Genomic DNA, 461,373 nt, shown 5'->3' with positions numbered 1-461,373 from the left:
TTTCGCAAAAGCTCAAGAGACTCTCTTTCAAGCGCTTTATCATATTGTGGTGCAACCAGACGAATATCTTTAGGGTAAGCAACGGCAGCAGCCATGCTGGCTATTACAGGTACAATCCCAACCAGTGTCTCCGCCTCTCGAGGCCTTTTGCGGGCAGGCAAGTCGTAGAGTTCCACAAGAGGCAGAAAAGCATCGCGATAGGGATGGTCTTTGGGCACGCCCCGCGAGCTGGCAATCCATCCCTCCAAGGATTTTTCGGAGAAGTTTTCTTGTACCAGAGGGAAAGACCCTCTTCGACGAACCAAATCTTGAAGAATAGCAAAATTATCCCTTTGAACCAAAAGACCCTCTTGGGTTTCGGGGTGCTCGTCCATAATATAGACGATGGTTTGTACAGCACCTGCAATATCACACCGTTCGGCAAGCACAACCCCCTGCTCCGGAGGGCGCCACCCGCATTTGTCTTTGGGACTTCCCTCTACTTCTTTTGCTCCCGCCAATGCGAGCAACCCTCCTGTCAGTAAAAGACCAAGTCGATTGCTCATAAGTCATTGTTTGATAAGGCCGAGAAATAGAGTTTAAGCATTAGCCCAAAAAGCTTCCTCGGCAGTGCGCAGGATTTTCTCTCTCGTCATAGCACTGCGAGTAAGAAGAGGCACCTGGTTCAAGTCCACTGGATCAACTACCCCTGCCCATAACCTTTCGATGGACTCATGCACTTCCCGCACCTTTTCTGCCGTAAGGCCCCTAGGGTGCACGCCCAATACTCGTTCAGTTAGCCCATCAAAACCACCCCGTACATTTTCAAGCATATGAAACAGCGCATCATAACGGGAACGGAAAGTCTCTGCATCTAAAGCGGGCCGTCCACCAGTCCACCCACTATTGCTTCCATCCTCACGAAGATGGCACCATTTACCGTCTTCAAGATAAGACAAAACAATTGCTTCACTATTATGTTTTAGATGCCAAACCCTTCCAATGCCAACTTCTAGACGGCAAGAATTTTGCCCATCAAAACGACTAGCGGGCTTCGCAAAAGTCCCATTAGGACGACGAACGACATTCTTAGAACTTCCATCAGGACGACGAAGGACTTCCTTAAAAGTCCCATCCGTCACAGAGGCCGGCAAGTTGGCGTGAAGATATGAGCTCGCGCCATCTTGAGGGTCAACAAGGTTGCCAAACACCTCATGCCCTGTAGTTTTCCCCGTATGGTCAGTACCCGGAAGAGATAAGCCATGATTAGGAGAGGAGTGCTTGATAAGTTGAGCAAGCAATGGAACCAGCTCATCGGGGCGTCTAAGGGTTTCAGACATGATAGGCATGTTAAAAGGAGCGAATCATAGTATGGTTTTCATATATTGTCAAGAGCCTATTCCCCCGCCTTCTTTTTTAGAAGTCGTAGCCGTTTTTTGACCTCTTCGTTGTAGGGGTCCAGTTCCAAGATGCCTCCCAGCGTATCGATGGCTTCATCCAAACGAACCAATCGTTCGTAGTAATCGGCCAAAATGAGCTTGAGCTCGATGTCTTTAGGTTTACGGCGGGCGGCGCGTTCAAAATAGTGCAGGGCTTTGTCGTCTTCGCCGAGTTCAAAATAAACCTGGCCCAGGCTTTGCAGCCGTTCTCCTCGTTTATCATCCAGGGCAATGGCGTTTTCGTACGCCTCGGCAGCCTCCACCAGCCGTTGTTGCTGATACAGCGCCGCCCCAAGATTGCTGAAATACACCGGATCCTGCTTCAGGTTCACGAGCTTGGAAAAGTACAGTTCCGCTTGCCCAAAATCCCCCTGCTTCATGAACAAAAGCCCCAATTTGTGGTGAGCTTCCAGGTGGTTCGGTTCCGCGTCAATCACGGCCAGCAGCAAAGGCTCCGCCTCATCGAATTCCTTGCGGCTCATGTGCGTATCGGCCGTCAAAAAAGTTTTGCGCACGCTTCCCAAAAGTTCAGTTTTTTCATCATCCACTTCCGCTTGGTTGAACTCTTCTTCTTGAGTGGCCTCCTCTACAGCCTCTTCCTCCTCCTTATCCAAAGTTTCTTGAAAAATGAGGTCTTTTTGAGTCATGCGAAGCCGGCGGAAAAAAATGAGCAGAAGGCTGAGACCGGAAGTGATGAGAAGGAGCCAAGCAAGCATAGTTTAGGGTACAAACGAGAGTAAAAGATTTTCCAAGACCAATTTGCGATTCACATTTTCATCGAGGAGCTTTTTGCTCTCCTCGGTGCGCTCCATGAGCTCCCATGTTCTCGCACGACGGAGAAGGATGTCAAGCGTTTCCCCAAGAAATTCACTCCCTTCAAACTTCCGCACCAGGTCAAAAACGCGGCCAGTTTGGGGGTTTTCCAAAAAGCCAAGGATGTCTTGGAGGGCCGTTTGATGCGCTTCAAAGTAGGCCGCGTCCTCCAGCAGTCGCTTCAACTTTCCGGGTCGGCCCATGGCAAAAAACAGGAGCTGATCCTCAAACACATGGCCGTCCGTCATCACCTTGAGCTCTCGTTCCGGTACGGTTTGGAACTCCACTCGGTGGCAGCGGGACTCAATGGTGGGCAACACCGCTTCATCCCGATTCGCCGTTAAAAAGAAAAACACACCTTCACCGGGCTCTTCCAGAGTTTTGAGCAAGGCATTGGCCGCCTCCACCTTCATCCGGCCGATGTTCTCGATCACAAAAATAAGGTAAGGACTGCTGTGGCTTTGTGCGGCACGCGCCACGATGTTTCGCACTTCTTCAATCGGGAGTCCTTCCCCGGCATCCAGGAACAAAACCGTGTCCGCGTGCGCGCCTTCCAGTATCTGTTTTTTTAAAATCACCTGATCCTCGGCACCTTGCAAAAACACACTCAAAAGCAGGGCGAGTTTGGTCTTGCCGATGTGCTCCGGCCCCACAAAAAGCTGAGCGTGGTGGAGCCGCCCATTGGCCGCCGCCTCCTTCAACTCCGCAAAAAGTTCTTGATGCCCAATAAACATTAGAGTTTGCTTAGCCAATAAGGTTCCTGACGAATCAAAAGCTCTCTCGCCTTGCTCGGGTCTTTCATACACAGTTTCACCAGGTGTTCCATCTGAACTCCGGTTTGGGACCCTTTGGCCAAGACCGTGTCATGCCTCTCCAAAATATTGCTCAAAAATTGCCCCGCTTCTTTAGAGCTTTTAAAGGTATGGATCATGGAGGCAGACATGCCTCCGCGCTGTGCTCCTTCGGCAAGTTCCCGTGCCCGCTCACCCACCGCCAAAAGCATATCTGCGTGCTCCGCCGCCAATTTCCCAATCTTAATATGCTCACTCTCACTGAGCTCACCCAGTTCATTCATGGTGCCCAGGGCCGCAATCTTTCGTCCATGGAACAAGCTCAAAATTTCGAGCGCTGCCGCCGTGGTGTCCGGCGACGCATTATAAGAACTATCGATAATCAAAGAGCCCTCCTTCCCCTCAATCTTATTCATCCGCCCCGGCGGCAAGTGATACTCCCTCAGTGCCAAATCAATGGCCTTCCAAGGCAAGCCCTGAATAAAGCCCACCGCAATGGCGGCAAGCACCATGGTGGTGTGTTGGCGCCCCAGCACATGAGGCAGCACCACCGGCATCTCTTTGTCTTCATACTGCAGGGTAAAGCCAAGCCCATCCAAGCCCATATGAACCGAAGTGGCACGCAAATCACTGCCCTCCTCGGTCCCAATGGTCACGGCGCGCGCGGGCAAATGCCCCTCCAGCTGCCGCACAAAAGGATCATCATGATTCAAAACCACCCATCCTTCTTTGGGAACCGCCGCACACGCTCTCGATTTTTCGCTAAAAATGGCTTGTCGATTTGGGAATTGCCCCTCCCCCAAATGCACATTTTTAACATTCAAAAACACCATAATATCCGGGGTCACCGCCTCTAAAATCTGACTCATTTCTCCGGGTCGATCCACCCCCATTTCCAACACCAAAACTTCATATTTTTCAGGAGTTTTAAAGGCATCTGCCACGGCCTTTAGCAAAATCTTCCCCCATGCCGATGCCGAGGAATAGCCGGATTTAAGTCCCAAAATGGTCAGAACCACCCCGAACTGAGAGTTCAGATTTTTCTCACTCTTCTTGGTCACAAATCGTCGACTGAGCACCTCATAAATCACCTCTTTGGCACTGGTTTTCCCCGCACTTCCGGTGATCCCCACCACAGTGGGCCGAATGATTCGGAGCTTCCGCTTCGCCAAAATCTGCAGGATTTTGAGTACCCAGTCTCTTAAAATGGCTTTCATAAGCGCTTTTTAGTGGCCATCAGATTAGCAGAAAAAGTGCCAAAAGGCCAGCCTTCTGTTTATCGTTTAGCCTCTTCCACCAGTTTTTCGAATACGGCGGGCTCATGAATGGCCATTTCGCTCAGGGTCTTGCGGTCGAGCGCAATTTGCTTGAGAGAAAGCTTGTACATGAACTGGCTGTAGGAAATTCCGAATGGACGAACGGCTGCGTTGAGGCGTGCAATCCACAGACTTCGGAAGTCGCGCTTCTTGGTCCTGCGGTGACTGTACGCATGCATGCCCGCTTTCATGACGCGTCTCTTTGCGTGTGTATAGAGACGGCCAGATACTCCTCGGAATCCTTTAGCCGCTTTCAAAATTTTATTGTGGCGACGGCGTTGTACCGTGCCGCGTTTGACGCGTGCCATAGAACTAAAGGGTTAAAAATGCGGCCTTAGGCGGGGCAAACTGCCATGGGCCAGCGAAATAAATAAATTAAAGTTGCAAAAGTGCATTGAGCCGTCCTTCATCACTCTTGTGAATGGCGGTCTTGCCTCCTCCCAGATTTTTTTGTCGGGAAGACTTTTGCGAGAGACGGTGCCTGTGGGCAGCCTTCTCCATACGGATCTTACCGGTTCCGGTTCGGTCCGTTCGCTTCTTCGCACCGGAGTGCGTTTTCTGCTTTCCAACTTTTCCCATGCGTCCCATTATTTGAGGGGTGAAAGAATCATAATCAGGTTGTATCCCTGTTTTTTTGGCTCTTGATCAATTTTGGCGATTTCTTTGAGAGAATCGCGTATGGTGATCATTTTTTCGAGCGCTAGGTCATAATGTGTAACCTCTCTTCCGCGGAAAATCAAGGTGAATTTCAGAGAGTTGCCTTCTTCCAGGAAGCGTTTAGCCTGATTCAGCTTCACCGCGATGTCATGATCTCCGGTTCGGAGACTCAGACGAATGCCTTTCACTTCGCGGCTCTTTTGAGAAGCCTTATGCTTTTGTTCCAGTTTTCTTTGCCTATACAAGTACTTTCCAAAGTCGATGATCCGGCACACAGGGGGGTGAACCGTGGGGGAAACTTCCACCAGGTCCAAACCTTGCTCTTTAGCCAGGGCACGGGCCTTCTCAATGCCCATGATTCCGGCCGGACCGCCCTCCTCTTCCGAGATGAGACGAACCGTCAGAGCACGGATCTCTTCGTTCTTACGAAGCTGTTTACTTATATAATCAAGTTAAAGACTTCGCGTATTTTAAGAGGTAAACAGGAGAAAGTCAATAGAGCAAGAGGTTCCCCGTGAGCACAATACTCTCCACGACCCCAAGCCATTGAATGGTGGTCTCGGTATCGGACCAGGTGAAACCTCCGGCGCGTACCACGCCATCCGTAGCAGAACCCAAATCAATGGAGAAAGTAAGAGGGTCATCAAAACCGGCATCTTCATCGAGAAGGGCCGCCGTACTTAAGTTGAGCGTCAGTGTTTCAGTCTCGCCCTCCGCAACCTCAAAATCCGTTGGAACAAACGCAGCCTTAGCATGAGAACTATCAACAAAGCTGATCACCGCACTCGCCACAGTAATTCCACTCTCCTTCAGGTAAGCGGTCACCACCGCATCGGTGTCAAAATCCGCGTCAGAACTCATGTCCACAGTAATCCCTTCAATCTCCACTCGTTCCCAGTCATCCGCCGTAACATGGAAAATAAAAGCATCATCACTGCTGCTCACGGTGCGGGTTCCGGAAGGAGAACTGCTGGCGACGCTGAGCGTGGGCTTGGTTTCATGCACATGCATGAGATTTGTAGAACTTAAGAATCCTCGTCCGGGCAAAGCGTAGAGCAAAGGGTCGTTGTCTTCGTAATGGTTATCACCCGCGTCATCCATCATCACCACCATCACTCGATCACTCACGCCAACCGTACCTCTTGGCCAAGCCGTAACAATGAAAACATCCTCGGAGCTGCAAACGCCGTTCCCGTTGTCGTCCACGCAAACTACGGTTCCGACAGGAAGTTTATTGGCATTGTCTGAAGTCCCGTCATCCACGCGGAGTGCCGCGCTGCCCCCCACTCGAACCGAAGGAGCTTGATTCCCCGCCAATTCCACAATGCCATCTCCACTCGTATAGGAAGCCCCACCAAAGTCCACCTCTGCAGGGTTCAACGCTTCACCGCTGTCCTGACCGACCGCTTCAAAATTATTGAAGGCAAGGTTCAGTCCAATAAGTTCGCCGGAAGTGGCGCCTCCGCTGGTAATGGGATTGAGATCCGCCAAAACAGTCACCGTCGCGGAGTCATCTTTTTCCACAAAAATATCGAGTCCGGAAAACTGAGCGGTTCCATTCACAAGGGCTGCCGAAGCCACGGTCTCCAGTCCGCTGGAGTCGATATAAGACAAACTCACCTCAGCAATATTATTGTCAGCATCCCCAAGCGCAGCCGCACTCACACCCGATTGAATGTTGTTCACGCTGAGATCGGTCACGGTAAAGGCTTCAACGGTGCTGGTGAAACGGTAGGCGGACGACTCAACGGCGCTGCTTCCAGCCACCACAATGTCTTCAGGAGGAGTGCTGGGATCCACAGCAACCGTGAGGGATCCATTTTGCGCCGTGGTGACGAAAGTGGTTGAAGCGTTGTTGGCGGAACCGGAAGGGATGAGGGTAGACCCATCCACATCTTCAGCCGTAACCCAAGCCCCACTGGGGAGTGCAAAGGAAATATTTTCCGGATCAAAATTTGCATACGCCAAAGAAGACAAGTCTCCCATCACATAAAGCGTTTCGGTGTTTCCGGCCTCAATGCTCCAGGAGAAATCGCCAAAGGTGGCTCGGTAAGAAGAGGACTGAACGGCCTCCGGTCCTGCAACAAGATTACCCGCTCCGTCTTCCAGCCATACGCTGCTCACGATGGAGCTTAAGCGAGTGCGATGGTCGCTAGCATCAAAAGTGGAGTCGAAGTCATTGGCATCCCCTTCATCATCCAAACGGCCCTGCACAAGCAGATCGGTGACGGTACAATCACTGGCCGCACCGCAGTCAAAATTCATTCCCACAAAGGGGACATCATCAGCGTTACGGGTGTAGAGATTGGATCCGGTAACCGGAACGCTGGCCAAAGAAATGGTCAAGCTGGGGACGCCTGCTGCGTGAGCGGAGCTGACCACAGAGAACTGAAGGACCAATGCCAAAACCAAAAACCTCGCAAAGAAGGTTCTAAAGGAGGATAGAGAGGTCACCATAGAAAAGGTGTTAGGGGTAAAATCAGAGACTGTGACGGCGGAGGGAAAAGAAAGATTACAAGTTTACGCCCTAAACCGCTTGTCATCAAGGACGAATTATTGCAGGAGCTCAAAAGCACATTTAGGCAAGAAGTTTTGTGTAAGGAAGTCCGCCACCACGCGTCACAGCAGACGAAGCCTTTATTTCTAACCCTTATTCTATGAAACGCTTCCTCGTTGTTCCCATCTTGCTTGCCAGCATGGTGCTCACGCCTCTTGCATCCGCTTCTTCTAGCGGAGGGGATAAACCCTTCGATCGCCACCAAAAGGAGGAGCCCTCCTACATGTTTTGGCTTCATCAGCCTGAAGCTGTGGAGTTGATCGCCGAAGCCTTTGACCTCGATACGGATGCCGTTGAGGCAGAGTTTGAATCCGGCAACACCCTTAGAGGTATGGCCGAAGAGTACGGAATTGCAAAGCCGGAGTTCAAGGCATTGACCTTTGATCTCAAGGCCCTGCACCGCGCATGGATTCGTGCCCACACGCAGTACCGCATGTAGCTCTTAGCCAGAGAGCTAAAAGCAAGAGTTAGGGAAAAAGCCCCGCCATCCGGCGGGGCTTTTTTATTTACTTAATTGTAAAGGTAGCCACGGCCGGTAGAAAGCCTACGCCGGGGAGGGCGTAAAGGATGGGATCCCCATCATCATTAACCTGGTCTCCGCTATCATCTACAAGAATCCCACTTACAGTGTCCTCCGTTCCTTCCTTGCCGCTTGGCCATGCCGTTACGACGAAGATATCTTCAGCAACACAGCTAGCAGAGTTGTCATCGTCAACACAGAGGAGCGTTCCAACAGGAAGTTTATTCGTATTATCTCCAGACCCATTATCGAGAATGAAGGTGACTTCAGAGCCTAGATCACCAGAAAGGGTCTGGCTGCCATCCATTTCAAGAGCGTTGTCGGCATCGGTATAGGTAATCTCCCCAAAGTCTAAATCTAGGGTAGGATCGAGGCTTGCATCTATCTTTTCTGGACCAAAAACAGAGCCCGTGCTTTGGCCAACAGCTCTAAAATTATTGAAGGCTAAGCTGGCGCTCAAAATAGAGCCGAAGGTAGCCCCTTCCGCTTCCGTTTTGAAGTCAGCCTTAACAGTAAGTGTGGCTGAGGAGTCCGCAGGGATTACAAAGTCGAGATCCTCAAAACCAGCAGTTCCTGAAGTTGGGCTTGCCGTATCTGTTCGAGATCCGCCTAAACTGTCCTTGTAGACCAACTTGATAGACTCAATATTGTTGTCGTTTTCCCCCAAATCTTCTACCAAAATTCCTGATTGCGAAACATTTATAGACAAGCTTTCAACCACAAAATCCTCCGGTTCCACATCCGAAGTGATGGTGGGCTGCGTGAAAGAGTAGACAGCCAAGGTTACATCCGAGCTTCCAGCCGTCGCAGAACTATTGCCACGAGGGGTGCTCCGTGCGAAATCTACATTTATCGAAGATCCACTCGAAGTACCTGAAGGCATCTCTTTACCAATGAGCTTAATTGTATCAATGTAAAAATCATCCTCTGCACTCAGTGTGTCAGCGTCGTTGAAGCGAATACCCACAACAGAGTCTAGCGTATCTGTTGCCATTGGCATACGAACACTTTCAGCATTGTACCAAACTCCTTCCTGCAAGTATCGAGGTGAGCCTGTAAAGTTATAACGACTCAAGGTAGTGGTGTTGTCTTCTGTGCCATCCCAGACATCAGCCGTGAAAACAGAAAGTTCTTCGGGAAACAAAGTGTCGGCAGCGCCATCATTGTCGTCCCAGTAGATCCAGAAAGAAACCGAGTTAAACTCCGCGAGCTCACCCAGATCTGCACCAAAGCCCACTGAATCCCCCACAGTATTGACAGCCGTAACTTCACAAGAAGACCCATCGTGACTGATGGTGGTGTTTGCGCTCGTGGTTAGCGTTGTTCCCATAACGCTGTAGACAGCACATGTTTCCAGCTCAACGGCAGAGATGCCAGGTTCACCTGAGGGCCCAAATCGGCCCTGGAGGAGCGCGCCGGAAGTAAATCCATAAGCAAGGCCGCCCAAAACCAAAACGGCAAGAGCAAAAATAATGTACTTTTTCATATGTTGGTGTGGATAAAGTGGCTTTAATCTAACAAAACTTAAACCTCTTGGAAAACCAGATTCAGGTGAAGAGGCTTGTCTTTATCCCTTTCTGTGCTTTAATCCTATTATGACCATTCCCCGACGCAAAACTCGAACCTGCACCATCGGTGTGGATCCCGCGCGCCAAGTTAAAATTGGCAGTGAGCACCCCGTGGCGATTCAAACCATGTGCATGGGAAAGACGGAGGACATCGAGGCCACCGTGGCCGAAATAAAAACCGTGGAAGACATCGGCTGCGACCTCATTCGTTTGGCCATGCCGAGTTTTGATGCGGCCAAAGCCATCCCGCTGATTAAAGCAAAAACCAAACTCCCCATCGTGGCGGACATTCATTTCGACCCGCGCCTCGCCATCGCTGCGCTCGACTACGGCGCGGACAAAATCCGCATCAATCCCGGGAATTTTTTTGACCGCTCTTATCTTGAAAAAGTCATTCTGCTCGCGCAAAAAAAGAACGCCGCCATGCGCATCGGCGTGAACGCCGGCTCCCTTGAAAAAGACCTGTGGGAAAAACACGGCGCCCCCACGGCGGAGGCTCTGGCCGAATCCGCCCTGCGCTGGGTTAAGTTTGTGGAAGATCTGGGCTTCACCAATTTCGCCGTGTCCATTAAAAGTGAACGCGTCCCCGTGATGGTGGAGGCCTACCAAAAATTCGCGCAAGCCACCGCCGACCGCCCGGACGCCCCGCCACTCCACCTCGGCGTCACCCATGCCGGCCTCCTAATCCCCGGCACCGTTAAAAACGCCCTCGGCATCGGAACGCTGCTCATGCAAGGCATCGGCGACACCATCCGCGCGTCCATCACCGACGACATTGTGAAAGAAGTGGAGGTCTGCAAAAGCATTCTCAAATCCATCGGCCTTTACAGCAAGGAACCGGACATCATCGCCTGCCCCACTTGCGGCCGCATCGAAGTGGATCTCCCAAAAATGGTGCACGAAGTGGAAGAAGCCACGCGCCATCTCAAAAAACCCGTGCGCATCGCCGTGATGGGCTGCGTGGTAAACAGTGTGGGCGAAGCCAAAGAATCCGACTTTGCCATCGCCGGCGGCAAACACGCCGGCGCCCTCTACTACAAAGGCGAACTCTACAAAGCCAATGTCCCCGAAGCAGACTTGGTGCCGGAGTTGCTCAGACTTATTGACAAAAAGACGAAGTAGCGTATTATCGACCCTCGCTCCTCGCTCTTAATTCTTAATTCCTAGTTAACCATGTCACCACAATTAAATTCAACTGATAAGGATCAGGTAGAGGATATCGTCAAAACTGGATTTGAGTCCTCAAGAGAAGCAAATGCCGGTCTCTTTGGGGAGCCTGGTGTGCCAACCCTGCCTGGGAGTAAAGAGACTATAGATCATATCATTCGTACGATGCAGGGGGCTCTTTCGAAAGGGACGATTGACAGTTTGAGGGAGGGAGGGGCTGAAGTTATGTATCAAAACAAGCTGGTCTCTCCAAGAGATAGACTTGATCTTGTTACAAGACTAGTGAATGGGCAGCCCAGAAGAATGGGGACTGAAGCAAGCCCACAACAAGATTTAGATTTGGATGCAGAGGATCAATGGATAGGATCTTATTTAGCTGATAATAGGCAGCCACAAGGCGAAGAACGCTTTCGTAACATTAGGTTATCTCCGCCCCCATCGAGAGTGCAAAACCCTACTTGGTTTGGGGAATTAGTCCATGGAGCCCAGTCCGTCACAAAACCTCAAGGATGGGATGATTCTAGTCTTACTTCAGACGATAGGTTTAGGATCTTTTGGGAAAAAAAGAGAAGAGATGGAATAAGGGGTACAGACATCCACACATGGGCAACTTTAACGGCTCTTGGGCTCCGTGAGGGGAAACCACTTGATATTAAGTTTCGGGATGACAGAGCGGACACCGAAGAAAAAACGGAACTTCACCCCACTTTCCTAGATGAAGAAGGCTTTTATGAGTTCGGCTACACTTGGGGTAGTGACAGGACGGGTGCAAGGTGGACGAGCCCCAGCCATTTTGCCGCTATTATTGGTTATTTCCGCCCGGACTTACGCATGCCTTGCTTAGATATGTTAGGTATTCTTACTGTGAAGGCCAAGCAAGTTTTCGAAACGAGAGCGAGAGGATATACGGAAAAATTTAAAATAGGCCCCCTCACCTACAGCAGATCCCACTCATATACAGATACTAGATTACTCGAAACGACTGCGGAAAAAGTTTCGTATCCAAGGCCCGACCTACGATTTCGCGCCTCATTTGATGTGCCCCTTAATTTGAATCGCTAATGAGGACAATAAGTGCCACATATGATGGGCTGAGGCAAGCGTGTGATGGAGCTCTTGAGGGAGGGGGAATTCCTTTAGATCCGCAATTGGTAAGGAAGGTTAGGGTGGCTTTAGCTAGGGGGACCGGTTTAGCAAAAATCCACGAGAGATATCCTGACTTAGAGGCAATAGTAAACCATACGGAAATCGTTCAAGCCCGTAAGGAATATTTGCTGGCAGTTCAGGAGTGTATGAGTCGATTAGGTGTTGATAAAGAACGGGAAGAGATCCCTCTTCGTAGACTTGACCTCCAAGCATTGGAAGCGGTTTTAGATAATGATGGCCCTTATTTGAGTGATGCAAAAATTGATTCTATGGGGATAAACGCAGCTTTGGCTAGGCTTCGTACAAATAAAATTCTTATAGATAAAAGAGATAAGAGGCTACCAGGACGGGGTGAACCTCCACACCTTTCTTTAAAAGACCTTTCTTCTGAGGAGCAACAGGCTATTAGAGCATGTCCAGAAATATGGAATCTACTCCCACATCAAGACGCTAGGTTTCATGTACTGCTACGAGTGATTCAGAATTCCTTGAAGGGGAAGAAGACCGGAAAAGCAGAGCTGGCCACCTTATTAAGGAGCGCAGGTTACACGCTAAATCCCAATAGTATCTTTGCAGTGGCTCGATCATTAGAAGCCGTGGGATTCAACTCATTAAAATTTTGTCAGGGACGACTTACAGAAAGAGACCTTGTGTTAATGGACCCCGCTGACCGTAGTAAATTGCGCGAGGGTGTGAGGAAGAAGGATAACTTTGTTTATTGGGTTGAATTGAACGATCCAATTACTGATTCTGAGCGTGACGAGCACACTGAGACAGTGTCGGAGGACCTATTGCCACAGTTGGTCATTCCAGTTTTAGCTCAATTCATGGAGCTGTGGTCAGCCTATCAGAGCCCGCCCCCTCTACAAAATTGCCTGGAGGAACTTTCAAGACGCCTGAAAAAAGTACCAAAAAACTGGCTTACGGAAGGCAAACTGACACAAGTGAGTTTCAATAATTCTGATAAGCCAGAGGATTGGAATTTTGTTTTTACAGTCCAAAATAGTATTTAATGTGCATGTTTTTTCACTGAAATGATCAAGAAAATCCCAAGGCTCATTGCGGCCACTACTTAAGAATTCGCCAGGTGCAGATGATCAAAACGATCACAAGCAAAGCACTCACCACGCCAAGGCTCGAGTAGAATAGCGGTCCCGAGGCGTCATAGGTGCTCGCTGCGCTTTCATCCCAAAGCTTGGTCTCCCCCAGTTCGGGAAGTTTGCTGAGATAGTGTGCAAAGGTGAACACCACATACGAGAAAAATGAGCTCACGGCAGCCAGCCCCAACAAAAGGAGGCCAGCGACAACCCTGAGTAGAGAAGGGCGATTTTTCATAAGACCAAGTTTACATAAGCTTTTTGCGATGGGCAATTTTGGGTTTATGATTGGCTTCAAAGAAGTAGACAAGCCAATTTATGAAAACCCTAGCCCTCTTCGGCTCCACCGGATCCATCGGTAAGCAAACCTTGGAGGTGCTCCGTGCCTTCCCAGGTGAGTTTGAAGTAGTGGGACTCACGGCGCATAAAAATGCCGAACTACTGGCTGAACAAGCTGGTGAGTTTTTAAATGAGAATGGCTTAAGTAAGCCACAAATCGAGGCAAAATCTGTGCGTGCGCACAGATTTCCACGCGGAGCTTTTCTCGCACCCACCCCCGAGCAAGTCGCCGACCTCATCGCTCGCGCCGATTTCGTCGTCAATGCCGTGCCCGGCTTCGACGGCCTCGCCATTTCGCTCGCCGCCGTGCGCGCCTCCACACCGACCAGCCCAAAAATTCTCCTCTCCGCCAACAAAGAATCCCTCGCCATCGCAGGGAAATTCCTCCGAGCGGAAGCGCAAAGAACTGGCGCCGAAATCCGCCCGCTCGACAGCGAAGCCTCCGCCATTTGGCAACTCCTCACTGAAGCCGCACCCACAAAAAACAACCCAATTTCCTCCGTCACCCTCACCTGCTCCGGCGGCCCATTTTTTGGCAAAACCACCGCCGACCTCGCCCTCGTCACACCCGCCCAGGCCCTCGCCCACCCAACCTGGAAAATGGGCCCAAAAGTCTCCATCGATTCCGCCACTCTCATCAACAAAGTGCTGGAAGTCTACGAGGTCCACAATCTCTTCGACATTCCGCTCAAAGACATCCACATTAGGGTCCATCGCCAAAGTTTGGTGCACAGCATGGTGCACACAAAAACCGGCGCCACCCGCATGCACATCACACAAAACGACATGCGGCTGTTTATTTCCTACGCCCTCCACTACCCCGAACAGCCCAAATGCCCCTGGCCCATCCAGCGCGCGCCCAAAAGCCAAATGGATTTCACCCCGCCCGACAGCGAGACCTTCCGCCCCCTCAAATGGCTGAAGCTTCACGCGGGCAACCCCAACTTCCCCATCATTTTAAATGCCCTCAACGACATCGCCGTGGCCCGTTTTCTTCGCGGCGAAATGACCTTCCTTGGGATTTATGATTTCATCGAAGCCGGCCTGGACCGCTGGCTCTGGGAAACGCCTCCGAGCACTCTGGAGGAGCTACTGGAGTTTCATGAAAAGATCACCCATCATTCATCCGAACCGCCGGTACGCATAAGCTCCAAGGAAAGTAGAGGAGCCGATGCTGAGGGTTAGCGCAGCTATGACCAAGAATTCAAATCCATGGAGTCCATTCGGCAGCCCAACGGCAAACCAAAGGAGGAGGATGGGGACGATAAAAAAAGACAAAAAGCCAACCGCTCGAAGTTTTCCTCGAAAAATTGCTTGGAACACACTGCCACCCGCAAAAAAAGGGAGACAAAGAAGGAAGAAAATATTCACGGAAAAAGCGGGGTAAGAGTCGTACACATTAAAACCAAGCGGCAGAAGAACGAAAATCAAAACAACCGTCAGCCAGGCAGCGCAAGCAAAAAGGAAACGAAGAAAAGTATTTTTCATAAAGAGGATCAGCGAGGATTCAACAAAACCCGAAATCTTTCAACAAACGCTAAGCAGACACGGAATTTCGTAAGGAGGTTCCGCGTCCCACTAAGCTCAGCATCAAGTTCATCCATCGCAGCACGCAAAGCGATCAAAGTCTGTTTTTCCCTTATCAGTGCCACGAGTGCTTGTGCCGCTTTGTGTTGGGCCACCATTTTGTCCTCTTGAGCCCTAGCAGCCTCCATCTTCGCCGCCGCTACTCGTGCATCTGCGTCCGCCAAATCTCCGGCCGCCACGGTTGCCACCGCAGTGCAGTAAGACTGCAGTATACGAAGGAGCTGCGCAGCCTCTTCCGGAGTGCTTGGCTCTATCTCTGCACCCGTCAAAACAGCCAAATTAACCATTTGATTCAACTGTACGCCATCGCCGGGAGAATTTTCATCCATCGCAGGGAAATTTACCAACAAAAATCGAATTCAGCAATAGCCCTTGCGGTTTAAAGCCCCCAAGCAGTAGAATTCAAAACCGTAACCAAACAAGTATGTCAATCAACACGCAGCCCACTGCCCCGCTCACAGCGGAAGCCGCCACGGCCGTAGATCACTCCCATGGATCAATCAATGCAGCCCTCCAAGAACTTTTAAACGCCGCCCTCAGCAAGCTTCCCAAGCAAGATCAAGAAAAGATCAATGCTCGCACGGATCTGGATTTAACTCTTAAAAGGGTCTTGGCTGAAAATATTTTTAATAAACGAATGGGAACGCTGGAAGGAGTGGAATCTGTCGAGCAAGGAATCCGCAGGCTAATAGCTGGGCTCCGCATTGAAGATCTCCAATCTATTCACAAGCGCTCAGTAGAAGGGCTCAAACGAGAGTTTGTAGGTGTACCCAGGAGATAAATCTCTAAGTCTTTGTCCACATGAACACCGTCATTCTTTTGGCCGCCGGGAAGTCTCAGCGAGCCGGGCAAAATAAATTATGGGTGCTTGTGGGCAATAAGCCACTTTGGACGCGGGCCTATGAAACTTTTTCAAATCACCTGGAAATCGACCACATCGTACTGGTGGTGCCCAAGGGAGAAGAATTGCGCTTTCTGCCGTTCTTGAATAACGAAAAAACACAGGTGGTGAGTGGTGGAGAGACGCGCATGGAATCATTTAAGCGAGGGCTGGTGGCCGTGGGAAGTGTGGACAGTCGCACGGTGGTGCTGGATCACAACGCCGCGAATCCTTTTGTGACCAACGAGGAAATTTCAGCAGTGCTGGAAGCCGCCAAAATACATGGGGCTGCGGCAGTTTCACACGAGTGTGTCGACACGGTATTGGAAGTGGAAAATGGATTTTATACCGCAAGCATCCCGCGCGAAAAACTTCGTCTCATGCAAACGCCACAGGCCGTTCGTGGGGACATTCTTCAGGATATTTTGAATAAAAGCGCACTGTCCGATTCCACGGATCTCAGCACCGCCCTTCTCGACTTTATTCCCGTAAAAATTCTCCCCGCCCACCCCGACAACAAAAAAATCACCACGAAAGAAGATTTGGAGCACATGTTCGACAAGGGTGAGAGGGCCTCACAAACTTTTCTTGGTGAAGATTCTCATCGATTCTCCGGCACCGGTACGCTCACACTCGGCGGCCTCTCGATTTCCGACTGTCCGGCACTGGAAGCCAATTCGGACGGAGACATTATTTTGCACGCCATCGGCCGCGCTTTGGCTCAGGCCAAGGGGACAAATTTTTCCGAAGTGGCGGACCCGCTCATGCTCGGGGGCAACTTCGACAGCCAAGATTATTTGGAGCCCCTGCTCGAGGGCATCTCCATCCAAAACATTTCACTCTCTTTGGAAGGCAGCCGCCCTCAAATAGACCCCATCGCTCCGGCCTTAAAAAGCTCCCTAGGGAGGATTTTACAGATTGAAGCTTCTCAAATTCATATCTCCGCCCACACTGGCGAAGACCTCACTCCGTTCGGCCGTGGAGAGGGCCTGCGGTGCCTTGCGTTAGTCACGCTTCATACAAATCATGAAAAAATATTTTCCTGAGCTCGGACTGCTTTCAGCCATACTCACCGTAGGAATGTTGGTGGTGGGGAGCAACAACGCTCATCTCGCTGAACTTCAAGCTTTTTCAATTCTCCCGCTCATGACCTCCATCGTATTTTTTTTCTTGGCGTATAGAAAATGACCACAATTTTCGCCCCCGCCAAAGTGAACCTGTACCTCGCCATTCTGGGCAAGGACGCTTCGGGCTACCACGAACTGGACACGGTGTATGCGCGCTACGAAGCCCTGCAAGACGAAATTGAAATCGAAACCGCGCCCCTCGTGGGCCACGCAAGCGACATCCGTTTCATCCCGGCAGACGGCATCGATCCCGAAGACAACACACTTATAAAAGCGCTCCGCGTTCTTGAAGCGCACACGGGCCGCGTTTACTCGTACACCATCACGGTCCACAAAAACATTCCGATCCAGTCCGGGCTCGGCGGTGCCTCCAGCGACGCGGCCGCCCTGCTCCTCTATCTCAACACCCACGAAAACCTCAATCTCTCCGCGCAAACGCTTCTGGAACTTGGAATGCAAATCGGCATGGATGTACCCTTTTTTCTTTCCGGATTCGCCGTGGCTCGCGGAACCCATTACGGCGAAATCCTCGCCCCCCTCCCCCCACTTCCGCCCGCCCTCCACCTCGAAGTGGGCTTCACCGGCATTCCCGTTTCCACCAAAGAAGCCTTTGCAAAATGGGACCGCCTCGGCCTCAAATCCACCGCGCCGGGTCTCGCCACCCTCTCAGCCCTCGATCTCCCCTTCCCCCTCCACAACGACTTTGAACAAATTTTCTCGGACCTCTCTTTCAAAAATCCCACCACGGTGCTCACCGGTTCCGGTGGGGCCTTCGTTCATCTGCAGACGGGCTTGCCAAAACAATGAAATTGGCGGATGATTCCAGGCCCGAACACCAAGAGCAATGAGAGAAACCGTCCACTATGTCCCATCCGTGTACGCCACTCTCGGCCCATTAAGACCCGTAACGGCGCCGGAGCTCGAGGACTTGATAGATATCGTGCGGGGGCTACTTTTTACCTATGACTCACCCGAGGAGCAGAGGGAAAGGATCCAAGCCACTCAGATCTTTCTAAATAGACTTAAAGAACCCCATTTAAGCAAAATCGAGTGGCGTATCCCCACGCAGACGGATGGAGTGAGGTTCAGTGGACTGAATGCCGAAGTGGACAGGCTCTGGAACTTAGATCTTCCTGGTGGGAGTAACCCAGAGTGGCGCATCCTTTCCAGCACTCCAATGATGGTTGTGAAAAGGGCAGTAGAACTCTATCTTGGGGTACGAAAAACCTTGGCAGTACAAACAGAGCTTCAGAATTTCCTTGCAGGATATGACGGAGACGACTTGCAGATGGCTGAGATTCGCAATATCTCCGCACGAACCGCCTCCACCATTGGTAACATCACAACGCGCTTTGATGCAGATCTTCTTATCGTTCCTCCTGAGTACCGCCGCTTAGAGGCCGGTAGGGCGATAGGGAAACAACTCTGTGACTTCCTTGGGCGCCCCATGAGCCTCACATACTCTGCCTTCCCTGCATTGCCCGAATCAGAGTAGCGTCATCGGTGTATTCCAAATTTCCGCCGCTCGGAATGCCGCGCGCAATGCGGGACACGGCCAGCTCCCCCCAACTCGTCAGTTTTTGTCGTAAAAATAAAGCCGTGGTGTCTCCTTCCAGATCCGGGTTGAGAGCCAAAATCACTTCTCGCACAGTGCTCCCCTCTGCTGAAACGCGCTCAAAAAGTTCAAAAGCCCGCAAATCCTCCGGCCCAATCCCATCCAAAGGCGAAAGTTTGCCTTGCAGCACATGATACAGTCCGCGGTACTCCCCGGTTTTTTCTATAGCGATCAAATCGAGCGTGCTTTCCACCACACACAAAACTCCCTGATCGCGCCGCGCATCACTGCAAATGCGGCACGGGTTTTCCGTGGTGAGTGAAAAACAGGTGGAACAACTTACAACGCCGTCTTTTAGACCCTTCACCGCCGCCCCAAACCCCTCCAGCCGCCCATCCGAAGCTTTTAAAAGATGAAAAGCCAAGCGCTGCGCACTCTTGGGCCCAATGCCCGGGAGCTGCTGAAACTCTTCTATAAGCCGCACAATCGATTCGGGGAGGAAATCCATGCGCCTATACTAGAAGATCCCTCATCTTCGGCAAGGGGCAAGAACTTGACAGACTGGGCTTAACATGCCAAACTAGCAACTCGTTTTATTCCCCATTCATTCTTATGAAATTAGCCCAAGCTGCCCTGTTCATGGCAACACTGTCCGGGCCCGCCTGCTCAGATACTGATGAAACTAAAGCCGCTGGAGGCAATTTTTATTTAGACGCAGATCAGGATGGATATGGGACTGGAGACAGAATAGAAACAGTAGGTGAAGTGAGAAAGCATACGGGGCGGCTCGCAAAACAGCCGGGGGACTGTAATGATGCCGATCCATTGATCAACCCTTCCCAAGCAGATATCGACCCCAATGGGAAAGACGACGATTGCGACGGCGTAAAGGACTTCATGCCAGCTCCGAAGGTGGACAAGCCACGAGTAAAGACAAATAGTGGGGGAAAAACCATCCTCACTCCCGATTCAGTGGAGTGGCATGAAATGGTCACAGCAGTTCTAGATAGCACCCGGCGCGAAGACTTCACAAAGGGGCAAGATCTTTCAATCAAAGGCCCGGGAGTCGGTATATCCTACGGACTTGCAAAAGGTGGAGTGGGGCATGATCGCGAGAAACAGGAAGAGCTCTGGGCTTGGGCAAGGCCCCATGTTGAAGCCCATCTTAAGGCCTATTCTCCCGAAGAAAAAGGACAAGTCGCAGTTTGGCTCCAAGCAGCGGAAGACTACGCCGCAATGCTCGCGGACCCCGACTATAGAGAAACAGAAGACATATATTTGGCCGCACTCCAAAGTACAGACTGTACGGATCTGTTCCCAGATAAAGAAGACAAGAGCTGCTCCAGATTCTTCAATCATTATGGGCCTTATGACAGTTGGGATAAGGCCATTGAATCCGCCAAAGCACGAGCAGGGGCTCTGAGCGAAGAAGATAAGAGACACGGCTTTGTCTTCATAGGGAACATTGGACCTGAAACCGAGAGGGAACTCACTCTCAACCGCGAGCTCCAGACAGGGGTATACCGAAGGCTGGGAGACGGGATCTCTCCAGAAGATTTAAAGTACTGGACTGGCGCTATTAGAGAAGACCTTTCCCTCATAGTGGGTGAAGTTCAATAAGTTCGCATAAACAACGATCGAAGAAAAATCTGTGCGTGCGCACATATGTTTTTGCGAACTCCTTGATTTACCCAAAGTGTTGAAAGAACCGGCAAGCCCTTGGCAAAACAACACATATATTGTATAATTAAAGGATTTATTCACGCCACCATGCCTTCTTCCGAGCACCTGAACGCCGTAGAAAACAGCCTTTTCACTTCAGCAGATCCCATTGAAAAGGCGGCCACAAAGCTTGAGATGCTTCGTAAAAAAAGCGTTCCACTTGCACTGCCCACTCAGGAAACGGGGAGGGCTCATTTGCGTTTTGATCCTCAAAAAGGCGACCGCGGGCTCTCGTTTTTGGTGAAACGATATTATCAGGAAGTGGGCGGCTACTCCGATCAGGATGCCCTGTCCGCCAGTCTGGCGGTTTCCGCGCAGTTGATTCGTAAGCTGCACGAAGCAAATCCTCAGCTGAATCCTGGGGACGAATTGAGTATTTTTGGAAACAAAGTCACCTTGATGCGGAAGACAATGAAAAACGGAACTCCGAATTATCAAATCGCGAGCCTTGAAGTGGAAGACAATATCCCGGGGGCGCCTGCAGTCACAAAAAAAGCAGAGAGTTCCAGAATGGTTCTTATGAGAGAAGTGGATTCCAGCCGAGGCGATAAACCGCTTCGGGCCAATTTGGACGAGGGACTCAAGCTCGGGAAAATCGCTGGGTTCATGTTGGAGGACAAAAGCCTCCCCCATCTGGGTTTGGAGGCCTACGAGCTCACCCTTCAAAATGGGAAAAAGTTTTATCTCGCTGCACAAACAGAATCGGCCACACCAAAATTCCGTCTCGCCGAAGGCGATATGACCGGGAAAACGCTGGTCAATTGGGACAGCAGTTTTGACGCGGTGCTCTCTCAACTTGTTTGACACTTTTGTCAGACAAATGCTAGCATGGGGGCATGAACCTCGTTATTACCAATCGCGAATTGCTCCGCAACTACAAGGCTTTAAAGAACAAACTGCTTCAAAAGAAAGTGGACATGATTGAAGTGAAATTGGACGAAGATCACATGCTCGAAATCAAACTGAGGAAGCGGAAGCGAGCCAAAACGCCTTTTGAGCGACTGTTGGAAGACATTCAAAAACATCCCATAAAGGGAATTAAAAGGCCGGAGGCCGATCTTTTTGACTACATCTGATGGAAGAATATATTTTAGACACGAACATCCTCATTTATCTCTTTGAAGGGCGAGAAAGTATTGCAAGTACTCTGCTCAGCCTTCATCGAGAGTATTTTTTTACAAGCGTGATCTCACATTTTGAGTTCTTGGTCGGAGCCCGTAGTGAAGCGGAGGAAAAGGAGATAAGAAGCAAGTTGAAAGAGACAGCACCCTTGGATATTCGTCTGGAAATCGTCGAAGCGGCAGTAAAACTCCAAAAACAGTACAAGCTCAAATTCAAAGATCTCCTTATCGCCGCGACCGCGCAAGTGGAGGGGCTCACCCTGGTCACCGCGGACAAGGATTTCAAGAAAATCAAAGGGCTCAAAGTGAACTTGATCCGTGCCTGATTTCTTTGCTACAGCACTTCGTCTTCTATGTAGTCAAACAGCGTTTCTACCGCGAAGACGCCCTCGTCGGGCAGCGGCGTTTCACCCATCACCTCCCCCGCTTCCCCAGGCTCTCCAATCAGATGCCCAATGGAGCTTTGTCCTTGCAAAATAAAGTCCCAAGTAATATCAAAACTCTTCAACGGATTTCCGGAAGAAATCGTGGCTTCGCGGGACACCATCAAGCCATTTTCCCGAATCAGCAAAGTGATGGCCTGCAGTTTATCTTCAACTAAAATGAAGGATTCTTCCCAATCTCCGGAGGAGTAGGTGAACTTATCGTCTTCGATGAATAAACGGCGCGTGGTGGAGTGGCCATCCTCTCCGACCTCGGTTTCCGTGTAGGAGAGTCGTACTGAAAAATCGGTGGATCTGGGTGCGGGGACAGCCGAACAAGCCGCGAGAAAAAACAAAAGTAAAGCACCAAGTCCAAAGGTGAAAAGAGTTTTCATAAGCGATGGGATCAAGTGGGTTCACTATACACCCGATTGGGCTGCAACCGTTAAGCTTAGCTTCACAAACAAATCAAGAAACAATATGATTAAGTTCACATAAACCGACTCCTTATGGAACCCACTGAACTGCTTTACATGTCTGACATGGCGGCCACCGAAGGCACAGCTACGGTCCAATCCGTGCTGGACAGTGAAGGGAAGACTATCGTCTTTCTTGATCGAACTCTTTTTTACGCTCAAGGCGGCGGCCAACCTTACGACAAAGGCAGCATCACTTCCGCCGCCGCCTCATTTGAGGTGGACGAAGTGCGTTATTTGGATGGCCTCATCAAACACATCGGGCATTTCACATCCGGACGCTTTGCCGAAGGCGATGCCGTTTCACTTCACATTGAGCCAAGTCGCCGTGCCCTGCATCGCCGCCTCCACTCCGGCGGGCATGTCGTGGATCTGGCGCTCAAACGGCTGAACATCGATTGGATTCCGGGCAAAGGCTACCACTTCCCCGATGGACCGTATATTGAATACGAGGGTAGCTTGGAAGGAATGAACAAAGAGGAACTTCTCACTGAAATTGAAAAAACTTGCAATGAAATCATTCAAGAAAACATTCCAACGCGCATTGAATTTGTGTCTGCCGAGGAACTTCAAAACCGTGGCTTTCAAGTCCCGCCCTCGTTGAGTCCCGGCAAACCCCTGCGCATTGTTTATTACGGTGATTTCGGCGTTCCTTGCGGCGGCACGCATGTGGATCAAATGGGCGACCTTGGGCACATGACCATTCGCAAAATCAAACAGGAAGGCGCCAATATTCGTGTGGCCTACGCCGTGGAATAAAAAAACTCATCGCTGCAACCGCGCAAGTGGAGGAACTCACACAGGTTGCAGCCGACAAGGTGAAATCTTAGTGGCCTTGGAACTTCTCGTCTGCCTCGGCAATTTTGTCCATGCCCACTTGAAATAGGTCGCAAATAGTCACATCGCCCTGGGCCGCTTCCAAAGCGTTCACCATCGCTTCAGTGACGCCACCCTTAGTGGCCACTTCCTTAATTTTCGCTGCAAAGTTTCCTTCGCGCAGCACTCTGGCTTGAAGCCGTTGCATGGCATCCCGAGACACACCCAGCATTTCATGAGTGAGTTCATTGTGAGCCCTGAGCCACGCCTCCGCTCGGGCCTCATTCTTCAAAAAATGCCACGCGCTGATACCCGGGTTGCAGGCCACCAGCGTAGTGTGTTGGTCCACGGCAAATTCATCCGCCGTCTCCAAACACTCATCTTCGCTCAGCGCATCCATTAGAGTTTTCATGCGCTCATCACCCCCGCAGCGCATGGCTTGTTCAAAGTTGAGATCCGCCATGGCTCGCCCCACCTCTCCATTGAAACGAGACTGCAAAAAGTCCAAAGGCACCGCTCCCGCAAAAGAGAGGAGGCCGGCCCCTTCGCGAGTAGCTCCTTGTACGCCCGCAAGAGCCTCCACCACGCGGTCGGGCCTAACCATTAAGGCTAAAAGATCCACAGTGCGTGCCAGCTTCACATTATCGTGGCCGGTGGATTCATGCAGTTCCCAGCCTTCCAAGAGCCCTTGCTTTTGTATTTCTCTAAAACGGTTTCCGAAAGCTTTACCCATGTGGCCCTGCGCCCCAATGGAGCCAATTTTTAGATTCCTCATATTTTAAAAGTTTAAGAATAAAATTCACAAAACAATCATGATGATAGGAACCCCTTGCGGGGTAGTCTTCGGACCCATGGCTTTAAAATGAAAATAAACATAAAAAAACCCGAGATTTCGTCTCGGGGAAAGGTTTACGCAAACACAAAGTTCCCTCGAGACTAGGCTCGGGGTCGAGGGTTTACGAGTTGTGAATTATTGAAGGTCATGAGAGCCCGCTTGGGGGATAAAAAAACCGCTTTTCAGCGGCCAGTTCCAAAATAACAACATATAAATTATACACCCCTACCTCACCAAAAGGCAAACGAAAAAGTGTTTAAGATATAAAAATGTTAACTTTCTATATTTGAAATTAATAATGTGTTATAATGTTTTCATGCATTTTCTTCGATTGGCCAAGGGGCTCCCCAAGTTTTTCTCCACAAAAACCGTACAAAATGAACTCGGCATCCAGGCGGATTCCGCTCGTGTGCTTTGCGCCCGCTACGCCAAAAAGGGAATTTTCCTCCGCCTCAAAAGAGATCTTTATTGCTTTAAAGAAGCTTTTTTACATTTCTCACGGGAAGATATTTTGGAGCTCAGCGGACTCATTCAAGAAAACACCTACCTTTCTTTCACCACCGCGCTGGCGTATTACGGCGTGCTGCCCGGCGTGGCCCACCACATCGAAGCCGTGAGCTTTCAGCGCAGCACCGAAAAACAAGTGGGCCACCTCACATGGAAATACCATCACCTTCCCAAAAACCTCTTTTTTTCGACTCAAACCCTTGCAAAAGGCGCAATGACCTTCACCATCGCCACACCCGAAAAAGCCTTGCTTGACCTGCTTTATTTACACTCCCTCGGCCGTTACAGCGTGGACTTACGGCGCATCAACTTGGAGCCCCTTTCCCTCGAAAAACTTTTTGAACTCGCAAAACAATTTCCTCCCCGCACACAGCGCTTTTTACTCCTCCTCACCCGCCGTTCATTTGACCCAAAAGGCAAAAAGTGATTGAGTGAGACCTTCTAACAAACACTCCATGGGAAAACTTGATTTTGCTCCACTCCTCCTTGCCTTGGCAGCATCCCAACCTCAAGAAGCGGAAGCCATGCCTCGCCAGGAGCAACCCATTGCCCTTAGCAGTGAAGAGTTAGTAGCCCACGCAAAAGATATAGGAGCAATCGTCTCCATTTTGATTACAGAAGCTGATATTCTCAGGGACAGAAGCGCTCATTTGCAAAATAAGGATGACGGGACTACCTTCGAACTACCAACGGAAGATGGCAAGGGAGTGGCGATCTATAATCTTAAAGTGGTAAACCCCAGTCCCGAAGATCGTGACGGCTTTTACTCAGTAAGCCGAATGGTGCGAGCCGACCTCAATCCAGAAACAAGTGAGATGATCCCGGCCTATACCATTCAGCAGAATACAGGCAAATCAGTCGCTTTTGTTCGCGGCACGACTCAGGTCATCTGTGATTTACCTCCACGGCAACTAATGGTTTGTTCCACCAATCGAGACGCCAAATTCTATCCAGGTGTAGATCAAGAAGCAGAACTGAGGGAAGCCGTATGGACATTCCAGGGACTCTTCGCCCCCAATTTATTCCCGGAAGACTAAACATAATGACTCCAAGGCTCAATAGCCAAATCGTCTAGGGTGTAGCGTTCCAGCGTGTCCACCATGAGTTTGGCGACTTTGAGGTCGATGGTGAGGGGGATGTTGTTGTCGATGGTGAAGCGGCGGATGGTGTAACCCACGGTCATTTCTTCGTGCGAGGTGTTACGGGGAATATTGATGACCCAGTCCACCTTGTCTTTACGGATCAGTTCACTGAAGTTGGGGTGCAGATCGCTGTCCATTTTGTGAACCACTGTGGCACTGAGGCCGCCATCCTCTAAGACTTTTGCGGTGCCGGGAGTGGCGAACAAGGAGAACCCTTTGGAAGCCAACTTGCGGGCGGCCGGTAAAAAGTCCGCCTTGTCTTCAATCGTTCCAATGGAAATCAGAACATTTTTATGGGGGACTTCAAAGCCGGTGGAAAGCATGGCCTTGAAAAAGGCTTCATGCAGATCATCCCCAAAACACGCCACCTCTCCGGTGGAAGCCATTTCCACTCCAAGCACGGGATCCGCCCCCTTGAGGCGAGAGAAAGAAAACTGTGGAGCTTTAACACCAACGAAGTCCAGATCCAGCGTTTTGTAGTCTTTTTTCTTGGCGATTCCAAGCATGGCCTCCGTGGCGATTTCAATGAAGTTGTAACCGGTCACTTTGGAGCTGAAAGGGAAACTGCGGCTGGCACGAAGGTTGCACTCGATCACTTTAATATCATTGTTCACAGCCAAATATTGAATGTTGAACGGCCCGCTGATTTCCAAAGCCTTCGCGATTTTCTTGGTGATGTTTCGAATCCGTTTGATGGTTTCCAAGTAGAGTTTTTGCGGAGGCAAAACAATGGTCGCATCTCCACTGTGCACGCCGGCATTTTCCGTGTGTTCGGCAATGGCGTAAATCATAATCTCGCCGTTTTGTGCCACCGCATCCACTTCAATTTCTTTAGCACCCAGCTCAAATTTGGTGATCACCACAGGAGCCTCTTTGGAAATGCGCACGGCCTTGGCCAAGTAAGCCTTAAGATTTTCACCATTCTGCGCCACGGCCATCGCCGCTCCGGAAAGCACATACGAAGGCCGCACAAGAACCGGATAACCCACGCTTTCGGCAAAACCAATCGCCTTTTCCGTATCGGCAAACTCTTTCCACTTGGGCTGATCCACTTCCAACTTATCCAACATTTGAGAGAATTTGTGACGATTTTCCGCTTGATCAATGCTGTGGGCGGAAGTTCCAAAAATCTTCACCCCGGCTTGGTCAAGTTTCATCACCAAATTATTGGGCGTTTGCCCACCCGTGGAAACCACCACGCCCTCCGGATTTTCGAGTTCGTAAATATCGAGCACCCGTTCGAGGGAAAGTTCATCAAAATAGAGTTTGTCACACATGTCGTAGTCGGTGGAAACGGTCTCCGGATTGTAATTGATCATAATGGTCTCGTAGCCGTTGGCTTTGAGGGTTTTTATGGCATTGATGCTGCACCAATCAAATTCCACACTGGATCCGATGCAGTACGCTCCGCTGCCCAAAACGATCGCGCGTTTTTTTCGTCCTCCAAACGACACATCATTTTTTTCACCGTGATAGGTCGCGTACAAATAATTGGTTTTGGCGGGCCACTCGGCGGCCAGCGTGTCGATTTGTTTAATGCACGGAACCACCTTTAATTTTTTGCGCACCGCTCGCACCGCCATTTCCTCCATGTCTTTAGCGATGGCGATCTGCTTGTCGGAAAATCCGTACCGTTTGGCGCTGCGGAGCAAATCCTCGGTCAGCTCTTCTTTTTCCAATCGCGTGCTCATGTCCACAATATTTTTGAGTTTGCCCAAAAACCAAGGATCAATGCCGGAAAGTTTGGTGATTTCTTTGATCTCCCAGCCGTCTCGCAGCGCTTCCGCAATCGCAATGATCCGTTTGGGCGTGGGATGAGCGATGGCTTGTTTCAGATTTTCGGTATCGAGGTTGAGCCGTTCATTTTCCGTAAGTCCAATCAAACCGATTTGCAGCATGCGGAGCCCTTTTTGCATGACTTCTTCAAAACTACGCCCCAGCGCCATAATCTCTCCAACCGATTTCATCTCACTGGAAATTTGGTGCGAAACTTTTCGAAATTTATCCAGGTCCCAACGGGGAATTTTGAGGGCAATATAGTCGAGGGAAGGCTCAAAACAAGCGGTGGTGACGCCGGTAATGGCATTGCGAAGTTCCGGCAAGCTGTAGCCGAGTCCAAGCTTGGCGGCGACATAAGCCAAAGGGTAGCCGGTGGCCTTGGAAGCCAGCGCGGAAGATCGAGATAGGCGTGCATTCACTTCAATCACTCGGTAGCGAGTGGATTCAGGATCCAACGCATATTGAATATTGCATTCCCCCACAATTCCGAGGTGGCGGATCACCTTGATTCCAATTTCTCGCAGCATGTGATACTCGGAATTGTTCAGTGTTTGTGAAGGGGCCACCACAATACTTTCTCCGGTGTGAATTCCCAGCGGATCAAAGTTCTCCATGTTACACACCGTAATACAGTTGTCATAAGCATCGCGCACCACTTCATATTCCACCTCTTTCCAGCCTTTAAGACTCTCTTCCACCAGCACTTGTGGGGAATACGCAAAAGCGGAATTCACTTTTTCTATAAGTTCTTCTTCATTATGCACAAAGCCACTTCCCTTTCCGCCGAGCGCAAAGGCCGCACGAATGAGGAGTGGGAATCCAATTTCACGAGCCGCAGTCAGTGTCGCAGACAAATTGGTACACGCCACGCTCCGGGGCACGGCCACAGAAATTTTTTGAAGTTCTTTATTGAAGAGCTCACGGTCTTCGGTCTTGATGATGGAGGAGACCGGAGTCCCTAAAACCTGCACTGAATATTTTTTTAGCGTACCCGCTTCCTCCAAAGCCACTCCACAGTTGAGCGCCGTTTGTCCACCGAACGAAAGCAAAAGACCATCAGGTTTTTCCTTGGCGATCACTTTCTCCACAAAATAAGGCGTAATCGGCAAAAAATAAACCTCATCCGCAACGCCACGACTCGTTTGATAAGTCGCGATATTCGGATTGATCAAAATCACCCGGATCCCCTCTTCTTTCAGAGCCTTAATGGCCTGTGATCCGCTATAGTCAAACTCCCCCGCCTCACCGATCTTCAGAGCGCCCGACCCTAGGATCAGAACTTTCTTGGGAAGATTGAGCTTGGTTTTTTTGGGGCTCATCGGAGTGAATGTATCGTGCTTGAGCCCGAAGCGCAAGCGGATATTGCAAAGGACTCCATCACAAGTTCTTCATCAACCGTTTAATGGCTTCTTTATAGATGGTGGAACGATGTCCGATTTTTTCTATAGTCACTATATTTGAGTTCACCCTAAAAATGACTCTGTAGGAGCTCACGCGTAGTTTGCGGTAATTTTTCAAAACGCCCGTTAAAGGTTGGCCGAAATGTTCAGGGTGCTCAGTGAGTTTGGCTAGAATAATTTTTTCGACGAGGGTCTTATTAGAGCCAAGTCGAGGGATATCTTCGCTGACAACATGCGGGTGGTATTCAAGAGTGTATTTCATTTCCAGGCGTCTTCATGGGAAATATACTTCACGCCGGGTTGATCCCTTTCCTCTGCAATTTGTGCCCAGATGGCATCTTCCTCGAGTTCAATCGCCGTCTCGATAAGCTCAATGGCTTTGCGCGCTACAGGCATATTATCTCGCTTGGCAAATCCAACGAGCATCTCCCCCAAGTCTTCAGGGAGAGTCAAATTGAGGCGTTTTTTTGAGGTTGGCATAAGAGTTTGATTCATGGATAATCAGGTTAAGTGTAACACAAGTGTATCACCCTTTCAAGTGCCCGTTCGTACGCGGTATTGCAGGGCTTCCATCATGTGGCCCACTTCAATCCAGTCTTTGCCATCCAAATCGGCAAGAGTGCGGGCCACTTTGAGCACGCGATGAATACCCCGCCCGGAAAGCGCATGGCGGGTTGCAGCGACCTTGAGCAGATCTTCCGTTTTAAGGTCCAGTTTTTCCTCCTTTAAAAGGCGCGGGGTCATGGCTTGATTGCATTCAATCCCGTGGTGGGCAAGGCGCGCTCGCTGCCGCTCGCGCGCGTCCACAACTCTGCCCAATAATGTTGCGGAGTCTTCCAACGCACTCAGGCGAAAATCTTCGTAAGGCAGGCGTGGCACCTCGATGTTCAGATCAATGCGGTCGAGCAAGGGACCGGAAAGTTTTCGTTGGTACTGCGCCACCCGCGCCGCCGTGCAGCTGCAGGGCTTTTCACGGTCGCCATAGTAACCGCAAGGACAAGGATTCATGGTGGCGATGAGTTGAAATTGGCAGGGGTAGACGCTGCTCCGCTTGCCGTGACGCAAGTGCAGTTCGCGAGCTTCCAGCGGTTCTCGCAGAGCTTCCAAAACCTCGCGATCAAACTCCGGGAATTCATCCATAAACAAAACTCCGTGATGCGCCAAGCTCACCTCCCCCGGCGCCAAGGAGGCGCCGCCACCGAGCAAGGCGTAGCGTGTGCTTCGGCTGTGCACGGCACGAAAAGGTCGCCGCAAAGACAAGTGAGAAAGGTTGTGCCCCGCCACGGAATGAATTTGCAAAACCTCCAAAAGTTCCCCCTCTTTGAGCGGCGGCAGAATGGAGGCAAAGGCTTCGCCCAAAAGGCTTTTTCCACTGCCCGGAGGGCCGTTCATGGCAAGGTGATGACCTCCTGCCGCCGCCACCAAGAGCGCCCGTTTGGCCGCGGTGTGCCCGGAAATATCAGAAAAATCCAAATGGAAGGCCTCCTCACCGCCGAGTCGGGCTCCAAAGCCCGCACCATCCAAAAGCCCCACCGCTCCCTCCTCAAAAATGGGCAAATCCTTCCCCTCAAAATAGTCCACCACCTGCCGCAAGTGTTCCGCTCCCCGCACCCGTAGCCCTTTCACCAGAGCGGCTTCCCTCAAATTCTCTCGTGGCACAATCACCTCAGTCGCGCCACACCGCTGAGCAAAAAGCAGGGCGGGGAGCACGCCGCTCACCCCGCGGAGCGAGCCATCCAAGCCCAGTTCTCCCAGGGTCCACACTCCGGCGGGCAGCGCCCGCAGCTGCTCGCTCTCCACCAAAAAGCCCAGCGCCATGGGCAGATCAAAATGACTCCCCTGTTTCGCCAAATCTGCGGGCGCCAAGTTCACCACTTTTCGTGTAAGCGGAAATTTAAATCCGCTGCTCACCAAGGCGCCGCGCACTCTATCTTTTGCCTCCTGCACACTCGTCCCCGCCATTCCAATAATGGAAAAAATCGGCATGCCCGCGCTCACGCTCAGCTCCAAACTCACCGGCAAAACCGTGAGCCCCTGCAAACAATAAGAAGGTAAAATGACCGCCATAATTTCGCGCTCAGCGCCTATTCAATAAAATGTTCCTCTATTGTGAACTCTCCCCGCGGGCTCACCAAAATTCCCACAAAATAAATCTGCCCAAATCGACAGTCTCCGGACCGCTCCCGCCATCTGTAAATCGCCTTCCTCAGCCGCTGAATTTTTCGCGTTGTTACACTTTCAACAACACCCCCAAATTTTTCATTCCGCCGCGCCTTCACTTCCACAAATCGAAGCCCCCCGGAAGCCTCCATAATCAAATCGATCTCCCCCTCCCTAAACCTCACATTCTTCTCCAGTAAACGCCAACCCCGCACCGTCTCCAGATACCGCGCCGCCCGCTCTTCCATTTCCAAACCAAAATTTTCCATATTCCCATTTTACTCCCTTGCACGATCAAGGTACTTATGACAAACTGGGAGGCCCGGCCCGGCAATCGCCCGGCCTTCTTGTCTCCCCCCTATGCCCGAAGACATCCGCATTCCGCCGCACAGTATTGAAGCCGAACGATCCGTGCTCGGCAGTATTATGATTGAAAAAAATGCCATCCTTAAGATTGCGGACATGCTGCATCCCGAGGATTTTTATTACGATATTCACGGCATCATTTACGGAGGGATGATGGAGTTGTTCACCAAACGCTCCCCCATCGACCTGCTCACCGTGCACACTTGGCTCAAAGACAACGGAAAGTTGGATGAAGTGGGAGGGCAAAGCTACCTCGAAGAACTCAGCAATGAGGTGCTCACGGCCTCCCATGTTTTCCAATACGCGACCATCGTAAAATCAAAATCCACTCTGCGAAAACTCATCAGTGCGGGAGGCTCCATCGCCGCATTGGGGTACAAAGAGGGGGAAGAAGTGGACGAGTTGGTGGATCAAGCGGAGCAAGAACTCTTTAAAGTCTCTCAAACCTTTTTGCGCAATCGCTTCGTCCACATCAAAGACATTTTGGCGGGAACTTACGAAAAAATTTCAGATCTACACGATCCCGAAGCGGCCGAAAAATACAAAGGACTCTCCACAGGTTTCCAATCCGTGGATCACATCCTCACCGGGCTTCAAGCCTCCGATCTCATTATTTTGGCGGCCCGCCCCTCCATGGGAAAAACCGCTTTTGCCCTCAACATGGGGCTCAACATCGCACTCAAGGGGAAAACCGTGGGTGTTATTTCGCTCGAAATGTCCAAAGAACAATTGGTGGAACGACTTTTTGTGTCCATGCTTGCCGTGGACAGTTGGAAGATGCGAACCGGCCAACTCACTCAAGAAGATTTTATGCGCATGGGACAAGTGATGGATCAACTCAACAACTGCCGCATGTTCATCGACGATTCTCCCGGAGCTTCCATTGCGGAACTTCGGGCCAAGGCACGGCGTTTACAAATGGAAAACGGCCTCGACATTTTGATTGTGGACTATCTCCAGCTCATGTCGATTGGAAAGGGCAGCACCTCCATCACCAACCGCGTGCAGGAAATTTCAGAAATCTCCAGATCTCTCAAGCAACTCGCACGAGAACTGCATGTGCCGATCATGGCCTTGTCTCAGCTCTCCCGCGCAGTGGAATCAAGGCCCGTCAAAATCCCGCAACTTTCCGATCTCCGTGAGTCCGGAGCCATTGAGCAAGATGCGGATGTGGTGCTCATGATGTACCGAGAAGATTATTATGAAGAAGACACCGATCGCCAGGGCATGACCGATATTTTTGTTCGCAAACACCGCCACGGTATGACCGGCCGTGCCGAACTCCTCTTCAAGAAGGAGCAAATGCGCTTTTTCGACATCGACCGTCAGCACACGGTAGAAGGAGCCTTTACACCGGAAGCGGCTTACTGAATAATCTAGCCACATGAGTTCTCAAGAATACCAGGATCGTTTAAGAAAAGCGGAGGAGCTTCGCAAGCTCGACATCAACCCCTACCCCTCCCGTTTTGAAAGCACGCACTCGATTGAGGCGGCCACCAAGCTCGGTGAAAAAAAGACGCGAACCGTGGATGAAATTCTGGCCGATAAAGGCCCCAAATCCCAAGTGACCATTCGTGGCCGCCTGATGACCTTTCGTGAACACGGCCGTCTCGCCTTCGCAAACCTCAAAGACTTTACGGGGACCGTACAAATTTGTTTCATGGAGCAGATCGCGCCCGCAGCGTACAAACTTTTGCGCAAATTGGACATGGGGGATTTTGTGGGTGTCAGCGGAGAACTATTTTACACCAAACACGGTCAACTCACGGTGCTGGTGAGCGAGTGGTCGTTCCTCGGAAAAACCCTGAACCCCCTCCCCGAAAAATGGCACGGCATTCAGGACCAAGAGCAGATCTACCGCCAACGCTACCTCGACCTCATTATGAACGAGGAAAGCATGCAAAGATTCTTGATGCGCAGCCGCTTCATCCAACTGGTTCGCGAATACCTCAATGGGCATGGATTCGTTGAAGTGGAAACTCCCGTGCTTGCCTCCACCGCATCCGGCGCCACCGCCCGCCCGTTCACCACACACCACAACGCCTTGGACATCGATGTCTACCTTCGCATCGCCCCTGAGCTGTACTTAAAACGCTGCATCGCGGGAGGCTTTGAACGCGTCTACGAATTCGCCAAATGTTTCCGCAACGAAGGCATGGACCCCTCGCATCTGCAGGAGTTCACCATGCTCGAATACTACGCGGCGTATTGGAATTACGAGGACAACATGAACTTCACCGAAGAAATGTTGACCCACGCCATCAAAGAACTGTTTGGAAGCACCAAAGTCACCATCCGCAGTCGTGACGGTGAAGACCGCATCGTGGACTTCAAAGCCCCTTGGCCCCGCCTGGATTTTGGAGAAATGATCAAAAAAGACAGCGGCATCGATATTTATGAACACTACGACGATGCCCCCGCCCTGCGCGCGGCCATAAAGGCTAAGAAAATTCAGATCGATGAAATGGACTCCATGGGTTACGGAAACCTCTGCGACTTCCTCTACAAAAAAGTCAGCCGGCCAAAATTGGTGGACCCTTGTTTTGTCATCAATCACCCGGCCAGCACCAAACCCCTCGCTCGCCGTAGCGACAAAAATCCCATGGTGTGTGAAACCTTCCAATTGCTCGTGAACACTTGGGAACTCATCAATGCTTACAGCGAAATCGTGGACCCCGTGGACCAAAAGAAACGCTTCGAAGACCAAGCCCTGGCCCGTGCCGGCGGCGATGAAGAAGCCATGGAAGTGGATCTGGATTATGTGAACTGCATGGAACACGGAATGCCTCCCATTTCAGGGTGGGGCGGCGGAATCGACCGCATCATCACGCTGCTCACACATCAAGACAACCTCCGCGACTGCGTGCTCTTCCCCCTCATGCGCCCTCTGGAAGAAAATGTAAAAGCTGAGAACAAAATGCGCGAAAAAGCTAGGGAAAAAATGAAGAAGGCGAAGAAAGCAGAAAAGAAATAACTCATTTATATGAAAATATTTTCAACCCTACTCTTGGCCACATTTCTACTCACGGCCTGCCAGCAAAACACCGAACTATCGTTTGATGAAAAGGCGGCTCAAGACGAAGCAGCCATGAATGAGAAACTTGCCGAAACCAGAGAAGAGAGAACTGAAGATCGAGAAGCGGCTGAGGAAAAATTTGCACAAATGGAGCCCACCGACGAAGATGGCGATGGTTACAAAACCTTCAATGATCCCGATTACGGCATTCAATTCGACTTCCCCGCCGATTGGACCTTTGAGATGGATGGATCCCTAGAGTTTTACCGCATTGACCTCTCCAAGCTGCCCATAATGGATGGTTGCCAAGAGGGCCAAGCTCATCTGATATTCACCCTCCCCATGTCAAAAGACGGCAATTTGTCGTTTGAGGACTTCATCCGCGCAAATCTTTACAGCGAGCAAGGTGGCATGGGCATGCTGGGCGGAAGTTTGCAAGCATTGACCTTGGGTGGTCAAAGCGCTTTTCAAGCAGAATCCTCAGGTTACGAAGCCATCCAGTGTCAAGACGAGACCTTTGTAGTGGAAACGAACGCCACCGAATATCTTTTCATTGGAGTATTCACGGGTGCCAATCATCAAGAGGCAGAGGCCATTCAAAAAATCCTCGACTCCCTGGTGATCAACTGATCGCCTCCACCCTTCTCTCCCACACTTTCAGATTTACCGAATGCGCCAAAATGTGGTGCTCTTTACAGAGCGGCGCGAGATAGTGCGGATCGTGGCGGTGGCTCAGGGCAAAGGTTTGCGTGTGGTGCAGCTGTTCCGCCGGCCTCCTGCAGCTGGCGATGGAGCACTTAGTGCCGTGTTCCTTCCGCAATACTTTCTTGGTTCGCACAGGCACATGTCGCGACTGCGTTTCAGGCAAATCCTCCGCAATAGCCACTTTTTCCTCTGCAATTTCTTGCTCCCTTCGGTCCAACATTTCCATCATCATTGCATTGAGGTCTATGCCTTTCCCCTGCAGCTCCAACAGGCGGCCCACAACTTTTTCATCCAAGTTCAAGTGCCCGGGCACAGATTTTACTTCAATTTGTGGCTTAAATAAGCCATTTGATTTTTGAAATCGCTCATCTCTCACCAAAGTTTCCACTGCGCTTTTGGGCAAAACCCTCACCGCTTCCGCCAAGTCCTCCTGGTTCGCCACAGTCGCAATAGAAGCCACCCTCGCCAGTTTATTCACACTCACTGCTCCACTCTCCAGCAGCTCCTTCAAAACAGGCACCCCCTCAAACTTCCTCTCCAGCTGTAAAACCCTTCTCACTTGCTCTTCACTCAAACCGGCCAACTTAAAAGAAAATTCAAAAATGGACCCGAAGCCGCGCTTCTCATAGAGTCGCCTCCGCTGCACCTCCGGCAGCAAGCCCATAAACTTCCTCCGCCACAAGAGAGCATTCTTTCCAAAAAACTTAGCTTTTCTATAGAGTTCAATGTCGGTCATAGCGAGGGGGTTATTGAAACTCCATTCTATCACAAAACCACCCCGTTAACAGGTTCAAATGCTCCTTTCCCCATGACAAAAACCACGGTGAGGGTGTAGTCACCTTTTGGGCGCCGCCATACCATTCGCTCGGCCCAATCGCCGCCCTCTCAACCATCGCCTCCGCCACAAAAAACTCTGCTAGACCTTCCCGATCAGGCCGTTTATGATGGAGGCAAGCCCAAGCGGCGCCCCTCACAAGCCTACCGGGCACCCGCCTCAACCCACCGTCCTCAACCCACCGCCTCAAGCCCCAATCCCCCTATGTTCGACCCTTCTTACGGCACCAGCGGATACACCCCCTCCCACTTTCACGAAAACAAACGAACGGAAACCGCTGCGCACTCACGCAAAAAATCCCTACCCAAACGCGTCCTAAAATGGGCTCTGGCCATCTTTGCCATCCTCATCTTTTTTGTATGGCTGCTCATGGGGCCGTTTCGATTCATGTTTTGGCGCACGGCGGGCTTCACCGGTTTTCCATTTGGCAATCGCACCTACCTTGTACTCTTTCAAAACAACTACGAACTGCGCCCCACCGGCGGCTTTATTTCCACTTACGGCGAACTCTCATTCAGTCACGGGCTCTTTTCCGGCCTGGAATTTCACGATGTCTACGGCGAAATCGACGATCACGAATTCATCGAACCCCCGCTCATTTTGAGTGCGCTCCTTTCAGGTGAAGGCTATCAAGGACACACATTCCGCGACGCAAACTTTGACCCGGACTTCACCATCGCCAAAGACGAACTCATTGAGTTTTACCAACTCACTCAGCCCAATGCCCGCGTCTCCGGCGTCATCGCGGCCGACTTTACCTTTTTGGAACAACTTGTGGGACTTTACGAGCCCCTCAAAATCGAAGAATACGAACTCACCGAGCAGAATCTTTTCGAAACGCTTTCATCCGTGGTCTCCGACATCGACCGTCACAACGAAGAGGCCTTGGCCGAGCGCAAAAACATCACCAGCCCCATCGTCAAAAAAATCCTGTTTAAAAGCATCATTCTTCCTTGGCGTCTGCTCACCATCCGGGATCTCACCGCCCAGGCTTTTGAAGAAAAACACCTGCTCGCCAGCTTCACCCGCAGTGGACTCCAAAAATCTTTCCACGCTCGAAACTGGGATGGAGCTCTACCTCAGTCGGACAGCGGAGACTTTTTGGCCATCAACGACGCCAACTATGGTGGGATGAAATCCAATCGCTACATCACTCGGGATATCCAATACGAACTCGAAGTCACCGGTCAAAACGATGTGCTCGGCAACCCCGTGGTCAAAGGCAAAGTCACCGTCACCCTTTCGCACGAAGGCAGCTGGAATATTCCTTTGAGCGGGCCTTACACCAGTTACCTTCGCACCATGATTCCTCTTGGCGCCAACATTGAAAACGGAGGCGAGATCACGGAGGATCGTGAGGATGTTCTGGTTTTGGGAGAAATGGTGAATCTACAGCCCGGCGAATCGGTCTCTTACTCTTACAGCTACGAACTCCCAGAATATGTGTGGAGCGAGGGGGTTTACCACCTGCATTTGCACAAACAGCCCGGAACCTTGGGCGACCGCTACCGAGTGCTTGTGCATCTCCCCCAAGGCGTGAGCATGGAATCCTCCTCATTTGAAGTGCGCGAAAATCTCGGCATTTTTGAGGGCGCTCTTCTCACGGATGCCGAATTGAGTTTTTCTCTTTTGGATGACGAGAGTTCCCCCAGAGTCGTGAGCCACGAAATCACTGCGCTCAACGAAATCACCATCGTGTTCAATGAGCCCCTGAACACCCAGCACGGCGAAGACCCCGCCAATTATGAAATCCTCGACACGGATTTCTCTGACTCCTCCGTGACCGATGCCCTCACCCTCACCAACATCCGTGTGGACGGCTCCGCTGTTATTTTGACCACCTCCGGCATGACCGAGCAAATTGAGGAACGCTACGAAATCACGCTCCGCGGCCTCACAGACAGCAGCGGCAACGCCATCACCCCAAACCCCCGCACCCTCACCGTAGTCCTCCGCGATCTTGTGGAGCCGGAGGAGCCGGAAGAATCGGAAGTCCCAGAGGAGGAAGTGCCCGTCGAGGAAGAGCCGATCACCGAATAGTCCAGAAAAACTTGGGTTAACCCAAAAACCGAACCTGGAGGTATTGACAAATCCACAAAAGGCTTTTAGGCTTGGGAACTAAACTAACCAATATGGGACAACTCACCACCACTGAAGGAATACCCACCGAAGAACAAAAACCAGAAATCGAGGGACCCCGCGCCCCAGAACTCCCCGCCAACCGAACTCCAGTTGAGAAGACATTCGAGCTTGTAGAAGGTGGAGTGGCCGCGGCCTTAGGCGCCCCTCAGCTCATGAAAGAAACAGCCTGCGAATGTCCAGAATCAGTGCGTACAATAACAGAAAGGATGCGTGCGCTCGCCACAAAACACAACAACTTTGGATTTGGTTCCCCGGAAGCCTTAGACACATTTCTCACCCGCCTGGGGAGCGGAGAAACCCAGCTTTCCCTCGATACGCTCAATACCATCAAGGCCTTAAAGCCACGAGAAACGCAGGGAAGCTACTTGGTACTTGCACAAATTAATGGTGAAACTTATCTCATGGAAAGTGCGCCAAGCAGGAAAGGACCCAACGGACAGGGTGACGCCGGAGTTTGGATTACCGCCACGGAGGCGGGAGCTAAGATAAGACAAGAAAACAGGATGGGCATAGGTACGGCTCTCAGTGCCGAAAATATCCTAAATCTTCTTCATCAGAACGGTGCAGTCGGCCTACAAATGGCTAATAAAGCAATGCTCGAAGCGCTCCAGAACCTTGGACTCTTTTCAACGGGCAGTACTAGAGAAGAATGGCTCTCCGATAGCGCCGCGCGCGGCAAGGCATGGTTTTGGCAGGCTGCGGAGGGTGATTCTAAGGAGGACCTTGCATACATTGCGAATCCCTTTAGGGGCGTGCGTGCTTTGCGAAATGTGACCCAAGAAGTCCAGAAAGCTGCTTAGGCTTGGCTTTTCTGCAATAAGGCCCGATAATGCAGGCAATGAATAAAATTGCCATTCTCGACTACGGAAGTCAGTACGCGCATCTCATTGCCACGCGGATTCGTCGGCTAGGCGTTTATAGTGAAATTTTGGACCCCGCAGACACAAGCGCCGAGTCTTTAAAAGAGTACAAAGGCATCATCCTTTCCGGAGGCCCGTCTTCGGTTTACGAAGCCGGCAGCCCCACGGCGCCCGCGGGTATGTTTGAGCTCGGGATCCCGATTTTGGGTATTTGTTATGGACACCAACTCCTCACGCATCTCCTCGGGGGGAAAGTGGAGCCGGGCCAAGGGCAGGGCCGTGAATTTGGAAAAGCAAAAATCACCGTGCAAAAAAATGAGGCTTTGTTCGACGGCTTTGAACAAGGGGAAGAGACGCAGGTATGGATGAGCCACGGAGACCGAGTCACCCAGTTGCCCGAAGGTTTTGAAATCCTCGCCTCTTCCACCGATGACGCCTACTCCGCCGTGGGAGATCTTCGCCGCAATTTTTACGGCATTCAATTTCACACCGAAGTAGTGCACACCGTGAAAGGCCCCATTCTGCTCGCCAACTTTTTGGACATTTGTGGCGCGGAGCGAGACTGGAATTTGGGCAACTTTGTGGATCACGCGGCCGCGGCCATCCAGGAGCAAGTGGGCGACCGTAAAGTCTTCATGCTCATCAGTGGCGGAGTGGACAGCACCGTGGCCTTTGTACTCCTGGTGAAAGCCCTGGGGCAAGACAGAGTGTACGGCCTCTTTGTGGACACCGGCTTTATGCGCAGCGGCGAGCGAGAAGAAGTGGAAGGAGCCCTGCACGCGGAGGGCATTCAGAACCTTCATGTCTACGATGGCAGAAACGACTTTTTTAAGGCCCTTGAAGGAATCCATGAACCAGAAAAGAAACGAGAAATCATCGGACGCGTCTTTTTGGAAATTCAACGCAAAATGGCTGCGCAACTGGAACTGAACCCGGAACATTGGCTCTTGGGCCAGGGCACCATTTATCCGGACACCATTGAATCCGGCGGCACCAAAAATTCCTCAAAAATAAAAACACACCACAACCGTGTGCCAGAAATAGAAGAGCTCATCAAACAAGGCCGCGTCATCGAACCCCTCAAAGACCTGTACAAAGACGAAGTGCGCGAAGTGGGCGAAAAGCTCGGCCTCCCGGCCTCGCTTGTTTGGCGCCACCCCTTCCCGGGCCCCGGCTTGGCGGTGCGCATCCTGTGCGCCGAAGCGGAAGACTGGCCCGAGCACCCCGCAGATTTGGAGGCCGCCATCCAAAACTTCCTCAAAGAAAAAAACAGTGCCCTGTCCGCCCGCATCCTTCCCATCAAATCCGTTGGGGTTCAGGGTGATTTCCGAACCTACCGTCACCCACTGGCCCTTTCAGGCCCCGCCACTTGGGAAGAACTGGCGCAACTCGCCCCGGCGCTCACCAATCGCTTCCCGGGAATCAATCGCGTGCTCTACACCCTGGCACCTCAAGGCATCACGGCCCTGCATTTCACGCCCGGATCTCTCACGCAATCCCGGGTGGAAACGCTACAAAAAGCAGACAAGTTGGCCATGCTCTGGCTCAAAGAAATCGGCCGCGCACGGGAAGTGTGGCAAATGCCCACCGTGCTGCTCCCCCTCTCCGTGAATACACCCGGCAAAGAATCCCTGGTGCTGCGCCCCATCGTTTCCGAGGAAGCCATGACCGCACATTTTGCCCAGCTCCCCATGCCGGAGCTCGCCGAACTGACCGCCACTCTCCTCCAAGACCCAAAAATTTCCGCCGTCTTCTACGACATCACCAACAAACCCCCCGCCACCATCGAGTGGGAGTAACCCTTTTTATATGAAAGAAAGCATCTTGACCAGTCTAAATTTTATCCTCGGTGGTCTAGGCATCCTTATCACTTTAAGCACCATAGTGGCTGGCGTTGCATGCCCCGTTTTTTTGATCATTGGGCTCATCGAAAAAGACCAAAAGAAACGCAAGAATTTGCTCAAAAAAGCATTACTCTTTTGCGTTGTACCTGCTGCAGCTATTGTCTTTCTGCTCGTTAGCTTTGCCCTTGTGAATGTTCTCCTGGGCGAACCAGTTCAGGGTTGACCCAAAACGGACCTCCCCAAAAGTGCATAAGTTTTTTCGAGCATCTCCTTTTCTTCCTCGGGCTCTTCATGATCGTAGCCCAAAAGGTGCAAAACACCGTGGGCAAACAAGAACCGAAGTTCTTCCTCCAAAGACTGTCCAATCTGCTCGGCCTGCTCTCGTGCTCGATCCACAGAAATGACCAACTGGCCCAAGTGGACAGGGTCTTCTAAAGAGAAAGACAAGACATCTGTAGGTCTGTCTTTTCCACGATACTGTTTATTGAGGGCGTGAATGGTCGAGTCATCCGTGAGCAAAAGTTCAAGGTCCTCATAATCCAAGCGCCCCATCACTTCCGGGAGCCTCGCCAAAAGCGTCTCAAATATGTGGGCATCAATGGCGTCATTTGCCTCATTGGCAAAGATAAGTTCAATCATGACCGCAGTATAAACCAGATATGTTTCGGCATCAAATCAGTGTCTCCGCAAGAGCAAGCCCAGGTAAAAATATAGTCAAAGTGGACAGCCTTTGTTAAGCTACAAAGTAGACAGTAAGCGGCATCCTTCACCCCACGCCACCATGAATGTACAAAACCCAAAGTTCACCCTCACGCGCAAGCAGGCGGCAGATCTTCTTGATGTCTCCACTCGCACAATCGACCGTTATATTCGAAACAAACGGCTCTCCGCCCGCAAAAAAGGAGGAAGCATTTTGCTCTCGGAAGAAGAACTCAACAACTTAAAAGTGTCTCAGTTCCAGAACATGCACGGAGCTTCTCCGGAGGTTCCTGGACGGGCTCACCGTCATGTGGATGGCAGCGCCGCGCGCGAAACGCAAGCCATCTTTGATGCCGAAACCGGGGAAATTGAGGAGACGATCGAAAAGCCCATTCCAATGGAAACCGGAGCACTCACTCAGCACAGCGCACGAGAGCAAGTCTTCGAAGAACTCTACGATCTGTCCCGAAGAGAAGTCCGCGAATACCACAACAAGCTGGAATCCGCCAACTACCGTCTTGGGCAATTGGAGACTCAAATGAAGCATTCCGTTCCCCTTCTAGAATACCACGAAAAAGAAGAATTGGTCCGTGAACAAGCACACCTCATCGATGGAAAAATCAAACGCCAAGAAGAATCCGTACAAATGATGGAACACGAACTTAAGGGAGAACGCTTCAACAAGAATATCGCCATCGGATTGCTCTTGGGCATCGTGGCCTTACAGCCGGTGCTTTGGCTGCTTTTGTAGAAAAGAATTCAATCAAGACACAAAGAGGGGCGACAGAGTGGTCGCTCCTTTTTAAAACTTGCGCTGCAGCATTCCCACAAAAATACCCAGCATCAAGAATCCGCTCAAGCTCTGCACACTCATCAGAAATTTGTCGAGTTCACTCAAGGGGACAATGTCTCCCAGTCCCAGCGTGGTGGTGACCACCGCAGAAAAGTAAAAGTAATCAAAAAGATGAGCAAGCCCGGGGGCAATCATCCGCTCTTCCCTTAAGGCATCAATGCTCCAGTAGAGAAGGGCAAAAAACAAGACAAAGCTCACCGTGGTTCCGGCCCAACGCAAAAGGCTGTTTCCGTAGCCACTCGTCAGCTCAAAGAAGACATATTCGCCATACGCAACGAATCGGCGGGCATAAAGGTAAGATTTCTTCCTAAATCGCATTTTCTGCAAATACGCAAAATGCTCCCGAAGCTTAAAGTTGTGTCGCTCATACAAAAACTCCAAAGAGCCATAGCACCGTTCCATCAGTTGGTAAAAATCCGGAATCTCCGTGGCGGAGAATCGCTTCTTATCCTTGCGGAACTCCTCTTCTTGAGCCATGAATGCTTCATCCATCCGTTCATAAAAATCAATGCTCTCCACCGTTTCACTCACCAGCTGAGCCTTCAGGTAACTGGCCAGCAAGTAGTAATAGCACAGTGCTCGCTCAATATGACTGTCTTTTGGAAGTCGCTTCAATTCCTCTTCAAAAAAAGGTTTCACATCGGCATAGCGATTGTAATCCCCCCGTTCCTCAATCCGGCGGACAGCCTCCTGAAAATCCATATTATTTTCCTGTTATGAACTCAGTGAATACAAAAAGAGCATAAAAGACAAACAGAAAGATCCCCTCTTTTTTCTCAAGCTTGCGGCCACTCTGCATAAAGGTGAACAAAAGCACCGCTCCGGTGAGCATAAAGAGCCCCGTCAAATGCACCAACCGTTCATCAAAGGCAAAGGGCTTGATGAGGGCCACAAGACCCACCACGATCGTGGCATCGGTCAGCACGGTACCCAAAATATCTCCAAGAGCCAGGGAATCGTAATGATGTCGCGCCGCCTTGATGGCAAAAAGCGTCTCCGGCAAAGTGGTTCCAAGACCCACAATAAACATTCCCACCAAAGCGGGGTTCAAATTGAGAGTGTCCGCCAACGCCACGCCGGATTCCACGGTGAAGTGAGAGCCCACCAATAAAACCACCATACTTGCAAGGAGCAGGAACAGGGTTTTAAAGGAGAACTCCGCTCGCACTTTTTTGATCGAGCCCTTGTTACGATTCAAGGCATGAACATGGAAGCAAAGGCCGGTCAGGATAAGCAGGAGCCCTTCGAGGCGAGAATAGTAACCGTTGTAACCCAAGGCCAGCGGCACCGCCAAGGCCAAAAAGTACCAATACTGATCTTTTAAAGTTTTACTTTCCACCTTAAGGCCTTTGCCCGCAAAAAGCAGCACCAGCACAAACACCAAACTCAGGTCTGCCACATTGGAACCAAAAAGCGTACCCACCCCAAAAGAAGGGATGCCTTGTAGGGCCGATTGGATGGAAATAAGGGTTTCGGGAAGCACGGAAATGGCCGCCACGATCAAGAATCCCACAATATGCTTGGAAAGCTTGAGCGAGGTCGCCAGTTTGGAAGAATAAAGGATCGCAGAGTCCGCGCTCTTGATGACAAGAAACAGAGAGACAAAAAAGAGAAGAAGGTTGAGCATAGGTTCTACAAAATCATCTTCTCATTATAACAGATTTGCAGGAAATTTCCTAGAGGGGTATGCTGCGCCAAGCAGACCTGAAGGGTTTGTTAAGCACTCGTGGCGGAATGGTAGACGCGCACGGTTCAGAACCGTGTCCGCTCACGCGGGTGGAAGTTCAAGTCTTCTCGAGTGCACCATACTCACCGCAGGTGAGCCTATAAAAGCCGTCCCGCTTAGCGGGACTCCTTGCTACCCAAGGGTTTGCTAAACAAAAACGCCGCGCAAGCGGCATCTTTGTTTCCAATCTAGAATCTTACTACCGAATCTGGTAGTTCAGCGTTACCGTGAGGGAAATCTCTTCCTCACCCGGTTCAATGCTGGGAACGGCGCCGCCGCCCATACCGACCTCATCAGACATGCTTTCCGCATAGTAGGCCCCCTTTCCATCGTAATAGTTGGAGTATTCGTAGTAGCTCACCATTCGTCCCAATCTCAGACCACTCTGCTTCGCAATTTGCTCTGCCTTGGCTTTGGCGGCGGCAATAGCCTCCTCTCTCGCCATGGATTTTGCAGACTCAGAATCATCCACTTCAAAGGCCACACTGCCAATCGTATTGGCCCCGGCGGCACTGGCCTTGCTGATGAGCGTTCCAATTTGGCTGAAATCTCCAAGCCGTACTTCCACCGTTTGGCTGAGGGTGTAGCCATCTTCTTCCTGGCCTTCGTCCGTCCAATTGTACTTGGGACTCAAGTTGTAGCCGGTGGTTTTGATGTCGGCGTCTTCAATGCCAAGACTCTTTATGGCATCCATCACCGCATTCATTTTTTCGGTATTGGCGGCCACCACTCCTTCGGAGGTCTCCCCATCGGTGGTCACTCCAAGTTGAATCACAGCGGTGTCGGGAACCACAAAGGCGCTGCCCTCCGCTTCTACAGAAATTTCCCGCACATAATTACCGGTAACCGAGGTCCAAATTTCAGAAATTCTAAAGAGCCAAAACAGAACCAAAGCGGCGCCAATAACGGCGAGCAAGGTAAAAACACGATTCGAAAGATCATAAGTATTTCTTTCTGCCATAATGGGGTGGTTAGATATCCCCATTAAAGCACATCACGCCAAATTTTGCACGCAATTTTTAAAGTCCTCCCCCTTGTCCTCAAAGTCTTTCCACAGGCTATAACTGGGAGAAGCACAAGAAAGTAAACATATTTTCCCCGGCTGAGTGGCGGCATAGGCAAATTGCACGGCCTTATTCATTTTCTGCGTCTCAAAGATCATAAAACCCTCTCGACTTTTGAGCATTCGATCTCCTGTTTTTGGGAAGAGCACAATGTTCCGCACCTTCATCCGTCGTAAAACTTTTTCCAGTTCAGAAAAATCATAGCCTCGGTCCTCGCCGCCCAAGAAGATGGTGTCCACTTTTTTGAGGGCCTTCAGCGCCATGATGGTGGACTCCGGCGTGGTGGAAATGGCATCGTCATAAAAACGAATTCCGTTGAACTCTCCCACAAACTCCAAACGATGGGACAGGGGCTTGAACGAGAGTATCCCCTTTTTAATCGTGGTCTCAGAAACCCCAAGCAATCGCGAAGCCGTAACCGCCGCCCGAACATTGTCGCGGTTGTGCTGGCCGAGCAGGGGGATCTCCGAATCCTTAAGAGGCAACTGGGTGGTGAAAGGAACCCGTTGTGCTCGGGTCTGCCAGCCTTTAATCAAACGGACTTTTGGATTGTAGATAAAGTGTGAACCATTGCGCATGAATCGAATACAGCGACTCTTTGCCCCATAATAATTCTCCAGGCCGCCATGATAGTTCATGTGTTCGGGGAAAAGATTGGTGACCACGGCAATGTCGGGTGAATATTCCAAATCCTCCAATTGGTAACTGGACAGTTCAAGTACAAATATTCCCTTAGATTTTTCCATCAAAGCAGAGAGCATGGGCTTACCAATATTCCCCAATAAATGGACCCGCTTGCCGCTCGTTTCCAAAAGATGCGCAATTAAAGAAGCCGTGGTGCTCTTCCCCTTGCTGCCGGTCACTCCAATCACCAAGCCGGGCTTTTCGGCAAAGAACAAATTACTGGCCGTGGTGTAGGGGCGCGTCACCATGGCACGGGGGATGCCGGGCGTTTTAACGACAAAATCAAAATCTTCCTGACGGAGTAAATAATTGGGGTCGAGGTCGCGATCTCCCACACCGATGCTGAGTTTGGGGTAGCGTTGCCTTAAGAATTCATGAGTCACCTTGCCTTCGCGGCCATAGCCCAAAATCAAAACGCTTTCCATCCCCAGAAGTTTGAAAGGCACAGGAACCGTGGGCGCCGGTGCAGTTTTGAATAAAACCTTGGGGTTCAGATTTTCTCCCTTTGCCATCGCATACGCCGCCCGCATCTCTTCAAAAGTCCCCACACAGTCAAAGGGTTTCATCGTGCCCTCTCCAAGCAGATCTTTAAAGAGAGGCTCCAGGGCCTTGTCTTCGTACAAATCTTTCCCAAAAATTTTAAGTAAATCTTTTTTGCTCAAAAAAGCGGAGAGCATCGTAAAGACAAAGACACACTTGGCACATTCACAACACCATACTGGGCGAAGCCCAGTCTCCCTGTCTATCAGTCCAGTCTTCCTGTCTGTTGGCCTAGCCTTATGTACCCTAAAACTTCGATTGCAACTGCTGAACACAGGAAAATATTGAGGATAGCGCACAAACATTTCCGCAATCCGGATTTCATAAAACGGCCGCAACAAAGAAAAATAAGTGATGTCCGGAGTCAAAAAATCCCGCGTATAGCCTTGCAGCAGGGCCTCAAATTCCTCCGATTTACTCCATTGGTGATTCACTTCCATTCCCTTGTACTGCACATTCCCAAAATTGCTGCTCTGCTCATTGCCCACCACGACATATCGGTAATCGTACAAAACAGCAGCCAAAAGGCCCAAAAACGCAAACACACCCGAAATGGGGACATGGCCGTTGAGAGCTCCCGGATGCGCTTCAAAAACCTGCGGATCCAGGTGCCGCATCAAACTCAAAGATTTCACTCCCATTATTTTTACCACCGCGGAAACGATGGGTGAAGAGCGCTCGGTGTCCGCCAAAAAAGCATCAAAATCCTTGCCCGCTTCTTTCAAAAGTTCCCCGGCCACAATCGAGTCTTTGCCCCCTCCAATTCCAAGTAAACTCCGGTCCTTCCGTGGAAAATCCACCGCCTCCGGCCGCGCGCTCTTTTTGAATGGAAATTTCGCAAACTTTCTCGGATCCAGCTTGTTGCGATACGCAAATTCCCCCAAGCCCTTTTTATAAATCGTGGTCCAAAATTCCGCCTGCTCCTTGCTGAGCGCGTACGGGATCTCCACTTTTTCCGGGCAATACAGTTTGTAATAACTTATTCCCAGCATCAAATGCACACTTTCCAGCACACGGTCCAAAAGGCCCGCCGGCAGATCTTTAAGCTGCGGCACGCGTGGCAAATCCACCGTTTCCGTAAAACGCATGACCTTTCCACCCTTCAAATGCATCTCATACGCAAACCGTACGCGTTTCTTTTCGGGCTCAAAAGAAGTGGAAACAAACCTGAAGAATTTCGCCATAGTACTCATCCAGCTCATTTTAACAGGCCCCGTCGAAACCCGCCGCATCGTGCTATTGACAAAAGCCAAGTTTCATGTCAATATACCCTCCTTCCAGGCACTTCAGTGCCTAACCATAAGGTCGCGTAAGCGACATCCTTCTTACCTCAAGAAATGCTCGACAGTCTCGCACAATTCATCCTCACCATCCTCGGAGCACTGAACCTGCAAAAGACCCCCGTGGCCTCCGCGGACACCTTGCAAGAACAGACCTGGCCCGAGAAATACGCTTTAGAGATTGAGGAACAGCTGGATAAGGAAGAAACCTATCCTCAAAAAGATGCCCTTCTTTCTCTCACGGATGAGTCTCTTTACTGGGTGGTGGCCATACTCGACGGCGATACCCTCCTGATCTCAGGCCCCAACCGCGAACTTTTCCAGGTTCGCCTCCTGGCCGTGGACACCAACGAAATCAATGGACCCGATTCCACCGCCGAATGTTACGGTTACGAAGCCGCTCTTTTCACCACCGAATTTTTAAAGAACCGCGCCGTCCGCCTCACCGCCGACCCCGCCAATGAAGACGAAGATCCCTATGGCCGCAAACTCCGCTACATCGATGTGCTCCAAGAAGACGGCAGCTTCCTGCGCCTCAACGATGCCCTTTTGCGTGAAGGCTACGCCACCTTCCCCGAGCAGTACCCCGTGACCGACCGCACCCACTTCGAAAACCTCGAACAAGAAGCCCAGGACGCCAACAAAGGCCTCTGGGGCGTGTGTGAGTGAAGCCTCCCCGCAGAATTTGACTCCAAGACCCAAATAGTGGATAATGCAGGGTACTTTAGAAAAAGTATGAACCTTTTCAAACAAACAATTCGGGTAGAGGAAACCTCAAAAAGTTATCACTGGAAGCCACACTTTTACTCAAGATAGGGTGTAACCAGTCGTTTAACATACTTAAAGACGGTTACACCGATTTAAATCCTGTAACCGTTTTTTTATGTCTAATCAACTTCTACAATTCATTCTTGGGATCGTCAGTATCCTCGCAAGCGTCATCGGCATGCTGCTCAGCTTCAGTGGCAAAGAGTAGGTTTTATTCAGAGCTGATTTCCTGTAAAAATAGTTAAACTGTAATCAATATGAAAAAAGCTCTAAAAGTCAAAATCTGCGAAGCAATCTCGTTCATTGCACATCCAGTTTTTGTATTTCCTTTGCTCACAGTTGTTTACTTTAAGTGGGATCAATTATCATCCTTTTTGGCAGTACTGGGACTATCGTTTGTAATGCCGTTCTTATACTTTCTTTACCTATACAAAACGAAAAGGATATCGGACTTTGATGTCAGTAAACGCATTCAAAGATACCCACTCTACTATGCTACTCTAATTGGGTTAATGCTCTCGATTATTTATCTGTATTTGTTCTCAACAAAAGAAATTTTCTATGATTTTAGCCGATTACTGGCAATAGCCACACTCCTCATTCTCTTTAACTTTAAAATTAAAGTGAGCATCCATGTCGCTTTAATCACAATTTTGTGTTTTGCGCTCGTTCAAGATTTCAACTTATCTCCGCTGATTTTTCTTACGATTCCACTCGTCGTTTACTCACGCCTACTCCTAAAAAGACACAAACCACTTGAGCTCATCTTAGGATTTGGGATTCCGGCTTTGTTTTATATCTGCTAGCGCCGTATCTTTTAAAATTGGTAAGGTTTGTTTCTCCATGGATATTGAGACCTTAGATCTACTCCCAAAGCAAACAAGGCCTCAACCGTTATGGCTTTGAAAGGGTCAAGATGTAAGGTCTGAGCAAAGCCACGCTTATGAGCATAGAGATATGTTGCCAGTCCAGGGCCTGAGTTCGTTTCTAAGTACCAATGATTTCCACTTTGATCGGTCATGAAATCGACTCCCAAAACTAGGTCAGTTCGCGGTGCTACAAGTCGTCCAACTCTCTTTGAAACTTCTTCAATTTGCTCTGGTAATACTGGCCTACGCGTATCAATACTATGGTCTTTTAAAACCTCTTCCCAATCCACTGGTCGATCAGGTTGTCTAGCAGGCTCAAGAGGAAATATTCTGCCTCCTTGTGCTACATTCGAGCAAAACTCCTGCCCCCCTAAAAACCAATCTGAGTCTGGCTGCGTCAGTTCAGAAAAAGGATCATCTGGTAAAACAGAGGCTTTGCTTGATTTATCTCTACATATCAAAGCCGCGGCAAATATTTGACCCGTTGCACCAACAAGGACTCTATAAGAGCTAACATAAGAACGATGGCTGTCTTGCTGAATAAAATCTTGAAAGACAAACTGACTGACAGGGAACCCTTTGGTTCTCAAAAAATTCACAAATGTATCCAAACCACTCTCATCTTTGATGAGAAATTTCCAGTGACCTTCGTTAGCTTTTGTGTCCTTTGCTACAACAGGATATCGAGGGTGTTGCAAAAACTCATGTAAAGGAACTGTTCGTGGTTTCCTTATAGTTGTTCCTTCGAATATGGTTTGGTCTACTAAGTCATCTGGCTTAAAGGGAGAGCTTATGGATACATCACTACTATCCCAGGCCCCTTCAATCACTTGGACATCACTGAGCCCTTCAAGGACTTTTCGCAGCCACCTTTCGGCAGCAGTCATCTGTTCAGCAAACCTCATTGTAGAGTTCCAAGTCACATCTTGATCATCTCCCAACAGCATTGTCCATGGAGAGACCAAATCTCTTTCACCAAAACCACTGGGTATTGAAATTTTCATAGCCCTCGCTTAAGACGGGCATAATACAATAATGTACTGTACCAGTCAAGATGGTCGGGGGATAGGAACTAAAGTAGAACTTCAAAATCTTGAACTACTTGAACGTACCTACGCAAGCCTCGATAAGTTCAACATCGAAATGGAGCAATTCTTGAGGGGTGACCTGCTCGTGTGTACTGGAAAACTAAATGATGTTACGATGTAGCCATCCTTAAAAATTCATATGGTTGGAAGAAAAGACGCACTAACAGATGTAGCTCAAGCTCTCCAAGGACAAGGAACTCCAACATCGAGTAAACCTTCTTCAACTCCTAGTAATTTAAGCCCCAATCAGGCCGTTGCTAGAGATGGGAATGTGGTCAATCTCGGTTTCAGTGGACGAAGAAAGTAATAAGGGCGACGTTCATCGAACCTACATACTTGGTTGAGTCCTTCTTTTGTTGAATCATAACTTGTGCTAACGTTCGTTGCATGAAGAAAAAAGTATTTATTAGCTTTGATTTCGAGAATGACCAGTTTTTAAGGGATGCTTTCGTAGCACATGGGCGTAACTCTGATACACCCTTTGAGCTAGAAGACTGGTCAGTGAAAGTACCTTGGGATGAAAGAACTTGGAAGGAACAATGTCTAATCAAGATCAAAAAGTGTGATTTAGTAATCGTGATCTTGGGAGAGAAAACTCACACTTGTTCTGGCGTAAAAGCTGAAATCCAAATGGCAAGAGAGGCTGGTGTCCCAGTTGTAAGTATCGTTGGATACAAGGAAAAAACTTGTCCTGCTATCGAAGGACTTAAAAGATATCGCTGGACTTGGGAAAATGTGGGGCTTTTACTCAATGGCAATCGATAAAGCATGAGGAACAAGAATAAAATCAAACTATTTTCTGCTGACCAAAAGAAGTACGGGCATCAGTATCGAGAGCACGTTCTTGAGCAGTATAGAATTTATGTTGAGGGAATAGATAAAATCAGTGAAAGGAGAGAACGGGCTAACACCTTTTTTCTTTCGTTAAACACCTTCTTGATGACGGCGTTGGGGTTTTTTGTTAAGGAGGAGTTTTCAGCAAACATTGAATTATTGGTCTTGATTCTGGGCGTTCTCATTTGTTTCGTATGGGCTAGGACAATTCTTTCCTATCGACAAATGAACACGGGCAAATTTACAGTGCTCCATCAAGTGGAAGAAAAACTTCCCCTAGCACTCTATAGAACTGAATGGAGCATTCTTGAAAAAGGGAGAAATGCTGGGAGATACTTACCTTTTTCTCATCTGGAAGGCTTCGTCCCTTACTTGTTTCTTGCCTGCTATATTTTGTTCACCCTTTTAACTTTTGCCGAAGAACTAGGCGGAGCCTTCGGAAGCGTGATTGATTGGATTGAACATCTTTCAAGAAATGCCCAGTAGCAAATCTACGAGCAGGCATATGGCTTTATAAGCACTTTCAGCAGTGTGAACCATTGGGTATGTTGCTTCTTGAGTCCTCACTACGCCATCCTTTGTAATACCCTTTTCGTGAACTGCGGGGAATTCCACGATTGTGTCTCCAGAAAACTTTTCGAGGTTTCTTAAATCGATGAAGGTTTTAAGAGAAGGTCTGATTTGGAGCAGTTTATCCTTGATGAGCAGCAATTCTGGGCGTTTTCTTCCTTCGTTTCCCAAAATCTTTATCAAAGAGTCAATGGAGTCTAGATTGAAAGTTTTTCCAAGCGGTTGTTTAAGGTTCAATGCGGCACATGTATGCCTACCAATGAAATCGATAAGGATTCTTCCATTAACAAGAAACTTTCTCCAAGTTTCTCTGCCTTCTATCGAGTCGACACTAAAAGATGCACCTGTACCATGAGGCTTTGAGACTTCTTGGATAAACCCACTGTATGAAGCAAGAAAGAGGGCAAACGCATTAACAAAATCTGTGTACCTCTCTTGTGGCAGTTTAGACCTTTTAACAATCGACTCTGCGTGCTCACGAAACTTATCATTAACTTTAACCCCAAGGGTCATCGCAATCTGGATATTTGGCATCGGATACCAGTTGCCGTCGGCATCGCCACGCCTATGGCCAGTGTCAAATAAACGATTCCCATTTGCATCAAACTTCAAAAAACAGCAATCTTTATAGGGCAAGCCTGACGAGCATGGACATAACTCAAGCTCCATTGTTTTCAGGGTAAACTTTCACACGCCAATCCATCGTTATCATTTCCCTCCAATCCATGCACATCATAGCCCACTTGGGCTAAGCACCCATCATAAACAGACTGGGCTTCGGCGTGAGTAGAAAAACTGGAACAATTATAAGTATTTGAACTGCAAGTGTACCAAGAAGTGGGTTCGGGTTCTTCATAAATAGGCTCTTGCACCTCCTCCACAGTATAAGTTTCTTCACTGGAAGATTGGGTCGTTGTTGTGGTTTCTGGTTGGACTATCGTAGCTGATTCACTCACCGCTGGCTGTGTAGTTTGAACCTGTTCTTCGACCTTTGATTCGGAACTGACACTTGTTATAGCTTCACTCTCAACAGTTTCTTCCAAAGTCGGCTTCTCCATTTCAATCGCTTGAACTTCTTCGGTTGAAGTAACTTCCACATCACTTTCTGGAACAGGAGTTGGAGCAGTCACGCCAATACCAATGAAGCTCACCAAAGCAAGGGATGCCAGACTACCAAGGACATTTTTGCGAGTCGCATCCTTGCCCATCAGTTTTTTGACGATCTTCTGAAAAACCGCTGGCTTGATTAAACCCACTGGTAGAGCGACGAGAGATAGTAGCAACGCCAGAACAAAGAGATTTGCCATGAGAATTTTTAGAGAAAGTCGTTGGGGTTCTTTTTATAAACCTTAGCCAACTTCTTTAATTCAAGCACATCAATCCGTCTCTGGAAAGTTTCAACCTTGGAAACGAAAGACTGTGGTTTCCCTAAAAGGTCTGCAACTTGAACCTGCGTAAAACCTGCATCTCTGCGAGCTTTGGTGAGTTTATCTATGAGGTCACGGTACTCCTTAGAGTGGAGGCTATTCATGGAAAGAATGCTAAATCCCTTTTTCGGATAACCCAAAATGGGATATAGTGAGGCAAATCTATTTCCCTATCCCATGACTACCCACGAAACAAAGAAAACTTGTAAGGCTTGTCTTCAAGAGATACCAAAGAAGGCCACCAAGTGTTCACACTGTGGACAAAAGCAAAGTATTTCCAACTGCTGTGCCGTCCCTCTCGTGATCTTTCTGGTTATTTTCTTTCTAGGCATGCTTGGACAGGCTCTTGATGAAATGGGAGTAAATCAACCAAGTAGCACACCAGAATTCAGAACAGAGGCATCGGACTTTGAGGCTTACTTAATGGCCAAACACTTTGTGGAGGCTACGCTCAAATCTCCAACCACAGCAGAGTTCCCTTCAACCATGTTTGACGACCCCTACACGGTGAGTAAGGAGGCAGATGTTTATACGATTTACTCCTATGTGGACTCACAAAATGGCTTTGGGGCAATGATTCGGACTTACTACACAATACAACTCCGTTTCTTAGGTGGAGACCCGTCCGATTTTGGAGCTTGGGAGTATGTGGACATACAGACGGAGTAAACTTTCCCAGTTCAGAAGCGTAAAATATCAGTGATTTTACCGACACTGTTATGAGCACGACCACAGTCAGAAAAGAGCTTTTCGTAGAAGAGTATCTAAAAGACTTCAACCAAGCCAAAGCCGCTGTACGGGCAGGCTATAGCGAAAATGGAGCAAGAACCCGTGGCTCTCTACTCATGGACGACCCATATATTCAAACAGGTCTAAAGAAACATTTTGAAGCGAGGAAACGCCAAGCTCTTTACGACGAAACTTATATCATCGAAAATCTCAAAGAAATCGTCCTAAAATGCCTTGAAAGAAAGACAGTGGGAAGAAGTGCCGAACAGTGGACGATAGATGCCTACGGAGCATTGAAGGCCTTAGAACTACTTGGAAAACATATCGGTATGTTTAATCCAAAGTTTCAAGAACCAACGATGCCAACCTATCCAGTGAACATCAGTATCATTCAAGCAGTCAGGCAAAGTGAAGAACGTAAACAAATATGAACATTTCCGTATGCGAGGCAGTGGAATAATATAAAGGCATGGAATTAAAAGATTTTGAACGGTTCTTAAAAAGTTTTGTGACTCCAGAATCAGAAGGGGTAGAGGAAAAACCTCCACGCTATGTATTGTATGCCCGCAAGTCCAGAGAAGAAGATGGTGAGCAGGTGCGTTCAATTGGTGATCAAGTGGATGAAGCCCGTATCTTGCAAAGAAAACTGGGTCTTAACGTAGTAGAAGAAATTCAAGAAGCGGCTTCGGCCAAGAATTCAGAATCACGGCCAAAGTTCAATCAGATGATTGCAGACATTAAAGCTGGGAAATACGATGCAATTTTAGCTTGGCATCCTGATCGGCTCTCCAGAAACATGAAAGATGCGGGAGAGGTAATTGATCTTCTAGACAAGGGGGTGATCAGAGATTTGAAATTTGTAGCATTTAACTTTGAGAATAGCGTCTCTGGCAAGGTTATGCTGGGTATTGCATTCGTAATTGCTAAACAGTATTCAGAGGCGTTGAGTCAGAGCGTACTGCGAGGTGTTAACAGAAGTTCCAACGAAGGAAAGTATTTGGGGAGAAATAAGCATGGATACCGTAAAGATGAAAATCAAGAGCTGCATCCCAACGGAACCAATTTTGACCTAATCCAAAATGCATTAAAAATGCGTTTAGATGCAAAGTCCCTTGATGAGATAGCCGAATACCTAAATCAGAATCATTACAAAAAATCGACATTACGAGGGGATGAGCTTTATACGATGAATAAGAAAAGAGTCTCCGAGTTTATAAAAGACCCGATTTATGCGGGGATACTCCGCTACGGGGATAGGGTCATTAACCTTGTAGAAGCAAGTGGGTTTTGCCCGATGATTACACCCGAAGAGTTCATACGGTTAAATGAGATGCAAAAGGTGGAGCGTAGCTTCCGTTTAAGAGGGCGATACCTCAAAGAAGGGTCGGTTCATGCTGACTTTCTAAGAGGCCTTGTTTACTGCGGTCATTGTGAAAAAAAGATGGTGCCGAATATAACCCACAAGGTCAAAGCTGACAAACGGTATTTTTTCTACCGATGCACAACTCCTAAATGTTCGTTTCATAACAAATCCGTGCGCGCACATATCATCACAGATTTTGTAGATACATTTCTTGATCAGCATGATTTCACCTCGGCAAAAATTTATCAGCACTATCAAAAAGAAATGCATAGGGTGAATAGGAAAACAGTTGAGGAGTTGACTTCCCAAGAGCAGTCAACACGCCAAAGTCTCAAACAATTGAGCGGGCGCATTCAAAGCAGAATGAATATGGCGGAAGAAGTAAAAGACAAGTTGGTGAGAGAATTTTACCAATCGGAAATAGCCAAGCTCTTAACGCAACAGGAGGGGTTAGAGTCCCAGCTCGCAACTCTCCAAGAGAAAAAGAAAAAGCAAAACGCCGAGGTTTTAAGTTACGATCAATTTGTAGAACTTTTCAAAGATTTTGGCTTACGGTTGCGAAATGAGAAAGTTTTAGAAAAGAAAGACTACTTAATCAAAAAACTCTTCTCGAACTTCACCGTGAAAGAAAAGAAAGTGGCTTCGTACAGCCTAAATTCTCCATTCAAGGAGTTTGAAGAACATGCAAAAGTCCTAAATGGTCGGGGTAGCAGGACTCGAACCTGCGGCCTCTCGGTCCCAAACCGAGCGCAATAGCCAACTTTGCTATACCCCGACGCTAAGCTCCTAAGAGCAAAGCGGAGTATAAGCAAAACTCCCGCCCGGGTCAATCTCGCCGAGAAACTTACAAGCACAAACAGCGCCCATTGAGCCATTCCCAAAAATTAAACGGCTTTCTTAAGCCACAAATCGAAGCAAAATCTGTGCGTGCGCACAGTTAACGAGCAAAGCTTCAGGCATCAGTAGAAGCCGATGCCGTATCATTCGAAGCAAGCACGGCTGGCCCGGTGCCAATCTCTACTTTAGTGGGAGCCTCAGGAGTGGTTGAGGCGATCATGACTTCGGTTACTTCGTGTGGATTTTCCAGTCCCCATCTGCTCAAATCCGCCAAGGCCACATTCCCGGCCAAAGTGGCGTAGAGAGGAGTGTTTGTTTGTTCTCTAACAAAGGCAATGACCCTAGCCCGGTCATCTTTAAGCAGTCGAATGTCTCTCTCCAAGGTAAGTGCCTCCAAATCAAGATCTTCAGCCTTACTTGCAGTCCTAAAAAGAGATTTTTTCCCGATTTTCTCTTTAACTGCTTTCAAGGCCGTAGCTTTCTGTGTCAAAACTCCATCTGTCCGCGTCAAATAAGAAAAGGACTTTTCCATCCGTTCCCGAATTTTTTCTGCAGAGGCATCTGCACCTCCATCATCCAAAAACTCAACCTTTGTAGGAGCATTTGCAGCCACTGCCCCTCCTGCTGCAGCCGCCGGAGCTTCCGCACTTACAAGACCCTTTTTCTTCCATTCAATCTTGGTCCCATTCTCTGCCCAAACCCGAGTTTTGGTGCTTGCATCAAGCCAAGTTCCATCTGGGTAGTCTGTATCAGGGCCCCATTCAACAGGTTTACTATTCACAGTAATATCGTAGGTCTCCATCTCTGAAGCCGAGAGCACCTTGACCGGTGATTTGCCACCAAAAAAGTCGTGAATACGGCTGTTTGTATAGTCAGAGTAGTTAGGCTCATTTTTGTCGGTAGGAAGTTTCACAACAATACTCCCACCTTCTTCAGCATTATCCGTTAAAGTCGCATACTTTTTCCACCCCTCCCCCTGCATTTTCGCCGCAAAGGCTGCTTCCTCTTGTCGGACTTCTTTCCGTTCCACACTTGACGCTCCTGTTCGAGCCACTCCCTCTGTCGCTTGAGGTTCGTCAGACGAGACCTCTGAGGAAGAACCGGCTCCGCCCGAAAAGCTATTGATCCAACGCTTTTGTCCCATAGCGCGTAAACGCTCTGGAGCATCAGGGCGTAGTGAAAACCCCCTCTGGACCGCGCGTTCCAAAGCAAAGATTGGATTTACAACGACAGAAGCCCACAGGCGCGCTTTGGGCAACATGGCCTTCTCAAATAAAACCTCGGTTTGTGGCAAACGCTTTTCCCTTGCCTTCTCTAAAGTGAATTTGAGTGACTTTGCATCAATAAGCGCCTGTGTTAATAAAGCCAAATTATCACGATCTGCAGTGTAAGACACTCCATCCAATAACCAGCCATGGGAACCCATGGACGAGATTTTAAAGGGTCCACCAACATCACAAGGTATGGTGATAAGAACCCTACCGTTAAAAACCTCAACCAAGCCTCCTTCAGTAAAACCGACATCCTTAAGAATGGCATTGTATTTTTGGAGTTGGACAAAATCCAAATCTCCATCCAAAACCTTTAAGGCCTCGGCCAAAGCAGGGTCAGCGGTTCGGTTCTCTTTTTGTGACGCTACAATCTTTTGTAGCGCAGCAGAAACCTCAGGATTCTCTTCGGTAAACTTTTTAAGAAATTCAGGAGGGTAATTTTTGCCTGAAAGTTCTTTCAAGTCCGAAGCGAGTCGTTGCATGGGAACGAAATCATGATAAGCCTCAGGAGAGACAAATCCACCAGCACCGGCGTAACTCATATTTCAAATTGAGCTTGGTCTTCGCGAGCGACGGCACCCTCTTGGGTTTGGAGGGTGGCGCGGGCTTTGTCGGCCTGCCACTCGGAGTAGGCGGCGGCGACTTTTTGACGAAGTTCGAGTTCTTTTTTCATACCTTCAATTTCGGCAGCTTGCACGGCCAGGATCATTTTTTTGAGTTCTTCCAAATCCGCGGCGCTCATGGTGGGAGCCACCTCTAAAATGCGCTCCAACTGCTCTTTGGAAAGGGCTTTGGTTTCTTGTGCGAGAGCGATGACATCGTTAGCGCTGAGTCCCATTGGCATAAATTAAATCCAATAATTGTACCATGAAACAGCCTCAGCGACAAGGGTGTTTCGCCCTTTGTTTTTCAAGGGTCCGAAAGTATAATGTTCCTCGATGAAGCTCCACTGGTCCCAACTCGACGGGCTTGCCGTGATTTCTTCGGAAGAAGATAGGCCTTTTGGCTTTGTGACGGGCGTTTTTATGCATCCGGAAACGGGGCAAATCATTGGGCTCTTGCTTGGTTATTCCAAAATGGTAGTGCCGGTGGACATCGAGCAGTGGAATAAAGACTACATACGAGTGAGTGGGCCCGAAGCGTTCACGACTCCCCTGGAAATTTTACGCATTCAAGAATTTGGTTTGCGCCGGACCTTTTTGAACAACAAGCGCGTGCTGGCAAAAAATGGGCAGAGCTTGGGCCGCGTGCGCGATTTTTGCTTGGACACGAACACCAGCTTTCTCCTCTCCATTGAGGTTTCTAAAAAATTTCTGTGGATGGAATGGGACAAGCGGACATTTGACTACAGCGACATCTCGGCGGTCACCGAAAAAGCCATTGTGCTCACGGTGGAACCGGAGGAAAAAGAAAAAGCCGGGAAAATTCAAGTCCCGGCTCTTACTTAATTGTTTAAAACTCAGTTCACGGTTGTGGTACTTGTGCTTGCGCCTCCACCAAGTCCGGCACCCAAGATGGTGTTGACCAGTGCGAAGGAGATCAAGATGAGGATGATACCAATGGCGGCATACATCAAAATCTTTTTAGCCTTACCAACATTTTCGTCGCTTCCTCCATCTGTAATGTAGAGCACACCGCCGTAAATCACCATCACGGTAGCCACAAAGCCCAAGAATCCAAGGAAGTAATTGAGAATATCTTTGATGAGCTCCTTAAGATCTCCTTCATTATTGGTGGCATCACCAACGATGTCGAGGTTGTCGGAGTCATCAATAAAACCGTTTGCAAAACTCATGCCGGGCAGGAGTTGAGAAACCAAAAGAGCAGCGCCCAGGAGTCCGGCAAAAATAAGAACTTCGCGGACAATGGGGGATTGAATGAGTGCTTTGACTTGCATAGCGTGGGGTTAGTGCATTTCTTCGCCATTTAAGCAGTTTTTTAGCCCGCGTGCAAGTTTCACCTTCATTCCGAAGGCACAAACACCACTTCCCGCTCCAGCCGTATTCCAAATTTTTCAAAAACGGTCTTTTCCACCAAAGCGGCCAAATTTAAAATATCCGCCGCTGTCGCTCCCCCCGCATTCAGGAAAAAATTCGCATGCTGATCCGAAATTCGCGCTTTCCCAAGCCACTTTCCCTTAAGGCCCGCGGCCTCAATGAGTCTCCCCGCATGGTCCCCCGGAGGATTCTTAAAGAACGATCCCGTGCTGCTCCCCGGCGGCTGTTTTGAAATCCGACTTCGCGCAATTTCCTTCATTTTCTCCAAAATTTCCCCTCGCTCTCCCCTCTGCAATTTAAAGCTTGCACTCAAAACCACCCCGCCTTCTTTCTTGAGCCGCGACCATCGATAATCATACTCAAAAAATTCCACGCCAACCGTTTTCACCCCCTCGCCCGGCATCCAAACCTCTGCACTCTCCAGAACATCTTTAGCCTCCACCCCAAAGCATCCCGCATTCCCAAACACCGCGCCCCCCACCGTTCCCGGTAAACCATTCCACGCTTCCAGACCCGTGAGCCCCGCCTCCGCCGCAGCCAAAACCACCTTCGCCATCATCACTCCCGCCTCCGCCCAAACCTCCTCCCCCCGTACTTCCACTCCCGCCAACCTCATCCGAATCACCAGCCCGCGGAAACCCCCATCATCAAAAAGCAAATTGCTCCCCCCGCCAAACACAAAAACCGGCAGATCCCGCTCCTCCGCCCAGTTCAGCGCCTCCAAAACCTCCTCGCTCCCCCGCGCCTCCACAAAAAAATCCGCCGGCCCTCCAATTTGAAAGGTGCAATACGGGGCCAAATTGTGATCTTCCCTCAACTCCATTGACAAAAAATATTTTAGATCTAAAGTACGGAAAAACAAAGACAGTTTAGACCTTAACGGCAAAGAGCACAAACATGAGGACTCAAATTGGCCACGGAATTTCCACCCCCACCGCTGTGGTGGCAGATGTCCACGGTTTCCTCCCCGCCCTAAAGTCCGATCTCAGGGCGCTCAGAGCAGTGGACCCTCTCCACAGGTGGACCTTAAAAGACACTGATCTCATCCTCTTGGGGGGATTTGACCGCAGATCGTTACGAAGATGACTTCGACATCGCCATGTTCGTTCGGGATCTCAGGAGACAAATTCAGGAGAACGGGGGAACGCTGACGACGATTTTGGGGAATCACGACCACGAGGGGGTCAATTTTATAACCAACGGTCTTGGGGGAAATCTGAAGCAAATCCACAAACAAAGCATAAGAGGGATTTTTGAACTGGGACGATTCTTGGAGCTCGCTCCAAGCACCCTGGACATAGACCAGTTTTTTGCCGCACGAAAAGCGGACACGGACTACTTAAAACGGCTACGGGAGAGTGAAGAAGGGCAGGCGCTCTGTGAATTGTATGGGGACATGAAGCTGTTCCATAGAATCGATGGGGTGGTTTTTCAACACACGCCGCCGACACCAAGCACATTGAATGCCATAAACTATCCACATCTAAATGAGGAGCACCGAGATGCCATGAGTAAAGTCTTACAAGGGGAGAAGCCCTTTGCAGAGGAGTATCACCGCATAGGATGGCTCGCAGGGGTGCAAGCGATAACATGCGCTGACAATAGGAGAGCGGCCACCCCTCTGGAAACAAATTGCATCTGGGACGAGGTCGTCGAAAACGGCGTGCGCACCTTCGTCTTTGGCCACGATCGAAACTCAGCAGGGTTAAGGACTATTCAGACTAATTTAGGGCCAGTCACCCTGCTTGGCTGCGACCACAAGTTTTGCTCTTCAGCAGACCACACCTTCGACCCCCATGCCCTTCGTTCCGTCGCCATGTTTTACCCGGACGGGACTGTGGAAACAGAAATAAACGCTTTTTCAAACTTGCGCTAGTTTCTTAAACGCAGCCTGTCCCATCACAACCGAGTTTTCACGATCATCCGCGAAAGCTCTTCGGCAGACAATTCAAATCTTGTAGTGTCATTTACAAGCAACTCAGTCAGAGGGGTAGAGCTATCGTAAGCTTTGTCATCAGCATCAAGCATTCGTAAGCAGACGACATCTCCAGCGCGTAAATGCACACTCGAGGGAGACAATGGGTCGCTCACATCCTGAGCAATGGTAAAATTCCGTCCATACTCCAACTCTGATAGCCGAAGACCACTAGAAACACCCACATCTCCCGCTGAGAGCTCGACATTATTAGGGCCCCACTGGTTAATCAAGCGGTCCGACAATGTATTAAATCTAGCGTCCTCACCACCATACCCAATGCGAACAAAATGGGAATGGAACTCCACATAAAACCGTGCCCCGGCTGGAGCACCAGGTAGTTCAACCCAGTAGCGCCCATCTTTCGTCGTAAAGCCGATAGGATTCAGACCCAATCTGGAAGCTAGCCCTTCGATCTCCTTCACCATCTTCTCATCGCGCTCCTGAGAATTGTCATAAACACATATTTCCAGTTTGCCAAAATCACCCAAATCTGAGATTAGAACGGAGGGGTCATCTCCCACCATTGGTGTGATGGAATAAGACATGTGTGGAGGAGTTCCCACTCTAGATTTTGGAGCAGATTGCATGACACCCGCACCCTGCAGGGAACCAAGCACTCCTTCCGCTACGCCCGCCAGCTCACCAGTCTTTCTGGGCTCCAGAGTTAAACGACCACGGGTGAATGGGGCATCCTCTGACTCACGGAAAAACACCATACCACCAAGATATTGGTTGAGGGATCTTAAGTTAGGAAGAGCGGGACTAAGAGTAAGAGAAGCTTGGACTGGAAGACGATCTGCGGCAGAATCGAGCATGTAATTAGGGTAATGTAGGGCGCTAGAACAGAGTGCTATTATAACAAAGAAATAAAATAAGTCAAATCCTGTGAAGCCACCCTATTTTCATTCAGTAAAAATGCTCATCCGCCCCCACTCTTTCTATGCGCCTCACGAGCCTCCTCTGCAATACCCCAGTGTATGCTTCGCACATTAGGATAAGTCTGTTGAAATCCGACAACAACTTCTGCGTCTGCGCCATGCAGGAAGGTGCTCCCGCGCACTGCCTCTAGTCTCAATTCGGGCCCGTTTCCTGCAGTCCTCGCAAACAAGGATACTTGTGATCCACTGCCATCATCAGGGGCCTCACCGGGAATATGAAGCCGAGACTCTAGGTAAGCCGACTCCTCCATACTCACCCTCCTCCCAGGCCCATGGAGGAGTACACGAGCAGTGTTAGGCCTTTCGCTGACGCGTCCCCAAAGAGCATGAACTTGCGGGGTGATGGGTCGAGCGGGGAGAATCCAATCTTTAATCTCCTTCCAAGGATCCGGAAGCCAACCCACTTGATCACGAGGCTGCTCGAAGCGAGGCCCCCATGCAACCAATTCTTCTGCAATGGTCCTCATAAGCTCCTCCCTATTGCTAGCGGTACGGCTCACTTGAGCGATGTAACTAAACAGACTGCGTACGTACGGCGCTATTGACAAAACCTCGAAACGGCCGATGGAACCTGCACGGTCGGTTTCCTCCGCGATTCCTCCGTTGAGATCACCAACAAGGTCTCGCACGCTTTGTTTGACGGATTCAATATCTACAGGAGTCGAGCCAGGGCGCTCTTGAGGGGGGCAGTTGTAAGGATCACCCTCCAGCCTTGCCCTCATGATATGGTCTGCTGGCGACCCAAAATGAGCCGTAACAGCTTGAGTTTTTGGAATAAGCCAAGTTTCACATCCCAAAAGGCGCCCTCTCAAGTCAAGGAGCTTATCATGATGTCCGGCATCGATGTCAGGCAGGCCCTCAGCAAAACGGGGGAGATCCGGCAGTGAAATCGTACCCAACCGCGAAGAACCGGAGGGTCTCTGTGCAGAAGGTACCCCATGCCACAGGCCTTCCGTCCCCACCGCCAGGTAACCTTTGAGTACAGCGGAGAGCTTCCCAAGCGATGCAACGGGATTTAACACGAGGTCGCAGTCCTGGAGCTGGAGAGGGGCTTGCCTTAATATTCCCTCCACGCTAAGAGCCACCCGTTCCAATTGAAATGGGGCAAAATTTCTCAAGTCCTTCTTAAATGGTGCGATAGCGCGCTCATAGGGACCGCTTTCCAGCCAATCTCGAACATTTTGTGAATCTTGGGATGTCATAAACGCAGGGTTAGCCCTACAACAAGAGGTCATCATAGCAAATTCAACGCATTTTCCAAGGCGATTTGGATGAGCCCCCACCCTCCTGTCGCGAAATAATAATTGGTGGAAACGATGGGTAGACTAGTTAAGGATCTCTGTTTCTAAAAAAGGTCACCACCTATGCGTAAATGTGCCATTACAAGCCTACGGCATTGATCTATCAGGGTATCCATTTGCTTTGCAAACTCTCAGTTCTACCCGTTTCTTCATATGCTTTCTTAGCATCTTCAAGTACATCTACAAACCAGGGATGTTGTTTCCAGAAAATTCTCTGTTCAAAGCTCATCAGTTCAGTTTGGTCTGGATTTGCTTTCCAGTAATCAGGTAAAAGGACAAAAAGTTTGTCAAAGGTTTGTGCTGCAGCCTCAAAATCTTCCAAAATCACTAACACACGCGCCCAATGTTGATAGAGAAGAGGTAGATTACGACCATCAGCTTCCAGAGATTCATAGATTGCGAGAGTTGCCTCATGGTCATCCATGTAAAAGGAGATTTCAGCTGCCACTAGAAGAGCTTGTGCTCCATCATGAGTGATGCGACGGTGCACGCCATTAAGCTGCTGAGCTAGAGCCAGGTCTCCTGAGGCAATCGCCAGATCAGTTCCTGCCAGGTAGTACTCTGGATAGTGAGGTTGCCAGCGACTCATTGCTTCAAGATGCATTGCAAGTTCTTCAGCGTGACCATTCTTAAAAGCTGAGACAGCAGAGGACATTTGACTATCCTTTATCAGGATACTTCCTTGTATAATCAAAAGCCCTAGGCCCGCCACAAAAGCCAAACTCGCTACTACTTTTGTAAAGACAGGTTTAAGTGCAACACCTTTACGAGGGCAGTAAGAAATCAGAAAAGCTAAGAAAAGTGCAAAGTACAGTCCATGTATTGCGATTGAAAAACTAAACTGATTGCTTACCAAAAACCCGATTAGAGCGAGTCCAATCCAGTAGGCTTCAGGCTTTAGGTGCTTCTGTTGAGGTGTCTGAGTGAGCCATGCCTTCACCAAGCTAACAACCAGCCACACATAAAAAAGAGCACCCAGTAAGCCAAAGTGTATCCACCATTCTAAAAATTCATTATGGGGGCGGTCCGCTAGACTCAAGTAGGTCTCTGTTTCAAAGAAGTCGGGCCGAACTATGGATTCAAAGATTAGGCCAAAACTTTCAGCTCCACTGCCTACAAATGGATTTTGACTGAGCCATTCAATGCAACTGGTCCATATGCTCCAGCGTGAGGCCAGCGATCTGACTTCATCCTTGAATAAGTATAGACCACTCATCAGTGCGATTATTCCCAGGGAAAATAGCAAGAACTTTGTACGATTTCGTAATCGTAAAAGAAACAGACCGTGCAGCATAGCCATTACACCTAGAGCAAGAATGCTCGCACGGTTTTCTGCAGCAAAAAGAGCCGCCACCATCAAGGCAATGGCACCCCATAGTATTGCAGGCCACCAGTCACGCTCTTTGAGTTTAGAGTTTTGTAGAAGAGCTAGTGCAGCGCCAATGGGGAAAATCAGATAAGCGCCCATCATGGTAGGGTTTCCTATCGTGGAAAATGAGCGGCCAGCGAAACCATCTATCAGATTTTGTCCAAAAAAGTACATTCCTGCTCTCTGCAGTAATGCGATTATTGACATTAAAACTCCTGCGATAAGAACGCATTTTAGAAAAAGTTGTCGATTTTTGTTTGCGCGGGTAGAAGATTCTCCAAATAGTTGAATACCTACAACAAAGATCGCAGCGTAAGCTAAATAATTAATAACCCCACCTTGCCTGCCAAGACTGCCCCAAAAACTAAGCTCAGGATGAACGCTGGTCAGCATTGATAAGCCAAGAATCACAAGAAATCCAGCAAGCATCAACCATTCTTTGTGGGTCAGTCTTGGCCCAATAGATGTTTTCCCAAAGATATGAGCACCTCCCCACAGCATAAAAACAAGCGCCAATGCACTTTTGAAAAGAACATTTTTCGGAGTTTCAAAGGTGTCAAATCCCCAAGGGGAAATCACCAAGGGGACAAACAATGCCCAAACAACAATCAGAAAGGATGCGCCCCTCATTAGTACTCGAAGGCACCAATGTCCGGCACTACGCGTGGATCAGCCTCATAGTCGCCTGACACACTAACAAATCCAGAGCCTACATCGATCAGAGGTGAACCAGCTTCTAAATGGAAATCATTTTCATCAGAATCCACAAAGTCAGGATCATCATAGACATTGCCCCCTAGGTCATCATAATCGAGGACTCCATCAATATCCGTTCCATTGTCAAAAAAAGCATTGAAACCCATCTGAACACTATCAGTGAAACTTAGTGCACTAGTAATGGCAAAAGCATCAAAGCCAACGAATATATTGTCCACAATCAAACTTGGATAGTCACTAAAATGATCCAGACCGATTTCACCGCCGACAAGTGTATTGTAGGCAAATGTAATAGTTCCACCAGCAACGATAGCCCTCGTCATATTCAAAAATACATTGTTGACGATTAGGTTTTTAATTTCAGCAGACAGAGCAATGGCAATTGCATAGTCATCAAACCAATTCTGCTCTATGAGTAGATTCCCATCAATTGGATCAGTACCGCCCCTAATAAGAATCGCAGTTCTATCCTCGGTCCCTTCAAAGAAATTATGGTGAACATACAAGTCTTCCACCTCATCAACATACAAGTCGTATCCACTCGTAATATCCAATTCACCCACGAAGCTATCCGTGCTGTAAGAAAGATCTCCCTCAAAAGGCCCACCTGGTCTGAAGAAATTTGCCATCAATTCAGCTTCAACATTTTCAGCAAAATCATTAAAGTACACACTGGAATGGTCTATGTAAGCAAATTGATTTTGAGCAATAAATGATTCACCCACTCCTTCCCCAAAATAGATCGCATTCCCATAGATGTAGATAAAACCATTGCCTAGAATGTCGACTCCACCCGCACCTTCATCAATCATGACTCCTGAATCAACGGCCGCAAATAGTGAATTTCTTACTTCACCACTACTTCCACCACCAGTAAAGAGCACGCATGAAAAGTAATACCCCTGGCAATCCATACCAGTGACTGTAGCAGAGGAGCCGTCAGTAATGTGTAAGCCAAAGGGTAATCCATCAACCCCTTCATAGCCTGTGCCTCCAAACCGTGAGCCTGCGACAGAAAATTTACTGTTTATTATATTAAAATCTGCAGAACCGTCTTCCACGCTGACTAGGAAGTAGGACTCATCCATTGAACCAGATGAGTCTTCTAATGTTCCACGGAGAAAGGTCATGTCTTCGAACTCTGGGGATCCACCTTGGATATGAACCCCGTTTAGCGCATGAGTGAAGGTGAAATTTTCAAAGCGTACACTGTCTCCAATACCAGGCCCAAACTCCATACACCATAGGTCACTATCGATCTCTGAACAGTCAATTACAGCTCCTCCTCTCCCTTTCATTGAAAGTTCACGGTCCAATGCCAAAGGTTCTTCCACAGGATAAGTCCCAGATAAAAGCACTAGCGTAGCTCCACTAGGCGCTGAGGCTAATGCGCCTTCCAGAGACATAGGATCTGTAGAGCTTCCCGCTCCCGTGTCCGAGCCGCTAGGAGACACCACTATGTCCCTTGGAGTAAAAGCGCCCGAAAATGCAGCTTTAAGTTTATCAAAATCAGAAAAAGCTGCAGTGACAAATAGAACTACCAAAAGACCTACAACCAGAAAGGGTATGTGTTTCTTTTTCATAACATGGAGATAAGGAATGTAAGCCAACTATACACGGCGCACTTTTAAAGTACCATTAAAAATGGAAGCACAATGTTTCCAACTTATTTTATGTTTGTAATCGGGTTTTGTCGCAGTGGGAAGGGGTTTTTTATGCTAGAGCTCCCGCCATTCTGCAGCTAGCCTTCCAGATGTGGGATCAACTGCGAGTAAAAATGTATCCCAATCTATGTGATTTCGTTCAAGAATACGTTTGAGTTCTGGGATTCGAACGGTGATAGAATCTTGATACTGTCTATTTCTACCTCTTTCAGGGTTAAAGATCGCCCATACTTTTTCTTTATCTGCCCTATTGATGCCCCAACCTTCTACGAAATCATCAGATAATTGGCGCAAAGAGGGATTATGCGTACTTACTTGGGTGTTATTATAAAAGAAAGTAGGGTCATTGAGTGGTGCACAATATAGTTTAGGGCCCAAAGCTGCACTGAGCAGGCTTTCATCGACATATGCTTTATATGAGGGGAGAGACAGGCCTGAGATGTGAGTCAGAACGTCAGCCACTCCTTCGCTGAAAAGGGTGTAAAGTCCCATGCCATATGGGATAGGCGTTAGGCCGTGAGTCATTTCATGTACGATCACTGCTGATACTCCAGTTCCCCCATTAACATAGATAATATTGCCATCAACTGCACCGCTACTATCCTGTGCTATATCCCAATCTTCTGGATAATAGCGAAATGAGTAATCTCGAGTGACTTCTTGATATGCCTCTCGAGTATCGTTGGCAGCTTGTCCACAGGTCGACCCAATTCGAGCAATCCCCGATTCAATCCAGTCCTGATGTATTCTTAAATCTGGATTGCTCCAACCTCTGTTTTCAGAGAACATAAGATAGATATTGCTTTGATAAGCTTGGTTTGAATTTCCAGGCACAATGTATCGGCTAGGACATCCTCCTCGGAGTTCACCAAAAGCAGTTGTCAGTGCATCTACCTCTTGTGACAAATCTACATTGAATGAAATACCACTTGTCGTTTTACTCAATGCTAAAGGTCCCAGTATTTTACCAGCTGCATCCACCATATTCCCTGTGTAGTGAAGGGCCTTCAGTTCGCTCAACTCCCCATCTTTCTCAGTCACCATAAGCATCGTTCCTTTCTCAGGCTGAACTATGTAAAATTCATGCAGAGGAATTTTACGACCTGTTTTGTCTTCGTCTGGTATTAGCCCATCGTAACGAAAAACATAAACATCTCCTTTTTCCGTTTCAGTTTGGTACCCTTTGACGGGCGTGAAACTAGTATTTCCTAGCCATAATACGGCCTCATCATCTTTTGATACCTTGCATTGCGAATGTAGATTTGATAGTGCCTGAGCTGTTTCTTCCAGAGAGCGTTTCACTTCTTGTCCTAGCTCAAGCGCCTCTAAATCGGGTGCCAAACCTTCCACTCGTGGGGCCGCTTCAATTTGTGGACTATTCGTACAAGCTGCAAGTCCAGGCGAACTTACGAGAAATATGCCAGCAATCACCTCTCTTAGCTTCATTTTAGGATACTTAAAAGGCACAATTAAAACATAATTGCAACCTGAAGTCAAATGGAGCCACAATGTTTACAACTTATTTTATGTTTGTAATCGGGTTTTGTCGTAGGGGCAAGGGATTTTCTTTTGTTCAAGCCAATTGAAATACGGCAGAACTTGACAGTTCTACCAAATAATTTATATTAACTTCCAACATTAAGCCTAGGAAGATATGCCTGAAACTCAATTGATGGTACCAAGACCTACTTCTGATGACATCATCAAGAGTTTAGTGGAGCCTGGAGCTAGTCTTCCAAAAGGAGTGGAAGAAGCTCTCTTTGGGAGTAGCATGCATGAACTAGGTGGGATTGAACCTACTCAAGTGAGAAGCAAAGAAATTCAATATCGTTTGATTGAACATCTGCTTCACCGATTAGCGGTAAAAATCAAAAGCGGAGAAAGAGATCAACTTGCCCCTCAAATACGCTTTGCAAGGGAGGTGATTGCAGACCAGCTTATGGGTATTCTTGCACAAGTTCTTCAGGCTTACGAAGCTAGAGTTATAACTGAACAGAGGAAAAAAAAGAACCATTCCAGAACAACTTGGGGTCAGATTAGGCATGGTTCCTGATCCAGTGAAAAGTGCCGAAGAAGCACATGCCGAAATAGACCAAATCTTTGGAACACTACAAGGGAGGGTGAGGGACTTAGAGGATGCAATAAAAAGCAGTTTTCTGCTCGAATCTTTGGATGAACTCAACGCCACTGTCAAACAGGCGATGGAGCTCAGCAGCATCTGCAATGTTACTTTGTCAGAAATCGAAGGTTTACTAGCATTTAATAATATTGAGCTAGCCCGACATTCACACTCCTCATTGCAAGCACTAATTCAGTCTCCATATTTTGCAGGAGAAGATGCCCCAAGTCTTGCAAAAACATGCTTCAGTTTAGCGGGAAATATAAGCAGCCTCGTCGGCTCTCCCTCTGAAGAGAAAGGCGCAATCCAGCGATGGCGACTGAACAAGCTTAAAAACCATCTCTCCATGTGTGTCGCCCAATTCGAAGCTCAAATTGATGCCTTCCTTCAACCAAAACTGAAGCATTACTTCTCAAAACTTGAGCAAGAAGAGGAATAAAACCCATTTTATCTCCCCTGGACAACCCAAAAATGGAAGCACAATGCTTTCAACTTATTTTATGTTCACGAATAAGCTAAAGCTACACTAAACCTCATTCAATGACTTCACCACCTAGTCGAGAAAGTAGATTGCGCGCCAGTTCAAAAACGTTTCCATCAGTACGACGCATATGAGGCATCGCATGTTTGTCACTCCCCCGGACCCCCTCAAGGAAGGATTTAGGTACAGTAGCGCTAGGATTACGTGAACGATCAAGACTGAAGGACATTTCAGCAAACCTTCTATCAAAATGGGATTGTGCTGGAAGCGTTTGTACATGTAAGGGTGTCGAGGCTTGTACGAGTTCAAGTGGGAAAGAGCCATTTTGGCCACCAACATCCAACAAAAGAAACGGTGCCGCGATGACCGTGTGTCCATGGGTATCTTTTTGATCTTCTCCTTGAAACCTAGCATGCGCCAAGACTCCGTCTCGTCTCTGGTGAAAGACTGCAACAATCTCATCAATGGAAGCAAGGACAGCAGCTCGCAGAGCCAATGAATCACCTGCTCTAGCAGAAATTTTCATCGGGTTTCTATACTGGACAGAAAATCTCCCCATCTTCTCAGGTGGCACAATCTTTGTATCAAATGTTGCACGGTCATCTAAACTTAAGCAATCAAGTGCGCTTTGTACTGTCGTGTTTGCAGCTTTAACTTCTGCACTTGCTTCCAATAATGTTGACAGAGGTTTCTCCACAAGGCTGAGTACTCGCCGCAACATTCCTGGGTAATCACGAAGTTCCCCTTGGGTCAGTTGGTCAACATAAGTTTGTGATTCGCCAGGTCTCATAAGAACATTTTTAAGTTTAAGGATGCACTATATCAAACCATTAAAGATACTACAAGTTATGTTATGTGCGCCTATAATCGCAGGGGCAGGGCATCCCAAATCGACCCCTAGCTGTACGTATGGGTGGGTGTAGGTGAAGCCAAGAGTAGTAAGGAATACCAATACGCCTAGCCAATGAACAAATGCCTCAAACAAAAATGGAAGCACAATGCTTTCAACTTATTTTATGTTCGTGTTCGGGTTTTGTCGCCAGGAGAGGGGCTTTCCCTTTATGCATACCAAGAAAGATATTGGAAGAAACTATGTTTGATGGTAGAATAAGCAGATAATAATCTTCCCACAATACTATGGATGAAGGTCCATCAGGCCCACTAATGCCAAGCGATCTAGTTGAACATCTAGACGCAAAAGGACTAGCTGATCTAGCAAAGGGAGAAGGTGCGCAACTACCTGCAAACTGGAATGCATTTCCTATTCAAGCAAAGCGTGCTGCAGTAGGAATGTTGTTGAACGGTAATCTTACGCCAGATGGATTCCAAATTCTTGAACCAGATTTCTTGAATCAAATAGACAGACTTAGAGCCCCAGCTGAAGCAATTTTTGAGGCAAGTTACGCCGTACTTAAAGCGAATAAAGGGCCAGAAAACTAAAATCCCCAATTTAGAGGGTCACGTGGTAAGAAATATAGTTCGACTGAAATTATTTGGAGCGCTGACATTGAATACAACCCGAGGAGGTGAATGGTTGTACATAGGGAGCCGCCAAGAGCTAAGTCCACATACCCCACAAAGTGGCATTCATGTTGAACACGAATTTGTCGATACCCTGAAAGGTACAAGAGCAGTGGTCATGAGACAATTTTTAGAAAGACAGCGCCAGTCTTAGGAAGTTGGACTTAAAAATCAGCCCTGCTTTGTGGCGTCTATTTTCTGCTCTCGAACGAGGGTGAAACGTAAAATCTCTTTTATCTCCCCTGGACAACCCAAAAATGGAAGCACAATGTTTTCAACTTATTTTATGTTTGTATTCGGGTTTTTCCGTAGGACTACAGGGTAAATTCTCATAAAGTTGCAACAAGGAACTCAAAAGGTTAGAATAAAGCCTTATATACACTTAATGGATATTCCTGAAGTAAAGGACCGCTTGGATAGAACTGGAGCTTATAGGGCGGCCCGTGCAGTTTTCGATGAGGGGAATGTGAGGCCACCCTATTTGAGTGCAGTCGCAGTGGCCATGGCTGATTCACACACTGCTGACGAGGTTCTCGGAACAGAATTTAGTGAGACCTTTCGAATTGTAATGGACCCCGTCATAAGTATGGAGGGACTCCAAAAATGCTTAACAAGACCCTTAGTAGTAGAAGGAGACGACAATCTTTGGGCCAAGACGGAAGCGACTACTGTCTCTCCCCAGACACGCGCAGCTGCCACCAGTGCTATAGCCAAAGGTCACCTCGATGCAGCTGTATCAAGAGACATGAATGACATGGATCAATTGGATCTTAATGATGCGGACAGGTCCATAAGAAATCAGCTTTTGGGTTGGCGCATTACTGTTTTGCCCCTCCCACACCGTGGCCACGACGTAAGCAATGCGTGGGTAGGCCCAGCAGGAGAGCTTGCGTGGTCTCGATTGCGTGACGACTCCACCTTACCCTCAACAGACTCTGATGAAACCCACGCAGATTTAGGTCAAGGGTTAGCTGAATACGCGCTTTTGCTGAAGGAACTAACAAAAAACTGGGGAGGTCACATAATGGGTGAAAGTGTTCTCAGTGCACACAGGGCTTTGATTGGCCTATTGGTTTCCAACCAACGCCCACAAGATCATGTTTCCATTGCAAGAGAGCTTTTTAAGTGTATGCCAGACATCCATCTTCAGGAAGCCTGGAGAAATGGGCCATTCTTGGCTCCTGAATGGAGAGGAGATGCGGCTCAGCGGCTCTTTTTCAGCTCAATGTTGCCTTATGAAGCAGTGGATTTGCGTACCGCCGCTTTACTCCGCCGGCAAAGTGAAATCCGTGCGAGCAATGAAGGAGACTATGGTGAAGTGGGTGAATGGGAGCTTGAAAGAGAGGGAGGTCGTGTTTTAGTCCACCCGGATCAAGCTGGAAATGGTTTTCTGACTTTATCCCGTTTCTCCCCAGAAGGATCCACTCGCGTCATTGGTGTACGCCCAGACTGGGAGTATGGACAAAATCCACGGACCCTCTTGCCACTCACTGCTATAGCCGGAAGAACACTGCTATTGGATCCAATGGGTAGACGCCTTTCCTGGGAAGGCACAGTAAGAGCACTGCAAGCTCAAGTGGGGTGGACACCAGAAAAATACCAAGGATAAAATTGCTTTCATCTCCCCTGGGCATCCAAAAAATGGAAGCACACTGTTTCCAACGTATTTTATGTTTATTTTCTGGTTTTGCCGCAGTGGTAAGGGATATTCCTTTGATGGATAAGGTGGTAAATTACTCGCCCAATACTTGCATTATTTCAAATAAGTGGTACAATGAACATACAAATTAACAACTAAACCATGGAGCCCTTAAATGTAAATGAACGATACAGGAATGTTAGTACTTTGGTAGATGGTCTAGCGGTGGCTCTGGCCAATCAAAAGAAGGGGAACTACGAAACCAGAAGGAGAACTGGAGGAGATTTGAAGAAAAATGATCCTCTCACGGTTGCTGTAGAAAAGGCCTTATCAGATTTGGCAATGGAAATAATGGCTCTCTACGAAATGGATAGAGAACGTTTAGGTAAAGAATTACCAGACTTGTTAAGGTTAATCCTAGATAGGGCTCCGAAAGAAACAGGAGATGCTGTGAGAACTGAATTAGTAGCCAACCTTATGGTGAAGATTATGGATTATAGTAAGCCAAAAGGACCTGTATCCAATGAAACCGCGCTCGTTACAGAGGGTGTGCAGGCAGCAGTTAAGGGAACCCAGAGTTAAATAAGTTCAAACCAAAAATGGAGCCACTTGTCGGAATCGAACCGACGACCCACGGTTTACAAAACCGTTGCTCTACCAGCTGAGCTAAAGTGGCGCTGGGCCAAGCGATTATATAGTAAAAAAGGATCTTTTCAACCCCAAGCGGGCCGAGCAATTCAAATGGAGCCATCTACCGGAATTGAACCGGTGACCTGCGGTTTACGATACCGCCGCTCTACCAACTGAGCTAAGATGGCCCGAAAGCCAGCGGAGTATATCACTGCTTCACCGTGCCATAAAGATCTGTTTTCATCGGCCAAGGAAAGGGCTCCTCGCCTTCTTCAAAATAAAGCTCGCCACTCTCTTGGAGCGTCTTCACGCGCCCGTCCAAATATTCTTTCCACACGATGAATTGGCCATCCTTCACCTCCGCAATAATGGCATCACTCACCACTTGCCGCGCCCCACTCCCGGTGCTGGTGGTAGCGAACTGCCATTCCACCGCCACCTGATTTCCCTCCACAATAATTGTGTTGATGTAGACCTTGGTGTCCACAAAATTCGCCGCAAAATAGTCGAGATCCTCCAAAGTTTCCGCTTTATTCAAGCGCCGCCCCGGATACGCAAACACGCTGTCTTCATGCAGCAGTGAATCCAAGAGCTCCCTATCCCCCGTTTCCCACGCCAACGCATGATCCCGCACCATTTCCTCGATCGCCGCCCGATCCGCCGAAGCCGTTTGAAGACTACACCCAGCCAAAAACACCAGTCCAAGGAACAGGGTAAACATCGTTTTCATGACAAAAAAGTTAAGGGTGAGACTGGGGAACTTTAGCACAGTATGGTGGGCAGGGAAGGATTCGAACCTTCGAAGGCAGAGCCAGCGGATTTACAGTCCGCCCCATTTGGCCACTCTGGAACCTGCCCACTATGCAAAAGAGCAGGGGGATTATAGGTTGAAACGCCGCAAGAGGCAAATGGAATTCTTTTGTGAAACTCTCTCAATGTCCCAGGCGCGTGCTTACGGTCAGGGTGAGTTTCATCGTGTAACCACCCAAGATGCTGGAATAACAGCCCGAGCTACTTCATCAGAACTAGGACGAACGGCACACACGAGAGTCATATTTCGACTTGGCACAAAACAACGGAAAAATGTTCCATAGGGCAAACTCCCCCAACCAACAACCAAAACCTGCTCTCCGGTTATATCAATGGTGTGCTCGGATGTGGTATCGAGCAAATAAACGGGATCTCCTTTTATGCAATCAGGATGCTGGTAGGCAGTCACCTGTAAAATGCCGGGGTCAAATTTAAACTCACCCAAAGGCATGCCGCTTTCTAGATTTAACTGAATTGCCTGCAATCTAGGATCATTCGGATCATACTCAACTTTTTCAATTCCTTTGTTCCCGAGGATTTGACCAAATACATCAGAATCTCGCACGTGACTTTCATGACCATACTTGCCAGCAATTCTTGTGAACCATGTCGGGAAACCATCATCATTGGGGATTTCAGTGTGCTCGCCAGTACTAATCAAATTGTGAGAAAAAACCTCACCTGCTGGAGTACGACTAGCATCAGGAGCATAACCTTGAGGAACTTGTGCCCAGAAAGCTTGAACCTTCTGTTCATCTTCTTGTCGTTCACCCGAATTTTCACCACTACCATCCTTCATTTTTGAAATTACTTATTGCTGATAAACCTCAGCCGCTTTTCTATTATAAGCAAGTACGAACAATAAAGGTTTTAGTCAACTTGTCAAGTCGTTCAATGGAACTCAAACCCCCACCGTTTTCGGTGGCCATTCGATCGTAGCTCTGCTAAAATCAGGGTCCTTATTTAAAAATATGAGCTTAGAAAACGGACCCACCGAACTCCCCGACCTCACCGAGGCTGAAAGAAAAGTTTTAAGCGGACAAGACGGGATTCACCTAGATCTAGTTCCAATAAAAGGTGTATCTCTGTCTGGAGACACACCTCTCCTACCACATCTCACATTGGAGGAAATAGAGATCACGGATGCACTGGCCGATGTCTTGGAAAGTCTCCCACAAACACCCCCAACGCTCCAAATCAACCCCGATGTCTAAATTCATCATACAAGGAGGGATCCCTCTCAAAGGAGAAGTCACTATTGGGGGGTCCAAAAATGCCGTTTTGCCTATTTTGGCGGCCACGCTGCTGACGAATGAAAGCACCACGCTTCACAATGTGCCGGATATTTCGGATGTGCACGCATTTTTAAAGATTCTTTCGGGACTGGGCGCAGAGGTTTCGTTTGAGGCGGGAACGGTAAAAGTGAATCCGGATCGTGTGCAAAAAGGAAACATTGAGCCAAATTTGGTGAAACACATGCGCGCCTCCATCTTGCTGCTCGGCCCGCTCTTGGCGCGTTGGGGTGAAGTGGATTTGGCCTTCCCTGGAGGATGTGTATTGGGAAAACGATCCGTGCACGCGCACCTGCACGCACTCACAAAATTGGGGGCAAGCGTGATTGCGAGTGAAGATTCCATTCATCTGAAGGCGGAAAAATTGCGATCCGCGCAAATCATCATGGCGGAAGCCAGTGTCACTGCCACCGAAAATGCTTTGATGGCCGCCACCCTTATTCCAGGAGAAACGGAAATCCGCTGGGCGGCCATGGAGCCTCATGTCCAAGACCTCTGCCATTTTTTGATGAGCATGGGTGCGGAGATTGAAGGGATTGGGACCCCCACCCTGCGAGTGCACGGCGGCAAACCTTTGCATGGAACGGAGTACACCGTGACCTCCGATTATTTGGAAGCCGGAACTTTGGCGCTCGCCGCGGTGCTGACCAATGGCACCGTGACCCTAAAAAACTGTCCTGTCTCCCATCTCGATAGTTTTTGGCAAAAGCTTGAAGAAGTGGGCGCACATATTGAACTCGACAAGGATGAAGCGCGGATGCTCCCACACGGTGAACTTCACGGCATAGAAAAACTCCAAACCTCCGTTTATCCCGGCTTCGCCACGGATCTTCAGGCGCCCTTCGCGGTGCTGCTCACTCAGTGCGCGGGCCAAAGCAAAGTCCACGAAACCCTGTTCGAAGGGCGCCTCAATTATCTGCCTGAACTCGATCGTCTCGGCGCAAAAACTCAGCTGCTCAACCCTCATCAAGCCGTCATAACCGGTCCCATGCGACTCAAGGCGGCGCCCATCGCCAGCCAAGACATCCGTGCCGGTGCCGCCATGGTACTCGCCGCGCTCATTGCGGAGGGGCAAACGGAAATCAGCGACATCAACTACATCGACCGCGGCTACGAACGACTCGACGAAAAACTCCGCAGCCTCGGCGCAAAAATCACCCGCAGCCAAGAGTAATTTCCCCCAAACTCCAGCGAAATCCGTCCATCCAAATCCGTTCGCAGCACCTCCATTTCAAGGTCTTCGGCTTTTTGCAAAGACTCTGCGTGGGGGTGTCCATAGTCGTTCCCGAGGCCACAAGAAATAAGCATCAGCTCCGCCTCCACAACCTCCAAAAACTCCAGCGTGCTGCTGTTCCGACTTCCGTGATGCCCAGCTTTTAAAATATCCGCGCGCAGGTCCACGCCGGCTTCCAGCAGCTCCTCCTCCACCTCCATTTCCGCATCTCCCATCAGCAAAATTTTTGTGTCTCGCCAAGTCACTTTAATCACCGGTGAGGCATTGTTGACATTCGCCATCTCCTCCCCGGTCGACGGCTCAAAAGGATACAAAACATCCAAATTCAGTTCGCCAAATTCAAAATCCTCATCCGCCCGCGCAAAAGAATACTCAATCTTTTCTTCCGCAATAAATGCCATCAAAGCTCGGTACGCCTCATTATTGTATTCCGGCGCGCTCAGCAGCACGCGGTCCACCTCAAAGCGCTCCAAAACAGGCACCAGCCCGGCCACATGATCCTCATGCGGGTGAGTTAAAACCACAAGGTTCAGCCGCTTGTCGAAGGGCGAAAGCACAGCACCGAGTTCCTCCAAAACAGCCTGCCCCGGCCCGCCATCCACCAAAATATTCACCCCATCCGGCGTTCGCAGCAAGAGTGCATCCCCCTGCCCAATGTCCAGCACATGCAGCTCAAATGCTCCGGGCAAGCGAACCCACGCACCGCCCAGACCCAGCAGCAGCGCCGCCAAGATGCTCAAAACCAAAAGTCGAATCTTCATTCCCCCACTCTAACAAAACTCCCCCACAAAAGTCCTGACAAAAACCTGACAGTTTATTGTTTATTCTTCCTTCGGCTCAAAGCTCCGGCTCCAAGAAGAGACAAGGCTCCAAGGACCAAAAGACCGGGTCCGGATTCGGGAAGCGTCACTGTGGTGAGCATTCCTTCGGATTCGTTGCCGTTTTCATCCACGGCGGTGACTTTAAAGGTGTAGGTTTTACCGGGAGTCAAATCGTCTACCTCATACTCCACGGCACTGGAGGCGAGTTCAAGCGCATCTCCAAAGCTCATTCCATTGTCCATGCTTTGGTAAAGCAGGTATTCCGCAAGGTCTCCGGCAGTGTCCGCACTCGCGGTCCAGGTGAGGAGCACGGTGCTTTCATCCGTAGCCTCCGAAAGGAAATTGGTGATGTCCTCCGGCGCAATAAGATCAGCAATCTCCAAAGTTTTAGCAGTAAAGTCCATGCTGCGATCCGCTTCGGAAACAGAATCTCCATCCGTATTGAAGACGGAGTCGTCCAGGCTCAAAACATAATCCATACCCGCTTCCATTTCTTCGGTGATCAAAGTCACTTCAGTGGGGTCTTCATCATCAATGCTCACGGCAAGAACTTCCACTGTTTCAGTGGCATCATCCTCCAATTGAATGCTGAAAGAATCCACGGCAGCCGCAACCACTTCTTCCGAAAACACCAAGACCAATTCATTGGTTTCAGTGGCGGTGACTTCTTCAAGAACGAACGAAGTGCTGCTCTTCTCGGTATCCACAGGGGTAGTCTCCTCTTTTACAAGGCCGCTTCCCGTAAAGTAAGCCGTGTCGGAAGTCCCACTTTCAATGGGATTCCCGGACTCGTCTGAAATGCCAATTCCGGCAGTAAGTTCATATTCCATGCCCGCTTCTTGGATTTCAGTGACCAAAAACACAGTGCTGGGATCATCAGAAAGATACGCATCAATCACTTGCAAGCCGTTTCCAACGGTGGAAACGAGTGCAAAGGCAGAGCTGGCATCCGTAGGGAGTTCAACGGGTTCGGAAAACTGAACTTCCACGAGGGAAGCCGTGATCGCGCTCGCTTCTTTTACAGTAGGAGCGGTGTAATCCGCAATTTCCGTAGACTCTGGAGTCGCCTCCACTTCTTTGGAGTAGAATTCCGACTCATTTCCATCTTCATCGTAAGCCGTTACCGCAAAATAATAAGTCACCGAATTGCTCAAGTTGTCCACAGTATAGGAGGTGGCATTTCCCGCATCACTGGAAGGAAAGGTATAAGCCCCACCATTTTCAGCAACCGATTGAAGACCGGTGTAAACAAGATAACCTTCCACCCCATTGTCATCGGTGGCGGCATCCCAGCTTAGAGTCACCTCGGCATCACCGGGAACCGCTTCAAGACCTTCCACAGTGGAAGGGAGCGTAGCGGGATCCACGATCTCAGCAAACGCAAACACCCCTCCTACAAGAGAGAAGAGGACGGCGAGGCTGCTGAGTCGCAGTAATTGTGAGGTTTTTGCCATACGAATTTTGGTTACTTTTGTTTTTAAATCTCCTCATTATAGCAAACTTTCGCACAAAGATCAACCGGCGGTCACCTCCTCAAGTCCCAGGCTCTCCCCCACTTCCAGCCAAGCCCCGGAATGGTGGCCGGGTAGCCAAGCCCAATCCCACTCTTTATCGAGAGGAGCATTCGGGAATCCTAGGGTAAGACTCGCGCCACCCTCTGAGGAAGAATCTTTGAGAACACTGGTCACCAAAACGAATGTATTTTTACCGGGGTCGGCGAAGAATCCGGCAGAAGCGGATGAAGCAAACCGAAGGCGGAGCAGCTGGCCATCACGCCGTTCACTCATGGCCACAGGTTTCGTAAAATCCACTTCCCCATCCACCACTCGGTACACCGTCCACTTATCCATGGGCTTAAGGCCTTGAGACTCCACGGTTAGGGTGAGGTAGCGCAGAGTGTAAGGCCCTTCGGAATCCAGCACAAAACGGAAAACTTCCGCTTGCGAACTATAAGAAAGCGTTTCAGCTTGCTCGGAGGAGCGGACGCTCAGCCCCACTTCCACAGCACTGTCCGCATCCCAATTGACGACGGGGAGTGCATCAAAAGCCAAGAGGTTTGTGCCGGCATTTTTGAGTGCAGGACTGGGGGAGATCAGGTTTGCAATTAAAGCAATGAACAAAGAAAGGCAAACGGCCGAACTGACCCAAAAGAAGGAACGGCGCATGGCTTGGCGTGAAGTACAATTATCATATAATATGGTTGTGGCTCACGCCACTTATTTCTTAGCAGACCCCTTGGGTCCGCTTGCCAATGCCAAACACTATTTTAGACAACCTGAACCCTGCTCAACAGGACGCTGTGCGCGCCACGGAAGGCCCCGTGCTGATTATTGCCGGCGCCGGCAGCGGGAAAACACGCGCCCTCACCCACCGCATCGCCCACCTCATTCAAGAAAAAGGAGTGCGGCCGTGGAATATTTTAGCGGTGACTTTTACGAACAAGGCGGCGGGAGAAATGAAAAATCGCATCATAAAATTACTGAGCGCCTCTTCACAATCCTCTTCGCAGGCCACTCCGGAAGAACTCCCCACGGTGGGAACTTTTCACGCCATTTGTGCACAAATCCTCCGCCGTCACATTCATTTGCTCGGTTACGAAAATCGCTTCACCATTTACGATGCCAACGATCAAGTGGTGCTGATGAAAGAAATCATGCGCGACCATCACATTGATGAAAAACAGGTGAACCCCAAGGCCGTGCTCGGGCATATTTCCCAAGCCAAAAATATTTTGATGGACTGGGAAGAGTATCAAAACCTCGCCCACAATGCTTTCACCGAAAAAGTGGCTCAGTGTTACAAGGCATACCAGGTTCGTCTCGCCAAAAATCAATGCCTCGATTTCGATGATCTGCTCATGAAAACCGTGCTGCTCTTTAAAAATTTTCCTCGGATTTTGGATGAATACCAGGAGCGCTATCGCTATATTTCCGTGGATGAGTATCAAGACACCAACCACGCCCAATATATTTTGGTAAAAATGCTCGCGGAAAAATACCGCAACATTTGTGTGATCGGCGACCCCGACCAAAGCATTTATTCCTGGCGCGGCGCCAACATGCAAAACATTCTGGATTTTGAAAAAGATTATCCCGAGGCGTTGGTGATCAAGCTCGAACAAAACTACCGCAGCACGAGTGTGATTTTGGAAGCGGCGCACGGCGTTATCTCCCGAAACCTTCACCGTAAAGAAAAAAAATTGTGGACCGAGCGCGATGGCGGAGAAAAAATTAAAATTATGGTTGCGCGAGATGAGCGCGACGAAGCCATGCGAGTCGCGCAAATCATCATGACTCACATCCGTCAGCATGAAACACCGACCTATTCCGAATTCGCCGCCCTTTACCGCACCAACGCACAGTCCCGCGCCATCGAAGAAGCCTTCATGCGCTTTGGAATTCCTTACAAAATCGTGGGCGGCGTAAAGTTCTATCTCCGCAAAGAAATCAAAGATCTCATCGCCTACCTCCGAGTGATTTTGAATCCGGAAGACAGCGTGTCCGTGCTGCGCATCATCAATGTTCCCGCCCGTAAAATCGGCCCCAAAACGCTTGAAGTTCTTCAGGCCTTTGCCATTCAAAGGGACCTTTCCGTTTTCCGCGCCATGGAACACATACACGAAATTCCGGATCTCGCCGGCAAGGTCAAACAAATCGAAGCCTTCACAGGGCTCATTCGTCATTTTCAAAAACTCAGCGAAGAATTCAGCGTTGCGGGTGTGCTCAAACATGTGATTGCCGAATCCGGTTACAAAGAATATTTACTAGAGGACAAGTCTCCCGAAGGCGAAGCCCGCTTCCAAAATATTCAAGAATTGATCACCGTTGCCGATAAGTATGAAGGCTTGGAACCCCGCGCCGCATTGTCCACTTTTCTCGAAGAAATCACACTCATGACGGACTTGGACAGTGTGGACGAAAGTCAAAATTCCGTGACGCTCATGACCCTGCACAGCGCCAAAGGTCTCGAATTCCCCGTGGTCTTTATGACCGGGCTTGAAGAAGGAATTTTCCCTCACAGCCGCTCGCTTTTTGAACCCCAAGAACTCGAAGAGGAACGACGGCTCATGTATGTGGGCATCACTCGTGCCATGGATCATCTCTATCTTTTACACGCCCAGCAACGCATGCTTTTTGGGGAGTTCAAGCAAAATGCTCCATCCCAATTCTTACTCGACATTCCCGAAGAACTTTTGGACCTCCCCGAGCCCCCCGCCGCTCGCCCCCAATTCAACGGAAGTTTTTCGGGTCGCCCAATCCCCGTGGAGGAAGATTATGGCAATCTCGACCCCGTCGAACTTTTTGAGGGAGACCGCGTTCGTCACCGCAGTTTTGGCGAAGGCGTGGTGATGAAAATTCAGGGAGGGATTGTCACGGTGGCTTTCAAAGATGCTTCCGCCGGTCTCAAAAAACTCTCCATAAGTATCGCACCCCTCGAGAAGCTTTAGTTACCTCCTAGGCCTTGCAAAAAACATAAAAACATGTTAAAGTACAGAGATACATAAAAAATCTTAAACCAAAACAAATGAAACTCGAGCTTAAAATTTTAGCCGGTGGACTCGTGGGCCTTGTGCTCGCGGCCGGAATTTCCGCCGGTATTCAAGGTGAACTGTTTCAGGGGGCATTCAAAACGAAAACAGTGCCCACCCTCCCCGACCTTGTCCCCGCTCTTGAGGAAACGGCTTTCACCATGACCGGTGAAGTGTGGTTGGATGCCACGGGTGAGGTTTTCGCCGCTGCCGTCGTTATTAATGAAGTGTGCGGAATCAGCAACGCCAATTCCGTAACCGCTGCCGGCACCAATTACAACTACTGCAACTTCACTTATGGATCCGGAGGCTTTGGTACACTCCGTTTAGCCGGTGAGCTCGACTTGGGTGGAGGGGAAACCGCCGCATTCACAGAAACCGTGGAGCTCGACGCCGCTTACGGACATTATAAAGATTTCTACCAAGAACTTCGCGACAAAGGAACCGCATCCTTAACGGTGGAGCACCAGGTGGATTACGCACTCACCAGCACCATTGCCGAGTCCGACGAAACCAACAATACCGCCCTCCAAACCATTATTGTGAACGATGCCGGCCTCACATGGGTGACCAAGTAGGACTCAATCAATGAGACACGGATGCACGCTGTTCGCACTTGCTCCCAGGCCCAGAGTTGGAGCCATGAGCATATTCAGTGATATCCACTCACCGGAAGAAAGGGCATCCAAAATATCTTGAGCCCGAACGGCGGAAAGTACGGCCGAACTGTCCAAACTCAACTCTCCATCGGGGCTTTCTTTTAGAATTCCAAGTTTCAAATAAAGCTGACCGTCATAAATGGCATCGATTTTTTGTGATGCGGCCAGTTCATAAAAATAGTTGTAAAAAAGAGGATCACTCTCATCCACCGCCAGATAAATCACTGTAATGGGTTCTCCCGAAAAAGGGGCCACCTCCGCCGTGCTGCGGACAAAACCGCCCATCGAAAAAGCGTCTATACTGTCCACTTCCAGGTTGGGATCTTCCAACCGTTCAAGACACAAAAGAAGCTCGGCTTCAGAAAGGGGTTCTTGCTTAGAAGCAGTTTCCCGCTGTTGACAGCCGACCATAAGACCGGACAAAACAAGCAGGGTCAGGATAAAAATAGTTTTCATAGAAAAGGGGTTTAAAGGTAAGAAAGGTGTCCGCCTCCGACAAAGTCAGAAGCGGACACCGGAATCAGTACACCGGGCACAGGGGCGCGGTCTTCTGTTCAGCTCACCGACGGATCTGGGAGATGAACTCTCAGCTTGCGCGGGCGCGCCGGCATCGGCGCTCTCGACAGCTTGGCCTTCTACTCGACTTCCACACTCTCCACGCTGCTCGTGGTGATGCCGTCGCGGTTCTCGGCGGTGATCCACCAGGTGTAGACCGCCTCATCCCGCAAGGACTTCTCGTACGCCGCTTCCCAGTCGTTGCCGTCCTCGTCGAGGTCCATGGTGAAGCGGTAGATCTCGGCATCCTGTGCCGAGACGATGTGCAGCGTCACCTCGGGCTCATCGTCGCTCTCCACGCGGCATTCCCACTCGAACTCGGTCTCGCTCGCCTCGCCGCTGCTCGGGCTGATGTCTTCATCGTCCAGTTCCGGCACGGAGCCCTCGCTCTCGTCCACCTCGATGTCTTCATGAGGACTGCTCGTCTTGCCACTGTCGTTGCTCACTTCCACCCAGTACTCGTAGCGGGTGTTGGCATCCCGCAGGGTCTTGCGGTGGGTGAACACGAAGGGGCTCTCGCGGCTCTCGGTCTCCATCTCGAACTCGTAGTCCTCACCGTCGTTGGGGTTGTGGATCACCAGGGTGGCGTCCGGCTTCTCATCCGGGCTGTCCACCACGGCCACCCACACGAAGGGAGTCTCACCCGCGGTGCCGTACTCCGGGGAGAGGCTCATCAGGTCGATGTCCAGATCCTCGCTGTTCTCGGCGCTCTCGTCCACGGGGGTGTAGTTTCCGGGGTTGTGGTCACAGTTGACAGCGCCCTCGCGGTTGTACCAGCAGTACTCTTCCAGGTTCTCGTTGCCGGAGATCGGCTCAGGCTTCACCGCCACGCCGTCTTTGTAGAAGGCGACATGCAGGTGCGTGCCGGGGTACTGCGGACAGGCGGTTCCCAGCGAGTAGCCGGTATTGCCCGCCGCGCCCAGCGGATCGGTGTTGTCCAGGTAGTCTCCTTCGGACACCCAGATCTCGGACAGGTGACCGTAGCGGCTGATATAGCCATCCCCGTGCTCGATGAGCACGGTGTTGCCGTAGCCGTGGTCTCCGTTGCCTTCGGTCGCCGTCTCCATCACGATGCCTTCCGCCAGGGGGGTCACGGCCTCGCCGTACGCGTCGCACCCGCTCTGGGTGAAGTCGAGCGCGTAGCGGTCGTCGCCGTACTCGAACCCGTAGTCCACATGGGACCCCTGGTTGTAGGTCTGGGTCAGGATCCAGTACTGACCGGAAGGGAAGGGCAGGGTGAGGAAGGATTCGCTCCCTCCTTGTCCATAGTCTTCCCAGCGCTTGCAGGACTGCAGGGCCACACTCGCCATGGTCGCCATGAGGACGACCCACTTGTTCTTGCGCAGCATCGAACACCTCCTTGTTGTAGGTTCTTGCCGCTCTCTCGTCTCTCCACTCAGTTTGGCGTAAAAATCAAAGTCTAAGGCCAAATTTCAAAGAACACTTTCTTGCTCTCCAAACGCTACGCCTCGGTTCTGAAAAAATCCTGAAATTTTCCTGAAGTTTTTTTAAAAAAATCCTGAAATTTTCCGGGCCCAAAAATCCACCGTGCCAAAAACTTGCCCAAAACTTGTGCAAAATCAAAAGAACTCCGCTAGAATGGTCCCGATCTAATTTTAAAAATGCAAATCAACCAAAAACCATCGGGATCTATTGCCAAAGCCTTGCTCTTCATCCTCATTGGAGGCCTGATAGGGTGGCAAGCCAACAGTTCATTGCAATCTCCACTCATCGGGAGCCCGGCCAACGGGGCGCAGCGCGACGAAGAAGTGAACATGGATTTGTTTTGGAGCGTTTGGGGCACAGTAGAAGACAACTTTGTGGACATCGAAAGTACTTCACAGCAAGAACAAGTCTACGGAGCCATTTCCGGCATGGTGGAAGCGCTGGGTGACCCCTATTCCGTGTTCATGAACCCGGAAGAAACCGAGCAGTTTCAAAGCAGTTTGGACGGGGAATTGGAGGGGATCGGAGCAGAGTTAACCGTGGAAGAAGGCCGTCTCATCATCGTCTCTCCCTTAAAGAACTCTCCTGCGGAAGAGGCGGGTCTTTTACCGGGCGACAATGTGTACATGGTCTTGGACCCGGAAACGGAGGAATGGTTACCCACCAGCGAAATGACCCTGTGGGAAGCGATCATGAAAATTCGTGGAGAACCCGAAACAAGTGTGAGCCTCATGGTTTTGAGGGAATCCGCTGAAGAGCCCTTGGAGTTCACCATCACAAGACAGCAAATCGATGTTCCCAGCGTGGCGCTTGCTTTCCACGAGACACAGGGTTTGAACTTGGCGCATTTGTCCATTTATCAATTTGGAGACGACACATTCACCGAATTTGAAGAAGCGGTAAGAGAGGTGGTTTTGGGAGATGTGGACGGAATGGTTTTGGACCTTCGTTTAAACGGGGGAGGGTACTTGGATGTTTCTGTGGAAGTTTTAAGCGAGTTCCTTGATGATATTGAAACGGGAGTCATTGTGAAGCGCAGAAATGCAGAGGATCAAATCATTCAAACCACAGGAAGCGGACAGCTCAAAGATCTGCCTTTGGTGGTTTTGATTGATGAAGGAAGCGCCTCGGCCTCCGAAATTTTGGCGGGAGCTTTACAGGATTATGGACGGGCCATTTTGATGGGTGAACAAAGTTTTGGGAAGGGAAGTGTACAAGAATTGAGTAGTCTTGGAGACGGCTCCAGCCTGCGGCTCACCATTGCAAAATGGTACACACCAAAGGAAAGAAGCATCAGTGGGGAAGGCATCACGCCGGACATCACCGTGAGCATGGAGGCCACCGAAATCGACACAGAGAACGACACTCAACTGGATGCAGCCCTCGATTATTTGACTGGCTTATAAGCGCCCCCTATGCACAAAGTTCTCCTCTGTATTCTAGACGGCTTTGGCCACGGAAAGGATTACAAAGGCAATGCGCTCACTCGCGCCAAAACACCTTTCTTTGACGAGCTGTACAAAAAATATCCATGGACACTTTTAAATGCCTCCGGAGAAGCCGTTGGAATTCCAAAAGGAACTCAAGGGGGGTCCGAAGTGGGACACCTGACCATGGGTGCTGGCCGCATCGTGCTTCAACCTTTACTGCAAATAGATAAAGCTATTGAGGATGGCAGCTTCTTTAAAAAGAAAGCGCTCCTTGCCGCAGCCGCTCACGCCAAAAAACACAAAAGCGCCTTTCACATTTTGGGAATGATTTCCGATCAGGGCGTGCACGCGGACTTGGATCACGCCTTAGCCCTTTTGGATTTTGCAAAAAAACAAGGACTTAAAAAAGTTTTTGTGCACGGAATCACCGATGGTCGTGATGTCCAACCACAAAGTGCAATCACATTTATTAGGACCCTACAAAAACACATGAAAAAAAGTGGGGTAGGGGACTTGGCCTCCTTGGTTGGTCGCTACTACGCCATGGACCGAGATAAAAACTGGGATCGCACGCAGGTGGCTTATGATCTGTACACCACGGCAACGCCAGTTGCCGCAATTCCACCATCCGCGAATGCCGCCACCAACGCGGTGGAAGCCGCCTACAAAGGAGGATTGGAAAGTGATTATTATTTAAAGCCGGTTCTGCTCAATCCCGCGGGAATCATCCAAAAAAAAGATGCCGTAGTGTTCTTCAACTTTCGCACGGATCGCGCGGCGCAGCTCACCGAGCTTTTCACAAAAAAACTCAAGCCCCACTTCGTGGCTTTCGGCCCCTACACCAGCGCCGCGCCCGTGGTTTTCCCGGAGACCAAAATAAAGAACAATCTTGGCTCCGTGCTGGACCAAAAAAAACTCAAACAGCTCCGCATCGCGGAAACCGAAAAATACGCGCATGTCTCATTCTTTTTCAATAGCCAAGCCAAGGAACCCTTCAAGACTGAAACCCGCATTTTGGTGGATTCCCCCAAATGTCCCTCTTATGCCGAAAAGCCGGAGATGAGCGCCGAAGGTATCACCAAAAAGCTACTCAAAGAACTCCCCAAAGATTATGCCTTCACCGCACTCAATTTTGCGAACCTGGACCTTGTGGGGCACTCCGGAGATTTTAAAGCCACAGTGAAAGCGGTAGAAGTCATCGACCACTGCCTCGCCCAAATCATCCCGGCCGCCCTCGCCACCGGTCACACCATTTTAATCACCGGAGACCACGGCAACGCCGAATACATGATCTACGAAGACACGGGCGGCCCATGCCCCTCTCACACCCGCAATCCGGTGCCCCTCATCCTCGTCTCCAATTCCCCACTCTCCCTCAAAAAATCTTCTCACCAAAAAGCCACCGGTGGCCTTAAGGACATCGCCCCCACCGTGCTCTCTCTCCTCGACCTCAAAGTCCCCCCAGAAATGACCGGAAACAGTCTCGTGTAAGCCGTGGCTTACAGTCCCTTCAATTCCTTCACGGCAGAAATCAATTCCTGCGCGGCTTCCACACTCGCAAAGTTTTCAATATTCCCGCCGGCCTCACCATCCGCTCCCAACGCGCTCATCCCCACAATAGTCATTTGCGTCTCTTTTCCATCGATCCAAACCAGGAGATTCATTTGCACTCGCGTTCCTTCCTGCTGATTGTCTTGCTCCTCCACCAAATCCTGATTCAAGCCCAAAGCCTGCACAAAAAGTTTTAAGGATTCGGTCTCTTCCGCGCTGAGTTCAAACGATTCGTCTCGCTCACTGTCCGTAAATTCATAAGAGTAATATCCAGAGTTCCCCTGCATCCGCAAAACTTCCCGCTGCCTGCCTCCACCCTCAAAATTTTCTTCCACGGTCAAATTCAACTCCAATTCCAAACCGCTCTGCTGGCCTCCACATCCGCCAAAAACCAAAGCCCCCAGCATCGCCAAACTCAAAAAAACTTTATTCATAAGTATCTTGTAAAAGAGAACTCGAATCGGGGTTAGGCTCCGCACTTTGCTCCAAAATACCTCGCCTGGCCGCATCATCAGAACTGCAGCCCGAAAGGACAAAAACCAAGATAGAGGTGAAAAACAAAATTTTCATAATGTTTGGCGCTCATCCACAATACGCTCGACTAGAACTTCCCGTCCAGCCCAGTCAGCTTTATAATGAAAGCGACATCCCCTCACCCCAAAATCATGTCAGAACCCCTTTCACCGGAAGAAGAAAACATCATCGTTCACAAAGGAACGGAAGCTCCTTTCACAGGCAAATACGATAGTTTTTTTGAAAACGGAGTCTATCTTTGTCGTCGTTGTGAGACACCGCTCTACGCCTCAAAAGACAAGTTCCATTCCGGCTGTGGTTGGCCCAGTTTTGATGAAGAGCTCCCGGGTGCCGTCCTGCGTACACCGGACGCCGATGGGCGCCGCACCGAAATCACTTGCAAGAACTGCGGGGCCCACTTGGGACATGTTTTTGAGGGCGAACAGCTCACTGAAAAGAATGTTCGCCACTGCGTGAACTCCGTCTCCCTTAAATTCAGTCAACTTTAACCACAAAGGTTTTAGCAATTTTGTCATGCCACCCTTGTTTTTTTGCGTCGAAACCAATCCAGAAAAATCCAATACAAAGCACAATTCCACTCACAAGGTAACCCAGCACACGCAAAAGTACGGTTTGAATTTTGATGGGTTTTCCTTCGGTATCCACAATGCGCAATTTGCAAATCATTTTGCCGGGAGTAGCTCCTTTCCATGTCCAAAAACCAATAATGTAAGCGAGAGAAATCAAGCCTTGCCACCCTTCATTGCCGCCACCAAAAAGCAACCCACCAAGCAAAGCAAGAATAATGGCATCAATGAGATAAGCTAAAAAACGGATCCAGAATCCGGCGTAATGAAGAGAACTTGGCATGGGAGGGAAGGGTAAAAGATACCCCAGTTTAGAACCGTCTATCCACAAAGGTCAAGGCATGTCCCTTTTTGCCCGCGCGGCCCGTTCGTCCAATGCGGTGAACATAGTCTTCGTAGGCCTCCGGAGCTTCGTAATTGATCACATGGCTTACATTCGGAATGTCGAGTCCTCGAGCCGCCACATCCGTCGCCACCAAAATCTTAATGCGATGGGCTTTGAACGCATCCAATGCCCGTTGGCGCTGAGATTGTTGTTTGTCTCCATGAATACAGGCCACCGCAAATCCCACATCTTCCAAAAAGTGCGTCAACTTATCCACGCCTCGTTTGGTGCGTGCAAAAATCAAAACTTTATCGAAGTGTTCTTTGCGCAAAAGATCCACCAACATCCCAATCTTATTGTCGGTTCGGCTCACCCAAATCACATCCTGTTCCACATTCATGGCCGTTTCTTGTTTCTTTACGGAAATGGTCACGGGGTCATGCAAGAAGGAATGAATCAAATCCTTTACCTCTTTGGGCAAAGTGGCCGAGAAGAAGAGAGACTGTCGCTTTTCAGGCACTTGAGCCAAAATATGGCGTACATCATTGATGAATCCCATATCCACCATGCGGTCCGCTTCATCCAAAATCACACGAGTGAATTTAGAAAGATCCACGGCTCTTCGTTCAATCAAATCTTTAATTCGTCCCGGTGTGGCAATCACAAAGTTGGGATCGGTCTTAAGGTCGCGAATTTGACGATAAATCGGCAATCCGCCCACACAAACCACAGCTCGCAAACGAAGTCCGCGGCTAAAGGCCAAAAATTCTTGAAAAATTTGAGTCGCAATTTCTCGAGTGGGAACCAAAACAAGCACGCGCTCCTTAGGTCCGGGCTGAATCGCTCGGTGCAAAAGGGGAATCAAGAACGCCGCCGTTTTCCCAGTTCCGGTGTTCGCAATTCCAAGCACATCACGGCCCTCCGAAATCGGCAAAATGCTCGCATCTTGAATGGGAGTGGGGAACTTGTAGCCCTTATTGAGGATATTTCCGCGCAACTGAGTGTCCACGGGGAGGTCTTTAAACTCAAAAGAAGGGACAAAAACTTCCTCGGGAGTCGGCTCAACCGCCTTTCGTATAAAAAGAGCGGGATCAAGTGAGGATCCTTTACTGGCGCGGGAAGGTCTGGGTCTCCTACCTGGTGCGGGTCTTGAATTCGGTCTGCGGTTTCTAAACATTTGCGTTAAGTTTAAAACAAAAATATCCACAAGTCAACTTTCACTTTGTGTGGAGACCACAAAATCTCTTAATGTTCATAAATACACCCTATCAAAGTTCCTGAAATATGCCAAATGGAGTCGCAGGCCATTGCATAACCTCTATATATATGGTACTATTACTAGAATTTAATTTAAAACCATGACTAACAGAATAAAACCAGGCACAGACGCAGACTTAGTTGGCGGCTTGCCGGCCAGTACCGACCCTGAAAAACTAGGTGCGGACATGCAAAGGTTGCAAGAGGCCCTGAATGGTATAGAGGTAACTGACCCAGCGGTAAGAGCATTTATAGAGTCCATTCAGCTGCAATCTCAACATGTGGGACACACTACTTCAGGAGTAGATATGGATGGTCCTGATGGGGGAGAATCCCAAGATGCCGATACTGACGAGGGAGTAAGTGCAGAGGCGAGTGGAGATGTCGAAGGGAGTGAAGAACGACTTGATGAACGGTTGGCCGCTTGTCTTGAAGAACTAAGACGGGATTTTGACCGAGGGATTGTTCTTATCGATGAAAACGCAGGACCCACAGATTATACCCGTGCACTTAGACTAGACAAAACAGCTGGCCAAAAATGGGAGACTCTTAAAGTAAGATTACTTGCTAAGGGTGCTGAACTTCTTAAAAAAGCAGCAGCTATGCCGGGAGGTGCATGTTTAGTGGGTGTGTATGAAAATGGCGAGTTAGCAATCAGACAACGCAGCCAAGACATTATGAGTGCAAGATGGACTAAAATGTGGATAGATGGATCGTCCGATAAAGGCGAACTTCGTCTCTTGCCTTATGCAGAAGCAAAGGCACTTCCTGATGGACGATGGGCAAAACCCGCCGAAATTATTCAAGCAGTAAAGGCAGCGGGCTATCATGCACCCGTCTACCCCGGCGAGCTCGAGAAGAAAGGTCTTGTTGCCGCTTCAGAAGTAGTCACGGGTGGTCACTATGTTATGAGTCCAGATGGAGATGGGAGGCGCAGTGCGATATTTGAATGTGATGAGGATATAGATGATGAGTCCATGGTGTACACCGTGGCGTTCCATCCTGAGAATCGTGGGACGGTCGTCCTCAAGAGCAGTGCTTTCCGTCGGTTAGATCATTGTGGTGCGGTACTCTGGCTAAGGGGTTAAAACTATTAGTCTTTACTGGTGGGTAGTCGTAAACAGCGCTCGACGAGCCACTTCCAAAATATAAATGGCTTTCTTAAGCCAAAAATCGAAGTAAAATCTGTGCGTGCGCACCGGTTCTTGACTTTTTTAAAATTTTATTCAGAATACAAGCTTAATCAATTTTTATTGACCATATGACAAAACAGCCCACAAATTTCTCAGAAGAAGGGGATGCGTATTGGGATAAAAACATAAAGCCTAGTATCACTGAGATAGAAGGAACTTCATTTCGGCCAAGAGTAGACGAGGGTGATTTGGGCATGGCTCATCATCTCAGTGAGCACACAGGCGACTTTAAGCGGCAGCTAACATACCACGGCTTTGACGGCGGCCACCCTCGTTCCCGATTGCCAGACGGAGGATTACAAATTGACCAACTTAAATGGGGGAATTTTCCAAGTTTAACCACAAGATTGGTCGCATTGAAATCATCGTTTGCTACTGATTACTCTGACCAAGGAGTGCTCACCGCCCTAACTCTGCTTCATGGTAGAGCACCCGATGCAATACATGGCCCTTTACAAGTGGAAGTCCGATCGCCGGATCACAGGCCTGCATTTGACGGCCGTTTCATCCCTGTAAGAGCTACTGATGGCCGCGTCTATTATATAAATGCTGAAGCCCTTGATGGAGGAGTCACTGTCCCTTTTCGGCATCGCTTAACGGATCTTCTGAAGGCAGAGGTTTGTGCTCCAATTATTACTCATCTTCCTTCAGGAGTAGTATCCCTAAGCCTAAATTATAACAGTGGTTGCGGGAGGCGCTGAATGAAGAGATTGGCGGAGAGTCGTGCACGACATTAGAACCGCCTTTTATACGATCAAAGTGGCCACAAACGCGATAATGAGGTAGCTGATCAAGTTGGAAAAGCTATCTGAAAAGAATCTCTTCCATGCAAGACCGCCCTCAGAAGTTCCCCAGAGGATGTTTTGACCAATCATTGGAACCGTGAAAGCGATCCAAATGAAAATAACATAAGAGTAGACAGCATTAACGGGCCCACCGTTTTGAACAGTGTAGCTTGTCACAAAAGCGATGAAAAACGAGGTCACAAAAGAAAGCACCATTTGTGCCAAATAAGTTTTCCACATTTTGGGTTTTGCCTCCTTTATTAATTTTTCTTTTTGTTCTTTTGATAACTTGTCGAAACCGAGGTATTGCATGTGCCATCTTCCCATAGGTGTTGCACCCGAATACCAAAAGGTGCCCACAAGCGCACTGATCACCGCTCCCAAAAAGCCTACTAAAATAATGTTTGTCATATATAAATGATTAAATTAATGCGGAACCATTATAAGATACTATTCCTAAAAAAGAAATAAACTGGCGGAGAGAGGGGGATTCGAACCCCCGATGCCCGAAGGCATGCCGCTTTTCGAGAGCGGTACCATCAACCACTCGGTCATCTCTCCTCTTGGGCGAAGTCCAATGGACAGTAAAGCAGGTCTCTTGTAAAATGACCACTTTAAACGATAGAAGCGTCCAAATGAAAGATGTCCCATTAGCACGAAAGCTGGACCCCGATGAAAGCCCAGAGGAGCTTAGAAAAGAAGAAATAAGGAAGCCGTTAAGGGTTTTAATCCTAAAATTGGTTGCCCGCTTGCAGGGGCACATAGAAATAGAGAGGAAAAACCCGGACAGCGTATCCACAGCAGATATTGCGATTCAGGAAAATAAAAAGTTCCTCGTTGCAAACACGAGTCGGGCAGACTTTGAAGCCCTTCTTCCAGATCTCTGCCAACCGATGAGTGCGCAGTCCTACTTCGTAATTTTGCTCACTCATTTGAAGAACTTTCTGCCTTCCCAGGCATATCCCGTCCTTGAACGAATAGCAGAGAATCAAGGGTCACAAACACTCAGGGCTTACCAAGCAGCCCATCAAAGCCAAATAATGCAAGCTACAGGGCTTGCATGCGAAGCACTTGAAGACCCAAAAACCAAAGCCCTCGCGATCCTGAGAGAAAAGGTCAAAGCTCTCCCTAGTGCCGATTACTATATAGTGAGACTTGAACACTCCAAAAGAAGCGGAAAGCTGATGTATTCAAAGATCCAAGCCGTGCCAATCGAAGATCCAAGATATCAAAATGCCTCAGTGGAGACCTTGGAAAAATGGGTCAAGCAGGGCAAAGTGCTTATGCATGTTTTTGGAAACGCAGCCATCTGGCTCGCCGTCAGGCCCGAAATATTTGATGCCTACGATATTAGCGGAACAAAGAAAACTTCCCGGTAAACTCCCGGAGTTCTTCGGTACCGCCAAAGAGGCAAATGCCAAAATAGTCCAGATCCGCTTCGCTGCTTTCGCGCATCGCGTCCAGCGCGCCCTCGGTCCCCAGCACCATCCCACGGGTGAATTCATTGAACGGAATTCCTCTTCGCATCGCCTCCGCGCGCACCGTTCGAATCTGATTGGAGTTTTCAGCCTTCAGCACAATAAAAGGGAAGTGTGAGGCACCAAAGTGCTCGCCGGCCTCCTTATCAGGGTAGTTCAAAAAACACAAATCCTCCGCCCCCACAAGGCTTGCCGTGCCCGCCGCCATATGCCCCAGCGCATTCATGAGCTGCGGAATTTCCACTTTCTTATTCAAAACCGCCACAAAACGCTTCGAATCCTCAGCGGGAAGAGCGGCAATATCTGGTGCAGGATGCTTCATCCGAGCCATTCTAACTTAAATCTGCGGTGTCTGTCCACGAATCGCCGCAACGGCCTCGGCAAGGTTTGGATAGCAAGTTTTATCCAGCGCACTTCCAGGCTCACCGCGCCGCTTAGGCCAGTCGCTCACAACAAAGGGGGCGGCCGGCTCATGGCTTGGATGAAGGGCTATTCTATGTGAGAGCTGTTCACGAGAGGGGCCAACGCCAGCAACATACTTCCGACTCAACTCCCTCGGGTGACATTGACCCCAGAGCTGCGTAGGGAAGAAGTGAAAAACCCGGGCATTCAAGTTGTCAGTCAAGGGGGGAAGCGCCTCCGCGGGGACCGTAGAATAAGCATCCATAAAGACACGCATGGCGCTCAGAGCCTCCTCAATAGAATCAAAGACTTGGTCAAGGGGATAGCCTCTTTCTTTCGGGATAGCACTGTTTGCAGATCGAATCACTTGAAAGCGTTGTTCACCTCCATTTCCTCTTTGGAGTTTGAGTTCCATCAGGGACAGTTTCCTAAAATCTCGTAAATGCCCAATAACTGTATTTGAATTCAGACCATTCCACAATTCAGGCGGAGCACAAAAAACAAAATGGGAATGTCGAAAATCGACGACGCTGGGCGAAGCCACGGCTCCCGCTTCAGTCCTTTCAGTCAACGGAAGGCTGAGAGCACCCTGCACAGCATTGAGCGCACTCATAAGATCTGGATGAATGGCCTCATCCAGTCCCTTCAAGCCATCCAGTTCTTTTGCATGCATGCTTGCATCCAATTGGACCAAGGGAGTCCCCGACACTCCGTTTAAAAAAACGACTTCATCCCAGTTTCCCCCGGCCTGCATATGGCCCACCCCATCTCCCCAACCTATATGCTGCGCCGGCTGAAAAAATCCAACACAGTGTTCACTGGGAGCCATACGCCTATGATAAGGTCCACCATCAGCCATAAAACACAGAAAAAAGACTAAGAAGAGACCGTACCCCTCAGGGCGGACCCTGTCAAACAGATGTAATATCGTAGCCAACCCGAGGTCTTCACCAAAAAAGTTTCAGTAAAGTGTCGATAGTGGACTGACAATCCAGACAATTCAATGTGTTTGCAAAAACGGGTTTGGCTCACGGATTTTAGTTTCCTAGTATAACGGGAAGGGGGTGGGGCTTGTTGCGATATAGGATATGTGCTATAATCACTAGATTTAACTTAAAAACATGGCAATCACCAAAGGTCCCGATAACGATGATGTCACCGCAGTACCTATTGCGCCAACTGTACTTGATGCCACGGATGCTGGTCTTGATGATCCAGAGGTACAAGCGAAGTTAGGTGTGGAAGGCACGGCTCTTCTAAAGCGAGTAATTGCTGAAATGAGAGATCGTCAAGCTGTAGCTGATCTTATTGAAGTAGACTCTGATGGTCTACCAAGAGAAGTAGAAGGTTCCTCTGACCTTTCTCCCGAGCAAGTTGCTTTTATGGGAACTCTTAGAGCGCGTTACGAAGAGAATGAACACCATCTTGCCTGTCACGATGCGGTAGCGTGGTCAAAAGTTGAAGCGAAATTAAGCGCAAACCCAGTAAAACTTGATGCCTTGAAACGAATGGACGATTCAGGAGGTGCTCCTGATGTGACTGGAGTCGAAGGAGAAGATTTCATTTTTGATGAGTTAGCAGCAAAACTGCCAGACTCTCGTAGAAGAGTTACTTATGCTCAAGCAGTTGCAAGAGCAGAAGCGATGGGTGGTGGTGTAAAATTGACTCGTCCTGAGCGCTATGAGGTTCTTGGGATCGATATGGGAATTGAGATGGACACTGAAAATGATTGGGTATGGCTTGATTCAGAAAACCCAAATCCAAAATACGGCGGACTAGTCTTTGGCAGTGCGCTCTTTGGTGATCACTACTATGGGGGGGCTCGCGTGGAACCGCAGGATGCTGAATCTTACGATGATGATGGCGCGTTCCGTTGCTCGCTAAGGGTCTAATCTTCAAAAGACCACCGTCTCCATGTCTGCAGCGGCACGCTCATCTTTCTTCAAGATTTCGTTTCGTAGAGTTTGACTTGTTGTATGAAAGTATTATAATATTATAGCTATTCTAATTTTTTGACATGGATCCACTCTCTCCTAGACCAAGTATCGAATCACATGAAGCTCGTGAAGCTGAACTCTTGTGCCTTTCAGCTACTCATAAAAACACATTGGGGGATTTGCTTAATGAGCTTTCAGAGGCGCAACTGATGGCCTGCCGGGGTTTACAAGCTGACCAACTAGAACTCGTTCTTCAGCAATTAGGAAAAAATCAATTCGCTCAACTCACTCCTGAAGAAATCATTTCCTTAGGAAGACTCAGTTTAGGTCACATGCAGCGACTGGCTTCTCTTCCCGTAGAGGAGTGGATACATAAAGGAGTGAAGTGGCTTTCCTCTTTCTCAAGCATACCTCCAAGCTACATCGATCATATAGGAGGTCCACATGCCCTTTTGCCAGTGGAGTCTGAATGGCTTTCGAGCCTTGGATTTCTCCTGGAGAAGGAAGAAAGAGTAAAGTTGACTGATGATATAAGCTGGCCAATCTTATCCAGGCTATCTCGGGAAAAACTCAGAGAGCTTCATAATATTTCTCTTGATGCTGTCAGCCAAACTCCAGGAGCCGTTGCACGAATGGTTGCTCCAAACGATGATTCTATTTGGGATGAACTGCGGTCAACGACCAGTCGACTTCGAGTGGGTGAGCCTCGATTGGCTAGTGATCATGTAAAAGTGCTCAGTGCATGGTCAGCACGCGAAAGAGCATCTTTTTTAAAGGAAGCAGGGCTGGAGTGGATAAATAGCTTAACCGCAGAGCAGGTACTTTACCTGAGGAGGATGTCGCCCCAGTCTTTGGATTTTTTAGGAAAAGAACGAATAAAGCAAATGGACCCATTCGTGATCCAGCAATTGGGAGAATTTTCAGTAGATCAACTCAAGGAACTGAATGTGGATTTCTTTCTTCAGCCACTTCCGATTCTTCGACCCACATTGTTATTCTACATGCGTCCTTTGAGACCCTCTCTCATTGCTATACTTCCCTGTGATCTGTTAGTTAGCCTCTGCACTCGAGAATCATTATTAGAAGATGAGGTTCTCAAGAAAAAAATAACTAGGACGACGACTTTTACTGATGAGGAGTCTGGACAGGATCACCACTATAAAGCTAGCACGGTGGATTTGAGTCTGATTGCCCCGGGAGCCTTTTTTAAGCAACTGAGCCTCTTAACCGATGAAGAAGCCAAGTCTTTGGTGTCTGAGGGCAGCCTGCCTCGGATGACTTGCGGCGAACTTTCTGAAATAATCACTGAGCGAGAAGCACATCAGCGCAAGGCCTATGTAGACGAGATTCACGAGCCATTTCAAGCTATGCGGACTGCAGTCAGTCAGATTTCCCCTGCAATCCTTTTGCTCTGGACCCCAACTGAAATTTCTTGTTTGGGATTGCCAAAACTAAATCTACTTTGGCGTTTAAGCAAGCAGGAAGATGTCATGTCTAGGGTAGAAAAATTGGGGAAGCAAACTATAGAAGTCCTTTCTGCTGACTGTTTGGAAAGGGTTCTTGTTTTCCCCGAGGGAATATTCCAATTTTTAGTGGATCGGCATAATCAGGGACACTCGCTAAGTGATCAGCTCGTGAACAGTGCTGTCCAAGATTACAATGCTGTTTTGCTTCAAGATACACCTTTTCTAGATGAAGCAGCTCGTGCGGCTGCGGCAAAACTCCCATTAGAAACAGCTCAGTTTTATAGTAAATATCACGACGAAATCCCTGAATTAGAAAAGAAGCCGGCGACTTGGTTTGAAGCACTTGCTCCACTTTGTCGACAGGATCCTAGGTATAGAGATTCTACATATTCTGATCGAATCCCTCGTGTTTACTTGTTTCATATTACCGAGGAAAAACTCCGTTTGTTGGCTGGAGGAGGCGTAGATACTCGTACAATAGAGAGGAATCTAGATCTGGTTAATCGTGTGGGGCACCCTTCATTCCTTGCAATGACAACAGAGGAATGGCGCGAGTGCATGGCTCAAATGGAGCAGCTTCATGCTATAAAATCACCTATGTCGTTATGTGACTAGGCAAGCTTAGAACCGCTATCGAGGCTAATCATACAGAGTTCAATGTCTCGCAAAAAAGTTTTGACAAACTCGAATAAGCAGGTAGCATATACTACTTGTCTATAGCCTCTTAAAGATTTAACCGTGAAACCAGTGTCACAAATCAGAGAAGTTATCGCCGCACCTAATGGACCACAGCCCTTGATGGAACTTACCATTAGGGAAACACTATTGTCTGATTTCGAACAGTGGATAGGAGGACTCAGTGGCTCTCAACTGACTGGAACTGAACAGCTCTTCTACATGGCACAAAATGAAATGGAGGCTCAACTGCTTAGAGCTCGATTATCATGGCTCAGCCATGAACGGCAATGTGATATTACAAAAAAAATCTTTATACGAGTAAATGGGGCGGAAGCGCCCAAAGTTGAAGGCCATTTACAGGAGCCACCCATCGTGCCTTCTGGACAGTTAGATACTTTAGTAGGGCACTTCGCGCAAACGAGGGTGGAGGATGGAGAGGTCACAATCACGCTACCCACTGGTGTAGGAACTCTCTTCGTGTCGAATCCAGACGGAGCTCTCGTAACAGTAGCTGAACATCTTGTAGAAAATCGGTTAGCTGTTCATAGTCCTCTTGGTCCTTTGCGCTCGGATTTACCACCACAAGTGTTAGATTTTGAAGAGTGTCTGGATGAAAATGAACTAGCCAAGCTTCCCCCCTCACTTCAGGCAGTACTAACTAATCAAGCTCACCCATTCAAATTCCAACCATGGACAGGCCCTCTTAAAAAAAACGATAGTGGTCTTTTGGTTATCCCCGGTAGAGGAATGATGACAGCTTTTTTTGTTACCGGCTTAAATGAAAGGGATGAAGGAGCCGAGGTAGTTCGAACACGCCAAGTGGTGATAGGTACATCGCCATATGTTATAGAATACCCATTGGAAGAGACTAATCTTCACCGCTTACCCAGACAAGAAGGTGGTTTTCATTTTGCGTTGGCAACTTGGAATCCTGAAACAAACTGGGAGCGAGGAAATTTCATCGAGAATAGGTCTAACACTATTATAGGTCGTAGAGATGTATGGGGAAATCGTCAAGGCCCTCAGACTTGGTACACCCCGGTCTATGCTAAAGGTAGGTATGCAGGGGGATGGGAAGACATATACCATGTTTCGGTCTTCAAATTGACGGAAGACAGGTAGTACTGACGACAACCGTTCTCCATGTTCTGCTTTAGAATCAATTCGTCTACGGTGGCGGAGAGAGAGGGATAGACGCTTCGCTTCATCCCCCTCTTCAGTCTGCTGCGCAGACACCAAAAAACTATCTGACCCTTTGGGCCAGCTACTTTTTTAGCTCCTGGCGGAGAGAGAGGGATTCGAACCCCCGAAGAGCTTGCGCCCTTAACAGTTTTCAAGACTGCCGCCTTCAACCACTCGGCCATCTCTCCTATTGGGCGGAGCCCAATTGGCTCCTGTTAGTGCTAAGCCATGAGGTCGCGTAAGCGACAACCATAGCCGCCTCAAGGTACAGAGACTGGCTTTGGATTTCAATGGAATTTTGTTATGATGCACACATAATCCTTAATAATCACACTATGGCAAAAGCAGTAAAACGCTCGTCCACCGGGCTCTTGGTGCTTGGAGGAGTTCTGGCTCTACTCGTTATTTTTGCACTCTGGCTCATGGGACTTTACAACGGGCTCGTGACTCAAGAAGGAACCGTGAACAACACTTGGGCGCAGGTGGAGGTGCAATACCAACGCCGTAGCGATCTTGTGGCGCAGCTTCTTCCCACCGTGGAAGCCACTGCGGAATTTGAACAAGAAACCCTCATCGCCGTGACCGAAGCGCGCAGTGCATGGGCGCAAACGGCAGGAGATCCCAACGCCAGCATCGAAGAGCAAATGGCCACGACTCAAAGTTTCGACTCCGCTCTCTCTCGCCTGCTGGTAACGGTTGAGGCATACCCCGAACTCACCGCCACCGAAAGTTTCCAATCCTTTCAAATTGAACTCGAAGGCAGTGAAAACCGTGTGGCCGTGGCTCGCAAGGATTACAACGACGCCACCACCGTTTACAATGTAAAATTACGCGTGTTCCCCACCGCCATGTTTGCGGGAATGCTTGGATTTGAAGCTTATCCGCTGTTTGAATCGGACGAAGGTACGGAAGACGCTCCAGTCATTGAATTTGAAATCGGAGAATAATGGATTTCATCTCAACCGCTTTTGCCGCTATCGATCTCCCCGCGCGCCCAACTGGGCCCGCGGGTGAGGATTGGTATATTTTGGATGAAGCCGGCGTGCTTTCGGACACCACAGAGGCTACTCTGCAAGTACAGCTCAGCACACTGGCCGACGAAACAAGCACCGGCATGGTGGTTGTCACCATTCCAACACTCAACGACTACCCCATCGAAAGTTACGCTTTGGAGTTGGGCCGCGAATGGGGAGTGGGGCAGGAGGGTTTGGACAACGGACTTGTTTTCTTGATCGTCCCGGAAGACAGAGAAATGCGAATCGAAGTGGGCTATGGGCTCGAAGGCGCCATCACAGACCTCCAGTCCTACCTGATTTTAGACAAAGTGGCCACTCCCTATTTTAAAGAAGGAAATTACGATCAAGGGGTATTGGAAAGTGTTGCGGAGTTGGAGGCTTTGGCTCGCGGCGAGCCGTTCACCGTTGAAGAGTCTGCGGCGTCTGATGTTCCCATCGCAAACTTTCTGGATATTTTTCTTTTCCTCATTCTCCCGCTCGGCTGGGCTCTGCTCAGTTGGTTCTCCAGCACCAAAGCATGGTGGATGGGCGGAATTTTTGGAGGAATCTTTGGCGTGATTGCGGGAGGTTGGCTTGGACTCGGAATCGGCGCACTTGGAGGACTTTTTGTGGATTTCATTCTTTCCACCTTTCTTTTCTCAAAAATCAAAGGGCCCAAGGGTAGTGGATTTTGGATGGGCGGCGGCCGGAGTGGCGGAGGATTTGGAGGAGGAGGCTCCAGCGGCTTTGGCGGCGGAGGATTTGGGGGAGGTGGAGCCTCAGGGCGATTTTAGGCACCGCACAAGCGGCACAGTCGGCACAAAAAAAGGACGCAACGGAAAGTTACGCCCTCTTTAAAAAAACTATTTTCTCTTGCAAGCGGTGCACCAGCACCCGCCAATTTGAACAAGAGCCGCAACACCTACAACAATGTAGACGACGCGTTCTACAACTGGCCAGCTTCCAAGAAGCTCACTCACGAGGTTCCATTCGAAAACCCCGATGAGACCCCAGTTGAGGGCTCCGATGAGGACGAGAGCAGCGGCGATATTGTGGACAACGCCGCATCCTTTCCATGCCATCATAAACGGTGGAGTTAAGGATAAAGGTACAAAAAGCATTATATCAAACCTTAAAAAGGTGCCTAGCGGAATGCCTTTGCTCTTTTAGAAAATCTGGTCTCGCTCAACAAAAAAAGCGGACCCGGAGGCCCGCCTTTCTTTATAAGCAAACCCTTTCGGGTTCGTTCTTAGTAACGATCGTCTCGTCGAGGTCGTTCTTCGCGAGGTTGAGCCTCGTTTGCGAAGATTTGTCGTTCTCCCATGGTCATCTGACCGTCTCCTGCTTGCGCAACAGCCGCTTCAGCTTCTTCCATAGTGGACATTTCTACGAATCCGAATCCCTTGCTACGACCGGTTTGACGGTCTTTGATGATCACAGCGGTGTCAACAGCTCCAAATTGCATGAAGAACTCACGAAGTTGGTCTTCCGTTGCATTGAAAGGAAGATTTCGAACGAATAATTTTTTAGTTTGCATAAATATGTGAAATTAGAATAATGGACTTATTTTTGTGATTTCGACCCGCCGTGAGTGTAAAAGACATTTGCTTTGACTGAACGGAAATACAACACGGTCAATTCTACAGGATTTTCCTTACAAGTCAAGGAAAAGTTCTTCCTGGGAATAGCGGACCTTCTTGGCACCGGCATATTTGTCTTCAGCGGAGCGCATTCCAACGGCACAAATCACCGTGGCGTGGAGCCCTTTTGCAGGAAGTTCCAGAATTTCGTCGTACTTGGACGCATCAAAGCCTTCCATGGGAGAGGCATCGATGTTCATCACGGCACAGCTGGTGAGTAAATTGCCAAGCGCCAAATAAACCTGTTTGTCGGCCCAAACGGCATAAGTCTCCGGGGTGAGTCCGCTCACAAAACCGAGGATCATCTGTTTATAAGCATCAAAGCTGGAGGCCTCAACTCCACGAGTGGTCGCGCTCAATTGAATGAATCCCTCCACATAATGCTCATCGATTTTATCTCGTCGGCACAGCACAAAAAGATCCGCCGCATCGGTCACTTGAGGCTGCCCCCAAGACACCTCGCGCAGCTTGGCCCGCATTTCCGCACTCTTCACTCGCACAATTTTATAAGGCTGTAATCCAAAAGAAGAGGGCGAAAGCTGCAGCACCGTTTTAAGCGAAGCCACTTGCTCCTCCGTCAACTTTTGCGCCGGATCAAACCCTTTCGTTGCGTAACGCCAATTGAGCTGTTGAATCAAATCCATTTTGTGTGAGGTTAAAAAGTCGTCGTGGACCATCATACACGATTCATGTGGGATTACCAAAGGGTACCAGACACGGTTTTTTAAACATTTTGATGACTCAAGAAGTTCGCAAAAACACATGTGCCCGGGCACAGATTTTGCCTCAATTTATGGCTTAAGTAAGCCATTTAGATTTTGAAATGAGCTCTTCCAATAGCCCAGAGCCCGCAGACGCTTGACGGAAGCACAGAAAAAGCGTACAATGTGCTTTTTAAACCATAAATTATGCCACTCAGTATCTCCCAACCAGACGGTGGAACAGATAGTAGGGAAGAATAAATAATTTGGCCACTAATCCGGCAGACCTTGGCCGTGCACAGGTTGAAGTTGCAGAAGAATGGACGGAACTATACACAAGCGGTAAGCCCGAATTGGGTGCAGACCCGCTTACTAGCATTGAAATTACTCTGAGGAATCCTGCTGTGTACGCACGCAACCTTGATTCAAGATTATCTCCAGCTTTGCTAGAGGAGTGGAATAAATTATTTGACTTTATCAGAGGGGTAGCTGGCCTTGTTAGTTTAGAAGCAATTGATCCGGAAGCGATGGGGTCTCCACTGGATTACATGCAGAGTTTACTTTTTCGCGGCCAAGTCAACCCAGCATACAGGCGTACTGTGGCGGATATAATCGACGCGGCTTCTAGGCTATTTGAACAATCGATCAGCAGTTTGCCGCCACACCGCGATGCTCAATACCTCTCGGGAAATGTTCTTGCGGCCAAGGGCTGGCTTAAAACAGCAAAAAGACAATACAACCTAGAATAGTTTTACTGGTAAAAATAATGGCGGAGAGGGAGGGAGTCGAACCCTCGATACGGCTTTAACACCGTATAACGGTTTAGCAAACCGCCGCCTTCGGCCACTCGGCCACCTCTCCTACTGCGCGGAGCGCAGAGTGTTCCTCTGTCCCCGCCTGTTACCCCTCAATTTAAAAGAGCCACCACAGTCTAGGGATTTCGCTTTCTGCAAGCAAGTAAATCTTCCTCTGAATGGAGAATTGTGCTACAATAAGAAGATCGTTTCTCATGAATCCATCCCTCCCATTCAATCTGGAAGAAAGCAAAGAGAAGGCGCGAAGCGCCGTGCTTTCGGCGGGGGAGGCAGCGGAGGAGTTTAGACAGGATTTTAAGGCTTTCCTAAGCCAAATCATTCGCCCGGACTCGTGGCGTGACGGCCTCAAGTTGGTGACGGCGGGCGGCCTGGGCCTTTTAAAGGACATCCAGGAGCTCCTCACGCAAAAAAACTGGTCACCGGACAACTTGGTGCGGCATCTTGACCAAAATCTCGAAAAAATTGTGCAAAAACACCCTGAACTTGCGGTGCAGTGGGAAAACACAAAAACCAGTTTCAATTATGCCAAAATGAAAACCGATGAAGCGCTGGATCACATCAAAGAAATCGCCAAGCGCGAATACGGAAAATTCGACCAGGAAAAAGTCCTAAATGCCGTGTGGGGCGGAGTGAAAGAGGAGATCAAGATGGACATCGCTGAATTAATAAGTCGATTTAATCATAAAGAAGATCTAAATGGATGAAGCAGCGGAAACATTGGCGGCAGTAAAAAGGCTCAAGGAGGCCGAATTGTCACCCCAAGCACGCGACGCTCTCGATGTCATTGAGGCTGAGCTCAGTGCCGCAGAACCAAGAACATGGATGGATACATTCAGATCTCGCGTGTCGAAGGCCATGACATGGGTGGGGATCGGGGCTGTGGGCGTGGCAACCATTGGAGGTCTTGGCTATGTGGGCACACAAGCGGTAGAGGCTTTTCCGACCGCGGTGGAAACTGCAGCAAAGCGGGAAGTAAAAGAAAGAGTGGAAGCCGTTCAGCTGGCCTTTGCCGACCTACAGGGTGCGGCTGGAGGCCTCTTGTTGAAACTCTACGATTTTATGATTGCCCTAAAAGATAAGGCCACGACCGCAAAAGGACTCAGCGAACTGGCCAGCAGCATGTGGGATGGCATTTGGGCCGAGGGTAGAGATTATTTTGCAACCGGCGACAAGTCACCGGACAAGCTTATTGCCACAATGAAAGAAATGGTTGCCAGCGATGCTGAATTGAGTGGCAAGATGGAGGCTATATTCGCCGCTTACGAAAATCTCAAAATCAAAAAAGATGCGTTTGAGGCGGTGGGCAAGGGTGCTTTTGAGGCCAACGATACAGATGCACTTGAATTCTTTGAGGATTACAAGCGTGAATTTTGGATGGAGATGAAGGGCAAAGGCCGAGAGCTTTCTACATCCTCTCCAGCACCGGAATCCCCAAGACACTGAGGCCTGATTTGAGCGCATACGAAAAGGCGTAAACCAGCCCGAGGCGGCTACGTTTTTGGAGCTCGGTTTCGGCGCCGGCCACCGAAGTGGTTCCATAAAAGCGGTTGAATTCTTGGCAGAGCTCATAAAGCGCCGTACAAATGCCGTGGGGTTTTCGTTCGTCCAGGGCTCGCTGCAAAACATCCGGAAATTTCACCAAATGGCGCACAATATTTTTTTCCGATTCCTTGCTGAGCTCCGGCATCCCGCTCAAAGGAAGGTCGCCCACCTTGGCAGCGATGCTGCGGGCACGGGCATACGAGTAGAGCAGGTAAGGTGCGGAATTGCCCTCGAGCGTAATGATTTTATCCCAATCAAAGACAATGTCTTTGTTTCGGTCTTGCGACAAAATGGCGTACTTCACACTGGCCACGCCCACCGTTTCAGCCGCGGCTGCAAAATCTTTCCGGGGGAGTTCGGTACCGCGATTCCCCGAAAGCTCGGCAGCGCGCTTCACCGCTTCATCCAGCAAAAATTCCAGACGAATCACATTGCCTTTTCGGCTGCTCATGGACGCGTCCGCAAAACTCATTCGGCCAAAAGAAATATGCTCAAGTCCGGTTCCTTCGTCATAACCCAGGGCCTTGGCGATGGCGAAATCTTGCTTAAAGTGCAGCGACTGCGCCGTGTCCACCACATATAAAATGCTTTCCGGATGCCAGGTCTCCACGCGGTATTTCACCGTGGCGATGTCTCGCGTCAAATACAAGGAAGTCCCATCCGCCTTTTGAATCAAAGCCGGCACCTCCCCCTCACCCATATCAAAAATCAAAGCCCCCCGCTCCCCCTCCACAAAAAGGCCGCGCTTTTTCCCTTCCTCCAAAATTTCATCCGCCATCTTGAGGTAAAAACTCTCCCCGGTGATGTGGTCGAACTCGGTTCCGAGCCGCGTAAACATTTTCTTCAAATCCTCCAAACTCTCATGCACAATCCATTTCCAGAGTTCTATCCTTGGCGAAGCCGAGTCCGCCCCAGCCTCCTCCATATCCTCCTCCAAAGCTTTAAAAATCTTTCGGGCCTCCTCCTCCAAATCCGGATTTTTCTCAGCCTCTTCATGAAACTTCACATACAGCCGAGTGAATTCATCGTTGGGGTGTTTGTGGATTTCATTCATATCGCCCCACACTTCAATGGCGTAAATAAGCTTTGCAAAATTCATACCCCAGTCTCCCAAATGGTTGATGCGCACCACGGCATGGCCCATAAAATCCAACAAGTTCGCAAGGGTATCTCCAATCACGGTGGAAAGAATGTGGTGCACACCCATGTGTTTGGCGGCATTGGTGGCGCAATATTCCACAATCACAGGTTTATCGTGATCCTCGGACCGCCCCGCCCCTGTCTCCACGCTAAAACCTTGCTCCAATTGTTTGAGCATCTCTGCCAAATATTCATCACTGAGTTTTAAGTTGATGAAACCGGGCGGCGCAAACTCCAGCGACTCCACGCGGTAATCCTTTGGGAAATTTTCAATAACCTTTTCGGCAATGGTTCGAGGGTTTTCTCCAAATCGTTTGCTCAATTTAAAAGCAACACTGCACGCATAATCTCCGTGATCTTTATTTTTGGGTTCCTCCAGCCCAACAGATTCAAAAACCTCCTCGGGACTGAGTTCGGGGAAGGCCCCCAGCACCGCCTGACAAAAAACAGCTTTGAACTCTTGTGCTAGAATTTTCATGCGGGAACTATAAGCCACTTGTGAGACGAGGTCAAAATATGTTAGACTCTCGTTTGTTTTTTAAATCACAACTTGGATCCTGCCCTAGGACTCGGCCTCATAGCACTCTTCGTTCTCCTCTCCGCATTCTTTGCGGCGGCTGAGACGGCAATCAATTCCTTGTCTCCGGCCAAGGTGCGAACTTTGCTTGAGGAGAAGAAACCCGGGGCACAGCAATTGGATTGGCTTAAGAAGAATTATCACCGCACGCTCATCGCGGTCTTGTTTGGGAATCAGTTCGTGGATACGCTTGCCGCTGCGGTGGCCACGGTTTTGGTCACGGAAAGATTCGACTCCATCTATTTGGGAATCGTCTCCGGAATACTCACCATCGTAAGCCTTATTTTTGGCGAAGCCCTCCCCAAGTCTTTAGCCAGCGTGCACGCACAAAGCGTGGGGCTCTTCCTATCACCGCCCATCCGTGTTTTTGTGTGGATTTTAACGCCACTCGTTTGGCTCTTGGACCGCTTTATAAATCTGATTTTGCGCGTACTCGGTTCATCCAAACAGGCTCAAGTCACCGATGAAGAACTCATCGCCATGGCTTCCATTGGAGCGGAAGAAGGAAGCATCGACGAACACGAACTGGAACTCATCGAAAATGCCTTGGAATTCAACGATATTCCCGTGGAAGGCATCATGACTCCGCGCGTCCATGTGGATGCGCTGCCCGAAACCTTTAAATTGGATGAGGCGAGCGAGTTTGTGGTTCACCACACGCACACGCGCATCCCCGTGTATCGCGACAATATCGACAATATTGTGGGCATTTTGTCGATCAAAGAACTGCTCAAACAAGTTCACACGCAGGAGGATCCGGAGCACACCAGTTTGCGACAAATCAAGTTGCTCACGCCGCTCAAGGTGTCTCACTCCATGAAAGTTCAAGATCTGTTCAGACAGTTTAAAAAGAGCCGCACACACATGGCGGTGGTTTTGGACGAATACGGAGGAACGCTGGGCATCGTGACCATGGAGGATCTGCTCGAAGAGTTGGTGGGGGAGATTGAAGATGAACAAGACATCGCGGAGGAAAATGTTAAAAAACTCGGACAGCACGACTACGAACTCAGCGGCCGCACCGAGCTGGACGACCTGACGGAACTCATGGAAGTGGAATTCACTCACCCGGGTTACAAGACCGTGAGTTACTTTATTATTGAAGAATTGGGTCATCTCCCCAAAGAAGGCCAATCCGTTGTGTTTGAAGGATGGAAGTTCACGGTTTTACAAATGCTCCGCAGCACCATTCTTAAGGTGCGCCTGCAAAAAATTTAGCGCGTGACTAGCGAATATTCACCGGCGTGCCGATGTTCGTAAAGTTGTACGCGGTTTCAGCGTCTTCCGGCAAGGTGCGCACACAACCGTGGCTCACCGGCGTTCCGATGTGTTCCAAAGCTTCGGACCAAAAGGTTCCGCCATCGTTGACCAAATAGGGAAGCGCGTGAATTCCGTATCCTCGCCAGTCCCACAATTGGAAGTAAGGCATGCGGTAATTGGGGTAGGCTTGTCCCACGCGAAGTTCTTGTTTGGTGAGCACTTTGTAAGCTCCACGGGGCGTGGGGGTGGCCCAAGCTCCACTGGAAACCGGCATGCTCCACACCGCAATGTCACCAAATTTAGCAAACATGGTTTGGTCCGCGAGCACAATTTCCAAACTTCGTTCCAATCCGCTCAATGACCCGGCGTCCACCGAAATATCCGTCACAAAGCTGATATCATTTTGCATTTGTTCCGTGGGCGTTCCCACTGTGATATCCACACCAAAGTCAGATCCAATCCACGCCTTGTCTTCAATCACTCCCTTAAAAAATTCTCTATAAATATTGTCTCCCATGGGGGCGACACTTTGAAAGTTAACATGAAACTCTTCCCACGGATCGACATAGTCTTCACTCATTTGGATGCGGTTGGTTCCGACCCATCCGGTCACTGCATGGTCCGCATCCCCAAAAATACTGGCTCGGTCTTGGGCTTTTTGGGTTCCCACATTGAAGACGGGGAGTCCGTAACAATTGGCGTCATCAGCAAACAATCGAGTGTTTCCGGCGTTCACAAAGCTCATGCTCACACTGAACACCTGTCCACCTTGTATGCCTTCTTCCACCTCCACCCCGTTGAGTTGCACGCTGTATTCAGGCGTTTCGGGCATTTCATATTGGCAAAAGGACCACTCGCCATATTTGCCGAGCACGGCGCTGGCTTCCAACACTTCTCCATCCAGGCTGTAGGCTTCCGGATCGATGCGCACCACGGTATCAAAATAAACTCCAACTGCCGCCACAAGCGGCTTATTGAAGAGAGAAACCTGCAGATGATCATTATTAAAGATCCCCAACAAAAGGGTCACAACGAAGGTAAACGAAGCAAAGAAAATAGTAAGCAAGGGGCGGCGGATTAAGTTTTTACAGGGACGGGGCAGCATGGTCTTTTTGTTTTTGTATTCAAAAGATTATACCAAAAAAACAAGAAACTTGCAAGAAAACCGAACAAAGTGTTTAATAGGCAACTAATATCAGCAGTATGGCCCTCCAAAAACCCGACACTTACCGTGAAGCGTTGAGAGCTGTCCCACTCCTTCATCGTGAAGATGAGACGGAATTGGGTAGGATGATCCAAGAAGGGGGGGCGAATAGTGAACTCGCCAGGCTCGAAATGATCAAGGCAAATTCCCGTCTGGTGCTCAGTGTCGCCAATCAGTACAAATACCGTGGACTCCCATTTGACGATCTGGTCCAAGAGGGGATTTTGGGCTTAATGAAGGCGGTAGAAAAATTCGATTATAGTCGTGGGATCAAGTTTTCCACCTATGCGACTTGGTGGATTCGTCAAAGCATTGTGCGGGCTATAGAGAACACAAGCCGTACCATTCGTTTACCAGTCTACAGAGCAGCACTGATCAATCGTGTCCGGGAATACAGAAAATTTTTCTTAATAACTCACAAGCGCCAGCCAACCCTCGAAGAGCTGGCCAAAGAATTCAAAGTGACTCCAAAAACCTTATTGAATGTACTCCAACTCAATAAAGGAACTTTACCATTGGAACCGGCCCCGGGCGCTGACGAAGAGGGTTTATCCATAATCGGCCGTCTAAGAACCGACCAAGCCTCTGATCCGGAGCTTGAAACAAGGCGCAGAGAATTGCGTGGTTTTATTCGAGACTTCATGGACGCTGCAGAGTTGGAGGAAAGGGAGCGGTATGTTCTAAGGCGTCGGGTTGGTCTGGAAGGAGATCCCGAGGGGTCGAGCCTGGAAGACATTGGAAAGGAGATGGATTTAACGCGTGAAAGTATCCGACAAATTGAAGCCAAGGCATACCGAAAAATGAGAGCCACCGCCGCCATAAAACCGCACCTTGCTCAAGAAAAATAGTTCCTACTTCCCCAACAATTTATTGAGCTCTTCTTTGAACTCGTCCACATCTTTAAACTGGCGGTACACGGAAGCGAAGCGGATATAAGAGACCTCATCGATGACTTTGAGTGCGTGCATCACATCCCGGCCGATGGTGTCACCGGGGATTTCTTTGCCGCTGGTGCTCCACACTTCCTCCAGGCGGTCGATCATGCCGCTGATTTGTTCTTGGGTCACGGGGCGTTTCTCACACGCGCGCCACACGCCATGCTCCACCTTGCTGCGGTCGTAACTTTCCCGCGAGCCATCTTTTTTCACCACAATAAAATTGGCGGTTTCCACTTTCTCAAAAGTGGTGAAACGGTAGTCGCACTCCTCACATTCGCGCCTTCGTCGAATCGATCGGCCTTCATTGGCTTCTCGAGAGTCCACCACCGAAGTGGCTTTATATTTGCATTTAGGGCAAATCATCGGGTTAAATAGTGACATGTTCAGTAGCTTTACACAAGACGACTGGATCCGGCTCGCCATCGTAATTATTCTAGCCGCTCTCCCTGCCCTCATCTGGTCCGTACTTTTATTTAAAGGACGGAAGACTTCGCGATGGCCCCTCTTGCTCGCCTTTTTCTTGGGCACACTCACGGTTCTCCCCCTGGTTCTTTTGTACGATTTTTTGTGGGTGCGCTTCCCGGTACTCAATATTTATAACGCCATTGAACAGAACATCACTGAGGTGCATTTTGCCGCGATCTTGTCTTTGGTGGTGGTTGGAATTCTGGAGGAACTCACAAAAAGTGGAGTGGTGCGCATCATCGGTAAAACACGCATTGGAATCCAAACCATCAACGACGCGGTAAAATATTCAATCCTGGCGGGGCTCGGTTTCGCCTTCACGGAGAATATTTTTTATTTTATGGAAGTGTGGAAGCAAAGCGGCGTGGTGGGCTTACTCCCGGTCATGATTTTTCGCTCCCTCTTCACGGTCTGCGCCCACATGGTGTTCTCGGGGATTTATGGATATTTTTATGGAATTTCCAAGTTCGCTCATCCCATTATGGAGACCAAATTGTGGATGGGAGAACGGTCTTTTGGGGTGCGCGTGCTGTCCAAAGTTCTCGGCACCGACGAAGCCAAGGCTTTTTCACAGCTCATGCTGATTAAGGGACTGTGCATCGCCATGCTCATTCATGCCGTGTTCAACTCTTTCCTCGAATTCAATATGTTTTTTCCGGTGGTCATTTTGGTGGCGCTCGGTTTTGTTTATCTCCTCTACCTTTTGGCGCACAAAGCCGGTGCCATTGTATTCGCCTCCACCGGCCGCAGTGGCTCCATGGCGCGGCGCGATGTGGATACGGTGCTTGAACTCTTGGGCATGTGGACGCGCGAGGGCCGTTACAAAGATGTAGTGGACATTTGCCAGCGCCTCCTCCTGCGTGACCCCGACAACAAGGTGGTCCAACTTTTTCAGGCCAAAGCCATGGACAAACAAAAGCTCGACAATCTCGAACACTCGTTCACTTCACTATTCCAGTCCGAAGAAAAACCCATGGGCGATTCCAGCCTCCGCGCCTTGGTCAAACAAAAAGTCCTCATGGAAATGCTCAAAGAAAAACAGCTCCCCACTCCCGCCGCCGCTCCCACCTCCGCGGCCCCCATGGCCCCTGCGGCCCCCATGGCCCCCGTAGTCTCAACGGGCCCTAAAGTCCCTCGAGTTCCTGGACTTGGAGCTCGGCAAAACGATCCGTCATCCCCGCCAAGTAGTCTCTGACCACTTGCGCCCCCACTGCCACATCTTCTCCCGGGTGGGCAAGTTGCCATTCTTTCATGCCATGATTGAACAGGATTTTAATGATCCTTTCCCCATGTTGGGAGTGCCTCAGCACTTCGGGGTGGAAGTAGAGCCGGGTCGTCAAAAACTCTTTAAGTTCTTTATTGGCCCGCATCATTCCATCGGAAAAATACACCAGCTTTTCCTTGCACGAGTAGACATCCTGAAGCGTACGAATGTCATGGAGCGTGATCAAGCGACTCGCCTCTTCCGCAATGTCCCAAATCATCAAACTGATCATCTTGCTCACAATTCTGGCGATGCGTATTTTCTCATTCTCAATCACTCCATCCGCTTGATCGGAAGCCTCTTTCGCCCATTTCCAAAGTTCCAGTTTCCCCAAGTCCGCCTCAGTAAATAGCCCACTGCGGAGCCCGTCATCAATGTCATGATTTTGATACGCAATTTCATCGCCCATATTGACCACTTGCGCCTCCAAGGAGGGTCGAATGGCCTCGCCCCCCGTCGGATTGTCCCAAGAAGTTTGATGCTTCATGAGCCCCTCAATCACTTCCACACTTAAGTTCAGTCCGCGGAATTTGGGGTACACCTCTTCCAGTTCTTCCACGATGCGCCGACTCTGTTCGTTGTGTTCAAAAGAAAGTCCATACTCACGCATGCATTCGTTGAGCGCGTGCTCCCCCGCGTGGCCAAAAGGCGTGTGTCCGAGGTCGTGGGCCAGGGCGATGGCTTCCGCCAAGTCTTCATTGAGGCCCAGGGTGCGCGCAAGATCCCGTGACACTTGAGAAACCTCCAGGCTATGGCTGAGCCGATTGCGATAGTGATCACCATAGTGCGGCACAAAAACCTGTGTTTTTTCTTTGAGCCGCCGAAACGCGCGGCAGTGAATGATGCGGTCCCGATCCTTTTGGAAGGGGAGCCGTTGAGGGTCCGTGCTCTCCGGAACTTTTCGCCCACGGCTGTTTTTGCTGAGCACCGCGTAGGCCCTCAACATGGAAGCTTCATTCTCGGCGAGTTGTAGAGTGGTGTAAATCATGGAGAGGGGGTGAGCGGCGCCCGATGTGCGCCAAGTATAGCTTCTGTGCGGAAGGATTGCACTTTTTGATCGATGGAGAATTTGGGATGCCTCCGGTCCGCCGCCTCGAGCACTCGCCACTTTTCCGGCGGCTCTTCTTCGTTTTCGATGAGTCCAGAATGCGCCAGGCGCTCATGCGCTTTGCAGAGAGGAACGATGAATTGGGGGTCATGCCCCTGGTTTAGGGAGAACCGCCGCGTGTGGTGCAGGGAAGTGGCCGGCCGCGCGCAACCGGAAAACCCGCAGTAGCCTTTGTATTTGGCGTGCAGCACCCTCCTCACCGCCGCCGGGATCGCGCGGCCCTGAGCCTCGGACGCTTTTCGCGCCGCACACTCCGGACACACTTGAATAACCATTTGAGCCTGTCCTCCGCCCCCAGCCTCTTGCGCTAAAAGAGCCCGAAACACTTCATTGAAGGTCAAGGTTACCCCCTTCTCCCGCTCCAGTTGGTACTTGAGGAGTCTGAGTTTTTTCTCAACCTCGGGAGAAACCGGAAAACTCATACTACCCCATTGCTCTGTACGAAAGTTATGTTCCTGCTCACTCATATGAGTTTGCCCGTCAACAGTTTCACTTTCTGTAAAGGCCCCCTCCCGCCGCTTCAACTGAACGAAAGCTTCCAGCGCGTAAGTGCCCATCCCCTCCACCTTTTCCGCCCACGCTTTGTCCGTTTCAGCCGTTGCAATGTAAGCCACTTTTTCAAGTTTGGACCACCCTTGCGAGCCGCTCATGAGCTGCTCACGGAGCGCCGGTTTATCTTCAAGTTTTTCCGCCAAATGCAAAACCTTGTCCACACTGGAGCCGCTCATGCCCGCCAGTTTAAACGCAAACTCGTAGATGGACGCGTGGCCCCGCCGCCGATGCAGCTCCCGCTGCATCACCTCGGGCAATAAACCGGCAAAGCGCCGCCGCCACACCCGCGCGTTCAGACCATATTCCTGGCACCGCGCATATAAATCTTTATCCGAAAGATCCGCCGGCGCGGCGGCCTCCACGATGGCTCGCGCCATCCGCGCAGAGTCCGCCGCAATCTCACCATTTTGTAAGTCCATAAAAGAGGGGGTTAAAGGGTCCCCACTTGGCAGTGCTTAACCTGATAATAACACAAAAGGTGAGTGCGTACACACCATTTGAATAGACAAGAAAAACCCATATGTTCAAATCCTATTTCTGCGTCCCCACCGTCCGCGTCCCCACCGTCCGCGCCCCCACCCTTCGCGCCGCCATGCCCATTCGCTTAGCCGTTTCTCCAATCCCAACCGCTCCATCCAACTCCTCCTCACTGAGCAAGCGCCCCTCACCCTCCGCATTCAAAACTTCTTCCAGCTCTCTGCGGCTTTCTTCAATAAGAATAACGATCCCGCTCACAAGGTCGGAATAGGCCTTTTTTGCCTGAGTCAGACTATCCCGCAAGCTCTCCTCTCCAGCAGGCAAGCCGGTCTTCTGTTTAATGCCATGAAAATTCGCCAATTTCACATTCGCCTCATCAAAGGCAGCACGGGAGTCCACAGCCACCTCCCCCTTTGTTTTCAAGCGCTCGATGAGTTGAAGGGCAAGCGCCCGCCTCCTGCAAAGCCCAACCAGTTGTTGAAGATGTCTTTTGAGTTCAAATTTTTCCATTACCGCTGCCTTTTGTTCCAACTGCGAGTCGGGGTCCGCATCAAGCGTCTTGCCAAGTTCCCTCAAAACTTCCGCCCCATCTCTCAAAGCCTTCCCGTGTTCTATTAAGCCACGATTGGTGGAAGCATGAAGCGCCTCTTCAAAATCCGCAAGGAATCGGTCGAGTTTTGAAGTCAACTCAGGAAGCCGATCGGGCTCCGTGGGCAAAGCCTTCCGCGGGTTGGTCCAGGTCGTTAATGATTCTCTTTGGAGATGAGCCTCTATGGGTTTATAGTGCACTTCACGAGAAAGCCGATCTCCCAAAGGCCCCCTCACAATAGGATTATGTAGAGGAAGCGAATACCGCCCATGTCCCGTCCAAGGCGATCTCACTTCAAGCTCAGGGATAGAAGGACCAACGCGGGTGGAATGGAAGGCATCGTAAATGTAGTCACCATAACCTTTAATATACCCCCCAATGCCAAAAGCCAGACTTGCACCTTCGGCAAAAAAGCCCACATTTTGAACGATCTCAGGATTAGAGATATCCGTCACCCATGCCGCGCCGGTAAACACCGCAATGCACCCAATGGAATGAAACAGTTGCATTTCAGCCGACAATTTTTTTGACACCCGTGTCTCCCCAATAAGCTCATCCGGACTGTACGCATTCTCATTGTAGGGCTTATTGGCTCTGCCTAAGCTCCAATCCGGCAAGCCCCTCAGCACTCCCCTCAAAGACAGCTCGGTGAACCCAAGCCGCACACAGAGCCAGTGGAGCATACGAGTCAAACCCCTCTGACTGGTCTCCATTTATACCTTGAGCCGCCTCCAGCTGCTCAAGAACTTCTTTTGGTCCCATTGGGGTCTTCACGATGACAGCTCATTAGGGTTTAAGCGCATATTTTAACATTAACCCATATTTTAGCAAGCCAAAAGGCCCTTCCTCAAGCATCATGAACAAACCAGAAAGCTGGTCTTATCTCTTCGCCTTCCGATCTGCCTCTGCCTTTCTTAATCCCTCAAGAAGATCCGGAGCCTCAAGAAGAAATTTCTCACGAACCTGCCGTAGGCGAGCATCAACTTCCTCGGCATGGGTGTCATGGTATTCGCACCATTTATCATAATCTATCAGGGGCGGCAACTTCGCCGCTTGCATCGCTATCCAGTCGGGATCCGCCTCTATGGGCCCCCAACCCTTTGGCACATGACACCCGCCATGTCCGTTCACAGTTATTCGTCCTGGCACATCCCCACGCTCTCCGGAGTATAGCTTTTCCTCCTTTTCCTCCTTTTTATCCATAAATTATAAGTAATTAATTCTGATTCTAACCAAGGATAGGAGGCAAGTGCAAGCCAAAAGGCCCTTCCTCAAGCATCGTGAACAAAGCAGAAAGCTGGTCTTATCCCTTCGCCTTCCGCTCTGACTCTACTAATGCCGCACGAAACACATCCCTCTCAGCGTCCCATTGAGCCCCAAGTTCAATTAGACTAGCGCGAATTGTGCCGGCATTTGCCTCCTGCCACTTTCGCACTTCCTCTGGATCACGCATGCGAGGCGCACGAAAAGCCGCCCTAAACTCAGGATTATGCTCCGGGTTGCCCCAAAATGTTGGAAGACCCTTAAATCCCCCTTCTCCGTCCACAAGTATTCGCCTGTGCGCCATGATGAAATATAAGTAATTAATGTAAAAGACTTTCCCATGCTAGCAAAGGATATCAAGCAAGTGCAAGCCAAAAGCCCCCCTCACTTATGAAACTTTTCATGCACCTCCCGCAAGCGCTCATTCGTGGAGTGCGTGTAAATCTGCGTGGTCGTGATGGAAGCATGTCCCAGCATTTCTTGCACGCTGCGAATGTCCGCGCCGTTGTGCAGCAGCTCCGTCGCAAAACTGTGCCTCAGCAAATGGGGCGTCACGCGCTTTCCAATGCCTGCCAAACGGCCCGCTCGCCGTACCATTTCCTCAATGGAATACGCCGTGAGCCGCCGCTTTTCGCCAAGCCCCAATTCCTCTCCCTCGCGATTTCGCCCAAAGCTGATGAACACCGGCTCCCAGTTATCCGCCCGATCCGCCAAATAAAGCTTAAGCCATTTCACGCAGCGCTCCGACAAAAAAACAATGCGCGGCTTTTTCCCCTTCCCGCGAACGGTGAATTCCCGCCGCTCCAAATCCACTTGGCTCCGATTCAAACCCACCAATTCCGAAACGCGCAGTCCCGTGGAATACAAAGTTTCCAGCGCCGCCCGGTCCCTTAGCCCTCCCCGTTTTCCTAAATCCACCACTTCAAACAACCGTTCCACTTCCTCGCGTGATAAAAAATCCACACTGCGTTCGGGAATTTTTTTAAGATCGACTTTCTCCGGCGCCAAAGACGGTTCATCCATCCGCACCAAATATTTCAAAAACGCCCGCAGGGCAATCAGGTGATAATTTTGAGTCTTCACCCCCAGACCATGCTCCCGCGCGTCCATAAAACGATTCAAAAAAAGTTGATAGGCATGGACATCGGAAGTGCTCAAATTCGCCATCGCCCGATCCCCATAAAACTCCGCAAAGCGTTGCAAATAATGATGATAATTCTCGATGGTTTTGGACGATCTATTCTTGCCCACTTCAAGATGCTCGAGGAAACGAGTTATCAGGCGTTGGAGAGTTGTCACATCGGTCATGCTGCGAGTATACTCCATCCATGATCGAGTTCAAAAACGCCACCAAAAAATACGGAGATCGCCTGGTTTTGGACAATGTGAGCCTTCAAATTCAAGGTGGAGCGTGGGCGTGGCTCACGGGAGCCTCCGGAGCGGGGAAAACAACTCTCATTCACGCGTTGATCGGGGCCATCCCGCTCTCCAGCGGAGAAATCACGGTGGACGGATACGCGGTCACAAAATTCAACCAAAAAGCGCTTCAAGAATACCGCCGCAAGCTGGGCATCGTTTTCCAGGATTACAAACTTCTCCCCAAAAAAACCGTGTATGAAAACATTGCGTTTGCCATGGAAGTTTGCGGTTACAGTGAGAATCAAATCGCCGAACGAGTGCCTGAAATTTTAGAAAAAGTGAATCTTTCTCAAGCCCGCCACCATTTTCCCTACATGCTTTCGGGAGGTGAAAAACAACGCACCGCCATTGCCCGCGCCCTCATCCACGAGCCCCGTCTCATCATCGCCGACGAGCCCACCGGAAACCTCGACCCCCAAAGCGCCCTCGAAATCGTGCATCTTTTCCAAAAACTCCACACCGAAGGTGCCACCGTCATCTTTGCCACCCACAACCTCACCCTCATCGACCACTTCAAAAAAGATCAAATCCATGTGGAAGGCGGGAGGGTGTCTTTAAGCAGCTCTTGAAGCGCGAAGGTCTTCATTTTGACGAAGTGCATGCAGCGCCCTGTTCAGCTGAACACGAAGGCTGGAGTGCTTTACGCCAAGCGCCTGAGCGGCTTCCAGGCCGGTTTTCCCATGGAGTTGAAGCTCTTGAACGGCTGCCCTCTGAGCAGAGGGTAAGGCCCCCATGGCGCGTCGCACTGCATCAGCCTCTCGCTTTCGTTCAAGGGCAAGTTCAGGATTTATAGGATCTCCATCAGGAAGGCACCTAAGAGCATAAGTCTCAAGGACATCAGATTCTTTTGCAGCCGCTGAGCCTTTATTCATGGCCAGATTGATCGCTATTCTATACATGAATGTGCCAAGGTTCTCGATGGGGCGCGGCCCATCACGATGATAGCGAAGGGTCCGTTCAACCACGGTGTAGAAAATATCTTCTGCAAGAAAGGGGTCAACTTCAAGCCCATGGTTACACAAGTAGGCGAGAAGCCCGTTCTTATAAGACAAAAGCACAGTCCCAAGTTCCTCTGAAGACATTTCACAAACCGGTTTTTGTCCTGCCCGGCGTGAAGGTCGATTTGAAGGTCGAAAGGATGAGGGTGTATTCATTGCCCTATTCTATAACACCAAACCACACTTAATCAAGCGAACTCACTCCGGCTCGCGGATTCACGCATGCACTTTACAAAAGCCCCCCGCCTCCCCTATATTGCCTTTGTATGGCTTCCCCCTCAAATGGTCTCGATTTTGCCGCCATGTCGGACGAGGAAATTTTGCGCGTGCTTTCTGAAAATAAAATTGGACTCACACCGGAGGAAGCAAGAAAGGTCCAAGCGATTTTAGCCCGCCCGCCAACGCTCACCGAAGCGATTGTGTGGGGAATTCAAGGAAGCGAACACTGCTCCTACCGAAGCAGCAAAAAACACCTCCGCACCCTGCCCATTCAGGCATCCAATGTCATGTTGGGAGTTGGAGAAGACGCCGGAATTGTCCACTTTGCTCTCGATAAACAGCACCGAAGTTATGGAGTTATTTTGGGTCACGAATCGCACAATCACCCCTCGCAAGTGGTGCCTTTTGAAGGCGCCGCAACCGGAATTGGAGGAATGGTGCGGGACATTATTGTGATGGGAGGCCGCGCGGTGGCCGTGGCCGATCCGCTGCGGTTTGGACAAATAGACAGAACCCTGAGTAGACAAATCGCCAACGGAGTCGTGGAGGGAATTGCGGGCTACGGAAATCCACTGGGAGTTCCCAATCTTGCGGGAGACACTTATTTTGACGAATCCTTCAACGACAATTGTTTGGTGAATGTGGTTTGTCTGGGGGCATTACGGGAAGACGAAATCATTCATTCCTTTGTTCCCCCGGATGCAGTGGGCTGGGATATTATTGTGGTTGGAAAACCCACGGATCAATCCGGAATGGGCGGTGCCGCTTTCGCCTCGCTCCAGCTCAAAGAAGAAGACAAGGAGGCGAACAAAGGCGCGGTGCAAGAGCCCAATCCCTTCCTCGAGCGCCACATCGCGGAGTCCACCTATACCCTCTTTAAAAAACTGCAAGAATCGGGCGACCTCGACAAAGTGAGCTTCAAGGATATGGGCGCCGGCGGCATTGTGTGTGCCTCCGTGGAACAAGTGGAGCGAGCGGGACTTGGAGCGGAAATTGATCTCGCGCTTGTGCACACCACCTCCAAAGATTTGCCCCCCGCAGTGGTGGCCTGTGCCGAAACGCAAGAGCGCTTCTGCTGGATTTGCCACCCCTCGCTGACAGAAAGAATTTTGGATCACTACAATAAAGAATGGGATCTCCCCGGTGTTTCAGTGGGAGCCAGCGCCAGTTTGGTGGGGAAGGTGACAGTGGGGAATTATCGAGTGCGTTTTGGAGACGAAGTTTTAGTCGATGCGCCGGCGGCGCAAGTCACCGAAGGCGTGCAGTACGATAGAGCTTTTTCCGAACCGGAGCGCCATTTTCCCGAGCCAAGCGCAGAGGAAAGGGCCGCTCAAAACACACCCGAAGCCCTTCAAGAAAATTTCCTTAAAATTTTGGGCAGCGAAAACATCGCCTCCCGCCTGCCCATTTTTGAGAACTACGACAAAGTGGTGCAAGGGCAAACGGTTTTTGAACCGGGCATGGCGGACGCAGGCTTGCTCCAGCCCTTCCGCAACCGTGAAGAAGCACCGGAAATCCACAAAGTGGGCGCCGCACTCAGTGTGGACAGCAACCCTCGCTACGGAAGAATTTCTCCCTACTGGGCCGGAGTGAACGCCGTGGTGGAAGGCATGCGCAATGTGGCCGCCGTCGGGGCAACGCCCTGGGCCGTCACCGACTGTCTCAATTTTGGAAATCCCGAAAATCCCGAGCAAATGTGGGAACTCGTGGAAAGCATTCGCGGCATCAAGGAAGCGCTGGAGGGAGTGGGTCATTTGGATTATAAAGGAGAGCCCGTGCCCGTGGTTTCGGGAAATGTCTCCCTCTACAATTTCTCTCAAAGTGGAAGCATCGCACCTTCTCCAATCATCGGAACCTTGGGGCGAATCGAAGACACCGATTTAGCGGTGACCATGCAGTTCAAGCAGCCCAAAAGCCGAATCTATTTGATCGGAAAACGAAAAGAAGAATTGGGCGGAAGTGAGTACTACAAACAGCTGGGATTTTTGGGAATGAACGTGCCCAAGCCCGACTTCAAACAAGTGGAACAGGAACTCAGAACCATGGTTATGGCGGTGGACCGCAGCGCGGTCCTTGCGTGTCACGACATTTCAGATGGAGGCTTAGCCATCACGCTGGCGGAGATGATGGCCGGCGGTCGTGGAGAAGGAGAATATGGACTCAGCATCGATTTGAGCAAGTGTGGTGAAACCCCTCTCGACACCCTGCTTTTCAGCGAAACCGGAGGTTTTGTGGTGGAAGTTTCCGAGGATGACGCCAGCCATTTCGAAGGCATTTGTGCCCGATTTAAAGTGGAGCCTCTATGGATCGGAGCCACGGGCACCGCTCAAGCCTTTTCTATTTTCAATAAAGGAGAACTTGTATTCAGCCTCCCCAAAAGCTTAGTGGTGGACACTTGGCTGAACGGACTTCGTAACAAATTAAATCCATGAGCCCTCGCGTTGCCGTCCTCCAATTTCCGGGAATAAACTCAGAGTACGAAACCCTTCGTGCACTGTGGGATGCGGGTATCAACGCCAATTTTTTCCGTTGGAATCAAAACCCCGCCGATCTGGAAGCCTACGACGGCTTCGTGATTCCGGGAGGATTTTCATACGAAGACCGTGGACGAAGCGGACTCATCGCTTCCATGGACCCCATCATGCAAGAAATCCGTCGCCAGGCGGAAGCGGGGAAGCCCGTACTTGGAATCTGCAATGGAGCGCAAATTTTAGTGGAAAGCGGCCTCATTCCGGGAAATAAAAATCACGAACTCCTCATGTCTTTGGCTCGCAATAAACGGATCAAAGATGGCAAAGTCCTCGGCACCGGCTTTTACAACGAGAATGTTTTTGTGCGCTGCGAAGCCCCGGGCCGTTCGGTCTTCACCCTCGATTACGATCGGATGGGAGACATCGAACAAGTGCCGGTGGCTCACGGGGAAGGGCGTTTCACTACCACCATTCCGGATCTTTTGGAAAAACTCATCGAAAACAACCAAATCGTATTCCGTTATTGTGAAAAAAATGGAGAAACCAATCCGGACTTTCCGGTGAATCCAAATGGCGCCATGCACAACGCCGCCGCCATCTGTAATCCACAAGGAAATGTCATGGCCATCATGCCCCACCCGGAGCGCGCGCCCACGGCACCCATGCCCAAAATTTTCAGTTCCATGCGCGCATACATGGAAGCCCGCGCGGAAAATCCCTCTCACCAAATTCCCCTGGCCATGCCACCGCTTGAATTTCAAGCGCCCTCCACTGCTCTCACAGACTTCGTCCTTCCTCAGGGCGCGCACGAATTTTTTGTGGAACTCAAAATCACCGACAACGAGGCCGGCTCTTTAGAAAACGCGCTCCGCGGTCATGGTTTTGCCGTGAAGCTTCGCAAATGGAAATATTTTGAGCTCACCGGAACCCCGCCCGCCGGCACCGAAGATCTTCTTCATAATAAAAACAAGGAGCAGCTCAGCACCGCCATAGAAAAAAAACCGGAGGCCCGCTACTACCTTTCCATGGAAAAAGACGACATCATCGGTCTCAAATGGACTCAAGCGCTCGGCCTTCCGACCCGCCACGGAATCCTTTGGGAGGTCCTCCCCGACGCCGGCACTCCCTTCGATGAATCCGCCCTCCTTTCCACTCGCGTCTTCGCTAATCCCCACGCCCAGGACTTGTTCCGCGCTTAAGCCTAGCCTGAATCGAACAATAAATCCCATCTTCATCAAGCCAACTCACGGAATTCAGGAAATTTTCAGGTTTTTGTCAGGACTTTGCCCGTTTTTTTGGCTAGCATAAGGGTCATTCGGCCGGAATGATAAAATCGCTTGACGGTGAGCGCGCGCTCACCTATACTCGAAACAAGCTTCCTAATCACTAACCCAACACGCTATGGTAGCAAAAGAAGACGCGGGAATAGACAACCGCAAAAAGGCCCTCGAACTCGCCCTCTCCCAAATTGAAAAAAGTTTCGGGACGGGTTCCATCATGAAACTTGGAGAATCCAGGCATATGGATGTGGAAACGGTTTCCACCGGATCCATCTCTCTCGATCTCGCTCTTGGTGGAGGAATCCCCAAAGGTCGAGTGATTGAGATTTACGGACCGGAAAGTTCCGGTAAGACAACGCTCGCACTCCATGTGATTGCCGAGATTCAAAAGCAAGGAGGAACGGCAGCCTTCGTCGATGCGGAGCATGCCTTGGATCCCGCTTACGCTCGCAAAATCGGAGTGGATGTGGACAACCTCCTGCTTTCTCAACCCGACATGGGGGAACAAGCCCTGGAAATCACCGAAACTTTGGTGCGATCCAACGCGGTAGATATCATTGTGATCGATTCCGTTGCCGCCCTCGTTCCTCGGGCGGAAATTGAAGGGGAAATGGGAGACGCTCAAATGGGGCTCCAAGCCCGTCTCATGAGCCAAGCTCTACGAAAACTCACAGGATCCATCAGCAAGTCCAATTGTATCGTGATTTTCCTCAACCAGCTTCGTATGAAAATCGGAGTAATGTTTGGAAATCCAGAGACCACAACCGGAGGTCAGGCACTCAAATTCTACGCTTCCGTACGGCTCGATATCCGTCGCATCGGATCCATCGAAGGATTGGAAGCAGGTGGTGGGGATGGCAAAGAACAAGTGGGCAACCGAGTTCGTGTAAAAGTGGTGAAAAACAAGGTGGCGCCACCTTTCAAAACCGCAGAATTCGACATTCTATACAATCGAGGAATTTCGAAAGAGGGAGACATCTTGGATCTTGCCACAAAATATGAATTTGTACGCAAAGCCGGCGCTTTCTACAGCTACGGCGAGACTCGCCTTGGGCAAGGTCGTGAAAACTCCAAAGACTTCCTCAAGGAAAACCCTCAGATCATCACTGAACTCGAAGGGATGATCAAAGAAAAAGTGGCTTCTCTCGCTTAAATATGGAAGACCCCATTTACCGAAAACTCATGGAATACGCCCTCCGAGCTCTCGCTCGGAGGGCTCACACCGGCAGTGAGCTCAGGGAAAAAATTTTAAAAAAGCCCATCGCAACTCCGGAACTCGCAGAAAAAGTCTTGGCTAGACTTGAGGAACTCGGCCTCATCAACGACCAAAATTTCATCCGCAACACCATAGAAGCCTCAACGCGCACCAAACCTCAAGGCCCCTTCAAACTGGCCGCCCGTCTGCAGCAAAAAGGCATCCCGGTAAAAGCGACTCAAGAAGCATGGAATGCCATGGAACTCTCGGAGCGAGACCTGGCCTCTCAAGCCCTTACTCAGGCTCAAAAGCGCTTCACCAAAGTCCCACTCGAAAAGCTCTACCAAAAGCGAGCGCAATTCCTGGCCTCCCGCGGCTTCTCTGCAGAAATCGTTTTTGAACTTGCGAAAACCGGAGCAAAACAGTAAAATGAGCTTACAATTCAATTAAATAAGCATTGTAGGATTCTATCCTGCCGCTTTTCCGCACCAGGCACTTTAGTGCCTAAGCGATAAGGCCGCGCAAGCGGCATCCTTACCAACAATACTATGCATCAACAATTTATGGCCGCCGTCCGTCAGCTCTGCAACGAAAAGAACCTTCCCGAGGAAATCCTCATGGACATCGTGAAGGCGGCCCTGCGCACCGCGTACCGAAAAGATTACGGAAACAAGGAGCAGAACATCGAAGTGGAAATCGACCCAAAAACCGAGAGTGTGACGATTTTCATCGTTAAAAAAGTGGTGGATAAAATCGAAGACCCCGATTCCGACATCACTCTGGAAGACGCGCGAAAACTCAACAAAAACATCAAGCTTGAAGAAGTGGTTCGCATGGAAGTGACCCCAATGTCTTACGGCCGCATTGCCGCACAAGCCGCCAAACAAGTCATCATTCAACGGATCCAAGAGGCGGAACGCGATTACATGTACGAGCTCTTCAAAGACCGAGAAAACGAGTTGGTCAACGCACTCATTCACCGTGTGGACAACAATCAAGTGTATGTAGAATTGGGAGGCACCACGGCACTCTTGCCCGCGCGCGAACAAATCCCAACAGAGCAGTACTATGGAGGTCAACGCATCAAGCTCTACCTCGATAAAGTCATCAAAACCACCAAGGGGCCTCAGCTCCTCATTTCTCGAACCCATCCAAAGCTCGTAGAAAAGCTGATGGAACTGGAAATTCCGGAAGTGAAAGCGGGAACCGTCATGATCAAAGGAGTGGCTCGCGAACCCGGAGTGCGTTGTAAGGTGGCCGTAGCCTCCAGCGATCCTCAAGTGGATCCCATCGGAGCCTGTGTGGGGCAAAACGGAGTACGCGTGCAAAATGTAACGCACGAACTCGCCGGAGAACGCATCGACATCATCCCTTGGAGCGAGGACGCGCAAAAGTACATCGCCGAATCCCTGAAGCCCGCAAAAATTTCCAAAGTAGAACTCGATGAAGCCGCTCACTTGGCAAAGGTCTTTGTGACCCAAGATCAACGGGCGCTCGCCATCGGTAAAAGTGGACAAAATGTTCGTCTCGCTTCTCATCTCACAGGTTGGGAAATCGACATTCTAGACACCACCGAACCCGCAAGCACCAGCAGCACTTCAGGCAGCGGCAAAAGATCCAAAGCTCCAGCGGGAGCTCCGACCGAAGCCGCCGCACCCAAAGAAGTCGTGGTAAAAATGGTGACCGAATTGGAACTTGCCGACGAAATCAAGGAAAAACTCGTTGCCGTGAACCTCGAACAGGTGCCACAGCTCGTGGGACTTTCGGTCAAGGACTTCATGCAAGTGGAGGGCATTTCCAAGGAAGAAGCTCAGCAAATTGTGGATGCCGTGAAGCACTCCTAAACAATGGCTCGCTTTTGCCCTTCAAAACAGACGCATTTTCTGCTATAATAAACAGATTAAATCAATGCGTCTGAGCTATGAGCGACCAATCCTTCATCACTTCCGAAAACCAACTCACGGTCATCAACCGTGATTTTGAGGAGCGATCAGCGGAGGAAAGAGCCCAAAAAATGGGCATGACCTACATCGACATTGCGCGGATACACATCAACCCGGATCACCTCAAAACGATCGACGGGAAGCAGGCCGCGGAGGCTTTGGTGATCCCCTTCTTCAAAGTGGGGAAAAAGCTGCGACTCGCCTTGGCGCATCCCACAAGCCCGGAGACCCAGGCCCTCATCAAGAAACTCAAGGAAGAGGGTTACGCCATCAATGTCAATTTGGCCAGTGAAAGTGGACTGCGGGAAGCACTGAAGCTCTACAAAAACGAGGGCCCAAGTCCCATTGAAACAAAGAACATCATTGATGAAGCCAAGATCGAATCGTATCAGGCGGAAGTGGAAAATCTGGGAGCCTTGCGAGAAAAAATTCAATCGGTCACGGCGGAGGAAGCTCTCAATTTTTTAAACATCGGCGCTCTCAAAACCGGCGCTTCCGACATTCACTATCAACCCGAGGAAAAAGCGGTGGTGGTGCGATTCCGAATCGACGGAGTGCTTCAACAAGTGCTCGAACTCGATCTGCAAACCTACGCTTACCTCAGCAATCAGCTCAAATACAAGGCGGGCATGCGACTCAACATCACCAATGTCCCGCAGGACGGCCGTTACGACTTCCCGGTGAACGATCGCAAAATCGATGTCCGTGTTTCTTCCATTCCAACCGAGTACGGCGAAAGTTTTGTATGTCGACTTTTAGATTCCAACAAAAAAAGCCTCTCGCTTGAGGAGCTGGGTTTTGAGGGCCACAATCTCAAGATGCTCAAACAGGCGCTTGAGATTTCAAACGGAATGATTTTGGTCACGGGGCCAACGGGATCCGGAAAAACCACCACGCTCTATTCCATGCTCACGGCGTTCAATCAACCGGAAAGCAAAATAATCACCCTGGAAGATCCCATTGAATACCATTTGAGTGGGGTGACGCAGAGTCAAATCAACGAGAAACGGGGCTACAGTTTCGCCTCAGGCCTTCGCGCCATTTTGCGTCAGGACCCGGACATTGTGATGATCGGGGAAATCCGCGACTTGGACACGGCCGAGACCGCCGCTCAGGCCGCCCTCACCGGACACATTTTGCTCAGCACCTTGCACACCAACAGCGCCATCGAAACCGTGCCGCGACTGCTCAACATTGGGCTCAAACCCTTCATGATCGCCCCGGCGCTCAGCGTGGTTTTGGCCCAACGCTTGGTTCGCAAAATCTGCAGTTTCTGCGCCGAGCAAAAGCCCATCACCCAGTCCGAGCGCGATTTCTTGCAGGCTACCATCGGGCAAATTCAAAAAGTGGACCCTTCCCTGCAACTTTCCGTTCCGGCCACGCTCCCCAGCGCTCCCGGTTGTGAAAAATGTTCCAATACGGGCTTTTTGGGCCAGGTTTGTGTCTCAGAGGTCTTTGTGAACACTCCTCAGCTCAAGGACGCCATTTTGGAGGAGAAATCCACCACGGCGCTCATGGAACTGCTCCGCGCCCAAGGCATGCTCACCATGCAGGAGGACGGTGCGCTCAAGGTGCTCCGCGGAGTCACTCGTTTGAGTGAAATCGAACGCGTCACCGGCACGGCAGCCCCGGAGGCCCCGGAGATCACGGCAGCCCCGGAGGCGGATCAAAGCACTGCCGCGTAGCGCAGGTCTTTTGTAAAACGCACCAGCCCGCGCAATTCCAACTCACCCAGCACTCCGTACAGCTCGGTCATATTATGGAACCGTTCCCCCAACTCCGCCGGCGACTTCGGCATTTTTTTAAGCTCGCGAAAAACCTCACCCGCCAGGCCCTCCAGTTTCACCTCCAAGTTTTGCCATTTGAGGTCCAAAGCCTCCGCCACTTCTTGCGGGCTCACCACCAGCCGCGCCCCTTCCTGAATCAGGGCATTGGTTCCCTGGCTGTTTTCATCCCCGATGCGTCCGGGTATGCACAGAACATCGCGGCCATTTTCGTAGGCATGTTTCGCCGTATTCCTGGCCCCGGATTTAAACGGAGCTTCCACCACCAGCGTGGCCTTGCAGAGTCCCGCAATAATCCGATTCCTCACCAAATAATCGCTTTTAAAACTCTCTTCGCCGGCGGCCTTCTCGCTCAGCAGTAAGCCGCCCGCCGCCACAATTCGCCGTGCCAAATCTCGATGCGCCGCCGGCTGCAGTTCCGTGAGCCCCTGCGCCACCACCGCAATCGTGCCTCCCGGGCGTAGCCCGGTCGTCCCTGTTCGCCCCCCGCCACCCATCAACGCCCCCTCGTGCGCCGCCTTATCGATTCCATACGCCAGCCCGCTCACCACGCAAATACCCCTCTCACTCAGTTCTCGCGCAAACCGAAAAGCCTGCGCCTCTCCATAACTGCTCATCCGCCGCGTTCCCACAATCGCCACACACGGCCGCTCCAAAATCGCCAAATCCCCGCTGTAATAAAGAACCCGCGGAGGGTCATAGATCTCCTTCAGCAGCCCCGGATACCCCGGCTCCCCCAGCACTAATTTTCCAATCTCCATACCCCCATCCTAGCACTCTTTTTCTGACATTTTCCTGAAATTTTCCTGACAGTTTTTATCACCGCACCCCCTCTTTACAAAACCTCCAAAACTCGCAAACCATACTCTTAAGAGTGAATTCCACAACATTTCCACCCAGCACAAGGTCCCCTCAACAGCCTCATCACCCCCTTAAAACAAGTCCCGCCAGTCCAAACTCACCATCATCAGCGCCAGTGAGCCCACATTATTTAAATAATGCAAAATCACGCCCGGCCAAACACTTTTGACCTTCATCGCCACCCAACCCAGCAGAGGTCCCACCACCACCGCCGCATAAACCATCTGGTAGGCTAAATCCCCCCAATCAAAATAAAAAATATTCTTGAAATGCCACAGCCCAAACAAGAGAGAAGAGAACACAATCGCTCGCGTCACAGAGTACCGCCGCCGCAGTGCCCCTAAAATCCACCCCCGAAAAATCAATTCCTCAAAGATGGGCGCAAACAGCATCGTCACCGCAAAAGGCATGCCAAACACTTCGCCGCTGCGCACATAGCTCTCATATGAAAGCAGCGTCAGACCCACAAACGAAAGACAAATCAAAATAACCTGGGCCGTCGGGCTGAGTCGGCCTATTTTTTTGAATTGGAACGCATCCACCATGTTTTAATGAAAGAAACACTAAAGGTCGACAGAGTAAATCCAATCACTGGAACAATGGCATTCACAAAAGGATTCGGCAAGTCAGCCGCAAAGAAAAACAAAACCACCACGCCGTAGGTGAGCGCCACAATCAAGAGCCGCCGAGTCCAACTCGTTTCCCACGCCTTATCGGCCTCCACTCGTAGGTTGCGAGCCTTTAGATCGGTGATTTCTTGTTCGACATTCATATTATTTTCCAAGTTCAAACCCCTCCCCCTTTAAGACCACTCCCAGGGGCTCCACCACCACTTCTCGCCGCCCCCCCTCAGAACCGCCCTCCGCCGCCTCCCCCGCACCAGCCACGCACGCCTTCAAGCCTTGTTCGCCCGCCAGTTCAACAACGCGAGCCGCTTCCTCCGCAGTGTGCACAAACACCGCCATGCCCACGCCGTAATTAAAGGTCTTCAGCATCTCTTCCTTCGTCATGCCACTCGCTTCTTCAACAAAGGTAAACACCTCCGGGACCGGAAGCATCTGCGTGATCTTATATCTAAAAGCCCCGTGCGGACGCATCAGTTTTTGCCAACCGTGACCGGTGATGGGCTCCACATTGGAGGGCTGCACACCTGCCTTCAAAACAGCCTGCACAAAGGGAGTGTACAAATGCCCGGGCTGGTTGATCGCTTCCCAGTATTCCATGCCGCTCGGGAGTTTCGCTCGATACCCGCCTTCCAAGTTCCCCGCCAAGTCACGCAAAGCCGTGAACCCGTTTTCATGAGGTCCGCTGCTTTCCACAAATACAATCAAATCCCCGGCCCGCATGGTGCTCGAATTCACGGGTTGAAGTCCCGCAGGAACCACGCCCCACAGCGCCCCGGCAATGTCCAAAGCTCCGTCCACTATTTTCCCTTTGAGCTGCGGCGTTTCTCCTGAAAAGTAGACACAACCGACCTTTCGACATCCTTCCACAAACCCATCCAAAAAGCCCTCCATAAATTCGGTGGTGAACACGCGCTCGGGCAGAGCCGAGGGCAAATAAAGAGAGATCAAAACCGTCTGCATCCCGGAAGAAGCCGCGTCATTTGTTAAAGTCGACATCGTTTTACCGCCAATATTTCGCCAAAACCGCACCAGCTCCGCGGGGCTCAAATCGTCGGGCCGTGCGTCATCCGCGGTGCCAAGCCCCTCGGGAAGCAGCGACACAAACAATGTTTCTGCTCCGGCAAAGGCCTTCAAGTCGAGCGCAAACACATTGGCGCTGCCGCCAAAACCACCCGCCATAGACCCAAAACCCGCCGCAAACCCGGCCGTCTTCTTGCTGGCCTCAATAAAGGCATTTTTGGCGCGGTCGAGAACGGAGTAGTCGACTTGATCAAGCATTGGTCTTTGGAGGAGTTACTTGAAAGAAATCACAAATGGCTTTTTGACTTCCAAAGGCCACACGGTCGCTCTTGCATTCCGGGCAACTGTACTCATATTTTGTGCCGTTGCGAACAGGCTCCGCCACCAGCTTTTTGCAGTCTCGACAGTAAAACAGGACACTCATGAAAAATTAGAATTAGAGATCTTCTTCAATGCGAGCTTGTCGTCCAAACGCGCTGCCACTGCCGCTGCCCCACAAATTATTGCGGGCCGAAGAGCTGTAGTGACCTTGAGATTTCATCATTTTGTAGCGAGTACGGGCATCCAAAGTCAAAGGATCCACAGGCACCTGAGCTTGAGGCGCAGGCTGAACTTGAGGCTGAGGGATGCGATCTTGCACAGGCACAACATAGCTGGGAGTGGGCACCGAATAGCTTGGCATGGGCGCAGGTGCCACAGGAGTTGCCATAAAATCTTCCAGTTCATTCTCTCGGTCCTCCATACCGCCGCCGGCTTTTTCTTTGCGACGAACCCACCAGCCCGAAATCATCAGAGCTCCAATGGAGATGAACGCCGCCACCATTCCAAATCGAGTGCCCTTATTGTTGATGGTCACTGCAAATTCAGGGTGATAAAACACAGAATTGGCCACTAAAATCAAAAGCAGAGAAAGTCCTCCCAGGGAGAGGGCCAAAGATCCGCTTTGTCGCTTCAAATCAAAGAAATGGCGTCCCATTAAAGGTAAAAAGAGATTCGAAAAACTAACCAAGGCGCAACCCAGCACAAGAAATCCAACCGCAAACAAAGGTCCTTGAATCCCGAGGAAAGTATCCCCGACTCCAAAATTGTTTCTTTGGTCATACCAAGGCATCACCGTGCTCACCGCCAGGGTGAAACTGGACACCAAAATGAGCTTCTTAGCGGAAGGTAATCGTAGAAAGCCTTGTTTAAGCCTTTGAGTTAGCGACATAATGACGGGGAAATGGTATAAACAATCTATCAAAGCACAGCCCCCATGGCAACAATATTAGGAATCGACATAAGAGAGGCCAACGAAAGCGGAGCGGGAAAGGGGAGATACACCCTGGAACTCACCAAAGCCTTGATCGAAAACGCCCCAAAGGATTTGCATCTTCTCTTGTTTACAAAGACCCCAAACCCTTCTTTCCCATCCACGGATCGCGTCAGTCAGGTGGTGGTGCAGGGCAGGGGACCCTTGTGGCATCTTCAGGTGGCACGATACCTCAAACGACATCCGGTGGATCTTTTTTTGGCCCCCACCAGCTTCATTTACGCGGCTTTCGCCCCCAAATCCCAAAAAGTGGCCATTGTGGTGCACGATCTCATTGCCTTTTTGTACGCCAAAACTCACGCCTGGTTTCCTTGTTTGGTGGAACGGCTCACCCTTTCCCGCGCCATTCGCCACAGCCGCTTTATTGTGTGCGTGTCCCAAAACACGGCCAGAGACCTCGCCACACTGTTCCCGGAGGCCCACAAAAAAACCGTGCTCATTGCGCCCCCCGCGGTTTCGCCCGAGGTGCACAAGGTCGAATCACAAAAAATGGATCTTCCCGTTCGTTACCTTCTTGGAGTGGGCACCCTGAGTCCAAGAAAAAACTTCCAACTGCTCTTTAAGGCTTTCCCCGAGGTTCTTGAGAAGGAGCCGGATCTGCACATTGTGCTGGCCGGGGCAAAAGGATGGAAAACAAAGCAAGTCCAAAGCGCCATCCCCGTTCTTTTAAAAGACCGCATTCATCTGCTGGGATTTGTGTCCGCCGATCAGCTCAACGAACTGTATTCCCGGGCGGAAATGCTGGTCTGCCCATCCCTGTACGAAGGTTTTGGAATCCCGCCGCTTGAGGCCATGGCTTGCACCTGTCCCGTGGTGAGTAGCAACGCCGCCTCTTTGCCGGAAGTGGTGGGGGAGGCCGCCCTGCTTTTTGATCCACACGATGCTCAGGCGCTCGCCCAGTCCATCCTCACCGCCCTCGAACCCGCGCAAAAAATCGCTCTCCAAAAACTCGGCCTCACTCGCGCCCGCCACTTTTCATGGAAAGCCTCCGCCCAGCAGATTTTGAAACAGCTGAGCTAGAGTCAGCTCTGTAACAACGCCTCAAACTTCCTCACCATGCTCTCCAGCCGATAGTGTTTTTCAACGAAGTGTTTTCCGTGTTCGCCCAGCTCGCGCAAAAGCTCCGGATGCCGCATCACTTTTTTTAAAGCCTTGTCGAGTTCGCTTCGTTTCGGCTCCACGATCAACGCGTCGCGGCCGGCAACAAGGTCCTCGGAAATTCCACATTTATTTGTCATCATCACCGCGGTTCCCATGCTCATGGCCTCCGCCGCCACCATGCCAAACGGATCCATTTCGGTCGATGCCAAAACGAACAAATCCAGCGCCTTATAAAGGCTGGTCAACTGTCCACGGGGGAGGCTTGGAACGAGCAAAATTTGTCCACCCGCGAGCTTGTTCTCCAGCGCCTTTCGAAGGGGGCCTTCGCCAACGATTATGAGTCTAACATCAGGTTTGGAGTCGACAAGATGGACGAGGATGTCCACTCCCTTGTCTGCTGTCAAACGGGCCACACTGCCCACCGAAAACCCTCCCCTCAAAAACGCCGAAATTTCAGCCGGTAGGGGACGCGCTTCATCCAGCATAACCGCACACGGAATCGCTACCACCTCCTTCGCCCACGGCGAAATAAATTTCACCATCGCGTGGGAAGTCACCACCACCGTCGCCCATGCCGAGAGCCATCGATACACCCCCCTCCACGGATTTTTTGTGAGCCAATTTCCTATGCGTGCATGTTCGAGCCACAGCACCTTCATTCCAAAAAAATGAGCCCACGGCGTCATCAAAAGTTTCTCACCAAACGAAAGCATAAACACCGTGTCCACGCCCCATCGCTTCCGCGCCCGCGCCAGCATCACCCCCGCTCGCAAAAATAAAAAGGGGGCCGCTGCCGTGAAGGCCAACAAACTCATTTTCGTGACGGGAGGCTTCCCAAGGCCGGCGCGCTTTACGGTAAAACCCCGTGCCTTAAATTCCCTGAGCAAAACCGGACAGGAGCCCAAGAAAAAAGCTTCATGCCCCCGTTCATCCAATTCCTCCATGAGTCGCAGAGTATGAACTTCTTCACCGCCAAACCGAGACTCGTAAGGAAAGCGAGTGACAAGGATGCGCATTTTAGGTAAAGTTTTCATGCAAAGCGCCGTGAAGCGAATATAATCAGCTTACATGAAAGCAAAAACCCCGCAAAAATTCCAGCGAATAGCCTTAGTGGGCCGCGCAAAAATGGAGGAAGACCGTGCTTTTGTGAAAGAACTTAAAGCCTATTTGGACAAAAAAGGCCTCACCGTTTTTTGGGATGTTCATGTCTCAAAAATTCTTGGGGCAAAGAATGAAAGGACCTGTCAGCAGCTTTTAAAAGATGCCGATTTGGTGCTCAGCCTTGGGGGAGACGGGACACTGCTCAAAGTGGTGCGCGAGCTGCCCCTTCGTCGCAACCTTTTTGTACTGGGTGTGAATCTTGGGACACTGGGCTTCAATACCGAAGTGCAAGACCCCAAACGAGTCTACAACCTTTTGAATGAAATCTTTCGTGGACAGTATCATGTCGATGAGCGCCTTTTACTTCGCGCCACCCTCTACCGAAAAGGAGAAAAAATCGCCACGCATTTGGCTCTAAACGAGGCGGTGATCAATCAGGGCAACTTTGCCAGACTCATCTCGCTCTACGCGGAAATAGACCAAAGAAAGATGATTGAGTTCAAGGCCGATGGAGTGATTGTGGCCACCCCCACGGGATCCACCGGTCATTCCCTCAGCGCCGGCGGCCCCATCATTCACCCGCGTATCGATGGATTTGTCTTCACCCCAATCTGTCCCGCCGATCTCACCGTGCGCCCCATCATTGTGCCCAGCAACCGCCAAATCACGATTCGTATAGACACCGAACGCCGTTTTGTGGACAACCAAATCGGACTCACCATCGATGGCCAAGTCATGGTCCCCATCGAGTACGGCGACATCGTCAAAGTCCGCGCCTCACACCGCCGCCTCCGCCTCATCCGCGCCCATGTCAAAGCCAGCGGGGGAGGAAACTATTACCGTTTGCTCCGCGACAAACTCGGTTGGGGAAAGCGAGGCTAAAGGGCCGCTTGGGCCGCGGCGAGTCGTGCAACCGGTACACGGTAGGGGCTGCAGCTCACATAGTCGAGGCCGATTTTGTGGCAGAACACCACACTGCGCGGTTCACCTCCGTGTTCTCCACAAATCCCAATTTCCAGGCCCGGCTTCACGCCGCGGCCCAGTTGAATCGCCATTTTCATGAGCTCTCCAACCCCTTCTTGATCAATGGTTTCGGTGGGGTTGTCCAGCAAAATACCGTGTTCCGTGTAAAAGGGGAGGAAGGACCCGGCATCATCCCGACTCACCCCAAAAGTCATTTGAGTGAGATCATTGGTTCCAAAGGAGAAAAAGTCCGCCAGCGGAGCAATTTGATGCGCCGTTACGCACGCTCGTGGCAACTCAATCATGGTGCCCACTTTCCAAACAAAATCCAAAGGCTGCATTTCTTGTGCAATCCGTTCCACAACGCCGCGCATGGCCTTGAGCTCGTTCACATGGCCCACAAGCGGAATCTCAATTTCCACAATCGGCGTCACGCCTTCAGCGCGGGCCATTTTTGCGGCCTCAAAAATCGCTCGCACCTGCATTTCGTAAATTTCAGGATAAGTGATTCCCAATCGGCATCCGCGATGCCCGAGCATGGGGTTGAGTTCGTGCAAAGCGTCCACCATTTTTTGGAGGTGTTCGTACGAAACGCCCATTTCCTGCGCGACCGCTTTGATTTTCCCTTCGGTATTAGGCAAAAATTCATGCAAGGGTGGGTCTAGGAGCCTAATCGTCACGGGGAGGCCGTCCATGGCCTTAAAAATGCCAATAAAGTCATCGCGTTGGTAGGGGAGCAGCTTGTCGAGCACTCGTTTGCGAGATTCTTTGTCGGGAGACAAAATCATTTGGCGCACAAACATGATGCGGTCTTCATCAAAAAACATGTGTTCCGTGCGGCAGAGTCCGATTCCTTCCGCCCCAAGCCGCCTGGCCACGAGCGCGTCATGAGGGGTATCGGCGTTGCTGCGCACTTTGAGTCGTCGCACTTCATCCGCCCAGCTCATGAGTTCCTCAAATTCCCCGGTGAGCGCGGGTTCCACGGTGGGCATTTCGCCTTTCATCACTTCTCCGGTGGAGCCATCCAAACTGAGGACTTCACCTTCTCCAAAAACCTGTCCATTGATTTCCACGGTTTTGATTTTGTCGTCCACCACTACCTCTTTGCAGCCCGCAATGCAGGGTTTTCCCATTCCTCGAGCCACCACCGCGGCGTGACTGGTCATTCCTCCGGTGGAGGTCAAAATTCCTTGTGCGCTGTGCATTCCATGAATGTCTTCGGGGCTCGTCTCCTTGCGCACCAAAATCACTTTTTCACCGTCTTCCGCTAAGCGGTAGGCATCGTCCGCGGTAAACACAATTTTTCCAACCGCGGCCCCTGGGGAAGCCGGCAAACCTTTCGCCAGCACGATTTTGGGAGCCTTGGGATCAATAAATGGGTGTAAAAGTGCGTTCAATTGATTGGCATCGATGCGTTTCAAGGCTTCCTGCTTGGTGATGAGCCCTTCCGCAACCATGTCCACCGCCACTTTCACCGCCGCCCGTGCCGTTCGCTTTCCATTGCGGGTTTGCAGCATAAAGAGTCGTCCCTGCTCAATCGTAAACTCGATGTCTTGCATGTCGTGATAGTGATTTTCCAGAGTTTGCTGAACCTGGTTCAATTGTGCAAACATGGCCGGCATCACCGTTTGCATTTCAGAAATTTTCTGAGGAGTACGAATCCCGGCCACCACATCTTCTCCTTGCGCGTTGCACAAAAACTCTCCAAAAAACTCGCGCTCTCCAGTAGAAGGATTGCGAGTGAAGGCCACTCCGGTTCCGCTGTCTTCTCCCATGTTTCCAAACACCATGGACTGCACATTCACAGCGGTCCCCATATTGTGAGGCATGCCGTGCAAATTGCGATAAGTGATGGCCCGTTTGCTGTTCCAAGAATGGAATACCGCCACAATGGCGAGCTTCAATTGATCCCGTGGATTCTCAGGAAAAGGCTGTCCACTGTTCTCCCTCACAATCTCCTTAAAAACACCCACAAGTTTCTTCCAGTCTTCAGTGTCCATTTCGGTGTCCAGTGTAATGCCTTTGGCCTTCTTGGCGGCCTCCAAAGCTTCTTCAAAATGATCATGAGGAATATTGAGCACCACATTGCCAAACATGGTCACAAATCGGCGATAAGAATCAAAAGAAAAGCGCGGATTTTGCGTTTTCTCAATGATGCCCTGCACCGTTTCATCGTTGAGTCCAAGGTTCAAAATCGTGTCCATCATGCCCGGCATCGAAACACGCGCTCCGCTGCGTACCGAGACCAGCAAGGGATTTTCTCGGCTCCCAAAATTCTTTCCCATGGTGTGCTGCAGTTCATCCAGCTTCTCATCCAGTTCCTCAAAAAACCCGGTGGGGAAGTCCTGATTCTCCAAATAGTAATTGCACGCCTCGGTAGTGATGGTGAACCCCGGCGGCACCGGAAGTCCCATATTGGTCATTTCTGCAAGATTTGCACCTTTTCCGCCCAGAAGGTCCCGCATCTCTTTGTTTCCCTCCGCGAATGCATAAATGTATTTCATGGCGGAATTTTTACATTAAAGCCGCCGCGGGGGCAAGGGATCTCACGCCAAGCGCCCAAAAATTCTTTTGAAGAAGCCACTAAAGAGCCCAGTCGGCTTTTTGCCTCGTTCTTCCAAAAGCTCTTCTTGCAGACGGCCCAAAATGCGAATGAGCTCCAATTGTTCGCGATGCTGCCGTTCGATGAGTCGCAGCAAGTCTTTGGAGTCCACGGACGGTGAAGAGGGCAGGGGAGGGAAATAAAAAACGGTGGGGGGAGGGGTCTGCGAGGGTATTTTGTCCACGGCCCTAGAGATTGGCTTCACAAAAGGCTCAACCAGGGTTTGACTAGTCGGATTCTCGTTTTGATTAGTCAACACAGAGTTCTCGGCTACAGTTTCAGCCTTTTGAGACTTTTGTATAGGCGAATCAGACAACACGATATCCTCTCGTTTCAGCACATAATGAAAGCCCTGCGGAGTCCTGACGCGCTGGGCCACCAATTCCCCCTTTTTAATCATCCTACGGATGGTTTGGGTGGATTTCTTGAGTATTCGTGCCGCTTCGTCGAGGGTGAGAAAGTTATTCTCCATAGAAAGGTGATTAGACCACAAAGTGTCGCCTCATCACAAGTGTATAGGCGAAAATTGGCTTATTGTAAAGGAAAAATCAAATCCGACTAGTCAAAAGTTCTACAACAATGTATAGGCGGAATTCCGACTAGTCAAAATGTCCATTCCGACTAGTCAAAAAAATCACGACAGGTTCAATTGTGCAAAATTCCGACTAGTCAAACTCTAAAATCTGACCAGTTGACAGAAAACTTATGCACAATGCCCCCAAGCATACCTGGTCACCAGAAAAAACAATAAATTTTGTAAATTCACAAAGTTTTTGCTAAACTGCTCTCAGTCTTTTTTATCCGCGCCCGTGGACAATATCCGCCTTTCCTGGGACCTCTTCATTCTCGTCTTCTTCGCGGTGATCATCGCGTACAGTTTTATTATAGGGCGAGACCAGACTTTAAAAGTGATCATCTCAACCTACATGGCCATCCTCACAGCGGATGGAGTGGGGAATCTTCTCCAAACCTATCTTTTGCCCGCAGCCCCATCGCTTCAGGGAGAAGCGGGAGATCAAGCCTTAGTTCTCATCAAAATCTTCACATTCGTCCTGGCGATAGTGCTTTTAGCCATAAAGGGAGGCTTTATTGTGGATCTGCCACCCGAGAGATCCGTGGTCACCAAAATCCTGGGAAACTTAAGTTTCGGTTTCCTCAACGCGGGCCTCATGGTGAGCACACTCCTGGTTTACCTCACCGGTGGCTCCTTTGTGATGGGCAGCGTGCGGGCCGGCTTTGAAAGCAATTTGTATCAAGAGTCTCAGTTCATTCAATCCATTGTGGACAACTACAATATTTGGTTTTCCCTACCTGTTCTTGCCATTGTGGTCGTGAGCCTTTTCCATCCCAGCCAAGAATAGCTTGCGCTCAGGCCACTCTATCCATAAAATACGCCAGTACGGGGGTCAGTAGCTCAGTCGGTAGAGCAACAGCCTTTTAAGCTGATGGTCCCGGGTTCGATTCCCGGCTGACCCACCACCATGCGAGCCTGAAAGGCTTGCTAAGCAATAAGGCCGCGTAAGCGGCATCTTTGTTTAAGCTGCATCCTTATTTCTTTCCCGTTTTCCCCAAACCTGGACAGCACCTCACTCCTCTCTTAGACAAGATCCAGGGCCATTTAGCAGATCAAAACACTCCAAAACTCCTCAAAAAACTTATCCACAATTTTGGACAGCCCTTTTGTGTATAAGTACAGACCACTTCTCTAAAACAGGCCTCGATTCACCTCAATACCGGCTTCTTTCGCCAGTCCCTCGTAAAGCTCCTTCTCCTTTCGCGTGAGTTTTTCAGGCACCTTGAGGTGCAAAGACACCTTGTGGTCGCCCAGGGCATCGGTTTTTAAAGAGGGAGCCCCCTTCCCTTTAACCGTCAGGACGGTTCCATCTTGAGTTCCGGCAGGCACTTTCAGCGATTCTTTTCCATGAATGGTGTCCACTTTAATGGTGGCGCCCAAAACGCCCTGCACCAAAGGAATGGTTTCCGAGGAGTAAATGGTCCTTCCCTCTCGAGAAAACTTGGGGTGAGGAGCAACAGTGATATGAAGGAACAAGTCCCCATACTCACCGCCAAACGCTCCGGCGGCCCCCTTCCCTTTGAGGCGAATCGTCGTGCCGTCCTCAATACCCTTTGGAATGTTAACGGTCACCTCGCTGCTTTTACGAATTCGAGTCTGTCCATTGCATATGCTGCACAATTGATCTGGAATCTCGCCACGGCCCTGACACTGTGGACAGCTGTGTACACTCCGAATCGCGCCCAAAATGGTTTGTCTCACACTGCGCACCTGCCCCTGTCCATTGCACTGAGGACATGTCTTCACGGAAGTGCCCGGCTCATTCCCCTTGCCTTTGCAATGCTCACACAGTTCCGGCTTAGTGATTTCCAGGTGTTTATTGACGCCAAACACCGCCTCCTCAAACTTAATGGTGAGTTCCGTTTCAATATCCTTCCCGCGAGACGGCCCTTGTTTTTTTCCATGCCCGCCGCCAGCGCCGCCACCTCCATTAAAGCCTTCCCCAAAGAAACTCTCAAAAATATCCGCAAATCCGCCAAATTGATTGGGGTCAAAACCGCCCCCGCCCGGGAATCCTCCCGGGAATCCTCCCCCATTTCCACCTGGAAACCCTCCCCCAACCTGGCCAAACTGGTCGTACTGGGCCCGTTTCCCGGAGTCCGACAAAACATCGTAAGCCTCCTGGACCTGCTTAAACTTCTGCTCAGCCTCTTTATTGCCGGGATTCTTATCAGGGTGGTGCTCCTGAGCCTTTTTTCGATAAGCCCGCTTTATATCGGCTTCTGTGGCGTTTTTTTCGACGCCGAGTACGGAATAAAGGTCACTCATATTCGTACACTCTATTCAAAATCGGCCCAAAAGCAAGACCAACCCGCAAAAATGAAGACTTCACAATAAAAAACATAAATGGCAAGGTCAATCTGTCCATTCAGAGTCCACTTTGTCTACAAAAAGCTTGAAAGAAGTGACAACTCTGAATAGACTGTCGCAAGTTCCTTATATAGAGGTCCCATCGTCTAGGGGTTAGGACACTGGATTCTCATTCCGGAAACAGGGGTTCGATTCCCCTTGGGACTACCATACTGGGCGGAGCCCAGTCTGCTCCTGTTAAATAGGATCTGACTATCACCAAAACCTGTCTTGTCAACAATTAAACTGAAACAATCTGTCTACTCCCGCCGTTCTAGTAGACAGACAGCCATGATCAATCCGATGCAATCGACAATGTCCTCTTGTTTGTAGACAGGTTTGTGCCCCTCACTTCGCTTCCGATCCTTATAGTCTTTGCTCCTTGAAATCTCACGACCCCACAAAATAAAACACTCTATATTACTCATGGATCTATCTCTTTTTAGGTCGAAGGGGTGGATAAACTCTTTTTAGCTTATTCTGGCCTTTTTATTGTTGCTTATTCTGTTTGTTCGGGTACTGAACGACCCGAACACCGGCACTTCGGTGCCACTTTTATTTCGTTTTATTTTAACTTTTATATATGGATATCTCTTTCGCCTTTCGAAAGATCCAAAAATCCATAGCTGGTCTCAGCATGCTTGCGATCCTCGCCTCTTTGGTGAGCTTCACAGGCATCGCCTCCGCAGAAAGTTTCCCAGATGTATCTAGCTCGCACTATGCGGCTGATGCAGTTGACGAAGCTTCCGACGAAGGTTGGATGACTGGTTATGAAAATGGAGACTTCGGAGTAGACGACTCTCTTACTCGCGCTCAAGCTGCGAAAATCCTCGTACTCGGTGCCCTCGGTGAGGACGCTGTGGATGCGGACTACGACGCTGGATTCAGCGATGTAAGCTCAAGCACTGCTCTCGAAGATTACATCAACACTGCCGAAATGTACGGAATCGTACGAGGCCGCACCGATTCAAACGGTGACCTTACCGGCGAGTACGACCCAACCGCTGCTGTTAATCGCGCAGAATTTGCGAAGATGGCAGTAGAGGCTTTCGGTCTCGCAGCTGTTGATGCTGCTGTCGACGAGTTCCCAGATGTTGACGAAGGGGAATGGTACGAAGAAAGCCCAACTTGGTACATCAGTACCGCTTGGTCTTGGAGCGTACTCAACGGTTACGAAAATGGTAACTTCTACCCTGGAACCAATGTCACTCGTGGACAAGCTGCAATCATGACAAACAATTCTCAAGATCCTGTTTGGCGTGATGCAGAAGATCCAGATCCAGCTGATCCAGTTGGAGACTTCTGGGTTGAAATCAGCGACGACAGCCCTGCTGAATCCACCATTCCTTCCGGAGCTACTTCTGTAGAACTGGTTGCTTGGGATTTCACTGCCGGTGAAGCTGCCGAGCTCGATTCTCTCACGGTTCACCAATTCGGAATCACTTCTCTCTCTTCTACACACCAAGTGTACTTGTACGAGGGAAATGAACGATTGACCTCCGGAGTTTCTGTGAACTCAACTTCACACGAAGCTACCTTCAACAATGTTAACCTTGAATTCGACGACAGCGAAACTCGCACTCTTTCTGTCCGTTTGGATGTTGGTACAACCAGCTCCACCGGAGAAGTAGGATTCGAAATCGTTAGCGCAGACAAGGTTGATGCCGGTGAGTCTGAAGTGGACGGAGACTTTCCTGCACAAGGTGAATTGCACACTCTCTCTACTACTGCAGCCGGAGTAGCCACCATCGAAAAGAATGGTACGGTTGAAAACGCTGAAGTTGGAGAAGATGGAGCAACCATCGCTAAATTCAAAATTTCTACCGCTACTGAAGCGGGAGGAGTTGAAGAAATTGGTCTCTATGTTTCCGGTAGCGTAACTACTGCGGACATCGAGAGCTTCAAGCTCTATGTTTCAGGAGATGATTCTGAACCTTTGGCTGAAGCTGAAGCTGTTGACGACAACGATGTAGTTCGTTTCGACATCAGCGGAGACTGGGACAGCGATTCTACAGATTGTGAAAACTCTGATGGATACTGTATCACTAAGGGAGGTTCCAAGAGCTTCTATGTTACTGCCGATTTCAACACCGGTCGTACGGACGACACTGTTGAAGTATATGTTGATCAAAGCACCGATGTACTCGTTCGTGGAGCTCTCTACGGATTCGGTATGTCTTTGACTAAGACCAACTACGATGGTAACGCCAACTCCTGTGCTGCTTCTTCCGATGCAGACTGTTCCTACTTCACTCTTGAAGGAGGAGATATTACAGTTTCTTCAAACGGACCTACAGCTCAAGATGTTGCTACCAACTCTGATGATGTTTCTGTTCTCGACTTCACAATCGTTTCTGTAACGGATGTGACTTTCGACAGTTTCGAAATCAGTATGACTGCTACCGAAAGTAGCGATACTACAGAAGGTCTCCTCAACGAGACAGCTGCCAACTTCACCGATGTGAAGATCTGGGACAACACCAATGACGAAGCTCTCTTCGCCGGGGTGGATGCCACTTCATTCAAGACCGGTACTGGAGGAGCAACTGCCATCGATGAAACAACAAATGATACTGATGACGATAAATCTTACTACTTGTTCACAGATGACTTCTCAATGTCTACCGGAGAAGAACGAGAGTTCTCCCTCATGACTGACATTGCGAACACCACTACTTTGGACGGTATGACCTTCACAGCTAACCTTGAACTTGGGTCTACTTACCCACAACTCAAGGATGTGAACAACAAGACTTTGACCAATACCAGCGTTCTCGTTCCTGCATCTGCGATCACATCAAAGACCATGACGGTTCGAGTGCCTTCTTTGGCCATTTCCTTGGCTTCCACTCCTACTGCAGGAGCTAACACTTATGTAAAGGGTTCTGAAGAAGTTCCTTTCGTAGGTATGGCCCTCGCTTGTGGAGATTCCAGTGATTGTGTTATCACCAACTTGACCCTCACCGGTCTCTTCGATGATGACCAAGACAACACTTGGGAAACTTCTTCCACTTCCGCTGCTGATGCCAACGATGCCGGAACCAACATGACCACGGTTCTTGGTAGCGTATGGCTCGAAAACGGAGATGGAGTAGAGATTGCTGCTTCTAAGGGTGTGAACAACACCACTTGGGCAGTAACTTACGACAGCTTGGACTGGACCATTGAAAGTGGAGACACTGAAGTGGTTTATGTTATGGGAGATCTTTCTACCAACTCAGCCAGCGAATATGTAACCTTCGAACTCCTTGCCTCCAATGTGACGGTTGAGGATGAAGATGGAAGCACTTTCTCTGCAACTGCGGGAGGAAGCACTTCCGGTACAGTGAACAACGACCCAACCTCAACCGTTGGAACCTTCGTTTCCACAACAACCGGTGGTTCTCTAACAGTAGCGGTATCCAGCAGCACTGCTCGTGAAGACATTGCAGTTGCCGGATCTGCAGATGTAGAAATCGCTAAATTCGAATTCACATCTACTCGTGAAGCCTTCTCAGTTACTGACTTGTCCATCAACAACAAGCAAGTGGGTATTGTATCCACCGACCTTGGAGAATGGGACAACAATGTGGAATCCGTTACGGTCTCTTACGAGAACGCTGATGGAGACACCGTTGAACACACCAACATTCCTCTTGTAAGCGGAACTGCAATTCTGTCCGGTCTTTCCTTCTGGATCCCGGCAGATGACAGCGCCTACCTCACGGTTTACGCTGATCTCAATTCCATCACTTCTAGTGGATCTTCCGCTACGGCTGGAGAATTCATTGACCTCAACATCGGCTTCAACAACTTTGAAGCGATTGCTCAGGGAAGTGGTGAAACTTACAAAGGAGAAGAGCTCGATGCAACAGTAAGCGCTGACGCAGACCTCGACTTCGGAACCATCAGCTACACAGATGCTGACGGATCTCTTGAAGTTGACGGTGCTACCGCTGCTGATAACTCAGCTGCTCTCGGTGCTACAGCGTCTCTCGTTATCGACGATGCTGCCGGAGACAACTCGAACAAACTTCCAGTTGGATCTGTGATCTGTATCGATGATGATGACAGTGCTGCTTGTACAACTGAAGACATCTACATCGTTACAGTATGGGATAGCAGCGTTTCCGGAACGGAAGACACTGTTACCGCTATGCTCATTGACGATGCAGGAGATCAGGACTACGACGACAACGATCCTATCTTGTACTCCTTGCCAGGAACCGGTTACCTCACAACTACGAACCGAATGCATGTGTACGAAAGCAAGCCTACTTTGGCTCTTGCTTCCAGCTCACCATCCGGATCTCGTTCTGTGAACTCTAGCGACGAAGTATTCGCATTCACGGTTTACGCTGAAAGCGAAGAAAAAGTTCAAATCCGAACTGCCGAAGCTGGTGACGACGAAAACGATCCTGTTGAAACTGGTATGGACGACGCAGATGTCGCTCTCACAACAACAGGTGGTGAGGTTGTTGACGGAACTTCCGCTGTCGAAGTTACCTTCGATGCCAACTCCGTTGATGACAACGACTGTTTCTTGCTTGATGAAGCTTACACGGCTGGAAACATGGATGACTACACTTATGTATCATTCTGGGTCAATTCATCTGAAACAGATGTCACCTACGACACTACGGAAGTAGTATTCGACGATGACAGCACTTGTACAGCTGGAGGAGACGATCAAATCGACTTCTCTACTTCCAATACTTGGATCAACGGTACAGCTTTGTCTGCCGTTACCAACGCAATTGGAGGAGCAAACACGGCTACAGCTACCGCTGACCGTTGGGAACTCGTTACGGTGAATGTATCTTCTGGTACTCTCACCGCTAGCACCTACTTTGGATTCAATGTCAGCGCTACAGACGGTACTACCGACTGGGCTGCTACCGATCAACTTCGTGTTGATGGAGTGGTCTTCCACAACGAATTGCTCGTAGTGGATGTTGCCGCCGACACTGACTTCAATACCGATGAAGTGCTCACCGTTTCCCTCAAGGAATCTGGAAACACTGTTGCTCAGGGAGGTATGGGATACCTCAGCACTTCTGCCGCTAAGGTAGTATTGCTGCCAGGAGGTCTCAACACTTCTGATGCTTACACAACCATCGAAGTTGATGCGAATGAAACAAAGACCTACACCCTCGTTCTTGACTCAGGCACCATGCTTGATGAAGACGGAGGTGCAGACGATCCTGTTACATTCTCCATCGACCTCGGATCTTCTAGTGATGGTACCGTTACCCCAGGAGACTTCTGGTGGTACGAGACCAACTCTACGGTTCGTTGGGTTGGACGAGTGGACAGTTCTACTCTCGTTAGCAACACCGTTCGATACTAATTCTTAGGAATTTGTATAGGACTGAAGCGTAATTGCTTCATTAAAGCCCCCTCCTTCGGGAGGGGGCTTTTTTTTGTGCAAAAAATAGTTATAATGACCCTACTTAAAAACATTTATGAAAAAAATCATCCTCGCCCTGCTCTCCATCAGCCTTCTCACCGCCTGTTCTCAAACCAATTGGGATTATTCCGACCCCAATATGCCGGAGGGCCTTCGTGAGAAACATGAAGAAGTGCTTGCAGCAGAACTCGCAATTCTTGAAGAAGATCCCGAAGACTTGGATGCACTCTTCGAAGTGGCCTTCCGCTACCATCAATTGGGAGACTACAAAAATGCCGTAGAATACTACGAAAAAGTATTAGCGCTTTCCGAATCCCATGGGGTCACCCTCAATAACCTCGCGTCTCTCTATGAAGACATGGAGAAGTACGGAAAGGCCGCGGAGTACATCAAACTGCTTTATGCTTCTGATCAGACCAATATAGAGGTCACGAAAGACACGGTTCGCATTTTGTTGGAGGCGGGAGACCTTGAAAATGCAAAGAAAGCAGTGGAGAACTTTGAGACTAAGAGGGTCAGCGGAGAAAATCCTGACCCCGCCCTGCAGGAACTGGTGGCCTCTCTCTATGCCGACATTGAAGAGTGGGAGCAAGAAAACGAATAGTTAGAAATGAATTAAGAAACGAGTCAAATCAAAAGCCCTGTAAAAGTTGCGAAAACAGACGGGATTTGGCATGATCTTTACCAGCCATTTATATTTCTAGCCCTCCACCCCTATGTCGACCTTTCTTAGACTCTTAAATGTTCGGATTTTATTCAGCCTATCCTTTGCGGTGGCTGCGTTTTTAATACTGGGTACGGCTTCCGCTTCCGCGGCCAGCCTCTACACCGTTACAGACGCAACCGCAACAGTTGGAGTCGATGCCACACTCGAAATCGAGTACACCGTGGATGTCACCGACCAAACCTGGGCAGGCGGAGACTCCCTCACCATCACCCTTCCCGCCAACTTCCCGGACTGGGACACGATGACCTTCACCGCCGAGAATGATGCGGATGTGACCAACGACGCTACCAACGAAACCGCCATCGCCGGAGGAGCGGGGAACGGAGAATACACCATGAGTGGACGGGTGCTCACAGTAAAATGGAGCATCGCTGCGTGGGGAGCCGTTGTGGACGACGCGGAAACCATTCGTGTACTCATCACCGCCGGAGACATTCCTAAGTATGTAGATGCAACCTCCACTGTAACCTTTGGAGGAACCACCGCCGCTGTAGATACCAACCCCACAGGAACAGACGACATCAATATTTCCGTTGGAGCTTTGACTTCCGTAAGCTTTACACCAGCAAGCGCTGCAAACAGCACTTTAACAGACTACACCATTGCGTTCACCACCGTGGGAACCACCATGGACAACGGAGCAAAATTGGTGATTGTTTTTCCGACCGGTTACGACCTCACTTCAGTGACAACAGGTGCGCCTCCGGCCACTGTATCAGGAGTTGATGGAAGCTGGCTCATTGCACGATCTGGACAAACCTTAACTTTGACTCAAACGGGAGGAGCCACCACAGCTCCTGGGGCCAAGAGCATGCTCATCACTCAAATCCGAAATCCTGAAGCGGTAGGAACCACGGGAACCTTCTCCATCACCACCACAACAGGAACCGATGACAACATTCAAACCCACACCTCTGCCACAGCATCCATAACAACAGGGACTACGCCAACCGTGGATCTCGACGAAGTGAGCAACATCGATCTTGCTAACACTGAAGAGGGGGTACTCATCACCTGGGATGACCCAAGCGATGACGACACAAGCTCCATTCAAATCCTTCGTGGGGTGGACCCACAAGTGGTGAGTGGAAGTGTGTACGCCAGCGTCGCCTTGGGAACAGAACAGTACTTGGATACGGCCGTGGAAGAGGGAGACATTGTCACCTATGTTCTTCGCACAACAGACGGAAGTAGCTATGGAGAACAATCGGATGAAATCAGCATCACCGTAGGCTCCTCGGAGTCCACAGATGACGATGGCACGGATGATGACGGAACCGATGATTCCACAGACGACGATGGTACAGATGACACTACCGATGATTCTACAGATGATGATTCCACCGACGATGATGGAACGGAGGATGACAGCGGTGATGACGATTCCTCTTCATTCACAGACACCGAAAGCCACTGGGCTGCCGATGAGATCGAAGTGATGGTGGAGGCCGGAGTGGTGGAAGGAAATCCAGATGGATCCTTCAACCCGGATGGAAACCTCAACCGTGCGGAAGCCGCAGCCCTCCTTTGGAGAGTGCTTGGAGTGGACCTTACTGACGCGGGAGAAGACCCCTTTGAAGATGTAGACATGGGAGAATGGTACGCAGACTACATTGCAGGTCTTAAAGGACTCATGCTGGTGGATGGAAATCCAAACGGAACCTACGAACCCGGTGAAGAAATGAACCGTGCAGAATTCCTCCAACTGGCCTTGAATGTGTACTTGTACTTGAACGCAGACATGGAGACCGCGTCCGATGAACTGATGGCCGGAGCTGCCACAGAAGCCTATGTAGATTTGGACACCGCAGAATGGTATGAAGATGCCGTAACGGTAGCCACCGCATGGGAATTCGTTTCCGGAAGCGAATGTGAAGGAGGAATGTGTTTCAACGCAAGTTCATCCATCACTCGTGCTGAGGCCACCAAGATCCTCTACAACATGTTTGCAGAGATTCTCTAAGCCTTGGAACGATAAAAGTTCATGCTTAAAAAGCCCTCCGCCTTGGCGGGGGGCTTTTGTTTTACAAGATTAGCGTAAGATTTTATCCGTCCGCTCCCAGGTGAAGTCCTCTAGTTCACGGCCGAAGTGGCCGTAGACGGCGGTTTGGCGGTAGATGGGGCGGCGCAAATTGAGGGACTTGATGATGCCCAGGGGGGTGAGGTCGAAATGTTTGCGAATCAAGTTCACCAAAGCTTCATCGTTCACGGTTCCCGTGCCAAAACTGTTCACAAAAATAGAGACGGGTTCGGCCACGCCAATAGCGTAAGCCAGCTGAACCTCGCATTTTTTTGCGAGTCCGGAGGCCACAATGTTCTTGGCAATGTAGCGGGCGGCGTAGGCTCCGCTGCGGTCCACTTTAGAAGGATCTTTGCCCGAGAAACACCCACCACCGTGGCGGCCCATGCCTCCGTACGAATCCACAATAATTTTTCGGCCCGTGAGGCCACTGTCTCCGGGAGGCCCCCCAATAATGAAACGGCCCGTGGGATTGATATGGAAAATGGTGTCCGCTCTCAGCCAAGGTCCGCAGACGGGCTCAATAATCTTTTCGATCAAATCTTTGCGGATTTGTTCTTGATCCACCTCGGGGTTGTGTTGAGTGGAAAGCACCACGGTGTGCACCGACTCAGGTCGGCCATCTTCGCTATACTTCACCGTCACTTGGCTTTTTCCATCCGGTCTCAAATAAGGCAAGGAGCCATTTTTGCGCGCCTCCGCCAAAGCCTGCGTGAGCTTGTGCGCCAAAGCAATGGGCAGCGGCATGAGCTCCGGAGTTTCATCACAAGCATACCCAAACATCATTCCCTGATCCCCGGCCCCGCCGGTATCCACACCAAGGGCGATATCCGGGCTTTGTTCATCAATAGCGGTAAGAACGGCGCACGCCTTGGAATCGAAGCCGTAAGAGGCATCGTTGTAGCCAATTTCGGCAATGGTGCGGCGGGCAAGGGCGGGAATATCCACATAAGTCTTCGTTTTGATTTCTCCGACGATCAAAACAAGCCCCGTGGTCACCAACGTTTCACACGCCACGCGAGCCATGGAATCTGCGGCCAAAATGGCATCCAGCACCGCGTCAGAAATTTGGTCCGCGATTTTGTCGGGATGGCCTTCGGTGACCGACTCGGAAGTGAACAGGAAGCTGCTCATGATTAAAGTTTAGAGGGGATTCTACAGGATTTACAGAATTCACTCAAGGTGTGAAAGTCGAGGTCCATGTGTTCCTTGAGGAAGGCGATTTTTTTGGAAAGCTCCGTAAAATTCTCTCCGCCCGCGTGGGGGAGGTCTTCCCGTGAAGTGAATTCGGCGCTGTCGCACTCAAAAATCACAAAAGGATTCACGCCGTGGTCTTTTTGTTCCGCTCGCAAACGGTTCACCGCCTCAAGCAACTCTTGGTCCTCCAATTCCAAGAAACTGCGCAAGTTCATCTTTAAGAAATGCGCGAAGGGAATTCCCCAGTGGAATTCAACCGAAGGATAAGGATCCTCACTGGTGGGGAGCCATTCAAACCCGGCCTCATGAAGAATCTCCAAGTCCTGTTCACTGGGCGCAGCCGGCACACGGACCATACGAACTTCAGACAAGCCCAGCGCATTCAACTCCTCTCGCAAAGCACGGAGGACGCTGCGCCGCATGGGGGCGGTGAGCCAATCGTGTTCCAAAATTTGAATACCCAATTCATGCCCAAGTTCCTGCATGTTTTTAATTTCCACGGGGAAGGCTCCCAAAAGATCTTGTTGCACAAAAAGGGTGCTGGGCACTTGCAGGTGAGCACAAAATTCCGAAAAGCGCTCAATAAAAGCGGGGATCTCTTCACTCTCAGCGGGCAAACCCTCTCCAAGATGAGCCTGTGAAATATTGGCGGTGAGGCAAAAACAAAGCGGCGCCTTGCCTCGGTAAAGTTTCTTTTTCCCTCTCGCATCCCAGAGCAAACGCGGAATCTCCCAAGGAAAATAGTGGGTGTGCGGCGCATTCTCTTTCATGAGTTTCACCATCATCACTTGCTCATACACGCGCAAGGATTTTTGCAAAGTTTTATCCCAAGAATATTCTTGAGTCACAAGATCATAACTTCCCTGCCCGAGTTTTTCCAAGTGTGGATTGCCGGCAAAATACTCCAAGTAGTACGCAAGCTCGTCAATGTCGTCGGGCTCAACCAAATGTCCATTGGTGCTTTCGAGGACGATATTGTGCAAATCTCCGGTACGGGTGGCCAAAATGGGAAGTCGCGCGGCGCACGCTTCCAGAACAGAAAGAGGGAAAGACTCATTGCGAGAAGGCAGCACAAACAAATCGCAAGACTTGTACAAATGGATCAGCGCTTCACCCGTTAAATACCCATGCCACCGAAGATATTTTTCGATGCCAAGCGAGTGGGCCAATTTTTCCAAGCCCTTTCGATCCGGACCATCTCCCACCAAATGGAGCATAAAATCTTTGTGAGACTGAATGAAGCCGGTGGACTCAATGGTTTTCTTCACCGCCTTGAACAAGTTGTCCAAACCTTTTTGGAAATCGATGCGGCCCACAAACAAAGCATTGAACTGATCGGGGGAACGGTCCTCCTCCACTTGATCAAACGGCTCTGTGTCCACTCCGTAAGGAATCACGGCGATGTGTTCGTTGACATTCACCGCCTTTAAAAAATTCTCGGCAATGCTCACCTCTTGGGTGTATTTCGTCTCCAAAAACATGATGCGATGGATGATTTTTTTGAGCGTCCATGATTTTTCAAAAACATGATTGCCATGCACCGTCACCACGGTGGGAACACGCGTGAACCAAGAGGCAGCCTTCATGGCGGCGGCAACAGTGGCCCCCTGCGCATGATAAAGAGAATATTTTTGTCCTTTGATGAGCAAGTGAAAGAAAACCCAAATCAAATAGCCCGCCTGCATGAAAAGATTCCAGGGGTGAGATTTAAATCCAAATCGGGTGATGCGAAGCGCCAGGATTTTTTCCACTTCCCTTTGCTCCTCCCGCACGCGGCCTTTGATGGCGCGTGTCAAAATATCAACTTCATATCCATAATCCCGCGCCAAGGCTTCCGCCAATTTTGCCGTATACACTTGTTGGCCCGTGTGAACAGGGAACCAAGTGTTGATGAGCAAAGCAACGCGTGGTTTATTGCGTTTAATGTGTTGAATTTTCATGTTTGAGGGATTCTCGGAGGGAGTTGAGGGCCACTTCCAACTGTGCATCATCGGGCTCGCGAGTGGTGAGCCGTTGGAGCAAAAGCCCCGGCAGCACAAAGAGCCGTACAAGCTTGGAGCGTTGAAATTTTGCACTGAGCTTGAGCAGTTCATAACTGATTCCCGCGATGAGCGGGATCACCGCAACCCTCAGCGCCACTTGGCTCACAAATTGTTCCGCCGGCGGAATCGCGGTGTAGACCAAAATACTCATCAAAATCACAATGAAGATGAAGCTGGTGCCGCATCGCGGGTGAAAACGAGTTTGCTTGCGCGCGTTTTCCGCAGTGAGCTCCAAGCCGTGTTCGTAGGTCCAAATGGATTTGTGCTCGGCGCCGTGATACTGGAAAACGCGCCGAATGTCTTTGAGCAAGGAAATGCTGCTGACATACGCCAGAAAAATGCTGATTTTTGTGAGTCCATCCACCGCATTGAAAAGAAAATAATGCTCTTTCACCAGCGGCCAAAGCTCCGCCGCCTTTCCGGCCACCCAGAGGGGCAACACTTTAAGCATCAAAAGAGTGATGAGCAGGCTCCCCACAATGGAAAGCACCGCAGCCGCACTGCTCACAAAGCTCATAAACTTGCTTTGAGCCGCCTTTTTCTCTTCCGTTTCCCCAAGAAAAATCGCATTGGAATAGCTTAAAGAACGGTAGCCCAGTCGCATAGATTCCACCAAGTGCACAACCCCACGAACGAGGGGCAACTTGAGGATTTTCACCCGCTCCGTGATGCTTTGAAATTTCTCCAACTGCATTTGTATTTTCCCCTCGGGGTCCCGCACGCTCACCACTGTGAAGCGGGGAGATCGCATCATCACGCCCTCAATCACGGCTTGCCCCCCAACCGCAAAGTCGATGGGGGCGCTCAAAAGAAGACGAAGCAAGGAATTCATGCCCCCAGTGTGCCAGAAAATCGGGGGAAAAGCTACTCTTGCTCACAGCAATTCAATAAACGACCAAAATCTTCCGTCCGTTTGGTCACGGCGCCAAGAAGGCCAGCTTGGATCACAAGCGGTGCACACTCGTGGCCACTCCACATGGTCCTCTCGCACGCCCGCGTCCAAAAGTTGCTTCCACGCGATGCCGTTCAGGTCAACGCGCGCCGCTTCAATCGCCCAGTGGAACTTTTCGGGAATCTCGTGAAAAGGGTCGGAAAAAACGGCACATTCCGTGCCCAGCGAAGGCCCAACGGTCACCTTCATGCGCTCCGGCTGCCCACCCATCGCCACCATGCGGGCCAAAACTTTTGGAATAATCTCTGCGGTGAGTCCGCGCCAGCCCGCGTGCACGGCGGCCACAAGGCCGGCCTCCTCATCCGCAATCAACAAAGGGATGCAATCGGCCGTCTTTACGGCAAGCCGCAAACCGCGCGAACGAGTGATCAAAGCATCTGCGCTTGGGGCGTCCCCATACTCCGTCACCTCAAAAATATCCGTGCCGTGGACTTGGTTCATTTTCTGAATAGGGAAGGGCGGAGCCTCCAACCAGTTTTCTCGCCAAAGGCCTGTTTTTACCATAACATTGAAATTCTCGCTCATTATGCCATACTCTCCCCATGAAGAAACTAAAGAATCCGCCAAAATGGACGACACCTCTACTGGGCAGCGTTTTGTTGCTCATCTTGCTTTTCGTGGCGGTGCAGCCGCAAAAAATGGCCGTTGTGAATGCCCACGAATCGATTGAGGGAGCTGCGGAATTGGAAGTCCTAAAAAACACCATGGCGAAACTGGGCATTGAGCACACGGTTTTGCAGGGAATTCCGAAAGGCTTACTTTATTTTACGGACGGAGTCGCGAACTTGTCCGAAGTGGAAGAAAACAACGCCCTGCTCGCAGAGGCGGTGCGGGAAAATCCGGAGCAGTTTTCTTATTTCTGCACCATAGACCCCAACGACCCTCTTCGACTGGAGACGCTTGAAGCCTGCAATGAAGCCAGTGGAGTGAAACTCTACAACGGCTACTCGTACGCCCACACCGTCCCATTGGACGACTATAAATTGAATACATTCTATGCGCGCCTCACGGAGCTGGAACTGCCCCTCATGCTCCCGGTGAGCACCAATGAATACGAAGCGGAACTGAGAAATATGCTCACCCTAAACCCTGAACTCACCGTGATTTGTCCACATTTCTGTCTTTCCTCCAAAAATCTACCTCGCCTCCGCGCCTTGATGGAAGACTTCCCAAACCTATACATAGACACCAGCTTTGGACACATCGACTTTGCGCAAGAAGGATTCAAGACGCTCTTGGAAAACAAGGAGGCGTACCGCGCATTTTTTGAGGAATTCCAGGATCGAATTGTATTTGGAACCGATGCGGTGCTGAGCAGTTACGAGGGCAAAGATGAAGAGTGGGTGACCGACTTGTACAAAGATTATTTGTCCACCCTCCGAGACCTGGACCTCACTCCATCCGTTCAAAGAAAAATCCTGTCCGGCAATTGGAATTCTTTAACCCGCTAAGTATGGCTGATCTCATCGTTTTTATCATCGCTTCCCTGCCCGTGATCCTCATCGTCCTGGGCGTGATCCTTCTTGCAAGCATCCGTCAGGTGAACGAATACGAACGCGGAGTGCAGTTCACCATGGGTCGTTTCAGCAAAGTAAAAGGCCCGGGTTGGCGCATCGTGATTCCCATTTTTCAGTCGATGACCAAAGTGGATCTGCGCGTGCGCACCGTGGATGTGCCTAGCCAGGAATCACTGACCAAAGACAATATTTCCGTGGGCGTGAACGCGGTGCTTTTCTTCCGTGTGGTGGACGCGCAAAGAGCGATCATCAACATTGAAAATTTCTACTACGCCACCTTGCAACTGGCTCAAACCACCATGCGCAATTTGGTGGGAGAAGTGGTGCTGGATGATTTGTTGGCCAAGCGCGAAGACCTTTCGGAAAAGATCAAAATGATTGTGGCGGAGATGACCAAGCAGTGGGGAATTGAGGTGGTGAATGTGGAGCTCAAAGACATTTTGATTCCGGACGACATGAAGCGCACGATTGGAAAAGAAGCCGAGGCGGAACGCGAACGCCGTGCGGTGGTGATCAAGTCTGAGGGAGAAGTAATGGCGGCGGCAAACATTGCCAAAGCCGCTAAAATGCTTTCGGATTCTCCCGGAGCGCTTCACTTGCGAACGCTGGAATCCATCAACGACATTTCCGCGGATCAGTCCAACACAACGGTATGGATGATACCGGTGGAAGCACTGAAAGCCTTGGAAGGTTTAGCCGCATTTACAAAAAAATCGTAATGAAAAAATTCTGGATTATTGGACATCCGCTGTCCTTCTGTTTGAGCACCCCGGTGATGAACGGAGCGCTCAAGGAAGCCGGAATTGAGGCGGAATTTGAGACGCACGACATTGAGCCGGAGGCCTTCCCACAAGTGATGGAAAAAGTGCGCAGCGGGGAGCTTGCCGGGATTGTGGCCACCATGCCATACAAAACGCCATCCGTGGCTTTTGTGGACGAGGCTTCGGAAGAAATTGGAGTCATCAATGCGGTGAATTTTGTATGGAATCGGGAGGGCCGTTTGCATGGCTACGATACCGATTGGCTGGGTGCCATGGGCGCTTTGCATGAAGTCATTCCATCGGTGGAAGGGAAACGGATTTTGATTTTAGGAGCGGGAGGGGCCGCGCGAGGCGCGGCCTACGGTCTTAAAAAAGAAGGCGCGCTCGTCACCATTTGGAACCGCACCCCTGAGCGCGCCAAAGCCTTTGCCGAAAAAATAGGTGTCGATTACATCGAAAACTTGGAGAGCCTTCGCGACGAACCGGATATCATCATCAACGCCACTTCCAGTAGCAGCCTGGATCGCCAGTCCACAATGGTCCCCTTTTACCTCTGGAAAACCGTAGAAGTGGCCATGGACGCGGTTTACGGCAAAACCAGTCTCTTTTTGGAAGAAGCCAAAGCCGCCGGCGTGCGCAGCACCGTTTCCGGCGAACGCTGGTTCCTCAACCAGGTCTTCCCTCTTTTCGAAATTTTGACCGGCCAAAAAGCCCCCATCCCCCTCATGACCCGACTCACCACAGAGGCCCAGGACATTCAGAAACTTTAAAGCTTCTCCACCACTTTTTCACGGAATAAAAATTCCCACGCAAACAGAATCACGGCCGAAACAATCCACACATCGGCCAAGTTGAAGGTGGGCCACCAATACACTTTGATGAAATCCACGACAAAGCCGTAATGCAATCGGTCCACCAAATTCCCAATCGCTCCCGCAAGCAGCAGCGCGAGTCCAAAAAGATGCCAGCGGTCTTGCCAAAGCTTGTTTTGAACCACCAAAAACCCACCCAAGCCCAAAATTCCCGCCGTCAGTACATAAATCGCCACCAGCGGTAAATTAAATCCAAGCACAATCCCGGTATTGTGGCTCAGCGCAAAGCCAACATCACTGCTCTCCCCAAGCCTCAAAAACCGCTCCGCCGCCCACTTGCTCAGTTGATCCAACCCAAGGAACAAGAGAAAAAGCGGCCCAAAAAACAACCACACCCTGTCAAACCCTTTTGCCGAGATCATTTTCATGCTTGAAGTTTAACATCCCCAAGCCTCTTGCCGCTACTCTAAAAATCTGCTATAATTCTAAGATACTATATTTGACTTTCAACTCTTTCGCTTCATGGCTCCTCTCAGTCCAGATCATTCCGACCCACTCGAAAACCTTCCAGAAGGGGTGGTTTTGGGGGAACCAAGGATTGACAAAAATATCCTAGGCAAAGAGGTTCAATTTAGAGTAATTCGTGCATTCAAAGGTAAGACCCATACCGGGCAAAGATTTGAGATCGAAAATGGCGAAATAAAGGCTCAGCAGGAAGATGGAAGCATGAAAATCCTTAGCGAGAATAGAGAAGACAACCTGGTATGTTTCAACATAAAAGGAGCAATTTTTTATGCCCTTGGCCTGGAAGAACACAAGGAGTTTTTTCTTGGCGGGCCCACTCATAAGGGAGGCAAATATGTCCTTGAGTTGGAAAGCCCTCTCAGCCCAGATCAATCCAACCCATTCGAAAACCTCCCAGCCGGGATGGTTTTGGGGGAGCCAAGGATTTTAAGGCTTGGAGAGTGGGACGGAAGATCCGCAGAAATCAGAAGCTATAGGGGTAGCCTTAGCGACGGCAGAAGCTTTGAGATTAGAAATGGCAGGATAGTAATCCATCAAAAAGATGGAAGCATAGCGCACCTTCCTAAGGATGTCAGCGATGCAGCAGAGTTCCTTAGCATTATAAAGCAAGTAATGATTGAAATGCACCGCGATTTGACAGGGAAAGGCAACCGAGCTCTCCCCGTACCACAAGGTGAGGAAGTAGACAATTTTAGGATTGAACTTGTTGAGAATGTTAATGGTGTGGCTTTTAGTGAAGTGATGAATCTTATAGATGCGATAGATCCACTCTCATTCCAGGATGGAGTACCATCCACAACTGCATCTGTGCACGGGTTGGTAGGGGCTATCACAGAGGACAGTCCTAACCCAAGAAACCTCCCTCCTCTTCCTCCCCGCATTCCAGAACCCACCAGCTCCTTGCTGCCTGGGGTGACCCCCTCATCCTCTGTGACACCCAAAACTGACCGAGCGGCATCGCCACTTAGCCCCACCACGAGCGACTGGGCCCCTAGTACAGCAAGAGATGCACTAGACGCCGTAGATGCAGCGGGGCTAACAGGCTTGGCAAGGGACTTGGTCAGAAAGGCCGGCGCTAAGACCCCCGAAGGTTTGAGAGATCCTGAGGACGATGGCAGGTTTATAAGAGGAGCCAGGGGTTCCATTAGAAAAGCTCCCGGCCTACCTCAAATGCAATTGAGCCAAGGGATTTGGGAAGACCAAGGAGATCGTGGAAATACAATTCTTGAATTTACATTTGAAGATGGAGACACGGTGCTTGAAATCCGTGGGGAAGTGCTGGACATTAGAAGCAAAACAACAGGGCGGGAACTCACCCTCGAAGAAGCGAAGAATTCCATCATCAAAATGGTGGACTTTATTCAAGAAAAAAGTGGGCACAGGGTGTTTACCCACCCGACAAAGAGTGGGGGAGAAGATAAATTAAAATTCGTTTTGCTGGAAGAACGGTTTGTGCCCGCGGAGGCCGCCACCGAAAGACGCAGTCTCCAAGAAGTTCTGGCGGCCAATGCCGCCGCTCTGAGCGAAGCCATGGAAGATGGTCTAATAGGAGTGGTGGACAGTGCCACCATCAGAGCACTCAAAGCTTCCGGAGCCGTTTCCAAAACGGCAAGAGAACTCGGCATGACGGCCTACGCACGAATCCTTTTGGATCAAAAGCACGATATCATAAGTGCGCACAATGTATTAAAAGAAGCGTTTGAGGGGAAGAATCTGGGTCGTTTGGAAGTGCCCAACGGTTTAGAGGCCTTAATAGAAACAGCCATTGCGGAGGCCGGGAATCAAGGGCTCAAGCTCAAAGCCTCTCAAGCCCTCGAAAAAAAGCTGAAACTGGCGGAAGAAATTATCCGGCAGCTAAAGGACGGAGAAGAGGTAGAGGATATTCGCACCTACCTTGACAATGCCATGCCAAGACATGAAGTATATGGAGTTCTTCATGAGCGAAGCGATGAAGAAAAGAAAGAAATCATAGCCTGTGCCTTTAAAAGAGCGCAGCAGCTCAGCAAAGGAAGCGCGATGACACAACTCACAAGGAAAGCAAAAGAAGCCCTTGGAGTTTTTGAGCAAGAAGCCTTTGAACTGGGGATGGTGAGCCGCGCCCGTGTACATTTTGAAGAAAGCCGTATTGCCACCGAAGTAATGGGCCTCTTAAAGGATGAGTTTAAGGGCGAGGCCGATTTGGACATTTTGGTGAAGGAAGCCATAAGACTTGCTAAGGATCCAATCTGGAACAAACGGGTAGCCAGTGCAATTGTTGAGAAAGAAAAGTTGGATGAAGAAATTGCTCACAGGCTTGCCCAGGCGGAAAAAGAAGATGGGATTCGCGTTGATCTTAAGGTCAAATTCGAAAAGTACAAATCCATCAGAGGGAAAACAATTGAACGAAGTCTCGTTGAAATAGATGAAATTTTGGATGTGGGGTTTGTAAAAGCAAAAGCCCTCCTCCTCGCCCAAGGCAAGGAATCCAAAGGGAACCTCAATATAAAAGTTCGCGAGATGGGGATGGTGAGTTACGCCCGATATCTTCTTGAAGAAGAAAAGAAAAAACCGGATGAAATTCGACGAGCATTGGAAACAGTATTTGTAGGAGAAAAAAACCTTGCAGACTTAGTGGACGCAAGCATGGAGGAACTGAAGAATGCGGATCACAATAAAAACGCCTCTTGGACTGTGGCCATGAACGAGGATTTGGACGGTGAAGTATCGCGGGAATTTGCCAAAGGCACCACAGAAGCCAATATCCGCACCAAGATCCTTGGTCTCGTGAAATCTTTTGAAGTGCATGGCATCACCATTCAGCGCTCACAAGCCGAACAAGAGGAGATTTGGCAAGCCGCCCTCACGGAAGGGAAAAAAGTGGGACAAAAACTTAAGCCGAAAGAGGCAGCGCTTCTCAAGGAAGCTCACGAGAGTGGGATGGTCATTTGGGCCCGCTACGAGTTAAAAAACGGTACCTCTGCAGAGAGAACAAAAAGGGGCCTGATACGAGAGTTCCCGGGTCCGCAAGCAGCCTTGCTCGCGGATTTAGCCATAGCCGAAGCCGTCGATGATCAGAAAATGAACTTGAGCATCGACCGTTTTGTTACAGAGGAAAAATTGGGGCAACGAGTGCTCGCCGAACGAGCAGCGGGAAGGCCTGATGCAGACATAATCAACGATCTAGGAGGTGATTATGAGGAGTACTACCATCCAAGGTTCCAAATCCTAAGGACAGACGAGGACCTAAAAACCCTCATCACTTGCGCCTTTCATCAAGCAGACGCTTTAGGAAAGTTGGGAGAAAAGGCAAAAGAAAAGCATCGAAGAAAGACAAATAGAAAAAGCAGACTCAATGCGCTCGTGCCATTAAAAGAAGAAAACGCTTGGGATACAAAAATGATGGAGATGGGGGCCTTCCGTCTGGCACGGTTGAGACGAGAACAAGGCGTGGGGAAAGACAAAACCATTCTAGAGAATGAAATTCGCGAAGAGCTCGCAAGGTTATTTGCCGGAGAGGCAAAAGCGGAAGAAATGTCGATCTACGCTGCCGAGCAGTCCAGATACTCCGCTTTCAATAAAAAAATAGCGGAAAAAGTGGTGTTTATGAAGAGCTTAGACCGATTTGCAAAAACGCACATTGCGGCCAGCTTAACAGGCGCTGCCTTGGAAGCCGCTGTTCGTGCAGACATCGTTACTCAAATGGTGGGAGTGGATATTTCCAATGCTGAGCTGGATGACCTCACTCGTGCCGCCATTCGTAAAGCCAAGAATGAAGAAAACTGGGGAGAAAGAGGCAGAAAGACAAAAGAAACAGGGGGAAAAGCTTTGGCTGTCACCGGATCCGGTTTGAAGCAAGTCTTAACCGCTCCCGGCAAAGGAATCGGTTGGCTTTGGAATCGTCGTGCAAGCATTGGATCCGGCGTTGTAACCGGCCTCAAGTATGGCGCATTCGGAGCCCTGGCTGCAGGAGCATTGGGAGCTGCCACAGTGATTGGTGGTGGAACGCTCGGATTCTTAGGTCTCCGTGCAGTGGTACCTCCAGTGGCGCGCTTTGCCTGGAATGGCCTTCGCTTGGGTGGAAATGCCGCAGTAAACTTCGTCTCCGGAGGGGTCGATTTCACAAAAACCGTCGCCGAGAGTTTGATTGTAAATCCAATCCGTGCCACTGGCCGCATGGTGAGCACCCCATTTGTGAGAGCGTACCAGGCCGCAAGATGGGCCGCCAGTAAACCAGACAAACCCGCCAATAAGCCCGGTAAAAAATGGTACACAAAGCCCTTCAAATGGGCAGGGAACAGGCTTGCCGCCGCTTGGTATCGAACCAAACAAACCGCCTTTGCCATTCCCACCGCCCTTGCTCTTGGTCTCTTTGGAGTGGGGGAAGGGGTCACCAACACAATCTCTCATGACCTCGTTGGCGCCGACTGGACTGTCCCCGAACTATCACTTTTTGAAAAACCTGATGCAAAACCGGAGGCCAAAGAAGAATCCGCCGCCCCGAAAAAAACTCCTGCCGCACCCGCCGCTAAGCACTAAATAAAACCACTATGTCTGAAAAAGCAAAACATGTCGGAACACCCCATGCCGCACCGGAGGCAGCTCCAGTGGAGGCGGCGAATAATACTCGACATTTTAAACACGGAGGGATTCTTGGGATTGCAGAATCATTTAAAGACCTCGTAGAAGGGGCAACGGTAGGCGCATTTAAAGAAACTTTCCCGCCAGAAGAACCCGCCGCGAATAACGAGGGAAGTTACCCCAAACCCGGCGCACATCCCAAACCCGGCGCACATCCCAAACCTGGTGCACATCCCAAAGCGCAAGCCGCTGTGGGAGAAGCAACCGGAGAAGCCGCAGCCGGAGAGGCAGTGGATCACGGCCCCAAAGGAGGATTCCTCCAAACAGTGGGCGCTGCCGCCCTCGCAAAACTGGGGCTGGGCGACGACGAGCATGGGAAGAAAGAGGGCGAACACGAGGTGGATCTTTCAGACGCCTTCATCCATGCCATGGGTCACGCTTCACTTCTTGGCGTTGCAGGCCCTTGGATCGCAAAAGCACTCAAGCTTGCCCGGGACAAACTAGGTCTCGCTCCCATTCATGAAACCAAAACCGATGAACAACACATCGGAGACCAAATCATGCATCAACTGCCCAGAGACAAAAAAGCTGAAAAGAAAGGAAATCGCGCCCTCGATCATCACGCTTTGGATGGCTTCTGCAAGGGCTTGAATATAGAAAATCTCGAACGGACCTTCAAAATGTTTGTAGACCAAGATCGTTTTTCCCGAGCCCTCACTCGTCCCGCTGGCCAAGAAGAAATCAAGAAAGAAATGGCAAATCTTTTAGATCTCTCGGGAGAAATAGATAGAAAGGAAGTGGAACAACAAACCACCCTTTTGTTGGAGCTCTTGGGCGGTCATGTGAACTCCAGAGTGCACGCGCAACACCATGCGCTGATTCATATTATTGGACACGCTCGAGCTTGGCTCACCGAAAAAAACCTGGAAACCCTCTACGGGACGGGAGAAACCATTGAAGACTTCCCCATGGATTACGCAAACATCGGAGACTGCATTTTGAAAATAAATGACAAAAATATTCGCCCCTTCTTCCACACCAATAAAAAGAATGGCGTAGACGATATTGAGGTAAGAGTGGGAGACATTTTGGACGCTGCATCAGTGGCTTCGGAGTTGGACAACAACCCACAGGATCTTAGGAATGAGGTGCAAAATCTCTTCAACCTAAGCGGAAGAATCACGAAACAAAAACTCATCGCTCGGGCTGCACAAATGAGGGCAAGACTGAGAGAAGGGGTGGATTGGAGCACTAACGCAAAATTGAATGATTACACCGCAACCCGGGACGCAATCATTGCCTTGATCACAAAGGCGGAAACATTGCTCACAGAAGATACCCTCAAAACACTCTACCCTGATCCAGAGCTGGAAAAAACCAAGTTCGAATGGAACAAGGATCGATACAGAGCCTTTGGCCGCACGCTCTTTACAGAAGCAAACGACAAAAATATATCGGCCTGTCTTAAGGGGTGGGATGCTGATGTACTCGAAGGAACATTCAACGGCGTCATCCCAACACTCAAGCCGGATCTTATGGATACGGAAGGAGGAAAAATGAAGCTCAAAGCGCAAGTATGCGCGCTCTACGACATAGAGCAACCTTTTGAAGCCAGGGACATTAAACGAGGAATTCAGGCCCTTAAAAAGCAGATGAAAGTGGGGACTTGGCCGGCAGGCTCCGAAGAAGAGACAAAGGCAAACGCCATAGTGATCATACTGGGAGCAGTCGACACCGCTTTGACTCCGGCCATCATTGAAAAACTTTTTGCGCAGACCATCGTTTTAGCTCCCGAAGTATTCCTGGAACACTTCCCAGAACTGGAAGAGCCCCAAGAGATCGCCGCTCATATTAGAGGGTACCGGTCCTCAAAGATGGGGAGACACTTTAAATATTTGATGAGCGCAAGTGAAATGGAAAAGGTGCTGACATCAGGAACGCCCGAAGAAAAGGACGATGCCAAGCAGGAAGTCCGCATATTCGTAGCCCAAAACATTGGGTCCGTTAGCAGTAGAAGCATTGTAGAGGTGTTCAAAGACTTTGGAGAAGCCTTTGACAAGGTAAAAGGGATACGCCCAAGTCTTGAGCCTAAATTCACAGAATTATGGAATGATTTAAGCCTTATAGCAGAAGCACTTTTGAAAGACGACCGCGCGGAGAAGCTCTTCACAGTTACGAAGAAAGTAGCCAAGGATCCCGATTTTAGTAGCATGGGGCCACAAATTCTAAGTTTGCCGGAAACGGAGTGGGTAAGCTTCTTTGAAAAAGTTCAAAGCAGCACCGATACGAGGTGGGTAGAAGCCCAAGTGAAATTAAAGGATCCCACTCTTGCATTCCGAAGGATCACAATTACTGAAGCGCAAGAACTGAAGAATATCGTTGCAGGCCTTTTGGGAGCAAAGCCCACCGATACTTTAACTTTCTCCATGATACAAAACCTTGCGCTGGACATCATTACAAGATTAGATCAAATTGAGAATCATTTGGTGGCAGCAAAAAATAAAGAAGCCATCGAAGGGAACAGAAGACTTCGTGAGCTTTATAAAAATCTCTTGCTGGCCATGAGTGCGAGCGTCGTCAAAAAAATGGCTGCTTAAAAAAGAGGATATTCACAACAGCTCTGTCTTCCCAAACATTCAAGTCTTCGCTACACTGGCTGGGCGCTTTTAGCAGACTATGTTCAAACGAAGCAAATACGATACGGTTTTACTCATAGCGGTTTTGGCGGTGGTGGCGATTGGAGTGATCATGATCACCAGTGTGGGAGTGCCCAAGTCGATTAAGATTTCGGCGCCGGACATGAAATATCCGGATTGCGCGGATGCGGCGGTGGATTGTTATTTGATTTTGAAAAATCATGTGGCGCGCGCGGGGATTGGCTTGGTGGGGATGCTGGTGGCGTGGAAGATGAATTATCGATATTGGAAAGTGTTGGGGCCCGTTTTGTACATTGCGGCGGCGGGACTTTTGGTCTTTGTGCTCTTTGCGGGAAGTGACAACAACACCTTTGCCACCAGTTGGATCAATGTGGGAGGGGCGCTGCCTTTTGTGGATTCGGTCCAGCCCTCGGAAATCGCAAAATTGGGACTGATCTTTTATTTGAGCTATTTTTTCGCAGAAAAAATATCGGTGGAAAAAACGCAAGATTTAAAAGAGGGATTCTTAAAGTTTGGGCTGATTGCCGGAACAATTATCGGTTTGATTGTCTTGCAGCCGGACATTGGCTCCGCCATGGTGCTCTCCATTATTGCCGTGGTTATTTACTATTTGGCGGGGGCGAATTGGCGACATTTGGCGGCCTTGATGGTGCTGGGCATGATGCTTTCGATCTTGGCTTACGCCACCACAACTCACATCAACAATCGCGTGAATGCTATTTTGAACCCGGAAGAAGCCTGCAGCTATGAGAGTGGAGGGGAAAGTTATTGTTGGCAAACTCGGCAGGCGAATATTGCCATTGGAAGCGGAGGTTTTTGGGGGAAGGGGCTCACGCAAGGAACTCAAAAATATTACTGGCTTCCGCAGGCGGTGGACGACTTTATTTTTGCCGCAAGCGCCAATGAACTGGGATTTTTGCGAACGGCAGGACTGGTTTTGCTCTACGCCGTGATCGCGTATCGTGGCTTCCAGATTGCCAATCATGCCCCAAACAAGTTTTCCATGCTGATGGCTGCCGGCATTACCACCTGGATTTCAGCTCAAGCCTTCGTTAATATCATGGTCAACACCGCCTTGTTTCCCATCACGGGGATCACGCTGCCATTCATGAGTTACGGAGGATCTTCGATGGTGATGACATTGGTGGGGGTGGGAGTGCTGCTCAACATTTCTAAGTACACCACGAATTATGCATATACTCTTGACCGGAGGGGGAACGGCCGGACACATCATCCCCAATCTCGCTATCGCTCGCGCTATCAAAGAAGCTAGCCCCAAGACCAAAGTCACCTATATGGGGTCTTACGGGGGAATGGAGCGAAAACTGGCGGAAGCGGCGGGACTTCCTTTTGAAGGCATACTCACCGGAAAATGGAGAAGATATTTTGCCGTGCAAAACGGGGTGGATCTATTAAAGATTCCGCTGGGAACGGCCCAGGCTTTTTTGAAATTGTTGAAGCTGCGGCCAAGTGTGGTTTTTAGCAAAGGAGGATTTGTGGGGGTGCCGGTGGTTTTGGCCGCGGGGATGATTGGGATTCCGGTTTATATCCATGAGTCCGATGCCATTCCCGGGCTGGCCACAAAATTGTGCGCGCCGTTTGCACGGAAGATTTTTTTGGGATATGCGGAGGCGGAAAAGGGGTTGCAACGGTACAAGAAAAAGCTCCAAACGGTGGGGAACCCTGTGCGAGAAGATTTGTTTGAAGGCAGTGCCGCGGCAGCCAGGAAGTGGGCGGGTTTTGTGGGAAAGAAACCGGTGCTTTTGGTGATGGGCGGGAGCAGCGGGTCTTTGGAAATCAACAAAAAAATTGAAAAAGAGAAGAAGGCGATTATGGAGGAGTATGCCGTGGTGCACATCACGGGGGAAGGAAAAAATGGTGGAGCCGGATCGGCCGCAGTACGCAAAAAAGACTTTATTGCGGTGCCTTTTGTGGGGGAAGAAATAAAGGATCTCTACGCGCTCGCTTCGCTCGCGCTCACTCGCGCCGGGGCCGGCGCTTTGGCAGAACTGGAAGCCCTGCAGATTCCCGCGCTGCTTTTCCCCTTGGGCATGAATGCGAGCAGGGGAGATCAAGTGGCCAACGCGAAGGCCCTCTGCAAAAAAAGCAAATATTATCGAATCGGTGACACAAGTCTCCCGCTCCGCGAGCAACTCGCGGCCTTGCCCAAACGGCCGCCTCGTCCTCCGCGCGCCACTCAAAATGCAACTCAAATTATTGCCCACACCCTTACATGAAGATCGGCTTTCAAGCTTGGTTCGTCACAAAACCCTACACCGGCATCGGCCAGCATTGCTTGGGCTTGCTCAGAGAGTTGGCAAAAGAAAAGGGCTTGGAATGCATCGTGGTGATCCCGGAAAGACTCTCGCCAAAAAACCTACCCAAGGGAATCCCAAAAAAATGGCTTCACACAATAAAACCCAAAAAGTTTCTACTGCACGGAGCGCTTAAAAAGTGGTATTGGGAGCGCGTGCAAGTGCCCCAGTTTTTTGCACAAGAAAAACTGGATTGGGAATACTATCCTTACCCTTGTCCGCTCCCCGAAAAATCGCCTCATCGTCGTGCCATGACCGTGCACGATCTCATTTTGTGGAAGGATCCTCGCTATAAAGGAAACCGCTTGAAACGCTACTACCACCGTCAGGCGCGTCGCAGTTTGGTGTTCATGGATCTCCTTTTCACCGTATCCGCCGCCATTCATAAAGAACTCGGCATACCTGCCGCAAAGGTCCTGCCGAATGCGATTCCGGAAATGCCAAAAAATATTCCCGCCAATAGGGACTCAAAAGAGGCCCTGGTTTATTTGGGAGGTTACGACATTCGCAAAAATGTTCCTCAAATGGTGGAAACCGTTGCGGGACTCAAGCATCCGCCCCGTCTGATGCTCATCGGCACCGCCCTGCACAGGTCCAAACTGTACCCGGAAGTTCCGGAGTATCCCTATACCTATTTCTTGGGTGCTTTACCAGATGAAGAAGTGTATTCCGCACTCAAATCCGCTAAAGCTTTCTTGCATTTTTCAGACTCGGAAGGCTTCAATATTCCGCTCCTGCAAGCCATGAGCATCGGAATTCCTGCCATTGTAAGGGACACACCCGTGAACCGTGAAATTTCCAACGATTCCGCCCTCTTCCTTCCCAAATCCGAGTCCCTCGACTCGCTTAAAGAAGGTCTCTCTGATACACTCATGTTATTGGAAGATCCCGCGCGCAGAAAGTCCGTCGTGGCTGCGCAAAAAAAAGCGGCTGCGCGCTTCTCATGGAAAAAATCACTCAACATTTTTTTAAGCCAACTGAAGTCTCATGAAGAATAAGACCAACGACTACGGCAATCACCGTTTCCCCGGTCAAAAAGAAGGAGAGCACATCAAACTGGTGATTCGAAAGCACTGGATCATCGATGTGAGGATTGGCATCACACTTTTTGTGATTGGCTTCCTACCCCTTTTAATAGCCGTGGTGGCGGAAGTGCTCATTTTGGATCAAGGGTGGAACGATACTTTTTTGAGTGTGGCCATGGGCTTTACCGCGTACTTGCTCGTTATTCTTTTGATCACCTTTATCAAGTGGCTCAATGAAGAGTTGGACATTATTGTAGCCACCGAAAATCGCATCATTTCTCACGAGCAAATCGACCTTTTCCATCGTCAAGTTTCAGAGGCCAATTTAGGCCAGATTCAAGATGTTACCGGGATCCAAAAAGGATTTTGGCAAAGCATTTTTCATTACGGAAAGATTGAAATTCAAACTTCTGCTTCCGACATTTTTTTCGTCATCGATTTTGTCAGCAGGCCTTACGAAAATGCACGGGCACTTTTAGATTTGCGCGATAAAACCACCCCACACCATGATTGAAAATCTCATTCTTATCCTTATTGCCGCCGCCATACTGGGATTCATCGTCCTCATTTGGCTGAGGCAAAGCGTGGCCCATGAGCTCCGTGAAGTAAAAACTCGCGAAGCCCTGCTGAAGCACGATTTTGAACACCGTCGTGACATTGTGCCGTACTTGCTGGAAAGCGCACGGAAGGAAGTCGGCGTTACGGATGCATGGACCAAACTGGCCGAAATCCGCGCGCTCTTTTTATCACCACAGCCTCAAGAAAAAGAATTGGAATTCGAAGGAACTTTACTGGCTTTCGTTCAGCAAACTCCTTGCCGGTCGCTCCACTTTTTAGACGCAAAAAAAGACATCGAGGATATTTCGACACTCATCGAAAAGCAAAAAGCAGACCGTCTGGAAGCCATTTCCCGCTATAGTGAGCGCCGAAAACAGTTCCCTTATTCGCTTGCGTCTGCTATCTTCGGCCTGTGAAGTACTTTATTCAGACTTACGGTTGCGCCATGAACAGCTCCGATTCCGAAAGGGTCGCGAGCGTCCTTGAGCGACTGGGCTACGAAACAGCCGAAAGCCAAAACCACGCCGACCTTTTGGTGCTCAACACCTGCAGCGTGAAGCAAAAAGCGGAAGACAGGGTCTACGGGCTCCGTAAAATTTTAGCCAAGCTCCACGAAGAAAATCCTGCTCTAAAAATCGCCGTGACCGGCTGCATGATTCGTAGCACCGGAACCCAAGAAGACCAACTTTTAAAGAGGATGCCGGAAGTGGATTTTGTTTTTAGAATTGAAGAAGTGGCCCGCCTTCCGGAGCTGCTCAAACAAGTGGATTCAAGCCTCGATTTCTCCGATCAAATCGACGAAGGCACCCTAGAAAATTACTTTAAAATCGCACCCAAAAAATCCACAGGTGCCAGCGTTTTTGTGCCCATCATGACCGGCTGCGACAAGTTCTGCACCTACTGCATCGTGCCCTTCACCCGTGGCCGCGAAATGAGTCGCGACTTCGAAGACATTGTGGCCGAATGCAAGAAACATGTTGAAGAAGGCGCACTCGAAATCACCCTCGTTGGACAAACCGTGAATTCGTACGGGCTCAGTTTCAACGACAAAAAATCCGGAAAATTCACCGCCTACGGCAAGAGCCCTTTCTCAGCCCTTCTCATCGAAATCGACAAACTAAAGAGCTCCGGCCTGAGCCGTCTCCGTTTCACTTCGCCCCACCCCCGCGATTTCACCGATGAACTCATCCAAACGCTCGCCAGCCTCGAAACCATTTGTCCCTACATTCACATGCCGGTCCAGTCCGGCGACAACCGCATTCTTCGCCGCATGAATCGCAACTACACCGCACCGGAATATCAAACCATCATGCGCAAAATCCAGGCCGCCATTCCGGGCTGTGCCATCAGCACAGACATCATTGTGGGCTTCCCCGGCGAAACAGACGAAGAATTTGAAAACACATTCAAAATGTATGAGGAAATGGAATGGGACACCTGCTTCATTTCCCGCTACTCGCCCCGCAAAGGCACCTATTCCCAAAAAAGCCTCCCCGACGACATTTCTCACGAACTCAAAGAAGCCCGTTGGCATCGCCTCAACAATCTGCTCAAAACAATTTCAAACAAAAAACACCAGGCTTTTATAGGCCGCACGGTGGAAGTGTTAGTCACCGAACAAATCGGCCAAAGCTGCCGTGGCCGCACGCGCGAATTCAAAGAAATAGAGTTCCGCAGCAACCGCCCTCTCCTAGGCAAACTCGCCACCGTCCGCGTCACCGAAGCCGACACTTTTTATTTGAAAGGGGGCTTGATTTAAGCTTTCGGCTCCAACACCGCCTTAATTCGTCGAATTCCCGATGAGCTGGATTCCTCTTTCACAATTTTAAAGTGTCCGGCGAGGAGGCCGGTGTGTTCCACATGAGGTCCGCCACAGATTTCTTTGGAATAGTCGCCCATCATGTAAACCTTCACTTTGCCCTCCAGTTCGCCTTCGTATTTATCAATGAACACGCCGGTGGCGTTGAGGGTGCGCGCCTGCTCCACAGTCATCTCTTCAAAGTGTACAGGGTGGTCCGCCGCAATGGCCGCATTCACAATCCGTTCCACTTCCGCAATCTGCTCCGGCGTAAGTTTTTCGGGATAATTGAAGTCGAAGCGCAGTCGTTCTTGCGTGATATTGGAGCCTTTTTGTTCCACGGTTTTCCCGAGCACACGGCGCAGCGCCTCCAGCATCAAATGAGTGGCGGTGTGCAGTTTGGTGGTCTCAAAACTGTGGTCCGCAAGCCCTCCCGCAAACTTTTGTTCCGCTCCCACACGGGATTTTTCTTGGTGTTGTTTAAAGGCCTTTTCAAAACCTTCTTTGTCCACAAAGACTCCTCGCTCTTGCATCATTTCCATGGTCATTTCCAAGGGGAAACCATAACTTTCAAAGTAGAAGAAAGCACGCTCTCCTCGCAAAGCCCAACTGTTTTGAATCAGTTCATTGGCTTTTTCACGAACAGGTTTAAGCACGGCCTCATCCACGGTTTTTTCAGCCGCCTCCGCTTTAAACTCAGCCCGCAGTTTTCCCAAAACCGGCCGTAACGATTCATTCATAATTTTTAAAGAATCTCCCGCCGAAATCGTTTGGCTCAGCGCGCTCAGTGCCATTTCAAGCCACGCGACCTTACTTTCTTTGGCTAAAATGGCCAAAGCCTCATTCACCCGTTCAGTGTCTTTTTGAATTTCCTGCTCGCCTCTATTCAAAGCTTCCTGGAACTGTTCTTCTTCTTTTTTCAAACTCTCCAAAATGCGCTTTTCATTTTTCACCAACTCTTTGTAGGTTTCCCCATAAAGACCGATATAAAGTCGAGCCAATTCCGTAGTGAACTCGCCCTGAATTCCCAGTTTGCGTCCATGTCGAATGGCCCTGCGAATGAGCCGTCGAAGCACATAGCCTTGGTCCACATTGGAGGGGGTAACCCCTCGCTCATCCCCCAAAATAAAGGTGGCGGTACGAATGTGGTCGGCCACAATTCGTTCGCTGGTTGGACTATTGTCGTCCACGGAAAGGTTTCGGATCCGTTGCATCACCGCCTCAAAAAGCTCAGTCTCATAAGGGCTCTTTTTACCCTGCAAAATGGCCGTGGTGCGCTCAAGTCCCATTCCTGTATCCACATTTTTCTGTTCGAGCGGAGTGTAAGAACCGTCTTCATTTTTATTGTATTGCATAAACACATCATTCCAAATTTCCACCCATTTTTTATCTTTGGGATCATACACTTCAGGCGCTTCGCCCTCTCCGGTCCAGTAAAACATTTCGGTGTCCGGTCCACAGGGCCCGGTGAGACCCGCAGGCCCCCACCAGTTGTCCTCTTTGGGCAAAAACGCAATGCGGGTATCCGGTATGCCAAGCCCACGCCAAATCCCGGCGGCCTCCTCATCTCGTGGAGCATTTTCATCTCCTTCAAAACAAGTCACCGCCAGATTTTTCACATCAATTCCCAGCCCGCCTTCTTCTTGCGGACTCGTCAAAAATTCAAAAGACATTTTTATGGCACCCTCCTTAAAATAATCCCCCAAAGACCAGTTTCCCAGCATTTCAAAAAAAGTCAGATGAGTGGGGTCGCCCACTTCATCAATATCCCCCGTTCGCACACAGCGCTGCACATCGGTGAGCCGCGTTCCCGCCGGGTGTTTTTCTCCCATCAAATACGGCACCAGCGGATGCATTCCCGCCGTGGTAAAGAGCACCGTAGGATCATTCTCCGGAATCAAGCTCGCCCCCAAAATTTCCGCATGTCCATGCTTGTGGACAAAGAAATCCAGATAACGGCGTCGAATTTGAGCAGCAGTAAGCATGCTCGTAGGGTACAATTTGTCTCAAGAGAGGTCAATTTGTTTTGTGCAGCCCTACTTCACAACCTTAAGATATTCCTCCTCACTTAAAATTCGCCCATCGTAGTCCGCGGGCCAGTTGGTAAAGATGGGGCGCCCGGATTTTCCACAAACAGTTTCTCGGAGCTCTCCATTAAAAGGCATCCACTTGAGGTTTTCTTGCATCCGTTGGACATAATAGCGATGGGGCAAAGGAACCTTCATTTTTTTGGAAAACTCAATGTCCGCCGCCTGGATTTGAAAAGGTCTTTGATAGCTCTCATCCCAAAAAACCTGGGCAAGCAAGGCCGTCTCCTCCGCAGCACTAAGTGAGAAAACAGAATCGGGAATATCCTCAAGCTCAGCGGTCTTCACCACGGTCTGTTTTTCCAACGGCCGTTCCACCGGAAAATAAAATCCAGAAAAACTCTCCTCGTAAGGATTTGGGGCAAAATGAGCCGGGAAAAATCGCCCCCATTCACCGGTTTTTCTCATGTGCTCCACCAATTCAGCTCGGATCCGTTCATAGTCTTCTTTGGAATACTGTTTGTTGAAAATGCAATATTTGGCGTTCACCAAGCCACAGCAGCCAAAGCAATATTGGCAGTTTTGCAGATAAGCGGAGTACTCAGTGAATCGGGAGTGCAGGGTACTGAAACAAAAGCGTGCTTCATAAGAATAAGAGGGCAGGCTGGACATATAAACGAGCTCACTTCCCACGGTCCCCAAAGAATCCAAAATAGTTCGAGCCTTGGGCCCGCAAAAGGCCACATTCGCGCAGGTCTCATGCTCCGAAAGCAAGTAGCAATTCTCACAATCCTTGGAATACCGTATAAAGTTCCCTGTGGAATTCTCACATTTGTCGATCTGCAGGGCGCGATGCCAAGCCAGCTCTTTCATCATCTTCGCAAAAAAAGCTTTGGCGGCTTCATAATTTTTGTGAGACGAAAGATTCCATTCCGCTCGCTTCTTTTCGTACTCCTCTTTTGTGAGCTGCTCATTGGCAAAGCAATATTTTTTATTGCGCAAATTGAAACAAAACAAACAGTCGCTGCAGTCCCGGCAGTCGTACAAAAAGGCGGAGTCCTGCACGGCTTTTGAGTTGAGCAAAAAGACACTGTTGTAGCAAGCGCTGGAGTTGATGAGGTCGAGGCACAGCTGGGAATCGAAGGAGAACACAGTTCCATGATTGTCTTTGATGCTGTCACAGCCGTAGCAATAACGACAATCTTCGTTGCCTTGGCCGGAGTGGCAAAGGTAGCAATTTCGACTGTAGTACCAGTCATCCGTGTATTCGCAGTTTTGATTGTTGCTTTGAAAAGCGTGGGGCAGGGGGCAGGTTTGAAAAAGTTCCCAGGCCTGGTCAAAAAAGGGGCGTGAAAAGTCCGGATCTTGGGAAGGCGGATTGGCGTGCGCCACCCATTCATCTCGATGCCAAACGGGATAGGCGCAGTCTTCTCTAAAAATAGAAACAAGGGGGCGGCCGGTTTTATCGCAGCGCCGTTTGTGCAGGTTCCAGTGTGGCCAAAAAGCACCCAATTCTTGAAACCGATATTTGGGAAGCACCGTGGGCAGCGAGTCCGAAAGCCCAAATTTTTCTCGCAGCTGGAGTTCAATGGGGCCGACCGTGAAGGATTCACCGGAAATGCTGCAAGTGCTGATCATGCGGGGATTTTAACATGAAAGTGGCTCAGCGGGTCAAGAAATGGTATTCTGCAAAATATGGAGCGATTTAAAGCATGGCTGGGGGAGGGACTTATTCTGGTGCCGACGGTTCTATTGCTCGGGCTGCTTTTGTATTCTTTGGCGTTTCGTTATGGGTCGCTTGGAAATATCGCGGAGCTTCTGCCGGCGGAAACGGATGCATTTTTTATAGTGAACCGAGAGGACTACAAGGCATCGGGAGAGCCGATTCGATCGGAGTTTATGAGTGAATTTTTAGGAACCCCTTTGGACGAGCTGACTTGGTTGGGGCGAGATTTGGGCGTGGCTTGGGTGGATGGCTCCGTGGTGGAGTTTTTGGAGACCACCGTGCAGGGCGAGGCCGAGGATTTTTTTGCGGGCTTGGTGGAAGGCGGAGAGCTGACCCCCAGCATTTTGGACAAAGACATTCAGTGCTTTAAACTCGAGGCGCTCTGCATGCAGAGCCAAGGCCGGTGGTTTATTTTCTCAAGTTCCGAAGAGGCGCTGGCGGCCGTGGCGGCCGCCGGTCCAAGTTTGGAAAGCACCGCAAAATATCAAAATGTCCGCTCACGGTTAAAACAAGCCGCCAGCGCCTTTGTTTACATTGATCTCACGGCAAACATTCCGGAAATGGGCGTGCAGCTCCGAGCGCTCGGCATCAACGAGCCTCTTTTACTGCAATCCTTGCTGGAAATTTTCCCGGCATGGGGAGCCAGCATCACCATGGAGCCGGGAGCCTGGTTTGCAGAAAGTTTCCTTGCCGTGGACAAAAAGAAAATCCGCGGAGCTTATTTCCATCCCAACAAAAAGTACGAGCAGAAATTCCTCCCATGGACGCAAAACTTCGCTTGGGAATGGGGCACAACCGACTTGGCTGCTCAAATCGTGCGCATGGAAGAAATTTTCACGGAATTGGGCACAGCGCAACAAGTCATTTTTGGATCCAGTCTGGATCGGCAGCTCAGAACACATCTTGGGGGAGCAGACCTGACTCAGGTTCTCACCTTACTGGACAAAGAAACTTACTTTGGATTCACCTCTTGGGAGGACTTTCTCTTCATTTTGGAACTGGAAGAGGGAGAACGGGCGCAGGCGGAAGCACTGCTCGCCAATACGGGTTGGCCACACAGCTTTACGGAGGACGCACTCATCATCGCGGCCAGAGAAGACCTTTTGACAGCGACTCTAGACAAAAAAAACGGCTTAAAAGAAGACAGAGATTTGGCCGATATTTCCGTTCTCCTCCCCGGATCTGACGAATTTTGGATTTTAAATGGTGCATTTTTCCCAGAAGAGCATATACTGATGCAGCGCCTGTCCACCCTCAAGTCCATTTTGTCCACGCGAAAGGCGTTTGACGACGGAATCTTCACTCGCACTTCTCTGCTTCCATGAGCACTCAACTGAATATTGGTCCCGAGAATCCTCTGCCGCCGGAACTTCCGGAGCCTTCCAAACATGTCATCAATTTGAAGGACACGGATGGCGCAAAAAAACAAGAAGCACACAAAGAAGTGAGCCTGGATTTGAAGCGCATTTGCATTGTGGGTGAACTGCCTCCGCACCGTAGAGGCCTTGGACGAATGCCCATGGTGGCCGCAGCCTTGGTTATGATTTTTGCGCTCAATTTGGGACAAGTCTTTTTTCTTGGAAATCAAGAGGGCACGGAAGCGCTGGCACTTGCCGGGGAAGCCTTTGTGAGCCTGCAGGGAGCCGGTAAATCCATACTCAATGGAGAAGAGGGAGCCGATGCGGTTCTTTTTGCTCAAGCGGGGCAACTTTTTGAAGAAGCAAAAGAAAAAGGAGCATTTTTACTCCAAGGAGATTCCGCGTGGCTCTCCCAGCCCAAACAGGTGCAGAGCTTGGAAAACTTGCTGAATGCCGGATCTTTAATGACCGAAGTGGGGCAAAGCATCGGTCGCGCTCGCACCGCATTCACCGCTCTTGACCCCGCCGCCTCACTCACCGATCAGCTCCGAAAAATATCTGAAGAAGAACTTGAGCCCACTGCACAAAAACTCCATCAAATCGACGCACTTTTGTCCGCCGTGGACCTTTCGGGGACCGAATACCAGGAAAAGTTCGCGGGCTTTCAAGAAAAACTCACCGCACTCACCTCCTTTTTTGATCTTTGGGTGTCCTCAAAAGAACCTGTTCTCACCGCACTGGGAGACCACACCCCTCAGCATTATCTGGTGCTTTTACAAAACAATGATGAACTGCGCATGGGTGGTGGATTTATAGGAAGTTTGGCTATTGTGGAAGTCAACGACGGACATCTCACCAAAATGGATTTTCACGATGTCTATGATTTTGATGGGGTCTACTTCACTCCACAAGAAGTTCCCGTGCACGAGCTTCGCCCTCTCACCGCACAGTGGCGTTTGAGAGACAGCAATATTTCACCCGACTTTCCCGTTTCTGCTGAAAAGGCCATGTGGTTTTTGCAAGAGGAAGGAGGCCAGGGGGTGGATGGGGTGATTGGCCTCAATTTGTCCGCTGCACAAGCCTTTTTGGAAGACACGGGTCCGCTCAAACTCAACTCTTTAAGCAAGGAACTCACGGCGGAAACACTGCCCGTGGTGATCAGCACGATAGTAGAAGCCAAAGTGGACAAGGAGAGTCCAAAGGCTATTTTGGGTGAACTCTTGGAGGCGTTCATGGAAAAACTGGAACCCGTCACTGTGAAAACCGCGGTTGCGCAAACGGCACTGGAAGAAGCCCATAAAAAACAGATTCTTTTTTACCACCGAGACCCGTTGGTTCAGGAACTTTTCAGCTCCATGGGAATGACGGGAGACCTCCCACCTCTCGCCGAATTGGATCACGACTTTTTTATGCCGGTGTTCACCAATATCGGTGGGAATAAGACCGATCGATACATGGAGACGCATCTTCAACACGACACTCAAATCAATGAAGATGGGAGCACGGTTAACGCCATCACGGTGGAGCGCACACATTCTTTTACCGCAGGCACGCAAGCTTGGCTCAAAAACACCCTGGCTTCTTATGGTTTCACGGCCTGGAATCCGGGGCTTGAACAGGTTCTTGGAAACGCGGCAAATCACTCCGGAATCCGTCTTTATGTCCCCGAGGGCGCCAGCATTCTTTCAACGGAAGGCATTTTGAGAGATGAAGTGCAGTTTTTCTACGATCCGGAGCAGGATCTCTCCTATTATTTTGTGGAACAAACGGTGAACCCCGGTGAAACAAAAAGCTTCACCATCGTTTTCACAAACCCATGGAATTTCAAAGGCAATTTTGAGGAATACAATTTTGAATTGTTCAAACAGCCGGGACTTAAAAGCATCTCATTTGAAAAAACAGTCACCGCCTTATCCGAAACTCTGCTGTCCTCATACCCCATCGCCACGGACTTTGTGGATGGGATGGACTATGCGCTTTCCGGCCCACTTCAAAATGATCTTCGTATTCAGCTGCTCTACCGCTAAATCCTTCTAAAAATTCCTCCGTTTAAACAAGGTCTCCAATTTGTCGTAGCTGAAAGAAATCATGGAGGGTCGGCCATGAGGGCAGTGGGTGGCATTTTTGGTTTCCTGCATGTCTTTCACCAAAGCCTGCATCTCTCCCAGGGTGAGCGTATCCCCAAACTTGATGGCACCACGGCACGCCGTCATGGTGGCGAGGCTCTCCAAATTGCGGTGCACACGGTTTTGCTTCCACTCTGCGGTAAAATCAGCCAAAATTTCTTGAATCACCCGTTCAGGGTCTCTTTTTTCGAGTCCGGCCGGAATGCTGCGAACCACAAAACTAGAGCCGCCGAATTCCTCAAACTCAAAACCCAATGCCGCAAAATCTTCACGATTTTCTCGAATCAGTCTTTGGCTGTCCACGCCCAAGTCCAGCTCCAAAGGAGTCAACAGCACTTGTTTCAAATCGCGCTTGTTTTCAAGGGCATGCATCAGCCGCTCGTATCGTACTCGTTCGTGGGCCGCGTGTTGATCGATCAGCACCAGACCCTCCTCACTCTCCGCCACAATGTAGGATCGCGCGATTTGTACAAGGGGCCGCAAGGCAAGTCCCTGCACCGAGAAATCCAGCACCTGTTCCCCCAACGGCGCCGGTCCACCCACCAAAAGAGGTTCAAAATTCTGCACTTTATCGAGCAAAGACTCCGTGCGAATGTTCGCCGATTGAATCAAAGGAGTCAACAAATTATTTTCCAAAGCATGCTTCACCGCGCCAAAAATAATGTGATGCACTTCTTGTGAATTGACGAATCGCACCTCCAGTTTTCGTGGATGCACATTGCAGTCCACCAAAGCCGGATCCATTTGAATATCAACAATAAACCACGGATTTTTTTCATGCATGAGCAGCGAATGAAACGCTTCTTTTACCGCGTGACTCACCAAACGATTTTCGATGCATCGCCCATTCACAAATAAATACTGATATTTCTTGGTCGCCCTCGCAAGCTCGGGCTTCCCTATGTATCCGCTCACCGTGAAATTGGACTGGTCGTAACGCAAAGGCAAAAGAGCGTTGGCCGTGCCTCCTCCAAACAAAACCCGTACGCGGTCTTTTATACTCTGCGCCGCGGGCAAATCAAAAACCTCCACCCCGTCTTTTTTGAGTCGAAAGCCCACACTTGAATGGGCCAGGGCAATGGCACACAGGAGGTCAAAAATATGTCCATACTCCGTGGATTCGGACTTCATGTATTTTCTTCGCGCCGGGGTGTGTTCAAAAAGCCCATAAATGGTGAAATCGCTTCCACTGCTGCACGCCACCGGTTCAAAAAGCTCCTCTCGCCCGCCATCCATTTCCACTTGCGTCCCCACCACATCTTCACTCCGCCTCGTCTTCAAATTCACCCGCGCAATACTGGCGATGCTCGCCAAAGCTTCTCCACGGAAACCCAAACTCCTCAGGCGGAGCAAATCCTCCAAGGCCACAATTTTACTGGTGGCGTGCCGCGTAAACGCCAGTCGTGCATCCTCCACCGTCATTCCACAGCCATTGTCCACCACTCGAATTTTCCGGAGTCCACCCGCCTCGATTTCAATGCCAATCTGCGTGGCGCCACTGTCAATTGCGTTCTCCACCAGCTCTTTCACCGCACTGGCCGGTCGTTCAATCACTTCCCCCGCGGCGATTTGACTAATGAGTTCCTGCGGAAGCAAATGGATGGTCTGCATATCCAGAATCTAGCACCCCCCTTGCCACCCGTCCATTTTTGTGCAAGAATTCACAAGATGAGTAAGGTCAATACAGAAGCCCGAAAAGAACGACACCGTAAACTTTTCGAAGGCCATTATCAGACTCTTCCGGGACAAGTTTGGTTTCACCTCAAGAGGGGAGCCCAAAAGCTCTTTTTCCTTCTCTTACCTTCGGGTAGGCGACTTTCTCAATTCATGCATCCCTTGGATCGCATGCCCGCCCCCCGTCGTCTTTACACACAAATGGCATCCTTCAGCATCTTTTTGCTGCTGCTCACCTCTGTAAACACCACCGCCGCCTCCTCAGGAGGGGAAAATGTGGGAAAAGAGTACCTTTCTCTGGAGACCACCGGCTCGTACATCACGGATGAAGAGGGGTACATTATTAAAAACATGCCCTTGGAGGGAGAGGGAACCTACGATCAAAACCGCAGTGAACGCATGGAGCATGAGGTTCAAGCCGGAGAAACCCTTTCGATGATCGCCTACCGCTGGGGAGTTTCAGTGAGCTCCCTCCGCTACCTCAACACAAGTTTGGGGAACAGCGATTATTTAAAAGTGGGCCAGGTCCTCACCATTCCTCCAAAAGATGGAATTTATGTAAAAATCCCGGCAGGCAGCTCGCTGGTTTCACTCATGGACAAATACAAGGGAAGCCTGGATAAGACCAAGGAATTCAACGGCATTGAAGACGATAGTCAACTCACGGAAGGGGAAGAGATTTTTATTGTGGACGGTCGACCGGAAGCACCGGTTTACATCGCAAACACCAACTCCAAGAGCAAAGATTACGGATATGTCGGAGGGTCCTATCTTCCCACCACTATTCAGTACGACATCACTCCCAGCGCCGAGGGTTGGATTCGCCCCACACAAGGAAAAATCACTCAAGGATACCGTGCCGGGCATTACGCGTATGATGTGGCCGACCGCAGTCAGCCCCCCATTTTGGCAGCAGGGTCCGGAACCGTGGTTTACGCATCTGCCGGAGGATGGGATGGAGGATATGGAACCAATATTTGGATCGACCACGGCGATGGCTACAAGAGTCACTACGCCCACATGGAGGCTATTTTCGTAACTGTTGGAGACACGGTTTCTCAGGGCCAGGCCATTGGAAAAATGGGGAACACCGGCCGTGTCTACGGAGCCACCGGAATCCACTTGCACTTCGAGCTTGAATACAACGGAACCAAAATATCTCCAAGCGTAATGGGCGTATGGTGACCCTCCTTCAACTCCTCATCCGACTCTATCAGGTGACCCTCTCCCCGGATCACTCTTGGCTACGGCACATTTTCCCCGGGGGTTTTTGTCGATTCACTCCCTCATGCAGTGCCTACACTCACGAGGCCATTGGCAAATATGGAGCCATTCGTGGCAGCCTCAAAGGTCTCTGGCGCATCCTCCGCTGCAACCCGTGGAGCAAAGGGGGGCTTGACCTGCCATGACAAAGTAGCTAAGCTCACGCAGCATTATGAATCCTCTCACTGGAGTTCGCAAAATTGCTCGCGCCCTGATCAGTGTGTCCGACAAAACGGACCTGATCCCTCTGGCAGAAGCACTCATCGAACACGGGGCGGAGATTTTATCGACGGGAGGAAGCGCAAAAGCACTCAAAGAGGCGGGCATTAAAGTAACCGATGTTTCCGACTATACCGGCTTCCCGGAAATGATGGGTGGCCGCGTCAAAACTCTGCATCCCCTGGTGCACGGCGGCATTTTGATGCGCCGCGGCGAGGATGACGAAGTGGCGGAAAAAAATGGAATCAAGCCCATCGATATGGTCATCATCAACCTCTACCCCTTCAGCGAGACCGTGGAAAAAGAAGGAATTACAGAGGAAGAAGCCATTGAGCAAATCGACATCGGGGGCCCGGCCATGCTTCGCTCCGCCGCCAAGAACTTCAAATTTGTGACCGCAGTTACCGCCATAAAAGACTATGCCTTGATCATTGAAGAGTTGAAGCAAGGCGGGATAAGCGCAGAGACTCGCCGCAATCTCGCCATCAAAGTTTTTGAAAAAACCAACCATTACGATCACGCCATTGCGGAATATTTACGGACCAAAGGAGAGCCGGTGGAGCTGCTCGATTTGCATTACGAAAAGGTAATGAAACTTCGTTACGGAGAAAATTCTCACCAAAAGGCGGTCTTTTTCCGTGACCCCACCGATCACTTCCCAAATGTCACCAATGCCAAGGTTTTGCAGGGGAAAGAATTGTCATTCAATAACATCATTGATGCCGACGGGGCACTGGAACTTGTCAAAGATTTTGACAAGCCGGCAGCCGCAGTAATAAAGCACACAAACCCTTGTGGGGCCGCCACAGCTGACAACATTACGGACGCTTTTGTTGAGGCCCACTCGGTGGACCCCATGGCGGCTTTTGGTTGCGTGATTGCTCTCAATCGCCCCTGCACCCAAGAAATTGCCCAGTACATTGTGGACAAAAAACTCTTCGTGGAAATTATAATTTGTCCAAATTTTGAAAAAGGCGCGCTCGAGCTCCTGAGCCAAAAGCAAAATCTTCGTTTACTGGAGACCGGGGAGCTCCGCCGCAACCCCAATCAACGCAGCATCAAAACAGTTTCCGGTGGGATTTTGGTACAGAACGCCGATCAATTTGTTGTGACGGAAAAAGATCTCAAAGTCGTCACCCAGCAAGAGCCCACCCCGGATGAAATTGAAGAAATGCTTTTCGCACGAATCCTTGTGAAACATGTAAAATCCAACGCCGTGGTTTTCGCCAAAAAGAACAGCAAGGGGGGCTGCAGCGCAACGGGAATCGGAGCCGGACAAATGTCTCGCGTAGATAGCGTCATCATTGCAAAACGCAAAGGCGGCGACCGTGTTCCCGGGTCCGTTATGGCCTCCGATGCCTTTTTCCCTTTCCCGGATGCTGTGGAAGAGGCTCACGCCGCCGGTATTCACTCCATCATCCAACCGGGCGGGTCCATTCGTGACGAAGAAGTCATCAAAAAAGCCGATGAACTCGGCATGACCATGGTTTGCACCGGAATTAGGAGTTTTAAGCACTAAAAAGCCTTGAAGTTTTATATGGGGGGGGCTAGGCTTTAAGCCAATTTAACCAATTTCTCATGTTCGGAAAAATAAGCTCCCTTTTAGCTTTTTCTTTTGTATTTTTTCTTTTTCAAATTCACTCAGTAGCCGCTTCCGACTTGCCATTTTCCGATGTGAGTACGGACCATTGGGCTTACGAAGACATCAAAGACATTTATGAGTTGGGGATCGTGTCCGGTAAAAGCGCAAACAGTTACGATCCCGATAGTACGGTGACAACCGCTGAATTTATAAAAATGGTCACTGAAACAGCAGGCATCGACCTGGATAAATACGACGCCAGTAGCGTGCAATGGGTGAGTGAGGACGATTGGTTCTACGAATATGTGAATACAGCCTGGATCATAGATCTTTTCGACAAGACGGAGCCGGATATTGACTACAATTCGTCTTACGACGGCTCCAATTCACTTGTTCGTTACTCGAATACACCCATCTCCAGGGTGAACGCGGCAATCATTCTGATGAATGCGGTAAATCCTTACGAATGTATTACCGAGTCGGACGGTGGCAGTTTGCAAGATATTATGGATTGGGCGGAAGATGAGGATTTGCGTGAGAAATGGATTTCCATTAATACGGCTTCTTTCTACAACATCATCCGAGGTTTTGAAGAATATGGATACCCTTTTAAACCAGAAAATACTTTGACTCGTGCCGAAGCCGCAGTGATTGTTAACCGTGCTTATGAAACATTCTTCAAACCGGGTGCCTTCTACGAAGATGATTCAAACGGAGAATTTGAAAAGACGGCCGGTAGTGCTGATCCCGGTTGCCAGGCTGAATAGTCAACTTGCCTTATCGGTCAACTTTTGTTAAACTTTAGGTGAACAATAAGCTAACCTTATGAATGACTTTGATGGTGCTGAAATCGTAGGGATCAAGGAACTCCATCAAAACATGAAGACCATTTCTGATCGTGCCTTACAGGGGGTTGAATTCATTGTATTCAAAAGCTCCAAACCTATTTTTAGAATCATTCCCTATAGAACAAAGAAGGAAAAAGGGAAATATACTTTAAAAGATTTTCTAAAACTACAGACTCATACTGGAGATAAGAATTTAAGTAAAAATATTGATAAAATCCTTTACTCGTAATAAATGTTGATTCTGGATGCAAATATTTGGATCGCCGCCTTGAATATCGATGACTCACAGCACTCCAAGGCCTCACAAATTTTTGATCAAATCCATGAAACCATTGTTATCCCCGAACACATTCTAATAGAAGTGGTGAATGTGCTGACTTTGCATGTGGGGAAGAAAATAGCAGACCAATTTCTTCAAATGGCCTTGAATTCCGGTGATGTGGAAATATGGTTCAGCTCTGAAAATTTCACAAAAGAGATGATTCGATATTTCCTCGCGAATTCCCATAAGAAGCTTTCGTTCCAAGATCAAAGTCTTCACTATTTTTCACAGAGCCATAAAGTTCTGACTTTCGATAAAGATTTAGCTAAATTATTATAAACAGGTATTCCTAATTCCCCTTATGAAAAAACTTCTCCTCGCCACTGTCGTTTTCTCAGCACTCTTCACTGCTCAGGTTCAGCCCGCTTATGCGTGTAGTTGCATCATGCCCGGAACGCCTCAAGAAGAAATGGTAAATGCCGAGGCCGTATTCAGCGGGAAAGTTTTGGAGATTGAAGAAGTGAAGGATGGGTATGCCGTTGCCCTCCAGGTTATAGAATCATGGAAGGGGGTGGACGGTAGCACCATACAAGTTCATACGGGCATGGGTGGGGGTGACTGCGGATTTAACTTTGAAGAAGGCAAAGAATACATGGTCTACGCCAGTTCATTCGAAGGTACGCTTGAAGTTTACATATGCAGCCTCACCGGCCTTCTGGCGGAATCGGACACGGAAAGTTTAGGGGCAGGAGTGGTAACTCCCGAAGACACCTCCGAACAAGATTTTAGAATCATTTATGGAGTTGGAGCTCTTGTGATTGTGCTGGCCGCCGTTGCGTACGCGATCAAATCCAACAAACAAGTTAAGCATAAGAAATGATCAACGCCGTTTTCCTAACCGGCCTTATTAGTTCCATCATTTTAGTGATCGGTTCCGCATGGCCCGAACGGCCTCTCAAGAACTGGATTTTTGGCATCGGTAATTTTGGAATGTTGGCCTACGCAAGCTTGGCATTTTTCCTGGAGGCAAATCCCTTTTTCTTTGTTCTTTTGGAGCTTCTCTGTGCGGCTTCCAGCGTGCTCACCCTCCTGGATGTAAAAGAAAAAATCTCTACACACCTGATTGTGGTTTCCGGGCTCGCTCTACTCATTTGGTCTCTCTTTCTATTCGAAGATGCCACGACGGTATTTTTCATTTTGGGCCTCATAGCACTGGCTCTGGGTTTTATTTCTAAAGACACCGTTAAAAGGAATGCTGTATTCTTGCTCGGGTGTATTTTAATCTCAACCTTCAGCTTCATAAAAGAGGATTGGATTTTCTTCTGGCTCAACGCGGTCTTTGGACTTTTCTCCGCCTTTTACCTTCTCAAAGCACTTAGAAAGCGCTAGCATACCACTCGTGAATATTTTCCAAGCCATCCTCCTCGGCCTCATTCAAGGAATCACCGAATTTCTGCCCATTTCTTCGTCCGGGCATTTGATCATTACCGAAACTCTATTGGGGCTTCATGTGGACAGTCTTAAGGATTTTGATATTGCGCTGCACGGCGCCACCTTACTCGCCATTTTGATTTATTTCCGCCGTGATCTGCTCAACACAAAGTGGTGGCCTTGGCTCATTTTAGCCTCCGTTCCCGCCGCTCTCGTGGGCTTTTTCCTGGAAGATGTCATCGATCAAGTATTCCGCAGCGCCACTTCCGTGGCCATCATGATGATACTGGTGGGGGCCTTATTTTTCATTCCGGAGCCCAAAAAGAGTCAAAAACTCACCTGGTGGCGGGCCTTGCTCATGGGTCTGGGTCAGGCGGTGGCCATTATCCCCGGCGTGTCCCGCAGCGGCGCGACCATTTTCACGGGAATGCAATTGGGTCTCAGCCGCGAAGAAGCCGCTCGATTCTCCTTTTTACTCGGCTCCATCGCCATCGCGGGTGCGGGTCTTCTCAAAACTCTGGACACCGAAAGCATTTCCCTCCCTCTCCCCATCCTTGCCGCAGGTTTCATCGCCGCCTTCGCCTCAAGTTTTTTCGCCGCCTCCTTCCTCATGGCTTTCCTCAAAAAACACTCCTTCCGCATCTTCGGCGCCTACCGCATAGTCCTCGGCATCCTCATCCTCAGCTCCATCTGGATTTTAGGCTAAGCCCACAAAAAAGTTCGACAAATTTCATCTCCTTTGCTAGGATGGCTAAAATATGACAGCCTCTATTTCAGATTACGCAATCGCCACCCTGGGGAGCCACACCGCTCTTCAGATACTCAAGGGTGCGAAAGATGAAGGGTTCAAGACCATCGCCATTGTCACGCCGCAAACTCGGCGAGTTTTTGAAAGTTTTCCGGTGGCGGATGAGCTCATTGAGATCCCAAGTTTTGATCAGTACTTCACTATCGAAGATCAACTCATACAAAAAAACGCCATTGTGATTCCACACGGCTCTTTTGTGAGTTATGTGGGTCCCGAAAAAATTATTCAAAACATGAAAGCCTTGTACTACGGCTCTAAAGGAATTCTTCAGTGGGAATCCGACCGCAGCATGGAACGGGACTGGCTTAAAAAGGCAGGGGTGAATGTCCCCAAGGTCTTCAAAACTCCAGAGGAGATAGACCGCCCCGTCATTATCAAGTTTCACGGAGCCAAAGGAGGATTTGGATATTTCATCGCCAACTCTGCTGCTGAGTTTTACGAACGCATCAAAGAATTTCCCGGCGAGCACGACTACGCCATTCAAGAATATGTGGTGGGAGTTCCCATGTATGTGCATTATTTTTATTCCGCACTGAACAACGAACTAGAAATCATGAGTTTCGATAAACGCTACGAGTCCAACGCCGACTCCATCGGACGCATCGCAGCCAAAGATCAGCTCATCGCCAATATTCGCACCAGTTACACCATCACGGGGAATATTCCCATTGTGGTTCGTGAATCCATGCTTCCCATGTTTTTTGAATTGGGGGAAAGCGTGGTAAAGGCTTCTCGTGGCCTCGAAAATGTGCCCAAAGGACTTTACGGCCCCTTCTGTTTGGAAGGCATCATCGACCCCAATTTGAACTTCCGTGTTTTCGAAATTTCCGCCCGAATCGTGGCCGGAACCAATCCTTATATTGAAGGTTCCCCCTACACCGCACTCCGCTACAAAGAACCCATGTCCACCGGCCGCCGCCTGGCTCGTGAAATCAAACAAGCCATCGAAAGTGGACGCGTGGACGAGATTTTGGGATAATTACTGTAAGAAATAGACCTATGAAAAATATTTTCATTTTACTCCTCAGCTCAACTCTTATACTCAATGCTTGTGCAGCCCAGCCTGAACCAGAATCCGTTCCAGAAATACAAAAATACACTTGGGAGGAATACGACCTTTCTTTTGCTGTGCCTGAAGGGTTGGTGGTGATCGATCAGGGGCAATCCTTAATCTTAGACACTTATGATATTACAAAAGATGGAGCTGGCGATAACCCTGGCTACTTTAGGATTCATGCCTACAGCGATACAACGATGGAAGAAGCAGTTACAAAATTTTCCGATCAGGAACAATTTGAGCAAGGGGAATTTGAAAGAGGAGGAAAAAACTACACTAAAATCACATATTATTCTGAGTTTGGACACTATACGGCCGAAAACTATTTAATCGAAGACAAAGACAATATCTACCTGATCTATAAGTCATGGATAGGAACTTCAACACAGTTGGAGTTAATCCTGGAAAGCTTGGAATTCTAGATGATCTCTGTATGATAGGTGTATGAAGAACCTCGCTAAAATCCTCAAAGGCTACAATCTCAATCAAATCACCATCGGTGTGCTCGGTGGCCATAGCGCGCTAGAAGTTTGTGAAGGAGCGAAAAAACTAGGGTTCCAAACCCTCGTAGTCGCCCAAAAAGGCCGTGAGAAGACCTACGAAAAATATTATCGCACGCGCGAGGGGGGCAAAGGCTGCGTGGATCACCTCATCACACTCGACAAATTCGCCGACATCGTGAAGCCCGAGGTGCAAGAAGAACTGCGCTCCCTCAATACCATTTTCATCCACAATCGATACTTTTGGGTCTACTGCGACTGGAACGCTATAGAAAACGACTTCATCGTACCGATTTATGGGACTCGCCACCTCGTACGACTCGAGGAAAGAGACCAACCCAACAATCAATATTTCTTGCTCGAGAAAGCGGGGATAAGAATTCCGAAGATCATTCGTACGGGGGATTCAACCGTAACCGGGGAAGCACTGGATAAAGTTTTAGATGACCATTTCGTCATAAATAAAGGAGGTCCAGTCATCGTGAAAGTGAACGAAGCCATTCGTAGTTATGAAAGAGCTTTCTTCGTGGCCGTGAGTGCTGGTGACTTTCACAATAAATCTAAGGAGATGATCGTGAGTGGCAAAATCACTCAAGAAGGACTCGATAAAGCGGTGATCGAAGAGTTCATTATTGGGGCGCAAGTGAACCTTAATTTCTTCTATTCCCCACGCACAGGCGAACTTGAACTCATGGGAACGGATATGCGTCGCCAGACCAGTCTGGATGGATTCCTGCGCCTCAATGCCGATGTCCAAAATCAACTGCTCAGCTCGCACTACCAACCCAGCATGGTGGAAACCGGACATGTTTCCGTGACGATGAAGGAATCTCTGCTCGAAAAAGCTTTCGATATTGGTGAAAAATTCGTTAAAGCCACACAGGAACATGCCAAACCCGGCATCATCGGACCCTTCGCACTGCAAGGAGCAGTCGCAGCGGAAAATGGGCGGGAAGAATTTGTGATTTTTGATGTTTCTATGCGCATTCCCGGTTCCCCAGGCACGCGTTTCACTCCCTACACAAGCTACTTGTGGGGTCGCCCCATGAGCTACGGAGAACGCATCGCGATGGAAATCAAAGAAGCCCTCGCGGCTGGAGAACTGGACAAAATTCTGACCTGAGGAAGTTCAAACTAGATCAAAGGCATTTCAAAATCCTCTGTTTCTTGAATGACGGTGCTGGCGCTCACGGCGAGCGGTTCATCAGTGGTGCCTTCGTCCCATTTTTGTAGCATGGTTTCTACAGCCTCTCTCGGCTGGCAGTAGGCGGCACGGGAAAGATTGATGATATCTCGGCTGTAATCTATTTTGCTGTAGTCGATTCCAAGCGTTTTTCCGGAAAAAGCTTCCGTAAGCTCTCCGTCAATCGACATCTTCAAATAGAATTCACGAACCCCCAAGTTGATGATGTCTCGCACTCCGAAAATAGGCGTGTATTCTTCCGCCAAAATGGAAGCATCTTCAGCACCCACACGGAAACTGATCATGGACCCCACATTACCAAACACCGTTTTTCGTACCACCTCATCCAGCTGACCCACATACTGATGGGCGATGGTCAAACAGAGGCGGTACTTACGGGCTTCTGATAGAATTTCCGCAAAAGTATCGGTGGCAAAGTTTTGGAACTCATCCACATAGAAGTAGAAATCTTTTCGATCTTCCTCCCGCATATCGGCGCGGGCCATGGCCGCTTGATAAATCTTAGTGATGATCATGGACCCAAGCAGAGCGGAGTTTTCTTGTCCCAAAAGCCCCTTGGAAACCTTCATGAGCAGGATTTTTTCATTGTCCATCACATCCCGAATTTGGAAGGTGTTTTTGGGCTGTCCGATGATGTTTCGAATCATATTGGTGGACACCAGCTGACCCACTTTATTGAGCAACGGCGTGATGGCCTCCGCATCGAATTTTTCACTCCATCCGGCAAATTCATTCACCCAAAAATTCTTCACCACCGAGTCTTCAATGCGCGCAATAATTTTCTGACGGTAGTTTTTATCGGAAAGCATCTTCATGATCGAAAGCACCGTGGTGTTCGGCGAGTCCAGCAGAGCCAGTGTGGTGTAGCGCAGCACATGCTCCAAACGGTTGGACCAGTTGGAACCGAAGAGTTTCTTAAAAATATCAATAAATCCAATCGTGATTTGCATCTTAAATTTTTCATCCACTTTTTCGAGCGGATTGAAGGCGATGGGGAACTCCGTGTCACCGGGATCGAAGTAGATCACATCCTTCATGCGGTGTTCCGGCACAAAGCGCAAAATATTGTCCACAAGGTCTCCGTGTGGATCGAGCACGCCCACTCCTTTCCCGGCCAAAATGTCACTTTTAATCAAAAGCTCCAGCATCTTTGATTTACCGGTACCACTCTTCCCAACCGCGTACAAATGTCGACGGCGGTCTTCCCGTTTGATCCCAAATTCTTGATAAGTATTGTGATAATTGGTGGTCCCGAAGAAAGAAATATCTTGAGCGCGGTCCGTTGGTAGATTTTTTGGGGGCTCGTGTTTCTTAGCCAAAATATGCACCACATGCGGCACATGGTCGGAGTTGGGGAAGTGGTACAGCGTAGCCAGCTCATGGGCGCTCACCATCATGGGAGCCTTGATGTGTCGATGTCGATAATCTCGCAAAAAGGCATCCCCGGTTTTAAGTTTTTCCAGTTTAAATCCGTTGTAGTCGGTTTTATTGAATTGGAAGAACGACTTCACCAATGCGAGCAGATTATTCTTTGCTTCATCCGCGCTTCCCGCCACTGACCCAAATCGCACTTCCACTTCAAAGGGATGGTGTTCACTTTTGTGGATGAAGGCCTCATTTTCCTCATGATAAAAAGCCTGCTTATCCTTGAGGCGCACATAGTTTTTAAGACGGAATTTTCGTGCAATATTATTCAGACGCATTTTCCATCGTCGTCCAAAATGGTATTTCCAGTCCTCATGTCGCGGATTCATCAAAATTTGAACCCAGGCTTGATCTTCTCGTCCGATTTTTGAAACCACGGAAAAGAGTCCGCTGAGCGAATCTCCTTCAAATTCATCGTAGGTCTTGATGGGGTAAATATCGCTGAGCTCAAAACCCGCTCGCGTCCCCACCAAAAACTGCTTTTTGGGATCATAAAAGGTCGTATAGTCCTTCACCGGCTTAATCTCACAGTTGGGGAAGGTCGAATAAATCAAGCCCTCAATGAGCTTGGTGATGGCCGGATCACAACTGATGAAAAAGTAGGTGTACTGGTTGTACCCAAAAAGCTCCAGCGACAAATGATTATGATGGATACTGTTGTGCAAGTTCTCCAAAAACTGGAGAAACACATGCTCTTTTTTTGGATTGTCTGGTGTACCTTGCTCGAGAACGACCTGAAGAAAGTCCATATTTGTTTTACCAATACCCCATTATAGCAAAAAATGCCAGAAAGAGCAACCTGGAGGACAGGTTAATAGACGAGTTTTAAATAACACGCTTCGCAATACACCTTTTCCGGGCGTTCGGGGGCGTAGGAACTTTGAACGGTAAGCTGACACTCTTCACAGTTCCGTTCCCACAGTTTTCGTGGGTTCCGCTTTGAGAAGCGGTTTTTATGGCGGCACTCGGAACAAGTCGTGGGCTCAGGCAACTTCATTTTTTTGTAAAACTCTTGTTCTTGGGTCACGATTTTGAAGTTTTTTCCACAGTCTTTACAGATTGGGATCCCCTCCACCACAGGGTTTTTGACCTCTTCTTTCCAGTCATAGCCAGAGTTCTCGGCCTCTTCTTTACTGAGGGGGTAGTACTGTTGCGCCAAGGTTTCATTGTAAGCAAATGGACTCATACTCGCCGGAAAAAACTCGCCCCACTCGCCAGTCTTTTTCATGTGTTCAACGATGCGTGGCATCAGCGCTTCATACTCTTCTTTCGAATACTGTTTATTCAAAATGCAGTAGGTGGCCTTACGCAGCCCCACGCAGCCAAACAAATTATGAGAATTTTGCATGCAGAGTTTGCTGTAATAAATGTCGTAACAGCCTTCCCAAACCTGGTCAGAAAAATAAATGTTACGAACACTCTCGCCAATTTCATGACATTCATAACAAAACTCAACACCCTTTTGCGAACCGAAAACGGTCATATCATAGACCTTTTTCACATTGCGCGACTCCGTCACAAAACGACAATCTTGCGCATTGTAGACATCGAAACAATCGCGGCAATTTTGAGTATTATAGAGGTAGTCACCCTCCGACCCTTCATTCTGGGTGCCATGGTAATTTTTGCAAGGGAACTGGACGGCATATTTTGAGAAGTCCTCCCCTATTTTTTGTAAGCTAGCCAAGTTTTGCAGGTCAAATCCGGCCAATTTCTGCAAGTATTCCTCGCGTGAATATTGTTGATTGTAGATGCAATATTTTTTATTTCTCAAATTCACGCAGCCAAAACAATCGCTGCAGCCAATACAATTTTTAAGGAACCAAGAATCGGAGCAGTTCATACAGTCTTGCCCAAAACGCAAACCATAACAATTCTGGCAATCGATGCATTCATAACAAAGTTCGGACTTCATCACTTGCAAGGTATCCATGCAGTCCCGCGAGTCTCCAATATGCGTGGAATACATGCATTTATCATTGTAATCAGCCTCAAAAATCAAATAGCAATCTTTGCACCAGCCCGCTTGGTTGATGTAGTCGGAGTTCTGGTTTCCGGTGGATGAAAGCGCCAGTTGCGGAACTTTCCGTAGCAGTTCATTAAATTGTTCAAAGAAAGGCCGAGTGAAGTCAAAATCCTGCCCGTAGTTCATGGCGTTCCATTTGTCCGAATACCAGTGCTCGTTTTTGTAGACCTTGTAAGGCTTATCTTCAGAAAAAACCGACAAAGTGGGCTCACCCGTGAGGTCACATTTCCTCAAATATAGAGTGCGTTCATTGCGCCAGGCCAAGCGGCGTTGTTCACGGCAGTTCGGACACTGCGTGGGGTGGGGCACACCCATTTCTCTGTAGAAGGCCTGATCCTTTTCATCCAGATCGAAGTTCTTTTGGCAGTGCGTACAGGTTTTTTGGAGAGTTTCCATAAGGGTTGTTACAAGAACGAATACTAAGCCTTTTGTCATAAATTAACAATAGTCCAGCAACATGACTTGCAAGCTTAACCCGTTAATGTTAAGCTAATATTGTCAAAATAATTTTGACAACAAGGCGGATAGCCACATCAACCATGCTCCACAATCTACTTCAAACCTGCGGTCTCAACTCCATGGAGCAAAAAGTGTTTCTTCACTTGTTTGAACGAGGGGAGGGCATCGCCAGCGTAGTGGCCAAACAACTGCAAGTCAAAAGGACTACCGTGTACGCTGCTTTGGACGCCTTGGTTCATTTTGGGATCGTAACTCGCAAAAAGCGTGGGTCCACCAGTTACTTCAACTGTTTACCTCCAGAAATGGTGGCTAAAGTCTTGGAAGGTCGTGCTCGTGAGCAGTTTGAAGAAGTTCATAGTGCCACGCGCTTGCTTCAAACTCATTTGAAAGAGCTTTTACCCAAGAAACAGGACTTCGGAGCTTTTGAAATTTCTACATTTGAATCCATGGAAGCCGTATATCAGCAACTCTCTCAAACCTTGATCAGTGGGGATTTCAATGCTTTCTTCAACCCTCAAATCGCTATTCCAAATGAGCGCCTCAAAAATCTGGTGAAGGATTTTTTGCAAGCCACCGCCCAAAGCAAGGCCAACATCCGTGAAATTTTAGTCGCCGGCCCCACCACAGATTGGTACAAAAGTCAGGTCAAAAATCCCAATCATCAAATCAAGGAAATTGCGAAGGAAAGCTCTTTTTTGTCGGACATCATTTTGGTGAACGACTACATCATCCTAAACAGCTACGATCCTAAAAAAGAAGTGGGTATCAAGATCCGTGAAAAATACCTACACGAATCTCTCCTCACCCTCTTCAACTGGATGTGGGAGAGGATTTAAGATATTATTCTAAGGAATTAATGGCATTCCATGATTCCATTCACAATGAAAAAAGAATTCTCAGAGAAACAGCTAGAGAAAGACGCTAAGGCTTTAGCTAAATTAAAGTTTGACGATCTCCCCACTGAAGATGAGTGGCTTATCATTCAGTCCGAAGTTTTTTAATACACCATCTTTAAATAACACGCCTCGCAATACACCTTTTCCGGTCGTTCGGGGGCGTAGGTGCTTTCTATAGCCATCGTACATCCTTCACAATTCCTGGGCCAAAGGGTCTGTGGATTTCGCATAGCCAAGCGGTCTTTATGTCGTTCATTGGGGGCTCGCTTGGGAATGGGCAACTTCATTCGGCGGTAGAATTCCAACTCCTGTGGAATCAATTTGTACAAGTTGCCGCTTACTTCGCAGGTCAGAATTTTTTGTAAAATATCATCACCCACTTCTTCAATGTTTTCAGAGAACTCCGTTATCGGACCGTGATAGCTATTGCTTTCGTCGTCCTCTTTCCAATGGTAGCCCTGAGCTAAAGCTTCTTCTTTTGAAAGAGGGAAGTACTCATTGGCCACGGTCTCATTGTAGCCAAAAGGAGAACCAGTAACAGGGAAGAACTCGCCCCATTCGCCGGTCTTTCCCATGTGCTCAATTATTTTTGGCACCAAAGCCTCATAGTCCTCTTTTGTATACTGTTTATTGAAAATACAATAAGACGAATTGCGGATTCCATCACAAGCAAAAAGGTGATGAGAATTGAAACAACTGTTGCAGTAAGCACTTTCGAAAACTTTATTGCAGAACTTTGAGAAAAGCAGCTTTTGATTTTGGTAGGCGCCAAGGTACTCGTAACACAGTTCATTCTCCTCGGTGAAATTATTATCATAACAATCCTTTAAGTCCACCACTTGCATACAATAAGCACAGTCTTCCGCCCGATCAGTGAAGTAAGAATTCTCGATATTTTTAGATTGGAAAACATAGTTTCCACTCACATTTTCTACCTGTCGACTCTGCATATAGCGATGTGGGATTTGAAGTTTGAGTGCCGCAAGTTTGGCCTTTAAAAGCGTTTGAATTTTTGGATCCCACAATTTAAATTCAGATTTTCGTTTCTCATACTCTTCTTTGCTGAGTTGCTCATTAAAAATGCAGTACTGCTTGTTCCGCAGGCCTGCACAAGCAATGCAATCGCTGCAAGCTTGGAGGTCATAACAATAGATCAAATTTCGCGAACTGTGGCAGTCTTGGCAGTAGAAACACTCGTATAGTTTTCGAGAGTCCACACACTCGTAACAGTGCTCACACTCGCGCACAACCAGGGTATCCAAGCAGTCAAAAGAGTAGTAAGGCGAGCCGTAAAAACACTTTTCGCTGTAGACCGATCCAAAGATCAAATACGAGTCTTTCACATTCCCAACATAGTTGCAGTAACTGCTATTTTCCGAGTTCCAAACGGACATGGCCAGTTTAGGAACTTTCTTGCTCAGACCCTCAAACTGCTCAAAAAATGGACGGTTGAAATCAAAATCCTGTCCATAAGTTTTAGCATCCCATTGATCACTCCACCACTCCCCGTGCTCATAAACACTATAGTCCCCATCAGGTGCAAAATTAGAAATAATGCTCTTCCCTGAAAGATCGCATTTGCGGTGATAAAGGTTTCGTTCATTGCGGTGAGAAAACCTTCTTCGCCTCCGTTCTTCCGGGCACAGGGTGGGCAAGGGTAAGCCCATCTTTGCATAAAAAGCTTGATTTTCATCGGAGATAACGAAAGATTTTCCGCTCGCCGCACAGTTTTTAGTAAGTGGTGCCATCAATAAACGGTTTTTAAGTAACAGGCTTCGCAGTAGACTTTCTCGGGTCTTTCCGGAGAGTAAGTGGTTTTGATGGGAGCGTTACAGTGCATGCAGGTGCGGTCCCACAAAATCCGTGGATTCCTGAATTGCGTGCGGCCCTTGTGGCGTTCTTCAAAGCACTGGCGAGGGATGGGAAGGCCAAGCTGTTTATAGAACGCTAGCTCTTGTGGAATGATTTTGAAATATTTTCCGGTGACATCACATTGCAAGATAGCCTCACAAATACTGGGTTCAACATCTTTAATATTGTCTGGGATGGATATCACGGGTCCCGCATAAGCCGCACCATCGTCCAACTTTTCCTTCCAAACAAGTCCTCGACTTAAAACTTCTTCCTTGGAAAGAGGTAGGAAATCTTGCGCAACAGATTCATTGTAGGCAAAAGGAGAAAGTGTCGAAGGGTGAAACTCTCCCCACTCTCCGGTTTGTTTCATGTGTTCAACGATGCGAGGGAAAAGTTCAAGATACTCTTCTTTGGAATACTGTTTGTTCAAAATGCAGTAGGTTTTTTTCTTTAAACCGATACATCCAAATAAGTCATTTGAGTTGAAACAGTGATCACTGTAGTAGAGATTATAGCTCTCGTGAGACACATGTGAGCCGTAGGAATATTTTGTGTAATTACAGGCGTAACATTCATACTGCCTTTCACATTGAAGCGCACTTTCATAAACATCATAACAGTCAATGTTCTCGTAGCCGTCATAAATGAACTTGGAATCTTTGCATTTGATCGCGTAAAAGGACTCCTTTGTATTTTGAGACTCAAAAATATAGTCTCCGGAGCAGTCTTCACTCAAATCTATAATCGCAAAGCGATGGACAGCAGAATCCCTCAACATTTTACGAAACTCTTCTTTTAATTCATTATAGACTTTATAACTTCCAAGATCATATTTCTTCATTTGTTCCCGATACTCACCTTCAGAGTATTGTTTATTCCCAATACAAAACTTCTTGTTTCTTAGGCCATAAGACATGAAACAGTTTTGGCAATTTCTACAGTCATAAAGAAAAGCACTTTCAGAGCAATTCTTGGAACTCACCAAGTCGGTGGATGAAAAGCATTGTTCACAAAAAACACTATTGTACAAAAGTTCACAACGGTCGATGGAGTAACAGTCGACACAGTTCTTGCAGTTGAGGACATAATTTGTCGAGTAATGAACCCCTTCACAATGTGTGGCGTTAAAAAGAAGATAGCAGTCCTTGTTGTAAGTAGCATGATTTGTATAAGCAACATTCTCACCTCCCTTTGAAAAAAGATTGATGCGAGGAACCACGAGTTGTAGCTCATGAAACTGGTCGAAAAAAGATCTGGAAAAATCGTAAGGCCTTCCATAACTCAATGGATCCCAGGCGTCAGACCACCAGGAGTCTTTCTCATAAACCTTAAACATCTTATCCGGTGAATAGTTGGAAATAATTTGGTGTCCCGTAAGATCGCATTTGCGATGATAAAGATTGCGCTCATTCCGAAAGCTGAGGCGTCGTCGTTGCCGTTCTTTGGGACATAGCGAAGGCATGGGGACGCCAATCTTTGTGTAGTAGGCTTGATCCTCATCAGAGATGATGAAGGGTTTTCCGCTGACCGTACAAGTTTTTGTGATCGGAGTCATAGATTCTTAAATTGTTTACAAACCTTCTCAAACAGGTCTTTTAAAAGCACTTGAGCTGGCTCCAGCTCTTTGTAAAGCCGCATGGTGAAGCTCTTTTCATTAAAGCCACCACTCGCATTTTCAAGGCGCTTCTCAGAGGAGATTCCATCCCTAAGCTCCTCACCACAAGAAATAAGCATTTCCCCCATTATTTTCTGTGAGCTTTGTGCATCAAGTCCCTCTTGAGCGGCAACCCGAATGAAGGGATCGAGGAATGAATTGAGTACTCCTCTGAAAAGCACGAAAGCCGTTGCGAGAGGCATCTCTTCTTCGGGGACTTTTTGAATACACTCTCCAAAAATATAGTGGAGAACTTTTTCGTCTTCATCAGAACAAAAAGAATCCGTTGAGTAACAAATAACATCATTTCTAGCGTCTACCGGAGTGATCAAGCGAACATTGTGCCCACCAAATAGTTCATCGAGCTTGTTCAGTTTGAAGGTCGGACCAAGACTGATTAAGAGCTTCCCTTGTCGGCCGGCTTTAATGGCAGCTGCAAAGTCCTCAAAGCTTGCTTCTTTAGTCGCCAATATAATCACGGCAGCATTTTTCACGGCCATTTCATTGTCGGTCGTCAGGACTAAATGTGGACTCAGATCTTTAGGTGCTTGGAGTTCGTTTTCATTTCGTCGAGTAGCAACAAGTTTCTTGTGTCCATTTCTAATGAGCCGTTTTGCAATACTGCTGCCAAGATGTCCAAGTCCAATAATGGCGATAGGGGTATCGGGTGTCATATTAAAACAATCGTCCACCCACGGGTACATCCCGTTCAGGTTGAGTCAAGACCACTTCGCCATCGCTGTCCGGGAGGCCCAGGGTGAGCACTTCGGAAACAAAGGGGCCGATTTGGCGAGGAGGAAAATTGACCACGCCGAGCACCAGTCGTCCCACGAGTTCTTCCCGGGCATAGTGCTTGGTGATTTGGACGGAAGATTTTTTTGTGCCCACTTCGCCGCCGAAATCGATGGTGAGCTTGTAGGCAGGCTTGCGTGCCTCGGGGAAGGGTTCGGCGGCCAGCACGCGGCCCACGCGAATGTCCAATTTTTGAAAGTCGTCGATGTTTGCCATAAATTTTGATTAGCTTCAATCCTATCACAACTGTAAGTTCAATAATAATTTTAGCTTGAAAAATAGTAAATTACAGGTTAGATTAGTTGTAGAAATTATTTTACAACAAAGCCAATTGCTGCAGGAAAAACTCCAAGAATTCGGCCTTTCGGAGGAGGAAGCTCAGGTTTACCTCACGGTTTTGGAGCTTGGGGGTTCTTTTGCAAGCACCATCGCGAGCCAAGCAAAAATCCCGCGCGTAAACTGTTATTATGTCTTGGAAAACCTACGAAAACACGGCCTTGTGACCGCCAATTTTAAGGGCAAAGTGAAGTTTTTTGTAGCGGAGCCCCCCCAAGTCTTGGTGAACCAAATGGAAACGCAGTATCAAAGCGCAAAAAAGCTCCTTCCCGAGCTGCTCTCCATCACCAATGCGCTGGCTTTTAAGCCCATCATCCGCTCGTACGAAGGACTGGAGGGTATCAAGACCATTTTTGAGCAAACGCTCGAGGCAAAATCGGAGGTGTTGGGTTACACCAACCTGGAGGCCCTGGGTGAGCTCCTCCCCGATTATCTCCCCACTTATACGGAGAAACTCGTCAAAAATCACATCAAGGTGCGCTTACTTTCGCCTTCCACAGAGCAGGCACGGCAATTCGTAAAACGCTTCTACCCCAAAAAATATCCGCAGGAATTGGTGGAAATTCTCTTTGTGAATCCAAAAGAATTCAATTTTGAAAACCAAATTTCCATCTACGAAAACAAGGTCGCCATAATGTCCTTAAATCCGGATGAACGGATGGGAATGCACATTGAGTCCGCCGTGTACGCACGCACTCAACGGGCCATTTTTAACCTGGCGTGGCTCGGAGCCACGGCCTTTGTGGCGCAGTGAAAATCCTGGCACCCCTCTAGCCCACGGTCTCCAAGTAGCACTTTTCGCAGTACACTTTTTCGGGACGGTCGGGGGCGTAGGTGGTTTCAAAGGGAGCCGAGCATTTTGCGCACGCGCGCGAGTAGAGCCGTTGAGGATTTTGAAGCGCCACTCGTTTGAGGTGACGACAGTCAAAACAAAAGTGAGGAAGGGGCAGCCCCATTTTGCGATAGAACGCGAGCTCTTGAGGGATGATGCGATAATTTTTACCACAGCCTTCGCACGCCAAAATGTCTGCGGAGACTTGAGCACCCTGCACGGGGCGGGCCGCTTCCTCCGGATCACGCCATTGGTAACCTTGAGCGAGTGCTTGCTCACGAGTCAGCGGGAAAAAGTCCCGAGCCTTACTTTCATTGTAGGCAAAAACCGAGAGAGAAGACGGAAAAAATTCGCCATACTCGGAATCGGCCAACATTTGCGCTTTTATTTGATCACGGAGCTTTTCATAGTCCTCCGGAGAATAGTGTTTGTTGAGGATGCAGTTGCTGTGCCCCTTAAGGCTCATGCAGCCAAAACTCTTTTTGCTAGCCTGGCAGTTGTCACAGTATTCAAGCTCGCTCGACTGGTAGCAAAGGTTACAAAATTTACTGAAGAAAAGATCGATCATGGCATGAACTTCGTACAAAAATTCACCACCCGCGGCGCGAGTGATATCCATCGCATCTTTCACATCAATCACATCAAAATTATAACGAGAATCCTCAACGCTGCGGCTGTTATAACAGTGCTGAGCATTCTTGGAATTCACGATGTAATTCCCACTGCAATTCTCACTATTCTTCTCCCAAAAACTTTTTACGGGAGTTTCTAGGCGCAGTTGCTTATATTTTTCCTCCAAATCTTTACGGAAAGTGGGATCTGTATTGAAGCGGGTCCAAGTCTGTTCAAATTCCTCTTTACTAACAGGTTTATTCAAGACCATGAATTCTTTTCTTCGGAGCCCAACGCAGGCAATCAAGTTGCTGCTGCTGCGGCAATCAAAACAAAGACAAGAAAAATTCGTGCTCATGCAATTCTCCAAGTGAATGGAATGGTAACATTGGTCGCTATCCGTGCAGTCGTAGCATTGTTCCACATTACTGCACATATAAAGATCCATGCTGTCCTTTGAAAACTGAGCAAAATCAGAATAAAAAACATCCTCGCACTCACGGAAAGAGTTCCCCATGTAGCAGTTTCTGTTTTTAGCACTGTGCACGGTGTAGTCGGAATTCTCACTTTGGGTTTGGTAACTGGCCATGCGGGGAACTCGAGCCCGCATCTCACCAAATTGTTCAAAAAAAGATCGAGTGGGGTCATAATCAACGCCGTACTTCAAAGGATCGAAGGCGTCACTGAGATAGCAGTCTTTGCAGTAAACAGGAAAAGGTTTTTCTTTTGAATAAATACTAATCATGACGGCATGGCACAAGTCACAATCCCGCTTATAAAAGTTCCGATCATTGCGAAAGGTCCATCGTCTTTGGTTACGACACTCGGGACAAAGGGAAGGCGCAGGCACTTCAAATTTCTTCAAAAACACTTCATCCTCAAGAGTGATTTCAAACGGCCCGCTGCACTTTTTACATACTTTCTGCATCAGTAGATTTCGGCTAAATAACAGGCCTCACAGTACACTTTTTCGGGGCGATCGGGGGCATAAGTGGTTTCAATGGGTTTCGCACATTTTGCGCATTGCCTGGTCCATGTTTGAATGGGATTTCGGGAAGCAATACGGATTTCATTGCGTGTTTCGGGGGCATACCGTGGAATAGGGATTTCCATCTGACGATAAAGCTTGAGCTCGCTTGGAATGATTTTGTAAGGTCGCCCAGTTTTTTCACAGACCAGGGTTTTGCTCAAAATTTCATCCGTAATGTCATGGATAGAGTCAGGTAAATCGTTGGGGGTGAGTGCCCGTTTCTCTTCATCAAACCACCGCAATCCCTGAGCCAAAGCCGCCTCCTTTGTGAGAGGGAAATAATCTTGAGCCACTGTCTCGTTGTAAGCAAAAAGGGAGTTTTTTGCAGGGAAAAATTGCCCCCATTCACCGGTAGATTTCATGTGCTCCACAATCCGTCCCCGCAAAGCGAAATAATCTTCTTTGCTGTACTGCTTATTGAGGATGCAGTACTCCGCCCGCTTCAAATTACTGCAGCCAAAGAGGTCGTGGGAGTTGAGAACAAAGTTACAATAAAAAGTGTCTTGAGAACTCCAAGAAAATGTACAGAAAGCACAATGAGAACCATCAATAGAGCCCAACATTTCGTAGAAAAGCTCAGCCTTATGACCGATATGGTCGGAGCTTGCGGAATCATTGAGTCCCCAGCCCCCTAAAAAGATATCCTTCAAATCTTCCGCAGGCCCATAAATACCAAAACAATTCTCGCAGTTCTTAGCTCCGGAAATGTCATCACCCGTGCAGTGTTCACTATTTATAATTTTCACATAACGATGAGGAAATTGTAGTTTGAACTCAGTAAATTCTTTTCGCATATTCTCTACCCCACTCCAGGTGTCCAAACGCATGGCTTTGATCTTTTCTTTGTACTCTTCAGGGGGATAAGGTTTGTTGAAAATATGATATTTCTTTCCAACCAAACCCACACATCCGAAGCAGTTTTCACAATTGCGACACTCAAACAAAAAACTGCTATCCCTGCATCCAAAAGCCTTTTGAGAGTAGCGTATATTATAACAATTCTCAGAGTCTAAGGTGTCATAAACGAGCTCCGAACCATTCACCCAATACACATCAGAGACATCTCGGCAGTGCATACTAAAGACCGAATATCTACAGTCTTCACAAAAGTCACCACCAAAGACCAGATAACAATTTTTATTCCCAGTTGTAATGTTGCAATACTCGCTATTCTCTCCATTCACATTCAATAGTGCCATGTGAGGCACCATGCGTTGCAACGCCGCAAATTGTTCAAAAAAAGGTTTCGAGAAATCATAGTCGATCCCATAATCGCGTCCATCCCAGGCATCCCCTCTCCATGCCTCCGTGCGGTAAACGAGCAAATCTTTATCAGGCGAAAACACGGAAATTACAGGCTCCCCCGTCATGGAGCAATTTCTCTTATAAAGCCGTCGTTCATTGCGATGGGAAAGTCGTTTGCGATGTCTTTCCTCCGGGCACAAATCCGGCAAAGGGGCATCAAATTTTTTAAGATGTTCTTGCTCCCACTCACTAACCGTAAAAGGTTTTCCTGTGAGGCGGCAGGTGAGATGAATATCGGGCATAAAAAATCAGTAGATTTCGGCTAAATAACAAGCTTCACAATAAATCATTTTTTCATCCGTGGGGATGTCGGTCAATATCTCCGTGGAACATTTCCGGCACCGGGTAGGGCGTAAGCGATAAGGGGTGCGTTTTGCCAAACGGTCGGCATGGCGTTCATCTGGACACTTCGTGGGCAAAGGTAAGTTCATCTCTTTGTAGAATTTGAGTTCCTGAGGGATCAAACGGAAAGCTCGGCCACTCACTTCACAGGTGAGCACATTGTCTCCCTCAGCCTGGGCCGCCGCACTTTCAGGAGCATCGTACCAACTCCACCCTCGCTGCAAGACTTCTTCTTTCGTGAGAGGGAACCGTTCTTGTGCCACAGACTCGTTGTAGGCCATTGTGGAATGCTCCACCGGGAAAAACTCACCCCATTCTCCGGTCTTTTGCATGTGCTCAATGATGCGCGGCACCAAAATCTCATACTCCTCTTTTGAATACTGTTTATTGAAAATGCAATACTTGCTGCCCTTCATACCGATGCACCCAAAAAGGTTTTGGTTACCGTTACTGCAATAACAGGAATAGATCGTCTCACTGCTGCCACCAACCAAAGCGAAAGAAAAAAGGCTTCTGGAGCTTTTCCCACCTGAAAGCACTTCGTACAGAAGCTCGACTTCATAAGCAAAATCGGTATCCATACAGTCTTTGCTAAACTCAGTTTGAGTGCAATCAAGGACATCTTCGCAGCCCACGATATCAAAGGAATTGTTCACATTCTTACTGTCAAAAATATGACTTCCTTGCACATACTCAGAGTTGAGGACCACCGTTGCACGAACCGGAACGGTTTTCCTAAAAGCTTCAAAAGCAGCCCGGCATTTCACAAACGCCTCATGAGAACCATCCCACCATTCCTGAACTCGTTTCTCATACTCTTCTTTTGAAAGGGCCTGATTGAAGAAATGATATTTTTTTTGCACCAAACCCACACAGCCAAAACAGTCGTTGCAGCCGGACATATCGGCACAAAACAAGAGGTTAAAAGAGCCTCTGGAATTTTCCGTGTAAAAACACCGATAGCATTTGCGGCAATCGATGCACTCGTAACAAAGTTCACACTCGGCTAAGTTATACCCGTCAAAGCAAGAACGACTCTTGAGCGCCAAGTAAGTGTAATAAATATCTTCCGTGTCGGCCAAGCGAGAAGAAAGAAAACAGTTGCGAGACTGTAAAGTAAAGGCCGTGTAGTCACAGTTCTCGGAATTCACAACAATGCATGCCGCCCGAGGAACCGCGGTCGATAGCTCATGAAACTGATCAAAAAAGGTCCTGGAAAAGTCGAAATCCCGACCATAGCTCAGGGGATCGTACGCATCACTCCACCACACATCCAGGGCGTAGACGGGGAAGGGCTTATCAGCGTGGTGTACGGAAACAATCGGCTTACCGGTCTTATCACATTTCCGTTTGTAAAGAATTCTGTCGTTTCGAATCGCATATCGTCTTTGTCGCCGACAATCAGCGCAAAGGGAGGGTTCCGGGATCTCAAAGCGCCGCTCGCCAATAACTGGAGCCACTTTTTTAAGGAATTCACGCTCGGTGGGGGTGACTTCAAAAGGGTTTTGACACTGCTTACAGCTCTGCATGAAGTGATTTTAGCAAATTAGTAAACCTTAGCCAAATAACAGGCCTCGCAGTACACCACTTTTGCCCTAAGCTCAGTGTAAGTAGTCTGGATAGCTTTGCCACACTTTCCACAAGACCGGTCAAAAAGGGTGTAGGGATTGTGTAGCGCGATGCGATTCAAATGCCGTTCATCGTGGTGGCGCCGTGGTAACGGCAATTTCATGTTTCTATAAAATTTCAACTCTTGGGGCGTGATTTTATAAGGGCGTCCGCTCACTTCACAGTGGAGTACTTTTTTTAGAATTTCATCATCCACAGACCGAATATCCTCCGGAATTTCATCTACAGGCGCTCCATCTATTTGTTCGTCACACTCTTCATGCCACTTGGCATCCAAAGCCAGCACTTGATCTTTATTCAGGGGAAAGTACTCCTCCGCCACCGTCTCATTGTAGCCAAAAGGCGAAACGGAATAGTCAAAAAACTCTCCCCATTCTCCTGTTTTTTGCATGTGTTCAATAATGCGGCCGACCAAAATTTCATACTCCTCTTTTGAATACTGCTTATTAAAAATGCAGTACTGTTTATTGTGGAGGCCCACGCAGCCAAAGATGGAATTGCAGCTGTGGCAGGAGAGAGAATAATAAATGTCACTGCCATTCCAAACCAAATAATTACTCATTGCGTTTTTCAAACTCAACACAGAGCACAAATTGTAAGAAAACTCTACTCCGTCGGGAGCGCAAAAAATAATGTCATAAGAATTCTTTGTTTTTGGGGAAAAGTTTAAATATTTAGAATCTTCGCATTCCTTGGCATCAAAAACATGGTGGCAGTTTTTAGAGTTGTAGACATTGTCTCCCGTGCAATTCTCACACCCGTAAGTTTGCGCTTGTCGGTGGGGCAAAGGGCCCTTCAGCACATCCAACTGCTCCCGCAAAAAGGCCACTTTTTTAGCCGTTAAATATTCATATTCCTTTTTCAACTCTTCAAAACGCTCCTTCCCAACAAAGGTATTCAAATAATAATATTCCTTTGAGACCAAGCCAAAGCAGGCGATACAGTTTTTACATGAAAGGCAGGAATCCACCATCAAACAGTCGCTACAATTTCGAGAATTCAAAAAGTACCGGCATTGATAGCAGCCTTCGGAGGCAACCCCCTCATAACAGAGTTCACAGGAGTAAATGGCCAAATTGTCCACGCAGTCTTTGCTGTCCACAATGTACTTTCCATACATACAGTCCTCATCATTGCCCGCTCCAAATACGAGATAACAATTGCGTACAAAAATTGCAAAATTAGTATAATAACTGTTCTCACCACTTTTATTGACGAGAGAGACCTGAGGCACGGTCTCCACCAATCCCCTAAACTGCTCATTAAAGGTTCTACTAAAATCAAAATCTCGTCCATAACCGAGCGGGTCCCATGCGTCAGACCACCATTCATCCTGGTCATATATCTTATGAGGCTTATCAGGAGAATAATTGCTGATAATACTCCGTCCACTCAAATCACTTTTCCGTGTGTAAAGCTTGCGTTCATTCCTAAACGCCATCCGCCGCTGAAGACGACATTGCGGACACATTTTTGGAGCCGGAATAGGATATTTTTTCCCAGCAAAACTTGGCGAAATACTGTCATAAAAAGCAAGGTCCTCCGCAGCGACTTCAAAGGTTTGATTGCATTGCCTGCACGCGGCCATCCAAATGGGTTAGACGGCCCAGAATAGCAGGTCTGCCCGAGGATTTCAATAAATCAAAGCAAGATAGCACTTCTCGCAGTACACAGGTTCCGCCCGATCTGGGGAAGTGCTGCTTTGAATGTCCCGTGAACACTTCATGCATTGTCGTGCCCAGAGTTCTCGTGGATTGTGCCCCATCATTCGAGCCTTATGTCGGCAATCATGACATTTCTGCGGTTCAGGTAAGCTCATTTTCTTGTAAAAATCCAATTCTTTTTGAATGCATTTGAACACCTTTCTACAGGTCTCACAGGTCTTTGCACCGGGGACAGCCACGAACTCCTGAGCAACGGGTTCTTTCCATTGGTAGCCAAGCTCCACGGCCTCTTCTTTACTCAGAGGAAAATACTCCTGCGCCAAAGTTTCATTGTAGGCAAAAACGGAATAAGGAAAGAACTCACCCCATTCGCCGGTCTGTTTCATGTGTTCGATGATGCGGGGCACAAGCACCTCGTATTCCTCCTTTGAATACTGTTTATTGAGGATGCAATATTCTTTCCGCTTCAATGCAACGCACCCAAACAAATTCTTTGAATAATGGCAGAAATCACAGTAATCCGAAAAAGAAATATTCCAGGAAAAGTTGGAACAACGCACTTGAAAACAATTCACGCAGATGCTGTGAGAATTATAAATCAGCTCTGTGCCGATGAAGATCACATTAGAGTCGTAAGCATCTTTTAAATCTTGCCCTAAATAGACATACATAAGATCCTTCCCATTTTTGATGTCAAAAGAGTTGAAACAATTTTGACTATTTAATATATAATCCCCCGTACAATTCTCACAATTATTGAGGTGGGCAAATTTATTCGGTATAGACAAGCAAAGGGCAGAAAACTGAGCCTGAACTTCCGGTGAACGCGGATCCAACTCGGCGATTTTTGCCTCATAAGTCTCTTTTGAATACGGTTCATTGAAAATATAAAACTCTTTATTCCGGAGCCCCTTGCAGCCAAAGCAATTTTTACAGGAGACGAGGTCTACCCCAAGCACACAATCACTGCAGTTTTGTGAATTTTGGAGATAAAAACAGTGGTAACAATTGTCGAGTTCCAAGCCTTCGTAACAGAGCTCAGAATGGTTGATGAGTGAACAGTCCACACAGTCCCGGCAGGAGATGCTCAAATAACAATAGGAGCAATCCTCCGAATATCCTCCGGCAAAGGTGAGGTAACAATTTTTCGATCCCTCTTCACAGTTTGTGTACTCGCTGTTCTCTCCATTTCTACTGAGCACACCCACCCGCGGCACCCGAAAATACACTTCCTTAAATTGATCAAAAAAAGGTTTGGAAAAATCAAACGCTTGTCCGTAATCCATGGGATCCCATCCATCGCCCCACCAACACTCGCTGCAATACACGGGGAAGGGCGCAGACTCCGGATAAATGGCGATCATCACTTTTTTACACAAATCACAGCCCCGTTTATATAGCGACCGTTCATTCCTGTGCGCCAGTCTTTTCCGTTGCCGCTCCTCCGGACAAAGCGAAGGCACCGGCACACCCATCCGCGCACAAAACTCCTGTTCCCATTCACTCACCGTGAAGGGTTTCCCGGTCAGTCGACAGTTTTGAGTGAGAGGCGGCATAGACTCGATTCTAGCCTTGCTTCAACTTTTCCTCAAGCCGGCGATTCTTGAGCACCCCTTCCTTTCCGCAAGCTTTATAGGTAGAATAAACGGGCTTTTTAGCTATGAAAACACTCTTACTCGCAGCCGGTCGCAGTCGTCGGGTCAAACCCATTGAAGACAAGAACTTCCTTAAGTTTGCGGGAAAAACGCTGATCGAGCACCAATTGGACACCCTGAAAAGAGTGGGACTGACGGACATTTGCATTGTGGGTGGAGGACATAATTTGGAGAAACTTGAAAAAATTGCAAAAGAATATGGAGCAAAACTGATTGAGCAGGAAGATTTGGATGAAGGTATGGCGGGCGCCATTTTGGCCGCTGAGCACGAAATAAAAAACGAACCCCTGCTGATTTTTAGCAGCAACGATGTCTTGGCGCAAAGCGCATTTGAGGCCATGCTCAAGGCAAAAGATTCAGAGGCAGACGCCTATCTTTTGGCTTACGAAGTGCAGGAATATTTCCCGGGAGGCTACTTGAAAACCGAAGGGAAGCGCATCACGGGAATCGTGGAAAAACCCGGGGCGGGGAAGGAGCCATCCAACTGGGTGAACATCGTTTTACACCTATTCAAAGACCCGACTTCACTCCTCACCGCGCTTAAAACCGTGAGCAGCGATCAAGACGATCGTTATGAAGAGGCGCTACAAACGCTCATGGCCAAACAGCATTTTGAAGCCGTTCCCTACAGTGGATTTTGGCAACCGATCAAATATCCATGGCACATTTTAGAGCTCATGAAATTTTCATTCAAAGTCATGGGCAGTGAGGTCCACTCTTCCGTGGAAATCGCTGAAACCGCTGTCATCAAGGGGGCGGTCCGCATCGAAGAAGGCACACGCATCATGGACCACGCCACCATTGTCGGGCCAGCCTACATTGGAAAAAACACCGTCATTGGAAATAACGCTTTGGTGCGGGAAGCCATGATTGGGGACAACTGCGTGGTGGGTTACAACACCGAAGTCGCACGGTCTTTTGTTGGAGACGATTGCTGGTTCCACACCAACTATGTCGGCGACACCGTGATGGGCGATGATTGCAGTTTTGGCGCCGGAGCTATTTGCGCCAACCTTCGTCTGGACGCAGGAAAAGTGAAGAGCGGCGGCGTCATAAGCCCTTGCGATAAACTTGGCCCAATCCTGGGCAGCCACATCCGCATTGGCGTAAACACCAGCCTCATGCCGGGCATCCGCATCGGCTCCAACACCAGCATCACCTCCGGCTTAGTGATTGCAGAAGACATCGACAACGGCAAATTCGTGAGCGGAAAAATGGAGCTTAGTATTCAAGAGAATCGACGGCAGTGATCACAACAAATTCATGTCTTCCAAGTCGATCCCATATTTGATGAGATCTTCAGAGACACTAGTACCCAACACTTCTATCAAGACTTTTGAGAAAATAAGCTCGGTGGTTGTATAGACACCTTGCCCATCAGGGATAATATCCAGATATTCTGATTCAAGCTCAGGGTCTTCAATGAAAGCATAAATCGCATCCATTACATCTCCAAAATGGCTGTTTTCAGGATCATTCAGCAATGTTTCCACCAGACACATTGCTGCGGGATAATCAAGATCTTCTCTAAGATTAGGGTAGGGATAGTAATCATCATCGCGGTAGTAACCATTTTCACCACAGGAGATGGAATCCTTGATGTCTCCTTGGTTGTATTTTTGTGTAAATTCTGCCAACCCTTCATTAAACCAGCCAGGTACTGGCGCTTCTTGAACAAATGCATGAGCCAATTCATGACTATTAGCACAGTAACTTGAGCTTGAATTATACAAGAATCCCTCCGGATTATTGGTCAAAATATCCTCAAGAGCAAAATCCATATTCTCTTGGCTTTTTCGATAGAAAATTTTCCCAAAAATGCTAGAACTCTGATTGGAGTCATCACTGCTTATATAAATTTTAGTTACGAGTTCATCTTCAGGAAAATCAAAACCAAAAAAATCACTTAGAAGTGGATCGCAATACAACAAATCATCCACATAAACTTTGCCAAGTTCTTCATATCCTTCAGGGACAAGCACCACAACATTTTCTTTTTCAATGGCCATAATCGTTGTTTCAAGTTCTTCGTCCCCAAGCCATGTGATGTCATAGTCTTCATTAGTGGTTTCATAGATCTCATAATCCTCACCGTAACGCGCCTCTGCATACTCTGCACATTCTGCGTCCGAACCAGCACTTTCGACAACAATAGCCTCATCGCCAGGAACTTCTAAAAGTTCCCAATAATCAAAAACATAACTTTCCGTATCGTCATACAAAAAACATTCTTTCCCATTTGCATAACTTGGTTCATCTTCAGTCAAATACATTTCCACATTATAAACAAGCTGGGCCATCTCCCCACGGGAAATCGAATCAAACATTCCAGAGTCGATGGTTTCCAATAAGCTCAGTTCGAATGCCATCCAATAGTATTGCTCATACCATTCTTGATGGCTACTCGTCACCTCAATATCATAGGCATTCAACACCACACTCAAAGCTTCCACAAGATTGATTTCAGCCTCGGGATGGAAATTTCCATCAGGATAACCGCCTACAACGCCCCGGGATCTGGCTTCACAAACATAATCCGCATACCAATCGTATCCGACATCCAGGAAACAGTTTTCGCCGCTAGACTCACCGGGATAGAGTTGCTCCATCACGATTTTGGTGAACTCTGCTCGATTGATGTCAGCATAGGGGTGGAATTCATCATTGCTGTAGCCCTCCACAACGCCAGCTTCTTCCAGATATTCGATCGCATCTTTATTAGGGGAGGTGTCGATGTCGTCAAAGGCAAAAGCCGGAAAGGAGACCAAGAGCAGAGAAAACAGTATGGCAATGGAGAAAGATTTCTTCATAAGGAAGTAGTTATGTACGGTCTTATGTTTACTGCTCAAATTCCACATCTCCATTCACGGTGCACTGGCAGCCGAGTCGGGTGGTCATGTCACCGGCATCCACACCCCGTACCTCCAAAGTGAATTCTTCTTGTTCAGTTTTCGGCCCCAAATTTTCTGCACCACTCTTGATTTGAATAAGGCAGGTGGAACAAATCCCACTCTCACAAGCAAAGGCAATATCGAGACCCGCAGTTTGGGCGACTTCACGGAAACTTGAGCCCACTGCGCATTGCGCGGTGGCACCGGTGGAATGATTTTTAACGGTTGGCATACATTAGAGGTAAAATTTCATCGCGTCGCTGATGTCCACACTCGAAATGTCGTGATCCACCAGAGGCTGCTCGGCAATCATAGGGAGTTCATCCTCATATGTCGAGCGGTCTTCTTTGTAGTAAACCCCAATATTGATTTTGTCTCCCCACTCCTCGGCCTTCGCAAAAGCCATGGCACGACTGGTGGGATCATAATCCGGTTCAGTTTCCAATTTATGAATCCTTTCTTGGTACCACTGGTAGGTGTTCACTTTATTAAAAGTCACGCAGGGTTGAAGCACATCGATCAAAGAAAATCCACGATGTTGAATGCCTTCCATGATCATTTTTTTGAGATGCATGATATCGCCGGCATAACCGCGTGCCAAAAAGGTGGCCCCGGAAGCCAGTGCAATGCCCAGCGGTCGAGCCGCCATTTCAATCACTCCTTCCGGCGTGCTTTTGGTTTTAAATCCATGGTCGGAAGTGGGGGAGGTTTGCCCCTTGGTGAGACCATACACCTGATTGTTTTGTACGATGTAGGTGAGGTTGAAATTGCGGCGTGAGCTGTGCACCAAATGCGCCATTCCAATTCCATATCCATCCCCATCTCCGCCAATCACAATAACATTCATTTTATGGTTTGCGATTTTCATTCCGGTGGCCACAGGGAGCGATCGTCCGTGAATAGAATGGAACCCGTAGACCTTCACCAAATGGGGAGCCTGAGAACCACAACCAATTCCGGAAACGATCATGGTTTCCTCGGGATCCAATTTGAGTTCAAACAAAGCTTGTTTCAGCGCCACCAAAATTCCAAAATCACCACAGCCCGGGCACCAGTTGCACTTGGAACCGGTGTCCAAATCGGTGAGTTTTTCCAGCATTTTTAAGGATTTGTTCATGCGTTCAGGGTGTCATGAATTTTAGCAAGAATTTCAGCGGGATGCAGGGGCCGTCCGTCGTAACGGAGCAAGCGATCGGTGATTTCGATGCCCGTGTATTGACGAATCACACCGCCCATTTGACCTTCGGAATTGTTCTCCACCAGCACCCTTTTTTTTGCCGCCCCCAGAATTGCCGCCACTGCTTCCGTGGGGAAGGGCAGCACCATTTTGATCTGTAAAAAGTTCACTTTGAGACCATTTTCATTGGCCACGCCCATCGCTTCCAAGATAGGCCCCTTGGTAGAGCCCCAGCCCACCAGTGTGAGCTCCGCATCCGCGGGTCCGTGGAGTTCACACATCTCGACGGCGCTCAAATATTCCTTCCTCAGCGTCTCCAATTTGCGTGCCCGCTTGTCCACCATCTTGATGCGATTTTCACTGCCCTCATCCAAATCGCCATCTTCTTTGTGCTCATCCGTAGACACAGCGTAAATGGTATTTGGCATTCCCGGCACTGCGCGCTTAGACACACCGCTCTCGGTAAATTCAAATCGTTTGTAGTCGCCTTGTTTCATCGCCGCGGCCTCTTCCATGCTCACGCGCGCCCCGCGATCCACCGTATAATCCTGCATAAAAAGTTCCACCGACTGCACCGATTCCCCCAAATATTTATCCGTCAAAAGCATACAAATCATTTGATATTTTTCCGCGGTATTAAAGGCTTTTAGCGTCATTTCAAAACACTCTTTCATGTCTCCGGGGAGGAAAATCACTCGAGGGAATTCGCCTTGCGAAGCATGCATTAAAAAGCGCAAATCCGCCTGATCCGTCCAAGTGGGAAGTCCTGTTGAAGGGCCCGGACGCATGCCTTCCACCACCACAAGCGGTGTTTCGGTGATGCCCGCCATTCCCAGGGCTTCCGCCATAAGTGAAAACCCGCCACCCGCCGTTGCCGTCATGCTGCGAACCCCCATGTGCGCCGCGCCAATGGCCATGTTGATGGCCGCAATTTCATCCTCACTGTGCTTCATCACAATTTTATGTTTCACCCCATATTTGGCAATAATCTGCATGATGGAAGTCACCGGAGTCATGGGGTAGGCGGCCATAAATTTTACCCCCGCCTTCAAAGCACCGAGCGCAATCGCCTCATTCCCGGAAATCACCATGCGTTTGGGAGCACCGGGCACCGCCGCAAGCGTCTTCGCAAAAGGCTCCTTGTAATTTTCCATCACAAAATCAAAGCCCGCTTTCGCCACCCCAATATTGTGTGCCACCACTTCCGGCCCCTTGCGTTCAAAAGTGCTTTGCAAAACATTCTCCACCGGCCCAAAGCCCATTCCAACAATCGCAAAACTGGCTCCCAGAGCCACTGTATTGCGCATCACGCGTTCTGCTCCAAGCTCTTTGGTGATCCGTGCCAGCGGCACCGAAATCAATCGCAAACCCGCACACTTCTCCGCGTCCAAGACCACCGTTTCTCCATCATAAATAATCACGCCTCCCTCCGCCATTTCCGTACTATGCAAGTCCACCGTTTCTTTATTGAGCGCCAGCATAATGTCGATTTTGTCGCTGTGCGCGTGCACGGTTTCCGTTCCCACTCGCACCATCGCAATATTATGTCCGCCACGAATCAAAGAAGGATATTCCACATAACCAAACACATTCAGCCCGGCCCGCGAGCAGGCCCGTGCAAACATTTGGCCCATGGTGGTGATTCCGTATCCGGCCTCACCGCCCACCAACCATGTCAATGGTTCATAAACGCTTTTCATTAGATGAGTTGCTTATTATCGCCTATCCGAATCAAGTGTATCACATTCACGGGGCAAGATTCAGCCGCAGCTTGATTTAAATCCAAATCCTCCTCCAAAATCTCGATTTCCTCCCACCCGTCTTCCCCCATTTTAGACCCAATAATATCCGATCTTCCATCCAAATCACTCATTTCCCAAAACTTCGGCGCAATAGCCGCACAGGCATTACACCCGATGCAGTTCGGTCGATCGTGACGGATTCGATATTTTTTATCTTGGGGATTCACGCACCCAGGGTACCTTTTCTCTCCCTGTAGATCAACCGTATCGCCTCCGGATACGCCTTCTTTTCCAATTTCAAAACCTTGGTGCGCAAACTCTCCGGTGTTTCGCCCGGCTCAATGGCCACTTTTTCCTGTAAAATCATGGCGCCGCTGTCCACGCCGATGTCCACAAAGTGAATGGTCATGCCGCTCTCCTTTTCGCCGGCCGCCAGAACACCTTCGTGCACTTTCATGCCGTACCAACCATTGCCGCCGTATTTGGGGAGCAGGGCGGGATGAACATTGATGATGTGGCGAGGAAAGGCACTCACAAAAACCGGCGTCAGAATCTTCATATAACCAATCAGACAGACCAGATCCACCGTCGCTTCTTTCATGAGCCGTACCAGTTCCGCATCATACTCTTCTTTGGATTTTCCTTTGGGATCCACAAAAATGGCCTTCAGTCCACGCACCCGAGCCTTTTCCAAAACCGGCGCATCCTCTTTATTTGAAATCACAATCACAACTTCAATTCCAGGCATTTTGCCTTCATCCATCTCTGTATAGATGGCACCGAGGTCGGTCCCGTTACCGGAGGCGAGTACGCCGAGTTTAAAGCTCATTTCGCACAAGGGTTATCGCCAATCTTCAGTAAGCCCATTTTTTCGGAAACGCGTTGACCCGTGGGCGTCATGGCGAGGCCGCCTAAAGCCGTCTCGCGGATCTTGGGAGACATGAGGTCGCCCACTTCACGCATGGCGCGAACCACTTCATCAAAAGGCACAAAACTTTCGATGCCCATGCAGGCCATATCGCTGGCAGCCATGCTGAAAACAGCACCGATTCCATTCCGTTTGATGCAAGGCACTTCCACGAGTCCACCAATAGGATCGCAGGCCAGACCAATCATATTTTTGAGTGCGAGTGAGGAAGCATGCAAGCTGGTTTCCGGGCTGTAGCCGCGCACTTCGGTGAGGGCCGCCGCGGCCATGGCCGTGGCACTTCCGACCTCAGCTTGGCAACCGCCAGCCGCGCCCGAAAGCGTGGCGGTGTTTGCAATCACCACGCCAATCGCAGAAGCGGTGAGCATCATTTCCAGCATTTGCTGATGAGTCAGACCGAGCTTGTGTTTGGCACCATAAATCACCCCCGGCAGCACGCCCGCAGCACCCGCAGTAGGGAAGGCTAAAATCACACCCATGCGCGCATTGTTTTCTCCGGTGGCTACGGCTCCAAGCATGGCGCGCACCGCCGATTCATTGAGCAGCAATTTATCACTCCATTCTTTAAAATCCTTCACGGCTCGGGCCAATTTAGGCGTTGAATTTCCAACCATTCCACTCTTACTGAGTTCAGGATTTTCAATCGCCGCATCGATTCCATCAAAAATAACCTGCAATCGTTCCCCAAGCATCTTCAGAATCTCTTCTTCCGATCGGTTCGAAAATTGTTTTTCGTAATTGAGCATCACCTCCCAAATCGACATTTTGTGTTCCTCACAGCGTTCAAGCAGTTCTTTTGCGTTGTGGAAAATGTACGAAGCAGCCATCTCAAAAAGGGTTAAGAAAGTTTTTCGAGCGAGCGGGCAAATAAAATCCCCTCTTCTTTTTCAAGCGCCAAAAGCTCTTCAAGCGCCAGGGATTTTTCAATACTCAAAACACTGAGCACTTTATTTTCAAACGCTAAATAGCAACTTTGCATATTCACAATCCGAATATTTTTCTCCCCCAAAAAGCTCGTGATCTTGGCAAGCATTCCGGGTTTATTCTCATTCTCCACCACCAGGGTGAAGAACTGTTCCGCGCTATTCCCGGTCAAATGCACATCAAATCCATTGATTTGATCGATCACCACGCTACCCCCTCCAATGGAAGAGCCAATCACCACGGTCTTTCGATTCGCGTTTTCCAAGGTGATGCGCACGGAATTGGGATGATGGCCGGCACCCAAGTCTCCAGGTTCAAATTCATATTTCAATCCTTTCTCATCCGCAATTTCAAAAGAAGTTTTAATGCGCGCATCGTTGGGGGCAAACTTCATCACGCCACCCAAGAGCGCTCGGTCTGTGGCATGCCCCTTATAAACCTCTCCAAAAGATCCATGGAGTAAAAAATGCACTTTAGTAGGGGTTGCATCAAAAATGGCTCGCGCAAACTGCCCAATCTTAGCTGCCCCAGCAGTGTGAGAGCTGGAAGGCCCCACCATGATCGGACCCGCGATGTCGAAGAGGGAAAAGGTGCTCATAAGTAATGGAATTATGAATCAAATGGATTTTTTAAGCAAGGAACCCAAAAGAGCCACCAGATTCAAACAGCCGACCTTGAAACAATTTCTTGTTCGCGTCCAGCGTAGAAACTTGATAACAGAAAGACCTTTGCGTATATTGATATGAAACGCTGAAAAACACAAACACAGCCTTTCGCCTCGCTCCTTCAAAACTAAGATAAAAACAAAAAGTTACTTTACCTTAAACGGCTCTGCTTTATGCTGGTGGTCTCGACTAGATCACCCGCGAGAAATAGATTCTCACCTCCACTCTGTGGATCTCGCTTCGCTCCCTGCTTCGGCACAACGACTAGTATCCACGCCAAGAGTAGCCCCGGTCCGGCCCTAAAATCGACCAAAGTAAGGCAGATGAAAAACAAAAACAGAATGGAGTTCGTCACCATTCACAAGACCGACCTTTCCCTCATCAATGAGCTCAGAGCTCTGAAAATAGCTTCTGATAGCTCGAGAGAAAAGTCGGTTTTTGATTTACGCCTATTGTGGTAAAATACGAGCTTATTTTAAGACTAAATGGCAAACATTGATCATCCGGAAGACGGCAAAGGGCTCGACGCGCAGCTCTTGAGAGATCTCAAGGCGATACTATTGGCGTATGGAGGAATACTTGGAACAAAAGACAGAATAGACCCCAATGCGATAGCGGGTTTTTTGGAGGTGAGTCCGGAACTCTTAGAAAAGAGCGAAGAGGCCCCGGAAGTGGTTCTGGATCAACTGCCTCACCTCTTCACAAATGCCAAGGAAATGTCGAAAGAGCTGAATGCATTAGCAAGAGTGATTTCAGAGGCCTTTGGAAAAGTGTATCCGGATGGATTTTACCGTGATCCGGTGCCCACAATAGCTTGCGCGCGAGTTTATTTTTTACTGCTTGTTTTAACCATTGGGGAGGAGGAGGCAACATTAAGATTCGAGCGGGCCTTGCGGAGAAATTTCATAAGGAGAATGATGCAGGAGATGGCTAACGGCTCGTGTAAACCGGTACCTGAATTTGTGCTCAGTTTGGATGAAGAGGATCAGGAATTTTTTGATGGAAAGATGGCGGAATTAGAGGAGGAAGGGGCCAACGGAATACCGAGTGGAACGGAGCTAAGGATGGAGGCTCTCCTGAATGGGCTCACTGAGGAGACACAGCAAGCCCTCATTGAAATTCACCCTGACATGGAGTTAGCCTTTGCTAGGAGAATGGTAGAAACGGGAAAACGAAGGGTGATCGAAGAAATGTCTGCGAAGCTTGCAAGGAGGGGCGAGGAGTGGGAGCGGGTCCACACCTTTTTAAGGGATCCAGAGAGAATCCAAGAACTTTCTGAAGAGATCATTGGTGGATTCGGTTCAGATTAAAACAGCCCATCTTGAAACAATTTCTTGTTCGCGTCCAGCGTAGAAACTTGATAACGGAAAGACCTTTGCGTATATTGATATGAAACGCTGAAAAACACAAACACAGCCTTTCGCCTCGCTCCTTCAAAACTAAGATAAAAACAAAAAGTTACTTTACCTTAAACGGCTCTGCTTTATGCTGGTGGTCTCGACTAGATCACCCGCGAGAAATAGATTCTCACCTCCACTCTGTGGATCTCGCTTCGCTCCCTGCTTCGGCACAACGACTAGTATCCACGCCAAGAGTAGCCCCGGTCCGGCCCTAAAATCGACCAAAGTAAGGCAGATGAAAAACAAAAACAGAATGGAGTTCGTCACCATTCACAAGACCGACCTTTCCCTCATCAATGAGCTCAGAGCTCTGAAAATAGCTTCTGATAGCTCGAGAGAAAAGTCGGTTTTTGATTACTCGACAAAGTCGAGTTTGCTCCTGTTAGGCAAACGGATTCACGAATCGCGCTTTATCACCCAAAGCCTCCTCAATGCGCAGCAGTTGGTTGTACTTTGCAATACGATCGGTGCGGCTGGCGGAACCGGTTTTAATCTGTCCAGTCTCCAGGGCAACCGCCAAATCTGCAATCGTGGTGTCCTCGGTTTCTCCGCTTCGGTGGGAAGTCACCGTGCTCCACCCGGCAGCTTTTGCCATTTGGATGGTCTCGATAGCTTCTGTTAATGTTCCAATTTGATTCACCTTCACCAAAATGGAATTCCCACATTTTTCATCGATTCCACGGCGCAAAAACTTGGTGTTCGTCACCAAGAGATCATCGCCCACAAGCTGAACGCGGCTGCCCAAAGATTCCGTGAGTTTTTTCCATCCCGCCCAGTCGTTTTCGGCGAGACCATCTTCCAGCGAAACAATGGGATATTTGGAAGTCCACTCTTGCCACAGCGCAATCATCTCATCACTTGTTTTGACTCCACTCCCGCTTTTTTTAAACACATAATTCCCATTCTCCCACAGTTCACTCACCGCAGGATCCAAAGCGATCCCAACCTGTGCACCGGCCTGATATCCCGCGGCTTCAATCGCTTTGAGCAAATACTCCAAAGGCTCTTCATTGGTCTTAAAATTTGGCGCAAAACCACCCTCATCCCCAACAGAAGTGGAGTGGCCGTCTTGTTTCAGAATCTTTTTGAGCGCATGAAAAATTTCAGTTCCCCAACGGAGGGCTTCCTTAAAAGAAGGAGCCCCCACCGGCATCACCATAAATTCCTGAAAATCCACGCTGCTGTCCGCATGCGCACCTCCATTGATGAGGTTCATCATGGGAACAGGGAGCAAGGTGGCATTTGGATTGAGGTGCTGCCACAGCATAAGCCCCTTTTCATTCGCGGCCGCTTGAGCCACCGCAAGGGAAACCGCCAGAATTGCATTCGCTCCCAATCGGCTTTTATTTTCAGTCCCATCCAGGGTGATCATGGTGTGATCCACAGCAGCCTGTTCCATACTGTCCAGCCCCATAACGGCTCCAGCCAACTCCGTTTCCACATTGGAAACCGCCTTCATCACCCCTTTTCCACCATATCGTTTGTCTCCATCACGAAGTTCACACGCTTCATTTTCACCTGTAGAAGCTCCACTAGGCACAATGGCCCGCCCAAAACCTTTTTCGGTCTGAACCTCCACCTCCACCGTAGGGTTGCCACGAGAATCCAGGACTTCCCGAGCATGAACGCGAGTAATTTTAGACATAAGCAAGAATATTAAGGCTGAAATCAGTTCCACTATTTCATGGACTAGGCACGCCGCGCAAGCTTTGTTAGAATGCCAAGCGAACCCGAAAGGGTTTGCTAGACAATAAGGTGGCGAAGCCACAACAATATTTAATTAATTAGACACCCTTCTCATGGATATCATTTGGCACGGACATTCCTGTTTTACTATCAAAGGCAAGGACGCCACCATCGTCACCGACCCTTTTGAAGGGCTGGGAGTAAAGCTTCCAAAGCTCAAGGCGGACATCGTTTCAGTGAGCGGAGAAGGAGAGTTGGCGGAAGTGGATGGAAACCCAAAAGTTCTAGATTGGCCGGGTGAGTTTGAGGTGTGCTCCGTCGCCATCGAATCCATCAACCTTTTGGCCGAAAACCTCAACATTTTTATTTTCGCGATCGATGGGATCAAGATCTGTCACCTCAGCGCACTTTCGCACGAACTCTCTGAAGAATTGGTGAATCAAATCGGTGAAGTGGACATCTTAATGGTTCCCGTGGGTGGCGCCGAAGTGCTGGATGGCAAGCTGGCTCAAAAAGTGGTGGAAGCCATTGAGCCTCGTATGGTCATCCCAATGTTTTTTGCAGCCACCGACACCAAACTCGGCATCGGCGGCCCCGCAGACTTTTTGAAGGCAATGGGGAAGACCGAAGTCATCCCCGCCGAGAAATTCTCGATCAACAGTCGGGCAAGCCTACCTGAAGATCGGATGGACTTTGCTTTACTTGCACCCAAGATCTAAGCTGCAGCAAAGCCTAAAGGGCCATTAAAGCTCCGGAGCGATTTAAACGATAGCCGCTCTTTTGAGCATAGGGCATAAAAAAATTAAAAGTCCGGCTCATGAGACTTCTTCTCCCGGCAAAATAAACGCGAGAAGTGGAGATGTGAAATTTTTTACGAGTTTTACGACTAAACATAGGGTGGAGTGGTGAGAAAATATGAACAGGTGTGACGGAGACTCAGTACATGCGGATCACGGCCGTAACCACGCCTTGCACTTCGAGATATTCATCAGGATGAATATCGGAATAATCAGGATTATCTGCCTCGAGCCAAACCTTGGCTTTGCCCTCCACGGTGCCGCTTCGGTATCTTTTTACCGTATTATTTCCATCCACAAGTGCAATCACAATATCTCCATCTTTGGGCTTGAGTTCCTGGTTGGCGATCACAAAGTCTCCCTCCAAAATTCCGGCATTGATCATGCTGAGTCCGCTGACACGAAGGGCAAAGGAGCCCTGAGGCCGTTTGAGCAAATCATTCCCAACCTCAAAGTAATCCAACACATGCTCTTCGCTGAGCACAGGACCTCCGGCAGGGATAGTTCCCAAAAGAGGAATACGGGACATATTGCCGGCGCTTTCCAGGCGCTCTTTTACGGAGTCCAGCATCGCGATACCTCGGGGAGTGTCATCCTTTTTTAAAAACCCCTTCTCCACCAAAGCTTTGATGTGTTTGAGCACACTATTGTCACTACTGACACCAAAATGTTCACGCATCTCCCTCAGTGTGGGGGATTTTCCGAGTTTCATTTGGTATTGCTCAATGTACTTGAGCACGGCTTCTTGTTTTGCGGTCATCATAGGGTGAAAGGTGAGTGTACCCTCAATATAGGTGAGCACTCTCTCACCGTCAAGTCTCGTCAAGCGAACTTACCTTGACACAACAAAATCGGCCTTGCACTATAGCCTTATGAAAAAGCTCGATCCTCGCCTCCGCTCCGTCCTTGAGGTCACCATATTCATCCTCATCTTTGGGGGCTTCACTGTTTTCCAGACTTGGCGCAGCGCCGCACCCGGTGAATGGCCTCTTTTGGCCCTCGCGACCCTAGCCCCAATCTTACTTGTAAGCATACTCGTTGTGTGGAACGCCTCCCGAATTGTGGATGCCCTCGTTTGGCTGACCCGCAACCCCCAAAAAGCCTTCGCCGGGATCTTTTTCTTCCTGGCCCTTGTGCCCATCGTTCCCCTCAGCATCGCCCCGGAATCCCTCCTCCCAACCCAAAAAATCCTGGTCTTCCTGACCATTCCTCTCAACCTTGTCTTGGGTCTGGCCGCCTTTCGCCTCCCCACAAACCCAAACCGCCAATCAGGCGCCTTCTTCATCCTCGCCCTCCTCCTCACCACCGCCTTAACGGTGGCCGCTGTGGCGAGATGGTGAGTTGAGCAGTGGTGCCTCCGGGCGGAATTGAACCACCATCTTATCCTTAGGACGGATTTGTTCTATCCGTTGAACTACGGAGGCATTGGGGCGAAGCCAAGTCGGCATTCGTCCCAGGTACTTTAGTGGATTTTGGGGAGAACGGCAATCTTGCAAAACTTGAGTAGCGGCTCTAAGCTGAAGGCGATGCGCAAAACACTTCTAACGACGGCTTTGCTTACACTCTTGTGGACCGTTCCTTCGGCTCGGGCGTGTGAAGAGTGCCCAACGGATAGAGTCTTGGGCCTTGAGGAAACCATGGAGGCCAGCGATTTGATTATTGTGGGAACGCGAAGCGACGCAAGCAAAGAAGAATACCCGCAGATCATAGAAATCACGGCAAAAGAAATCTTTAAGGGAGAACTCACGGAGAACCCCATTAGGGTGGAAAGTTTCACCGCTGATTGCGAGTACGGTGTGGTGATTACAGATGATCAGGACTATATTATTTTCCTTAAAAAAAGGGAGGATTTTTACACCTCGGTGAGACAGGCGTGCGGAGTGATCACACTACTATACGAAGAAAATAAAGAAGTTTTGGAGGGACTCCAGGCGACTCCAGCCCCGGAAGTTCAAAAAGATTTCACGGTTTTTTGGGCAGTCGCGGGAATTCTTGCGGGATTGGGAGCCTTTTGTGGCCTTGCGCGCGCCCGCAAGCATCGCTAGCATGCGGACATGAGCGAAGCGACCCCCATGATGCAGCAGTATCAAGCCATAAAGGCGCAGTATCCGGGCGCGATTTTGTTTTTTCGTTTGGGGGATTTTTACGAAATGTTCGGCTCTGACGCGCTCGAGGCATCCAAGATTTTGGAGATCACGCTAACCTCGCGGGACAAAAAAAGTGAAAACCCTTTGCCCATGTGCGGCGTGCCTTATCACAGTGCGGAAAATTACATCGCGCGGCTCACCAAGGCGGGGAAAAAAGTGGCGATTTGTGAACAGATGACGGACCCGAGTTTGCCGGGAATTGTGGACCGAAAAGTGATCCGCGTCATCACGCCGGGAACCACCACCAGCGAGCAGGTTTTGGAAAACAAGCGGAGTCGTTTTATTTGCGCGCTTTTCCCCAAAAAAGATTATTTTGGATTGGCCTTTGCCGATTTGAGCACGGGGGAATTTTATGCGGCGGAATTTCAGGGGGAGGAGGCACTGCGAACAGAGTTTTTGCGGCTCCAACCGGCGGAAATAGTGCTGAGGCGAGAAGATTATGAAGATCCGGTACTTCGGGCGGCCTTGGCGGAGCTCGGGGAAGCCCCCATTTCTTCCTGCAATTTTTATGAAGAAGCTCACATTTTATTGACCCGAAGTTTTAAAATCACAACCCTGGAACTCTTTGGGATCGCGAATTTGCCCTTTGCCATTCAGGCCTCCGGGATTTTGCTCCGCTACCTCATCGACACCCAAAAGGAAGGGCTCAGCCACATCGACCGCATTCAAGCGTATCATCGGGAGTCTTTTATGCCTTTGGACGAAGCAACCATCCGCAATTTGGAGCTTTTTTCTCCGTTGAGAGGGGAACATGAGGAGGGAACGCTGCTTTCAGTTCTGGATCAAACCCAGACCTCAATGGGAGGGCGACTGCTGCGCCAATGGATTGCACGGCCGCTGCTCAAAAAAGAGGCCATTGAAGAGCGCTTGGGCAGTGTGGAAAACTTGGTGAAAGATGAAGAGCTCCGTGCCGGGCTCGAAGACGGCATAGAGGGATTGGGAGATTTAGAAAGACTCACGGGGCGCCTCAGCGGAGCCACCGGAAATGCTCGAGATTTAGGGGGCCTGGCCCAAGCCCTAGGGCGGATCCCAAAAATTCAAGCCGTCCTGGGTGGAGCGCAGGCTCCGCTCCTCGCCGAACTTCGAGGCAAGCTCAAGCCTCTGGATGAACTCGTGGCACTCATTCAAAGCGCCATTGTGGACACGCCGCCGCTCCGCCTCACGGAAGGAGGAATTATAAAAACCGGTTTTCATCCGGGCCTCGATGAGCTCCACGGACTCATGAAAGATGCCCGCTCCGCGCTCCGCCGCATCGAACAAGAGGAAATTGCCGCCACCGGAATCAGCACGCTGAAGGTGAGTTTTAACCGAGTGTTTGGCTATTATATTGAAATCAGCCGGGGCAAGCTCGATCAAGTGCCGCCGCATTACATCCGCAAGCAAACCTTGGTGAACGGCGAACGGTTCATCACGCCGGAGCTCAAGGAATACGAAGAAAAAGTACTCACCGCGGAAGAGCGAAGCAAGGCGCTGGAACACGAGCTCTTTCTAAACCTACGGGAAGAAGCGCTCAAAAATATTCACGCCATAAAGGAAAATGCGGCGGTGCTGGCCGAACTGGATGTGCTTTTGTCTTTTGCAAAAGGGGCGCGGCACTCCCGTTATTGCCGCCCCGAACTGGTGAGGGAGCCGGTGCTCGAAATCAAAAAGGGTCGCCATCCCGTAGTGGAAAAACAGAGTTTTGAGCAAGCATTCACCCCAAACGATGCCATTTTTAAGGCCGATGAAGACGAAATCCACCTCATCACCGGGCCCAACATGAGCGGAAAATCCACTTATCTTCGCCAGGTGGCCCTCATTGTGCTCATGGCCCAAATTGGGTCTTTTGTCCCCGCCGAATCGGTGCGCATGCGCGTCTTCGACCGTATTTTTACGCGAGTGGGCGCCAACGACAACCTGATGCGCGGCCAATCCACTTTTATGGTGGAAATGCAGGAGTCCGCCACCATTTTGCGGAGCGCCACCCCCAAAAGCCTTATTATTTTGGACGAAGTGGGCCGTGGAACCAGCACCTTCGATGGACTCAGCTTGGCCTGGGCTATTTTCGAACATCTGCACGAAAGCATTCGCGGCTTCACTCTCTTTGCCACCCATTACCACGAGCTCATCAAACTCGCCGAAGAACTTCCCCGCGCCCAAAATCACTGCGTTTTAGTCCAAGAAACCGAAAAAGAAGTGCTCTTTCTCCACCAGATTAAAGCCGGAGGCATCGACAAGAGTTACGGCATCGAAGTCGCCCGTCTCGCCGGCCTTCCCTCCCCAATCCTCGACCGTGCCAAAGACCTTTTGCACACTCTTGAAAATGAAAAAATTCAAGACCCCCACAAAATCCCCATCAATCAGCCCACTCTTTTTGTCCGCGACCCCGGCACACTCACCCATCCCGCCCTCGAGCGCCTCAAGAACCTCAACCTCAATCAAATGACCCCCCTCGAGGCTCTAAACGCGCTGAATGAGCTCAAGAAGATTTAAGCAGGTTTTCTACCTGCCACATTGCTCAATAGGGCATCTCTAAAGTCCGCCGCCCGCAAAGCACTTCGTAAGGCTTCATCGCTGACACGGCTGTAAAAGCGGCCATCAGGTTGAGCGGAAAGGGGGAGCAATTCTTCAGGACGACCTTCGTGTTGTTTCCCTTCAGCCTCAACAAGAAGGCGAATCTCAGTCTCGATGCGGGTTTCCCGACCATTTCCATAGCTTTTCACAGGAAGCACCGGTCCCACACCCGCCCCCGCAATCACAACCCAATGCTGTTGCGGATTTCTTAGCGGAGGTAAATCCCTAACAAAAGCTGAAAAAGGACCTTTCACTTGCCTCCAAAGAGCAGCTTTCTGTTTCGCGCTCATTCCATCAGGATAGCTCGTCCATTGCGTTAAAGAACGGCTAGGATCTATATTTTTCCACACATCGCCATGCATCGTAAAAAATTGAGAATCCGCAGCAACCAAAACCGCCAGCATAAGATCCACCGAAACCACATGTAACCGTTCACGGTCGCCTTCCCCGGGGATATAACCCATATGGGCAACGACTCCTGTTTGAGCCCCCATAATGTCTAAGTCCAAGGGTTCCCGACGAGCGAGGCCAAGACGAGGGAGCGTATGTAGCGCAGGAAAGGCTTCTTTCCCAACACGGACTGGAAGCGAGCGCGCCTTTCGAGGGGCGGGCGTACGCAGGTAGCTTCTCAGTTCCATGAGGATAGATCGAACTCCATTATGGAAGTCCCTAAAATGGGGATCCCTTTGAATAGACTGAAGAATTTCTTGCATCTCTTCCCAAGTGAATTGTTCGGGATCTTCAACGCCGAGCGTTTCCCAGAAGGTCTGAGCTGGAGTCTGAGCCTTTTGGCAAAGCGCCTCGAACTGTTCAGGAGGAACCACGGCAGAAAACAAGACCGGTGCTCTTTCAGGAGCTTGTACAGCAGGAGTTTGTACCGCTTCCACCACCAAAGGGCCGGCCTCCACCATTGGGGGAACCGGAGCTAAGGAAACCGCTTCATTAAACCAGGCTTCCACACTTTCTTGCAAAACAGCAAACATTGTTTGTGGATCTTGTTCAGAAGCACTCTTGAGCTTTGCCCAGACTTTCTTAAGGAGATCCGCATCAATACTTGCACCCGTACTGCCTGGGTGAGCCAGCTCCAAAAGTACGGTTTGCGTAAAAGCGAGCATATCCGCAGGTCGTTCACGAGTGGTCACCTGCACCGGAGCTTCTTCAACTGGAGCCACTGGCTCTTCGGCCACAACCGCAGACTCCACGGCTGGGACCTCTCCAAGCAAAACTTCTTCAACTACAACTGGAATCTCAAGCTCCTCAATCGCAACCGGAGCTTCTTCAACTGGAGCCCCAAGCTCTTCAATGACAGGCATTTCAACCTCAGCCACCGGCTCAACAACCACAGTCACAATCTCTTCAGTCACAACCAGAGCTTCTTCAACTGGAGCTACAACCTCTTCAGCCGCAGCCACAGGCTCCACAGCTGGAACCACAGGCTCTTGAGACAGCCCCTTCGCTTCGTCATCAAGTTTAACCCACATCTGTACCAAAGCTACTTCAGTCCTTCTTAGCCTATCGGCCATTTGATACACGCTGTCCAGCCAGGCCTTTTCTCTTGGGTTGTCCAAGAGGGAGATCATGCCGGGATAAGCCATGGGCCTTGCATAAACCTTTTCGATAAAATCACAAACCATTTTTGGAGAAAACTGCCCGATTTCCGCCAAAGAAACATCATGAAGCCAATTTGAAAGAGTTAGAGAGGTCGAAGCTTCAGCCTCCTTCATTAACTCTGCTCCCATCCTATCGAAACCAGCATACTCCGTGGACATCGAAGGGAGGCGATAAATGGATTTATCCGGAAACACGAAACCTTTTTCCAAAAGAAGGGCACAGGCACGGTCTCCTGCGCCCTTAATCAAACCACCGAACCGGACACTTTGGGCTCGGGTTGATTTCTTTGCACCGTCCAAAACTTCCCGTATAGGTCGTGATTCGGTGACAGGATCCGTCAGTTTCCTTCTCAACAAGGTCTTTTCACCTGTCGTCTTTACATCCAAGACATCCTTTCCCGGCTTACTGGTTGAGAAGGCACTAAGCGCTTGCAAAGACCCTTCAGCAGCCCTACGGAGTGCCCCGATCAACTCGGGAGGGATGTCTGCCTCCGAAGCCGTACCTCCAGGGCCAGTGACCTCATTTATCACCTGTCGAATAATTTCTTGCACGGTTTCTACCCTTAACCCATGAGCCGTTGCTTCATTTCGAGGATGGGCTTGCATCAACTGCAGAATTCTACGCCAATTCTTGTTTTCAAAGAGTTTACGAAGATAGTCTGACTTGAACTCAGGATTGGTTACGCTCTCCGGAGCTGACGGTGTAGATGCGGGTTCGTTCATTAGGGAAGAAGGCTAAGGGCTTTAACTCTTATTTGAGACACTTCTGCGGACAGAGCTCTGAGTCCGGAAAGTCTTGCTTCAATATCTTGAATCTTGGTGTCGAGAGCCGCAGCGGCTTCGAATTGTTCGCGGAGCCCCTCCAGTTCTTGTATTGTAGTCGCAAGTGTCCTTCTGGCATTCTCAAGAGTGTCGGTCAGTCCTTTTTCTTTCTCATCAAAGGCCTTTTCAGCGTCAGGATTCAAACCGGTCCCACTCTGCCCGATTTCTAGGAGCAGCTGATTCAGCGATTGTATTGTTGTTGCTTTCCTCTCTTGGAACGCAGCAAGCGCAGCTTCTGCCTCTCTAATAACTCGTTCAGCCTCAGCTTTCTGCGCCTCCACCTCATCAGGATTTTTTAGAGTTCCGAACGGGGCACGCTGATCTTTCAATCCAGTCACCAAGGAGCTGAGTTCCTCTATCGCACGATTAAAAGACCCTTCAAAGCCCAGACCCATCACTTGAACTCCTTGAGCCAAATCGGAGGTGACCGGCACCGCTTCTATCGCTTTAGGGGCGACGCGAACTTCCGTTGCCGGGGCTGGCGCTGCAGGAGCTGCACCACTTGCATGGAGAGCATTGCTTCGAACCAGGTCAAAAACTTGAAGACCCATAGCAGTGAATATCGGTCGTAAATCAGATAATTGCAGGCTAGGAAAGACCTTGTGCATCCTGCTAATCGTAGAATCGGGCATAGCGGGACCTGAGTTTGGGATCATGAAGGAATTCCTCAACATGTTAATATCCACAGTCGCTACAGAATTTTCTAGTAAGACGGGAAGGCCCTGATCAAAACCAGAGTGGTTCAACACGCCTCTTCGTAGCCCAAGATACTGTTGCAGGAACCACCTCACTTGGACAACAGCAGGGTCCCTTAAATACTGCCCCAAGGCTTCTTCATGGCTACCTCTCACAGACTGATCAATGGGTGTACAAATAAGGTCAGACAGTTTCACTCCTACCTGATTAGGTCTCGGTAAAGCCACACTCAAATCCTTAAACTGATCTTGTAGTGCAGCCCTCACAACTCCTATACCCCTCTGCCACTCTGCAGAAGGAAGTTTTGATTCAAAGAGTGGGGCATGCGTTTGAAGAAGGGTCTCAAGGTGATCCAAGTAAAAAAGGATCTCCTGTGCATTAAAAGGGGCGCGCACTTCTTGTTGAGCCAAGTCTCGGGGAATGTCTAAGAGTGCAGTAGGAGTTTCAGTCATAGAGTAAATGAGGATTACGGAGAGCGATTGTACGATAGCACTTCAGAGTTTGTCAATGGTCATCGGCGCAGTCGCCCCGCAAGCTTGCCTCCCACAAAAATCTTCTGCATACTGCCCGCAATGAAGTCTCTCGCCGCCGCACTCAAACACTCGTACAAAGCCGCCGCCTTTGATGTGGACGGAACGCTCACGCCTTTTGCCCGATGGATTGTGCCGGACTCTCTCAAAGAAGCGCTGCGCTCCATCCCCATAAACATTCCGCTCGCCATCTGCAGCGGCCGCTCTTTTGATTACGCCCGCACCAAGCTCGAGCACATTTTAGACGGACAATTTTTGGACGAAGCGCAAAAACGCCGTTGGTTTTTGATCTGTGAAAATGGGGGAGTGCTGTACCGCTACAACGCGCGCAAAAAAGATTATGAGATGGTTTTTGAAGTGCCCTGGCCGGACCAAGAGCTCACGCAAGAGACAATGGAGGCCTTCATCCGCGATAAATTCGGCTGGCATGTGCAGTTTGTGCTTCGCCCCCACTCCTTGGTGGTGCGCTTTCACGATTGGCTTTATGTCTTTCCGCGCCTCGTGAGCATCGTGTCCCACCGCACCGGCAATCAAATCCGAACCCTCTTCAAAAAAATGGGCCACGACAAACACTTTATGGTGGAAGATTCCGGCATCGGCAACCTCATCATCCCCGCCGCCAGTGGCAAAGGTAAAGCCATTGAAAAGTGGGCCAAACACCTCGGCATCGCCGTGCAAGACATCTTGGTGGTCGGCGACCAAGCCCAGCCCGGCGGCAACGACGAAGAACTCCTCTCCGGCAACTATGGCGTGCCCTTTTCCGTGGGCAAACTGACCAAATCCAACCACCCCTTCCCGGTCCTCGACCCAAAAGGCCGCCACCTCAAAGGCCCGGAAGGCACGGAGTATTTGCTGAGGAAGGTGTTTAGCTTGGATCAGGATCTTCCTCCGACAAAACCCCGGGACTAAAAAGCAGTGCCCGCATCCCGGCGCGAACGCCTTCAATCCACAATGTTTAAATTTTTATCGAGCATTGTGGAGGGCGCGACTCACTTCATATAGAGTGGACGCTGCCTTTGGATCGGTAGTCGAGAAAGCAGCACCGTCCAGTTGATGCGCTAATGCCTCGCGATCAACATATTTCTCACACGCCCCAGTATTTACAATGAGTCCTTGTAAAACCGCAATGATAGCTCGTCTCACTTCTCGACACTGATCAGGTGAGAGGTCTATCGTGGGGTGAATATCGGCAAGCAAAGTGGATAACAAAAACTTGGTTTGCCAAGAAATACGAGCATTCTCTGCACGGGTGAGCTCCTCAATGTCATGGCTTTCCCGAGATATAGGCTCAGTAATGGAGCCCATTTGAGCCAAGGCACGGACATTCCTTGCAAGCTCTAAAAATGCAGCTTGAGTCCTGGAGTTGGCTTGTTCTGTCCCTGCATGGGCTTCAAAACGCCTGGCGAGTTCTTGAAGATCAGGATCTGTGGCACTCATTCCTTCCAGTGCTTGTCTAAAAGCAGCTCTGGCAGGGTAGAAGATCTCCTTAGGAACGCCAGCGCTAATCCTTAAACTTGAGTAGAACATATTTTCAACGACGAGCAGGGGTCCCTCTAAGGGGACTATTGGTTCGGGGAGGTGATCTGTGGTCATGCATGAGGGGTTAAGATTTCAAGATTTTCTCCACCAGTACGGGGGCGCTGACTAAGCCCTTTTCCTTTGAGTAATAACCCGATCCACTTCTGTTTGAAGGTAAAGAGGAAAGGTTTGCGAACCCGACCTACCCTGCAAATCCTTTACTGGTTCTAAGCCAGCCGCCGTCACCCATTCAGGCAGAGTTTGAGGGCTGATTCCTTTGGACCGAGCGTAGCGACTCAAGCCACAAACATTTCCAATCCCCTCAACAAATTGAGTCCCCTCTTCAGTCAAGCCAATTCCAGCTCTTCTTATAACTGCATCCACTTCACTTTTCTTGTAAAGCGGGACATTGATTTGAGGCCCAGACTTCCCAGTAATACCTTTAAGGGGAGTTAATCCAGCTACGGCGACCCATTTGACTAGGGTGGGAAGACTAAGATCTAAAAGAGTTCTACTGTAAGCACTAATACCGCACACGACGCCTATCCCAGCCACTTCCGCTATTCCATTCATTAGAGTTACCCAGTCACCCGCCTTTCTACTTTTTATCACTGCATCCACATCTTTCTTTAGATAAATCGGTACGGCGTGGGTACCTGATAAGGTTTCTAGGCCTGCAATAGGGGTTGTACTTGCTTCCGCCACCCAACCTTTAAGAGTCTCCAAAACGAGGCCACGAACTTCTGCATATTTTGGAAGCCCACACACCACGCCAATACCTTCCAGCTCAGTGGTACCGTCTTCACCCAACTGAACTGTTTTTGCTGCACGCTTACATGCGATCGCTCTCGCAACTTCTTCTGTTCGATACAGAGAAAAGATGCGACGGAAAGAGCGCCCTTGTATTCCTGGAATCGGGACAAGTCCCGCCTCGTCCACCCATCTTTTGACATGTCCATTGTGTAATTGTCTAGCTGCCGCATAAGCGGAAATCCCACACAAAGAGCCAAAGCCTGCCACTTCCACGGTGCCATTGTCATTCAGGTCGAATACTTCCTCACTACGGTTATTTCCAATAACGAAATCCACATCCGATTTTGAATAGAGAAGAACCAAATTTGATCCGGAGCGTCCTCGGACGGCACCCAGAGGAGACAGCCCGTTTGCACTCAACCACCCAGTAAGCGTTTGGAAGTCCACCCCCCTATATCGAGCATAAGCAGCAATTGAAATAGCCTCTCCAAGTTCAGGAATTTCTGTAATTCCATTCTCATCCATTTCAAAATAAGAAAGATAGTTTAAGTCTTCCGCATTTCTTACAATTGCACTAACATCTTCACCTAAGTGGGCCAAGGCCTGAGCGAAAGTCAAAGCTTTAGTGGAAGGAGCCAAACCCTCTCGAGCCGTTCGTGGATGTTCCGTACCTGTTCCGCCTATTTTCTGGCTTTCTGTAGTGCTTGAGACTTTCCAATCTGTCTCAAAAAGATAGGTGGTGCCCTCCTCCAAATAAGCTCTCATCCCTCTACCCACTCCTTGGATGAGAGAAGCAGGACTAGAAGTTCCTCTCAACCACAAAATAGTATTTACAGGAGGAAAATTCCAACCTTCTTTCAACTTATCCACGGTGATAATGAAGTCACAATCCCCACGCAAAAGATCAGCCTCCGCTTTTTTTAGATCTCCACCCTGGCCTGTGACCACTAAACCTTTTAAGCCTGCTTCTTTAGCCAAAACGCTAAACACCTCACAGGCCTTTACAGAATGACAAAAGACCACGGTCCGCAAAGGATAACCTTGATGCATCTCTTTAAAAGCCTTGAAGTCCGACAAAACCTTTTCATAAATACCTGCTGCTTTGAGCAATTTATCTTCTTTTTCCTTACTCATGTAGCTGCCTTCCGTTTCACGGTCCACCTCTCCTTCAACTTGATGCACTTCAACCCATTTCAAAATTCCAGAACCAACTAAGTCTGCATAGGAAGTTTCTGCGATCAACTCCCCGTGGAGTTCTTCAACCGTTTTGCGGCCCAGTTGGGGGGTGGCGGTAAACCCTAAGATGAGCCTCTCATCTTCCATCAATCGAGAAAGAACCTCGTCCTCAGCTTGCTCTTCTTCCTCACTCGGGTAATCGGAGCTCTCTTCCTCCATGGCTTGATCGATACGAGCACGAGTTCGGTCACCTAAACTACGATGCACCTCATCGCAAATAAAGAGAGAGGTCCCTTTTGGCGCACCCTCCGTTAAAAAGCTCTGATAGGTCATGACCGTAAACAGTTTCCCTTCGTCACGCTGCCCATCGCCAAAAATACCTATGTTATTGGGATTGATGCCCAAGCCCAAAAGCTCCTCTTGAGTAGAATGTAAGAGATTGGTATTGGGAACTAAAATCAGGGTGGGCTCCGCTAACATTTGAGCGATTAAACCAAAAAGGATCGTTTTACCCGCTCCAGTCGGCATTCTAAAATATCCCTTCGTTTTGCCAGCTTCTAAAAACTCAATCAATTTCTTTAAACCATGAAGTTGGTTTAAACGAATGCTGGGAAATCGCTCCTGTATTTCCATAACGCCCGTAGTCAGTCGAGCAAGCCGGCCTATGGTTTGTTTAGCCTCTTGCAGTTCCCGGCGAGCGACCATGGGAACAGAAGGCGACAAAGACACTTCCGCATTTTCTCGCAATCGTGGCACTTTCGGAGTCATAATCGAGGGAATAGTGAATCATAATTAAGCCAGAAAATAACTGTAACATTGAGTCAAATAACTGTCCACGCTTGACTGTTAGTAGCTATGTACTGAGCAAAAACAACAGATTAGATTTAATGCAAAATCTACCCACCACTCATGGGCAGCAGTGCTTGCGAAAGGGCCACTCCACTGCTAAACTGGCAGCATCATGCTCCTCCAAACTCTTAAAACATTCGGACTCGACGATAAGGAAATTGCCGTTTATTTGCGGCTTCTCCAAGCGGGGGAGCAGAAGGCCAGCGTGCTGGCGTACCAGATGGCGCAACCGCGCACCAGCATCCAAAACATTTTGCTGCGGCTGGAACAGGAGGAAATGGTGCACAAACGCTTCGAAAAAAATACCGCTCTCTACACCGCGGTCAGCCCGGAGGAATTTTATTTAAATCTAGAAAGCCGCCTCGTTCGCCAGCAAAACGAGTCCAAAAAAAGCCTCGGCGCGCTCAAAAAAATTCTGCCGGAGCTGGAAAGCATGATGAGCTCCAACAAGCATCTGCCGGGTGTGAAGTTCTTTCGTGGCATTGAAGGCGTGCGCAAGGTGCTCTTCGACACGCTCACCTCCAAAACCGAGCTCAAGGATTTTGCGAATATCGACGCCATGTTCGAGCACATCAAAGAAGTGAACGACGAATATGTGGCCGCTCGCGAAAAACTCGTCACCACCACGAAGCCCCATCTCACCAAGCGCTCCCTGCTCCTGGAAACGCCCTTTGCCCACAAGGTTTATGAAAGCGGGTCCTACTCGCCCAAATCCCACAAAGGCTACAAATGGCTGCCCGCTCAAGATCCTCGTGCCAAGCCCCACTTTTTCTCGATTGAAATGAACATCTACGACGACAAAGTTTCCTACCTGACCTATGTGGAGAACGACCTCATCGGCGTCATCATCGAAAACCACCACATCTTTGAGATGCACAGCGCCCTCTGGGACATGCTCTGGGACAGCTTGCCGGGAGTTGACGAGGTGAAGAGTCGCTAATACATGGCCTCTCCCAACTACTGCTCTTCCATGATCAATTAAATTCGCTTGCCTCCGGCCAAAACCCATGTTAATCTCCAGCCGCTTTTATCTTGTCCTCCGGGTCTACAGTAGCCCTGAGGTAACCTATCCAAACAGATGAAATATGAACTCATGGTGATTCTGAGTCCTAAACAAACGGACAAAGAAATCGAAAAAAATCTAAAAGAAGTCAAAGGCATTCTCACGGAGAATGGTTTTACCGTGGTGGACGAAGATTTATGGGGAATGCGTGAAATGGCGTATCCGATCAAAGGGAACCGCAAGGCCTACTATGCCGTGCTGAATTTTGAAGGAGAACCGGAAGGACTTCCCACCATCCAAAAGGATCTTAACCTGCAAGCAGGGGTGATTCGATTCATGGCGAGCAAAGTGCCCGACGATTACACCCTCTTGCGTTACGATCAACTCGCGACCACCGGAAAATCTGCAAAACTCAGCTCTCCTGCCGAGGAACTTTCTAAAAAAGTGGGGGGACAGGGCCGCAATGAAACCCGCAGCGAAAAGCCCCGCAGCAAGACTCGAAGTGCAGGGGACAAAGAGGCGACTCAAGGTGCAGAGACTCCCGCAGAATCTGCCGAAACTTCAACAGAGAAACTCGATGAATCGCTCAAGGCGATCATTGAGGATAAAGACCTTTAATTTTAACCTTATTTTGCTTTATGCGAAGTGTAAACAAAGTGATTCTCATCGGAAATCTCACTCGAGATCCCGAACTCAAGACCACCACCAGTGGTCAATCCATTGTGACCCTTGGTCTTGCCACCAACCGTCAATGGACCACCAGCAGCCGTGAAAAACGCAGCTCCGCCGAATTCCACGAATGTGTGGCTTGGGCTAAGCTCGCTGAAATTTGCCGAGATCATCTCCGAAAAGGAATGCTCGTGTATGTTGAGGGGTACCTCAAAACTCGAAGCTGGGACATGGAAGATGGAACTCGCCGTTTCCGCACAGAAATTGTGCTCCAAGACATGATTATTCTTGAAAAGCGCAAGGATGGGGAAGGAGACGATTTTGTGCCTGAAGCTGGAGACCAAATGATGACCGGCGAACCTGAAATGATCGCAGATGAGGGCAGCGCTCCGGCTGCTTCCGGTGATCTCACCGCCAGCATCGATGACGATAACATGTTCTAACCTAAACCGACCCAATGACTAAAAAAGTAAAAATTCAGAAGACCCCTCGACCGGTGCTCCCTGCATACATCGATTACAAGGACATCGCGACACTTCGAGCCTACCTCTCCGTGTTTGGCCGCATCGTGCCAAGGTACTACACCGGAGTGAGCTTAAAGCAGCAAAAACAGCTGTCCACAGCCATTAAACGCGCTCGAGAAATGGCGCTGATCCCCTACACGAGAAAAGGATAAAGTCACAAAACGGTCTTCCAGGCACAGCAGGTTGTAAAAAACCTGATTTTGTGCTAAGATAATTAGATAAAAATAAAAACAAATCGCGTATGGCAACCGAAAAGGATAAAAATCCGTCCGATGAACCTATTGCTCCAGAAGCCTTCGATGAAGTGGTTTTGGGGTGGATGGCTCCGGAATTTGTGCGCTATGCGCGAGGATGGCTCTGGTTTACCCTGTTGATTCTCATCAGTGCAAGCCTGGTGGCGTACGGTTACTGGACTCATTCCATCAGCATGATGGTGGTTTTTGTGGTTCTGCCTCTGGTTCTGATCTTGGAACACCGAAAAAAACCAAAAGCTGTGGAGGTTATCCTCTCACCTTACGGGGTAAAATTTGGAGTGCTTCGCATGCCTTACAGCGCTCTGAAGGGTTTTGCGGTGCTCCACAACCCTCCCCACACCGATGAACTGCACCTGATGACCAAGAAAAAATCCCGACCGGAAGTGGTGATCCCCCTCATGGGAGTAAACCCCAGCTTGGTGCGCCAATTTCTGGCCACTCAGGTTCAAGAACAGGAGAGCAAAGAGCTTTCACTTTTGGATGCCATCGTTCGTATTCTTCGTCTCAACTAAACCATGCCAGGAAAAGAAAACATCACCGGTGAACTGAAAGAAAACGAAAAAGAGGCTGTAAAAGCCTTGGATCAAACCGTGAACGAGAAAATGGCATGGTCTACCCGTAAATCCAAAGAATATGCCATGGCTGCGGAGAACCGCATCAAGGCGGTATTGGGATCAAAAACCAGCCAGCTCACCGACGAAATTCAAAGCATCCACTCGGGGCAGAGAGGCGAGATTCTTGGCTTAGACAAGCTGGATTTAATCAACACGCAAAAAAAAGTACTGGACTTTATTCAACAACGAGCTTACTTGATGCTGGAACTGGCGGATGTCCACCAATCCGCCGTGAATCCCGGAGAGAAAATGGTTTCCACACCAGTGGAATTGGCCCAGCTCGGAAAACTCATGAGCATGGTGGAGGGAATCGATGTGCAACAACTGGTGTATCAAGCCCTTCCGCCGGAGATGAAGGAGTCTTATCTCGAAGCATTGGGCCGAGGCTTTGCCCCCGACCTCATGCCTTTGCTCACAAGACTGTCCAAGGGGGAGGAACCGGAAGAGGGTGACTTCAAACTACTCCTGGATAGAATCCGCAGCATGAAAGCAAACGCCAAACCGGGAGAAAACAACGATGTGTCGCTGGTTATGGCCGCCCTTCCTAAAAAATATCACCTGACTCTGGCCAGAAAAATGGCACAGGAAAAGAATTTTCCACATTTTGAACAGCAGATCATCACCATGGTGGGGGCTGACTTCCTCAGTGCGGTACAAGCCGCAGCGGTTTTGAACGAGAAATTGGCCGTCACCAAGAACAAAAAAGACAGAGAAGTCCTCGAGGCGGCACTCAGCCAAGTGAGCAGCCGACAGATGGGAGCCTTCAAGGAAGACCAAGCGAAACAAAGAACCATTCGCGCCGCCGCTCACTACGAAAACAGCAGTTACGGGCACAAAAATCATGCGCGCTCCCTCCTGACCCTCAAGGGGATTGGGTCCGCCTTGCTCACCGTAAACGGAGCCATGACCGTGGGGATGAATGTGGCCATGAATGTCACGGATCCTGCAAATATTCCGCTGAATCCCATGATCTGGCTCGGTATCGCCGAGATGGGCGTGGGACTTCAGGCATCAGGAGGATTTGGAGGAATGGTGTCCACACCGGAACAAATGGCTGCCCGAGTGGTTCGAGATAAAAACGAGGCAAAAGACGACAGACTCAGTGCTTATGATGATGATTTTAAGAAAGAACTCACGCACTACTACCGTGAAATGCACTTCTACGGCACCTTTGCAGAACGGATCATGCAGGTTTACAAAGCCAAAAAGGCCGCTTCTTTGGAGAAAAGGGTGCCCATTTCTTTTGCAGACATCGGCATTAAAACTCGAGAAGATCTCCCCCCCGAGTTTAGAGATTTGTGGGGGAAACAAGAGTTTTTGGAAGAAAAAATGGCAGATTGGGCCATGCACTTTTCTTCAACTGCAGGTGAAAATGCCGGACGAATGCCCGATAATCCCGATCTCCAGAGGGGGGTCATCCAAGACCTCCGGAAGGAAGAGGGCCTCAATGCGCTGAACTTCACTCCGTTGGAATTTTTTGAATATAAGCCGGCGTAAGCGGCAACAACTCTATATGCTCTATCTCGATTCACAAAAACAGTTCGCCCAGCAAATGGACCTCGCGGCCCAAGGGAAAAACATAAGTTTTGACCCGGTCTATGCCGACCGTTTGAGACGATCGCAGGAGGAAAACCAGAATGCTCTGTGGACTTCGGAAGAAGCAACCGAGCGGATCAGCGAAGATTTGGCCCTGGAAGTGGAGCAAAAACTGCTCGACTTGGTGGAACAAAGCCCTGAAACCGAGGAGAAAAAGGAACAATTAAAAAATCTGGCACGACGAGGACAGCTGCTTTTGGTGAGTAGCGACGAGGGCCCGGAGCGAAGCGGAGGGCCCAAGTTCGACCACTTCCTCACCCTAAAAGAGGCCAGAGAGGCTTCTCCTTTGCACACCACCATCCTGTCCCCAACCCTCGTAAGCTCCAGCATGAAGCTCAGTGAAGTGATCGAGGGGCAAACCCTTTTGCACAGCGTAAAAGTTTTGAAAGAAAGTTTCAGTGTACAAAATCAATCCGAGAAACAGCTGTGGCGAGTGGAAAATGCCACGATAGAAAAGGGAGTGGTGCATATAGAGGTCGCCCGAAATGGAACGGCCTTGGAAGACGACAGTTCCCGATTCTCGGTGGAAGTGGAGGTAGATCAAGATCCCGCTCTGCCCTTGGTGTATGAGCAGATCAACAAAGGTGGGCGCGAGCGAAGCGAGCGCATCCCGGAGACTCAGCTCCCCGAGAAATATGGAGAAGCAAAACCCGAATTCACAGAGATGCAAAAAATCTCTTCTGTGGAAGGAGAGGATCCCTCCAAAGCCCAGGCCGCCAAAGAAGCGGCAGTGGCCATCGGCGCTCTTGGCATCTTAGACACCTTGTCTCAGTTGGAGGCCTTGTCTCAAGAAGAACAAGCGAAAGAAGCGGCGGCCCTCACCCATGCAAAAGCCAGCGCCCCTCAAGGGGTACAAGCCTCCGCCACGGTGACTCAAGCTGCCGCCGCCGCGCATTTTGCCCGACAAAACGAGGAACGAAAAAAAGCGCAAGAGCGAGAACTGGAGAGGTACAAACAATTCGCCATACTCCAAGCGGCCGAGCAATTTCAAAAGAAAAAAACTCAAAAAGCCGAGCAAGCCAAAAAAGACCGCTGGACCGCCGATCAGAAATCCATTGCCAAAGGTGCCGGCCTCGCTGCCGGAATCACGGGAGCGGCCTTCGCCGGTCTTGCCGGATCAAGCGCCTTTGTCACCCATCTCACCCTCTTTTCATGAAAAAATTTATAAAACCAATCTTGCTTTTGGCTCTGGTGGTGGTGGGATTCTCCCTCCTCCCTGAGCACGCGCAAGCCACAAACGCCATGGACGCAAGTGAAGTCCAACGAACGGTGGAGCAATCCATCGCGTCAATGGTTTCCATAGGAATGAATTTCATCAACATGCTGCTCTGGCCCTTCCTCCTTATTATTGGAGATTTAATGGACACAGACCTCATTTTGGGACCCGGAATGGAAGATAGGCTCAAAGGCATTTGGATCCCCGTGCGAGACCTGGTGAACATTGCCTTTGTGCTCGTGCTCCTGGCCGTGGCCGTTTACAATGTGCTTGGAATTGGAGGAGGAGAGGGAGATTTGGCCCTCAAAACCGCCCTGCCCAAAATTGTGCTTGGACTCGTTTTGGTCAACTTCACCTTCATCGCCGGAAAGGTGGTTTTGGATCTCACCAATGTGGCCACCACCGCCGTATTCGCGCTGCCGGAACTGGCCGCCTCCGACGAAACTCCTTACGATTTCAGCGCAGTAAAAGATGAATTCGAAAGAAGTGTGTGTTGGAAAGCCGTGGACGAAACCACAGGAGCCCCAACCGATTACTGGAACGCGGCCATAGACATAGGAGATGTCCCCATTCATACCCAGCTCTTTTGTGCCGTGGACGATGAAACGGGAGACTACATCGGTCTCGACGGGGTTCTGGAAGCAAAATATTTTCAAAATCTCAACTCCAATAATATCGGTCTAGTGATGGCCGTGAACATGGGTGGGCTCAGCAGCCTCTCTTTGCTCAAGCCGGAGGGCATCACCGATTTCTCGGATCTCACCATCAGCATCATGTTCTCCATTGTTATGTACGCGGTCTTCGCGGTTTCATACTTGGTGCTCGGCATTGTGCTGCTCACTCGTTTGGTGGTGCTGTGGGTCGCCTTGGCCCTTTCTCCGCTAGCAGTGCTTGTGTATGTGGTTCCTCAAATCAAAGAATGGGCCGGAGGAGGAGGGGACTTTGTGGGAAAAGTCACCAAACACCTCATTGCCCCCATTATCATTGGAGCCACCATGAGCTTGGGCTACATCATGATCGCCGCTTGGGATGGACTCACCGGCAACGCCGCCCTCGACGGAGGAGGCTTTAAGGTGGACGAAGTGATTTCCACAGAATTCCTCATCTCCGGCATCAACGACCTTCCTCAACTCATCATCGCCCTCGCCAGCATCGTTATTGTGTGGACCGGAGTCTTCGCCGCCGCCAACGAAACTTACGCTCAAGGCATCGTCTCCGGCATCGAAAGCTTTGGAGGCCAGGTCAAAGACTTCCTCATCAAACTGCCCACCGTTCTTCCCACCGTTCCCATCTCTGTTGCGGGAGAAGACGCGGAAACCAAAGTTTCTGCTGGAGCCATTAAAATGGGACTCAGCAATGCCATGAACCTTGTGAACAACGATATCTTACTCACAAACCAGCTCAACAATTTACCCCAAGATGCCACCTTCTTTGGGATCCCAATGAATCCGCTGGGCCGTGTGGAAAACACAAACCCCGCCGCCAGCTACAACACGGCAAGAGCCATCATCACCAGTGGCCAAGATATCGATTACACTCAAACTCACGATCTTTTGAGCCAACTCAGAAACATCGTGAGAAGCTCCAAAGACAACAACGCAAAAACCAGAATGGATAGAGGTCTTCAAAATCTTCAAAGTAACCTCACGAGTGGGGATGCAAGGACACTCGCCGGATTCAATTTGACTCAAATCCGTGACCTCTTACAAAACAGCGGCTTCACTGCCGAGCAACTTGGATTCGAAAACAAACCCGCCATGGATGCCATTTTGAATAGGCTGGACGGCAGCACAGTGGGATTGAACCGCACCAACGCTCCCGGACAACAGAGCCAAGCGGGCGCTGCACAAGGGGCCGCCGCCATTCCTGCGGTAGTGAACCTTATTGTACCCACCACCGCGTCATTGAGCACAGAAGTGGCCGCACTGGTTGCTGCGCTTCCGGGAAATGCAGCCGTAACCACTCTGAATGGAAATGTAACTGCGGCAAGAAACGCAACAACAACCCTTCAAACCAATCAGGACAATCAAAGCTTAACCACAGCAAGAAACGCAGTGAACACAGCTGTGACCAATGCCATAGATTTGCGAAGAGACCCGGCAGTCGCAGCCAATGCAGCCCTGCTTGCGCGGGTGAACACAGCCGTCACTCAATTGGAAGAAATGCAAAGGCAACTCAACGCTATAAGACTATAAATAAACACCTAACTTTACAAAAATAAAAACAGATGCTACAATCACCCTCCTACGGTCGGAAAACCATGGACGGTGATTGTGAGGGGAGAGTCCGCTCAAGAAGTTGAGCTACTCCCTCCTCTCGCCCACGAGAGGGCAGCATCACCCCACCCCCATGAGAATCTGTAGCCTACACAACTCGGTTCCGTACAAAAAAAATCCATTCCTCGGAAGAGAACTGTTGTGCTTTGCCACTCCAAAAGGTCCGGGTGAGCCCACAGAGTCCGGTGAAGAAACCGAAGGGACTATTTCAAAAAAATTAAGGACTATCCTTCCGGGGGAAATGCCCTACGACCCCGATAAACGGTGGGAAATTCACGCCGACTGGGTGGCCTTGCTGCGCGATTACAATGGAACCCAAAACGCCCTCCAGGATTTGGTGAAGGAACGCAAAGAGCTTGGGAACGATAAAAACTGGAATAGAGCGGATTTTAAGAAGAATCGCTACCATTTCAAGCTCAGGCAGAAATACAAAACACTGCTCGAGGTTGCAGAGCAGTTGCCGGGGATGGAACAGAGTGTCAAGCAAAGGCTTCGTGAAGAAGAAAAAAACGAGGCCAATCTCGACAGAGGCAAAGCCATAAAAGAAGTGGACGACATGATCGCCAGACTTGTGGCGGAAAGAAAAGCTCAAGCAGAGTTGATGGATGCCACAATAAAAGAGAACCTCACGGCTCGACTCAATCACATCAAAAAACAGTGGCTGGACAATCCTCCCAATGGTTATAAAGATGTACGGGACTCGTGGATAGAGTACATCACCACGGCCACGGAACAGCTCAAGGAGAAAAACCTTGCAGACATCGATGACGGGAGTTTGGAATTCCCGAACGGAGAGTCTCCCGCAAAGGTGCTTTTCGAAGACGCCAATAAGTGGTGGAACATGGCGAACAACATCGAAGATTCCTACAAAGATTTCGTGAGATTTGGGGAAGGGAAAGAGGTGAATGCAGACGGAGACTTTGTGGACCTCACCGATGCAAAATTGGAAGAGGAGTTCACGAAATTGCAGGGCCAAATAGCACGGGACATGAACGATGCAGAGATCGACAAATTTAAAGCCATCGTCGGCCAGGTAAAAACGGAAGCCGCCAGTTTAAAAACAGAAATAGAACGCAAGATCAAAAGCACCAAGGATCAAGAGCGCAAGTGGTGGGAGGATCAGCTCAAGACCGTGGAGGAACAGATCGGGGAATTGGAGAAGCACGAAGACATCAAGGCCGCCATTAGAGATGCTTTCTTTAGTGAGGAAGGAATTGAAACGGATAAGCCTGATAGCATTGGAGGGGTGGTCACCTTTGGCCCGAAGGGAGGGGAAATGGTTGTCCCACGGGGACTCAAAGGGCAATTGGAATTTTTGAAAAAAGCCCCCATGTCCACGGCGGAACGCCGCGCCGTCGCCCGCACTCTCCTGGAGGGGATGAAGGGAGTGGGAGAAAAGATCATGAGTTACAAGGATTTTGGGGAAGTCCAACTCACAGAAACGCTTGAGAACATGCGTCTCTTTAGGACGAGCCTAAATGAGGGAACGGGGCGACCCACGCGAGATGTCGTCATGATCAACCCCTTCGAAACGCTGGGACATTTCTGGCACTCCGTTACGGAAACGGTGAAGGGAAATGTGGAGACGGAAGCCAAGCGAGGAGCGGGATACTGGCAAAGAGATGCCACAAAAATCCTCACCCATATTCCAAATCCGACCAACAATCAGATGATCAAGTCGCTCACGGAATTGCATCCGAATGGAGCGCAAGAGGCGGAGCACGCGGAACACGGTCGTGTGGGGGATATTGAAAAAGGATACGACAGTTTCAACACCGAGCACTTGATGCACTTGGCGGCGGAAACCATCGACCGCTTTGAATTCAAAGCCTGTTTGAATATTTTGGCCAAACGAGGGCGTGTGGATTTTTATGCACCCTGGCTCTTCAAACAGCTCAATCGCTGGCAAAAAACCGTCAAAATTTCGGAAGACAGATACTGGCACCAAAAGAACCTCACTTCTTCCGAAGAAAAGATGCGTCAGGCCTATATCTATATTTACAGGGATTCTGAAGCCTTCAAGTCGCTCAAAAACACCAATGCTTCTTCGTACGAGAGCAAAATGAAAGAGTACGAGAAAAACTGGGGAGGCATCGCCGCCGAACCCGGGGCCTTGGTGAATGAGGCTCAACGGATCCTGGACCAGTATGAGGCCGACCACCATGCCGGTAAGCACTTTTCCACCGCGGACCCCATTAAATTTGAGTCCATCATCCGTTATGCAGTGGCTCAAGGAAAGATGAAAGGGGAGGCTCGTATGAGATTCCTGGTTTTGGGTATCTCCAGTGGCCTTTTGCCTTTCGACCGTGGAGTGAACACCACTGATACCAACAACACCTACCCACCTTTCGACTGGTTTGATTCGGGGGTTGGCCGTGGAGATAGACCCACCATCGATGACATTAAGGAAGCGGCGGCCTATGCAAAAAACGAAACGACATGGGACTACTACATGCACAAATCCGTGATGTACAACACCACGGTTCAAGAACGGTTTGAAAAGACCTTGTCTCAAGGATCCCACCGTGTGGATCACGATGACGCGCCGATGCTCGCGGGTTACCTCGGCATAGAACGAGTGAAAGATATGCTCACTCAAAAGACCCAGGGAGGTTACGGTATGCCTAAGACCGGTTTGATGAGTTTGGCCACGGGAAATGAATTTTGGCTCGACATGTACGGGGAGCTTTACGCAGGGAGGGAGCCAAAACAAAATAAACTGGAGATGGTTCGTTTTGCGTCTCAGTTCTTAACCTACGAAGGAGTCTTGAACAGAAGGGCTTACAAGGGGGCAGAAATGTTCCGTCTGGAACCCTCGGATGCCGCAAAGCCGCCACGAACAAGCGGAATTTACAGCAAGGTATTTGCCCGGGAGGAAAAAGGAACCGGAGCCATTGTGAAGGGAGTAGCGGATTATTTGACTATGTTGGATTTCGATTCCAGCTATCCCTTGATCAAAAAAATGGTCAATGATGAAATTCGGACCGATGACGATGCGAAGGCAATTATAAATGCCTTGGAAAGCCAGTATGGAATTTGGAATGGAGATCCACCAAAGGGCATTGATGATTTATACAAAAGAATAGCTCCTTATTTGGAGTATGCGGTGAACCAAACCAAGGAAGATAATTTGGGAGCCATGGTGGCAAAACTCCAACAAGACCACCGCGAAAACATTGCCAAAGCCCAGGCAAAAGCCAAAGCTAAGGGAGCCGTATTCGCGGACTACACCAAGGCGCTTCACGATGCCGAGCACGAGGCCGATCATGTTCGCGCCTCCGCACTCGAACGCGCGCAGGGAGTGGATGTGGACAACAGGCCACATAAGAAACCTGCAGAAGGGGGCGGCGGTGGAGAAAGTGGTGGTGGTCACCACTAAGCGGCCTCTTCCGGTTCGGGAGGGAGTGCGCGGTCCGCGATTTCGTGGGCGATCTGTTTTACGAAAGTGTCCAAGGCAAAGTTTTCTTGTTTTTTAGTGTGAGTGCTTCGCGCCGCCACGGTGCGGGCAGCCACTTCGGCTTCGCCAACCACCAAAAGCCAAGGAATTTTTCGCTTCTCGGCACCTCGGATCTTTTTACCCAAACTCTCGGCACTGTCATCGGTTTCGGCGCGCACATTCGCAGCCTTAAGGGCCGCTTCCACTTCCTTCGCGTAGTCCAAAAATTTATCGGAAACCGGAAGCACAATAGCCTGTACGGGTGAGAGCCAAGTGGGAAAAGCTCCCGCAAAATGTTCAATCAAAAATCCAACGAAGCGTTCGTGCGTTCCCAAAGGAGCGCGGTGGACACAAAGCGGTGTTTTTTCTTGTCCATCGCTGTCCACATAAGTCAGGTCAAAGCGCTTGGGCACGGCAAAATCCAGTTGGTTTGTGGCGAGCGTGAATTCGCGACCAATCGCAGACCACACCTCCACATCAATCTTGGGCCCGTAGAACGCAGCCTCGCCGGGAGCTTCCACAAATTCGATACCTGTTTTAAGCATGGCTTGGCGTACCTGTTCCTCCGTTTGGATCCACAGTTCCGGCTCATTCACATATTTCTTTCCAAGACCTTCTTTATCATGCAAAGAAAGACGCATCACCATTTTTTTGATGCCGAAAATTTTGGAGTAATTTTTGTAGAGCTCCATCACTTTAATGAATTCGCTTTCAAATTGATCCGGGCGGCAGTAGATGTGCGCATCGTTCATGCACAAGGATCGCACACGCATCAGTCCAAACAGAGCCCCGCTGTCTTCATAACGGTAGCAGTGTCCATACTCGGCAAGACGAATGGGGAGATCCCGGTACGAGCGCGTCTTGTTGCCATAAATAAGATGGTGGTGCGGGCAGTTCATCGGCTTCAAATAATATTCTTCATTGTCCATCACCATCGGCGGGAACATGGTCTCCGCATAGTAAGGCAAGTGCCCGGATTTGTGGTAGAGCGTGCCCTTGGTGATGTGGGGGGTGCGCACACGGCTGTATCCGCCATCAAACTCCACCTGCTTCGCCAGTTTTTCGAGTTCTTCCACAATAATCGCTCCGTTGGGCAGCCAGAGCGGAAGTCCGGCGCCAACCTCTTCACTCAGCATAAAAATCTCAAGCTCCTTCCCAAGTTTTCGGTGGTCGCGTTTTTCTGCCTCCGCCATCATTGCGAGGTAGTCGGCCAGCTCTTGCTCCGTTTCAAAGGCAAGCCCGTAAATACGAGTGAGCTGAGGATTCTTTTCGCTTCCACGCCAGTAAGCGCCCGCAATTTTGTGCAGTTTGAAAGATTTGGGGTCGATATCCGCTTTCATGTTTTCCACATGTCCTCCTCGGCAAAGATCCCAGTAGTCCCCCGATTTGTAGAACGACAACGACTGCCCTTCACCCGAAAATTCATCAATCAGTTCGTGCTTAAACTCGTTCCCCGGATATTCCTTTTTAGCGTCTTCCGGGCTGAGTTCATGTCGCTCAAACGAGGTCCAAGTGGGCAAAATTTGTCGCATTTTCTTCTCGATCTTTGGCAAGTCTTCAGGAGTAATGGGCTGGCTGAATTCAAAATCAAAGTAAAACCCATTGTCGATGGCGGGCCCAATGGTGCGTTTGGTGTCCGGCCACAATTCCATAACGGCCGCGGCCAAAAGGTGGGCCAAAGAGTGCCGCATATGAGAGAGTTCTTCTTGATTCATAGAAAAGGCTAAATAAGTGGGCTTAGACTAATCGAGTGGGGCTTGATCCGTCAAATAGATTGTTGTGCAAACGCGCGAAACTCCCTAAACTGCCAACGATGAAACTCAAATGGCTTAAGCTGGAACATTTTCGCAATTACGACGATCTGGAGCTGAACTTGGATGCGCCCGTCACCGCTCTGGTGGGCCTCAATGCTCAGGGCAAAACCAACCTCCTGGAGAGCATCGCCTTTCTTGCACTTGGGAAATCTTTCCGTGCGGTAAAAGCCCTGGAAACCCTCAAGTGGGATCGCCCGCACGGCCGCATTCGCGCCTGCATCGAACGCAAGGGCAAGGAAACCCAACTCGAAGTATTTTTACAACGCGACCCTGAAGCCAAAAAAGTAAAAAAACAATCCAAGTGGGTGGCCCCCAAAAACTTCCTCGGTTCACTGAGAGCCGTGCTGTTCACGCCGGATCACTTGGATTTGGTCACGGGCAGCCCACATGCACGGCGCCAATACCTCGACCGGATGCTTATTCAAGTGGACAAAGACTATGTCGAGGCGCTCACACACTATCAACGCATTTTGAATCACCGTAACGCCCTGCTCAAACGCACGGCGCAGGGCCGAGCGCAGGAGTGGGAACTGGATTTGTGGGACATTCGCCTCACCGAAGAAGCCCTTAAAATTTGGGAAAAGCGCGAGGCCTTTTTAGACTTTTTGAAAAAGGATTTGGAGCAGCATTACCATTCCATCGCGGGTCCGGGAAAAACACTGTCCCTCCAAAGCCATTGCAGCAAAGACCGCTATGAAGAAAGGCTCCTCGCACATCGCAGCAACGATATCCAAAACGGCTCCACCTCCGTTGGCCCGCATCGAGACGACTTCACACTCTTTTTAGACGAAAAACCCTTGGCCGACTCCGGCTCCCGCGGGGAACAACGCAGCGCCGTCCTGGTGCTCAAAATCGCGGAGCTCCATTACATCGAAGAAAAAACAGGCGAAAAACCCCTTCTGCTCTTGGACGATGTGTTCTCCGAGCTCGATCAAAAGCGCCAAGAAAAGCTTGGTGAACTCCTGCAAAGCTACCAATGCATCCTCACCACCACTTCGTTGGAACACCTCAAAAACCTGCCTCACATTCAGGTGTACCGAGTGGAAGAAGGCGAGCTCAGCCGTGCGACTAACTGAGGTAACGCAGGCTGATGTAAATCGTACAAATGACCAAAGCCACAAAAGTCATGGGCATGGCCACTTTCATGTAGGGCACAAAGCCGATGCGATGACCATGTTTTCCGGCCATTCCACTCACCACCACATTGGCGGACGCTCCCACAATGGTCGCATTTCCTCCGATGTCGGCCCCAAGAGCCAGTGCCCACCAGAGAGGTCCGGTGTCCACCGTGGAAATCTCACCAATATTTTGAATAAGAGGGATCATGGTGGCCACAAAAGGAATATTGTCGATAGCGGCAGAGAACACCGCAGAACCCCAGAGCACCGAAAGAGTGAGGGGAACGGGTTCACCTCCCGTGACTTCAATCAACAGTCCGGCAAGATATTCAATAGCGCCAACAGATTCCAGACCGCTCACCAGTACAAAAAGTCCAATAAAGAAGAAGATGGTTGTCCACTCCACATCTCTCAAATGATGCTCCGGGTCATTCATGGTTAAAAGCAAAAGCAAGGCGGCACCTCCGAGCGCGATGGTGGCACCCTCCAAGTGCGTGATGCTGTGGGTGAAAAATCCAAGCAAGACCAGGGCCAAAACAAACAAAGATTTGATGAGAAGCGGGCGATCGGTCAAAGCCTCTTTGGGCACAAATTGCATGATGCTCGCCTGAGCTTCTTTGGTGGCAACCAAGGATTTTCGATACCAAAGCACCAAAAGGCCAATGGTAACCACGGCAACGATCACAACCACCGGCCCCAAGTGGATCAAGAAATCATTGAAAGGGATTTTAGCCGCGCTTCCAATCAAAATATTGGGAGGGTCTCCAATCAGCGTGGCCGTCCCTCCAATGTTCGACAAAAGAATGGTCGAAATAAGATAGGGCATGGGGTTTATCTTCAAGTTGTTGGCCACCACAAAAGTCACGGGAACCATCAAAAGAACAGTCGTCACATTATCCAAGAAAGCGGAAAACACAGCAGTGATCAGTCCCAGCAAAATAAAGATGGGCAAAGGTTTACCCCTCCCGACCTTGGATGCCCAGATGGCCACAAACTGAAACATCCCACAATCTTTCGCAATTCCTACGATCACCATCATCCCAATAAGCAATCCCAAAGTATTAAAATCCACTCCATGCAGGGCCTCCTCCTGATTCACAACCCCGAGTAAGATCATCAAAATAGCACCAGCCAAGGCGAGCACCGTTCGATGCACTTTCTCGGAGATGATGAGCACATAAGTAGTGACGAAGACAAGGACAGCGATGAGTAGAGTTGAATTCATGATGGGTGTTATTTTTTTAAATGAAGAACCTCACCCATCGCCTTTTTGATGTCGGTGCGGTTTAAGTAACCGATGAGGTAGCCTTTGTCATCAACCACCGGCAATTGACGAATTTGAAATTCAGAAAGCAGTGTAGCGGCCTCCATCAAACTGTGTTCGGTTCGAATAGTGTGAACATGCTTTGACATGAATTTTTTCACGGGGTCGGCTTTAATCTCTTGAACGCGTTCTGCAAAAACATCTCCCGATTCAAAAGAGGCAAGATGCTTATCGGCCTCCAGATAGTCCGGAACAAGATAAGCAATAATATCCCAACTGGACAAAATCCCAACGACTTTATTCTTTTTATCCACCACCACCAAACCGTTGGTTTTATGCTGAATCATGGTTTTAAGGGCCTCCTTGACGGTTTGTTCGGGCTTCAAAGAAACCACCTTGCTTTTCATGTAGTCTTTAACGAGAAATTTTTTCATGGTGAGCGGGAAATAGGATGTGGGAATTTTAATAAAACAAGGAGACAAAACAAGGGAACGGGCCACTAACAGCTTGATGCATAGGAGAATATATGGTATAATAAAGAGATGAATTGAGCCCTAATTAAACCTGATGCGTCTCTTGGTTACCATCTTGCTTGCCGCCTTTCCCGCCATCATTTGGGGCTTTATTTTCTACCGAAAAGACCCCGTGTATAGGCCAAAAGCCAGACAGACTTTCCTTTTGGGGATGACGGCCGTAGTGCCCATTTTGCTTTATAAATGGAGTTGGCAGTATCTGCCGCAAATCAATGTTTTCAACTACACCAACAACTTTCAAGCGGACCTTTTTGATTTCACGCCTTACCTCTATTTACCGGTAGGCACTCTTTTGGCATTCATGTTTGTGGGGGTGATTGAGGAATACATGAAAAACCTTGTAGTACGGCACGCGGATCATGGATTTTTCCGCAACATTGACGACGCGATTGAATTTTCAATTATTTCCGCGCTTGGGTTCGCCTTTGTGGAGAACATTCTTTATTTCTATTACATTTGGACTTATCAAGGAACGGAAATTTTGATAGTGTCTTTTGTTTTCCGTGCCATCTTTTCTACCTTCGCCCACATTCTATTCTCGGGAATTTTCGGATACTTTTATGGAGTCGCCTACTTTGCGGAGCCCATTTGGTCCGAGGAACAACGGAAGAATCGAACTTGGTTTGTCCGCGCCATTCACCGCATCCTTCATTTTAAAGCCAATCGAGTTTTTGCCACTGAAAAGGTGACCGAAGGGCTCCTCATTGCCGTGGTGCTTCACGGAGCGTTCAACATCATGCTCGAAATGAATCTCACTTTCTTCATGATCCCTTTCTTGGTTTTCGGATATTCCTTCCTCGATTACCTCTTCAAACAAAAAGAGAATTTAAAGGCTTACGGTCATTTGGTGGGAGAAAACTCAGAAGCTCTCAGAAAAGTTCACCACTCAGGTTTGTGACATTCACAACACTGGGAGTGGAGGGCCGGGTGTTTTGAAGACAACATAAGGGCTCCCGTTGTCTGAAAGACACCCGGCCCTCTCAAATCTGCAGTGTCTGTGAGCAGTCACCAACATGAACCTTGCGTTAATCTATTTTGACTGTTAAACTCCTTCGGCCGAGATTTATATATAATCAGGTTTTTTCCTATGCAAGCAACAAGCATCAAAGTCAAAGGAGCGAAGATGCACAATTTGAAGAACATCAGTGTGGAGATCCCGCGCGATAAACTCACGGTGATCACCGGCCTTTCGGGTTCAGGAAAATCCACCCTGGCTTTTGACACTATTTATGCGGAAGGACAAAGGCGTTATGTGGAATCTTTATCCACCTACGCACGGCAATTTTTGGGAGTGATGGAAAAACCCGATGTGGAGTCCATTGAAGGACTTTCCCCCGCCATTTCCATTGATCAAAAAACAGCGCCTCGCAACCCGCGCTCAACCGTGGGAACCGTGACGGAAATTTATGATCACCTCAGACTTTTATTCGCACGAGTGGGAACTCCGCATTGTCCCAAATGCAAAAAACCCATTGTGAGGCAAACCTCCAGCCAAATCGTGGATCATGTGGTTACAATGGGTGAGGGGCGCAGAGTGCTTTTGCTCGCTCCCGTGATGCATGGACGAAAAGGCGAGCACACCGCCGTTTTTGATAAGATTAAAAAGGAAGGCTTTGTGCGTGTGCGAGTGGATGGAGAAGTGCACTCCATTGTGGAACTTCCGGAGCTCGATAAAAACAAGCCGCACGACATTGAAATTGTGGTGGACCGCCTCGCCGTTAAAAAATTTGAAAAAACAGAGGGTCCCAACCCCGATCTCACCCGTCTTGCCGATTCCGTGGAAATGTCCTTACGGCACGGGGAGGGGGTGATGATGATTTTGGACAACGAGACGGGAGAAGTACAAAAGTTCTCCGAAACTTTTTCTTGTGAAGATCACCCCGAAGTGAGCATCACGGAAATTGAACCCAGAAACTTTTCATTCAACAGCCCACACGGAGCATGTGAAGAGTGTCACGGACTCGGAACCAAACTGGAAATCGACGCGGAACTGGTGATCCCCAATAAAAAACTCAGCCTTTCGGAAGGTGCCATTTTGCCATGGTCCGCCACAAGTTCACATCTCTCGTGGTACAACAACATTTTGGAAGAAGTGGCAAAAAAATATCGATTTTCTGTGGATGTTCCCGTGGAAGAGCTCACCGAAGGACAGATCCAAAAAGTGATGTACGGAACGGGAGAGGATCGTTACACGGTAAAAATGAATTCCGGAGATGGCCTTTCCAAAGGAGAATTCCAAACCAAGTTTGAAGGAGTAATCCCCAACTTGGAACGACGATTTTTGGAAACGGATTCCGACTATGTCCGTGGGAAAATTGAACAATTCATGAGGATCTTGCCTTGTCCTTCTTGCGAGGGGAAACGGCTCAAGCCCGAAATGCTCGCCGTGACCATTCAAGAACAGTCTATCGCCGATGTCACCAATCTTTCCATTGCGGAGGCCGAAGCTTTTTTTAAGGAGCTCAAACTCTCCTCAATGCAAAAAATGATTGCGGAACCCATATTGAGGGAAGTCTATTCTCGGCTCGGATTTTTGAATCATGTGGGAGTTTCTTATCTCACCTTGGATCGTGCCGCCAACACCCTTTCCGGGGGAGAAGCTCAACGCATTCGCTTGGCCACCCAAATTGGATCCCGCTTGGTGGGAGTGCTCTATGTACTCGATGAACCTTCCATTGGACTTCACCAAAACGACAACGAAAAACTCATCCAAACACTCATCACTTTAAGGGACATCGGAAACACCGTGATTGTGGTGGAACATGATATTGATACCATGCTGAGTGCCGATTATATTTTGGATATTGGACCGGGGGCAGGGAAGCACGGAGGAGAAGTGGTGGCCGCCGGAACCCCAAAAGAAATCATGGCCAACAAAAATTCCATGACGGGGCAATATCTTTCCGGGAAAAAAGAAATTCCACTCCCAAAAACACGCAGAAAAGGAAACGGAAAATCATTGGAAATTCTTGGAGCCAGCGAACACAATTTAAAAAACATCGATGTAAAATTCCCCCTGGGAACTTTCACAACCGTGACGGGAGTTTCCGGGTCCGGAAAATCCACTTTGGTGAATGAAATCTTGGTTAAAAAAGTGGCGGCGGTGATCAATAGAAACAAGGCTTTGGCCGGAGCTCACCGTGAAATTCGTGGGATTGAACAACTCGATAAAATCATCAACATTGATCAGTCTCCCATTGGCCGCACCCCTCGCTCCAATCCCGCAACCTACACCGGAGTCTTCACGGAAATTCGTGAGCTCTTTGCACAAACCGGAGAAGCGCGCCTTCGTGGATACAAGGCGGGCCGATTCTCTTTTAATGTGAAGGGAGGCCGTTGTGAAGTGTGTGAAGGAGACGGGCTCAAGAAAATTGAGATGCACTTTTTGGCGGACATTTATGTGCCCTGCGAATCCTGCAAGGGCCGTCGTTACAATCGTGAAGCTTTGGAAGTGTCCTACCGCGGCAAAAACATCGCGGATGTTTTGGACATGACAGTGGATGAGTGTTTAGAATTTTTCGATGCCATCCCCGCCATTAAGACCAAACTGGAAACGCTTTCAAAAGTAGGCTTGGGTTATATCCACTTGGGCCAGTCCGCAACCACCCTTTCCGGGGGAGAGGCGCAACGGATCAAACTCTCCACTGAACTTTCCAAGCGCTCCACGGGAAAAACACTCTATATCTTGGATGAACCCACCACCGGTCTGCATTTTGATGATGTTAAAAAACTGGTGGAAGTGCTGCAGCAACTCGTGGACACCGGGAACACCGTGATTGTGATTGAACACAACCTCGATCTTATTAAATGCTCCGATCATGTGATCGATATGGGTCCGGATGGCGGAAATGGGGGAGGAGAGGTGGTGGCCTGCGGAACTCCCGAAGAAGTCGCCAAACACAAAAGCTCCTACACCGGCAAATGGCTCAAGAAGATGGGGATTTAAAGGAAAGCATGCTCACTAAAACTCTTCATCGTTTTCGCGTCTTACCCGATTCCACTCGGGCGATGGTGTATTTGTATTGGATCTACGAGTTCTCTCAAATCATTGTCGGGCTTTTTATAAATATTTTTGTATTCGAGCTCACTCAATCTTTATTCAGCTTGGCGCTTTACAACCTAGTCTTCTTCTTTTTTGTGGCTTTGGGATTTTCGGGGTGGGGATACATGGTGGCGCAGCGGCAGATCTCGCTTCGCTACAACTATTTACGCGCCTTCACTATTTATACGGTTTCCTTTTTATTGCTCCTCTTTTTCCCACGAGACTTCAGTCACCTCCTTTTGTTTGCAGCTTTCAACGGGCTGGGGCTTGGTATGTTTTGGGTGGGCGTGCACAGTTACGAAATGTTGACCACCACCGATAAAAATCGGGACTTTTATTCTTCCATGGTTAGCTTAGGCACGCAGATTTTTTCGATTCTATCGCCCTTGATCGCGACGGCGAGTTTCTATCTGTCGGAGTATGTTTTCCATTTGGAGTCGTTTGAAATTCTATTTTGGCTTCTGCCCTTTGTTTACCTCTGCTCATTTCCCTTTTTATTTAAACTGCCCGAATACACGCCCAAGCGGATTCCGCACAGAGAATGGAAAAGGCTTTTCTTTGCGCCCAACTTGAGGCCGATTCGCGCCTATATTCTTGCCGGCGGGCTCCCGTGGGGTTTTCGGAGCACTCTGATCCCGGCACTGTCTTTGCTCTCCTTAAAAACCGTACTCAACATCGGGGTTTTACAGACCGTGGTGGGCGGAGTTTCTATTTTAACCCTGCTTTTTTTGTCGCATAAAAGGCATGAGGGAAACCGAGTGACGATTCTTTTTTACGCCGTGCTGTTGCTTTCATTGAGCTTTGGTCTGCTCTTTTTCTGGGATCGTTCTCCCGCATTTTTCATCGTCTTCTCCCTTGTACTCACCGTGGTGTCTCCCATTTACCGAGTGTCCGAACATGTTATTGATTTGCAAACCATGGACAGGCTCACCGGGGATCATTCTTTTTATCCGGGCTTGGTTTACCGAGATATTCTGATTTGGGTGGGAAGAACCCTGGCGATTGGTTTTCTTTGCGTGCTCCTGCTTTTTACCTCCGAAGAAAAAACCCTCTTGATTGGAGTGGGCGCCATTATAGCGAGCTATTGGCTGGTGTATTTTAGAGCAAAGAGATTTCAGACCCGCCCCGTATCTCTCAATGCATCAAGATAAAGTTGAAGGCTGCCGCAGTCAGTGAAATTACTATTTGGACTCACAAAACCACACAAGGTATTGAAATCCCCTGAATCTAAGGCAGCCCTCACTGCTGTGTGCATCGTAAGCAAGGCATCCATATCTGATGGGTTGGCAGCAAGAGTAGAGAAGCTAGCTTCAGTCCTTCTCATTGCAGTGAGCAGTGCTGCTCTGACCGCCGCAACATAAGCACGGTCGTCTTCGGGGGTGGGGGGAGTGTTAGGCATAGGCTTATTTTTTATAGATAGGAGGGGATTGTACCCAAAAGCCATTTTTATGCAAGGGGGGTGACGATGATTCTATAGGTCGGCCACAGAGGCTTAAGCTTAATTAAACAAAATTAAATAGAATTAAATAAAACCAACTAAAACAGAACAAAATAGTATAAACCATCACTATATTAAACTTATCAATATAAAATTAGCAAAATTACACAAAAACATTGCAAAGCTAAACTAGAGAGCATAAAGTATGCCTAAGTTAAGTTTAATTAAGTCGAATGATCAAGCGGCTCCTCACCCCCGAAGAAGTCGCGGAAGCCCTACAGCTCCACCACTTGACCGTATTGAAGTTCATACGGAGCAAGAAACTCAAAAGCGTGAAGTTTGGACGAGTGTACAGAATCAGTGAAGAAGACCTGAACGATTTCCTCCAAAGCCAGACCAATTAATTCTCCCCTTCTCCCCCCGCCATGCTCTTCAACTGTTTCTCCTGTGGTAAATTGATTTCTCTTCGTAAGGACTTGTGTCCTTACTGCATGGTCGACTTAAACCTCGCACGGGAATCGGTGGAACTGCAAGCAAAAGCAAAGAAAAAACCGGCACTGAATCCCGGCAAACACACCGTATTCTCACTCTTATCTCGTTAGTTGCACTGCATATCGTAGATCTTAGCGACTCGATCCAAAATAGCGGGGAGGTCTTTGGTATTGGAGGCGGCGATGCTTTGGTTGAGTGCATCCAAAATGGCCTGCATATCCGTGGCGGCCGCCGCACCCCCTTCTCCATAAAGCAAAGCATAACGAGCTTTTCGCTCCGCCTGCTGCGCCTCAATCTCTTGCCTTATAATATCTTCTTGCAAAAGGTCGAGAGCAGAGCCAAAGGTAAAGACATCTCCGGAACTTGTGAGGTCACTCACCGTTGCCGCAGGATCCACTTCAATTTTTTCAAGACTCACGAGGTTCTTGTAGTACTCCCAACCGTGCAGGGCGCTGTCCCCGGTGGATCTTAAGTTTTCAAATTCTTTTTCCAAATCGCTGGTGCTGAGGGAAAAATTATCTTTAAAATTAAGATTTTCTCTCTTTTTAACATCGACTTGAAGTTCATCAATCGTTTCTTGAAATTCTTCAACAGTTTCACGGATCTGAGACCAGGAACCTTCTTCACATTGGCTATAATCTCCAATGCGGTCATCGTACTTTTCCGTCCAGCTCGCAAAAAGATCTTCGAAATCTCCTTCAGTCAACCATTTCTCCTCCACAACAAAAGCATCGAGCATCTCGCTTTGCAAGGCACTCAGTCGTTCTTCTTTAAGCTCCTCATAAAGTTCCGCATCTTTTACATTGATCACATCCGAGGGCTCATTTTGGATGTTTCTAATGAAATGTTGCTCCATAAGAATGCGGTGGTAGTCGATTTTGTACGCTTGGGTATCTTGGCAGGCAAAAGCCGCGGCACGGAAGCGCTCACGGGTATTGTCCAACTCCTCTTCCAAGGCCAAAATATCATACAGTTGACAGTACCCGACGGTGAACAAATCTTTGAAGGTTTGTTGACGCGTATCTTCATTGCGAACGGTCAGCACAAAGCCATAGTAGTCCGCCCAAGCCCCCGGACAAAGGGGCTCCGCCAAACTTTCCAGACCTTCTGGAATCTCCAGAGCTTGAGCGGGCACAGCGGCAGCGGAGAGCCCAAGCCCAGCGAGGAGGAAAAATGAAAAAAGAATTTTAGTAGGAAATCTCATTGGCAGTATTCTTTATTAATGAGAACGGAAAGAGGGGCTTGTTCAGTGAGGTAGGTGGCTTCCAAGCTTCCCTGAAAGTTTTGGAAATAGAGAAGCATGCTGTAGAGCTCGCTGGAAACTTGAGAGAACAAATCACTGGTAGTTTGAGAATGAATATTATAAACGAATTCATCAAAAACTTCTTGCAGCTCGGCCACATTACTGTCGGCAGCCTTCTGGCAACTTCCCAAAAGTTCGTCGATCTTGCGTTCCGTCCCCACCATTTTTCCAATATTCAAAAGGCTCTCACATTCCGATTCACTCTTGCTCTTGCCCAAAATTCCACCTGAGCCATCCGGAAGAGGGATGCCCGCAATTCCAAAAAGTTGGGTTTTAAATTCATCGATTTCTTCACCGGCTTTGTCGTCCAGTGTGTCTCCGGTATCCAAGTCTATGGGCTTTTTAATGGCATACACATTGAGGTCCAAATTGATGTGATAGCCGGCATCCTTGCAAGTGGCATCTTCAAACCAATTCTTAGTGATTTTGCTGGGCACCAAGCTCTTGCTCATGGTTTCGGTGAGCCGTTCTTTTATATAAGCGGTATGGCACGCGACGCAGTTCTCAGTCGGCTCAAAATCATCCGCCTGCATGCGCTCCGTATCCACTTCGGGGTCGTTGGTTTCGGGGATGAATTTAATTTCGATACAAAAAACTCCACTGCAGGGCAGCGTGCGCATCCAATCTCCCGGCTTCATCTCCAAAGAGAGGAGGAAAGCATCCAAAGCTTCAAAGGCCGCGCCAATATCCACAGCATAAGGATTCTCCGTTCCGCCACTGCCACCGGACCCACCCGCCTCGCCATCGGTTGCGCCATCAAGTGTGCCGGCACTGCCGCCACTGCCATCCTCGCCGCCCGTGCCATCTCGTCCGGGAATCTCATAATTAAAAGAATTTTCAGGCTCCGGGAGCGCTGAACCAAGATCCGGGGGATTGGTAGCGAAGGAATCGAGTGCCTCCGTGAGGCCTTCATCGGCATAACACGCATAGGGATTGAACGGAGCTTCTGCCGGCTCTTCCGCCAAAACCACCACGGCTTCTTCCTCAGAGCCCTCTGCGCTCGGCTCTGGGAAAAGTTGAAGCGCTTCCTCCGAAGCCAAATCCACAGAACCTCCGCTGCGATCGGGGTAGGTGATGAAGTCGCCAAACAAAAGATAATGGATCAAATCCAAATCGTACAAAATGTCGATATTGGCGGAATCGCCCAAATCATTATTGAAGAACATTTCGCTGGCCAAGGTTTCGTAAGCCAAGCGCCGGTTGTCTTCCTGAAATTGAAGCTCATCATCATAAGCATCGCCAATGGCGGTGAATTCTTTGAGCACAAAATCATTGCTGAGCACGGTACCGATTTCGGAGGGAAGGGGGGGGCGTTCATAGGTTTGATAATGCCAACGGAGATAAGATTCGGTGACGGGGCTAAAACTATTGCTGGAAAGAAAGGTCTCAAAATCCGCATCCCCTTGGGTGACGGCTGCCGTCATTTGATCCACCACTTCTTGGGATTGAACCGCCGAAGCTTCTCCTCGCTGTTTGTCGATGATGGGCTCCACGCTGCCTTCCAAAACAATGTTTTTGATTTCATCTTCCGTGTATTTAAAGCGCTCCGCGATCTCAACGGCCGCCGCATCCCGTGGCCCTTGCACAATATTTTGTAACATAAAAAGATAGAGCCCAGAAAAAGGCGCTTCACTGTTGGCCGCCAAATTTTCGAGTTCTTTCGCATCCGTTTTTTCACTCATCTCAATGCCCGCCTCCTCAAAAATTTGCTGAAGCAAATCGTCTTCATTGGGAACCAAAGCCCGGCTTACCGACATGCCGGCAGCAAGGCTCAAAACCAATCCAATTCCGAATAAAAAGAATTTTTTCATTGGCATTGAGCGGTGCTCGCTCCATTAAATTTAGAAGGATACTTTTCCACGATGTCCCGAATTTCCCCCAAATTCCCGCGGTAATCATCCAGGTTTCCAATCAACTTCAGCATTTCGCTGTGCACGGGGTAAACCAACTGCACCTGGTTGTACACGGCCAAAGTTAAATCGATGCTCTCTTCCGCCAGCAAGATTTGTTGATCCACCACGGTTCTTTGTGAGGTGGCTTCTTGCAAGGCATCGTTCAAGGAGAGGGGCTGTTCGCTCCCTTCTTCCGCCGTTCCAAAATCCAAGGCATCCTGGCTTTTTCTCAAGTAAATTTCAAATTGAACCAGGTTCTCATCCAAGGCCAAAGCCAAACAGTAAGTGGACACATTTTTTTCGCAGCCCGTTTCCGGGTCCGGATATTTAACATAACCAAGCGTTGCAAAATCCGGGTCCAACAGGGGCCTTAAAAAGAACTCATCCACAATCACAGTGTTGGCCACATGGTAAGTTCGAATGGCATCGGTCATGGTCATGCCGTCGTAAGTGCTCTTGGTATCCAAAACGCTGGCAAGCAGAAGCGAACCATAAGTATGGGGGAGAAGGAAGCCGGCCGCAAAGGCCAGCACAAACCATTTAAACCATTTCATTTTACTATGCATTGGCGAGCGTAACAGGGTAAAGCATTGTTGAATTTATTGAAGTAAGCGGGGAAGACAGCATTGAACTCATCGGAAAATTCTTCCAAATCGGCATTCATGATTTTAAGACCATCGATCACTTCAAAAGTGCGCTTGCTGTTCGCAGAAGCGATGACTTGTTTTTGAAGCAGAGCGCGGGCGACATCCAAATAGAAATCTCGTCTGCCTGCACAATCACTGCTCGCCTGGGTGCTGTCTTGGAGAGTCGTATTGGCATAAAGATCCAAGTTGTTTTCATAAATGGCTTCAATGGAACTTTCCATGTATCGGTAGTAACGCATGGCATGATCCACTTGGCTGCTGGAAGGTGTATCCACTTTAAAATAGTCATCCAAAAAGGTTTGGTAAGAGTCAATAAGGACAGAGGCCTGTTCAGTCACAGCCTGCCCGCAGGCATAGTCCACACCTTCGATCTCGGTAGCAACGGTTTCTCCCGTTGTCTCCTCCGCAAGAGCATAAAACAAACCATTGAAGACCAGCATCAAGCTGAGGCAAAGCAAGAAAAGTCGGGACTCCAATTTTTGAGGCAAAGGCATCATTCCTCTAGGGTTAATGAGTTGCTGATTCCAAAGATTTCTCCGGCGGCATTTTGAATTATAGCAAACACAGTATCCCCCGGTCGAAGTTCCGCGGCATAATCGATGGTGGCAGTGCAAGGACAAGCAATACAAGGCTCTTGTACCGCATAAATGCCAGGCTCTAGCCCATCGCCGGAGTCATCCGCAAAGTCATCCCTTCCATTCAAAGGATCACTGCCTCGGTCCACCTCACTGCCATCGTCCACGCCACCGGCATCGGTGTCGGGATTGTAGGGGTCGGTACCGTACACGGTCTCTTCGTCAATGTTGAAGAGTCCATCTCCATCACTGTCCAAATCGAAACAGTTATAAGCCTCCAGTACACGAACAGACATTTCCACAAATTCATAACGAGTGAGCTCATGCAAAGGATCTTTGGCTTCCTCCTTAGTCACAATAAACGATTCACTGCCCGCGGTGGAATCACTCACCAAGTAGGGGGTCAAATCCTGAGCGATATTCATATAAGGATCGTACCAAGGCTCTCCCACAAGATTCTCCGGAAGCTCAATAATATTTTCTTTATCCAAAGCCTCGAGCACAATTTTAACCGCCTCTGCACGGCTGATGGTTTTGTTGGGTTTAAATGGAGCCACTCCGGCAGAATCGACTTCTCCCAAGTAACCCGTGATGAGTTCTCGCAAGAAGGATTCTTTGGTCACTCCAAAATACCAAACGGTGGGATCCAAAATATCATTGAAAACAGAGGGCAGTGCCTCCGCCTCATCCCGTGGAACAATACAAAGGATTCCTAAAATAATCTTGGTGAATTCCGCACGGTTGATGGCTTGATCGGGCTTAAAGTACTGCGCATCGTTTTCGGTATACCCCTCCAAAATGCCGCGCTCCACAAGCTCTACAAGATTTTTGTACAAAGGATCATCTTCATCAATATCTTCAAAGACAAGCCGTGTGCTGCCGGAGCCGGAAGTGCCGGGATTCAAGAGCTCGGAACCGGGCAGATCCAACTCTTCCGTGGTGGTGAGGTGAAGCGCATCGGGGCTTCCGGGCCAGATCTCAAGCTCGAGTTGATCACCATCGTAAACCTCAATCACAAGATATTCATCCAGAGAACTCGCGGCTCGTTTCACCAAGTGATACCTTTCATCAAAGATGCTGATGCTGCCACTGGGACTCAGCATAAATTCCAGCGCCCCAAGAGAATTGCGTGCAACCAAAGAATTTTGCGTGAACTCGTAGTGCTCGGAATCGGAAACCGTGTAGACCGTTGGATAATCGTAAATGGACAGATCCAAATTCTCCAAAGGCACGGCGACCTCACGGATTTGAGTGGAAGCGGAATTCACAAAGAGGAAACTGCCCACCACGGCCCCAAAGCTCTTTTGGTAAACCACCAAACGAGAAGGCCATTCATCGCCCGCGGGCAGCACTGCAGAGGCATAGGCGGAGTCGTAAACCAGCACTTGTTTAGTGACGGGATTGAATTCGGCAACCACCTCTCCGGTGGAATCGTAAACCGCTAAACGGTTGGAAGGAATCAATTCCTCATAGATTTCCCCATAGGCATCGGTGCCGGCTCCTTCTCCTATTTCTTTCAGGACTCCATTGCGATCGCGAATCAAATGGAAGGGGAAATCGGGGCTGAGCGGATCCGTTATCCCTCGGACAAAATCCACCGTGGCTTCGGTGAGCACAATGGCAGGCACATAAATTTCCACAGCAATCTCTTGCACAGCAGTATTCCCGGCACTGTCCGTGACATACAGGGTAACAATGCGCTCTCTCGTGTCTTCATAAGGCCCAATTTCCGTCGTAAGGCCCAAAGACTGGTCATCATTATTTTTGATGCCGTCTCCATCGCTGTCCACTTGGTCATCCAAATCCCAATAGGCATCCACAATCGCACTGTCGCTATCGAAAGAAGACTCGGCAGAAAGCTCACGCACGGAGAAAATGGCCAGTTCCAAGGCCCCATCCCCATCACTGTCCACCAAGCCATCACCGCCATCCTCATCTCCGCCGTTATCCACCAAAATATAAGGCTCACTGTCATCCGCACACACTTGAGGATTGAGGAGAATATTTTCAGATTTTGTACCGATCCCGCCTCCTTCATAGAGGGCGCGAGTGATGGCATAGTAAGCCCCATTTTCCAGTTGAACCGTGACCGCAGGATTATCGGTACTCACAAGAGAGTCCATAACAAAGAGTTCTTCCTGATCCAGATCTAGTGAGAGGCCATCGCTGCTGAGCAAGGTGGCATCGGCCCCGGAACTTTCCAAGGCAATCAGCTCTTCCGCAAAAATTTCCATCCCTTGCTCAAGATCCTGAGTGTCCACTTTTTCCGTGGCATCAATCCAGTAAACAGAGCCTTGCTCAACTCGCAAACGCAGTTCCGCTTGCGCCGAGAAGTGAAGCAAGGAACCGGCAGGAACGGAGATGGAAGAAGAGCTATTCGCGGAATCAAACTCAATAACACTGTTCTCAATGGTTTGAAAAATCACGGCCTCACCGACCTCAATTTCTCCATTGGTATCAATGAAGGTGCGTTGGTAGGCATTTTGAAGTGAAACTTTTCCACTGACGGCATCCACCCAAAGCCGGCTCTTTTGCAAGGTTCCAACCGAATTTTCTTCCTCATCCACAAAGGGTAGGCTTTCATTTTCACCTTCATTCAAAAGCAAAAGTCTTTTAATGTTTTCATCGGGGTTGGACTCCTCGGCATCCAAAGAATCATACAAAAGCACTTCATAGCCCACCGCAGTTTCAGCGCCATTGAACGCGAAGCTTGCCTCTGAGTAATCATTTTTACCTCGTTTCAAATTGTGAACACTGCCCTGGCCGGGATCCAAATCCTGCACGCGGCGTTCCAGTGGGTCTTCGCTCACGGCTCGTACGCTTGCGGTCTCAGTATGATTTTCTTTTAGATAAATATCACCTCCCATGGAGTAGACCAAGTCCTGATCCCCATCCTCATCAATGTCCATGAACAAAAGGCTGGTGGCCTCATCGGATTCTTGCGTGTAGTCCACCAATCGTTCACTCACACCCGTTTCAGAATTATAAATATACAAACCTTGGTTCGTGGATTCCGCTTGAGCGCCAAGCTCAAGACTCTCGGAGTCGAAACTCGCGGCAGAACTCGCGTCATCCATCTCTGCAGCCAACTCAACACGATTGAGTTCTTCAATCCATCGTGTAGAAAGTGCTTCCCCCTCTGCTGCGATGCCCGCCAAAGCCACGGGATTTCCAACTTGTTCCGCCGCCAAATAACGGTAAAAGGATTCATCTCCCATGCCTTTCAAAGCCACGGTGCCTTGCATCAAATCCTCGGTACTCGCAAGCAAGGAATCACGCAAACTCACCACCGAAGAAAGCGGAGTCCCCTCAATGCTCGCCAAAAAGTCTTGATCGAGATTGGGGGAGCGACGGATCTCATCAAATCGATGAAGCAAAGGATCATCCAAGGCCAGCTCTTGCGATTCCACGGAAAGCAAAACTTCATCGGGCATCACGGCATCCCACGCCTTGAATTCTTTTTGCATGGTCTCCAAAGTGCTCTTGAGCATGGCTAAGTTTTGTTTCACCAAAGGGTGATCTTTGTAGGCCAGCGCGGTGTCCATAGCCTCTTGGTAGGACTCAAAGCCACTCTCAATATCCTCCTCAATATCCTCAAATTCCTGAATAGCGTCTTCGCCATCATTCTCAAGATCGCCTTGAACCCCCACCCCTCCATCTGTGGAAGCATCCGCGCCATCCGGGCTCGCTTCGCCATCAAACTCCGCGTCCACTTCAAGGTCCCATTCTTGTTCACCCAAAAGATCAAACACATCTTGAATGTCTTTTTGGAGCTCTTCCAAAGGCTTGTTGATGCTTTCCTGCACAAAGTCCGTCAGCATGCCGTTGCTCTTTTCCCCAATGCCGGCGATAAAGTCATAAAAAGTGGTGATCTCCCAACTGAAGTTCATCATGGTGTTGACCTGAATCTCCTTTACAAAGTCATAATTGAATTTGGGCCACTCCACCGTAATTGCCAAATCAATGGGAAGAATAATGCCGCCGGGTCTTTCGGTGATTTCTTCAATTTTCGCTTTGAGCGCAAACTCAGGCACAGGAATAAATCCTTGGCGAATGATACAAACGATTTTTAAGATATTGCTGGAAATACTGAGCGCGGCTTCCAGTGAAGGATCCAAGGCCGGTATGGCCGGTGGAGGGGGAAGATCCGGGAGGTTCGGTAGGGTGAGAGGAGGCAGCGGGGGCAACTCGATATCAAGATTGGGAACGGGCAGAGTGGGGATATCCAAATCAAAATCAAAATCCGCATCCAATTTAAGATCCACATCGGGGAACACAATAACGGGTAATTCTGGAATATTGAGCCGCTCGGGTATAAATTTGAGATCCGGCCACACAATGGTGAGCCCACCTTGAATGTTGGACACATCGATCACAATGTCCGGAAGTTTTGGAAGTTCCACCACGGGGAAGTCCGGAATAAAAATAAAGAGACTGAACAAAAGCTGCATGGCGCTGTAGCGTTGGTTGGTGCACTTGTCGCAAGAATCCATGAGATCGGCAGAAAGATCGACGAGCACCTGCCAACTATCGAGGAGGTCTCGCATATCCAAAGCCCAATTGCCCCAGGCCTCGATGCGCTGCGCGTTCTCAGCCAAATAGCCCGCGGTGCTGCCCAAAATGGCATCCAGATAACACACAATAATTTGAGCAATAGTTGCTTCCAAATCCCGCAGCGCCAAAATCTTTTCAGGGATTTCGGAGTAGCCTTCCACAATGGCCAAGTTTGCTTCCACCGCGGTGATGGCCTGCTCCATGGTGTCATTGATGCCATCCACCACCTCTTTTTGGGCGGCGGTTAAATCATTCCGCAGAGCAAATTGATTCTTAAAATCCAACCACTCAAGCTCGGTTCGCTCTTTCCAAAGATACATACTGGCCAGAGTGATATCGATTTCTTCTTGCGTGAGCGCGGGGTAACGAACTTCCACCGGCTCAACATCAATATTGATCAGCGGGAGGCCATGAGCCCAGTTGAGCCATTTTTCAAGTCCCATGATGCCTTGTTCCACAATTTTAATCTTTTCAAGGGGGCCGGCGGAAGCCAGGTCACTCGTTTCTTTGAGCGTGAGGGGATTTGGTTTGGCGACGAGACTCTTGGGGTCCGGGTAAATAAAAGTAATATCGGGCAAGTCGAGCACCTTAAAGAATTCTTCTTTTTGGGCCTTCCACCATTCTGTGAAAATAGAAGGGAAGCCCGGCACTTGAATATTGGTGTTCACGGCAACCGGAGGGCGGTAAGTGGTGAAGACCGCGCTCTCCAATCCACTGGTGCCCGCGGTCACCGAAACGATGTTCCCCACATTAAAGGCCACTTGAGCTCCTTCTGCAACAAAGCCAGTCGCTTTTGCCAAGGCTTCGGTAATGAATCCATTCATCATATCACAGAGCCCAAGCGCTTGAAGAATGGGGATGGAGAAAGCGAAACACTGCCCGGCGCCATACTGCCCAAGGCAAACACCCATACCAAGACCCAAGGTAGTGGTGGGGGCCAAATACAGCCGTAGCACTTGGGAGGCGTAACACATCTGTCCGCTGCACACCACGGGAAGCCAAGGCAAAAGGCCAAATATGGGCGTCCCATAATCAGTCATAATAGTGGCTCCGGTGGTGGGGTCGTGGTAGCCGCCCGGTGCTAAAAAGGCGACACTGCCCGGGAAGGCGATACAGCCCCCATTGCAGGTAAACATGCTCACCACTTCTTCTATTTTTTGAGTAATCCCTTCAATTTCTTCATCCAAGAAAGAGAAAGAAGCCTCCAGTTCGATTTCTTGTTCCGGAATGTCCGCGGTGAGATCCAAGTCCGGATTCAAAAGCAAGGCATCCGTTCCCGCAATGAGCCAGTCGTCCACCAAATCATGGAGACCATCCCCATCCGAATCTTCTGTACTCACGAACATTTCATCGGGGGAGTAGTAGTAGTCTCCATTGGTATCTTGGCCACCCATCACCTCCGCAATGGGATCAAAGCTGCCATCGGTCGGCACGGGGATTCCTTTTTCATCATCAAGACCCTCTATAAAGTCAGGGATTCCGTCTTCATCCGAATCGGCAAGGGGGGAGGGGGCGGTATCGGTGTATTCTTCCTCATAAGTGGAAGAAGAATATTTCTTTTCTTGGTAATTGACATGACGGAAACTTCGCTCTCCGATGCCCAAAAATCCATCCTCTCGTACTTCCGTGACCACCCCGTCAGAGTAAAACACCAGCAAGTCGCCCGCGCTTCCGCCCTCCGGACTTACGGCAATATCCAAATAATCATCATCTCGATAGTCACTGTAAAAATCTTGGCCGAGAAGCACGGAAAGGGCGGGGAGGGCTTGAACGGAAAGATCGTATTCAAGCTCCAGGCGCTGTCCATTACTAAGATCAAAAGGACCATAAATAAAGGGCCGCAACCCTTCACCCTCCTGGACCAAAGCACTGTCCAAAGAATTCCAATCGAGCGCAAAGCTACCGGAATCCGTATCGGAGAAATAGATGTTCGAAAGGGTGGCCCCGGAAACATTTTGGATGCTGACGCGGGTGGTTAAGACATCCCCAATCTCCACCGTCCCGGAGTTGGGATCACTCAACGACTTGCTCACAGTGAAGAGCTCACTGAGGGCATCCGCATATTCAAAAGGAAGCGTCTTTTCTTGTGAAAGGCCCTCGCTGTCACTCTCAAAATCATCATCTCCACTCACCGCACTGAGGAAGCCTCCAAAGTCCGTGTTGATGGCATCAGAGTTCGCAAACTCATCGCTCAAGACCGATAATCCCACGCTACCGGAGCTGAGGCCTTCATGATGAATCACAAGCTCTCCACCCAAATTGGTTTCCGGATCCGCCTGAAGTCCAAAATCTTTAATTGGGCTCACAGTTTCAAGCACACCCTCAGAATTCCATACAACACTCATCACCAAATTTTCATCCACCAAAACAATGTCGTCATAATCATCATTGTTCAAATCACCCACTTGGATTTGTTTTGGGGTGCCGGACACACCACTGAGACTTAAGTTTTTGGCGACGAAGCCGCCCCCGATGTTTTCGTAAGTATAAAGACACATCTCTCCTTCAAAGCAGGCTTCCTCAGTGGCGATCAAAAGATCTTCCAATCCGTCATTGTTGAAGTCACCTTTACCGATGGAGGAAATCCCGTTTTCAATAAATAAAAGCTCGCCTCGATTTTTGAGACGAACGGCGGAGTCCGCATTTTGCAGCACTTCGATGCGTCCATCCTCATATGCGGCTAAAACATCCATGGTTCCGTCACCGTTGTAATCCAAATCCAAAAGCGTATGGATGTCTTCATTGGAAGCGGAAACGGGTACTCCAATATCCGCAGTGAAGCCCAAATCACCAATGTCTCCGGCAGTGGGCAGTTGAATGGTGGGGTCTCCCAAAACCACTCCAATTTCAGAAGGGTAGAAAAGGTTCGATTGCCCCACAGTATTGCCCGCGGCAAAAAGCAAAAGGTGTTTATTCTCCTCCTCCCAACCAATATTGCCATTGTCTTCCGCCGATTCAAGACTGGGGTAGCCCAAGGAGGGCTGCATGGCTCCCGCCAATTCTTGAGAGGGATCCACAAGGGCAAGACCCATGGCATTCAAGGAGCTGTTTCCGGTTGGAATTGGCTCCAAGCGGTGCTCGCTCAAAGCCGTCGGCTTAAGATAAAGCCCATCCTCCAAACGATCCCAGTCTTCCAAAACAAAACCACTTTCCAGGGCTTTGAGCTCGCCATTCCAAGCGGAATCAAAATCAATGAGCAGAACCGGATCCGTGTTTTTGAGGGCCACAAGGCTCAGGCCATCCGCCGCCGCATTCACGGCAAGAGAATAGCTCGGGTCCATCAAGGCCACTTGCCCATCCTCACGAATTTTAAGCACCGCGGCGGCATTCTCTCGCAGGAGCCAGGCGCCGTCGGATTCTTCCAACTCAAAATCAGTATCGGTGGTGAGCAGCTCAGGGCTCACGCCACTCAGATCTCCCACCTTGTAAAAAATTTCGGCAAGCAAAGCATCGCTGGGGAATTCTCGCCATTGAATACGAGTGGGGAGGTCCGTGCCGGCTCCATGCACCACCTGGCTCACCATCCCATCTTCCGCAAGGACAATGCTGCCGGTCGCATCGATCGTGGCCAAACGGTTTTTGGGTTTGGATTCACTCGTCAAACTGGTGACCGCTTGAGTTTTTCCATTAAAGAGCATCCAGGCGCCCAAATAATTTTCTTGGGTGCTGTCTCCAAAAGGCCCACCCAAAACGGAGGCGTAAAGCATTTGCATGTCGATCTCGGCAATCTCCTCACTTGAAAGGGTGAAATTCACGGTGCCACCCCAAGTCCCCGCCAAAAGTGCCTCCGAAGCCGCCACCAAGCTCACCTTTCCACTCACTTCTCCACTAGTCACAAAAACAGAAGCACGGCCTTGGTTGAGCACAAAGGATCCGGAAGACAGCGTACCAAATTCAGCAGTGCTGTCCGTGAGGCGCAGGGAGCCGCTTGTGGTGCTGTCCGTGCTCACAAAATTACCATAGACATCGTACGCTTCAATAAAGAATTTTTCTCGTTCTCCCGCGGCAAGCACCGAGTCGCCATCTTCACTGCGAATGCGAAGCTCATAAGGATCGGCAGGCTTCACCACCAAGGGGCCGCTGCCACCCAAAAGTCCGGGGCTTTCCGCAAGAATAGACCCCGTTCCCGCCAGGGTCCCGGGGCTTAGGGTGCTGCTGCCACTGCCGCTCACCAAGGAAATCGATTCGGAAGAAAAACTTCCAAAACCGCTATCGCTCAGACTCAAAACCACTTCTCCTTGAAAACCGGAAACGGGAAAGCCCAGTTCATCCACCGCTTGAATCGTCACAAGTTCCGAACCGGCACTTCCCGCAAGAAGATACGGTTGAGTGGGTTGAACTTTAAGGATGATGCTTTCTTTGTGGTCGATCAACCATTCATCGCCGCTATTGGGAACTTCGGGGAGGGAAGCTTGAACACCGGCTTGGCCCACGGTGAGGGAGGAAAGAACACGGAAGGGAAGCACTCCATCCGAGACCGTGACTTGTATCCCATCCATAGAACTGTCCTCATCATTCAAATCCAAAAGTTCAAGACCCCCTTCTTCAGTGAGCGACACGGAGTAAAAACCATTGGAGGCCAGGTTTCCAAAAGAATCATACAAACTCAAATTCATATTTGTACTTGCTTCCGCTCCGGCAGGAAGAACACGAGACTCGCCTTCCAAAACAACACGCACCGGCTCCCCGGGGAGCAGATGAATTTGCGCATTTTGGGAGGGGAGTGAACCATCACTGATCCGGCCTTCCACGGTTACGGTTCCGGCAAAGTCAGTCCCCACAAAACGGGTTTCTGCAACGCCATTCTTCACACGGACACGACTGGACTCCACAGTGCCGTGCTCGCTGCTGGACAAAATAAACTCAATCACGCTGCTGTCATCTTCGGCATAAATATGGTCATCCACATCACGGATTTCAGCCCGCACAAAGATTTCAGACTCCCCATTTGCGGGGATCTCATTGGTAAAAAGATTCACACGAGTGAGACCCTCTCCACTGCCAATGGTAATGGTCTCCACGGTTGCATTGGGGGAAACCACAAAAAGTCCTGGGCCATGCTCGTATCCGCCAAAGCCGGAAAATGCATCGGGGACTCCAGGGATTTCGGGGACTTCAGGAATTTCCTCAGGATCATCCAGTTCTTCCACATCGGGAATTCCATTTCTATTGCTGTCCATCATCGGAGTACGACAGTCTTTATCTTCGATCATATTGACGGCCATCATCACAAATTCAGCTCGGGTGATGGATTCTTCCAACCACTCCGTGGTCAACGGGCTGCCTTCCGGGAAAAGAGAGTGTGCCTCCGCAGTGGCGATGTATTGGCTGTACCACACTTCGCCCTCCGCCACGGGATCCACACTGTAGCCAGCAGTCTCCACAAGAACCTTGGTGGCCTCCGCCCGGCTGATGAACTGTTTGGGCAAAAAATATCCTTCCTCCTCACCCCCGGCATACCCGGACACAATTTCTCGTCCCTTGGCTTCGGCCACACAAGCCAAAAGTTCCGGATTGATGGTGGTATCGGGGAAGGGGTCCAAGCCGTAGGCGGCCAGGAGCTCCGTTTCATACACCGCATCGTAACTGTCGCAGTCTTCACAAATGGCACCCAGATCAATTTTTACAAATTCTTCTCGAGTGATGGGGTTGTCCGGCCTAAAACTGCCATCGGTGTACCCCTTGATCACACCTCGCAAATAGAGCAGAGCCAAATCGGGATACGCAGGATTTTCGATTCCAATATCCGTGAAGAGTTTCTTGCCCTCAGCCAAAGGATCGTAGCCCGAGAAAATTTCAAGCCCATCCAAATAGCCATCGCCATCGCTGTCTCCATTGCTCAAAACCGTTCCAATCACCCACTCTTCCAAATCATCCAAAAGATCTCCGTCGGAGTCAGGGATCACGGAGTCCGCCTTCGCGCTGCCCACTCCCATCCACCCCAAAATCTTCCCCAACACAGCGCCAAGATAATCGGAATACTCGCCTTCATCTTTCAAAATTTCCGCACTCGCTTCATCGTCAGCGGTTCCAAGGGTCACCGTGAATAAACTTTCTCCATCATCATTCAAGATATGCAGAGGATCATAGATATTTAAATTCGAAGGGGTCTCAAAATCCAAGAGATATCCGGCGCTAAGAGTGATTTGCCCAAGGTCTGTCACCAGGCCCATTTGAACGCCATTTTCTTCAAGAGCAGTACCATTTTCCGCGGAAGCAATGCCGGCGCTGGGGTGCAGCACTTGAATGTCCAGTTCTCCTTCCTCCGGGATCAAAAAGATCACCCCATAAACCAGGCCCTCGCCTGACTCAACGGAAATCCGTGTGGGCAAGTCTTCCGTGGCCTCCAAAAGTTTTACAACAGCATTGCGTAAATCCAAATCCCCGGTAATGGGGTTCAAAACGGCTCGTACCGTGCCTTCCTCATCACGGATTTCAATGCGATCCCCCTCCATCACCGTATCGGTTCCGGCATGCTCCAAATTCGTAATATAGGTGCTGAGTTTCACAAATTTCGGCTCGCTGCTTCCATTCAAAACATCGCTCGATCGAATATCCTCTCTGGACTCGGCAAGGGCCTGCAGGCCAAAGCTTCCGGCAGCGGCGCTTTCCAGAGTGAAGCTCGCCACGCCACCCGTGAGCACAAGAGAAGCGGTTCCAAGAATCTCAATACTTTCCGTTCCACTCACGATGCGGAGTTCAACTCGGGTGCTGCTGTCCTCGGTATTGATCGTTCCGTCCGCATTCCTGGCAGCCACAGAAACCGTGAGATAGTCTCCACCTCCCGCTTGCAGAACGGTGGACTCATCCGTGCTCAAAAACAAGGAACCCGTTGCCTCGGCGCTGTCCACAATGCCATCATCGTCCGCGTCCGTGGTGTCCACTTCCGCTGCGCTGGCCGAGCCACAAACCTGTTCACCATCCAAAAGACTGGCGATGGTAAAGCTGCTCGTAGAGTCCTCCAAGTCTCGCAGCCATTCTTGAATTTCATTGATCCATTCCACCAGCACCACGGGCGTTGTGCCGCTCACGGGCGCCAAAGCTTCATACTCTTCCGCAGCATCCGCTTGCGCAGCGGCAAGAGCAGCCTCGATTTCCGCTTGGCTACGGTATAAAAATTCCAAATCCTCCTCCGTTTCCGGCTGGTCTCCGTTGAAGGCAAAGTAAAGCTCTTGAGCATTGCCATCGGCAATCAAAGAGACCATTTCATAACCCGATCGGGCCTTGGCCACCACAGGCTCTTCCTCACCAAGATAATGGCTGAGGACATAGCGATGTTTGGCATCAATACTCAGTCCACGCCATTCCAGTGCATCCGCCAATTGATCGGCATTGATGCCCGTATAAAAATTTTCCACGGTGTTCACAAAACGATTTCCACCCGCAACTTCTTCCATGTCCGCCGCCAAAGCCGCCACTTGTGCTTGGACAGCTTCAAGAGTTTGAGCATCAAACACATTGATGTACACAAGCTCCTGAGCCAAACCTTCCGCATCGATAAAAGAAACGCGTCGAGTCGCATCAATGGGGAGATTGGGGGAGCCGGCATTGGTGGCTTGGGCATTGAGCGTGGCGATGGTGGGCTGCGTATGCTTGGCAAAGGAAGAAATTTCCGCCGCCTCACTGCGCAAAGTGGTGAGCTCTTCCGTGTCTTTTTTAAGGAAGAGTTTGTCAAAAGAAAGACTCAATTCCTCCACGCCGCTCATCCCGCTGCCCTCCGAAGGATTCTCTATTTGGATTTCATCTTGCAGCGCCAAAAAAGTATCGATGTCATCATCCGAAGGGGCGCTGTACCCCAGCTCAATCAGCAGATCTTCCATGGTGTATTCCAGGCTCGCATCCGCGGCAATCATATCCAAGTTGGCAAAGGGCTGTCTCAAAGTGGCCTCATCCGGCCGTGGATCGTGTCGATCTCGTTCTTCCTCCACTTTTTCCAAAAATTCCTGGTAGCTGGCTTCGTCATCGTCCCCATCTTTGCGGAAGGCACGAATTTTATTGGTGAGCCAGTTGTTGAACTCCGCCACGGATTGAGAATAACGGTTGAAGGTGAAGACTTCGCGGAATTCAAAGCACGCTTCGGCCCCCACTTCCCAACGGCTCGTATCCTCTGCTTCGGGCGTCTTTGCCCCATCCAAAACACGAATTTCTTTCGTCACGGTGGCTTCATCACACAGCTCCGGAATATCCTCCAAATAAGAGGCAAATTCAGGCACACAGTTGCGATAATCTTTTACATCCGCCTTTGTCATTTCGGCGGCCACCACGCTGAACAAACGGCTGTAAAGCGTGTTGAACTGCGCCAACTGTCCGCCTTCCTCATCGGTCCCTGCAAAACTTGTGCATTGGTTCGCGTCATGGACATCCCAGAGCTGCTGTCCGCTGATATAATAGTCCGAAGGTTCCAACTCATCCAAATCGGTGAGAGCACCTTCACTATCAAAAAGAGTATTGTCAAAACCGGAGTGGTTCACAAACTGTAAACACTTATCTCCATCCGGGTCCACAGGTCCCTCAGGATCACAAATGGACTCGGCCCCTTCTCCCGCGCGCTGAACCCATCCGGTGATTTGAAGTCCCGCAATAATGGGAATATCTTCCGCCAAATTTTCTTCCACAATGGTATTGAGCTGCGCCTCCAAATTGTCGTTCAAACTCCTCAAGTATTGCAGGGTGAATTCATCTTTTTTAGAGATCAAAGAAATAGCGGTGTCGTAATCATTCTGCACGGTTTCTCCATCGCTTTTGCGAGTCTCATATCGTCCGGTTTGATCCACCAAACGATTCCAGACGCCCTGAGGCTGATCAAAAAGTTCCGCGTAACGGCTGGTCAATTGCCCCACAATGTCCCGCGCCTGAATATCCGGAAGATCTTCAAACAAAGCTGCCGGTTGAATGCCAAGAGGATCTTCATCGATGAGTCCATCGCAATCCGCGTCGTTATACGCACAAGTCCCGCTGGCGCTTCCTCCACTCGGACTCGTCCAAATTTGCATTTCGACGGAGCCATCTTCATCACAAAATCCATCCTCATCATCATCCCACTCAGAATGATAGCTGCCATCGGAGGCATAACAAGTGGGGCTCCTGAGTCCGTCGTTAAAGAACTGGTCCACAAACATCTCCTGCAAGTATTCCGTTGCGGCATCCGCTGTTTCAAAACTCGTTCCAAACTGACCATTGGTCCAGTTCTTCACCGATCGCCAAGGTTTCTTCTCGTTCGCCCAATCCCACCCGTACAAAGCCTCAAGCCCGGTGGGGTAGCCGTCTCCATCGTGATCTTCACTGTCTCCATTGTCGTCCACACCGCAATGTCCGGGACACCCGTCTCCATTGCTGTCTCCGGGAGGATCCTCATCCACCATTTTGTCGGAGAACAGAGTGTCCGCCTCACTGTCCGTGTAACCGGAGTACACCCAACCTTTGTCGTTGTTGTTGTCTTCAAAATGATCTTCATCCACTTGTCCATCCTCATCATTATCGATTCCAAAAAAACCATCTCCAATATCCTCATCCACCAAACCATCCCCATCTTCATCCTTCCCATTCGCAGCCTCCTCGTCGTAATTCCCATCTCCATCATTGTCCAAAGAGTCCCCCGCCTCCACGGAGGCCTGCATATCCGTGTAGAGGTCCTCCACCAAGTCGTTGGTGTAACGGTAATAACTCAGCTCTTCCCAAAGGCCCACAAAACGGTCGTAACTGTCGTAAGAAGTGGGATTGATGGCGGACTGCTCCGTGACCAAATCCCCCACAAAAATCTTTTCATCAAACGAGGTGTACTCGGGGTCTCCGGTGTGAAATTTGTGATTTTTATCAAAAAAGGCGGCCAACAAGTCCAAGCCTTCTTGTCCATCGAGTGGAGGAACAATCAGTCCATGCCAAACCTCCGCTTGCAAATTCTGAGCCTCCAAATTGGGGAGAAAATCCAAGGAAGTTTCATCGAGCAGGTAAGAAGGCTCTTCAAAATCGGTGTAGGGGAGCAAAGACACAAAGCGATTCCCATTTTTATTCACCACGGGAAGCGGAACAGACCCAACCATCACCACGCCGGTGAGTCGCGTAAAATCCGAATCATCAGGGTTCCCCTCAAAATAAAACCGCTCCAGCATGCGCTGAATCTCCACGGGAGTATCTTCATCCTCCACTTGAATGATCACCGTTTTGGTCCAGGGCAGGGTGGCCTGAACATCTTCGGCATAAGTTTGAATTTTCTGCTTGAGCCCGCTGGTTCCCAAAAAAGAGAAGAACCCGCTTCCGCCGGAATTGGCACTCCACAAACTGTCCTCCACCAAAATGGCCACCAGACCATAACGAGTCTCCACCGTTCCGGTGTTTCGCAGCTCCGGCAGGCTGCCGCCGGGGTTTTCCACCACCACAGGGTCACTGCTGCCCACCACGCTCAGAGCCTCCGCCACCCGATTCATGGGCAACAAAGAGCTCAAAAAGCTCATCAAAAAGCCATAAATCACAATTTTTTTCAAAGCGTTCGAGTGGAGGCGTGGACGCATGCCGAAATTCTAGCAAAACTCCGCCTTAAAATCCGCCCATTTTAATCTGTTGTCTACTTTTCAACTTGCCACTCCCCAATTTATGTTTTCATAACGAAAAAGCCCCCACCATTCGGCGGGGGCTTAAACTCAAACTTCCAAAAATCTATCGACCCACAACATAGATCATATTTGTACCTGCGGTACACCCGGTTACTGCAGCGGAAGTACATTCGTTATTCCCGGTTGCAGAAAAGTTAGCGGCAGCGGTGATGGAAGTGCTTACACTGAAACTCGTTGCATAAATTCCCTTACCTCTTGCATTCTCATTTTCCAAGTTTGCAATCAGTAAGTATCCCTCTGCCAGTCCACCGGCAGTGGTTTGCAAAGCAATGTAGGCGTAGCTGGATTCTGGGGTAGTGCCACCCGCACAAGGAGTACCGGTTCCGGCCCAGTAAGATCCGCTGGGATCGGCAATAGCCGTTGTCCAGTAAGGAGTCATGACGGTTGCAAAACCTGTAGCACTGGTTTCTCCGGCACAAGAACTTGTTCCGGGATACCCTCCATTATCTGTGGCGTATTGTTCCAGCATCACGGCGAGTTGTTGGAGGTCACCTTGTCTTTGGGCATCTCGTGCACGGCCGGAAGCACCGGTGAGTCGTGGCACCAAAGCAACGGCCAAAATACCGATGATGGTGATAACGATTAAAAGCTCAATGAGCGTGAACGCGCGTTTGCGCGGAGTAAAGTTCACCATGGCGTGTATGGGTTAATATGGATACACAAATTTTACACTGCACAAAAGAAAAGGCAAGAATACCGCTCTTACAGTGCGGAGGAAATATCACTGAGCGCCATGATGGGCTGCATAATAGCCGCCACAATGAATCCCACCAAAGCCCCCATAATCACAAGGATCAGCGGTTCCATCAATTTAGACAAAGAGGCAACGGCATTGTCCACTTCTCCCTCATAATACTCCGCGATTTTGCTGGATACTTCATTCAAATTGGCGGTTTGTTCTCCCACCAAAACCATGGAAGAAACCATGCTGGGGAAGAGAAAGGCACTATCCCGCAAGTTTTCTCCCAGCGGAATTCCTTGTGAAACATCTTGAGCGGCATACTGGATGCGCTTTTTATACACTTCGTTCCCCACCGCGTTTGCATTGATTTCCAGTGCTTTAACAATAGGAACACCGGAGTTGGTGAGGCTCGCAAGCATGCGCGCAAAGCGAGCAATCATGAGCTGTCGAACCAAATTCCCAAAAACCGGAAGATGTAGCAGGGCGAGGTCCAAAGAATATTTTCCTTGTCTACTTCGCTTAAAGAAAAACAAAGCCACCAAAAGCACAATCAGGACAGCCAAGCCCTGCAGCCAGTAATTTTGAGCAAAATCCGAAAGCCCAAGTAAGATTCGAGTGGAAAGAGGAAGCTCCTGCCCCCCCTCTGTGAACAGTGCCGTGAGTTTTGGCACCACCATGGTGAGCATCAAGAAAAGACAAAGGAACATCACCGCAAAGACAGACACGGGGTAAACCATGGCGCCCTTCACTTTGGAGACAATGGCGGCACTTTTCTCCGCTTGTTTAGCGATGTCTTTTAAAATTTGATTGAGATTTCCAGAAGCTTCTCCACTGGCGATCATTCCCCGTTCCGCTTCCAAAAAAGTATCGGGGAATTTTTCCATGGCCACGGAGAATCGAGTCCCTTCTTCCATTTCAACAGCAAGGGCAAGAATCACCTTTTTGAGTTTCAAATTGGGGACTTGTTCGGAAAGCACATACAGAGAACGAATGATGGGAACGCCGGCATTGATCATCACGGAGAGCAATTGGAAAAGCATGACTTTTTCTCGCAGACTCACTCGCGTAAAGAGGAGCACCACTTTTTCATTGAGTGCCGAGAAACTAAGCAGTTTTCCACGGACACGGTCAATTTTTGAAGAAGATCGGAGTTCATCAATCCGCGCTTGGTCTTCCTTGGAAAGTCCAATGTCGAGTCGTGTTCCAATGCTGGCAGCGGGAGTATTCATGGTTTAAGCGGATTCGGGTCTTGCAACGGAATAAACTTCTTCCAAAGAGGTAATGCCATCCAAAGCCTTAAGGATTCCGGCTTGTTCCAGTGTCACCATTCCGGTGCGCATTCCTGCTTCCTGAATTTGTGGCGAGCCGGCTTGTTTCAAGATCAAATCTCGCAGTTCATTGTTCATCTTCAAAACTTCAAAAAGTCCAATTCGGCCATAGTATCCAATTCCATTGCACTGTTCACAATCCACACCACCGGGCCCAAAGAATTGCAAAGCTTGCAACTTGGCAGGGTCGTGAGGTTCATCGGGATGCAACTTTGAAAGCGCGGTTTTCACCATGGTCAACGAACTCTCATCCACCGTGATGGGTTTCTTGCATTTATCGCACAATTTTCGGACCAGTCGTTGCGCAATAATGGCATTGATCGTGGCTGTCATCAAAAAGCTCGGCACACCCATATTCACAATGCGTGTCAGCGTTTCCACCGCGGAGTTGGTGTGGATGGTGGACAAGACAAGATGCCCGGTCAACGCCGCTTCAATGGCCGTGTCCACGGTTTCTTTATCACGAATTTCCCCCACCATGATGATGTCGGGGTCTTGGCGCAAAGCGGTGCGGAGTCCAAATGCAAAAGTGTAATCAATGTCGGGATGCACTTGCGATTGGTTGAGTCCATCCATTTGAATTTCCACCGGATCTTCAATGGTCAAAATATTCACATCCGGAGCATTCAACAGGTTCATGGATGCATAAAGCGTGGTGGTTTTACCACTTCCCGTTGGTCCGGAAGTCAAAATAACTCCATTGGGAAGCGCCAAGGCTTCTTTTAAATATTTCAATGCATTCCCGGCAATTCCCAGCTTTTCAAAAGTAGGAATTTCTTTGGATTGATCTTGGATACGCATCACCATCTTCTCCCCGTTAATAGTGGGGAGACTGGACACACGAAGATCCAGTTCGCGGCCCTCTTGGGTGGTCACTTGCGCTCGTCCGTCTTGAGGGATTCTTTGCTCATCAATCTTCAAATTAGACATGATTTTAATTCTGGAAACCACGGCCGGATGAATATTTGGAGGATATTCCACAATGCGTCGTAGGGATCCATCCACGCGATAGCGAATCTGAACGGTATTTTTGAGTGGCTCAATATGAATGTCCGAAGACCTCAAATCAATCGCGTAAGAAACCGCGTTCATCACAAGCTGGGGGATGTTCCCCCCCACAATGGCTTCCTGCAATGCTTGAAGTTTGGAGTCCATTAAATTTCTTGAGAAAAGTAAGCGTTGAGGTCAACTTGAATGTCGTAAGTCCCGCCAAATTCCAAAGGATATTGAATTTTTAAATCTTCAATGCTCATGAGCCGAACACCGGCTTCAAGCGATCCGGAGTTTTCAATAAACTCCAAGAATTCACCAAGATTTTTCTTCGAACTCGTGATGCTGAGTCGTACCGGCACAGATCGATATTGCCCATCTTCCGAAGCCTTTGCCGTTTCATAAGAAAGGCTGCTGATGAAGAAGGGGTTTCCCTCAAAATTATTGCGCACCGCAAAGTCATCCAAAAGTCGGGTGAGCATGGTCAAATCCTCACTGGTGGGGAAGACCACGGAAAGTTCTTGTGCGGCAACTTCGCGCGCAGCACCGCTTTCCACTTTGATATAAGAATATTGTTCCTGCAGTTCCGCGTATTCCATATTCAAACTCACCGCCTGCGTGTTGAGGGTGTTCGCGGAAATTTGTAAGGCTTCCCGTTGATTCCACTGGTAAACGCCATACAAAGCACTGACCAGAAGAATGAAAAGTCCCAAGAAAATTTGTCGTCGATCGTTCATATTACTGTTCAAGAGTTAAGGAAATACGGAAACTTCCAAGGTAAGCCTCATTCTCACTGTTCTTGTTGTAAGAGCGGTCAAAAACATCTTTAAAATATTCAGATTTTTCATAAGCATCGATCAAGTCGGAGACGAGCGTGAAATTTTTACTGTCATCTGTCACCGTGGTTCCGGTGAGGGTCACCGTTCCCATACTGGTGAAGCGCAGTTCATCCAAACTCAAGCTGCCCGCAAACTCGGTTCCAAAGAGGGGGTCCACGGTTTTGGTGAGTCGTTCCAGTTGATCCAGGTAAAAGGACCACTCAAATCGTGCATTTTTAATTTTTCCAATCAACGCGGTGATGCTGGCATTCACTTCGCTGAACTGAGTGTAGACCGCCTCAAAATCCTCTCCGGTCATTTTCTCCAGGTCCAGAGCGAGCACAGAGAGCTTAAAGGCATTCTGTGTCATGAGGTTTTTTGCGGTTTCTAAATCTTGAATTTCTTGAACCAAAATAGTTTCATCCACGGTGCCCGCTTGTTCATGGAGCGCGGTGAGTTGAGTATCCACTTCTTGTTGAGAAGCAGCCAAAAGTTCCGGGCTCATTTCTTTTAAAAAGTCTTCTTGCACTTGACTCAAAAGATCGATCAACTCCGGTTTCATCTCTTCCACTTGCAGCTGATATTCCGCCTTTTTGTTCTCGGAAGTGTACTGCGATTGCAGTTGAGAAAGCGCATAAAAATACTCATCGGTTTTCGAAAGATATTGGTCCAAAAGCAAAGCGGCTTCCAGGTGGTTTTGCACCAGCACTCGTGCCGAAAGTTCCAGTACTTGCTCCTCCGCTTGCTGTACGCGCAGAGCGGGATTCACCCCAAAAAAGGAGAATCGAGTGGAGTTTTGAGTGAGGAAGCCTGCCACGGTAAAGATCAAAATCAATACCGAAGCCTTAAGCACCGCGGCACCGGGTTTGCGGGGATGTTCCCGAAGAGTTTTGAGGGATAACTCGCTCTCTTGTTTTGGGCTGGAGCCAAAAAAGGATCGTCCCTTCTCCTTCTGCGCCAAAACATTTTGCGCAAGAGGGGAGGTCGTAGCCCCTTCTTTCCCAAAGAGTTCCGTGAAAACATTCTTGGATTCAACGGGTTCTTGGCTGCCTGATGCGGCTTTTGGATCTTCTGCCATTGGTTTCTTTTGTTTTAATCTTATAAGTATAGCAGAAAACGGTCAGAAACACAACGGAGGAGAGCCATACCCAGACTCCCCTCCGTATTGGGCTGCTACTTCTTCCTGATCCCGGTGCAGCCCCCACAGGAGGCACAACCTGCCAGTGGGCCACCCGCTTCCATTGTTTTTAGAATTTCTTCCAACTTTTGTCTTACAAGAATCAAATCTCGCGGCTTGGTTAAGGGCCTGGGACTCTCTGCCATCCACCGGGAATCATTCCAACGCACCGGAAGGGGTTCGGGCACCACTCCGCGATTTGCCATTTGTCGCATGGCCTCAACGGTAACTTCCAGAGGCTCCAAACCTACAAGCAAAGAACTGGTCACATTATTTGCTGCGAATACTTTGGTCGCGCTGTCCACGCAGTCCCAGTAATCTCGTTGAAGCAAAGCCGCTTTTCCAGGGAGGTGTTCTTCCTGTGCTTTGGGGGAGGCACAATCCAGCGGAATCATGAGCGTATCGAGACCGGCCTGTTTCAAGTCCGCAAGATAGCTCCGTTCCGGGCCGGCCATGGGAGTGGTCTCAAGTGCAAGCCTAAACCCCGGGAAGGTACTTTTAAATCTGGCAATATCCGCTACAAGTGGATCCATATCTTCCGGCAAGAGCATGCCGGTGGTCAGCGTTAAATTATTGTGTCGGTTGGTGTCACCGGGAGTTTCGGTACTTCTCATCACTTGAATCGCTTCAATCACTTGATCCATTGTGCGCGAGGCATTGTTTCCACCTCCATCGAACATACAAAATGAACAAGCGGTCCCCTCATCAAAAAGGGTACAACGATTTCTGCCCCATATGCTCACCAAGTTGGGACCGTGAACTTGCACGATTTGAGCAACGGGGGTGCCGTCACTCAGGGTTTTACCTAGCCAACCAGGAACAGGTGGAATTGAGCCGGTGCCCACGGTCCGCCCACCCACAGTGAATCTTAAAAATCGAGCAGCAGGGTCTAGGAGTTCAAGCGAAACGGGAGACTCCTCCGCCTGTCTGCGTGCGTAAAGATTCACATTCACAATGCCACTTCTAACCGTAGCTCGAAGGGCGTCTGGCGAATCATCCACAGGTTTAACTTTAAAAAAACCACCGTATCCAAGGCCGCCTCGTTTTTGCCCATAAGGGTTCTGCCGAGCGGTGATGCGATTCAAAGTTTCTTCATCCGTTCGTGCACCATAGCAAGTTAAAATGGCGGATAAATTCTCTGCCGAGACGAGGATTGCATTAGAACCTCTCAATTGGGCTTCAGGAGCCCCACTTCCCTCAAAAACATATCGTGGGAGCTCGGATGTATTATTTGGTGACATAAATTTTGGGTTAAATTAAAAAAGCCGCTCTTTTGGAGCGGCATAAAGTTTGAACTAAACTCAACTAGACATGTTTATGCCGCGCCTGATGAGAGTGATGATGCTGAGCCGTGAATTGAAACATAATTGTGCGAAAAGTAACCTTAATTATACTACGGAGATGTTTTAAGGCAAGTATTTTTAAACAAAGAGGGTGTTGTTAGCGTTCCAACAACGCGATTTTAATCGAGAAGCTTAAGGGCGCCATTTCTCAACTTAGAGTGGTTGGGTCATACTTAAATCAACTTGAAAGTGTAGCCCTACTAATTTATAATGTAGCTACAAATAAATGACAAAAATTGAAAAACGGCTCAAAAAATTCTTTCGAAATCCAGATTCACTCAAATATTATGAGATTGAAACCTTACTGTATCAGTTCGGTTTCCAAAAATTAGAGGCCAAAGGAAGCCACACAAAGTTCATTCTTCAAAACCCTCCGTATCGCTTAATCATCCCCATTCATGGCCATGACTGCAAACCATTCTACAAAATCAAAACAGCACGAATCCTTAAAATACTTTGTGACTTTAAATAACAAAAAGTACTTTTATACGCTAAAGCCATTTGACGAAGAAAGTACTTTGTTTGAATGCGAAGCGGCAGACATATCCCAGACTTTTCTCCACGAAGATATCCCCGCTCTTCTGATCGATCTACCAAACCTGATTTTAGCCGAAAAAGAGTATCAAAAAAAACAAGAACAAGTGATTCGATTTCGGGTCAGCACGGAGGATAAAAAAGCCATTGAAAGAAAAGCAGCTCAAAAGGGCTACCACAATACTTCCGCGTTTCTAAGAGACCTAGCCTTGGGAAGATAAACTTGGACACAAGAATGCGAGGAGAGTATAGTCAACTCTTTTACACTCTCAGATGGAAAGCTCCATTCCCAACTTAGTGTCTCTCCTGGCACTTGCAACAATGACTTCAAGCGCGCATGCAGGTAAACCGAAAGCTTCAGATGCAACAAGTCAAATGATTGCAGACCGTGTGGTGTCATTATTGAGAACGGAGTCAGAAGGAAGATTTTCCCCTCCTAGTCAAGCGATCCCAGGACTATCCCAAAGTATCGCTCTAAAATTAGAAGATGGTGCGCTGGTCAGTTTTTTTGAATGCAATGCCATGACATGGGTTTTTAAAGACCAAGCAATAGATGGAACAGCAGACCGGTTCTCATTACAGGAGGCTAATCCCGCCACCGTTGTAGATGAAGACGCACAAGCAGTGTATAGCAACTGTGTACTTCCACTAGCGATCCAAAGCCTGTGCATGGAACCTAAAAACGCGGGGGAAGAAGACTGTCAAAATCTAAGCGCCATCCCACTAGACCAATTCAAATGTCTTGAGGCCACCCAAGCATATATTGGGACTAGCAGGTATGGATATAGATAGAGTTTTAATAAAGAAAAAGCCCCCCACTCACCGAAGGTGAGCTAGCCATGACGCACGAAGTGCTCATTGCTTTGGAGGGCCTTTTGATGCGCTAAGCGCCTAAAAGATCAAAATTATTGCAATTCAACCTTAGCTCCGGCAGCTTCCAAAGCCTTTTTAGCTTCGTTGGCTTTATCGGTAGGAGCATTTTCCATAACCATTCCGTTTGCGTCCACAACATCCTTAGCCTCTTTGAGACCAAGTCCGGTGAGTTCACGAACAACCTTGATCACTCCGATCTTTTGAGCACCGGAATCCACAAGTTTAACATTGAAGGAAGATTTTTCTTCAGCGGCAGGAGCGCCAGCTGCAGCTGCTCCTCCGGCAGCGGCTACGGCAACAGGAGCAGCGGAAATTCCGTACTCTTGTTCCATGAATTTAACAACATTGTTGAGCTCAACAACATTGAGTTTTTCGAGAGCCTCGATGAGGGTCTTTCCCTCTTTGGAAAGCTCTACTTTGGTTTCGTCTGACATAATATAAAAAAGTTAGATTGTTAAGCGGGCTTCTTCTCTGCGTAGCCTTGAAGGGCTCGTGCGAAAGAAGAAAGTGGAGACTGAATAGCTCCGTAGAAGTTTTGCAAAGGAGCTCGCATGAGACCCACCACTTTTGCAAGAAGTTCTTGCTTGCTTGGAAGATCGGCGATTTCCTTCATTTGGGCAACCGAAAGGACTTGTCCTTCCATAATTCCACCCATGAGTTTGAGGGCTTCCACCTCTTTACCCATTTTCTTGATGATGCGGGGACCTGCGATGCCATCCTCATAAGAGAAAGCGGCACCTACAGTTCCCATCATAAGCTCATCTGGGAGTTCGAAACCTTGTTCTTTAGCAGCAATTTTGAATAAGGTTCGTTTTGCAACCTTAAATTCAACACCCGCAGCGCGCATTTCTGTACGCATTTTGGAGAGTTGAGCCATGGTCATTCCGCTGTATTGGCCGAATGCCACTGATTTTGCTCGTCCGAACTTGTCTCGAAGCTCTTCTAGATAAGCTTCTTTTTGAGGTCTGGTGATTGGCATAGTGACAAAGAATTAGTTGGGCCCGAAGGCCTGATTGGACGGTTGAGGTCGACCACTTGGTTTTAAACCAAATATCTCAACTTGCGTTGAGCCGAGCCCGGTGGGCTCCTTAAGATTCAGAGTGAGCCTCTCCCAAAGGAGAAACCTGCTGATCTGCGCAGGACTTCTATTGGGCGGAGCCCAATCTGCTCCTGTTCCAATTGCCTACGGTCTTCGAACGCAGCAGGATTCTATAAGGTAAAAGCCTTTTTGTAAAGCAGTTTTTGGGTTAACTCAAAATCTTAAGCCCGGGACAACTGGAGCCGAAGATCAGTGATGATGTCAACCAGTTGTCGAGGAGGACCGTACAAATCCACGGCGACTCCATCTTTCAAAAGCCTTGTAAGGAGAGGGGATACTTCCCCGGTGTCTCGCAAAAGAGCCAAATCATCGGAAACTTGATGGAGTTCCATTTGCCGCGCTTCATCCGCAAGGGTGCTTATCCCGTGGCCGGCGTTTCTCGCTTCATTTATTTGGCTGATAAGTTCTGCGTCAGTAGTAAGGGGTGTTGGCCTATTCATAGGGTATGGTTTTAAGTTATAAAAAAGCCCCGATTGCTCGAGGCTGAGTGAGTCGTTTTAAAGCACGAGTCAAAAGCAGCCCCGAGAGCCGGTGAAATAAAAATAATAAAAATGATTGAGGTGCATAAAGACGGGGGTTAGAACTGGTAAGCTCGCGTCCAATTTTCAGGGTTAATAGTGGGGGCCATGCTGCCACGGACAGCCGCACAAATCTGAGTAATCTCATCGACCCGTTGTTCAACAGGATCAGGTTGGCGTGGGACACCGGGTGCAACGGGGATTTCAGGAGTCTCTTCTGGAACTGCTGATGGGTGATCTGACATAAATCATGAGGTTAAAAATAAAAATCCCCCGCTTTTGGAGCGAGGGCTTTGGGGTGAAATAAAGGGGTCTTAGTTCACACGGTAGCAGCCTCGCTGGGGAGCGAAGAAATAAAAGAAGCTGCTAAAAAAGAAATTGTGAACCATAGTGCCCCGATTGTATCCGCTGGACAGGGCCTTCGTCAAGATTTTTTAAAATATTCCTGAAGTTTGTCTAAACACGCCACCAGGTGTTCCGGCGTTTCTCCAAAGGCACAGCGCACAAAACCCGGACTGCCAAAAGCCGTTCCCGGAACCAGGGCGATGTGCGCTTGTTCCAGCAGCTCCTTGCAAAAACGAATATCATCCTGATGTGAAACGCCAAAGTAGGAGAGGGGGAGGAAACAATACAAGGTGGCCGCGGGCTTGGGAAAGGGCGAAAACCGCGCACTCAAGCCTTCAATAAAAATATTTCGCCGTTCTTCCAAGGCTTCCCGCACGCTCCGTTGAATGTGCTCCGCATTTTGCAACGCCGCTAAGGCCGCCCATTGGCTGAGCCCGGAGGCGGAAGTGATGCTTTGCCCCTGCAACTTGATGAGCACCTCTATAAAGGAGGCGGGTGCAAACACAAAACCGAGTCGCCAACCCGTCATGCCAAAGTTTTTGGAGCAACTTTGAATCACAATCGACCGATCCGCATATTCTTCAAATTGGCCGCAAGAGGCATAAGGGCGGCCGTCATAGCAGAGTCCGCTGTAGACCTCATCCGCGAGTATCCAACAGTGCGGTGGGACGACCGCGAGCAAGGCCGCCAACTCTTCACGAGTGTAGAGGGAACCGGTGGGATTGCACGCATTGTTCAGAATCACCACTTTGGTCGTGGGGCCACAGGCCGCCGCTAGTTCCTCCGGGGAAATTTTCCAGCCCTTTTCCATGTGAGATTGAATCACCCGAGCCTTTCCATCAAAGAGCTGAATCATGGAAGGGTAGGAGACCCAGTGAGGCGCAACAAGAACCACTTCATCGCCTGCCTCCACCAGTGCTTGTAAACTCAAAAAAATCCCAAATTTTCCTCCGGCAGTCACCAAAGTATTGGAAGCCGCAAAGCGAGTCCCGCAAGTCCGATTCACCCAAGCCGCCGCCGTTTCCCGCACTTCCTCAAAACCCGGACTGGGAGGGTAAGCATTTTGATTCCGTTCAATCGCCTCCAGCGCCCCATTTTGGATCTCGGGTGCATTGGGCAAATTCGGTTCGCCAATGCTGAGGTTATAAACCGTATGCCCTTGTCTTTTGAGATCTTGAACCAGGCCATGGACCATGGCCGTGGCAGAAGCGGCAATGTGGGTACGAGAAGCCAACATAAAACCATCTTCCCCCCGCTCCGCCGCTATGTAAAGCTCACGAGTCGATTGGGGTGGATGGTCTGGGAAGCAGAAAAGGTGATTACACCCTCACCCTGGCTTTTGTCATGGGGAAAGGAGCGTTTAAACCTGTTAATGGGGTGGCTTTGTGGTAGGATTTAGATTCAATAACCCTCTCACTATGACCGACAAAGAACTGTATGAAAAGGCCCGCTTCTACGGAAAAAACGCCCTCCTTTGGCGAAGGAAATTTATGGGATTGCTGCCGGAAGTGCAAAGACGGCGGTTGTATGAGAAAAAGGGCTTCTCCAGCGTTTTTGAATTTTCTTTTAAGTTGGCAGGGCTCAGCGAAGAGCAAGTGAGGAGAGTTTTACAGTTAGAGAGAAAGTTTGAAGGGGTGCCCACCCTGAAAAATCTTTTGGAAACAGGCGAGGTGAGCGTGAATAAACTGGCCCGGGTGGCCTCCATTGCGACTGTGGAAAACCAGGAAGACCTGGCGGAGGCGGTGAAGATTTTACCCCAAGCAGCCGTGGAGACTTTGGTGCGAGATGAGCAATTTCAAAAATTAAATGGCTTTCTTAAGCCACAAATTGAAGTAAAATCTGTGCGCGCGCACTTGAATTTGGACGAAAAAGTCACCACACGCCTTTTGGAGTTGCAAGAAAAAGGTCTCAACTTAAATGAAATCCTTACGGAACTACTGGACAAAAGGGAGCAAGAGATTGAAGAAGAAAAGGCGGCTATTGTGGCAAACTTACCTGAAAAACAGTCCCGACATGTGCCCGCCCGCACCAAGAAAGTTTTACAAAAAGAACACGGTAGTAAATGCGCCATCCCCAGCTGCCAAAAACCAGCGGAACAACTCCACCACACGCAAACCTTTGCCCTGAGCCACCGCCACGATCCGCACTATCTCGCACCACTTTGCAAAGAACATCATGTGTTGGCGCATTCGATCAATGTGAAAGTGCAACAGAAAAGGACGGAGGCGGTAGGGCTAAAAAGCTTGACAAATAAAATTTAAGTAGTATGATTCAGTTAAGTTACAACTTAACACCATACTTATGCTCAGCGCTCCAACAACTTTAGTAAGAGGAAGGGAAGGAAACACTAAGAAAACTTCTCCCCTGGCTGCTGCGGCACTCGCCGTGACCGTTTTTACTGGCGCCCCTACAGTGGCATGTGTAGCTTTTGAGACTCGAGCAGCAATGCAGGAAAATATTGAAACGCCACCCTCAGAAAATGTCGAGCCAGCGCAATCAGTACAGGTAGACCAAAAGTAATCCCGTTGCCCTCTAGGGCGCTTGGTCTTACACTTTGGCCATGACGGATCTTTACCACCATCTCACACTTTTTCTGCGCGAGCTTAAAAAAACGGGAGAAAAACCTTTGGTGGTGATTTGTGGCCCAACGGCCAGCGGAAAAACAGCCCTCAGTCTTAGGATAGCCGAGGATTTTAATGGAGAAATCATCTCCGCGGATTCGGCTCAGGTTTATAAAAAAATGGACATTGGCACGGACAAGGTTACGCCAGTGGAACGACAAAAAATAAAACACCACCTCATCGATGTGCGGGACATCAATCAACCCTTCACCATGGCGGATTTTAAGAGGGAGGCCACACACGCCATCGGAGAGATTTTGTTGAAAGGGAAACTGCCTATTATTTGCGGGGGCACCGGTTTGTACATCAGCAGCGTGGTGGACAATTACGATCTTCCCATCGCTCCGCCGGATCTTAAAATTCGGGAGGAGCTCGAAAAGGAATACCAAAAAAAGGGGGCCGATGGACTCTACAATATGCTGCTGGATTTGGACCCCGTGAGCGCCAGTAAAATTCACCCCAACAATGTGCGCTTTGTTGCGCGGGCCTTGGAAGTGGTGCTGCAAACAAAAAAACCTCGTGCCCAAGAAAAAGCCCCGCGGCTCTACAATGTTTTTAAAATGGCGGTGGATTGGCCACGGGAAGTTTTGTACGAGCGCATCAATAAACGCGTGGACGAACAAATTGAAAAAGGACTTTTGAACGAACTTAAGACCTTGCTCAGTGAAGGCTACGATCCCAAATCTCGAGCCTTTGCGGCACTGGGATACAAGGAATATTTCCCCTATTTGCTGGGCGAAAAATCTTTGGAAGACTGCAAGGAAGAACTGAAAATGAACACCCGAAATTTTGCAAAAAGACAACTCACTTGGTTTAGAAAAGAAGAAGATATATACTGGATTTCCCCTGAAGAATTTTACGAAGTGACCCATGCATCTTAAGTTTCAAAATTTAGTCGAAATCGCTGCAAAACTCCGCTCCGAAAACGGATGTCCTTGGGATAAAGAGCAGACTTTGGAATCTCTGGCGCCAAAAGTGCTCGAGGAGGCGCAGGAGCTTTTGGAAGGGGTGGAAAAAAAAGACATCACAAACATTGAAGAGGAATTGGGGGATGTGCTTTTCACCCTCATCATGATGAGCCAAATTGCAAAGGAAGAAGGGAAATTCACTTTGGAAGGAGCCATGGAAAAAGTGGCTCAAAAATTCATCTCTCGTCACACCTGGGTTTTTGGAGAGGACACGGCGAGCACTCCGGAGGAGGCCGTGGCCCTTTGGAACAAAAATAAGAAAAAAGAAAAATGAGTATACTCGGGAAAAAATGGCGACTTCGTTACGAACGCAAACCCAAAGAATCCTTGTGGACCGGTCTTTTGGCCTCCCGCACGATCCAGGATCCCGGAAGTTTTTTCTCAAGCGCCGCGGTGGAGGATCTGCACGATCCTTTTTTATTTGAGGATATGGAGAAGGCGGTGGAACGATTGCAAAAAGCCATCCATGCACGAGAACGCATTGTGGTTTACGGGGATTACGATGTAGACGGACTCAGCGGCGCGGCCCTGCTCATTCACACACTTCGCATGCTGGGAGCGGAAGTTTCTTACCGTATCCCACACCGTCGTGATGATGGCTATGGTCTCCACAAAAAATACATCGAAGAACTGCTGCGCGAAAAAGTTGCCGTCCTCATCACGGTGGATTTGGGCATTTCGTGCAAAGATGAAGTGGCTCTTGCGGAGGCAGGGGGGATGCAAGTCATCATCACCGATCATCATTCCATCCCCCCTCAAATTCCAGAAGCCTTCGCCATTTTGCATCCCAAACTTTCCAAAACCTATCCCTTCAATGAACTTTCCGGGAGTGGGGTGGCCTTTAAGTTGGCATGTGCTTTGCTCAAAAGAACAAACAATGAAGATTGGATCCTTCCACTCACAGATCTCGCAAGCCTTGGCACGGTGGCGGATTGTGTGCCCCTCACGGGTGAAAACCGAGCCTTGGTGAAACTCGGGCTCAAGCAAATGAAAAACACACGATGGGCGGGACTCGAAACGATTCTAAAAATGGCTGGCGCTTGGGAAAAGAATTTCACGGCAGAGACCATTGGTTTTCAAGTCGGCCCTCGGCTCAACGCCTCGGGCCGTTTGGAAAGTCCCTATTGGAGCTTGCAAGCCCTGCTCGCGGACGCCGCTTCCGCCCAAGAAAAATGCCAAAAACTCGAGCAGCTCAACCGCCAGCGCCAAGACATGATGGACGCCATCATTCAGGAAGCGGAAGCGGCTCTGGATCTCACCCAGCCCATCCTCATCGCCAAAGGTCCCTGGTCCAGCGGGGTGGTGGGCCTCGTGGCCGGGCGCCTTCAGGAAAAACACGGCAAACCCACCTTTATTTTGGAAGACCGCGAAGATTCTTTGGTGGGCAGCGCCCGCAGCCTCCCCGGTTTTCATTGTGTGGAGGCCCTTCAAAGTGCCGATGCCCACCTCGAAGCCTTCGGTGGTCACGAACAAGCGGCCGGCTTCCACCTCAAAAAAGAAAACTACGAACCCTTCCGAGAAGCCCTGCTCAAGCACGCTCGCGAACTTTTCAAAGTCACGCCGTTGGAAAGAACCCTCTCTGTGGACCTCGCCTTAAACCCCGAAGAGCTCACTCTGGAAACCTGGGAAAGAATCACGCAATTTGAACCTTTTGGCGTGGGCAATCAGGCCCCATTATTTCTCTTGGAAAACATAGAAATTCTGAGTACTCGCCCCGTGGGTCGCGATGCCAAACACCTCAAATTTGAGGGAAAAATGGGCAAAACCCACTTCGAGGGCATCGCCTTTCAGTTCGGCCCCCACGCTTCCTCTCTCGAGAAAGCCACAAAACTCCTCATCCACCTGGAAAAAAACGAATGGATGGACCGCCAAACCCTCCAAGTCCGCCTCGTTGATTTTTCTCAATAGAACTTGCAAAATCATGCAGAAGTAGTATGACTAAGGCTCTTTTACGAAAAGCTATGTCAAGAAACCCATTAGATCAGAGTGCGCTTATAGAAGAACTTATGATCAACAGTGAAAGAGTAGGTCTCCAAGGAGCTGATATGGATACATTGAGAGCAGTCCTGCAGACGCCTTATATCAGAGGGAGAGTTGCTAAAATTCTTGAGCGCCAATGTGGGCTGGCAGTGCAAGAAGCATCTCCTCAGGGGGAAAGTAGGGTTCTTCATTTTGTTGAAGCACTCCCTGAGTTGCCACAAATTGAAGGAGGAATCACTCAGAGGGAAGCCCAGCGTATATCAGATGAGGCCCAATGCTATCGTATGCCAGATTGGCTTTACCGTGACATCGGAGCTCTTCTGAGGAGCACAGGGCAATCGATCGATCCTGGAGAACAAAGGGTCCAGCTTCGTCCGGGGAAGGGGGTAAATGGAAGCAAGTTGATCCCGCTCCCACTGGTAGGGACCGAGGGCTATGTCTTTGACGCAGCGCCAAATTACAGAGCCGACAATACACGGCTTTGCCTCCAAATTGAACAATTAGGCACTTCAAACAATTGGCATATAGTGACCCCCAAAAAGAGGAAAAATTTAACTTAAGCCCTGAGTTTTGAACATGTACCACATGACTAGCGCCATTTTGTCATAAAAATTTCAGGAAAGTTTAAGGAAAAATTCAGGATTTCATCAAGGTCAGTAGTTTAGATTGAGCTTGTTCAGCTGTTGTGGGGGTAGCAATTGGATGCAAGCATGGAGTCGAGATCTGTGCTCTGGGGGTTCGATTCCCCCTACCTCCACCACTGAACACAGAAAAAGGCTCCTGAAGGAGCCTTTTTCAAGTAGCAAGGAATGCATAGAGTCGAGTAATTGAATGGTACCGAAAAGCTTAAAAAAATCAAGTGATGGAAAGATAGGACAAGCTTCTCTGTCCACACAATCCCTTGCGGATGGCTTAGGAGTGAGCTAAACTGGAAGCTTATTTTGGCGAACCCTAGGGGCTTGACCAAAACAGAATAAAATTGTATAATACCAAGATGGAACTCATCAATAGAACCCAAGCCGAAGACCTTCTGAGAGGCGCAAAAAACATTCTGATTGCACCTTCTTCACCGATGGATGGAGACAGTGTGGGCAGCTCCCTCGCCCTCATGGCGGCCCTTCGAAAGATGGGAAAACAGGTTACCGTGGTGGCTTACGACCCCATGCCGGAGATTCTGAAATTTCTCCCCTTTGTAAGCCAAATCCAGCCCGGGCTTGAACCTTCTCGTGATTTGGTTATTTCTCTGAGCACGGAAAATGCCGAAGTGGATCATCTTAAATATGAGGTAGAACAGGGAAAAATCAACATCATCGTCACGCCAAAAACCGGACGATTTGCTCCAAGCGATCTGAGTTTAAAAAACAAAGAAGCGGACTTTGATCTTCTGGTCACGGTGGACACCGGCGACCTGGTGCAACTCGGCAAACTCTATGAAGATCACAAGGAATTGTTTTCGCGCATCCCCGTGCTCAACATCGACCATCACGCGTCCAATGGAAAATTTGGATCCCACAATTACTTGGAATATGGATTTTCCGCCACCACACAAATGATCACGCCCATGCTCCAGACTTTTGAGAAGGAACGCGGAGAAGAGTTGATTGACGAAGATATTGCCACGCTGCTTTTGGTGGGAATCATCACCGATACGGGTTCTTTCCAGCATTCCAACACCACTCCGGAGGCCTTTGAAGTGGCTGCGGATCTTTTGGAAAGAGGAGCAAGACAGCAAGAAATCATCAAACACATCTTTAAAACCAAGAGTCTCGCAACCCTAAAATTGTGGGGCCGCGTGCTTTCAAAAATTCAATACGAGCCCACGCTTCGTTTGGTCTATTCCACCATCACGATGCAAGATCTTGCGGAGACCGGGGCCAACTCCGATGACACCGGTGGTATTATTGATGAACTCATGGGCAGCGCGCCCGGTTCAGAAGTGGTGATGTTGCTCAAAGAAAAAGAACCCGGATTCATTTCCGGAAGTTTCCGAGCGCCCGGTCAACTGGCCGATGTGAGCGAAATCGCCAAAAGCATGAATGGAGGGGGGCACAAAAAAGCCGCCGGATTCCGCATCCGAGAAAAAACCATGGAAGAGGCATTGCAGATCACAAAACAGAACATCGCCAACTTCATGCTTCCTCGTTTGGGCCAAACTCCTTCGCCCGTCGCGCAAGCTGCAGCACCGCAAGAGGAGACCCCAGAAGAAGAGACCACCCGTCTTTTCCCGGGCTTGGCCTCCAAGCCCCAAAGCAGCATCCCCGCACCATCCCAAGGAGGGGAAGACATGCTGCTTCAAGATTTCCGTAGTCGTCAAAATCCCGATGCCGCCTTGCAAGACAAAACCGTCCGTTTCTTCCAAGACGCCGATGGTCAACAAAAACCCGAGCCAACCGTGGGAGACATTTTATCCCAAATGGGGAACTAGAGCTCTCCTAAAATAGCCTCATCGAAATCCGCATTGCTCGTCACGCGCACAACATCTTCATCGGCCTCAAGCGCCTCACTCAGTTTTAGAAATTTTTGAGCCGTATCCAAATCGGAAAGAATAAGATCTTCTTTGGCTTGCCACACGAGTTCATCTTTTTCCACCAAGAACCCAGCTTCAAGCATGGCCTTTTTCATCGCACCCAATCGCTCCGATGCCCCATAAACCTCATATTTCCCATCTGCCAGTATAAAATCGTCCGCACCCGCATCAATCAAGAGCAATTCCACTTCATCTCCACTTTGACCCTTTGTGTCCACAAGCAGAAAAGCTTTTTTGTCAAAACGCCAGGCCACACTGCCCGCCGCGCCCAAGTTTCCTCCATTCTTTCCCAAAATCGTTCGAATGTTGAGCAGCGCCCGATTTTTATTATCGGTAATCACATCGATTAAGAATCCGCTGCCGCCCGGGCCCATGGCCTCATAGGTCACTTCTTCAAACACGCTGCCCTCTTTATCCTCACCGGTCCCTTTCTTAATAGCCCGTTCAATATTGGCATTGGGTACATTCGCCGCCTTCGCATGCTCAATAGCCGTTCGCAAGAGCGGGTTCATAGTGGGATCCCCTCCATTCTTGGCCGCCACCGCAATCAACCGCGCGTGCACCGTAAAAACCTTGCCCCGCTGTGCATCCACCACGGCCTTCCACCGCTTCATGTTCGCAAAATGACTGTGTCGTGCCATGGCTTATTTTTGTCATAGGCCTGAGGAAAGGTCAAGTATATGGCATGTTGACGCACCCCATAAAGCATGAGATAATAATCTAATATAAAAATAGTAATGACGGAAAACTCAGACAAAACCCCTCCGGGAAAAGAGAGTAAAGAAGAAGGACTTGTGAATCCATATGAGCCTCTTAAGCCACTTCCTAAGGAAATTGGTGGAAGTGTCGGAGACTATGCAGCTTCCGTGGCAGCCATACTTGGAGCGGTTGGAACTTTGCTGAGCAATGTACCGGGGGATGAACAAGGATTTAAACCAAAACCGTCTCCAGAAGAAACTCCGAAAGAAACGCCGCAAGAACCAATGGACCGGGCTTCCACTGAAAGTGGTCCTCTGGAGGATGAGACTGGAGAAGAGGGGCTCGAACGGAGGCATTCCATCGTTGGAGAAATTGTAAGATCACAAAACTATGGAGATGGAGTGACTACCCAAGAAAATTTGGACCATTTGGTGGAGATGTTTAAAGGGGTTTTTCGTGCAAGACAGGGGAGAGTGTATTACTACGGAGCCAAGGGAGAACTGTTTCTATCGGATGAGGTACCTGCAAACTGGTTTGTAGCCGTCGAAACAGGTAAGACGAAACAGGTCAAAAAAACAACGGGAAAAGGAAGACATAAAAAAACGAAACTTGTTGAGGTGCCTATTATGTTGGAAGCCATGACGGCTGAGGAAAAAACAGCTTGGCATAATGAACACCGAACCCAGATTCCCACCAAGAACGGGGAGAAACATCTTGCTAGGGATGCAAGAGATCTTGGATATCCTTTTGTAGCTACGCCGGTCTTGCCGGGTGTGGAGCCGGGTTCCAACGAAGGCCAATCACTCATTGAGGTGGTCTTATCCCGATTGAATTCGCAAGTAGTCGACCCGGGGAGAGGCACCAACGAGGGACCTCGTCACCTGGAAGGGGAAAAGATGCGGCTCTACGATGCTATTTTAAAGATGGCCGACGCCTATGATATTCCCCATGCCGTCGCCCTGGGTATCGCTGCAAATGAAAGTGGATACGATCGAAATGCGGTATCCTCGGCCAATGCGTACGGAATTTTTCAAATTCAAAAAGGAGCTTACGAAGATGCAAAACGCTATGCGGACAAACATCCGGAATTTTCCGGAAGAGTTCGCAAAGGGGCCTTGCTAGGATTCAAAGAGGATTTTCATAGAGTGACTGAATGGAAAAACCGCCTGGTTCAGGCGGAAATGTTTTGTGCCTATTTCAGGGTGATTCAAGGTCAACTCGAAGAAGATGTCTTGGCTCTTGAAACTCGCCTACTCGAATTGGATCCCATGTATTCTATGGGAACTTTGAATGTAATAGCGGCTATCACTGCATACAACGCCGGTCCGACCCGTATCAAAAAAACCATTCGAAGTTTTTTACGGTTGAATGACGACGAGATTAAAGAAATGATAGGAAGATCTCCTTACGGAATGGATGTTTGGCAGGCGGTGCTCGCGAATTCCTTTGGGCGCTTGATTAAAAATAAAAGAACCGGAAAAGAAGGGACAACAGGAGTGGGTCCGCATGTTTTCACCTATGCTTCTAAAGTTTTGGCCATGGGTTCACTCATCGTGGAAGAAGAAAATGTCTTGGGGCTTTTGGCCAAACATGGACAAAAGCAATATCAGCCTCCCGCTAGTACGGTAAAAGAAGAACCTGTTTATGTAGAACAATCCAAAGGGAAAAGTAGGCTACCCCTCGTGGGTGCCGCTTTACTCTCCATACTGGGAGCTTTGGTCTCCGCTAAACAGGCGCGCAAAGGTTTAAAAGGGCAAGGGATGAATCGTCGTAGCTTTGTTCAAGGGGCGGCCGCTCTGATAGGGCTCGGAGTACCTGCAGCAAGACTCCTTGGAGGCCCCTCCCAAGATTCTAAGGAGGAAGAAAGAGTGAGTTCAGGTGAAATGTCTTATGAAACATATCCGGAAGCGATTGAGCAGGGGAAACGACAATTGAATAAGCTCTTTGTGGAGTTAAAAGAAAGTCAACAATACAGATTGGTCACAGAAGAAACCAATCGGCTGTCCAACAATGTAACGGCTGAACGGGTGGATGAACTCAAGCCTTTGATTCAAGAAGTGTTTGGAAAAGATTGGAACACCTATCTTGTTCCCAATTCCTCCAATGTTTTACCTGCTTTGCCCGCCGACTTTTTTGCTGATGAAGCAGCGGCTCAGGATGAATATCTGAAGAATGGAATAGCCTCTGGCGAGATCATTCCGCTAGAAGCGGATAACCCCAATTTGCCCTACTTCTGTCAGGGGCTGGGGAGTGAAAGCGGAATTAAGAATAATCCGGAAGTTATGTATGTCCATAAAGAATTTTTACCTATATTGGGAACTTTGGTGGTTTTGGTAAACCATCAAATCGATGCCTTCAATGAAGATCCACAGTCCTTTGGTATGCAAGACGAAACTTTCCCGAAAATCCCTCATATCACTGGGATAAAACTGTCGGGAGGATACAGGCGTTTGAAAGATAGATATGCTAAATCAACCAAAAGTTTCTCAGATCACTGGATGGCAACCGCTCTCGACATGATTTCACAAGGCCCTACTGAGGGGACCGGTGTGGTCAGATTCAAAGAAGCTTTGGTCCAAGGGGGGACTGTTTTAGTCCCGGCAGGAGGCAAGCTTCCTGCTCAGCGACGATGCAATAAGACACGAGATATCGTACTGACCATGGTTAAGCGTGCACTCTTTGTCCTTGAAGATGTTTTGAAGGCTAATCCTGGCCTTCCTCAAATCCTCCCACGGTACGAAGGGGCGGGAGCCGCACACAACTGGCATGTAGCCATGGTCCCATCCAGGATTGCTCATCCCGAATAGTGGCTTACCGGGAAGGGATCAAATCATCGGGAATTTCGCTGGGACCCGGAGAGTCGGGGATTTCCTCATCTTCCACCGCCTCTTCTTCATTCTCTTCAAGAGTTCTGAAATATTCTTCAAGATCATTCGCTTCCCTTTCAAACTCTTCCATATCAGTTTCCGTGGAAGCACAGCCCGTAAGCAAAAGGGCGAACAAGCCAAGACTCAAAAGAATTTTCATAAAAAAAGGTTAAAAAGCAGTGGTCTCGCCCTCTTGAAGATCTAAGATGACATCAAAAGAGCGCTCGTATTTTACCGTGACATTGGCGCTCGGGGAATAGTAATAATCCACCGGTCCGGTTCCCACGCCAATCGTATCCGTTTCGATCAATTCCCAGTCCGCCAAAAGCTCCATCATTTCTGTCCCCACACCATCTGTTTGAATGGCCTCGCGCAGCTCGGCCACCGTCTCTTCAATCGTCAGCTCGGAAGTGGTGCTGCTGTCGTATTCGATGCTCGCCACCATCGCTTCAAAAAACCACTCCATATAGGCGCTATAGGCTCCGTCTCCTCGTAAAGCCACCGCATGCAAAAGAGTGTTGTTCTCCAGAACAATATACCATTCGCGATAATAAAGGCCCTCGTTATGGTAAACCACCAAGACCTCCGCACCATTCATGGTGGTTATTTCTGTGTCCCATGAACTATTGCTGGCAATACTGGCAAACAAGTTGGCGGCACTGGCACCTTCCGAGTTGGCGTAACGAGTCAAAAGTAAAGATCCACCATTTTCATAAGGGGTGAGCAAACTCATCTGATCGTGCTCGCGGTCAAGTAGAAAGACAGCCCCCACGCCTTCCTGTTTGTAGCCCCAAGAAAAAGGAACTTTCATGGTGATGTCCACAGTGGGGAAGTCCCGCCTGAGCCAGTTTCGGGCTTCATCAAAGGCCTGCCCTTCGGCCTCTACAATTTGTAAACGATAGACCATTTCCGCCAAATTGGCGCGAGTGATGGCGTCTTCAGGATGCCAAAGCCCATCCGTTTGCGGAGGCTGAATATTCCAAGTTTTTGCATAAGTCGCGTAGTTGCTAAACCACGCGTCTAGAGGAGTGTCGGCAAAAGCCGCATTGGCTCCGCCGCTCACCGATATCTCCGCCGCCTCCAGCAGCATCTTCATCGCCTCTGCCCGATTCACCGTCTGCTCCGGTTTAAAGGAACCATCGTCGTACCCTTGAATAATCCCCAAACTCACCCCCGTGCTGATGTAATCAAAAAACCAATCTTCCTCTTCCACATCATTGAATAAAATCCCCGTGTTGCTCTCACCGCTCACTTCCACACCGGCTCCCAGCAAAATAATTTTCAAAGCTTCCGCTCGATTCACCTCATTCGCGGGCCCAAACGACCCATCACTGTAGCCCTCCAAAACCCCCTGGGAAACCAAACTCGTGATGGCGGCATAATGCGTGTGAGCACTGCTCACATCACTAAAATCCGCAGACGCAGCGTTGACAAAGACCGTCAATGAAAGAACAAACGAGGCGAGGAGTCTTTTCATGGTTTGATTGTAGCGGATTTGGCACTCGTCGTCCACAACAACTTAAAACGAAATCTCTCCCGGGCTGTAGGTGTCCAAGTTCTTTTCTCCGATGAGTTTCACGACTTCGTCCACAACTTCATCCATGGGCACAGCGCGTTGCTGGCCTTTGGACATGTCGCGCACAATAATCACTTTTTCGCGCACCTCGGTGGCACCCAAAATCAAACAGTAAGGCACCTTGAATTTGTCGGCCAAACGCATTTGCGCCTTCATGCTGCCTTTCCCCAGCGCGCCCACCGTTCGCACTCCTCGTTCTCGCAGTTCATCGATCAAAAGGAGACATTTTTTCTTCGCTTCATCGCCAAGTTGCGCCACAAAAATATGAACCTCATCTTTGGAAGGCACTTTCACACTGGCTGCCTTCATGTGCATGATGAGCCGATCGATTCCAATGGCAAAACCAACCGCCGGAGTGGGTTCTCCACCCATCTGCTCCACCAAACCATCGTAACGGCCGCCACCGCCCACGGCATTTTGCCCGTGCGTTTCCTTGTCCCAGAATTCAAACACCGTTTGGGTGTAATAATCGAGCCCGCGCACCAACTTGTCGTTTTCGGTGTATTCAATCCCAATTTCTGTTAAAAATTCCTTCACACTGTTGTGGAAAGCGGTGTCTTCATCGCTGCGGTATTGGTCAAATTTAGGGGCCAGCTGCGCCAAAATCACGCAGTCTTCCACCTTACAATCCAGCAAGCGCAGAGGATTTGTATTCAGTCTTCTTTGGCAGTCTTCACACAGATTTCTTTCCTTACCGGTGTAGTAATTCACCAAGGCCTCTTTGTATTTGGCGCGACTTTTTTGTGAGCCGATATTGTTGAGCTGCAACGAAAATCGGTCCGCCACCCCAAGGTCCTTAAAGAACTTCCACGCCAAGAAAATACACTGCACATCCAGTGCGGGGTCGCTTTCTCCAATAATCTCCACGCCAATTTGCCAGAACATACGGTAGCGCCCCTTTTGAGGACGATCGTAGCGGAAGTGAGGTTCAATGTAATAGAGCTCAACCGGTTGTGGCCATTCTTTCATCCCGTGTTGAAGATAAGAGCGCACGGCACCCGCGGTCCCCTCCGGCTTCAAGGTCAAACTGCGCCCGCTTCGGTCCGTGAAGGTGTACATTTCTTTGGAAACAATGTCCGTGTCTTCTCCAATGGAGCGATCAAAAACCTCCGTGTACTCCAAAATAGGAGTCGTGATGCGTCTAAAACCCGCTTGCCTACACCGATGCCTCACCACTTTTTTGATGAAGGTAAAATATTCATGATCCTTTGGCAAAATATCATGAATACCTTGAGGAGTTTGAAGCTTCTGCGTCTTGCCCCCCTGTTCATTGGTGGTTTCGTCGGTCATAAAAATTTAAGGAGTCAAAAGATTACCTAAAATTCTACCAGAATTTCAGATTAGAGCAAGTTTAATTTTAGAAATGCCAAGGTCCGGCATAAACCTCCGGCTCCGGAGCTTGCCTCTCTGGAGCTCGAGGCAAAGGGGTCCACACTGGCTCTTCGTCATCTATATCCGGTTTATCATCACCAGGGATTTCTTCGGGGCCACCATTCTCATCCACAAGAGGAAGGTCCCAAACTCCCGTAGCAGGCATCGCTTGAGAGGCATCAAAATCATCCCATTCATCTCTAGTTGGAAACCTATAGTCAGGCTTAGGCCTCTTCTTTTTAAGGGGATTCCCCAAGGGGCCTATATCTAATTCATCTTCCACACCGGGAAGCAAAGGTATTTTGCTCGGATCGGGAAGTCTCTTGATAATCTCTCCAGGATCTCCAAGCGGAAATTCTCTAGGCATGTCTAAAAGTTAAAGTCGCCTCCACTATAAAACAAAGACCACGCTTTGTAAAGTCGAGGCGCAGGAATAGGAAGATCACGAGGAAGTAAGACTTGGCCTAGCGGCCCGGAGCGCTCTGAGAGAGCTTCCTATTCCTGCGCCTCGCATCAATCAGCCTCGCATGAAAGTGGCGGCCGCTGCGATCATGGCGGCGTTGTCGGTGCAATAGCTCATGCGCTTGGGGTGGCGAAAAAGCGGCGCTTCGTCAAGTTTAGCCAATTCCATCTCAATGCGCTGGCGCAAAAACGAATTGGCCGAAACCCCACCCGTCAGGTGCACTTCTTTCACTTTATGCGTTTCCAACGCGCGCATCAGCTTGAGGACCAGGGCCTCTGTCGCGGCACTCTGGAAACTCGCCGCCGTGTCATTGATAAAGGCTTCATCAGCCATCTTGTCCTCATTTTCCTGCAAATAATAAAGCACCGCCGTTTTGAGCCCGGAAAAACTGAAATTGTTTTCTCGTGGTAGACCGATGGGAAAGGGGACGGCCTTCGCGTTGCCGAGTTTTGCCCGTTTTTCGATGATGGGCCCGCCCGGATAGCCGAGCCCCAGCAGCCGCGCCACTTTGTCGAAAGCCTCACCCGCGGCATCATCCACGGTCTCCGCCAACAGCGTAAACTGCCCCGGACCGCTCAGTAAAACCAGTTCATTATGCCCGCCAGAAACCGTGAGCACCAAAATAGGATACTCGGGGAGGGGTTCCGTAAGGTCCTCGCCCAGCAGCCAAGTGGAATACATATGGCCATGAATATGATTCACCTCAATCAGGGGCTTATCCAAGGCAAAAGCCAGCGCTGCCGCCGTTACGCGCCCCACCACCAGCGAGCCGATCAGCCCCGGTTCTTTGGTCACCGCAATCGCGTCGACTGCGCTCCAATCCACACCCGCCTCCGCAAGCGCTTGCCGCAAAACCGGAATCATCGCTGTAATGTGCTCGCGCGCCGCCACCTCCGGCACCACACCCCCGGTTTCGGTGTGCTTGGCAATCTGGGAAGCAATCACATTGGAAAGCACCTCCCGACCACCACGCACCACGGCCACAGAGGTTTCATCACACGAAGTTTCTAGTGAAAGAATCAACATAATTTGTATTTTATCATAGTCATGGTAAAGTGATTCATTAATTTTTAAAAACATTACTTTATGAGAATTCCCGAAGGAGGTTCTACCGCAAGAGACATGGTCAAACAGGTACTTAAACAACTGGGAAGAGGGAGTGCCCACCATCCCGTACCCAATAGAGTAGTAGGATTAATAACTTGTGCAAGGGGTGCAATCGACCAAATCGTCTCAGTGCTGGAGGATCCAGACTGGGCAGACCCGACTCACAGGATAAATCCATAAGAAAGAATTCCTCCTCTTATTTGGGCTCAACTGGCGACATTTTTTGGATAGGGTGTTATCATGGATGCTGCCATGCACCAAACCGCCACACAAATCGTAAAGACTCTGCAAGACGCCGGATATAAGGCGTATTTTGCGGGAGGTTGCGTGCGGGATATGCTGCTCAAAAAAGAGCCCAAGGATTATGACATCGCCACCAGCGCGCTGCCCGACGAAATTGAAAAATCATTCAAAGAGACCTACGCGGTGGGGAAGAGTTTTGGCGTGATTCATGTGGTGGAAAACGGTCATACTTTTGAAATCGCCACCTTTCGCAGCGACTCCGGGTATTCCGATGGCCGCCGCCCGGATGCCGTGCTTTTCACCCATGCGGAGGAGGATGCCAAGCGCCGCGACTTCACCATCAATGGACTTTTTTATGATCCTGTCACCAAAGAAGTTCACGATTTTGTCGGTGGCCAAGACGACCTCAGCAATCGCCTCATTCGATTCATTGGAGACCCGCATCAACGCATTTTGGAAGATCATTTGCGCATCATTCGCGCCATTCGTTTTAAGAACACACTCAATTTTGGCTACCATCCGGACACCTACGCCGCCCTGCGCAAACACGCGCAACTCGCCGACAAAGTGAGCTGGGAACGGGTGCGCGACGAGCTGAATAAAATCATTCTGGCGAAGAGTGCTCCGGTGGCCTTTGAAGACATGCAGGACACCGAAGTGCTGCCGTACATTTTGCCTGAACTGGAAGCGTGCAAAGGCTTGGCTCAACCCATGCAATTCCACCAAGAAGGCGATGTGTGGACGCATCTGATGCATGCCCTCGATTCGCTGCCCGAAGACGCCGGACTTCTGGCCCACTGGGCCGTGATTTTTCACGACATCGGCAAGCCCGAAACTTTTAAAATTGCCGAGCGCATCCGCACCGATGGCCACGCCGAAGTCTCCGCCGAAATCGCCGAACGCATCATGCGCCGCCTGCGCTTTTCGCGCCACGACATTGAGCATGTTTCATGGGTGGTGAAACACCATTTCATGATGCAACAATTGCTGGACATGCCCATCGGCCGTCAGCGCCACTGGTTCCTCGACCCCCGTTTCCCGGACTTGCTTCTTTTATTTTACGCCGATGCAGCGGGCACCACGCCCGGCGACCTCAGCCTCTACCACAAAGTCAAAGCAGCGTATGCGGAATGCCTTTCCCACTTCAAAGAAAAACCCAAACCATTTTTAACAGGAGAAGAAATCATGGCCACCCTCGGCCTCAAAGCCGGCCCCCGTGTCGGCGAAATCCTGAGCGAACTCATGGAAAAACAACTGGAGCATGAAATTTCCAGCAAGATAGAAGCACTGGAATGGCTTAAGAAAGGGGAATCTTGACAACATAAAGCCCCTTGATTAAAGTATGACACTTAACTCGTAAATCCATTTCCTTATGAGTAACCCCGACATTCTTGAGAGGAAAGCACGGGATGCTGCTGTGGAACTGCTTCGGGAAGGACAAAGCTTATTAACTCGTGCTGACCTAGGGACTTCGGTAGGCTACGGTCATACAGCACAACTGAAAGCATTTGCTAAAGAGGAGCGCTTCCATAGTTCCGTTGAAGCTGCATTGAGTGATGGTAGGGGGCGAGCCAAAGGTCATCAGACAATTTCACCAGAGACTGGTCCCGTTGGCTTAACTGATCCACAGCGAGGGAGTCTACAGCAAGTACTTCAAACCCTACATCATCATTCAGTTGCAACTAGGATGTATGTGGACCCCGACAGCTCTTTTGAGGCACCTGTGCGCCCAACCAAGTTTGCTGAAGTATCTAATACTGAGGGTGCTCCTTTGTATCAGGCCTTTGGTGCCCTTGATGGGGATAACTATATGTTAATCCTCACAACCTGCCCTCCTCATTCTGTGAGTGAGTTTGGGTTGCCAGGTTCAACTTATAGCTTTGTTTCATTAGTATGCTTTAACTACCCTGAGCTAACAGTAAGTACTGGTTGGGGACAAGGGACAGGAAGATTTGGTCATGCGCGTAGAAGGCTCATAGTTAAAGGAGATCAGGTTATGGTAGCTGATGGGTGGGTACACATCTTTTCTGGTGACAGACCAGTAGGAAAAGCGTGTGCGAACCTTGAAGCTGGTTTCCAAACCCTCGTTAGTAATGTAAAAGCTTTAACTGGAGTGAAAGAGCTACTGACTGTCTAATACAGCGATGCACTCAATATGATGCGTCTGGGGGAACATGTCCACGGGCTGGATGCTCGCCACCGTGTAGCCTTTTTCGGCAAAGAGTTTGAGGTCTCGTGCGAGCGTGCTGGGGTTGCAAGAAACATAGACGATTTTGTTTGCGCGGAAGGCCGCCACTTTTTCTACGGTATCGCCTTCGAGGCCGGCGCGGGGCGGATCCACAATCACGATGTCGGGCTTTGCCACACTACTTTTGCCGAGTTCTTCCAATCGTTGTTCCACGCCGCCGAGGTAAAAACTTACATTGCTGATCTTGTTCCGTTGCGCGTTGCCCCGCGCGCTTTCCACGGCGGATTCATTGATTTCGATGCCCACCACCTGCTTGGCCTTGTGCGCGCAAAAAAGTCCAATGGTTCCGGTGCCGCAGTACAAATCAAAGACCACTTCTTCACCCGTGAGGCCCGCCGCCAAAAGCACTTGAGAGTACAGCACTTCCGCTTGTTTGGTGTTGGTTTGGAAGAAGGCTTGGGGGAGGATATCAAATTCCAATTGCACACCGGTTTCCAGCATCAGTGTTTCCGTTAAGCTCGCTTTCCCCGCCAGCAAATTTTCCTCAATCCAGGTGGGTTGCCCCGGCACTTGGTACACACTATTCCAGTACACGGAGCTGATGCGAGGGTCGTTCTCAAACAAAGCGACAAAGCCATCTTTATGATCGAACACACCGGTGGAAGTCGTCAAAATCACCATCACTTCGCCTGTATTTTTCCCCTCGCGCACCGTGAGCGTTCGCAGCAAGCCTTCGTGTGTTTTGGAATTGTAAACGGGGATCTTGTGCTCGTTGGCAAAGTCTCGCACTTTTTTCGCAATCTCCGCCAAAAGTTCCGACTGCAAAAAGCATTCTTCTAAATCAAAAACTTCATAATGATAGCCGGGGGGATAAAAACCAAGCATCGCCTCTCCGCTCGCCGAAAGTCCAAATGAAAGCTCCATTTTATTGCGATAAAACCACGGCTCCACACACGGAATCAGCGGCTTCACCAAGGAAACCGGAAGCCCGCCAATGCGTGAAACGGCATCCTTCACTTGTTGCTCTTTTTCATCGCATTGCTTGGCATAATCCAAAAACTGCCATTTGCAGCCGCCACACACGGAAAAATGTTTGCAGCGAGGTTCAATGCGCAGCGCAGAAGGCTGTAAAACCTTCAAAAGTTTGGCCTCCCCATAACTGCTTTTTGCCTTGGTCATTCGCGCCAAAACGGAATCCCCGGGCGCCACGCTGTCCACAAAAACCTTGTATCCCTCCACCTGTCCAATGCCATTTCCACCATAAACAAGCGCATCAATTTTGAGTTCCAGCTCTTGGTTCTTTTTAGGTTTCACAAGCCAAATTTTAGCAATTTGTGTAAGAAAATCCTAGCCCAGTCGTCATATCCCTCGCAAGACACTTAACTTATCTACAACATGACATGGGAACTATGGGAAGATGACATTGATCTTCCAGAATCAGAATCGGACATGCCAGACTTCGACCTAGAAGAGGAAGCCGAGGATGGGCTCAGCACACTCACACCCACGGATGTGATGGGGATTGCCTCTGCCTCAGACGCACCTATACCTAAATATGTAAAATCTGCGGAAGAAACTAATGCAGAGAGCACCTGGTTTAAGGAAGAAGAGGAAATAACGGAAGCCGCTTGGTTTGCCGAAGGGGAAAAGATGGAAACCTCGGCACCAAAGACCTCTTGGCTCAGCAAAATCACAAGCAAAGTGCAAAATGCGGTGAAAAGAGTGATGAGTGTTGTGGGAGAAGTGCTGGATAAAAGCACAACTCCCGTACTTGGGGCCGCCGGACTCGCGACGATTGCAGTTTTGGGAACAGGAATTCAAGATTTCAATACAGAATCAAGCTCTAGTGCAGTGGCTTCCACCAGTGTGGAAACACCCTCAGTTGCTGCTCCAGAACTTTTCAAAACACCCGTGCTTTCTTCCACTGCACCTGCAAACGAACCTGCAAAAACATTGTGGGAAACGCAGTCGGACGCAAAAAGTGTGAAGGATCTTCTCACAGATAAGCATGCGGAAATCATGCAGGCGGCCGGAGGATCCAATGCGGAATATTTATACAGTGCCGAGGCTTACCAATCCTTTGTGTCTCATCTGCCTCCGTCCAATTTCTTCCAAGAAATTCTCAATCACCCCGAAGTGCAAAAAGCCCAAAACATCGGGCAAATGGTAAACTTGGTGGATGAAAATTTTGGTTCAGACGCTGCAGACCGTATTGAGGCGAATGCGGCGGCCATGCATTTGAGCGCGGAGGCCATTGCTCAGCTTTCCCAAGAAGGAAGCCTGCGCTAAACTGGGGAAGTGAAAATTCAAATTCTTCAAGTGGCCAAAACGCGGGACATGCATTTGTCTGCTTTGGAAGCAGAGTATGAAAAACGCTTGCAAGCCTTTGCAAAGCTGGAAAACACGGTGCTGCAGGCCAGCAAGCATGATGACCGCTCCCGAGTGCAAAAGGAAGAGAGCGACCTTTTCCTACAAAAGCTCAACAAAGATGCACGCATCATTGCGCTGGACGAACGAGGAAAAGAAATGAGCACCGAGGAGTTTGCCGAACTCTTACGGAAAGAACGGGATTTTGGAGCAGGCCACATTCAATTTCTCATCGGAGGCTCGCACGGCCTCCACCCGGCCGTGCTCGCCGCAGCACAAGAACAGCTCGCGCTTTCAAAAATGACCTTCACGCACGAAATGGTAAGAGTATTTTTAAAAGAGCAACTCTACCGCGCCTTCACCATTCTCGCCGGTAAAAAATATCACAAATGAAAATGCCCACTCTCACTCCCCTCCAAAAAAACGCCGTCCACATCGGCTTGGCCTTGCTCCTCACGGCGGTCAGTCTGCTCGCGTCTTCCTCTTCAAAAATGCTCACGGCACAGGCGCGTTTTCTTGAAGAATTGTGGACAAAAAAAGAGGGCTCCGAAGAAATCACCATGCTTTTTACGGGGGACATCATGCTCGACCGTTACATCAAAACTTTACGACAACAGCGAGAGGAACCGTTTCCATTTTCGCACATGCCGGAGCTCATCACCGCCGTGCAAAGCGCATTGGAGGCCTCTGAGCTGGATCTCATCATTGGGAATCTCGAAGGCCCAATCACCGACTCCGCCTATGTGAACAACGGAACCGCCATGGTTTTCAATTTTGAGCCCGGCGTCACCACTCTACTCAAAAACGCGGGCTTCACCACCTTCAGCATGGCCAACAACCACACCTTGGATATGGGCAAAGACGGCATTCGGCAAACCCACGATTATTTGGCTGCAGCCGGAATGCAAGGTTTTGGTCATCCCGACACTCCCAACGGCGACTACAGTTTCATCACCTATGATTTTGCAGGCACCACCGTTGGATTCCTGGGGCTCAACGATGCCGTGATTCGCCTCGACACCGATGCCGCCGTTGCAAAAATAAAAGAAGTCGACCCGCTCGTGGATCACTTGATCATTGGGGTCCACTGGGGCTTTGAATACGAACCCACCGCTCGCGAATCCGTGGTAAACAAGGCCCACGCTTTTGTTGATGCCGGCGCCGATTTTATTTGGGGGCATCATCCTCATGTGGTCCAAAATTCGGAGGTCTACAACGGCGTGCCCATTTACTATTCTTTGGGCAATTTTGTTTTCGACCAATACTGGTCACCCGAAACTCAAATCGGCCTCGTCCTCGGCGTCAAAATCAAAGAAGGCATCCTCACCGTGACGGAGCACACCGTAGACCTTGTGGATGGAGGCGAACCGAAACTAAGAGTGGAGGAGTGAAGTTTTAATTTCCTCTCAGGGAAAGCACCACTTGACCGTTCATCACCTCCATCGTGCATTGCAACTGTGCCGCCCCTCTCCAGAGTCGCTCAAGGCTGTATTCATAGAAATCAATGCTTCTTATTTGACCAATTGCAGAGGAAAGCAAATCAATAAGCGCCCGATTCTTATTCGGGGAACCGGAAAACGCATAAGCTCTATTGGGAATCACCTCCTGCTCACTAAATCCTGCGATTTTGAGTTGAGCTCGTATCCCACCAACAAAGAAACTCTGGTGTTCTGAACTGGAGACACGCAGCTTGATCCCATTAGTGGTTCTTTCAATCCCATCGGCCAAAACCATCCGTTCTACAAGAGCTTGAGCAGAGTCGTGAGGGATTGCTGAGGCCGAACGCTCAATCAGTCTATACAAATCCTCCCCAAATAGAGCCCCGGCCCAGGCACCAGAATAAGGCTCAGCCTTTGGGCGTTCCCGTCGTGCTCCCCAAATGGGGAAACACTCTTGTCTAATCCAGTCAGGAAATCCGGCCACACTTGCTTCATCAGGGAAATGCAGAAAAAAGATTCCATCCGTTCCATTGGGCGCAGGAAGCGCTACCCGTCGTGGGGGAGGACCTGGCAAATCCACAGCAGGACCGTGCACTCCCTCTACAACTTTTAGAGGCCGCACGCCATCTTGTAAGATCGCTTCAGTCAATTGACTCACGGGTAAGGCCAAAAGCTCAGGCCTAGGGACATGGAGAGCCGTATCTCCGGGGCCAAGGACCGGTTTGGCGTGCACCTTTCTCGTAAGAGGGAGCACCACCTTGTCTAAAGTATTTTCTATCGCCATGGTTTATGAGGAAGAAGGAATTGCTGAAATGCTCACCAAGTGCTATACTGTAATGAACATTTGACACAATTTCAATATGAAGCTCCACTTCCACGGCGCAGATCGAGAGGTTACAGGTTCAAGGCACCTCTTGGAGGTGAACGGGAAAAAGATATTGCTCGATTGCGGAATGTTTCAGGGAAGACGAAATGAGGAACGCGAAAAGAACAAAAATTTTGGTTTCAAGGCGGAAGAGGTGGATGCCGTGATTCTTTCTCATGCGCACATCGACCATTCGGGGAATCTGCCCAACCTGGTGAAACAAGGATTCAATGGGCCTATTTATTGCACCAAACCCACCGTGGATCTCATGGCTTACATGCTTCGCGATTCCGCCTTTATTCAGGAAAGGGAAGTGGAGTACCTCAACGAAAAGAAACAAGCTTCCGGTGAAACGCTCATCGAGCCGATCTACACCAGTGAAGATGTGGAAAAAACGCTGCCCATGGCCAAGGGAGTGGACTACGACACCTGCATGAATCTTTTTGGCGATCCGGACATTATGCTGTGTTTCCGTGAAGCCGGACACATTTTAGGCTCCGCCATCACTATCCTCACCATCAAAGATCACGACGATGGCAAGGTGAAGCGCTTGGTCTTTACGGGCGATTTGGGGCGCCGAAACATGCCACTCATTCGCAATCCGTACCAGGTAGAGGAGGCTGAAATCATGATCATGGAATCCACTTATGGGAACCGTCTTCACGAATCCATTTTGGAGGCGGAAGGTAAACTTGCGGAAATTGTAAAAAACACCGCGGCGCGGGGAGGCAAAATCCTCATCCCGGCCTTTTCACTCGGTCGTACACAAGAAATCGTTTACGAGCTGCACAAGCTTGTGGATGAAGGGAAAATCCCTCTACTCCCGATTTATGTGGATTCTCCGCTCTCCGTGAATCTCACGGAAGTGTTCCGAAACAACCTCGGCGTGCTCGACGAAGAGACGCAGAAACTTTTTCTCAACGATAAAGACGATCCATTCAATTTTGCTCAACTCCATTACATACAATCCGTGGAGGAATCCAAAGCACTCAACGAACACAATGGGCCCTGCATCATCATTTCCTCTTCAGGAATGTGTGAACACGGACGCATTTTGCATCATCTCAAAAACTCCATCGAAGATCACCGCAACACTCTCATTATTGTGGGTTTCCAAGCACAAAACACCCTGGGGCGAAAACTTATTGAAAAAATGAATCCCGTAAACATCTTTGGAAAGCCCTACGCGGTGAAAATGGAAATCAAAATCATGAACGCCTACTCCGCCCACGCGGATCGCAGCGACTTGCTCGATTACGCCACCAAAGTGGGAGGGCTTCAAAAACTCATCCTCGTTCACGGGGAAGACCAAGCCTGCGAAGACTTAAAAACCGCCATGCTGCAAAACGGCATCAAGGAAGTTTTGGTCCCGAGCCTTGGAGAATCCGTTGAGCTTTAAGCAATCCGATGATGGTCAGGCCATCTTGGATTTCGCCTTTCTCAACAGCCAATAAAGCCGTCTCAAGCGGAAGCCATTTCACGGCAAGCTCTTCGTCCGGCATGGGGGCATTTGCTCCAACCGTCAAATTTTGCGCTAAAAATAAATGCGTGGTGTGGGCCAATTTGGAACCATCCATGTGGAGAGCTCCAAGCGCCGTCCACTCCAAAGCCTGCACGCCAGCCTCTTCCAAAAGCTCGCGTTTTGCATTCTCCAAAGGGCTTTCACCCCGCTCCGCCATGCCCGCGGGAACTTCCCAATGGTAGTCTTGAACGGGGTAACGCCACTGCCCGACCAATGCAACTTCACCCTTTTCATTGAGGGCCACAATGCCGCTGCTGCCATCTGTTTCAAGATAGCTGTAATCTTTTTTAAGGCCCTTCATAAGCACCTCATCTTTGTAGGAACGAACGAACGGCCGTTCATGCAAAAGCTCGTGCGAAAGCACCGTGTAGGGATTGGATCCTTTGGGAAGTATCATGGGGAGAGTTTAACACCGGGGGTTCACATCCGCAAAAAAAGATATTAAACTGAAAGTGCTTTTAACAAATCAACAATGAAAGATACGCAGAAAGCATGGGAAGAAGGGGAAGGTCAGATCGCTCAACCCGCCCGCCCACTTCGAGGCTTGGGAGTTCAAAAGCCCGCGCCAAGAAGGTCCGATTGGGTGGATCATCCCGGTATGGGGCTGGATGCCTCCACCGAAACCCCGGAAGAGGTGCAAGCGGGCATCACAGCAAAGTTAAAGGTCGCACAAGAATAAATCTTCATCATCATTGCCTCTTGCAAAAACTTGCAAATCGTGATACAATAACATGATGTCCTTTGAAAAATCGCGTGAAACTTATGGCACAGAAGGTACTCCTTCCTCGGGATGACAGAATCTATTTTCTGACTTTCTGCGCCCTAAGTTTCTAATCGCCAAGTAAGCCTGGATGGACGGACACTTCCCAAAGTTCCGTTGGCCACTATCACCTCGTTCTGCAGTGGGTTTAGTACTCAGAAAGAAGGAATAGACAGATACCTTTTTCTGGCCGGTCTTTCCCTCGGGAAACGATCAACAGATTAAGTAAAAGCTCAGTTACAGCAATGTTCTGCACCTTTACTCCAAGCTCTCACCTGATGCTGAACGACGATTGGAAACATTTAGGGCGACTTTTGTTTTTCAACCTAAAGCACGCCCAGTGCTTTTTTGGATTTGAGGAAGAAAAAGAGAATCACCACAGTGGTCGTCACGGGGGAGACCCATTCGGGAATGTGAGCCCCAAAACTGTGCGCGAGCATCACAGTTCCCAAGATTAAAATGGAATACATGGCGCCATTTTTGAGGTAGGCGTATTTTTTAATGTTCTCAATATTCCCAACCGTGAGCTGCCTCACCACAATGGCGCCAAGTCCATTTCCAAGCAAAATCAAAGGCACGGAAAGCGTGAAGGCAAAGGCTCCCAAAACTCCATCAATCGAGAAGGTGGAATCGATCACTTCCAGGTACAAAATCTTACTGATGTCCGAGAGGCCGCCTTTTTTGAGCATATCCGCCTCGGCTTTTTCGGCGTTCTCTTTAAACCCATGCGTGATGAAGAAAGCGGTTGAGCCCACCACAGCACCAAATGCCATCGTGGGATTGATTTTTATGCTGAACCAAACAACAGCCGCCAGCAAAATAGAGACCACGGCGTAAAACCAAACACCTTGGGAGTGGAAGAACTTTTCCCCGCGAAGCCCATAGTTTTTGGGTTCCAAGAACAGCCAATGGAAAAACAAAAAGATCAAAAACACACCTCCTCCGTTGAGCAGAATAGGGGCGCTGGATTCAATGGCCTCGATCACGGCAGGATCACTGCTGAAAGTGGCCGTCAGTGAGCCTATAAATCCAAGCTCCGGCGCCGTAAAGAACACAATCAACCAGGGCAAAAGCCCACGAACCACGAACACCGCAAACAAAATCCCCCAGAGCAAAAACCATCGGCGCGCCTTGGGACTCATGGTGTTGAGCACCTCCGCGTTAATAATGGCATTGTCGATGGAACTCACTGTTTCAAACAAACAGAGTCCCCCAACAATCATGAGCATCGAAATCCAGTCCATGGAGGCATCTTAGTGAAGACCTCACCAGTTTTCAAGGGCTTCACTACGGCAGTAAAAGTACTATAATCGGTGCATGGTCAAGAAATCCAAGCTCGCTTATATTTACACGGTTCTCGCTATTTTGCTGTGGGGTTCCACAGCTTCCGTAAGCAAGCTCATACTTCAGGACATTTCAAGTATTCAGCTCATCTTTTACAGTTTCCCATTCACTATTGTGGGGCTTTTTTTAATCATGCTGTTTCAGGGCAAATTAAAGGATCTCACCACCTACAAAAAACAAGACATATGGAAACTTGCAGGAATGGGCTTTTTGGGGTGCTTTTTGTATTATGTGTTTTTATTTGGAGCCATTGAAAGAACCTCGGCACAAGAGGCCTTTGTGGTGAACTATCTGTGGCCCGTAATGGTGGTTATTTTTGGAGTACTGCTTTTAAGAGAGAAGTTCACTGGGCGTACAGTCATTTCCATCCTGCTTTCTTTTATTGGAGTTGCAATCGTGGTTTCCAAGGGAGAATGGATGTCCTTGGACAACCTAAACCTCACGGCAATCCTTATGGCGGCTTCAGGAGCCATGGTTTACGGCCTTTTTTCGGTGCTTGGTAAAAAACTAAAATACGAAGTTTTCTCCTCCATGTTCTACTATTACCTTTTTGGTTTTATTTATGTTCTTTTGAGTGTCTTGTTCTTTTCAGAGATACCCAGCCTGGACATGAAGCAAGTGGCAGGATTGGCGTGGATTGGATTCTTCACCAACGGCCTGGCCTTTGTTTTTTGGTTCAAAGCCTTAGAGATTGGGGAAACGGCCAAGGTTTCGAATTTGGTCTTTTTAACGCCCTTTGCCTCCTTAATCTTCATCCATTTCCTTGTTGGAGAGCCGATCCTCATCTCTTCAATCATCGGGCTGGTGCTTATTGTGCTTGGGGTCCTGATCCAGAGCTACAAGAAGAGCTAGAAAACACTCGTTTGGGACGAGGGTGGAGTTTCAACATTTCCAGCCATAGGGGGCTTGACAAAATCAAGTTTTAGTATAGACTAGTTTCTAGTAACGATGGCAGGTCCCGACTCTGCATTGACCATTTACTCCAATCCAAAAATGTTAAAAGATCAAGCACCAGATACAGGGAAAAAAGGCGAGTGCGAATTAGCATTGTGGCATTGCGAAGAGATTAAAAAAGACCCCGGAAACTTTCTTACCTATTTTGCACGCACTCAGGAGTATACACGCCTTTTAGAGGATGAGGATTACAGAAAGATTATTGCTGATGCCTTGGACGCACTTCTAAGTGATCGTCAACGCAGTAAACTTTTGGTGGAGTCTGTTCAAAGGGCTTCTTATGCAATAAGAAGGGAACTGGCCAAGTACTTCCCTAACTTGAATAGTATCAGTGGGGAGGAGGAGGCTGTCTTCCCAAGCTACTTTACCAGTGAGTTGGAAAGACTTTCTACAGGTGACCCCTCACTTTCATATGATGAGTTGCTCGGATCTATTCTTATGTCCCGGTGCAATCTACAAGTGGGAGAGGCATGCATGAAAAAATTAGAGGGAAAGACACCTGAAATCTTGGGGGATAGGCCTGATCTGGTCTTTACTGACCGGCGTAAAATACGAGAATATTTTCCAGATTTTGACCTTCAAGCCTGGGAGCCCAGACTCATGGAGGACATAGAAAGTCATCCTGAAGTTGTTGAACGGATAGCTCATGCTATTCAGGGTAGGCCGTATAGGATTACACCTACTGAACAAGAAATGCTGGCTGAGTTGGAAAGTTTTTTCACTCTAGCTGAGCGCTATGAAAAGGAAGAAGTTGTTAGGGCTATGACCCGAGAAGCACTTATGAAGCGATTTAATGGTGAAATTGAGGGAGTGTCTAGATCAGTTCGCGACCAGGATATTAAAGCTCTGCACTCGACACCAACTATCTCCTTTTTCGTTGGAATAACCCTTCTTCTTAAACAGTTAGTGGATGAACAGGGATCAAGAGAAATCTCCTTACAAACAAAAGACGCTATCGCTTCCATTATAGACCGAATTGAAGCGGAGATGAGAGCCAAATTCCAAAAGATGAGTGGACGGGAAAGAGATAAAGATAGAAGTCGAGTAGGTCATTCAGAAAAACTCAAGCAATGGGCAGATATGTTCTTGGCTGATCCAATAGTCCGAGATTATTTGCTGGATAGGGAAGTGGCTATTCATAGGGATCCAGATTTGAAGCCACCCATTGTTTTGAATTTTAATCGTGTTGAGAATTTTTTGTCTTGGCTGAACGGGGGTAGGGATTGGAGTGACCGTGAGCTGGTATATCTTACTGAGGCCGTAACCGACGATCCACGGGTTATAGGCGCTGTACAAGGTCTCTTCCGTAATGCTGCCAGATCGACAGTTAACCCAGATCCCCGCATCGCAAGTCTTCGCGATCTTTTCCCGAGTATAGCTATAAAGGGGGACATCTGACCCAGATTACGGTCAAAAAGCTGATTTTGGAGATATTGGGATCTCGTTCTTTTGACCTGTAAACCTCTTGGAGCTGCACCATAGACGCTATTAGAACCTTTTTTGGAGACACGGGAGGATTGACATATCTAAATCTTATTGTTATACTAGCCAACCGTAGTCTAAATCATGAGTAAGTCTCAATCTGAACATACTGCATCCCCGCTCCGTGGAGCAGAGGAATCGACCTGGAGTACTCCCTATGGGTTTGGTGATCCAAAAGAGAAGGGAGGCCAGGATTTAGTAAATAACCCTGGGGAATTCACAAAGGTCTTTTTTGATATTTATGAACTGGGTCTCACATGGGAAGAAAAGGCTAGCTGTTTTATGGCACTCCACGAATATCTGACACCTGAAGCTATAAGAGGATTGAGCTTGAGAAACAGAATTATTTTAGCTAAGTACTATCCTGAAATATCTGAATGGGCAGGAGAGGATGATGAAAAACTAGCTGGGGTCAATCGAATAAAATCGCCCGAAAATTTTTCCGAAATATTGTGGTGGATGGCCGAGGAGTGCGGATGTTCACCCAAAGTGGCGCAGCAGGCTTTTGCTAGGTTAGCGGAACATATTCCACACTGCTTTCAAGGAGCACCTTATTTAGCCTGGGTTGAAAGAGAGAACATGAGCGAATTTTTTCCGGACATAGATAACAACTATTGGCTCAACGAGTTGCTGACAGCTGATAATTTAGCGAATCCTGAGATTGTAAAGCATTGTATCAAAGACACATTCCATAGATATTCCCATATGGATGGGGCATTGCTAGCGGAAGTTGAGGCACTTCAAGCTTTTCTAGATTTCGCTAGTACTAAAAACCTCAAGGATCAAGTGGTGGCCACCGCAAGCAATTTATTGAACCCACGATTCGAGGCCAGTCTCGAGAGATTCCGTAACATTACTAAACAACCCCTTAGTTACCCGGTACTTTCAACGACTGGCTCAGCAGTTCATGATTTAGCAGTCAATCTTGCTTCGCTTGAATTGTGTGAAACGCAAGACAAATCTGAAGCTAGGGCTCAATCCATCGCTGATGCTATCAGGACAGTTTTACTGGAGAGGATCAAGCAATATACAGAAGACCAGATATCAAGAGGGAAGAATCATCTTATTTTTGGAAGTGTAGTCTATGCAAGACAAGACATAGCCAGAGCCAGGTGGTACTTCAGGGAATATCCTTCCATACTCCAAGAACTTGATAGCGTAGGAACTCAATTAGAATCCTACTATTCTGAACTCTGGTCATCACGCGGACAAGATATAGCTAATGGTTTAGCTATAAGTCTGCCAAATTGGCGTCCAGCCTCAGAACTCGAACCCATTATACCAAGCGATCTGCCTGATTATCTGCAAAAGCGTTATGCTCGAATGATATTCGACCCTAACTATGCAGAATCCGTTCGTGGTAGAAGAATAGAGAATTGGGATGCCAATGAAATAGAAACCAACAATGAATTACGAGAGGCTTTAATGCTAGTGAGGCGAAGTATTGCATTGCAAGTTGGGGATGTAGATCCAGTAAGGTTTTTAACCACTAAACTACAAGAAAAATTTCCAAACGCAAACGCGCGTAGGGCGAATTTTCTTACAGGAGTTTCAAGTGCAATTCAAAGTGGATTTATTGTATTTGATGAAGAACATGGAGTCTTACAGTTGGGAAAAGATGCAGAAACTGGCCTCAATGAAATGGATATTATTTTTAGTTCAGACGGTTCCTCTCGGGTAAGACATTGGAAAGAAGGTTCTCCACCTGCTCTGTATTCTTGGTATTCAGGTAGTCTAATGTAAGCATAGACAAGCGCAAAAACAGTCCTGAAGAGGGTCTGGAAAGGATTGACAGGATCTAAATTAAGTGTCAAAATGCGAAACTATTTTTAAAGAAGGCAATGGCCATTGAGACCAAGGAAAACATATTGTGGGCACATGCAGAGGAAATTGAAGACCCTTTAACAGAATGGAAAAGGGTAAGAGAACTGTGGGTGGCCATGTGTGAAAGTGGAGCCAAGCCGGAGCTTATTGAAGTTGCAATAGGCATTATTCAGAATCCATTAGGGGAAAAGTTGCTTTTGAAAAGACCTAGCTTTGATAGATCATACCCAAACGAATGGTGTTTCCCAGGCGGGAGACGTGAGTTTCTGAGAATAGCTGGGAATATCGTTGGGAAAGAGCCATTAGATGTAACGGTGAGGAGAGAAACCTTTGAAGAAACCGCTCTCAACACGGTAGTAGCAAGGAAAATTGCCGTTAGGCGGGCGGTACAGGTTAAGAGGGGTCGACTTTATGTCGTTCATGGCTATCTGCTTGACGTAGAGGGTGATCCAAATGCGATCCAACTATCTAATGAGCATACAGAGTATAGATATTTTCCACGAGAGTCGGCTCCAGAAGGAATGGGTAGAGTAACTAGAGATATGTTTAGCTGGGAGCCCAGCGAATTAATTAAATAACATGAAAAAAGTACTCCTTTTAGGAAAAACAGGGCCAATTGGGGCGGAGTTTGTGAGGAGGCTTGACTCACACGAAGATTTTGAACTGGGGTCCCCTGATCTAGATTGGAGAACGGCTTCGTACGAGGCAAAGGTAAAAGCCTTGATGGACTGCACTGCAGTAGTCTCTGCCATTCCGCGTAGGCATAGTCTGGAGGTAGTAGAAGGAATAGCTGCCATCAACCCCGGTCTTGTTATTTATGATTGTTCTGGAATCCATCGAGGCAAAGAAGGATGGGAGTATGCATTGCCAGAATTGAATCCACAACTTATAAAAGGAACAACTCGACTTGTCGGGCCGGGATGTTTTGCTACAGCCGCTTCCTTGGCCTTGTGGCCTATAAGAAATCAAATCGACACTAGGAGTGCGGTTCATATTGAAGCCATTGGTGGAGCCTCAACGGGTGGGAAAAAATGGGTTACTTTTTTTGAAGAGAATCCAGAACAAGACCTTATTGTCCCAAATACAGGCTTGAATCATCCTCATATTCCTGAAATCAAAAGCAATCTGGGCGTACAAGCGCTAGAACTAAGAATGGTCCCTCAGTTGGCTAGACGCTACCGTGGTACGACCATGGCTATTCATGGCGACTTAAAAACCTCCGAAGAGGTTCCTTATTCAGAGCACCCTTTCACTTCAGGGCGAGTGGTGCACCGTAACAAGACTCCTCAATGGGGCGAAGTAGTGGGGACCGATGAAGTACATGTGTATTGGGTGCAAGAAGGATCACGGTTTACCGTCCATGTCGCATTTGACAACTTGGGGAAGGGATCAGTAGGACAGGCCTTACAATCATTAGCAATTGTTACATGAGAAAACCACTAAATTTTGTTATTTCGAGTGGCGGCACTGCGGTACCCGTTGATGACGTCAGAATTCTAACCAATCGTTCCAAAGGAACTACGGGTGCAGCTATCGCGGAAGTAGCTCTTTTAAGGGGGCATAAAGTTGATTATGTCCATGCAGAAAATGCAAGGCTTCCATTTGGAAGAGAATTGATGGCAGACCCAGAAGTTGATATTGAAACTGAATTGCAAAGAATACGATCTGCAATTGAAAACTACCGTGCCATTTCTGACCGGTTAACCCTGAGTCCTGTTACAGATTTTGATCATTATCAGAGGAGTCTGTTGGAGCGCGTTGCTCGCCCAGATATGGACATCGCCATTCTAGCGATGGCTGCTTCTGACTACGGACCCCAAAAAGTAGATGGGAAAATTGCCTCAGATGGAAATGGATTAGATTTACACTTAGTTGCCCTTGCTAAAATTATTTCCCAAGTAAAAACCACTCGTGAAGGAATTTTTCTGGTAGGATTTAAGCTTCTTACAGAAGAGTCAAGCGTGGTGCAGCTCCTAGCAAAAGCGACTAGATCAATGGAACGGGACAGGCAAGACTTGGCTGTAGCAAATATAGTTGGTGTTAACTTCAAGCCGAAACAAACTTTTCTACTCCAGCCTGGACAAGAGGTGATAGAAGTGAGTGAACGAAGAGATTTGCCAGATATACTCTTAGATCAAATAGAGAGGAGGGTAATGCAAGATGCATAGATAAAATAAAAATCACCCCATTCGGGGCACCTTAATGGGAACGACTCGTCTGCGACGAGGATGGAGCTGCACTATAGACGCTATTAGAACCTACCTGCGGGAGCAGCATCCGCAAGGCAAATTTGCATAATAAAAAATTTATGCTATAATTACGATACTAAATTTTAACCATATCACCCATGGATACACCCAGAGAAGGAGGTCGCTATGTCGGAGGTGGTGCCAACATCCCAACAGGTACACCAATGGATACAGGCCGTGCGACCCTTATGCAAAAACTCGAGGGCATCATAGGGTCCCAAGGTGAAGCAAGCCGCCCAGGTGAACCCATAACAGTTAGGGACGGTAGAAGGCTACCTACTCAATTAGGAGCCAGTAGCTTTGATGTTAAATCTGCCGATGGTGATCCAGGCAGGGTACAGATGTTTTTCTATGACCCTACAAGAGGTGAGTCTCCAAATCAACCAGCTTTTACAGTCGTCTTAGGCCCAAGCTCTATCTCCGTAATGAATGGAACGAAATCAGCTCCAGCAGCACCACAATTTCTAGCATTGATGTCGGGATGGGCCAGTGCTTAGTGGCTGAACAACATCAAAAGAGAGTAGCCTTACTGTGAGACACTATTAGAACCTTTTTGAAGGAGCAGGGTTTTTGATGTATCAAATTGCCCCTCATGAGCAGTTCGTGTAAGATTCATTCTTATTACAAAACTCCGAGTGCAATGAGTTCAGAAAGCATCCGTTGGGAGAATGCAGACGCTCGAAGATATTTAATGGAAAAGGGCGGTAGTAAAGCTGGCTCGCATGCATTTTTGCGGGACACTCAAGCAAATCTTCGCGAACATTTACCTTCGGGCACGGTTTACCTTGCTCCAGGCGAAGACCCTGTCCGAATTTTAGAAAGAATAGACTTCAGTCGACAGAAAATAGTACGCGCCTGTCACCCCTTGGATGTATTTGGGATGGTGGATGTGATTCCAAGTGAAGCAAAAGTCCGCGGAAGGGATGCAGTGCTCGCAGCCATTGAAAGGGTACGTGCCGACTCCACGAGTGAAGATGTGGCAGCCTATGTGGAGTATGAAACGGGAAAACCCTTTGATGGACAGGTAGGAATTCTCGTCCAAGATCATAATGAGGGTCAATCGGGTTCAATCATTGAGCATCCACACCAAAGAGGAGTTTTTAGGATCGCACATGAATTCTCAGAATACACTTTTACAGAAGCTGATAGAGACTTAAGCCCTGTGACCAAAAAGGTTTTAGCATTATATAGAAAGGTGCAAGAAAGTGGCTTGATGCCCTACAGTCACTCTTTCCAAATGGAATGGGGAGAAAGAAATGGAGGAGTATTATTCTACCAAGCGCGTTTATTCAAGCCCCACGAGCCAGCGGCTGATTTTGACCTAGAGGGACTTACAAGAGATTTAGACGGCGATTACTTTGATGTGACTCGACCTTTCGACGCATTTGGACTAACAGGGCCTGAAGGAACCGAAGTGATGCACCGAGCGGATCTAACGCCTGATATTTCAACCAGAAATTCAGAAGAAACGATTCGTGAATTCCTACAATTACGTGAAAATGAAACTCAGGTCGCCTATGCGCTCAATACATTCCACAATAGAGAGTCATTACCACTGTGGGTGCAACCTAGAAACATAGGTGCCTATCTTTCATATCAAACTTCCATCCTTGCACATGGGGATCTTAGGTGGGTAAAAAGAGCACCCGTGAGTTTAGTGAAGATGGGTTTTCGGAAGCCACCTCGAGGAGAGAAAGAGGCAATAACTCTAACCAGTATCATAGAAGAAGGGAGATCCATCCAACGCCCCTATGAAGAAATACGGCTAAAAGTATATTCAAATGGCATCCAAGGCATGATCCATTTTATGGACGCTTAAATTCAAAAATAGCTCTAAGTCCTGCAGACTATTAAAAATTTTAATAGTCTGGAGCGGGTGAGGGGAATATCGCTTCGCTCACTCTCCCGTCGTCGCTCGGTCATGGAAATCTGTGCCCGGGCACAGATTTTGGTCAAAATTTCGGCTTAAGAGAGCCATCCGCCATTCAAAAAGTGTGCGTGCGCACAGATTTCCGCGACACTCACTCCTAGGGAGTATCGAACCCTACGGGTTCTCTTTCCCTCCTTCAACTACGGTTAAAAACCGCTGGCCACCTTGGGCCACCGTTTTTTAATGGAGCGGGTGAGGGGAATCGAACCCCTCTCAACAGCTTGGAAGGCTGTGGTAATAGCCACTATACGACACCCGCAAAAGGCTGGCTTATCTTAGTGGGATGGGGAGCTTTTTTCAAGTCAATTCTTTTATTCCAAAAAACTTTGCTACAATTGGGTCCATGAAGATTCAAATCTACACCGACGGAAGTTGCCTTGGAAATCCGGGGCCGGGAGCGTGGGCTACCCTCATAAAAATCGATGGAAAAATTCATCGGGATCAGGGAGGGGAACCGTACACCACCAACAACCGCATGGAACTCAGCGCCGTGATTGAAGCGTTCAAATGGTTGGCCAAAACCCACCCGGAAGAGCGAGAAATGGAGCTTTACAGCGATTCTTCTTGGGTGCTGAACACGCTCACCAAAAACTGGAAGCGCCACAAGAATTTGGATCTTTGGGAGCTTCTAACGCCCCTCATCCAAGGGAAAAAAATCTCCTGGAACTGGGTGAAAGGCCACAACGGCCACCCCGAAAACGAAGATTGTGACATGCGCGCCCAAAAAGAGGCTCAGAGACAAGCCAAAGCGTAGCGAAGGCTAAGCCGCCAAACGATCGAGGGTTTCTCCCATTGCATCTTTGGACATCAAGCCAACACTGCGGTCCACTTCTTCACCGTTCTTAAAGAAAATCAAAGTAGGAATGCTCATCACTCCATATTTTTGAGCGGTGTCCATAGATTCATCCACATTCAACTTCACGACCTTCGCCTTGCCTTCGTATTCATGAGCCAGCTCTTCCACAACTGGAGCAATCATCTTGCAAGGCCCACACCATTCGGCAAAAAAATCAACAAGAACGGGGACTTTAGAAGATAAAACCTCATCCGTAAAGTTTTGATCTGTAACAATGGTAGCCATGGGGGAGTTGTAATTAAATAAAAAGTGTGGGAAGTTTATCACAATCGCCGCATTGAGAAAAGGCTCAAAAAATGTTATAATAACAAGATGAATTCTTTCAAAAAACTCAGTTTCGGTGCTCTCCTGGTCCTGCCACTCCTTGTGGTGCTGAGCCACGGAACCCCAAGCCACAGTACTCATATTGAAGGGGATCAGGTTCTGCAACTGCCTTTGGAACCTCTGGCTTCCATCATTGAAGTGGGGCCGCATTACCAAACCGAGCGCCGTTTTGTGTCAACCGTTTATGAGGCCGATCAAAACTTTGAACTCCTGGGTCTCAACTGGGAGGAAGCCCTGCCTCAGGGCACTTCCGCCTCCATTGAGATTCGTTTTAGAAGCACGGAAGGCACATGGACCGACTGGCAAGCCCTGCAAGCGGACGAAGATCATCCGGATGGAGACAGTGGAGACTTATGGACTTATGTGATCACGGGAGAGAGCGAAGCCTTCCAATACCGTGTTTTCCTAGCCACGGAAGACACTTCCGTCACGCCAAAGCTCAGCAGCGTCTCTTTTGATGCCGTGGATGGAGGAAAGAGTTCCACGCTGCATCAACTGCAAAAACTCGTATTTAAAGATGAAGGAGAAATTGAAACGCGTGAAGACTGGAATGCCGATGAAGAAATCTTACTCAAACGGCACTACGATGCCAGCCTCAGCTCCTCAACCAACGAAGGATACACCGAGACCGATCCCGATTTGAAGATTGTGGAGGAAGTGGAAACGGATGAAGACGGGAATCCTTATTTGTGGCCTCAAGCATATCCAAAAGAAGTGAAGAAAATCATTGTGCACCACACGGCCACCACCGACAGTTTGACGAAACCCGAAGAAGCCATGCGCGCCATTTATTATTACCACGCGGTCACCCGCGGCTGGGGCGACATTGGATACAATTTCGTCATTGCTCCAGATGGAACGGTGTTTCAAGGCCGTGCCGGGGAAGATGGAGTGGTGGCGGGGCATGCGTCCGGATACAACACGGGAACCGTGGGAATTGCTTTGATCGGGAATTACGAAGAAAGTCAAATGCCTGGAGAAATGATGCAAGCGCTCACCGGCTTGATTTATGAAAAAGCAGAGCTCCACGATATTGACATTGATGGAAGAGGCAAATACCGCGGCAATACAATGGATAACCTTTTGGGCCACCGGGATGTGGACGCCACCGCCTGCCCAGGCGATTACGCGTTTGACTATTTGGAAGATATTCGCAAAATGGTTTCCGCAGCGATGGAAGAAGAAAAAACCAGCGGACGATTTGCCTACGAAGAACAGGGGAATCGGGAACTCATCCTTGTGGATTCCGGAAAGAAAGCGGGTGTATCTTTAAAAATTAAAAACACAGGAACCGAAACATGGAGCTCAAGCACCTACTTGAAGGTGGATACGGATGCGGACGCCGATGAAATCATCACCATGGCAAGGGACTCCAAAAAAGGGGTCGCCACCATGAAGGAAACTTCGGTCGCTCCGGGTAAAATCGCCACCTTCACTTTTTCCGTGACCGCTACAAGTGAGGGAGGTCTGGCTTATTTTGAAGCCGTGCCAATGATCAATGGAGTGGAAAAAGGAGCACAAATCATAGACCTCGGATTCTTTGTGGAGGGCAAGGAAAAAACAAGAAGTTCCGGTTCCTCCTCCAGCTCCGACAATGACGATGACGATGAGGATGAAGAAATCATTCAAGAAACTTACGAGGATTTGAACTTTGAGCCTGGTGAAGAAAAATACATTTGGGTTAAAGTGAAAAACACCGGCACGCAAACATGGACTGCTACGGGATCCAATCCATTCTCTCTCGCCTTCACCAAGGCGCAGGGCATGCAAACGGGAACTCCACGCATCTCATTCAGTAATCTCAAACCGGGTTCCACCAGCCGCATTTTCTTTAGCCTCACCGCTCCGGAAGAAGAAGGCACACACACCCTGTCCATTCGTCCACGGTTGGGCTCTTCCAATCTCAGTACCGATGCGTATGCGCTAAAAATCACCGTGGGGGCGGAAGAAGAATTTGAGGCCACCACCTACAAAAATCCCATTCGAATCAAACTCACTCCAAACAACGAAGTGGGGTCACCCATTGTGAGCTCCTCCACAAGTTTTGCGGTTTATGCGGGGGAGGAAGAATTGGAAACATTTAAGGCAAACAGCCGAGTGCGTGTGACACCGGGAGAATCGTTTACCGTGTCATCCGGCTCTAAAAGATGGACCAGCGATGAACCCATTCGTTTTGTGCCGGAGGATGGCGGAATCATGAAAATCATGACCATGGAGCAAAAGGCATCGTGGGATCCCAGCATCAATGATAATCAATTCCGCGGCACCATCGAAGTGCGCGAAGTGGAGAACGAAACGATCCTCATCAATGAATTGCCTTTGGAAGAGTATTTGATGGGAATGGCAGAAGAGACCAATGAAACGCCTGAGGAAAAACTCAAAACCATGTCCGTGCTCGCGCGCAGCTACGCATACTACTATTTAACTCAGGCCGATAAATTCCCGGGCATGCCTTACGATGGAGAAGACGACCCCAATACTTTCCAAAAATACTTGGGATACGGCTATGAACTGCGGCACCCCAATGTGGTTGCAGCCGCTCAAGCAACCGAAGGAACGGTGGTGGCGTACAAAGGAAAAGTCATCAAAACTCCTTACTTCAGCAAGTCCGATGGAGTGGCCACAAAAAGCGCCAAAGCCGTTTGGGGATGGACCGACACCCCTTACCTCATCTCTGTTCCCGATCCCTATTGTGAAAGCAGCAGCTTCGCGGGACATGGGGTGGGACTCTCCGGTTGTGGCGCAAAATCGTTGGCGGAAGAAGGCTGGTCATTTGAAGAAATCATCAAGTACTACTACACTGGAGTGGAACTTTCTTCCCTATGATATTAGCCATCAATACCGCACAGGTTCAGCACGAAATGGCGCTTTTGCGTGAGAACCCAGCCAGTCCGGGCGAATGGGAGCTCATCAGCGAGAAAATTTGGCTCGACACACGGAATGCGGTGGAAGAATTACCAGCTTTTTTAAAAAAACTTTTGGAAGAAACGGGCACGCAAAAAGAAGAAATAAAGCAAATTATTGTGGTTCGAGGGCCGGGCTCCTTCACGGCGCTTCGTACCGGAGTTGCTTTTGCCAATGCTCTGGCGGAAGGGCTCCACGCCAAGCTCTATGCCATCGACACCTTTGAGCTTTTAAGGAGAAAAGCGGCACTTGCAGATCCGATCCTGGTGATTTTGCACGCAGGCCGCATGGACGCCGGAGTACAATTCCAAGATGAAGAAATAAAGGTGGGAATGCTTGCGCCTTTGCTCAAAGACTACCCGCACGGAAGCGGCATTTGCGTCGTGGCACAATTGAATGAAACCCTGCAAGAAGAATTGCACTCGCTCATACTCGAAAAAAAGTGGAGAGTGGTGGAAGGTCACGAACTGCAGACCCTTGGAGAGATGTTGATGACACACGGAGTGGAGCAGCTGGAAGAAAAAAACACAGTTGAGCCACTGTACTTAAAAGGTCCACATATCACCCATTCCTCTGACCCCTGGAAACAATGAGCCTCTACTTGGTTGCTACTCCCATTGGAAATTTGGAAGACATCACACTGCGCGCACTGCGCACTTTAAAAGAGGTGGACCTCATTGCGGCGGAAGACACGCGTCACTCTCAAATTTTGCTCAAGCATTATGGCATTGAGACGCCATGCACCAGTTTTCACAGTTACAGCACCGATGCCAAAGCCAATGCCTTGATCGAAGAAATGCGGAGCGGAAAATCCATCGCTCTCATCACCGATGCCGGAACCCCCGGTATCTCCGACCCGGCCTGGGTTTTGCTCAAGGCCGCCGTCGCCGCCGGAATCTCCATCGTTCCCATTCCGGGCCCCGCAGCGTTTCTTACCGCACTCATGGGCGGCGGCCTCCCCATGAACGCTTTTGTCTACCTCGGTTTCATCCCGGCAAAAAAAGGCCGCCAAACTTTGTTCGAATCTTTACGGGAATCCACTTCCACAACCGTGCTCTACGAATCGCCTCACCGCCTCCAAAAAACCATCAGCCAGATGCGCGAAATCTTGGGACCGGATCGCATCATGGTCATTGCGCGGGAGCTCACAAAAATACATGAGTCATTTCATCGCGGGACGCTTGCCGAGCTCGAAACACTTTGCAAAAAACAACCCATGAAAGGGGAGATGGTTCTGCTCTTGGCCCCAGCGAACTTTCAGTGGTAAAATGTGAGCATCCACATATACCCATGAGCAAAAAAACCAAGTCCGTCGGCTTTTTCAAGTCCATTCCATCGTCCATTTATTCCCCCTCTTTCTACGCCGGCATTCCCGGACAATCTTTTGGAAAGAGTTTTGGTTATTTGGCGGGGTTCACCGCCCTCATCGTGCTGCTGTGCAGCATTTTCTTGGTGCTCGTTCCTTACTTGACGCACAGAGATCAAATCGAGCAAAGCATCTCAAATGTTCTCAACTTTTACCCCGAGGAACTCGTGGTCACCATTCAAGATGGAAAGGCGCACTCCAACATGCAAGAGCCTTACTATTTTCGCGTGAATGACTTTGTATCGACGGAAGAATGGGACGGAGAGTTCAAGACGGAATTTGAAAACGGTCTCAGCGCCACCGAACCCATAGATTTGGAATCCTTCAGCATCTTGGTGGTGGACACACAAACTCCTTTTTCATTGGAACAATTCAAGGCTTACAACACACTCGCATGGCTAACCCAGGATTCCGTGGTGGTGAAATCTGAAGAAAATCGAGTGGAAAGCATCGCTCTGGAAGGCACCCCAAATACCGTTCTCAACAAAACCGTTGTGGATCAAGTGATGAACGAGGTCTGGTCCAAACTCAACAATTTCATTCCTTTCTTGGTGGTCTTGGCCTTTATTGGCACCTTTGTTGTGGTGATGCTTGCGCGCATGTTTTACCTGCTCATCCTTGCCTTGGTGCTCATGGTGGTGGGCGCCATCATGAAGGTTCCTTATTCATTTGAATCCTCCTACAAAACAGCCATTTATGCCGTGACACTCCCAACCCTACTCAGCGCGATCTTGCTCATTGAACCTTGGACAAAATACGACGGCTTCTTCTTGGCCTTCACTCTGCTCAGCTCGTTGATCGTGGTGATCAATTGGGACCAAGCGAAAAAAGCTGGCTTACTTCTCGTCAAAGCGCCAGACTCCATCCCAGCTTCCAGGTCGTAGCCGCAGTTGAGTGATGCGCCCCAAAAGGGTTTGAGCAGGGCCATCGTCCGGAAGTTTTTGGAGCACCACCTGCATCTTTTTTTCGGCCTCATCCCATCGCGCATTGCGATAGTCTTCAAGTGCGCTGTTCCACTCTTCCACCAATTTTTTTCCATCCGCACTCACACCCTCTTGCGGGCCCATAACTTGGAAAATAGAAATCACTTGATCCTTGCCTTTCAAGCACACTCGATCCACCGATCGGAAAAAGATTTCCCCCTTCGCCGCTTCATAAGTTCCTTCGTTGACCAAAATCCCGGTGCCATAAAATTTATTGGCCCCTTCCAAGCGGGAAGCGGTGTTTACAATGTCGCCCATGGCGGTGTAATCAAAGCGTTGGGAAGATCCCATATTGCCCACAATCGCATCTCCTGTGGCCAGCCCAATCCGAATCTTTAAGGAGTGGCCCGTCTCCGCATTCAGTTCCTTCATTTTTTCCACAATCGCCAAAGCACTGTGGCAAGCCGCTATCGCATGATTCGTGCTGGGAACCGGCGCACCAAACAGCGCCATAATCGCATCGCCTTCGTATTTGTCCACGCTTCCGCCAAAGTGCATGATCACTTGAGACAGAGCATCAAAATAAGTGTTGATGACCTTCACCACTTCCTGCGGTTCCATCCCCTCACTCAAGTTGGTGAAGTTTTCGATATCCAAAAACAATGCAGTGATATTTCTTCGTTCTCCTCCCAGTTTTAAATTCTCAGGCTTCTCCGTAATTTCCTCGGCAAGCTCGGGGGAAACATAGTGTGAGAATGCGTTTTTGAGTTTCCGCTTCTCCGCAAACTCCGTGAAATTTCGGTAAGCCAGTGCGGCTAAAAAGGCGGCAATCATGGCAAACACAGGCCAAATCAAACTCACAACGGTGCCTCGGTTAAATGCCCATTGCGCATAAAAAGGGAAGGCACCGAGCCCCATAAGCAAAGCCACGCCGCCCACAAGCACCGGGGTCCACAAAAACACCGCCATAAAAAACAAAGAAAGCCCACCCACCAAAAGGATGAAACCACCCAGACCTTGGTGCAGCAAGAATTTCCCCTCAAGTAAAGTTTGTATGGCATGGGCGTGAATTTCCACTCCGGGCATGGGGCGATTCAAGTCGATGGGAGTGAAATGACGATCCTGCAAAAGTGCTGCCGTGGCTCCAATCAAAACAATTTTTCCCTCAAAGATTTTTGGATCCACGCGGGAGTAATAAACATCGGAAAAAGAAACCATGGGAACGCTATAAGACGGAGCCGCATAGTTGATGAGCATTTCTCCATCTTCCGCCAAAACCTCCAAATCCTCGCCCTTGCTTTGTTTGTAAATACGAGCCAACTGCAGGTCAATATGTTCTTCGGTGACCCCATCCAGCTCAAACTGAGTGGGGATGGCAAAAATAATACTGGAGTTTTGTCCTTCTTCAGTATCAATCACAGTGGTGAACGCCAGCTTGGCGGCCTGTGCAAACAATTCGAGAGGTCTTGTCTCCGCTGGAATTTCAAACGCATGCCCATTCCACGCCACCACTCCCAGCGTATTTTTCATGAGGATAACATTGTCATACTGGCGCAGCACAGTCGCAAAATATTGGTCATAGGGATGCGGACTCTGAGCATACGCAATCACCGCTTCGGCAAAGGCCATGGGGCTTTCGCTTTCTTGGACGGTGGAGATCAATTCATCCGATTTAATTCCATTGGATTCCGACGAAAACAAAACATCAAAAAACACCACCGCCGGCTCCCCCTTTTCAATGGTGCTCAGCGTATCCGCATAAGTCTTGCGTGACCACGATTGAAATCCACTTAAGCCACCCTGCTCAGGTGCAGAAAGACTTTTTTCATCAATCGCCACAATCACAATGTCTTCCAGAAGTTCTCTCTCACTATAAAGTTTGGTGCTCAAATTCTGCTGCATCCCCTCCAAAACTCCGGAGGCTCTAAAGCCCAAACATGCCGCAAGAATCACGGCCGTCGCCACTCCTCCAAACCAAATTTTCTTTAAGTTTTTCACAAAAGCAAAATGAATCCCCTAATTATACCAAAAAAACCAGGTTTTTAGAAGGGGTGCGTCAGTATTATTCCTCCAACATGGCCTCAGCCAGCGCGGAAGCATCATCAACGGATTCTCCACACTCTTCTTCAAGGTCCATCTCCAGTTGGGCAGACAGAAGCTCAAAGATATCCAGGCCCCTAATCTGGTCAATAAAGGCATCGATCGCCCAAATGTCTTCAAATCCGTACGCCTCCATAATGTCCTCCGTTTCTGCTTCGAACTCATCCAGGTCGAAGGAAGCGTCGTATTGCAGACAAGTAGTTTCAGACATGGCGCTGGAGACGCCATCAACCTGAAGACTCAAGAGAAGCCGATACAAATTTTCACTGATGCCACCACGCGTTCGATCCTCATCGGCATGAAAACTACTGCCGGTTTCCTCCAAAATCCCAAGTGCTTGAGCTTTGGCCACATAAGGGGCGAACCATTCATTCTCAGAGAAGTCATCAAATGAGCTTTGGTCTCCAACGGTGATCTCAATACTTTGAGAATTGAGCAGCATTTTGAGGGCCTCCACTTTATTTACAGGATCGGCAGGAAGAAAGTATCCGTTGCTATAGCCGGAAATCCACGCTTGGCTTTTGGCGTAGCATACATATTTGGCATACCAGTCTGTAGTGACATCGGGGAAACAGTTTTTATAGAGCTCTGCATCCGGTGTGATGCCCTGGCCTTCCACCAAAATCTTCAGAAGCTCGGCACGATTCACGGTATTCTCAGGTTTAAAGGATCCATCCTCATATCCTCCAATCACACCTTCTTCGTAGAGATATTCAACCGCTGCGTAGTTATCGTGATCCGATTCGACATCGGAGAAGCTACTTTCTTCCGCCGCCAAAACCACCTCTTCTTCCTCTTCTTCCTCTTCTTCTTCATTCATTTCTTCCACCACCGTATCGATCACTTCCTTTCCATCCGCTTCTTCAGTCAGACCTTCAACTTCCTCCAAATCAACGCTGGTTTCATTGAGCACAAGGCTATAAGTGATTTGCCACTCGCCGTCCTGATAGAGCTTGGTCTCGGTTAAGACTTTCCCAACGCCTCTCAAGTAGTACTCGGAGCTCACCACTTGGTGTTCCACTTCATCCGGACCTTTTAGGAAAGTGCTGCAAGTGTGTTGGATGGAATCACCTTCGTAGCCTTGATAGGCGTAAGTTCCGAAGTCCACACTACATTGCATGCTGGTCTCGTAACCACTCAAACTGTCATAACCCAAAAGATATCCCCACAATGCATCAACTTGGACATCCTCGAGTCCATCAAGAGAGAAAACCAGAAAATCATTCGTGTCGTACCCGTCGTAAGTATCCATGTAAATTTTCCCATCTTCTATAAAGTACTCGATGTAGATTTGCCCCATACCCACGCTAAAACATTGAGAAATTCTGCAGGGAAGTCTCTCTGCACGCGTCGTGGCATCTTCAATATCATCCACAAAAGTAATCTCTGAGGTGTCGTAGTCGGAAGCGGTGTCTATATAATTCACATAATCCCACCAGGTCCCCGTCTCAAATATAAAATATTCTCCCAGCTCAGAGTCGCTCATATCAGCATTGGCGGACGCCAGCACACCAGGGACGGCAAGCATAAGACTCAGAAGGGCAATAAGAATATTTTTCATGAGGGGGAAGGGGTAAATTTAAGTGTACTCTACGCCTAAAAGCTCATGTCGTCCAGTTTCTAAACCACAAACTGTCATCCAATCCTGACGACAGTAAATGTGCCGAAAGCCTGGACAAGGGCGGGGGCAGTGGAGAATAGTAAGGGCAATTTAATAAATGTGCTATGCTCAGCCAAAAAGTGAGAGCCCTATCCACCCTTCTGCTGAGTTTTTTTGCATTCACAAGTTTCGCGCCTAGAAGCTTTGCAGATGCTACAAATAACAACGAAGGGTTTTATGATCAGACTTACGAAATCAATAACAGTCGGGTTCGATTGGACCAAGGTGCGCAAGACAGCTCTTTTAGTGGAGCTTTCACTTATTCTCTTCCCCTCACTCTGCCTGCGGGGCGCAGTGGCTTGCAGCCCTCTCTCAGCCTAAACTACAACAGCCAAGGCATGGGCTGGGATAGTTTTTATGGATCCGGTTGGTCACTGGGTATCCCTGCAATCACGCGACTCAACAAAACCGGTGTAAATACCATGTACGACGAAAACAATTTTAGTTCTTCACTCAGTGGAGAGCTTGTTCCCATAAGTGGAAGTCCTTACGGGGAGTACAGCAGTAAAGTCGAGGATGGCTCTTTTCTAAATTACTCATTCAATTCGGACAACTCTTGGTCTGTTACAGATAAGTCCGGAACCGTTTATAGTTTTGGGGCAGCCGCTGAAAGTAGGCAAGAGGACCCGGCAGATGCAAGCCGCGTCTACAAGTGGATGCTTGAGGAAGTGCGAGACTCCAATGATAACTTTGTACGATACGAATACTTTGAAGAGAATGGGCAAATTTATCCAGAAAGCATCCATTATACCGGACATGGATCCACCGATGGATCTTTTGCCATTGAATTCACTTTGGAGAGCCGAGAAGATGTTTCTTCTTTTTACAATACCGGCTTTGAAGTTCAAACCGATTATCGAGTCAGTGAGATCACCGCATTTGTTGATGGGGTATGGACTCGAAAATACAGTCTCGATTACTCCACCCCGGACGACACCGTTCAATCCTTACTCTCTTCTGTCACGGAATCCGCTCAAAGCACGACTGGTGAAGTAAGCACGCTCCACCCTACAAGTTTTGAATATTCCGAGAGCGAAAAAGGCTGGGAAGAAGTAAGCGGCTACGAGATCCCGGTGTATTTTTATGTGGAGGGAGGAAATGAAGATAAAGGTGTGGACATCAGTGATGTCAATGGGGATGGATTTATGGATCTTCTCAATTCCTACTACGATAGTGGAAGAACTTACCGAGAGGTCTATGTGAATAACGGCGATGGAACAGGCTGGACCGAAGATACAAGCTATTCAATTCCTGTCTCTTTTTGGGGAACAGGAGGAAATTATATGAGGGGTACGCGTATGAGTGATTTGAACGGAGATGGATTCAACGATATCGTTTATGCTTCCATGGAATCCTCTAGCGATGTTCGGGTAGGCTACATCTTTGACGAGGCGTCTTCCTCTTGGGTTGAAGACACCACTTACTCGATTCCACTAAGGTTCAATAGTGGTTATATGGCCGATGAGGGGATTCGTGTTATGGACATCAATGGAGACTCTTTCCCTGACTTTGTTCAGTCTTTGAGTCACGGTGGTATTTCAAAGAATATCTACCTCTTCAATCCAGAAATGGAAACATGGGAAGAAGTGAGCGAGATATCCATACCAGTTATTTTTAATTCTGAAGGAGAGGATGACGAGGGTGTAAAACTGGCAGACATTAATGGAGATGGCTTGGTGGATATTATAGAATCAAGGTATCAAGGGAGTCCCTACCAATCTGTTTATCTCAATCGTGGCGATGGAACGGGGTGGACTGAAGAAAGTAGTTATAGCATCCCAATCTATTTCTGGGATAGCGGAGATATCATGATGGATGTTGCAGAAATGGTGGATGTCAATGGAGATGGCTTAGCGGACATTGTTTACTCGGCAGATTCCAGCATTGAGAATGCCGTATATATTAATAAGGGAGATGGGACGGGATGGGACGAAGGCAGTGCTTATACGGTCCCCGTGAGTTTTGCAGAAGGTTATAGAACCCCAAAAGGCGTTCAGATTTTTGATGTGGATGGGGATAACTTTGCGGATGTGGTTTTTTCTGAGTCCCATGGGGGCAGCACTAAAAGAATGTATCTCAACAACGCCACTCCAGAACTGCTCGAAACCATTCATCACTCCAAAGGGGCGGAAACCACAGTTTCCTATGCGCCCTCCACCTCTTTCGATAACCCCGCCATGCCCTTTGTGATGAACTTGGTCTCCAGTGTCACCACTTCGGATGGCCTTGGGGAAGAAAGCACCATCACCTACGACTACTCCGGTGGAAAATATTTGTATGAAGATGAAATGAACCGTCAGTTCGCCGGCTTCGAAACGGTGTCGCGCAGTGAGGAGGGAAAGGAAACCATTTCTTATTACCATCAAGAAGAGTTTCCACTCATCGGCCGCGCCTATAAAACGGAAGTTTATGATGAGTCCGGCAATCTTTTCCAAAGAGTCTGGGACTCGTGGGAAACCTTGGATCTTGGCTATGAAAATGATTTTGTGTACAAAACCGCCAGTGTTTCCATGGACTTCGGTGGCAGCGCTCACAAGGACAAAGCTACAACTTATCAATACGATGCGGACGGAAATATATTTAAAGTTACAAACTTCGGTGAAGTGGCGGCGGACAGCAGCGGAGGATTTGTGGATATTCCTCATGCGCACGAAAAAACCGTACTATCCTATGCGTACGCAGCGGACAGCTCCGGGCTAATTCGCAACAAAATCTCAGAAGAGATCTTGAAAGATGCAAGCGGCTCCGCAATCGCTAAAAGCCGTCGCACCTACGACGGCCTCCCGCTCGGGAATGTTTCCACGGGGAATCTTACGAGTGAAAAATCTTGGCTCAGTGAAGGGAATCAATGGTTTGGCTCCACCTACACAGTCAATGCTTATGGACTCGTTGAGCGAGTAGTGGATGCCAAGGGAAACGCGCTGGACATGAACTATGATTCAAACAATCTTTACCCAGCAAGCACAACGAATGCCCTTTCACAAACAACGAGTACCGTATACGAAGCAGCTACCGGACAACTCCTCAGCTCCGTGGACGCAAATGGCTTTACGCGCTCAAACACTTACGACGGCTTTGGGCGAGTGTTAACAAGCTCCATTCCGCATCCCACCTTTGGGACTTCGGTGCTGGTGTCTACAAGCAGCTACGATGACGACTCCTTCCCAAGCTCCGTCTCCACGGAAAGCACGGTGGATGGCATTTCCATGGAAACCGTAAGTTATTTTGACGGCCTCGGACGGGCCATCCAAAGCAATACTTCAGCAGAGGGCGGGGTCTACACGACCGTAGACTTTTGGTACGACGAACGGGGAAACCTTGCCAGCCAAAGTTTTCCTTACGAAACTTCAAGCAGCATATTTGGTAGAGACGCCTCTGCGTACAGCACAGAAATGTCTTACGATGCACTCAGTCGGCCCCTCACCGTGGTGACCCCCGTCTCTACGGAAACACATGACTATTCCCCATGGATGGAAGAGGTCACGGATGGGAATGGAAACAGCAAAACCTATCTCTATAACGCCGCCGGAGCTTTGAGTGCCGTACGAGAGAAGAATGGAATAGATACTTACACAACGACTTACGATTATGATGACCGTGGCCTGCTCCTCACTCTTACCGATAGCCAGGGCAACTTAAGAAACTTCGGCTACGATTCTTTGGGGCGCAAAACCCTGCAAGAAGATCTCCATGATCCGGCCGAAGGGGATTTTGGAGAATGGACTTACACCTACGATAAAAATGGGAATCTAGTCTCCCAAGTGGACCCCGCGGGCCAGTCGCTCACATGGGGCTACGATCCGCTCAATCGGATGGTTTTTGAAGATTGGGATGCCGGAACTTCTGCCAAAGATGTTTCCTTTGTCTACGATACTGCGATCAATGGGGTAGGCAAAATCCACAAAATCTTGATGACAAATTTCTCGGTGATCAATGATAAATACGACAGCCTCGGGAACCTTGCAAAAGAAACAAGAAAGCTCGACACCATCCCGTATATTTTTCAATATGAATACGATGTCCTCAGCCGTCTGAAAAAGATTGCGTATCCCTCTTTTGCAGCAACCGTAAATTACGAATACAACACAGCCGGTCTTCTTGAAAAAGTAACCGAAGGGACAGGCGCTACTTTACGAGACATCGTTTCCGACATGGACTATTCTCCCTCTTCCCAAACGGCAAGCACCACTTACGGGAACGGCACCGTGACCACCAATGTCTACGACCCCGCTCAGGCATATCGCCTCACAGGCAAAAGCACCACGGGCATTTATGATCCTCTCTTCACCAGCACTTCCTGGACGGAAATTCAGGATCTTTCCTACAGCTACGACAATGTCGGGAACATTTTGGAGATTCTGGACACGAGCACAAGCCCCACGGCCAAAACCATTTCCTATGCCTACGATGACTTGAATCGCCTGCTCTCCGCAGAGACCACCGGCCTAAGCGGAGGAGACTACAGTGAGACTTATGAGTATGACAGCCTTGGAAACATGGTGTACAAGAGCGACATTGGCAGCCTGCTTTATGAGGGCACCGGTTCTTCTTCCGGCACTCACAGCGGCGCCAATCCCCACGCCGTGACTTCTGTGGATGGCATAGCATACACCTACGACAGCAAGGGAAACCTCACCGGCAATGCCGCTCACACCTACAGCTGGGATAGAAAGAATCAGCTCAGCAGCAGTGGAAGTAAATCCTTCAGTTACGATGCCACTGGTACCCGCTGGAAGACGGTGGACTCTGCCAGGGGAACCGTGGACTATTACCTCGGCCGCTACGGAGAACTCCGTGGCAAGGCGGATGGCAGCGGCTCCGAACCCGCTTCCGATGGAACGGAGCTCTATTACCTCTTTGCGGGAAGCCAAAGAGTGGCCGCACTTAAAATCCCTCCGGAAACTCCTGTGGGAGATGCTGCCCTCACTTATTACCACCAGGACCACTTGGGAGGCACCGCCCTCACCACCAACGAAGAAGGCTTCGTCACCCAGCTTTACGATTACTATCCCTACGGCTCCGAGCTCCTCGATAGCTCCCTGGACGACGGCTCCGGCCCTGCCCCCGCCGACCACTCCTTCACCGACAAAGAACTCGATGAAGACCTTGGCCTCTACTATTTCGAAGCCCGGTGGTATGACAGCGCCATAGGCCGTTTCTCCAGCCAGGACCCGGCCCAGCTGGATGACCGCATCTTCCAAATTCTCACAGATCCGCAGAGTTTGAACTTCTACAGTTACAGCAGGAATAATCCGGTAAATATTACAGATCCAACGGGAGAGTTATCTACAACTACCTACCTGGCAACATTTTTTGTGCCAGGTGTGCGGGAAATCTATACGGCAGGTTTAACACTGGCATGGGGTCTTCAGTTTTCAAACCCAATCACATCAAGTCTCTTATCCCACTCCCTTGAACTGAACCCCGGAAGCGTGAGCATCAATGAAGGGAATCAGTCTGAATGGGGGAATGTGATTGATTCAATTAAGGGGACGGATGAGTTTCAATCCAAGGTTGGTGAAATTGTTTCTAATGCAGAGTTTAATGGGCAAACTTCCATTGAAGGTACCGATGGGCAGAGGGGACTGCGTCTCAATGAAACATCCGATTTGAAAATGTCCATTGGTACAGCCGGGATGCAGGTTACGGGAAGCCAATTGGAAAATGGTGCGTGGGATTTAGATGTGTCCATTTCAGATAAGTATCATTTCGATGCAGGATTTGAATACAGTGGTGGGGCTACATATGATGCACTAAATACTGGTGCGGCTGCGGCACAAACCACAGGCTTCATATCTGAATTTACTGAATCCATTAACTTTGATTACACCTATGAATAAGCTTTCTAGAAAAACGGCTAAGACAGTTGGTATTATCGCCCTTGTCCTTCTAGGAGTAGTCTTTTTTAGGGGTTGCTTGGAAACCTATATCTTCATTGAAAAAGATCCCAATTTAAAGTATGAGATATACGATCAAGATAAATATATTCATTTTAGTGATGGAAGGTTCCAAGTTTGGAGATGGCCCACAGATATGGAGAAACTCCAATTGATGGATTTTAAGTATGATGATTATTTGGTTCGATACTTGTACTGGTATAGACTTCATGAAGATAAACTATACATAGAAGGAAATGTTGAGAGGGGTACGGGAACGGATGCAGAGGGAAATATAAGCTACTGGGGAGGAGTGGATACTTCGAATGGAAAGATTCTAATGTATGATGACCAAAATGATCTCCCCAGGTTTGTTGTGCTTGATATAACAAGTGGTGAAGCGGAATATTACTTATCTCTAGAAGAGATACCTGAAACTGATCGGGCGGTGTTTGAAATGGATCTCACGGGAGAGGATTGTTTGAAAGCTCGTACTTGTTACGAAGTGGGTGCAGACACTGAGCTGAATTGGTTGGATATTTTGGGTAAAATCATTAAGAATTCTTTTTCATGGTGAAAAGTGCCCCATCAATTCAGATCATCGCTCCTTGAAATTTCAACACCGCCCACACTTATTCTTGGAACATTAAGAACCAGCTGGCTTCCAGCGGCTCTAAATCCTTCTCCTACGATGCTTCAGGCAGCCGCTACAAAACGGCAGACAGCACAAAAGGCACAACGGACTACATCATCAACCGCTTCATGGAACTCCGCGGCAAAGCGGATGGCAGCGGAACGGAACCGGTGTCTCCCGGCACCCTCACCAGCTATCTCTTCGCCGGGGGCCAGAGGGTGGCTGCACTGGAAGACGGAGTCCTCTCCTATTTCCACCAGGACCACTTGGGAGGAACCGCCCTCATCACGAACGAGGATGGTTTTGTAACCCAGCTTTACGACTACTATCCCTACGGCTCTGAGCTCCAAAACACTCCCCTGGACGACGGCACCGGAGAGCCTCCCGCAGAGCACTCCTTCACAGACAAAGAGCTCGATGAAGACCTCGGCCTCTACTACTTCGAAGCCCGGTGGTATGACAGTGAGATAGGAAGATTCTCCAGCCAGGATCCGGCACAGTTGGATGACCTTGCTGAAAGGAAATTCACATTCACGAATGATATGAATGAATTTCTAAAGAAAAATAAAATCTTCGACCCACAGATGTTGAATTTTTATTCTTATTCTTTAAATAACCCAATTGTCTATATAGATCCGGATGGAGAAACTCCAATCGGAATATTTGTGAGTTATTTACTAACATTTTTTAGCGATATCCCTTCTGCAGGTGACTCTGGCGACCTTATAAATTCCGGACCAACTAACGACCACAATGATGGCGATATAAGTAACAATATGGACGATGTACTCTGGCACTCAACAAAGGGCCAAGCACCTTGGTATGTAAGAATTGGGATGTTTGTTTATGAACAAACCTTAATTACTGTTTTTGGAGAAGAAAAAGATCTTACATATAATGAAGAGGGAGGCTATTCTGTATATACAGTTCAACCTGGCGATACGATGTACGAACTTTTTGGAGATGACTATCAAGAAATTGCAGAGTTTAATGGATTTGAAGATCCAAATACTATTAATGTTGGTGAAGAGATTCGAATACCGGTAGAATCGGAAAAAGAAAATACTAACTAAATGCACTATGAAGAAAAATCTTTTTAAATTAGCTGCTTTCTCGGGGTTAGTATCACTAATCTCAAGCGTGCCTTTAACACTTCTAGTAGAAGCCAAGGGTGGTTCATATTTCCCTGAGTTCAACTTAGGCCCCCTGATTTTCTTATCAATCGTTAGTTATGCTCTGTTTTTGTCTGGCTTCATTTATTTGGGGCAAATACAAAATAGTAAAGTTACCGCTGTTTCCTCTTTTTTATTGATCTTGGTTAATATTTCATACGATCTTCTTGTATATCTACCAAAAATTAGCACATATCCCTCAAAACTCGATGAGTATCCGTCTGCTTATATAGCTTTTGGAATAACATATGGTTTGCTTACCATTTTACATGGTTATAGTTTAATCCAATTAAAAAATCCCATGGGGGGGTTGACGAAAAAAACGGGCTGGGTCGAACTGATATTTGGCTTCTCTTTTGTAACAGTAGTGTTATCTCCCATTTCATTGTTGTTACTTATTCCAATGTATTTACTTCAAGTAAAATTATTACTTAGAGCAAGAAAATAAGACCACATTATGCAGGAGTACGAAATCATCCAAAATTTTCTGGAAAGAAAGCGAAAACAATATTATATAGTCACGCCACTGATGCTTGTGATTGTTTTTGGATTCCAATTTTTCAATAATAGTGATGAGGGGATTACTTTCCTTGGTGCCCCAAACGACGCTTGGACTATGTTGTTTGTATTTATGTTCTTGGGGTCCGTTGTTTTTACATTCAAAAATTGGCGTTGCCCAGCTTGCGAATTTTACTTGAGGAAGAATTTTAACCCTAAACATTGCCCGCGCTGTGGAGTAAAGTTACAGAGTAGCTAAATAAACTTTCGCAGGGAATCTCGGGTATTTTTTAAATCATTACTATTGTGGTGATCCACGATCCGAACAATGTAGATCAGGGGACAGCCTTCCAACCTGAAAAAGAAAAGGATTTTTTTGACAATGATTTGCATTAATAGTTTTTAACTCACCACATTATGACAAAATTAATTTTACTTACCCATGATGAATTAGAAATTATAATTAGAGTTATAGCTGTACCCTTGGGCGCCTTTGGTTTAAGTGAGCTTATTCAAAGGACCCAACTATCAGAAGAAGAATGTAGGAGGATTAGTGATTTCATAGGAAGTCATCGATCTGAAGATGAAGTAATCGAGATTAGCATAGATGAAAATGACATCATTCTTATGTCGAAGATTTTTGACATATCAGCAGAAATCGTTGATCCACAAGAAATGCATACTATGACTGGCTACACATGGGATGAAGCCAGGACTGTGTCGAAAAAACTTCATGCGCTAGCAAAATCCAACTACCCTAATCAGATTCAAGTTGGCCAAGAATTAAAAGTTCCCGATACTGTTGAATAAATATCTAACAACTAAATTATGAAATCTCATTTCAAAGCTCTAAAACACTTGCTGCTTCTATGTGCCACTTTCGTGTCTGGCTTTGTCTTTTTCTCTATTCTTAGCTATCTCGTGTTCAATAGATTTAGTTATGAAAACATAGATGCGGCAAACCTAGTTAGATTAAGTATTGTTTTATTAATGGCATTTCTCTTCGGATTTTATTTTCACTACTATAAGAAAAAAAATAAGTTGATAACGATCAGTAGAGGAGAAGAAGTTCTTTTAATAGTTCTATACGCGTTGCTTTGTGTGGTTTTGACTAGATACATTTTGTTGCCCATTGCTTAGTGGCAAGCCTGTACAGTTAAGTAACTCATAGCCCACATGGAATACCCAAATATTGTTGAAAATGGTAAAACTTTTTCAATCCAGTTTAAACCATCAGAGGGTGCACATAAAATTGAAAACATTGATTTGATGGTGGATTTAGATTCACTTGGTGAAACTATAGGGATAGAGCTTTTGGACATGATGGATCAAACCAAGTCTAAATGTATAGTAAATGATTTTCATTTTTCAAAAGGAGATGAACTCAGTATAAGTTACGACCCCGAATGTGATGCAGCTTACATTGCAGTAAAAACAGGCAAGATTAATAAAACATTAAATAAAAAAGGCACAATTTTTACTGGCTCAAAAAAAGAATTTTTAGGGCTTGCATTTGAAAAATAAACAGACTTCTAATAGTCATGAATCAAACTTATAAATTCAAAGGTGGAATTTGGATAGGGTATAAAAATCCGTCACACCAACAAGAAATATAACAAAAGGCTATACTTCTGGTACGCTGGCTTTCATTTCAAAAAATTTGTAGGTAACTTAAAAGAGTTTGGCTGGTGTTGAAGGGAGATAACAGGCTGTAGTTATCCAATATTCTCAAAAACCGCTCGTTGGGCCTTGGCGATGTGTTCGTTTTGAATGAGAACACCAAGCTCGTCTTTGAGGGATACAATGGCCACCTTGTCTCTATAAATATTAAACACACCAATGATGCCTTTTTGTCGTTTTCCATTTTCATCCCAGCTCAAGAGCATCTTGCGGTCCCTACCCAACTCCGAAAGAATTTTTTCGACTCCTTTTTCTCCTTTAAAAATGGTTATTTCTGACGGACAAAGCTCCGCAGCATAGGTCGCAAAGAGCTTTGGGAGAGAAAAGCTGAGAGCCTTGAGGGAAGATTGGAGTACTTCGCTTTTCTTTTGTTCTTGAGCAATAAAAGATTCCGGTGAGCCGGCCTTAAACACGATATTTCCATTTTTCCGCACCTTTTGTAAAAGCCCCTTTTGTTCCAAGCCCTCCAGAAGGAGATAAATGGTGGACCGTTTGAGCTTGGAGCGTCTCGCCACAGTACCGGGGAGCGCTTCTTTGAGCTCTAAAACCGTGAGGTACACCTGCGCTTCATTGGGTCTGAACCCCAGGGAAGTGAGCGCTTGCAGCATCTGTTCTTTTGAGAGCATAGAATTTCACAGGAAGAACAAATAATAGCTTCTATAAGCCATTTCTCAAGCATTTGACATTGCACAAAAACATTACCGCATGTGCTAACCTGGCCTAGGCCACAATTTGGGGAGATTTGGAGGAATCAAGAACGAGCCGTAAGCCCGCCAAAAGCTAAGTTCGTCACCTAAAAAACTTCTCCTTGATGGAGTTTTTTTAAAAAAATCTCGGCTGGTAGAATAGATAAATTTTCTTTAAACAGAGACTCTTTCCCCATATACACACCATAAGCGGATTTAACTCTCATTTTATTCATTCTCATCAGGGAACGCATAGGATTTTCCCAACGGGCATTCCATGTTTTTGATCTTTTTACTTCTATGAGTACCACTTCGGCTTTTTGGTCGGAGCTTGTTTTTTGAGTTTCTATCAAAAAGTCGATTTCTTGTCCGGAGCTGGTTTTATAAAATGAAATCGACCTGTGTTTTCCGGATTTTTGATTGTAGACCCTGAGCTCATGATAGATCAGAGTCTCCAGAGCTTTACCTTGCCAGGTGGAGTCTGTTGGGTCACGCAAAAGTCCGGCCGCCGCTCTGGCCACTCCCGAATCAAACCAATAGAGCTTGGGGTGAGTTTGTTCCCGGACTTTTACTCGTGGTCGATAAGCTGGTAAGCGAAAGGTAAGTAAGGTGTCTTCTAAAATTGAAAAGTATGTTTCTGTAGAACTTCTTGGAACGCCAGCTTGTTGAGCTATAGCACTCAAATTTATTTGTTCGGCATTCATGAGGCCCGCTATTTCCAGAAAACGCAAAAATGGATCTACTTTGCGTACCAATCCTTCTTCCTTAATTTCTTCACGAAGATAGCTCGATACATAGGTCTCAAGCGTGTCCATGGCTTCGGTGGTCAGCTTCTCTTTGAGTTTTTTCTGGACCAAGGGCAGGGTTCCCCACTCTATAGATTCTTCCAGATGAAAGTCTTCCCCCAATTCTTCGCTGCAAAATGTTTCCATTTCCATTGCCAATGCTCTGCCAGCCAATAGATTTGCTCCACCTCTTTTGAGTTTACGGGCTGATGATCCACTCAGGGCAAAACGAAGTCCATAAGTCTCAATGAGTCGGTGGACTTCATCTAGAATGGGCGGAATTTTCTGTACTTCATCGATACAAACCCACTGTGGAGGATCTTTGGTGTTGATTAAGGCTTCCAGATGGCTTGGGTCTCTACTTAGGCTTAAATAAGTTGGATAGTGTAAAAGGTCAATGAAAAGCGAATCCTTCGGTAGTGTCTTACGAAGCCATGTGCTTTTACCCACACCTCTTGGTCCAAAGAGCAGAAAGCTGCTCGATGGGAGTTCTATAGATCGATGGTATTGTGGCTCTTGAGCATCCATGATTTCATTTTGCACTATATCATGTTAAAAAGCAATGCAAAATAACATCATACATAGCAAAATGAATCCCCTAATTATACCAAAAAAACCAGGTTTTTAGAAGGGCTGAGACTGCAAAACTGCATTAATCTTTTCCTTTAGCTCCTCGAGAGACATTGAAAAGTCGCCACTGCTGCTCACATTCAACTCGTTGTCGATTAAGTATTTACCATAAGGGCCTGCAAAAGACACATATTCCCCCTGACTGGTTGTTCCTAAGAAGAGGAGAACATACTCTCCCGCTACAAATAAAGGTGGCTCATTGCCGGGGATAATGGTTGCCTCATCTCCATCAACTTCAACGATTTCATAGCCGCGAACAAGCACATTTACCGTGGTCATACTTCTATCTCCTTTCAGAACTTCACTCAGTTCCAGTTCGACCTCTTGTCTACTACCAAGACCTTGATCTTCCAGATAAGGTTCACCCACCTTTGTTACCCTGCCAATTACAATGAGAGAGGCACTCTGTGTGTACAAATCAAGATCGCGCGCAATACTTAAGGCATGAAAAGACACCGTAGTAGGTGGCTCGTTAGTCACTGGGATAGCCCTATTCTTAAAAAGAAAATTCGAGGAAAGAAAGCCTAAAGCCAAAAATGTACCGAGACTAAGGATTAACACGCTGTTTTTACTGTTCAATGCCATATTTTATAAGTTATAAATCAAGTCCCATAAATAGCCTTGATACCATTTTTATCATCGGTTCTGAGTGACCTTTGATAGGTGTTTCCAGGATAAGTGCGACCACACATAGTAGACATCGCTGAAGAGGCACAATAGGACGGGCTTCCATTATAAGTAAGATCATCTAGCATGAGCCAGTGGCCAAATTCATGGGTCATAGTATTTTGCACATCATACTGGCCGGAAGTTCCTATAGTTGTGAACCCATAATAAGTATTAAAGGTGGTATCTATTTCGGTCAAGGAGCTACCTGATGTAAAGCCCCAAGTACCTGCCACATCTCCCGTAGATCCATCATTGTAATAACCAATCGAACTTCTGGAATCTGAAGTATATCCAGAAAAAACATTTGGATTTGAACTCGTAGTCCCAGCATAACTAAAGCTAAAATCCGCACCTGCGGCGTCCCAACTTGCATCAGAAGTCTTCATCGCAGTTTTAAAACTACTCGCAAAAGCACTATTGATATAATAAGACACTGAGCTACTGTCCCACTGATAACCATATAGATCATAAGCAGAAGCACTGCTGACGCCCAAACCAAAAGCCATCAGGTGAAGGAGGAGGAGAGCACTTATCTTGTGAATGGGTATTTTCATAATTGCCTACACTATTCTCTCCCCCCCCGTCTTTGTCCAGGTTCTTGGCCCATTTACTGTCGTCAGGATTGGATGACAGTTTGTGGTTTAGAGAAGAAGCTACACTTTAGAGGCATTCTCAAAAACCACTCGTTGAGCTTTGGCGATCTGCTCATTTTGGATGAGTATGACAAACTCATCTTTGAGCGATACATTAGGCCATATTTTCGACTAAGCCGCCTTTCTAAAAGGGGCTTGCTGGGAAGACACATTCTTTTTCGGACTTTGTCTTCGTCGTCCCACAAGTCCTGCCATGGCAAGACCGGTCACAACCAAAGGCACCATACTTCCTGTCTGAGGGTTGTACACGCTACAGCTCCACCCACCAGGTTCTTCGGCGCCACCATCGGTACTTCCACCATCTTCTTCAAGACCGGTATCTGTTCCACCACCATCAGCTCCACCGTCTGCTCCTCCATCACCAACCGTACCTCCATCACCAACTGCACCACCATCGCCGCCAGTATCATCCGCACTGCCACCGTCAGCGCCTCCACCGTCCGCGCTTCCGCCATCGCTGGCACCGCCATCCGTTTCAACCGGGTATCCATCAAGCTCGTGAGTTCCTGGTTTGAGCGGAATCTCAACGCCGTCACCATTCGTTGCGAGTGCCGAAGCGGATCCCACAACAAAAGTGGAAGGATTGAGTCCAGCCGGAGGGGCCATTACGCTACCCTCTATAGTTCCTAAAGCCCAGCCTCCTACTCCATATTCGCCAGAGGTCTCGACGGCCCATCCATTGTAAGTGCTTGCATCAAACAACCAGCCCAAAGCGCTTGCTTCGTTTGCATAATTTATCCAATCTCCTTCAGTAACACTGGCCATTCCATCCCCCCAATAATCCACTGCATCATCATCCCCGGTACCGAGTACCAAGGTATAACTTCCATCAGGCCCACAAATCACATCACCTTCGCCATAAGAATCTATAGGAGATTCCCCACCCTCGGCACAAGCCTCTGCCGCCGCGCAATCCACCTCACGATTTTTACCCCTATCACCGTCATTGCAGTCGCCTCCATTGGAGACATAACCATCAAGCTCGGTACAGGACCGGACAGCTGTGTCAGGATCTCCATAGGTGTCTCCATCACCGTCCAAGTACCAAGTATCCCCATCCTCTTCATCTTCCAAGGTGAGCGTATTACAGTCATTGTCCACACCATCACAAACCTCTGCCGCACCGGGATGAATAGAGTCATCTCCATCATTACAATCCGCGGCTACAGGGTAGCCATCTCCATCGGCATCTAAGCCGGGACCTGTGGAAGTATTGGTTACAATAGAAACCGTTCCATCCGAATTGATCACAGCAAATTGATCGTACCCGGAAGAAGACCGATCCGCGGCAATCCAGGAGCGAGGTTTGCCAGAGATACCTGTGAGTGCTTCTCCATGCCCAGAGCCAGTAGTAAACCCATCATATTCATATACCTGTCCACCAGCTGTGTCCCTGACTGCAAAGACGCTGTTAGTACTCAGGCTTACAGCTGCGCTTGCTAAGTCATACCCATCTGTATCGAAGAAAACTTCCGTAGGATCCCCCTCTGGAGAGAATTCGGACAAGTTGATCGAAGAACCAGGAGTACCAGGGTCTCGTGGCATAATATAGCGGCCATCTTCTGTGCCTCCCGAGGAGAAAGCACCACCCTCCAAATAAGTTATGCCAGTCACAGCTCCTGTACTCAAGAAACCTTCAACCACGAAATCTTCTCCACCTGGATTCTGAAAAAGGATCAGATCTCGTTCCGGATCTAAGTCACTGACACAGGGGATCTGCATATCGATGGTCGAATCATATTCTTCCACCAATCCATCCAAAGTATCCATATGAACACCACTTGCACTCCCATCATGATACAGATTCGTCCACCTAGCTTCACTGAAGTCATATTCGTCTCTTATATGAGCGCCATCAGGGTCTCCACCAAAACATGTGATTGCCGTTCCAGGTTCATTCGCCAGATTATCCGGTCCCATGTCCACCCAGGTGCTTTCTGCGCCGCCTTCTACAGGTTCAATAGCTCGTGCTACACCTCCTCCAGCAGCAATAGTCGCAGCCAAAAGGATAGCCTTCGAAGCAGAACCTCCACTCGAAGGAGTCGCGGCTCGTGAACCGCTACCACCATCCTGTTCCGGAATCAGATTGTTGTCAGGAGTAGTCATAATAGACAATTAGACAACATAAATGTCCCATAAAAGGAGTAAAAAGTCAAGCACTCTGTGGAAAATCAGTTGGACAGAGTGTAGACATTTCTTCCGGCACCTATTGTGTCCCGAACGATTTTTCTGGAGAAATAGTACGAACCTCCCATCCCATCAGACCAGCCTTCCGCCCAAAGGATGGATTTATTGTCCGCAATGGGATTAAGGGAATTGCTCACGGTTTGCCATTCCAGATAGGGGATGCTGCTGCCATCTTCATCATTCTTAAGCGGGGTTACAATATTCAGTTGGAGGGCAACTCTCTCGATACCTTCGTCCAGGATGAGAGCGTGAATGTCTTCGTTTATGGAATCACTGAGGGTGAAAACCTCATAATCCATGGAAAAGATATGATCGTTTACCAAAGATTCGTAGATTTCGGTGTTGAGGCTACTATTTCGAATCGACTCTCCTGTACGAGCATCGGAGACCTTCGCATCATTCGGAATCACCACCAAACTTGTTCCGTCAGCTTTTTCGCCGAGGATTTGCCAGAAGACGAGGGAGGAGTCTTGTTCGAGGGAGCCGTCGCCATCATCGAGATCGGGGCGGGCGCAGTCGGGGTCCACCAGGCTGCCGTTGGTGCAAGGAGTGCGCAGGCGGAGGGTGAAGCGGCTGAGGTCCAGGGCAGCGGGGTTTAGGGTGCCGTCTGTGGTGAGGCCATCGGAGGCGAAAAGGGGGATGATGGCGGTGTCTCCGTAGGCCAGGCGGTTCCAGTTGCAAGGGTGGTCTATGGATTTATCAATCTCAAAGTCTCCATCGTGGTCTGCGTCCGAAGTGCGACATAGGTCGCTGTCTCCGGCGGAGCCGGTGCCGGGGATGGGGGTGTACCAGTCGCCGTCGTTTTCCTGAGCGGTGGCGTAGACCTGGAAATTGCCATAAGTATCTATGGTGCCATCTCCATCGGTATCTTTGGCAAATTCCTCTTCTGTGAGAGGAATATTGTAGCCGGGTTCATATTCTTTCATCGCCAGTTGACCCAGGTCTGCGGCGGACTTCGCGGCGGCCTCCGCTTTCATGGGGGTGAGCTGATCCCTTTGCGTGGCCAAGCTTTCCCTCAGCTTCTCCGAAACTCCACTCACGACAATCATGAAAAAAGTCATGAAAATCAGTGCAAAAATAAGGGCGTAAGCGGGCTTCGCGGTGGGATGCAAATGCTTGGAAGGGGGTGATTTCATGCGAGGATTTTTATAAATGTTTTGGGCTACTCATACGACTTCACCTCACCGTACACACCGGTGGAGAAAGTTCGCTGCAGAGTGATGCGGGGAGTTTGGCCGAGCAGCCGGGTAAAAAAAGAGTTGCCGAGGGTGGCGTTGAAGACAACGGTGACTTGCGGCTGAACCTGCATATCCACTTCCGCAAAGGCACGGTAGGGGTCTTCGACAGGGGAAACGAAGACATGAAACCGCTCAATGGTGAGGGAAGGGGGGGTGAGGGGCATAAAACCGCTAGGATCGGGAGTCCAGCTCTCCACAATGCCATCGGAATCGTCATCGATGCCGGTGAATTCAAGCCTGGAGATTTGATATTCTTCATCGCCGGAATCGGACAGTTCTTGTATGAATGCCATGCGTTCGGTGCCCGCGCGGTTGATGAGCAAAAGTTCCTCCACAACGGCAGTTTTGAGCGAGGAACAATCGGCGATGGCGCCGCCGGGTTCACAAAAAGCATTCATGCTGGAGGGTTCGGTGGAAAAGCCCAAAAAGTCTTCGATGCCGGTGAAGGGGTGAGTACCCGTATTGGTGTCTTTATACTCATCGATGGGTGTTTCGGTGGGGCAGCCATCCGGGTAGGTGGAAAGGCCGTCACTGCAGAGTATGCCGTAGCCGGTGATGGTGGAATAAGGTCCACCGACAGTGGTGTTGCCGGTTCCGGGATGATAAAAACTTTGCCCATAAAGTCCATAGCCGGTGGCGTTCCAGTCGGACTCGGGGCTACGGTTGCCATAACGGAGATAATACGCCTCGTAATCCAGCGCGCTCCGTTCCACTTCGCGCGCCAAGTGATCCATCAAATTCTGGGCCTCGGAATAAAGAAACACTTGGGCGTAGAGTCGTCGAGCCGAAGCCAGACTATTCACCAAAACACTCACACAAATCACCGCAAGCATCGCAAAAATACTAACGGAAATCAGCAGTTCCACCAGCGTGTACGCTCCGGCGCGCGCGCCACTCTTCCGGCGGTTTTTAATAAATGTGTGCAATGGATTGTGTTAAAGAAAGGCTTTTTTCGATGCCATTTTGATCCCAAGAAACAGTCACAGTTGCCTCATAACTGTTTGGCACGCCGGCTTCATCCGTACTCACGCTATCGATATGAATGGTCCGCTTAAAAATCCCAACATGGTCCTCCTGAATAGAAAGCATATCGCCCACGATGGTGGCTCCGGTTTGCGCATAAAGTTGGGTGTCCATGGTGCCATCCTCATCCAAATCAACAGTGACCAAATCCAAATAACCTTCATTGGAATTCACCGTTTCAATTTCCAGAAGGTGCCACTTTAAAAGAGAGGCTCCCATCAAGTCCCGCTCCAAATAATAATTTCTGCCCGCCGTAATGGCATTGGCGGTGTCACAAAGCGTCACATCCGTGGCATCGAGCTTGTCCCAACACCCATCCGGGTTGCTGGAAAAGAGTAAATAGTTGGTGTCACGAATATTGAGCAACGCGTCAAAGGCCTCGTACGACAAATTCCGTGCGATCGTGGTTTCACTGATCACTTCAATGCCTTCGGTGGAACTGCGCAGCACGGAAAGCGCTGCGGCCGTGCTCAAAACAATCACCGTAACGGCAACAATCACTTCAATCAAGGATCCGGCAGCTTTGGCGTAGCGCATGGACCCATCATAATGCTAAACTTGCGTCATGAAAAGTGCCCGCGCCTTCACGCTCATTGAACTCAGCATTGTTATTGTTATTTTTGCAATTGTGAGTGCCGCCGTGGCCGTGAGCACCAGTCGCGGCATTTTAAAAGCCCGTTTCGATGGGGAGCTGGCCAATGTCACGGCAATGATTGAAAAAGCTCGCGCCTACTCACTCAATCAACTGGTGGTGCAAGATTCTGAGCCGGCGGAATATTATCTCCTCACCGTTAATCCAACAGGCCTGGTTTTAGAAGCACACGGAAGTACGGAGGAGGAAGAAGTGGAGTCCTTGATTCTTCCCGAGGATTTTTCGCTCACCACCATGGGCAGCGCCGCCATCTTTTACTTTCCACCCGACGGAACCATTTGTTTTGAAAATGAAAACTGCACCAGTGCACTCACCGAAATACTCATTGTCCTCACGGAAAACACCGGTACATACACGCAAGTCATACGAATGAACGCCGCCGGAGGGTATCCGGAGATGGTGAATTAAGTCGAAGCCAAAGCCGCAGCGGCATCCCTATTTCACTACAAAACCAATAATCTTTCCGGGCACGAAGATTTCTTTTACGATTTCTCCAAGCATGAATTTGGCGGCGTTGGGGTGGGCGCGAGCGGTAGCGAGCGCCTCTTCTTTACTTGTTTCAATCGGCAAATCCAAGGTGGCCCGCAACTTCCCGTTCACTTGAACGGCGTAAGTCACGGTGCTCTTCACAAGAAACTGAGGGTCTGCCTTTGGCCACTCCTCGTTAAACACACTTTCCTTGTGTCCCAACTCAGCCCAAACTTCTTCCGCCAAATGGGGGGCGAGCGGAGCCAAAATTTTAGTCACAATTTCCTTCTGCTCTTTATTCAGACCCTTCTCCAAGGCTTTATTCGTGAGCTCCATCAGCGCAGCAATCGCCACATTAAAATTCATGTTCGCCACTGCCTCACTGGCACGAGCCACGGTTTGGTGGACCACTTGGCGAAGCTGAGTTTGCTCCTGTTCGTCCATCCCTTCCCCTTGTTCCACCTGCATCATTCTATAAAAACGATCCACGAATCGCGCAACTCCGGTGATGCCACGGTCGTTCCAGTCTCCACCATCAGTGAAAGGCCCCATAAACATCAAATACATGCGGAACACATCACTGCCGTATTTATTCACGAACTCATCCGGGCTCACCACATTCCCCTTCGACTTGCTCATCTTCGCCCCATCCTTGGTCACCATGCCTTGATGCACCAGTCGCTTGAACGGTTCCTTGGCTTCCACAAAGCCCAAATCATGCATGACCTTGTGAATAAATCGCGCGTACAAAAGATGCATGCACGCATGCTCCGGCCCACCAATATACATGTCCACCGGCATCCATTGATTCACGCGGTCCTTGCTCCACGGCTCCTGTGCATTGCCGGCATCCGGATAACGCAAAAAGTACCAACTGCTGCACACAAAAGTATCCATAGTATCCACTTCTCGCTTCGCCGGCGCACTGCATCGAGGGCATTTTACATTCACAAATTCTTCCGAACCGGCCAGAGGCGAAGTGCCTTTGGGCACATAATCTTCCACATGCGGATGCACCACCGGCAAATCTTCATCCGGCACCGCCACTTCACCACATTTTTCACAATAAATAATAGGGATGGGAGCACCCCAATAGCGCTGCCTGGAAATCAGCCAATCTCTCAACCGAAAATTCACCACCCGTTTGCCCATGCCACGAGATTCAAGGTAATCCATCATTTTAGGAATCGCTTGCAGAGGGGTGAGACCATCCAAAATCTCTGAGTTGATGATTTCCCCTTCATCTTCCTGAACTTCTTCCTTGCAGGTGATCGGTCCCATTTCTCCATGTGGGCCTTTAATCACGCGGATGATCTCGATATTTCCCATGGCCTCCGCAAACTCAAAATCTCGTAAATCATGCCCGGGCACTCCCACAACCACTCCGGTTCCAAATCCCATGAGTGCATAATCGGCGGTGTAAACCGGCATCTCATAGCCGGTCAGTTCGTTGATGGCGTACGCTCCAGTAAACACACCGGTTTTTTTTCGTCCCTCCATCTGCCGATCCAGCTCGGACTTCTTCTTCGTTTCCTCCAAATAAGCCACAACCGCCGCTTTCTGCTCCGGAGCACAAATCGCCAAAGTTTGTGGATGCTCCGGCGAAATCACCACAAACGAAGCCCCAAAATTGGTTTCCGGACGAGTCGTGAACACCGTCAACGCCTCATCCAAGCTCTTTATTTTATAGGTGATATTGATTCCCTCTTTGCGCCCAATCCAATGTTTTTGCATCAAAACCGTTTTTTCAGGCCATTCAAGCCCCTCATAATCGAGCAATTTATCTGCATAGCTGGTGATCTTAAAAAACCACTGGCGTAAATTCTTCTGCACCACTTCACTTTTGCAGCGTTCACATTTCCCTTCATCCACTTGTTCATTGGCCAGCACGGTCATGCAGCCGGGGCACCAGTTCACCGGTGCTTCCTTCCTATACGCCAAGCCATTTTTGTAGAGTTGCAAAAAGAGCCACTGCGTCCACTTGTAGTATTCGGGAGAGGAGGTTTCGAGCCCCGTTCCACCCGGTTCCAAATCATACATCCCACCAATCGCACCGATCTGCTGCTTCATTTTGTCGATATTCGCTCGAGTGGTTTCCGCCGGATGCACACCTGTTTTGATGGCATAATTTTCCGCAGGAAGCCCAAAAGAGTCAAAACCCATCGGTTGAAACACTTCGTAGCCCTTCATTTTCATGTACCGCCCCCAGGTGTCCACGGGTCCGTAATTGTACCAATGCCCAATGTGCAGCTTGTCGCCGCTGGGGTAGGGGAACATGGTCAGATTGTAGTATTTCTCCTTTTCCGGACTCGCCAAATTCGCCTTATGTAAGCCGCTTTCACGCCACTTTGCCTGCCATTTTTTTTCTACCTCAAGCGCATTGTAAGACTGCATACCATTCTGTAAAGGTGCGCAAATTCTAACGCCGTTTCAGCAAGGGGGCAATCCTAATGTCCACCCTCCGTGGGATGAATGTAAAGCATATCCGCTCGAGTGCTGTTTTTAGCCTGTTCCAGAAGGGAATTCTCATGCGAGAGGATATTGGTGCCAAAAACAAGCAGCCCCAGCGAGATAGTGACCAGGAAGAGCGAGACGGTCACGATCAGGATTTTAGACCGTTGGGACAGAGTGGCGAAGGCATCCATTTTGTTTTGGGTTAACAGGACATTATAACATAACTTTAGAAGTGCGTCAAGGCGCTAGAGTATAAGGGCTTAGTGGATACGCTGCTGTTTATCCTATGACGAAGTTGTGACAAAGAACTTTAAAAAGTTTGTTGAAACTTAAGCCAGCACTTCGTCCAAGTTACCAAGTCCCATGGAAAAGCCTTCTTTGAAGCGCATTTAAAAACTCTGCTCCACAAATTCCCTGAATAAGAGCACCTTTTGGGGGTCTCAGGTATTTTCCTCTATCCAAGCCCTTAAGCGTGCCTCATCTTCATCTGTAGGCAAATAAAGGTCAGGAATCCATGAACCATCAGGGGGAACTTCTGTAGACTCCGAATCAAGATCCCAAAACTCTGGCCTGTTGCTTCCAAGATCTCTTGGCGGCTGGACCCTGCAAATACCATGAGCTCGCCATTCTTCACTTGGCATAAATGTATGGGGTTAATTTGAACTTAGAGTAGTAATATTTCCATGTTAAGTCAATGCAGGTGGCGGACGGCCCTCGCCCTTTCTTCATGCACCCGCAGGTTCATGCTGTGCGCCAGCAGGTGATGTTCTTTGCAGAGCGGCGCCAGGTAATGCGGATCGTGGCGATGGCTCAGGGCGAAGGTTTGCGTGTGGTGCAGCTGTTCCGCCGGCTTCCTGCAACTGGCGATGGAGCATTTACTGCCGTGTTCCCTCTGTAGAACCTTACGCGTGCGGGCAGGTATGGGCCGCGACTGCTCCACCGGAAGTTCTTTCGCAATGGCTGCCTTTTCTTCTGCAATCTCCTGCTCTCTTCTGTCCAGCAGCTCCATCATCATTGCATTAAGGTCTATGCCCTTCCCCTGCAGCTCTAGTAGGCGAGCCGTGACTTTTTCATCCAAGTTCAAGTGCCCGGGCACAGATTTTACTTCAAATAATGGCTTAGTTGAGCCATTTGATTTTTGAAATTGCTCATCCCTCACCAAAGTTTCCACTGCGCTTTTTGGTAAAAACTTCACCGCCTCCGCCAGGTCTTCCTGGTTCGCCACCGTGGCAATGGAGGCTACACGGGCCAGTTTGTTCACGCTCACTTCTCCACTCTCCAATAGTCCCTTCAGCACAGGCACCGCTTCAAACTTCCTCTCTAGCTGTAAAACTCTCCTCACTTGCTCTTCACTCAGACCCGCCAACTTAAAAGAAAACTCAAAAATAGACCCGAAGCCGCGCTTTTCATAGAGCCGCCTCTTTTGCACTTCCGGCAGGAGGCCCATAAACTTCCTTCGCCAAAGGAGGGTATTCTTTCCGTAGAAGCGAGCTTTTTTATACAGTTCTTTGTCGGTCATAGCGAGGGGATTAAGGAATCTAAATCTTACCACAAAATCCCCGCATTAACAGGTTCAAGCCCTCATTTTCCCATGACAAAACACATGGTGAGGGTATAATCACCTTTGCCGCCACCACCTCCAATCGCCATCCACCTTTTGGTCCTCCAGGCTGCCCAAATACCGCCCCTTGTAAAAAAACCAAAAATCCTCTATAATTACAGGATTGAATCGCGCGAAAACGCACCCTCATGAATCTCATTCTTCAAATCCTCAAGACCGTGCCACTCTTTCAAAGCCTCACGGAGGAAGAGCACAAAACCATTATTCAGCACATCACCATGCAGTACTTTCCGGCACATTTTGTGCTCTTTAAACAAGGCCTGCTTGGGACGGCGGCGTATATCATCAAGTCCGGCACCGTGCGCATCCATAACCAAAAAGGGGAGCTGGCCACGCTTAAAGCCGGCGATTTTTTTGGAGAAACAGCCCTCATAGAAAATAAACCCAGAAACGCCGACGCCGAAACGCTTTCCGAATGTGAAATCTTTATCCTCAATAAAGAAGACTTTTCCGCCCTGCTCAAAAGCAGCCCGGATATTGCTCGCAAAGTAGAAGAAGCCTACAGGGCTCGTAAACCGGACCTCACCCTATGATTTTTTTGCACCTCATCATCGCACATCTGCTCGGGGACTTCGTCTTCCAGTCCAACGACCTGATCCACAAGAAATATAAAAGCTGGACGGGTACGCTTCAGCACGCCGGCATCATTGCCTTGTGCAGCACGGTCGCACTGCTCCCCATCTTGCAACATCGAATGACATGGATCGTGATTGGGATTATTTTTGCGGTGCACTTCACCCAAGACTGTCTCAAAATCAGCTTCGACCGCCGTTACAATAAACGAAAAAGCACCATTCCGTTTTTTGTGGACCAGATTTTCCACACCGCGCTCATCCTTTTCCTGAGTCCATTGTTGAGCGGCCTCCAGCCCACGACTCTCCCCACGATGGTTATGGAAATCTACAGCTCTCAATTGGCCGCCGTCTTTGTGATTGGAGCACTTCTGTTTTCCTATGTACAAGACATCACGGTCTTTCAGTTCGCACGGAAAGCCAGTAAAAAAAATCTGGATTACAAGGCAAACATTCCCGGCATGCTGAAACGACTGGGTCTTTTTACACTGTTTTACGGAATCTTCCTCATCCTAACGGGAGCCCTTTAAACCCCTAATCTCGCGCAGCCGCCTCATGCAAGTTCACTGCAGTGGACTCTTCTTTGGTGAGATCCAAAAAAGTGAAAGTCCACACGGAACTGGTGAAGACATGGAAAACGCCCAAAAAGTAAGACGCAAAGTACAGCACCACGGCCCCCACAATGGCCCCCACAAAAATACCTATTTTGGCCAGAGCGAGGCTGGTGAATAAGAATACGGGAGCCAGCACAAGGGCGGGCACCAAGAGCGCCACCAAAAGATTGAGAATGACACGCAGAAGGATCACCGCCATCAACAAAAACATAAACAGCGTGTGATGCCATTGTCGCACCACCAAACCACTGCTTTTGATGATGCTACTAAAAACGCCTTCGCCATCGATCACAATATAGTACTCCGAGTAAGTGAAAAGGAGAGAGAAAAAGAGCCCGACAATTAAAATGAGAAGGAAGATCCAACCAAAGACCTTAAAGGGTTCGAGGCCAAACACACGAAAAGCGAAAGCAGCCTCTGTAAAAATCCCAAAAAAGCTGAAAGTTTTAATAAAAAGATGGTATTCAAAAAGCTGCAAAAATCGTCCAAAACCGTAACTGATGCCCCGTGTGATGGAAACCGGTTCCCCCGCTCGTAGGCGAGCCACCAATTGGATGAGTGCTCCCTGAGTAAAAACGGGAAGCATCAAATAGGCCAGCCCCACAATAGCGACCAAAAGCACCACAAAGACACCAAGGCTGGGGTTCTCCTGAAGAAGCAGAACGATCTTTTTGATGATGTTCATGAGCAGATGGCTCTCCTCGGCATTGGGACGAATATAGGGGGAGCTCCACAGAGCGTAGGCTTGATAGGTCAAATACACCATGCTCACCAAAAAACTCAGCAGGGCCGGGACAAAAGCAAACCACCAAATGAGTTTCTTATTCTCTTGCGTCAGAACCCACGCTTCCCGAATAATGGCGCGATATTTCATGCGGGCATTATGCAACCAAACTGAGTTTGCGCCAAGAGATCTTAAGTGCTTATATTGAAAACATGCAACAATCCATCAGTTTTGAAAAACTCACATGGACCGTGGTGGAGGATCCGGATGCCGAATCTTTGCTTGCTTTAAAGGAGAAGCACGGCTTCCACGAACTGGATATTGAAGACTGTCTTTCCGAGAATCAACGCTCCAAAGTGGACGAATACGAAGACTATCTTTTCATTATTTTGCACATTCCTTATTTTGATAAACGCAAACAGAGGATAGTGAGCGAAGAAGTGGATATTTTTATAAAAGCAAACTTGCTGATCACCGTGCATTGGGGAGGGCTCAAGCCACTCAACGATTTTTACGCATTGACCGAAAAAAGCCTCACCGAACGAAAAAAAGTGATGGGACATTCCAGTGGGTATTTGATGTATGAAATTGTGGATCACCTTTTTGCCGGACTCTTCCCCTTGCTCGACAACATCGAGTCCAATGTGAACTCCCTGGAACAGGAGGCCTTTTTGGGAGGACAGAAGGATATGCTCAAGGAGATTTTGAACACCAAGAAGAACATCATTGGATTCCGTCGTGTGATGGCACCGCTCCGCACCGTGGTGGCACAGATTGAGCACAAGAATAAGAAATTCCTCCCCGACAGTTTGGAGGTTTATTTTGACGATGTGCTGGATAAAGTGGAAAAGATTTGGAGCAATTTGGAGAATTTGAAAGAGTTGGTGGAATCCTTACAAGACACCAATGAATCCCTCATTTCCCATACCACCAACAATGTGATCAAAACACTGACGGTTTTTTCCGTAGTGATGCTGCCGCTCAACCTTTTGGCGGGAATGTATGGGATGAATGTCCATCTGCCCTATGCCCAGCACCCGCTCATTTTCTTTGTTTTGGCCGGAGGAATGCTATTTATTCTCTTTGTGATGCTTGTTTTCTTTAGATTCAAACGCTGGATTTAGCCTGATCTAAAGGAAAACCTTGCATTTTTAGGGCCTTTCTTATAAAATACCCCGTGCTCAAGTACAATCATCTTTAATCCCATTTATGAAACGAGACGACAAGAAGAAAATCATCAAAAAATTTGCCCAGCACGACAAGGATACCGGTAGTGCGCAAGTACAAGCCGCGGTTCTCACCACTCGCATCAACCAGCTCACCGAGCACTTAAAGAGTCACAAAAATGATTTGCACTCTCGCCAAGGACTGCTCAAGATGGTGGGCAAGCGCCGCCGTCACCTCCAGTACCTAAAGACGAAGAGCAAAGACGAGTACGAGAAAGTCCTGGACCAACTACAACTTCGTAAGTAAACTGAGGGGGCTCTACGCCCCTTCTTTCTTGCCCGCTCAGGGTGAGATCACAAGAACTCTCTACTAGGCGGACCCCATGGGTCTGCTAAGCAAAAAAGTGGCGCAAGCCACATCATTGCATAGGTCGATCAAAGAGATGTCTTGAAACCTCCCTCTGAGCAAGCGAACCCGAAAGGGTTTGCTAGGCAATAACGCCGCGTAAGCGGCATCAATATTATTACCCTAACTGCTCAGAATTATGTCTATACAAACTGTTGAAACCGAACTTGCCGGTCGCAAGATTAAGCTCGAAACCGGGCGACTTGCTTTGCAAGCGAACGGGGCCGTTACCATTCAAATGGGGGAGAGCATCGTGCTCTGCACCGCCATGATGGCCGAAGAAGGAAAACCCGACGCGGATTTCTTCCCTCTTACTATCGAATACCAAGAACGCTACTACGCCTCCGGAAAGATCAAAGGATCTCGCTTCATGAAACGAGATGGCCGCAGCAGCGATGAAGCCATTTTAAAGGCTCGTATCATCGATCGTCCCATTCGCCCCCTCTTCCCAAAAGGAATCACCAACGAGACTCAGGCGATTGCTACTATTCTTTCCGCTGACCTCGTGAATGAGACCGGAGTGCTCGCAATAACAGGGATGTCCGCCGCCATGCTCGTGGCCGGTTTGCCTTTTGCCGGGCCTTTGGCCGGAGTGCGCATTGGAATGAAGAACAATCAATTCATTGTGTTCCCCACCTTTGAAGAAATGGAAGGGGCTCAGCTCGATTTGCTTGTGGCCGGAACAATGGAAGCCATCACCATGGTGGAAGCCGGAGCCAATGAGCTCACGGACGAACAAATGTTGCAAGCGCTGGAACTCGCGCACAAGACCATCAAGGAAATCTGTGCTTTCCAAATGCAACTCGTACAAAAAATCAATCCTACGCTCCGCTCGTACACGGTGGCCAAAGCCTCCGACGAGATCATCAATCTGGTTGCAGGCGTGCTCACCGCAGACGACCTCGCGATCTACAAAGGAGGATCCAAGAAAGAAATCAAAGACGCGATCCACGCACTTCAAGATAAAGTGCTCGCGCATTTTGCCGCAGAAATCGAAGCGGAAACCTACACCAAAGGAGCTCTCCTGGCCGGACTTGAAAAAGTCATGGACAACTCCATGCGAAACAATATTTTAGAGCGAGACCAACGGCTCGACGGTCGCCGCCTCGATGAAGTTCGAAAGATCAGCATCGAAGTGGGACTCATGCCTCGAACGCACGGATCCGCTCTCTTCCAACGAGGAGAAACGCAAGCGCTCACGCTCACCACACTCGGTGCGCCCGGCGATGCGCAAATCATCGACTCCATGGAAGTGGACACCGAAAAACGATACATTCACTATTATGTATTCCCACCGTATTCCGTAGGAGAAATCAAAGGACTTCGCGGCGCTTCCCGTCGTGAAATTGGACACGGAGCACTCGCAGAACGAGCCTTGCTTCCCGTACTTCCCGCCAAAGAAGATTTTCCATACACCATTCTTGTGGTGTCCGAAATCATGACTTGTAACGGATCCAGCTCCATGGCTTCCGTCTGTGGATCAACCCTTTCACTCATGGACGCCGGAGTACCGCTCAAAAAGCCGGTTTCCGCCGTGGCCATGGGTCTTGTGTGCAGCGATGAATTCAAACAGTCCGGAACCGGAGCTTACAAAATCCTCACCGACATTCAGTCTTTTGAAGACTTTGCCGGAGACATGGACTTTAAGGTGGCCCGCACCGCGGACGGAATCACCGCTCTGCAAATGGACATCAAAGTGAAGGGAATTACTCTGCAAATGATGGGAGAGGCGCTGTCAAAAGCCGCCACCGCTTGTAATCAAATGCTCGCCGAAATGCAGACCGTATTGCCCGCTCCTCGTGGTGAACTCAGCAAATACGCACCCATCATCATGAAGATCCAAATCAATCCGGATTACATTCGTGATGTGATTGGTAAGGGTGGAGAAACCATTCAAAAGATCACCGCCGAATGTGGCGTGGAAATGGACATCGAACAAACCGGTCTCGTCATCATCACCGCTCCAAATCAGGAAGCGGGAACCAAGGCGGCCAACTGGGTGAAATCAATTGTATACGAACCCACTCCGGGTGAAGAATTCGAGGGAACCGTGGTGAAAATCATGGACTTCGGAGCCTTTGTAGAATTCGTTCCTGGTAAAGATGGATTGGTGCACATTTCCGCACTCCGTCCTTTCCGTGTGAACAAGGTGGAAGATGTGGTGAAAGTGGGCGACAAAGTCCGCGTAAAACTCCTCAAGATCGACGAACAAGGTCGTTACAACCTTTCGATGAAAGAGTTCTACCAAGATGCCCCCGCTCCGGCACCCGCTCGCAAGCCGGAAGGCCCCGCCGCACCCGCCGCTCCAAGCGACGGATACGACTTCTAAACTGCCTTCAATTCAAACACAGCTTTCAACTCCGGGTAATCCTCGGGGTTGATTCCTGTTGTTTGACGGAAGTGATCCAAAAGCTTATCCGGTCCCACATAAGCCTTCGCTACGCCATCCGTTTGCAGTCGCCACCCCCCAAAATAGACAGCTTTATCAGGCCCATCGGTCTTAAGCTCCTCCAAGCGAACTTCTCTGCGCAGAAGCATACTAATCTGCTTAAGGTAGTGTTTGATATGATTAGGTCCATCATAAATTTCTCCCGTTTTCTCATTGCTGGCTAAATGATGAAATGAATGTGCCGTATATCCCATATGTCTTTCTCCCGTGTGGGCGAAAACAGTAGCACCTGCACTGGCCGCATACTCTGGTACAAAACCTCGTGTCACCCGTCCTTCGGCGTTCCATTTATCCAAGAGATGCATCAGGCTCCAGACCCGAAATTCTTTTCCTCCGTAGGTCCGCAAAACCACATTCACATTGGCGTCCTTTTCCTCCACATAATTCCCAAGGCGTTCATAACTCCACTGAGGAGCTTCCGACCCCCACTTTTCTACAAGCCTTTCTATGCCGAGGCCTATAAGGCTAAAAAAATCTCGGACACGGATGCTTTCATCCATCAAGCCAGGCGACAAAACACCCAACTTACCCCTGGTATTGGAAAAAAGGGGAAATGTACTGGTATGCTCAATCTCATCTGCGATGAGAATGGCAATCTCTTCCTTCTGATCGGTTTCCGCAGGAGTTGGCATAGAGGGAGATTCTAGCACAAAAGCGCAAAGCGTCAATGATTTGGAGCTTCGCAAAAATACATGTGCCCGGGCACAGATTTCCATTCAATTTGTGGCTTAAGCAAGCCGTTTATACTTTAAAAGTAGCTCATCAGCCGTTGTTTATGCAAACCTAACTTGGAGAGCGAAAGAAACCAGTTTTTTTGCAGCTTGCTACAGGATGCATTTTTGGCTAAAATCCCCTCTGCCGCAGGTATCATATAATGGTTATTATGCCGCCTTGCCAAGGCGGAAATACGGGTTCGATTCCCGTTACCTGCTCCAACATTCGTCGTGAAATCACAGAGGGTGAAGCGAGTACCATCCGAGAAGGGCGTTTTTATGGATTTGAACCAATGGATCCTGCTCACATAGAAGCTTCAAAGCACTGGATCACTTATGGCGTGGGTTCTGCAGAAGGGATTGAGCTTCATGTGAATGAATCCATGTACGCCTCAGAAAGAGAGTTGGTAGAAGAGGCCCTCGCTATTTCCAGAACGCTGGATTTAATGCTGACTTTTCGTGGAGAAAGAAAAGGCTTCGGAGTAGGTACCTTTTACATATTCAGCAGTGATGACATTCCGTACGGTACTCTCACGCATTTCCCGTCGCAACTGCGTAGAAATCATCAAAAAGCCCATCAACATCTTTTGGCACGGCAAGATAATACCCAACGCCACCAGCGACTTGTAGAAATGTCTCTGCATCAGCAACTTCTTGAGCTATAACTTGAGTCCCCGCATCATGTAAAAGAAGAAGACGATGATCTTGGAGTAAGCGTTGGAGTCGACCGTCAGGAGAGAGATCGTGCCGAGGAACCATTTTAACTCTTGGGTTTGCCTCAAGCATCTCATTCAAACGATTTCCAATTTCAGGTTTAAATCTTGGGAATTGACCTAGAAATCTAACAGGATCTGCTGGTTTTTCAGATACAGGAACGACCCTACCAACTGCCTCTCGTGCACTCCTCATAAGAGAGAGAATCTCCTGAAGAATATCTAAAGCAGTAGCTTGGTCAGGTGTTTCTGAAGAAACAACTCGAAGTAAGCGCTCAATGTGGCCAGAACGGTCTCCTGTAATACGGCCATCCTTCTGTACGCCAAAGGTATGGCCCTGTAGGATGACATTATAAGCAGAAGCTGTACCTCCTTTGGCGATATACATACGCATCAACTCTCTGGTACCTTCACGGTAAACAATAGGTGCTCCTGCAAGCCTTGAACAGATATCGAGTATACCTTCCATACTATGAGATTAAATGTACATAATTATAACAGCTTATTGCATATATGTCAAATCGCTTTGACATATAGAAAATATATGTGCTATCATAAATACATGAAAGGCCTTGGAGCTACTACACCAATTTGTGAGACAAGAGAAGACGGTATACTTGTGCTCGAATTACCATCTCAAGAATCTCTTCAATCCTTTCGTCAACAATTCCCACAAACAGCTGATGCCTTTGTATCACGCGCATTCAATGGGCGAAAAACAACCTACTCAATTGCATTACAAACTGCAAGCAGGGATTCAGGTATCGATCTACCCACAGCTTTAAGGATTTTATACCCAGGGATAGAGGCCGACAGTATCGAAAAAATCACTTATAGATCTCCTGAACAAGTTGTGCTTGCTGACATGGGAAGGCAACTAGCAAGACATGCAAGTGGCATCCAGGACATTTTGGATGGGAAGGTAGGGCTTTCGGGGCCAAATGATGGATGGTCTATAGACACAAGGGATTTGGATCCTGAAGATGTTCTTTTTAAGATTAAGCAAAAATTTCCACGAATGGAAGACTTTTTAAGATTAAGTTTTGATGAAATGCTTGAGGAATTTTCTTCTGAAGGGACTTCTTCCAAAGCACTATTTGATCTAATGCTAGAAAAAGGGAAAGAAAGCTATTTGGCACAACATTCAGAAGATGCAAGCTTTTTTGTAGAGTTGAAGCAAAAATTACTGTCATTTGGAGAAACCACGAAAGAGAGTGGCGCACCAAAAAAAGTTGTGGACGCATATCCACCTTTTGTACAATATGCGGCGATGCCGATGATGAATTTGGCAGATTTGAAAAAAACACACGGAGATTCTCAGGGGGAACATCTGTTTGCACTGAACCTTGGCAGGACTTTACTTATAGAATTGTGGGATTTAATAGCTAAGGAAGATACAGGAGACAATGAAAAAAGGCAGTTCATACAAAGAATGTACGAACTCTGTTACGGTACTGATCGCCAATTTGGCTATGTTGGTCGTAGAGCAAGTATAGCTATAAACTGCTTACGAGGCGCAAGAAGTGATCATGAAGACGATAAATCAAGTGCGAGACTCGTAGTTGCCTTACTCGCACTCTTACGGGAGGTTTCTAAAGAAGTAACGGATCGAGAAGAATTTTGGCCTTATTCAGTTGATTCAAAAAGCTTTTCAAGCTCTTTACATTCATGAGATCTCTCAAGAAGTAACGGGCCCGAAAATTTTGGTCTTACTTGCTGCTCCATTGACAAAATATAGAGTTTATGCTTAGTTATACCTAACCTAATTGTTTTGGTATGCCTTCTGATGAAGTACGCGATGTTCTCTTAAGAAAGATTTCCTCTGGGGCGACAAATAGACCCGTAACGCCAGTTGATCTTACGGGGAAACCAGGTTACAAGGATGCTACTGCCCCCCTTTCTCATCAAGAAGCAGCGCTACAGCGTATTAGAGAGAGAGTCGCGCAATTGGTTACGACAGTATATGAATTGTCTTGGAAGGGGCCAAGAATCCCTAAAGGTGTGAAAATCGGGGGATTTACTATTGGTTTTGCAAATAGAGGGGCCTTAGCAGAGCCTGACGGGGGTCATTTTGCAACTTATGAAAGGGTCGAGGAAAATGGAGGTGCAGCAGGCGATGAGCAAAAAATCAGAGTATATCTCACGAGCCTACCGAGACCTTCTAAAGATTAAACCAAGTCCGAATTTCTTCCAGTTTGCTGCTCCATCTTCGTCAGATCAATTGACAACCATAAAGCATTTGAGGTCAAATGTTTGTGTAAAAATCTTTATTCATCACTATGATCTCTACACAAAAAGCTCTTAGAGTTCCCGTTCTTCTAATTTTGACAGGCCTCCTTATCATTCCCTTGACGCAAGCCGCGACACTTTCCCTTGAGTCATTCGCCCAATTTCAGGGGCCAAGTTATGATGCATCAGTAGGAACAGACATAGCTACGGGTGATTTGAACGGCGATGGTTACGACGAATCCATCCTTGCCGCCCCCAGCAAAAACACTATTTATATAGCACGGGGAAAGGCAGGACGATATCGAGGTGACACCATCCTTTCTGGGAGTAGCATTGCAGTATGGACAGGAGACACGAGTTTGAGGTCCTCAGGTTACCTGGGCGGCGCGCTTGCGGTGGGTGATTTGAACGCAGATGGTTTTGAAGATGTAGTCGTGGCAGATCAAGGAGATGATGACGCCGGAGGGAACGCGGGAGCGATTTATATTATTTATGGACACGCGGGCCGGACAGGATCTTTAGATTTTCTGGATGGAACCTTGCCAAAGTTTACCGGTGAAGGAGCATCGGATGCAGCTGGATCTGCCGTGAGTGTTGGGGATACAGATGGAGATGGTTATGATGACATTGTGGTGAGCGCGAAAGGATACGGTTATTCGGATGTCGACAACTACGACGGCAAAATTTACCTTATAAAAGGCCAAGACTCAGAGCTCACATCGATGAGTTTATTGGACGCCAGTACGGCAACTTGGGTGGGAGAAAATCCTTTTGATCATGCAGGGAGTTCCATAGCCATTGGAGACATCAATGGAGATGGTCTTGAAGATATCTTAACTTCAGCATCAGGTAATGATGACGGGGGAGATGCAGCTGGAGCAGTGTATTTGATTTATGGATCAAGCGACCTCAGCGGTGAAAATTTCCTGAGTGACGCAAGTATGGTTCAACTTACGGGAGAAGCCATGGGAGATTGTTTGTGTGAACAATTAAAGGTCGGGGACATCAATAGAGACGGTTTCGGAGAAATTTTAATACCTAGTTATAATGATGATGCAGGCGTAGATGCAGGGGCCGTATATTTGATTTATGGAAGTTCTACCACATTAAGTTCCATGGTGTTGAGCGACACCAGTGTCGTAAAATTCACAGGAGAAGATATGGGTGATTACGCTGGGAAAACGATTGCCGTGGCAGACCAGGATGGAGACGGGTGGAGTGAAATCATCATAGGAGCTGTGGGTCAGGATGAAGCCGCTAATGATGCCGGAGCAGTTTACATCGTAAGAGGTCAAGAGGAGAGATTCAGCTCCTTCCGGCTTTCTTCACCTTCTGCTATAAAATTGCTTGGAGAGGCTGAAAACGATTATGCGGCGAACCAGGTTGCCACGGGAGATTTAAATGGAGATGGACTGGCGGACATCCTTGTGGGTGCCTCCGGAAACAACAGTACCAGCGTTGATGCAGGAGCCGTCTATGTGATATATGGGCGCTGATCAGCAAGTCTCTTCAGACAATCTACAGCACGCTCAAAACCTCAAAAGGATGATGGATGGGGGTGATGAGACCATGACTGCTCCTCGATTCAGCCTCAAGGAGACTGCTGTTTCGTCGAAGCACGCTCTCGGGTGCAAAGGGTTGGAGGCGGGCGCTCAGATCAGGATCAGAACCTCCGTACACGGCAAAAAGGCCACGCATGCCCCATCTTCGTGCCAATTCCATATCTTTTTTGTCGTTATCTCCCCACATATAAACAAGTGCACGGATTTGATCTCGCGTCATCTTCAAAATCCCCTCCAAATCGGTGTAAGGTTTTTCGTGCTCGACCTCAAAGACAGGAATCGGTGATTCCCGAAGTCCACGATAACGAGCCTTGGACGGGGGTAAGTCGGAACCGGTGGGCATGGCAAAAATACATTCCACCAAATGGTCTACGCCCGTGCGCTCCAGCCGGCGGCGAGCTTGGTGCCCAGGCGCGTCGGTGAGCATGATTTGCCGCCACCCTTTTTTGTGCGCCGTTTCCATCACTTCCTTCACTCCGGGATACAGCTGCAAATGCTGACTGCGCACACGACTAAATGTTCGCATAGCGATACGGATGGCTTCATTTTCATCAAAATTCCTTACGCCATTAAAAAAGCCATCTTCCTTGAGTCCTTGAATGAGCAGCACATTCTCAATGGTCCTTTTTCGACTGTAAACTCTCTTCATGGCCGCCGCCGTTTCGATCTTCGTCTTTCCGGCCATTTGCGCAATCACAGCACACATCGCCTCATACGCGGGCACCGCATACTCCATCCACTTCCACAGGGTATTGTCCCCATCCAGAAGCAGTAGTGGTCGTTCATTCAATTCCATAAATCCGACTTAAAGATATTTCCTCCCCTTCAGTTTTTCCGGAAGGAAATCTGCTTTGGAGTATTTCTCATAACCTTTGCCATAATCCAGCTCTTTCATGAGTTTGGTCGGTGCGTTGCGGAGCATGAGGGGTACAGGCAAATTGCCGTATTGCTCGGCATCGGCCATGGCGGCCTTGAGCGCATCATTCACGCTCCGGTCTTTTTTACACTGCGAAAGGTAGGCGACTCCGTGAGCCAAATTGAGCGCGCATTCGGGAAGACCAATGGTTTCCACTGCGCGAAAGACCTCGTTGGCCACCACCAGCGCGGTGGGCATGGCGAGTCCAATGTCTTCACTCGCAAAAATCACCATGCGTCGCGCAATAAACTTGGGGTCCTCTCCGGATTCGATCATTCGGGCCAAATAATACAAAGCGGCATCGGGCTGGCTCGCCCGCATACTTTTAATAAAAGCACTGATGATATTGTAGTGCTCCTCGCCCTTTTTGTCGTAACGCAAAAACTTAGATTGGAGCGTATTTTTCAGGCTTTCCACCGTCACCGTTTTAAAGAGCTGCTGCGTGTTTTCCAAAACCGTGAGAGCTTGGCGCGCATCCCCATCCGCCATTTGAATCAGCCAATCCCGTGCTTCCTCGTCCATTGGAATTTCCGTGCGACTCAAAATCTCCTGCATCTCTTCTTTCCCCAATGGATTCAAAACAAAAACACGACACCGTGAGAGCAGCGCCGGAATCACTTCAAAACTCGGATTCTCGGTGGTGGCACCAATCAAAGTGAGTTCACCACTCTCCACAAACGGAAGAAGAAAATCCTGTTGAGCCTTATTGAAACGATGGATTTCATCCAAAAACAAAACGCGGGCTTGGCCAAAAAAATCCAGCTCCATAATGGCTTTGATGTCGGCTTTCCCGGCAGAAACCGCGGAGAGTTCAAAAAGCTGCGCCTCCAAGCTTTGTGCGTACATTCGGGCCAAAGTGGTTTTTCCAACACCGGGCGGCCCCCACAAAACAAAGGAAAACCGATGTTTTTGTTCCATCGCCACGCGGAGAGGTTTCCCGGGTCCAACCAGGTGGGTTTGCCCATAAAACTCATCCAGTTGTTTGGGCCGTATTTTGGCTGCAAGAGGCTCCATAGCAGCTTGAAGTATACACGAATCAGGAGATCATGCTATGCTTGGCCCATGCAAGAACTTCTCAACTTTTTAGACGCGCACGGTATATCGTACGAGCGCTTCGATCATCCCGCCGTTTTCACCTGTGAAGAGGGGAACCTTCTGTGCCCGCCCATGCCCGGCGCAAAAATCAAAAATCTTTTCATCACCAATCGAAACGGAAGCCGCTATTACATTGTGTCCATTAAAGAAGACAAACGCGCCGATTTGAAAGCTTTGGAAAAAGAACTGGGCGAAACCAAGCTCCATTTTGCCTCCGCGGAGGCTATGAAAACACACCTCGGCGTGGAGCCCGGCTCCGTCACCATTCTGGGGCTTTTCAACGACAAAACTCACCAAGTGGAACTCATCCTCGACGAAACTCTGCGCGGCGAGGCTTTGCAGTGTCACCCCTTGGTGAACACCGCCACCCTAGTCATCTCCGCCGAAGACATCCAATCTTTTATTACAGCTACTCAAAGTCGGTCTCGCTTTCTGCTGGTGCCCGAACGGAGTAAAAACTTGTACTGACACCAACACCCTGAATACGAAGCCATCCAGAGAGGGTCTTAAGGTAGTCATGCCCGAGAGGTGAGAACCCGTCAGGAGCATGAAGCGTAATGCCAGAAAAGGAAAAACTCTCCCCCAATAAAGTCTCCATGGACTCTCGGAGGTCCGTATCGCCAAGAGCATCTAAGGTGGCAGCGCGCCCATCAAGACTGCCACAGACTGAAACAGCGTCCAAATCGAAGTCTTCCACAAAACCAAGAACCTCCCGCACTTGCGCCTGTGTTAATGGCGCTCCATCTATTTGGATAAGGAGAGGAACGCCATCCGGAGGAGTGTCCCCTTGGGGAAGGACTTGTAGCGTTGAGATGATTTGACTGAGCACGGTGTCATCCTTAAGTTTTCTTAAAAAAGCCCCAACCGCTTGGAACTGCTCGGGGCTAAGGTTCGTTCCAGTCATGCTGTAGGTCCCATCAAGGGCAAGGTGCTGAAATTTCAACCCAAACTCTCGAAGTTGATCAATGATTGAATGGAAAGCAAGCTGCTCTGAACCCTCGAGATCATCTTGAAAACCCAAATCAGGAAACCGTAAAGTCACTTCAACAAGCTCGGGCTCAGGGCCGTAATCTAAATCTTCGGGATCGAAAGGGGATAAACCAGTTGCGTTGTCATTACCACTCATACATCTATTTTAACATAAAATTATAAAGGGTCAAAGCTTCCTTCTCCATACTGCAGGACTTGGGAGCCACGGCTCACTTTGGCGATGCTCACGCCCAGTTTCTTTGCAATCTCTCGTTGAGGTTTGCCTTTGTAGAGTTCTTGCATAATGAGAATCCGTTCATGAATGTCATGGATTTCAGCGGGGGTGAGGAGATCACTCAAAAGTTTCATCATCGTTTTTTTACTTTCCGCCAATACAAAGGTCTTTGAAATATTTTTGAGGGCAGTGTGGTTTTGGCGCATAGGGCTTGACTAATATCGTGGTCCGTACTATCGTACGAGTACATCATAGCAAGCATGAATTCAAAAGTCACGAACAATTTCGCCACAAAAAACACCCAAAAATGGTGGAACTCTTTGAAATCAATTCAGAGGGCCTGGCGCGTGCGCCACATTTAATTCACATCAAACTCAACTCCTTTAAGCCCTCTGAGAAGAGGGATTTTTATTTAACCCACTACACTATGAAAGGCATATACCAACCGCAACACAGAAAAATTTATAACGCACAAGTCCCTCTTGAAAAAATTCGCCCTGTGATAGCGCTAAGACTAAGAGGGGATGATGTGGACGCATATATGGATCCATCGTTTCTTATTTATCCAAAAGGTGAAGAAGCTCACGAAAGAGCCATGGAAAAATTGCATGAATTCAGTGCAAATGATGTAGACGCTGCGATCATTTCTACACGAAGACTATCTGCACTCAATACGCAAATTTTTAATCAATGCCTTGCTGATACAGATGAAGAAAATATTTTGCATGTCAACCTGATGCTGAAAGAGGCTGCAGCCTTAGATTCAGATCTACTAGAGGCTCAAATCGCAACTCACGATTTAAGTGACTATGGAGTGACAGGAATGAGGGTTTATTTTCCAGAACTTAAGGTCATTCGATACGGTCACGGATTCCTCACACAGGACATTACATTAATTCCAATTGATGAAGCCATGGCAGAACATTATACCCAAGCAATTGCAACATTTAATCGGCGTTGCAACACCCCATTTACTGGATTAGCAGCAGGCAATCCTCAGGTGGGCAGTTCTTTTTTACCGTCCTTGCGTTTTGTTAAGAAAGAACATCTTTGCCATTGAACTGTAGCCCTCTGAGAAGAGGGATTTTTATTTATTTTATTCTAAAAATTTATGGACACACTAGTCAAAACAGAAAAAGCGGAACAGGAGGAAGAATTGCAACGCAGGATAAAATGGACTGCCGTTCAGCCCTACATAAAACTTAAAGAAGATGGGGTAGCCCTGTCAGTCGAAAAAGGACGCACTCAATCGAGGAAAATCGATCCAAAACTGGCAAGGTTGCTTGATGAATACAAACTAACTTATGGGGGAGTCTCAGAGAGTTCCCAGCCCACAGAGATCTTAGAGGAAACCCATACCTTTACAGGGAAAGACACACTGATTTCACACCGAGGCGGAGAACCCTTTGTCCAAAAAACTTTCAAAGGCGAAGATTTAATCCCTTACAAAGGATTGACACCACAGCAGATGAATTTCATGATACAGGCTAGGGTAAGAAGAGTACTCAGCGAGACTAGTCTGGGGGCAAGACTCTTAGGAATCTCCTATAAAGATTGTAGGATTATTTCCGAACCCACGCCTGGGAAACGGCTCCGAGAGGCAATGGCACTAGAAGAAATCCCCGATGCTCATGTGGAAAGATTGGTTCAAGGTTTAGTTGAGATGCATGATGGAGGCCTTTCCGTGCATCTTTCACCTAGCTCAACTGCATATGATGCATCTACAGGTTTTCATATTGCAGAAGCACTTCCTTCATCCCGACTGATAACAGAAATTACGGACGAAGAGTATGAAGTATTTCGACACCATTATCTTGGTACTCGCCGAGCGGTTTTTATAAAAGATGCAGTATCAAACCTTACGATGTCAGAGCAGTTACTTTCAGGTGCGAAACTAGGGGCTTATGTATTGTCCACCGTGCTTCCGAAAGATGATCATCGATATAATGTTACGCTTAGTCCTGAGGTACATTCCCCTGAATTCCAGATACCTTTCATGCAAACCCTTCATAGGGTTCTGGCTATTGTAAAAGAGCGGCACCCAAACCTACTCCCAGATTTGTGCAGGGAAACAAGCCTTCACATCGAAAATCTTGGTAAAAACATTGAGTCCTTTGGAAGAGGAATGGGTTATCATATAGCTTACCGCTTTGTGGATGTCCCAAAGGAAAACTCCCTTCTCGCCCACCCTGGGATAAGCGCCCAAGTCGAGAAAATCCAAGCCCTCATTACTTCTTAAATCCATAACACTAAAATTTATGACTGCTCAAATCAATGCACTCGCCGATCGCTTTCTCCATGAGACTCAATACGGGGCAATGCCAATGTCACCAGAATTAGCCGCCGATTTGAGAGGAATTGCGATGTCTGTTGGAGATGCCCTTAGGGCGCGGAATATCCCAGAAAGTACAGTAAATAAAGTCACAGATTGTTATACCCAGCTGCCTCTTGGTGGAATCCTTTCCTGTATGGACTGACGGTTGCCCCACCCACATCGGGGTGCTAATCTTGCCTCACCAAGTTGGCACCCCCCTTATGCACCACTACCTCTCACTCGTCGCAGAAGTCCTTGAAAAGGGCGAAAAAAAGGAAGACAGAACTGGAACCGGGACCCTCTCGATCTTCGGAATGCAGCGCAAGTACGATCTTCGAGAGGGTTTTCCTTTGCTCACCACAAAAAAAGTGAAGTTCGATGCCGTTTTGTATGAATTGCTGTGGTTTCTGCGCGGGTCCACCAACATCAACGACGATCTCGTGCAGCACACGCCCATTTGGAACGCCTGGGCGGATGAAAACGGAGAATTGGGGCCCGTGTATGGAAAACAGTGGCGCGACTGGGAAAGCAAGGATGGGCGCCACATCGATCAAATCCAAAATGTGATAGACCAAATCAAAACCAATCCCAATTCTCGTCGGCTCATTGTGAACGCCTGGAATGTGGGGGAGATCGACAAAATGGCGCTGCCACCTTGCCACATGTTCTTTCAGTTTTATGTGGTCAAAGGCCGCCTCGACTGCCAACTCTACCAACGCAGTGCGGATATCGCGCTCGGGGTGCCCTTCAATATCGCGAGTTACGCCGCCCTCATGATGATGGTGGCGCAGGAGTGCGGACTGGAGCCCGGAATTTTCACCCACACCATGGGGGATGCGCACATTTACCTCAACCACATCGAGGGCCTGAAAGAGCAGCTCACTCGCATCCCCAAAAAACTCCCCACCCTAAAAATCGCAAAAAAGCCTTTCTGGGATTTGAAGTTTGAAGACTTCGAACTCGTAGGCTACGAACACGATCCTTTTATTAAATTTGAAGTAGCGGTGTGAAAAACTTCTCCATCATTGCCGCCATGGATGAGAACCGAGGGATTGGAAAAGACAATGGCCTCCCTTGGCATCTTTCTGCAGATTTAAAACACTTCGCAAGCGTGACGAAAGGCGGCGTGGTAATCATGGGAAGAAAAACTTGGGAGTCCTTGCCGGAGGCGTATCGTCCGCTCAAGGAAAGACTCAATATCGTAATAAGCAGGGGAGAACAAACTCTTCCTGAGGGTGTCTTATTGGCTCATTCCTTGGATGAAGCCCTCGCTCTTGCCGAACAAAACGCCCCCGAGCAGAAAGCATTTGTGATTGGAGGAGCGTCCTTGTATGCAGAGGCCATTCTGCATCCGGCTTGCCACGAATTGTTCCTCACCGAAGTGGAGGGGACAGTGGACTGTGATGCTTTTTTCCCGGAAATTCCGGCCGGTTTTCTGATGAAAGAGATTTCTGAAGAAATGGAAGAAAAAGGCTTCACATTCAGGTTTGTGAGATATCTGGCAGCCCAATAAAAGCCTAGTTTTATTCAATCTCTATCCCAATGGGACAGTGATCGCTGCCTTCGACATCATTTAAAATCCAGGCGCGTTTGATGTGGGGCAGGAATTCTTTGTTCACAAAAAAATAGTCGATACGCCAGCCAATGTTCCGCTGCCGCGCCGCCGTGCGGTAACTCCACCAAGTGTAGTGGTTCGGTTCATCGGGGTGGAAGTGGCGGAAGGTATCGATGTAGCCGGCTGCAATAAATTTACTAATCCAAGCGCGTTCCACGGGCAAAAACCCGCTGATCCCCTCATTTTCTCGGGGGTGGGCGAGGTCGATTTCGGTGTGTGCGGTATTGAAATCTCCACACACAATCACATTTTTACCCTGTTTGCGCAGGCTCTCCAGCACATCCAACATCTCGTCGTAATAATTGAGTTTGTATTCCACCCGATGGTCGCCGCGGCCGCCATTGGGAATGTACACATTCACCAGCACAAATTCCGGAAATTCCGTCAGCACGAGCCGGCCTTCGTCATCATGGCGGCCTCCGCCCAACTCTTTTTGCACCCGCAGCGCCTTAGTTTTAGAAAAAGTAGCCACCCCACTGTATCCGGCTTGGCTGGCCGAAACCCACTCGCTGTAATAACCCAGCGGATTGATCATTTCCTGCGTCAACTGGTGCGCTTGAATTTTACTTTCCTGTATGCACAAAACGGCCGGGGCTTCCTTCTCCAAAAGATCCAGGAAACCCTTTTTAAGCACCGCTCGGATGCCATTCACATTCCAGCAAAGAATCTTCATGTGGAGGGTGCGTAAAAACAGGAGTATTGTAATAGATGCAATAAGCCAACGCTATGAAAAAAAATCATTACAACTGGTTCCCGGACTTCGTTTATGGGGGAATCGACGGTGCCGTAACCACTTTTGCCGTGGTGGCGGGGGTGGTGGGGGCCGAGCTCTCTACACCTGTTATTTTGATCCTTGGTTTTGCAAATCTGCTTGCGGATGGCTTCTCGATGGCCACAGGAAAATATTTGAGCGACAAATCAGAACTGGACCGTATTCACTCCATAAAACTGGACGAAATGCAGTCTATTTTGGAAAAACCTCATGAAGAACGCGAAGAAATTCGGGAAATCTTCCGTAAATTCGGATTCAAAGGAGAAGATTTGAATAGGGCGGAAACAGTGATCACCAGCAACCCCAAAACCTGGCTCAAAATCATGCTGAACCATGAATTCAATGTGATTGAGGAGAACATCAACCCGTTAAAAGGCGCCTTTTCCACTTTCATGGCCTTCATCGTCATCGGGCTCATCCCCCTTTTGGGCTACTCATTTCAAAGCGTTGTGGGAGGAGACGGGAAGAATATTTTTCTTGGAACCTGTTTGAGCACGCTCCTGGCCCTGTTTTTTGTGGGTACGGTTAAATCCCGATTCAGCAACCGTCACTGGCTTGCAACCGGTATGGAGACAGCCTTAATGGGCGGTACGGCCGCAGCCATCGCTTACCTTGTGGGAGACCTGCTCGGAAAACTATTTGGCGTTAACTAAAGCCTTGGTTCCACCCTTCTTAACAGGTTTAGCCTTGTGCTCAGTGCGCTTTCGAAGCGTAGGACAATACTTCATACGAGTCATGTCCTTTATTTTTTCTCGTTGAGCCCAACCTGATCCATTGATCATTCGGGTTTCCTGGCAGATCCAGACATACGGAGTTGATTTACCTTTTGCCATAATTGTTTAGTCGAAAGCTGGAGGAGTATAAAACGACTTTTTAAGAACTGCAAGCTTATTTTTCGTTGCGCTGTCCAAAGAAATCAGTAAACTAGCCCTCAGCAGACTCAAAGGTCTGCCGAGTGCCGCGGTAGCTCAGTGGTAGAGCAGAGGATTGAAAATCCTCGTGTCGATGGTTCAATTCCGTCTCGCGGCACCACTTATTAAGTCCCCCAAATGGCTCCATCCAAAGCATCTAAACTGTCAGCTAAATTTTTTTGATGGAGAGCTGCACTTTCTGGAGAATACATATCAGTTTTAGGAACCCGCATACTTAGTTCTTCCTCAAGACCTTGTTCTAAAGAATCAAGAAAAGCTAAAACCCCTGAAAATCTTATTTCGTGCGGGGCCAGCCTCAGTGTCTTCCATTCCTCTTTTCGATGAGCAAAGGATGGTGGCAGTAAATTGATTAAAGTGCTCACCAAATCTAAACATTCAGAGTCAAATGTTCGGACACTAGGCAACCTATTTTTAACCTGCTTTACCGTAGATATGGCTACGGAGTATTCGTGTCCAATACTAGATCTAGATGCAAAAAAATCAGGACTGTGCCGGTTGGCCTCTCCCGGCAAAAATTCTGGATCCATATAAACTCTCCGGACTGCTCCTTTAATCCCCCATTGTCTCTCAGTGAGTCCTCTGTCGTTAGCCACCTCCCACCAGAGAGTATTCAAGTCTTTAAGGGTTTCAGTTAAATCTGGACGGGCACCCAAGTTGTAAGCGGCCATCACATCATCCAGGAAAACCCTGATCTCGGGAAGAGAGCTTCGATCAAGAGCCCTCCATTGTGTGTGTAGAGTAGAGACTCCAACAGAAGTATGGCAGTGGAGTTCAGTCATTAACTCACCGCCAATCGCTTCGAAATAGCTTGCGGCGTTGCTTGAGTTAACATCCTGAGAAAACCAATGAATCACGGACGCTAAACGCCGATGATACCGCTCAGAGTCTTCTTTTCTATGATCTATACTCATCTTTAATCCTTAATGAATAAGTAGTGATTGTAAATCCTTTTTCAAAATAGTCAAAGCAATGATTTCATTTTAAGAGATCTTCCACCACCCCAAACAAGTGACTGAGGCTGACGGAGGAGTGGTGAGGTGGCCTTCTGCAATACCCATACGGTATTCACCTGGGGAATAACCCAACTCCGCAATCCATCCACGCATGTTTTTTGCATTCCCTTCATCTGGCACACCATTCATCCATCTCTCAGTGGCAAGGACCTTTCAAAACACAAACGCCTTATTTAAGCCAAAAATCGAGGCTAAAAGTCCGCCCGGGCGGACTGTGAAGACGGTGCGCGCACACAGCTCACATGCCAAAAGCCCTCCTCATAAAAATTTAAAGCTTTGCACCATGGCTTCAATTTCTTCACCGATCTCCCGGTAAGTGATTCGGTAGAAATAGCCATTGTAGTCGGTGTAAATCACTCGACTGCTGCCATTCACCTCCACAAAAGGAATTTCGGTGGCGTCGGCATCGTAAAGTAAACTGATGTGGCCGTCTTCGGTAATGCCTCGGGCACCACCGGGTTCATAAAAATCTCCGGCAGTGGTGAATGCAAAAGCTTCTTGGCCCGCAAAAGTGGTGGCACCGGCGTTCGTGATCCCCTCATTGTCTTCCGCAGCTTTTTCGCCATAGGCCATGGCGCTCATGCCGAGGTCATTTTTGTAAGGTTGGACGCTGAGCACGGTCGCACCGCTTGCATTTAAAACAGTGAGAGTGGAGAGAGCATCGGCGGGGATTTCATTGATACAGTAAGCATTCATACAAGTGGAATAATCTTCAGGAAAACTCAGGGCAAAACGGTAGTATTCATTTTCATAATTTTCCCAGGTGGAAGTGTCCACTGTGGCGGAAGGAGCACAGCCCGTCAAAAACAGAGCGGCCGTGAATAGTGTAAAAAGAAATTTCATTTTAAGGGGGTAAATTGTTCTAAATGGAGATCCGTTTTCTGAAGCCCTTTGCTGTCCATCATTTCTTTCACACTCTTCACCATATCTCCATTCCCACAAATATACACTTGAACATTCTCAATATTGAGTTCAGCCAAATGCTCAGTGACGCGGCCTTTTTCACCGGTCCAAGCCTCAGAGGGCTGGGAGAGGGTCACCAAAGCTTTAAAGTTGTGGTGTTCTTTTTCCCATTTGCGCAATTCATCGATATAAAACAAATCCTCTTCATGGCGCACACCAAAATAAAGGGTGATGGGCCATGTCCAGCCCTGTGCAAAAAGCGTGGGGAGCATGCTCATAAAAGGCGCGAGACCCGTGCCGGTGGCCACCATCACAATATCTTTGGGGGAATCCGCCAATACAAAGTGACCAAAAGAACCCATAAACGAGGCGGTCTGTCCAATTTCAAGGCTCTTCAAATACTGAGAGGCTTTGCCATCCGGCAAAATTTTAACGCAAAAAGAAAATCCTTTTTTAAAGTCGGGGGAACTGGAAACGGAATAGGCACGAGTGATTTTCTTCTCGCCATCCGGGACCTCAATCATAAAAAATTGCCCAGCCTTAAAATCCACAGGCTCCTCCAGAAATTCAAAATCAAATTGAAAGGTGTCTTGGTTAAGAGCCAGAACTTTTACAAGTTGTGCGGTGAATTTTTTCATTGTTTTTTTTCAATAATCCCATTGACCAGCAGTTTGTTTGGGATGATAAGAATTTTCTTATCCGCGGTTTCCAAAATACTGCTACGGAAACCCATTTTAAGGACCTTGCCTTCTTCGCTACCCGTGAGGCGAATAGTGTCCCCCACGGCGAAAGTTTTTTCGGCAAGCAAAGTGATGGAACTAAAAATATTTTCCAAAGTGCTTTGAAGCCCCAGAGCCACCGCGAGCCCTCCAATTCCAAGCCCCGCAATGAGGGAGGTGACATCGAAGCCCAAATTACTCAAAATAAGCAGGAGGGCAAAAGACCAAATGAGGAAACTGCGGAAGGGTCGAAGGAAGGGGACTTTTCTAAATCTCAGTACGCGATTGGCCAGCACCGCCACCACCAAAACCAGGAGTACAAGCAAGACTTTGGGCAAATAATCGGCAAAAGCGGCGATTGTGAAGTTCATGCTTTTACTCTAGCATAGAGTTTATGGACACCCAACGCATTCTTGAACTGAATCCCGAAAGTTTTGTACTGCTGGTGCGCCAGCTCCGGCGCTTCCACGATGACGCGGATCTCTTTGAAGTGGATCTGGACAATATGCGGGTGAAGGGAGACCTCCGCGTGATACAAAATTCTTTCGACAAACCCATTATTGGGCGCACCCGTACCCTGGACATGGCCAAACGCGCAGCCAAAGCAAGTCTGCCCTTTGTAAAAATTCCAAAGGATTTGGAGCTGGACGCGGAGTTCACAACTCTGGTAAAAAACAAGGGCACCACCTTGCTTTACATCTAATATGAATCTTCAAATCGCCATCGTCGGCCTGCCCAATGTGGGGAAATCCACTCTGTTCAATGCCCTCACGCGCAGTCAGGCGGCCCAAGCGGCCAACTACCCTTTTTGCACCATTGATCCCAATGTGGGAGTGGTGGAAGTGCCGGATGAACGATTGGCCGCGCTCAAGGAAGTGACGCACACACAAAAAGTCATCCCCGCCATTGTGGAATTCGTGGATATCGCCGGTTTGGTGAAGGGCGCGAGCCAAGGGGAGGGACTCGGGAATCAGTTTCTTTCTCACATTCGTGAATGCAATGCCATCGCCCAAGTGGTGCGCTATTTTAAAGATGGAAATGTGACGCATGTGCACGACAGTGTGGACCCCAAAAGAGACCGCGAAATCATAGAATCGGAACTCATTTTGGCAGACCTTCAAACACTGGAAAAACGCATGATCAAATCCGCCAGTGAGGCCCGTGGCGGTGCAAAAGAAAAAGTGGCTGTCCACGCCATTTTGGAAAAAATTAAGCCCGAGTTGGAGTCCGGAAAATTGGCGATTCAAATCGATTTAACAGAAGAAGAAAAGGAGCTCATTCGCGATTTGCACCTCATCACCATGAAACCTCAAATGGTGATTGTGAACACGGGAGAGGAGGAGGTGGCCACGATTAAGGAGAGTGAACTGCGTGAGCTTTTGGGCTTGGCGCCGCAAACCAAAATCATTCCCATTTCCGCAAAAGTGGAGGCCGATTTGGTGAGCTTTACCCCTGAAGAAGCGCAAAGTTACTTGAAAGAACTCGGGCTCGAAGAAACGGGGCTTCGGCACATCATTCGTGAGGCCTATGATCTTTTGGGACTACAAACTTATTTCACGGCGGGCGAAAAAGAAGTGCGCGCATGGACGGTAAAAAAAGGAGCAACGGCACCTCAAGCAGCGGGAGTGATTCACACCGATTTTGAAAAAGGATTTATTCGTGCCGAGGTGATCAATTGGAAAGATTTTGTGGACTGCCAAGGGGAGGCAAAAGCTCGAGAAAAAGGCCTTCTGCGCTTAGAGGGGAAGGAATATCTTGTGAAAGACGGAGATGTTATGCATTTTCGGTTTTCGTCGTAACCATAGGATCCTCCTGGGCACGAGCAATAGTAATGACTCCATCGACTTTACGAATCGCCTGCATGGCGACTTCATATTGGCGGAAATTTAAGATTTCAAGAACAAAACCAACGCGTGCGATCTCGGCCTCATGCCGTGGGAGCGATTGCACCGTGACAATGTTCACTCCCGCATTGGCCAGTTCATTACAAAGGTCTCGTAAAAGTCCAATGCGGTTGGTGCCATCCACGGTGATGCAAATATTGTGAACTTTTTCCGGCTTGAGCGCGCCCAATTTTCTCTGAGGGACTTGATCGTAAAGACGAATATCCACAGGCGCGCATGCCTCACCGAACAATTCTTTTTCGGTAAAGAGCACATGAATCAGATCTTGGACATGTACCGTCCCATGCCCAATTTCATAAAGCAGATCTTCCCATTCTTCCATCTCAAAATGTTCCAGAGCCATGATTTTTTGTAGACTGCTGACGCTGGCAAGTCCGGGGAAGCCCAAAATGCGGATTTTGTGATCCAGCAATTCCTCAGCCTGATGCAAAACAGAAGTTCGATCTCTTTCTTTAAGATATTCACGAATGCGAGTCCGCGCCAAATTGGTGTGAACGGTCTCAAGCCAGTCCACCTGAGGGCCCTCGGCCGATTCAGAAGTGTGGATGAGAACCGTGTCCCCGCTTTTGAGAGGAGCACTGAGGGGGTGGGGACGGCCATTGATATCGGCAGAAACCGCGAGCATCCCCACATCACTATGGATTTGATAGGCAAAATCCAGAACCGTTGAGCCCACGGGGAGGTCAATCACATCCCCCTTTGGAGTAAAGACAAAAATACGGTCCTCAAAAACATCCAGTTTTAAATGTTCAAGGAATTGTTTGTTGCTGGAGATGCTTCGCTGCAAATCCAAAATTTGTTTCACCCATTCATATTTCTTTTCAAATTTCTTTTTTACTTGGGCCTGTTTCTTGTGAGCCGCAGAATAAAAATAATGAGCCGCGATTCCATATTCGTTTTCAAGATGCATATCATAAGTTCGGATTTGAAACTCAGTAATCACTCCGCCTATTCCAAAAACCGTGGTGTGAATGCTTTGGTATCCGTTGGATTTTGGGATGGCAATATAATCCTTAAGGCGCCCGATTTTTGGGGTAAAACTTTGATGCAAAATTCCAAGTACTTGGTAACACGCGCCAATGTCCGGGACTAAAACACGAATGCCGAGCAAATCATAGATTTCATGAAAACTTTTTCCCGTTCGCAACATTTTACGATAAATGCTGTAGAGGTTTTTTTGGCGGCCCTTCACATCAAAGTCCATGATTTTCTTCGATTCCAAAAGGGTCTCCACTTTCCTCAAGGTTTTTTTAAGGACATTTGCTTTTTGCATCGCAGAACTCTTCACAAGTTGGTCAATCTCCGCATATTCCTTTGGAGCAAGCACGCGGAAACAGTGATCCTCCAGTTGATTTTTGAGTTCCCAGATGCCGAGCAGGTTGGCGATGGGCACAAAGATTTCCAAAGTCTCCCGTGCGATGCGTTCTCGTTTGAGGGGATTGGGGATGGCATCGATGGTTTGCATATTGTGGAGACGATCCGCCAGCTTCACCAAAATAATGCGGGGATCTTTTGCCGAGTGTAAAAACAGTTTTTTGAGGGAGTCGATTTGCCGTTCCTCCATATCGTTGCGGTAATGCACTTTAGAAAGTTTGGTGATCCCATCCACCAAAAATTCCACTTTGGGGCCAAACGCGGCTTCAATCTCTTCAAGAGTGGCTGAAGTGTCCTCAGGCACATCATGGAGCAAACAGGCGATCAAAGTGTCTTCATCCACATGGAGTTCAGTCAAAATGACAGCCGCTGAAACAGGGTGAGTGATGTAGGGGGCTCCATCTTTTCGCAACTGCCCCTCATGGGCTTTTTTCGCAAATTCATAGGCACGGAGAACCCTAGGCTCATTGAGGTCCGGAAGATATTTTTTGGCGGCAGTGAGGACGGATGTAATCATAGCCAGTTGACTAGACTGATTTCCCATTTTATATTAACAAAGCCCTTTGGGCAAGAATTTTATGAAGTCAAAAGGAAAAATATTGCTTGGCATGTCCGGCGGGCTCGATTCATCCGTGACGGCCGCGCTTTTAAAAGAGCAGGGCTACGAGTGCATTGGAGTGTACATGAATTTGTGGGCCGATCCCGTTGTATTCGACCTGGAGGATCGGAAAAAATTCCCACAAAACAAATGCTGCTCCATTGGCTCACTCATGTTTGCCAGGTCTATTTGTCAGAAATTGGGCATGCCTTTTTACAGCATCAATTTTGAAGAAACCTTCAAGGGCGCCGTTGTGGACTTTTTCTTGGAGGGGTTCAAGGAGGGGGAGACCCCAAATCCCTGCGTACGCTGCAACAAAACGGTAAAATTTGGAGAACTCTTCAAGAAAATGGAAGAACTGGGCTGCGACTATTTGGCCACCGGTCATTACGCCAAACTCATTACAGATGAGGAAGGAGAAGTCCACCTGCACCGTGGAAAAGACGCAGCGAAGGACCAGACTTACTTTTTATATAACCTCAGCCAAGACAAACTCAAAAAAATTAAATTTCCATTGGGAGATTTCACCAAGCCGGAGGTGAGGGAACTTGCCAAGAAATTTGGACTCACCGAGTTGGAGAACAAACGCGAAAGCCAAGGGGTTTGTTTTTATCCTGAAAAAACATATGTCGAATTTTTAAAACGACACTTGAAGCCCGGCAAAGATTTTAAGCCGGGGAAGATCAAAGATGCCACTGGGAAAGAAGTGGGAGAGCACCAAGGTCTTCCTTTTTACACCGTTGGCCAGCGCAAAGGGATAGGGGTGGGCGGTGGACCTGCTTTATTCGTAAACAAAATGGACACCATTAAAAATGTGCTCATTGTGGGGAAAGAGGAAGACATTTTAAGCACGGAAATCCCTGTACGAGACTTCAACTTTCTTTCCGGAAAAGCTCCGGAAGAAGATGAGATTTTTGATGCAAGAGTGAGAAGCTTGGGCCATTTCAGCAAGGCCAGGCTCATAAAAACGGAGGCTGGCACCAAAGTTCATTTTTTGCAGCCCGAGCGCGCCGTGATGCCGGGCCAGTCCGTGGTGCTTTATAGAGGAACAGAACTGGTTGGAGGAGGCATAATGTGCTATAATTAGAGCGTGAATCCACACCCATCCTTCTCGGACCTCATTTCCCGCTTGGCCTTCCAAGTGGACCGGAAAATTCTTGCTTTGGAGGAAGAATCCTTTGTGCGACTGGATCTTTCGGCTCACGAAGCCGTTTTTTGGCCCAGAACCATGGGCAGATTTGCTTTTTTAGGTACCGTGAAGCAGTTCGCATTCACGGCCCTTGCCATCTTTGTGCTGCTTTTCAGTATTACCAATGCACCCGCGTATGCAAAAATGATTATGGCCAGCCTGCAAGGGCCCATCGCCCAAAAAATGGAAGAGGCGGCCACCCCGGAACTTGCGGTGCTCCCCATCTCCGGCGCAGACGATCAACTGTTGGCTCTGAGCCTCACGCCCACGAGTTACGATAATCGTCTGCAAGTGCCTTCACTTCAAATCAATGCTCCCATTGTGGAGCCGCAACTGGGCCTGGACGCTTTGGAGGCTAAGGATTGGAACGCATTGGAAGATCAAATTCGTGGAAGTCTCTTGACCGGAATCGCCCATTACCCGGGGACCGCCGAGCCCGGAAAAATGGGGAATGCTTTTTACACCGGACACAGTTCCAATGTGCTTTGGGAGTTCAGCCCCTACAACACGGTTTTCGCCCTTTTGCCCAAAATAGAAGTGGGTGCGGACATCTTCATCACGCATGAGCAAGAAGAGTTCCACTACAGAGTGGTCTCCAAAAAAGAAGTGAGCCCCACGGACACCAGTATTCTAAAACAAGGCGACCAAAAAAACCTCACCCTCATGACCTGCACCCCCGTGGGCACGGCCCTCAAGCGCTTGGTGGTGACGGCCGAACTGATCGACTAAACCTGAGGAGTTGCCCCGGCGCCCGCGCTGCCCGCGGATCCCGTATCTTCCTCCAGCTTTTTCAGGATGTCCTCTTCCGCCTCCGCCTCTGCCGCCTCGTGGCTGGCCTCTTCCGCTTTCAAAGTCTCTCGCTCTTGCTTCTTTTGGAACACATCCCATTCCTCCACATGTTTTTTATTGAGCTTGGCCAATTCTTCTTGATATTGATCGTCCAGTTTGGACAACTGAGTCACTTCTTCACTCAAAATATTTTTAAGTCGATTGATTTGGTCCGGCGTCATGATCGGCAAAATCTGGAACCAATAATCTCGCTCTTCATTGGACATCGATTCTGTTTTTTTGATCAGTTCAATCAGCTCCGGATATTTATCCTGAACCACCTGAGGAATCGTGAACTGTCCCTGCTGAGCCGCTCCCTGTCCCGCAGCTTGCTGCGCAGAAGCCCCGGTTGGCGGGGGTGGAGGAGGTGGAGGAGTTCCACCAGTGGAAGAACCGTTATTGTTTGGCGTGATTGGATCCATAACGGTGACAGTATAGAATCATTTTTCTCTGCACGCAAAAGAAAGTCCGCCCGGGCGGACTCAAACAACACCTTTATGGCTCAAGAAAGCCACTTTAACTTACTGAGCAGGAGGTGCTTCAGGGGCCGGAGTCTCACCCTCGGCAGCAGGAGCACTTGCTTCAGCCGGAGTTTCACCTTCTGCAGCTGGAACCTCGGCAGCCGGAGTCTCACCTTCTGCAGCTGGAACCTCGGCAGCTGGCAGCGCATTTTTCACCAAGGCGGCGTTCCCTCCAACACCGAAGAACTCTATAATTTTAGTGTCGGGAGTGGCCCCGGCCGCTATCATGGCATCGAGGAAAGCCGCCATTTTGATGTCTTTTGCCTCCACCAGAGGCTTGGGAAGAGGATCGCGGAGATTGGTCACGGTGGTCTCCGGATATATATCTGCAAAGGCCGCATTCATGGCTTTTTCATCCTTACCAAAAGCGGCTTCAAAAACCGGCACCATGGTTTCGGGGATGGGCCGTGCCTCGGGCACTTTCTCCCACTTGATGATGGTGCGCATTTGTCCGGCTTTTTTACCCGTTGTTCGAGCTTCTTGAGTGATCACCATGCCGGCATCTGCAAAGAGCTTATCTTTTTGATCCTGAGTCAAAAGTTGAGTCCACTTGGGCTCTCCGCCAAAAACCAAAGCAAGTTTCAAAAGGCCAATTTTCATAGTCCACTCAAAGCCCTCGAGCATATTGGCATCTTTATCCGGTTTCCCATCCAGAAGACTCAGGGTTAAGCTGTGAGCAACCTGGGCGGCAGCACCATTCAACACTTCTTTCTTGAGCGCCGCTTTTTCTTCATCGGTAAGGGGCTCTTCGCTTGTCTCCGTGCCTTCGGTGGGTGGTGCAGTCTCATCAGAATCAGCTGGAGGGGTCTCACCTGGAGCAGGCGGTGTACCCTCGGGCGGCGGTGTGCCTTCGGCAGGAGCAGCAGGGGCAGACTCCGTACTCGCGGTACCCTCTGCAGCGGAATCCAAACTCTCCAGGTCTTCAGTCAACTGTTGATCGGCCTTTGCGCTTTCCTCTTTCTCAACGCGCAGGGCCTCTGCCTTTGTAGCCAATTCGGCGGCCTGTCTCTGGCGAGTATCCAAAAGGACTTCATTTTTACCCCCGTCTGTTTTTCGTTCCAAGTCTTTCTTCGCTGCCTTAATGTCATCCGCAAGATTGGCGGCCCTTTCAAGGTCATTTGGGTTTTGAGAGCTCCGAAGAGGGGCCAATTCAGCTTCCCATTTTGCAATATTGTCAGTAAGAGTTTTGATCTCAGCCCGGGCGGCCTCAGCCTCTTTTCCCTCAGCGATCATTTGATCTTGCACTTCTGCAATCCGGGCATCCGCTTTTTCATCGGGCTGCTTCAAAATTTCCGCGCGTTTTTCGGTGAGGTCATCTCGGCGGTCCGCCCAATCTTTGCGCTTCCTCAGGTTTTGTTTGTCCGGAGCTTTCGCCACATCGTCAGTGATCTTTTTCTGCAAGTTTGTGATCTTAATATTCAAATCCCCCACCAACTCCGACTTTTCCAATCGAGTCAGTTGTTTGCCCTCTTTTTCAGCAATTTTTCGCAAAAGCGCATCGGCTTCTCGGAGGTCTTTATCCACCGGTTCACTTGAGGGATTTTCTGAAGGTTGGTTTGTTGAGGCCATAATCTAAATTATAAAAATATCACCGGCTTCTTCCAGGCGTTTTTTGGAGACCAAAAGCGTGCCCACCAGGCTTTGAACGGCCGTACTGGGCTCGGGGTTGAGTTTCATCAAATTCACAATTTCACGGATGGCGGTCAGCATCGATGGGGTGCTTTGATCGGCCTTGGCCTTGAGTTCGGGAGAAAGGGCTTCATAAACCGCGGCATTGAGCAGAGAACTGGGGGAGTAGAGCTGAATTGTTCCAGCCTCCACCTTAGCCAAAATATCCGTCAAAAAGGTCTGTTCCTCGCTGGTCCAGGAATCCGCTTTTGGAGCTTGATTCAGCATAGTTTGGACCTCGGGAGGGGTCGCGAGGTTGTCGGTCTTGGGGTCGTACAGTGGGTTCAGGTCTGCCATAAGTGGAATTTAATCTGTATATTATAGCAAAGATTCGGTAAATTTACAACCATGAACAAAGGGGAAGCCAAAATTCGGATGGAACAACTGAGGAAGGAGATTTTGCAGAGGAATTATGAATATTTTGTGTTGGATGAGTCTCAGGTTTCGGAAGCGGTGCGAGACTCCCTCAAAAAAGAATTGATTCAATTGGAGACGGAATTTCCGGATTTGGTGACCGAAGATTCGCCCACAAGGCGGGTGGGCAGCATGCTTTCGGGAAAATTTCCAAAAGTGCAGCACAAGAGTCGAAAATGGAGTTTGGCGGATGTTTTTTCTTTGGAAGAATTGCAAGATTGGGAGCAGCGAGTGGAAAAAGCGGTTGGGCACTGTGAATTTGTGACTGAGTTGAAATTGGATGGCCTCAACATCACGCTTTGGTACGAGAAAGGGAAATTGGTCAAAGCGCTGACGCGGGGCAACGGAGGAGAAGGCGAAGAGGTGACGCATACCATTCGAACCATTAAAACCGTGCCACTCACTCTATTTGAAGAAGTGGATTTGGAGGTTTCGGGCGAGGTGATTTTGCCCAAAGCCAGTTTTGCAAAGATGGAAGGTTTTGCCAACGCAAGGAACGCCGCCGCCGGGACGGTACGGCAGTTGGACCCCGCGGTGGCGGCGGCGCGAGACTTGCATATGTTTTGTTACGAATTGGGAGCAAACAATTTAGGCGAAATCCCGACGCAATTCGAAGTTCTGGAACGGCTCAAAAAACTGGGTCTCCCCGTCAACGCCAATTGCGCCGTGCATCAATCGGCGGAGGCCAGCATCGCATACCTGGAAAAGTGGCAAGCAGACCGTGAATCCTTGCCCTATGAAATCGATGGAGTGGTGTTTAAGGTGAACGAAAAAAGGAAACAAGAACTACTGGGTTTCACTGCAAAGTCCCCACGCTTCGCGGTGGCATACAAATTTCCGGCCATGCAAACCACCACTGTGTTGGAAGGCATCACCATTCAAATTGGAAGAACCGGTGCCGCCACTCCCGTGGCCGAGCTCCGGCCGGTTTCGGTGGCGGGCTCCACCGTCTCGCGAGCAACACTACACAATGAAGAGGAAATTGAACGAAAGGATATTCGTATTGGAGACACCGTCGTCATCCAAAAAGCCGGCGATGTGATCCCGGAAGTGGTGGAAGTGCTGAGCAACTTGCGGCCTCCCGATGCGGAGGTGTTTGTTTTCCCAAAACTTTGCCCGTCGTGCGAAAGCATTTTGGTGAAGCCCGAGGGGGAGGCCGTGCGCCGCTGCCCAAATGCAGAATGTCCTGCTCGCAAACGGGAAATTTTCCATCACTTTGTTTCTCGCGGCGCGCTCGACATCGAATCCCTCGGAGAAAAAGTAGTGGATCAACTCATTGAATTCGGTTTTGTAAAAGATTTTGCGGACTTCTTTTTGCTCACCAAAGAACACCTGCTGGAACTCCCTCTGTTTAAAGAAAAAAAAGCGCAAAATATTTTGGAGGCGATTACAGCTCGTCGCACGGTCCCACTTCAAAAATTCCTCTACGGCCTCGGCATCCGTTTTGTGGGTGAACAAGTAGCCAAACTTTTGGCGGAATATTTACATGCTTCCTCCAATGCCTCGGCCCCAAGCCCCGCACTCATTCTTGAACAACTCAAGACTTCTCCCCAAGAGGATTTGGAAAAGATTGAAGGTTTTGGTGAACGCATTGCGGGAAGCATCGCGGAGTGGATTGCCATTCCTGTACATCAACACCTGCTCACAAAACTTCAAAGCACCGGTCTTGAACTCATTTGGCCCGCTCAAAAAGAAGTGGTGGAAGGAGTGAATGGAAAATCTTTCGTCATCACGGGGACACTCTCCCGTCCAAGAGAAGAATTCAAAACCATGATTGAGCGCAGTGGCGGCTCCGTGACCGGCTCTGTCAGCAAAAAAACAGACTTCGTTCTTGCCGGTGAAGAAGCCGGCAGCAAACTAGAAAAAGCTCAAGAACTGGGCGTCCGCGTCCTAAGCGAGCAGGCATTTATGAAGTTTTTTGAATAGCCCGTTTCACCGCCGCAACAAGACGGAATGAGCCGCAGAAGACAAAGAGTTGAGGCTCCACTTCAGCCTCCAGCCACTTGAAAATATCTTCAATCTTTTTCTCCTCCATTTCGGCAGGCTTAGCGCCGGCTCGGTCATCTTGAATGGGGACCCAAACGCTTCGGGCCAAGGGGAAAAGTCTCCATAAATCGGCAGGCTTGTCTTTTAAAATGTGGACAGCAAAATGCGGCTCCACAAGGCCTCGCTCCCAAGTGAACTCCTGCAAACGGCCCAGAAAATACTCGATGCTGTCGTAAGTGTGAGCGCCCTCCAAAATCACCGTGTGTTTGCCAAAAGGCAGGATTTCAAAGCGTCCCGGAATCACAAGTTTGGAAAGCTCTTCATGAATCACACTGTCCATACTAAAGCCCAAAAGCTCCGCCGCCATCACGGCGAGTCCGGCACTTTCGGGATGATGCAAACCCAGGTCGTAAGAGCCGGCAATCAAAACGGCCAGCCCCTCTGTTTTAAGAATTTCAAAAACTTCCTCCGGCTGAGTGGGGACCGTGAGTAGAGGCACTCCCGGCATACAAATACCCAATTTATTGTGCACGATTTTTTCAATGGAATCCCCCAATTCAGCCGTGTGTTCCAACTCAATATGCGTGAGCAAACACAAGCTTTTTTGAGCGATCATATTGGTGGCGTCATCACGGCCGCCCAATCCACATTCCAAAACAACAAATTCACATCGTTTCTCCTGGAACCACAGCAACGCCGCGAGCGTTTGTTCTTCAAAAGGAGAAAGCTCAGAATCAAGCTCACGGATTCGATTAAAAATGTTCTGTAAATCCAGCGTTGAAATGGGCTGTCCATTGATTCGAATTTCATCCTCCACTCCAAACAAAGCGGGAGAAGTGAAAAGCCCCGTTTTTTTGCCATGCAGCTCAAGAGTTTTGGCAAGCAAATGGGCGGCAGTTCCCTTGCCCTTGGACCCCGTAATGTGAATCACACTGGCGTCGAGTCCGCCAAGCGCCAAATGGATTTTCCTGAGTTGATCGATAGAGGTCATCATGGCAAAGGTTCTTCCACAGTATCCCAGCCAATATCTTGGGAGTCCAGTGCCGGAGCACCGACGGCGGCAGCGCTCATCACGGAAGGAGTCAAAATTTCCTCAAGCTCAAGATGCAATTTCACTTCCTGTCCAAGAACAGTTTTGAGTGCATTCTCAATCTCCACAAGAGCCTCCGGATGCTCCACTTTACTCAAATGAAACTTTGTAGAAAAAATAAAAGTCAGTTTTTCACCTTCAATATTTTTCAATTGTCCCGTTTGAAAGGAAGCGCGTATTGCAGGATTCGAAATGCTGCTGATGACTTTGGGGAGTTGTTTACGAAGCGCATCCAAATGCACCAAACCTTCGGGCCGTTTCTCTTGAGTAAAAGCCGGGCTTGCACTCGGCTTCGCCGTCAACGGGGCCTGCACGGTCTCTATTTTTTGCACCACTTCCTTCCCCTGAACCGCTCGCAAAACGGCAATTTCCAAAGGCAGAGTGGCAATGCTGGCCCGTTTGAGTTTCACCCACGCATCATCAAAGAGTTCCGCCCAATCCAAAAGTTTGGGAAGCACGCCCTGCTTTTTTTCAGCCACAGCGCTGTGAATTTTGCCTCGTAAATAAGACAAAAAACTGGTGGTGAATTGCTGCAAATCGTAACCCTCTTGGTACAGATTCTCAATCACCCGCAGGCCTCTCTCGGAATCCGCACTGCCCAAGGCAGAGTACAGCTCTTCACACGATTGATGATCGGTGAGGCCCAGCCTTTGTCGTACGCGCGCTTCGGTCACCTTCTCCCCGCCAAACTGCTCAAAAAGCGAAATCGCATCACGCATTCCTCCCTCCGCGCGCTTGGCCAAAAGCTCCAAAGCCGCCGGCTCAAACTCCATTTTCTCTTTCGCCGCAATCCACTCCAGCCGCGCCACAATCTCCCGCTCCGAAATCCGTTTAAAATCATAGCGTTGGCAGCGCGACAAAATAGTCTCCGGAATTTTATGCAATTCCGTGGTCGCCAAAATAAAAACAATGTGGGAGGGGGGTTCTTCCAAGCTCTTGAGCAGGGCGTTGAACGCCTCCTTGGTGAGCATGTGAACCTCATCAATAATATAGACTTTGGTCTTGGCATGTGTGGGTGCAAAACGAATTTTCTCCCGCAAATCCCGAATCTCATCAATTCCCCGATTGGACGCCGCATCAATCTCCACCAAATCCACCAAATCCCCCCTGGCATTGATTTTACAAATCTCGCATTCACCGCACGCCTCTCCCGTATCCAGCCGTTTTTCACATTGAATAGCCTTGGCAATCAATCGCGCCGTGGTGGTTTTACCCGTTCCCCTTGGCCCGGAAAACAGATACGCATGCACCAAACGATTCTGCTTCAGCGCCTCCAGCAGCGTGGTTCGAATAGCGCTCTGCCCCTGCAGATCCCCAAAGCTTTGCGGCCGATATTTTCGGTAGAGAGCAGTCATAAAATGCTTACAGAGAGCCAATCATACACCAACTCCACAAATGTGCCAGAAATTCTTGAGGCTTGCTTAAATTCACTTCTCCCCCGCCCCCTCAATCACCGCCTTCATGGCTTTTTGGAAGTTCTTTTCGCTAAATTGTTGGGCGTGTTTGGCAATCGTTTCGGCGTCGTAGTCTTTTTCGTTGATGAGGAGTTGGGTGAGGCCCCCTTCCATGCTCTCCACGGTCTGCTCGTCAAAGAATTGGCCGGTAACGCCCTCAATCATGGTTTCAACGAGGCCGCCCTTGCGCAGAGCCAATACGGGTTTCCCGCAGGCCATGGCCTCCACGGGGGCGATGCCAAAATCCTCCTCACCGGGGAAAATAAAGGCGCGGCAATTTTCCATGTATTCCTTCACCACTTCGTCCTCTTTGTAACCCAAAAAGTCGATATGTGGGCCGGCCAGTCGGCGCAAACGAGTTTCATCATTCCCCTGTCCAATAATCACTAGCCGTTTGCCGAGTTTATTAAAGACTTCAATGGCCAAATCGATGCGCTTGTACGGCGTCAACGAAGACACCATCAAAAAGTAGCCTTCGTGCTTGGGGTGGGGGGCGAACCGCTCTGTATTCACCGGAGGGGTGATGATCTGCGACTCTTTGCGATAATATTTTTGGATACGGTTTTGCACGGTTTTGGAGTTGGCGATGTGTATATCCACGCGGTCCGCGGCAAGGAAATCCCAAATGCGCACCTTATGCAGTAAACGGCTGACCACGGCCTCGCCAAGGAGCCCGAGTTTTTGATCCCGCAAATACTGATGCGTGTAGTCCCAGGCGTAACGCATGGGGGAATGGGTGTAACAAATGTGCGTAGTTTCCAAATTAGTGATGATGCCGTGGGCATAAGCATTGCTGCTGCTCACCACGATGTCGTAACCGCTAAAATCAAAATCCTCAATGGCCCCGGGCATAAAAGGAAACATCAGTTTGTGCATGCCGGGAATGAAGCGCGGCCATTTTTGTAATTTTGAAGTGATCACGCGGTTTCGCGGAAAAACCTCACCGACCGCGGCCTCATCATAAAGCAGCGTGTACACGGGTGCGTCCGGATACATATCCATCAAGGATTTAAGCACCCGCTCGGCACCACCGAGTCTCAAAAGGAAATCGTGAACAAAGGCAATTTTCATTGTGAAGAGTGTAGCGAAGAATCACGGAATTCAAAAGCCAGAGCGTGAGCTGCTTTTTTCCACGAGAATTTTTTGAGCTGCTCACGGCTTTGCGCACGCAAAGATTCCCTCAAGGGCTCATCCTCCAAAATGCGCATCATTTGCTCAGCAAAATCTTTGGCGTGTCCCGGATCGGCGAACAAGGCGGCCTCGCCCGCCACTTCTCGCAGGGGAGGGATGTCAGAGGCAATCACCAGGCAGCCGGCATCAAAAGCCTGCAACACGGGAAGCCCAAAGCCTTCCTCCCGTGAGGGGTAAATGAAGCAAGTGGCACTGTGAAAAAGGCAAGAGGCCTCATGATCCGAGAGGTAGCCCGGAACTAGAACACTTTCCTTGACGCCCAAAGTTTCAATTTTTTTAAACAACTCCTCGGAGCCATTACCCATGCTGCCCGCCAAAACCAAGCGGCCTTTTTGATACATTTTTTGCACCAAGGTCCAAGCTTCCACCAAGACCAAAAGGTTCTTTTTCTCCTCCAAGCGTCCGATGAAAAAGAAAAGGGCTTCGGTGGGAGAAAGTCCAAAACGGTGGCGAAACCGTTTGAGTGCCGCGGCATCGGGTTTAGGCAAAGGAGTAACTCCGTGGGGGATCACAACGATGTTCTCAGGTTCCGCTTTGTAAAGGCTGACCAAGTCGAACTTCACGGATTCCGTTGGCACAATAATTTTTTCCGCATGGTGGAGGGCTCGCTTGGTGCTCCATCGCAAATACTTTCGGTTCAGCATCCCATACGACTCGGGAATTTTTTCATACGCAATGTCATGGATGGTAACAAAACTTTTCCGGGGCGCAAAAAAAGGCAATACATGGGCCGGCACAAAAAGCATGTCGGGCTTATGCAAAAGCATTTCAAGGCTCAAGCGAAACAGTGTCCACAGTCGCCACGCCCGTAATCGCTTCTGCAATTTTCGTGGAAATCGGGAGATCCAAGCCGGCGTGTACAGTCTCACTTCAAAATCAGGAATTTCCTTCAGTAGAGCTGAAATGATTTCGGTGCTGTACTGCTCCACGCCCGTAGGTTTGCTTTGAGTGCTGCGTGAAGCATCAATCCCGAGCACCAATTTTCTTTTTTTCACGATCGGCCAGGGTTAATGCAAATACTTTTTTGGCTCCCGCTGCCCGAAGCACCTCAGCGCAGGCCAGCAGAGTGGAACCGGTCGTTACTATATCATCCACGAGCACAATTGGATACTCCTCCATGCATCCGGACACCATTTTAAACGCCCCCTCCATATTTTCAATCCGTCCGCTCCGATCTCTGATTTTGGCTTGAGACCCGGTGTCTTTGCACCGTTCCAGCATCGGCACCATCACGGTGCCAAAATCCCGGGCAAGCCATCGCGCCAAAAGCTCGGCTTGATTGTAGCCCCGTTCGAGCAGCCGCCCCTTGTAGAGAGGAACCGGTACAAAAACGGCCCCTTCAAAATTGTGGAGCAGCCGAAGCGCTTCCTTCATCCACGGCACAAAAATTCGAAACAAATCCGCTTGATGAGAGTATTTAAAGGGGTGAACCAAGCGGCCAATAATGGACTTTTCCTCGTAATAAACCGCGCTGCAAACCTGGAGTCCCTCCAAATCCCGCAAGTGTGGAGCAAACTCAACTTTGTTAAAACACCGCGTACACAGAGCCTCACTCAAAAAACCGCAATCAACGCAGGGAGAGGGAAAGAAAACTTTGAGTAGAAAACGCCACATAAGCCCAGTCTAACGATATTTTTCTGACATTTTCCTGAAATTTTCCTGACAAACGGTTTTCGAGAATTTTCACTCGCACCAAGCCCCTTTTCGTGCTACCCTCAAGACAATTATGGAAACCCATCCTCAGCCTAGAAGAAGACCTTTTCGCCGTCACTCGGTTCATGAAAAATCGTGTGGTGTGATTTTGTATCAAGCCCTGGAGAAGGAGCGGAGTTTTTTGCTTCTGCATTACCCGGGGGGGCATTGGGATTTCCCAAAAGGCCATGTGGAGAAACGAGATGTCGATGAGCACGCCACAGCCCTTCGTGAACTGGAAGAGGAGACCGGAATCAAAGAGGTTATTTTCAGCCCATCGTATCGAGAGTCGATGTACTACGAGTTCAATCGAGGGCCCAAAGAACTGGTCAAAAAAATAGTGGTGTACTTTTTGGCAAAAACAGAGGAAAGCAGCGTAAAGATTTCTTTTGAGCACAAAAACTTTCAATGGCTGCCTTATCAGGAGGCCCTGGACCGGCTCACTTATGAGAACGCAAAAGACCTGTTGAGAAAAGCCCAGCAGCATTTAAACGCCAACGATGACTTTTGAAGAAGCTTATGAACACTTGAATCCCGAACAGAAAGAAGCGGTGGACCATATTGAAGGACCGACCATGGTTTTGGCGGGTCCGGGAACAGGGAAGACTCAAATGATTGCGCTGCGCATTGCTCAGATCCTAAAGAAAACACAGGCTTCGCCACACAATATTTTGTGTCTCTCATTCACAGAAGTGGGGGCGGTTGCCATGCGGAAACGCCTCATCGAAATCATCGGGGAAACGGCTTATGGAGTGCGGATTCATACCTTTCACTCTTTTTGTAATGAGGTGATCCAGGACTTTCCAACCGAGTTTTTATTTGCTCGAGAACTCGCTCTGCTGACGGAGCTGGAAAGAATCCAAATCTTCCGAGAACTCTTGGATGAACTCAGCCCAAATTCTCCACTTAGTCCTTTTGGAGATTCCTATTTTTACTTGAAAGACATCGACAGAGCCATTAAAGATCTCAAGCGGGAAAATCTTTCACCGGAGGCTTTGAATAGGGAGGTGGAGGCCCTGCAAAAAACAATGGAAGAGCATCAGGAAGCCATCAGCGCATTTGTTGCCATCAATGGGGGACAACTCAAAGAAGAGGAATTTGAGGCGATCAAAGCCGGGCTCGGAGGCACGATTTTTGCCTCCGCCTTGCAAGGAGATTCCACCGATAAAAAACAACGCACCGCAATGAAAGGGGAACTGAAGGCCGCGCTGGAGCTCTGGCAAAAAGAACTGCCCAAGCAACGCGTCTTGGTGGAACTCTATACGGCGTATCAAAACCTGCTGCGCGGCCGTGGCCGTTACGATTTTGAAGACATGATTGCCTTTGTCATCGCCAAGTTCAAAGAGAATCCAAGCCTTCTGGCGCACTACCAAGAGCAGTTCCAATATATTTTAGTGGACGAATATCAAGACACCAACAGTGCCCAAAACGAAGTGGTGCGCATGCTGGGAGACTTTTTCGAAAGCCCGAATATCTTTGTGGTGGGGGATGATAAACAGTCCATTTATCGTTTTCAGGGAGCTTCTTTGGAGAACCTGCTCTTGTTCTACAACTTGTACAAAAAGAACATTCAGGTGGTGTCCCTCAGAGAGAATTACCGCAGTCAACAAACAGTGCTGGATGCCGCTCAATCCCTCATTCGTCACAGCGAACAATCTCTGGCCGGCCTCCTGCAAGAAAAAAGTGAAACACTGCACGCCAACGCCCCTCATCCTGCGGAGCTCGTACGGGTGGCGGAATTGGAAACTCCGGCAAGCGAGCGCTACTTTTTGGCACGAGAGGTGGAGGCCCTCATCCAAGCGGGCACGGCCCCGCAAGAAATCGCTATTTTGTATCGCAACAACCGTGAAGCGGAAGACTTGGCCGATCTTTTTTTACGGATGAAAATCCCTTTTCAAATCAACTCCGGCCGAGACCTTTTGACGGATAAAGAAATCCAAAAACTGCTCATGCTCCTTCGCTTTGTGGCCAACTTGGAAGATGAGTCTCAGCTCTTCACCATCCTTCATTTCGACTTGTGGAATTTTGACTCTCTCGACATCGCAAAACTCAGCCGTCAGGCCTACTCCTCCCGTACAAGTTTTTTGGAAATCATGCGAGCGTCACCCGTTTTTTCCGCCTTCACGGAGCAACTGTTGAATTGGAATAAGAAAAGCTTCAACCTCACTCTTTTGGAGTTTTTTGATCTCATGCTCAAGGAATCCAGATTCTTGGATGCCATTCTCAAAAAAGAAAATCAACTGGAGCACCTCAATCGCCTCAACACTCTTTTTGACGAGCTCAAACAGTGGAATGCCGCGCATCCTCAAATGCTGCTCGCCGATTTTATTGCGTACTTGGATTTGCTCAAAGAAAACGGTCTCATCATCAAGGAGAAAGAACTCATCACCCAGAAAAATGCAGTGCGACTCATGACGGCTCACGGGTCCAAGGGGCTTGAATTTGAACGGGTTTTCATCATGAATTTCACCGATAAACATTGGGGAAATCTTTCTTCTCGCAGCAAGCTCAAGCTTCCTCCCACACTTTTAAAAATACCGGCCTCTTCCGAAAAAGATGAAGAGGAACGGCGCCTTTTCTTCGTCGCACTCACCCGTGCAAAAAAATCCGTAACACTCTCTTATCCCAAAACGAATGCGCAGGGCCGTCCCGTTTTGCCCTCACTCTTTTTGCATGAAATCGACCCCGTTTTCAAACAAAATATCGCCACGGCGGAAGTCGAAGATCTCGCACTCTCGCACCTTAAAACACTTTTTCTGAGTCCAAAACCGGATCACTCCGAAGACCATAAAAACTACATCAAAAGTCTGGTCCAAAACTTTGTACTCAGCGTCACACACCTCAACAATTATCTTCGTTGTCCCCGCTTATTTTATTACAACACCGTGCTCCGGGTACCTTCCATAAAAAACAAACACGCCGCTTTTGGAACCGCCATTCACGAAGCGCTCAAAGATCTTTTAGTGGAAGTCAAAAAAGGGGAGGCTCCTTCAAAAGAATTCATGGTGAAGCAATTTCAAAAACACCTGGAAAGGGAAATCCTTTCCAAACAAGACTTCAAATCCTGCCTGGAACTCGGTCAAAAAACACTGGGGGAGTATTATGATTTTTACCGCGACTCTTTTCACCCCGCCGTTCTTTTGGAATATGATTTTAGGCCTCATGGAGTGCACCTCAATGGCATTCCCATCACCGGGAAAGTGGACAAAATTGAGCTCAAGGAAGGGTCCGAGCACCCGGCCCACATTGTGGATTATAAAACCGGGAATCCCGATAGAAAAAAAGAGGAACTGGGGCCACAAGGCGAATACCGCCGTCAAATTATTTTTTACAAACTGCTCTGCGACAACTCCAAAAAATTCCCTTACTCCATGAAGAGTGGTGAAATCGACTTTGTCCAAAAAAACAAGGCCGGCGAATTTGTCCGCTCCACCATTCTTGTCACACCGCAAGAGGAAGAGGATCTCAAAACCCTCATCACCTCCGTCTACCAAGACATTCAAGATCTTCGTTTCTTAAACACCGACGACTTCGAAGTCTGTGGCAAATGCGAATGGTGTGTCCGTGAGCTTTCTTAAATCCGGCCCCTATTGACATTTTTATAGAAATGATGAAGAATAACAGGCGCTAAATCACCCCCGTCATTATGGGACCAAGCACAAAACCAAGCAGACTGGATAGTCTCTTTGATCGAGCGAACAGAGAATTATCTGCAGGGGAGCAAACAATAATTTCAGACGGGAGACTCAGCCCAGAAGAAGATACGGGAGACATTATTCCCTTTGGATCTCAAGAGGAGGACATAAGTGACCATGTAACAGACTTATCCAGTCCAATTGTGAGGGTAGGATTTCACCACCCTACAACAGGAAGTGCCCAAGGAGACGAGGCAGGAGCAGCCGAGGCAGAAGCAGTCTTGAGCAGAATTAGGGAAGGGGTTACTGTTTTAGATGGAGGACAGCCCACGAGAGGAAAGAATGGAGAAGTAGTCTCCGTAGATGTCCTCGGAGATTTAATGAGAAAACTTTCTGATTTAATTGTAAGCATAGCGGAGAAGGAAGAGGAAGAAGCCTTCCCGCCAATTCTACCTCCTGTCTTTGCAAGGCTCCAGGCTCAAAAGGACTATCTTGTTGAAGAAATTAAAGCATTAGATCCAGATTTTTCCGAAAGGAGGAAAATTCAAGCCAGCTCTCCCTCGGGGAGCCTATCGGTAGTAGAAGAGTTTGAGAAAACATTATCAGAGTTAGACCTTCCCGCCAATGTTCAAGAAGAACCCACTCGCCTTTCAAGTAACAGCAGAGTAAGAAGGTGGGCCCCCAACTTGGCAGTGCTTGGTGCGATTCTTTCAGTTTTCCTTGCATCAAAAGAAAAAGCTCCAGCTCCGGAAGCCGCACCCGCCACCGTCACCGCACACGCCTCCTCCTCCACACCAGCTCCGGAAGCAGCACCCGCCCCAGCAACCGCTAGCCCAGCCGCACAAACCCTCTGGGAAAGAGTTTCCACTCAAGTTGCTCAAGACAGCACCCTCACCCCTCATCAAAAAGCCTCAGTGGAGGCAAGCGCCACAAACGAACTCAATGCCAGCCTCTATTCAGGTGATTCTTGGCAAGTTTTGCAAGGGGAGTGGCAGGAGGATGCCTACCCCTTGGTGCTCAATAAACTGGAAACATGGGGAGGCTACCAAGATGTATTGGATAGTCTAGAAAAAGCACCGGCATCTGTAGACACCATCTCGGAAGCCTTGGCTCACCTGGTTGACGACCCAAATATTGCAGATGGCACGGCCCGTTTACTCGCAGAAAATATAGCTTCAATACAAGACCCACGAATTTCTGCAGATGCAGAAAAAGCACAAAATCGCGCGGCCTCCGTGCCGCAAGAAAAAATTCAAGAAAAAGTAGCAGACCTCAAGCAAAACCCCCCGCCCAGCCCGGCTCATTTCGACTATCCTGCGGATCAAGTGGGTCCAGCGGATCTCTACGATGCTCCGGATGCTCAAGGCACCAAAGCCCCCATCAATCTCCACGAACTCCATTCCTTTCAAAAAGGCCCACGATTTGGAAGCTTAAGCACACCAGAAGAAATGGGCCTCACCAGCGATCAGGATGCACCTACACCGCAATTCGTGGCCCCATTCACCGCCGCCGAAGAAGAATTCTTTAAGCAAGGCGACGCCATGAACGCCGCCGCTGAAGTCGCAAAAGCAATGCCGGCACCAGAACCAAAACCTTCATTCTTTGGAAAAGCCAAAGCCGCCCTCTCCAGCATCACCAGCTGGGGAAAGAGATTGTTTGCTTAATACTCCTTTTATGGAAACTCCACCTTTTTTAAAGGCTCTTGCACTTGCGGGTACCCTTGGGGCATGCCGCGCGAAAACTCCGGAGATGTTGTGCCACGATCAAGAGAACGGGATGGTGGAGTTGGTCGATATTCCCGGTGGGGGAAGGGTAAATGCGCCCGCCGGACCTATTAATGAACAAATCCCACTAAGAGAGGTTTTTGATGCTTATGGACCTGAAGTTAGGGTAGAAGTAGAAGAAGCCCTTACGGGAGAGATCCCCTACGATGGGACCGTGGCAACGCTCATTGCCAATATTCATGATCTTGCAAAGGATAGCCTTGGAGAAAGCAAGGGGGAGAATGAGGATACGGGCGGAGAGGAGGAATTGGATGAGGGTGCTATAGCCCCTCAAATTTTTGAGAATGAAATAAAAATAGGCGAAGATCTGTGGTGCCGAATTGAACAAGAAGTATTCAACGCTGTCCCTTATGAATACGATGCCTTGAGCAAAGTTTCCATGGATCCAAACTGCTGTCCCCGTGCTTATAGTCTTCTCGCACTCCTCGATGGAGAAAGGGTTTTTCTTGACACCATGGATGCCGAAAACCTTGGGCGCACCGAATTAGCCCGCTGGTCCACCATGGACACTCAACTAAAGGAAAAAATAAGCTATGTAAGTCTACTGACTGATCGCTGCAATGAGTTGGGAATTGAGGACTAAGCTAAAATACGAAAATCTTTAGGTGAATTGGTGGGCTAAAAGGATGATTCTAGAACTATTAAAAATGAAATAAGTAAATTTCTCTCGATTCATCTAAAATATTGATTCTCCACATAAATATGTTATAATATAAATATGAATGTGGATCAAGCAGACGAAAACGGACTTATAGATTGGGCACTGGCCGATCTCAATCAATATGAAGGGACTGACCCCAGAAAACTAGATTCTGTTCTAGATCATATCTTGGGATATTCAAGCATAAGAGAAACAACTCCACGTGGAAATTGGCTGGAAACTTTGGAAGTAAAACTTATTAGGAATGGTGCGTCTCCCGCAAATGCAGGAAAGGTCGCGAATTCACCTGTTACGAGGGAGGCTTTTCGCCAAAGTGGAGAGCGCCTACTCACAAGAATAAAAGGGGAATTGGAGTCTCTGCCTCTAAACTTCCTTTTACATCTACGAGAACCATTCCCTACTGATGGCCCATCTTTCAAAACACTATGCGAAAAAGTAAGTGAAAATGCTGCTTCGCTTGCACAAGCAATCATCGATAAGCTTGGGGACACTATTAAAATCACTGCAATCCGCGAAAAAACACATTTTGAATCAGCCCTTAGAACTGGCGGATTTGATCATCCAGACAGAATTTCCTCGGGTATAGCATCTTATAAAAAAGCTTCAATCGAATCAGGGGCAAAGCCTGATCAAGATTTAATAGAGCAAGGACTGAAAGAAGCTACTCATAAAGCAATAAGCTCCTTAGTAGAAAAACCGGTAAATAGAAACGATTTCTATGAGAATTGGGTCGCCAAAACCTATGACAGACCTAAAACATATGGCTACGGCACTGAACCTGACACGATAGATGTTCAACAAGGTATTTTCTGTGTACCTTATAAGGTTTTACTTCAACTCCTTCGGTATTATGCCAGTTTTGAGGATCCAGTGCCTCAATTAACGAAAGTGCCGTTGGATCTTATCCCAAAAATTCAAAAATTCATAACGAGCATCCGTGAACTCCAGGCACGCCTCTTCCCCGACGATCCATCACAGCAAGTTCTTCAGACTAATGGCGACGACAGAAATGGCAAATTGATCCATTCAGCGCTTATGAGGCTATTTGAGAAACTTGCTCAAGCTGACTGAACCTTCAATGCCATACTGGAATGTGCCGAAAGTGAGAAATGGTGGGCGATAGTGGACTCGAACCACCGACCTCCACAATGTCAATGTGGCGCTCTAACCAGCTGAGCTAACCGCCCTCCGTAAAGCGATCCTTTCGGACCGCGGGCCCATTCTACTCAACGATGGGGATGCCCGCAAGTTCTCCCTCCGCAATGGTGGAGCCGGAGGAGTTTTGAAGGGCGCTGAGAATGGCCTCAAAGGTGAGCTCTTCTTCGGTGTGTGGGCTCATGAGGAGGCGAGCCACCGCGGCACTCACAACAGGCGCGGCCTGGGAAGTACCGGTCTTGTACCCATATTGTCCATCGGGCAGAGCGCTGCGCACATGGTAGCCGTAAGCGGCAAGGTCCACCCAGCTTCCATAATTGGACCGTGGCAATTTCACTCCCTGCGAATCCACACTGGCCACAGAAATGCTGTGCTCATATTCTGCAGGGTAAAAACCCGTTTCCGCCGAATTGTTTCCCGCAGCAGAAACCACAATGACCCCTTGATTGTACGCCTGCTCCAACATGGTTTCTAAGGAGAAAGAGGGGGATGCAAGACCAAAACTGGTGTTCATAATTTCAACCTCATCCGCAAGCGCGCGCGCCATGGCTTCCAGCACATTGGAGAGTCGACCGCCATTACTGTCCACAATTTTATAAGGGACAATTTCAACGCCGGGTGCAGCAGTGGCAATGATTCCGGCCACATGAGTGCCATGGCCAACATCATCGTAAGCATCGGTATTGTCCAAAAGGGTGTTCCACCCCTCCGCCACCGTCACTCCCGCAAAAATTTCATGACTTCCGTCCACCCCGCTATCGATCACGGCCACTTGAACGGTCTCTTCCGCCAAATCCACGGAATCTTCCGGGGGGAGGGCTTGCTCTTTTGGAGTGGAGCTAAAAGGAAAGTCCCAATTGTACAAGGGGCTGAATAGTTCCAAATCTTGATCCAATTCCACTTCTTCAAACTCAGGGATGGCCAATTGATAGGTGTCTCCAAGCACTTGAAGCTCCGCGTCTTGCAGGGATTCCACAGGTTGAAGCAGCAGCAGACCATTGCCATCTTTCAGGCTCACCACCAAGCCGCGAGCGTCCACGGGAGGATGAGCATCCAGGAAAGCATTAGCCTGCAAAAGCTCGCTCACCAGTTCAGACTTTTCTGTGGTCAAAAGGTCCGTGGCCACCATTTGGTGTTCCGCGTTCAAAGACTTTAAAGTTTCCAAAGAAGAGTCGGAAAAATACTCCGGTCTCTTGTTGGCTTCCAAAGCGCCCAAACTGAGCGCGAGCACGGTAACCACAAGGAGCGGGAGGAAGGAATACCAGGTGTTTTTCATGCCAAAAGCATATCGAAAATAAAAAGACTAGACAAGCTCCGGATAATTGTATATAATTGACACTTATTTGACATACAGTCAACTAAGCAACAGGTTACTTATGGTTGGAGAGGGCTCTTCATGGCGTGGAGGGGGCCCTCTTTTTTATATTCCCAAAGAGCCTAAAATAAGGTAAACTGTTAAAGACAACATAAACGAACATGGCAGACGACAACCAAACACAAGGCGGAGCATATATGGGAGGATTTGCATTCGACCCTTCTCAAGGAGGAGGATTTGCAGGTGGGGTGAACCCGGCTACTCCGGTACCCCCAAGCTCGGTACCCCCAAGCCCGGTAACGCCACCACCAGTTCCAGTGACTCCGGCAGCGCCAGTGGCCCCGGTTGCTCCAGTATACCAAGCTCCAACGCCACCCATGGCTCCGGCAACCCCGGTGTACCAGGCGCCAATGCCCCCTCCGCCACCGATGGCCCCAATGGCCCCCATGGCAGGGATGGGAAATCCTTATGGAGACAACGCAGGTGCGGCAGGAGCGGGTGCACAACCCCCTTCCGACCCCAATTATTTATTTGGGGAACGCATGAAATCGTTCACCACCACGGTAAAACTGCCTACGCACAGCCTCAAATTCGACGAAGATCGATTCCTCAATCTTTTGGCCGGATCCATCTCACTGACGAAAGATGAAAAGAAGAAAATCGTCGATTCCATTCCAAAATTAAGACAAGAGCAGGTGGATGAATTGATACGAATCTTTGAAGAAGAACGAACCAAGTTCATCGAATTGTCCCCCAAGCACGGCACTCAGCTCAAAAAGTTGGAAGAAGAGCACGCCGCCGACTGGAAAGACATCGAAATCGCCATCAAAGCGGAAGCAAAAGGGCAGGAAGATCAAGGCAAAGCAGATGAAATCCGAAAACAGTTGGGGCTTTAGTACGCTCGTGCAAAGTACACCATTGTGTCCGTCTTTTTTCCGGTGAAGATGCAGTCGCGGGGTTCGGGCCACTTCTCCTCAGAAACAACGCGGATGGTGGCCTTGGTTTTTTCTTGAATCTTTTTCTCATCCTCTTCCGTTCCGGCCCAGGCGGCTTTTACAAAGCCGCCCTGCTCATCCAATAGCTTCACCATTTCTTCTATGCTCTCCGCCTCGCGGATATTGCTAGCCAAATGTTCCTGCGCTCGCTTGAGCATCTCGCCTTGAATATTTTCCAAGATAGCCGGTATCGCGGCTGCCAAACCAGCCAAATCCATCGAAGATTTTTCACCATCATCCCGTCGTGCCAAAACAGCCTTTCCTTCCGCCACATCCCGAGGCCCAATTTCAACTCTGAGCGGCACCCCTTTGAGTTCCCATTCGTTGAATTTGAATCCGGGACTCACGGTGTCTCGCACATCGCTGCGCACTCTCACGCCAAGGCCCTTGAGCTCGCCGCTCAATTTTTGCACCACTTCAAGTACCTTTGCCTGTTCTTCTTCATTCTTCCAAATAGGAACAATAACCACCTGGTACGGAGCAACTCTTGGAGGGAGCACCAGACCTTTTTCATCTCCGTGACACACAATAAGGGTTCCAATAATACGAGTGGAGAGCCCCCAAGAAGTTTGCCATCCATACTGCATTTCGCCCTTTTCATCCTGGAATTTAATGTCGAAAGCCTTGGCAAAAGTTTGTCCAAGCAAATGCGAAGTTCCGGCTTGAATCACTTTTCCATCCTTGGCCAAAGCCTCGGTGGTTCGGGTGTAATCTGCGCCCGCAAAAGTTTCTTTGGGCGATTTGGTACCGGTCAAAACGGGGAGTGCCAAAAAATCACGATCAAAATCTTCATACATTTTAAGCGCTCGCGCCACCTCGGCTTCCGCCTCTGCTTTTGTGGCGTGCACAGTGTGACCCTCTTGCCACAAAAATTCCGTCGTCCTCAAAAAAGGCCGCGTGCGCATTTCCCAGCGCACCACATTGGCCCACTGGTTGATGAGCAAAGGGAGATCACGGTAACTCTGAATCCACCCGGAAAAAGTATCGTACATAATGGTTTCCGAAGTTGGGCGAACCACCAAAGGTTCAGCCAATTCTTGACCTCCACCATGAGTCACCACGGCACATTCCGGCGCAAAACCCTCCACATGGTCCTTTTCTCGAGTCAATAAACTTTGAGGGATGAAGAGCGGGAAATAAGCATTTTGCACGCCCGCTTCTTTAATACGGCGATCCAGCTCGCCTTGGATGAGTTCCCAAATGGCATAGCCATAAGGTTTAATCACCATGCAGCCCTTCACTCGGCTGTGCTGAGCGAGCTCGGCATGATCCACAACATCAATATACCACTGTGGAAAATCTTGAGTTTGAGAAGCAATTTTTGCCATAAAGTGAACCCGAAGGCTTTGCAAAGAGTTTACTCAATTCCCTCTTCTTCGGAAAGAGATTTAATTTTAATATTCTCCGGCAGACTCGAAATGGTGGGGGACCACACCGGCCAGACGCTGATCTCCACACTGTTCACTTCAGGCAAGTTTTGAATGTAGGCCTTGGCTTCTTCAATCGATCGTCCGGCAATGTGTTCCTTTATTTTTTCAGCCAATTGATTGCCTCCTTCAAGGTCAGGATCAATTTCATACTGCTCAATCCCTTGAATTTGAGCCGTGATTTTAAAGCTTCCTGCGCTCTCGTTAAGTTCCAAAACCTGTAGACTGATGGAATCTTCATCCACCGAAACCAGGCGTTTCCCCGGTGTTTTAGCACTCACAATTTCAGCTCTTAAAATACTAAAAAGTTCATCCTGTCGGTAAGCAACGCCTGAAATAGTCATGGTGCCCGTTACCTCAAAAGAATCCTGTTCCTGGCCCACCAAGGCATAAGGCAAAGAAGCCAGCACAGGCCCGTAATTCAGCGCGTCGGAAGTTTCCAACAGTTTAAGTTGCAGGCCTTGAGCATTGGACTCCGCAAGCACCTCTTTTCGCAAAGCCGCCACCGCCTTTTCATTCAAATCCTTTTCGATTTGAGCTTGAGCGGCGATCAAATCATTCTCGGTGATTTGCACGCGGGAAACCGTTTGTCCCCCCGTCATGGCATCGTAACTTTCTGCATACACTTCATCACGGCTGTCTTCTTTAAGTCCGGGTAAAAAGAATTTACTTGCGGGGATATTGCCCCGTTCCCCAACCGCCACGCCATTGGCATCCAAGGGGTCTGCAACCACAAAGGCCACCAAACTTCCCGGTCCGGCACTGCTCGCCGCCGGGACAATGACTTCCGCCTGAAGCCTAAATACGATGCCATCTTCCGTTTGGAAGCGAGTCTCCTTCACGAGCGGGCGTTCAATGGAACTGGTATTGAGGATGGTGAGATTTCCGGAGGCATTGCTGCTTTCATCCGTGATGAGACCTGTTGCAGGATGCGTGAGGGTGTATTCCACTTCAGTTTCCACCGTGTACGCTTGGAGACTGCGCGGATCCGAAGGATTGGGCTCCAACACAATATTCACCGCCTTGCTGATCACATTGGAGGCGGGTTCAATCAAAACCGTGGCCCCGGGGAGGGCGATGTAGGCAATCAAAAAGAAAACCAAGAGACTCGAGCCCAAAAGCCCAAAAACCAAGCGGCGTTTCCCGGGGGTGAGATACAAATTGAGAGGCCGTGCCCCCAATCGATTCTTTTTAAGGTCCGCAAGATACGAACGAAGAGAGAAGCCCTTATCCTTATTCTTCAAATTCCGAACCACTTCAAAGATGGAGGATTTCTTTTTGGGAAGCCGCGAAGGGAGTTCATCTTCCACTTCATTTTGTGCGGCAGCGATGGGCTTGAGCAGCGCGGACTGAGGGTCTTTCTCATCTTTTTTATCCGTATTATTCGCCGCTTCATCGATATTCCAGTGGTCAAAAACTTTGATTTCCGCCTGGTGAGCCAATTTCATCCCATTCAGATCATTGGTGATCACCGCCACTTCTTTTCCCATCTCAGCCAACCTTTGTTTAAGGATTTTGAGGTTCACAATGCTTTGCAGCAAAACCGCGCGTTTGGGGACCACCAGATAAACTTCTTTATAAGGGAGTTTTTCAACGCGTTGAAAAAGGGAAGTGATCTCCTCATCGATTTGGACAAAGAGGATTTTCTTTTTGGAAATTTTTTTAATGTTTTCAGACATAGTGTGGAGAATTAGACTTGCATAAGGCGAACAACTTTCTGGAGCATTTTGGTGAGCAGTTTTTCTTCACTCATGATTTCCATTCCGATGGAAGCCAGCGCCATGGGCGTAATGTCGGCGGGGGAGTCCAGTTGTTTGGTTTGGTCTTTAATGTGCGAAATGTTCTTAGGAAGAAGATACTTCACTTGGGGCTTTCGTGGAAACTTCAAATTTTTATACCAGTCGGAGGTCTCGAGGCCCTCTTTGAGGAGCGGAAGCAAAGAACCCCCTCCACAAAGATAAAGCGTAGGGGGGAGGGAATCCAGCTCGGAGAATTCTTGAAGACTAAAATAAACACCGGAGAGCCAAATTTCTGTGTCGGAAGCCAGCGCCTTGGCCACAATGGTTTGGGATTGATGCTCGAGTTGATTGTTGGAAAACGCAATTTTAACCTCTTCCGCTTCGTCATGAGAAACATTTAAAGCTTGAGCCAGCCTTTTGGTGAAGGATCGTCCCCCAAGATTGAACATTTTAGTCCCAATCACGCTGCCATCCACGGTGATCGCCAGGTCCGTGGTACCTCCACCGACATCAATAAAAATACCGCTGTAGCCTTGGAGTTCCGTACCGCCCAAGAGTCTACCCACCGCGTACGGTTCGGCCATAATGGCCAAAAGTTCTTTGTCCAATTCCGCGCTGATGGTTTGCAGAGCCCCATAATGCATCAAAGGGGAGAAGGCATTAAAAACACTCATGGTCACTTCTCTGCCTTGAAACCCGATGGGGTTCGAAACCTTATATCCATCAATACGCGTGTCCACAATCGCCGCATGCACAAGCTTCACATCAATCTCATTGAAGCCGGTTTCATAGGCCAAATCTCCGCGCACCCGTTCAAAGGCCTTCCACTGAACCTTGTGAATGATGTTTTTCAGTTCTTCTTGCTGCACCTTGCCGCCGGGGTCCTTTCGTTTATAAGTCACCATGGAGGTTTCTCCTTTAATCAGTTCGCCCGCAATACCCATAATCAAGCTCTGCGGGGCACAGCCGGCCATTCGCTCGGCATCCCGCATGGCTTCGTGGCAACGATCCACCACTCCCGCGATGTCCGTGATGGCCCCTTGCTCCATTTCTCCACTGCTTTGTCGGCGAACGCCTTTGCCCAGCACTTCCACCTCTTTCCCTTGAGCCATACACACCAGCACTTTCACAAATTCCGTGCCGATGTCCAAGACGGTGAAGATGCGTTCTCGTTTGGGCCCCAAATTGTTTTTTAAACCAAACATGGCGCTAGTCTAACCAATCTGGTGTCACGCTGCAAATCAATCCCTTTCTTGTAAAAGCCCATGAGGCTTGTTAAAATGATGGCCCTTAAACTTCAATCAAATGAGTCCATTGGAAGGCATCGCCACTCAAACTCGGTCCAGCGACTTCTTCAATAAAGTGATGGCGTGGTTCGGTCTCTCGATTCTGGCCACCGGCGCAGGAGTATATTTGGGATTTCATACCCTTTTGCCCATCTTCGCCAAAAATCCCTCCTTGATGTTTGGACTTTTCATCTTGGAATTGGGACTTATTCTCACCTCTCGCTGGTGGAGCACCAAAAAACCGCTCAACTTCGTGCTTTTCTCATTGTTCACCCTCTCCAGTGGAATCACCGTTGTGCCCCTTTTGGCAAGTTTTGCCGCAGAATTTGGCGGTTTCGACATCATTTACCGTTCGCTCTTCACCACCACGCTTACTTTTGCGGCACTGGCCGTGGTCGGCTTGACCAGCAACCGTTCTTTTCAAGGTCTCACGGGCTTTCTCTTTGTGGCCCTCATTGGAATGATTCTCACCGGGGTGCTGGGTATCTTTTTACCCTGGGGCAACACCATGGAAATGGTCTATTCGGGTGCGGGAGTGCTGATTTTTTCACTCTACGCCTTGGTGGACATTCAAAGGCTCAAAACCATGCCCGATGAAGGCGCGGTACAGGCCGCCATTGCTTTATATTTAGACATATTCAACCTCTTTATTTTCATACTGCGCCTCACCGGCGCCCTTCGTCGTGATTAAAATTGCACAAATTTACAGAGCCGTTACCGGGGCCAGGGAGCCCTTTCATTTGGAGTTCAAGGCTGAAGATTTTAATATTCCGGAGATCAAGAGTGACATAATAGTGGAGGGGCAGTTCATGCGAATGGAAGAGGGAGTGATGATGATGATCGAAAAAATAGAGGCAACGCAGAGCACCCTTTGCTCCAGATGCGCCAAACCCCTTAAAATTCCCCTGGAGTTCACTCCTTCGGAATGGCTTTTTTATGAAGAAAAACCCCACGAAGACGATGATGAAGACGAAACCCTTCTTTTGGACAGTCACCGTTTGGAATTGGACCCCATGGAACCTGTTCGTCAGGACCTTCTCTTGAACTTACAAGCCATCCCCCGCTGCAAGAAACTCTGCGCAAAATTTGAAGAGTCCAAGCCCGAAGAAGAGAAAACCATCAAGGCCTTAGCGGGATTAAAGGACATGCTCTCTTAAAGGAAGCACCTAAATCTCTTGCATTTCCATCAAAATCCTATAAAATGCGCCCATGGCAAAACATGCAGTTCCAAAAAAGAAGCAGTCTACAACCCGTTCGGGTCGTCGCTACCACACATTCGAAAATCTGACGCGCATCAAGCTTGGACGGATGGCTCAAATGACAAAATGTGAGGCATGTGGAGCTGCAAGAGTGGCACACAAGGCATGCACGGCTTGTGAAACTTACCGAGGAAATTCTGTGAGCAACAAGAAGGCTGCTCAGGAAGCAAAAATCACCAAGGTTAAAGCCTAGTTTAATCCGTTCTTTAATGTTTTCAGCATGGCCTCAAAACGCCATATTCTCAGAGCTCTAGTCATGCAAACGGTGTTTGCCTGGGAGTTTCGAGGGGGCGATGCGCAGGCTGTTTTGTCGTATAACCTGGTGAACGGCGGGCATGGAATGGAAGATCAGAGTTTTGCCCTCCAATTGCTCGAAAAAGTCATGGCTCATCGCGAAGAACTCATGGAAACCATTAAAACCTACGCTCCGGAGTGGCCTTGGGAGAAAATTGCACCCATAGATCGAGCCGTTTTAGAGGTCGGAGCCTGTGAATTGCTCTTTGATGAGGAAATCCCCAATTTGGTGGCCATCAATGAAGCGATTGAACTGGCCAAGGAATTTGGTACAGAAAGCTCTTCAAAATTTATCAATGGTGTATTAAGCTCAATACATGAAGACAACAAGCATTAAAAAACACTCCGAACTGGAGCAAACGATTGGAGTGGAATTTAAAGATAAAGATCTGCTCACTTTGGCCTTTGTCCACAAGTCCTTCATCAACGAACACACGGAAGAAAAGGAATACAACGAACGGCTGGAGTTTTTGGGCGATGCCGTTTTGGAGCTTTCGGTGACTCAATTTTTGTACCACAAATACCCGGATCAGCCAGAGGGTCAGCTCACCAGTTGGCGCAGTGCGTTGGTGAAGGGAAAAAACCTCGCCAAAGTTTCCAAGAGCCTTGGGCTTGGGCAATTCTTACTGCTCAGCCGTGGGGAAGACCTCTCAGGAGGCCGCGAGAAGGAATATATTTTGGCCAATACTTGTGAAGCACTCATCGGCGCAATCTTTTTGGATCAAGGCTTTGAGGTGGCCAATCAGTTTATTTTGGATCGCATTGTGGTGATGCTCGATGAAATCATCGCCAAGGGTTTGAATGTGGACGCAAAATCCAGGGTGCAAGAGCTGGCGCAGGACAAATTCAATCTCACTCCCACTTACGAACTTTTAAACGAAGACGGTCCCGATCACGACAAAAAATTTGTGATGGGCATCTACTTTGGAAAAAAACTGGCCGGAGAAGGCAGCGGTCAATCCAAACAAGAAGCCGAACAGGCCGCCGCTCGCAATGCAATGGAAAGGGAGTCTTGGAATTAGGCCAAAGCCTCTAGGCCATCTTAGGCACCAAGAGCTCCGTTCGCTGTGAGCCCACTTTGAGGAGTCCGATGGGGAAGTCCAAATGTTTTGCAAAGTACACACCTTCTTTGGTTTTGGGAAGGATGAGGGGCTCATGCTTCATGGCTTTTTCCATGTCTTCTTTGCTGAGTTCCACAATGTTTTTCCGTGCAAGTCCGGTCAGGAAAACAGCGCCTTCATGGCTGGGTTTCATCTCCTCATTTTCATAAGTTTTAAGCGCGGGCAGCGAGAGGGAGAAGCCGGGGGGAGGGGGAACGCGCAGCAGATCTTTGCAGACCAAGAAAAGGTGATGTTCGTAAGGAACCCATTCCGCATTCAAAGGGGGGATTCCAAAGTGGTTTTTAAGGAAATCATCATAAAGTTTTCGTTCGTCTTTTTTAAGCACACGAAGGCCGGAATGCGCTTGTGAAGGAGCCAAGTTTTGAGAAACGGTTTTGGTGAGCACCACGCAAAAGAAACCCTTGGTCCCCGTTTGCTGCGGCCAAAAACGAATGCCCTGTAAATCTCCCACTTGCTTGGGGATTTTAATCTTCTTTTTTTTCAGCTCTTGCAGGGCGGACTCATCGAGGGCGGCCTCTGGATTTTTATCCAAAAAGTCTTTCAGCACTCCATCATTTTCCACGGCATTGAGCGCACAGGTGGAATACACCAATCGGCCGCCCGGCTTGAGCATCAAAAAAGCTTGTTTCAAAAGTCCAAATTGGAGTCCCGCAAAATGTTTAAGCGCTTTTTTATTCCAATAATCCGGTTGGCCTTCCTTGGTCACAAAAAGCCCTTCGCCGCTGCAGGAGGGGTCCAAAAGAATGCGGTCGAAGAGTTCCGGGTAGAGCCCGGCAAGTTTAGAGGCGGGGAGTCTGGATATGTAGGCATTCATAATGCCCAGACGGCTCAAATTGGAGCGCAGTGCTTTGAGGCGATGCGTGTCCATATCGTTGGCCACCAGAACGCCGGTATTCTGCATGCGCTGCGCCATGTGCGTGCTTTTTCCTCCGGGTGCGGCCGTGAGATCCAAAACAAATTCACCCGGTTGAGGATTTAAAATTTCCACGGCAAACATGGAGGCACTGTCTTGCGGATAAGTGAAGCCCGCGTGGTAGGGGAGTTTGAGCGCCCATTCTTTCCCACTCCCGGTGAGTTCCAGTCCGTCACTGGAATAAGGGCTGTTTTTTACCGTGTAACCCTGGCTTTTGAACCAGGCGGCAAGCTGCTCTTTCTCAATCTTCAAGGTGTTGACCCGTATGCTCCGAGGGGCCGTCAGGCCACTCTCTATTGTACAAAAAAATTGTTCAGCCTCCGTCTCTCCAATCAAAGCTCGAAAATAATCTTGGAAGGTGCTTTTCATCTTTATTTAAGAGCAGTGAGTAAAGTTTCCAGTGAAAGTGTGACGCATTTGACCCGTGCCGGCCCCAGTTGATCGATGCCAAGCCATTCATACAAATCTTCTTTTTCAAGGTTTTTAGCGTTCTTCGTGGTCTTTCCCTTGATCTCTTCGGTGAGCACACTGGCTGCCGCAATGCTGATGGCACAGCCTTCTCCTTCCCATTGCGCCTGCGCAATTTTTCCATCCTTCACAAGCAAGTAAATGCGGAGATGGTCTCCACAAGTGGTGTTCACCCCGCTACCGGTGAGTGTGGCTGCGGGCATTTCCCCGCGGTTGAGCGGATTCTTTGCCAGATCAACAATTTGTTCTGCATAGAGGTCCATGGCTGCCACTTTAGCACGAAAAAAAGATCTGGTCCCATCAAAAATAGTGAGTAGAATGAGCTCATGCATCATCCTATTCGAATTCTGTGCGCCGGAGGAACCTTCGAGAAGAAATACAATGAAATTCCTCAAACCCTGGTGTTTGAGGAATCACATCTTCCGGAGATCTTGAGTGTGGGGCGTTCCATGCTACCCGTTGAAATTGAAATGATTTTTCTAATGGATAGTTTGGACATGACGGATGAACATCATCTAAAGATTTGCGAACGGGTAAAGGCCGCACCGGAAAAACATATTGTGGTGACACACGGAACCGATCGAATGGTAAAAACAGCCACTTTTTTGGAGGGTCAAGTGCAGGATAAAACAGTCGTTTTTACAGGCTCCATGATTCCTTACGAATTTCGAAACTCCGATGCCGAGTTCAATATGGGTTGCGCTCTGGCCTTTGTTCAGGCCTTGCCTCCTGGCATTTATGTCACGATGAATGGTCGAGTCTGGCCACACAACAAAGTAAGGAAAAACCTAGAGACCGGGATTTTTGAGGGATTAGAGTGAGAAAATTTTCGCTACGCGGAAACAATCAGTTGCGTCATACGATGAGCTATCGTATAATAGAAGCATGAAAGTTACCGCTCTCATTCCGGATGCACTGCTCACCGATGTCAGAGTTTTTTCAAAAGGAGAAAACTTAACAGAATCTTTGATCATCGCCTTGTCTGAGTGGGCAAAGCTGGAGAAAATCAAAGAGCTCAATCAAATCCTCGCAAAAAAACCACTCAAATTTAAGAAGGGATTCAATGCGGAAGCCGTTCGTACACTAAACCGCAGGGTCACATGATTTTGGTAGACACCTCAGTCTGGATTGAATTTTTGAAAGGGAAAGAGCCTTGCTACAAATATTTACTGTATTTGCTGCACCACAATGAAGTGCTCACGCTAGACATCATTTTTGCCGAGTTGATGCAGGGAGCCCTGAGTGGTGGGGAGGTCAAAATGATCAGAGCCTATTACGATAACCTCAACAAGCCGGAGATCACAGAGCTACTCTTAAAGGCGGCGGAGGAGTCCAGTAAGAAGAAGTGGATTGCACAGGGCTTGGGCCTGGTGGACTCGACCATTTTGTTTACAGCCATACAAACGGAATCACCGCTTTGGACTTTAGACAAAAACTTAAAAAAACAAACACCAAAAGAACTGAGATATGAGCCACAGCTATAGTTTAAAAACCTCCGCTACTTTTTTAAGACCCTTCGCTAAGGCCTCCACATCTTCTTTCGTATTATAGATTCCAAAGCTCACCCGCACGGTGGAAACAAGGCAGAGCGCTTTCATGAGCGGCATGGTGCAGTGGTGACCGGCCCGGACGCAAATACCTTCTTCACCCAAAATGGCCGCAATATCGTGAGGATGGACTCCGTGCATGGTGAAAGAAATAGAGCCGCGATGCTGGTCGAAAGCCTTGGGGCCATAGACCGTAATAAAGGGGAGTTCATTGAGTTTTTTAAAGGTGTATTCTTGCATCTCACGGTCGTGTTTCATGAGAGTATTTTTTCCAAGTTCCATTAAGAACTGCATGGCGGCACCCATGCCCAGCACCTGCGCAATGTTCGGAGTGCCGGCCTCAAACTTCCAGGGTAAATCGTTCCAAGTCGAAAATTCTTCATGCACTTCACGAATCATATCTCCGCCGCCAAGCCAAGGGTCCATGGCCTCCAAAAGCTCTCGTTTGGCGTAGAGCACGCCGGCTCCGGTGGGTCCGTAAATTTTATGGCTTGAAAAAGCCAAGAAGTCGGCATCAATGTCTTGCACATCAATGGGGAAGTGCGCGGCAAGTTGAGCTGCATCGATGCATAATTTTGCACCAACTTTTTTGGCCAATCGACTCACAATGGAAAGGTCAATAACCGTTCCAAGAGTATTGGAAAGCCCGGTGATGCTCACCATTTTGGTGCGCTTCCCAATCAATTTTTCAAGGGCTTTGTAATCCAAATTCCCCGTGCTCAGAATGGGGCAAAATTTCAAAACAGCTCCGACTTCTTTCGCAATCATTTGCCAAGGCACCAAGTTGGAATGGTGTTCCAAAACACTCAGCACCACTTCATCTCCTTTTTTCAAAAACTTGCGTCCCCAGCACTGCGCCACAATATTAAGACCCTCCGTAGTGCCTCGTGTGAAAAGTATTTCGCCATCCTTGCCCGCATTCAAGAATCTTCGTGCAACGGTGCGCACGGCTTCGTAGCGCTCCGTGGCCATCTCCGCCATGGGGTAGAGCCCGCGGTGCACATTGGCATTAAAATCCAAATAATATTCTTGTTCCGCGAGCAAAGAATCATCCAGGCGTTGCGTGGTGGAAGCACTGTCCAAATACACCAAATCCGGATGATTTTGAAAGATGGGGAAGCGGTCTTTTATTTGGAGAGGCATTGAAGAATGTTTTTAAAAATTCTCTGAGAAAAGGCCAAGTTGGGACATTTTTGCAGAGCATCCCAAAAAAATCCTTCCACCAAAAGTTCTAAACCTTCTTGCGCTTGGAGTCCACGACTTTGCAAATAGAAAAGTTTTTCTTCATCAATTTTTTCGAGCGTGGCGGAATGTGCAGCTTGCACTTCATTGTGCGCAATCTCCAGGCCGGGCACTGCTTCAATTTTACTTCCCTTGCTCAGCAATAAATTGTGTTCTTGCAGCGAAGCATCAGCCCCACTGCAGCCCGGCAACATTTTAATATTCCCATAAAAATGGCCAAAAGCACTGTCCTTCACCGCCCCTCGTGAAATCATCAAGGATCGTGTATTTTTACCCTTGTGGATGTGGTCCACGCGTAGATTTTGCTTGTCCGTATTTTTGCCAAAGAAAAGCGTTTGACTGCTCACGCTACTTTCATCCCCATCCAAAAAAATCGTAGTACTTTCCTCACTTTCACCAAGGATATGGTGGAAGTAATCGAGCTGGGCACCTTCCTCCAGGGTAAAAGTCTTCTCGGATTTCCCGGCATAAGCGCTCATCCATCGCAAATGCGCGCCGGACTTTAAATGAATAGCAACTTTTTGATCCATCTGTGCCCGGTCACATTCCACCCACACCTCTGCACCCTCTTCAATCACCAATGAAACGGAATCCGCTTCTGGCAGAGTATAGACATCCTGATTTTTGAGAGTTTTTTTCATCTAGTCTATTAAAAGTCCCATCAAATAAGCATCGTAGAATTTACCATTGATCAAAGCATCTCGCTTGAGGAGACCCTCTTTTTTAAAGCCAAACTTTTTGTACAACTTCATGGCACGTTTATTGTTGGCCATTACACTAAGATTCATTTTTCGCGTCACTCCGTTAGATTTCGCCCAGTCCAACATAGTTTGAATAAAAAGAGCCCCAATCCCTTTACCCCAATGAGCTTTTTTAAGTGAGACTCCAAAAGTGCCGATGTGCTTCATTCTTTTTTTGGAATTAGCATTCACATTCAAGACTCCGACGATTTCTTTGCCAATTTCCGCGACGAGGAAAATTTCGTTATCAGCTTTATGTGCTTCTTCTACGAAGGCTTCCTCCCCCTTTTTTGTCATCTTAAATTCCCCTTCGGTAAAAGTTAAAAAATCACTTTCTCCAGCCACTTGATTCAAGTATTTAATTAAATCAGATGCATCGGATTTTTTTCCTTCACGGATGGACAGCTTCTCCCCATTTTTGAGGACGAATTGTTTAGAAGTGAATTTCATGTTTTTATTAAGCTCGACTTCGTCGAGTGTTATCCAATAGCTTTTTCCATTTCCATTTCAATCAAACGATTCATTTCCACCGCGTATTCCAGCGGAAGTTCTTTCACGATGGGGTCGATAAAACCATTCACAATCATGGCTAGGGCTTCATCTTCACTCAACCCGCGGCTTTGTAAATAAAAGAGCTGGTCTTCGCTGATTTTTCCAGTGCTCGCTTCATGCCCAATAGACACATCATCCTCATTGATCCGCATGATGGGATAGGTGTCACTCACGGAAAGCGAATCCAAAATTAAACTGTCACAGCGCACTTGAGATTTCGCTCCAGTTGCACCTTTATTTACCTGCAAAAGCCCACGGTAGACATTGCGCCCTCCACCCTTGCAAATGCTTTTACTCAAAACGGTGGAGCTGGTGTCGGGCGCCAAGTGAATCACTTTTGCGCCGGTATCCTGTACCTGTCCGGCATTCGCAAACGCAACGCCCAAGTGATCCGCATGGGACCCGCGGCCGCGCAAAATGGAGCAAGGGTAAAGCATGGTGCGGCCGCTGCCCAAATTTCCACCCACCCATTCCATGGTCGCGTCCTCATCCACCACCGCGCGTTTGGTGTTCAAATTGTAAGTATCCTGAGACCAATTCTCCACGCTGGAGTAACGGAATTTCGCTCCCGCCTTCACAAAAATTTCCACACAGCCCGCGTGCAGGGAAGTGGAGCCGTACTTTGGGGCACTGCACCCCTCTATATAGTGACCTTCCGCGCCCTCTTCAATAATAATCAAAGTGTGTTCAAATTGCCCCATGCTCTTGGCATTCATGCGAAAATACGCCTGCAGCGGCGCCGTCACCTTCACGCCCTTTGGAATAAACAAAAAGGTTCCACCACTCCACACGGCCCCATGCAGCGCCGCAAATTTGTGATCGTGCGAAGGCACCAATTTCATAAAATACTGTTTCACCAGCTCCGGATATTTTTGCAGCGCGATGTCCATGTCTTCAAAAAGAACGCCCTTGCTTTCCCATTCTTCTTTGAGCTTGTGATACGCATTCACGCTGTCGTATTGAGCCCCCGTTCCCGCCAAAACTTTGCGTTCCGCCTCCGGAATTCCGAGTCGTTCAAAAGTGCGTTTGATGTCTTCCGGCACATCCTCCCACTTGCTCGCGTAGCCCTTCATTTCTCCTGGCGATGCGTAGTAAATGATGTCTTCAAAATCAATCGGAGAAAGGTCCACGCCAAACGAAGGCAAGGCCAGCTCATGCCATTTTTTCAAACTGTTCAAACGGTGCTTCAGCATCCACTCCGGCTCTTTTTTATCCGCAGAAATTCTTCGAACCAGGGCCTCCGAAAGGCCTTTTTGTGCCCGCCCCGCGTCTCCTTGTTTGTTGTGGTCATCAAAGACGCTGCGGTCGAGTTCGGCGAGGTAGTCGAGTGCGGTCATTTTAAAATCTTTAAGGGATTTTTTTCACTCAGAATTTTGCGAACAAAATCATAACCCTCTTCTTCCAATCGTGCCGCCAATTCCTTCCCGCCAGAAAGCACAATTTTTCCATCCATCATGATGTGAATGTGATCCGGTTTCAAATATTTGAGCAACCGTTCGTAGTGCGTCACCAAAAGCAAACTTTGTCCCGGCTGTTTCACACTCCGAATCGCTTCACAAATGGTTTTCAGCGCATCAATGTCGAGGCCGCTGTCGATCTCATCCAAAATAGCCAATTGGGGTTCCAGCAAAGCCAACTGCAAAACCTCTGCTTTCTTTTTTTCTCCGCCCGAAAATCCTTCATTGGTATTCCGTTCCATAAACGATTTGCTCAAACCCACCAAATCCATTTTTTCCTTCAAAAGTTTTTTAAAGTTGTACAAAGGCATAGCCACAAATTTTTTATTCCGCGCTTTATGCACCGCATTGTACGAAGCCCGCAAAAACGAAACCATCTTCACCCCGGGAATTTCCTTGGGATACTGAAAGGCCAAAAACAAACCCGCTGCAGCTCGCTGGCTGGGATCCATTTTCAACAGATCCTTGCCGCCAAACTTCACCGTCCCATCTGTAATTTTATACTTTGGATGCCCCATCAAGGACGCCGACAAAGTGCTCTTTCCGGACCCATTCGGCCCCATAATCGCATGAATCTCTCCAGCCTGAATATCGAGCGACAAACCCTTCACAATCTCCTTCTCCTCCGCCGAAATGTGCAAATCCTTAATCGAGAGCATCATAGGGTGAAATCTGGACCCAAATCATACCTGGATCTTCCTCATGAAGCAATGCCGCCGTCTAATCGAGCCACCCATATGAACGCCTGCACCTCTTGCATGAAATCAATTTGATTTTATCGAACAGTTTGGCGTATAGTGAGCGTACTTCTTTACTAAACGATGGATAAACCAGAAGAACCAAGAACGGAAGGGAGAGGAATGCCCTTATTTCTTCGGCCTGGACAATGCTTAGACGGACAGACGGAGGACATGACAGTATGGGCAGAGCAAAAAGGTTTTGGTAGTCTTGTTGTGCTCGTCGACAGGTCTCACGAAGCGCTTCCCAATTGTGAAGTGCGCCCAACCGAAGCAGAAGAGGAAGCAGTACAAGTGTGGACTAAGCCCCAACAATAAGTTTGCCAAAATCCACGCTTTTCTTTAGATTGAGGGCGCCTTTTAGCTTTGTCCTTTTACATGTCGGGCCCGTAGCACCCTTCGGGGTCTACAAAGCCCTCCATTCACTTTCGGAAGAGTAAACTCTTCCTCACCTCATTACGGGCCCGTAGCTCAGTTGGTTAGAGCAGGAGGCTCATAACTTCTTGGTCGCTGGTTCAAGTCCAGCCGGGCCCACCACTATTAAATTTTTAATAGTTCGAGAAAGTACGGAAAAGTTGGGGGAGTTTGCTGGTAAGAATCTATCAAAGTGACGCAAAACTCTAGCGATATGGATATTCATGACCATTTATCGAGTCCATTCAAGCTATGCCCAAAATGTAAAGGTAATAAATATGGCGTATTTTCGGTCATGCCACTTCCAGACACCCGAATAAGTGTTTTAATTAGATTGTGTGCAAACTGTCGGTTCCACGAACAAAGTAAGTTACCCGAAATAAAAAAGAAAATTATATACCTTGATCAGTTTGTTTTGAGCAATTTGATGTTTGTAGCTAATCCAAAAAGTAAAAAACATAAAAAAGCCATGGAAGATAAGTATTGGATGCAAGTTTTTGAAAAACTGCTTAAGCTTATTAAATACAATCTGATTATTTGTCCTTATTCAGATATTCATATTGAAGAATCAATAACGGCAGCAGAATTTAATGACTTACAGTTTTTTCAAAAAATACTGGCGAATAAAGTTGCTTTTAAGCATCACAACCTTGTTCAAGATGCACAAGTAGCCAAACATTTTGAAAATTATCTTAAGGGAGAACAGGATGCAACGATATTTCTAAATGAGCAGGACTGTTTTGATATGGATCCAAATTGTTGGTATTTCAGAGCAAAAGCAACAGACGACTTTCGCTTGGATTTTCCTCTAACTGAAGAAGGAGTGTCATCAGTGAGAAAAGTACGCGATGATTCACACACAAATTTAACAGATCATGTTTATGATAGGTGGAGGGAGGATAAAAAAAGTTTTGATGATTTAGTGTGGGAGGAGGCGCAAGATTTTGGTAAAGAAAAGTTAAGGTGGTTCGGTCGATATGTAAAGTACATAAAAAAATTAATGGAAGGTAAGGCCTTAGAAAAAATGTCGAAACCACCAGCTGTAGACCTATTTGAAAAGTTATACAAAATTGCAAATGCACATTCGATAGGTGAGGACAAAATCCTTTCAACAATAATGGATTGCCTTAATTCCAAGACCATATTGAATGTTCCCTGTGTTAGGCTCTCAGCCACATATTTTGCATCTTTGGCAAGAAAACTCAAGGAGGGTGGGAACAATCCAAGCAGAGGTATGATAAGTGATTCTGAATCTTTATCGACCTTTTTACCTTATTGTGACGCAGTCTTTACCGATAAAGAGAATGATAACTTGTTTGGGCGTGAGCCATTAAAATCAGAGAAAGAAAAGTTTAATACAAATATCTTTTCCAAAAGAAACATCACTAAATTTATAGATTTTTTAGAGGATATTTGGTCACAAGCGGATAATTCACACATGGCCTTAGTCAAGGATATTTATGATCCAAATTGGTTAACATCTACGGTGATCAATTTTGACACTTGAAAACTAAATGCTTGTCTTGATAACCACCAAAAAATAAGTCACGGACTGGTGTGGCCAAATTTCAGGCTACTTATTTTTCCCCCACTCCAACTTCTGAAGCTTCTAAAAGACCCAGCGTAATGTCCGCCGTTGTCACTTCTGTAGAGGCTCCTTCTGATCTTTCGAGGGAACTTTGGAAATGCAGATCTAAGATTTGTTTTAGCGCACGAGCATACTGAAGATAAGCTGTTTCCTCCTCATAATCACTACGATTCCTTATAAGCCCAAGAAAGACAGAGGGCATCCATTTAGTGGGACGGCTTGGTTTACCCAAGAGGATTCGAACCTCATGTAATCTAAGCCTTTCACCCCTCGAAACAGTGAAGATGCCATACTGGTCTTCTCTTGCTGGAGTTATACTGAGTTCCAAGCGGTCACGCGCCACCCGTTCAGCATCATGGAACTTTGAATGGCTCACAAGATAGGCACTTATTGTTTTACCATCTGGCAAAACAGTTCTTCCTTCAAAGTGATCAGGATACTCAGGGCTTTGCTCTCGTGATCCAGTGAAGGGATTGTGACCTAAAGATACCAATGCCTCACGAAGAGCCTCTGTCCAAGAATCTACCAACGGGATGAGCTCTTTAATGGATAAATCTTCAGGAAACCCTAGTTTATAGTCGACGCCCTCTTCAGCTTTTGATGATATAGGCATATTGATCTGTTACAGTGGCATACAATACTACATATGGTAAGCCATGTCAACCAAAGCGCCATACTCCTGTCTACATTAGTCCTCAGTCCAAATTTTCACTCGAATAACCACTAAAAAATAAGTTGATGGTCTAACATTCAATAGAATATTTTTCTAGCCACTTTGCAATTTCATCCAACCCCAATCTTTCGTCAACGATTTTCATGGTAAAAGATTCAAGTTCTTTTTCGCTGGTGATAAGCTCAAATCCATTGAGGTATAAAAGTTGGGCAGCTGAAGCAACGGCCGTTCTTTTGTTCCCATCTAAGAAAGCATGGTTGAAAATTACTGAATGAAAAAGTGCAGCAGCTTTATCAAATAAGCTTGGATACAAGTCATCGTCTCCAAAAGTGGCGCGTGGCCTATTCACTGCGGAGTCTATTAGGCCCACATCACGCACGCCAATAGTGCCACCAGATGCATCCACCACAGCTTGGTTGATATAGATCAGATCTTGAACGCTCAAGTATTTCATTTTCCAGCCAAGTTTTTAAGTGCTTTTGGATAGCGTTTGATAAACTTTGCGGTCCCTTCAATGACCGATTTATTCACCTGTTCTTTCGCCACAGAAACAGGTTTGATGACTATAGTTCGAGTTTCCATATTGGGTTCGATCATAACATCTTCACCCTGCTCAAGCTGCATCAGGTCAAGTAGTTTTCTTGGTAAAGTGACTCCGACTGAATTGCCTACTTTTATAAGTTTATAGAACATAGTTATTAATTAGTTATAACTATTATACATTAACTTTAATTTGATAACAATTAAATAAATCGAGGGACTTGTGTGACCATACTGCACGAAGTGCAGCTTAAAAAATCTTGGTCTGGCAAATTCCTTAGTTTTTGGTATTTTTGAATCATGAAAATCGCTTTAGCTCAACTAAAACTCGGAGAGAACATTCAAGGAAATATTGAAAAAGCTATCTCAACAATGGAGGAAGCAGCTAAAAATGGAGCAAACCTCATTTGTTTCCCAGAACTCCAGTTTTACCCATTCTTTCCTCAGTATAAAGGCAAAGACACCTCATCCTACGAAATAGGAATCGAAGACCAGGTGATTAAATCACTACAGGAAAAGTGTAAAGAGCTGAAGATGGTGGCAGTGCCAAATTTTTACCTAAACGAAGGCGCGGATAAGTTTGATGCCTCTCCATTGATCGATTCAAATGGGGAAATTTTAGGTATTTCTAAAATGGTTCATATTGTTCAAGCAGAGGGTTTCTACGAGCAGGATTACTACAACCCATCTGAAAGCGGCTTTAAGGTATACAACACGGCCATTGGAAAAGTGGGTGTGGTGATTTGTTTTGATAGGCACTACCCAGAAAGCATTCGCTCGTGTGCTTTACAGGGAGCACAAATCATCATTATCCCAACGGCCAATACCAAGGACGAACCTCTTGAAATGTTTGAATGGGAACTTCGAGTCCCTGCAATGCAAAATTCTGTTTTCATTGCGATGTGCAATCGAGTGGGCCTTGAAGGGAAAATGGACTTTTGTGGGGAATCCATTGTTGTAGATCCAAACGGTGGTGTGATCGTAAAGGCGAACGATCAAGAACAGATAGTTTATGCAGATATTGAAATGGAACTAGCCACTAGAACTAGGGATCAAAAGCCTTATTTTAAGCTAAGAAGGCCAGAGGTTTATACACAACAGTTTAACCTGGCACCATGAACAAAAACAGCATAGTACGGAGTTGGGCTTATTACGATTTTGCAAATTCCAGCTACATACTTTCCTATGGGGCGTTTCTTCTCCCAGCTTATTTTGCGACCGTACTCATCAATTTTGGATATCCGCTTGCGGCGTGGGGGACGGCAAATGCCATCGCGACCTTTTTAGGGATCTTACTAGCTTTGTGGTTGGGAAAAATTTCTGATAAATATGGAAAATATAGATTCTTAAAGTGGACAATCATTCTAAGCTCCGTGGGAATGATTGTGTTGGGGCTAGCCACTTCATTTTCCCAGACACTGGTTGCTCCACTTTTTATCCTCACGCAGGCCATTTTCATTGCCTCACTATCGCTTTCAGATTCTGTATTGCCTCATATTTCTCAAGGGCCCGAATCCTATCGCTACAGCGGTTTCGCGTGGGGTTTCGGTTATGTCGGAGGAATCCTAAGTCTGCTCATTGTACTCATCATACAAAGCCAAAGTTCGGAATTTTCACTGCCTGTTTTTTTGAGCGTCAGCATTTTTTATACATTTTTCTCAGGATTAGCACTCAAAGGTCTGAAGTCTTTCAGTGCTTTACCGGCGAGCTACGAGGAATCAGTAACTTTAACTCGTAAACAAAAAATACAGTTCCTTTTGGGGTTTTGGATCATCAGCGAGTGCATCACCGTTTTCATACTCTTCTTTGCTTTGTATTGCTCAAAAGAACTGGGACTGACTTCAATGCAAATCGGATACATGCTTTTGCTCATTCAACTGGTAGCCTTTCCGGCTACGCTAATAGGCGGTCGCTTAGCTGCGAAAGGGAAAATGGCGACTATATTTTCAAGCTCCATGATCTGTATGCTGGTGGCCTTTGTGCTTCTTTTGCTCCCACCCTACGCACCAACGGTCATTTTGATTTCAATATTGGGTGGGTTAGCGGTAGGGAATAGCCAGTCGATACTAAGAGCCCACTATGCTCGAGTGGTAAAGCCAGAAAATTCAGGCACGGAATTCGGTTTTTACTCTTTTGTTTCTCAGGCGGCCGTGATCATAGGGCCCATTTTATACGGATGGTCCAGCGATTCCTTGGAGAGTCAAAAAATCCCCCTCATCGTTTTGACGGCATTAATGCTCGTAGGCTTCTTGATAGTCTTGCCAATCATGCGTAAAAAAGTAGCCAGTAAGTCAGTCTGATTAGTCTATTGAGCGATTTTCATCCGTACTACCGCCAAAAAAATAAGTCGAGGAACTAGTGTGACCATTCAAGGTTTTTACTGTACAGAAATGTCTTGCTAAAACCTCATCACTGGTTAGTTTTTTGCAAATCTGGTATAATGAGCTGATTTATAATCAGATAAATTAATGAGAGATTTAGACCTAGAAAAACCTGAAGAGGAGGTGGCAAGAGAAGCAACTAGTCCAGAAGTGAAGGAGGCAGCTGGATTGCCTCTTCCAGATACTATGATTCTCGAGAAGGAGTTGAACGATGAAGAGCTTACAAAGGTAAGAAAACAATGGGGTCTATTTCAAAGATTAAGTACCTTAAAGGTTCCAAATCCTTTGCAAATACGTATTCAAGCTGGCTTAACTCCACTTGTAGCGGGAACACTTGTTCACGGAACATCTTATTCAAGAGAGAAAATCCAAGCTCTGCAAGCAAATGGGGTGTTATCAGGAGAATTGATAGGTATACCTGAAGATAGTGAAACACATTTCTGTGCAGATTTTTATAAAATACCGCACGATACCTCGGTAAAGGATTATGTGGATTGGTACCATGTGCCAGATGAAAAACGGCGTCCTGATGGCTCTCTTATAATGAAAAGTTCAAAAATGGAACGCACTTTTTTGCCAAACAAAAACAGTAGAACGAATGATCAAGTAGCAATTCTAATTGACCCTAACATTGCTGAATTGAAAGAACTTCTACATATGGATCCATATAACGCTGAGGGGAGAGAAGAAATGAAAGGGATTATAAATCAATTGCCGTATGACCCGAATTCACCCGAAGGGCAAAGGTTATCTTCAATTTTGTGCGGTATACCTGGGAACTTTATATCAGGAATTATTTTGCCACCAAAATTAGCTGAAGACAAAGATGAGGTAGCGTTTATAAGATCGGTTTTTGAAAATGTAGCTCTTTTTAATACGGAAGGAGAACTGATCTTATGATTTTTTACTCGAATCACCACCAAAAAATAAATCGAGGAACTAGTGTGACCATACTGCACAAAGTGCAGCATTCCAAGATGTATTTCAAGACTCTATAGCACTGGTATAATTTATAGGCTTATCTACTAACACAGTTCTTACATGCCTGATTCCATTCTTAGTCTTATCGCTTTGATTGTGAACTGCATCACTCTTTTGGTCCTTTATCTTTCTTGGCACAAGAGTCGAATTATTTATGGGATTCAAACATATTGTATCGGCCATGAGGGGGGTGATAGCTTTGAGAATTTGAATAATCAGTTACAAACAGGTCAGTATGAGATGCTCCACGCTTCTATGGACCATTTGGACGGCAAAAAACGCTGGCTTTTTGTAACAGGAAAAACAAAAAACAATACATCCAGTAATTCTTCACAAAAATGGCTTTATCTATTCTCAGGAATCCTTATTGGTGCTTGGCCCACCTTGCTTTTTATAAAAAATGATTTCAATTCTACAATCATAGGCCTAATGGAAGCAGGCAACACAAATTGGGATAACTTAAGAGTTGAAATGATAGATACAATGGGTCTTCTAACTTTGGGGCTGTCAGTCCTGAGCATAGTCTACATAATAGATGTAGGGATTACTCTATTGAGAGCCACCAAAAAATAAGTCGAGGGAAATTGTGACAAAACTTGAGGCTGCTTAATTTTTTTCCTCTATAACTTCTGAAGCTTCTAAAAGACGCGGTGTCACGGTCGCGCTTGTCACATCTGTAGAGTCTTCTGCTACTCTTCCCAGAGAATGTTGGAAATGCAGATCTAAGATTTGTTTTAGCAAACGAGCATACTGGATATAAACTCTTTGCTCGTCAAAGGTATAATCTCTAGGATCCTTTGTATCCCTGGATCTGGCATAGAAAGGGGTCACCCATTTAGTGTGATGGCTTGGTATACCCAAGAGGAGTCTAACCTCTTCTAATCTAAGATTTTCACCCATCGAAACAGTGCTGATGCCATGCTGATCTTCTCTTACCGGAGTTATACTGAGTTCCAAGCGGTCATTTGCTACCCTTTGACCATCATGGAACTTTCCAACAGTCATAAAATAGGCCCTTACTTCTCTACCATCTGGCAAAACAGTTCTTCCTTCAAAGTGATCTGCGTACTCAGGTTTTTGCTCTCTGGTTCCTGTAAAGGGATTGTAACCTAAAGAGATCAACGCCTTACGAAGAGCCTCTGTCCAAGAATCTACCAATAGGAAGAGCTCTTCAATGCGTAAATCTTCAGGGAACCCTGGCTCATAGTCGACGCCCTCTTCAACTTTTGATGATATAGGCATATCAATCTGTTACAGTGGTATACAATACTACATACAGTAAGCCATGTCAATCAAAGCACTATACTCCTGTCTACATTAGCCCCCAGTTCAAACTTTCACTCGAATCACTACCAAGAAATAAGTCGAAAATCTACTAAAACGCAGAAAGTTTGCTAAAGTAAAACTGCATTTTTTAATATGACAAAAAACTTAGAAGAATTTGATCGGGTTTATAGAAGTGAAGAAACTTTCACTGGTTTTTTCGACTTGAGAACTACAAATTATGCAGGAGGCTTAGGAAGTGGAGATGTAATGGACAGCGATTTTATGGGTAGAGTTTTTGAAAACTGTTTGATTCTTGGAGGGGATTTTGCAAGCGGAATTTTTAATGATTGCACTTTCAATAATTGTATTTTTTTAGAATCTGCACTTGTTGGCTGTAACTTTGAGAACTGTAGCTTCAAGAAAACCGAGTTTCTTAACATTCAGATAAGCCTTTCTATTGGAGGTATAAAAGCTTGCAAGGTTGAAGGACTAAGTATCAGCAACATGTCTCCTTTTGAAGATGTGCTAAGGTTTGCCAAGAAAACTGTTTTTGGTGAATCTGGCTTTGATAATTATTGAAAAATAAGTCGAGGCCCACCACTATTAAATTTTTAATAGTTTGCTAAATCCAATTTTCGTATGGTAAGTTTACCTACCAACCAATAACTCCTTAAAAATGAGAACAGAATCCCCATTCCCTAGGCTCAGAGCAGTGTATGATGGAGGTGGACTCTTAGACAGCGAAGCAACAGAGGCCTTAGAAGATGAAGAGGAAAGTAGAATGAGGAAGGGTGACGAGGCTTTCTTAGAGAGCAGCAATGGCATGAATGGAGGTTTGGAAGAGCTTATTGATAGCAATCGAACTAGGGCTCAGAGGCTCTTAGCTCAGCACGGTCAACAGGGTGAAGGCGGACAGACCCGCTTGCTTGTACAAACTACATACGCCGGGGACTTCCCATGGACGGAGGTTGAACTAATTAGTAGGGGAGATACGCTAGGTGTTAATCTGCAAAGACCTTTAGCATCTTCTGGATGGCAAGTAGCTACTGTTGAGGGATATAGAGCATGGAGGGTCCTTCCAGAATTTCAAGAAGGTACTTCATTAAGTAGTGGACGCAACGAGGGCCTGATTAGCATGGCGGGTGACATCAGGAGAACGCAGGCATTATTAGCCATCCTAGAAGGGAAATTAGCTCAGGGGTCAAGAGGAGCCACAGCTTCATAACCAACAAAAAATAAGTCGAGCGACTAGTGTGACCACACGCACAAATATTGACAGGATGTGAAGAAATGATGTAATATCTTACCTTGATAATAACTTAACCAAAATATTATGCCAGGAGGGCCAACAAGACTGGAAAGCTTAGCTGCTATGATTAGTCGGGAGCCTGAGCCTAGAATCCCTGAATTAATAATTTCGGCAGGTGCTCTTGGAAGAACAGGTGGTGAAGTAGATCAAGTCAGAAGACAGTTAGGACTTCAAAAAGCGTTAGGAGGAAGTGAGGCATTAAGGAAATAGTCAATCAAATTCGTCTCTTGCACGGCCGGGCCCACCACCCTCGTCGCAGACGAGTGGATATTAAATGTCGAAAAATCTGCTAAACTCACTCCATGCAACAGATTCAAGCGACCACAGTAAAGGCCTTCACAAAAAATCCAAAGTTGGGGAATCCAGCTCTAGTTATTGATGCAGATCTTGATTCCGAGGAAGCCATGAGACTAGTGAGAGAGTCTGCATGCACAGTAGCAGCCATTATTGATACAAGAAAAAAGCCAATTCCAATCCGTTTCCTCTATGAAAACGGGGCGACTGAAACTTTCGCTTGTGGGCATGCCACCTTAGCGGCAGCACATCTTGCCTTTCCGCCTCAAAGCCAAGTGATGGAGGGAAAGTTTGTGAACACAAAAGGAACAGTCATTGAAGCGACTCGCTTTCCTGATGGCAAAATTTCTCAAACTCAGTCCCTTCCAGGATTTAGAGATTTGGAAATTCCAAAAGAAGCACTTGCTGAGATCCTTCATATTGATCACATTCTTGAGTCCCTGCCCATTCAACTCGTAGGCGCTCCAGGGAAAATGAAACTTATGATTCCTGTAACACTCGAAAATTTGCTTAAAATTCAGAGAGATTTTCAGGCAATTCGAGCATTTTGTACTCGTTACTCAACCGATGAGGATCCAATCACAGGATTGTTTCCTTTTGCATTAGAAACTGAAGCTCTAGATGCTCACGCGCGTCATTTCCCGAATCGAGATGAAGAAGATTTGGTCTGCGGTGTGGGCTCCATAGCTCTCGCTGAATACTTACAAAAACACTTAAGATCCAGTCAGCAAGAATTCCTTATCCGTTGTGGTCCTGGTTTAGAAGGAATGGGGGATTTGACCGTACGAATGGAAGGAGCTGGAAGCGCTAAGAAGATTTATCTTGAAGGATATGCGATTTCAGTTTTTTGCTGAGTGTAGACAGGTTGATGACTTTTCGACAATTAATGTTAAAATGAGTGGCAGTATCAACCAATATAGAGATGAAAGAAACAATGTTATCCATCTTTCTGGCAAGCTCCAGCCCTGTTTTGGCTGAAGAAGGGATAAAGCCAACTCAAACTCAAGTCGACCCCACTCCATTTTCAAAAGAAGGAGTTCCTTGTTGGCAGGTTGAATTTGCGCAGAGGGTGGAGAAAGGCTGCTCAATAAATTTAGAAGAGTCCACGATAGTAGATCCATCGGAACCTTGTGGCCCAGGCCATCCAATCGGTTGTTCATGTGAATGTTGTCAGGCATTACCTGTGCTCCCGCCTCCTCCTATAGAACCATTGCCAGTACTTCCAAAGGGTGAAGAAGAGCCTCCATTGCGTACTTAGGTGGACATCAGAAAAGTTCAAAATTATCCGCGTGCGACCTACTACGATTCTAGAGTCTACTTCTCCAGAACCGCCGAGTAAGAGCCATCCTTAGTGACTTTAAGGTAAATGACCTTCCACCCCGTTTTTGCCGCGAGTTCCTTAAGTTTTTCGGAATCAAGATGAATCCACTTGAAGTAAGTTCCAATGGCTTTCTTGTATTCCACTCGAATTTTCACCTCACCCACATACTTTCTCCTTTTGAGATTCATTTGGTGATAAGCCTTATGCTTTGGATTGTCCGTCTTGCTAACATCCATACTGGTGAGCAGCACACGGCCTTTTTTGTCGACAAGTGTGTTCAATTTTTTAAGTAAGTTCTCGGCTCCTTTCAAATCGCCGCCAATTCCAATGTTGTTTCCAAAGAGCAAAACAGTATTGTATGCAGAAGTTTTTCGCATTTTGAAAACATCCTTCATCTCAGCCTTTAGTCCCCGTTCCTTACAAACGCGAACAGCAAGAGGGGAGAAGTCGATTCCACAAATATCAAAACCCTTCTTTCCAAAATAGAGTAGCGCTCGACCAGCCCCGGAGCCGACATCCAAAATCTTCCCACGAGCGAATTTGACCAAAGCTTTCTCCTTGGACATAAGCTCGGGCCGAAAATAATCAGCATTAGGAGTCTCATCTAAAAAGCCATCCTCCCGCCTAACGAAATGAGGCGTTTTATGATCGCCCTTCCAGTACCCATACAAGGCTTGCCCAAAAGTATCTTTCATAGGTTTACTTTTTTGAAGTCGCGAAGTAACGGTCAGCTCTGAGCTCAACTAAACCTTCCTCTAATAGTGTTTGTAAGTCTCCCAAAGTTGCTCCACATTCATCAAGAGTTCTTTGTCTAAGCCAAGCGGATTGCATCCCCGTGTGAGATAGGGTGATTGCCTCTAAAACTAATCTTTGAGGCCCAGACAAGGCTATTGGGACACGATCCATACAAAATAATTAAAAGTAACCCTAATACGATCAAAAATAGCCCTATTCATTGAGGAAGTCTCGCCTAACTGCTGCAACCGCTCTTAGTACGGCGTTACTAGAGTTAGAGCCTGGCTCATAGTGGTCAGAATTTACTGCATTTGCCTCAGCTTTTCTTACTAAATCTCCTAAATCTAGATCGCCAACTCGTGCCCTAAACTCTGAACTGCGAAGCCCAATCAGCCCCGAATAGTCTTCTGGAAGTGCAGCGGCTAAAACTCCATCAATTTCAGATGGAAGAAGGGGTCTGTCTCCACCATCAACTTGGATCACTTCATTAAGTGTTAGCATAAATTTTCATTTAATACATCCAATATTATACACCCTTTTGACGACCTTAGCAAATGCTTAGCCCAAACCCTTGCCGAAGCCAAAATAAGTGTTAAAATGACAGCATGGAACGAACGATACCAAAGGAGGTTCACATGTCAGTTGAGGATTTGCTTCGAATTGGTGATGCGCAAATGCGCAATCAAGAAGCGGAAACGGGAGCTCTGCTTTTGGGTGGAATAATGGACGGAACGGTTTTTAATGTTGAGGGATGTGTAGGCTTGGGGCTGGGCGATAGTCCTAAAACGAACAAGTTCGAAGTAGGAGACCAAACAAGAGCCAAGATTCAAGAAGAACTGAGGCTCAATCCGCATACGCCCACTTGGTCTATGGCCCACACGCACGGACCACAGCTTGGACCTGAGGCCAATGGACCGAGTTCCGCCGACATCAGCTATTCCGGGCAGCTAGAAGACCAAGTCAGCAATTACGGAGTTTCCCTAGTGATCAAAGCCAACGCAGATGGTGGTGGGCGCTTTACCTTTTTTGATGGGCAGGGGCGTGAAATTCCTTGGGTTGTTACAGGATTAGACGGCAGAGAACACACGCAAGCTGCCGTTAGAGCTAACGGCTGGGGAAGCGCTTGGGATCGCGATGCTTATGGCTACTCAAGCACCCAATATTTCGATACAGGGCGAGCCGCAAACAATAATCGTGCATTTTCAGTAGCGGCATAAGAGAAAGACCGCATGGTCGGCCTCGTTTTATTGCTACTCAGGAAATAATTGCCATGCTAAGCTCTCCCCATGAGCACCTGTTTGCAATGTAAAATCGACTTTGAACCCGCTCCGGAGGATCAAAAATTTTATGAACAAATCGGCGTGCCTGCGCCAAAGCAGTGTCCGGAGTGCCGGCTGATTCGGCGGCTTCAGGAAAGAAATGGGCGGAAGCTCTATAAAAGGAAATGTGACTTTTCCGGCAAAACCATCCTCTCCACTTATCATGAAAATCAGCCCTTTCCGGTCTACCACTACGAAACATGGTGGGGAGACGAGTGGGATGCGCTGTCGTACGGCCGTGAAGTGGATTTCAATCGGCCTTTTTTTGAACAATTTGCTGAGCTGCTCAATCAGGTTCCGCATCTTTCTTTATTTGTGATTGGCGGCACACTGGAAAATAGCGAATACACCAACTGCACAGGTTATTTAAAAAATTGTTATTTGGTTTCTGAAAGCGATTACAGTGAGGACTGTGCTTTTTCAAATCGAATCTACCACTGCAAGAATGTGCTGGACTGCACCAATTGTTACGAGTGTGAATTGGCCTACGAATGCATCGATTGTCAAAAATCCTACAACTTAAAATTCTCGCAAGAATGCACCGGCTGCCAAGACGGCTTCTTCCTTAAAAGTTGCGTGAGTTGCAAAGATTGCATCGCCTCGGTGAACCAGCGCCACAAGCAGTACATGATTTTCAACAAACAGCTCAGCAAGGAAGAATACGAACAAGAAAAAGCAAAAATGAAACTCAACACGCCAGAGGGGATTGCGGAATTGAGGCATCGTGCCGAAGCCTTCTTTTTAACTCAGCCCCGCAAAGCTACCGAAGGCGAAAACAATGAAAATGTACTGGGCGACCATCTCTACAATTCCAAAAACGCCTTTCACTGTTTTGATTCCAAGGATCTTGAAGATTGTCGTTACTGCATCAAAGTGGCTCTTCATGCCAAGAATTGCATGGACTACACTTCTTGGGGCTGCAAGGCGGAGCTCATCTATCATTCAGCGGGATGTGGAGACAACGCTTACAACTTAAAGTTTTGTTCCACCTGCACCACCAACAATTCCAACTTGGAATACTGCTTTCAAGTCACGGGTTGCAGCGACTGCTTTGGCTGCACCGGACTCAAGAAAAAACGCTTTTGTATTTTTAATAAACAATATTCCGAGGCCGACTACCATATCCTCCGTGCCAAGCTCATCGAGCACATGAAGCAGACGGGGGAGTATGGTGAATTTTTCCCAGTCGAACTCAATCCTTACGGATACAACGAGACCCTGGTCATGGATCACTTTCCGCTCACACGAGAAGAGGCTTTGGCCAAAGGCTATAAGTGGTCTGATTATGAAATGCCCGCGCCGGCAGACACCAATGTTCCCGATACAATCCGCTGTGAAGTCACGGGAAAAGTCTACAAACTCACACCACAAGAACTCGCTTTTTATAAAAACATGGACCTGCCACTCCCCAAAAGGCACCCGGACCAAAGACATGCCGACCGCATGCTCAAACGCCCGGAATACCGACTTCAAGAAGTGGCCTGCACCCACTGTGGCCAAACTGTTCCCAGCGCCACCACTTCGCAGAACTCACAAAGCATCCTATGCCCGGCGTGTTACCTGAAAGTGGTGTATTAAAATGCCCACCGCCTTTCATGTAGCATCAATTTGTGCTACAATTCCTATTCAGCATTAAATTGTCATGGAAACCTCTCCAGAACCCCCAGATGACGAAATAGTAGAAGATCATGATTTCATTGGATTTATAAAAAGAGACCCTGACGATCCAGGGAAACTAACGGAAGAAAGTGTAGCTCTATTGAATAAGTGGGAAGATCAGTGGACGGCAGAAATGGATAGAGTGTATTTCCCGCTGGCAGCTCCTCTTAAGGAAGAGATCGCTCATAGATTGCGTCGAGCGAAAATTTTTAAAAGGAATGGCTTCATGGATCGAGCCTTGGAAGATATGGAAGATGTCACTCAGTATGCAGGAGAGTTGAACAAAAGAGGGGAGGAACCGGACCTCGAAAATGAGCTTGCCGCTCGTATGAGAGACCTTGCAGAGGAGTTGAGACGGAAGACGGAAGAGAACGGCGATACACCAGAGCCTTGGCTTGAAAGATTATGTGACTACCAACCCAGAAAACTAAACCAGGTAGAAAAATCCTAGCAACCCCAGTTGGCAGGCCCTTCCATTAACATAAATTTTATGTTATAATTCAGGCATGGAAGAATCTCCAGAAGAAATAAAGGTATTAGATATCAACTTTATTGAAGAAGCTGGAAGGCGATGGGTCAGTGAGGATGAATTTACCGATTGGTATGAAGCGATTCAAACTGTTTTAGCAGAAGCTGGGATATTTTTAGAGAAAGAAATAATTCAGGAGTTAGGAGAGAACGCTCAAGAAGAAGACGAGTTTGAGCTGAGTCTGATTATTCACATGCTTAGGCATGGTTTGATTAAAAAGGAGCAAATGGGGCCAGAGTGGGAAGGAGTTTTGGAAATTGCCACCACCGCAGTCGAAATGGAGGCTTCCGCCATGGAGCGCCCTGATGAATTATTTGATGGATTGACAAAAGCAGCGGAAAAAAATCTACCCGTACTTTGACATATTTTCAAGTTGTTTTTCGCTTAAAAAAAGAGTCCAATAAAGACGATGAATACTTTCCTCAAAGAAAAAAGAACAAACGAGGATCAGGGCTACACGATTCCAGACAATCGCCGCCAGTTCGAGACATGGAGGCAAGACCCAAGTGCATTAAAGGCAGCCTTGAGAGATGCAAATACCCCACAAGAAATACATTGTTTGATCACTTTTTTGACTTGTTTCAAGGTGAAACCAGAAGTTCGGGAGGTCATTAGGGGAGATTGGATAAGCTTTTTGGAAAGAGCTTTGATGGCGAGTAATCGGGGTCAGATCAGTCTCTCCATTTCAGACTACAGAGGGCTCAGTCAATACCTCATGACGCTTCGCACCAATAGGCAGTCCGCCTCTCTCTCCATCCCACAAGAAGAAACAGCTCATCAAGTCGTTGAAGTGATGGCAGCTCCAGTGCTAGAAGCTCTCGCTGCAAAATAATCTTGTATGCCCACGGGGACTGAGTTACCCTAGCATCGCTTTTTTGTTATCCTCACCTCATTACGGGCCCGTAGCTCAGTTGGCTAGAGCGCTTCCATGGCATGGAAGAGGTCGTCGGTTCGATTCCGATCGGGTCCACCATCAATTGAAGCTGATTTTCCCTCCTTTCATGTCGATGCTTATGCTGTCGCCTTCTTTGAGTTTACCCTCGATGATTTGGAGAGAAAGTTCATCCAGAATTTCATTTTGAATGAAGCGTTTGAGGGGGCGAGCACCAAAGACTTCGTCGTAACCGGCCTCCGCAATGTGTTTGAGCACGGCCTGACTGATCTTGAGTGAAATACCTTTCTTTTGAAGTCGTTCTTCGATGCGTGCCATTTGCAAGCCTACAATTTCGGTGATTTCTTCCGGGGTTAAGCGGTCGAAAAGGATAGTTCCATCAATGCGGTTCAAAAATTCAGGACGGAAGAAGCTTTGAAGATTTTCGGGGGGTAAATTGGAGGTCATGATGATGACACTGTTTTTAAAATCCACGGTGCGGCCCTTGCTGTCGGTCAAATGGCCATCATCCAGGAGTTGCAAAAGCACATTAAAAACATCCGGGTGCGCCTTTTCCACTTCATCAAAGAGGACGACGGAATAAGGGTGCCTTCGAACCGCCTCCGTGAGTTGGCCACCTTCCTCATAGCCGATATACCCGGGGGGGGAGCCCACGAGTCGTGCCACCGATTGTTTTTCCATGTACTCGGACATATCGATGCGAACCATGTGGCGTTCGTCACTAAAAAGAGATTCCGCAAGCGCCTTGGCCAATTCGGTTTTCCCAACGCCGGTGGGCCCGAGGAATAAAAATGAACCCATCGGGCGATCCTCATCTTGGAGTCCACTCCGGCTGCGGCGCACCGCTTTTGCCACGGCCTCAATAGCTTTTTTCTGCCCAATCACTCGCTTACCAATTTCCTCTTCCAGGTGCGCCAAACGGTCCGATTCTTGGGCCAACATTTTGGTGACCGGAATGCCCGTCCAGCGCGAAACCACTTGGGCAATATCGTCTTCCGTCACTTCTTCTCGCAGGAGTTTTTCACCACCTTGTTTGCGCTCCATCTTTTTTTCAAGGGCGGCGGCCTTTTCTTTCAAGGCCGGTATTTTTGCATACTTAATCTCCGCCACTTTTTGCAAATCTCCATTGCGTTCGGCCGCCGCCGATTCCTGTTTCAAGTCCTCCAACTCTTTGTCTATCGCTTTCATCTCATCCATAGCCTCTTTTTCTTTGCGCCACTTGAGCTCCAAGCCTTTGTTTTCTTCTTTCAACTCCGCCAATTCTTTTTCCAATTCCTGCAGGCGTTTTTGAGAAGCACTGTCCTCTTCTTTTTTAAGAGCCTCCCGCTCAATCTCAAGCTGTAAAATCTTTCTTCTCAAGCGGTCGATGTCAGTAGGCATGCTGTCGTTTTCAATGCGAATCACGCTGCACGCTTCATCCATAAGGTCGATGGCTTTATCGGGCAAAAAACGATCGGTGATATAGCGGCTCGAAAGATTCACGGCGGCAACCAAAGCATTATCACGAATACGCACCCCATGATGAACTTCATATTTTTCTTTGATTCCACGAAGGATGGAGAGGCTGTCTTTGATGCTGGGTTCCTCCACCATAATCGGTTGGAATCGGCGTTCCAAAGCGGCATCCTTTTCGATGTGCTGGCGGTACTCTTTAAGGGTAGTGGCGCCAATGGTGCGCAGCTGCCCCCTGGCCAAAGCGGGTTTAAGCATATTCCCCGCATCCATTGCACCTCCGTCTGCACTGCCTCCGGCACCCACAATAGTATGGAGTTCATCGACGAAAAGAATGATGTCTCCGCTGGATCCTTCAATTTCCGTAATCACCGCTTTGAGTCGTTCTTCAAATTCCCCACGGAACTTGGTGCCGGCAATCATGGCGGCCAAGTCCAAGGAAAGGAGTTTTTTATATTTCAAATTTTCAGGCACATCTCCTTCCACGATTTTCTTTGCCAGACCCTCTACAATGGCGGTTTTTCCGGTACCCGGCTCACCCACCAAAACAGGGTTATTTTTAGTTCTTCGTGAAAGAATTTGCATGGTGCGACGGATTTCCTCATCTCGTCCAATGACGGGATCAATTTTACCCTCGCCAGCTCTGCGGGTGAGGTCCACTGTATATTTTTCAAGCACTTGGTATTTGTTCTCGGGATTAGGGTCGGAAACGCGCTGTCGGCCCCTTATTTTCTTTAATTCTTCGTCCACGATGCCTCTGTCCACGGGAAAAAGTTTTCTGATGGAACTGTCCTCCAAAAGCGCCAAAAAAAGATGTTCCACGCTGATATAATCATCCTTCATTTTGGCAGCTTCTTTTTCTGCTCGTTCCAGAGTGATTTGAAGTGCACGGTCCACTTGAGGGCGCACCCCTTCTTTCACGCTGGGAGCTTTTAAAATTTCACTGCGTACTTTTTCAGCCACTCGCTCGGGATTTTGTTTCAATTGTTCCAGTAAACCGGGCACCAGGCCGCCATCTTGCTTCAAAAGGCTCACAAAAAGATGCAGGGGAGTAAGGCTGGCATGCCCCAATTTCTCTGCGAGAGTCACGGCCCCCTCAAGGGCCTCTGCCGATTTGGTGGTGAATCGATCAAGGTTCATGGTGAGTGTGGTTGAATTAGCACTTAAAATTGTAGAGTGCCAGACCATCGCTTGTCAACACATGAAAAATCTGCTTAAATGAGTCCTATGCATCAAGACTGGCAAAGCAAATACCTCAGCCTATTCGTCATCCTCATCGCCTTTGTGGACGGGATGCTGGTGGCCAAGCAATGGACCAACGGGGAAGAAACCCCCGCAGTCTCCGCTATAGTCATGGAGGACAAGCTTGAACAAAAAATAAGTTCACAGATGGTAGCGCCCATCGAAGAGACAGCTCCGGAAGCCCAAAAAGTCCCCTTTGTTTCCCAAGCTCCATACGGACTTTGGACGGATCCCTGGGCCTCCTTTGCAGAAGAAGCTTCGGCTTTCATGGCTTTTTTGTGGGCAAATCAGGAGGAAGCCCCCACACGAGAGATTGTGGGCCAGGCACTCCTCAGCCTAAAAGAATGGGAAGAACTCAATCTGGGCACCTACAAAGACACGGATCTCACTCAAACGCTCAGGATTTTGACCGAATTTTATGGATTACAGGCGCAAATCTCTTACGAAGTTTCCAGAGAAACCATGATGGCGGCTTTGGAAGAAGGGGGGATACTCATTATTCCCGTGAAAAACTTTGAAAGTCCACATTACGGAGAGCCGGGACCGGTCTTTCACACCCTGGTGATCACGGCTTACCAGGGAGAGGATTTTATTGTAAATGACCCCGGAACCATTCGTGGAGAAGCTGCGGTTTACCCAATGCAAAAAATCCTGGAGAGTCTCCAGGATTTAAATGGTGAAATTCGGATGATTCTTATTAAGCCTTGATCCCGGCCAATTTGCGCGCCAGCAGAGATTTTCGTCGTGCGGCGGTGTTCTTTTCAAGCACTTTTTTCTTGGCAGCGGTATCAATGATCTTGAAGGCGGGAACCAAAAGCTTTTCAGCCTCAGTCTTTTTTCCTCCCTTAACCGCATCACTGAAGGCACGAATGGCCTTTCGAAGTGCAGTACGAGTCAAATAGTTGCGGTCGCGCTTTACAAGAGATTGTTTTGCGGCTTTTTTAGCGGATTTAATGATCGGCATACCTTAATGTATTAGGAGTTCGACTTGGAGATTTAAAAAATTGCCCGTAAAATATAGGGGTGAAACCTGATATTGTCAAAGGAAAATGAAAACAACCCTCATCTTGGCCTCTCAAAGCCCGCGCCGCTCTGAACTTTTAAGATCCATTGGCCTCGATTTTAAGGTGGAGCCCGCCGTACATTTTAAGGAAATCGATTCCAGATCATGCTCCGCTCATGAAGCGGTTAAGCTCAACGCGGAGGGAAAAGCCACAGAAATCGCCAAAAACCATCCGAATGACTTGGTTCTTGGGGTGGACACGGTGGGTGCTTTTCAGGATCTTGTCCTCGAAAAACCAAAAGACAAAGACGATGCCTTTGCCATGCTCAAAATGCTGCAAGGGGAGACTCACGAAGTGCTCACGGGTCTCTGCCTCATAAAGGGCAAGAAAAAAATCAGTCACATCGAATCCACACGCATTTCATTTCTGCCCCTCACCGATGAAGAAATTCGTGCCTACATTGAAACGGGCGAGCCCATGGACAAAGCAGCCTCGTACGCGGCTCAAGGCATAGGGGCCTTATTCATTCAAAAAATTGAAGGAGATTATTTCACCGTTGTGGGCCTGCCCTTGTACCGCCTCAATATTATGCTTAAGGAGTTTGACATTAACCTCCTCACCGACTAGAGTAAAAATAATCATTAACAACCCCACGCCATGGGAAAGAAAGCAGGAAAAATTGCACTCGGTATCGGACTCGTTACCGGTGCGTTGACAGGACTTTTATTTGCACCCGATGAAGGTAAAAATATTCGTCAAAAAATCGCGAAAGGCGATACGAAAGGTCTTTTGAAGGATCTTGAAAATATGGGAGAAGAGATGCGCGACATGGTCATGGATTTCAGCAAAAATCCAGGGGTTCACGAGGCTTTGGAAAACGCAAAGGACAAAGCAGCGGATGTCGCTAACATGAAGCGCGAGGAACTCGATGACATGCTCCGAAAAGCCAACAAAAAGGCGGAAGAATTCAAGCGCGTGGTGGGCAAGTATGTGAAGGAACAAAAAGCGATACTGGACGATCGTTTTGCAAAGAAGCCTGTGAAGAAAAGCACTTCAAAAAAGAAAGCCGCTCCTAAAAAAGCTGCTCCCAAAAAAACGGCCGCTCCAAAAAAGACCGCCAAGAAAAAAGCATCTAAGAAAAAGAGCAAATAATCTGTGCCCGGGCACAAGGTCTTTTCTTTACAAGAAGACATTGGTATAATACCGAAGACAATCCTGCAAGGATGCCCGATTATCAAAAAGCCCCTCAGCATGAAGGGCTTTTTGCTTGTTCAGTGGTGGACCTACCGGGGGTCGAACCCGGCCTTGCTGGTGACAATCCTACAAGGGTCGCCAACGACTAGGATTGACAGAAATAAACTTTTAGCTGATAATATCTCCTAATAATCAGCTTGAAAAACATGAATTTAAAGGCAACAGATACGGGTAGACCCATTGAAGATCTAGCAGAGCTTCACGCGCATCTTCTTGCCTATCAAGTAGCAGACTTACTGGCTTCTATACTGAGAAAGAGGCTCTTAAGAGCGAAAACCCACCAAGATCTCCTCAAGGAACTTTTAAGCATAGGAGAAAAAGTGAAAGAAGTGCTTGAACTTTTGAATGAAGATGAAGGGGGTGTAGACGAAAGGACTCTCTTAGACCTATCGAAAATAGGGGAAGGAAAACGGTGGGCTTTAAAAAGACGACTCGCTGAAATGAGTATTACGCAAAAAGACATCTCAAAAGCTCTGGGGTGTGATCAGGCAACCGTCTCAAGAAAACTAAGTGGACCCGCCTTTTTTACAGATCAAGAACTCGCAAAGCTCCAGAACTTGATTGAGTCTCGTCAACCTCGTAGGTCCCGCATGTGATCCACCCGTTTTTGAGTAAGCGCGGCGGTTCCAATATCACGACGATGGAATACAGGCCCCTTCACAGCGGCCGCTGCTTGTTCTGCCAAGGCTTCAGCCTCCGCAAGGGAGTCGCCAATGCCCACAAAGGCCACGCCACGGGAACCAAGTAAAAAGAGTCCATCGTCCCGTTTGTCCACGGAGGCATAGTAGACCTTCACACCCTCAGGGACAGGGCCGAGTTCAATGCGCTCACCTTTCTTTGGATTCACGGGATAGCCCTCCGGACACACATATTTTACTACAGTCGCTTTCTTCTCAAACTCAACGGGGACTTCATCCAAATTGCCCGCTAAAATCCCTTCACACAGTGCAATAAAATCACTGCGGAGCAGCGGCAAGACATTCATGGTTTCGGGGTCTCCAAACCGTGCATTGTATTCAATAAGTCGTACGCCATCTTTCACCGCCATAAAACCTCCATAAAGAATTCCTTTGTAAGGCTTACCCGTTTCTTTGAGCAGCGCTGAAGCCACGGCAACCGTGATTTCATGAGCGGCCTGCAAGTCGCTGGGTTTCAAAAAGGGAAGGGAGTGATCGATGTCTCCAATGGTACCCATGCCACCAGTGTTGGGACCGCTGTCCCCTTCGTAAGCGCGTTTATGGTCCTGCGCTGCGGGCATATCCACCACTTGAGTGCCCGAAACAAAACTCATCAAAGAAAATTCTTCTCCCACAAATTTTTCTTCCACCACCACACGGCCAAATTTTTCGATGCACGCCAGCGCAAAAGCAACACCTTCTTCAAAAGTTTTTAGATGTTCACCCGATACCTGCACACCCTTGCCACCCATGAGTCCATCGGCCTTCACCACATACTCTCCAAGCTCTTGCATATAAGTAAGCATCCCTTCTTCATTGCTAAAAACACGAAATTTTGGATTACCCGGAATGCCATACTTAAGCAAAAGTTCTCGGGCAAAGGCCTTGGAACTTTCCACTTGTGCCAAAACTTTTAAAGGGGCAACGCTCTGAATTCCAAGGTCCAGCAAAGCATCCGCCGCACCCGCGGCAATGGGATCATCCGGGCCGATCACCGCAAAATCCGGCTTAAACTCCGACGCAAATTTTTTCAGGGCTTCAAAATTGAGCAAAGAATCCGTGAGTTCATAAACGGATGCCAATCCGGAAATTCCCGGATTCATGGCACTTGCAAAAACACCCAGTTCGCACCCTTGAGGACTTCGCTTCAAGGTTTCGGCGATGCAGTGTTCCCTGGCACCGTTTCCAATGAGCACAATTCGCTTCATTAAATAAGGGGGATTTGATTTTCTTGCTCTTCGGGATCTTGGAGATCCTTGCGAATTTCTTTGTATACACCACTGCGGCTTTCTTCCGCGGCTCGCAAGACTTCCTCCGTGACATCGGGGGTGGGGTACTTCCCGTCAAAACACGCCATACAAAATCGGTCGATGGTGGGATTTCCTTCTCGTACCGCCTCCGCCAAGTCTTCCAATTCTTGGTAGAAAAGTCCATCCGCTCCCAAAGAGCGGGCCGTTTCTTCAACGGTTAAATTGTTGGCCACAAATTCTTTACGAGATGGCATATCGATTCCATACACACACGGATGACGAAGCGGCGCGGCGCACGAAGCAAAATAGACTTTCTTAGCACCCATTTCTCTCACCATTTGAACGATTTTTCTGGAAGTATTCCCTCGCACGATGGAGTCGTCCACCAGTAAAACATTTTTTCCTTCAATCTCAAGTCGGATGGGGTTGAGCTTGCGACGAATCGAAGTTTGTCGTTTGTTCTGCCCAGGCATAATAAAAGTACGACCCACATAGCGGTTCTTGACCAATCCTTCGCGGTACTTCACGCCCAATTCATACGCCAAAGGGGCCGCAGAGTGACGAGAGGTGCTGGGCACGGGAATCACCACATCGATCTCAATATTGGCGGCTTTGATCTTCTTTGCCAATTTTTCCCCCATGCGAAGTCGAGTCTTATAAACAGAAATATCATCAATCAAAGAATCCGGTCGTGCAAAGTACACATATTCAAAGATACAAGGATTGTAGACAGGATTTTTGGCACAGATCTTGCTGTGCACCTGACCCTTCAAATCCACAAAAACAGCTTCTCCCGGTTTGACATCTCGCACCAGTTCATAACCGAGCACATCCAAGGCCACACTTTCGGAGGCAAAAACGGTATCGGGGAAAAGATCATCTTTTCGGGTGCCCATCACAAGAGGGCGGATGGCGTTGGGGTCGCGGAAAGCCAAGAGGCCATAGCCCGCAATGAGGGCAATAACCGCATAAGCTCCCTTCACCCGCCCATAAACTTTTTCCATAGCCTTAAAGAGTCCCTCGGGAGTCAAATCCCGAGTACCCAAAGATTCAATTTCATACGCGAGGACATTCAAAAGCACTTCTGAATCTGAAAAAGTATTGAGATGACGGTGGTTGTTTTTCACCACTTCTTCACGAAGCTCTTTGGTATTGGTTAAGTTTCCATTGTGAATCAGCGCGATTCCAAAGGGGGCATTCACATAAAAAGGCTGAGCCTCGGCACTGTCATAAGTCCCGGCGGTGGGGTAGCGCACATGCGCCATACCCGTATTGCCTCGCAATCGTAAAAAATCCTCGGCTTTAAAAACATCACTCGCAAGGCCATCTCCTTTTTTAATGTGGAGTTGCCGTCCATCAAAGCTCACCATTCCCGCCGCATCTTGTCCACGGTGTTGAAGCATCATGAGCCCATCATAGAGCTCTTGAGCGACCGGGGACTTGGAATGGATGCCGATGATTCCGCACATAGGTTTAGAGTTTAGCTTGTTTTTTAGCAGCTGTCACGGTGTTCATGAGCAGACAAGCCACCGTCATGGGACCCACGCCACCGGGGACGGGAGTATACGCAGAAACCTTGTCTTTCATCCCTTCCAAATCCGCATCTCCACAGAGTTTTCCATCTTCCATCCGGTGCATGCCCACATCCACCACAATAGCCCCTTCTTTAACCATATCTGCGGTCAAAAATTTCGGCTTTCCAACCGCAACCACAATCAAATCCGCCTCCTGCGTATACTTGAGTAAATTTTTTGTTCGACTATGACAGCAGGAAACCGTGGCATCCCGATTGATGAGCATGGCAACCATCGGCTTTCCCACAATATTGCTGCGGCCAATCACCGTGCAATCCATTCCTTTCACATCAATCCCGTAAAAATCCAAAATCTTAGTGATCCCTTTTGGCGTACAAGAAGCCAGGTCTTCAAAATCTTTACTCAAAAACATTTTCCCCACATTGTAGGCATGAAAGCCATCCACATCTTTGTAAGGATCAATGGCCTTGATCACCACCGGAGCATCCATGTGGGAGGGGAGTGGCAATTGCACAATCATCCCTGTTACACTGGGGTCTTTATTGAGTTCATCGATTTTCTTGAGCACCTCTTCTTGAGTGCTCTCTGCGGGCAAAGCCACTCGTTCACTCAGCATGCCGACTCGTTTACAAGCCTCCTCTTTTTTCCCAACATAAACCTGGCTGGCGGGATCTTCTCCCACCACCACAACCACCAACTTTGTAAAAACTCCTTGGGCTTTTAGGCGTTCCACTTCTTGGCTCACCTCAGCGAGCAGAGAATCGGAAACCGTACGACCATCAAGGATTAGTGCCATGGGTTGTTGGAGATCCTATTCTAGACTGCACCTCCTCCCAAATCAAGAGTTCCGTTTTTTCGATACCGGGTTCAACGGGAACATGAATCCAGCCATATTTTTCTCCCAACTCCAAATGGATCTGTCGCGCCCGTTTCATAAAGGCTTCATTCGCTTCATGCAAATGCCCCTCTTCTTGTGCCTTGGTAAACCGATCCCCATCAAGTAAAAGGGCGAGATCTTCTTTCACCAGTCCTTCATTCAAGGTCTCCAGCCACTCTGTTTTGGCTCCCTTCACCGTACCCCACGCAATGCCGGTCCCCGTATAATCCTCCGCTACCACAATTTTCCCCTCCGCGAGCCACTTCTGCAGCGTGGGCTGAAATTGATAACGATTCAAAGTGAACCACATTTGTAATTCCTCCTCACTGATAGTCTGCGCACCACCACTCCTTAAAAACTCATTCAAATAACGCCCCGTGGGCTCCATTTCATAAACCGGATACTTGCAATACACCGCATCCCACCCCGCCGCCCTCAGCCGTTCCACCAGCCGCAAAGCCTGCGTGCTTTTCCCAATATTATTGATTCCGTAAAGTGTAATCAGCATAATTTTCTTATTAGTTTTCACCCCGTACTCCCAAACCCGCCGCGGCTGTCTTCGCGGATGCTATCCACCTCCTCAAATTCAAAGCGATCCACACGCACAAAAACTCCTTGGGCGATCTTTTCACCCCGTTCCACGGTCACCGCTGCATCTGAAAAATTATAAACCTGAATTTTGATCTCATCTTGAGGACCACAGTAATCCCGATCGATTACGCCGAATCCATGCGGGGGAGTGAGCCCTTTCTTTTTTGGGGTGCTGCTGCGGGAGGCCACCATCAACATATAACCCTCGGGAACCTCCACAATCGCATTGGCGGGAATAAGCTCAATCCGTCCCGGCTCCACACACACCGTTTCCCGCGCCAACAAATCAAACCCCACACTGCCTTGCGTCTCATAAACAGGCAGTGGAAGCCCTTTATCGACTCTTTGGATTCGAACTTTCAACATGTCCCCATCTTACCCTCGCCCCATCTGCAAAACGAGGCTTAAGCTTTGACAAAAAACATTTATACCCTATAATTTAAACGGATGATCTGTCCATAACCCCATCCAATGTCCAGGCATTTCTCCAGTCTCGCCCTCGGTGCCGCCTTATTCTTGAAACCCAGCTATGTAACTCCTCGGCCTGCACCAGTCAGCGACTTTGAAGAAGAAAAGGAGCAGATAGCAAGGAAGGCAATGGACGCCGCATGTGCAGAAGAGTCACTGGAGTGTGAGGAAAACAAAGCAAGGATACTCCAAGAAGCAGTGCTCGAATCCTTGGCAAGAAAACTCAATACACTAGCACCGGCCATTGTTGCCCTTCAAAGAGGGGCGCCATCACAAAAACCAAAGCTCTTCATTACAAGGATGGGAAGCAAAACCACCTTCATCTTAGAATTCGAAGACATTGGCAGCGAAAACTGGAACGAGGACTTCGCCTACAATCTTGTGCTTCATACACAAACAGACCTAGGAGAAGGGAAACTTATTGTGGGGAACAGTGAAAACGAACTCGTAGCAAGACTTGCTCAAGCGTTGACGCCGCGGTACTAAAGCGCGCTCAAGGTTTCATTCACCGTCACTTTAACTGCAGGTCCCATGGAAGGGCTGAGAGTGATGGAATTGATGAAGTTTCCCTTGATGGAGGCAGGTCGCTTTTCGTTCACCGCTTTAAGGTAAGCGGCAGCATTTTCTTTGATTTGCTCAGCGCTGAAAGAAACTTTTCCAATGCTGTTATGCAAATTTCCAAGCTTATCATTGCGGAATTCCACTTGTCCTTTGAGTACTTCTCCGATTTTAGGTCCAATGTCTGGAGTGACCGTTCCGGATTTAGGGTTGGGCATAAGTCCGGCCTGACCAAGCTGCCTGGCAACTTTGGCCAAATTCTTCATCATATCAGGAGTAGAAACGGCGACATCAAAGTCCAACCATCCTTTTTCAATCTTTTCAATGAGCTCATCTCCACCCGCTTCCACTGCACCGGCCGCCAGTGCTTCTTTCACGCGGTCTTCACTCACAATCGCAATCACACGAACTTTTTTACCGGTACCGTGGGGGAGACTCACCGTGGAACGAAGCTGTTGCTCCGCTTGAGTGGTGTCTATTCCCAAATTGAGATGAATCTCAACACTTCCATCAAACTTGCTGGTAGAAACCTCTTTAACCAGTTGAGCGGCCTCCTCTAAAGAGTAGCGCTTGTTTTGGTCTACTTTGCCGAGAGCATCTCGGTACTTTTTTCCGTGTGACATGTCTTAGGGGTTATGTGGTGCAAACGTTTCACATCAGATGAAACTCCCACTGTTTAATATGAAACCAACAGGGACACTCGCCTTTGGCGAGTATTACCATTCTACTTTTACTCCCATGCTGCGAGCAGTGCCCGCCATAATCTTCATCGCGGCATCAATGTCATTGGCATTGAGGTCTTCCATCTTAATCTTTGCAATTTCTTCCAATTGAGCCTTGTTGATGGTTCCAACCTTATCTTTGTGAGGAACCGCAGACCCTTTCTCCAAGCTGATGGCCTTTTTGATCAAGGTTGCAGCAGGAGGTTGTTTGGTGATGAATGTGAAGCTTCGGTCATCATAAATAGTAATGACACAAGGAACCACCGTATCTCCCATAGGGCGAGTGATCTCATTGAACTTTCCACAGAAATCCTGCAAATTCACTCCGTGTGGTCCTAGAGCGGTTCCAACGGGAGGCGCAGGGTTGGCCTTACCGGCATTAATCTGCAATTTGACAATGGCTTGAATTTTCTTAGCTGCCATATTTAGAGAAGGTTGTTGGGGCTCTCGCCACCTAAAAGCTCGCCGATTCTACAGAAGAGGACTGAGGCTGTCAAACACATTTTTCATGTTTTCGTGATAAGTTTGCGCGTATTCAAAGCCATAGACATCGGATCCGGTGCGAAGAATCACATGAACCGTCTTCATTTTAGTCTTATGATTGAAGTAAAAAGAAGCATCCCCATAATTGTTCACTTCATTCACGGACCCCAAGTCGGTGAGGCTCATGGCTCGTTCACGAAGGGCCAGGTAACCCTGGAAACTTCCCGTCTCCGTGGGGTACTTGATTTCATATATTGAACCAATAAATTGTTCACCATCGAAAACATTCCATTGGTAGACGGTGGCCGTTTCTTGATCTGCAAAAGATATAAACTGGAAAACCAAACCGGAAAAGAGTGTGTCTTTAAGGACGGGATTTAAAAAGCCGGCTTGAGTAAAGAGTCCGGAACTCAGGGTGGACTCCAAAACAATAGGGAGCGCTTCATCCGCCAAATCCACCGAAGCTTCTTCATCGGGGTTCAATTCCTCAACAGGATTTTCTGGTGTGCCTTCCACAGGAGGGGGAGTGGCCAAATAATCGTGCACCACAATATCTCCCACAATAAGAATCACGGAGATGGAAAGCAGAACCGAGAAGAGGGTGAGTTTCTGCATACAAGCCGCAGCGGAGCGGAGGCCAGGCACTTCAGTGCCTATTAAAAACTGGCGCAAGCAACATCAACTTTACTTCTTCTTTACCTGGTCAAAATCAAGTTCAACAGGAGTCTCACGGCCAAAGATGGAGATCATGACTTTCACTTTACCCTTTTCATCATCAATTTCATTCACAACCCCTTCATAGCCTGCAAACGGTCCATCCAGAACCATAACCAAGTCACTCTTGCTGAGTGTAATCTTAAATTTAGGCGCGTTGTCGTCTTCCAGGTAGCGTTGGATCACTCCAAATTCTTCTCCGGAAACAGGAACGGGAATAGTTCCGCTGCCCACGAACCCGGTCACATTGGGAGTGTTTCGCACCACATACCAAGATTCGTCATCCACCGTCATATCCACGAGCACATACCCGGGGAAAAGCCGTTTCTTCTCTGTTTTTGGCTTACCCTTCTTCACCACAATCTGAGTTTCTTTAGGCACAATCACATCAAAAATCTTGTCCTGCATGTTCATGGATTCAATGCGTTGGAGCAAAGCCTCTCGCACCGCATCTTCATATCCGCTATAAGTATGAATAACATACCAATTTCGTCCGGTATTTCTTGCCTGTTTTGCCATGTTATTGAGATAAGGCTTTAAGTCCAAGTTTATAAAGTTCCGCAAGGCCCAAATCAAAGGCCCCAATCAGGATGGCGGTCACAAGAGAAACCGCAACCACAATCCCGGTGAGGAGAGCGGCTTGTTCCTTTGTGGGCCAAGTCACCTTGCTGAATTCCTCAATTGCACTCGAGAAATAAGCAACGACAGGGTTTCCGGATCGTGTTTTTGTGGTTTTTTCAGCCATAGTGTTGATGAATGAGGGTGACTCGCCTAAAAAGCTTGCGGTCTTTTGTCTAGAAGCAGTCTAAACAAATCTTTCTTCCTTTGCAAGTCTTTTCCAAAACCTGTTTTTCTGGTATAATGATGAGATTTAAAACCACTTATGGCAAAGCTTTGGATGAAAAGATTGGGAAAAATCCATATGGGAGGTCTGCTTTTAGCCTTATTCTTGGGGATATTCGTGTTTTCTGCTTCACACGCTTTGGCTGACTTTTTGCCCTTACCCTCCGCCGAAAATTTGGACTTACCCGCGCCGGAAGGGGACACGGCCCTCGAAAAATTCGAAAATCTTTTGGGGCCGGTCGCCAGAAATCTACGGATTATTGTGGGGGCGGTAGCCTTGCTTTTCATCGTCGTTTCAGGATTCACCATGGTGATTTCCGGAGACAACGAAGAGACCGCCAAGACCCAAAGGAAATCCCTGGTCTATGGTTTGGTGGGCTTTTTGATGATCAGTATTGCGGGCCCCATCGCGGAAGTTTTCGATTACCGCGAAGGGAACTTCCTCTCCGACCCCGAAAAGCTGGTGGAGCGAGTGGAACTTTTTGACAACACCACGCGCCTCATCATTACTTTTGTGAAATATTTACTCGGAGGACTGGCAGCGCTCTTCTTTATTCGAAGCGGGGCCGTAATGGTGATTTCCGGAGACAACGAAGAAGAAGTGGGCAATGCAAAGAAAAGCATGGCACTTTCCGCCGCGGGTCTCTTGATGGTCATGGTCTCCGACATGGTGATTCGCCGTGTGTTTTATGTGGCGGAGTTCAATCAATCGGCCGATAAAACCATTGTGGTGCTGGATCAAAACGAAGGAGTGCAGCAAATGGTGGCCGTCACCAACATCGTAGTCTCTTTTGTGGGACCCATCATGATGTTGGGTATTGTGGCGGGAGGACTTTTGTATATCACGGCGGGAGGGGATGAAGAACGCAGCGGACTTGCGAAAAAGATCATCATGAACTCTGTCATAGGCGTCATTGTGATCTATGGAGCCTTTGCCCTTGTTTCCACCATCATTGCAGGAAAATTCTAAATCATGAAAAAATACCTCTTCCTCATTTTCACAAGTATACAACTGCTCACCGCAAGTGCCGCGGTGGCCGATGCTTTGGACTTTAGAAGCATCATTGACGATTTTCAGCAAAATGTAAGCGAGGAAAGCACTCAGGTGGAGGACGGCACTGCCCCCACCAGCAGTGATGAAGAGCCCTCCGGAGGTATCAGCTTCCCGACATTCTCGGAACAAGGGGAGGGCGCCAATGTCATTGTGGCCGCCATCCAACGCTTTTTGGATTTCTTCAAACTCATCATAACCCCGGTCACCATCCTCTTTATTGTGATCATGGGCGTGCGAATGGTCACTGCGGGAAAAGAAAGTGAAGAAGTGCTTTCTCAATCCAAGAATTTTATAAGCTATGGTCTGCAGGGCTTAGTCATCATTTTTATGTCCGACTCTTTGGTGGAGGTTTTCTTTGGAGCGGATGGAGGAATTTTAAGGGGAGGAGAGTCCGGGGCTCAAGAGTTTGGACGGCAAGCCAGTACCCTCTTTCGAGGAATTTACAGCTTGATTCAAATCTTAATTGGGTCCATTGCCGTCTCGGTTCTCATCATGGCGGGCATGCGTTTTGTGGGAGGCTCGGCGAGTGAAGATCAAGTGGGTAAGGCCAAAAAACAAATCACTTGGGCTTTGGTGGGACTCTTTGTAATAGGAATCTCAGAGTTTGTGGTCAAAGAAATTCTTTTCCAAAATCAAGGGAAGTCGCTTGGAGTGGAAGAAGCCAAACTTCTTTTTGTACAAGTCACCAACTTTATTGCGGGAACCTTGGGCACACTTTCCTTCGCCTTCCTCTTATATGCGGGTTACCTCTATGTCTTGGGAGTGCAGAACGAAGACAATGTGGCCAAATCTAAAAAGATCATCATGGGTGCTGCCGTGGGCATCATTTTAGCCCTCGCCGCCTTCGCCATTGTGAACACAGTGGTTGAGCTTGATGCGTCCAGATAAAAACCGTTATAATACCATGGAAAAACGCCAGGCCCTCCAACATATGAACCTTCGCCGCCGCATCACTCCGCTGCTTTTCTCTCTTATTTTAGGGATAAATAGCCTATGGGCGCTACCGGCTTCCGCAGATTTAGTGGATGATTTGGATGAGATCTTTGACCTTAGCGTGGAAACCGGTGAAACCAATACCGATGCGTCACAGGGCGACATCATCGAATCGCAATGTGCGGAATTGGACGAAAGTTTGGCCGGAGCCTTGGGCTGTGACACCAGCGACGAGATAGTGGATTTTACGGAATTGGAAGGAGAGCTTGAAGCGCCGGATGAAGCCGGTTACGCACCCCAGCTCACGGAAAACAAGAGTGCGCGAGAATTTATTCAGACCATTGTGAACTACGCCTTGTCCTTTTTAGGATTGATCGCCGTGGTGATTGTAGTCTACGGAGGAGTCATGTATGTGCTCAGCCGTGGAGATGAAGACATGGCCTCCACCGGAAAAAAGGCCATCAGCTATGCCGCTATTGGAATTTTAATCATTCTGGGGTCCTTCGCCATGGTGAACACTTTGCTCCGCGCAGGAGGGGGTGACGGTTCCGGAGATGGAAGCGGGGGAGAAGTGGATGGAACCACCATTACGGAAACCGGAGCTTCTTTTGATACGGAGTTTGTTTTGGAAGAAATTGAGGAAATCAGCGCGGAATATTTGGACTCCTACCAAACTTTACTCACAGTGAGCCAGGAAGTGGCGTACATGCAGTCGGTGGAAATGCCCATCATTATTGATGTGGAAGAGACGGATTGGACCATCAATGGGCTTTTAGAGCATGTGCTCGAATGGGCTCAAAACACCGATAGCGATTATGCTGATCAATACACTCTTATTGATGAGGACGATGTGGAAGATTACATCGACATGCTGCGTGAGGGAATCCAAGACATTCAACAAGAAGTGGATTCCTTGAGTGGAACTTACGAAGCCGCTCAGGCGCTTTATAACTATTTGCGAAGCGGCACTCAAACCAGCTACTTGGATCGATTCTTTGCTCGTCTCATTCCAAAAGCTTCCGCCGCCTCCGTGGAAGAAATCATTCAGGAACTCGATCGAGGGGTCACCACCACCGATGCCTGCAACACAAGAGATTATGATGAGAGCACGGAACTCTATACCTATGCCTTGGGCTACACGGTCTACGATATGGATATTCGTGAGATCGATGACAAAGTGTGTTCCTATATTGTGGCCATTCAAACGGCTGCCGAAGGGGATTATATTGAAGAAGTGGGAGCCTTGCTGGAACGATTTAGAGAGATGAAAGATCTTTTTGATACCGAAGGACAGGGCTTTGATTCCGGATCCAAACTCACGGAAGTTTTGGACGCCTTCAACGCGGCCGATGAACTGCTGGACAGTTCTTTGGAAACGGTGAACGCAAAAACGGCGCAAGAAATTGTGACCGCCATGAATGACCTCCACAACTTGGTGGAGAATCTGGAATTTGTAAAGGTGCGCCTCAAGGCCTCCGCCACTTCCGGCAACGATCCTTTGATCGTACGGTTCAATGTGCTTGGCACGGAAGACCCCAGTGGAAAAACGGTGGAAGACGATCAAATTGAATGGGACTTGAATGGAGATGGAAACTTTGAAAGCTCCGGCACTTTGAACACCGCCGCCGTGACTTCCGAAAACACGGAAGGAGACGCGGTGAGCGCAACCTACAATGAACCGGGGACCTACCGAATACGAGTGCGCGTTCGCAGCCAAGATGAAAATATTGCCGCGGGAGTGTCAATGGTAACGGTGGAAGTGGAACCTTCCAAATCCATGATCGTGCTCACGGCACAAGCGGGGACAGAGGCCGCGAGCGTGATCGCCGATTTCAGATCCTTTCCGGCCATTGATCAAAGAACTTATAAAGTAACGATGTCCGAAGCGGAAGGAGGCATCACATTTGATGCCAGTGAAACCACCGATGGAGATGGCAACACCGGAGCGGAGGGAGGCATTGTGTATTACGAATGGGAATTTGGAGACAGTGAAACCGCATCCGGATCTTACGGACAAGAAGGAGGCAGCACGGTGACCCATGTATATGGAGAGGCCGGCTCGTACAACCTTTCTCTCACCGTCACAGACGACACCGGAGTAAAAGACCGTAAATATTTTACTTTATTCGTGGCCTCGCCGGCCGCCCGGTTCTCCATGAGCCCCAGCTCCGGCACCGTGGGCACCATTTTTGAATTCGACGCCTCCGGCTCCACCACCGACATTGGAAAAATCGTAAGCACTTCCTGGACCCTCACAAAGGAGGGCACGGCAGTACCTTTAGAAGAGAACAACAGGGAAGTCATTGCGGTTGCTTTGGAAGAACCCGGCGTCTACACCATGCAACTCATCGTTTCGGATGGAAGTGGGAAAACCGACACCGCTTCACTCAGCTTTTTGGTGGAATCCACGGCACCCGTGGCTTCTTATGAATACACGGTCCCAAGCCAAACGCAGCCTGCAACACTCTTCTTTGATGCCGGGGAAAGTTATGATCCGGATGAAGGAGACACTCTCACATTTGAATGGGAGTTTGAAGGCACGGAAGGGGAGGATTACACCATCCTCAGCGCAGAAAACGAGAACAAAGAACTCACGGTGCAATTCCTTAAAAAGGGAGATTACGGTGTGAGCCTCACTGTTTATGACCAACATTCCGCCGAGCTCAAAAAGAGTGATACGGCAGTGGGTACAATCACCATCGATTCCACGCTGGACATTGGCATGGAGATCCAAGGAGAAACCGCCAGACATTTGGATGCAAACGGCCAAGCGGAAGTGGAATTCACGGCGATCAGTGCCACGGCCACCGCTTTTGAAATCGATTACGGAGACGGCTCCAGCGACTACACCGACACCATCACTCGAGGAGAAACGATTTTGACGCATGTGTACGAAACCGCCGGAGTGTTTGAAGTGGTACTCACCGCTTTAAATGATGAGGATGACGAAAACAGTATCAAGCAACGCGTCTACATTGGAGCTGGTGATGCTCCCATTGCCGTGATTGCGATTGGAGCGGAAGAAGATATTGGAACGGGGAGCTCACTCAAAGGAAGTATAAAGACCAAATTTTCTTTTGATGCGACGGAATCTATTAATGTGGATGGAAGTACGGATAATTTGGATTACAGCTGGAATTTTGGAGACGGAGTCACCTCCTCTCAAAGCACGGTCACCCACTCGTTCTCCGAACAGCGGACTTTTACGGTAACGCTCACCGTTCGTGATGAAGACGACAGCACCGTAATGGATCAAACTTCCGTCAACATTCTGATTGAGGGCATGGACCCGGTGATTCGCGGCATCACGGTGACCCCGGAAGGAGATAAATTGGAAACGCCTCTCAAAGTGGACATTAGCGTGGACGCGTTTGATGAAGACGGAGAAATCACCTTCATCAAGGCGTGGTATTACGATCTCAACGACACCGCGGAAGCACTCGGGGAAATCATTGCTCAAAGCACGGAGTTCCAAATGACCATCGATACAAAAGGAAAAACGGGAGAAACTCTGGAATATGGATTTGCAGTGGAAGTCACCGATGACGACAGCAACGAGGTCTCAAGTTCCGACTTTTTGGACAGCGCATCCATCCCAACCCTGGAAGTCACCAATGGGCCCAACGAAACTCCGGTGGCGGGGATCTCTGTGGATCGCACCTCAGTTTATGTGGGGGAACCGGTCAGTTTCTCCAGCACTTCTTACGACACGGATGGAGAAATTGTGAACTATTGGTGGGACATTGAAGGCGATGGATTCTGGAACAACGAACCCACGGAAGAAGCCTCTTTTGAATACGAGTTCTCTCAAGTGCACCCGGAGGGAATTGAAGTGCAATTGAAAGTGGAAGACGATGCGGGTGCCACCGACCCTTCGGAGACCCTCACTATTTTTGTGGACGCACTTTCCGCACCGCCCGAAGCCGCCTTCCTCACCGAAATAACGGGGACCACCGTGAGTTTCCAAAACAATTCCATCATTGATTTTGAGAACGACGCAAAATTGGAAGGGCAGTATTGGGATTTTGATCTTTCCGTGGACAGCAATGGAAACGGAAGCCCCGACGACGACACCGATTCTTTTGAAGAGAATCCAATCTACACCTATCCCGCCTTGGGCACTTATGAAGCTCGTCTCACCATTGTGGACAGCACGGGCCAGGCAGACACCGTAACGCGTACGGTCAATGTGAGCGAAAGCACAGCGCCCGAAGCCAAATTCTCCACCATCGTGAACGATAAAATGGTGGATTTCAAAAATGAGACCTCCTTTGACACCGCTCAGGGAGCGGAATTCCTCAGTGCTTCATGGGACTTCAATCTCACCGCGGACACCAACGGAGATACAGACCCGGAAAATGACACGGATGCCACCACGAAAAACCCCTCCTTTGAATATGCCGATTACGGTTCCTACCAAGTGAAGTTGATTGTGGAAGACAGTTTTGGAAAAACCGATTCCACCGTACAAACCGTGGTCGTCTCAAGCCCGCTGGATTCAGTACAAGCCCTCCTCACCAGCACACCACAACCCAACAGTTTGAACCAAGTGGTCTTGGAGAAAGATGGGGATGAAGTCTCATTCTATTATGGAGCCGAGGGAGGTTCTGAAGACCTGGAATTCGTCTTGGATAAAAATATTTTCTACGACACCGACAACGATGGTGTGAGAGACAATGACAGGGATTTTGTGGACGATTCTGCAGGATCTTGGAAAACACCTTTTTATAAATCCTACGGTCAAGTGGTGGTCAAGCTCACCGTAAACGACAAAGCCACCGGAGAAAAAGACATATCCACCCTGCAAGTGGTCTTTGAAGGATCCTTGGGAGGTGCTAATCTGTTCAATGCCACGCCAAGCGAAATGATGGTGCTCATTGTTTCCGCCCTCATCACGGCACTCGCCGCGATCAGCTTCATATTCAAAGCTCAGCTCACTAAAATCACCAAGCATTAATATGGAAGAATTTTCTCAAGCCCCCACACCGTCGTCAGAGCCGATCCCGGCAGTGCCTGCTCCGGAGGCGCCAAGCCCAGCCCCTGCAGCTCCCGCCGCACCCGCCCTTGATCCCAAAATCAAGCGCAAGCGAATGCTCAAAAGACTCGGCATTGTTTCATCCGTAGTTTTTGTTCTGCTCTTGGTCTTCACGGTGCTGTGGGCCGCCTTTTTGGCAAACACGGAGTTCATCCTCTTTAAATATCTTCCCATTTCTCAAGCGGGCTTCAATAAATTTTTCTACACACTCTTCAACATTCAAATGGGAGCCGTGGTCATTGCAACGATGCTCGCCGCCTTATATGGGCTCATCCGTTCTTTGCTCGTAAAAAAAGAAGAGCTGGAACAAAAGAAAAAGTTCTCTCGCATGGCTTTAAAATTTGGAATCGGATTCCTGCTCACCGGCGTTTTGTGGCTCGTGGGAATATGGTTTTTAGGGCCTCGTTTGGTGGAAGAGTTGCGATATGGTTCTCCCATCGTAACGGTGCCGGAAAACACCATTGGACTCACTTCACCCATCAGCATCAGTTTTGATGCAAGCTTGATTCCAATAGAAACTTCCGTGTACAGCATTCTTTCTTACACCTGGGATTTTGGAGATGGCAGCATCGCGAACGGACAAAAAGTGACCCATGAATATAAGCAAAAAGCACAGGGCAACGGGATCTACACCGTGGTGCTCACCGTGGAATACATGGATCTGAAAAGCGGGGCTCGATTCGATTATGAAACCAGCACCGAAGTGGTGATAGAAAATGAACTCACCGCCGCATCCTTTGTGGCCAATCCCAGCAGTGGGGAAGTTCCGCTCACCGTGAATTTTGATGCGGGAAGTTCTTTTGATCCCGACGGAGAAATTGTTTCTTACGAATGGGATTTTGATGAAGACGGCCGCTACGATGATGCGGTTGGAGAAGTGGTATCCTACGAATTCACTCAGGAAGGAAATTATGAAGTGTCTTTGCGTGTGACCGACAACAATGGAGAATCCGCCACAACCAGCCAAGTGATCGAGGCGGGCAGTGTGGGAGGTTTAAGAGCGGTGATCACGCCTCCTCTTGGAGAAGGTGCGGTCTATTTTACGGATGAACGCTATGAGTTTGATGGGAACTTATCTCAAGCCACCGAACAAAAAATCGTGAAGTTCAAGTGGGACATGGGCGATGGCACAAAATTGGAAGGCCGTAGTGTAAAACACACTTATGAAGAAGTCGGAAGCTACCAAGTGGTGCTCACCGTTTTGGACGCCGACGGCAATGCGGATGAAAGCATTTTAGACCTCGAAGTGGTGGAAGAAGGCACGCCTCCAAGCGCGTCCATAAAAACCAGTCCTGCGGCGGTCTCCGGAGTGGTCTCCGGTCCCGTGCCACTCACGGTGGGCTTTGATGCTTCCGGTTCCACCGATCCGGAGGATGACATCGTGGACTACGAATGGGATTTTGATGGAGATGGGATTGTGGACGACAGTGGAAGCAAGGTTTCAAATACTTATGGAGAAGTGGGTTCATACGAAGCCATGCTCGTGGTGACCGATGCAGCCGGGAACACGAAGGAAAGCACCGTAAATATTGAAGTCACCGCTCAGGGCATCACCGCAAAACTGGAAGCCACTCCCAGCAATGGAGAGGTCCCGCTTACAGTGAGTTTTGACGCTTCCGGCTCCTCATATAAAGAAGGCAGCATCGTGTCGTACGAAATTGATTTTGGAGATGGAGCAGACTTGTATATTGGCGATGCAACGGTGACTTATAAATACAACGCCGTGGGAACTTACACCGCCGTGCTCACGGTGGTGGGAGCCGACGGAGCCAGGGATTCCACCGAAATGCAAATCGTGGTTCGTCCCGTTGCCCTCACCGCTTGTTTCACCGTGAATGAAAGCACCGGCACAGGATTCCTCATTGTGGTGGTGGACCCCAGTTGTTCTCAGGGGACCATCGACAACTACGAATGGGACTTTGGGGATGGAGAAATCAGCTTTGACCGCAAACCCGGCAGCCACACTTACGATGCCCCGGGCACCTACACCATCACCCTAGAAATCACCGAAAGCACCGGCATCGTCGACGCATTCAGCAAAACCGTCACCGTGAAGTGATTGTAAAAGAAACTCACCCATACAATCCCGGGGGAAAGAGGGGGCTTTGAAAAAGCATAAACCAAAAGGAAGCGGAAGTGAGGATCATGCATCCGAACTGGAGCGCTCCCGCTTTTTCAAAGCCTCCCTCTTTCCTTATAGGTTTGGCTGCGTGAGCTTTTCCACTGCAATGTGTTTGAGATGCTCTTTTTTCACCAATTTGGCGAAAGGAATTTTCTCCCGTTTGGAGCGGTTCACCATCTCCGCAACTTCATGGTAGCCCAGATGCGGCACCAGTGCGGTGGCCATGGCAAAACTGCGATCCAAAACCTCCTGCATCTGCTCCTTGTTCGCGGTGATTCCTTCAATACAATCTCGGCGGAGCAAGTCCATTCCTCGCTCCAAAATCTGGATTTGATGAAGCAAATCCCAGCCCACAAGCGGGGTGTACCAGTTGAGTTCCAGTTGTCCTTGGGATCCGGAAAACGCAATGGCATGATCCAAAGCCTGAACCTGCACACAAATCATGCTGATGCACTCAAGCACCGAAGGGTTCACCTTGCCCGGCATAATAGAAGACCCCGGCTCCACTTCCGGCAAATGGATTTCATTCCAGCCCGCTTCCGGGCCCGAAACCATAAGGCGCAAGTCACTGCAGATTCTGAGCAACTCAATGGAAAGGGCTCGTAGCGCCGACGAGATTGAAACAAACACACCCAGACTGTGACTGTTTTCAAAAGGATTCATAAAGCCCAGCTCAATGCCCATTTTTTTAGAAAGCGCTTCCACCATTTTTTGAGCAAATTCGGGCCGTGTGTTAATTCCCGAACCTGTTGCTGTACCCCCAATTCCCAAATCTCCGAGCTCGGGCGCAGCCGCTTCCAAGCGCTCCAGTGCGCGGGTCAAAGCCGATTCGTACGCATCAAACTCTTGCCCCAAAGTCACCGGCACGGCATCCTGCAAATGGGTGCGCCCCACTTTGAGCATGTCCTTAAACTCGACACTCTTTTTTTGAAAAGCCTCCGCCAATTTTTGTCCACTCTGCAGAAGAGGAACCAGCTCCAAAAGCGCCGCCAAACGAATGGCGGTGGGAATAGTATCGTTGGAAGATTGCCCGGCATTCACATGATTATTGGGGTGCAAAGGTTTGTATTCGCCCTTCTTTCCACCCAAAATTTCATTGGCCCGATTCGCCAAAATTTCATTCAAAGACATATTGAAAGGAGTCCCGGCTCCCGCTTGGTACACATCCAAATCGTAATATTCCTCAAATTTGCCCTCAATAAATTCTTGAGCCGCTTGCGCAATGGCCTCTGCGTGAGCCTTGGGCAGATCGCCCAAATCCGCATTCACCTCCGCCGCGCAGGATTTAATCCATGCCAAGCCCACTTTAAAAGAATGTGGAATGCGGAGCGGAGAAATTTGAAAATTGGCCTGTGCACGGGTATAAAAACTGCCTCCGTAACTTTCCAAAGGAACTTCAACGGGGCCAATGGCGTCTTTTTCGGTGCGAGTTTTCATGAGCGGGGGGGTCAAGTGCCAAAACTATAGCAAATGGATGCCCACCACAAAAGTCTCAAAGCTACGATCTCGGGAAGAAGGGGGTTTGAACACCGAAACTTTTCTGAACCGTTTTTTCATGTTGGCGATCAAAACTTTCATTTCTTCTCCTTCAAAAATTTTCCCAACAAAATTGCCGCCTTTTTTTAAAAGGCGAGTGGCCAAAAAGAAAGCCTGATCCGTGAGCTCCGCGCTCCGCCCTTGGTCCAGATCCCGAATGCCGCTGGTCTTGGGCGCAAGATCACTGGTCACCGTGTCCACTCGTTTCACGCCAAGCTCCTCCAGCCGAGCAAAAATCGCATCCTTCTCCATAATATCCTGCACAAAAGTATGAATATTTTTCTCCGCAAACGGCGCAATTTCCTGCAAATCAAACCCAACGCCGGTCCCATTCGGCCCCACCAATTCCGCAATCACCTGCAAAAAACTCCCCGGCGCCGCCCCCAAATCCACCACCGTATCTCCCCGCCGAATCAGCTGAAACTTCTCCTGAATATCCAAAAGCTTAAACGCACTCCGCGCCCTATACCCCCGCTCCTTCGCCAGGTGAAAATATTTATCTTGAACTTGGAATGGTTTGGGCATACTTGCGCTAATCATACACCATTGCCCGGATGCTTAAAGCCGAATCAGTCCCATACCCCATCGAGTCAATTCTATTCGGTCAAGGACATCGCGATTCAGCTCAGGGTGTGATTCCTTAAATAAATCCAACATAAACTCTGGAAGGTCCGTTCCATACTGCTGCAGCAGTTCTGCAGGCAAGGACTGGATGCCCCCAATAGTTCCTCTGCATTTGGGACCACATTGACACTTCATTTTCCAATCCGGGTTCACCTCCAAGGTCGAGTAGTCACAAGTCAACTGCTCGCCGGGTGGAATGGATCTCATCGCCACAAAGGTCACCCCATCCGCCTGTCGTTTTACATTGGGCTCACAAGAATGATTTAAAAATCGTAAAGGACATGCTTCAAAGGGATCCAGCCAAATGTTGACTTTGATATTCGGATTCTCCAATCGTAGCCCGATCAAAGCTTCCATTCCTTCTTGATCGATACAGATCGCATTGGGATAGATCGAGTCCGGATTGCGTGGACTTACAAGGTGATGCTCGTTGGGATTTTCATAAAAAAATCGTCGTAATCGAGTGCTTTTTGCCTTAATATCAGGCACTTCAATCAATTCGGTAGACTCATACGGAGTAGTCAACATCCTTCGACTCCCTGAACAAACAAATACAATTTCTCCCTCTTTTATGGCTTCTCTTGCATGAAGTCCTTGGCCAGCTTTTTCAGTCTCTTTGATTTCAAGTTTTTGAGTTTGTCCATCCACAAGTTGGTCTCGCGCTTCAGCGTAATCCGGAGGATAAAAACGGTTTTCCTCACCGAATTTAAGCTGAGCTGCCAACCATAGATTTTCTGCCAATATAGAGATATTACTCATGGCGAGGTCACAGTCCGCTGGATCGTGACTTCGGACCGAAAGGAATGGATGGAGCCCCGAGTTAGCAAACAATACATGCAAAATCTCAGCCATTTCAAATGCGGCATTGCCATTGGCAATTTCTCCTTTGGCCGCACTCCTGGCTAAACGCCAATAACGACTCACAAGTTCAGGAACGCCCTCCTCTCCTTGGTCTACTATTTTATCTTTATTTAAGTCTTTTGCTGCCATCCCCACTATTATACCCTTTTTCAAGACATTATTCCAGGTTGCAACAGATTGAGCAGGCATGCTATGGTTCGAAGTATCCAATTTTTAACAGAACCCCTTTATCAAGACGGCAAAGATAAACCTTAAGATTATGAAAAACGAAAGGGAAACACTAAAGATGGCAATAATCATTGGAGTTTTGTATTTCGTTATTACAGTTATTTTAACCCTAATTCAGTGGCAAATCGTTGGTAGCGGGAGAGGTGCACTACTTCTCTTTACCATGCTAAACGCGCATTATTTTGGATTTTTATATTTATTGAAAATTGGGGATTTACCGGTTGCACAAATAATATTGTTTATGGTGCTTCTGCCATTATTCAACATAGTGATGGCTTATCTTGTGATTAAAACCATCTTGTATATAAAATCAAAAGTACACATAAGCATAAACTTCAAAAAGTAAACCCAGTCACACATGCACCTTGTTCGCCTAAACGCCAGTGCGCGCGCACAGATTTTGCCTCAATTTATGGCTTAAATAAGCCATTTTATTTTCAAAATACCTTCTTTGCTTGCTGTTTAGGCGCACAAGAACAGGTACTTTTCTTTGTTCCGTGGCGGAGCTATAATAATGAAGACGATCCTTGGAATGAGTGCCATCTCAGATAAAAGACCCTCTTCGCGAGGGCCTTTGAATTTGACAAGAGCATATTTTATGGCTATACTCTATATGTTTTAATTCAATTATTATGAGAGTACCAAGGGAGGATATACAACCAGAAATGCCAAGAACATGGTCATTAGTATTGGAGTATGTAAGAGGTTTAAGAGCAAGTGGATTAGATGCTGATTATCAGGAATGGGAGGCTGCAATGCGTGCAGGGGTGAATGAAGAAGAAACTACTTACCTTAGCCGGATGGAGTATATCTATGGCGAATGGGATAAGGAAGCATTTAGAAGAATACTAGTTGCCGCTATTCCTCGTGAAGAACTGCCGGATCTTCGATTTACAACAGCTCAAGAGGCTTGTGATTTCTTAATTGCAAGGGGATTGCTACATCCTAGATATGCTGTGATAGAAGAGGGATGGAGGGTAAAAGACTCTCGAGCCAGTATTCCTGGTTGGACATTAACTGAAAGAGCAGAAAATGGAGAGATAAGCCTCAGTGAATCTGTTTGTAATCCTATAGAGAGGCTAAAAAATCCGACAGAAGCTATAGAGTATCTACTCAAAAGGTGCTTGTAGATGCAAGGAATAAGGAAGGTTGGCCACTACCAGGAGGTACTCCTGATGTATAATTTTATCTTGCCCGGGCACAGATTTTCCTTGCTTGCTGTTTAGGTACACCCCTAAACCAAAGGTTTTGCCTTTGGGGCGCCGTCCTTTCGAGGGTATTTCGCCTCCAGGCGGTCTGTTTTTTTAAACTCCAAAATGGCTCGAGCTTCTCCACCGGGCAGCACATAGTTGTGCGCGCGCACAAAATGGAGGCCTAAAACTTCCTGAGCCTTCCGCGATTGCTCCAATTCCTCCTCATATTCCGAAGATTTCCATGCGTAAAACGATCCACCCACTTGCAAGAATCCGCTGGCGTATTCCAGCAAAACAGGAAGTTCCGCCACGGCTCGCGCGGTGGCAAAATCAAAGTGTTCGCGCAAGGTTTTTTCATGAGCCAAGGCCTCAAAACGGCCCGCAAGCCCCGTCACATTTTTTAAGTCCAGTTCTTTGGCCATGGCTTCAACCGCGGTGATTTTTTTGGCGGTCGCATCCATCAAAGTAAACGATGCCGTGGGCAAAGCTTGAGCCAAAGCCAAGCCGGGTAGGCCGCCACCGGTTCCAATATCGGCCACGCAATCCCCGGCCTGAATCTCACAAAAATCCAAAATCGCCAAAGCATCGGGGATGTGTTTATCCGCAAGCTTCAAACGATCACCGGCCGAAAATAAATTCAGCTCCGCGCTCTTTTTTTGTAAAACTTCAACGAGGGTCGTCATGGTTTATTCTGCGGGGGTCTCTTCAGCAGGCACTTCTTCTGCAGGAGCCTCTTCAGCGGGAGCTTCCTCTGCGGGCGCGGTTTCCACTACGGTCTCACTTTCAAGCTGCACCTCAACAGTGCCTTCCACCACAGGAGTTTCCTCCACGGTGCTTTCTTCTTCAGCCACGGGTTCACCAAAAATCACAACGGAGATGTCGGATCGGGTGGTGGCGGTGGTGCTGCGGTCAAAAGCCGTAACAGTGATTTCACATTCGCTGCCGGGAGCACCATTCAGCATGCTCAGGGATAAATTGTGAGCGGTGCTCGGCATCATTTCATCGGTAATAACAGGCAAAAGTTCAATATCATCGGCATCGTCACACTCCACTTCGGAAATGTACGCGAGGGCGGGGGCGCTCACCACAAAATCGAGAGTATCGGTGGCGGGGTCCACCACGCTGTCTTTGGGAGTGGTGAAAGTAATGGTGTAGGGCGAAACCAAACTGCAAGAAGCAAGAAGCAAAGCAGTGGCAAGAAAAGCGGCGATTCGCATAAGTGGTGGATTAGGTGGACTAAGCATATTGAAGGATGGCCAAGCTGGCAAGAGCAGCCGTTTCCATTCGCAGCACGCTATCTCCCAATTGGAACAAAATGCCTCCAGCAGCGCGAATGGCGGAAAGTTCCTCGGGAGTCAGTCCGCCTTCGGGGCCAATCACCAAATTCAAATCTTCAGTGGGCACAAGGGGGATGTCTTTGAGCTTGGCATCGTAAGTCCAAGGATCTCCGGCCAGTATTTTTCCAGCGGGAGGGTTTTTGAGCAAATCTTCAAGGCTGAGCGGTTCATGCAGAACAGGCATAAAAGGCTGCTCACATTGTTCACACGCTTCTTTAATAATGAGGTTCAGCCGTTCCTGTTTTTTTAGGAATTGAACTTGGCAGCGCTCCGTGAGGAGCGGAATGAGGTCGGTGGCACGGAGCTCGGTGGCTTTTTGCAAAATCAGCTCAAAGGTCGCGGGTTTTTTGGAAATCGCGCAGTACAGGCGGAGGCGCCGCGCGGGGGGAGCCTCCACAATCCGTTCAGTGACATGCAGCACGGCAACTTTAGAATGCAGCTCTTCAATCGTGGCCTTGGCCTTGGTGCCGTTGCCATCCATCAAAACACATTTATCGCCCTTGCGAAAACGAAGCACCTTGGTCATTTGCTGCAGCGTGAGGCGATCAAAGATGCGCACTTTTTCAGATTCAAGTGGATGGGGAAGGATGAAGTGTTGCATAGAATTTATTTGAAATCCTCCCGTTGATCGGGAGTTAAATAAGGGAGGCCCAGTTTTTCAAAGATTTCTTCTTCAGTGCGACTGGCCAAATTCTTCTCACCGTCGTAGAGGCCGTATTCATTGATTTTCCAGCCGCGTTTGAGGGCGATGGTGCGCACAAGAATATTAAAATGTTTGGGACCGGTGAAATAGAACAGAGCGGCTCCAAAAGACTCCGGCTCCACCACGCGGAGATCCACCTGCATCTCGGAATCCAGGACCACGCTGCATTTGGTGTCTCCCGCAGCGAGCACTTGTTTGACGCGAGGGTAGGCCAAAAAAAACTCCATCATTTGAGGAACATTTTTGCCGGTGGCAAGAATGTCGATATCGCCAATGGTCTTCATTTTTCTGCGCAAACTCCCCGCATACTGAGCCTGTTCAAAGTGTGGAGAAGTGCCCAAGTAGGTGAGGACCTCCTTGGCTTCCTTGAGGGCAAAAGCGTAGGGGACTCGTTCTTTAAGATGTGTCATTTGAGCGAGGGATTCCAGAATTCCGGCTTGGCTTTTTTCACCCATGCCGGGGAGGGTGGCGAGTGCACCGCTTTCAGCCGCGGCCTTGAGCGCCGCAACACTGCGAATATCCAGTTGTTCCATAAAAAGCTTCACTTTTTTGGGCCCGATGCCCCTCACATGCAGCATGTCCAAAATGCCGGGGCCAACCTTCTTTTTAAGATCTTCATGCATTTGGGCTTTGCCGGTTTCCACAATCTCTTTAATTTTGAGCCTCAGGTCGACGCCGATGCCCGGAATAGCTTCAAGTTCCTTCTCATCCGTTTTGCAGAGGACTTCCAGATCCTTCCCAAAGCCTTTGATCACTTCCGCCGCGCGTTGATACGCTCGAACTCGAAAAGGATTCTCGCCCAGCACTTCCAGCATTTCGGCGATATCGGTGAAAATTTGAGAAATCTTTTCGTTGATCATGAGCAAATGCTAGAATGAGTTCATGAAAATAGCAATCATTGGTGGTGGGGCGGCAGGAATGATGGCGGCCGCCGCCGTCCTGGAGTCCGGTGCGGAGCACGAAGTCTTCCTTATTGAAAAGAACGCGAGCTTGGGGCAAAAAGTCATCATCTCCGGCGGCGGCCGCTGCAATGTCACCACCGGTTTTTCAGATTTAAGCCTCATCGCGCAGCGCTACCCAAGGGGAGAAAAATTTTTACAATCCGCTTTTTACAGATTTTCACCCGAGCTCGTCCGCGAATGGTTTGAAGCGCATGGAGTTCCGCTTAAAAAAGAAGAAGATGGGCGAATATTTCCGGTTTCCAACAATGGAAAAGATATTGTGGGCGTCTTCGAAACTCTTTTCAAAAATCAAAAAATCAAGATTCAGTTTAAATGTGAACTCAAAAAAATAGAGAAACAGGGTTTGCAATTTAATCTGTCGTTTTCAGACGCAAAAACACTCTTGGTCGATAAACTTATTCTCACCACCGGAGGACAGGCCTATAGGCACACAGGGTCAACGGGGGATGGCTATGCGTTTGCCGAAAGTCTTGGCCACACAATCACCGCGCTTGCGCCAAGTCTCAACTCTTTTATTTTGTCAGAGCCATGGATCAAGACTTTAGCAGGAGTGGCCTTGAAAAAAGCCCAACTCACCGTGAAGCGCACAAAAAAAATAGACTGGTCCGGCCCCCTGCTTTTTACCCATAAAGGCATCACAGGTCCCGCCGTTTTCGCTCTATCCTCTCTGGTGGCCTTTGAGGAGTACAACGCAAAAAATCCGCTCGAAATTCGCTTAGATCTTGTCCCAGACCTTAGTCTTGAAGCTCTGGAAAAAACACTGCAGGCAGAGCTACAAAAAAATCCAAAAAAACAAGTTCGAAATCTCTCTTTCCCCTTCCCAAAATCACTCGCCAGTGCGCTCTGTGATCAACTGCAAATTCCCGAAGGAAAAATCAGCGCAGAACTCAGTAAAAAAGATTTCAATCGTCTCATCAATATCTTTAAAAATCTTTCACTTCACGCCATTGCTCGCGGAGCCGGAGACGAATTTGTAACGGCGGGAGGAGTAGACACCGATGAAGTGAATCCTCGCACCATGGAATCCAAAATTTGTCCGGGGCTCTACTTCGCCGGAGAAATCTTAAATGTGGATGGGTTTACGGGTGGCTACAACCTTCAGTGCGCTTGGGCCACCGGAAAACTTGCAGGCCAGAGTGCTTCAGGTACAATAAACTCAAGCACGGTAAAATAATATGATCAAAGACATCAAAGCGCTCACACAAAAATTTATAGACCCAACGGTCCACGATGCGCTTTTAAAAAAGAAGAAAGCACAGATCAAGAGTTTTAAAATGAAAATGAGTCACGATCGAACCCTCACCGATCGCCTTGCCGATTCCATCACCAAAGCGTTTGGTTCCACTTGGTTTTTCATTGTAAATTTCGTGTGGTTCGCCGGGTGGATGATCATCAACATGGATCTTGTGCCTTTTCTTAGCCCCTTCGACCCTTATCCCTTTGGTTTTCTCACCATGATGGTGTCTTTGGAAGCCATCTTCCTTTCGATTTTTGTGCTCATCAGCCAAAATAGAGCCTCCAAAGTGGCGGATCTTCGTGAAGAAATCGATCTTCAGATCAATGTGCAGGCGGAACAAGAAATCACCCGCATCCTTTGCATGGTGGATGAAATTCACGACCACCTGGGCTTGGAAGCAAAGGACGATGCCGAGCTCAAGAAAATGAAAAAGCGCATGAATCTTTCCGCACTCGAAAAAGCAATTTCTAAAGAAATGGAAGAATAAGCCGTAATCATCCAATGATCCCAAAACTCCTTCTCAAACCGGGCAAAGAGCATATTATGGCCAGCAATCATCCGTGGATTTTTTCCATGGCCTTGCAGTATGACGAATCCGTTCCCAGCGGAAGCCTTGTGGACATTTACGATGGAACGGGAAGGAAGTTTTTAGCTCGCGGTTACTACAACGAAACATCACAAATTGCGGTTCGCATCC

Annotated in this window: 391 protein-coding genes, 17 tRNA genes and 10 pseudogenes (1 of these 418 only partly in view); 212 read left to right on the top strand and 206 right to left on the bottom strand. The window is 48.7% G+C overall.

Annotated features, from left to right (window positions below):
- The 9 genes and pseudogenes from WC777_02090 to WC777_02050 form a co-directional block, all read right to left on the bottom strand.
- On the bottom strand, nucleotides 1-545 hold the 5' portion of the coding sequence (locus WC777_02090; GenBank protein ID MFA6023984.1) for a hypothetical protein. It extends 487 nt beyond the left edge of the window; the window shows 545 of its 1,032 coding nt (coding positions 1-545); the start codon lies at nucleotides 543-545; the stop codon falls past the left edge of the window.
- A 33-nt stretch (nucleotides 546-578) separates the two neighbouring features.
- A complete protein-coding gene (locus WC777_02085; GenBank protein ID MFA6023983.1) occupies nucleotides 579-1,319 on the bottom strand; it encodes a hypothetical protein in 741 nt (246 codons plus the stop codon).
- Nucleotides 1,320-1,375: 56 nt separating this feature from the next.
- Nucleotides 1,376-2,134 (bottom strand): tetratricopeptide repeat protein, encoded by a 759-nt coding sequence (locus tag WC777_02080; GenBank protein MFA6023982.1) that lies wholly within the window; start codon nucleotides 2,132-2,134, stop codon nucleotides 1,376-1,378.
- 3 nt (nucleotides 2,135-2,137) lie between these two features.
- Nucleotides 2,138-2,965: a hypothetical protein gene (locus WC777_02075; GenBank protein MFA6023981.1), complete on the bottom strand. Its 828-nt coding sequence runs from the start codon at nucleotides 2,963-2,965 to the stop codon at nucleotides 2,138-2,140.
- The gene (murF, locus tag WC777_02070) at nucleotides 2,965-4,239 is read right to left on the bottom strand and encodes a UDP-N-acetylmuramoyl-tripeptide--D-alanyl-D-alanine ligase (protein MFA6023980.1); all 1,275 of its coding nucleotides are present in this window, start codon (nucleotides 4,237-4,239) and stop codon (nucleotides 2,965-2,967) included. The genes WC777_02075 and murF overlap by 1 nt, the downstream gene beginning before the upstream one ends.
- 59 nt (nucleotides 4,240-4,298) lie before the next feature.
- Complete coding sequence (gene rplT / locus WC777_02065) at nucleotides 4,299-4,646, bottom strand: 50S ribosomal protein L20 (protein MFA6023979.1); 348 nt, start codon at nucleotides 4,644-4,646, stop codon at nucleotides 4,299-4,301.
- 67 nt (nucleotides 4,647-4,713) lie between these two features.
- Entirely contained in the window at nucleotides 4,714-4,917 is a 204-nt protein-coding gene (locus tag WC777_02060; protein MFA6023978.1) for a bL35 family ribosomal protein, read from the bottom strand.
- An 8-nt stretch (nucleotides 4,918-4,925) separates the two neighbouring features.
- A pseudogene (gene infC / locus WC777_02055) lies at nucleotides 4,926-5,420 on the bottom strand (translation initiation factor IF-3).
- A gap of 10 nt (nucleotides 5,421-5,430) precedes the next feature.
- Nucleotides 5,431-7,452 carry a hypothetical protein gene (locus WC777_02050; GenBank protein MFA6023977.1) on the bottom strand — a complete coding sequence of 674 codons (2,022 nt, stop codon included), beginning with the start codon at nucleotides 7,450-7,452 and terminating at the stop codon, nucleotides 5,431-5,433.
- 200 nt (nucleotides 7,453-7,652) lie between these two features.
- On the opposite strand from WC777_02050, the gene WC777_02045 reads away from it, so the two are divergent.
- A complete protein-coding gene (locus tag WC777_02045; GenBank protein ID MFA6023976.1) occupies nucleotides 7,653-7,991 on the top strand; it encodes a hypothetical protein in 339 nt (112 codons plus the stop codon).
- A gap of 67 nt (nucleotides 7,992-8,058) precedes the next feature.
- Here the strand turns inward: WC777_02045 and WC777_02040 are convergent, their stop codons facing one another.
- Nucleotides 8,059-9,558: a hypothetical protein gene (locus WC777_02040; GenBank protein ID MFA6023975.1), complete on the bottom strand. Its 1,500-nt coding sequence runs from the start codon at nucleotides 9,556-9,558 to the stop codon at nucleotides 8,059-8,061.
- 109 nt (nucleotides 9,559-9,667) lie between these two features.
- Here WC777_02040 and ispG point away from each other — a divergent pair, with 109 nt between their 5' ends.
- From ispG to WC777_02025, 3 genes are read left to right on the top strand one after another with little or no spacing between them, the layout of a single operon-like run.
- Nucleotides 9,668-10,762 (top strand): flavodoxin-dependent (E)-4-hydroxy-3-methylbut-2-enyl-diphosphate synthase, encoded by a 1,095-nt coding sequence (gene ispG / locus WC777_02035; protein ID MFA6023974.1) that lies wholly within the window; start codon nucleotides 9,668-9,670, stop codon nucleotides 10,760-10,762.
- Nucleotides 10,763-10,813: 51 nt separating this feature from the next.
- The gene (locus WC777_02030) at nucleotides 10,814-11,869 is read left to right on the top strand and encodes a hypothetical protein (GenBank protein ID MFA6023973.1); all 1,056 of its coding nucleotides are present in this window, start codon (nucleotides 10,814-10,816) and stop codon (nucleotides 11,867-11,869) included.
- A complete protein-coding gene (locus WC777_02025; protein ID MFA6023972.1) occupies nucleotides 11,869-12,966 on the top strand; it encodes a hypothetical protein in 1,098 nt (365 codons plus the stop codon). The genes WC777_02030 and WC777_02025 overlap by 1 nt, the downstream gene beginning before the upstream one ends.
- A 55-nt stretch (nucleotides 12,967-13,021) precedes the next feature.
- Here WC777_02025 and WC777_02020 read toward each other — a convergent pair whose 3' ends face one another.
- Nucleotides 13,022-13,288 carry a hypothetical protein gene (locus WC777_02020; GenBank protein ID MFA6023971.1) on the bottom strand — a complete coding sequence of 89 codons (267 nt, stop codon included), beginning with the start codon at nucleotides 13,286-13,288 and terminating at the stop codon, nucleotides 13,022-13,024.
- Between the two features lie 80 nt (nucleotides 13,289-13,368).
- Between WC777_02020 and WC777_02015 the strand changes: the two genes are divergently transcribed.
- On the top strand, nucleotides 13,369-14,574 hold the full coding sequence (locus WC777_02015) for a 1-deoxy-D-xylulose-5-phosphate reductoisomerase (GenBank protein MFA6023970.1): 1,206 nt from the start codon (nucleotides 13,369-13,371) through the stop codon (nucleotides 14,572-14,574).
- Between the two features lie 5 nt (nucleotides 14,575-14,579).
- On the opposite strand, the gene WC777_02010 is transcribed toward WC777_02015, so the two are convergent.
- Complete coding sequence (locus WC777_02010) at nucleotides 14,580-15,305, bottom strand: hypothetical protein (protein MFA6023969.1); 726 nt, start codon at nucleotides 15,303-15,305, stop codon at nucleotides 14,580-14,582.
- A 95-nt stretch (nucleotides 15,306-15,400) separates the two neighbouring features.
- On the opposite strand from WC777_02010, the gene WC777_02005 reads away from it, so the two are divergent.
- Genes WC777_02005 through WC777_01995 form a run of 3 tightly spaced genes read left to right on the top strand, consistent with a single transcriptional unit; the run spans nucleotide 15,401 to nucleotide 18,003 of the window.
- Complete coding sequence (locus tag WC777_02005) at nucleotides 15,401-15,757, top strand: hypothetical protein (GenBank protein ID MFA6023968.1); 357 nt, start codon at nucleotides 15,401-15,403, stop codon at nucleotides 15,755-15,757.
- Between the two features lie 20 nt (nucleotides 15,758-15,777).
- A complete protein-coding gene (locus tag WC777_02000) occupies nucleotides 15,778-17,037 on the top strand; it encodes a 2-C-methyl-D-erythritol 2,4-cyclodiphosphate synthase (GenBank protein MFA6023967.1) in 1,260 nt (419 codons plus the stop codon).
- A gap of 3 nt (nucleotides 17,038-17,040) precedes the next feature.
- Nucleotides 17,041-18,003, top strand: a complete 963-nt coding sequence (locus tag WC777_01995; GenBank protein ID MFA6023966.1) for a hypothetical protein — start codon at nucleotides 17,041-17,043, stop codon at nucleotides 18,001-18,003.
- A gap of 347 nt (nucleotides 18,004-18,350) precedes the next feature.
- On the opposite strand, the gene recR is transcribed toward WC777_01995, so the two are convergent.
- Nucleotides 18,351-19,046 carry a recombination mediator RecR gene (gene recR / locus WC777_01990; GenBank protein ID MFA6023965.1) on the bottom strand — a complete coding sequence of 232 codons (696 nt, stop codon included), beginning with the start codon at nucleotides 19,044-19,046 and terminating at the stop codon, nucleotides 18,351-18,353.
- A gap of 131 nt (nucleotides 19,047-19,177) precedes the next feature.
- Here recR and WC777_01985 point away from each other — a divergent pair, with 131 nt between their 5' ends.
- The 4 genes from WC777_01985 (at nucleotide 19,178) to WC777_01970 (ending at nucleotide 21,740) form a co-directional block, all read left to right on the top strand.
- A complete protein-coding gene (locus tag WC777_01985) occupies nucleotides 19,178-20,158 on the top strand; it encodes a putative metal-binding motif-containing protein (GenBank protein ID MFA6023964.1) in 981 nt (326 codons plus the stop codon).
- Nucleotides 20,159-20,308: 150 nt separating this feature from the next.
- Nucleotides 20,309-21,148, top strand: a complete 840-nt coding sequence (locus WC777_01980; protein ID MFA6023963.1) for a hypothetical protein — start codon at nucleotides 20,309-20,311, stop codon at nucleotides 21,146-21,148.
- The gene (locus tag WC777_01975; GenBank protein MFA6023962.1) at nucleotides 21,097-21,354 is read left to right on the top strand and encodes a hypothetical protein; all 258 of its coding nucleotides are present in this window, start codon (nucleotides 21,097-21,099) and stop codon (nucleotides 21,352-21,354) included. The genes WC777_01980 and WC777_01975 overlap by 52 nt, the downstream gene beginning before the upstream one ends.
- Entirely contained in the window at nucleotides 21,336-21,740 is a 405-nt protein-coding gene (locus tag WC777_01970; protein ID MFA6023961.1) for a type II toxin-antitoxin system VapC family toxin, read from the top strand. Before WC777_01975 ends, WC777_01970 begins: the two co-directional genes overlap by 19 nt.
- Here WC777_01970 and WC777_01965 read toward each other — a convergent pair.
- Complete coding sequence (locus WC777_01965; GenBank protein MFA6023960.1) at nucleotides 21,716-22,198, bottom strand: hypothetical protein; 483 nt, start codon at nucleotides 22,196-22,198, stop codon at nucleotides 21,716-21,718. The genes WC777_01970 and WC777_01965 overlap by 25 nt on opposite strands.
- Nucleotides 22,199-22,312: 114 nt before the next feature.
- Here WC777_01965 and WC777_01960 point away from each other — a divergent pair, with 114 nt between their 5' ends.
- Complete coding sequence (locus tag WC777_01960) at nucleotides 22,313-23,038, top strand: alanine--tRNA ligase-related protein (protein ID MFA6023959.1); 726 nt, start codon at nucleotides 22,313-22,315, stop codon at nucleotides 23,036-23,038.
- Nucleotides 23,039-23,105: 67 nt separating this feature from the next.
- Here WC777_01960 and WC777_01955 read toward each other — a convergent pair whose 3' ends face one another.
- Complete coding sequence (locus WC777_01955) at nucleotides 23,106-23,870, bottom strand: hypothetical protein (protein ID MFA6023958.1); 765 nt, start codon at nucleotides 23,868-23,870, stop codon at nucleotides 23,106-23,108.
- A gap of 376 nt (nucleotides 23,871-24,246) precedes the next feature.
- Between WC777_01955 and WC777_01950 the strand changes: the two genes are divergently transcribed.
- Nucleotides 24,247-24,882 (top strand): hypothetical protein, encoded by a 636-nt coding sequence (locus WC777_01950; protein MFA6023957.1) that lies wholly within the window; start codon nucleotides 24,247-24,249, stop codon nucleotides 24,880-24,882.
- A gap of 10 nt (nucleotides 24,883-24,892) precedes the next feature.
- A complete protein-coding gene (locus WC777_01945) occupies nucleotides 24,893-25,474 on the top strand; it encodes a hypothetical protein (GenBank protein MFA6023956.1) in 582 nt (193 codons plus the stop codon).
- Here WC777_01945 and carB read toward each other — a convergent pair.
- From carB to WC777_01930, 3 genes are all read right to left on the bottom strand, one after another.
- Nucleotides 25,471-28,677: a carbamoyl-phosphate synthase (glutamine-hydrolyzing) large subunit gene (carB, locus tag WC777_01940; protein ID MFA6023955.1), complete on the bottom strand. Its 3,207-nt coding sequence runs from the start codon at nucleotides 28,675-28,677 to the stop codon at nucleotides 25,471-25,473. The genes WC777_01945 and carB overlap by 4 nt on opposite strands.
- 249 nt (nucleotides 28,678-28,926) lie before the next feature.
- The gene (locus WC777_01935) at nucleotides 28,927-30,825 is read right to left on the bottom strand and encodes a YifB family Mg chelatase-like AAA ATPase (GenBank protein ID MFA6023954.1); all 1,899 of its coding nucleotides are present in this window, start codon (nucleotides 30,823-30,825) and stop codon (nucleotides 28,927-28,929) included.
- A 17-nt stretch (nucleotides 30,826-30,842) separates the two neighbouring features.
- Nucleotides 30,843-31,187 (bottom strand): YraN family protein, encoded by a 345-nt coding sequence (locus WC777_01930; protein ID MFA6023953.1) that lies wholly within the window; start codon nucleotides 31,185-31,187, stop codon nucleotides 30,843-30,845.
- A gap of 91 nt (nucleotides 31,188-31,278) precedes the next feature.
- On the opposite strand from WC777_01930, the gene dnaB reads away from it, so the two are divergent.
- The 6 genes from dnaB to guaA all read left to right on the top strand — a co-directional run bounded on the left by dnaB (nucleotide 31,279) and on the right by guaA (nucleotide 40,641).
- A complete protein-coding gene (dnaB, locus tag WC777_01925; protein ID MFA6023952.1) occupies nucleotides 31,279-32,664 on the top strand; it encodes a replicative DNA helicase in 1,386 nt (461 codons plus the stop codon).
- 4 nt (nucleotides 32,665-32,668) lie between these two features.
- Nucleotides 32,669-34,258, top strand: coding sequence for a lysine--tRNA ligase (lysS, locus tag WC777_01920; GenBank protein MFA6023951.1), 1,590 nt, complete (start codon nucleotides 32,669-32,671; stop codon nucleotides 34,256-34,258).
- A 9-nt stretch (nucleotides 34,259-34,267) separates the two neighbouring features.
- Nucleotides 34,268-35,101 (top strand): hypothetical protein, encoded by an 834-nt coding sequence (locus WC777_01915; GenBank protein ID MFA6023950.1) that lies wholly within the window; start codon nucleotides 34,268-34,270, stop codon nucleotides 35,099-35,101.
- A 943-nt stretch (nucleotides 35,102-36,044) separates the two neighbouring features.
- Nucleotides 36,045-37,880 (top strand): DUF4012 domain-containing protein, encoded by a 1,836-nt coding sequence (locus WC777_01910; protein MFA6023949.1) that lies wholly within the window; start codon nucleotides 36,045-36,047, stop codon nucleotides 37,878-37,880.
- A 92-nt stretch (nucleotides 37,881-37,972) separates the two neighbouring features.
- Nucleotides 37,973-38,782: a hypothetical protein gene (locus tag WC777_01905; GenBank protein MFA6023948.1), complete on the top strand. Its 810-nt coding sequence runs from the start codon at nucleotides 37,973-37,975 to the stop codon at nucleotides 38,780-38,782.
- A gap of 38 nt (nucleotides 38,783-38,820) precedes the next feature.
- On the top strand, nucleotides 38,821-40,641 hold the full coding sequence (guaA, locus tag WC777_01900; GenBank protein ID MFA6023947.1) for a glutamine-hydrolyzing GMP synthase: 1,821 nt from the start codon (nucleotides 38,821-38,823) through the stop codon (nucleotides 40,639-40,641).
- 6 nt (nucleotides 40,642-40,647) lie between these two features.
- On the opposite strand, the gene ybeY is transcribed toward guaA, so the two are convergent.
- Complete coding sequence (gene ybeY, locus WC777_01895; GenBank protein MFA6023946.1) at nucleotides 40,648-41,325, bottom strand: rRNA maturation RNase YbeY; 678 nt, start codon at nucleotides 41,323-41,325, stop codon at nucleotides 40,648-40,650.
- Between the two features lie 142 nt (nucleotides 41,326-41,467).
- Between ybeY and WC777_01890 the strand changes: the two genes are divergently transcribed.
- Nucleotides 41,468-42,136 (top strand): helix-turn-helix domain-containing protein, encoded by a 669-nt coding sequence (locus tag WC777_01890; GenBank protein ID MFA6023945.1) that lies wholly within the window; start codon nucleotides 41,468-41,470, stop codon nucleotides 42,134-42,136.
- A 51-nt stretch (nucleotides 42,137-42,187) separates the two neighbouring features.
- On the opposite strand, the gene WC777_01885 is transcribed toward WC777_01890, so the two are convergent.
- Both WC777_01885 and WC777_01880 read right to left on the bottom strand, forming a co-directional pair.
- The gene (locus WC777_01885) at nucleotides 42,188-42,940 is read right to left on the bottom strand and encodes a potassium channel family protein (GenBank protein ID MFA6023944.1); all 753 of its coding nucleotides are present in this window, start codon (nucleotides 42,938-42,940) and stop codon (nucleotides 42,188-42,190) included.
- A gap of 1 nt (nucleotide 42,941) precedes the next feature.
- Nucleotides 42,942-43,865 (bottom strand): hypothetical protein, encoded by a 924-nt coding sequence (locus tag WC777_01880; protein MFA6023943.1) that lies wholly within the window; start codon nucleotides 43,863-43,865, stop codon nucleotides 42,942-42,944.
- 93 nt (nucleotides 43,866-43,958) lie between these two features.
- On the opposite strand from WC777_01880, the gene WC777_01875 reads away from it, so the two are divergent.
- Nucleotides 43,959-44,044, top strand: a tRNA-Leu gene (locus WC777_01875).
- Between the two features lie 119 nt (nucleotides 44,045-44,163).
- Here the strand turns inward: WC777_01875 and murD are convergent.
- Complete coding sequence (gene murD / locus WC777_01870) at nucleotides 44,164-47,436, bottom strand: UDP-N-acetylmuramoyl-L-alanine--D-glutamate ligase (GenBank protein MFA6023942.1); 3,273 nt, start codon at nucleotides 47,434-47,436, stop codon at nucleotides 44,164-44,166.
- 153 nt (nucleotides 47,437-47,589) lie between these two features.
- On the opposite strand from murD, the gene WC777_01865 reads away from it, so the two are divergent.
- Complete coding sequence (locus WC777_01865) at nucleotides 47,590-48,348, top strand: thermonuclease family protein (GenBank protein MFA6023941.1); 759 nt, start codon at nucleotides 47,590-47,592, stop codon at nucleotides 48,346-48,348.
- 209 nt (nucleotides 48,349-48,557) lie between these two features.
- Nucleotides 48,558-49,106: a hypothetical protein gene (locus WC777_01860; GenBank protein ID MFA6023940.1), complete on the top strand. Its 549-nt coding sequence runs from the start codon at nucleotides 48,558-48,560 to the stop codon at nucleotides 49,104-49,106.
- 11 nt (nucleotides 49,107-49,117) lie between these two features.
- Here the strand turns inward: WC777_01860 and WC777_01855 are convergent, their stop codons facing one another.
- The gene (locus WC777_01855; GenBank protein ID MFA6023939.1) at nucleotides 49,118-50,173 is read right to left on the bottom strand and encodes a hypothetical protein; all 1,056 of its coding nucleotides are present in this window, start codon (nucleotides 50,171-50,173) and stop codon (nucleotides 49,118-49,120) included.
- A 471-nt stretch (nucleotides 50,174-50,644) separates the two neighbouring features.
- On the opposite strand from WC777_01855, the gene WC777_01850 reads away from it, so the two are divergent.
- Together WC777_01850 and WC777_01845 are read left to right on the top strand one after the other, a co-directional pair.
- Complete coding sequence (locus tag WC777_01850; GenBank protein ID MFA6023938.1) at nucleotides 50,645-51,022, top strand: TIR domain-containing protein; 378 nt, start codon at nucleotides 50,645-50,647, stop codon at nucleotides 51,020-51,022.
- A 3-nt stretch (nucleotides 51,023-51,025) separates the two neighbouring features.
- On the top strand, nucleotides 51,026-51,577 hold the full coding sequence (locus tag WC777_01845) for a hypothetical protein (GenBank protein ID MFA6023937.1): 552 nt from the start codon (nucleotides 51,026-51,028) through the stop codon (nucleotides 51,575-51,577).
- Nucleotides 51,578-51,978: 401 nt separating this feature from the next.
- Here WC777_01845 and WC777_01840 read toward each other — a convergent pair whose 3' ends face one another.
- The gene (locus WC777_01840) at nucleotides 51,979-52,968 is read right to left on the bottom strand and encodes a hypothetical protein (GenBank protein MFA6023936.1); all 990 of its coding nucleotides are present in this window, start codon (nucleotides 52,966-52,968) and stop codon (nucleotides 51,979-51,981) included.
- Nucleotides 52,969-52,976: 8 nt separating this feature from the next.
- Complete coding sequence (locus WC777_01835) at nucleotides 52,977-53,192, bottom strand: helix-turn-helix transcriptional regulator (protein ID MFA6023935.1); 216 nt, start codon at nucleotides 53,190-53,192, stop codon at nucleotides 52,977-52,979.
- A 73-nt stretch (nucleotides 53,193-53,265) separates the two neighbouring features.
- On the opposite strand from WC777_01835, the gene WC777_01830 reads away from it, so the two are divergent.
- Both WC777_01830 and WC777_01825 read left to right on the top strand, forming a co-directional pair.
- A complete protein-coding gene (locus tag WC777_01830; protein MFA6023934.1) occupies nucleotides 53,266-53,757 on the top strand; it encodes a hypothetical protein in 492 nt (163 codons plus the stop codon).
- 50 nt (nucleotides 53,758-53,807) lie between these two features.
- On the top strand, nucleotides 53,808-54,296 hold the full coding sequence (locus WC777_01825; protein MFA6023933.1) for a terminase small subunit: 489 nt from the start codon (nucleotides 53,808-53,810) through the stop codon (nucleotides 54,294-54,296).
- Between the two features lie 1,582 nt (nucleotides 54,297-55,878).
- Here WC777_01825 and WC777_01820 read toward each other — a convergent pair.
- The 3 genes from WC777_01820 to WC777_01810 form a co-directional block, all read right to left on the bottom strand.
- Nucleotides 55,879-55,955 (bottom strand) — tRNA-Pro (locus WC777_01820).
- Between the two features lie 162 nt (nucleotides 55,956-56,117).
- Nucleotides 56,118-57,770 (bottom strand): hypothetical protein, encoded by a 1,653-nt coding sequence (locus WC777_01815; protein ID MFA6023932.1) that lies wholly within the window; start codon nucleotides 57,768-57,770, stop codon nucleotides 56,118-56,120.
- Complete coding sequence (locus WC777_01810) at nucleotides 57,653-58,126, bottom strand: hypothetical protein (GenBank protein ID MFA6023931.1); 474 nt, start codon at nucleotides 58,124-58,126, stop codon at nucleotides 57,653-57,655. Before WC777_01810 ends, WC777_01815 begins: the two co-directional genes overlap by 118 nt.
- Before the next feature lie 100 nt (nucleotides 58,127-58,226).
- On the opposite strand from WC777_01810, the gene WC777_01805 reads away from it, so the two are divergent.
- Nucleotides 58,227-58,736: a PRC-barrel domain-containing protein gene (locus tag WC777_01805; protein ID MFA6023930.1), complete on the top strand. Its 510-nt coding sequence runs from the start codon at nucleotides 58,227-58,229 to the stop codon at nucleotides 58,734-58,736.
- On the opposite strand, the gene WC777_01800 is transcribed toward WC777_01805, so the two are convergent.
- Together WC777_01800 and murB are read right to left on the bottom strand one after the other, a co-directional pair.
- Nucleotides 58,733-59,185 carry a hypothetical protein gene (locus WC777_01800; GenBank protein ID MFA6023929.1) on the bottom strand — a complete coding sequence of 151 codons (453 nt, stop codon included), beginning with the start codon at nucleotides 59,183-59,185 and terminating at the stop codon, nucleotides 58,733-58,735. The genes WC777_01805 and WC777_01800 overlap by 4 nt on opposite strands.
- 41 nt (nucleotides 59,186-59,226) lie before the next feature.
- Nucleotides 59,227-60,108: a UDP-N-acetylmuramate dehydrogenase gene (gene murB / locus WC777_01795; protein MFA6023928.1), complete on the bottom strand. Its 882-nt coding sequence runs from the start codon at nucleotides 60,106-60,108 to the stop codon at nucleotides 59,227-59,229.
- 237 nt (nucleotides 60,109-60,345) lie between these two features.
- On the opposite strand from murB, the gene WC777_01790 reads away from it, so the two are divergent.
- On the top strand, nucleotides 60,346-61,161 hold the full coding sequence (locus WC777_01790) for a hypothetical protein (GenBank protein ID MFA6023927.1): 816 nt from the start codon (nucleotides 60,346-60,348) through the stop codon (nucleotides 61,159-61,161).
- On the opposite strand, the gene WC777_01785 is transcribed toward WC777_01790, so the two are convergent.
- The 5 genes from WC777_01785 to WC777_01765 form a co-directional block, all read right to left on the bottom strand.
- Nucleotides 61,158-62,078 (bottom strand): hypothetical protein, encoded by a 921-nt coding sequence (locus WC777_01785; GenBank protein ID MFA6023926.1) that lies wholly within the window; start codon nucleotides 62,076-62,078, stop codon nucleotides 61,158-61,160. The two genes, WC777_01790 and WC777_01785, sit on opposite strands and share 4 nt — an antisense overlap.
- A 38-nt stretch (nucleotides 62,079-62,116) precedes the next feature.
- Nucleotides 62,117-63,403, bottom strand: a complete 1,287-nt coding sequence (locus tag WC777_01780) for a hypothetical protein (protein MFA6023925.1) — start codon at nucleotides 63,401-63,403, stop codon at nucleotides 62,117-62,119.
- Between the two features lie 199 nt (nucleotides 63,404-63,602).
- Nucleotides 63,603-65,450 (bottom strand): O-antigen ligase family protein, encoded by a 1,848-nt coding sequence (locus WC777_01775; GenBank protein ID MFA6023924.1) that lies wholly within the window; start codon nucleotides 65,448-65,450, stop codon nucleotides 63,603-63,605.
- A gap of 50 nt (nucleotides 65,451-65,500) precedes the next feature.
- Nucleotides 65,501-67,171, bottom strand: coding sequence for a hypothetical protein (locus tag WC777_01770; GenBank protein MFA6023923.1), 1,671 nt, complete (start codon nucleotides 67,169-67,171; stop codon nucleotides 65,501-65,503).
- Nucleotides 67,172-67,306: 135 nt separating this feature from the next.
- Nucleotides 67,307-68,698 (bottom strand): hypothetical protein, encoded by a 1,392-nt coding sequence (locus WC777_01765; GenBank protein MFA6023922.1) that lies wholly within the window; start codon nucleotides 68,696-68,698, stop codon nucleotides 67,307-67,309.
- 611 nt (nucleotides 68,699-69,309) lie between these two features.
- Here WC777_01765 and WC777_01760 point away from each other — a divergent pair.
- Complete coding sequence (locus WC777_01760) at nucleotides 69,310-69,810, top strand: hypothetical protein (protein ID MFA6023921.1); 501 nt, start codon at nucleotides 69,310-69,312, stop codon at nucleotides 69,808-69,810.
- An 82-nt stretch (nucleotides 69,811-69,892) separates the two neighbouring features.
- On the opposite strand, the gene WC777_01755 is transcribed toward WC777_01760, so the two are convergent.
- Nucleotides 69,893-70,642, bottom strand: a complete 750-nt coding sequence (locus WC777_01755; GenBank protein ID MFA6023920.1) for a hypothetical protein — start codon at nucleotides 70,640-70,642, stop codon at nucleotides 69,893-69,895.
- A gap of 347 nt (nucleotides 70,643-70,989) precedes the next feature.
- Here WC777_01755 and WC777_01750 point away from each other — a divergent pair, with 347 nt between their 5' ends.
- The 3 genes from WC777_01750 (at nucleotide 70,990) to WC777_01740 (ending at nucleotide 73,594) form a co-directional block, all read left to right on the top strand.
- Nucleotides 70,990-71,292, top strand: a complete 303-nt coding sequence (locus WC777_01750) for a hypothetical protein (GenBank protein ID MFA6023919.1) — start codon at nucleotides 70,990-70,992, stop codon at nucleotides 71,290-71,292.
- A 466-nt stretch (nucleotides 71,293-71,758) separates the two neighbouring features.
- Nucleotides 71,759-72,982, top strand: a complete 1,224-nt coding sequence (locus WC777_01745) for a hypothetical protein (GenBank protein MFA6023918.1) — start codon at nucleotides 71,759-71,761, stop codon at nucleotides 72,980-72,982.
- Between the two features lie 192 nt (nucleotides 72,983-73,174).
- Nucleotides 73,175-73,594: a hypothetical protein gene (locus WC777_01740; GenBank protein ID MFA6023917.1), complete on the top strand. Its 420-nt coding sequence runs from the start codon at nucleotides 73,175-73,177 to the stop codon at nucleotides 73,592-73,594.
- 18 nt (nucleotides 73,595-73,612) lie between these two features.
- On the opposite strand, the gene WC777_01735 is transcribed toward WC777_01740, so the two are convergent.
- From WC777_01735 to WC777_01715, 5 genes are all read right to left on the bottom strand, one after another.
- Nucleotides 73,613-73,688: transfer RNA gene (locus WC777_01735), tRNA-Thr, on the bottom strand.
- Between the two features lie 66 nt (nucleotides 73,689-73,754).
- A tRNA-Thr gene (locus tag WC777_01730) sits at nucleotides 73,755-73,830 on the bottom strand.
- A complete protein-coding gene (locus WC777_01725; GenBank protein ID MFA6023916.1) occupies nucleotides 73,821-74,372 on the bottom strand; it encodes a nuclear transport factor 2 family protein in 552 nt (183 codons plus the stop codon). The genes WC777_01730 and WC777_01725 overlap by 10 nt, the downstream gene beginning before the upstream one ends.
- Nucleotides 74,373-74,415: 43 nt before the next feature.
- Nucleotides 74,416-74,500 (bottom strand) — tRNA-Tyr (locus WC777_01720).
- A 94-nt stretch (nucleotides 74,501-74,594) separates the two neighbouring features.
- Entirely contained in the window at nucleotides 74,595-75,251 is a 657-nt protein-coding gene (locus WC777_01715; GenBank protein MFA6023915.1) for a hypothetical protein, read from the bottom strand.
- Between the two features lie 172 nt (nucleotides 75,252-75,423).
- Between WC777_01715 and WC777_01710 the strand changes: the two genes are divergently transcribed.
- Nucleotides 75,424-75,666: a hypothetical protein gene (locus WC777_01710; GenBank protein ID MFA6023914.1), complete on the top strand. Its 243-nt coding sequence runs from the start codon at nucleotides 75,424-75,426 to the stop codon at nucleotides 75,664-75,666.
- Entirely contained in the window at nucleotides 75,659-76,918 is a 1,260-nt protein-coding gene (gene murA / locus WC777_01705; GenBank protein ID MFA6023913.1) for a UDP-N-acetylglucosamine 1-carboxyvinyltransferase, read from the top strand. Before WC777_01710 ends, murA begins: the two co-directional genes overlap by 8 nt.
- Here the strand turns inward: murA and WC777_01700 are convergent.
- From WC777_01700 to WC777_01690, 3 genes are read right to left on the bottom strand one after another with little or no spacing between them, the layout of a single operon-like run.
- Nucleotides 76,855-77,739, bottom strand: coding sequence for a ComEC/Rec2 family competence protein (locus tag WC777_01700; GenBank protein ID MFA6023912.1), 885 nt, complete (start codon nucleotides 77,737-77,739; stop codon nucleotides 76,855-76,857). The two genes, murA and WC777_01700, sit on opposite strands and share 64 nt — an antisense overlap.
- A 53-nt stretch (nucleotides 77,740-77,792) precedes the next feature.
- Nucleotides 77,793-79,253, bottom strand: coding sequence for a fibronectin type III domain-containing protein (locus tag WC777_01695; protein ID MFA6023911.1), 1,461 nt, complete (start codon nucleotides 79,251-79,253; stop codon nucleotides 77,793-77,795).
- A gap of 36 nt (nucleotides 79,254-79,289) precedes the next feature.
- Complete coding sequence (locus WC777_01690; protein ID MFA6023910.1) at nucleotides 79,290-79,964, bottom strand: hypothetical protein; 675 nt, start codon at nucleotides 79,962-79,964, stop codon at nucleotides 79,290-79,292.
- Nucleotides 79,965-80,050: 86 nt separating this feature from the next.
- Here WC777_01690 and WC777_01685 point away from each other — a divergent pair, with 86 nt between their 5' ends.
- Nucleotides 80,051-82,246 (top strand): UvrD-helicase domain-containing protein, encoded by a 2,196-nt coding sequence (locus WC777_01685; GenBank protein ID MFA6023909.1) that lies wholly within the window; start codon nucleotides 80,051-80,053, stop codon nucleotides 82,244-82,246.
- Between the two features lie 533 nt (nucleotides 82,247-82,779).
- Here WC777_01685 and WC777_01680 read toward each other — a convergent pair.
- Together WC777_01680 and WC777_01675 are read right to left on the bottom strand one after the other, a co-directional pair.
- Complete coding sequence (locus WC777_01680) at nucleotides 82,780-83,442, bottom strand: hypothetical protein (protein MFA6023908.1); 663 nt, start codon at nucleotides 83,440-83,442, stop codon at nucleotides 82,780-82,782.
- 179 nt (nucleotides 83,443-83,621) lie between these two features.
- Entirely contained in the window at nucleotides 83,622-84,890 is a 1,269-nt protein-coding gene (locus tag WC777_01675) for a M23 family metallopeptidase (GenBank protein ID MFA6023907.1), read from the bottom strand.
- 273 nt (nucleotides 84,891-85,163) lie between these two features.
- Between WC777_01675 and WC777_01670 the strand changes: the two genes are divergently transcribed.
- Both WC777_01670 and gpmI read left to right on the top strand, forming a co-directional pair.
- The gene (locus WC777_01670) at nucleotides 85,164-86,393 is read left to right on the top strand and encodes a S41 family peptidase (GenBank protein MFA6023906.1); all 1,230 of its coding nucleotides are present in this window, start codon (nucleotides 85,164-85,166) and stop codon (nucleotides 86,391-86,393) included.
- Nucleotides 86,394-86,402: 9 nt separating this feature from the next.
- Nucleotides 86,403-87,908, top strand: a complete 1,506-nt coding sequence (gene gpmI, locus WC777_01665) for a 2,3-bisphosphoglycerate-independent phosphoglycerate mutase (GenBank protein ID MFA6023905.1) — start codon at nucleotides 86,403-86,405, stop codon at nucleotides 87,906-87,908.
- An 8-nt stretch (nucleotides 87,909-87,916) separates the two neighbouring features.
- On the opposite strand, the gene WC777_01660 is transcribed toward gpmI, so the two are convergent.
- Nucleotides 87,917-88,402 carry a hypothetical protein gene (locus WC777_01660; GenBank protein ID MFA6023904.1) on the bottom strand — a complete coding sequence of 162 codons (486 nt, stop codon included), beginning with the start codon at nucleotides 88,400-88,402 and terminating at the stop codon, nucleotides 87,917-87,919.
- Nucleotides 88,395-88,538 carry a hypothetical protein gene (locus WC777_01655; protein ID MFA6023903.1) on the bottom strand — a complete coding sequence of 48 codons (144 nt, stop codon included), beginning with the start codon at nucleotides 88,536-88,538 and terminating at the stop codon, nucleotides 88,395-88,397. Before WC777_01655 ends, WC777_01660 begins: the two co-directional genes overlap by 8 nt.
- Before the next feature lie 95 nt (nucleotides 88,539-88,633).
- On the opposite strand from WC777_01655, the gene WC777_01650 reads away from it, so the two are divergent.
- A complete protein-coding gene (locus tag WC777_01650) occupies nucleotides 88,634-88,990 on the top strand; it encodes a methionine-R-sulfoxide reductase (protein ID MFA6023902.1) in 357 nt (118 codons plus the stop codon).
- Here WC777_01650 and WC777_01645 read toward each other — a convergent pair.
- Together WC777_01645 and WC777_01640 are read right to left on the bottom strand one after the other, a co-directional pair.
- Nucleotides 88,971-89,351, bottom strand: coding sequence for an RDD family protein (locus WC777_01645; GenBank protein MFA6023901.1), 381 nt, complete (start codon nucleotides 89,349-89,351; stop codon nucleotides 88,971-88,973). The genes WC777_01650 and WC777_01645 overlap by 20 nt on opposite strands.
- Nucleotides 89,352-89,379: 28 nt before the next feature.
- Nucleotides 89,380-90,570 carry a DEAD/DEAH box helicase gene (locus tag WC777_01640; GenBank protein MFA6023900.1) on the bottom strand — a complete coding sequence of 397 codons (1,191 nt, stop codon included), beginning with the start codon at nucleotides 90,568-90,570 and terminating at the stop codon, nucleotides 89,380-89,382.
- A 181-nt stretch (nucleotides 90,571-90,751) separates the two neighbouring features.
- Here WC777_01640 and WC777_01635 point away from each other — a divergent pair, with 181 nt between their 5' ends.
- A complete protein-coding gene (locus WC777_01635; GenBank protein MFA6023899.1) occupies nucleotides 90,752-91,738 on the top strand; it encodes a hypothetical protein in 987 nt (328 codons plus the stop codon).
- A gap of 851 nt (nucleotides 91,739-92,589) precedes the next feature.
- Here the strand turns inward: WC777_01635 and WC777_01630 are convergent.
- Nucleotides 92,590-93,039 carry a DUF1761 domain-containing protein gene (locus tag WC777_01630; GenBank protein ID MFA6023898.1) on the bottom strand — a complete coding sequence of 150 codons (450 nt, stop codon included), beginning with the start codon at nucleotides 93,037-93,039 and terminating at the stop codon, nucleotides 92,590-92,592.
- A 62-nt stretch (nucleotides 93,040-93,101) separates the two neighbouring features.
- A tRNA-Ser gene (locus WC777_01625) sits at nucleotides 93,102-93,189 on the bottom strand.
- Nucleotides 93,190-93,263: 74 nt separating this feature from the next.
- Between WC777_01625 and WC777_01620 the strand changes: the two genes are divergently transcribed.
- Nucleotides 93,264-94,007: a hypothetical protein gene (locus tag WC777_01620; GenBank protein ID MFA6023897.1), complete on the top strand. Its 744-nt coding sequence runs from the start codon at nucleotides 93,264-93,266 to the stop codon at nucleotides 94,005-94,007.
- On the opposite strand, the gene WC777_01615 is transcribed toward WC777_01620, so the two are convergent.
- Together WC777_01615 and WC777_01610 are read right to left on the bottom strand one after the other, a co-directional pair.
- Nucleotides 93,979-94,428, bottom strand: coding sequence for a DUF2000 domain-containing protein (locus WC777_01615; GenBank protein ID MFA6023896.1), 450 nt, complete (start codon nucleotides 94,426-94,428; stop codon nucleotides 93,979-93,981). The genes WC777_01620 and WC777_01615 overlap by 29 nt on opposite strands.
- A 15-nt stretch (nucleotides 94,429-94,443) precedes the next feature.
- Nucleotides 94,444-95,337, bottom strand: a complete 894-nt coding sequence (locus WC777_01610) for a hypothetical protein (GenBank protein MFA6023895.1) — start codon at nucleotides 95,335-95,337, stop codon at nucleotides 94,444-94,446.
- A gap of 292 nt (nucleotides 95,338-95,629) precedes the next feature.
- Between WC777_01610 and WC777_01605 the strand changes: the two genes are divergently transcribed.
- The 3 genes from WC777_01605 to WC777_01595 all read left to right on the top strand — a co-directional run bounded on the left by WC777_01605 (nucleotide 95,630) and on the right by WC777_01595 (nucleotide 99,711).
- The gene (locus WC777_01605; protein MFA6023894.1) at nucleotides 95,630-96,400 is read left to right on the top strand and encodes a DUF4256 domain-containing protein; all 771 of its coding nucleotides are present in this window, start codon (nucleotides 95,630-95,632) and stop codon (nucleotides 96,398-96,400) included.
- 125 nt (nucleotides 96,401-96,525) lie between these two features.
- Nucleotides 96,526-98,526, top strand: a complete 2,001-nt coding sequence (locus WC777_01600) for a hypothetical protein (GenBank protein MFA6023893.1) — start codon at nucleotides 96,526-96,528, stop codon at nucleotides 98,524-98,526.
- Between the two features lie 123 nt (nucleotides 98,527-98,649).
- Nucleotides 98,650-99,711 carry a hypothetical protein gene (locus WC777_01595; GenBank protein ID MFA6023892.1) on the top strand — a complete coding sequence of 354 codons (1,062 nt, stop codon included), beginning with the start codon at nucleotides 98,650-98,652 and terminating at the stop codon, nucleotides 99,709-99,711.
- A gap of 158 nt (nucleotides 99,712-99,869) precedes the next feature.
- On the opposite strand, the gene WC777_01590 is transcribed toward WC777_01595, so the two are convergent.
- Nucleotides 99,870-99,959 (bottom strand) — tRNA-Ser (locus tag WC777_01590).
- Between the two features lie 147 nt (nucleotides 99,960-100,106).
- Between WC777_01590 and WC777_01585 the strand changes: the two genes are divergently transcribed.
- Entirely contained in the window at nucleotides 100,107-100,718 is a 612-nt protein-coding gene (locus WC777_01585) for a LemA family protein (protein MFA6023891.1), read from the top strand.
- A complete protein-coding gene (locus tag WC777_01580; GenBank protein ID MFA6023890.1) occupies nucleotides 100,718-101,560 on the top strand; it encodes a TPM domain-containing protein in 843 nt (280 codons plus the stop codon). The genes WC777_01585 and WC777_01580 overlap by 1 nt, the downstream gene beginning before the upstream one ends.
- Before the next feature lie 69 nt (nucleotides 101,561-101,629).
- Here WC777_01580 and WC777_01575 read toward each other — a convergent pair whose 3' ends face one another.
- The 3 genes from WC777_01575 to WC777_01565 form a co-directional block, all read right to left on the bottom strand.
- Nucleotides 101,630-101,848 carry a DUF378 domain-containing protein gene (locus WC777_01575; protein ID MFA6023889.1) on the bottom strand — a complete coding sequence of 73 codons (219 nt, stop codon included), beginning with the start codon at nucleotides 101,846-101,848 and terminating at the stop codon, nucleotides 101,630-101,632.
- Nucleotides 101,849-102,015: 167 nt separating this feature from the next.
- Nucleotides 102,016-102,303 carry an RNA-binding protein gene (locus WC777_01570; GenBank protein MFA6023888.1) on the bottom strand — a complete coding sequence of 96 codons (288 nt, stop codon included), beginning with the start codon at nucleotides 102,301-102,303 and terminating at the stop codon, nucleotides 102,016-102,018.
- Between the two features lie 117 nt (nucleotides 102,304-102,420).
- On the bottom strand, nucleotides 102,421-103,050 hold the full coding sequence (locus WC777_01565; protein MFA6023887.1) for an NAD(P)H-dependent oxidoreductase: 630 nt from the start codon (nucleotides 103,048-103,050) through the stop codon (nucleotides 102,421-102,423).
- 323 nt (nucleotides 103,051-103,373) lie between these two features.
- Here WC777_01565 and WC777_01560 point away from each other — a divergent pair, with 323 nt between their 5' ends.
- Complete coding sequence (locus WC777_01560) at nucleotides 103,374-103,856, top strand: hypothetical protein (GenBank protein MFA6023886.1); 483 nt, start codon at nucleotides 103,374-103,376, stop codon at nucleotides 103,854-103,856.
- Nucleotides 103,857-103,874: 18 nt separating this feature from the next.
- On the opposite strand, the gene WC777_01555 is transcribed toward WC777_01560, so the two are convergent.
- Nucleotides 103,875-103,968, bottom strand: a tRNA-Ser gene (locus tag WC777_01555).
- Between the two features lie 148 nt (nucleotides 103,969-104,116).
- Here WC777_01555 and WC777_01550 point away from each other — a divergent pair.
- Complete coding sequence (locus WC777_01550; GenBank protein ID MFA6023885.1) at nucleotides 104,117-105,001, top strand: hypothetical protein; 885 nt, start codon at nucleotides 104,117-104,119, stop codon at nucleotides 104,999-105,001.
- A 326-nt stretch (nucleotides 105,002-105,327) separates the two neighbouring features.
- Here the strand turns inward: WC777_01550 and argS are convergent, their stop codons facing one another.
- Nucleotides 105,328-107,082, bottom strand: a complete 1,755-nt coding sequence (gene argS / locus WC777_01545) for an arginine--tRNA ligase (protein MFA6023884.1) — start codon at nucleotides 107,080-107,082, stop codon at nucleotides 105,328-105,330.
- Between the two features lie 72 nt (nucleotides 107,083-107,154).
- Here argS and WC777_01540 point away from each other — a divergent pair, with 72 nt between their 5' ends.
- Entirely contained in the window at nucleotides 107,155-108,399 is a 1,245-nt protein-coding gene (locus WC777_01540; protein MFA6023883.1) for a hemolysin family protein, read from the top strand.
- Nucleotides 108,400-108,406: 7 nt separating this feature from the next.
- On the opposite strand, the gene WC777_01535 is transcribed toward WC777_01540, so the two are convergent.
- Complete coding sequence (locus WC777_01535) at nucleotides 108,407-109,507, bottom strand: L,D-transpeptidase (protein ID MFA6023882.1); 1,101 nt, start codon at nucleotides 109,505-109,507, stop codon at nucleotides 108,407-108,409.
- Nucleotides 109,508-109,644: 137 nt separating this feature from the next.
- On the opposite strand from WC777_01535, the gene WC777_01530 reads away from it, so the two are divergent.
- Entirely contained in the window at nucleotides 109,645-110,493 is an 849-nt protein-coding gene (locus WC777_01530; protein ID MFA6023881.1) for an RNA polymerase sigma factor RpoD/SigA, read from the top strand.
- A gap of 3 nt (nucleotides 110,494-110,496) precedes the next feature.
- Here the strand turns inward: WC777_01530 and nrdR are convergent, their stop codons facing one another.
- Nucleotides 110,497-110,946 (bottom strand): transcriptional regulator NrdR, encoded by a 450-nt coding sequence (nrdR, locus tag WC777_01525; GenBank protein ID MFA6023880.1) that lies wholly within the window; start codon nucleotides 110,944-110,946, stop codon nucleotides 110,497-110,499.
- A 16-nt stretch (nucleotides 110,947-110,962) separates the two neighbouring features.
- Here nrdR and WC777_01520 point away from each other — a divergent pair.
- Nucleotides 110,963-111,727, top strand: a pseudogene (locus WC777_01520) (PrsW family glutamic-type intramembrane protease).
- A gap of 445 nt (nucleotides 111,728-112,172) precedes the next feature.
- On the opposite strand, the gene WC777_01515 reads toward WC777_01520, so the two are convergent.
- The 4 genes from WC777_01515 to xerA form a co-directional block, all read right to left on the bottom strand.
- Complete coding sequence (locus tag WC777_01515) at nucleotides 112,173-113,300, bottom strand: deoxyguanosinetriphosphate triphosphohydrolase (protein ID MFA6023879.1); 1,128 nt, start codon at nucleotides 113,298-113,300, stop codon at nucleotides 112,173-112,175.
- A 1,203-nt stretch (nucleotides 113,301-114,503) separates the two neighbouring features.
- Nucleotides 114,504-115,721, bottom strand: a complete 1,218-nt coding sequence (locus tag WC777_01510) for a hypothetical protein (GenBank protein ID MFA6023878.1) — start codon at nucleotides 115,719-115,721, stop codon at nucleotides 114,504-114,506.
- 196 nt (nucleotides 115,722-115,917) lie between these two features.
- Nucleotides 115,918-116,241, bottom strand: coding sequence for a hypothetical protein (locus tag WC777_01505; protein MFA6023877.1), 324 nt, complete (start codon nucleotides 116,239-116,241; stop codon nucleotides 115,918-115,920).
- A gap of 183 nt (nucleotides 116,242-116,424) precedes the next feature.
- Complete coding sequence (xerA, locus tag WC777_01500; protein MFA6023876.1) at nucleotides 116,425-117,609, bottom strand: site-specific tyrosine recombinase/integron integrase; 1,185 nt, start codon at nucleotides 117,607-117,609, stop codon at nucleotides 116,425-116,427.
- A gap of 20 nt (nucleotides 117,610-117,629) precedes the next feature.
- Between xerA and WC777_01495 the strand changes: the two genes are divergently transcribed.
- The 7 genes from WC777_01495 (at nucleotide 117,630) to WC777_01465 (ending at nucleotide 127,511) form a co-directional block, all read left to right on the top strand.
- The gene (locus tag WC777_01495; GenBank protein MFA6023875.1) at nucleotides 117,630-118,445 is read left to right on the top strand and encodes an ATP-binding cassette domain-containing protein; all 816 of its coding nucleotides are present in this window, start codon (nucleotides 117,630-117,632) and stop codon (nucleotides 118,443-118,445) included.
- 539 nt (nucleotides 118,446-118,984) lie between these two features.
- Nucleotides 118,985-121,405 carry a phosphoribosylformylglycinamidine synthase subunit PurL gene (gene purL / locus WC777_01490; GenBank protein MFA6023874.1) on the top strand — a complete coding sequence of 807 codons (2,421 nt, stop codon included), beginning with the start codon at nucleotides 118,985-118,987 and terminating at the stop codon, nucleotides 121,403-121,405.
- Nucleotides 121,366-122,607, top strand: coding sequence for a phosphoribosylformylglycinamidine synthase I (gene purQ, locus WC777_01485; protein MFA6023873.1), 1,242 nt, complete (start codon nucleotides 121,366-121,368; stop codon nucleotides 122,605-122,607). The genes purL and purQ overlap by 40 nt, the downstream gene beginning before the upstream one ends.
- A gap of 202 nt (nucleotides 122,608-122,809) precedes the next feature.
- Nucleotides 122,810-123,841: a recombinase RecA gene (gene recA / locus WC777_01480; protein ID MFA6023872.1), complete on the top strand. Its 1,032-nt coding sequence runs from the start codon at nucleotides 122,810-122,812 to the stop codon at nucleotides 123,839-123,841.
- A 2-nt stretch (nucleotides 123,842-123,843) separates the two neighbouring features.
- Entirely contained in the window at nucleotides 123,844-124,311 is a 468-nt protein-coding gene (locus tag WC777_01475) for a regulatory protein RecX (GenBank protein MFA6023871.1), read from the top strand.
- A gap of 120 nt (nucleotides 124,312-124,431) precedes the next feature.
- Nucleotides 124,432-125,727, top strand: coding sequence for a transcription termination factor NusA (nusA, locus tag WC777_01470; protein MFA6023870.1), 1,296 nt, complete (start codon nucleotides 124,432-124,434; stop codon nucleotides 125,725-125,727).
- 77 nt (nucleotides 125,728-125,804) lie between these two features.
- Nucleotides 125,805-127,511, top strand: a complete 1,707-nt coding sequence (locus tag WC777_01465) for a GspE/PulE family protein (protein MFA6023869.1) — start codon at nucleotides 125,805-125,807, stop codon at nucleotides 127,509-127,511.
- A gap of 1,031 nt (nucleotides 127,512-128,542) precedes the next feature.
- Here WC777_01465 and WC777_01460 read toward each other — a convergent pair.
- The 4 genes from WC777_01460 to WC777_01445 form a co-directional block, all read right to left on the bottom strand.
- A complete protein-coding gene (locus WC777_01460; protein MFA6023868.1) occupies nucleotides 128,543-129,016 on the bottom strand; it encodes a CPBP family intramembrane glutamic endopeptidase in 474 nt (157 codons plus the stop codon).
- Nucleotides 128,986-129,243: a hypothetical protein gene (locus WC777_01455; protein ID MFA6023867.1), complete on the bottom strand. Its 258-nt coding sequence runs from the start codon at nucleotides 129,241-129,243 to the stop codon at nucleotides 128,986-128,988. The genes WC777_01460 and WC777_01455 overlap by 31 nt, the downstream gene beginning before the upstream one ends.
- 1 nt (nucleotide 129,244) lies before the next feature.
- Nucleotides 129,245-130,375, bottom strand: a complete 1,131-nt coding sequence (locus WC777_01450; GenBank protein MFA6023866.1) for an AIR synthase related protein — start codon at nucleotides 130,373-130,375, stop codon at nucleotides 129,245-129,247.
- A gap of 178 nt (nucleotides 130,376-130,553) precedes the next feature.
- Nucleotides 130,554-131,327: a hypothetical protein gene (locus WC777_01445; protein MFA6023865.1), complete on the bottom strand. Its 774-nt coding sequence runs from the start codon at nucleotides 131,325-131,327 to the stop codon at nucleotides 130,554-130,556.
- A gap of 45 nt (nucleotides 131,328-131,372) precedes the next feature.
- On the opposite strand from WC777_01445, the gene WC777_01440 reads away from it, so the two are divergent.
- Entirely contained in the window at nucleotides 131,373-132,449 is a 1,077-nt protein-coding gene (locus WC777_01440) for a glycosyltransferase family 1 protein (GenBank protein MFA6023864.1), read from the top strand.
- On the opposite strand, the gene WC777_01435 is transcribed toward WC777_01440, so the two are convergent.
- A complete protein-coding gene (locus WC777_01435) occupies nucleotides 132,446-133,546 on the bottom strand; it encodes a glycosyltransferase family 4 protein (GenBank protein MFA6023863.1) in 1,101 nt (366 codons plus the stop codon). The genes WC777_01440 and WC777_01435 overlap by 4 nt on opposite strands.
- A gap of 52 nt (nucleotides 133,547-133,598) precedes the next feature.
- Between WC777_01435 and WC777_01430 the strand changes: the two genes are divergently transcribed.
- Nucleotides 133,599-134,513 (top strand): NAD(+)/NADH kinase, encoded by a 915-nt coding sequence (locus WC777_01430; GenBank protein ID MFA6023862.1) that lies wholly within the window; start codon nucleotides 133,599-133,601, stop codon nucleotides 134,511-134,513.
- Here the strand turns inward: WC777_01430 and ppdK are convergent.
- The gene (ppdK, locus tag WC777_01425; GenBank protein MFA6023861.1) at nucleotides 134,510-137,098 is read right to left on the bottom strand and encodes a pyruvate, phosphate dikinase; all 2,589 of its coding nucleotides are present in this window, start codon (nucleotides 137,096-137,098) and stop codon (nucleotides 134,510-134,512) included. The two genes, WC777_01430 and ppdK, sit on opposite strands and share 4 nt — an antisense overlap.
- Nucleotides 137,099-137,113: 15 nt before the next feature.
- A complete protein-coding gene (locus WC777_01420) occupies nucleotides 137,114-137,668 on the bottom strand; it encodes a helix-turn-helix domain-containing protein (GenBank protein ID MFA6023860.1) in 555 nt (184 codons plus the stop codon).
- 337 nt (nucleotides 137,669-138,005) lie between these two features.
- On the opposite strand from WC777_01420, the gene WC777_01415 reads away from it, so the two are divergent.
- Nucleotides 138,006-138,557, top strand: a complete 552-nt coding sequence (locus WC777_01415) for a hypothetical protein (protein MFA6023859.1) — start codon at nucleotides 138,006-138,008, stop codon at nucleotides 138,555-138,557.
- A gap of 42 nt (nucleotides 138,558-138,599) precedes the next feature.
- Nucleotides 138,600-138,675: transfer RNA gene (locus WC777_01410), tRNA-Lys, on the top strand.
- A gap of 226 nt (nucleotides 138,676-138,901) precedes the next feature.
- Here WC777_01410 and dnaJ read toward each other — a convergent pair.
- Complete coding sequence (dnaJ, locus tag WC777_01405; protein ID MFA6023858.1) at nucleotides 138,902-140,038, bottom strand: molecular chaperone DnaJ; 1,137 nt, start codon at nucleotides 140,036-140,038, stop codon at nucleotides 138,902-138,904.
- A 177-nt stretch (nucleotides 140,039-140,215) separates the two neighbouring features.
- Between dnaJ and WC777_01400 the strand changes: the two genes are divergently transcribed.
- From WC777_01400 to WC777_01385, 4 genes are all read left to right on the top strand, one after another.
- A tRNA-Glu gene (locus WC777_01400) sits at nucleotides 140,216-140,290 on the top strand.
- A 412-nt stretch (nucleotides 140,291-140,702) separates the two neighbouring features.
- Complete coding sequence (locus tag WC777_01395) at nucleotides 140,703-145,448, top strand: S-layer homology domain-containing protein (protein MFA6023857.1); 4,746 nt, start codon at nucleotides 140,703-140,705, stop codon at nucleotides 145,446-145,448.
- A gap of 115 nt (nucleotides 145,449-145,563) precedes the next feature.
- Nucleotides 145,564-146,112 carry a tetratricopeptide repeat protein gene (locus tag WC777_01390; protein MFA6023856.1) on the top strand — a complete coding sequence of 183 codons (549 nt, stop codon included), beginning with the start codon at nucleotides 145,564-145,566 and terminating at the stop codon, nucleotides 146,110-146,112.
- A gap of 112 nt (nucleotides 146,113-146,224) precedes the next feature.
- Nucleotides 146,225-148,198 (top strand): S-layer homology domain-containing protein, encoded by a 1,974-nt coding sequence (locus WC777_01385; protein MFA6023855.1) that lies wholly within the window; start codon nucleotides 146,225-146,227, stop codon nucleotides 148,196-148,198.
- 69 nt (nucleotides 148,199-148,267) lie between these two features.
- Here WC777_01385 and metK read toward each other — a convergent pair whose 3' ends face one another.
- Genes metK through WC777_01370 form a run of 3 tightly spaced genes read right to left on the bottom strand, consistent with a single transcriptional unit; the run spans nucleotide 148,268 to nucleotide 152,971 of the window.
- Nucleotides 148,268-149,389, bottom strand: coding sequence for a methionine adenosyltransferase (metK, locus tag WC777_01380; GenBank protein MFA6023854.1), 1,122 nt, complete (start codon nucleotides 149,387-149,389; stop codon nucleotides 148,268-148,270).
- Between the two features lie 2 nt (nucleotides 149,390-149,391).
- On the bottom strand, nucleotides 149,392-151,392 hold the full coding sequence (locus WC777_01375) for a glycosyltransferase (protein ID MFA6023853.1): 2,001 nt from the start codon (nucleotides 151,390-151,392) through the stop codon (nucleotides 149,392-149,394).
- Nucleotides 151,373-152,971: a DUF1385 domain-containing protein gene (locus tag WC777_01370; GenBank protein MFA6023852.1), complete on the bottom strand. Its 1,599-nt coding sequence runs from the start codon at nucleotides 152,969-152,971 to the stop codon at nucleotides 151,373-151,375. Before WC777_01370 ends, WC777_01375 begins: the two co-directional genes overlap by 20 nt.
- A gap of 17 nt (nucleotides 152,972-152,988) precedes the next feature.
- Between WC777_01370 and WC777_01365 the strand changes: the two genes are divergently transcribed.
- Genes WC777_01365 through WC777_01355 form a run of 3 tightly spaced genes read left to right on the top strand, consistent with a single transcriptional unit; the run spans nucleotide 152,989 to nucleotide 155,494 of the window.
- Nucleotides 152,989-153,897, top strand: a complete 909-nt coding sequence (locus WC777_01365) for an amidohydrolase family protein (GenBank protein MFA6023851.1) — start codon at nucleotides 152,989-152,991, stop codon at nucleotides 153,895-153,897.
- A 2-nt stretch (nucleotides 153,898-153,899) separates the two neighbouring features.
- A complete protein-coding gene (locus tag WC777_01360) occupies nucleotides 153,900-154,682 on the top strand; it encodes an SPFH domain-containing protein (protein MFA6023850.1) in 783 nt (260 codons plus the stop codon).
- Nucleotides 154,682-155,494, top strand: a complete 813-nt coding sequence (locus tag WC777_01355; GenBank protein ID MFA6023849.1) for a Gfo/Idh/MocA family oxidoreductase — start codon at nucleotides 154,682-154,684, stop codon at nucleotides 155,492-155,494. The genes WC777_01360 and WC777_01355 overlap by 1 nt, the downstream gene beginning before the upstream one ends.
- Here WC777_01355 and WC777_01350 read toward each other — a convergent pair.
- Nucleotides 155,491-155,964, bottom strand: a complete 474-nt coding sequence (locus WC777_01350) for a signal peptidase II (GenBank protein MFA6023848.1) — start codon at nucleotides 155,962-155,964, stop codon at nucleotides 155,491-155,493. The two genes, WC777_01355 and WC777_01350, sit on opposite strands and share 4 nt — an antisense overlap.
- A 94-nt stretch (nucleotides 155,965-156,058) precedes the next feature.
- On the opposite strand from WC777_01350, the gene WC777_01345 reads away from it, so the two are divergent.
- The 7 genes from WC777_01345 (at nucleotide 156,059) to miaB (ending at nucleotide 168,932) form a co-directional block, all read left to right on the top strand.
- Nucleotides 156,059-160,576 (top strand): hypothetical protein, encoded by a 4,518-nt coding sequence (locus WC777_01345; GenBank protein ID MFA6023847.1) that lies wholly within the window; start codon nucleotides 156,059-156,061, stop codon nucleotides 160,574-160,576.
- A gap of 11 nt (nucleotides 160,577-160,587) precedes the next feature.
- Entirely contained in the window at nucleotides 160,588-163,215 is a 2,628-nt protein-coding gene (locus WC777_01340) for a hypothetical protein (protein ID MFA6023846.1), read from the top strand.
- A gap of 79 nt (nucleotides 163,216-163,294) precedes the next feature.
- Nucleotides 163,295-164,548, top strand: a complete 1,254-nt coding sequence (locus WC777_01335; GenBank protein ID MFA6023845.1) for a putative peptidoglycan glycosyltransferase FtsW — start codon at nucleotides 163,295-163,297, stop codon at nucleotides 164,546-164,548.
- On the top strand, nucleotides 164,466-165,692 hold the full coding sequence (locus tag WC777_01330) for a UDP-N-acetylglucosamine--N-acetylmuramyl-(pentapeptide) pyrophosphoryl-undecaprenol N-acetylglucosamine transferase (protein ID MFA6023844.1): 1,227 nt from the start codon (nucleotides 164,466-164,468) through the stop codon (nucleotides 165,690-165,692). Before WC777_01335 ends, WC777_01330 begins: the two co-directional genes overlap by 83 nt.
- The gene (locus tag WC777_01325; GenBank protein ID MFA6023843.1) at nucleotides 165,590-166,588 is read left to right on the top strand and encodes a glycosyltransferase; all 999 of its coding nucleotides are present in this window, start codon (nucleotides 165,590-165,592) and stop codon (nucleotides 166,586-166,588) included. Before WC777_01330 ends, WC777_01325 begins: the two co-directional genes overlap by 103 nt.
- Entirely contained in the window at nucleotides 166,578-167,534 is a 957-nt protein-coding gene (locus WC777_01320) for a PH domain-containing protein (protein MFA6023842.1), read from the top strand. Before WC777_01325 ends, WC777_01320 begins: the two co-directional genes overlap by 11 nt.
- 51 nt (nucleotides 167,535-167,585) lie before the next feature.
- Nucleotides 167,586-168,932: a tRNA (N6-isopentenyl adenosine(37)-C2)-methylthiotransferase MiaB gene (gene miaB, locus WC777_01315; GenBank protein MFA6023841.1), complete on the top strand. Its 1,347-nt coding sequence runs from the start codon at nucleotides 167,586-167,588 to the stop codon at nucleotides 168,930-168,932.
- Here the strand turns inward: miaB and WC777_01310 are convergent.
- Together WC777_01310 and WC777_01305 are read right to left on the bottom strand one after the other, a co-directional pair.
- Nucleotides 168,929-170,956 (bottom strand): alanine--tRNA ligase, encoded by a 2,028-nt coding sequence (locus WC777_01310; GenBank protein MFA6023840.1) that lies wholly within the window; start codon nucleotides 170,954-170,956, stop codon nucleotides 168,929-168,931. The genes miaB and WC777_01310 overlap by 4 nt on opposite strands.
- A 51-nt stretch (nucleotides 170,957-171,007) precedes the next feature.
- The gene (locus WC777_01305; GenBank protein MFA6023839.1) at nucleotides 171,008-172,636 is read right to left on the bottom strand and encodes a hypothetical protein; all 1,629 of its coding nucleotides are present in this window, start codon (nucleotides 172,634-172,636) and stop codon (nucleotides 171,008-171,010) included.
- 57 nt (nucleotides 172,637-172,693) lie between these two features.
- On the opposite strand from WC777_01305, the gene WC777_01300 reads away from it, so the two are divergent.
- Together WC777_01300 and WC777_01295 are read left to right on the top strand one after the other, a co-directional pair.
- Nucleotides 172,694-174,547: a hypothetical protein gene (locus WC777_01300; protein ID MFA6023838.1), complete on the top strand. Its 1,854-nt coding sequence runs from the start codon at nucleotides 172,694-172,696 to the stop codon at nucleotides 174,545-174,547.
- Nucleotides 174,547-176,109: a DUF4012 domain-containing protein gene (locus WC777_01295; GenBank protein MFA6023837.1), complete on the top strand. Its 1,563-nt coding sequence runs from the start codon at nucleotides 174,547-174,549 to the stop codon at nucleotides 176,107-176,109. Before WC777_01300 ends, WC777_01295 begins: the two co-directional genes overlap by 1 nt.
- A 6-nt stretch (nucleotides 176,110-176,115) precedes the next feature.
- Here WC777_01295 and mutL read toward each other — a convergent pair whose 3' ends face one another.
- Complete coding sequence (gene mutL / locus WC777_01290) at nucleotides 176,116-177,819, bottom strand: DNA mismatch repair endonuclease MutL (protein MFA6023836.1); 1,704 nt, start codon at nucleotides 177,817-177,819, stop codon at nucleotides 176,116-176,118.
- Between mutL and WC777_01285 the strand changes: the two are divergent.
- The 12 genes and pseudogenes from WC777_01285 (at nucleotide 177,805) to WC777_01230 (ending at nucleotide 186,990) form a co-directional block, all read left to right on the top strand.
- Nucleotides 177,805-179,034: pseudogene (locus tag WC777_01285) on the top strand (M23 family metallopeptidase). The gene mutL and the pseudogene WC777_01285 sit on opposite strands and share 15 nt — an antisense overlap.
- A gap of 26 nt (nucleotides 179,035-179,060) precedes the next feature.
- Nucleotides 179,061-179,303: a membrane protein insertion efficiency factor YidD gene (gene yidD, locus WC777_01280; GenBank protein MFA6023835.1), complete on the top strand. Its 243-nt coding sequence runs from the start codon at nucleotides 179,061-179,063 to the stop codon at nucleotides 179,301-179,303.
- Between the two features lie 14 nt (nucleotides 179,304-179,317).
- A complete protein-coding gene (gene purH / locus WC777_01275) occupies nucleotides 179,318-180,883 on the top strand; it encodes a bifunctional phosphoribosylaminoimidazolecarboxamide formyltransferase/IMP cyclohydrolase (protein MFA6023834.1) in 1,566 nt (521 codons plus the stop codon).
- A gap of 59 nt (nucleotides 180,884-180,942) precedes the next feature.
- Nucleotides 180,943-181,713, top strand: coding sequence for an S-layer homology domain-containing protein (locus tag WC777_01270; GenBank protein MFA6023833.1), 771 nt, complete (start codon nucleotides 180,943-180,945; stop codon nucleotides 181,711-181,713).
- 58 nt (nucleotides 181,714-181,771) lie between these two features.
- Entirely contained in the window at nucleotides 181,772-182,023 is a 252-nt protein-coding gene (locus WC777_01265) for a hypothetical protein (protein MFA6023832.1), read from the top strand.
- Nucleotides 182,024-182,026: 3 nt separating this feature from the next.
- Entirely contained in the window at nucleotides 182,027-182,395 is a 369-nt protein-coding gene (locus tag WC777_01260) for a type II toxin-antitoxin system VapC family toxin (protein ID MFA6023831.1), read from the top strand.
- Nucleotides 182,396-182,417: 22 nt separating this feature from the next.
- The gene (locus WC777_01255; protein ID MFA6023830.1) at nucleotides 182,418-182,954 is read left to right on the top strand and encodes a hypothetical protein; all 537 of its coding nucleotides are present in this window, start codon (nucleotides 182,418-182,420) and stop codon (nucleotides 182,952-182,954) included.
- Nucleotides 182,933-183,445, top strand: coding sequence for a hypothetical protein (locus WC777_01250; GenBank protein MFA6023829.1), 513 nt, complete (start codon nucleotides 182,933-182,935; stop codon nucleotides 183,443-183,445). The genes WC777_01255 and WC777_01250 overlap by 22 nt, the downstream gene beginning before the upstream one ends.
- A gap of 10 nt (nucleotides 183,446-183,455) precedes the next feature.
- Nucleotides 183,456-184,193, top strand: a complete 738-nt coding sequence (locus WC777_01245; GenBank protein ID MFA6023828.1) for an undecaprenyl-diphosphate phosphatase — start codon at nucleotides 183,456-183,458, stop codon at nucleotides 184,191-184,193.
- 52 nt (nucleotides 184,194-184,245) lie between these two features.
- A complete protein-coding gene (locus tag WC777_01240; protein MFA6023827.1) occupies nucleotides 184,246-185,274 on the top strand; it encodes a formate--phosphoribosylaminoimidazolecarboxamide ligase in 1,029 nt (342 codons plus the stop codon).
- 20 nt (nucleotides 185,275-185,294) lie between these two features.
- Complete coding sequence (locus tag WC777_01235) at nucleotides 185,295-185,774, top strand: hypothetical protein (GenBank protein ID MFA6023826.1); 480 nt, start codon at nucleotides 185,295-185,297, stop codon at nucleotides 185,772-185,774.
- 22 nt (nucleotides 185,775-185,796) lie between these two features.
- Entirely contained in the window at nucleotides 185,797-186,990 is a 1,194-nt protein-coding gene (locus WC777_01230) for a DUF1297 domain-containing protein (protein MFA6023825.1), read from the top strand.
- On the opposite strand, the gene WC777_01225 is transcribed toward WC777_01230, so the two are convergent.
- Complete coding sequence (locus WC777_01225) at nucleotides 186,987-189,230, bottom strand: type IV secretion system DNA-binding domain-containing protein (protein MFA6023824.1); 2,244 nt, start codon at nucleotides 189,228-189,230, stop codon at nucleotides 186,987-186,989. The genes WC777_01230 and WC777_01225 overlap by 4 nt on opposite strands.
- Nucleotides 189,231-189,292: 62 nt before the next feature.
- On the bottom strand, nucleotides 189,293-190,903 hold the full coding sequence (locus WC777_01220; GenBank protein ID MFA6023823.1) for a zinc-ribbon domain containing protein: 1,611 nt from the start codon (nucleotides 190,901-190,903) through the stop codon (nucleotides 189,293-189,295).
- 143 nt (nucleotides 190,904-191,046) lie between these two features.
- On the opposite strand from WC777_01220, the gene WC777_01215 reads away from it, so the two are divergent.
- Together WC777_01215 and WC777_01210 are read left to right on the top strand one after the other, a co-directional pair.
- On the top strand, nucleotides 191,047-191,802 hold the full coding sequence (locus tag WC777_01215; protein ID MFA6023822.1) for a helix-turn-helix domain-containing protein: 756 nt from the start codon (nucleotides 191,047-191,049) through the stop codon (nucleotides 191,800-191,802).
- 30 nt (nucleotides 191,803-191,832) lie between these two features.
- A complete protein-coding gene (locus WC777_01210; GenBank protein ID MFA6023821.1) occupies nucleotides 191,833-191,967 on the top strand; it encodes a hypothetical protein in 135 nt (44 codons plus the stop codon).
- Here WC777_01210 and WC777_01205 read toward each other — a convergent pair.
- The 4 genes from WC777_01205 to WC777_01190 are packed head-to-tail and all read right to left on the bottom strand — an operon-like array spanning nucleotide 191,964 to nucleotide 196,378.
- Nucleotides 191,964-192,887: a hypothetical protein gene (locus WC777_01205; GenBank protein ID MFA6023820.1), complete on the bottom strand. Its 924-nt coding sequence runs from the start codon at nucleotides 192,885-192,887 to the stop codon at nucleotides 191,964-191,966. The genes WC777_01210 and WC777_01205 overlap by 4 nt on opposite strands.
- Nucleotides 192,857-194,557, bottom strand: a complete 1,701-nt coding sequence (locus WC777_01200) for a hypothetical protein (protein MFA6023819.1) — start codon at nucleotides 194,555-194,557, stop codon at nucleotides 192,857-192,859. Before WC777_01200 ends, WC777_01205 begins: the two co-directional genes overlap by 31 nt.
- A 59-nt stretch (nucleotides 194,558-194,616) precedes the next feature.
- Nucleotides 194,617-196,044: an NAD(P)-binding domain-containing protein gene (locus tag WC777_01195; GenBank protein ID MFA6023818.1), complete on the bottom strand. Its 1,428-nt coding sequence runs from the start codon at nucleotides 196,042-196,044 to the stop codon at nucleotides 194,617-194,619.
- Between the two features lies 1 nt (nucleotide 196,045).
- Nucleotides 196,046-196,378, bottom strand: a complete 333-nt coding sequence (locus WC777_01190; protein ID MFA6023817.1) for a tRNA-binding protein — start codon at nucleotides 196,376-196,378, stop codon at nucleotides 196,046-196,048.
- A 55-nt stretch (nucleotides 196,379-196,433) separates the two neighbouring features.
- Here WC777_01190 and WC777_01185 point away from each other — a divergent pair, with 55 nt between their 5' ends.
- Nucleotides 196,434-197,789, top strand: coding sequence for a helix-turn-helix domain-containing protein (locus WC777_01185; GenBank protein MFA6023816.1), 1,356 nt, complete (start codon nucleotides 196,434-196,436; stop codon nucleotides 197,787-197,789).
- Nucleotides 197,790-198,098: 309 nt separating this feature from the next.
- Here the strand turns inward: WC777_01185 and WC777_01180 are convergent, their stop codons facing one another.
- The 12 genes and pseudogenes from WC777_01180 to sdaAB form a co-directional block, all read right to left on the bottom strand.
- Nucleotides 198,099-202,148: a hypothetical protein gene (locus tag WC777_01180; GenBank protein MFA6023815.1), complete on the bottom strand. Its 4,050-nt coding sequence runs from the start codon at nucleotides 202,146-202,148 to the stop codon at nucleotides 198,099-198,101.
- A gap of 17 nt (nucleotides 202,149-202,165) precedes the next feature.
- Entirely contained in the window at nucleotides 202,166-203,836 is a 1,671-nt protein-coding gene (locus WC777_01175; protein MFA6023814.1) for a hypothetical protein, read from the bottom strand.
- A 9-nt stretch (nucleotides 203,837-203,845) separates the two neighbouring features.
- Nucleotides 203,846-205,468: a hypothetical protein gene (locus WC777_01170; GenBank protein MFA6023813.1), complete on the bottom strand. Its 1,623-nt coding sequence runs from the start codon at nucleotides 205,466-205,468 to the stop codon at nucleotides 203,846-203,848.
- A gap of 116 nt (nucleotides 205,469-205,584) precedes the next feature.
- On the bottom strand, nucleotides 205,585-205,890 hold the full coding sequence (locus WC777_01165) for a hypothetical protein (GenBank protein ID MFA6023812.1): 306 nt from the start codon (nucleotides 205,888-205,890) through the stop codon (nucleotides 205,585-205,587).
- A gap of 345 nt (nucleotides 205,891-206,235) precedes the next feature.
- Nucleotides 206,236-206,661 (bottom strand): hypothetical protein, encoded by a 426-nt coding sequence (locus WC777_01160; GenBank protein ID MFA6023811.1) that lies wholly within the window; start codon nucleotides 206,659-206,661, stop codon nucleotides 206,236-206,238.
- A gap of 72 nt (nucleotides 206,662-206,733) precedes the next feature.
- A complete protein-coding gene (locus tag WC777_01155) occupies nucleotides 206,734-208,377 on the bottom strand; it encodes an S-layer homology domain-containing protein (protein MFA6023810.1) in 1,644 nt (547 codons plus the stop codon).
- Between the two features lie 28 nt (nucleotides 208,378-208,405).
- Complete coding sequence (locus WC777_01150; GenBank protein ID MFA6023809.1) at nucleotides 208,406-208,690, bottom strand: 2Fe-2S iron-sulfur cluster-binding protein; 285 nt, start codon at nucleotides 208,688-208,690, stop codon at nucleotides 208,406-208,408.
- Nucleotides 208,691-208,693: 3 nt separating this feature from the next.
- Nucleotides 208,694-209,575, bottom strand: coding sequence for a 2-oxoacid:ferredoxin oxidoreductase subunit beta (locus WC777_01145; GenBank protein MFA6023808.1), 882 nt, complete (start codon nucleotides 209,573-209,575; stop codon nucleotides 208,694-208,696).
- Complete coding sequence (locus WC777_01140; protein ID MFA6023807.1) at nucleotides 209,560-211,335, bottom strand: 2-oxoacid:acceptor oxidoreductase subunit alpha; 1,776 nt, start codon at nucleotides 211,333-211,335, stop codon at nucleotides 209,560-209,562. The genes WC777_01145 and WC777_01140 overlap by 16 nt, the downstream gene beginning before the upstream one ends.
- A gap of 76 nt (nucleotides 211,336-211,411) precedes the next feature.
- Nucleotides 211,412-212,206 carry a phosphoribosylglycinamide formyltransferase gene (purN, locus tag WC777_01135; GenBank protein MFA6023806.1) on the bottom strand — a complete coding sequence of 265 codons (795 nt, stop codon included), beginning with the start codon at nucleotides 212,204-212,206 and terminating at the stop codon, nucleotides 211,412-211,414.
- Between the two features lie 95 nt (nucleotides 212,207-212,301).
- Nucleotides 212,302-213,069 (bottom strand): annotated as a pseudogene (gene sdaAA, locus WC777_01130) (L-serine ammonia-lyase, iron-sulfur-dependent, subunit alpha).
- Between the two features lie 74 nt (nucleotides 213,070-213,143).
- A complete protein-coding gene (sdaAB, locus tag WC777_01125) occupies nucleotides 213,144-213,827 on the bottom strand; it encodes an L-serine ammonia-lyase, iron-sulfur-dependent subunit beta (GenBank protein ID MFA6023805.1) in 684 nt (227 codons plus the stop codon).
- Nucleotides 213,828-214,379: 552 nt separating this feature from the next.
- On the opposite strand from sdaAB, the gene WC777_01120 reads away from it, so the two are divergent.
- Entirely contained in the window at nucleotides 214,380-215,204 is an 825-nt protein-coding gene (locus WC777_01120) for a hypothetical protein (GenBank protein MFA6023804.1), read from the top strand.
- A gap of 472 nt (nucleotides 215,205-215,676) precedes the next feature.
- Here the strand turns inward: WC777_01120 and eno are convergent, their stop codons facing one another.
- Nucleotides 215,677-216,939 carry a phosphopyruvate hydratase gene (eno, locus tag WC777_01115; protein ID MFA6023803.1) on the bottom strand — a complete coding sequence of 421 codons (1,263 nt, stop codon included), beginning with the start codon at nucleotides 216,937-216,939 and terminating at the stop codon, nucleotides 215,677-215,679.
- Between the two features lie 154 nt (nucleotides 216,940-217,093).
- Here eno and WC777_01110 point away from each other — a divergent pair, with 154 nt between their 5' ends.
- Complete coding sequence (locus WC777_01110) at nucleotides 217,094-217,699, top strand: MBL fold metallo-hydrolase (protein MFA6023802.1); 606 nt, start codon at nucleotides 217,094-217,096, stop codon at nucleotides 217,697-217,699.
- A 13-nt stretch (nucleotides 217,700-217,712) separates the two neighbouring features.
- Here WC777_01110 and lexA read toward each other — a convergent pair whose 3' ends face one another.
- From lexA to WC777_01095, 3 genes are all read right to left on the bottom strand, one after another.
- Entirely contained in the window at nucleotides 217,713-218,540 is an 828-nt protein-coding gene (gene lexA / locus WC777_01105; protein MFA6023801.1) for a transcriptional repressor LexA, read from the bottom strand.
- 256 nt (nucleotides 218,541-218,796) lie between these two features.
- Complete coding sequence (locus WC777_01100) at nucleotides 218,797-219,045, bottom strand: hypothetical protein (GenBank protein MFA6023800.1); 249 nt, start codon at nucleotides 219,043-219,045, stop codon at nucleotides 218,797-218,799.
- A gap of 81 nt (nucleotides 219,046-219,126) precedes the next feature.
- A tRNA-Arg gene (locus WC777_01095) sits at nucleotides 219,127-219,201 on the bottom strand.
- Nucleotides 219,202-219,303: 102 nt separating this feature from the next.
- On the opposite strand from WC777_01095, the gene WC777_01090 reads away from it, so the two are divergent.
- Nucleotides 219,304-219,822 (top strand): hypothetical protein, encoded by a 519-nt coding sequence (locus WC777_01090; GenBank protein MFA6023799.1) that lies wholly within the window; start codon nucleotides 219,304-219,306, stop codon nucleotides 219,820-219,822.
- Between the two features lie 9 nt (nucleotides 219,823-219,831).
- Nucleotides 219,832-222,396 carry a DNA mismatch repair protein MutS gene (gene mutS / locus WC777_01085; protein ID MFA6023798.1) on the top strand — a complete coding sequence of 855 codons (2,565 nt, stop codon included), beginning with the start codon at nucleotides 219,832-219,834 and terminating at the stop codon, nucleotides 222,394-222,396.
- Here the strand turns inward: mutS and WC777_01080 are convergent.
- Entirely contained in the window at nucleotides 222,393-224,810 is a 2,418-nt protein-coding gene (locus WC777_01080) for a hypothetical protein (protein ID MFA6023797.1), read from the bottom strand. The genes mutS and WC777_01080 overlap by 4 nt on opposite strands.
- Entirely contained in the window at nucleotides 224,810-226,057 is a 1,248-nt protein-coding gene (locus WC777_01075) for a hypothetical protein (protein ID MFA6023796.1), read from the bottom strand. The genes WC777_01080 and WC777_01075 overlap by 1 nt, the downstream gene beginning before the upstream one ends.
- Before the next feature lie 120 nt (nucleotides 226,058-226,177).
- Between WC777_01075 and WC777_01070 the strand changes: the two genes are divergently transcribed.
- On the top strand, nucleotides 226,178-227,044 hold the full coding sequence (locus WC777_01070; GenBank protein MFA6023795.1) for an HAD family hydrolase: 867 nt from the start codon (nucleotides 226,178-226,180) through the stop codon (nucleotides 227,042-227,044).
- Nucleotides 227,045-227,098: 54 nt separating this feature from the next.
- Here WC777_01070 and WC777_01065 read toward each other — a convergent pair whose 3' ends face one another.
- Together WC777_01065 and WC777_01060 are read right to left on the bottom strand one after the other, a co-directional pair.
- Complete coding sequence (locus WC777_01065) at nucleotides 227,099-227,728, bottom strand: hypothetical protein (GenBank protein ID MFA6023794.1); 630 nt, start codon at nucleotides 227,726-227,728, stop codon at nucleotides 227,099-227,101.
- A gap of 51 nt (nucleotides 227,729-227,779) precedes the next feature.
- Nucleotides 227,780-230,350 carry a DEAD/DEAH box helicase family protein gene (locus tag WC777_01060; GenBank protein MFA6023793.1) on the bottom strand — a complete coding sequence of 857 codons (2,571 nt, stop codon included), beginning with the start codon at nucleotides 230,348-230,350 and terminating at the stop codon, nucleotides 227,780-227,782.
- 193 nt (nucleotides 230,351-230,543) lie between these two features.
- Here WC777_01060 and WC777_01055 point away from each other — a divergent pair, with 193 nt between their 5' ends.
- From WC777_01055 to WC777_01015, 9 genes are all read left to right on the top strand, one after another.
- Nucleotides 230,544-231,371: a helix-turn-helix domain-containing protein gene (locus WC777_01055; GenBank protein MFA6023792.1), complete on the top strand. Its 828-nt coding sequence runs from the start codon at nucleotides 230,544-230,546 to the stop codon at nucleotides 231,369-231,371.
- Between the two features lie 138 nt (nucleotides 231,372-231,509).
- Complete coding sequence (rpsF, locus tag WC777_01050) at nucleotides 231,510-232,052, top strand: 30S ribosomal protein S6 (protein MFA6023791.1); 543 nt, start codon at nucleotides 231,510-231,512, stop codon at nucleotides 232,050-232,052.
- 20 nt (nucleotides 232,053-232,072) lie between these two features.
- Nucleotides 232,073-232,546, top strand: coding sequence for a single-stranded DNA-binding protein (gene ssb, locus WC777_01045; GenBank protein ID MFA6023790.1), 474 nt, complete (start codon nucleotides 232,073-232,075; stop codon nucleotides 232,544-232,546).
- Between the two features lie 14 nt (nucleotides 232,547-232,560).
- Nucleotides 232,561-232,779, top strand: a complete 219-nt coding sequence (rpsR, locus tag WC777_01040) for a 30S ribosomal protein S18 (GenBank protein ID MFA6023789.1) — start codon at nucleotides 232,561-232,563, stop codon at nucleotides 232,777-232,779.
- 89 nt (nucleotides 232,780-232,868) lie between these two features.
- Entirely contained in the window at nucleotides 232,869-233,393 is a 525-nt protein-coding gene (locus WC777_01035; GenBank protein ID MFA6023788.1) for a hypothetical protein, read from the top strand.
- Between the two features lie 3 nt (nucleotides 233,394-233,396).
- A complete protein-coding gene (locus WC777_01030) occupies nucleotides 233,397-234,992 on the top strand; it encodes a hypothetical protein (GenBank protein ID MFA6023787.1) in 1,596 nt (531 codons plus the stop codon).
- 16 nt (nucleotides 234,993-235,008) lie between these two features.
- Entirely contained in the window at nucleotides 235,009-236,259 is a 1,251-nt protein-coding gene (locus tag WC777_01025; protein MFA6023786.1) for a hypothetical protein, read from the top strand.
- Nucleotides 236,244-238,502, top strand: coding sequence for a hypothetical protein (locus tag WC777_01020; GenBank protein MFA6023785.1), 2,259 nt, complete (start codon nucleotides 236,244-236,246; stop codon nucleotides 238,500-238,502). Before WC777_01025 ends, WC777_01020 begins: the two co-directional genes overlap by 16 nt.
- Before the next feature lie 154 nt (nucleotides 238,503-238,656).
- On the top strand, nucleotides 238,657-241,962 hold the full coding sequence (locus WC777_01015) for a hypothetical protein (GenBank protein MFA6023784.1): 3,306 nt from the start codon (nucleotides 238,657-238,659) through the stop codon (nucleotides 241,960-241,962).
- On the opposite strand, the gene thrS is transcribed toward WC777_01015, so the two are convergent.
- Nucleotides 241,959-243,734 (bottom strand): threonine--tRNA ligase, encoded by a 1,776-nt coding sequence (gene thrS, locus WC777_01010; protein MFA6023783.1) that lies wholly within the window; start codon nucleotides 243,732-243,734, stop codon nucleotides 241,959-241,961. The genes WC777_01015 and thrS overlap by 4 nt on opposite strands.
- A gap of 98 nt (nucleotides 243,735-243,832) precedes the next feature.
- Between thrS and recF the strand changes: the two are divergent.
- Nucleotides 243,833-244,885 (top strand): annotated as a pseudogene (recF, locus tag WC777_01005) (DNA replication/repair protein RecF).
- 16 nt (nucleotides 244,886-244,901) lie between these two features.
- Here the strand turns inward: recF and WC777_01000 are convergent.
- Nucleotides 244,902-246,176: an ArsB/NhaD family transporter gene (locus WC777_01000; protein ID MFA6023782.1), complete on the bottom strand. Its 1,275-nt coding sequence runs from the start codon at nucleotides 246,174-246,176 to the stop codon at nucleotides 244,902-244,904.
- Nucleotides 246,177-246,184: 8 nt separating this feature from the next.
- Nucleotides 246,185-246,649 (bottom strand): CBS domain-containing protein, encoded by a 465-nt coding sequence (locus WC777_00995; GenBank protein MFA6023781.1) that lies wholly within the window; start codon nucleotides 246,647-246,649, stop codon nucleotides 246,185-246,187.
- A gap of 133 nt (nucleotides 246,650-246,782) precedes the next feature.
- On the opposite strand from WC777_00995, the pseudogene WC777_00990 reads away from it, so the two are divergent.
- From WC777_00990 to WC777_00970, 5 genes and pseudogenes are all read left to right on the top strand, one after another.
- Nucleotides 246,783-247,511, top strand: a pseudogene (locus WC777_00990) (PrsW family glutamic-type intramembrane protease).
- A 324-nt stretch (nucleotides 247,512-247,835) separates the two neighbouring features.
- Nucleotides 247,836-250,694 carry an excinuclease ABC subunit UvrA gene (uvrA, locus tag WC777_00985; protein ID MFA6023780.1) on the top strand — a complete coding sequence of 953 codons (2,859 nt, stop codon included), beginning with the start codon at nucleotides 247,836-247,838 and terminating at the stop codon, nucleotides 250,692-250,694.
- Nucleotides 250,670-251,941: an MFS transporter gene (locus WC777_00980; GenBank protein ID MFA6023779.1), complete on the top strand. Its 1,272-nt coding sequence runs from the start codon at nucleotides 250,670-250,672 to the stop codon at nucleotides 251,939-251,941. The genes uvrA and WC777_00980 overlap by 25 nt, the downstream gene beginning before the upstream one ends.
- 520 nt (nucleotides 251,942-252,461) lie before the next feature.
- Complete coding sequence (locus WC777_00975) at nucleotides 252,462-252,632, top strand: helix-turn-helix domain-containing protein (GenBank protein MFA6023778.1); 171 nt, start codon at nucleotides 252,462-252,464, stop codon at nucleotides 252,630-252,632.
- A 21-nt stretch (nucleotides 252,633-252,653) separates the two neighbouring features.
- The gene (locus WC777_00970) at nucleotides 252,654-252,830 is read left to right on the top strand and encodes a hypothetical protein (GenBank protein ID MFA6023777.1); all 177 of its coding nucleotides are present in this window, start codon (nucleotides 252,654-252,656) and stop codon (nucleotides 252,828-252,830) included.
- Here the strand turns inward: WC777_00970 and WC777_00965 are convergent.
- The 10 genes from WC777_00965 to WC777_00920 all read right to left on the bottom strand — a co-directional run bounded on the left by WC777_00965 (nucleotide 252,827) and on the right by WC777_00920 (nucleotide 278,537).
- Nucleotides 252,827-253,531 carry a hypothetical protein gene (locus WC777_00965; protein ID MFA6023776.1) on the bottom strand — a complete coding sequence of 235 codons (705 nt, stop codon included), beginning with the start codon at nucleotides 253,529-253,531 and terminating at the stop codon, nucleotides 252,827-252,829. The two genes, WC777_00970 and WC777_00965, sit on opposite strands and share 4 nt — an antisense overlap.
- The gene (locus WC777_00960) at nucleotides 253,519-255,834 is read right to left on the bottom strand and encodes a hypothetical protein (GenBank protein ID MFA6023775.1); all 2,316 of its coding nucleotides are present in this window, start codon (nucleotides 255,832-255,834) and stop codon (nucleotides 253,519-253,521) included. The genes WC777_00965 and WC777_00960 overlap by 13 nt, the downstream gene beginning before the upstream one ends.
- Entirely contained in the window at nucleotides 255,771-256,469 is a 699-nt protein-coding gene (locus tag WC777_00955) for a hypothetical protein (protein ID MFA6023774.1), read from the bottom strand. The genes WC777_00960 and WC777_00955 overlap by 64 nt, the downstream gene beginning before the upstream one ends.
- A gap of 4 nt (nucleotides 256,470-256,473) precedes the next feature.
- Complete coding sequence (locus WC777_00950) at nucleotides 256,474-272,199, bottom strand: S-layer homology domain-containing protein (protein ID MFA6023773.1); 15,726 nt, start codon at nucleotides 272,197-272,199, stop codon at nucleotides 256,474-256,476.
- Between the two features lie 145 nt (nucleotides 272,200-272,344).
- Nucleotides 272,345-272,935 carry a type II secretion system protein gene (locus tag WC777_00945; GenBank protein ID MFA6023772.1) on the bottom strand — a complete coding sequence of 197 codons (591 nt, stop codon included), beginning with the start codon at nucleotides 272,933-272,935 and terminating at the stop codon, nucleotides 272,345-272,347.
- 68 nt (nucleotides 272,936-273,003) lie between these two features.
- Nucleotides 273,004-274,212: a type II secretion system F family protein gene (locus WC777_00940; protein ID MFA6023771.1), complete on the bottom strand. Its 1,209-nt coding sequence runs from the start codon at nucleotides 274,210-274,212 to the stop codon at nucleotides 273,004-273,006.
- Nucleotides 274,213-274,215: 3 nt separating this feature from the next.
- A complete protein-coding gene (locus WC777_00935) occupies nucleotides 274,216-275,466 on the bottom strand; it encodes a GspE/PulE family protein (GenBank protein MFA6023770.1) in 1,251 nt (416 codons plus the stop codon).
- On the bottom strand, nucleotides 275,466-276,038 hold the full coding sequence (locus WC777_00930) for a hypothetical protein (GenBank protein ID MFA6023769.1): 573 nt from the start codon (nucleotides 276,036-276,038) through the stop codon (nucleotides 275,466-275,468). The genes WC777_00935 and WC777_00930 overlap by 1 nt, the downstream gene beginning before the upstream one ends.
- 1 nt (nucleotide 276,039) lies before the next feature.
- The gene (locus WC777_00925; GenBank protein ID MFA6023768.1) at nucleotides 276,040-277,197 is read right to left on the bottom strand and encodes a hypothetical protein; all 1,158 of its coding nucleotides are present in this window, start codon (nucleotides 277,195-277,197) and stop codon (nucleotides 276,040-276,042) included.
- A gap of 95 nt (nucleotides 277,198-277,292) precedes the next feature.
- A complete protein-coding gene (locus tag WC777_00920) occupies nucleotides 277,293-278,537 on the bottom strand; it encodes a radical SAM protein (protein MFA6023767.1) in 1,245 nt (414 codons plus the stop codon).
- Nucleotides 278,538-278,865: 328 nt separating this feature from the next.
- Here WC777_00920 and WC777_00915 point away from each other — a divergent pair, with 328 nt between their 5' ends.
- The 3 genes from WC777_00915 to WC777_00905 are packed head-to-tail and all read left to right on the top strand — an operon-like array spanning nucleotide 278,866 to nucleotide 279,965.
- Nucleotides 278,866-279,111: a type II toxin-antitoxin system HicA family toxin gene (locus WC777_00915; protein ID MFA6023766.1), complete on the top strand. Its 246-nt coding sequence runs from the start codon at nucleotides 278,866-278,868 to the stop codon at nucleotides 279,109-279,111.
- The gene (locus tag WC777_00910; GenBank protein MFA6023765.1) at nucleotides 279,098-279,394 is read left to right on the top strand and encodes a hypothetical protein; all 297 of its coding nucleotides are present in this window, start codon (nucleotides 279,098-279,100) and stop codon (nucleotides 279,392-279,394) included. The genes WC777_00915 and WC777_00910 overlap by 14 nt, the downstream gene beginning before the upstream one ends.
- A gap of 52 nt (nucleotides 279,395-279,446) precedes the next feature.
- Nucleotides 279,447-279,965, top strand: a complete 519-nt coding sequence (locus WC777_00905) for a hypothetical protein (GenBank protein ID MFA6023764.1) — start codon at nucleotides 279,447-279,449, stop codon at nucleotides 279,963-279,965.
- A 113-nt stretch (nucleotides 279,966-280,078) separates the two neighbouring features.
- Here WC777_00905 and rplL read toward each other — a convergent pair whose 3' ends face one another.
- The 5 genes from rplL to WC777_00880 form a co-directional block, all read right to left on the bottom strand.
- A complete protein-coding gene (gene rplL / locus WC777_00900) occupies nucleotides 280,079-280,480 on the bottom strand; it encodes a 50S ribosomal protein L7/L12 (protein ID MFA6023763.1) in 402 nt (133 codons plus the stop codon).
- Nucleotides 280,481-280,500: 20 nt separating this feature from the next.
- Complete coding sequence (gene rplJ, locus WC777_00895; protein MFA6023762.1) at nucleotides 280,501-281,025, bottom strand: 50S ribosomal protein L10; 525 nt, start codon at nucleotides 281,023-281,025, stop codon at nucleotides 280,501-280,503.
- A 281-nt stretch (nucleotides 281,026-281,306) separates the two neighbouring features.
- On the bottom strand, nucleotides 281,307-281,585 hold the full coding sequence (locus tag WC777_00890; GenBank protein ID MFA6023761.1) for a hypothetical protein: 279 nt from the start codon (nucleotides 281,583-281,585) through the stop codon (nucleotides 281,307-281,309).
- 137 nt (nucleotides 281,586-281,722) lie between these two features.
- Nucleotides 281,723-281,908 carry a hypothetical protein gene (locus WC777_00885; GenBank protein ID MFA6023760.1) on the bottom strand — a complete coding sequence of 62 codons (186 nt, stop codon included), beginning with the start codon at nucleotides 281,906-281,908 and terminating at the stop codon, nucleotides 281,723-281,725.
- An 11-nt stretch (nucleotides 281,909-281,919) separates the two neighbouring features.
- Nucleotides 281,920-283,245 (bottom strand): aminotransferase class I/II-fold pyridoxal phosphate-dependent enzyme, encoded by a 1,326-nt coding sequence (locus WC777_00880; GenBank protein MFA6023759.1) that lies wholly within the window; start codon nucleotides 283,243-283,245, stop codon nucleotides 281,920-281,922.
- Nucleotides 283,246-283,426: 181 nt separating this feature from the next.
- Between WC777_00880 and WC777_00875 the strand changes: the two genes are divergently transcribed.
- The 6 genes from WC777_00875 (at nucleotide 283,427) to WC777_00850 (ending at nucleotide 290,002) form a co-directional block, all read left to right on the top strand.
- Nucleotides 283,427-284,269, top strand: a complete 843-nt coding sequence (locus WC777_00875) for a hypothetical protein (GenBank protein MFA6023758.1) — start codon at nucleotides 283,427-283,429, stop codon at nucleotides 284,267-284,269.
- A 299-nt stretch (nucleotides 284,270-284,568) separates the two neighbouring features.
- Nucleotides 284,569-285,510: a tRNA (adenosine(37)-N6)-dimethylallyltransferase MiaA gene (miaA, locus tag WC777_00870; protein ID MFA6023757.1), complete on the top strand. Its 942-nt coding sequence runs from the start codon at nucleotides 284,569-284,571 to the stop codon at nucleotides 285,508-285,510.
- A complete protein-coding gene (locus tag WC777_00865; GenBank protein ID MFA6023756.1) occupies nucleotides 285,500-286,105 on the top strand; it encodes a MazG nucleotide pyrophosphohydrolase domain-containing protein in 606 nt (201 codons plus the stop codon). The genes miaA and WC777_00865 overlap by 11 nt, the downstream gene beginning before the upstream one ends.
- The gene (gene recJ, locus WC777_00860; protein MFA6023755.1) at nucleotides 285,991-287,505 is read left to right on the top strand and encodes a single-stranded-DNA-specific exonuclease RecJ; all 1,515 of its coding nucleotides are present in this window, start codon (nucleotides 285,991-285,993) and stop codon (nucleotides 287,503-287,505) included. The genes WC777_00865 and recJ overlap by 115 nt, the downstream gene beginning before the upstream one ends.
- A gap of 26 nt (nucleotides 287,506-287,531) precedes the next feature.
- Entirely contained in the window at nucleotides 287,532-288,137 is a 606-nt protein-coding gene (locus WC777_00855; GenBank protein MFA6023754.1) for a hypothetical protein, read from the top strand.
- 434 nt (nucleotides 288,138-288,571) lie between these two features.
- Complete coding sequence (locus WC777_00850) at nucleotides 288,572-290,002, top strand: DHH family phosphoesterase (protein ID MFA6023753.1); 1,431 nt, start codon at nucleotides 288,572-288,574, stop codon at nucleotides 290,000-290,002.
- Here the strand turns inward: WC777_00850 and WC777_00845 are convergent.
- Nucleotides 289,999-290,745: a YebC/PmpR family DNA-binding transcriptional regulator gene (locus WC777_00845; protein MFA6023752.1), complete on the bottom strand. Its 747-nt coding sequence runs from the start codon at nucleotides 290,743-290,745 to the stop codon at nucleotides 289,999-290,001. The two genes, WC777_00850 and WC777_00845, sit on opposite strands and share 4 nt — an antisense overlap.
- A gap of 96 nt (nucleotides 290,746-290,841) precedes the next feature.
- On the opposite strand from WC777_00845, the gene WC777_00840 reads away from it, so the two are divergent.
- The gene (locus tag WC777_00840; GenBank protein ID MFA6023751.1) at nucleotides 290,842-293,610 is read left to right on the top strand and encodes a transglycosylase SLT domain-containing protein; all 2,769 of its coding nucleotides are present in this window, start codon (nucleotides 290,842-290,844) and stop codon (nucleotides 293,608-293,610) included.
- Nucleotides 293,611-293,614: 4 nt separating this feature from the next.
- Here WC777_00840 and WC777_00835 read toward each other — a convergent pair whose 3' ends face one another.
- The 5 genes from WC777_00835 to tsaD all read right to left on the bottom strand — a co-directional run bounded on the left by WC777_00835 (nucleotide 293,615) and on the right by tsaD (nucleotide 298,106).
- Nucleotides 293,615-293,830, bottom strand: coding sequence for a hypothetical protein (locus WC777_00835; protein ID MFA6023750.1), 216 nt, complete (start codon nucleotides 293,828-293,830; stop codon nucleotides 293,615-293,617).
- Nucleotides 293,831-293,839: 9 nt separating this feature from the next.
- Entirely contained in the window at nucleotides 293,840-295,147 is a 1,308-nt protein-coding gene (locus WC777_00830) for an S-layer homology domain-containing protein (GenBank protein ID MFA6023749.1), read from the bottom strand.
- Nucleotides 295,148-295,189: 42 nt separating this feature from the next.
- The gene (gene hisS, locus WC777_00825; protein MFA6023748.1) at nucleotides 295,190-296,536 is read right to left on the bottom strand and encodes a histidine--tRNA ligase; all 1,347 of its coding nucleotides are present in this window, start codon (nucleotides 296,534-296,536) and stop codon (nucleotides 295,190-295,192) included.
- Between the two features lie 67 nt (nucleotides 296,537-296,603).
- Nucleotides 296,604-296,984, bottom strand: coding sequence for a hypothetical protein (locus WC777_00820; protein ID MFA6023747.1), 381 nt, complete (start codon nucleotides 296,982-296,984; stop codon nucleotides 296,604-296,606).
- A gap of 24 nt (nucleotides 296,985-297,008) precedes the next feature.
- A complete protein-coding gene (gene tsaD / locus WC777_00815; protein MFA6023746.1) occupies nucleotides 297,009-298,106 on the bottom strand; it encodes a tRNA (adenosine(37)-N6)-threonylcarbamoyltransferase complex transferase subunit TsaD in 1,098 nt (365 codons plus the stop codon).
- A gap of 321 nt (nucleotides 298,107-298,427) precedes the next feature.
- On the opposite strand from tsaD, the gene WC777_00810 reads away from it, so the two are divergent.
- On the top strand, nucleotides 298,428-299,783 hold the full coding sequence (locus tag WC777_00810) for a CCA tRNA nucleotidyltransferase (GenBank protein MFA6023745.1): 1,356 nt from the start codon (nucleotides 298,428-298,430) through the stop codon (nucleotides 299,781-299,783).
- A 19-nt stretch (nucleotides 299,784-299,802) separates the two neighbouring features.
- The gene (locus WC777_00805) at nucleotides 299,803-300,567 is read left to right on the top strand and encodes a hypothetical protein (protein ID MFA6023744.1); all 765 of its coding nucleotides are present in this window, start codon (nucleotides 299,803-299,805) and stop codon (nucleotides 300,565-300,567) included.
- On the opposite strand, the gene rlmD is transcribed toward WC777_00805, so the two are convergent.
- Nucleotides 300,553-301,932 carry a 23S rRNA (uracil(1939)-C(5))-methyltransferase RlmD gene (rlmD, locus tag WC777_00800; protein ID MFA6023743.1) on the bottom strand — a complete coding sequence of 460 codons (1,380 nt, stop codon included), beginning with the start codon at nucleotides 301,930-301,932 and terminating at the stop codon, nucleotides 300,553-300,555. The two genes, WC777_00805 and rlmD, sit on opposite strands and share 15 nt — an antisense overlap.
- A gap of 81 nt (nucleotides 301,933-302,013) precedes the next feature.
- Between rlmD and WC777_00795 the strand changes: the two genes are divergently transcribed.
- From WC777_00795 to WC777_00775, 5 genes are all read left to right on the top strand, one after another.
- Nucleotides 302,014-302,907 carry a hypothetical protein gene (locus WC777_00795; GenBank protein MFA6023742.1) on the top strand — a complete coding sequence of 298 codons (894 nt, stop codon included), beginning with the start codon at nucleotides 302,014-302,016 and terminating at the stop codon, nucleotides 302,905-302,907.
- Between the two features lie 467 nt (nucleotides 302,908-303,374).
- Nucleotides 303,375-304,532 carry a CapA family protein gene (locus WC777_00790; GenBank protein ID MFA6023741.1) on the top strand — a complete coding sequence of 386 codons (1,158 nt, stop codon included), beginning with the start codon at nucleotides 303,375-303,377 and terminating at the stop codon, nucleotides 304,530-304,532.
- 752 nt (nucleotides 304,533-305,284) lie between these two features.
- Entirely contained in the window at nucleotides 305,285-306,688 is a 1,404-nt protein-coding gene (locus tag WC777_00785; protein MFA6023740.1) for an MBL fold metallo-hydrolase, read from the top strand.
- A 145-nt stretch (nucleotides 306,689-306,833) separates the two neighbouring features.
- A complete protein-coding gene (locus tag WC777_00780; GenBank protein ID MFA6023739.1) occupies nucleotides 306,834-307,256 on the top strand; it encodes a hypothetical protein in 423 nt (140 codons plus the stop codon).
- A 27-nt stretch (nucleotides 307,257-307,283) separates the two neighbouring features.
- Nucleotides 307,284-307,490, top strand: a complete 207-nt coding sequence (locus tag WC777_00775; protein ID MFA6023738.1) for a hypothetical protein — start codon at nucleotides 307,284-307,286, stop codon at nucleotides 307,488-307,490.
- A gap of 407 nt (nucleotides 307,491-307,897) precedes the next feature.
- Here WC777_00775 and WC777_00770 read toward each other — a convergent pair whose 3' ends face one another.
- Nucleotides 307,898-308,815 (bottom strand): DUF475 domain-containing protein, encoded by a 918-nt coding sequence (locus WC777_00770; GenBank protein MFA6023737.1) that lies wholly within the window; start codon nucleotides 308,813-308,815, stop codon nucleotides 307,898-307,900.
- Between the two features lie 73 nt (nucleotides 308,816-308,888).
- Between WC777_00770 and WC777_00765 the strand changes: the two genes are divergently transcribed.
- The 7 genes from WC777_00765 to WC777_00735 all read left to right on the top strand — a co-directional run bounded on the left by WC777_00765 (nucleotide 308,889) and on the right by WC777_00735 (nucleotide 317,243).
- A complete protein-coding gene (locus tag WC777_00765) occupies nucleotides 308,889-309,767 on the top strand; it encodes a DMT family transporter (GenBank protein ID MFA6023736.1) in 879 nt (292 codons plus the stop codon).
- A gap of 96 nt (nucleotides 309,768-309,863) precedes the next feature.
- Nucleotides 309,864-311,351: a hypothetical protein gene (locus WC777_00760; protein MFA6023735.1), complete on the top strand. Its 1,488-nt coding sequence runs from the start codon at nucleotides 309,864-309,866 to the stop codon at nucleotides 311,349-311,351.
- Nucleotides 311,352-311,435: 84 nt separating this feature from the next.
- Nucleotides 311,436-313,094: a hypothetical protein gene (locus tag WC777_00755; GenBank protein MFA6023734.1), complete on the top strand. Its 1,659-nt coding sequence runs from the start codon at nucleotides 311,436-311,438 to the stop codon at nucleotides 313,092-313,094.
- Nucleotides 313,095-313,192: 98 nt separating this feature from the next.
- A complete protein-coding gene (locus tag WC777_00750; GenBank protein MFA6023733.1) occupies nucleotides 313,193-313,753 on the top strand; it encodes an NUDIX hydrolase in 561 nt (186 codons plus the stop codon).
- A gap of 1 nt (nucleotide 313,754) precedes the next feature.
- Complete coding sequence (locus WC777_00745) at nucleotides 313,755-314,618, top strand: hypothetical protein (GenBank protein MFA6023732.1); 864 nt, start codon at nucleotides 313,755-313,757, stop codon at nucleotides 314,616-314,618.
- Nucleotides 314,603-315,343, top strand: coding sequence for a phosphopantothenoylcysteine decarboxylase (locus WC777_00740; GenBank protein ID MFA6023731.1), 741 nt, complete (start codon nucleotides 314,603-314,605; stop codon nucleotides 315,341-315,343). The genes WC777_00745 and WC777_00740 overlap by 16 nt, the downstream gene beginning before the upstream one ends.
- A 721-nt stretch (nucleotides 315,344-316,064) precedes the next feature.
- On the top strand, nucleotides 316,065-317,243 hold the full coding sequence (locus WC777_00735; protein ID MFA6023730.1) for a hypothetical protein: 1,179 nt from the start codon (nucleotides 316,065-316,067) through the stop codon (nucleotides 317,241-317,243).
- A gap of 295 nt (nucleotides 317,244-317,538) precedes the next feature.
- Here the strand turns inward: WC777_00735 and WC777_00730 are convergent.
- Nucleotides 317,539-317,613 (bottom strand) — tRNA-Gly (locus WC777_00730).
- Nucleotides 317,614-317,697: 84 nt separating this feature from the next.
- Here WC777_00730 and WC777_00725 point away from each other — a divergent pair.
- Nucleotides 317,698-318,108 carry a ribonuclease H gene (locus WC777_00725; protein MFA6023729.1) on the top strand — a complete coding sequence of 137 codons (411 nt, stop codon included), beginning with the start codon at nucleotides 317,698-317,700 and terminating at the stop codon, nucleotides 318,106-318,108.
- A 6-nt stretch (nucleotides 318,109-318,114) separates the two neighbouring features.
- On the opposite strand, the gene trxA is transcribed toward WC777_00725, so the two are convergent.
- Nucleotides 318,115-318,435: a thioredoxin gene (trxA, locus tag WC777_00720; GenBank protein MFA6023728.1), complete on the bottom strand. Its 321-nt coding sequence runs from the start codon at nucleotides 318,433-318,435 to the stop codon at nucleotides 318,115-318,117.
- 87 nt (nucleotides 318,436-318,522) lie between these two features.
- Between trxA and WC777_00715 the strand changes: the two genes are divergently transcribed.
- From WC777_00715 to WC777_00700, 4 genes are read left to right on the top strand one after another with little or no spacing between them, the layout of a single operon-like run.
- On the top strand, nucleotides 318,523-321,366 hold the full coding sequence (locus WC777_00715; GenBank protein MFA6023727.1) for an N-acetylmuramoyl-L-alanine amidase: 2,844 nt from the start codon (nucleotides 318,523-318,525) through the stop codon (nucleotides 321,364-321,366).
- Nucleotides 321,357-322,100 carry a tRNA (adenosine(37)-N6)-threonylcarbamoyltransferase complex dimerization subunit type 1 TsaB gene (gene tsaB / locus WC777_00710; protein MFA6023726.1) on the top strand — a complete coding sequence of 248 codons (744 nt, stop codon included), beginning with the start codon at nucleotides 321,357-321,359 and terminating at the stop codon, nucleotides 322,098-322,100. The genes WC777_00715 and tsaB overlap by 10 nt, the downstream gene beginning before the upstream one ends.
- On the top strand, nucleotides 322,028-322,705 hold the full coding sequence (gene rsmI / locus WC777_00705; protein MFA6023725.1) for a 16S rRNA (cytidine(1402)-2'-O)-methyltransferase: 678 nt from the start codon (nucleotides 322,028-322,030) through the stop codon (nucleotides 322,703-322,705). The genes tsaB and rsmI overlap by 73 nt, the downstream gene beginning before the upstream one ends.
- A 23-nt stretch (nucleotides 322,706-322,728) precedes the next feature.
- Nucleotides 322,729-323,688: a DUF1189 family protein gene (locus tag WC777_00700; protein ID MFA6023724.1), complete on the top strand. Its 960-nt coding sequence runs from the start codon at nucleotides 322,729-322,731 to the stop codon at nucleotides 323,686-323,688.
- Here WC777_00700 and WC777_00695 read toward each other — a convergent pair.
- Entirely contained in the window at nucleotides 323,641-325,725 is a 2,085-nt protein-coding gene (locus WC777_00695) for an adenylate/guanylate cyclase domain-containing protein (GenBank protein MFA6023723.1), read from the bottom strand. The genes WC777_00700 and WC777_00695 overlap by 48 nt on opposite strands.
- A gap of 64 nt (nucleotides 325,726-325,789) precedes the next feature.
- A complete protein-coding gene (locus WC777_00690) occupies nucleotides 325,790-327,388 on the bottom strand; it encodes an S-layer homology domain-containing protein (GenBank protein MFA6023722.1) in 1,599 nt (532 codons plus the stop codon).
- A 164-nt stretch (nucleotides 327,389-327,552) separates the two neighbouring features.
- Here WC777_00690 and WC777_00685 point away from each other — a divergent pair, with 164 nt between their 5' ends.
- The 5 genes from WC777_00685 to WC777_00665 all read left to right on the top strand — a co-directional run bounded on the left by WC777_00685 (nucleotide 327,553) and on the right by WC777_00665 (nucleotide 337,191).
- On the top strand, nucleotides 327,553-333,327 hold the full coding sequence (locus WC777_00685; GenBank protein MFA6023721.1) for a SpvB/TcaC N-terminal domain-containing protein: 5,775 nt from the start codon (nucleotides 327,553-327,555) through the stop codon (nucleotides 333,325-333,327).
- Nucleotides 333,328-333,933: 606 nt separating this feature from the next.
- Nucleotides 333,934-335,070 carry an RHS repeat-associated core domain-containing protein gene (locus tag WC777_00680; protein MFA6023720.1) on the top strand — a complete coding sequence of 379 codons (1,137 nt, stop codon included), beginning with the start codon at nucleotides 333,934-333,936 and terminating at the stop codon, nucleotides 335,068-335,070.
- Nucleotides 335,071-335,077: 7 nt separating this feature from the next.
- The gene (locus WC777_00675; GenBank protein ID MFA6023719.1) at nucleotides 335,078-335,617 is read left to right on the top strand and encodes a hypothetical protein; all 540 of its coding nucleotides are present in this window, start codon (nucleotides 335,078-335,080) and stop codon (nucleotides 335,615-335,617) included.
- 467 nt (nucleotides 335,618-336,084) lie between these two features.
- Nucleotides 336,085-336,477: a hypothetical protein gene (locus tag WC777_00670; GenBank protein ID MFA6023718.1), complete on the top strand. Its 393-nt coding sequence runs from the start codon at nucleotides 336,085-336,087 to the stop codon at nucleotides 336,475-336,477.
- A gap of 366 nt (nucleotides 336,478-336,843) precedes the next feature.
- Complete coding sequence (locus WC777_00665; protein MFA6023717.1) at nucleotides 336,844-337,191, top strand: hypothetical protein; 348 nt, start codon at nucleotides 336,844-336,846, stop codon at nucleotides 337,189-337,191.
- Between the two features lie 191 nt (nucleotides 337,192-337,382).
- On the opposite strand, the gene WC777_00660 is transcribed toward WC777_00665, so the two are convergent.
- The 8 genes from WC777_00660 to WC777_00625 form a co-directional block, all read right to left on the bottom strand.
- A complete protein-coding gene (locus WC777_00660; protein ID MFA6023716.1) occupies nucleotides 337,383-337,973 on the bottom strand; it encodes a helix-turn-helix domain-containing protein in 591 nt (196 codons plus the stop codon).
- A 167-nt stretch (nucleotides 337,974-338,140) separates the two neighbouring features.
- Nucleotides 338,141-339,346: a DUF4143 domain-containing protein gene (locus WC777_00655; protein MFA6023715.1), complete on the bottom strand. Its 1,206-nt coding sequence runs from the start codon at nucleotides 339,344-339,346 to the stop codon at nucleotides 338,141-338,143.
- A gap of 96 nt (nucleotides 339,347-339,442) precedes the next feature.
- Nucleotides 339,443-340,027 carry a hypothetical protein gene (locus WC777_00650; GenBank protein MFA6023714.1) on the bottom strand — a complete coding sequence of 195 codons (585 nt, stop codon included), beginning with the start codon at nucleotides 340,025-340,027 and terminating at the stop codon, nucleotides 339,443-339,445.
- Nucleotides 340,003-340,671 carry a hypothetical protein gene (locus tag WC777_00645; protein MFA6023713.1) on the bottom strand — a complete coding sequence of 223 codons (669 nt, stop codon included), beginning with the start codon at nucleotides 340,669-340,671 and terminating at the stop codon, nucleotides 340,003-340,005. Before WC777_00645 ends, WC777_00650 begins: the two co-directional genes overlap by 25 nt.
- Nucleotides 340,672-340,881: 210 nt before the next feature.
- Nucleotides 340,882-342,315: a putative metal-binding motif-containing protein gene (locus WC777_00640; protein ID MFA6023712.1), complete on the bottom strand. Its 1,434-nt coding sequence runs from the start codon at nucleotides 342,313-342,315 to the stop codon at nucleotides 340,882-340,884.
- Between the two features lie 425 nt (nucleotides 342,316-342,740).
- The gene (locus tag WC777_00635) at nucleotides 342,741-344,093 is read right to left on the bottom strand and encodes a hypothetical protein (GenBank protein MFA6023711.1); all 1,353 of its coding nucleotides are present in this window, start codon (nucleotides 344,091-344,093) and stop codon (nucleotides 342,741-342,743) included.
- A gap of 26 nt (nucleotides 344,094-344,119) precedes the next feature.
- Nucleotides 344,120-345,121, bottom strand: coding sequence for a hypothetical protein (locus tag WC777_00630; protein ID MFA6023710.1), 1,002 nt, complete (start codon nucleotides 345,119-345,121; stop codon nucleotides 344,120-344,122).
- Nucleotides 345,105-345,755: a hypothetical protein gene (locus tag WC777_00625; protein ID MFA6023709.1), complete on the bottom strand. Its 651-nt coding sequence runs from the start codon at nucleotides 345,753-345,755 to the stop codon at nucleotides 345,105-345,107. Before WC777_00625 ends, WC777_00630 begins: the two co-directional genes overlap by 17 nt.
- Before the next feature lie 28 nt (nucleotides 345,756-345,783).
- Between WC777_00625 and WC777_00620 the strand changes: the two genes are divergently transcribed.
- A complete protein-coding gene (locus tag WC777_00620; protein MFA6023708.1) occupies nucleotides 345,784-346,278 on the top strand; it encodes a type II secretion system protein in 495 nt (164 codons plus the stop codon).
- A 27-nt stretch (nucleotides 346,279-346,305) separates the two neighbouring features.
- On the opposite strand, the gene leuS is transcribed toward WC777_00620, so the two are convergent.
- The 4 genes from leuS to WC777_00600 form a co-directional block, all read right to left on the bottom strand.
- Nucleotides 346,306-348,732: a leucine--tRNA ligase gene (gene leuS, locus WC777_00615; protein MFA6023707.1), complete on the bottom strand. Its 2,427-nt coding sequence runs from the start codon at nucleotides 348,730-348,732 to the stop codon at nucleotides 346,306-346,308.
- 53 nt (nucleotides 348,733-348,785) lie between these two features.
- Nucleotides 348,786-348,983 (bottom strand): hypothetical protein, encoded by a 198-nt coding sequence (locus tag WC777_00610; protein MFA6023706.1) that lies wholly within the window; start codon nucleotides 348,981-348,983, stop codon nucleotides 348,786-348,788.
- A gap of 473 nt (nucleotides 348,984-349,456) precedes the next feature.
- Nucleotides 349,457-350,311, bottom strand: a complete 855-nt coding sequence (locus WC777_00605) for a hypothetical protein (GenBank protein MFA6023705.1) — start codon at nucleotides 350,309-350,311, stop codon at nucleotides 349,457-349,459.
- A 197-nt stretch (nucleotides 350,312-350,508) separates the two neighbouring features.
- The gene (locus tag WC777_00600) at nucleotides 350,509-350,724 is read right to left on the bottom strand and encodes a hypothetical protein (protein MFA6023704.1); all 216 of its coding nucleotides are present in this window, start codon (nucleotides 350,722-350,724) and stop codon (nucleotides 350,509-350,511) included.
- 218 nt (nucleotides 350,725-350,942) lie between these two features.
- Here WC777_00600 and WC777_00595 point away from each other — a divergent pair, with 218 nt between their 5' ends.
- Nucleotides 350,943-351,515: a DUF3307 domain-containing protein gene (locus tag WC777_00595; protein MFA6023703.1), complete on the top strand. Its 573-nt coding sequence runs from the start codon at nucleotides 350,943-350,945 to the stop codon at nucleotides 351,513-351,515.
- 4 nt (nucleotides 351,516-351,519) lie between these two features.
- Here the strand turns inward: WC777_00595 and WC777_00590 are convergent, their stop codons facing one another.
- Nucleotides 351,520-352,473, bottom strand: coding sequence for a hypothetical protein (locus tag WC777_00590; GenBank protein MFA6023702.1), 954 nt, complete (start codon nucleotides 352,471-352,473; stop codon nucleotides 351,520-351,522).
- Nucleotides 352,474-352,535: 62 nt separating this feature from the next.
- Here WC777_00590 and WC777_00585 point away from each other — a divergent pair, with 62 nt between their 5' ends.
- The 3 genes from WC777_00585 (at nucleotide 352,536) to pnp (ending at nucleotide 356,224) form a co-directional block, all read left to right on the top strand.
- A complete protein-coding gene (locus WC777_00585) occupies nucleotides 352,536-353,447 on the top strand; it encodes a magnesium transporter CorA family protein (protein MFA6023701.1) in 912 nt (303 codons plus the stop codon).
- Between the two features lie 85 nt (nucleotides 353,448-353,532).
- A complete protein-coding gene (gene rpsO, locus WC777_00580) occupies nucleotides 353,533-353,796 on the top strand; it encodes a 30S ribosomal protein S15 (protein ID MFA6023700.1) in 264 nt (87 codons plus the stop codon).
- 238 nt (nucleotides 353,797-354,034) lie between these two features.
- Nucleotides 354,035-356,224 (top strand): polyribonucleotide nucleotidyltransferase, encoded by a 2,190-nt coding sequence (gene pnp / locus WC777_00575; protein ID MFA6023699.1) that lies wholly within the window; start codon nucleotides 354,035-354,037, stop codon nucleotides 356,222-356,224.
- Here the strand turns inward: pnp and WC777_00570 are convergent.
- Entirely contained in the window at nucleotides 356,221-356,976 is a 756-nt protein-coding gene (locus WC777_00570; protein MFA6023698.1) for a hypothetical protein, read from the bottom strand. The two genes, pnp and WC777_00570, sit on opposite strands and share 4 nt — an antisense overlap.
- A 228-nt stretch (nucleotides 356,977-357,204) precedes the next feature.
- Here WC777_00570 and WC777_00565 point away from each other — a divergent pair.
- Nucleotides 357,205-357,279, top strand: a tRNA-Gly gene (locus tag WC777_00565).
- Between the two features lie 201 nt (nucleotides 357,280-357,480).
- Here the strand turns inward: WC777_00565 and WC777_00560 are convergent.
- The gene (locus WC777_00560) at nucleotides 357,481-358,239 is read right to left on the bottom strand and encodes a hypothetical protein (protein ID MFA6023697.1); all 759 of its coding nucleotides are present in this window, start codon (nucleotides 358,237-358,239) and stop codon (nucleotides 357,481-357,483) included.
- Between the two features lie 93 nt (nucleotides 358,240-358,332).
- Between WC777_00560 and WC777_00555 the strand changes: the two genes are divergently transcribed.
- The 3 genes from WC777_00555 (at nucleotide 358,333) to WC777_00545 (ending at nucleotide 362,077) form a co-directional block, all read left to right on the top strand.
- Nucleotides 358,333-359,508, top strand: a complete 1,176-nt coding sequence (locus WC777_00555; GenBank protein MFA6023696.1) for a hypothetical protein — start codon at nucleotides 358,333-358,335, stop codon at nucleotides 359,506-359,508.
- A gap of 38 nt (nucleotides 359,509-359,546) precedes the next feature.
- Complete coding sequence (locus WC777_00550; GenBank protein MFA6023695.1) at nucleotides 359,547-359,942, top strand: hypothetical protein; 396 nt, start codon at nucleotides 359,547-359,549, stop codon at nucleotides 359,940-359,942.
- A gap of 107 nt (nucleotides 359,943-360,049) precedes the next feature.
- A complete protein-coding gene (locus WC777_00545; protein MFA6023694.1) occupies nucleotides 360,050-362,077 on the top strand; it encodes an FG-GAP-like repeat-containing protein in 2,028 nt (675 codons plus the stop codon).
- A 289-nt stretch (nucleotides 362,078-362,366) separates the two neighbouring features.
- Here the strand turns inward: WC777_00545 and WC777_00540 are convergent, their stop codons facing one another.
- Nucleotides 362,367-363,491, bottom strand: coding sequence for a replication-associated recombination protein A (locus tag WC777_00540; GenBank protein ID MFA6023693.1), 1,125 nt, complete (start codon nucleotides 363,489-363,491; stop codon nucleotides 362,367-362,369).
- Nucleotides 363,492-363,539: 48 nt separating this feature from the next.
- On the opposite strand from WC777_00540, the gene WC777_00535 reads away from it, so the two are divergent.
- The gene (locus WC777_00535) at nucleotides 363,540-364,082 is read left to right on the top strand and encodes a prolyl-tRNA synthetase associated domain-containing protein (protein ID MFA6023692.1); all 543 of its coding nucleotides are present in this window, start codon (nucleotides 363,540-363,542) and stop codon (nucleotides 364,080-364,082) included.
- Here the strand turns inward: WC777_00535 and WC777_00530 are convergent.
- Complete coding sequence (locus WC777_00530) at nucleotides 363,982-364,698, bottom strand: hypothetical protein (GenBank protein ID MFA6023691.1); 717 nt, start codon at nucleotides 364,696-364,698, stop codon at nucleotides 363,982-363,984. The genes WC777_00535 and WC777_00530 overlap by 101 nt on opposite strands.
- Before the next feature lie 20 nt (nucleotides 364,699-364,718).
- Nucleotides 364,719-364,982, bottom strand: a complete 264-nt coding sequence (locus WC777_00525) for a Trp family transcriptional regulator (GenBank protein ID MFA6023690.1) — start codon at nucleotides 364,980-364,982, stop codon at nucleotides 364,719-364,721.
- Between the two features lie 101 nt (nucleotides 364,983-365,083).
- On the opposite strand from WC777_00525, the gene WC777_00520 reads away from it, so the two are divergent.
- The 4 genes and pseudogenes from WC777_00520 (at nucleotide 365,084) to WC777_00505 (ending at nucleotide 368,603) form a co-directional block, all read left to right on the top strand.
- Nucleotides 365,084-365,881, top strand: coding sequence for a hypothetical protein (locus tag WC777_00520; GenBank protein ID MFA6023689.1), 798 nt, complete (start codon nucleotides 365,084-365,086; stop codon nucleotides 365,879-365,881).
- A 6-nt stretch (nucleotides 365,882-365,887) separates the two neighbouring features.
- Nucleotides 365,888-367,015, top strand: coding sequence for a hypothetical protein (locus tag WC777_00515; protein ID MFA6023688.1), 1,128 nt, complete (start codon nucleotides 365,888-365,890; stop codon nucleotides 367,013-367,015).
- A 296-nt stretch (nucleotides 367,016-367,311) separates the two neighbouring features.
- Nucleotides 367,312-368,097: pseudogene (locus WC777_00510) on the top strand (thymidylate synthase).
- Between the two features lie 26 nt (nucleotides 368,098-368,123).
- A complete protein-coding gene (locus WC777_00505; GenBank protein ID MFA6023687.1) occupies nucleotides 368,124-368,603 on the top strand; it encodes a dihydrofolate reductase in 480 nt (159 codons plus the stop codon).
- A gap of 10 nt (nucleotides 368,604-368,613) precedes the next feature.
- On the opposite strand, the gene WC777_00500 is transcribed toward WC777_00505, so the two are convergent.
- On the bottom strand, nucleotides 368,614-369,378 hold the full coding sequence (locus WC777_00500; protein MFA6023686.1) for an exodeoxyribonuclease III: 765 nt from the start codon (nucleotides 369,376-369,378) through the stop codon (nucleotides 368,614-368,616).
- A gap of 53 nt (nucleotides 369,379-369,431) precedes the next feature.
- On the opposite strand from WC777_00500, the gene WC777_00495 reads away from it, so the two are divergent.
- The gene (locus WC777_00495; protein MFA6023685.1) at nucleotides 369,432-370,130 is read left to right on the top strand and encodes a VIT1/CCC1 transporter family protein; all 699 of its coding nucleotides are present in this window, start codon (nucleotides 369,432-369,434) and stop codon (nucleotides 370,128-370,130) included.
- On the opposite strand, the gene WC777_00490 is transcribed toward WC777_00495, so the two are convergent.
- The gene (locus WC777_00490; GenBank protein ID MFA6023684.1) at nucleotides 370,113-370,310 is read right to left on the bottom strand and encodes a hypothetical protein; all 198 of its coding nucleotides are present in this window, start codon (nucleotides 370,308-370,310) and stop codon (nucleotides 370,113-370,115) included. The genes WC777_00495 and WC777_00490 overlap by 18 nt on opposite strands.
- A 124-nt stretch (nucleotides 370,311-370,434) precedes the next feature.
- On the opposite strand from WC777_00490, the gene WC777_00485 reads away from it, so the two are divergent.
- Nucleotides 370,435-370,509 (top strand) — tRNA-Phe (locus WC777_00485).
- A gap of 4 nt (nucleotides 370,510-370,513) precedes the next feature.
- On the opposite strand, the gene WC777_00480 is transcribed toward WC777_00485, so the two are convergent.
- From WC777_00480 to WC777_00465, 4 genes are all read right to left on the bottom strand, one after another.
- Nucleotides 370,514-370,936, bottom strand: coding sequence for a hypothetical protein (locus WC777_00480; GenBank protein ID MFA6023683.1), 423 nt, complete (start codon nucleotides 370,934-370,936; stop codon nucleotides 370,514-370,516).
- A 453-nt stretch (nucleotides 370,937-371,389) separates the two neighbouring features.
- Nucleotides 371,390-372,118, bottom strand: coding sequence for a hypothetical protein (locus tag WC777_00475; protein MFA6023682.1), 729 nt, complete (start codon nucleotides 372,116-372,118; stop codon nucleotides 371,390-371,392).
- On the bottom strand, nucleotides 372,058-372,963 hold the full coding sequence (locus tag WC777_00470; protein MFA6023681.1) for an FAD-dependent oxidoreductase: 906 nt from the start codon (nucleotides 372,961-372,963) through the stop codon (nucleotides 372,058-372,060). The genes WC777_00475 and WC777_00470 overlap by 61 nt, the downstream gene beginning before the upstream one ends.
- Nucleotides 372,936-373,415, bottom strand: a complete 480-nt coding sequence (locus tag WC777_00465; GenBank protein MFA6023680.1) for a mechanosensitive ion channel domain-containing protein — start codon at nucleotides 373,413-373,415, stop codon at nucleotides 372,936-372,938. The genes WC777_00470 and WC777_00465 overlap by 28 nt, the downstream gene beginning before the upstream one ends.
- Nucleotides 373,416-373,438: 23 nt before the next feature.
- Between WC777_00465 and WC777_00460 the strand changes: the two genes are divergently transcribed.
- On the top strand, nucleotides 373,439-373,747 hold the full coding sequence (locus WC777_00460; GenBank protein ID MFA6023679.1) for a hypothetical protein: 309 nt from the start codon (nucleotides 373,439-373,441) through the stop codon (nucleotides 373,745-373,747).
- Nucleotide 373,748: 1 nt separating this feature from the next.
- A complete protein-coding gene (gene ychF, locus WC777_00455) occupies nucleotides 373,749-374,843 on the top strand; it encodes a redox-regulated ATPase YchF (protein MFA6023678.1) in 1,095 nt (364 codons plus the stop codon).
- Here ychF and WC777_00450 read toward each other — a convergent pair.
- Nucleotides 374,818-376,839, bottom strand: a complete 2,022-nt coding sequence (locus WC777_00450; GenBank protein ID MFA6023677.1) for a RelA/SpoT family protein — start codon at nucleotides 376,837-376,839, stop codon at nucleotides 374,818-374,820. The genes ychF and WC777_00450 overlap by 26 nt on opposite strands.
- 61 nt (nucleotides 376,840-376,900) lie before the next feature.
- On the opposite strand from WC777_00450, the gene mnmA reads away from it, so the two are divergent.
- Entirely contained in the window at nucleotides 376,901-378,007 is a 1,107-nt protein-coding gene (gene mnmA / locus WC777_00445) for a tRNA 2-thiouridine(34) synthase MnmA (GenBank protein MFA6023676.1), read from the top strand.
- A gap of 3 nt (nucleotides 378,008-378,010) precedes the next feature.
- A complete protein-coding gene (locus WC777_00440) occupies nucleotides 378,011-378,838 on the top strand; it encodes a sortase (protein ID MFA6023675.1) in 828 nt (275 codons plus the stop codon).
- On the opposite strand, the gene WC777_00435 is transcribed toward WC777_00440, so the two are convergent.
- The 3 genes from WC777_00435 to WC777_00425 all read right to left on the bottom strand — a co-directional run bounded on the left by WC777_00435 (nucleotide 378,835) and on the right by WC777_00425 (nucleotide 381,423).
- Entirely contained in the window at nucleotides 378,835-379,359 is a 525-nt protein-coding gene (locus WC777_00435) for a hypothetical protein (GenBank protein MFA6023674.1), read from the bottom strand. The two genes, WC777_00440 and WC777_00435, sit on opposite strands and share 4 nt — an antisense overlap.
- 99 nt (nucleotides 379,360-379,458) lie before the next feature.
- A complete protein-coding gene (locus WC777_00430; protein ID MFA6023673.1) occupies nucleotides 379,459-381,027 on the bottom strand; it encodes a hypothetical protein in 1,569 nt (522 codons plus the stop codon).
- A 3-nt stretch (nucleotides 381,028-381,030) separates the two neighbouring features.
- Entirely contained in the window at nucleotides 381,031-381,423 is a 393-nt protein-coding gene (locus WC777_00425; protein MFA6023672.1) for a hypothetical protein, read from the bottom strand.
- Between the two features lie 51 nt (nucleotides 381,424-381,474).
- On the opposite strand from WC777_00425, the gene ligA reads away from it, so the two are divergent.
- On the top strand, nucleotides 381,475-383,466 hold the full coding sequence (gene ligA / locus WC777_00420) for an NAD-dependent DNA ligase LigA (protein MFA6023671.1): 1,992 nt from the start codon (nucleotides 381,475-381,477) through the stop codon (nucleotides 383,464-383,466).
- Here ligA and WC777_00415 read toward each other — a convergent pair.
- From WC777_00415 to WC777_00405, 3 genes are all read right to left on the bottom strand, one after another.
- A complete protein-coding gene (locus tag WC777_00415) occupies nucleotides 383,447-383,635 on the bottom strand; it encodes a hypothetical protein (GenBank protein ID MFA6023670.1) in 189 nt (62 codons plus the stop codon). The genes ligA and WC777_00415 overlap by 20 nt on opposite strands.
- A gap of 35 nt (nucleotides 383,636-383,670) precedes the next feature.
- The gene (dnaX, locus tag WC777_00410; protein ID MFA6023669.1) at nucleotides 383,671-385,971 is read right to left on the bottom strand and encodes a DNA polymerase III subunit gamma/tau; all 2,301 of its coding nucleotides are present in this window, start codon (nucleotides 385,969-385,971) and stop codon (nucleotides 383,671-383,673) included.
- A 66-nt stretch (nucleotides 385,972-386,037) separates the two neighbouring features.
- On the bottom strand, nucleotides 386,038-387,141 hold the full coding sequence (locus WC777_00405; GenBank protein MFA6023668.1) for a glycosyltransferase: 1,104 nt from the start codon (nucleotides 387,139-387,141) through the stop codon (nucleotides 386,038-386,040).
- 44 nt (nucleotides 387,142-387,185) lie between these two features.
- Here WC777_00405 and WC777_00400 point away from each other — a divergent pair, with 44 nt between their 5' ends.
- A complete protein-coding gene (locus WC777_00400; GenBank protein MFA6023667.1) occupies nucleotides 387,186-387,503 on the top strand; it encodes a hypothetical protein in 318 nt (105 codons plus the stop codon).
- A 511-nt stretch (nucleotides 387,504-388,014) separates the two neighbouring features.
- Here the strand turns inward: WC777_00400 and WC777_00395 are convergent.
- Nucleotides 388,015-388,875, bottom strand: a complete 861-nt coding sequence (locus tag WC777_00395; protein MFA6023666.1) for a ComF family protein — start codon at nucleotides 388,873-388,875, stop codon at nucleotides 388,015-388,017.
- A gap of 112 nt (nucleotides 388,876-388,987) precedes the next feature.
- Between WC777_00395 and WC777_00390 the strand changes: the two are divergent.
- The 4 genes and pseudogenes from WC777_00390 (at nucleotide 388,988) to WC777_00375 (ending at nucleotide 394,955) form a co-directional block, all read left to right on the top strand.
- Nucleotides 388,988-389,407: pseudogene (locus WC777_00390) on the top strand (NUDIX domain-containing protein).
- A 46-nt stretch (nucleotides 389,408-389,453) separates the two neighbouring features.
- Nucleotides 389,454-392,531: a UvrD-helicase domain-containing protein gene (locus WC777_00385; GenBank protein ID MFA6023665.1), complete on the top strand. Its 3,078-nt coding sequence runs from the start codon at nucleotides 389,454-389,456 to the stop codon at nucleotides 392,529-392,531.
- Nucleotides 392,532-392,599: 68 nt separating this feature from the next.
- A complete protein-coding gene (locus WC777_00380; protein MFA6023664.1) occupies nucleotides 392,600-394,252 on the top strand; it encodes a hypothetical protein in 1,653 nt (550 codons plus the stop codon).
- A gap of 10 nt (nucleotides 394,253-394,262) precedes the next feature.
- Nucleotides 394,263-394,955: a hypothetical protein gene (locus WC777_00375; protein MFA6023663.1), complete on the top strand. Its 693-nt coding sequence runs from the start codon at nucleotides 394,263-394,265 to the stop codon at nucleotides 394,953-394,955.
- A 1,188-nt stretch (nucleotides 394,956-396,143) separates the two neighbouring features.
- Here WC777_00375 and WC777_00370 read toward each other — a convergent pair.
- Nucleotides 396,144-396,220: transfer RNA gene (locus tag WC777_00370), tRNA-Val, on the bottom strand.
- Between the two features lie 35 nt (nucleotides 396,221-396,255).
- Complete coding sequence (locus WC777_00365; GenBank protein MFA6023662.1) at nucleotides 396,256-397,464, bottom strand: S8 family serine peptidase; 1,209 nt, start codon at nucleotides 397,462-397,464, stop codon at nucleotides 396,256-396,258.
- Between the two features lie 200 nt (nucleotides 397,465-397,664).
- Between WC777_00365 and WC777_00360 the strand changes: the two genes are divergently transcribed.
- The gene (locus WC777_00360) at nucleotides 397,665-398,399 is read left to right on the top strand and encodes a hypothetical protein (protein MFA6023661.1); all 735 of its coding nucleotides are present in this window, start codon (nucleotides 397,665-397,667) and stop codon (nucleotides 398,397-398,399) included.
- Here the strand turns inward: WC777_00360 and proS are convergent.
- Genes proS through WC777_00345 form a run of 3 tightly spaced genes read right to left on the bottom strand, consistent with a single transcriptional unit; the run spans nucleotide 398,396 to nucleotide 402,869 of the window.
- Entirely contained in the window at nucleotides 398,396-399,826 is a 1,431-nt protein-coding gene (gene proS / locus WC777_00355) for a proline--tRNA ligase (GenBank protein ID MFA6023660.1), read from the bottom strand. The two genes, WC777_00360 and proS, sit on opposite strands and share 4 nt — an antisense overlap.
- A gap of 29 nt (nucleotides 399,827-399,855) precedes the next feature.
- Nucleotides 399,856-401,604 carry a hypothetical protein gene (locus tag WC777_00350; protein ID MFA6023659.1) on the bottom strand — a complete coding sequence of 583 codons (1,749 nt, stop codon included), beginning with the start codon at nucleotides 401,602-401,604 and terminating at the stop codon, nucleotides 399,856-399,858.
- A gap of 11 nt (nucleotides 401,605-401,615) precedes the next feature.
- Entirely contained in the window at nucleotides 401,616-402,869 is a 1,254-nt protein-coding gene (locus tag WC777_00345) for a cell division FtsA domain-containing protein (GenBank protein ID MFA6023658.1), read from the bottom strand.
- Between the two features lie 100 nt (nucleotides 402,870-402,969).
- Between WC777_00345 and WC777_00340 the strand changes: the two genes are divergently transcribed.
- The 5 genes from WC777_00340 (at nucleotide 402,970) to rnc (ending at nucleotide 405,525) form a co-directional block, all read left to right on the top strand.
- Nucleotides 402,970-403,641 carry a Bax inhibitor-1/YccA family protein gene (locus WC777_00340; protein MFA6023657.1) on the top strand — a complete coding sequence of 224 codons (672 nt, stop codon included), beginning with the start codon at nucleotides 402,970-402,972 and terminating at the stop codon, nucleotides 403,639-403,641.
- On the top strand, nucleotides 403,634-404,107 hold the full coding sequence (locus WC777_00335; GenBank protein MFA6023656.1) for a YceD family protein: 474 nt from the start codon (nucleotides 403,634-403,636) through the stop codon (nucleotides 404,105-404,107). Before WC777_00340 ends, WC777_00335 begins: the two co-directional genes overlap by 8 nt.
- A gap of 52 nt (nucleotides 404,108-404,159) precedes the next feature.
- Nucleotides 404,160-404,402, top strand: a complete 243-nt coding sequence (gene rpmF, locus WC777_00330) for a 50S ribosomal protein L32 (protein MFA6023655.1) — start codon at nucleotides 404,160-404,162, stop codon at nucleotides 404,400-404,402.
- Between the two features lie 63 nt (nucleotides 404,403-404,465).
- Nucleotides 404,466-404,840, top strand: a complete 375-nt coding sequence (gene nusB, locus WC777_00325; protein MFA6023654.1) for a transcription antitermination factor NusB — start codon at nucleotides 404,466-404,468, stop codon at nucleotides 404,838-404,840.
- On the top strand, nucleotides 404,821-405,525 hold the full coding sequence (gene rnc, locus WC777_00320) for a ribonuclease III (GenBank protein MFA6023653.1): 705 nt from the start codon (nucleotides 404,821-404,823) through the stop codon (nucleotides 405,523-405,525). Before nusB ends, rnc begins: the two co-directional genes overlap by 20 nt.
- 10 nt (nucleotides 405,526-405,535) lie before the next feature.
- Here the strand turns inward: rnc and WC777_00315 are convergent, their stop codons facing one another.
- Both WC777_00315 and WC777_00310 read right to left on the bottom strand, forming a co-directional pair.
- On the bottom strand, nucleotides 405,536-406,906 hold the full coding sequence (locus tag WC777_00315; GenBank protein ID MFA6023652.1) for a hypothetical protein: 1,371 nt from the start codon (nucleotides 406,904-406,906) through the stop codon (nucleotides 405,536-405,538).
- Between the two features lie 2 nt (nucleotides 406,907-406,908).
- Nucleotides 406,909-407,268 (bottom strand): iron-sulfur cluster assembly scaffold protein, encoded by a 360-nt coding sequence (locus tag WC777_00310; protein ID MFA6023651.1) that lies wholly within the window; start codon nucleotides 407,266-407,268, stop codon nucleotides 406,909-406,911.
- A gap of 63 nt (nucleotides 407,269-407,331) precedes the next feature.
- Here WC777_00310 and WC777_00305 point away from each other — a divergent pair, with 63 nt between their 5' ends.
- Genes WC777_00305 through WC777_00295 form a run of 3 tightly spaced genes read left to right on the top strand, consistent with a single transcriptional unit; the run spans nucleotide 407,332 to nucleotide 408,489 of the window.
- A complete protein-coding gene (locus WC777_00305; protein MFA6023650.1) occupies nucleotides 407,332-407,883 on the top strand; it encodes an asparaginase domain-containing protein in 552 nt (183 codons plus the stop codon).
- A 7-nt stretch (nucleotides 407,884-407,890) separates the two neighbouring features.
- On the top strand, nucleotides 407,891-408,118 hold the full coding sequence (locus tag WC777_00300) for a DUF2191 domain-containing protein (protein MFA6023649.1): 228 nt from the start codon (nucleotides 407,891-407,893) through the stop codon (nucleotides 408,116-408,118).
- Nucleotides 408,106-408,489, top strand: coding sequence for a PIN domain-containing protein (locus tag WC777_00295; GenBank protein MFA6023648.1), 384 nt, complete (start codon nucleotides 408,106-408,108; stop codon nucleotides 408,487-408,489). Before WC777_00300 ends, WC777_00295 begins: the two co-directional genes overlap by 13 nt.
- Here WC777_00295 and WC777_00290 read toward each other — a convergent pair.
- The 5 genes and pseudogenes from WC777_00290 to sufC all read right to left on the bottom strand — a co-directional run bounded on the left by WC777_00290 (nucleotide 408,484) and on the right by sufC (nucleotide 413,202).
- The gene (locus tag WC777_00290; GenBank protein MFA6023647.1) at nucleotides 408,484-409,695 is read right to left on the bottom strand and encodes a SufS family cysteine desulfurase; all 1,212 of its coding nucleotides are present in this window, start codon (nucleotides 409,693-409,695) and stop codon (nucleotides 408,484-408,486) included. The two genes, WC777_00295 and WC777_00290, sit on opposite strands and share 6 nt — an antisense overlap.
- Entirely contained in the window at nucleotides 409,680-410,435 is a 756-nt protein-coding gene (locus WC777_00285; GenBank protein MFA6023646.1) for a SufD family Fe-S cluster assembly protein, read from the bottom strand. The genes WC777_00290 and WC777_00285 overlap by 16 nt, the downstream gene beginning before the upstream one ends.
- Entirely contained in the window at nucleotides 410,436-410,984 is a 549-nt protein-coding gene (locus WC777_00280; GenBank protein MFA6023645.1) for a GNAT family protein, read from the bottom strand. It lies immediately after the preceding gene.
- A gap of 29 nt (nucleotides 410,985-411,013) precedes the next feature.
- Nucleotides 411,014-412,423 carry a Fe-S cluster assembly protein SufB gene (sufB, locus tag WC777_00275; protein MFA6023644.1) on the bottom strand — a complete coding sequence of 470 codons (1,410 nt, stop codon included), beginning with the start codon at nucleotides 412,421-412,423 and terminating at the stop codon, nucleotides 411,014-411,016.
- Between the two features lie 41 nt (nucleotides 412,424-412,464).
- Nucleotides 412,465-413,202 (bottom strand): annotated as a pseudogene (sufC, locus tag WC777_00270) (Fe-S cluster assembly ATPase SufC).
- Between the two features lie 162 nt (nucleotides 413,203-413,364).
- On the opposite strand from sufC, the gene WC777_00265 reads away from it, so the two are divergent.
- The 3 genes from WC777_00265 to WC777_00255 all read left to right on the top strand — a co-directional run bounded on the left by WC777_00265 (nucleotide 413,365) and on the right by WC777_00255 (nucleotide 415,321).
- Nucleotides 413,365-413,598: a hypothetical protein gene (locus WC777_00265; GenBank protein MFA6023643.1), complete on the top strand. Its 234-nt coding sequence runs from the start codon at nucleotides 413,365-413,367 to the stop codon at nucleotides 413,596-413,598.
- Nucleotides 413,599-413,740: 142 nt separating this feature from the next.
- Nucleotides 413,741-413,817: transfer RNA gene (locus WC777_00260), tRNA-Ile, on the top strand.
- 91 nt (nucleotides 413,818-413,908) lie between these two features.
- Nucleotides 413,909-415,321, top strand: a complete 1,413-nt coding sequence (locus tag WC777_00255; GenBank protein ID MFA6023642.1) for a hypothetical protein — start codon at nucleotides 413,909-413,911, stop codon at nucleotides 415,319-415,321.
- Here WC777_00255 and WC777_00250 read toward each other — a convergent pair.
- From WC777_00250 to WC777_00240, 3 genes are all read right to left on the bottom strand, one after another.
- Entirely contained in the window at nucleotides 415,272-415,895 is a 624-nt protein-coding gene (locus tag WC777_00250; protein ID MFA6023641.1) for a hypothetical protein, read from the bottom strand. The genes WC777_00255 and WC777_00250 overlap by 50 nt on opposite strands.
- 130 nt (nucleotides 415,896-416,025) lie before the next feature.
- Nucleotides 416,026-416,364 carry a type II toxin-antitoxin system death-on-curing family toxin gene (locus WC777_00245; GenBank protein ID MFA6023640.1) on the bottom strand — a complete coding sequence of 113 codons (339 nt, stop codon included), beginning with the start codon at nucleotides 416,362-416,364 and terminating at the stop codon, nucleotides 416,026-416,028.
- Nucleotides 416,316-416,648: an AbrB/MazE/SpoVT family DNA-binding domain-containing protein gene (locus WC777_00240; GenBank protein ID MFA6023639.1), complete on the bottom strand. Its 333-nt coding sequence runs from the start codon at nucleotides 416,646-416,648 to the stop codon at nucleotides 416,316-416,318. Before WC777_00240 ends, WC777_00245 begins: the two co-directional genes overlap by 49 nt.
- Before the next feature lie 147 nt (nucleotides 416,649-416,795).
- Here WC777_00240 and WC777_00235 point away from each other — a divergent pair, with 147 nt between their 5' ends.
- The 4 genes from WC777_00235 to WC777_00220 all read left to right on the top strand — a co-directional run bounded on the left by WC777_00235 (nucleotide 416,796) and on the right by WC777_00220 (nucleotide 420,430).
- Complete coding sequence (locus tag WC777_00235) at nucleotides 416,796-417,629, top strand: carbon-nitrogen hydrolase family protein (protein ID MFA6023638.1); 834 nt, start codon at nucleotides 416,796-416,798, stop codon at nucleotides 417,627-417,629.
- Nucleotides 417,611-418,897 carry an MFS transporter gene (locus WC777_00230; GenBank protein ID MFA6023637.1) on the top strand — a complete coding sequence of 429 codons (1,287 nt, stop codon included), beginning with the start codon at nucleotides 417,611-417,613 and terminating at the stop codon, nucleotides 418,895-418,897. The genes WC777_00235 and WC777_00230 overlap by 19 nt, the downstream gene beginning before the upstream one ends.
- Nucleotides 418,898-418,963: 66 nt before the next feature.
- A complete protein-coding gene (locus WC777_00225; protein MFA6023636.1) occupies nucleotides 418,964-419,806 on the top strand; it encodes a hypothetical protein in 843 nt (280 codons plus the stop codon).
- A 111-nt stretch (nucleotides 419,807-419,917) separates the two neighbouring features.
- Nucleotides 419,918-420,430: a hypothetical protein gene (locus WC777_00220; GenBank protein MFA6023635.1), complete on the top strand. Its 513-nt coding sequence runs from the start codon at nucleotides 419,918-419,920 to the stop codon at nucleotides 420,428-420,430.
- Nucleotides 420,431-420,463: 33 nt separating this feature from the next.
- Here WC777_00220 and WC777_00215 read toward each other — a convergent pair whose 3' ends face one another.
- On the bottom strand, nucleotides 420,464-421,099 hold the full coding sequence (locus WC777_00215; protein MFA6023634.1) for a hypothetical protein: 636 nt from the start codon (nucleotides 421,097-421,099) through the stop codon (nucleotides 420,464-420,466).
- Between the two features lie 177 nt (nucleotides 421,100-421,276).
- Here WC777_00215 and WC777_00210 point away from each other — a divergent pair, with 177 nt between their 5' ends.
- The 3 genes from WC777_00210 to WC777_00200 all read left to right on the top strand — a co-directional run bounded on the left by WC777_00210 (nucleotide 421,277) and on the right by WC777_00200 (nucleotide 423,586).
- Complete coding sequence (locus WC777_00210) at nucleotides 421,277-421,738, top strand: pentapeptide repeat-containing protein (protein ID MFA6023633.1); 462 nt, start codon at nucleotides 421,277-421,279, stop codon at nucleotides 421,736-421,738.
- Nucleotides 421,739-421,799: 61 nt separating this feature from the next.
- Nucleotides 421,800-422,348, top strand: a complete 549-nt coding sequence (locus WC777_00205) for a hypothetical protein (protein ID MFA6023632.1) — start codon at nucleotides 421,800-421,802, stop codon at nucleotides 422,346-422,348.
- Between the two features lie 386 nt (nucleotides 422,349-422,734).
- A complete protein-coding gene (locus WC777_00200) occupies nucleotides 422,735-423,586 on the top strand; it encodes a PhzF family phenazine biosynthesis isomerase (GenBank protein ID MFA6023631.1) in 852 nt (283 codons plus the stop codon).
- Between the two features lie 454 nt (nucleotides 423,587-424,040).
- Here the strand turns inward: WC777_00200 and WC777_00195 are convergent, their stop codons facing one another.
- Complete coding sequence (locus WC777_00195; GenBank protein ID MFA6023630.1) at nucleotides 424,041-424,742, bottom strand: class I SAM-dependent methyltransferase; 702 nt, start codon at nucleotides 424,740-424,742, stop codon at nucleotides 424,041-424,043.
- 253 nt (nucleotides 424,743-424,995) lie between these two features.
- Entirely contained in the window at nucleotides 424,996-425,283 is a 288-nt protein-coding gene (locus WC777_00190; GenBank protein ID MFA6023629.1) for a hypothetical protein, read from the bottom strand.
- A gap of 104 nt (nucleotides 425,284-425,387) precedes the next feature.
- Here WC777_00190 and WC777_00185 point away from each other — a divergent pair, with 104 nt between their 5' ends.
- The 6 genes from WC777_00185 to WC777_00160 all read left to right on the top strand — a co-directional run bounded on the left by WC777_00185 (nucleotide 425,388) and on the right by WC777_00160 (nucleotide 429,262).
- The gene (locus tag WC777_00185) at nucleotides 425,388-425,999 is read left to right on the top strand and encodes a hypothetical protein (protein MFA6023628.1); all 612 of its coding nucleotides are present in this window, start codon (nucleotides 425,388-425,390) and stop codon (nucleotides 425,997-425,999) included.
- 69 nt (nucleotides 426,000-426,068) lie between these two features.
- Nucleotides 426,069-427,679, top strand: a complete 1,611-nt coding sequence (locus WC777_00180; GenBank protein MFA6023627.1) for a hypothetical protein — start codon at nucleotides 426,069-426,071, stop codon at nucleotides 427,677-427,679.
- A gap of 64 nt (nucleotides 427,680-427,743) precedes the next feature.
- The gene (locus WC777_00175) at nucleotides 427,744-428,211 is read left to right on the top strand and encodes a hypothetical protein (GenBank protein ID MFA6023626.1); all 468 of its coding nucleotides are present in this window, start codon (nucleotides 427,744-427,746) and stop codon (nucleotides 428,209-428,211) included.
- A gap of 55 nt (nucleotides 428,212-428,266) precedes the next feature.
- Nucleotides 428,267-428,677 (top strand): hypothetical protein, encoded by a 411-nt coding sequence (locus WC777_00170; protein ID MFA6023625.1) that lies wholly within the window; start codon nucleotides 428,267-428,269, stop codon nucleotides 428,675-428,677.
- A 21-nt stretch (nucleotides 428,678-428,698) separates the two neighbouring features.
- The gene (locus WC777_00165; GenBank protein MFA6023624.1) at nucleotides 428,699-429,121 is read left to right on the top strand and encodes a hypothetical protein; all 423 of its coding nucleotides are present in this window, start codon (nucleotides 428,699-428,701) and stop codon (nucleotides 429,119-429,121) included.
- Nucleotides 429,122-429,185: 64 nt separating this feature from the next.
- Nucleotides 429,186-429,262, top strand: a tRNA-Ala gene (locus WC777_00160).
- A 45-nt stretch (nucleotides 429,263-429,307) separates the two neighbouring features.
- Here the strand turns inward: WC777_00160 and WC777_00155 are convergent.
- Nucleotides 429,308-431,773 (bottom strand): annotated as a pseudogene (locus WC777_00155) (AAA family ATPase).
- A gap of 799 nt (nucleotides 431,774-432,572) precedes the next feature.
- Nucleotides 432,573-432,839 carry a 30S ribosomal protein S20 gene (gene rpsT, locus WC777_00150; GenBank protein ID MFA6023623.1) on the bottom strand — a complete coding sequence of 89 codons (267 nt, stop codon included), beginning with the start codon at nucleotides 432,837-432,839 and terminating at the stop codon, nucleotides 432,573-432,575.
- Nucleotides 432,840-432,924: 85 nt separating this feature from the next.
- Here rpsT and WC777_00145 point away from each other — a divergent pair, with 85 nt between their 5' ends.
- Complete coding sequence (locus tag WC777_00145; protein ID MFA6023622.1) at nucleotides 432,925-433,506, top strand: Maf family protein; 582 nt, start codon at nucleotides 432,925-432,927, stop codon at nucleotides 433,504-433,506.
- Nucleotides 433,507-433,536: 30 nt separating this feature from the next.
- Nucleotides 433,537-434,031: a YtxH domain-containing protein gene (locus tag WC777_00140; GenBank protein MFA6023621.1), complete on the top strand. Its 495-nt coding sequence runs from the start codon at nucleotides 433,537-433,539 to the stop codon at nucleotides 434,029-434,031.
- 319 nt (nucleotides 434,032-434,350) lie between these two features.
- Here WC777_00140 and purD read toward each other — a convergent pair whose 3' ends face one another.
- From purD to dut, 5 genes are read right to left on the bottom strand one after another with little or no spacing between them, the layout of a single operon-like run.
- Nucleotides 434,351-436,018, bottom strand: a complete 1,668-nt coding sequence (gene purD / locus WC777_00135; protein ID MFA6023620.1) for a phosphoribosylamine--glycine ligase — start codon at nucleotides 436,016-436,018, stop codon at nucleotides 434,351-434,353.
- Nucleotides 436,018-437,529 carry an amidophosphoribosyltransferase gene (gene purF, locus WC777_00130; GenBank protein MFA6023619.1) on the bottom strand — a complete coding sequence of 504 codons (1,512 nt, stop codon included), beginning with the start codon at nucleotides 437,527-437,529 and terminating at the stop codon, nucleotides 436,018-436,020. Before purF ends, purD begins: the two co-directional genes overlap by 1 nt.
- Nucleotides 437,530-437,533: 4 nt before the next feature.
- On the bottom strand, nucleotides 437,534-438,328 hold the full coding sequence (locus WC777_00125; GenBank protein ID MFA6023618.1) for a bifunctional 5,10-methylenetetrahydrofolate dehydrogenase/5,10-methenyltetrahydrofolate cyclohydrolase: 795 nt from the start codon (nucleotides 438,326-438,328) through the stop codon (nucleotides 437,534-437,536).
- Nucleotides 438,222-438,920, bottom strand: a complete 699-nt coding sequence (locus tag WC777_00120; protein MFA6023617.1) for a hypothetical protein — start codon at nucleotides 438,918-438,920, stop codon at nucleotides 438,222-438,224. Before WC777_00120 ends, WC777_00125 begins: the two co-directional genes overlap by 107 nt.
- On the bottom strand, nucleotides 438,824-439,429 hold the full coding sequence (gene dut / locus WC777_00115; protein ID MFA6023616.1) for a dUTP diphosphatase: 606 nt from the start codon (nucleotides 439,427-439,429) through the stop codon (nucleotides 438,824-438,826). The genes WC777_00120 and dut overlap by 97 nt, the downstream gene beginning before the upstream one ends.
- Nucleotides 439,430-439,534: 105 nt before the next feature.
- On the opposite strand from dut, the gene WC777_00110 reads away from it, so the two are divergent.
- On the top strand, nucleotides 439,535-440,017 hold the full coding sequence (locus WC777_00110) for a hypothetical protein (protein MFA6023615.1): 483 nt from the start codon (nucleotides 439,535-439,537) through the stop codon (nucleotides 440,015-440,017).
- Here the strand turns inward: WC777_00110 and rplA are convergent.
- The 5 genes from rplA to secE all read right to left on the bottom strand — a co-directional run bounded on the left by rplA (nucleotide 440,014) and on the right by secE (nucleotide 442,753).
- Nucleotides 440,014-440,712 (bottom strand): 50S ribosomal protein L1, encoded by a 699-nt coding sequence (gene rplA / locus WC777_00105; protein ID MFA6023614.1) that lies wholly within the window; start codon nucleotides 440,710-440,712, stop codon nucleotides 440,014-440,016. The genes WC777_00110 and rplA overlap by 4 nt on opposite strands.
- Before the next feature lie 93 nt (nucleotides 440,713-440,805).
- Entirely contained in the window at nucleotides 440,806-441,234 is a 429-nt protein-coding gene (gene rplK / locus WC777_00100) for a 50S ribosomal protein L11 (GenBank protein ID MFA6023613.1), read from the bottom strand.
- 48 nt (nucleotides 441,235-441,282) lie between these two features.
- Nucleotides 441,283-441,909, bottom strand: a complete 627-nt coding sequence (locus WC777_00095; GenBank protein MFA6023612.1) for a hypothetical protein — start codon at nucleotides 441,907-441,909, stop codon at nucleotides 441,283-441,285.
- A gap of 69 nt (nucleotides 441,910-441,978) precedes the next feature.
- Nucleotides 441,979-442,527 carry a transcription termination/antitermination protein NusG gene (gene nusG / locus WC777_00090; protein ID MFA6023611.1) on the bottom strand — a complete coding sequence of 183 codons (549 nt, stop codon included), beginning with the start codon at nucleotides 442,525-442,527 and terminating at the stop codon, nucleotides 441,979-441,981.
- A 1-nt stretch (nucleotide 442,528) separates the two neighbouring features.
- The gene (gene secE, locus WC777_00085) at nucleotides 442,529-442,753 is read right to left on the bottom strand and encodes a preprotein translocase subunit SecE (GenBank protein ID MFA6023610.1); all 225 of its coding nucleotides are present in this window, start codon (nucleotides 442,751-442,753) and stop codon (nucleotides 442,529-442,531) included.
- A gap of 138 nt (nucleotides 442,754-442,891) precedes the next feature.
- Between secE and WC777_00080 the strand changes: the two genes are divergently transcribed.
- The 4 genes from WC777_00080 to WC777_00065 are packed head-to-tail and all read left to right on the top strand — an operon-like array spanning nucleotide 442,892 to nucleotide 451,938.
- On the top strand, nucleotides 442,892-443,821 hold the full coding sequence (locus WC777_00080; protein ID MFA6023609.1) for a pilin: 930 nt from the start codon (nucleotides 442,892-442,894) through the stop codon (nucleotides 443,819-443,821).
- 3 nt (nucleotides 443,822-443,824) lie between these two features.
- Nucleotides 443,825-444,793: a pilin gene (locus tag WC777_00075; protein MFA6023608.1), complete on the top strand. Its 969-nt coding sequence runs from the start codon at nucleotides 443,825-443,827 to the stop codon at nucleotides 444,791-444,793.
- A gap of 43 nt (nucleotides 444,794-444,836) precedes the next feature.
- Entirely contained in the window at nucleotides 444,837-449,795 is a 4,959-nt protein-coding gene (locus WC777_00070) for a PKD domain-containing protein (protein ID MFA6023607.1), read from the top strand.
- A 1-nt stretch (nucleotide 449,796) separates the two neighbouring features.
- Nucleotides 449,797-451,938, top strand: coding sequence for a PKD domain-containing protein (locus tag WC777_00065; protein MFA6023606.1), 2,142 nt, complete (start codon nucleotides 449,797-449,799; stop codon nucleotides 451,936-451,938).
- Between the two features lie 129 nt (nucleotides 451,939-452,067).
- Here the strand turns inward: WC777_00065 and WC777_00060 are convergent, their stop codons facing one another.
- Genes WC777_00060 through WC777_00050 form a run of 3 tightly spaced genes read right to left on the bottom strand, consistent with a single transcriptional unit; the run spans nucleotide 452,068 to nucleotide 455,145 of the window.
- The gene (locus WC777_00060) at nucleotides 452,068-453,432 is read right to left on the bottom strand and encodes a lyase family protein (GenBank protein MFA6023605.1); all 1,365 of its coding nucleotides are present in this window, start codon (nucleotides 453,430-453,432) and stop codon (nucleotides 452,068-452,070) included.
- Between the two features lie 24 nt (nucleotides 453,433-453,456).
- Nucleotides 453,457-454,056: an RlmE family RNA methyltransferase gene (locus tag WC777_00055; protein MFA6023604.1), complete on the bottom strand. Its 600-nt coding sequence runs from the start codon at nucleotides 454,054-454,056 to the stop codon at nucleotides 453,457-453,459.
- 33 nt (nucleotides 454,057-454,089) lie between these two features.
- Nucleotides 454,090-455,145: an SET domain-containing protein-lysine N-methyltransferase gene (locus WC777_00050; GenBank protein MFA6023603.1), complete on the bottom strand. Its 1,056-nt coding sequence runs from the start codon at nucleotides 455,143-455,145 to the stop codon at nucleotides 454,090-454,092.
- Between the two features lie 130 nt (nucleotides 455,146-455,275).
- On the opposite strand from WC777_00050, the gene WC777_00045 reads away from it, so the two are divergent.
- Together WC777_00045 and WC777_00040 are read left to right on the top strand one after the other, a co-directional pair.
- The gene (locus tag WC777_00045; protein MFA6023602.1) at nucleotides 455,276-455,590 is read left to right on the top strand and encodes a hypothetical protein; all 315 of its coding nucleotides are present in this window, start codon (nucleotides 455,276-455,278) and stop codon (nucleotides 455,588-455,590) included.
- Nucleotides 455,591-455,876: 286 nt separating this feature from the next.
- Entirely contained in the window at nucleotides 455,877-456,374 is a 498-nt protein-coding gene (locus WC777_00040) for a hypothetical protein (GenBank protein ID MFA6023601.1), read from the top strand.
- A gap of 104 nt (nucleotides 456,375-456,478) precedes the next feature.
- On the opposite strand, the gene rsmG is transcribed toward WC777_00040, so the two are convergent.
- From rsmG to WC777_00020, 4 genes are read right to left on the bottom strand one after another with little or no spacing between them, the layout of a single operon-like run.
- Nucleotides 456,479-457,120: a 16S rRNA (guanine(527)-N(7))-methyltransferase RsmG gene (gene rsmG / locus WC777_00035; GenBank protein MFA6023600.1), complete on the bottom strand. Its 642-nt coding sequence runs from the start codon at nucleotides 457,118-457,120 to the stop codon at nucleotides 456,479-456,481.
- 3 nt (nucleotides 457,121-457,123) lie between these two features.
- A complete protein-coding gene (locus tag WC777_00030) occupies nucleotides 457,124-457,654 on the bottom strand; it encodes a hypothetical protein (GenBank protein ID MFA6023599.1) in 531 nt (176 codons plus the stop codon).
- A 19-nt stretch (nucleotides 457,655-457,673) separates the two neighbouring features.
- Nucleotides 457,674-458,375: an RsmE family RNA methyltransferase gene (locus tag WC777_00025; protein MFA6023598.1), complete on the bottom strand. Its 702-nt coding sequence runs from the start codon at nucleotides 458,373-458,375 to the stop codon at nucleotides 457,674-457,676.
- 5 nt (nucleotides 458,376-458,380) lie between these two features.
- Nucleotides 458,381-459,337, bottom strand: a complete 957-nt coding sequence (locus tag WC777_00020) for a nucleotidyltransferase domain-containing protein (protein MFA6023597.1) — start codon at nucleotides 459,335-459,337, stop codon at nucleotides 458,381-458,383.
- 22 nt (nucleotides 459,338-459,359) lie between these two features.
- Here WC777_00020 and WC777_00015 point away from each other — a divergent pair, with 22 nt between their 5' ends.
- The 3 genes from WC777_00015 to WC777_00005 form a co-directional block, all read left to right on the top strand.
- Nucleotides 459,360-460,613: an NAD(P)/FAD-dependent oxidoreductase gene (locus WC777_00015; protein ID MFA6023596.1), complete on the top strand. Its 1,254-nt coding sequence runs from the start codon at nucleotides 459,360-459,362 to the stop codon at nucleotides 460,611-460,613.
- Between the two features lies 1 nt (nucleotide 460,614).
- Nucleotides 460,615-461,163, top strand: coding sequence for a DUF1003 domain-containing protein (locus tag WC777_00010; GenBank protein ID MFA6023595.1), 549 nt, complete (start codon nucleotides 460,615-460,617; stop codon nucleotides 461,161-461,163).
- Between the two features lie 14 nt (nucleotides 461,164-461,177).
- On the top strand, nucleotides 461,178-461,373 hold a 196-nt coding region (locus tag WC777_00005), incomplete at its 3' end, for a hypothetical protein (GenBank protein MFA6023594.1).

It is taken from the genome of Candidatus Gracilibacteria bacterium, from assembly GCA_041661045.1.
In the GTDB taxonomy this organism is placed as follows: domain Bacteria; phylum Patescibacteriota; class Gracilibacteria; order UBA1369; family 2-02-FULL-48-14; genus 2-02-FULL-48-14.
Note: the sequence above shows the minus strand (reverse complement) of the source record. Positions and strands in the feature narration are given on the sequence as shown.